The organism is Acinetobacter cumulans (assembly GCF_003024525.3).
Lineage (GTDB): Bacteria > Pseudomonadota > Gammaproteobacteria > Pseudomonadales > Moraxellaceae > Acinetobacter > Acinetobacter cumulans.
Genome location: NZ_CP035934.2, coordinates 1 through 461,373, shown reverse-complemented (window position 1 = coordinate 461,373; position 461,373 = coordinate 1). Strand labels below are relative to the sequence as shown.

The window sequence follows — 461,373 nt, the reverse complement described above, 5'->3', positions numbered from 1 at the left end:
GGTGAATCGCTTTTTGTACATTTTCATTGTAGTCCTGTACCCCGTAGCTAACACGACGAAAGCCCACATCATATAGTGCTTGTAAGTGCTCACGCGTAGTATTATTGGGGTGACCTTCAAAACTAAATTCATGCTCAGGTGCTACATCTGAATCGGCTAAAATCCCTTGAATTAACTGTGTTAAATGTTCAGGAGCAAAAAACGTAGGCGTCCCACCGCCCAAATGAATTTCTTTAATGACAGGTCGTTCGACCAATAATTGGCGGTACAGCGCCCACTCTTTGAGCACCGCCTGAATATAAGGCTGTTCAACTTCATGCTTTTTTGTGACTTTCTTATGGCAACCACAGAAGGTACACAAGCTTTCACAAAATGGCAGATGAATGTATAAACTGATGCCTTCAGTTGCATTGGATGCATCAAAGGATTGTTTTAGTGTGTGTTTCCATGCCTCTAATGAAAATGAAGTTTCATCCCAATAAGGTACGGTTGGATAACTGGTATAGCGTGGCCCGGGCACATTATATTTTTGGATGAGTGATGTTGCCTGTTGCATATCCACAGCCTTAACAAAAAAACGAAATTGCATTTAATGCTATTTTGCTTGGCTTATCAGGTGAATTCAACCTAGCCATTTAGTCGGAATAAGCCAGCAGAGCTTCATACAAAATGCTCTTCCGACGACTTAAATTTCGGCCTACTTTCAGTTTTTCCGATGCTCAAGATTGGCAAAAAAACCTTAAGTTTTTAGACATTTTATGTTTTGATATTCCTAGTCATTATATAAATCAATGAGAGTGGCAATGTCACATCCAACTTCAGCGGATATACAACGTGTCCGAGATTTCCTTTGCGATTTGCAAGCCCGCATTTGTACAGCACTAGAGCAACAAGAACATGCTGGTGGTGGTCAAGCCGAGTTTGTTATTGATGATTGGCAACGTCCTGAAGGTGGTGGTGGTCGATCCCGTGTGCTGCAAAATGGAACCGTGATTGAAAAAGGCGGTGTGATGTTCTCCCACATCCAGATCTCTAAGCTCCCTGCATCGGCAACAGAGCGTCACCCACAAATTGCAGGTGCGAAAGCACAAGCGATGGGCGTATCACTGGTCATTCATCCGAAAAATCCAAATGTACCCACCTCGCATGCCAATGTTCGATTATTTGTCGCCGAAAAAGAAGGCCAAGACCCAATTTGGTGGTTTGGTGGTGGTTTTGACTTAACGCCTTTTTATCCTAATGAACAAGATGTCCTGAGCTGGCATCAAACAGCCCACGACTTGTGTGCACCATTTGGCGATAACGTTTATGCCGAACATAAACAGTGGTGTGATGATTACTTCTACTTAAAGCATCGCGATGAACAGCGTGGTGTAGGTGGCTTGTTCTTTGATGATTTGAATCAATGGGACTTTGAGACATGCTTTAAATACATGCAAGCTGTGGGTAATGGCTACCTTGAAGCGATTTTACCCATCTTTGAACGTAACCGTGACAAGCCATACAGCGAAGCACAGCGAGACTTCCAACTGTACCGTCGTGGACGCTATGTCGAATATAACTTAGTGTATGACCGAGGCACCTTGTTTGGCTTACAAACGGGTGGGCGCATTGAGTCCATCTTGGTCAGCATGCCTCCACTGGCAGGTTGGTCGTACCGTCCAGAATGGGATGCAGATTCTGCTGAGAAAAAACTCACAGACTATTATTTAAAACCACAAGACTGGTTAAACACGCTGAAATAAGTTTTTGTATCCCCGTCTGCTTTAAATACAATCAAGCCTCCAACTCTTGGAGGCTTTTTACATGGACTGAAAATCCATTACCAAACTGAGCGCTTAACATAGACATCAAAGATCAGCTTCAATTTGAGCTCCCGACTCCCCCTTACTTATTTACCTTTGATGTACACAATATAGACTCAACGTTGGCAGTCCTTGCGATTAACCTACATCTATTATCGTCGAGTGCTGTACTATGAATGCTCAAGTCATCATCATGACTTTAGAGTGTTGAAGATCTATCCTGATGAAATATGCCTCATCATCAAAATGATATTGTCATGATTGCAATCTATGATCTTCTCCTCCTACAGATCAAACGCAGGAAATAGCATGAATATCATCAAAACTCATTCCACACTATTCAGCTTTTGGGGATTTATCGTCCTTATGCTCACAGCTATCAGTATCGCGCTTTTTTCTGAAAGCCAGTTTAATGATCAATTTGCTTATAGCACGATGCCGATCGCATTGATTGGGATTCTTTTGAGCGCTTCTTTTTTAGCTATTGATGCCATATTTGAGCTTTGCAACTCTTAAATACAGCAAAAATCACCCAATAACAGAATGAAGAATCACAAAGCAAAGCTTGGGCTGAAATTTTGATTAAAGCTTTAGACTGACGCATAATTGCCGTATATTGATGCACATTTCTCCACATGGATTTTGTGCGATGAGCAAGCAATTTGCCGTGATCGGCCATCCAATTGAACAATCTCGTTCTCCAGAACTGCACCATGCCTTTGCCCAAAAAATGGGTATCGACCTCAATTATGCGAAACGCCTTGCACCACTCGATGGCTTTGATGCCAGCATGCAAGATTTTTTCGCACAAGGCGGGCTTGGGATGAATGTGACTGTTCCATTTAAAGAACAAGCTTTTAATGCCTGCACGGTGCTTACTGAGCGTGCAAAAATTGCCAAAGCTGTAAATACCCTTTGGATGCAGAATGGTCAATTACATGGTGACAATACCGACGGCCAAGGGCTGGTCGAAGCCATCCTTGCCTTAGGGTGGAACTTAGCACAAAGTCGTATTTTAATTATTGGTGCAGGTGGCGCAACGCGTGGCGTGATCTACCCACTTGTTCAAGCGGGTGCGCAAAAAATTGTGATTGCAAACCGCACCTTGGCACGTGCCGAACAACTGGTTGCAGATCTAAAAGATGCAGTCCCAAATACTGAACTCAGTGCGGTTGAATTGCATGACTTAGATGGCGATTTTGATCTGGTCATCAATGCAACGTCTGCAAGCCTTTCTGGCGATGCGCTGGTTTTGCCTGAAACTTTACAATTTAAATATGCTTATGAAATGGCATACGGCAAAGCATCAAGCTTTTTGGATCAAGCCAAAGCGCGTGGTGTGCCGACATCTGAAGGTTTTGGTATGTTGGTCGGACAAGCGATTGAATCCTTCCGCATTTGGCATGGCGTCAAACCAAACTTAAAAGATTTTCTGTAATTTAGGCTTTTCCTAATATCAAAAAAATGTGCTATTGCCCTGTGATTTATGCAGGTGCAATGGCGCATATTTGTTGGGCCGTGGGGTATTTACACAATTTTCCCTATGCAGTCATTTTGATCATAATGACAAAAATAAAATGAGTTCATGCGATCTTCATTCAAAACTTTAAATACCCATACACAGTCAGGATATAATTAAATATACATCTGTTTTATATTGTTTTATCTCATTAAAAATAATCATTAATTCAATATTTTTTGATTTTTTGTTGTATTTAAACCAACAATTGTATTGCAAAAATATTTCAGCAATTCGCATTTCTGACAGTTTGATCAGTCTATGCTATCAATGTAATTTAATCATTATTGTGAATAATCAAATCATCGAACCAGATAATCCAAAACTATTTTAAATTAGGATTAAATTATGCCTGCTTATAAAGCTCCTTTACACGACATTCGTTTCTTAATGAACGAAGTATTCGACTTCCCTGCACATTTTAAAACTTTATCTAACGGTGACCTTGCAGACGCTGACACTGTAGACATGATTTTAGAAGGTGCTGCCGATTTTTGTGAAAATGTACTTTCTCCTCTAAACCAAAGTGGTGATGAAGAAGGCTGTCACTTTGAAAATGGTGAAGTAAAAACACCAAAAGGTTTTAAAGAAGCGTACGACCAATTTGTTCAAGGTGGTTGGCAAGGTCTGTCTTATCCAGAAGAATTTGGTGGTCAAGGCTTACCAATGTCGCTTAACCTGATCAAATCTGAAATGATGGGTACAGCGAACTGGTCATTTACCATGTACCCTGGCCTCAGCATGGGCTGCATGAACACCATCATGCAATTTGGTACAGAAGAACAAAAAAATACCTATATGCCTCACCTCACTGCAGGTACTTGGTCGGGCACAATGTGCTTAACTGAACCTCAATGTGGTACAGATTTGGGCCAAGTAAAAACCAAAGCTGAGCCAAATGCTGACGGTACTTATGCCATTACAGGTACAAAAATCTTTATTTCTGCAGGTGAGCATGACCTAACAGAAAACATTATTCATATTGTGCTTGCTCGCCTTCCAGATGCACCTGCAGGCACACGCGGTATTTCTCTGTTCATCGTTCCTAAGTTCATTCCAACTGCGGATGGTGGCGTGGGTGAGCGTAACCCTGTGACTTGTGGTTCAATTGAACACAAAATGGGTATCCGTGCTTCTGCAACTGCTGTATTGAACTTTGACAGTGCGAAAGGCTACTTGATTGGTGAAATGCACAAAGGTTTACATGCTATGTTTACCTTCATGAATACAGCCCGCATTGGTACGGCGGTACAAGGTTTGGCACATGCTGAATTGGCATTCCAAGGTGCATTACCATACGCGAAAGACCGTATGTCTATGCGTGCGCTATCTGGTAAAAAAGATCCAGATAAAGTAGCTGATGCAATTATTCACCATGCGGACGTACGCCGTATGCTGTTAACTCAAAAAGCTATTGCTGAAGGTGGCCGTGCCATGATTTATCATGCTGCACAGTTGGCAGACAAAATGGCAGATTCTTTAGCTCAAGGCAATCAAGCAAAGTTTGAAGAATATGATGACAAGCTTGGTTTCTATACCCCAATCTTGAAAGGTTTCTTAACTGAATTGGGTTATGAAGCAGCAAACCATGGTATGCAAGTTTACGGCGGTCATGGTTATATTAAAGAATGGGGCATGGAACAAATCGTACGTGACTCACGTATTTCAACCCTATACGAAGGTACAACGGGCGTACAAGCACTGGATTTAATTGGTCGTAAAGTGTTGTTATCGTCTAAAGGTAAAGTCGTACGTGACTATACTGCTGAAATCTTAAAATTCTGTGGCGTACATGCACGCAATAAATATATGCGTCGTTTTGCATGGGATTTAACTAAAATCTGTGCACAGTGGAACGCATTGACTGTTCGTATTATGTTGGCTGCACGTAAAGACCGCGACATCGTATCGTCTGCATCTGTCGATTACTTGATGTTCTCTGGCTATGCCATGATGGCATTCTACTGGGCGCAACAAGCTGCCGTTGCTTCTGCAAAACTGGCTTCTGGCGAAGGTCAAGAAGTACCAGAGTTCTATAAAGCAAAAATCAAATTGGCAGACTTCTATTTCGAACGCCTATTGCCACGTACACAAGGTCATGCTGAAGCGATGGTGAACCCATCTAAAACAATGACATCTTTAGCACCAGAGCATTTCAGTTTCGACTATTAATTTGTTGTTATAAAAAAGACCGCTTCCGCGGTCTTTTTTATGCTCATTACTTTTAAATTCTAAGCAAATAAAGCAGAGCGCATTCCTTCTTAAAAACTCATATCCATAAAACGTCAAAAGACGCTCATTGCGCCTTTTGTCTTTCTTTAAATTTAAAAATATTAGCTTAAAGAAACTCTTCCAGTACTGAATTTAAAAAGATATGCCCCTGCTCTGTACATGACAGCACATTTTCATCAGCCACCATTAACTTGCGCTCACGTAAGGAATTTAAAAGCTCCTTTAAACCATCTAAACTTAATCCTGCACGTTCCGCATAAAGTGCAGCATGCACCCCATGATTCAAACGCAAGGCATTCATCATAAATTCAAATGGCATATCCTCTTGTTCAATTTTTTTAAATTGCAAATGCTCTGCTGGCACTTTGGCTAAATAGTCTTTCGGCAAGCGGGTTTTCTGATAGCGATACACCCCATCTGGCTGTGTCACTTTGCCATGTGCGCCTGCACCAATCGCAAGGTAATCGCCAAACTGCCAGTAATTCAGGTTATGCGCCGAAGGCTTTTCTTTACGCCAAGCCGAAACTTCATAATTGATAAAGCCCTGTGCTTTTAAATAGGCCTCACCCTGTGCTTGAATCTCTTCCAATACATCATCAACTGGCAAGATCGGCTGTGTGCGGAAAAAAACAGTATTCGGTTCAATTGTTAACTGATACCACGACACATGCGTCGCGCCATTTTCTACCGCCAGTTTTAAGTCCAATAAGGCTTGCTCAATCGTTTGCTCTGGCAAACCATGCATGAGGTCAACATTCACACGCTCAAAACCTGCTTCTTTAGCATGCTGAATCGCAGAAATTGCGTCATCGTTAGAATGAATACGGCCTAATTTTTTCAGCTGATCGGTATTAAAACTTTGTACGCCGATCGACAAGCGGTTAATCCCTGCCTCTAAATAGCCCGCAAAAGGATCATGTTCCACTGTGCCCGGATTGGCTTCTAAAGTAATTTCACAGCCATCTTCAAATGGAATAATGCTTTTGAGCTGTTCAAATAACCATTGATAACCTTTTGCGGAAATCAAAGATGGCGTGCCACCCCCAATAAATACGCTGTGTACCGCACGGCCTTGGGCAAAATCGACTTGCGTTTTAAAGTCTTCAACCAGCGCCTGTAAATATTCTTTTTCTAGATCTAAAGACAGTTCACCATTGGGTACTGCATGCGAGTTAAAGTCACAGTATGGACATTTTCGCACGCACCACGGCATGTGAATGTATAAAGACATCGGAATATTTGCAGGAATGAGTTCAGCCAAGGAGAATGCTCAAATGAAAAAAGAGAAGATGAATATTTTAGCATGAGTCCATAAACACACTAAGGCATTCTATATTTCTGTTCTGAAGTTTTATGCAGTACACTCAATCAAATTAAAAAAATTTACAGATAAGAAAATGAAAATAAGTAGCCACCTACTGTATTTACTCCCACTTGCGATGGGTATTGGCATCGCCATGACCATTCAAACTGCAATTAACAGCCAATTGCGTGAATATTTATATTCTCCATTACAAGCCGCCCTATTATCGTTTTTGATAGGTACAATAGTGCTTGCTGTCCTTGTGTTTTTTCAACCTGTCGAAAAGCCTAGCCTTGAAACGCTGCTACAGATTCCTTGGTTTTTATGGCTGGGTGGATGCTTAGGTGTATATGCCATTAGCATCAGTATTTATACGGCACCCAAATTAGGTTTTTTAAGCCTATCTGGCCTGATTATTTTTGGCCAAATTGCCATATCAATGTTTATTGACCAATACGGCTTATTGGGTAATGAAAAAACACCTATTCATTGGCAGCGCCTTTTAGGTGGCGTGGTGATTTTTATTGGTGTGCTTCTCACTTTACAACGCTAAGACCTCATACCTAAGCACCTCAAAGAAAGAGTATGTTCTGTGTCTACTGTCACAACAACCCGCTTTGAATTAAAGCAACTGTTCCGCTTGATGATTCCCATCTTAATCACCCAATTTGCGCAAGCAGGTTTTGGTTTGATTGATACCATTATGGCTGGCCATTTGTCTGCGAATGATTTGGCTGCTATTGCAGTTGGTGTCGGGCTATGGATTCCGATTATGCTACTGTTTAGTGGCATCATGATTGCCACAACGCCTTTAGTCGCAGAAGCCAATGGTGCGCGTACACCTGAAAAAATTGCCACCATTGCTCGCCAATCTTTATGGATTGCCTTTATTCTTGGAATCATTGCCTGCTTGATTTTACAAGTTGCTCCTTTTCTACTCCCTATTTTAGGGGTCCCTGAAGCATTGCTCCCCAAAGCCAGCTTATTTTTACATGCGATTGGTTTTGGCATGCCTGCGGTGACCATGTATGCAGCCCTACGCGGTTATTCCGAAGCATTGGGCTACCCTAAACCTGTCACAGCCATTAGCTTAATTGCACTTGCTGTACTGGTGCCGCTGAACTTTATCTTTATGTATGGACTCGGCCCAGTGCCTGAGCTTGGCTCTGCAGGCTGTGGTTTTGCGACTGCTATTTTGCAGTGGCTGATGTTCTTGGCTTTAGCACTGTATATATTTAAAGGCAGTGCCTATAAAAAAAACCAGCCTTTCGCGGTCTGGGAAAAATTAGACCCCGTGTGGATGAAACGCATCTTTACACTGGGCTTTCCTATCGGCTTAGCGATTTTCTTTGAGGTGAGTATTTTTAGTACTGCCGCCATTGTGCTCAGCCCACTCGGTGAAGTGACTGTAGCTGCACATCAAATTGCCATCTCCATCACATCACAGCTGTTTATGATTCCTATGTCTTTAGCCATTGCGCTCACCATTCGGGTGGGCACGTATTATGGCAGCCAAAACTGGGCGGCTATGCGCCGTGTACAAGTGGTTGGTCTGGCAACAGGGACCGTTTTTGCACTCATTACCATGCTACTGCTGTGGTTACTACGCGCTGAAATTGTGTCGCTCTATACCTTTGACTATGATGTTGCGGTATTGGCAGTGTACTTGGTGCTCTTTGCAATTGCTTATCAATTGATGGATGCATGGCAAGTGAGTGCCGCAGGTTGCCTACGTGGCATGCAAGACACCAAAGGCCCAATGTGGATTACCATGCTGGCCTATTGGATTATTGCCTTCCCTGTGGGTATTTATTTGTCACGCTTTACCGACATGGGCGCAGCGGGTGTTTGGATTGGACTGATTGTTGGTTTAACCGTGGCCTGCATCTTACTCATTAGCCGTTTGATGATTATAAATAAACGTATCGCACAGCTTTAAATTTGATTGTCCATACGGTTACGGCTCGTATGGACTTTTCTTCTTAGCACTTTATCTAACCCAAGTCAGCCAACGCTTTTTTTAAGCCCTCAGGCACATCAGCTTCCTCTGCCTCTTTCATAATGGCTTGACCCACAATCACATCTGTACCGTTAAAGGTCATGGTTGGCGAACCATAAAGCTCATAGCCTTCTTTTAAGGCCTTGGTCACACGTGCACAAAAGGTCACATCATCTTTACCGGTTAAATATTTATATACTTTCATGGCCTAATTTCGTCTGAGTTACTCAGCTTATTTTAAGCTTAATCCTACAAGATGTAAGGCTGAGTTTAGAAACTTTGCATGAATGGCTAAGCGATACACATGAGCCAAAAATGCAAAATGTTGCCAAAACAACCATCAGCTTTAAACTGCCTGATAGCCTGTAAGTAAGATTGATTTAACACCCTGATGTCGTCATAGACACAAAGCTTTAACATTTTAAAGTAGGCAACACCTTGATTAACGCCTATGATCAAAACCATATTTTATGATGATCTTGAGGAGCATCACATGGCCAAATCGGCTAGCACCCCCGGTCGCCGCTTTATGAAACTTGCGGGAATGACTGCAAGTATTGCCAGCAAGACAGTTTCAAATTCGATTAAAAACCTCACTGCCGACGAAGAGCGAAAGAATGCTTCGCGCAGCAAATTATTTCAAGATATTGGGGTACAAATTGCCGACACCCTCGGTGACATGAAAGGCGCTGTCATGAAAGTTGGACAGATCGCCTCACAATATAAAGACATTTTCCCACCCGAAGTTGCAAAGGCTATAGGCAAACTACAACGACAAGCACCGCCTATGCCGTTTAGCGATATTAAAGCGCAAGTGGAAAAAGAACTGGGCAAGCCCATTCTTGAGATATTCAAAAGTTTTGATGAAGTGCCCTTTGCCGCTGCCTCCATTGGCCAAGTTCACAAAGCGACTTTGCCCAATGGCCAGCAAGTTGTGGTCAAGGTGCAATACCCAGGTGTAGATGAAGCCTGTGAAAGCGACTTAAAACAGGTTCGCCTTGCACTCCGCTTAATGGGCGTATTAAAAATTGATCGTAAACTCCAAGATCAATTATTTCATGAGATACAAGAAAGCTTAGATAACGAACTCAATTATCAAATTGAAGCACAAAACCTTGCCGTTGCACGTACCTTCCATGAAGCACTCGATAGCAAGATTGTCATTCCCCAAGTCTATGAAGATTATTCTTCACGCCATATTTTAACTTTAAGCTTAGAAGAAGGCGAAAGCATAGAAACAGCAAGTACTTGGTCACAAGACACCCGCAATGAATTGGGTCGCCGTTTACTCCGTGCTATGGGACAAGAAATTTTCTTCTTAAAACGTTTTCACTGTGACCCACATCCGGGCAACTTCGCCTTTCGTGAAGATGGTACGGTTATTATTTATGACTTTGGTGGCGTTAAAATTTTATCCAATGACACAGTACAACAATTTAAAGCATTAATACGTGCAGCACGTGCAGAAAATATTCCAGAAATTGAAAACCAGCTGGATGCACTGCACTCAATGGCAGAAAAAGGAAAATTCCCAGAAGCTCTGTACAAAGAATGGTTAGAAGTGCTCATGCGTCCACTCACAACGCAATATGACTTTGCCGAAAACTCTGCACATCATGATGGTGTTGAGCTGATTAAACCTTCATTAAAATATTGGGATGTGTTTAAGCCTTCGCCTGATACGCTTATGGTCAACCGTACCGTGTCTGGGCATTACTGGAATCTTATTCATTTAAAAGTGAATGACAATTTAAATGATATTTTTGAAGAGTTAATTCCCCCTCTGGCCTAAGTTTGAATTTGCCTTAAAAGCTCGATCTCGATCGGGCTTTTTTTATGGCTTGTAATGAAATGACAAGACGCACTGACATTCGCTTGTCCAAAGTTCCATTGGTGAAGAAATGTAAATCTGCTTGCAGATATTAATGTTACAATATAACATAACATTAAATTTGAAATCTGCGATAGGAGAAGAACAATGCGTCCGAATATTCATCCTCAATACCAAGATGTACTTTTTCATGACACCAATGCTGATGTGTATTTTGTGATTGGCAGTACACTACAAACGACACAAACACGTGAATATGAAGGTAAGACATATCCTTATGTCACTTTAGATATTTCAAGTGCATCACATCCGTTTTATACGGGTGAACAACGTCAAACCAGCAATGAAGGCCGTGTGGCAAGCTTTAACAAACGTTTTGCGCGTTTCAAACGCTCACACTAAATTCATATTGTTTTAAGCTTTTGCTTTTAAAGTAAAACTATTAAAGAAGTCTAAGACCCCCTCCTCCAGCTTAGACTTCTTTTTTTGTCTGTGCACAGCCAATTTATACTTTTAGCAAATACTGAAACAGATAAAAACCCAAAGCCAATAGTACTACACCCAACACCACACTCGACCCTACATAAAGCAAAGCAATACTGGTTTGTGCCTGTTTCAGCAATTGAAAGGTTTCTAAACCAAAGCTCGAAAAGGTGGTGAACCCGCCTAAAATACCAACCATCACAAACAAACGAGTTTCTTGTTGCAATACGGGATATTTCTGCGTAAGTGCAAAAAAAATACCTGCGATAAAACACCCAAGTAAATTAATCGCCCACGTACTCCAAGGAAACAGACCACTCGGCTTATACAACCAAAGTCCTGTGCCATAACGCAGACTTGCACCTATTGCCCCCCCAAGGGCGACCAATAACCAATTCATGGATGTTCCTATCTATTTTTGAGGCAATCTCGCCTGCTTTTCTAAGTTCTGCCTGTCACTATAGCTGAACTTTGACTTCTATTCGGCACCAAAATTCACTCAATTTAAATGCAAAATCTTGCTATATTCGCAAAGCTTAATTTACATTTTTTACGGATGATTCATTCATGGCGCAACAATTATTGGCAGAACTTCAAGCTGGCACAGCAAAATTTGCTGACGTGATTGCATTTATTGAAGCACGTTATGTTCATACGCCAACAGCATTTCAAAATGGCCAGCAAAGCAACAGTGCCAATGAAAACCAAGGCAGTGCCAAAGTATTTTCTTTTGCACAGCTGAATGGCTTAGATCAAGCGCAAACTTTAAGTTTATTTGCTGAACATTATGCATCTGTACTGGCAACACCAGAAGCGACAGATCACCAAAATATTCGCCAATTTATGCTCAATGGCTGGGACGGCATTCAATTTGATGGCCAAGCCTTAACTGCAAAATAAGCCTATGCGCTGAGCAATCATATTCAATCGACTTTAAAGCAATCAAGCCAGCATTCGTGCTGGCTTGATCAGTAGAAATGTACGTAAAAAACCGTTAGTACACTCTAATCGCTTAAGAAATTCTAACTCGGCACTGCCATTCGTCAATCGAGGTTTTTTCCCACGGTCGTGCATGCTGTATATGCAGTACCTCTTCACCCGCTTGTTGTGCGGTAAAACGATAAGTTTTTTGACCACCTACACCTACAATAGGCGGATCACTTTGCTTTGGTTGATCCGATTTATACAGTTCTTCAACTTTAAATAGCTTAGGGCTTTTCGTTAAGCGCCAGACATAACCTGGGGTTGGGTTTTCATCTAATATGACTTCAAGTGTTTGGCCACGATCCATCTCTAAGAGTGCTGGACAGCTTTGCTTACCCGTAAAAATATGATTTTTACCATCGACCGTTGAGCTCAAACTACTACACCCACCCAAACCTAAGGCCAAAACCAAAGCCATACCCATTGCTTGTAACTTCATGATGATGCCAACTCAAATCTAACTTTTAACGCGTTCAATCCATTGAATTGAATCTACTCGAAAAACTTCACAAGCCCCATCCCCTGTATCGGTTGGGGTTAAGGATGAGGTCCAAACTAAGTCTTTGTCTTTAATTTCGACCAAATCACCTTTTAAGCGGACTAAATCACCGCGTTTAACTTTTTTAATTTCTTTGGCAATCGCAGGACTAGAAGGAATAATGTGCATATTTGACACCATCATCATCGCCTGCTTTTCAGGTACAGGAACTTTATCCATACGCCAGTTTAAATAGCGATCATATTGATTAACACTAATACGGCGAGCAATTTCTGGCTCGGCAAATAGCCCCCAGCTCACGGCATAATCGATAGGCGAAAATTTAGCTTGTTCATCATTGCTATAGGTTTTTGAACCTAAAATTCGAAAGTCACCATAAAATGGCTGCAAGGTAGAAATAGACTGCCCTTGAGCAACCGGCGCTAAACCTTTGGCAATATTATATTCCGATGATGCCTGCGCACCTGTTTGTAGCAGTATTGAAGCCAATACCGTACTGAGTAAAATCTTTTTCATCATCGGGTTACCTCTTTTCATTGCTTCGTTCAGGCCTTTGCAGTCGATGCCTTCGACCAACACAATCTAGCGGATGTTCAAGCCCAAATAGACCGATGATCAGCATCTCACCTGAAACTGAACGCTTGCTTAATCATTTATTTCTAATCTTATATTAAGGAAAAATTCGGCAGAAACATTAGTAACTTGGTAACAATTCAGCCCTATTGACGGGTATATGTCTTATCTTTTGAGCCATATTCGACTAAGCTTGGCAACATTCCCATTCATTTATAATAATAGCGCAACAATGATTTATAAATTTTATCAACAACATATCTTTCCGCACTTACTCAATCAAGTCATGCAAGTGCCCAGCTTAATGGATAAGCGCCGTGAACTGCTGTTGCCCATTCAAGGTGAAGTTTTAGAGATTGGTTTTGGTACAGGATTGAATCTTGCATTTTATCAAGCAGTAGATACCGTATATGCCCTAGAGCCCAATATTGAAATTTATCAACTGGCAGCACAGCGCATACATGAAACGCCTTTTGAGGTTCAACATATACAGGCCAGTGCTGAAAAACTCCCTTTTGCAGATCGTAGCTTAGACCATATTGTTTGTACTTGGACCTTATGCAGTATTGCCGATGTAGAACTTGCACTCGATGAAGTGTATCGGGTACTCAAAGTGGGAGGCACCTTCCATGTGGTTGAGCATGTTTTACACAATGAAAATCACAACATCCAGCGCCTACAAAATCTGTTCACCCCGCTACAAAAACGCGTGGCCGATGGCTGTCATTTAAACCGTAATATAGAACAAGCTTTAAAAAATGCAGACCTCGAAATTACTGAACTACAATATTTTGATGCTGAGGGCATTCCATCCATTGGACGTCGCATGTTGTTGGCACGGGCGGTAAAAAGCTGATGAATAACCTGCAACTGAATGCAGCGTTAAGACAAATGTAGCATTAAGACAACAGCTGAATATAGGTAATTTTGACGATACTGCATTGTGGTCTAGGTCGCGGTATATTCATGCCTGTCACAAAGCGCTTGCCCGTTTTCAGTTGCTGCACATTGACATATTGCCCTTGTAACTTCACATGCTGACCCGGTTTTAAACGTCGTAGTTGTTTGGTAATCCGCTCATTAGCAGCAATTGCGCTCACATTGAGGCTGTCTGCACGGACCTGATCTGCTGTTAAGCCTGAGTTCGGCTTGAGCTGAAACTCATAGCACCGACTGTGCTGATTAAAATCGACCTTTTTCAAATTATTCGCTTTAGCCAACATTCCCTGTACCAGCAATACATCCACATTGCTCAGATAAGCCAAATCGTTATATTCCCCCACCCATGCCGATGCACGGAATAGCGCACTTCTTTGTGCCGAATAAAAACGCTGACCCTCAACGGTAAAATCTCCAGAAAATTCACCGCGTGTTTCTAGCTGAAAATTTTTAAGAACACCCGGCTGTTCCAAATGTGGAATTTCTCTAAAATACGCATGCCAGGTCCAAATCAGCAATGCTAAACAAGTGAAGGCGATCAACAACTGCTTCATGCATTTATCTCCCAGCAAGTGCGAAGGTATGGCTTAACGCGTAAAAGAAGATCCTAATTAATCATCAAAATTAATTCTTATGGTTTCAAAACGTACACGTCCCTCAGCGATCGCTTGTGCAATTGCTTGCTGACCTTTGGTCAAGCGTGCACCACCACTTTTAATATCGATCAACACCACTTCAATATCATCTGCATGACCATCGCCATCACGATAATCGGTATAACCGTCAAAGACTACATAATCGACAGGATCGCCCAGAAACTTGGCATCACTCGGCAGGTACTGAAATTCAGGCATAATGGGTGCCAGTTGCTCTGCCATTTTTCCCTTTAATACTGCGCGACTGGTATTTACACTGCGCTTTTGGGCATGGGTTAAGGCCTGCTGATGCTCTAACTCCAACTCAGCAATATACTTTTCATACTCTGCTCGAATACGTCCATTGCGCGAGTTACTTAAAATGAGCGTAGTCAACACCGCCCCGATACATGCCCCAATTAACATGGCCATCCAAACCGACATCTGTTCTTCCTAATTCAATGGCTTAAACTGCAACTACAACTTTCGTTTTCTGTCCTATGCATTGCACAAAAGAATGATATGCTAGGGCCGAGCAGAATAAAATCATTATTGGGTCATGAAAACAATTTTAGTTGCCAATCAAAAAGGCGGATGCGGGAAAACCATAACAGCCATCAGTTTAGCTTCTGCACTGGCACAAAAAGGCTATAAAGTCGCTTTGGCCGATGCTGACAATCAAAAATCAGCTTTGCAATGGTTAAAGCAACGCCCCGAACAAGTCGCTTCTATTCAAAGCCTCGATTGGCGTCATGAAAAATCCATTGGCGATGCACCCAAAAATACTGAATATTTGATTATTGATGCCCCTGGTGCACTTTCTGGTGAACACGCCGAACAACTGATTAGTGAAGCCCACACGATCATTACCCCGCTACAACCCTCATTTTTTGACATCGATTCAACTCGCCGTTTTCTAAAGCATCTTCAAGACATTAAACGGATTCGTAAGGGTAAAGTTCAAATTTTACTGCTCGCCAACCGTGTCAAACCCAATGCAACCAGTGCAAAAGATATTCAAGATTTTTTTGCCAAAATTGAACAACAACCTGTTGCTTGGATTTCTGAACGTAGTGCTTATGGTCAATTGGCCATGCAAGGCTTGAGTGTATTTGATAAAACCCAAAAAAATTACATTAGCATTCAAAACCAATGGCAACCTATATTGAATGCTATTATTGATGATGAAAGCGACTGGTTTTAAGCCCTCGCTTTTTACTGTACTTTCGTCATCAAGTGAAGTGAAAATAAAAGGTTTTCATTGGTAAATACTCATTTTCGAGTAGTTTTTTTCAGTTAATATGGACCATGTCCTCTTTAATCATCTGAGAACTCAGTGCAACAATACGCGCCTACCTTACAAAAATTCTTATTGTTCGGATTGTTTTTTGTCCTGATCTTTTTAAGCTTTAATGTCTTAAAATATTTTATTGTGCCTGTGGTTTGGGCTGCAATTATTGCCTATATGACATGGCCACTGTATCAGCGCATTTTAAATGCTTGTAAAGGGCGTGCCACGCTCAGCGCTACACTGATGATCTTACTGGTGGTATTGGTCGTTGGCTTACCTGTAATTTTTGCAATCTTCTTGCTCCAACACGAAGGCCGTAATTTATATTATGAATTACAAAAACAAGTATTTTCAGGGCATTTGAACGTACCGCAATTTGTACGTGACTTGCCAATTATTGGTAAAGAAATTAACCGTACGCTACACGATTTAAATACAGACCCAAACAGTATTATTCAATCCGTGCAAATTTGGGTTCAGGGTCATTTAAATTATGGTAAAGCCTTAATTAATGAAGTCAGTAAAAACATTTTTAAATTGTGTTTTGCCGTCATGTCTTTATTTTTCTTTTACCGTGATGGTCAACTCATTTTAGACCAAGCCAGCAAAGCCTTAGAAAAAGTGATTGGTCCACGTATTCATCATTATTTGGCAACCATTTCAGACACCACACGGGCAGTTGTTTATGGTGTAGGTCTGACAGCGGTCGCACAAGCCACTTTAGCAGGCATTAGCTACTTTGTTGCAGGTGTGCCCAACCCCATGTTGCTCACTTTAGTGACCTTCATACTGGCACTCATTCCATTTGGCCCACCTGTGGCTTATACCTCGGTATCTTTATGGCTGTTTTCACAAGGTCAAACCATTGAAGCAATTGGGGTCATGGCATGGGGCGTGTGTATTGTGAGTACAGCAGACAACGTGATTCGACCTTTGGTCATTTCGGGTGCAACACAAATTCCATTCTTATTAATTATGTTTGGTGTATTAGGTGGTCTGGCAAGCTTTGGCATGGTCGGTTTATTTATTGGTCCAGTGATTTTGGCGGTGTTGTTGGCCATTTGGCGTGAATGGCTACATGAAGCCAATATTGAACCTGTACAAGTGCCAAAAACTACCCTAGCACATGACTTAGATGATGATTCAGATCTAAAAAACTAAATCGTCAGGCGCATCAAAATTAGGCGATATCATCATCGCAATAATATAAAGGCAAGGTTCATCCCTTGCCTTTTCTGTTACAGAGCAAAACCGAATTTACATGGCAGTTCATGCAAAGCTCTGTTTCAATAGGCAATGACCCTATAAAACCAAGGATGCTTTCATGCCACATTTAAACTTTAAAAAAACCACGAAAACCTTAGTTGGCCTCTCATTGGGTTCATTATTTATGCTGGGCTGTGCCAGTACAATGCCTTTAAAAGATGGTGCACCTAGCCAACAAGTTAGCGTTAATGCCGTAACACCTGCGGGTATTGGCGCGACCATTGGCACGATTCACTTGGAAGATAGTCAGGCTGGCTTAGTGCTTCATACTCAATTAAGCCAATTACCTGCTGGCCCACATGGTTTTCATATTCATGAAGTCGGATCATGTGCACCTGCCAGCAAAGATGGAAAAATGGGCGCTGCTTTAGCTGCAGGTAGCCATTTTAACCCGAATAAAGCACCCAATCATGGTACGCCATTAACAGGCCACTTGGGTGACTTACCATTACTAAATGTACAAGCTGACGGTACAGCACAAGTGACGCTGGTTGCGCCACGTTTAAAACTGGCCGATGTACAAGGCCGTGCCATCATGATTCATGCTGGCGGTGACAACTACTCAGACTCACCAAAAGCATTGGGCGGTGGTGGCGATCGAATTGCATGTGGTGTGATTCAATAAACACACAAATAAATTGATCAAGCGATATGGCAATAACTGTGGATAAAATTGATTTTATCCGCAGTCAGCAATGACCTAAATAGCGCCCACGATTCACGGCCTTATCCACGTGATTTCGACTGATTTCTTAGAGCATAGCGTCTGCAATGCTCTAAGTAACCCGCCTCATGCTCGCTAATGAGTTCGACGATGCTACGCCACAACCAAAACGGCGCATCAATGGTTTTAGATTGAGCGCGCTTCAACTCTTTGATCCATGACTTACGTTCGACTTGTGTCATTTGCCTCACATGCGCCCGCCCAACCACAAAAGCCAAATAAAAGGCTAAATTTCGCGCTTCAAATTGATTGGTACCCTCAATTTCTAGCTTCAAATCCTGAGGCATGAGCTCTCGAATAAAGACCGAAGTATCTAAAAACTGAGATGCGCGCATGCGGCTACCTAAATAAGGCGATAAATGCCGTGCGCCTTCGACGATCCGCTCAGCATTGTCTCTGGGCATAGAGGCTTCGGTATAGGTGGCGCCAGTGCGCGAGCGGCTTCTTTTAAATCCATGAGGCAAAGGTCACTGCCTTCACTGATGTGATGATGATTGGTATCCATCAGCACGATATAGCATAGCAGTCCCAAAGAACTACAGCCTTTGACCCAATACGCCGCATCAAGCATGTGAATACGATCTGCCTCACTGCGTTGCCCAATCATCATAACTAAGTCACTGACATGCTCCTGACGAAACAGCTGTTCGATTGCTTTATGTTCTTTTTTGAGTAAAGGCCAAAATTTACGCCCCAGCTCAATTTTAGGTTCTAATCCCTGCAAGCGTTCTTTGGCTAAACTTTTCCACGTACGTTTATAAGCCTGCTGCATAACACCATGTACAGCACGTGGCCGATTGACTAAATCTGTAGGCTGGCCTTCATTTTCCAACGCATGCACATAACCTGCATACAGAGCTTCAACCATTTGCGCAGTGACTACGCCTGGCAAATCAGAACTGCGCAGTGCTGTTGCCAGTGATAATCCCAAACGAATCAAATCATTCACAGGATTGCCAATGACCGTTTGATCCAGATCTCGAATTTCAATTTCAATCTGACCTTCTACATTGGCCACTGGCCCAAGATTTCCTGTATGGCAGTCACCACAGATCCAAACTGCAGGCCCCTGCGGAATCGAGCTGATTTCAGCAGCTTTAAGCCAGTCATAGTATTTGGCAGTATTGCCTCGCACATAGGCATGAATCGAACGCGCCATTTTTAAATTGCGCTTTTCTGTCAGCGCATCACTGCGTTGCCTCGGCTGACAAATATCACTTTTGATTATTTTTGGCATGATTTGTGTCTATTTTTTTTGAGTATTTACAGAATTCTGCATCTAATTCACTCTAAAATGCAGAGATGAACGAATGTTTTCTGTTGGGATTATGTTCTCAACATTTTCCTGCGTGCTAGCAAGCAATATGCTGCTGAGAGCCATATAGGTAAAAATTGAACGTGAATCTGCCACCATCATTACTACAAGGTTTTAAATCCAATGCACTGGCAATTTATTGCGTGCAAATTTGCATTGTGCTGAGTGGTTCTACGCTCGGACTGCATTTTCTTGGGTTAGAAACCCTGATTGTGCCTGTGACTCTGGGTGCAATTGCCACCGCACTGACAGACTTTGATGACCGACTCAGCATCAGGCTCCGTAATTTGGCCTATGTGTGTATCTTATTTTTTAGCGTAAGCAGTATTTTAGATGCCTTGCATCCCTATCCCGTGCTGTTTGCCATATATTTGTCATTCTCCAGTGCCTGCCTCATTTTGATGGGAGCGCTCGGCCAGCGCTATGCTGCGATTTCTTTTGGCACAATTTTGCTATCCATTTACACCATGTTTGGCCTTGGTGAATACACACCGTGGTATTTTCAGCCCAGCGCTTTTGTTTTAGGTGCGCTGTGGTATGGCGCCACCGCAATTGTGTTCTATCTGATTAAGCCGACACTGCCTGTACAAGATCAGTTGGCACGCTGCTTTAAACAAATTGCCTCTGTGCTACATGCGAAGTCACTGTTATTTGATCCAGATAATCGCGCCAATGTTGAAGAACTCTTATATGCCTTACCACTACAAAATAGCGCGGTGGTGGATAGCTTAAATCGCACAAAGGCCTCATTGCTCACACGGCTAAAAGCCTCTCGTGCCAATCAAAAAACCATTTACTGGCTCAAACTGTACTTTTTGGCGCAAGATCTGCACGAACAGGTCAGCGCAAATTATCTGCATTATGAGCAGATTCACCTTAATTTTAGTCGCACAGATCTGATTTTCCGCATTCAAAAAAATATCCGCCTACAGGCAATCGCGTGTGAGGAACTGGCACAGTGTATTTTAAATAGTCAGGCCTATCAGCCCAACGCCAATGCCTCAATCGCACTACAGAATTTGCATAGCTCCATGCATGACTGGATTCAGAATAATCCACACAACATTGAAGTAAAAAATCTACAATTGGTGCTGAATAATTTGGACAGCATGCAGGAGCGTTTTGCGCATTTAAATGATTTAAACAGCCCGCAGGAACATCTGCCGCAGCAGCTAGATCAACTCAATTTATATGATGATGACATTCATGGCGCCCGTGATTTATGGCTTAAGCTGAAGCAGCATCTCACGCCACAGTCGGCGCTGTTTCGCCACGCGGTGCGGATTGCCTTTGTTTTTGCAGTTGGCTACGGTATCTCACTCTTACCCTTTGCACGAAATGGCTACTGGATTTTACTGACCAGTTTATTTGTTTGCCAAATGCGTTACTTTGCCACCAAAAGTCGCTTAAAAATGCGCACGCTCGGCACTGTACTGGGTGTATTACTGGGCATTCCAGTGTTGTATTTTGTGCCGAGTACCGAAGGCCAATTATTGTTGGTGATTATTTTTGGGGTCTGCTTTTTCTATTTAAGTGCCAAAAAATATGCCATGGCGACGCTGATGGCGACCCTCATGGTACTGCTGATTTTTAATTTAAAAGGCGCAGGTTATGCCATTATTTTGCCAAGGATTATAGATACTATTTTAGGTTGTTTGATTGCATGGTTTGCCGTCAGCTTTATTTGGCCAGACTGGGACTTTCGTAATATTTCTAGCACCATCAAAAAAAGCACACAAGCCACGCTACAGTATTTTAATGCTGTGCTAGATGAATATATCGGTGGCCGTAGCAACAGCATGACTTATCGCCATGCGCGGCGCGATGCGCATAATGCGCAAACTGAGCTGGCCAGCATGATTTCCAGTTTAAGTACAGAGCCAAACCCTGACCCTGAACTGATTCACCATGCTTTTCGTTATCTGGTGTATAGCCATAGCCAACTGAGTTATGTGTCTGCTTTGGGTAGCCACCGCGAACAAGTTCAAGATGCACAAGTACTCGACCTACTACAGTGGTGTAAAACTGCTCTAGCGGATTCCCTGTTACAACCCAATTTAGCGCTGGATGAAATTCAGCAGAAGCTTTTGGAAATAAAACAACTGAATGCACAGGATAATTTATCCAGCCATTTACAACTGGTGCTCAAGCAAATCAGCCTATTGCTCGAAACCTTGCCAGAGCTACTGGCACTGAAAACAGAACTCCTCCGACGCGATATTAAATAGCCAAAGCGCATCTTATATAAAAGTATTGGCACACCAATAACCAAGCGCATAGCTTGGTTATTAGTATTTGATTTATATTAATTTTAATAAAATAATCTTTTGTTTTCCCCATCGCTTTTCAGTACACTCAAGGTTCATTCTCATTCTAGCCATGACCATGAATATTCAAACTTTACGCATTGTGGGTACTTTAGAAGGCCTATCCTTTTTACTTTTACTGTTTATTGCCATGCCCCTAAAGTACATGATGGGTAATCCAATTTTAGTCAAATACGTTGGCATGGGACACGGCGTATTATTTATCGCATTTCTTGTGGTGCTGTTTATTGTTTGCGAAAAACAAAAATGGTCGCTCAGTGTATTTTTAATGGGTTTAGTCGCATCAATCTTGCCATTTGGCCCTTTTGTATTTGATGCCAAATTAAAGAAATTAGCACAAGAAAAAACGTCGGTTTAATAGAACTACTCAGTTCAACGGCCGTACATTCAGGCAAGGCGATGCGATCAAGACCATTGATCTGCCCTGCCTGTAGTGGTTTTTGTTATGCCGTTTAAAACTCACCCGCCTCACGGCGTTCCTGCAAAATACGCATAAATGCACGGCGCGGGAAACTAAACCACAGTGCAATAAGTGCCAAACAAGAAAAACCATAGGCGCTAATATGAAATTGCTCATACAGCATGCGCACCAGCTCAATCACAATAAAAAAGCCAAACATCATCAGTACAGACACAGCCGCTGCGACAGTTCCTTTGGATACCTCCGACGACATCAAAGCAAAACGATACAATACCGAAAAGCTCATGCCTTCACCAAAGCTCACCAAGGTCATGCCAATAATCACGCAGTAAATAAAATACTGAGGCAACATCACGCCCAGTACCACAATGGCAGTCCCCAACAACATTAACGGTAAACCAAACAATACTGTGCGCCCAAGGGCCAAGCGGTCAATAATATTTAACAGCACAATATTGCCTAAAATAAGCCCACCGAGCACAGGAAACTGTGCCAAACCATATTGCATACTGCTCAGGCCGAGCTCTTCAACCAACATCACTGGAGACAGTGCAATCCATAGCATTAAAGGCATTGCGACCATGGGCAAGCCCAAGGTCAGGCTTAAAAAGCGTTTATTTTTAAAGACCTGTTTAAAATCATCCACAATATAGCTTAAAGGCTGTTTGGGTATACTTTGCTTCGGTGCAGGCATTTTGGCTTTGAGGCCAAACCAACTTAAAAAGGCTAAAAATGCAATGCCAATAAAGCCCCAATGCCATGACACATGATCAATTAAAAATGCCCCAATTACAGGCCCAATTAAAGGTGCAAGCAAGGAAATATTGGCCATCAATGCCATCACTTTAATGGCATCACGCTCTTCAAATGTTTCTTGTATGGCAGCATAGCCCACAGCTGAAATGACCGATAAACCAAAGCCTTGTAAAAAGCGTAGAGTTAAAAAGCTTTCAATGTTCTGAGTAAGCAAAATGAGCAGGCAACAGATGGTAAAAAATGCCACACCACCCAACAGGACTTTTTTACGCCCTAAGCGGTCAGACAATGGCCCTAAAATTGCCGCAACACATGCACCACCCAACAAATAGAAAGACATAGATGAGGGTGCCCAAGCACTGCTTACACCAAACTCTTTGGTAATGGCAAGCATCGCGGGCTGTACAAGGTCATTGCCGATATAAACTGAAAATTCAAATAAAACCAAAGCCAGCGGAAACATTAATGTTGCACGGCTCAGTTTTGTTACGGGTACATTTTGCATTGTTATCTACATATAAAGGTGCACACTGCATGGGGCGTGTCTTAATTTTGGGGAGAGACACTCCAGCCCAATGGCAGGCACTGTAATTCATTAAAATAAAAAGCTGTGCGAAATATGCTGTGTTGCACCGTATTCACAAGGTGCTTATAAAAAGAGAAAGTGCTGTATTCAATAATAGAACTTAAAGTTGCACGGAGCATGCTTTAAGTTCTGTCAGTTTAGCAGTGTTTATTTAAATTGTATGCCGTGATTTTTTCAGCTTGATGACATTAACTGCCCTCTGCTGGGCTGTGTATAAATGTGCCATTTTTTAAATCTTCATAGCATTGTAGTATTTGTTCATAGCTGTTCATCACAAAGTAACCGCGACCATAAATCGGCTCATTCAAAGGCGCAGCACTTAGGTAAAGCAGTTTGCAGTCACGCTGTGCGGTTATTTCAACATGCTCGCCTAAGCTGGACATCACCGCCATGTGGTTATCTTCCAGTTCATCAGCGCTTCCTGCAAATACTGCACGGCCAGAGCGCATATAGATGAGTGTGGTATCTCCCGCCTGTGCAGGTAGCTGTACGGTTTGGCCTTGTTTGATAAATACACCATACACTTGCATAGGGGTATGGGTTTCTGCTGGCCCGACATGGCCTGCGTATTCTCCTGCAATCACACGGATATAACCTGCATCATCTGCAAATGTCACTTTAGGAATGCTGTTATTGCTTAGGCTTTGGTAACGTGGCGGGTTCATTTTGTCTTTGGCGGGCAAGTTGACCCACAGCTGGAGCATTTCAAATGGGCCGCCTGCTTTGGAAAATGCTTCGCTAAACACTTCTTTGTGCTGTATGCCTGAGGCTGCCGTCATCCACTGTACATCGCCTGCATAAATTACACCACCACCGCCTGTGGTATCGCGGTGTTCCAGTTCGCCTTTAAACATGATGGTGACGGTTTCAAAACCGCGGTGCGGGTGTTCGTCCACACCTTTACGCAGTTGGGTGGGTTTGAGTGTGCCGGGGCCTAAGTGGTCGAGCAGTAAAAATGGTGAAACTGTATTGCCCAGTTCATAATGGGAAAAGACTGAGGTGACTGGAGAAAAGTCACCTACAGCGGATTGGGTTGTGGTGTTATGAATAAAGGCGAGGGTTTTCATGTTGTTGTATGCATTCTTGTTGATGCTTTGATCTTAGCCGATCAAGTACAGGGATTCGATAGGCTAAGTGGTTTTCAGTGTCGCAGTTTTAGGATGATTTTACTCAACAGCTTTTTTTGCTTTCAAAGCTTCTGCTAATACTTTATTCGCTTCAGTGAGCAACTTAATTTGTTCTAAAGAATTATCAGAACTTGATGCATTTTTAGAGTCATTAAAAAGCTCTTGTCCAAAGAAACGATCAGCTAAATGTTTGCGTAAATCTAAACGATCTTCGTCTTTTAGCTCGCGGACATACAAAGGGAACGAAGCTAATTCTGTTCCTAGCATTTGTGCTTTATATGCGACTTTACGATGCTTTGAAGACTCTTTTGTCAAATACCATGCTGGTGTTGTTAAGCTAAACAGCATAAGTGTTTTTAATACACTATCCCAGCCCAATGGAATGTGAATATAAACATTACTTCTTAAATGATTCCAGTTTTGAATAGAGAAATTCAAAAATCCTAATAATAAAATTAAGCCAACAAAAGCAAAAATAATTAATGCCCAATTTCTATATTTATCAGCAATTTCAATTTCTCTTTCATAAATATCAATATAAAGATTTTTAATTTCAGAATTGCTTTTCCGATCAATTAGCACATTAAATTTTGAGTGTTTTTCTTCAAATTTATTTAAATTCTCAATAACTTTAACGTATTCTCTATCAATTACTTCATTTTTCTGTTCTATTGAAACTTGTATACCTTCAATAGACTTGAACTTTTCCATTAACCGATCAAGTTCAACTTCTTTATTTTTATTTTCAAAAATTTTCGATAATTCTTTCCGCAATACTATTTCTTCTTCCAAATAACTATCCGATATAGAATTATCTGAAATAATTTGAGCTAGACCATCCATAATTTTCTTAGAAATATCTTCTAAAATTATTAGCTTCCTATCACTTTTATTTTGTTTATATGATTTTAGGCACGCATATAAGGATGTTAATAGTTTTTCATCTATATGAAACACATAGCGCCATTCATTATTTAAATTTAAGAATTGTTCCCGTAGTTCATAAAAACTCACAATTTCGTTAAGATGGTTTTGCGGAATATCTAATTCTAATAAAATTGTATAAATATTCTTAATTAATACAATATTTTTATAATTCATTATTCACCCCAAAAAAAAGCGCATCAACTGATACGCTTTTTATGAGGCATTCCTGCCTATTTTTCAACCATAAATCAAAGATTTATTAAGGGCATTTCGCTGTTTGAAAAGCCTTGGAATTTTTACCGCGATAGCATTGGAACTCTTTAGACGTACCCACTCTATTCCACTGCCCATCTACATTTTTAAAACGGTACACCGTACGAACCGACTTTACAGAATCATCCATTAAACCCGTTTCAGTCACTTTCACTTCAGCGGCCGTTGGCGACTCCACACGGTTAAAGTACTGACGGATTTCAACCGTAGTTAATTCCTTACGCAAATCATCACGCTCTTTTAGTACTTGAGCCAATGGCGTATCCGAACCGCCCAAATTCACTTTATTGGCAATTTTTTGTGTGGTCGCGCAACCTGTAAACATCAGCGCACATACTGCTGCAGCTGTCATCAGACTTGTTTTCATCTTTATATCCAAATAAACAAACATCCATACAGCGCATGATGCCTTGTTCTGCCCGCTTACTCTATTTGGTAAATGTAAGCTCCGCTGCTTCTGCACCAAATTCAGTTTTAGATAATACAAGTGCAAGATACGCGAGTGCGGTAAGGATGTCGCACGTTCCATAAAAAAACGCATCCGAAGATGCGTTTTAAATTCTTAATCTTTTAAATTAAAGATCAAACAATTTACCTGGGTTCATAATGCCTTGCGGGTCAAATACTTGCTTAAGCGCTTTCATGTATTCAATTTCTTCCGCTGAACGCGTGTAGTCTAAGTATGGCTTCTTCGTCATACCTACACCGTGTTCTGCAGAAATTGAACCGTCGTATTTTTTCACAGTTTCAAATACGTACTTGTTCACCACTTGGCATTTACCAAAGAATTCATCTTTCGTTAAATTCTCAGGTTTTAAAATGTTCAAGTGCAAGTTGCCGTCACCAATATGACCGAACCAGCAGATTTCAAAGTCTGGGTAGTTGTCTGCAACAATTGCATCAATTTCTTTAATAAACGCAGGTACGTGTGTAATAAGTACTGAAATGTCGTTTTTGTACGGCGTAAATGGCGCGATTGACTCAGAAATATCTTCACGTAAACGCCATAAGCTATGCACTTGGTCTAGGCTTTGGCTCATCACGCCATCATGTACCCAACCTTGTTCCATGCAGTGCTCAAAAATTTCCATCGCCTTGTCCATAATCGGCTCAAATGGCGCTTCAAATTCAAGAAGTACATAGAACGGGCATTCCGTTTCAAATGGACGCTGTACATGGCCGTTGGCAAGCACTTTCTGCATTGCTACTTCACCAAAGAACTCAAATGCAGTTAGGTCAATTTTTGCTTGGAAAGCATGAAGTACTGGCATAACTGCTTCAAAGTCAGGTACACCCAAGACCATCACTTGCAAGTCTTGTGGCTGGCGCTCAAGCTTAATTTCAGCTTCAGTCACTAAACCAAGCGTACCTTCACCACCAATGAATAAATGCTGCAGCGCATAACCCGTCGCGTTCTTGATCATGCCTTTGTTCAAGCGAAGGATGTCACCTTTACCTGTGACTACAGTCAGACCTAACACCCAGTTACGTGTCATGCCGTATTTAATTACTTTAATACCGCCAGCATTGGTACCAATGTTGCCGCCAATTTGGCTTGAACCCGCAGAAGCAAAGTCCACTGGATAGTACATGCCCTGTTCTTCGGCATAGTTCTGAAGTTGTTCAGTCACCACACCTGCTTGAACGCGAACCATGCGGTCAGCTGGGAAGAATTCCAAAATTTGGTTCATCTTGTCCATGCTCACCACGATTTCACCGTTGGCAGCCACAGCACCTGCTGATAAACCTGTACGACCGCCACTTGGCGTGATCGCAACATTAAATTGGTTCGCAAGTTTTACAATTGCTTGTACTTGCTCAGTCGTTGATGGAAAAACGATTACCGATGGATTTGGATCGAAGTGCTTAGTATGGTCACGTCCCCAATTTTCGAGACTATCTGCATCTGTTTTAATGCGATTTTCGCCAACAATAGCGGTCAATTGGGTCAATAACTCTGGGGTTAAAGCGACTGGAGCATTCATCGTTTTCAGACCTTGCAAGGATTAAACAAGTGGTGTTCGGTGCCTCGGTTTATTCGCTGTCTAGCAATTTTTAGCTGAATAAAACCTAGACACATTGTGAAGATTAAACCAACGATATGGCATTGGCGTTTTTCACGAAGTCGTATTATAAGGCATTTTTAAACGGAAACCCGCAGAAATCAGCATTTTGTAAATGTCACTTTGTAAATTACACAGTTAATTAGACCTGCAACGACAATTAATGACAGCAAATTTGCCCAAATAGACGATTGTAGCGTCATAAAGGAAATGTATATAGCCCTAATTGCTATGCTATGATATGCGCACTAAATTTGGCCTTTGTAGCGGAGCCGTAATGAGCCAACATCTTTCTTTGCCTAAAGATAAAATTCGTTTCTTGTTGTTAGAAGGCGTTCATCAAAACGCGATCGACACATTAAATGCTGCCGGATACACAAATATTGATTACCGTAAAACAGCGCTTGAGGGTGATGCGCTGAAAGAAGCGATCAAAGATGCGCACTTCATTGGTATTCGTTCGCGTACACAACTTACTGAAGAAGTATTTGAAGCTGCGAACAAACTAATTGCTGTGGGTTGTTTCTGTATTGGTACAAACCAAGTGAACTTGAACGCTGCGATGGTTCGCGGTATTCCAGTATTTAACGCACCATACTCAAATACTCGTTCAGTGGCTGAACTTGTACTTGCTGAAGCGATTCTTCTTCTTCGCCGTGTACCTGAAAAATCTACAGATACACATGCAGGCGGTTGGAACAAATCTGCTGTAGGTTCGTTTGAAACTCGTGGTAAGACTCTAGGTATCGTTGGTTACGGTTCAATCGGTTCTCAACTTTCTGTGCTTGCAGAAAGCATGGGTATGAAAGTAATTTACTTCGACACAGTAACTAAATTACCGCTAGGTAATGCACGTCAAGTAGGTACTCTAGGCGAACTTCTTGCAAATGCAGACGTTGTATCTCTACACGTTCCTGATGTTCCGTCTACACGTAACTTCATGACCAAAGAACAATTTGCACAAATGAAAGAAGGTTCAATCTTCATCAATGCTGCACGTGGTACATGTGTTGTGATTGAAGACCTTGCTGATGCGCTTAAATCAGGCCACATTGCTGGTGCTGCAGTTGACGTATTCCCGAAAGAGCCTAAAGCAAACGGTGAAGAATTTGTTTCTCCACTACGCAACATTCCAAACGTAATTTTGACACCGCACGTAGGTGGTTCAACCATCGAAGCGCAAGCAAACATTGGTTTAGAAGTGGGTGAAAAATTCGTTGCTTACTCAGATAAAGGTATGACTTTATCTGCTGTGAACTTCCCAGAAATCGCACTTCCGTTGACTGAAGGCAAACACCGTTTGCTTCACATTCACAAAAACGTGCCTGGCGTGTTGTCTAAAATCAACAACTTGTTTGCAGAACACGGCATTAACATTTCTGGTCAGTCTTTAATGACTAAAGGCGATGTTGGTTACCTCGTAATGGATGTTGACGCAACTGCTTCTCAAGAAGCACTTGATACACTGCATGAAGTTGAAGGCACAATCCGCGTACGCGTATTGTTCTAATTCTACTGCGGTTTTAAAACCACAGCTTTCAAGCTGTGGTTTTTTATTTTTGTAACATTTAAAAATTAGGCTATTGTCTCTCTCCCGCTATTCGAGTGATCGAATCAAATTTAGTTTATGCCAAATTTTAAAATCAGCCCTACTGTGCAAGCCCCTCTGATCTTACTCATCGCGATGATCAGCATGCAAAGTAGTGGCTCATTTGCCAAATATCTTTTTGGGCAATTTCCCATTTTGACCGTATCCGCAATGCGTTTGTTGCTGGGTACTTTAATTTTGGCGCTTATTTTTAAAATCTGGCAGATCAATTTTCGACAGCTAAAATGGTCATCCATCCTCAGCTACGGTTTAGCTTTGGCAGGCATGAATATTCTATTTTACTTGTCGCTTGATCGTCTCCCGCTTGGCATTGCTGTCTCTTTTGAATTTATTGGTCCATTAAGTGTTGCACTGTTTGCAATACGTCGTAAGTTTGACCTGATCTGGGTTGGCCTTGCCATTTTAGGCCTCATTTTATTATTCCCTTTTGACCAAGCCGCACAAACCCTCGATCCAATTGGCATCGCACTTGCCTTAGGCGCAGGTGCATGTTGGGCTTTATATATTATTGCAGGCCAAAAACCTTCTGGCGTTTCAGGTAATCATACAGTTTGCCTTGGCATGTTTGTCGGCATGTGTATGCTAATGCCTATGGCCTTATTTGCAGGAATGCCCGCACATACCTTTGAACCCGTCAGCTTATTGTATTTTATAGGCTTGGCTGTATTGGCCAGTGCTTTGCCCTTTACATTAGAAATGATTGCGCTACGTAATTTAAGCGCCTTAAGTTTTGGCACGCTGATGAGTCTAGAACCTGCTGTTGCGGCTTTGTCTGGTTTTGTATTTTTGGGTGAGCATTTATTGTGGACACAATGGCTGGCGCTTGCTGTCATTATTAGCGCTTCCATTGGCTGTACCATCACAATGCAAAAACATAAAACAGCGCAAAACTAATCCAAAATTGCTGAATTCTAATTTTACCAATAAAAAACCGCGTTTGACTGAAAAGCAAAACGCGGTTCTAAACAACTCAGTTATAGCAACCTTAACTTGGTTCTACACAGAATGCGGTATCAGTTTCAACTGGATCATTACCACCATACAAAGCCACCATTAAAGTTGGCAATGCATCACGCTTAAACCCTTCTGCCCAGTTAGATCCACAATAGGTACCTTGTAGCATACGACCTTTCAAACTCAAGCTACTAATCATGCCTTCATCTAAGCCTGCAAAACCTGCATATTGGTTTGGTAAATGAATCAGCTTTTTCTCACCATACGGCACACTAAAATACAATTTATGCGTAGCTGCATTAAATTGATCCACATACACATTCATTTCAATTTCACATGGCTTACCCACCAAGAGTGGATTGCTTACATTCAATTTACCTGTGTTGTAATCATAACCAGACGTACATTGCACATAAAAACCAAGGCCTTGAGCAGCAGCCACAATTTCTTTGTCTTTTAAGGTAATTTTTACATCGGCTTTGCTATTTGAAACCGCTGCGCCCACATAACGTACCCACTGCCCAGCTTGTAAAGTAATGGCTGTTTTCGCTGACCATACTAATGAATCATTGCTTGATTTCAAGCCACTCATCACGCGTACACCTTCTTTAGGTGCATTAAACTCGATTGCTTGATAGCTTGTTCCCACTTTTGTAGTGAACTCACCACTACACTCTACGGCTGTACCATCTTCAAGCACACATTGTACTTTATTACTGGTTGCAGGAATGCCCAAATCAATCACCACGGTTTTATCATTTGGTAATTGTGAAGTCACTGAACCAATTAAAGTGCCTGTCGTATCTTTAGCTGACCAGTGAATTTGGCCTTCTGTTGGCATATTAATAATATCAACGCCATTTTCTGAAATAGACGTCGTTTTGGTCAAACCAGAACCATCTTTAAGTTCCACAAGCGCAGTAATATGACATGGCACATAGGTGCTTGCTGACTTACATTTCACATTGACTGAAGCTGGGTTTTCAAATTTAAAGTCCCAGTTCCATGTAGAGAAATGACTTACAGTTGCTTTTACTGCTAAGCCTGTCGCAGAAAGTGGCGATGCCACGACAGTACCCGGTGTACCTTCTTCAACCCATTTACCTTTAGTAATATCGAAGTACCACATTGGAATACTGGTACCCACCGTCATGGCTTGGTTATTCACACTATTCAATGGTAAATCCATTTGTATATCGGCACTTACACCCGTTTTAAGCTGTAATTTTTGCCCTGTGCTGTCGGTAAATGTTGCCGTTAGCATACCCGCACTAATTAATGTTGCAGGATTGCCTTTGGCATCAACTGCCACACCATTGGCTGGCATTGCATTTAAATCACTACTTTGAATATCCCAAGGCGTCAATTCAACCGTTACGGCGCCCGTTGCAGGCTGTCCATTTGGCAATACAAAAGCATTGGCAGGAATAGAAATTTGCGCATTCATAAAAGCAGATTGAATTACTTGTGCTTCTTCAATATTCGCAACAGTCATAGTCTGCTTAATCGGTAACAGATTCGCCGAAATCTGTGCAAGTTCATCTACTTTTACTTCTACAGACTGGCTAATAAATCCTGCTTTTTTAAAGCTGACCACAACCATTTTCGTGCTCTGTGGTAATTTCACTTTAAATTGGGCATTTCCAGAGGCATCGGTCGTAAAACTTTGACCATTGATACCAATTTCAGCACCAATCAATGCTGAACCTGTCGCAGTTTGTACCAATGCACTTACTGATTTTTCCACAATTACTTCATTGCCTGAGCCATCACCTGAGCCCGAGCCACAGCCCACCAAAGGCACAGCTAAAATACATGCGACCATCACCGCATGTGCGTGTTGTTTTAATTTCATTTATATTTCTCGGTTTTTATATAATTTCAAAAAGCAGCATATTATTGATATTATTTACATTATGTTCAATTGAACAATATTATTCACATGATATAACAAGCAAGTTCAAAGCCCATTGAGCCCACTTGCCAAATATATTTTTGCTATACTGCCCACACGTGTTCAGTCCAGTTCAGATGCAGAGTGGCTATGCCAAACGCACAACTTATTGCAGTCTTGTTCATGGTACTGTCCATGATCTCTTATCAAATTAGCGCATCTTTTGCGAAGCAATTGTTTCTGGTGCTCGATCCCCTGTCCGTCACTATTCTACGCTTGTGCTTTGCTTCTTTAATTGTCTGTTTCATGTTTCGCTCATGGCAAATTTTAAAGCGCTTATCTTTTTTAAAGTGGCATGATCTGCTGTGCTACAGCGCGGCCCTTTGCCTCATGAATGTCTTGTTTTATATGTCTTTGGGCAAGCTCCCACAAGGGATTGCTGTTGGACTCGAATTCATTGGCCCACTCGGTCTGGCACTGCTCTCTATTCAGCGACGTAGCGACTATATTTGGGTGCTCTTGGCCATGACAGGCATTGCATTGATGGTGCCTTGGGGCCAAACCTCGGGCAGTGACTTTTCAATCATTGGTGCTGCCTGCGCTTTGGGTGCTGGCTTATGCTGGGCCTTTTATATTTATTTTGGGCAAAAAGTTGTGCATCAAAATATCGGCATGCATGCTCTGACCATTGCCATCACCTTATCTGCACTTAGCCTACTGCCTATTGGCTTGTACCGTGATGCGCCTGCATTGCTAGAAACACAATACTGGGGTAAAGCGCTGGCAATTGCAGTTCTTGCGACAGCCATTCCTTATGCGCTGGATTTAAAAGCACTGAAAGTCCTCAGCAAGTTGAGTTACGGTACACTGTCTAGCTTATCTCCAGCCTTAGCTGCCTTAACTGGCCTGTTGTTACTTGGAGAAAAAATTGGAACATTGCAGTGGATCGCACTATTTTGCGTGATGATTGCTTCAGTCGGTGTAACCTTGCGCTCACAGCAAAAAGTGAACCCGTCGAGTTAAGCCTAATTCTCCATCGCAACAGTTTTCACTGATTCAAAAAAAGAGCGCATGCGCTCTTTTCATGTGTAGTCTTTTCAATCTTTATCCTGTCAGGCTGTCTTTATCTGCTTTTTTATATTTTTGATACTCAGCTAAATACTGCGTTGCCAAAGTCTCTTTTTGCTTGGCATCCAATATTTTACCCGCCTGTTGAAAGAAGCCATGCTCCTCTTCTTGCAAATGATGATGAACGGTTTCTGCCAGCTTTTTGGCAATCGCCAACCAGCCCGGATTGCTAAATTCAGTATCGGTCAACTGCTCGAGGAGTTCATCCATTTTATGGTGTTCAGCCAGCGCATGGCGGCTAATGTTTAGCCCTGAATCCGTCATCATCAGTGGAATATATAAATAGCGATCTTCCCCTACTGCATGGGCAAATAATTCATTTTTTAAACGATCAAACAGTTCACGGCGTTCGGGTGTATCGCCTGACGTATGGAGTAACTGCTCTGCAAGTTCGCGTTGTTTTTCATGACTTTGGCGTAAAGCTTCAAATATATTCATTTTGCTAATGACCTCTGATGCTGGGCTATATGTTCAATCAAAATATACAAATGTAATTGTAGTGGGCATAAAAAAAGCCAGCCCAATCAATTTCAGGCTAGCCTTTTTTCATACGCTAAATCAGTGCGCTTTTGTAAGCATTTTGTTTAGGCTTCACCCATGATCATTTGATAGCCCAAACGTACAATTAAAATACTTACCAATACCAAGAACAATATTCGAATAAACCCACTGCCATATTTCAGCGCAGCTTTTACCCCAACAATGGAACCCAAAATATTGGCCACCGCCATCATGCCACCAATAGCAAATAACACATGCCCAGTGGGTGCAAAAAAGCTGAGCGCGGCTAAATTGGTGGTTAAATTGGCAATTTTAGACAGCGCCGATGCATGCAAAAAGTCAGCTTTTAAATAACGAATAAAAAAGAAAATAAAGAAGCTGCCCGTACCCGGCCCAAAAATCCCGTCATAAAAGCCAATGGCTAAGCTACCGACCGCAGCCAAAAGTAATATTTTGGGTGTCAATTCTTGGCGAACATGGACTTGGCCAAATTGCTTTTTACAAAATGTATAAATCGCAATAATGATCAGCATGAAAAGTACAAACGGACGCAAGACTTCTTTAGGCACCATCGATACACAGGCCGCACCTGCAAACGATGCGACAAAAGCACAACTGGCGATCACCGCAAGTAATTTCCAACGTAGCTTCACTTGACGTAAAAACGTAACTGATGCCGAAGCTGTACCAAAAATAGATGAAAGCTTATTGGTACCAAAAACTGTCGCAGGTGACAGCTGTGGCATCGCATTCATAATAGCTGGAATTTGAATTAAGCCACCCCCACCGACTGCCGCATCGATTGCGCCTGCAAAGAACGCAAAAAACAGCAACGTCAGGATGATTTCAATGTCCACAAGATTGACCTTTTATTAAAACAAATGGGAGAACTACAAATTTAAAACGCGTTTGGGAACCAAACGTTTTTGCGCGGTGATTTCAGCCAAGCCTAAACATTTTTCACCATCAAACACCAAAGCTTCTGCCACAGCCTCATGCTCAATATTACTTTCCATGCCACGACTGAAATATTCTGCACGACCTTCTGGTACTTGGACTTGAACTAAGTGTGATACAGGTGCATGTGCAGGCAATAACAAGGCCTCACGCTCTTCCTCAGTCAAATTTTCCAAATACTCAATGGTATAGCTTGGAATCAGCTCGAACGGACCAGTTTTAATCCGATGTAAATATGTTAAATGCCCGTATGTGCCTAAAGCTTTTGCAATATCTTCACCCAAGACACGAATATAGGTTCCTTTTGAGCATGTCACATCTAAAGTAATACTATTCTCTGTATATGACAGTAATACGATCGCTTCAATATGTATTGGACGTGCTTCACGCTCAATCTCAATTCCTTGACGTGCCAATTCATACAAAGGACGGCCTTCCTTTTTTAAAGCCGAATACATCGGTGGGACTTGTTGAATATCCCCCTGAAACAAAGCCAAGGTAGCCAAAACTTTCGCTTCAGTCAGTTCAGGGACGGCTTGCTCTAACAATACCTCACCTTCAACATCACCTGTGGTGGTGCTATGACCTAAAAATACAGTGGTTTGATAGCGTTTTACTGAGTCTAATAAATAATGTGAAAACTTGGTGGCCTCTCCTAAACAAATCGGCAATAGACCTGAAGCTAAAGGATCAAGCGCACCTGTATGACCGCCTTTATGCGCACGGAACAACCAGCGAACACGTTGCAAAGCGCCATTCGAACTAATACCAAGTGGCTTATTTAGAAGGAATACGCCACTAATCGCACGGCGCTGAATTTTAGGAGAAGATGCTTTCATAATCACACTAAGCGAGGGAAATCCTGCGCAATGTTAACCCAATATTTACAACATTTCTGTGATTTTGTACGACTTTTATGGCATATTCTGAGCAACCAAAATGATTCTAAAACAAATACAATAGGAATAAGGTGCATTAGGATATGCAAAAAAATAAGTTATGGTTGATTGTCGTTGCTGTCATTATTGCCATCGTTGCTTTAATTTTCTGGCTTTCGCCGAACACTTCTACATCAAATGCAAGTCAACAAAATCAAGATGTCGCACTAAACCCAAATAGTGAAGCCAACACGGCATCGGCAAGCGATGCCAGTGCAGGCCCGGGCTTTATGAGTAAAAGCCAACAAGATACGCAAATTAACTGCCAGATGACCATGGACAGTTCTAACCGATTAATTGTGAATGAACAAACCCGTAACTGTTTTGAATATTTCATTACCCAATACGGCGAAAAAAGTTTGGATCAAATCAAAAAAGATTTCCAAGCTTATATGCAAAAGACCCATAAAGAACCTGCCCTTTCACAAATTTTAGATTTGTGGAAACGCTATATGGACTACCGCGAAGCGCTTGGTCAGTTACAAGCACCTAATATTGATCCAAATGATCCGAAATACTACCGTGCTATTTTTAGCAGTACCCAAAACCTACGCAAGCAGCACTTTTCAGATTATGAAATTGAGGGTTTATTTGGTACTGAAAATACTTATCATCTGTACACCCTAAACCGCTTAGATGTCATTCATGATAAAAAACTGAGTGAAACTGAAAAAGCCAAAAAACTGAAAGATTTGTTTGATGAACTTCCTGAAGACTGGAAAGAGAACCTCGAGCAAATTAATAAGCTAGAAGACTTAAGAAAACTCACTGCGGACATTAAAGCACGTGGTGGTTCAGCCGAAGAGATTCGCAATATGCGTCTCAGCTTGGTCGGCCCAGAAGCGACTCAGCGTTTAGAAACACTCGATACACAGCGCTCGGATTGGAAAAATAACGTCAATGAGTATCTAACAGCTCGTGACAGCATTATGAAAAGTGGCATGAGCGACAGTGCCAAGCAACAAGCCGTTCAACAATTACGTAGTCAACACTTCCAAAGCAAAGAAGACCAACTCCGTTTAAACACCTTCGAAACGCTACATGACCAAGGTGAAAAACTCCCATTTAGTGATTAAGCTTTTGCTTGTATCACCCATTAAAGCCCTGTGGTCTTCAACACAGGGCTTTTTTTAGTTTTAAAAACCATTTTAACGACAATAAAATTTACTTATTCTGCTACAACAACAAACCACCTATACATTGATGAAATAACATTCACTGTAATGTTCATTTTCAGTATGTTTTTTAAGCAAAAATTATGACTATAAATGTCATTCACAGACATATCATGTCCCAAAATGACATGGTTTAAACAAGTCAGCATGGAAAAATAACTGGGCATTAACATGTGTTCAATCAGCACCCGTTTGGTTTTTCCTCAAGCCCATTTGAATGATTCAAATTTGATGAAAACAGGCGTGCTGTGATTTATAAAAATAGCGATAACAACAACACAGACAAAGGAACGTGTATGCGATCTTTCAAAACAATGGCCAAGATGGCCTCTCTAGCAACATTAGCAACTTTCACAATGGGTATAACTGCAACTACACAAGCAGCGCCAAGTGTTTTACAAGTTAAAGAAACGGCAAAGTCTGACTATGCTAAAACCAAATACCCTATTCTTATGGTACATGGTTGGTTAGGTTGGTCACGTATTGGCAATGAAAGCTTTAACATGGACTATTGGTACCAAATCCTTCCAGATATGGCACGTAATGGTTCAACTGTATTTGCAGCACAATTATCACCAGCCAACACAACGGCATACCGTGGTGAACAACTGATTACTCAAGTTGAAGATGTAATGGCAATTACGGGTAAAAATAAAGTGAACTTGATTGGTCACTCGCACGGTGGTCCAACAGTACTTTATGTCTCTTCTACGCGCCCACAGTATATTGCCTCAATTACAGGTGTTGCAGGTACTTACCACGGTTCTAAAGTGGCGGATGACATTCAAAATAATAAGCTGAGCCGTACTGCATTCAATATTTTAGGTGACTATATTGTCGGCCCATTGATTGCACTGGCACAATTGAAGCCTGAGTTGGGCATTGATTTTGATGCATCAATGAAATCATTAACTCAAACTGAATCTGCAAATTTCAATGCGACAGTTGCAAAATCAGCTGTAAATGATGGTGTATTGTCTGCAACTGAAAACTGTAATAAATCTTTGAGTAATGTAGACCGTAAAGGCATTTACTACTACTCATGGACAGGCGTTGCACAAACCACCAACCTACTTGATTTAGACACAATCCTTATGCAGTTAGGGCCATTGTCTTATGGCAACAAAGACAACGACGGTATGGTGTCACGTTGTAGCGCATACATGGGTAAAGTCATTAACGACAGCTACAAACTGAACCACACCGACTTAGCAAATATGCTATTTGGTTTAACTGGTGTCTTTGCTCAAGACCCTGTTGCATTGTATCGTCAACATGCAAACCGCTTAAAACTTCAGGGTTTATAAGCATGACAATCAGGCCCCTGAAATAATTCAGGGGCTTTTTTTTGTCTGTTTTTTACGTTGTTAATAATTGTTACAACTCTCTAAAACGATCATCCAGCATCGTTTGCAAATCATTGTTACGACTGCTTTTATATTCATGACAAATTGAATTGTCAGATTTATAAAACTAAAAAACCATGCAGGATGATCACAATATGAAATTTAAAATTTTATCCGCGAGTCTCATTTCTTTACTTTGCATCAACAGTGCAATGGCGACTCAGGCCACTCAAGTGACTGAAAGTAAAGTCAGCTCTAGCTATGCCAAAACAAAATATCCTATTGTTTTTAACCATGGGATGGGCGGTTTTATTAGTATTGGTACTGACACTTTAGGAATGGATTATTTCTATCAAATTTTGCCTGATTTAGCGCGTAATGGTGCCAATGTCTGGGCAACACGAGTATCCCCTTTTAACTCAACGGAAGTTCGCGGTGAACAGCTTTTACAGCAAGTCCTTGAAATTCGTGCTTTAACTGGTGCATCAAAAGTCAATTTGCTCGGTCATTCACACGGTGGCCCAACAATTCGCTATGTCGCTGGGGTACGTCCTGACGTCGTGGCATCACTGACCAGTATTGCTGGCCCACATCAGGGCTCTCCAGTGGCGGACCTGATTTTAAAAGCAGAAGGTACTCCAATTGAAGGGCCATTGGTTGGCGCAGTGAATTTTGTTTCCAAAGCCATTACTTGGGCACAAGGTTTAGACCCAAATAGCTATCCACATGATGCTTTAGCTGGAGGAAGTAGTTTAACCTTAGCAGGCTCAGCCAAATTTAATGCCCAATTCCCGCTTGGCCTACCTAAAACTGCATGTGGTGATGGTAATAGTGTAGAAAAAGGCATCTACAACTATTCATTTACAGGTGTAGGTCAAGTCACCAATGTTTTAGATTTAGACTCTGCACTCAAAGTTACTGCATTGCTCATTGATGGCGGAAAAGACAATGATGGCTTAGTGTCTAAATGTAGCGCAAAGTTTGGTAAAACCATTCGTGATAATTACAATTGGAACCATCTAGATGAAGTTAACCAAGTACTCGGCTTAAAAGCTTTATTCGCACCAGATCCTGTTGATGTTTATCGCCAACATGCCAACCGCTTAAAACTTCAGGGTTTATAAAGACTTATATTTTAAGCAATCCGCAAGCCCAACCCTCATGTTGGGCTTCTTTATTTTATTTACATTTCACTTTTGCATTCTGTCGACTAGATCACATTATTAATTGTTTTTCAGCCTATACTGTTTTTGACATGATGTATTGTCAACACGCCATAAGCACCATGCTTACTGAGTGTGTAACAACATCCTCTGTCAGATCAAAACAAAAATAAAGGATGTGACATGAACCAGAAAATCAAAGGAAGTCTGCTATGCCTTACTTTATGCACTAGTATTGCATATAGCCCAACCTATGCAGCTTCAGCTACGCAACAAACCAGCGCTAAAACCCAGATCAGCAACTATGCTCAAACCAAATATCCAATGGTCTTTGCACATGGTTTATTTGGTTTCGGTAGTGTTATTGGCGTCGACTATTTCTATCAAATTTTACCCGACCTTGCGCGTAATGGTGGCAATGTCTGGTCTACATCTGTTTCACCCATGAATTCAAGCGAGATCCGTGGGGAACAATTACTCCAGCAGGTTGATGAAATTATTGCTCTAACAGGCCAGCCCAAAGTGAACTTAATTGGTCACTCACATGGAGGGCAATCTATACGCTATGTTGCAGGCGTTGCACCCAATAAAGTTGCCTCACTGACCACCATTGCCTCCCCCAATCAAGGCGCCAAAATTGCAGATCTGGTGTTAAATATTGAAAACACGCCATTAGAATATCCAGTCCGTGCCGTGTTCGATAGTTTAGTCTCGCCTGTGATTACATTTGCACAAGGTCTTAACCCAACTGAATTCCCCCATGACTCAAAAGCCGCCCTCAAAAGCTTAAGTATTGCTGGCTCAGCCGCCTTTAATCAACGCTTCCCTGCTGGTGTTCCTACAGCATATTGTGCTGAAGGCGCATACAGCACAGCTGGCATTTATAATTACTCCTTTATGGGAAATAACGCACTCAATACCGTATTAGACCCATCCGATTATATTGCCGCTACAGCTTCACTGTTAATTAATAACGGTGGCGACAATGATGGTGTCGTAGCACGCTGTGATGCACGCTTTGGTAAAGTGATCCGAGATACCTATAAATGGAATCATTTTGACGAAATCAACCACGTGTTGGGCTTAAAGAGTATTTTCGCACCGAGCGCAGTCGATATTTACCGTCAACATGCCAATCGCTTAAAACTGCAAGGTTTATAACAAGAATGGGGGCAATGTCGTGGCTAACATATTTAAACAAATAGCTCAGCCACACATATAATTTTTGCACCTCTATCCATGCAGCAAAAATTCAGCCCCGCCTACCACCCAACTGAACGCATCATTGAAAACAAAAAAAGTTAAAAAAGGAATCCGTCCATGAATGGAAAAATAGTCTGTACCCTTCTCTTGAGTTGCTTAAGTTTAAATGCTGCACATGCAACTGCAGGCATACAACAAGCTCCGCCCACAACAAAAATTGATCATTATGCAGAAACCAAATATCCGATTTTGCTGGTACATGGTATGTTCGGCTTTAACCGCTTAGGCGGTGCAACTTTTGGGCTCGATTATTGGTATCAAGTCTTACCAGACCTCGCACGTCACAATGCCACAATTTATGCCTCTCAAATATCACCACTCGAGTCGATCGAAGTTCGTGGTGAACAACTCTTAGACCAAGTGGAAGAGGTTATTGCCATTACAGGAAAACCTAAAGTGAACTTAATCGGTCATAGTCATGGTGGCCCAACTGCACGTTATATTGCAGGTGTACGACCTGATTTAGTGGCTTCCGTGACCTCCATTGCAGGAACTAATAATGGCTCTCCTGTAGCAGATTTAGTGCAAAGTGTCCCTATTCTAAATGGGACTTTAGGCATTGTAATGGATGCACTCATGACACCTGTCATTAATTGGGCACAGCAGTCAAACTTACCTTCTAATTTTAAAGCTTCAATTTATAGTATGGCTAAACAAGGTGTCGCTGAATTTAATGCCAAGTTCCCACTGGGCATGCCAACGACGGCCTGCAGTGATGGAGCTAGCCTCGCCAACGGTATTCGCTTTTATTCTTGGACGGGCGTTTCGAATACCACCAATTTACTTGACCCAGACACAATTTTTACAGCCTTGGGTCCAATTGCCTTTAGTGGCCAACCCAATGATGGCTTAGTCAGTCGTTGTAGTAGTAAATTAGGCCTGACCGTTCGTGATGACTATAAATGGAACCATTTCGATGAAGTCAATCAAGTGCTCGGCTTAAAAGGGTTATTTGCACCAGACCCCGTTGCGGTATTTAGACAACACGCGAATCGCTTAAAATTACAAGGCTTATAAAATATTGAAATAAAAAATGCGCCAGATGGCGCATTTTTTTCACTCGTATAAAACTTAAAATTAAGCTTTAACTTTACGAGCTGGTAATTTTTCGCGAATACGCGCAGCTTTACCAGACAATTCACGTAGGTAGTAAAGTTTAGCACGACGAACATCACCACGACGTTTCACTTCGATACCAGCAACGATTGGAGAGTGAGTTTGGAAAACACGCTCAACACCAACACCGCTAGAAATTTTACGTACTGTGAACGCAGAGTTCAAACCACGGTTTTTCTTAGCAATTACAACACCTTCAAATGCCTGAAGACGTTCACGCTCACCTTCTTTTACTTTTACTTGAACAACTACAGTGTCACCTGGAGCAAAAGCTGGAATATCTTGTTTAAGTTGTGCGTTTTCAATTGCTTGAATTAAAGGATGCTTACCGCTCATGGGGTATCTCCAATTTGTGTGGGCCAGAAGAGGTCTGAGATCCACTGGGGCTAGAGGCTAAAGCGCATAGACCCGATTGACTTTCCCTTTATACTTGACCGCTTCAAAATATAAAGAGCCTAATAATAAGATTTAAAAAATTTTAAATCTTGGAATCTTTCAGCCATTTTTTTTGCTGCTTACTCAACTCTACTTTTTCAACCAATTCTGGCCGACGTTCAAGTGTCCGTTGATAACGCTGCAAAAAGCGCCATTTTTCAATATTTGCATGATGCCCAGATTTTAAAACTTCAGGCACATTCAAACCTTCAAAATGATCTGGCTTGGTATATTGTGGGCAATCTAAAAGACCATCCACAAAAGAGTCTTGTACGTGTGATTGCTCATCAGACATTGCACCCGGAAGTCTCCGAATAATACTGTCCAATAAAACCATCGCAGGGAGTTCACCGCCAGATAAAACGTAATCCCCTATGGACCATTCCTGATCAACATATTTTTGGATCAAACGCTCATCGACTCCTTCATAACGACCGCAGAGCACAATCAGTCCGTCATATTCGACAAAGTCTTGTACTGCTGGTTCATTTAAGGTTTGCCCTTGTGGTGACATATACACCACAGGAACACGAACTGCACCCGCTTGCGTTGCAAGCTCTTTAGCACGGTGGATTGCTTTTGCCAAAGGCTCAGCCATCATCACCATACCTGGGCCACCACCAAATGGACGTTCATCCACTCGTTTGTAATTGCCCTCAGCAAATTCACGAGGATTAATACAATGGACTTGTACTATCTCTTTCTTTGCTGCGCGCCCGCTAATACCGTAGGCTGTAATCGCTTCAAACATTTCAGGAAAAAGCGTTATGACTGCAAAAAACATCGCAGACTCCTCTATTTTCCTGCTGCGTCAATCCTTTAAGGATTAATAATCTACGCCCCAATTCACGTAGATACGACCAGCTTCGAGATCAACTCGCTGTACCACATCTTTATGCCATGGAATCATACGCTCTTCGCTATCGATACTGTCAGCAGTAGCGCGAACTACCATCACGTCGTTAGCACCTGTTTCAAACAATTCGTGGATTTGACCAAGATTCACTTCTTGCTCTTCTTCATTTAGACCTAACACTGTTAAGCCTTTTAAATCAGACCAATAATACTCGTCCACGCCTGCTTGAGGCAGTTGCGATTTAGAAATCCAAACATTTGCGCCGACCAAGTTGTCTGCTGCAGTGCGGTCCAAGACCCCTTTCAGCGCAACAACTAAGCCTTTGCCATGTGGTTTCCAGCGTTTTACATCTGCTGTTTGCCAACCCGCTTTGGTTTCAATGTACCAAGGCAGGTAGTCAAAGATGTTGCTCATAGGTTCTGTATTGGAATAGACCCAGAGCCACCCATTTAATCCATAAGCTGAACGTAGCTGTCCAATCTGAATACGATCTTCTGGAACATTCTGTGTTGGTGTCATGGGCAAGCTACTACCGTATTAAACAGCAGCTGCAGCTTTTTTAGCTTGAGCAGCTAAAGAAGCAACACGGTCAGACGGTTGAGCGCCTTGAGATACCCAATGAGCAAAACGGTCAGCATCTAAACGAAGTTTTTCTGCTTTACCTTGAGCTGTAGGGTTGAAGAAACCGATACGTTCGATGAAACGACCGTCACGTGCATTACGGCTATCAGTCACAATGATTTGATAGAACGGACGTTTTTTAGCACCACCGCGTGCAAGACGAATAACTACCATGATACAACCTTATAGTTTTTACGGATTATCCCTGTACCGACCATCGATACACTTCAAACCCCTTTCATAGAGGGCGATATTTTACGCTAAAATCATATAAAGGGAAAGGTTAATATTCACTTATCCACAGTTTTGAATTTGGTTCAATTGTTATGGTGATTGTTTCGTCCAACTCGTTGAGGAGTTAGGATCACACCACATTACATCAGAACTACTCCAACACCGCATATCAGCTTGGTTTAAACCTAAATAACCATTCCCCAATTGCCCACCTACAGGTCGAGCAGACAATCTCCATGTATTGGCTGTCACTGCATTTAAAGTGATGATATAAGTTGCTTGTTGATTTGGTGCAAAGCTGTATTCACCACTTGCATTTACGGTATACCCCAGATTGGCAAGGGTTACCGCCGTACCATTCGGTGTAAAAGAGTAATTTGCCATTTTAAATCGTTGCAATTGCCCCGCAATATTAACCAATTCAGTTTGGACTTCAACACGCTTCGTTTTTTGCCCTGCATTTTTATATGACGGATAAGCAATGGCCGCAATAATCCCTAAAATTGCAATCACAACGATTAATTCAACAAGTGTTAAACCTTTCTGCTTCAAGGCAACTTCCATGTCTCTTCCCCCGTACCACACGCAGTGAATGTTACATTCGCATACGTTTTATTTTTACAACTTGCACCACTACTATTGATTAAATAACTATATAGCTTACCGTCTGTAGCCAATGCTCGAATAACCCAATTCCGCCCTAGTGGTGGAGTGGTTGCATTCAATTTTTTCGTTGGATCATCACCATCCATTACTTCTATTTTGTATTTAGCCGTAGTTGCTGTTGCACCATAAGGCAAATACAACGGATCAGGAGAGAGTACATAGCCTAAATAATTAAACTGCCTTGATTTTTGATGCTCTAAATCTTTGACAATTTTTTGAATTTCCTGCTGCACATTACTTTCTTGCGACTTGCGCACAAAAACTTGATAACTTGGCAATGCAATTGCAGCGACGATTCCAACAATCATCACTACAATCATCATTTCCAGAAGTGTAAAACCTTTCCAATGTCTCATCATTTACACTTCATCCTAGTTCTTTTCATACCAACTTTGTGGGATTAGCTGATTACTTGCTCTGTAGATTGTACCTGTAATTTTATTACTTGATGGTAAAACGCCTAAAGATGCGATAACGCGGCGAGATGTTGGATCAGAACCTGGTCCCATTGTAATACCTAATAGTCCTTTACCTAATTCCAAGGTATTACCAGTCACATTATCTGTATTTTGACATTGACCATACGGCATACAGAAACGGTGCGCACGACTCGTACCATAAATACCAGCCCCACAACTTGCCGTTGAATCAGTGCCCTCTGCATTAAATGTACTTACATATAAATCATTATCAATTGCAATTAAATCACCTTGAACTTTTTCAATTGCTTTACGCCCTGTACTTGAGGTAAACGCGTAATACCAGCCTTTGTAGTTCGAAGTCTCTTTATTAGCAGCCAAATTTGCAGGGGCAGTCTGTCCTGATGTAATTGCATTTAATTCACGATTACTATTGGTAATCGCAAAAAGATTAGTTCGCGTAGGACTTGTTCCCAGTGTTGCTGTAGCAGGGGTCTTTGTCGTAACTACAGTGTCATAAATATTATATATAGCATCATCTGTTAAAGTCGTATTTAATGCTGTTGTTTCACCGTTTACAATATACGCACCGTTCACTTGCTTACCTAATAGTGGCGTACTTCTATTCCCTGAACCAATACTGATTACTGCAAATAGACCACCAGTTCCTTGATACACTGTAAAAGCAGGCATTTCATAGAAGCGTGGGCTTACACCACCATCTACATGACCATTATAGATTCGTGTGATTTGAGATGCATAATTAGCTACAGTATCTGTAGCACCATGTGTGCTATTTAAATCTACACGGAAAACCTGACCACCTAAATCGCCAAAATAAAGATGATCTACATCGCCATCACCATCGCGGTCAACCCCTTTAATTTGACTTACGACACTGTATTTTAGGTAATCACCATCTCCAATGAGTGTTGTTCCTGCTGTTGCAGGTGTTTTTACAGCATCATAAGTCGACCATAAAAACTCACCTGTGTTGGCATCAAACATATAAACGCCAGCACCCATGCCGTTTGTCTGATTATAGTTAAAGGTTTCATAACCAGGATCATATCCACCACCAACAAACATCACTAAACGGCGTTTGCCTTTCCATTGCACATTAGCAATGGTCGGTTTTGACCAGCTTTGCCCCATTTTTGCTAAGTTTGCATAACGTGCCGTTTCAGCTGTACTTGATGGAGTTGCGAAACCATCGACACTACTATTCACTGGGTTAATGCGGAACTTAACAGTAGGTGAGTCCATATTGGTCAAATCTAACGCATAATAACTCCGCCCCCCCATCCGCAGTCCGCCATACACCCATTGTTTACCAAACTTTGTAGCAGAGTCGTAAACCTTAAACGTTTCATCTGCCGTGTTATATACATATTCAGTATGAGCTGTCCAAGCACCATCAACACCATAGTACAAATGATTCATACCATTTGAACTAGTATTAGTTGCATCTACCGTTTGCGGTGGATCTAAAAATGCTTTTCCTTGGGTTGCCAGCATTTCTTGCGGCACAAATGCAAAGACTTCTTGCCCTGCAGTGTTTCCAACAGTCGTTATCTCATCTGACTTCCCAGCTTTTACAACATGCAACACGCCCTGCGTTGTACCAAATAAGATATAGTCATCCCTATTGGTTGTATCCATATATGCATCTCGTGCGGCCACAGCAGCAGTTGTTGCTGTTGCTGCTTGAGCCGCTTGGGCTGCCACATAAGAAACTTTACCTGCTTGAGTAAGTAATACAGGCGTTGAATGCATTACAGCGCCAATTTGACGTAGTTCACTGGTTGTTTGAGGCAGTTGACTTAGATCAAAGTTAGAAGTTAACCCTTGTACTTGAGCAGCCGTAATGTCATAACCAAGCAAACCTAAGTAATAGCCACGGTTAGTTGGATCGGCTTTAATATAGTCTTCATTAACAGCAGTTAATGTTGTGCCATTACTGGTAAATACTTTACGGTTTAAGCTTGAACCCGTTTTTTGAAGATTTAAACGACTTAGCAGGCCACCTAATGCTTTTAAGCTTTGCTGATTAGCCGTCAACGTCGTATTTGTAGCATAATTTGGCGTCCATAAATCTTCATTAGCCGTATTTAAAACACTAGCACTACTAAATAAAGCGGTATTATTTTTATCTTTTAAGATACCACCAGAAACATTATATTTTTTTAGATTACCCGTCCAAGCACGAAAGTCTTCAGAAGGTTTTGGTTGAAATTGTGGGAAATATGCATAAGGCTGAATAACTGAGGTATTCAAAACATCTTGCGGAATAGCAGATGTACCTGTAGTAATCGCTGGGATTGGAATTTTAATAGAATTTACAAAGTTGGTCACACTATTAACAATATCATTGGTATTAGATGCACTATACCAACCGCCTTTACCAGCAACAGCAGCTTTTGCTGCAGCAAGTGTATTTCCTGAGAAAGATTGACTTAATGTATCATCAGTATAAGTTGTCGTTGGATTATAAATTACACTCTGACCATTTGAATTTGAAAAGTTAAAAGCTGTACCAAAACCTACAACTGCTGTTTTAATCTCTACATTGCTATTATTTTTTTTCTGTTGAGAGTTTGCAGCCATAGATTGCACACATGACCACGAATCTGAATCTCCGCCCGTACACTGCGTATCAGTTAAAGCAAACGTATTACGCACTTTCGCATTGTATGTAGTTTTAGCTGATGATGGGTTATCTCCGGACGGATCACCATCCGTTAGATAATACACACCGTACCCAGCACAAGCAGTTTCAGTATTAGGGCTTGATATATGATCAAATAATCCTGATATACCTGTAGCATACGCACGCGCAATAGGCGTACCACCTGTAGCACTCCAAGTTTTTATTTCATTCAATAATGCCCCTCTATTTTCAGAATTCAACACCAGTGGGTTTGACTTAATTTCAGGAGTAGAATTTCGAAATGTTGTAAGACCAATTGATGATGTTGGCGGTAAAGGAGTATTTTCTGTAGCAAGTTTCCCACCATCGACAGAAGAATTTCCAGCAATTAAATCAAATAAGCTCCGCTTTAACATTGTTACACGGTCAGGGCAACTATAGGCTTGCTGAAGCTGTGAAACCCAAACTTTCTTCAACTCCCATCCAACCCATTTCCACTCCCAACCTCCGAAATCACGACTCTCTTTCAAACAGTTCTTCGCTTCAACTTGTGAAGTAATTTGAGCTCGCCTAGTAGTACTTAATCCACCAAACGTGCTCTCATTGATATAACAATATGAACCATTAAAGTCATAATTCACTCCCCCTAAAACACTACGAACAACTAAGCTCTCACTGGTACAACTTGTATTTGTTCCAAAAAAATCTCGTTGCACCGACTTATCTATTGACTGTGACATAGATCCAGATAAATCCAGCACAAACATTAATGTCGCACCACCATTTGTCGGCGCTTTATAAATCTCAATATCACTGGCATAAGTCGTTGCTGTTTGACACAACATTGCAGTTGAGAGAGCAGTTAAACCTGTTACTAAACCTTGTTTATATTTTTTGGTTTTCATTTTCATGTCCTCATTATTTGCTTAATGTCTGCGTCAAAGCATAATTGGCAACTTGTGTATGGGTAGGTACACCTAAATTTGATAAGCAACTTGAAACTGTGACTTTTGACAATTGTAAGTTTGCTTTTGTAGCCTCATTAGTGGCTTTATCTGCTGCTGATGTTGCTGGGTCATTAATCTTGCCATTAGCAGTCGCAATATCAACATCCAATTCACCTTGCTTAGTACTTGGGATGCTATTAAAACGTGAATTAAAACATGCATTAATTTTGCTATTTAAGTCGGTAGAACTTAATGTTGAGGCACTTAAGTTTGGAAAAATCGACGTTGCATAAATTGTATACATCTGAGCAGGATCTTTTTTTGAAGACTCAGGATCAGTTCCCTTTTGCATATATTGGAAATCTACTGCATCCTTTGTATCCATGGCTTTTACAGCAATCTGCGTAATTACAGCACTACGACCCGAGGTAAAAAAACCGCTTTCAACCTTACAAAAACCACCACTACTCAAACCATCATTTTTAATAGATGTGCCATTCCAACTAATTAGACTTGAATTTGTAAGACTAAAAAAATTGGTATTACCAGATTTAAAACAAAATACTAATTCTTTACCAACATTATCTTCACCCTTGATATAACCAAACATTCCGTTTAAGGCCATATTTCTCATTAACTGGTCAGGATCTTCAATTTTAAATAATGCAGCATCTGAGTTTTGCAAAAGCAACTGTTGCGCTTGGCTCAATGTTGAAACCTTTAGTGATAAAACACTAGAGCGAATAGCCAAACTTCCAATGACAGTAATTGCAACAAGTAAAACCAAGACGATAATAAGCGTCGCACCCCGTTGATTTCTTATCATGAGCGACTCCCTAAAGCATTTCTTAACGCAACAGTTTGCATAATCGGTGTTCTAACATAACGATTCGGAAAGGTTGTTTTTTGAGTTATAGTCTGCCCAAACATTGAAAACTCTTGCGAAGTTGATACTGCTCGCTCAACGCTTGTATCTTGTGCTCTTGCAATCACACCTAACTGTACGGCAAGAATACGAGGTTTAGTTGTCGTAAGTGCATTATAATCAAGCACCGTCATATACTTCTTTCCACTTGTATCCTGTACTAGGAAGCGGACACGAAATAAATCAACACGCTTCATAATAATTTCACCACTACCATACAAACCCGCTGTATTTGAAGACTCTAACGCTGTTGCTACAGTTAGTCCTGATGAGTACCGACTTGATGCACAAGCCAATGCTGACTTTTCAGCATCTGTACCACTACCATTCGTATCAGTGCGTACAAAATAACGTTCTAAAATATAAATATTGGTACTATCAATTACTTTCCCTTCGCAATCATAACCACCTATTTCAGTAGGTCGATATTGAATGACCAATTGATCATTCACTGCATCTTCAAAACTTGCAGGAGTTGTTGTAGCATTTTTTATACGCATATTACTGGTGTTAGTACTAATATTTGCCGTTACAAATTTGCTATTAAAATTAGTATTCAAGACTAATTTATTACTAACATTCGCTGAACTAAAAACAATACCAGAGAAGTTAGAAGTATTACTCAAGCTGGCTGAAGGGCTATTTAAATTAGCTTTGCGAATATTTTTTGCAATGTAGTTCAAGCCAAAGTTCTGGTCATCTTGTAAATCTGTCGTATTTTTTTGCATCGCAACGTTACGTTGACCACTTAGAAATAGTAAAAGTGCAGCAGCAACGATAATCAGCCCAAGAACAATCGAAATCATTAACTCAACGAGTGTGAAACCGGTTTGCTTTTTCATTTAGTAAACCTCCATCATTACACACGTTGAATTTGCTCTATATGCATTTCCATTCACACAGGAATTCGCATTAGAACTACTATTTGTAGGCAAAGTACTTCCCCAAGCAACAAATAAACATTGTCGCCCTGTTGTATTAGGACAAGCAGACATCCCCAACGTCATGCCATACTGCATCGCATATGTTGATATTTCAGCCACATCAAAATCAGCAAGTTGAGCTTCATTGCAAGCTGAAGATGCACAGTCTGGAGTCGTACTAGCACGCGATTGCGTACCTGCGAGTTCTGTTAAATAAGTGTTTGTTGTACCATCCCAAGCAGTACGATTCACTCTCACGCGCTCAGCAAGATCTCGTGCAATATTAATTGCTTGAATACGCTGAGTACCTTCTACCGTTGCCTCCATTGCCCGGACCTGCAACATCACATAACCCAAGACACCAATAGCTAAAATAATGAGCGCCACCAAAACTTCAACCATACCAACACCCTTTTGTGATGATCTTGCGCTCATGGACAACTCCCATCTTCAATTTTTTCAATTTGACCAAATTTAGTTAATGTTATTTTTTTAGAACTTGTCGGATTAGTCGTTGAAGCACCTGAAGTTTTACATAATTCAACAACTGAAAATGTACTCACAAGTACGCCATTTCCATCAAATTTAAGCTCATCATTCGCTGGAGTCTTTAAAGCAACCTTACCTTCTTGCATCCAATTTAAAATCGTCGGTGCATTATTGGCAGAAGACGCTAACTTTAAAGTAATTTGTCTTTTCTCCAAAATTGCCTTAGTTCTTGCTGCTTTAATCTCTTGAGTCAATGTATTTGTACTTTTCTTCAAATTTTGATTTAAGACCATAGAATTAAAAGAAGGTACTGCCATTGTTGCAATTATTGCTAATATTGCAATCGTGACCATTAGTTCTATAAGAGTAAATCCCTTACTTTTATACATGCACACCCCAAAGACTCAAAAACCAATACCCTATTACAAATCATAGCGTGTTCACGTACAAATCAATTACAAATAGGGATAAAAGGTATAAAAAAACAGATAATTGCTAAAAAGCAATTATCTGTCAAATATTTAAAAATATCAGAATGTTAAATAATTAACACTTTAAGCTTGTGTTACAGGAATACGTAACTCTTTCGGTAAACTAAAGGTAATATTTTCTTCCCGACCAGCCAATTCCTGCGGCGCTTTTGCCCCCCAATCCTGTAATCGTTGAATCACTTGCTTAATTAAAATTTCAGGCGCAGATGCACCAGCAGTCACCCCAATTTTTGAATTTTCTTCAAACCAATCTTTTTGCAATTGCTCTGCATTATCGACCAAATAAGCATGCTTACCCATACGTTCAGCAAGCTCACGCAAGCGATTCGAATTTGACGAATTTGGTGAACCTACCACCAATACCACATCACATTGTGTCGCTAAATCGCGCACTGCATCTTGACGGTTCTGAGTTGCATAGCAAATGTCATCTTTACGTGGACCCTGAATTTGTGGGAATTTTTCACGTAAAGCATCAATCACTTTTGCAGTATCATCAATTGATAAAGTCGTTTGCGTTACAAAAGCCACATGTGATGGATCTTTAATTTCTAAAGCGCCAACATCTTCTTCATCTTCAACTAAATAAATAGAACCACCTTGTTTGGTGTCATATTGCCCCATAGTCCCTTCAACTTCTGGATGCCCTTCATGACCAATTAAAATGGCTTCGACACCCTCTCGAGCATACTTGGTGACTTCAATATGTACTTTGGTCACTAAAGGACATGTCGCATCAAAGACTTTTAGACCACGGCGCTCAGCTTCCTGTTGCACCGCTTTTGAGACACCATGTGCGCTAAAAATCACAATATTGTCATCAGGAACTTCATCCAGCTCATCAACAAAAATGGCGCCACGCTGACGAAGATCATCCACCACAAATTTGTTATGTACCACTTCATGGCGCACATAAATGGGCGGGTTAAAGCATTCTAAAGCCCGATTGACAATCGCAATGGCACGGTCAACACCAGCACAAAAACCGCGTGGATTGGCTAAAACAATTTCCATAGAATCCTCAATGCCCATTCAATAATTTGGATATTCAACTGAAATAAATGTAAACAATAGATGTCTAACTCTTTAGTTTAAAGCGTGTCTGCTCTAAAATAGAGAAGATATTTTATCATATCAGGAAAAATATCATGTCGGGTCTCTTGTTTGTCGTTTCTGCAGCGTCAGGAACAGGCAAAACATCCCTCGTTAAAGCCCTACTCGAACGTGTAAACAACTTACATGTTTCTGTATCTCATACCACTCGTGGCCAACGCCCTGGTGAACTCGATGGTGTTCACTATCATTTCTCAAACAAAGATGATTTCTTGGCTTTAGTTGCGAAAGGTGGCTTTATTGAATATGCAGAAGTATTCGGCAACTATTACGGGACTGCGCAACAAACTGTAAAAGAACAACTTGAGAAAGGTCACGACGTCTTGCTCGAAATTGACTGGCAAGGTGCAGAGCAAGTTCGTAAGCTTTTTCCTGAATCAAAACAAATTTTCATTTTACCGCCAAGCCAATTTGACTTACGTCAACGCTTATCTAACCGCGGTACAGATTCTGTCGAAGTCATTGAGCATCGCTTAAGTTGCGCAGTAGAAGACATGCAACAATATACAAACTTTGACTATGTCATTATTAATGATGACTTTAACAAAGCCCTGCATGATCTAGAAGCTGTCATTATTGCGAACCGTTTGGTGCTGAATCAACAAGCCAATCGACACCAAGAGTTGATTCAAAAGCTAATTACTCCGACTTCGTTGTGATTAAAACTTGAGTCTATAGCCAAAGACTCTTATACTGCACAGTCTGTTAAAATTTATTATTCAAACGAGATTTCTTATGGCACGCGTAACCGTTGAAGATTGTTTAGACCATGTAGACAACCGCTTTGAGCTTGTACTAGTGGCAAGCAAACGCGCGCGTCAATTAGCACGTCAAGGCATTGAACCTACTGTTGAATGGGACAATGATAAGCCGACTGTTGTTGCACTTCGTGAAATTGCTGAAGGCCATGTATCTAAAGAGATTCTAAAGCAACGCGATCAAGACTACCAAACTTCAAGCCTTGATCTTGCACTTTCAGCAAACGATCTTAACTTGGATGGTTTTTCTTTCCAATAATTATAGATTGATGTAAAAAAGCCTAGTTTTTAACTAGGCTTTTTTATGTTCATGCTTTTATATTTGACCAATAACAGTTATAAATAAACAGATAGAAATGCTGTGCAGATGTTGGTTTTTTTCATTTTCTTGAATGAATAAATTGACAAGTCATGCAATATGCATTTCATTAGAGGATTAACCGTTTCATTTGTAAAATTTAGTAGTAAAAGGTGTTTTATGCCAGGCCCAGAGGTCAGTCAAGCCAAGCAACAGCTGAAAATCATTATCGACGCTTATCTACCAGAAAGTGATGTCGAACGTGTGCTTGAAGCTTGCGACTATGCCGACATCGCGCATGATGGCATTACACGTAAAAGCGGTGAACCCTATATTCTGCATCCTATCGCGGTCAGTTGTATTTTGGCCCACATGCGCATGGACTCAGAAACACTGATGGCTGCGCTTTTGCATGACGTCATTGAAGACACCGATTTTAGCAAAGAAGATATTAGCGAAAAATTTAGCAAAACCGTTGCAGAGCTGGTGAATGGCGTAACCAAGCTGAGCCAATCCAGTGATAAAGAATACAATAAAGCCGCGTCCTTCCGTAAAATTCTGCAAGCCACCCTACAAGATCCACGTGTCATTATTATTAAATTAGCCGACCGCTATCATAATATGACTACACTTGGCGCATTACGTCCCGATAAGCGCGCCCGTATTGCCAACGAAACTTTTGAAATTTTTGTACCCATGGCCCGCCTTGTTGGTATGAATGAAATGGCGGACAATCTAGAGCATCTGTGTTATCAAAATTTAGACCTCGACATGTATAACAACGTCCAAGTCGCTCTAGCACAGACCAAACCAAAACGTTGTGAATACCAAACCAAATGGGAAAACAACCTCAACACCCTACTCCAAGAACACCACATCGCCGGCCGAATTAAAAAGAAAAATAACAATATTGAGCTCTTACGCCACTTCGTTAAAAATGACATCGATTTGCAAGAGCTAACTCATAGCCATGCATTTGAAATTATTCTACAAAGCATTGCAGACTGTGACCGTATTGCAGAAATCCTTCGAGATAGTTTTCAAGTACTTCATTATGCCGATCATATTCGTCGCCCACTCCCCGGTGGCAATCAATCCTTAATGATGCGTTTGAAAGGTGAAAAAACGATTCTATCACTCACTATTCAGACTGAGTTAATGCGTAAAGCAGCGCGTTTTGGCGTGGTTTTAGGTGAAAATGCACCCCAAGCCTGTCGCTCAGCTATTCAAGCATCTATGCAAAACCTCAACGTATTAGTTGATGGGGAATGTGCTAAAACAACTTTTAGTGAATTATTAGATTATCTTCATCAAGAAAAAATCTGGGTCTATACCCCACAAGGTCATTTACACGAATTACCTCAAGGGGCAACTGCAGTTGATTTCGCGTACTCAGCCAGCCTATTTTTAGGTAACCATGCTGTAGGTGCAAAAATTAATGGTGAAACAAAGCCATTATCAACACCACTCATGAGTGGTCAAGTCATTGAAATCATCACGGATGTACTCGCTACGCCTAACCCCGATTGGCTAAGTTTTATTAATACGCAAAAAGCACGTCGTGCACTACAAAATATTTTGCGTGATCAAGATTTAGATGAACAACGTCTGGTTGGGCAACAAGCCCTCAACCGAGCGCTCAAATTATTTAATCGCTCTGTGAACGATCTCACTACAGAAGATTGGCAAGATATTTTAAATTGGCGCCATATTGCAGATCAAAATCAGCTATTTGAACAAATTGCTGTGGGTGATTTATTACCACAATTGGTTGCTAATCATTTGTTTGCACAAGATTCAACGCATAGCTCTACTGGCTCAGATCGCCTTATTCAGGGCACTGAAGGTGTAGATGTTAAATATGCACACTGTTGCAACCCTGTGCTTGGTGATCAAATTCAAGGGCATTTATCACGTAGAGGCTTGATTGTGCACCGCTCACGTTGTCACAACCTCCTACATGAGCAACACATGCATCCTGAAAACATCATGCCTTTACAATGGAATGCTGAAGAAATTGAAGATATTAGCTTTAGTGCTTTCCTTTGTATTAGTATGAGCATGACGGACGAGCAAATTTCAGAATTAATCTATCAATGCCGTAAAGAAAAAGTAGGGGTAGAATCTGTTCGTACACACGAAGGAAAGACATACGTTAATATTGTCGTGCATGACCGAAAACAAATTGCGAAAATTATTCGTGACTTACGTATGCTGTTTGGTTTCCCTCGTATTTCACGTTTAGCACAGCCTATCAATTTTGCAGAAACATCGAAAGCAAGTTAATGTGCATGATCAGACCTAAATATGCGCAACTGCATAAGAGATCTTGATTTTGCATGCCATGTTACAAGGAGAAAATGATGTCCCGCCAAGTGATCCATACTGAAAATGCACCTGCTGCAATTGGTACTTATTCACAAGCAATTTTAACTGGAAATACATTATACCTTTCAGGTCAAATTGGCTTAGATCCGTATAGCATGGAGTTGGTTGAAGGCATCGAAGCACAAGTACGTCGTGTTTTTGATAATCTAAAAGCAGTTTGTGAAGCGGCTGGTGGAACTTTAGCAGATATTGCAAAATTAAATATTTTCCTTACCGACCTCTCTCATTTTCAACTCGTTAACCAAATCATGGGCGAATATTTTGCTCAACCCTATCCTGCACGTGCAGCCTTAGGTGTCGCAGCACTACCCAAAGGTGCTTTAGTGGAAATGGATGGTGTGGTTGTTATTAATCAATAAGATACCTTCTTATAAAAAAGACCACCGATAGAGTGGTCTTTTTTTATTCAAATTCCCAATCACCATAAATTAAAAATGAAATGATTTTAATTGACAAACGATAATAATTATCAATAATATTACTTATCTTATTCATTCACTGTGGTTGTCGTCAAATGTACGTTTGTTTGTGCCGTGGTATTACAGATCAAGACATTAAAGATGCCATTACCAATGGGGCTGAAAGTTATCGCGAAGTGCGTGACTTACTTGACCTTGGTACTTGCTGTGGTCGCTGTGCACCTGAAGCACGTGCAATCATTAGTGAAGAAGTTGCTATGATTGCCTCTAGACTCGCAATCGCGGCTTAAACCAAATAATCATAATGATAAATCAATAATCGTAAGATTATTCCTCCTCCCCCGCCATGACTCTAGGCGGGTTTGTTTTTTAGACCCTATTGTTTTTGATTGCGATTTTCATTTGCTGTTCAATAAAGTACTCGCCATCTAAGTCCATCTTGTTTAATATATTTTTTAATACAGTTTTTAGTGCCTAGGTCTATTTACTTTGGCAACTTTGATGGAGCAAATGCAATGAAAGGCAATCGTGATGTAATTAATCAGTTAAATCAGGTGCTCTACCATCATTTGACTGCAATCAACCAGTATTTCCTACATTCTCGTATGTTTAATGACTGGGGAATTGAGCAACTTGGTTCAGCTGAATATAAAGAATCGATTCGCCAAATGAAGCATGCTGACAAAATTATTGAGCGTGTTTTATTCTTAGAAGGTTTGCCAAACTTACAACACTTAGGAAAACTTTATATCGGCCAACATACAGTTGAAGTATTAAACTGCGATGTACGTAAAGTAAAAGAAAACATTGAAGCTATTCAAAAAGCTGTTGCCTTAGCAGAAGCACACATGGATTATGTAACACGTGATTTAGTCCAAGAAATTCTTGAGAAAGAAGAAGAATGGTTGGATTGGACAACAACACAATTAGATTTAGTTGAAAGTGTTGGTGTTGAAAATTATATTCAGAGTCAGATTTGATATTTTAAAGCCCGCAGTTGCGGGCTTTTTATTAAATGCCTTTACATGCTGAGGGTAAGTAGAGTTGCTTAATCTCCGTTGATGCACACTCCCAACGCGCTGAACCATTTCCTGCATAATTCATCATTGCAAAAATGAGTTTTTTACCAGCAACTCCCGCATTCATTCCAGAACTATTAAACGTAAATTCAAAAGCACAAACTGCGCTAGGATACGTTATATTTAAGCTTATACTTTGTACATATTTAGAATTAATTAGTCCTGTTGATATAACCCCCATTTCTATCAAAGACGTTGGACAAGACCCCGTATCACCAAATACAGAAATCATCTCCCCTTTATAAGTACTTGCCATACCCAATGCTTCAGATACCTGAGAGCGTGTTGTATAATTTTGATATGCAGGAATAGCAATAGCAGCCAGAATACCAATGATGGCCACGACAATCATTAACTCTATTAATGTAAAACCTTTTTGCATTTTAATTTCCTAAATAACCAAATCATATATTGTGCCATCAAAAATCATGCCAAATATTTTTGAATAAAAATCATAAGCTTATTTTAAAAATTTTTTGATACATGTCATTTTTTGTCTAAATATAACAAACTATATCACTTTTTTACCGCCACAAATTATATACAATAGAGTCTATATTTTTTAGTTTATTCAAAATGAACACAAAAAAAATTTTAATGATTACTCGAAACCTACCACCACTCATTGGAGGTATGGAACGACTCAATTGGCATATAGCAGATGAATTGGGCCAAAAAAATGAAGTTCATTTATTAAGTCATATTGAAGCCAAAAAACAGGCACCTATCCAATGTAAATTTTATGGCGTTGCACTTAATCCCCTACCTATTTTTTTGATCTTTGCTTTTTTTAAAGCACTATTTATTTGTTTATCACAAAAACCTGATGTCCTACTTGCAGGAAGCGGCTTAACAGGACCTATTGTAGTTTTTTGGGCCAAGGTTTTTAGAAAAAAAAGCATTATTTATCTTCATGGTCTAGATATAAGCAACAATAGCCGTGCATACCAAAAAATATGGATTCCATTTATTCGCTCAGCAGATTCAATTATCTGCAATAGTACTCCCACAAAAAAATTAGCACTAGACAAAAAAATTCAAGACTCAAAAATCTCCATTATCTATCCAGGTGTAAATTTCCCACCAAAAGAAAAAAACGAAGATATCACGAATAAATTAAAAGATAAATTTAGCCTCCATAATAAAAAAATTCTACTTTCTGTTGGGCGCCTTACCGAAAGAAAAGGACTATTAGAATTTATTCAAAACTGCTTACCGCAAATAGTCCAAGAATGTCCAGACAGCGTTCTTTTAATTATTGGCGATACAGCAAATAATGCATTAAACAATAAATTTCAAAATAAAGAAGATTTACTCGAAGCAGCAAAAAAAATAAAGGTTGATCAACATATTATTTTTACAGGAGCTGTAGATGAACAAGCTTTAACGGAATTTTACTATATGGCAAGTATACATGTATTCCCTGTAAAACATATTCCAAATGATCCCGAAGGATTTGGTATGGTTGCTATTGAGGCTGCTTCGTATGGCTTACCAACTATAGCTTTTGCAACAGGAGGAATAGTTGATGCTGTGCAAAATGAAGAATCTGGTTATTTAATTCCTAACCAAGACTATGAAAAACTTACATTACAAATAATTAATTTTTTGCAAAAAGAAAATAACCTGGCCAAAAATTGTCAATTTTTTGCATCGCAATTCGCTTGGAAAAATTTAGGCTACAAGTTTGGAAAACTTATTGATTCAAATAATGATTCATCATCTTAATCGTCTCTTGCCAATCTGGAATACGCACATTTAGTTTATACTCCACAGAAATTTGTATTAATAGAGCTTCTGCTAGTTCTTCGTAATTTCCAGCAGAATATAATAACGCCTTATGTTCACCGATTAAAGGCAACATATCACCTATAGCAGTAGAAACAATCGCTAGATCCGTTGCCAGCATTTCATATGCCTTCTGTGGAAAACAATACTGACCAAACTCATCATCAGGAATACATAGAACGCCAACATCTAAAGCTTGAAATAATGTTGGAATTTTTTCATGCGCAAGTAAACCAAGATATATTACACGGTCATCATTAGGCAATGGAGTAGCAATCTCAGTTGGTCCTGCAAGGACTAAATAAATATCCTCTCGTTTAGTACGAATAATTTCCCAAGCATTTAATAAATCATGAATACCCTTCATTTTAGTTAAGCCACCTGCTGTACCAATTAATTTAGCATCTTGCGGTAGATTCAGTTCCTGCCGAGCATATGACTGATTACCAACTTTAAATAAACTTTTATTAATCACACTTGGCATGGGTACAATGTGAGCAACACTAGGATGTTCTATTTTTATTTTATCGGCAAGGCTATAGCTTGTAGTTGTAATCAGTTGAGCAGTATCAAGCGCTTTATGAAAAAAGCGACGAAATAAAGGAATACGCGCTTGACCATATGATTCAAAATTATCATAAAGATCAGCTACAAAAGGAATATTTAATTTTTTTGCTAGCCACGCACCCATAATAATATGTGGAATATCTGAGGCAGCAATAATCATCTCTGGTTTTTCGCTTTTTAGTTTTTTTAACAACGCAAAAGGGTATTCAAATATTTTTATTTTTTTCAAATACTTATAGCTATTTGAATGCCACTTTATTTGCTTTTCATCATTACTTTCATCCCAAAATCCATCATCATGATTTTGATAACTTAAGCAATAGCAGGTGACTACATGTCCCAGTAATGAGAGCTGATTAGGGATTTCGTACAAACGAGCATATTTATCCAAAATCACATCTTTAGACATATACTGTCGTTTGCACAAAAATGCTATTTTCAATTTTATTTCCCTAAAATTTTATCCACTGCATTTAATGCAGCACCAACAACCTGATCCATATTGTAATAACGGTATTCTGCAAGTCGTCCTACAAAAGTCACGTTTTCCTCAGCACTTGCTAACGCTTGATATTGTTTAAACAATTTTTCGTTTTCATCACGTGGAATTGGATAATATGGGTCACCTTCTGCTGTTGGATATTCCCTGACAAGCGAAGTCGATGAATGCTTTTGACCTGTTAAATGTTTAAATTCAGTAATACGAGTAAAGTCAAAATCATTTGGGTAATTCACCGTACCTACACTTTGATATTGCTTAGTATGGGCTAAATGTTCATGCTCAAAGCGTAATGAACGATAAGGCAGATGACCAAATTGATAATCATAAAAAGCATCAATTGGACCTGTATACACAATGTGATCAAATAGATTTTCTTCATTCAAGACATCTTTAAACTCAGTTGATGTTTGAACTTGAATATTTGGATGATCGAGTAAATTTTCAAACATTGCTGTATAACCATGCAATGGCATAGCTTGATACTTATCTGTAAAGTAGCGGTCATCCGAATTGGTTCGTGTCGGAATACGCGCAGCAACACCCGCCTTTAATTGAGAAGGATCAAGCCCCCACTGTTTTTTAGTATAATTTAAAAAGAATTTTTCATAAAGATCACGGCCAACAGAGTTCAACACTACATCCTCACTGGTTAATACTCTTTCTTTTGGCTCACGTACTTTCTCAAAAAATGCAGCAGCTTGTTCTTCTGTTAACTCTAAATCATAGAGCTGATTTAAAGTATCGCGGTTAATTGGAAATGGATATTCTTTTCCATCTAACACTCCACGTACACGATGTTCGTATTTAAACCATTCAGTATATTTCGACAGATAATTAAAAATTCTTTCACTATTGGTATGAAAAATATGCGGGCCATATTGATGAATTAAGATGCCATGCTCATCTTTTACATCAAAAGCATTGCCAGCAATATGATCTCGACGATCAACTGCTAAGATTTCATGTCCAGCTTCAGCCAGTTCGCGCGCACAGACTGAACCAGCAAAGCCCGCCCCTACAATTAAAATTTTCAAAATATTCCCCAATGATCAATACTTTGGATGTCTTCCTAACTTACCTTTTATACCATCATATGTCGCTGTACACCAAAGTTTTAAACCTTGCCAATTGAACTTTTTATAGATGATGAAGTAATATGAATAGCGAATGAAATCTAATGGTAATAGCGCAGCATTGCCATCCTCAATGAATGCGACTGCTCTATTTCTAAACATATAATAATTTTTAAAATCTGAATGTGCATCTCTGATCGTCCAAAGTCCAAAAAGAACTTGGATTCTTTCATTCATATCTGAAGGATGATAAAAAATTGATGATACCAAAGAGCCAAAAGCCACATTATTTCTTTTTAGCCTTTTAGTATATTCGACCTCATCCCCTCTAATAAATAACTCGGATTTAGGCAAACCAATATTTTTAATCACATCTTTTTTAATAAGCAAACCATTAAATAAGTTTGCTTCACCCTCAATAAAATCTAAATCACTCAATTGTTCATATTGTCCCATAATTTTTTTATTTTTATATGTTACGGGAAAAGCAAGTTCATCCTTATTTTCAATATTTAATTGTATTGGAGAAATTGCATCGATATTATGCTCATATGCATATTCATATAAATTTGATAAACATTTTTCTTCAGGATAACCATCATCATCCATCAACCAAAGCCAGTCAAAATCATAATTCAAAGCATACTTCATTCCCTCATGAAAACCACCAGCACCACCAACATTTTCATTCAACTTAAGTAAATTTATTTTTTCAGAATACCTATTTACTAAAAATTCAATAGTATTATCATTTGAAGCATTATCAACAACTAACACATTAAAATTCACACCATTTTGTACAAAAATGGATTCCAAACACTTTTCCAAAAGTTTTCTACGGTTATATGTAACAACAACCACTAAAACACTCATAAGATCACCTATTTATTTTTAAAAAGTCATGAATAATAGAGTCTTTACTAAATATTTTAAATTTCAATCTACTATTAATAAAATCCCTATCACCTCCTGTTAACTTAATAAATATTGGCAAACAATCAGGATGTTTATAAACAGTTAGATTTTTAATTAATTTAGAGTAATGCATTTTATTTTTAAATTTAGATAAAATATTCCACCCCCCGACAATGTGATAATAAAAAGCCGTATGATAGGCATTAATAAAAATATAGCCGCTATTCTTTCTAATAGATTTTTGTGCTGCAATATAAGAAAAAAAGTAAAATGGATTTGGAATATTTTGAATATACTCCTTATTATCAGCTATTACTTTATTTACATACACCCCTGAGCCCAGCCTAAAACAATAATCTAACTCATCCAACCAATCGCATACAATTAAATTATTTTTACTCGAAATCATAAACCAGTTTTCAAATATAGGATTATCTTTATCTAGAATATAATCTGGACAATAAAATGAAAGGAAATTAGTTTTTTTTAAAATCATAAGATCACAATAGTAATTAATATTTTTAAACATCATTATACTAGAATCCATCCACACGCCACCATATTTTTTTAGCAAAGATAAGCGAATATAGTCAGACTGATGTTGTATTGACTCTCTCTCGATCAAACTTAAATCTATATTAATAAAATTTTTAATATTATTTTTATTCAACAATTTAACACTATAATCTGGGTTGTTTTTTTTTGCATTTAAAAAGCATTTTTCGATAAAAAAAGGTAATTTTTCATCATGCCAATAAAACCATATTATTTTTGGAATAACCCCATCAGACTCAACATCTAAACTAGGTTTAAATATAGTTTCAGCAGAATCATAATTAGAATCCACACACTTAATATTAATATTAAATAAATAAATAAATAAAATAGACAAATGATTTATCTTATTAGCTATAGCATAAAATATTTTTTCAAAAAACATATAAAATCCTGTTTAATTAATTAGAAGCCGTTTGGTCCATCTAATTAACCTATAAAGATAAAAATTTAATCTATTAATTAAATTTAGATTACCAACCACAGAATCGCTACATCTGGAATAATGACTATTCATTATTTCCATATGCTTAAAATCATGATTTAAATTACTATATACTAATCCTATATCTTTATCATATCTATAAAAGGTATATGGATGATTTTTTAGTAAAGGAATTATAGCTTTAGTGTAAGCTATAGGACCAGTAATTCTTAAAACTGCTGGTTTACCAACACCATGCGTCCAAGGATTATAAGATTTTAAATTCTCTATAATAGATTTTATAACCGCTTCCAAGAAAGCTGATCTTGGTTTTGCTATAACATGCCATTGTTGAAACTCACCGAATTTGCATTCTTTTAATTCATTATGCATACCAGCAAATTGTGATTTCATACCAACTTCATTTTGCCAATGACATAAAATAATTTCATCATTCTCATTAATTATAGAATCAAGCGAGTATACACAAGTACTTTTTATATCCAAGTACACCCCACCTTCATTATAAACAACTAGATAACGAAAAAAATCTGCTCTAGCTGCACCATATTTTCCATTAATACTTAAGTAAGCATCAAGAATTTCATCATCAAAATTATCCTTAATATAATGTAAAACATCTTTATCATTATAAAACTTATAAATCCAATTAGGATTATTTTTTTTAAGCTGAAATATAATACTTTGTATATCCAAAGGAATATCATTAGTTGAGTATGTTTGATGTATAATTCTCGGAATCTTCATTTTTCACCTTAAAATTAAAGTTCATATACACTTGTAACTATCACTCCCTCATTTTCCTCCACCTCGCAAATTTTATATTTATTTTTATAAATTAAATTAAAAGGTTTTTCATCTAAAACCACTCCACTATTTCTTTCTAAACGAATACTAGGACCTGAAAAATAATCTTTATTAGGCTTAAAAATAAATTTTGGCAAATGTTCAGTTATTACTAAATACTTATATTTGTACAATTTCTTCACAACTTTTAAAATATCTTCATTTGATAAATGTTGTAATACTTGCCTTATAAAAACAATATTTCCAGCGGGCAAATCATCCTCAACAATGTTTATTTTTTTAAAAATCAAGTTTTGATGACTAAATTTAATAGAATTATAATCTATTAAGCTATCAACAATATCACAAGCAATATATTTTTTTGTATTACGAAACAATTTTGAGCCTATATTAAAATCACCACACCCCAAATCAACAACTGTTTTCTCTACTATCAAATCATTCAAAAAATTATTAACACTTATGATATATTTTTCAACAATCTCATTATTGTGAGAACCGCTTCCTGAATAAAACCTTTCCCCTTCTCCCCCCCAAACTCCATCTTCATAAATTTTAGTAAACTTAGACTTTAAATCCATATTCTCCAATTCAAAATAGTGTCTTTTACCCAAAATCACCCTATATCTATATAAAATAAACTCTGGTGTAATTTTCTTGATTAAGCCTAAAAAAAAATTTAACAAAATTCACTCCTTTAAATCATTTAAAAAAAAATTCATATTTTTAATTAGTTCACTTTTCTTAAATCTTTTACAATTAATATCACCTAATAATTTTACTTTCTCAAGCAACTTACCATCATCTAAAAGTAACATTATTTTAGATTTCAATTCCTCTATATCTTGTGCATCACTTATATAAACTGCCGCATCATTTGTTACTTCCGGAAGTGATGTATTGTAAGAAGTTAAAACAGGCGCACCACATATTTGAGCCTCAATTACAGGTATACCAAATCCTTCACCTAAAGTTGGAAATAAAAATGTTCTACAGCATCTTAAAAGACATAATTTTTCTAAGTCTGTGACATAGCCTGTAAGATGAACATTTTTACTTTTCTCTGGTTGTTCATAAGAAGATAAATAATTATAAACTTTATGCTGACTAAAATAATTTTGATCCACCTTACCAGACAATAGTAATGGTCTACCTAGATCACCATTTGTTGCTAGATGATAAGCTTCAACCATTCTATGAATATTTTTTCCAGCATTTAAGGCCCCCACATAATACATATAGCAACCACGCTTAACCCTATATTTTTTTAGCACTTGATCTTGCACTGTTAAATCTTCACTTAACTTAAGTAATACTTCATCAACAGGTACTGGCTGATAAATTACACTTGTACGCTCTGCTAAATGCGGAAAAAACTCTAAAAACTCATTTCTAGTATGATTGGAAACAGTCAAAATTTTATCTGCAAAGTTGGCAGCAGAAATTCGCCTATACATATATCGCTCCCACTTTGAACGATCCTTTAGGTGCATAACATCATGTACCACTTGCACGACTTTATGTTTATTTGACTTGATTGTCATTGGTGAACTACAAAAGATAATGTCATTTTCACCAAAACCATCTAATGCAATATTTGTCATTCCAATACAATTTGGAAAAAGTACAGAATAATGTGATGAATTATAAAATAATGGAGAGTTCACATAACCTTTTAATTTTGAAAGATACTCAAATCCATCTACATTAGAACTTTTGCTTGTACATATTTCAAAATTATTTCTATTTCCTAATAGAAATTTTATATATGCATTCAATTCTTCAAACTTATTATCAACATAATGATCTGCATCGACCAATGATTGAATAATTTCACTTGGCTCTCTTGCTTGAGTTAATAAGTAATTTTCATACCCTAAATGACATGTTGCATCCATCATAGACTTCGTAAATTGATAAATACCTCTCTGATAACTACTTCTAAACTCATAACTACAATAAAGAATTTTGCGCAATTTTTTGTCCATATTAAAGCACTATTTTTTTATCAACATATGCAAGCGTATTAAGCCTATGAGCAATAATAACCATTGTAATTTGACCATTTAACTTTGCAATAGATTGTGTAATAAGACGTTCAGTTTCATCATCTAATGCACTTGTAGCCTCATCCATAAATAAAACTTGTGGTTTTTTATACAGTGCTCGGGCAATACCAACTCTTTGTCTTTGACCACCTGAAAGTTTTATTCCCCTCTCACCAATTATTTCATTATAACCCTGAGGTAAGTCATTGTTTATAAACTCATGAATTTGTGCTTGTTGAGCTGCCAATATTACTTGATCCATATTAATTTCATCAATAGGAATTCCAAATGCAATATTTTCAGCAATAGACTTATCTGCTAAATAAATAGACTGTGGTACATAACCAACAATATCTCTCCATTCATGACAACTTTCTAATTCAATTTCAACATCATCTATTCGTATTTTCCCTTGCTGAGGTTTTAGCAGTCCCAGCATGATATCCATTAGAGTACTTTTTCCACTGCCACTCTTACCTACAATACCTATACTTGTATTTTTTTCTATTTCCATACTGAAGTTTTTAATAATTTTACGATCATTGTTATAGCTGAAGGTTATATTTTCTAATTTTATTGTTTTAGAGAAGCTTAATGTCTGATCTGAATTTAAGTTATGAATAATCTTCTCTTTATAGCCAATCTTAAACTCTGGATATAAAACATTCAGCACTTGCTGTGAAAACTTTAATTGAGCTAAAGAGCGGTAAATACTTTGTGCAGCAGGAAGCATTCTGTATGCAGCAAATCCATATAAACCTAATACTGGTAATATTTCAGATACATCTTTATCTGAAAGTACTAAAATAATGGCTAAGCCAATTAAGCAGCCATAGCCTACTGTTTCAATAATATTTAATGGAATTTGACTAAGTGTTTCTCTAGTCGCAATATGTCTTGCAAAAATTCGTGATGACTTTTCAAATTCCTCTATATATCCATCTTTTGCATTATTAATAATAACATCTTTAATACCGCTTAATGCTTCTTGGCAGATTTGAAACCTATTTTGATTGGCTTCAGTAAACTCAATGCCAATTTGTGCTAATTTTTTTCTTACAATAAAATAGATGATCGAATAAAAAACAAACAATACACTTGCCGTACTAATTGCCATCACAGGATCATATACTAGAAGAATTCCAATCATACTCACTAACACTATGCCATACGACAGCATGGATAGTGTAGGCAATATCATTGTCCAAATAAGCTGATCTACTTCTGATAATATGTTTTTAGCTAAATTCGAACTATTTCTTTCAATAAAAAATTTATAGTCTTGCTGCAGATATATTTTCAATAATTTTGTAGAGAAATAATGTCTTTGTAAGCTTGCAAAGCGATTGACTGCATATTGGGTAATAACTTTAAAAAAAGTAGAAAAAATAACTATCCCCAATGAGATTAAGCCTAAAACAACTATAGTTTTTTTAGTATCGTTAAAGTCTAAATATTCATTAAATAATTTTAATGTGGGATTACTATTTACAATATTAGGATCAGAAAGCACTGCTAGAAAAGGCATAATAGACATTACACCCAGTGACTCTATAAATGCCATACCCACGATCAAAAAAAGCACATATATTACTTTTCTTTTATCCAGCTTAGAAAGAATATTCCAGAGTTGTATTAAACTTTTCAACACAATGATTATTTCTCTTTGTACATCAATGCAGTAATCTGTTCAGAAATCAAGCCCATTAAAAAAATCATCACACTACCGGTATAAAGTAAAGCACTCATATTTGTAAAACGATGATATTCATAGAGTGTATACCCATACCAAGCCGTCGCCATAATAAAGAGCATAACCGCAATAGGAATAAACATTTTTAACGGAGAAAATAAAGTTGCAATTTTAAAAATAATAATAAAAAAACGCATTCCATCTTTAAATGGTTTAATATGACTGGTTCCAATTCGTTTTGCAGCATGAATAGGCACATAAGTTACAGAATACCCTGCTCTAAAAAACGCCATTGTACTTGTCGTTGGATATGAAAAACCATTAGGCAATAAATAAATAAACTCTCTAAATTTTTCAGCTCTTACAGCTCTAAAACCAGAAGTTAAATCTTCCACTTTATGCTCTGTCATGTATGTTGCAATATTATTATAAAGACTATTTGCAATACCACGCCCCAAACTCGCTTGTGAACCTTTTTGTCTAGCACCTACAACTAAATCATACCCTTGTTCAATTTTTTCAATCAATTTTTCAATATCATTTGGGTCGTGTTGGCCATCAGCATCCATAAACACAATAATATCGCCTGTTGCATTACGTGCACCTGTTTTAATAGCAGCCCCATTTCCTTTTGAATAAGGATGTGAAATTACTTTAGCACCGGCTTGTTCAGCAATATTTTTTGTATTATCAGTAGACCCATCATTAATTACAATTAATTCATCAATGATACCTAGTTGGAGAATTTTTTTTACTGTTTCTCCAATTGCACCAGATTCATTCTTTGCAGGTAGTACAATGCTAATTTTCAATTTATTTTCCCAATAGTTCAGCTTGTTCAACATTTCTATTTTCTATAGCTATTTCTTTATACCAACTATTTTTAACGTCTAAATTTCGTGCAATTCCAATATGTTTTTTTGCTAAAAAATACTTACCTTGCAATCTATAAATTTGCGCCATCAACAAATTTCCATTAATATCATTTCTATAATGTATAGCATCTAGCATAAACTCCTCTGCTTTTTCATAATCCATTGCTACTGATACAAAATATTGTGCCAGTATTTTATAAATTTCAGATTGAAATTCAGGTGTAATATTGGGATTATTTAATCCCGCACTAATAATTAATACTGCTTGATCATGTGGCAATTTACAAAACTGCTGTATTTGACACTGTGTAAAAGCACTTAAGAAGCCAATATTACTATTATAAAAAGGATGATTTGTTAAATTATATATTAATTGTTGAATGACATCGTCAGAAATAGGCTTATCCAAATAAGATGCTAGGTGCAATTGTGCAAACCATGAACCATTAGCAGGCTTATAGCTTTCATGCGCTTGAATTAAATATTTTTCAGCTTGATCGGCATAGTAGACTTTTCTTTCAGGTTCTTTTTCCATAAGTTTTAAATAAATTCGAGCCATTTGATAATTTGCTCGATCTGAACTAGGGTGCATTGCCACTTCAAATGCCGCATGATCAACTAAATTTGACCAAATAACTGCACGCTGCCACGTTGTAAAAGCCAAATTCAAAATATAGATAGTACAAACAATATAAATTAAAGGCCTTACCCTATTAAACTTAAATTCAGACAAACCATAAACAACTGCAATAATAAAACCTATACTTGCAAAATAATTGCGATGTTCATGAATCAACTCTAAACTAATAAATGTTGATTCCATTAGATGGCTTATAATAAACCAACCCCATGCAAATAAAATTATGGAATTTTTCTTATATAAAATAAGGCTAAATATACTAATGAATAGTAAACCTAAAATTGAAAATAATGTTGTTATTGGTGTTGTTATATTTTTAGATACTTCAAAATCATCGTGATAAAGACTTAAATCTGAGAGCAATGGAAAAAAAATCATTTTCAAGTAATAAAATAGTACTCTAGATTCACTTAATAATCTTTCTGCTATATTAAAATCTCTATTTCCAGGGTTTAAGTTTATAACATAAGGCCAAGCGATATAGATCAAGCCCAAAAGTACAACAAAAACCCCACTCCACAAAATATAATTTAAGCCAATTTTTCCTATTTTTATGCATTCATGACGGGTATTTCTTGCTTTAAAAATGCAAAGCTCGACCCAATAAATCAATCCGACAAAAAGCAAACCAGACTCTTTACTAAAAACTGAACAACATAATGCCAATAAAATACCGCAAATTGATAATACTGAGCTTGAGAAATTTAGGCTTTTACTTCTCCAGTGACAATAGATTAACAATGCCAATAACCCAAAAAATGTCGAAAGGCTCGTCATTCTTTGTACAATATACAGCACACTGGTTAAATTTAAAGGATGAATCAACCAAATAAAACTTACGATCAAGGCGAGATATTGATTTTTTTTTATATTTTGTTCTTTTAGAAAAATCCAAAAAAATAATTTTAATGATATAAAATAAATTAAAATACCATTCAATAAATGAATGATTAAATTTGTTAATTTAAAATAATAAGGGTTAAAAGCTGTTAAATAATAATTCAATGCAAAAGACAGCATACTGATCGGGCGCCCCAAAGGCCCTGCATCACCAGACCAAAAAGCCGCTTTAAGGCTCATATAATCTAAAGATGTAATTGCTATTTTCTGATTCTCAACAATATTTGCAATATCATCAAAAACATAATCACCTGATAATCCAGGTGCATAAATTAAAAATGTAAAAATTAAAATTGAAAACAAAACAAAAAGAGGCTTTGTTTTTTGAGTGATTTGCTTCAAAAACTTCCCCAGCACTTAAAAATAAAAAACACCCTATAAATAGGGTGTTTTTTAACATTCAAATTAGTTACGGCAATTTGAAGGCAAGAATTTTTGATCTACACCATTTGTTGTAGGAGCAGAACATTTCCATGTAATACCGCCACCAGAAGGTGTACCTTTAAGATTTAACTGTTTACCCGCTTCAACTTTTGTTCCATATGTAATTGTAATTAAGCTACCTGTTACTTCTACAGAGTTTACAGCATTTCCTTTAATACTTGCTGCTGGCGCAAGACCAACTGATGTGTTACCTGTAGGGAATTTACCATTTGAAGAATAGAATTCTGCAATACCTGTTTTAGCACCACCCGCAAGGCTTAGACCTTCAGAAACGTGTGAACGCTTCGTATAGTTTTGATAAGCAGGAATCGCAATCGCAGCAAGAATACCGATAATTGCAACAACGATCATTAATTCAATAAGGGTAAAACCTTTTTGAGCATTCATAACATTCTCCACAAATGTATAATTTAATTATTAAGCCTTTAAAGCTAATTTATTTTTAGCACTAAGTGTGCCAAGAATGATTATAATAAAAAAACTCAAAAAAACAGCATTTTAAAAAAATATTTATTTTTTTGTGAAAACTTTGTCTCTTTTTGTGTTTAAAAGTGACAATTAATGTCACTATCTTACTCATATTTCATGCCTACAAGATCACTGGCAAATCCGCAATTTCGTTTTTTTTGTCTACTTGCACTTCTTCATAAAATTTTCCAAGCACATCCCCTATTTCCATCACCCCATTCACCACAGAATCGCGATAATATCCTTGTTTTAAAGCTGTCAACATACGTTCACAAATATCTTGCCAAACCTTTTGTTCGGTTAAATTTTTAATTCCACGATCAATCACAATCTCTACACTACGTTCACATAAATTTAGATATAACAATACACCACTATTATGCTCAGTATCCCATACGCCCAATTCTGCAAATAATTGCTGTGCCCGTGCATAGGTATTTTGTGAATAGGCTTGATGTGCAGGAATATGCCCCTCAATAACGACTTGTATTTCCCCTACATGCCCCTGCTCTGCACGTGTCACAGCTTGTGCTATCGCATGCTGATCTTGTTGATCAAAATAGCGTTTTGTCGCAGGTAAAAAGCAAAAATGCTTTAGCCAACGTTTGAAGCTTGGCTGGTGCAAATCTTGAATTTTAGGTTGCGTTAAAATTTTTGTTGTTTCAGATGTTGTTACCATGAGCCTGAAGCACCTCCTCCACCAAAACCACCTCCGCCTCCACGGTAGCCTCCACCGCCAAAGCCCCCACCAGAACCACCACCGCCTCGTCCACCACCTGAGAGAAAGGCTTGAAAGATCACTTGTGCCAAAGCCGTAATTAATAAAAAGAAAATACCACCACCAATAAGCAAGCTAGTAATTAAGCCTGCACCATTTACTAGCCCAGCAACCGTACCTGCGACAGCTGCTGTTGCTGCACTCAATCGATTACCTACAATATACGAGCCAATAATGCCTGCAATTAAGATAAATAAAGCAGTCATCATGGTTTTTTCTTTGGCTTGTTGCTCATGTAAAGCCTGCTCCTGTTGCTCTTTTAAAGCTTGAGCGGCTTGAGCGGCCACTTCTGGGTCCATATTCAGGACTTTTTCAATCTCATTTAATCCTGCTTGAATCCCTTGAGCATACTGATTTTGCTTGAAATAGGGTGTAATGTTATTCCGAATAATTCGACTCAACACCACATCAGGTAACACACCTTCTAATCCATAACCCGACAATATTTGTATGCGATGATCATTCACAGCAATCGCTATTAACAGACCATTGTCTTGTTTAGCTGTTCCAAGCTTCCACTGATCTGCAACTCGCATAGCATAAGAGAAAATGTCTTCTTGCCCCGTGGTCGGTACAATAACAATACCAACCTGTGCTTTGGCAGTTTTATGTAGTTGTAGGACTTTCTGGCTAATGGCCTGATTTTCCGCTGCACTTAATAAGCCTGCTTGATCCACAATCGGTGTGTTTAGTGTGGGTAAAGCTCGTTCACTTTGGCCTTCTGCCATATCATTGGCAATATTAGGTGCAGGCTGTGTTACTGCGTCAGCTGATGCCGTTGCTGTTGATTGACTCGTCTTTGACGCCGATTGCTGCTCTTTTATGATCTTTGAGGCCACGGCTATTTCATTCACAGCCTCATCTTGAGCAACAGCAGTCTCACTCCAGGTATGACTACTCAGATTCAATAGACTTAAGCACAGAGCGAAATACAACCCCAAGTAAGCTTTAGAGTTGTGCAAACATTTAGACATCAGCATTCCTTACAGGCTTTAGCGCAACAATTTAATCAAAAGTCACTTTAGGTGCAGATTGAGCACTTTGCTCAGCACTAAAGTTTGGTTTTGTTTTCATTCCAATCACTTTTGCTGTCATTGCTTGAGGAAATTGGCGAACATAGCCGTTATAGTCCTGAACAGTTGAAATATAACGATTACGCGCAACTGCAATACGGTTTTCTGTACCTTCTAATTGCACTTGTAGATCTTTAAATTGTTCATTGGCTTTTAAATCTGGATAATTTTCTGAAACTGCAATCAAACGTGATAACGCACTGGTCATTTGCGATTGTGCTTCTTGATATTTTTTAAATAGTTCAGGATTTTCAAGTACTTCTTTATCTACTTTTAAACCGGCAACATTTGAACGAGCCTGCGTCACTTCAGTCAGCACTTGTTCTTCATGTTTTGCATAACCTTTCACAACATTGACCAAGTTAGGCACTAAATCTGCACGACGTTGATATTGGTTTTGTACCTCAGACCACGATGCATTGACTGCCTCATCCTTCACTTGCAACGTGTTATAGCCACAGCCTGTTAAGCTTAAACTACCTGCCAAAGCCAGCGCCAACATACTATTTTTTATTAAATTCATCCCAATTAACCTCGAGTATTTATTTGTATTTGTTTAAATAAATTTATTCTAGCGCTATTTTCTTTTGGTTTTGTTGCATTTCTTTAACAAAGTGAAAACACATAAAAAAAGCCCAATTCTTGGGCCTTTCATCATCATTTAACTATATCGTATAAGCGTCTGCTCCGTTTGAAAGCTTTCCACATGGTATTCATCTGCAAGTTGCTGTTTCCAATACTGCACAATGTCCGTGTAATCAATTTCAGAAGGATGAAAGTTCTGTTTGTAATAAGATAAATATTCTGGAATTAACTGTATAAACATTTTAGCCAATAAATAAGTGCCAAAAATATTACCGCCTACTTTGGGCAAACTCTTTTTACGGTCTTGCATAAACAGCTTAGTGGCAGAATAAAAAGTTAAACTGGCAAAACCTGTAGTCACACTACGCATAATCATACGGCGGATCTTGTCATCGCCATAAACATGCTGATAGAGATCAAATGCCACTGAGCGGTGTTCAATCTCTTCTATCGCATGCCAAACCCAAAGTTTAACGGCATCTGAATCTAAAGTACTTAACACCTCTGGATGACGCAAAATATAGCCCCCCAATAGCGCGGTAAAATGCTCAAAGGCACAGGTAATTGCTAATTGAATTTTAGGATGTAAGTTTTTCACATAGCTATCTTTGCGCGCTAACCATGCTTGAAAACGATCTAAGTTATAATCGTCTGAACGCCAAGCATCATTAAATTCGGCATGTGCCTTAGAATGCATCGCCTCCTGACCAATAAATGCAGCGATTTGCGCCTGCAATTTTTCATCCGTCACCTGATTTCGCACATTACGCACACTATGTACAAAAAACTGTTCACCAATTGGAAATGTTGAAGACAGTGCGGTCAATAAATGTGACATCACAGGTGAATTGGCAAAATAGTGCCGGCGAATAGCCTTGGGATTAAACTGTAATTTACGTACAGTAATACCAATGGCTTTTGGACGATTTTGATATGATTTTTGTGTCGTCACTGCAGTCATTTTGAACATCTCTAATTTAGAATTCAAGAATCCAGTATGAGCATCATAAAGCCATGCACACATGGCAAAAAAGCTTAGCCCATTTGCAAAATTGTTCAATTTTCAGTCTTGTTTTACAACCTGAAGATGGATTTATCCGAATAGACCACATACGTATCATTTTAGGCAGTCAGCCCAATAAAAAACCCGCCGAGGCGGGTTTTAAAACGATATAGGCTCAATTAAACATCAAGGTAATCTAAGATGCCTTCCGCAGCCTGACGACCTTCTGCAATTGCAGTAACCACCAAGTCAGAACCGCGAACCATATCGCCACCAGCGAAGATTTTTGGATTTGACGTTTGGAATTTAAATTCTTGCTGTTCTGCTGCCACTACACGACCAGAACCATCCAAATTAATGTTCACATCTGCAAACCAATCTGCCGGAGAAGTACGGAAACCAAAGGCAAGAAGTACCGCATCAGCAGGAAGAACTTCTTCAGAGCCTGGAATTGGTTCAGGACTACGACGACCACGACTATCTGGCTCACCCAACTGAGTCGTTACAACTTTAACGCCTGTCACTTTGCCATTTTCACCGACGATTTCGATCGGTTGACGGTTGAATTTAAATTCAACGCCTTCTTCTTTCGCGTTTTTCACTTCACGACGCGAACCTGGCATGTTTTCTTCATCACGACGATATGCACATGTTACAGACTCAGCACCTTGACGAATAGAAGTACGGTTACAGTCCATCGCAGTGTCACCACCACCCAGTACAATGACCTTTTTACCTTCTACACTGATGTATTCAGATGGGTCTTTTTCCCAACCTTGAGTACGATTGACATTGGCGATCAAGAAATCCAACGCATCAACAACGCCGTCTAAATCTTCACCTGCAAAACCACCTTTCATGTAGGTGTATGTTCCCATACCCATAAACACAGCATCGTAGTCTGCAAGTAGCTGATCAATGGTCACGTCTGTGCCAATTTCAGTATTTAAACGGAATTCAACGCCCATGCCTGTGAAAATTTCACGGCGACGTTTCATCACATCTTTTTCCATTTTAAATTCTGGAATACCAAAAGTCAGTAAGCCACCAATTTCAGGACGCTTATCAAATACAACGGGTTTTACGCCATTACGTACCAAAATATCAGCACAACCTAAACCTGCAGGGCCTGCACCAATAATCGCAACTTTTTTGTCCGTCCATGTCACAGATGACATATCTGGTCGCCAGCCCAAAGCAAACGCGGTGTCATTGATATACTTTTCAGCATTACCAATAGTCACAGCACCAAAACCATCATTCAGTGTACATGCACCTTCACATAAACGGTCTTGTGGACATACTCGACCACAAACTTCAGGCAAAGTATTGGTTTGATGGCACAGTTCAGCCGCTTGGAAAATACGACCTTCTGCAATCAACTTCAACCAGTTTGGAATGTAGTTATGTACTGGACATTTCCATTCACAGTAAGGGTTACCACAACCTAAACAGCGATGTGTTTGATTGGCAGCCACTTCCGCAGTGAACGGTTTATAAATTTCCACAAACTCTGCTTTGCGGACATCAATATCTTTTTTCTCTGGATCTTGGCGTGGTACATCCAGGAATTGAAAGTCATTATTTAGGCGCTCTGCCATGTCTCTCTCCGTGGGTAGATGCAGACTGATTCCAAGTCAGCACTGCATCTGCCTATATCTCTGCAGTAGTGGAATTATTGTGGATCAGCTTGAGTTGTTTTTAACAAAGTCTGCAAGTTTGCAGCTTTTGGTTTCACAAGCCAGAATTTACGGCTATAGAAGTCAAACTCATGGCGGATCTTATACGCCCAAGCACTACCTGTTTCTTTAATGTGTTGATCTAAGATACGAAGTAAGAATTCTTGATGCTCTTCCATCGCTTCTGTAGAAATACGGTTCAACTCAATCAGTTCGTGGTTGTAATGATCAACGAAGTCATTATCCAAATCAAGTACATAAGCAAAACCACCTGTCATACCAGCACCGAAGTTATGACCTACTTTACCCAGTACAGTCACAATACCGCCAGTCATGTATTCACAGCAATGGTCGCCTGCACCTTCAATCACCGCAAATGCGCCTGAGTTTCGTACCGCAAAACGCTCACCCGCAGTACCTGCAGCAAAGAGTTTACCGCCAGTCGCACCGTACAAACATGTGTTACCAATAATTGCCGTATTTTGCGTTTGGAATGGTGAACCTTTTGGTGGGAAAATTGAGATACGACCACCCGCCATACCTTTACCCACGTAGTCATTTGCATCACCCTCAAGGCTAATATGCAAACCACCCGCGTTCCACACACCTAAAGACTGACCCGCAGTACCCGTTAAATTCACTTTAACTGGGTGTGCTTCCATACTCAAGTTACCATAGCGTTTTGCAATTTCACCCGAGATACGTGCGCCAATTGAACGGTCGCAGTTACCAATCGTGAAGCTATATTCACCCGTTGTACCCGCTTCAATCGCTGGAAGCATTTCTGCCACCATTTTCTCTGCAAGCAAACCTTTGTCAAATGGCGCATTGCCCTCAACTTGACAGTACTGTGCTTTACCTTCAGCTGCTGGGTGTGATTCAAGTAATTTGCTTAAATCTAGATGTGCATGCTTTTCAGTTTCGCCAGGTAATGCTTCTAATAAATCTGTACGACCGATCAAGTCTTTTAGACTTGCCACACCTAATGCTGCCAACCATTCACGCGTTTCTTCTGCAATAAAGTGGAAGAAATTGATCAACATTTCAGGTTCACCAATATAGTGTTCCTGACGTAAATGATCTTGCTGTGTTGCAACACCCGTTGCACAGTTATTTAAGTGACAAATACGTAGGTATTTACAACCCAAAGCGATCATTGGTGTAGAACCAAAACCGAAGCTTTCAGCACCTAGAATAGCTGCTTTAACCACGTCTAAACCTGTTTTTAAACCACCATCGGTTTGAACACGGACTTTACCACGTAGGTCATTCACACGAAGTGCTTGATGCGCCTCGCTTAGACCAAGCTCCCAAGGAGAGCCTGCGTGGTGAATTGAAGAAAGTGGAGAAGCCGCTGTACCACCGTCATAACCAGAAATGGTAATGAAATCGGCATACGCTTTTGCTACACCGGCCGCAATCGTACCAACACCCGGCTCAGAAACAAGCTTAACTGACACCATCGCCTGTGGGTTAACTTGTTTTAAGTCAAAGATTAACTGTGATAAATCTTCAATTGAGTAAATGTCGTGATGCGGCGGAGGCGAAATCAGCGTTACACCCGGTACAGAGTAACGTAAACGTGCAATTAAGCCGTTCACTTTACCACCCGGCAACTGACCACCTTCACCTGGTTTTGCACCTTGAGCCACTTTAATTTGAAGCACTTCTGCAGAAGTTAAATACGCAGGAGTGACACCAAAACGGCCTGATGCAATTTGTTTGATTTTCGAGTTACGGATTGTGCCATAACGCGCTGGATCTTCACCGCCCTCACCAGAGTTAGAACGGCCACCGATCGTATTCATCGCAATTGCAATCGCTTCATGTGCTTCAGGTGATAAAGCACCCAAAGACATCCCTGCTGAATCGAAACGAGGTAAAATAGCTTCTACTGATTCAACTTGATCCAATGCAATTGAATTGTCAGTTTTGAGTTTGAATAAATCACGAATCGTTGCGATTGGACGGTGATTCACTAACTCAGCATATTCTTTAAAGTCTGCATAGTTGCCCGAACGTACTGCTTTGTGTAAAGCATTAATCACGTCTGGGTTAAATGCATGGTATTCCTTGTCAAAGACAAACTTCAACATACCGCCTTGATCGATTGGCTTACGTGATTTCCACGCTAAATCTGCCAATTTTTTCAAATCATTTTCAAGGTCTACAAATGTTGCACCTTTAATACGACTTGGTACACCCGTAAAGCACTTCGCAACCACTTCATCCGACAAACCAACGGCTTCAAATAGTTGACCACCACGGTAAGACGCAACGGTTGAAATACCCATTTTAGAAAGTACTTTGAGTAAGCCTTTCTCAATGCCTTTACGGAAGTTTGCTTGTGCATGAATTGGGTCACCCAATAACTCGCCTTTCGCGATCAAATCATTAATCACGTCATAAGCTAAGTATGGATAAATTGCTGTCGCACCAAAACCTAAGATCACGGCAAATTGGTGAGCATCACGTGCCAAAGCTGTTTCAACAATAATGTTAGCATCTGTACGTAGACCAGCATTAATCAAGTGATGATGCACTGCGCCTGTTGCCATCAAAGCATTGGCTGGCAAGAAGCCTTGACGAATTTTACGATCCGTTAAAACCAACAAAGTTTTGCCTGCGCGAATCGCCGTCGCTGCTTCTTCACAGATACGTGCAATTGCAGCTTCTAAACCTTCTTCTACAGCATAGTTCAAATCAATATCTGCAATTTCATAGCCAGTACGACCAATCGTACGGATTTGATGCATTTTTGAATTAGATAGAACTGGGCTTGAAATAATCAAGCGATCCGCATGCTCTGGACTTTGTTCAAATACGTTTTGCTCGCGTCCTAAACATGTTTCAAGCGACATCACAATTGATTCACGTAATGGATCAATTGGTGGATTGGTTACTTGTGCGAACTGTTGACGGAAATAATCAGAGACGTGACGAACTTGACGAGACAATACTGCCATTGGCGTATCATCACCCATTGAACCCACTGCTTCTTGACCGCTTTCTGCGATTGGACGAAGCAATTGGTCACGCTCTTCAAAAGTTACCAAGAACATTTTTTGTGCCGCTTTTAGGTCATCGCCTTTTAAGCCTTGCTCACATAAATATTCTTCAAGCTCAGGGCTACCCTGAATACGTACTGAGTTTTCACGTAACCATTGACGGTATGGGCGCATGCGTTTGAGGTGATTGCTCACATCTTTGGTATCGAGCATTTTGCCTGTATGCGTATCAATCACTAAGATTTGACCCGGACCTACACGACCTTTAGAGATCACATCTTCTGGTTCATAACCCCATACACCAATTTCAGATGCAAGCGTGATGTAACCATTTTTAGTAATCACCCAACGCGCTGGACGCAAACCATTACGATCAAGCATACAAATCGCATGACGACCATCTTGAATTACCAAGCCTGCTGGACCATCCCATGCTTCCATGTGCTTCGAGTTAAACTCATAGAACGCACGTAAATCTGCATCTAAAGTTTCAACGTTTTGCCAAGCAGGTGGAACGAGCATACGCAGTGCACGGAACAAGTCCATACCACCACCGACTAGGAGCTCAAGCATGTTATCCATACTTGATGAATCCGAACCTGTACGGTTCACAATTGGATTCAACTCTGTAATGCCCGGCAAGAGCGGGTTTTCAAATTTAGGCGTACGTGCCATTGCCCAGTTACGGTTTGCCGTAATGGTATTGATTTCACCATTATGTGCCAAATAACGGAATGGCTGTGCCAAAGGCCAACGCGGTAAAGTGTTGGTTGAGAAACGTTGGTGGAAAACCACAATATGAGAGGCTAAGCGTTCATCAGCTAAGTCTGTATAGAAGTCTGCAATATATGCAGGCATCATCAAACCTTTATAGCTGATCACAGTTGAACACAAAGTTGTTACATAGAAATACGGATCTGCAGTTAACGCTTCTTCAGCGCGACGACGCGCCATTAATAACTTACGGTTAAATTCAACCTCAGTTACACCCATTGGGCAGTTCACAATAATTTGTTCAAAGCCAGGCAATGACTGCATAGCAATTGAACCTAAAGCGTCATTATTTGTTGGAATAACACGCCAACCTAAAACTTTACAGCCTTCAGATTCAATTTCTTTGGTTAATACTTGTTTTGAGTGCGCAGCAAGGGCTGGATCTAAATTTAGAAAAACCGTTCCGACAGCAAAGACTTCACTTAAAGTGATATCACTAATTTTTTTCGCTTCTTCACGAAAAAATTGCTTTGGCATGGCCAAAAGCAAACCACAGCCGTCACCCGTTTTACCATCGGCAGCAATACCGCCACGGTGGGTCATACAGCTTAGGCTATGAATAGCGGTCTTAACGAGATCATGGCTTGCATCACCCTGCATATGGGCAATTAAACCGAAACCACAGTTATCTTTAAACTCATCCGGTTGGTATAAACCTTGAGCGGGAGCTACAGTATTAGGCGATGGCATGTGCATAGCGTACCCTTCTTTTCTACACTGCTCTTTCGAGCCACTAACAAAATCTAATTTTTTCTTTGCGATTTAGTCTTAATCTACTCACATAAATTGTTTTGCTGAGCAAATTTATTTCTTCTTCACATGCTTAAGATATACCGAAAATCATAATCTTGCATGTAAATTGAGACATATTTTGCAGAACCATCAGTTCTCATCAGCCCGACCGCTTCGCACTCTCATCGAATCATTTTCGCGCCAAAATAGGGAGATATATTCAATTGATGCACCAATAAAGCAAGTTTCATGCCACATTAAAGAAACCTACAAGCAAGTATCTAGGAGTTAAGGATTTTATATTCAATATTGTTATTTGATGTTTTATTTTTAATCAAAATTGCACCAATAAGGCGCACTTTTAAAATAAGATGACAACTTAGTGCGCCATTTTAGCCCGAACTAATTAAATGGGTCACTCACCTCATGTTCCGCACTATTTGTTGGCGTTGTTTTAGGGCGACTTGGCTCTACACTACTCTGAGATTTCTGCACATTGACCACATTACCCGATGCATCTCGTCGAGTTACTGTGGTACTCGTGGTCACATTTTTCGTTGAATCCACTTGTGTTTCTGACTGCTGGGCTTGTGCTTTTATTCGTGCTGTCGCCAACTGTGCCTCATCAACCTGTGGCAGAGGTGCAGTTTTTAATTTAACTGAATAAACCTTACTGTTATTTTTTAATTCTTCTGTACCTAAATCATTCACCAAGGGCTGATATTGATCAATCGCAATAACTACTGGCTTTACAGAAGCAGGTAACCCTATTTTCATATCTGCAATAGCCTGATTTGCTTCACTATTATTACGATACACACCATACAATAAAACATATTGCTCTGGGTGATCCTCACCAGAAAGTCTCAAATAGATGAAAGGCTTACGATCACTTTGCTTTTTCAAGAAGCTTTTTACAATTTCTTCATTTGAGCTACGAAAAATCTCGACTGCCACATCATTTTTATGTTCAGCGATGAATTTTGTACCACGAAACTCAGCTTCATGCTGTGCAGTCACCACCACACGTGTAGTCATATCTAAAGGCTTCACCTCATCATATAACGCACCAAGATGGTTCATTGCAGCAACTTTTTCAGGCTGAATTTGTAATTCAACTTCTGTTTCGGGCTGTTTATCCACCTCTATTAATTCTTTGGTGTCTGTAACCGCCCAGAACACGAGCGCGCCAAACAGGCAAGCCCCTCCAAATACGAGCCAAACGTATTGCTGGATAGGAAATTTTGCCTTTTGAAGCGCCATGATGAACCTTTTACTTATCTTTGATTTGCCAGAATGGCTTGTTTCATTAATTCCACATCAAATTCTTTCGTGACGACAGCTTTACCGAGTTGCTTCATTAGCACCAAACGCAACTGACCATTCAACACTTTTTTATCATGCGACATATATGACAAGAATTGATCTAATGGAATTTTAGAGCAAACTGCAGGTAAATTGGCACGTAAAATGATATTTTTTGTACGTTGTACATCATCTGCACTAAGCCACCCCATACGATGCGACAAGTCTGCTGCCATAATCATACCTACAGCAACAGCTTCACCATGTAACCATTCACCATAACCTAAGTATGATTCAATTGCATGACCAAAAGTATGACCTAGATTTAACAAAGCACGCTCACCTTGTTCCTTTTCATCATTGGCCACAATTCGCGCTTTATGTGCACATGAGCGATATACCGCTTCTGCTAGCAAGTGAGCATCACGCTGCACTAAGCCATCCATATTTTGTTCTAGCCAAATCAAGAAATCTGAATCACCAAGTAACGCATATTTAATAACTTCAGACAAACCTGCTGATAACTCACGATCGGGTAATGTATCCAATTGAGACATATCTGCCAACACAACCTGAGGTTGTTGGAATGCACCAATCATGTTTTTACCCAAAGGATGGTTAATACCTGTTTTACCACCAACACTTGAATCTACCTGTGACAATAAAGTAGTAGGTACTTGAATAAAGTACACACCACGCTGAAAACATGCCGATGCAAATCCAGCCATGTCTCCAATCACACCACCACCCAAAGCAAGTACAGTACAATCTCGATTGAAGCCAGCCTGAAGTAAGGCATCAAAAATAAGATTCAAATGCTCACTATTTTTATATTTCTCACCGTCTGGCAAGATACATGTCGCAACTGTTTTACCCAAGGCTTGGATTGATTGCTGATAGTGCTCTAAATACAGTGGTGCGACTGTCTCATTGGATACAATCATCACTTGCTGCCCATGAATATAAGGTGCTAACAAGCTTTGTGGATTTAAATCACTACCAATAAATATAGGATAACGGCGTTCGCCAAGTTCAACATATAAAGTTTGCATGAATATCGCCGATCTAGGACTGACTAAGTACAGGAGTGGAAACGATTAAGTTCAAAATTTTATGCGCTAAATCACGCGCTGCACCTTGATTCGTTTCAATAATATGATGTGCAACTTCACGATAGAGTGGGTCACGTATCGCAAGTAAATCTTTCAACTTCTGTTCAGGATTTTCAACTTGCAATAAAGGGCGATTTTTATCGCGAAAGGTGCGCTGCAATTGAATTTCAACTGGCGTATAGAGATAAACCACAATACCACGATGCTTGAGAAATTCGCGGTTAGGGGCTTGAGTGACTGCACCACCACCTGTGGCTAAAACCAAATGTTCTCGAGCCGTTAACTCATCGATAACAATAGTTTCACGACTACGAAAACCCGCTTCCCCTTCTTTTTCAAAAATCCAGGGAATGGTAGCACCTGTTTTACGCTCAATTTCATGATCACTATCAAGAAATTCACGCCCTAACAATTCTGCCAGATGCCGTCCAACGGTTGTTTTGCCTGCCCCCATAGGCCCTACCAAATATATATTTGGTAGGGATTCAAACTCTTTGCTTGGCAAGGAGTCACCTTTTGATTTTGTTAATTTCAAAATATATTAATGATTTCTTGAAACACTGTCATTAACAATTCGTGGCGTAACAAAAATTAGCAACTCAGTTTGCGCATTTGTCTTCACATTGTTTTTAAACAACACTCCAACAAATGGTAAATCACCTAGGAATGGAACTTTTTGATACTGATTACGTTTGATATCATCAAAAATACCACCCAATACAATCGTCTCACCATCACCAACTAGAACATTGGTTTCAAGTTTGTTTGTATTGATTAGATAACCAGCCGAAGTCAGTTCACCAATGGTATCTTTTTCGATTTTGAGATCCATTTGTACTTTGCCATCAGGCGTAATACTCGGCGTGACTTCTAACTTTAGGTTAGCATCAACGAAGCTAGTTGTCGTACCACCCTCAGCACTCCACGATTGATATGGAATTTGATCACCACGTAAAATTGATGCCTTCTGCTTATCCCCAGTCATCACTTTTGGTGCTGATAAAACCTCACCATGACCATCAGACTGTAGCGCAGTTAATTGTAAATCCAACATAAAATCAGAAATCTTTAACAAACCAAAATTAAAGGTTCCCGCTGTCCCAGTCGCCAAGTCCACACCTAGATCAAACTTAGGCGAATAATCTCCACCCCAAACGTTTGAACCGTTTGCACCAGCACTTAAGCTTGGATTATTACGTTGCAAGCCCCAACTCACACCCAACTCACGTGAAAATTCTGTTTGAGCTGTAACTATTCGCGCCTCAACCATGACCTGCTTCACTTCAACATCAAGTAAATCGACCATCTTACGGATTTTATCAATATTTTGAGCTGTATCATTGACAATTAAAGTGTTAGTTCGCGCATCCACTGAGATTGAACCACGTGAACTAAGTAATGCATCAGAAGCATTATTACCACTATTTGTACCACCCGTATTGTTGGTCTTACTTTGTGTAATTAACTTTTCAATATCAGCAACTTTGGCATAGCTTAGCTTTAAGTATTCTGTTTGAATTGGTGCAAGTTTTATACTCTGCTCAATGGCTTTTGCTTCATCTTCTTCTGCTTTAATCAACTCTGAAACAGGTGCAATCCAAATGACATTACCATTTCTACGCTTATCTAAATTCTTAGTTTTTAGTACAATATCTAATGCTTGATCCCAAGGAACATCTTTTAAACGTAATGTAATATTGCCATTTACAGAATCCGCAGCAACCATATTGATATCTGTAAAATCTGCAAGTAACTGTAATACACGACGTACTTCAATATCTTGGAAATCTAAAGAGATCTTTTTGCCCGTATAGTGATTTGAAGCTTTTGCACGCGCTGGGTTTTTATCTTCAGGACGCTTTAAGCTAATGGTTAGTCGATTATCTGTCTGATAAGCCATGTATTCATAACTACCACTCGATGAAATCGTAATCAACCCACTACCACGATCATTTTGTGCATCTACCGTAGCAACAGGTGTCGCAAAATCATTCACATTCAAACGACGTGCCAAATGTGCTGGTACTTTATTCCCTAAAGTACGTACAACAATTTTGCTACCTTGTTGTTGTACATCAACAGGGGTATTGCTTCCTAACAAATCAATAACAACTAAGCCTTCGCCAGCTGAACCACGTTTAAACCCAATATCAGAAATGCCTTGTGCCTGCTTTTGCGCCGCTACAGGTGTAGGTGCCAATGCATTTGCCGCATTAATTTTTAGAATGAACGTATTCCCTTCAACACGTGTTGTAAATGCGCCTGCATCAGCTAAATTGACGGTTAAACGAGCGCGCTGCGCATCTGAACTAATATCAACAGAATTTGCTTCACTGGTCGCAACTGGGATCGAGCTTTGTTTAAGATTTTGCTGTGCTTTATCAAAATCTAAAACTAAACGTGATGGCTGTTCCAACTGATAAGCTTGAGGTTGTGGTGGCAAACCATTGAACATGACACGAATTTCAGTACCCTGTCCTGGAATTTGCATTGGCACCACATTCGTCACTGCAACACCCGCACTTGCGGCTTGCATGACAGCCATTGCTACAGCACCCATAGAAAACTGACGAAACATACGGTTCATTGTATTGCCATCCCCAAAAATAAAATCTTGCATACTATTTTTCATTTTTATTCCTTTAAGCTTAAGGTGCTGGTCCAATTAAAATAAGACTTCTCGGACGTTCCACATATCCTTCTCGCCCATCTGGAATAACCTCAATCAAGTCAATCTGTGTCGGCGTGATATTAACAATACGCCCCTGATTAAGCCCCATATAATTACCACGTTGAACACGCTCAATTTGCCCATCAGGAGTTTGAATCAATGCGATAATACCACCCGCTTGATTACGCAAACTTCCCTTCATATTTAAAGTTTCTAAAGCATAACTTTCTAAAGGCTGTTGCTGACGATTAAAGTTTGGATAAACACGTTTACCCGCCATAATTTTCAGCTCTGCTGCCAATGAACTTGGCAAGAAAGGGCTCTTTAGTTGATGTGCAGCATAAACAAAGGTTTCTGTCGAAGTAAAATCTGGTGCTGGCTCAATTGGCAAAGGTGGTTGATTACGAATATTTGCCATTTCTTGATTAACTGCATCAATACGACTATCACATCCAACTAAAACAAAGCCAATGAGTGAAAATAAGGCAATTTTATTCATTTTCATTATTGTGCTCCTTCCGTGGATGCATTATCACTATTACCTACATAACGATAAGTTTTGGCCTGAAGAGTATAATTTATGCTTGGAATTTCAGATTTTTTCTGAGGATTTTCAGAAGAGCTAATCGTAAAATCATGCAAAGTGACAATACGAGATAATCCTGCAATTCCACTTACAAAACTACCAAAGGCGTGATAATCACCAGTTGCTTCCATCGAAATCGGCTGTTCAATAAAGAACTCTTGCTTTACTTCCGGTTCAAGTCGAATATTCTTAAACTTCAACCCCGAATTCACACCTGTTACGTTGATATCTTCAACCAAACCTGGAATTTCAGTTTCTTTCGGCAATTGATCCAATTGCTGATTAAAACGCGCCTCCATATCCTGCAATTGAGTTTGATATTGTTGTAAATTACGCAACTTAGATTCTTTTTCACGGAATTCATTTAATAAGTTTTGTTCTTGTGCATTTGCATTTGCGATTGATTCAATTTTGCCTTTGATCATGACAAAATAAGCTAACGCTAATACCAGCAGTACAATAAAAATCCAACAAGTAATTTTGACCGATAAGGGCCAACTACCATAGTTATTTGGATCCAAAGTATTGAATTGTTGTAAGAATTTATCCAGCGTCATTTTTTTCTTTGCGGGCGCAACAGATGCTTGATTTAATTCATCAAATTCTTCACGACTCATTTCGCCACCTCCGCTGTAGATGCTGCTGAATCAGCTCCTGTAGCACTTCCTTCTGCATTTGCTACGGGTTGTGGGATCGTATCTAGATCTGCAGTGACCACAAAATTACCATAACTTTCTTCAACACGAGGAACCACGGATTTTGGGGCTTGATCTTTATTTACTTCAACAGCCAAGAACGAATTCATGAAAGCATTTCGATACCAAGGTGAAGCTTCCAAATTACGCAAAAATTCTGCAACAGCGTTTGGACTTTCCGCCTTACCTTCAAAAGTAAACTTATCTCCAGCTCGAGTAAACCTTGTAATATAAACATTACTCGGTACCACACGAACCAATTCATCTATCAGATGTACTGCGATTGGACGTTGGCTTTGTAAACCTTGAATGAGCTTCATGCGTTCAATAATTGCATTACGTTGTTCTTGCAAACCATCGAGTGACTTTAACTGCACATCTAAATTTTGGTTAGTACTCACAATCAACTGATTGGCTTGCTCTTGATCTTGTAATTTCTGATCGTAGTAGAACCAAACCGCAGCTGCTGCAATAACCCCTAGAAAAAATGCCCCAATGCAAATCGCAATAAATTCTTTTTTTCGTTTCTCTCTTAGCTCATCGCGCCAAGGGAGTAAGTTAATTTTTGCCATTAATCAAAACTCCTCAATGCTAAGCCACATGCCACCAATAATGATGAAGCATCATTTTCAATTTTTTTAATATCAATTTGAGGTGAAAAACCCATTTGTAAGAATGGATTGGCAATCGTGACTCGATATCCCAGCTTTTGTTGTAACAATTTTGCAAGACCTGGAATATTGGCATTTCCCCCAGCCAATAAAATATGATCAATTTCATTGAACTGTGAAGATGAAAAGAAGAATTGTAATGAACGTGCAGCTTGTTGCACTACGGCCTCTAGAAAAGGCTCTAATACTTCAACATCATAATCGTCTGGTAAAGCACGCGTTTTTTTCGCACGCCCAGCTTCTTCAAAAGAAAGACCATAACGGTTTTGAATTTCTTGGGTAAGTTGTTTACCACCAAATACCTGTTCACGACTGTAGATAACTTTATTGTTTTGCATTACATATAAGGTCGTCATGCTATGACCAATATCTAAAATCCCAACCGTTTTTACACCCATCGGTAGCGTATCTGAAAAAACCTTAAAGGCATTTTCTAATGCAAAACTTTCGACATCCGCAATTTTAGGTGTTAAACCCGCCATTTCTAAAACTTCAGAACGCCCTTCGATATTTTCAATCAGCGTTGCAACCAATAAAACATTAACGCGATTTGGATTAGATAAAACGTCAGGGAGAACTTCAAAATCTAGACTTGCTTCATCCAGCGGGAATGGAATGTATTGTTCAGCATCCATACGAATTTGTACTTCACGCTCATCACTTGTCATATCCGCATCCATCTCAATGACCTTTGTGATCACCATAGATGTTGGAATTGCAAATGCTGCATTTGAAGATTGCGTATTGGCTAAATTAATTGCGCGCTCAAGAGAATCCCCAACCGCTTCAGGGTTTAAGATATTTTTTTCAACAACACTGCCTTCTTGCAGTGGTACCAAAGCATAGCTTTCGACCCAATGCCTGCCGCCTTTTACAGAAAGTTCCAGAACCTTAACAGAAGTTGAACTAATATCTACTCCTATTAACCCCTTATTTGGCTTACGATATAACCTGAGCACAATATCATTCCTATTATTTTTTTATCCCCAAAAAAGTAACTAACTAACTATAATCGGCCTATAATTTATCGCAGATACAATATCTCATATAACAATCTGCGCGCCTTAAGGATATACTGACCGCTAATTAGTTTGCCATTAGCTCTTATTAAAACTTACTTGTTATGAAAAAGCTATCTTGTTCAGGCCTTGTTCATCCATTTTTTTTGATCTTAATTTTAATTTTGATCTCTATTCCAATGGGTTTTTATGGCATGTATCTCTATATTGCACCATCTTTGCCAGAAATGTCCACTCTGAAGAAGGCACCATTATTAAAACCATTACAAGTTTATAGTGCCGATAATGAGCTTATTGCGGAATATGGTGGCAAACTTTCTGTGCCTGTAGAATACAATCAAATACCACCCAACTTTATCCATGCTTTTCTAGCAGCTGAAGACTCCTCTTTCTTTGAGCATAGTGGCATTAGTTTCAAAGGCTTAGGTCGGGCTGTTAGTGAGTCTATTACAGGCTCAGATGTACAGACAGGTGGTTCCACCATTACCATGCAGGTGGCCAAGAATTATTATTTAAGCCCTGAACGTACATTAAAACGCAAACTCACCGAAGTATTTTTAGCTCGTAAAATAGAACAAAATCTCACCAAAGAAGAAATTCTCTCTTTATATGTCAATAAAATATTTTTAGGTAAAAATGCATACGGTATCGCCGCAGCCGCTAAGATTTATTATAACAAAAGTCTAAATGAACTCTCATTGGGCCAAATGGCGATGATTTCTGGCCTGCCTAAAGCACCTTCAAAATATAATCCAGTTGCTAACCCAAAACGTGCACTTGAACGTCGTAATTGGATTTTGGGGCGTATGCTACAACTAGGTTATATCAACCAAAAAGAATATGAGCTTGGAATTGCTGAACCTATTAATTTAGATATGCCTGAACGAGGTGTAAATAATCGTTTTCCCTATGTCGGCGAAATGGTCCGCTCAGAACTGATTAGTACCTTGGGTGAGCAAGCGATTGACTCTGGTTATAAAGTCTATACTACGATTAACAGCCAACGTCAGACCTATGCGGAACAAGCCATACAAGAGGGTTTAGAGGATTATGACCGTCGTCATGGTTGGCGAGGTGCTGAAGCGCATGGCGAACCGCTTAAAAATTTCACAGCATTTGCTAACACCTTCCCCGCTCAAGTAGTAAAAGTCGATCGCTCAAGTTTTGATGCACTTTTACAAGATGGCACCACAGTGACGGTGCCGTGGTCAGGCATGTCTTGGGCACGCCCTTATCGCAATGCAAATAGTGTGGGTAATGCGCCCAGCAATGCTTCACAAATTGTCAAAAAAGACGATATTGTACGGTTAAGACCAAATGACAATAAAACAGCTTGGGCACTGGTACAAATTCCCAAAGTTCAAGGGCAGTTAATTGCGATTAACCCCAATAATGGTGCCATTGAAGCGGTGGTGGGTGGATATAATTTTTATCAATCCACCTTTAACCGTGCTGTTCAAGGTTGGCGTCAACCCGGCTCAACCATTAAGCCTTTTGTATATGCATTGGCCTTAGAACGTGGTTTAACGCCTTATAGTATGGTTAATGATAGCCCTATTACGATTGGCAAATGGACCCCTAAAAACTCTGATGGTCGCTACCTCGGAATGATTCCACTGCGTCGTGCATTATATCTTTCACGTAATACGGTATCTGTACGCCTATTACAAATGGTGGGGATTGAACGTACACGCCAATTGCTGATGGATTTTGGCTTACAAGAAAATCAAATTCCACGTAACTACACGATTGCCTTGGGTACACCTCAAGTACTGCCTGTACAAATGGCCACAGGTTATGCTGCCTTTGCCAATGGTGGTTATCGTATTCAACCGCATTTTATTAGTCGCATTGAAGATGCTTATGGCAAAGTCATTTATCAGGCTAATCCTGAATATGCATGTATCCAATGTATTAATGAAAAGGAACCTGCTCCTGAAAGCGATAATCCGGCAACGCCAGATGATGAAGCTTTCCAAGTTTCAAATTCGGCAAGTGAAGCCACTTCAAGTGATAGCGCAGAAGTTGATACTGGCGATTATCGCCAAGCACAGCGTATTTTAAAATCAAGCTCTGCATTTGATATGGCCAATATCTTACGTGATGTTATTCAGCATGGTACAGGTCGTGCTGCCCTCAAAATTGGTCGTAATGACCTTGGCGGGAAAACAGGGACCACCAATGATGCTAAAGACGCATGGTTTGCGGGCTTCAATGGCAAGCTGGTATCGATTGCATGGGTGGGCTTTGACCAACCAACCACATTGGGCCGCCGCGAATATGGTGGTGTCGCAGCCCTACCAATTTGGACCAACTTTATGGAAAATGCATTAAAAGGCACTCCAGAATCTTGGGTTCGTTTTGATAAAAATGCCAAACTTCCTGTACAACGTGGTCAGGCGGTACCAAATAAAGATGCAAATAAACAGGATCGTGCAGCACCTGCTCTAGCACAACCTTTATATCGCCCTGCCCCAGTTGCGCCACGTCCAACTGTGCAAAATGACTTCGAAGATTTACCAGGTGATCAACCTTTGGTGCCAAACCAAACTAAACCACCTGCACTAAATAACAATCCCCCGCCTAAACAAGGTGGAGATGCCTTAGATCATTTGATCCAGCAAGTACAATAATAAAAAAGCCCTCGAATTCGAGGGCTTTTTTATTATCGTCAGATTTAGTGATCTTGCGACAACCTTAAACAATCACTTCTTTTGAAAGATGTAGATTTGATAATGTGCAGTCAGTTCAAAGCCATTTTTCTGCTCTAGGGCCTGGCGGCGCTCAGGTTTTGCTTTGTATGCATACGGCGTCATGGCAATCAGATTTTTTAAATCCTCTTGCTGAAGACACATCTTAGACTGCACAATTTCTTGATCAATTAAAGTAAAGTTGCCAGCCAATTGCTCCGCAAATTTATTTGGCTCATGCGCTTTTACTTCCTCAAATAAAGCTTCGCGCATCGCGTATAAATGCTCAGGTGCAGGCGTTACCACCAAAAGATAAGCTTCGGGTTTCAGCACACGTAAGATTTCTTCTTGCGGGATTGGGCTAAATAAACTCGTACACAAATCAATACTCTGATCAAGCACAGGTAAAGTCGCCCCTGTACCCACAACCCAAGTGACATTTTTATTGAGTTTTGCCGCCACTTGCACTGCATTTTTAGCAATATCTACCCCTACGCATTGCAACACTTCTTGTTGCATCGCATCGGTGTAATAACCTTCACCACAGCCAATATCCAATAGATTTTCTATACGTAAATCACGAATTTTTTGCACAACAGCTTGCTGGAGGGGCGCATAATGCCCTGCACTTAAAAAAGCACGACGTGCTTGCACAGACTCAGGTGTATCCCCTGGGTTTTTACTGTGCTTATGCTGTACCACATGTAAATTTACATAGCCTTGTTTGGCTACATCATAACTATGGTTGTTTTCACAGCGCCATGTTCTTTCCTCAAGCACCAAGTTTGTTTTACAAACTGGGCACATCAGCAGATTCATCATTTTCTCCAAGGCCATTGAGGCATAAAAAAAGCCGGGCAATTGACCGGCTTTTCATTTCAATTTTGCTTAACGCAATTTTAAGGTCATTAGGCCTAAAACTACCAGCATAATTGTGATAATCCAGAAACGGATCACGACTTGGGTTTCACGCCAGCCTTTCTTTTCATAATGGTGATGTAATGGCGCCATTAAGAATACGCGCTTATTTCGCATACGTAGTGAGCCAATTTGCAAGAAAACTGAAATCGCTTCAACCACAAATACACCCCCCATAATGGCAAAGACAATTTCTTGTCGAACCATTACCGCAATTGTACCTAGCATTGCACCTAAAGATAATGCGCCAACATCGCCCATAAAGATTTGGGCTGGATGTGCGTTATACCAAAGGAATGCCAAACCTGCGCCAATCATCGCCGCACAGATGACCACCAGCTCGGATGCATATTTCACATAAGGTACATGTAAATAGGTCGCAAAACGAATATCACCTGCTAGATATGCAAATACACCTAAACCAGCCGCCACCAATACGATTGGCATAATCGCCAAACCATCGAGACCGTCAGTTAAGTTCACTGCATTTGAAGCACCGTTAATCACCAAATATGTAAAGGCAATAAACCCTAAACCTAATGGAATTGCAGAGAGTGGCAAACTTAATTCTTTAAAGAATGGTATAAGCACATCCAGCATATCTGCAGTATGTTCAGGGTTAGGTTGCTGTGTTGCAATCACATACAACGCAATACCTGCACCTAATGAAGCAATTGATGTCCAAAAGAACTTTTTCTTTGCAGGCAAACCCGCATTGTCTTTGTATCGGATTTTAATCCAATCATCTGCCCAGCCTACGGCACCAAAAATCACCATTACACCGAGTACAATCCACACATAAGGGTTGGATAAATCTGCCCATAACAGGGTAGAAACACCAATCGATAGTAGGATTAAAATCCCGCCCATGGTTGGTGTACCCATTTTTTTTGCATGGTTTTCTGGTGCGAATGAACTTACCGCTTGACCATATTTCAAAGCTTGGAGTTTACGAATCATGACTGGACCCAAGGTCAAGCCAATTAATAATGCCGTCAATACACTCAGTAAAGAACGAAGTGTTAAATAACGGACCACTTGGAATGAGCTATGATAGCCCGCCAAGTGTTCAAATAACCATAACAGCATTTAGAGCTTCTCCATCAATTCAGCCATCAACGTTTCCATGTGGGTAAAACGAGAACCTTTAAACAGGAAACTCATGGACTGAGGTTGATGTGTTTCAACGAGACTAATCAAAAGAGGCAAGGCTTGCTGTTGATTCAGAAAAGCCTGCATTTTTTTACCATATTGTGTACTACGCGCACCCTCTTGCATAGCAGGTGCAAATTCACCAACTGCTATGACAAAATTGATGCCTTTAACCGAAACTAAATCACGACCTAGCATGTAGTGTTGCTGAGCCGCAGATGCACCGAGTTCGCCAATATCACCAACAACCATGACCCGTACACCCTCTTGCTGTGCCAGCACTTCTGCTGCCGCACGCATTGAGGTCGGATTCGCATTGTAAGTATCATCAATAAACAAATGTGTTTTATGTTGAATAAAGTTTAAACGACCTTTTGCACCTTGCGCTTGTTCTAAGCCAGTGACGATGTCATCTAAACCTATACCTATTGCTAATGCAAATGCAGTTGCAGCCACCGCATTTTGTACATTGTGCTCACCTGCAAAAGGTAGGTTTACAAGGTGTTCTGCAGAAGGGGTATGCAACTTAAACGTTGCAGACTGTGCATGTAACTGAATATCGGTTGCATAAACATCACCACCTAGACCAAAGCTGATCTGTTGCTCGGTTTGTACTGCACCCCGAATTTGATCGGTAAAATCATCTGCCACCGGCACAATTGATGTGCCCGCTTTTGCAATATGCGTATAAATTTCAGATTTTGCTAAGCAAATGCCTTCACGACCACCAAACTCACCTAGGTGTGCTGTACCGATATTCAAAATGCCCGCAACCTGTGGCTGTACCAGATTTGAAGTATAGTCAATTTCACCTTTATGACTTGCGCCCAACTCCATCACCGCATATTGATGCTCTGAGCGGAGTTCAAGCAGCATCATCGGTACACCTAAATCATTATTTAAGTTACCACGGGTAATTAAAGTCGGGGCAAGGCGAGACAAAATACTGCCTAACATTTCTTTGGTGGTGGTTTTGCCACTACTGCCTGTCAGCGCAATCACTTTAAGCGCTGGGTGTTTGGCACGGCGATAAGCCCCCAAATGACCCAAAGCCAAACGTGTATCAGCAACCACCAACTGGCAAATATCTGCGTCAATAGGTTGGCTAACAATCGCCAACTGACAACCCTGCGCTGCAACTTGAGCCACAAAATTATGTGCATCAAAGCGTTCCCCTTTTAATGCCAAAAAGGCATCACCCAGTTCTGCATGACGCGAGTCAGTCAATATACGCTTAATGTCCGTGTCTGGCACACGAGCATTTAACCAATAGCCTTGAGTAGCCTCAGCTAACTCAGATGCTGTCCATGGCTCTAAAGGCACCGTACTTGTAGTAGATGTATGCATGATGATTTCCTATTGAGCTGGATAGCTTGAATCTGTGCCCTGCAATGCATTAATCGCAGACTGCACCTCAACAACATCGTCAAACCAATGACGTACGCCATCGATTTCTTGATAATTTTCATGACCTTTACCTGCAATCACAACAATATCTCCATCTTGAGCGTGTTGGACTGCAAATTTAATTGCTTCACGACGATCATGAATTTCATGCACGATATGGCCTGCAAACTGAATACCGGCTTTCATATCTGCAAAAATTTGTTCTGGGTTTTCAGTACGTGGGTTATCCGACGTAATTAAGGCCACATCCGCATAATCTAATGCTGCTTGTGTCATTAATGGACGTTTACCACGGTCACGATCCCCGCCACAACCAAAAACAGCCCAAAGATTTTGGGAAACATGTCGCTTAAGGGTAACGAGTACTTGAATCAGCGCATCTGGCGTATGGGCATAATCGACAACAAATAAGCGCTCACCATCACGGATCACTTGCATGCGGCCTGGTGCGCCCTTTAATTTAGGAGTGACTGCGATTAAATCTGCCAGTGCAAAACCTGCCTGCTCGGCTGCAATTAAACTCGCCACAATATTTTCAATATTGAAGTGCCCCAACAGCGGACTATGCACGTCATATACAGCATCTGCGGTGATTAATTTAAAATGCGCACCACTCAAACTATATTGAATATCACGTACTTCATAATCCGCTTTTTGCGTGGTTGAATAGCTTAGAATTTTAGGTTGCGCTGGATTTTGACGCGCAGCATTTAACATAACTGAGGCATGCTCATCATCAATATTAATGATAGCCACTTTAAGAGACTCAAAGGCAAATAAGCGAGACTTCGCTTCGGCATAAGCCTCTAAGGTTTTGTGATAATCCAAATGATCACGGCTTAAATTACTATAAGCCGCAATTTCAATTGCACAACCATTTAAACGCCCTTGCTCCAAACCGTGCGAACTGGCTTCAATAGAAGCAAACTCTGCACCTTGCTGTGCATAATCATGTAAAGCATTTTGTAAGTGCAACGCATCTAAAGTTGTATGCGACGATGCTTCTAAATTTGGCAAAATACCATTACCAGTCGTTCCCATCACGGCACACTTTTTAGCTTGTAGCATCAGCAACTCAGCAATAAGACGAGAAATCGTGGTTTTACCGTTGGTGCCAGTTACTGCAATTACGCGCGCAGCAACAACAGGTTGAGTCGCTTGTAAATACTGCTTCTGCCATTGCCCCATCAGCTGACGCACATTAGGAATGGTTACGGCATTGGCTAAGTTTAAATCCACTTCAGAAATCACAGCCAAAGCACCGCAATCTAGCGCACTTTGGGCAAACTGTATGGTTTTTTCAGGTTGCGAATATGACGTCAGGGCAATAAAAATTTGCCCTTTTGCGACATGTCTGCTGTCCAGACTAAAACCCTGAAAAGGTTGTGTCATCCAGTCAGCAGTAGACGTTAGGCTGTATATCTCATTAAAACAAATCGTCATGGATTGTCTCTTACTGGATTTTAGGAGTATCTAAAGGTTTATCTAAAGGAACGTTCATTAAACGCAATGATTCTTGCATCACACGTGCAAATACTGGCGCTGCAACCAAACCGCCGTAGTATGCGCCTTTCGGGTTTTCGACCACCACAATCATAGCTAAACGTGGATCACTTACAGGTGCAACCCCTGCAAAGAGTGCACGATAATCGGTTTGCGAATAACCTTTACGGTCAGGACGTAATTTATGAGCCGTACCTGTTTTACCTGCAACACGATAACCAGGAATATTCGCCTGTTGCGCAGTTCCGCCTGGTAAGGTTACCGCTTCCATCATCAATAGCACTTGATCAGCAATTTTTGCATCAATCATTTGCTCACCTTTCGGTGCTTCGTCTAATTTATATAAACTCAACGGCATTTTTTTGCCTTTATTGGCAATCATGGCGTATGCATCTGCAACTTGAAGCACGGTCGCATTCAAACCATAACCATAAGACATGGTCGCAACTTCTGATACATTCCACTTGCTCGGCGGTAAAATTAAACCACCACTTTCGCCAGGAAATTTCACAGCAGAGCGCTGACCGAAACCTAAACGCTTATAAAAAGTGGGTAAAGTCGGATATGGCAACGATAAGGTAATTTTTGCGACACCAACGTTCGATGATTTTTGAATAATCCCACCTAGGGTTAATGCCCCATAGTTATGGGTATCACGAATCGTATGGTTGCCCACACGCATCGACCCTGGCGAGGTGTTAACCACAGTATTGGCCGTATATTTACCACTTTCTAAGGCCATCGCTACTGTTAATGGCTTCATGGTTGAACCAGGTTCAAAGGAGTCAATCGCACCACGGTTACGCATGGCATCCTTATTCAACACGCCATTTTTATCATTCGGGTTATACGAAGGCCAACTGGTCATGGCCAAGATTTCACCGGTTTTAACATCCACTGCAATTGCAGTTGCTGAACGTGCATTATTCGCCACACCAGCCGCAGTCAATTCACGGTACATAATATATTGTAGGCGTGAATCAATACTTAAGGTAATGTTTTCACCCGGTTCAACTTCTTTAATCACTTCTGGGTCTTTAACACGGTTGCCCTTTTTATCACGGACAATTTGTTGTTCACCATCAGTGCCTGCAAGACGTTGATTCAACTGCATTTCCAAGCCTTCAATCCCGACACTTTCACTATTGGTCAAACCAATAATTTGAGAGTTCGGCTGTGGCTGTGGATAGTAGCGTTTATAGTTTTTCTCGGTATATACCGCTTGAAACTCACGCTTCATAATCATGTCAGCTTGCTGCGGTGGTACTTCTTTTTTAAGTACCAAGTAGCGTGAACGCGGGCGCTCATTTAACTTCTTGCGAAGCTCAGCGCGATCCATGCCCACTGCATCTGCAAGTTCATCCAAGTTTAAATTTTTATCTGGCAGTTGACGCTTTAATTTACGGTTATGCGGATCATTGGCCAGCTGTGCCGTGGTTTCTTCAAATAGTTTTTTGGTATCAAAATAATCACGCGGGTCCATGACCACTTTCATGACAGGTGTACTAATGGCCAAAGGCACACCATGACGGTCATAAATCACGCCACGCATCGCACGAATTTTTTCTGTTCTTAAAATATTGGCATTGGCTTTATTTTGCAAAAAGTCTTTGTTGATAATTTGCACATAAAAAGCACGTCCAACCAATGCAAAAAAGCACAGAAGAACCACACTCCACATTAAATAAAAACGCCACATATCAACACTAATGGCGGTTTTACCTGTGACAGACTGCTGTTTTTTTCGTGCTGTTTGCTTATTTCTCTTTTCAACCATTTGACAGCTAGCCTTATTTTTTCTCTTCTGAAGTTTGCGGCAAAGAAATCACCACCGTTTGCGCAACTGGCGGTGAATACATCCGAAGTTGTGTAACTGCACGTGTGCCAATTTGCGCCGTTGCTCCAAAAGTTTGTTGTTCAATCAACAAACGCCCCCACTCCGCGTTTAAGTCATCACGTTCACGGATATAGGTGTTCAATTGACGATAATCTTGACGGTATTCAAAGACTTGAAAAACCACAAAAATTGCACTAACGAAAACCAAAATCAACATGACGGCGTATGTGATCGTTTTTTTTAGCTTTAATTTTTTTGTGTTTTGTTCTATTGCTTCGGTTTTCATTCTTTGCCTTTTAAGCTAAACGTTCTGCTGCACGTAACCAAGCACTGCGTGAACGCGGATTGGCTTTTACTTCTTCATCGCTGGCACGAACACGGGATACTTTTTTCAATCGACGCGTATCTTCACGTTGTTGTGGCATACCCCAACTCGTATCTTCAGCCAAAGTCGATTCTTTTTGAATAAACTGTTTAATTAAACGGTCTTCCAATGAGTGGAAGCTAATCACCGCTAAACGCGCTTCTGGCTTTAACACGTCCACAGCTTGTGGTAGGAAAGCTTCAATATCATCTAATTCTTTATTAATGGCAATACGAATGGCTTGGAAAGTCCGTGTTGCCGCATGTTTATTTTTTTCCCATTTTGGGTGGGCAACTTTTACAATTTCAGCAAGCTCTGCAGTAGTTGCAATATAACCTGCGGCTTTAATGGCTTTGGCAATACGGCGACTATAACGTTCTTCACCATATTTAAAGATGATATTGGCCAATTCCTCTTCTTCAATATCCACCAACCACTCTGCAGCTGTTGGGCCTTGAGAGTTGTCCATACGCATATCAAGTGGGCCATTTCGCATAAAGCTAAAACCACGCTCTGCTTCATCTAACTGCGGTGACGACACGCCTAAGTCGGCCATAACACCATCTACAAGGTCGATGCCACGTGATTGTAATTCTTGTTGTAAGTCAGCAAAGCTGGCATGAATGATTTTAAAACGTGGATCTTCTTGTTCTAATTCTGCGGCCACTGCCAAAGCTTGTGGGTCTTTATCAAAGCCAAAAACACGTGCATTTTCATCTAATTTTGATAGCAATAATCGTGTATGTCCCCCACGACCAAATGTCCCATCGACATAGATTCCTGTAGTACGCCCAGCAAGCAAGGCATCAACAGTTTCGTGAAGTAATACAGAAATATGCGACATACAGAATCAATCATGACAGTAAAAAAGTAACTGCACATTATTACCTTGTTTTAGTAAAGCTCCAAACGACTTTTTGTACAGAAATATTACTTTCTATAGAGAAAACCGTTTTAGGCATTTATAAAACCAACTGTTGCAAGCTTTTCATCTATTGTTTGCGATAGATCACCCTACATATTCACACTAAAACACCATAATTCAGACAGCTATAGTCATTCATCTCCAGCAAAAACAAATCCTTTTCAACCAGTAGCATACAGATCAATGGCACAAAAAAAGCCCCTGCGGACAGAGGCTTGAAAATAATTCGACTGCGATTAACTCCTCAGAATTAATCCATAAATCAATTAACGCTTCGAATTATAAATTTGATCAAAAATCGCACCATTCACAAAGTGTGTTTGCTGTGCTTTTGCCCAACCGCCAAACACTTCATCAATGGTAAATGTTTTTAATGGTGGGAACTGTGCTTTATATTTGGCTAAAACAGCCGCATTACGTGGACGATAGAAATGTTTAGCTGCCATTTCTTGACCTAAAGGCGAATATAAATAGTTGATATAACCTGTTGCCAACCACTTGTTGCCATTTTTATCGACAGTTTTGTCGACAATTGCAACTGAAGGCTCCGTTAAAATAGACATTGAAGGATAAACAATATCAAACTTACCTTTACCCAAAGTTTTTTGGGTCACAAGCGCTTCATTTTCCCAAGTTAACAACACGTCACCAATGCCACGCTCAGCAAAAGTCGTCATAGAAGCTCGCGCTGCCGAGTCCATCACTTTCACATTGTGATACATTTTTCCGACGAATTCTTTCGCCTTCGCATCATTACCACCTGGTTGCTTCAGTGCATAGCCCCAAGCCGATAAGTATACCCAACGCGGTAAACCACCTGTTTTTGGGTTTGGTGTAATAATTTCTACACCTGGCTTGGTTAAGTCGCTCCAATCTTTAATATGCTTTGGATTGCCTTTACGTACCATAAACACAATTGTCGATGTATATGGTGCTGAGTTATACGGAAATTCCTTTTGCCAACCCGGCTGAATCTGACCAGACTTTACAATTTCATCAATATCATTGGCCAAAGCCAAAGTCACAACATCACCTTTCAAACCATCAACCACCGAACGTGCTTGCTTGCCTGAACCACCATGTGATTGTTTAAAATCAACAGAATAACCTGTACGCTTTTTCCAATATGCGCCGAATGACTTGTTAAATTCGTCATAAAATTCGCGAGTTGCATCATAAGATACATTTAAAAATTGGCGATCTGCCGCCTGAGTTGATGTTGTAGGAAGCGCTAGACCTAGCGACAACAATGCACCACTCAACAATGCTTTGAATTGAAGTTTCATATCAGCACAAATCAAATATCTAAATTAATGCTAACTATATGAAAGAAAATCATTAATCGCAATTCACAAAATTAAAAGAACATCCGTTAAAGTAGAATAATTTGTTCTTTTATCATCTTGTTTTACTTATATAAAACTTCAAGAACACTTTACCTTTTCCATATATATACTGTTTTTTGCTTTGTATATAAAAAAAATGGATAACAGTAGTCATCCATTTTTCTTATCTAAACAACCTGTATTAATGCCTTATTTTTTATCACTATAAATTTGGTCAAAGATTGCACCATTCACAAAATGGGTTTGCTGTGCCTTTGCCCATCCACCAAAGACTTGATCAATGGTAAAGGTTTTTTGCTTTGGAAATTGAGCTGCATATTTCGTTGCAGCTTTACTATCACGTGGGCGGAAATAATATTTGGCCGCCAGCTCCTGTCCTTTTGGAGAATATAAATAATTCAAATAGCCTTTCGCCAAATTACGATTGCCATTTTTATCCACGGTCTGATCCACAATCGCCACAGATGGCTCAGCCAAAATCGAAATCGATGGATAAACAATATCAAACTTGTCCTTACCTAAGCCTTGTGTCGCCAGCAAAGCTTCATTTTCCCAAGACAGCAACACATCACCAATACCACGCTCCGCAAATGTCGTCAGTGAACCACGTGCACCCGAATCTAATACTTTGACATTTTGATAGAGCTTTTTAACCAATTCTTTGGCTTTCGCATCATTACCACCGGGTTGCTTTAAGGCATATCCCCATGCTGATAAATAAATCCAACGTGGCGCGCCACCCGTTTTTGGGTTTGGCGTAATAATTTCTACACCAGGCTTGGTCAGATCATTCCAATCTTTAATATTTTTAGGATTGCCTTTACGTACCAAAAAAACAATAGTTGAGGTATAAGGCGCAGAGTTATTTGGAAATTCTTTTTGCCAACCTTTTTTAATTAAACCTGCTTTTACAATTTCATCAATATCATTGGCTAAGGCCAAAGTCACCACATCGGCTTGCAAGCCTGTCGCCACGGCACGTGCCTGCTTACCAGAACCACCATGTGATTGCTTAAAATTAACCTCTTGGCCTGTGCGTTGTTTCCAAAATGCACCAAACTCCTGATTATATTCTTGATAAAACTCACGGGTCGGATCATAAGACACGTTTAAAAAATCTTTATTCGCATATACAGAAGTTATAGCACCACTTAAAAGCGCCAATACAGTTGAAGCTATTATTTTTTTCATTGCCAAGTCTCATTTCATTCTTGAAATGCACTATATAAATCTCAATACTCTTGCACAATATCTTGGCTAGATGATTAATTTGTTTAGATTTCTATTTTTTAGATATGCAAAAAACTGCTTAGAATTGATATTTTTTTGCTAAAACAATGCTTCAAAATTCTATTCTCCATGCTATCTTCATAGTTATTTGATATAAAGTAACAATTAAGGAGAAATCTGCTTTATTCAGGTAATCTAACTTGGTGTTTTATTATTTTTTTGTAAAAAATGTGACGCAGTTCTACTTTTTTTAATCAATTAACGTGGTTAAATCGTAGTATTAGTATTAAAAAACACCAATAAAAGTTCCATTCATCAAATTAGGGGAAGATTGGACATGAAATTAAATCAATATATGCTTCTTTGTGTCGCTTTAAGTTTTTCAACTTTGCAATTCACGCATAGTGCTGCAATCAACAAGACGACCAATGCAAAAGTAACTTTGCCAAGTGATAAAACGTCGCCGATTGAAAAAGCCTTAACACAACAAAAAAATGAGTCTTCTAAAGCGCAATCATCTGATGACAGCTTAAAAGTACTTACATCGCTTAAAACTGCACCTGCTCAAAGTTTTTTTGCCTCACAAAACCAAAGTTTTAGCCGTTTTGTTCAAGCGTTATTCTCTACAAATCCATCTTAAGTCTTTAACGCACATATTTTAAGCCCATGCATTCCCCTGCTTGGGCTCGAAGCCTGATCACTGAATGATAAATTAAGCATTAAGTGATCAAGCTTTTTCGTTATAATAGATCCCAATTTACATTCTGATTAATAATTGATTATGACTGTTCGTACTCGTATTGCACCCTCTCCTACTGGTTTCCCTCATGTAGGGACTGCCTATATCGCTTTGTTTAACCTATGTTTTGCTAAGCAACATGGTGGCGAATTTATTCTTCGTATTGAAGATACCGACCAACTTCGCTCTACACCTGAATCTGAAAAAATGATTTTAGATTCATTGCGTTGGTTAGGTCTAAATTGGTCTGAAGGTCCAGATGTAGGTGGCCCACATGCACCCTACCGTCAATCAGAGCGTATGGGCATTTATAAGCAATATGCACTGGAATTGGTTGAAAAAGGTCATGCGTTCTATTGCTTCGCAACAAGTGAAGAACTGGATCAAATGCGTGCAGAACAACAAGCACGTGGTGAATCTCCACGTTACGATGGTCGTGGTTTAAAACACACTGCAGAAGAAGTACAACGTCGTTTAGCTGCTGGCGAACCGCATGTCATTCGTATGAAAGTGCCTGAAGAAGGTATTTGTCAATTTAATGACTTACTACGTGGTGAAGTCGAAATTCCATGGGCACAAGTCGACATGCAAATTCTGCTTAAAACTGACGGCTTGCCAACTTACCACTTAGCAAACGTAGTCGATGACCATTTAATGGAAATCACGCACGTGATCCGCGGTGAAGAATGGATTCCATCTGCGCCTAAACATCAATTGTTGTATAAATACTTCGGTTGGGATATGCCTGTGCTTTGCCACATGCCACTTTTGCGCAACCCAGATAAATCAAAACTATCTAAACGTAAAAACCCAACGTCAATTAACTACTACAAAGACATCGGCGTTTTACCAGAAGCTTTGTTGAACTACCTCGGCCGTATGGGCTGGTCAATGCCGGATGAAAGTGAAAAATTCACTTTGGCAGAAATGATTGCACACTTCGACATTCAACGCGTATCTCTTGGTGGCCCAATCTTTGATGTTGAAAAACTCAACTGGTTAAACGGTCAATGGATTAAAGCGCTTTCTCCAAGCGATCTGCTAGATACATTATTGGCTTGGAAAGCCGATCGTGCCAAATTAGAAGAAATTACTGCTGCCATTCAACCGCGTATTAACTTACTTTCAGAAGCTGTGAATTGGTCTGCACATTACTTCAACCACTTCCCTACACTGAGCCAAGAGCAGTTTGTGAGTAAAAAACTCTCTGACGAACAAGTTCGTCAAAGCTTACAATTTGCGATTTGGCGCTTAGAAAGTCTGTTCACTTGGAATAACGACACTGTTAGTCAAACGCTAATGGACTTAGCTGCGCAAATGGAAGTGAAATTACGTGATTTCATGCCTGCGTTCTTTATTGCGATTGCGGGCTCAACAGCATCTACACCTGTCATGCAAACAATGGTCACGATTGGTCCAGATTTAACATTCGCTCGCTTACGCCATGCGCTTGAAATTGTTGGTGGTCCAAGCAAAAAAGAACTTAAAGTTTGGGAAAAACTCAATGAAAGCTTAAAATTGCCGAAAAATGACGCAGTTGATGAAGCTTAATTGATTTTTTAGTTGACGCATGGGCCTTATATCCATAATATAGCGCCCATACAGAGACACAGTGTTAAACACTGATCCTGTTGCCTCACTTGTCCCTATCGTCTAGAGGCCTAGGACATCGCCCTTTCACGGCGGTAACCGGGGTTCGAATCCCCGTAGGGACGCCATATTCAAGCAAATCAATATGGTTTGCTTATAAAAAAGCCCAAGCATTATGACTTGGGCTTTTTTTATTGCTTATCTATTTACTAAGACACTGAATCTTATACTGTTACTGAGTATTTTTTGCTTTCTGTACTATTCCGATTAAAATAATACTCAGCTCAAAATTATGGAACTGTAATGCAATACCGTTGCCCTCAATGTCAAAGCCCTAAAATTATGCCCATTGCGCAAGCAGGCCAACCCGCTGCACGCCCTGTTGTGCCTAAAAGTTTGGTATTTTTAATCCCTGCAATTTTCGTGTTGTTACTCCTGGTCATCATTAGTATTGCAATGTGGTTATTTGGCAATGGTGCAGGAAGCACCATACAAACAGCAACCGTTGTGGTTTTTATCATTTGCGTGATTGCAGGTTTCTTATTTTATCGCGACTTACCTGATTTCAAAATTTCAATGCAAGCCTTCATGCAGTCACAAAAAAAATGGAAATGCCGCGATTGTAATCATGAGTGGGAAGTTTAATTCCCACACTTGTTCACATCAGCATTAATGCTGATGTGAATGTTCATCCAAGGCATGATGATGTCCTTCTTCTGCCAGACATGCCTCTTCTTCAATCTGTAAAACCATCTCAGTAATCCCATGTTGATGGCTTAACATCTCCATCGCCTCTTTATATAAGCTGGTACGATCAGCACCCGGCGCATAAAGATGGACTGTCAAATGAATATTTTTAGAACTAATCGCCCATACTTTAAGTTGATGAATACTTTCTACACCATTCAATTGCAATAAATCTTTACGTAGCTTTTCAATATCAATCTCTTCTGGTACACCTTCTAATAATATATTTAAACTCTGCTTTAACAGTACCCATGTGCGTGGCAAAACCCAAAAACCAATCAGCACAGCAATCACTGTATCCACCCACATCCAGCCGGTGAAATAAATCAGCACAGCACCCAAAATCACGCCTACAGAGCCCAAAGCATCACTTAAAACTTCAAGGTATGCTCCTTTCACATTCAAACTGTCTTGAGAGCTAGAAAATAAGATACGCATGGAAATTAAATTAATGACAAGACCAATGCTCGCCACAATCAACATCCCCATACTTTGTATCTCTGGAGGGGTTGAAAAGCGCTGATAAGCTTCATACAAAATATAAATAGCCACGGCAAATAGCATGAGCGCATTAAATAAAGTTGCTAATATTTCAAAACGCTGATAGCCAAAGGTTCGTTTATTATCTGCAGGTAATTTGCCAATTTTAATTGCGACTAAAGCAATCGCTAAAGCTGCTGCATCGGTAAACATATGCGCGGCATCTGAAAGCAAAGCCAAACTTTGTGTAATAAAGCCCGCCACAACTTCGACCACCAAAAAACTACTGGTCAGTAATAATGCAAAGGTTAATTTTTTCGAATTTTCATCTGTTACAACGGCATGACTATGATCATGATGCTCGGACATTCAATTATCCTTCTACTCATTGAGCGAACTTGAGCATAACAACTTCTGTCGATGTAATACCATTACAACAACAGATCAGTTATGTATCATATTGAAACAGCCAATCAAAAACATGAACACCATAAAACTTGAATTTAAAACATCATCACATACGTTGAAGCAGAAATAGCAGTACTCGCTTTTGTATAATTTTAATTAACCTCATGACTTGTCTTAAATAGCACCAATTAAAACACAAAAAAATCAGCCCGAAGGCTGATTTTTTTACATCAAAATCGGCAATTAAACGCCAATTTTGCGATATTTTTGACGCTTAGTCACAAGGTCATCACCATCACGTTTACGGCGATATTCTTCAAACTCTGCATAATTACCAGTGAAGAATTCAGGTGTTTCACCTTCAAATGACAAGATGTGCGTTGCAATACGGTCTAGGAACCAACGGTCGTGCGAGATCACCATTACAGTACCAGGGAATACTAAAATCGCATCCTCAAGCGCACGTAAAGTTTCGATGTCCAAGTCGTTCGATGGTTCATCGAGTAAAATTACGTTTGCACCCATTTGCAGGATTTTCGCAAGCTGTAAACGGTTACGCTCACCACCTGACAATTGACCTACACGTTTTTGCTGATCTTGACCTTTAAAGTTAAAACGGCCGATATACGCACGAGATGCGATTTCGTATTCACCAATACGCAAGATGTCTAAACCGCCAGAAACTTCTTCCCAAACAGTTTTGTTGTCATCAAGCGTGTCACGGATCTGACCAACGTAAGCCACTTTAACGGACTCACCAAGCACAACAGAACCCGTATCTGGTTGCTGCTCGCCAGTCATCATACGGAATAAAGTTGTTTTACCCGCACCGTTCTCACCCACGATACCCACGATGGCACATGGTGGAACAACGAAGCTTAGATCTTTATAAAGCGTACGATCACCAAACGATTTGCTGATGCCTTCAACTTCTACAACCTTATTCCCTAGACGCGGGCCAGGTGGAATGTAGATTTCAGACGTTTCATTACGCTGTTGGAATTCACGCGAGTTAAGCTCTTCAAAACGCTCCATACGCGCTTTGTTTTTCTTTTGCTGACCTTTTGCATTTGAACGAACCCATTCAAGTTCTTTTTTCAATGCTTTAGCAAAAGATTCTTCTTGCTTGTTCTCTTGTTCTAGACGGGCATTTTTCTGCTCTAACCAAGAAGAGTAGTTACCTTGGTATGGAATACCCATGCCACGGTCAAGCTCAAGAATCCATTCAGCAACGTTATCCAAGAAATAACGGTCATGCGTAATCGCAACGATTGTGCCCGTGAAGTCTTTCAAGAAACGTTCTAACCATGCTACAGATGAAGCATCTAAATGGTTCGTCGGTTCGTCTAGAAGCAACATGTCTGGTTTAGACAATAGCAAACGGCAAAGTGCGACACGGCGACGTTCACCACCAGAAAGTTTAGAAACGTCTGCATCCCAAGCTGGAAGGTTTAAAGCTGCAGCCGCTTGATCCATTTGGTTCACAATATTATGTGCATCCCATGAATGGATAATTGCTTCAAGCTTCTCTTGCTCTTTTGCAAGTGCATCAAAGTCTGCATCTTCAGCTGCATATTCAGCAAAAACTTCATCCAAACGTGTTAAAGCCTCAAGTGGTTCACGTAAACCATCTTCAACGTTACCACGAACATCTTTGCTTTCGTCTAGTGGTGGCTCTTGCTCTAGGTAACCAATTTTGATACCGGGTTGAGCACGCGCTTCACCTGAGAAATCTTTGTCTACGCCCGCCATAATACGAAGCAAGGTAGACTTACCTGCACCGTTTAGACCAAGTACACCAATTTTAGCACCTGGAAAGAATGATAAAGAGATGTCTTTTAGGATTTCGCGCTTAGGCGGAACCATTTTCGACACACGGTTCATCGTGTAAATATATTGGGCCACGTAGGACTCCTCAATAAAAAACCAAAATTGGGGCTCAATTACACCCCGAGCTCAAAAAGAGCGAAAAAATAATCGGTGCATTATACGATAAAAGCGCCAAAAACATAAGAAATGCATCACAAGTTGCATCGTTTGTTACAACTAAAGATATGTTTATTTTTTAAACATGCTCAGACACACTATTTTTCATGCACATTGTGCAAAAAACAGTACACATATATGAGTAAAACAGCTATATATTTCATTATTTATGCACTTTTAATCATATAAAGTAGTGCTAGACTCCATTCATAATGAACTTAAGAAGATGACAATAGAATGACTTATAAAGACGAAACTTTGGCTATTCATGCGGGCTACACACCTGAAGCAACCACTAAAGCTGTGGCTGTTCCAATTTATCAAACCACTTCTTATGCGTTTGACAACACACAACATGGTGCTGATTTATTTGATTTAAAAGTTCAGGGCAATATTTATACCCGTATTATGAACCCAACCACTGCGGTACTGGAGCAGCGTGTAGCTGCACTTGAAGGCGGTATTGGAGCTTTAGCTTTGGCCTCAGGCATGGCGGCTATTACCTATGCAGTGCAAACCATTGCAGAAGCTGGCGACAATATTGCCTCGGTTTCCACACTCTACGGTGGCACCTATAATCTCTTTGCACACACCCTGCCAAAACAAGGCATTGAAGTGCGTTTCTTTGATTATCAAAATCCTGAAGCATTACGTCAACTCATCGACGAAAAGACCAAATTGGTCTTTGTTGAATCTATTGGTAACCCACTGGGTAATATTATTGACCTAGAAGCCATTGCTAAAATTGCCCACGAATACGGCGTCCCTGTCATCGTCGACAACACTGTTGCTACGCCTGTGCTGCAAAAATCTTTTGAATTTGGTGCCGATATTGTGGTGCATTCATTGACCAAATATATTGGCGGTCATGGTAATTCAATCGGTGGCATTATTGTCGACAGCGGTAAATTCCCATGGGGCAAATATCCTGAGCGCTTTCCGGCATTAAATACGCCAGACCCAAGCTATCACGGTGTGAATTATGTAGAAGCACTGGGCGAGGCAGCTTATATTGCCCGCGCCCGCGTAGTACCGCTACGCAATACTGGCGCAGCCATTGGCCCACAAAATGTATTTTTAATTTTGCAAGGCCTCGAAACCTTAAGTCTACGTATGGAACGCCATACTGAAAATGCGCAAAAGGTGGCGGAATATTTACAAGCTCATCCTAAAGTAAAATGGGTCAATTATGCAGGATTAAAAGACCACCCTCAGCATGCATTGGCACAAAAATATGTGAAAGGTAAACCTTCCGCGATTTTATCCTTTGGCGTACAAGATGGTCTTGAAGGTGGCACACGCTTCATCGATGCATTACAACTGTTTACTCGCCTCGTCAATATTGGCGATGCCAAAAGTTTAGCTTGCCATCCCGCAACCACCACGCATCGTCAGCTCAATGAGTCAGAGTTAAAAGCAGCTGGTGTGAGTATCGACATGGTGCGCTTGTCCGTGGGTATCGAGCATGCTGATGATTTGATTGCTGATTTAGAACAAGCGCTGGCACAAGTTTAATTTTATTTTCTTTGCCAAGTAGGTTACAGCCCTAAAAATCAATTCAAAACCCTCTTATGCACCCCTATTAAGAGGGTTTTTCTATGCTTTCCACACTATTCTGTGATCTTTCTCATTTTATCCCTTGTCTTCGCACTTAAATATTGTTAAAAGTAAATCACAATAATGAGTAATTTTAGAGCAATTACTCTAATAATATTTTTATATTTCAATAGTTTAAATCCTATCTTTTCTTTTTAAATACGTTATCATTGCAAGCATATTTTCGCTGCCACTGTCCCTAACCAAGCACAGCCAGCCACGTAATAAAAAAAACGCACAGTCTCACATTTATTCAATCAGGGTATTAAACGTGAACCAAAGATTAGAAAAACGCTTTCAAGACAAAGTGAACGGTAAAATTGTTTTGATTACCGGCGCTTCCAGCGGTATTGGCCTTACAGCAGCACATCGCCTCGCCGATGCAGGAGCACATGTGCTCTTGGTTGCCCGCACCCAAGAAACCCTAGAAGAAGTCAAAGCTGAAATTGAAGCCAAAGGTGGTAAAGCTTCAGTTTTTCCATGTGATTTAAACAACATGGATTCTATTGATGAGGTGTCAAAGCAAATCCTCGCTTCTGTCGATCATATTGATATTCTGATTAATAATGCAGGACGTTCAATCCGTCGTGCCGTGCACGAATCCACTGATCGTTTCCATGACTTTGAACGTACCATGCAGTTGAATTACTTTGGTGCAATTCGTTTGGTGATGAACATTTTACCGCAAATGATGATTCGCCGTGATGGTCACATTATTAACATCAGTTCAATTGGCGTGTTAGCAAATGCGACCCGTTTCTCGGCTTATGTAGCATCTAAAGCCGCGCTCGATGCATTCAGTCGTTGCTTATCTGCAGAAGTGCATTCACATAAAATTGCAATCACATCGATTTATATGCCTTTAGTGCGTACGCCAATGATTGCGCCAACCAAAATTTACAAATATGTGCCAACGCTCTCTCCTGAACAAGCAGCTGACCTCATTGCCTATGCCATTGTGAAGCGCCCGAAAAAAGTGGCGACAAATCTTGGCCGTTTAGCCTCGATTACCTATTCGATTGCGCCAGACATTAACAACAAATTGATGTCGATTGGTTATAACCTTTTCCCAAGTTCAAGCGCTTCGGTGGGTCAACAACAGAAACTCAACTGGGTGCAAAAAGCATACGCGCGCTTATTCCCAGGCGAGCACTGGTAAGTTTCGCTAGTCTGTAGGTCTACATGACTAAGCCGATTTAAGTGAAGCCCAATTTCGATTGGGCTTTTTTATGTCTATGAATATTTTGGCAATATTCGACACTTTAAAAATTGCTTAAGTTTTAGTTACTCTCTTACGCCATGATGCCGTACACTATGGTTCGCGATTTTTAAATCGTGACTCGATTGAGTAACTTTATTTATTTGAACAAATTTAGGTGTAATCCACATGAACAATCTGCAATGGCTCGATGAAGTAAAATTTAACGAACAAGGCTTAGTGCCTGCTATTGCTCAGCATCATCAAACTGGACGTATTTTGATGGTGGCGTGGATGAACCGCGAAGCACTGGCTTTAACAGCTGAAAAAAATCAAGCGGTGTACTTCTCTCGCTCACGTAGCAAACTGTGGTACAAAGGCGAAGAGTCTGGTCATTTTCAAACGGTACACGAAATCCGTTTAGACTGTGATGCTGACGTGATTGTGCTTCAAATTGAACAACACGGTGGTATTGCCTGCCATACAGGCCGTGAATCTTGCTTTTACCGTAAACTGACAGCAACGGGCTGGGAAATTGTTGATGCGCAGCTTAAAGATCCATCTGCAATTTATGGTGAAAAGTCTGCAAATCCACATACCATTGCAATGAATGCCTCAAATGCACAGTCTGAACAAGTGGAAGTGCTCGACTACTTAGGCAAAATGATGGCTGAACGTAAAGTTGCAGACCCAGATTCTTCTTATGTGGCTAAGCTATACCACAAAGGCTTGAATAAAATTTTAGAAAAAATTGGCGAAGAAAGTGTTGAAACCATCATTGCAGCCAAAGATTTTAAAACTGAAGCCAATGAAGATAATAAAAACGACCTAATCTACGAAGTGGCTGATCTGTGGTTCCATACCATTGTGATGTTGGGTTATTTCGATCTAGACCCACAATTGGTTTTAAACGAATTGGCACGTCGCCAAGGCCTATCAGGCTTGGTTGAAAAAGCTAATCGTAGCCACTAAGCAACTAGGCATAAAGCAGTGACCAATCCCAAAAAGCCGAGCGCAACCTATGAGCAAGCCACTGCGATAGATAACGCACGGCTGGGGAAATCTTTTAAAGTCATTGCCTATGCTGGCACAGGTAAAACCACAACTTTACAAATGATCAGTGAGGCCATGCCACAAAGACGTGGCATGTACTTGGCCTTTAACAAAGCCATAGCAACTGAAGCACAGCAAAAGTTTCATGGTAATGTCGACTGTCGAACTTTTCACTCCTTGGCCTTTCGTAGCGTTCCACGTGGAGTCACAGACAAGCTTCGCCTGCCTCGTTTAAGCCCAAGTTTCATCGCGAAAGAATATCGTTTAACGCCAATTACGCTACGTCGAATGATGGGTGGGCGTTATGAACAATATGTGCTGATGCCTTCTCGCTTGGCTAGCCTTGTGGCCAATGCCGTCAGCTATTTCTGCTCGACCAGTTCGCAGTACCCTGCACCGCGCCACATTCAAGCGCCTAGCTGGTTACATGCAGATGATCTCGATACGCTACAAAAACACCTTTACCCTGCCGTTGAACGCCGTTGGTTAGAATCAATTGACCCGCACCATCAAGCAGGGATTGGGCACGATATTTATTTAAAATTGTGGGCATTGTCTGAACCTAATATTCCCGCAGACTATGTGCTCTTTGATGAAGCACAAGATGCAGACCCACTGATGCTGGGCATTTTGCTCAAACAGCGCAATACGCAAGTGATTTATGTGGGCGATGCCCATCAGCAAATTTATGCATGGCGTGGCGCAGTCAATGCTATGCAGCAATTACCTTTGCCTGAGTCTCGTCTCACCACTTCATTTCGTTTTGGTGAAGAAATTGCACTCAATGCCAATGCCATTTTAGGTGCATTGCATGAAACCGTGCCCTTACTCGGCAATCCCCTGCTCAATTCCAAAGTAGTCAACAAACCCCATACCAAGCAACGTGATGCTATTTTGTGTCGTACCAATGCACGGGCAATGGAACTTTTATTGGCAGGCTTAGTCCATGGTGACAAAGTCAGTTTACAAGCCGACCATGCCAAGCTTAATCGTTTTGTCGATGCAGCAGCCATGTTAAAACAAGGTAAGCGTGTCGTGGATGTACCTGAATTGGCATGGTTTAACTCTTGGCATGATGTACACGAGTACTGTGAAACCAATGACGGTAGCGACATTAAGCCTTTAGTCAAACTGGTTGATGATCATGGTACAGATCCTTTAAAGCGCGCCTTGGCCAAAATCACCCCCATTGAGCAAGCCGACTATATTATTTCGACCGCCCATAAAGCCAAAGGCTTAGAGTGGGATCGGGTTCATATAGAAGACGACTACCAATTTCGACTTAATGAGAAAGACTATAAAATTAGTGATGAAGAGTTAAGATTACTTTACGTGGCTTGTACACGTGCTAAAGTAAGCTTAAACATCCATCATATTTATGATTTGGTGCAGATATTAAAACGAGAAATGCCGAAATCACTGCGCCAAGCTGTGAGCTAAGACCTGTCGCCCGATAACCTGCTCCAGCCAGAAACAGGTGTCTTATGAAAATACAATCAATTCAACTTAAGCACGCTTTACACTTTACCGACCTAAAAGCCGAATTTAATTACCACGACCTGCCTATTAGCTTAATTTTAGGCGAGCAAAGTAGTGGTAAAACCTCTCTTTTACGTCTGAGCTATCAAGCACTCACATGGTTTGCGGCCCGCTATAAAGACCTGCGCACAGCAGGCGTCGTGATGCTTGATCAAGATATTATGCTCACGCGATTGCAGTCTAAAATTGATATTCAAATTCGCTTTCCAGAAGATATTGGGCATTTTCCAGAAAGCCCAGATACAAGCAGTGAAGATCCTCAGCTGTGTCGTTGGCAACTGTACAAAACCATCAATAGCCAAGGTATTGGCATTAGTAAGGTAGATACCCAACAACTTGAAGATTTGGTGCTGATCTATCAACGTGCCATGCGTGATGACCCACTTTTGGGCATGCCTTTAATTGCTTATTACCCCGCAGAGCGCTTTGTCAATGATGTGAATTTGCTAAATAAAAATAATCCAGCAATTTTTCAGGCCGCCTATGCTTACGAAGTTTCGGCTATTCCATTTACAACGTTTAGCCGTTTCTTTGAATGGTTCCGTGAAGTAAGTGATATTGAAAATGCTCAAAGTGCGCAATTGGTCCAACAGATTTTAGCCAAAAGCCAAACTGCAACTGAGTCAGATAAATCACAACACTTTATAGAACAACGACTACTTCAAGCGCATAGTGAAATGCACGCGCCTGCTCTGGCGGCTTTAAGACATGCCATTCGTATCGTATTACCTGAAATCAGCAATGTTTGGTTGCAATATCACCCAAAGCTACAGTTTATGGTGAATTATGACGGCCAAATCATGATGTTTCAGCAACTCTCCAACAGCATCCGCAATCTTGTTGCACTGATTGGCGATATCGTTCGACGCTTATGTCTATTAAACCCTGCCAGCCTCTATCCTTGCGATGAGGGTGATGGTGTATTGATGATTGATGCCATTGATTATCAATTGGATGGCAATATGGCAGCTGTAATTTTAGAGCGTTTACATCAAGCCTTTCCGCGCTTACAAATTCTCGCTACAGGCGAACGCCCTGAACTTTTAGAGCGCGCATCACGTTTTCAATGTTTAAAATTGGAAAATAAACAGCTATACAGTCTTCATCCTGAAGCATGGCAACAGCAATTTGAACATATTTATGCAAGTCTACATTTAGAAGATCACCCTAAAACAGAGGATGCTACTCCTCTGCCTATCGAAATCTTACAACCCGACGTTAACCCGATCCAAAGTCTAGTGAATCAAATTAGCGAACAACTGAATGAACAACAGCGTTTAGAACTTATACAACGCTTACAATTTGAAGATGACAATTCCAATCAACAACATTTGCTCTAAATCCAAAGCCATCAAGCCACTTTGAGTTTAACATTTACAATACGGCCAAAATGCCTTGCGGACTGTACAATACACCACCCCATGCACTGAAGCATGCGGTATATAATGACCTTCTCTTGCATAAAAAGATTGAAGTTGTGCATTGCCTGTAATATGATCGGTTTTACTTGCAAATTTCATATTAAAATCGGAATTTGCTATCGATTATTTGCTGCGCAATACAGCACTTTATATTTTTAAACACATAAATGCTTTCAAGATTAAGTTTTGGGCTACTCTTTGCGGTCCTCCAGTCCTTGAAAGATTGAGATTCACTCTAGGCTTAGGCCTAATCACGACAATGGATACGAGTGTGCTGCCGATTATTATCTTGTTACCTTTAGTTTTAGGCACAATCCTTATCCCATGGCTGAAACAATTCTCACGAGGAGCGACAGCCTTTGGGGCAATTGCTGTCAGTTTAAGTAGTCTCACGCTACTACTGACACAAGCCAAAGCTGTTTTTAATGGTCAAGTAATTTTAGAAACTTGGCATTGGCTTCCGCAACTGGGGCTGAACCTGAGTTTTCGTTTAGATGCATTAGGATTGTTGTTTTCTTTGCTCATTACTGGCATTGGAACACTCATCTTTATCTATGCCTATTATTATCTCAGCCCAAAAAATTCACTCAGCAAACTCTATACGCTCCTTATGTTGTTTATGGCGGCCATGCTGGGGATTTCATTATCCAATAACTTAATGTTGCTGTTAGTGTTTTGGGAACTGACCAGTATTTCTTCTTTCTTATTGGTTGGTTATTGGAGTAACTACGAGGCTGCACAACGTGGCTCACGCATGGCACTCACCATTACCGGAATGGGTGGGCTGTGTATGCTGGGTGGATTTATCCTGCTCGGACAAATCACTGACACCTATGAAATAGATCAAATTTTAACGATGGGTGGCTTAATCCAAAGTCATGCGCTCTTTGTTCCAATGCTCCTACTTATCCTCATGGGTGCATTTACCAAAAGTGCGCAGTTCCCTTTTCATTTTTGGCTACCCAATGCAATGGCGGCACCAACGCCAGTCTCTGCATACTTACACTCCGCAACCATGGTCAAGGCAGGTATTTTCTTACTTGCCCGTTTACTGCCAATTTTTGCAGGAGCTGCGCTTTACCATAATCTCGTGACCTTTATCGGGTTGTTTACCCTTTGTATGGCTGCATTCTTCGCCATTTTTAAAGAAGATTTAAAAGGCCTACTGGCTTATTCAACCATTAGTCATTTGGGTCTTATTGTGTGCTTGCTTGGTATCGGTTCACCTTTGGCGGTGGCCGCAGCCATTTTCCATATCATTAACCATGCGACCTTTAAGGCAGCGCTGTTTATGATTGCTGGGATTATTGACCACGAGTCAGGCACTCGTGATTTACGCAAATTAAGTGGTCTATGGCAATTACTGCCGTTCACCGCAACCCTTACCATGATTACCGCAGCCTCGATGGCAGGCGTACCATTAACCAACGGTTTCTTATCCAAAGAAATGTTCTTTACCGAACTGTTGGCAAATTTAACGGGTCCAATCATGTTTGGTTCTGCGGTAGTTGCGACTTTTGCTGGCATTTTTGCCGTGGCTTACTCTATTCGTTTGGTTCACGGCGTATTTTTTGATGGCCCAATCGGCAAGCAAGTGCCTAATAAAGATGCTCACGAGCCTGCTTTTGGGATGCGTGCACCCGCAACATTGTTGGCCATTTTATGTATTCTAGTGGGGCTATTCCCTGCCCTCTTGGTCGAAAATATTGTTAATCGTACCGCACAGGCCAGTACACAAAATTTTGCCTTTGAAGGTACACATCTGGCTATTTGGCACGGTTTTAATTTGCCATTACTGATGAGTGCCATTGCTTTGGTCGGAGGGATTATTTTCTATTTTGCCTTGGCCAAAGGCGGACGTATTCGAGAAATTGACCTTGATCCAATTTTAGGAAAATTCCAAGGTAAAGTTCTATTTGAGCTGTTCTTAAAACATTTATTATTAAATTCACGCAAATTTAAACGTGCCACTGAAACAGGTTCACTCCAACGCTACCTCATGTGGATTGTAGTGTTTAGCATTTTTGTGATGGCATTACCGCTCTTTTCTCAAGGCTTAATGACAGGTACGCGTGAGCTAACCAGTGCGCCATTGATTGCGATTGTACTTTGGTTATTGTTGTTCTCTGCGTGTTGGATGATGCTATGGTTCCACCACGAACGCATTAAAGCGGTGCTGATTAGTGGTGCAGTTGGTCTTGTGGTGACCATGGTCTTTGTTTGCTTCTCTGCACCTGACCTTGCACTCACCCAAATCACTGTTGATGTGGTCACTACCGTACTACTGCTCATGAGTTTATCGCTTTTACCACAGCTTACACCTTATGAGTCGAGTGTTTCTCGTCGTTGGCGTGATGCCCTGATTGCAATTGCAGGTGGTGCAGGTATTGCATGGATCAGCTGGCTCATTTTGACCCGCGATCATAATTCAATTTCATGGTTCTTCATGCAACAATCGATTCCACTAGGTGGTGGTACCAACGTCGTGAATGTCATTTTGGTCGACTTCCGTGGATTCGATACCTTCGGTGAAATTACTGTATTAGGCATTGCTGCCATTGGCACGCTGTGCTTGATGGACGGTATGCGTACCCATGGTACTAGCATTACACAAGGCCTGACCTATCGTTTCAATCCATCACCACTGATGTTCCGTATTACAGCCTCTTGGATTTTACCTTTAGCACTTGTAATCAGCCTGTACATTTTCTTACGTGGCCACAATCTACCAGGCGGTGGCTTTATTGCAGGTTTAATTACTTCTTTAGCTTTGGTAATTCAGTACATTGCACTGGGTCAAGACCATGCCGAGAAATTGCTCAGAGCAAAATCAGGACGTTTATACGAAGTTTGGATTGGCATTGGTTTAGTGATTGCAGGCCTAACAGGGATCGGTGCATGGTTCTTTGGTCGCCCCTTCCTGACCAGTGCACATTTTTATGTGTCGCCACCACTCATTGGTGAAATGCATTTAGCAACGGCTGCCTTATTTGATGTCGGTGTTTATATCACCGTCGTCGGTGCCACAATGTTGATGATTTCCGTCTTGGGCGATTCGCGTCACTCAAGTATGTCTGGCCCAGTACCAAAAGGATAAGCACATGATCAGTTTAGAACTTCTAATGGCTTCTGCGATTGGCTTACTGACCGCAACAGGCATTTACTTAATTCTCCGTGCACGTACTTTCCCTGTGGTTCTTGGTCTGGCCATGATTGGTTATGCCGTAAATTTATTTTTATTTGCCATGGGCCGTATTCAAATCAATGCGCCAGCGGTATTGACTGAAACCACCAAAGCAACTGACCCACTTCCACAGGCTTTAGTACTCACTGCCATTGTTATCGGCTTTGCCACTACGGCATTTATTGTGCAATTGGCGCTGCGTAGCCGTTATGAAACAGGAACAGACCACGTTGACTCTAAAGAAGAAATACCACCAATCGATTCGCGTGAGGATGAGCCATAATGACTAGTTTTATGCACTTCTTTACGCAACACACACCGATTTTTAGTATTTTAATTCCTGCGTTTACAGCGTTCTTGTTGGTCTTGCTCGGCAACCCGGGTTCTGGTTCATTAGCACAAGACCGCCGTCAACCATGGCGCCGTGGTCTCAGCTTACTGTCACTCATTCTAGGTGCTTTAATTTCAGTTTATTATTTAATCCTTGCCAGTACAGGTGAGGTACATATTTATAATCTGAGCGAATGGGCAGCACCATTCGGCATTGTTTTGGTACTCGATCAACTGTCTGCATTTATGCTGGTTTTAACCTATGCACTGGCCCTCCCAGTGATTTGGTTTGCCAGTAAAGAATGGGATGAACGTGGACGCTACTTCCATGCAATGTGCCATTTTTTATTGATGGGCTTATGTGGTGCATTTCTCACAGGCGACTTATTTAACTTATTCGTCTTTTTTGAAATTCTACTCATGGCATCTTATGTCTTGCTCCTACATGGTCAAGGCAAAGCACGCTTCCAGTTGGGTATTCACTACGTCACCATTAATTTATTGGCTTCTGCACTGTTCTTAATTGGTTTAGGCTTAATTTATGGCAGTGTCGGCAGTCTAAATATGGCCGATGTCGCACGTTTAATGCCTTTATTAGAAAATGATCAGCATCGTCTGGCTGTTGCTGGTGGATTACTTCTCTTTGTAGTATTTGGCATTAAAGCAGCCATGTTACCAGTGGGCTTTTGGCTACCAAAAACCTATGCCGTAGCAACTACACCCGTTGCGGCATTATTTACCATTATGACCAAAGTCGGCATTTATGCGATTTTACGTATTAATGGAACGGTATTTGATGATGCTGTGAGCCACAGCATTCTACAAGCCTTATTACTTGTGATTGGTTTAGTCACCTCTGTTTATGGCGTGATTGGCGCAATTGGTGCAGAACGTCTGCGCCGCTTTGTTGGCTTTATGATTTTATCGTCTATCGGTACGATCTTAATTGCCCTATCACTCATGAATACACAAGCTTGGGCCGCTGCACTGTATTATCTAGTTCACAGTACTCTCATTGGTGCAGCCTTTTATTTGCTCTGTGGCTGGATTACCTCTCAGCGTGGCGAATTTAAAGATCATTTTAAAATTGCGCCACAGATGAAACAGCACAAAGTGGTTGCACTCACCTACTTTATTATTGCGCTGATGATGGCGGGGTTGCCACCTTTTAGTGGCTTCTTAGGTAAAGTCTTTATCTTACAAGCGACTGCAAACTCTCCATATCAATTGCTGATTATATTGGTGGTGCTTTTGGTCAGTTTACTCAGTATTTTAGCCATGACACGTGTTGGTTTTATTCTTTTTTGGCGTGCGACTCAACCAGAAGACAATCCTGCTGAAAAAGCCTATACCAATTATCAAGTCTTGCCCGCAATTGCACCTAAGCGCAACGATAAAACCATTTATGTCCTTCTGGCTGGCTTAATCGCCTATATGGCATTTGCCGCACCCATCTATCAATATACGCATAGCACAGCGGTACAGATTCAAAATAATGCCCTGTATGAAGGCCTATTATTGAAAAAAGATGAAACAGGTGAAGTGATTAGCGTACAACCGTTTGATCCAGAAAATCTTCCAGAGACCAAATATGGCGGTGAAGTTGTTGACCCGAATGCACATCTAATTCCATATTTAATTCCTGAGCAAACCTTAAAAGGTGGGCATATTTCAGAATTTAAACAGCGTCAAATTCAGGGACAACATCAAGCAGATGAACAACCAGAGAATGACCAACTCAAACCGATGGAGGCACCTTGAATATGAAAAACACCTCGTTTCTAGAACGCTGTTTTCCACATCCGTTCGTCTCCATCATCACGGGCTTAAGTTGGTTGATGTTGGCGCACAGTATTGATCCTGCATCACTACTCATGGCAGTCATCCTCGCCATTGGTATTCCTTACTTAGTCAAACCCTTTATTGCCCGTACACCCAATATTAATTGGGTAAAGGCAATTCAATTAGGCCTTGTGGTGCTATGGGATATTATTGTCAGTAATATCCACGTAGCTAAATTGGTGCTTGGGCCGACTGATAAATTGCACCCAAAATGGTTTCGTGTGCCTTTAGAAACGCAACATGAGGAAGTTAACACCTTATTAGCGATGATCATTACCACCACACCAGGCACAGTCTCCGCAGGGATCGATCAAGACCGTGGTGATATTTTGGTTCATGCACTTAGCACAGATGACACTGAATCAGAAATTCAAACCATCAAAATGCGTTATGAACAACCACTGATGCAAATTTTTGGGGTTCAGTCAGGAGAGCATGCATGATGATCTTACCTTATGCACTTGGAATCTGCCTCATTGCAGTGACCATTTCTATGCTCTTATGTCTCATCCGTTTAGTGATGGGACCATCAATCGTCGATCGCCTTTTAGCACTCGACACCTTATTTCTAAACGCGACTTGCCTGATTGTGATCTTGGGCATTTATTGGATAAGTACGTCTTTATTTGAAGGTGCTTTATTGGTTGCAATGCTAGGCTTTGTTTCTACAGCAGCGCTTGCACGCTACTTTACCACTGGCCATGTGATCGATTAAGGAGCAACCATCATGCAATTGTTAATGGAAATCTTGGTTTCGTTCTTTCTCATTTGTGGCGCTTTCTTTATGTTGGTGGGTGGCATTGGCATGGTCCGCCTCCCCGACTTATTTATGCGTCTACATGCACCGACCAAATCAAGTACATTAGGTCTCGGTAGCTTCTTGATTGCAGCCATGATTTATTCTGCATTTCAAGGCCGGTTTGGCTTTCCTGAACTTCTACTCACACTCTTTGCCTTCATCACTGCGCCAGTTTCTGCCAATTTAATGGCACAAGCAGCTTTACACCTGCGTTTACGCTCAAAAGGTGGCGAAGTGCCTGAAGCTTTAGACCGACCGTTGCCTTGGCAACGTACGCGCCGTCGTGCATTTCATCAAAAACCATCTCAGGATGAAGTGAAATAGCTTCGTTTTCTAATTTACTGGCGATTGTGATTTAATAATAATTGCTGACATAAAAAAGCCACCCGAAGGTGGCTTTTTTATGCGATCTCAAATGAGATCTTATTCATCATCTTTTTGTGTTGCATCTGTAGGAGGTAAATCCTTCACAGCTTCAGCAATCAAACCAAACATATAGTTACCATACGCATTGGTTTTATCGTAGTGAAAACGCAAGCGCGGTGTAATACGCGTCTTAATGCGGTGACCCAACTCGTGGCGTAAGAAACCTGATGCTTTATTTAAAACATCTAAAGTCTCTTTATTCGCCTCTTCGTTTTGGTCATCACCAAGTTCACGACCCATTACGGTCACATAAACTTCTGCATAGCCTAGATCAGGACTGACCTTCACCGCAGAGATGGTCACTAGACCACCTAAGCGAGGATCTTTCAGCTCTTGACGAATCAGTTCAGACAACTCGCGTTGTACTGTATCCGCCATTCGCTTCAGACGTTGACTGCCTGCCATTACAGACTCCGTTTAACCAATTGAACATCATAAACCTCAATCTTATCTTGAGCTTTGATGTCTTTATAGCCTTTAACTGCAAGACCACATTCCATACCGGCACGAACTTCTTCAACCACATCTTTATAACGACGTAGAGATTCAAGTTCACCTTGGAAGACAACCACATCATCACGTAATACGCGAATTGGTTTATTACGATGTAGCATACCTTCAAGTACCATACAGCCTGCAGCTGCACCAAATTTACTTGAGTGGAACACTTCACGTACTTCAGCAACACCAAGGATTGTTTCACGGTGTTCAGGTGCAAGCTTACCGCTCATTGCATCTTTCACGTCATCAATCAATTGATAAATAACTGAGTAGTAACGAATGTCGATACCATCTGCATCTGCTTTTTGACGTGCAGTATTGTCAGCACGTACGTTAAAGCCAAGCAGTACAGCTTCAGAAGATTCTGCAAGTGTTACGTCAGACTCAGTGATTGCACCAACACCCGAACCAATAATACGTACTTTCACTTCATCAGTTGCAAGATCAGCAAGTGCTACGTGTAGTGCTTCTAAAGTACCACGTACGTCTGTTTTAAGAACAACGTTCACGATAGGAACATCTTTCTTGCCCATAGACGCCATAATGTTTTCAAGGCGCATTGCAGATTGACGTTCAAGACGTTTTTGACGTTCACGATCCATACGCGCATCAGCAACTTCACGTGCTTTTTTCTCGTCGCTTACAACAAGAACTTCGTCACCCGCCATTGGCGCTTCTGGAAGACCCAAGATTTCAACAGGAATCGAAGGACCAGCAGATTTAATACGTTGACCATTTTCATCTGTCATTGCACGTACACGACCGTAAGATGCACCTGCAAGAACAAGATCACCTACTTTCAATGTACCGTTTTGTACAAGAATCGACGTTACCGCACCACGGCTGTTATCAACACGTGCTTCAATTACAACACCTTGCGCTGCACCTTCTTCAGATGCTTTCAACTCAAGCATTTCAGCTTGGATTGAAATAAGGTCAAGTAATTCATCAATACCTTGGCCAGAATGTGCTGAAACCATTGCAACCGGTACATCACCGCCCCATTGTTCAGGCACGATTTCTTTGGTTGTCAATTCGTTCAATACGCGATCTGGATCTGCAGATTCTTTATCCATCTTGTTGATTGCAACAATGATTGGAGTACCCGCAGCACGCGCATGGTCAATCGCTTCCGCAGTTTGTGGCATTACACCATCATCTGCCGCTACAACTAGAACCACGATATCTGTCGCTTTCGCACCACGTGAACGCATTGCAGTAAATGCTGCGTGTCCCGGAGTATCTAGGAAAGTGATAATACCTTTGTCAGTTTTAACGTGGTAAGCACCGATATGCTGTGTGATACCGCCCGCTTCGCCTTGTGCAACTTTGGCACGACGAATACGGTCAAGAAGCGATGTTTTACCATGGTCAACGTGACCCATGATCGTAACCACTGGCGCACGCGTAGATTGTGCACCACGTGCTTCTTCAGCTGCTTCAAATAAGTTGTCTTCTGCTTGAGTTTCAGAAACTAGAACCGGGTTATGGCCCATTTCTTCAACAACAAGAGCAGCAATTTCTTGATCAATCGCTTGGTTTTGCGTAACTAACTCACCCATTTTCATCAGTGATTTAATAACTTCGCGCACCTTGATTGCCATTTTTGCAGCTAAGTCAGCAACAACAATCGTAGAACCAATTTCTACATCATAAACTTGTTTTTTAACTGGTTTTTCAAAGCCATGTTTGTTTGCTTGGCTTGATTTTAAACCACGTTTATGTGAGTTATCACGGAAAGACTGCTCTTCACCACGGCGACCGCCTTTTTTAGGAGAACGTGTATTATTCGTGTTTGTACCACGTTTAATTTCACGGTCTTCTTTCGCAAATGAATCTTCATAAGCCTGACCAACAAGGCCAGCTGCTAATGGAGAATCGTCAATTACACGAATCGTTGCTGTAGTGTCTTCAGCAGAATATTTCGATGCCATTTGACGCATTTGCTCAAGCGTACGTTGTTGTGCTTCTTCAGCAGATTTACGACGTACTGCTTCTTCAGTTGCTTTTAACTGAGCCGCTTGTTCTTCACGCGCTTTTTTCTGTGCCAATGTTTCAATTGGTTTAGAAATCGGCTTGTTGTTTGACTTGCGTTTTACAACAACCGCCGCTTTAGGCGTTTCTTGTTTCGCGCTTTCTTGCTTCGCTGCCGCACGCATTGCTTCTAAAGCTTGTTTTGCTTTAGATACAGGTTGAGCAGTTGCTTCTTCTTTTGCAGATGCAACTGGAGCAACAGTTTCACGCGCTTTTTGATCTGCTTGAGCTTTAGCCAAAGCTTCCGCTTTAATTTGTTCTGGATCAGGCTTAACAAATGTATGCTTCTTACGAACTTCTACATTAATCGTTTTTGCCTTACCTGATGTACTTGCCACTTTAGCAGTACTGGTAGTTTTACGTTTCAACGTGATTTTTCCTGCATGTCCATCGTCTTGACCATGAACTTTCTTCAAATGGTTAACGAGAACATCTTGTTGTTCGGTGGTAATAATATCATCAGATTTACCTTGCGGTAGACCTGCATCACGAACCTGTTCCAGCAGCGTCTCAACGGGGCGACCCACGCTAAGTGCTAACTCTTTAATCGACTTGTCCGCCATATATTACCTCCTAGTTAAACCATGATTCGCGCGCTTTCATAATTAGTTGACCCGCTTTTTCTGAACCTAAACCTTCGATATCTGAAATATCGTCAGTTGCTTGGTCAGCTAAGTCATCTACAGTTACCACACCGCGAGCAGCAAGCGCATACGCGATCTCTTGTGTCATGCCTTCCATTGCAGCTAGCTCTGGGCTCGGCTCTTGAACATTTTCCTGTTGTTGTAATGCATCTGCCAATGCAACTTCTTTCGCACGGCTTTGCAATAATTCAACAGTTTCAGCATCAAGCTCAATCTCATCAAATGTTTCTGCAGGAACATATGCAATTTCTTCGAGAGATGTGAAGCCCATTTCTACCAGCGCCATTGCTAAATCTTCAGCAATATCTAAACGAGTCACAAACATATCTAGATATTGTTGTGCTTCGTTTTGTTGACGCGCGTAGTATTCTTCTTCCAGCATCATGTCTAGCTTGTAGCCAGTCAATTCAGATGCTAAACGTACGTTTTGACCTTGAGAACCAATAGCACGAGCCAATTGATCACTCGCAGCGAAAATGATATCTGCAGTATGTGCATCTTCATCAATGACAATACTTGATACATCTGCTGGCTCAAGCGCACTTGCAATATACTGCGCTGGATCATCTGACCACACGACAACATCAATACGTTCGCCATTAAGCTCTTGTTGTACCGCTTGGATACGTGTACCACGCATACCAATACAAGCACCTACTGGATCAATACGATGATCGTTTGTTTTCACAGCGATTTTAGCACGAACACCTGGTTGACGCGCTGCTGCTTTAATTTCAATGATTTCTTCAGAAATTTCTGGAATTTCTTTTTTCATTAAAGCAATCAGCATTTCTGGCTTAGAGCGTGACAATAATAATTGAGCACCACGGCCTTCACGGTTCACACTATATAAAATCGCATTTACACGTTGTTTAGGACGCAAAATTTCTTTTGCAATCATTTCTTCACGTGCAAGATATGCTTCAGCATTGTCACCTAAGTCGATGATAAAGCCATCTTTGGTTTGTTTTTTAACTTCACCGTAGATTAACTCACCCACTTTTGATTCATAAGCATCTGCAACCAATGCACGCTCAGCTTCACGAATCTTTTGTACAATCACTTGTTTCGCAATTTGCGCTGCAATACGGCCAAAATCAATCGATTCAACTTCAAGCTCACGAATATCACCAATAGACCATTTTGCTGGATCTACATCTGAAATTGCATCCTGACATGCAGGCATTTCATGATCTTCGTCGGCAACAACTTCCCATTGACGGAAAGTGCTGTAATCGCCAGTTTTACGGTCGATTTCCACACGTAAACGCGCTTCTTCCGAATGTGTGCCTTCATAGAATTTCTTTTTCGTCGCTGCAACCAATGCTTGCTCTAGCGCTTCAAAGATCGCCTCACGAGGTACACCTTTTTCGTTACTAACCGTTTCTACCACGGTAAGAATTTCGCGTGCCATAAGTCACCTATTCGTTCAGATTCTTATTTATAGAATTAATCTTGGTAGATCAAATTTGCTTTATCAATATTATGACTGTCGATTTCAAGCACTTGTTGCTGTTCGACTTCCACTTGAATGATTTCATTTTCTAGATCTACAGCCACCAATTTAGCCTGAAACTTACGGCGGTTTTCTACAGCACTAATTAAGCGTAAAGCCACTTGCTGACCGATATATCCCGACATTTGTTCAAGTTGGAAGAATGGACGATCCCAACCAGGTGAAGACACTTCAAGTGCATACTCACCTGAAATTGGATCATGCACATCCAGCATTGCGCCAACTTGTTGCGTTACACGTACGCAATCTTGCACGCCAATACCGCGACCTTGTTCAACTTCACCATCTTCATTGATCACAGGTTCTGCGCCGTCATCCACTGCTTTGTCGATGTAAATACGCAATAAAGAACGCTTGCCTTGAGGCATGAATTCAATACCCCAAAGATCTACACCACATGCCTGCACTGCTGGAGCGATTAGATCCTGGAGTGCCTGAGTTTTATTTGATAGCTTCATTTACTCTCGTTAAATTTGTGCGATTCATTGGCCAGAAACAGCCAGAAAACAACCTATAGTGAAGCGTCATTTTATGACCAAATCATGTCGACACTGCACAATAGCCAATAAAAAAGGGCGTAAACGCCCCTAGTATTGCACAGAAAACTAAAGTCCACTGTGCAAAAAGGCCCACCTTTTTGTGAGCCTTTTAGAAACTTGGTAGCGGGAGCTGGATTTGAACCAACGACCTTCGGGTTATGAGCCCGACGAGCTACCAGACTGCTCCATCCCGCATCAACGTGCAAAAATTATATACAATTCATTCCTAATTTTCAATCGAAAACATTGTAATGATTTGCCTGATCGCGTTGCACCGAAGATCAGAAATTGGTAGCGGGAGCTGGATTTGAACCAACGACCTTCGGGTTATGAGCCCGACGAGCTACCAGACTGCTCCATCCCGCACCGACATATGATTTATCTCAACCAAATTGGCTGTTTATTCATGTTGTTTTCATAAATAAAGTTGATTGGTAGCGGGAGCTGGATTTGAACCAACGACCTTCGGGTTATGAGCCCGACGAGCTACCAGACTGCTCCATCCCGCATCAACAGATTTTAGCTACAAAGCACCAACTTATGTTCTGGATTATAAGTTGGTGCGGAAGGGGGGACTTGAACCCCCACGCCCGAAAGCACTACCACCTCAAGGTAGCGTGTCTACCAATTCCACCACCACCGCAGCTGTGTCGCATTCTAGACGCATCACTCAAAAAAAGAAAGAACTAATTCTGATTAGTCTGCGCTTTTTGGTGCAGTTGGCGAAGTTTCAGGCAATTTAGCAGGAGCAGTAGGTACATTCGAAATTGCTTTTAAGCTATACGCATCTGTAGATTGTTTCTTCGCAAAAATGGCCAAAGTTAAGCTTGTTACGAAGAATAACGCCGTTAAAATCGCCGTTAAACGCGTTAAAAAGTTACCTGAACCTGATGCACCAAACACGGTCGCAGCACCACCACCACCGAATGATGCACCTGCATCAGCACCCTTACCATGCTGAACCAGAATCAAAACAATCATTAAAACGGCTAAGATAATGTGTACTACCAACACGAAAGTCTGCATGCTGCACTCCTAATTATTTTGTATTCGCAAATGCCTGAGCAATTTTATAAAACGATTCGGCATTCAGAGAAGCACCACCTACTAGTGCACCATTGATATCCGGACAAGCAGCTAACTCTACTGCATTTTCAGGTTTAACACTACCGCCATATAATAGCGCCATTGTTTGACCTATAGGCGTGATCTGACTAATGCCTTCTCGAATGGTGGCATGCATCGCTTGCGCATCTGCTGGCGATGCAGTTTTACCTGTGCCAATCGCCCAAATTGGCTCGTAGGCAATAACTATTTTTTCCCATTGCTGAGCATTTACTACACTCGCAATATCACAAATTTGCTGTAATACCACTTGTTCAGCTTGACCATTTTCACGTTGTTCAAGGCTCTCACCCACACAATAAATGACGGTTAAACCTGCATTAAGCGCATTTTTAACTTTTTCATTTAAAATATTTGGGGCATCACCAAAAAATTCACGGCGTTCTGAATGACCTACCAGTACAAACTCAATTTGGCTATCTTTAAGTAATTCAGCACTCACCTCACCTGTATATGCACCTGTACCTGCTATACGTGAAACATCTTGTGCAACCGTTGCAATATGACGATTTGCACTTTGTAATTCTGCTTGAATGCTTTGAAGTGCAATGCTGATTGGCGCAATACCAATCTGACATGCAGATTCAGCAATTTCTTGATCTTGCAATAATTTTTTTAAGTTTTGAACCAGCTGCTTGGCATCTGCTTGCATTGGATTCATTTTCCAATTGCCAACCACCCAAGGCGTAATCGTCGAACCCGACATATATAACCTATAAAAACTTTCGATGAAAACGGGCACATTCTACACGGAATTGTGAAATTTAATGAAAATTTCCACTGACATTTGAGGATAATTTTTTTATTTGAGCCGACTGACTACAATTTATTTTACATTTTTTCTGCTTAGATTAAGGCCCAGTTCAAAGTTTTTCCCGATATTAAGGTAGTGACATCATTTTCAGATATGGTATTTTTATTTAACGAAAGTATAATTTCAATAAAACCAATTATAAACAAATTGAAGCATAGGTTTATTTACGCATGACAGCATTACAAGGTTCTCCACGATTTACAGGATTTATTCGTCGTTTAGTCGACGAAGGGCACATTTCTGCTGAAAACATGCAACAAGCAATGTTGAGTGCAAAAAAAGCCAACCAAGACATCGTAGCCTATCTTGTCAGCGAAATTGGGCTATCTGGCCTCACCATTGCTGAAACGATCTCTATTGAATTCGCTGAACCTGTTTTTGATATTAGTGCTTACGATGCGAGCCAAATCATTCGTGAGGGCTTAGATGAAAAGCTCATTACGCGCTTTCGGGTCTTACCTATTTTTAAACATAGCAATGTTCTTTTTGTTGCAACGAGTAACCCAACCAATATTGATGCAATTGATGCCATTCGATTCAGCAGTAAAATGCAAACCGAAGCCATTATTGTTGAACATGCCAAACTAGAAAAACTAATCGAACAACAGTTTGCCGAAGAAAGCACCTTTGAATTTGATGATGATTTTGATTTAGATCTTGACGATGGAACCAGTACACCCCAGCCACAAGATTCTGAAGATGAAGAAAAAGGCGAAGAAGCACCAATTGTTAAATATATTAACAAATTGCTGGTTGATGCGATTCGTATGGGCGCATCGGATTTACACTTCGAACCTTATGAAAAAAGTTATCGTGTCCGTTATCGTGTAGATGGTGTATTACGCAATATCACCAACCCTCCCCTACAATTGGCCAATCGCTTGGCATCACGTTTAAAAGTGATGTCACAGATGGATATTTCCGAAAAACGTATCCCACAAGATGGCCGTATTAAACTCAAGCTATCAAAAACAAAATCCATCGACTTCCGTGTCAACTCACTCCCAACATTATTTGGTGAGAAACTGGTACTGCGTATTCTCGATCCTTCTAGTGCCATGCTGGGGATTGATGCATTAGGTTATGAGCCTGAGCAAAAAGAATTGTTCATGCAAGCACTTGATAAACCCCAAGGCATGCTACTCATCACAGGTCCAACAGGCTCGGGTAAAACCGTATCGCTCTATACGGGTTTAAATATTTTAAACCGAGAGGACACCAATATTTCCACAGCCGAAGACCCTGTGGAAATTAACTTGGAAGGCATTAATCAGGTTAACGTCAATAACAAAGTTGGTTTAACCTTCGCTGCAGCATTAAAGTCATTCCTGCGTCAAGATCCAGACATTGTCATGGTCGGTGAGATTCGTGACCTTGAAACAGCAGAGATTGCGGTTAAAGCTGCGCAAACGGGCCACATGGTGATGTCAACACTGCATACCAACAGTGCCCCAGAAACCCTAACCCGCTTACGCAACATGGGTGTACCTTCTTTTAATATTGCAACTTCAGTCAACTTAGTGATTGCACAGCGTTTGGCGCGTCGTCTTTGTTCACAATGTAAAGCACCCGTTGAAGTTCCACACCAAAGCTTAATCGAGCTTGGTTTTACCGAAGAAGATCTCGCAAATCCAGATTTTAAGCTTTATCAACCCGTCGGATGTTCAGAATGTCGAGAAGGCTATAAAGGCCGTGTCGGTATTTATGAAGTAATGAAAGTGACACCTGAAATTTCTCGCATTATTATGGAAGATGGTAACGCCATACAAATTGCAGATGCCTCAGACAAAGCAGGGTTTAATAATTTACGCCGTTCTGGCCTCATTAAGGTTATGCAGGGGGTGACTTCCTTACAAGAAGTCAATCGTGTAACCAGTGAATAATTTAGTATTTATAAAATAAGGATAAATCATGGCTGTCAAAAAAGGGCAGATGATGCCAACCTTCAGTTATGAAGGGGTTGACCGTAAAGGGGCCAAAATTAAAGGGGAAATGCCTGCGCGCAATATGGCGCTGGCAAAAGTCACTTTGCGTAAGCAAGGGATTACCATCAAGAATATTCGTGAAAAGCGTAAAAATATTCTTGAAGGCTTTATGAAAAAGAAAGTGACAACCTTAGATATCACGATCTTTACCCGTCAGTTGGCCACCATGATGAAAGCTGGTGTTCCATTGGTTCAAGGTTTTGAAATCGTCGCTGAAGGCTTAGAAAACCCTGCCATGCGCGAAGTTGTATTAGGGATCAAAGGAGAAGTAGAAGGTGGTAATACCTTCGCTGGTGCTTTACGTAAATATCCACAATACTTTGATAACCTATTCTGCTCATTGGTGGAATCAGGCGAGCAGTCTGGTGCACTAGAAACCATGCTGGATCGTGTAGCCATCTATAAAGAGAAGAGTGAACTTCTCAAACAAAAAATTAAAAAAGCCATGAAATATCCTGCGACAGTCGTTGTTGTCGCGCTGATTGTTACAATCATTTTAATGGTCAAAGTTGTTCCAGTTTTTGAAGAACTCTTCACCTCTTTTGGTGCAGACCTTCCAGCTTTCACCAAAATGGTTGTGAATATGTCACAATGGACACAACAATATTGGTTTATTCTAATTATTGTTATTGCTGCCATTATTGCTGGTTTTCTTGAAGCGAAAAAACGTAGTAAAAAATTCCGTGATTTTCTTGATAAAGCTGCACTCAAAGCTCCTATTTTTGGTGACCTAGTTTATAAGGCGATTATCGCGCGTTATAGTCGTACGCTGGCAACCACTTTTGCTGCGGGTGTACCCTTAATTGATGCGCTAGAGTCTACCGCAGGCGCAACCAACAACTGTGTCTATGAAGAAGCGGTCTTAAAAATCCGCGATGATGTCGCAACTGGTCAACAATTGCAGTTTGCCATGCGCGTTACCAATAAATTCCCATCCATGGCGGTGCAAATGGTAGCGATTGGTGAAGAATCTGGTGCTCTCGATTCAATGTTAGACAAAGTTGCAACCCATTATGAAAATGAAGTAGATAATGCCGTAGATGGCTTAACAGCAATGATGGAACCTCTAATTATGGCAGTTTTAGGTGTACTTGTTGGTGGTCTCGTAATTGCCATGTATTTACCAATCTTCCAAATGGGTTCCGTGGTTTAATGCAAGATTTAGTAGAATATTTAATTCAAAACCCAACAGCGCTTTATTGCGTTGTTGGGATTTTTAGTCTCTGTATCGGCAGTTTTTTAAATGTCGTTATATATCGCACCCCAAAAATGATGGAACAGGAATGGCGAACTGACTGCACACTTTTCCTTCACCCTGAACAACCTATCATTGATGAAACAAAGATCACATTAAGCAAGCCTGCCTCAACCTGCCCTAAGTGCCACACTCCAATTCGCTGGTATCAAAATATCCCCGTGATCAGCTGGATAAGCTTAAAAGGCAAATGCGGGAGTTGCCATAACCCAATTAGTATTCGCTATCCTTGTATCGAATTACTCACAGCTGTCTGTGCTTTAATTGTTGTTGCTGTCTTTGGCCCAACGTTACAAATGCTCTTTGGTCTCGTGCTGACTTATATGCTGATCGCACTGACTTTTATCGATTTTGATACACAGCTTTTGCCAGATCGCTACACCCTCCCCCTAGCTGCCCTAGGTTTAGGGATTAATAGCTATGCCATTTATGTCTCTCCGACCGCTTCGATTTGGGGTTATTTACTGGGTTTTCTATGCTTATGGACTGTCTATTACGCATTTAAACTCATTACAGGCAAAGAAGGCATGGGCTATGGTGATTTTAAATTATTAGCGGCTTTAGGCGCATGGATGGGGCCACTCATGTTGCCTCTCATTGTGCTTTTATCCTCTTTTGTTGGTGCGATTATCGGTATTATTTTGCTCAAAGTTCGTAAAGAAAACCAGCCATTTGCTTTTGGCCCTTATATTGCCATTGCTGGTTGGATTGCGTTTTTATGGGGTGAGAAAATTATGAAAATCTATCTCGGTCAAGCATAAAGGTAATCTCGGCATGACATTTATTTTGGGTCTTACAGGTGGTATTGGAAGCGGTAAATCTGCTGCAAGTGCATGGTTTGAATCTCAAAATATCACTGTAGTCGATGCCGATATTGTGGCACGAGAAGTTGTAGCGCCTGGGCATGGTGCATTACTCGATATTCAACGTGCGTTTGGTGATTGGGTTTTACTCGACAATGGCGCATTAAACCGCCCTGCTTTACGTGAACATATTTTTAAATCACCTGAAGCACGTAAAATCTTAGAACAGATCACTCACCCTGCCATTCGCCAATCCATTATTCAGCAACTACAGCATGCCAGCAGTCCTTATGTCATCTTGGTTTCACCACTTTTGTTTGAAACCAATCAGCATGAACTGACCCATCACACCCTTTTAATTGATGCGAGCGAATCCCTACAAATTCAACGTGCCAGCCAACGTGATGGCCAAAGTGTTGAACAAATTCAAAATATTATCCAGGTACAAATGTCACGGGCAGATAAACGCGCCTTGGCTGATGATATTGTTGTGAATGATGGTCATCTCGATCATTTATATCAACAGTTAACGCCCCTACATCAACAATACTTAAAACGCGCAGAAAAAAAGCAGTCTTAATACAGACTGCTTTTTTTGCACATTCATTCACAGATCATTCGGCAACTTAACGACGACGCAACCAACGCCATGGCTGCAAAGCACCTATTGCCATCCCGAATAAACCACAAATAATCGCAAAACTTAAAGGCTCATTCAGCAATGGAACGGCCAAAATTGCAGCCATAAATGGTGCCAGTGTGACAATGCTGCCCGCCTTAAAGGCTCCAAGGCGTTTAATTGCTTCCACATAGGTTAAGGTCGCAACAATCACCACAAAAATGCCATGATATAAAACTTGAGCCAGCAAATGCATCGGCTCAGGCTCACTTAAATGCTTAGGCAGAAATAAAAGATAAATTGGCACAAATACGATCGCTGACCATACAGCAACCCCAGCCATCGCATGCCATGCGCTTAATTGCCACTGTCTTAGCAATACGCTAAAAACACCCCACCAAATGGCACTCATGACAAATAGGAGATCCCCTAGACCAAATGCGACCCCAGTTTCACGATACATTAAGAAGCTCATGACACTAATCGCACCAATCATAATGACTAGACTCGCCCAAGTATGCCGATCAAAAGCCTGCTTAAATAAAGCGAAGGCAGCGATTGCTGTACACAGCGGAATAAAGCCATTGAGAAAAATAGCTGCATGTGCAGCTGGTGCATAATGAAATGCTGAATATGCGGTTAAACAATATCCTACACCACCAATCATGGCCAAAATAAAAGGTTCTTTTTTCCATAAAAAAGCGGTGTCTTTTTTATAGATTAAGATCGGCATTAATATGCAAAAGGCCAATAAAAAGCGCAGTGCGGTAATATCCCATGCGCCGATTCCCCAGTTTGCACTGAGCCGTGCAGTCAGAGTAAATCCCCCCCAAATACACATTGTAATCAGAACATAGAGATAACCTTGTTTTTGGGGAGACATAAACTTTTATTTCTTAAATTAAGTCAAACTCACTCAATATGAGTGTATTAGTGATTACGCTGGCGACATACTTCGTACAAAGCCATACCTGTAGCAACACTGACATTCAAACTTTGTAAATTACCATTCATTGGAATATATACCGTTTGATCACACTGCGACTGCGTAATTGGGCGTAAGCCTGTATCTTCAGCGCCCATCACTACACAAACTGGTGTGCCTGTAAAATCAAACTGTTGGATTGGCAATGCTTTTTCATCCAGCATAGTTCCCACAACACGCACATTAAACTCTTCTTTTAAATGCGCTAAGGTACGTGCCAAATTGGTCACTTGAATAAATTTAACTTTTTCTGCCCCACCCGCTGCCACTTTACGCGCTGTTGGTGTAAGACTCGCTGCACGATCGCGAGGTACAATCACCGCCTCAACCCCCATTGCGGCCGCAGTACGGATACATGCACCTAAGTTGTGAGGATCTGTAATATGATCCAACGCCAACAAGATCGGCTGTGTTGAAGCAGCCATCAACGTATCTAAGTCTTTTTCATTGAGCGTAGGGTATGGACGCACAGCGGCCACAACGCCTTGATGGAAAGGCTGACCTGCTAGCTTTTCTAAGGTGTCACGGCTCGCTTTTTGAATGCTAATACCAAACGGTTCAGCCAATTCAAATACATGCTGTAAACGCTGATCATCACGGCCTTTTAAAGCAAATAAAGTTAAAACGCGCTCTGGCTCTAGCTCAAGCAATGATTCCACTGCATGAACGCCATAATAATATTCAGGTTTTGCCATGAACGGCCTCTTAACGACAACAATTGGAGAGATATAAAATAAAAAATCCTGCAAAGCCAGCTTTACAGGATTTTTGCGATAGCATTAGTTTAACTGATTCAGGGCAAAATTTCCTTGCCTTACTTCAATTTGGCTACGGAATCGCTTAGCCTTCAAAATGACATACGTAATCTAACACTTCATCTGTTTCAATTTTAAAACGGCTTTCACCCGGTACATAGAAGGACTGACCTGCACGGAACAATTCGCTTTCTTCGCTATCGCCAATTTGTACACGGCATTCACCTGAAATGATTTCCATACGCTCAGGGACATGTGTTTCAAATGTCAGTGGCTTTTCCGTTGGAAGCAAAATACCCAATGTTTTCTTGGTACCATCTTCAAATTGAACGGTATGGCTAATGCATAGACCACCAAAATAAACATTTGATTTTTTTACAACTGATACATGATCAAACTGCGCTGACATGCGTATTTCTCCAGATAAAGCATATTTATAATATTTAGATTGAGTTAGTTTAATTCCGCCACTTGAACTAATCAATCAATGAATGCACAGACGGAATCAAGTAATCATGCCGCCTTCATCGCCAAACCTCATATCCATATTGACGATTCTGCTTCAAAAGCTGACTGAGTCTAAAGCAACTATTTTTGAATCTCAAATCACTTTTTATGATACAAAAATATGACATGTAAAACTTTGTCTATGAGCACTTTAAAGAATCATTGGACTTGAAGCTATCATAAAATAAACTAGCGAAGAACATGCCAAAATTAGACCAACAGCTTATTTTTTGTAAAATTACTGTAGCTATATCTAAGTTAAGTGACCAAAACATGACAGTATTGTGATCAATACTCATATTTAACCCCATGAAATATCGGCGATGATGATCATCATCACTTCTCCTCTATCATCTTGTCCAAATTGCGTTAAAATGATGCTGTTTTTCGGTCTTATCTCAACTAAGCCGTCTTGTGAGAAAAACAAAACTTGTCTATCTTAAAACTCAAACTCTTCGCAGCTCGGATGCGTGTATGCTGACACATTTAACTCTGATCAATTTTGCATTAGCCGACCATTTAGCCATTGATATTGAAAAAGGTTTTAACGTTTTAACGGGTGAAACTGGCGCAGGTAAATCCTTGTTATTGGATGCCCTCTCAGCGTGTTTAGGAGAACGTACAGATACCAATTATGTGCGTTATGGATCAGATAAAGCCGATGTTACAGCCACCTTTAGTTATCAAGAAGGCTCACCAGAAGCGCTTTGGCTAAAAGAGCAGGAGTTAGATGATGAGTCAGGGGAAATCCATTTACGTCGTGTGATTTTTGCAACGGGTCGAAGCAAAGCATGGATTAATGGCCGACCAAGCAGTCTATCTGAGCTCAAAGAGTTAGGGCGCTTACTGGTTCAACTGTATAGCCAGCATAGTCAGCAACAATTACTCGAACCGCCCTATCCAAAACACTGGATCGATCGTTATAGTAGCTTCCATGAACCCGCTCAAGCAGTACGTGATGCATATAGCCTGTGGCATAAAAATATTCGACTGCATCAAACTGCACTCGATGCACAAGCGACACGTAAGCAAAGAATTGAAACCTTACAATTACAGCTTGAAGAACTCGAAGAACCTGTACAGCTAGACTACAAAGAGATTGAACAAGAGTTCGATCGTTTAAGTCATCATGAACATATTATGCAAGACTGTGGTTATGGTCTGGCTGCCCTAGATGATGCAGAACAAAACATTAATCAAGAAATTTCATCTATTTTGCGCCGTTTAGAGTCGCATGCAGGGCGTAGTGAACAACTGTCTGAAATTTACAATGCTGTGCTGAATGCGCAAAGTGAATTAGATGATGCGACAGCAAACTTGCGCCAGTTCATTGACCGTCAAAGTTTTGATCCTGAACGAATGGAAGAACTCAATACCCAGCTTGAAGTCTTCCATCGTTTAGCACGTAAATACCGTACACAACCTGAACTTTTAAAAGAGCAATTTGATACTTGGCAAACTGAACTACAGCAATTGCATGAATTGGAAGACCCTGAAACCCTTGCAGAGCAAGTGGAGTTGTCTTACCAAGACTTTTTAGCAAAAGCTGAACATTTAGACCATATTCGCCGTGAAGCAGCCACACCATTAGCCAAACAATTAACCGAGCAAGTTAAACAGTTGGCGTTGCCTGAAGCACATTTTGAATTTAAATTTGAACCACTCGAGCAAGCCTCGAGTGAAGGTTTAAGTTTCATTCAGTTGCTCTTTACCGCAAACAAAGGCATTCCTGCACAGCCCTTGGCAAAAGTTGCTTCTGGTGGTGAATTATCGCGAATTGCCTTGGTGATGCAGGTGATGAATGCCGAAAAAACCGATGCCGAAATTATTGTTTTTGATGAAATTGATGTTGGTATTAGCGGTGGTACAGCGGAAATCGTCGGTCGTTTATTGGCTGATTTGGCACAACATGTGCAGATTTTATGTATTACTCATCAGGCACAAGTGGCCGCACAATCAGACCAACACCTATTGGTTAAAAAGCGTCAGACTGACCCAGCCAGCAGTACAATTTTAGAATTAGAAGAAGACGGCCGTATTCAAGAATTAGCGCGTATGACAGGTGGTGTAGAAATTAGCGAAACAACACTCCAACATGCTAAACAGTTACGCAATCTAAAATTTCAACACGCTTAAGCCCAAATCAGCAAAAGATACGAATTAAAACGCGCCAAATGCAAAAAGTATTTGGCGAAATCTTATTCCTCTTGTAACGTGTAATAAATTAAAGATCATAAAGACAATCATAGAGATAGGGAGACGCCCTTCGGTGAGCAAACAATATCTGACGCATCAATGTTTGATTGCACCGCCAGATATGCAAGATGAATTTTTTGCAAATACGGTGATTTATTTGGCACGCCACGATGAAGATGGCGCGCAAGGCATCATCATTAACCGCCCTTCTGGCCTGCAAATTAAAGAGTTGCTCAACGATCTGGAAATTAATGCGGATAACGTCAATCCGCATGAAGTTTTGCAAGGTGGTCCCTTACGTCCAGAAGCAGGCTTTGTACTTCATACGGGACAACCCACATGGCATTCATCCATTGCGGTAGGTGAAAATGTCTGTATTACTACATCAAAAGACATTTTAGATGCGATTGCACACAATGAAGGTGTTGGTCGTTATCAAATTGCATTAGGCTATGCCAGCTGGAGCAAAAACCAATTAGAACAAGAGATTTCTCGTGGTGATTGGCTCATTTGTGACTCCGATATGGATTTAATTTTTAACTTGCCATACAGTGACCGCTGGGATGCAGCCTACAAAAAAATGGGCGTCGACCGTAATTGGCTTTCTTCCGAGATAGGACATGCCTGATTTATCTTCACCGCATTTAATTATGGCCTTTGACTTTGGCACACAAAAAATGGGCATGGCTGTTGGCCAATCGCTTATTGAAAGCGCCAATCCATTACCATTATTTCCCATGAAAGATGGAATTCCGGTTTGGGATGATTTACTTAAAATTGTGAAGCAATACCAACCGACTTTATTTTTGGTGGGTTTGCCACTCAATATGGATGATAGCGAATCAGAGCTTTCTGCACGAGCACGTAAATTCGCCCGCCGCTTACGCCACCAAACCAATATTGAAACTTTAATGGTGGATGAACGCTTAACAACACGTGAAGCACGGGATGAACTCGATCATTATCAAGCTCAAGGTCGCGCTAAAAAGCTCTCTGCAGACAGTATTGCAGCTGCTTTATTTATTGAAAGTTGGTATCGAAACCCTGAAGGTTTAACACCTTAAATCAGATTTCATTCATAAAAAAAAGCATCTGAATCAGATGCTTTTTTCATTTTTAGATGAATATTTGAAATGAACGATTTTTTATTGCTTATCTTCTAAAATATGAACTGTCACAGTACGACCTGCAACAAATGCCAATTCATTTTTAGGAACTTCATCTAAAACAATTTTTACCGGAACACGTTGTGCCAAACGCACCCAACTAAAGGTTGGATTCACATTGGCCAACAAACCTGTGGTTGAAGTTCTTTCCCTATCTTCAATACCTGAAGCAATCCCTTGAACGTGCCCTTTTAAGCTATGAGAATCCCCCATTAATTGAATAGATGCTGGTGCGCCCACATAAATTTTATTCAATTTAGTTTCTTCAAAATAACCCACCACATAAAGTTCTTCACGGTCAAGTAAAGCTGCAACAGCTTGACCTACTTTGACATAATTACCTGCTTTTAATTCAAAGTTGGATAATGTGCCATCTGCAGGTGCAACCACTTCTGAACGCTTTAAATTCAATTGTGCTAAATGCAAATTACTGGTTGCCACTTCAATTAATGCTTTTTGCTGAACAATATTGGCTTTGGCTTGCTCAATCGATGCCTGCATTTGTTCATGCTCTGCATGAGATTGGTCTCTTTGCGCAAACATTTGGTCTTGTTCTTGTTTTGAAATTGCGCCATCCATTAAGTTTGAATAACGATTTGCATTTTTGTCTGCTAAATTTCTAGTGGCTTCAGATTTTATAACATTGGCTTTGGCCTGTAGTAACGAGGCTTCCGCCGAGGCTAGGCTTGCTTTCGCTTTCGCCAAATCAGATTTCGCTTGCTCAACATCAAGAGATTGGCGTGCAACATCGATTTTAAATAGAACTTGCCCTTTTTTCACCGTTTGGTTGTCTTGAACCAAAACTTCAGTAATTAAACCTGAAACATCCGAAGAGACCTGAATTACATCACCTCGAATACGTCCATCACGTGTCCATGGCGCTGCATTGTAATAGTTCCAAATATGTGTAATTGCCAATATCGCAAAAATCGCAACAACCAGTAAACCTACGGGTCGTATGATTTTACGCAAATCAAAAGATGCCATTTTCATTTTACCTCGTTCATTTCAATTATTTGTGTGCTTAAACAGAACACACGATAAAACCCCAATGGATTAGCCATAGTAAAATGACATAAACACATAAATAGAAAACGCTAGGTAACGGGATCCACCCTTTTGCGATTAAGGGGTCTATTACTAACATCGCTAAGCGCAGCACAACGTAAGCAATTACGCTCTGCACTAAAAGCATGGGGACATAAACACCATAGATATTGAGTTCACCCATATTTATGCTCCCACCCAATGTGTTTGTTCAGTTTTATCAAAACTTGCATGACACAAACTGCTTTGAATATTGTTAAGTGAAATCTGTAGTCGCTGAGAAAGATCCGAATTTTCCATATCTAAAGCTCGAATTTTTAATGTTTGAATTTGGCTTAATATTTCATTTCGATACTGACCTTCTGCTTGATATAGCTCTTTCGCACGGAAGTAATCATCTAAATGAGACTGTAACGCTGCCAAACTTAGGCAAAGTTCAGGCTCGTCATTCAACTTAGAAATCAGCTCTTGAAGACGGGTTAAATCAATAACCGCACTGGACTCAATCAGGGCCAAATTAATCTTTTTCTTTAATAAGTCTGATTGCACTACTTTGGTATTGAGAATACCAATCCGATCGAACATGCCACGTAGGTGAATGCGGAAGTTCACTCCATAAGGGATATATAAGGCTTGCCTGATATCTTTGTAATGTAAGGCCAAAATACGCTGTGCCGTAATATCTGGCGACATCGCTCGAACCAAATGAATGACATAAACAGAAATAATTGGACCAAGTACCGTGCCAATAGACGCATCAAAAAAGAAGATCTGATCTAACGAATAACGATTTTGAAAGTTAAGTCCCATAATCGTTCCCATAAGGACAGGTAAAGCCAAGCCAGTTAAGGGCGGATGAGGAAACATCATTAAGCAATACATTACAAATGGCGCAAGAACCAAGGCCAACTGCCAAAACTCGGTGACGTGCGGAAAAATACCGTAGGCATAAATAAACACCATAACCCCTGCATAAATATTCCCACGAATAAACATTTTCAAAGCAGGCACAGGGTTATCCATCGACGTCAAAATACATGCACTAATTGCCGCCATTTCAGCCAACATAAATGCGGCCTTCCAGCCACTCATAATCCAAAAACCTGTGGCAATCAGCACAATTAAAAATGCAGAAATTCCTCCTCGCACCGCCATCCCATGATCTCGATGTAGACTTGGATAAGTAGTGGTTAAGGGCGCAACACTCTCAGGTAAAGATGCATCACCTTTTTGTATGCGCTGCCAAATCAATTTAATTGCACGTACATTCTGAATAAAATGGCGAATATCCATTTTAAAGCTCTGAATAACCACTTGTTGTGATGAGGTTGCCACCGCCGATATATTGGCAAAATCCTGTTCAAAACTTTCTGGCAAGGTGTTTAATTCATTCTCTGGAAAATCTCCACTCGTCTTATCCAAAAAATCTACAATATGTTGTCTGGCAAGCTCTAGCTGTGGTCGATAACTCGTATCAATTTCATCGAGTTGTTTAATGCGTTCTGCCATGGCAACTAAATTACTCACCAGCATACTGAGCTGATGCAATAACTCTTGTAAAGGTTTGGTCATCCCCTTCAAAGTTGATTTTTCATAAGTCAAATGCACTGCCATGACATGAATATCAGCAATATCACGTGCAATATGACTCAGCGCCGTGCTGTAATTTTCTAATGCTTTTTCATCTATTAATATTTTTTCAAAAAGCTGTTTTGTATCTAAAAGTGCTTTTGACACTCGGGTTTTTACAGCAGGCCCAATATGCATTGGAAAAATAGTGGTCGTCACAATCGCACTACACACCACCCCAACCGTAATTTCTAAAAACCGCCCTACAGCCATATCAAATATAGAGCTGGTATCGATGTTATAAATAATGCTGTAGCAAATAATCACCGTGGTATAGCCCGCCAACATACACACATAACTACGCGGGGTTCGGTCTAACAGTGAAATATAAAGACAAAAACCCACCCAAAAGGCTAAAAAGAAAGTAAATAGCCAAGGGGTGTTAATTAAAAACGGTGTAACAGCAACGGAAACGACCGCACCCAATAGCGTCCCTAAAACGCGATACAAACTTTTAGAAGACGTCATGCCTGCATAAGGATTAGCAATAACAAATACAGTGCCAATCGCCCAAATGGGATAGGCCAAATTTAAAGCGAATGCAACATAAAGTGAAAGCATGCCTGCTAAAAACGTTTTAGTCGCAAAAATCCAGTCCATTTTATTCGGACGAAATGCAAGTAATTGTTTGGTTAATAACATGTCTTTCTCAAAGATGATGCTTTTAAACCACGAACTCACAGGGATGACTCGACCTGAGCAGGTCCAACATCCAATACGATGCCTACGTAGATATGGTTTAAAAGCAAAGAAATTTGGCGAAAGAATGCACCAACCCAAATAAAGGTTAATAATTCGCCATTAGATATTTTGTTTGCATTTTTTCAAATTTAGCATTCAAAGTCAATATAAATTATCCAATAGTGATAATTTAACTTATTTTATCTTCATGCTTTCTAATTAAAATGCAATCCAAGAGCCAAAGATTCTCCTTTGAAGCTCACAGCTGACATACAGAATGTGTCGAAAACTCCTGCAGAGCAGCAGTGTTTTTGTTATAAAGTAACTCTTAATTTGAAATTTTCCGCTTATTTTGAGCAAGTAGGTTTTTTATGGCCCTATCCAGTTTTGGTAAAATTCTTACTGTCTTGGACTTATTCTCTATTTCACGTCCCGTCATTAATGTCGATATCATCAGTGAAGAACTTGGCTTATCAAAACCCACGAGCTACCGCTATTTAAAAGAATTGGTCTCTGTAGAACTATTACAACGCCTAAGTGGAACCTCTGGCGATTATACATTGGGCTCAAAAATAGCCGTTTTGGACTATATTTCACGTACCACAGATCCCTTGGTCCAAATCAGCACGCCGTTTATGCAAGATATTGTCGAACGGACAGAGTTTTCTTGCCTATTAACGCATTTAAATCATGATTCCTGCATTGATCTACATGATGAAGTGTATAAAAACACCTTGCTGCTGTCGTATGGTCGCGGTTGTCCACGTCCTGTCTTTGTCGGTTCATCAGCCAAAGTTATGATTTCACATTTACCTAAACAGATGATGCTGGATTACTATCAACGCTTTGCAGAACAATTATCAGCAGTCAATTTTGCGCAAGATCAGCATGAGTTTTTAGAAAAAATGAAGAAGATTAAAAAGCAAGGCTATTATTTTTCTGTAGGTGAACTCGATCCTAATATTTCTGGTTTGTCCGTGCCGATCAAATTTTCCAGCAAAGAACCACCACTCGCACTGACCTTGTTAGCATCTAAAAACCGCTTTGAGTTTGTTAATCTACAAAAACTCATTGAGATTTTGCAAGAAAATGCCAGTTTAATTGAGAAAAAGGTCAATACACTGGCTGAGCAAACACAGCATTCACCTCTATAAAAGCATCTTTGATTGCACAAAAATAGTTGAATATTTAGATAGATTCTCATAATATGATTATTGTTCTTCATCAACCATAATGTTCCATGACATCTTTGTGCGATATAAAGAAGACACTCCTCAGAAGTAAAAAGCTCATGTTTCTATGGGCTTTTTTCTTGTCTCAATAAAAGTAATGTCTCTGGTCGAGGGCACTTTGTTTTGTCTGGCCTACTGTAGACTTATACTTATGCAATTTTGCTCACAATTTAATACAAGGAAGTCGCTTGTTGGTATGGGTTGAAATACTTACACTAAAATCAATTCAACAATAAAAATAACTGCCCATGAGCCTTTGGCAACTCTTTCATAAGTTACGCCCCTTTGTGCATCCTTATAAATTATTGGTTATCGCGACCTTAATTTTAACGCTTATTGGCGCCTTAACAGCACAAGTCAATGCACTCACCTTGCAATATGCCGTCGATCGGATCAATTCGCTGTTAGAGGCTGGTCAGGGTCTCGCCGAAGGCTGGCGCATCTTAATCACCATTAGCATCATTTTATTAAGCAAAGAAATCCTCAATGCGGTGGTGCAATTTGGTCAAAAATTTTATGGCGAGAAACTGCGCATTTTTGTATCGCAAGATTTAGCTCAAGGCATTATTGAAAAATTTCTCACCTATCGCTTGGCTTTTTTTAATCACGATGCAAACCAAGCGGGTAAATTACAAACTCGTATTGACCGTGGGATTGGCTCTCTCACCCGCTTAGTGCAAATATTTTTTATTGATATCTTGCCCTTATTTACCAGTGCCATTGTTGCGCTCGGGCTCATGTTTTATGCCAACATCTATGTCGGATTAGTCGCCCTTAGCATTGTGCCAATTTACTTTTGGCTGACCTATAAACAAGCGCAAAAGCTCGGGGGATGGCGTAGAAACTTACGTGACGGTCGTGAGAAAAAAAGCCAAGGGATTTTAGGTATTATTAATTCAATTACCGTCATTAAGTCGTTTAATCGCGAATCGATTGAAGCAGAAAAACAGCTAAAACTACAAAAAGAACTCACCCACAACCAAATGCGCACGCGCCAAACCAGTTTTGTGTTTGATGGCTTAAAAACCTTTATTGAACAAATTGGCATTGTGCTCATTATTATATTAACAGCCTATTTTGTGCTCGATGGACAAATGACCATTGGGATGATTATGTACCATGTTTTACTCTTTAATAATGTTTCAGCTCCGATTCGCTCTTTGCATCGCATCTATGATGAAGTGAATGATGCCATGATTTATGCCGAAAGCTTCTTTGGCATTCTTGAAGCGGATGATGAAATTGAACATTCTGGCCCCTTAAAGCCATCAATTCAGGGTGAATTTAAACTACAAAATGTCGACTTTTCCTATCCCAATGGTCATCAAGCTTTAAAGCAAATTAATATGACCATTCAACCCAATAAAATTACTGCCTTAGTCGGTTTATCGGGTGCTGGAAAATCAACATTAATTAGTCTCTTAGACAAATTTTACCAACCTCAAGCAGGAACAATTCAGATTGATGGGATTCCCCTGCAAGACATCGATACGCATTATTTACGTGAACATATTGGTTTGGTTTTGCAAAAAAACCATATTTTCCAAGGCACAATTTTTGAAAATATTCGTTATGGTAAAACCCATGCCAGTTTAGACGATGTTATTGAAGCTGCAAAAAAAGCCTCAATTCATGAGCAAATTTTGCAACTCGAACATGGCTATGACACAGATGCACTCATGCTGTCCGGTGGACAACAACAGCGTATTGCCTTAGCACGAATGTTTTAAAAAAATCCGCCAATTATCTTTTTAGATGAACCTACGGCCAGCCTAGATGCGATTGCCACTGAGCAAATCAAACACAGCCTCGATGAAATTAAGCAAGGGCGTACAGTGGTCATTATCTCCCACAGTTTGTCGCAAATTATTGATGCCCATTACACCTATGTGATGAAAGATGGATGTATTGCAGAACATGGCGAACATCATCAGCTTTATCATCAAGAAGGTGTGTATAAAGATATTTTTGATGCGATGGCCAAGAGCCTCAATATTGAAAAAATTGCCAAAACCTTTGAAGATGATGGTGAAGAAGAAACTCACAGTTAAGCAAAAAATAAACCGCTAAAAATCAAAAAAGCCTGCAATTCGCAGGCTTTTTTGAGAGTTGTTCAGCAAACTTAGCGCTGAACTTTCAACTCAATTTCTTCAACACTGGTATGGCGCACATCTAGGCCTTTGACCATATAAATCACTTGCTCTGAAATATTACGTGCATGGTCACCAATACGTTCCAAAGAACGAAGCACCCACATCACATTAATCACACGCGTAATATGGCGCGGATCTTCAATCATATAGGTCATTAAAGTACGTGTTGCAGACTGATATTCACGGTCAATATCGGCATCAGCCAACAGTACTTTTAAAGCCTGATCTACATCCAAACGTGCAAAAGCATCTAAGGCATCATGAATCATGACTCTTACTTGGTTGCCAATATGACGGGTTTCCATATAACCGCGAGGTGAACCGCCCTCTTCACATAAGCTTTGGGCAATACGAGCAATTTTTGCTGCTTCATCACCAATTCGTTCTAAATCCGTATTGGCTTTGGACATGGCAATCACCATCCGCAAATCAATGGCTGCAGGATGACGTCGTGCCAAAATTAAGGTCAGCGCTTCATCAATTTCTGTTTCTAAACGATTCACTGCATTGTCTTGAAATTGCACATCAATCGCCATCGCGGCATCGGTATCCAATAAAGCATGGATTGCATTTGCCACCTGCTGTTCAACCAAACCACCCATGGTCATAAACTTCGTGTTTACACCCTGTAAATCTTCATTAAATTGAGACGAAATATGGTGATTTAAAATTGGGTTGTTTGGGCTCAATGCATGCACTCCACAGCAACAAATTTAGAGAATTTAATAGGCTCTATTAGAACATATCCATTATGAAGCTTTTATGACGACTTAAGGTTTATTTATACGCATATCGACCGTAGGTTGAGACAGCCAGATGTTCATTTCTTCAAGGTCAGTTTCACTCAACTTACCCACAGCCGCTTTAAGCTTCAATACATGAACCAAATAATCATATTTGGTATTTAAATAATCTTGCTTAGCAGAAAAAGCGTTACGCTGCGCCAATAGTACATCGACCATGGTTTTTAAGCCCTCACGGTACTGTGCTTGTGAAGCCTTCGACACCGTTGCAGAAGACTCCATTGCAGCTTTACGCGCTTGGATCTTCGTTTGATCTGTGTCTACCTGCATATAGGCTTGCTTGACATCCGTTGTGGCTTTACGGACAGCTGCGTCTAATTCTGCTTCACTTTTTTGCACATTCACTGCGGCTTGTTTAATCGACTTCTGCGTACGCCCACCCGTATACAGATTCCAATTCATTTCTACACCCACTTGGTTAAACTGACCATCTTGCGACATGATCGAGTTTGGGCTTTGCTTGGCATAACCATACGTACCAACAGCTTCAATTTGTGGGTAAAGTGCCGCTTTTTCGACACGCTTTTTATCTTCGGCATAACGTTGTTGCATACGTGCTTGCAAAATACCGAGGTTCTGCCCCATGGCTAAATCTTCCCAAGCCTGCATACTACTTGGAACAGGTTTCTGAAATTCAAAATCATCACGTAGCACGGCTAAATTTTCAGTATAAGGGCCAATCATTTGCTGGAGTTTTTCTTGTGCCAACACCAATTGTACTTGTGTGGCCATGCGGTTCGCCCGCGCATTTTGATACTGCGCATTGGCTTCACTCACATCGCTTTTAGCCACTAAGCCTTCTTTGAGCTTGGCATCCATCATTTTGAGCTGTTCAGATAGTGCTTTTTCTTCTTGTAAATTAGCCACGGTTAAAGCTTGCTGACGCAGTACATTAAAATAGGAATCCGCGACATTTAAAATATGATCTTGTCGTTGTAACCGAAGACTAATTTCACTCAAATTAATTGAGGTTTTGACTTGCTTTAACCCTTCCCATGCATCCCAGCGAAAAAGTGGCTGGCGAGCTGTTAAAGCAATTTGTTTACTGGTCACACTGCTAGGCATATTCAACCCTGCCGATGCACCTGATGTATTTTCACCTTGGTTTTTACGGGTCACATTGCCCGATAAGCTAATCGTGGGCAATAAATTGCCTGAAGCAATACCAAGGTTCAATTGATCGGCTTTATACTGCAACTGATTGGCTTGCCAAGTAGGATCAGACTGTTTTGCTCGTTCATAAGCATCGACCAAATCCAAGGCAGTGGCCCATGGACTTAAGAACAACGCACACGTACAGAGTAAGTAATTTATCTTCATTTTTTTTGGCAAATCCCTGCAATTCTTTATCGCTTCTTTGACATTCAATCTGAAGTCAAAGCAAATACTAAAGCGATTTATGCAATTTTCCGTATGATTTTTATTAATTTTTTACAGTGATTCTTATAATTTAGCGTATTTTCCTGAAATAATCATAAACGCTGACAACGCTGTAACAAAGCAATGCACAATACTACACATTCTTCATACTTTTGGCGCTATAAAATACCGACATTCTATCGGACAAATTTCAATTTTTTGTGACTGGGTGACTGTGTCTTTACGTTCTTTTTTTTCTGTTCCATACAGAATTCTCCTTATTGGTTGCATAATTGCAATGGTTGCCTGTCAGCAACAAGATGAGCCACACCCAATTAAAGAGCAAATTGAAACACCTAAAGTACAAAATACGGCAGTTGATCTCACGCTCATGTGCCAAAATATTAAAAAAAATATGGCTGAGATTAATGATCAGCGTACCACTTTTGCCCTAGAACAAATTAATCAAGATTTAAAAGTTTGCTTGCCTTTGCTTAATCTTGAGCAACAAAAAGCCTTATTAAGCCTATCCTTAAAAATGTACGATAACTTTTTACAAGTTACCCGTACCCCTGCACAGCAAATCGCCTTTGAGCGCTATGCGTTTGATATGGCACAACACCCCACCATTCATCAGAGTCATTTTGAACAGCTGACCGCCCGTGATCAATACTTACTCAAACATCAAGGACAAGCCTATGTCGAAGTGGTGGATGCAGGCAATGAACAACTGAGCTACCGTCGTAGCCCTGAATATCTGGCCCGGATTTTTGCGCCATATATGCCAGAGGCTGAAAAAGTATTTATTGAAAACTTGGCGCATCAAAATATTGAAACTGCTATTCAAGACAAAAGCCTGCTCATTGAACCCTTTGAAGTGGCACGGCGCGCGCTCTATTGGGAAGATTATATTCAACAATATCCACAAAGTAGCTACTTAAGTGATGCTAAATTGCTTCTCGCACAATATCGTTATTTTTTATTTATTGGTGCACCCAAAAGCCCCGTATCAGAAGGCTATCATGACCAATATTCTGTACAAGTAAGCTCTTGGGAGGAAATTGAAAAACTCTCCCAACGCCATGATTCTGAATTATCAAAATTGGCGAAGAAATTTATTCAGTTCTATCACATGAGCGAAGAGCAACGTAGACAAAAGATTCCTGCCCCCGCATCTGCAACTGCCGAACAACAATTGATACATTATCTTGATTTAACACGCCAAAACTCTAGCAAAGACTGTTTTAGTGATGCTATCTGTCTGTGATGTATACACATCATCACCTTGTTAAATCTTCGCAAAACATTTTTATCGTACTGATTACTGTCGCTTTGTGCTTTGTTTTTCAGCACAACTCCGCTAAAATTTGAGCATCGCTTGACGGAGCGCGGGTAATCTCCCGCTGAGATCACTTAAAAGTATTCCATGCTTTTAAAGGTGAGTACCGTTGAACCTGATCAGGTTAATACCTGCGTAGGAATCAAGCCAGCTAAAAACTGAAAGCCTATATGTTGTCTATTGGTCGGTAGAAATACCCTGCTTTTTACATATTTTTTATATGTTCAGGCGCGCCATGAGTCCAACTTGCCCTTCGTTTTTGGTCGTGCTTGATTCGTTGATGTCATTCATAAGGATCATTGCAATGAACCAATTAACGAATCTCACCGCTACAGATCTTTCTGCTCAACATGAGCAAGATGCCAAAGATCTCACTCGAATTTTACCTGCATCTCGTAAGGTATATCTCCAAGGCTCACGCCCAGATATACAAGTTCCCATGCGTGAAATTGCATTAACAGATACACCAACCGAGCAAGGCCTGGAAAAAAATCCGGCACTGATGGTCTATGACACCTCTGGCGTGTATACCGACCCAAATGTCAATATCGATCTCAATGTCGGCTTACCTCATGTGCGTGAAGCTTGGATTGCCGAACGTAACGACACAGAATGTTTAGACACACTCAGCTCTAAATTTGGCCAAGAACGCCTACGTGACATTCGTACGGCAGAGATTCGCTTTGCACACATACAAAAACCACGCCGCGCAAAAGCTGGAAAAAATGTAACGCAAATGCATTATGCCAAACAAGGCATTATTACCCCAGAAATGGAATACATCGCAATTCGTGAAAACCAACGCCAAAGCGAAGGTGTTGATATGCGCCAGCATGCAGGTCAAAACTTTGGCGCACATAATTTAATGGAAATCACACCTGAATTTGTGCGTAAAGAAGTCGCTGAAGGCCGCGCGATTATTCCAGCCAATATTAATCACCCTGAAATTGAACCGATGATTATTGGTCGTAATTTTTTAGTCAAAATTAATGCCAATATTGGCAACTCGGCATTGGGTTCAAGCATTGATGAAGAAGTTGCCAAAATGACTTGGGCTACCCGCTGGGGGGCCGACACGATTATGGACCTATCAACCGGCAAAAATATTCATGAAACCCGTGAATGGATTATTCGTAATTCTCCTGTACCCATTGGCACAGTACCAATTTACCAAGCCTTAGAAAAAGTAAATGGTGTTGCAGAAGACTTAAACTGGGAAATCTTTAAAGACACCTTAATTGAACAAGCCGAACAAGGCGTCGATTACTTTACCATTCATGCTGGGGTGCTATTGCGCTATGTGCCAATGACCGCTAACCGCCTCACAGGGATAGTCTCTCGTGGTGGGTCCATCATGGCACAGTGGTGTTTGGCACATCATCAAGAAAACTTCCTCTACACACATTTTGATGAAATTTGTGAAATTATGAAAGCCTATGATGTTTCCTTTAGTTTAGGTGATGGTTTACGTCCAGGTTGCATACAAGATGCCAATGATGAAGCGCAGTTTAGTGAATTACGCACACTCGGCGAACTGACACATCGCGCATGGGAACATGATGTTCAGGTGATGATTGAAGGTCCAGGTCATGTACCTATGCACATGATTAAGGAAAATATGGACTTACAACTTGAAGTCTGCCAAGAAGCACCTTTCTATACACTCGGCCCTTTAACCACTGATATTGCACCAGGCTATGACCATATTACTTCCGCAATTGGCGCAGCCATGATTGGTTGGTACGGTACAGCCATGCTTTGCTATGTTACACCGAAAGAGCACTTGGGCTTACCCAATAAAAAAGATGTAAAAGACGGCATTATTACCTACAAAATTGCAGCCCATGCTGCCGACTTAGCCAAGGGCCATCCGGGTGCGCAGGCACGTGACAATGCGCTTTCTAAAGCCCGTTTTGAATTCCGCTGGGAAGACCAATTCAACTTAAGCTTAGATCCTGACACAGCCCGAAGCATGCATGATGAAACCATGCCAAAAGACGCACATAAATCTGCGCACTTCTGTTCAATGTGCGGACCTAAGTTCTGTTCTATGAAAATTACACAAAATGTACGTGAATATGCCAAGGCAAATAGTTCCAGCCAAAGCACTGAAATGCATACATTAAATCAAAAAATTGAACATGGATTTAGTGAAATGAAAGCCGTTTATCAGGAACATGGCCAAAAATTATACTCCAAAGTATAATTGACACAAAAAATCTTTTATCTTCGAGTCATTCTCAGTTAGGATGAAAAACAGCTGTTTTTCATCCTAATAAAGCTTATGAATATTATTAAACAAGCCTCTTATAATCAGAATAATTTTACGATAGAAAGCCGTGAGCATGTCTTCAAAGGATTTATTCAAGTTGAAAAAGTCAGCTTACGTTACCGCTTATTTAATCAAGAACAATATAGTCGCACTTTGGCGCGTGAACTCATTCAACGCAAAGAAGCCGCAGGCGTGTTATTGTATAGTCCAACACAACAAAAAATTGGCTTAATTGAACAATTTCGTATCGGTGCAATTGATGATGTAGATTCTGCATGGCAACTCGAAGTCATTGCAGGCGTATTAGATGGAAAAGAATCACCTGAAAGCTGTATTCGCCGTGAAAGTCTTGAAGAATCAGGCTGTGAAATCGACCAGCTTCAGCATTTATTTACCTTCTATCCTTCTGCGGGCGCTTGCTCTGAAATTTTTCATTTATATGCTGCAGCCACACAACTACCCGAACACGGTGGTATTTTTGGCTTAGAAGAAGAAGGTGAAAATATTCAGCTTCATCTGATCGATTACACTGATATTCCAGCATTATTAACCAATGGTCGGTTAAAGAATGCGCCTGTCATAATGGCCTTGCAATGGTTACAAATGCAGATAAATACTATGAAGAATGTCTAAGGGGAAGGACATGCCTCTCATTAATAATAATGATCAACACAAGCACGATCCCGTGTTTGATTGGACCATCATTCAAATATCAGATACACATCTGATGGATCAGCACGAGTTAGATTTTGTCTCAGTCAATCCTGAGCAAAGTTTTCACGACGTGATGTATCACATTCAGCAACAAGTGCCACATATCGATGCGATTGTTCACACAGGTGACCTCGCACAAGTCCCTGTTGCTGAAACCTATAACCGTTATTTGCAATTTATGACTGGATTAGATATTCCCCATTATCAAATTCCAGGCAATCATGACTGTACAGACATATTTCCATTCCATTTGCAGCAAGATCAGGCACATATTTTACATTATGGTGCTTGGAGTCTAATTTTGCTCAATAGTGCGGTCAAAGACAAAGTCGATGGTTGGATCAGCGAAGTACAATTACAACAATTACATCAGCTTCTGAGTGATCATCCGCAGCAGCATATTTTGATTGCTTGCCATCACCACCCCTTTGCGATGGAATCTGCATGGATTGATCAGCATAAACTCAAAAATGCGACGCATTTGATGGATGTGATTTCACAGCACAGTAATGTCAAAATTGTGATCTGTGGACACGTGCATCAAGACTCAATGAATACATGGAATAATATTCAATTTTTATCGACACCTTCGACCAGTATCCAGTTTAAACCACATAGCCAAACCTTTGCTTTAGATCAAGTTTTACCTGGATATAGAGTGATACGCTTAAAGAATAATGGCGAATTTGAAACCGAAGTACATCGTGTTGCTTTATCGCAGCCACAAATAAATGTCGAAATTTCAGGTTATTAACTTTTCAATTTGTTTTTTTTCTATTACTTTATGTCCTCAAATGGAAAAGTGATATAAAACATCCAGACATCTGGGACTATCAAAAAGGAAAAAAAGTCTATATGATGACGACCCCCACAGGAGGAAACTCCTTGAAAGGGTGGATATAACATGCATATCACCATATTTTTTGCGTATAACCATTTACGTATATGATGAGGAATGCCCTATATGGCGAATGATAACCAAAATCAAGTTTTAGACGAACAAACTGATGTTGCAGAAGAGAAGTCTGTAAAACGCGTACGCAAAACTAAGCCAAAGTCGGCTGATGGCGGTTCTACTGCAAGCTTATTTGGTATTGAACCTTATCAGCCGAAGAAAAATGAAGAATACATGTCAGAAGGCCAACTTCAACATTTCCGCAATATTTTACTTGCGTGGAAATCTGAGTTGATGTCTGAAGTAGACCGTACGCTAAATACAATGCAGGATGAAAACACTGCACTTCCTGATGTTAACGACCGTGCTACACAAGAAGAAGAGTTTGCGATTGAATTACGTACACGTGACCGTGAACGCAAATTGATTCGTAAAATTGAGCAATCAATTGAAGCAATTAAAAACGATGACTACGGTTTTTGTGAAACTTGTGGTATCGAAATTGGCTTGCGTCGTTTAGAAGCACGCCCAACTGCGACTCTTTGTATTGACTGTAAGACTTTGGCAGAGATCAAAGAGAAGCAAAATAACGGTTAATTCATGTTATTGAGTAATGCATCCCTCCCCCTTCCTTTAAATCAGGAAGGGAAAGAAGTGAATTACGTGGGTCGGTTTGCGCCATCGCCAACCGGCCCTTTGCATTTTGGGTCTTTAATTACTGCTGTTGCAAGCTATTGCGAAGCCCGCGCTCAGCAAGGTTCATGGCTGGTTCGGATTGAAGATACCGACATCCCCCGCATTTATCCTGGCAGTGAAGCGCATATTTTACGTGCCATAGATGCCTTTGAATTTGATCCAGATAGCAACATCATTTTTCAAAAAGACCGCTTAGACATTTATGAAGACGTGATTCAGCAATTACATGCTCAAGGCTTGGTCTATGCTTGCCAATGCACACGTAAAATGCTCGGTTCTAATCATATTTATCAAGGCACGTGCAGAGACCTACAGCTTGATTTAGCCCATCAAGCCATTCGGGTTAAAGTGTCAGATCAAGTCATCCAATTTACAGACCCAATTCAAGGTACGCATCAATCGAATTTAAAATTTGATTTAGGTGATTTCGTGCTAAAACGCCGTGACGGCATTATTAATTACCAATTGGCTGTTGTTGTCGACGATCATTTGCAAGGGATCACGCATGTGGTGCGTGGTGCCGATTTACTCGACAACACCGAGCGACAAATCTGGTTGGGTCAACTTTTGGGCTATGCGCCACTGCAGTATATGCACTTGCCGCTTGCCATGAATGATCAAAGGCAAAAACTTTCTAAGCAAAATATGGCCGAAGCTTTAGATTTAAGCCAACCTTCGCAATTGCTACAACGTGCACTCAAAGCTTTACATCAACCCGAAGTAGAACTCGACCGCCCTGCACGTATGCTCCAACAAGCGGTTGCACAGTGGTCAAGTACATATATTCCACATCAAACTATGCTCGAAGGTATTTACACCTAAAAACACACCGCTACGCCTGTGTATTACCTTTCTATACTGTTATAACCTAGATTTTTTAAACTGTATCCATCTTTTATACGGCGCTTATTACGCTCATTCTGTGTATACACCTAGGGCAAAGCTGAACATTCGCCCACACGGGCATAAAAATGCCGAGTACGGTTTTCACCCTACTCGGCTGATCGATTCAACTTTAAACGGCTTAGAAGCTCGATTCTTCTTTACTTGGGTTTACTTGATTGGTCGTGCTTTCAATCTTAAGGATTAAACTCATCATCACCGCACACATAATTAAAGATGAACCACCATAACTAATAAAAGGCAAGGTTAAACCTTTTGTTGGTAGCATCCCCATGTTCATGCCCGCATTCACCAAAATTTGCAGTAAGAAAATAATACTAATGCCATAAGCCAAATAGCCTGCACGCAAGTATTGATTACGTAAGGCACGATGACCAATTTTAATACTGCAGACCACCAGTGTGAATGACAGAATCATCACGGTGGTAATCCCCATAAAGCCGAACTCTTCACCCAAAATAGCCAACATAAAGTCAGTATGTGCTTCAGGTAAATAGGACATTTTTTGGATACTATGACCGAGACCAACCCCAAACCATTCACCACGACCAAAAGCCATCAACGCATTAGAGAGCTGATAACCTGTGCCCAGCGGATCGGCCCAAGGATTGGTAAACGATAAGGCACGTTGTAAACGATAAGGCTCAAAGACAATCGCGACAATTAAGCCCACCACAATAAAGGCCATGAACGCGATAAACTGTACAGCAGGCGCGCCTGCCAAAAAGAATACGCCTAAAATCATCAAGACAATTACAGCGGTTGCCCCTAAGTCGGGCTCAGCCAAAATTAGGCCGACCGTGATAATCATGACCCCACCTAAGCGCACTAAGCCAGAGACGCTATTACGCACCTCCTCTGCCCTTCGTACCACATAATCGGCGGTGAAAATGGCCATCATCACCTTCGCCACTTCCGAAGCCTGTAAGGTAAAGCCTGCAATTTTAATCCATCGGGTGGAACCATTGACTTCTGTACCAGCGACCAACACCACGGCCAGCAGTAAAATGGTTAATATCCAAAATGGAAAAGTATTATTAAACCAGACATTTAAAGGGACTTTATATACTGCATAAGCCGCCATAGAAGCAGCTAAAATTGAAATCCCATGTCGCGTGATATAGTGAAATGGATTTTCATGTAAACGTGCAGCATACGGCATAGACGCCGATGCCACCATAATTGAACCAATACACAGCAATGCCAATACACTAAATATGAGCACATTACGTGTGGTAATTTCGGCGGGCACACGTGGTGCCCAGCGCTCATATACCTCGGTAATTTTAGTTATGGTCGTCTGAGCTAACCCAGCCATACAACTTTCCTTATCATTTTTTTAAGCCAATGCGTTCACGCAGTCGACAAACTGATGGCCGCGTTCACTATATCCTTTAAACATATCAAAACTTGCACATGCAGGTGATAGTAGTACGACATCATACGCTTGAGCATGTTGTTGGCACAGTTCAACTGCTTGTTTTAAAGTTTCAGCATGTACTAATGTGGTTGTTCCTGTAATTGCTTTTTCAATAATTGGGCGGTCTTCACCAATGAGTACTGCAACCTTGGCATATTTTTGTAGCGAATCACGCAGTGCAGTAAAATCCTGCCCTTTGCCTTGACCGCCTAAAATAATGACCACTTTACCGCCTTTGGCCTCAATGGCAGCCCCTAAGCCATCCACTGCGGCCAATGTCGCGCCAATATTGGTGCCTTTTGAGTCGTTGTAATAACGCACATCATGCAATTCTTTCACGAACTCACAGCGATGCTCTAAACCTTTAAAGGTTTTTAGGGTATTTAACATACTGTCTAGGCTTAGGCCAATTGCTTCGCCTAATGCTAAACATGCCAATGCATTCGCAACATTATGCGTGCCCTGAATATACATGTCTGCACTATTGAGTAAACGCTCACGACCACGTGCCAACCAAATAGTGCCATCATCGTCTTTCAACACACCAAATTGATTGATATCAGGTGCATTTAAGCCAAAGCTTTGCATTGGGGTAGCATCTGGCACCAACGGACGTGTTAAAGAGTCGTCGCGGTTAAATACAACTTTTTTCACAGCTTGAAAGATTCTGTGCTTTGCTGTGTGATAACCCATCATATCGCCATGGCGGTCTAAATGATCTTCACTCATATTGAGCACTACAGCCACTTCAGCAGCCAAATTGGATGTGGTTTCGAGTTGGAAGCTTGAGAGTTCAAGCACATAAAGCTCAGGATCATCTTTGGTTAAATCCAAAGCGGGACGACCCAAGTTACCACCCACAGCCACTTTTTTACCTGCATCAGCAGCCATTAAGCCAAATAAAGTGGTTACCGTACTTTTCGCATTTGAACCTGTAATGGCAACAATTGGTTTATCTGTTGCACGGCGTAAAATTTGAATTTCACTCACCACAGGAATGCCTTTTGCAACCGCGGCTTGTATTTCTGCTAATTTTGGATCGAGCCCTGGGCTAATGACAATTTCTTCAGCTTGTAATAACAATTCTTGATCTAATTGGCCAAAACTGGTTTGTACATCACTGGGAATTTGGTCGTGTCCAGGTGGCGTTTCTCGAGAGTCTGTTACTGCAACACGGTAGCCTTTGTCATGTAAGAAATTAACTGCTGCAACACCAGATATTCCGAGCCCAGCAACGACTTTTAATCCACCACGTTGTATTAACATTTTTGCCTCTGTTTATGGTCTATTTTACAACTGTGGAAATGTTAGCACTTTGCTGTTTTGAATGCTTTTTCTGTTTTAACTTTATGATGGTTTTTTTGTGTCGGCGCGTAAAAAAACCGTCATAAAAATGACGGTTTTCTTTTACACAGCATATTTTCAATGGCTAAAGCAATTACTTCCATTTAACCGCCTGTACTTGCTCTTTTTGAGGGCGTGCTTCTTCTGTAGCAGAACAACCACAACTCCCACCACAACCCGCAACCGCAGCAGGTTTTAACCATGTTGCCAGTTTTGACCAACCACGGCGTGCACAAGCTTTTGAAATAGACGTGAAGACTGAGTTCGATGTTTGAGGAAATACCTTTTTAAACACCACGACAGCACTCCAAATGACCAAAGCAGCCACAATTAGAATTTCAATCATCTCAATCTCCTTTTACCATCAAAGTAAAATGTTTTAATCTAAATTTTTAACCTAAATAATGCGATGCAATTTGATAGGTCAAAAATGACATGAAATATGCCAAACCAAACAGGTAAATCGTCATGAATGTAACTGTTTTCATTGAGCCTGTTTCACGTTTCACTGTTGCCAATGTCGCTAAGCAATGCGGTGCATAAATAAACCAAACGAGCAGTGACAAACCTGTTGCCAATGACCAGCTTAAGTCACCCGTACTGATGAGTGTTGATAGCCCTTGTGCCACAGCATCATCGTCTGCTGCAGATAAGGCATATACCGTACCTAAAGCAGCCACAACCACTTCACGTGCAGCCATTGCTGGAATTAAGGCAATACAAATCTGCCAATTAAACCCAAGTGGTGCAAAAATAGGTTGCATTAAATGCCCAAGCATCCCTGCAAATGAATAATCGATATCTGGCAGCGTTGCACCTTCTGGCGGTTGAGGGAAGGTACACAAGAACCACAATAAAATTGAAAGCGCAAAGATAATACCGCCCACACGCTTTAAGAAGATTTTGGCGCGATCCAATAGACCAATCCAAACACTCTTAAAATCTGGAATACGATAACTTGGTAATTCCATTAAAAGTGCATGTTGTGATTTATCTTTTTGGAAGAATTTAAGTACGGTCGCAACCAATAAAGCACTCACAATCCCTGCTGCATATAAGCCAAACAGTACCAAGCCTTGTAGATTGAACACTCCCCAAACCATTTTTTCTGGAATAAAAGCAGAAATCAGTAGCGCATAAACAGGTAAGCGTGCCGAACAGGTCATCAGTGGCGCAACAAAAATCGTGGTTAAACGATCACGTGGGTCGCTAATGCTTCGAGTTGCCATAATGCCAGGTACGGCGCATGCAAAACTTGATAGCAATGGAATGAAGGCACGGCCACTTAAGCCAGCTTTATACATCAACTTGTCTAAAAGGAATGCGGCACGAGGTAAATAACCCGATTCTTCTAAAACCAAAATAAAGAAGAAAAGAATTAAAATCTGTGGCAAGAAGACTACAACACCACCTGCACCCGCAATAATGCCGTCGACCACCAAACTATTGAGCATTGGGTGTGAAATATAAGCACCAACGGTTTCGCCAAACCAACCAAAGAAGCCTTCAATACCATCCATAAATGGCGCAGCCCATGCAAAGACCGCTTGGAATACCACAAACATCATCACAGCAAGGCTAATCAAGCCAAACACAGGATGTAAAAATATTTTATCTAAAAAGTCAGAACGCTTATCTTCTTGGTCTACATACACCACTACATCTTTTAAGATGTTTTCGATTTGTGCATGAACAGAATCTGCTTTGCCCACGTCACTCAACGCAGCATCAGGTGTTCTAAAGGTGCCTGCATCCAGCGCACCCATGAGATTTTCAATGCCTGCATTACGTACAGCCACTGTTTCTACCACTGGAATACCCAAACGCTGAGAAAGTTTTTGCGTATTAATCTGCATGCCACGACGACGTGCTTCATCCATCATATTCAATACCAGTAGAATAGGACGTTTCAGCTCAATCATTTCCATGACAAGGCCCAAATGCAGTTTTAAGTTTGTGGCATCCACCACACATAAAAATGCATCTTGTTGGCCTTCTTCTGCAATTTTACCTTGCACCACATCACGAGTAATCGCTTCATCGGGACTGGTCGCATTTAGGCTATAAGTACCCGGTAAATCCAGCACACGTACAGGCTTACCTGAAGGCAATACAAATTGACCAACCTTACGTTCAACGGTTACACCCGCATAGTTCGCAACTTTTTGGCGCGTACCCGTTAAATGGTTAAATAATGAGGTTTTACCGCAGTTGGGATTCCCGACTAAAGCAATACGAAGAGCATCACTCATGCTGACGCCCCTTCAAGCAAAATTTCAATTTTTTCGGCTTCGACTTTACGTAAAGCAAAACGCGTAAATCCAACTTGAATTAAAATAGGATCACCACCAAAAATGCCTTTGGTGATAACTTGTACTTTCGTACCCGCAACAAAACCCAACGTTTCTAGGCGACTTGCTACTAAATCAGTCTGAGTTTCGCCATCCAAAGTACGATTTACTTTGCTAATGATGGCAGTTTGTTTGACTTTTAAATCAGATAAACGCACCGCATCCAACCCTTAAATATTTTGAACAGTATACAAACAAATGAGAATAATTACCAAATCAGATACGATAATGATTCGCATCTGTTATAGCACATTGATTACTAAGAATTGTTACAATACATTTGATAAAATCAATCATCACCATCGGTTATATTCATTAATTCTGAGTGCGTCATGCTAAATAAAAAACCTCGTATTCCAACTCCTGTTAGCATTCCGGAACACTATAGTTTTTTAAAAGGTTATCGAGACGATTTAATCGCACAGACCGTTAGCCCGCACACGCGAAATGCCTATTTATCGGATTTAATCCAATGTAGTGAATGCCTTACTCACCCAATGCCGACGTGGTCTGCAGACGATATTTCTGATGTTTTATTACATCTAACGCAACAGGGTAAAAGCCCACGCTCAATTGCTCGTTGCTTATCTGCCATGCGTTCGTTTTTTAAATTTCTGAGAGAGCAAAAACTGCGTAGTGACAACCCTGTCAGCACACATAAAACCCCAAAACTCGGTCGAGCTCTGCCCAAGGATTTGTCTGAAGCCGATGTAGAAGCACTTATTTTGGCACCCGATATTCAAACCGCTTTAGGTTTACGTGATCGTGCCATGTTAGAAGTGCTCTATGCCTGTGGCCTACGTGTGACGGAACTCTTAAATTTAAGATTAGAGTTGATGAATCTGAAGCAAGGCTATATTCGCATTGTCGGTAAAGGCAATAAAGAACGCTTGGTGCCCATGGGTCAGGCTGCCTGTGAATGGGTCGAAAAATATCTCAATGAATCACGACCACAACTCTATAAAACTGCGACTGACTATGTGTTTTTAACGCAACTGGGCGGGATTATGAGTCGACAAAATTTTTGGTACGCCATTAAACGTTACGCCTTACAAGCAGGCATACAAGCAGAACTTTCACCACATACATTACGCCATGCCTTTGCGACACATTTACTGAATCATGGTGCAGACCTACGTGTGGTACAAATGTTATTAGGTCATAGTGATTTATCAACCACACAAATTTACACCCATGTGGCGCAAGTCCGTATGCAACAGCTCCATGCTCAGTTTCATCCACGCGCTTAACGGTATGGCATATCAGACCAAGAAGTTTTTTTCACACCCGATTTTTTTGCTATGCTAGCTCACCTGTTTTTTAAAAAGCGAAAAGAAAAGGGTTTTTTATGCTATTTACCCGTTCAAAAATTGTGATCGCATGTACACTTGCTACAGGCCTTGCTTTAAGTGCTTGCAGCAAATCAAATAATGATGAAGAAAAACAAGCGCCTTTAACCGCAAGTGCGCCAGCAACGGGCGAAGCCTCTACCCTTTCAGAACGCAATCAACAGCAACGTCTCATTCAGACCCTGCAAGAAGGCCTGAAAAAAGCCAACATTACTGCCAAAATTAGCAGTGTAAAAGCCACCGAAGTCCCAAATTTATTCTGGGTAAGCTTTGAAGGCATGTCTTCTGTGTATGCCACAGCCGACGGCAAATACATTATTCAAGGTGATGTCATCCGCTTAGGTGACAAAACTTTGCATAATGTCAGCGAAAGTTTGCAGTCTGAAGTGACCAAAAAAGAATTAGCAAAACTCAAAACTGAAGATCTCATTGTTTACAAAGCAAAAGGTAAAACACAGCATGTGATCTACGTCTTTACCGATGCAAGCTGTCCGTATTGCCATAAACTGCATGAACATTTAGATGAGATTACCAGCAAAGGCATCGAAGTTCGCTATATTGCATGGCCACGTGGTGACCAATTTGTGCCGGCAATGGAAAGTGTTTGGTGTAGTGCAAACCGTCAAGAAGCCTTCAATCAAGCGATTTCAGGGGTTCAACTCCCTCCTGCATCATGCAAAAACCCAGTCCGCGACATGTACAAATTGGGTCTGAATATTGGCGTAAATGGCACTCCTGCAATTTATAATACCGACGGTGTTTATTTGGGTGGCTACATGGAGCCTAGCGAATTAATTGGACGCTTAAATAAATAAAATTTATTGATTAAATTACTGTTTTTTATAGATAGATATAAATTTGTGAATCTCCTAGAGTCATAGGCTTTTTTTAGCTATGATCTAGGTTCACTTAAAAAATTTGCTGAAATAAATGGAGTGTGACGTGAAACCAGTTCGTCTGGCAATCCTCGGTCTTGGTACTGTGGGTGGTGGTGCCCTTAAACTACTAAAAGAAAATGCTGCTGAGATTAAACGTCGCACCGGTCGTGAAATTGAAATTACCCATGTGGGAACGCGTCGCCCGCGTCCTGACCTTGATTTACCTGCATCAGTTCAACAAAGCGCAGATCTTTTAGAGATCGTTCGCCAACCTGATGTCGATGTTGTCATTGAGGTTATGGGGGGTATTCACCCTGCGTATGAAGTGATCAAAGAAGCTATTTTACACGGTAAGCAAATCGTGACAGCCAACAAAGCCCTGCTCGCAGAGCACGGTAATGAGCTGTTCAAACTGGCTGATGATCATCATGTACAAATTGCCTATGAAGCTGCAGTCGCTGGCGGTATTCCAATTATTAAAGTCATGCGTGAAGGCTTGGCTGCCAACAAAATTGATTGGTTAGCTGGCATTATCAATGGTACAGGCAACTTCATTTTGACTGAAATGCGCGAAAAAGGCCGTGCCTTTGCCGACGTACTCAAAGAAGCGCAAGAGCTTGGTTATGCAGAAGCAGATCCAACTTTTGACGTTGAAGGCATTGATGCTGCACATAAGCTTACACTTCTTGCATCTATCGCTTTTGGTATTCCATTGCAATTTGACAAAGTCTTCACTGAAGGCATTAGCAAAGTGACTGCACAAGATGTGAAATATGCTGAAGATTTAGGTTTCCGCATTAAACACTTGGGTATTGCACGCCGTGCAGCAAACGGTATCGAATTACGTGTACACCCGACGCTGATTCCAGAAGAACAGCTGATTGCCAATGTAAATGGCGTGAAAAATGCTGTATTAGTACAAGCCAATGCCGTTGGTCCAACACTTTACTATGGCGCTGGCGCTGGTGCAGGCCCTACAGCTTCTGCAGTTGTTGCTGACGTTGTCGATATCGTACGTGACATCTCTTATACCGAAGATGGTGCAGGGACTATTCCGCAATTAGCTTTTGAAAGCTTAAGCGATTTACCTATTCTGCCACGCGAAGAAATGACAACAGGTTACTACATCCGTATTAATGCTGAAGACCAAACTGGTGTTTTAGCTGAAGTGACCACTATTTTAAGCCGTGCAGGCATTAGCATTGATGCCATCATGCAACAATCGCGCTTAAAAGACCTTATTCCTATCGTGATTCTGACCGATCCAGTGAAAGAATCTAAAATGGATGAAGCCCTTCAACAAATTCAAGCATTGCCTGTCATTCATGGCGAAATTGTACGAATTCGTTTAGAATCGCTTGATAATTAATCGGGTTAAGGGGAAATTCTCCCCTTACCAAGCTCTATACACAATTGGAACATCATCATGTCGAATGCCAATCGTTATACTGGTTTAGTTGACCGCTATCGCGACCGTTTACCAGTGTCTGCCACTACTAAAGCGATTTCTTTAGGTGAAGGTAATACCCCACTGATTAAACTTGCAAATATTCCGCGTTTAATTGGCAAAAATGTTGAAATTTATGTGAAGTACGAAGGCTTAAACCCGACTGGTTCATTTAAAGACCGTGGTATGACCATGGCGGTAACAAAAGCTGTTGAAGAAGGCTCAAAAGCAATTATCTGTGCATCTACAGGTAATACCTCAGCAGCTGCAGCCGCTTATGCTGCACGCGCTGGCATCAAAGCATTCGTTTTAATCCCTGAAGGCAAAATTGCCATGGGTAAAATGGCGCAAGCAATGATGTATGGTGCTATCACCATGCAAATCCGCGGTAACTTTGACGATGGCATGCGCCTAGTGAAAGAAGTTGCAGATCAAGCACCTGTAACCATCGTAAACTCAATCAACCCATACCGTTTGCAAGGTCAAAAAACCATTGCTTACGAAATCGTTGATGAACTCGGTCGTGCACCAGACTACCACTGCTTACCTGTAGGTAACGCAGGTAACATCACTGCACACTGGATGGGTTATACAGAAGCTGTTGCAAACCAACCTGTAGGTGAGTTTGAACAAGTGATTTACGATGCAGCAACTGACGCCTTCACTGGCCCTAAACCAGAAGGTTTACCAGTGATGGTGGGCTATCAAGCATCTGGCGCCGCACCATTCCTACGTGGCGCACCTGTAGCAAATCCAGAAACAATTGCAACAGCAATTCGTATTGGTAACCCACAAAGCTGGAACCATGCAAAAGCAGTTGTACGCGATTCTCAAGGTTGGTTTGATGAACTGACTGATGCTGAAATTTTAGATGCACAGCGTATGCTTTCGATGTATGAGGGCGTATTTGTTGAGCCTGCATCTGCAGCATCAATTGGTGGTGCAATCCGCGACCTTAAAGCAGGTAAAATCCCTGAAGGTTCTGTGATCGTATGTACCGTAACAGGTAATGGTTTGAAAGACCCTGATACTGCAATCAAACAATGCTCTGATGCCGTAATGTTGTCAATCGATGCAACAATGGATCAAGTTCGTGATTCAATTTTGTCAAATATGTAATCACATATTTGATTGAATAAAGAAAACCCTGCACTAGCAGGGTTTTTTCATGGGCTAAATTTAGCCTGAAAACAAAAAGCTCAAGTTGAGTAAGAAGTTAAGCCTTAAATTCGTTTTGGTAACTGAGTTACCCAAGTCATTAAGCGCGTTGCATCATCTGTACGTGCTTGAGAGGTATCGGCTCCCAGTAACACAACAACAGCTGGACGATTATTTAATGTTGTATGCATCACAACACAGCGCCCTGCTTCATTGATATAGCCTGTTTTAGAAATATTAATATTCCAACCACCATTACGCACTAAGGCATTGGTATTATTGGATTTGAGTACACGGTAGCCCAAGTTAAAGTCATAACTTGGTGTGGTAGAAAACTGACGGATTAAACCATATTGCGATGCTGTATTCACCAAAATCGCCAAATCACGCGCTGAAGCGACATTGCCCGGATGTAGACCTGTAGACTCGACATAATGCGTGCTGGTCATGCCCAATGAACGCGCTTTGGCATTCATCGCGCTATAAAATGCACTACGACCACCCGGATAAGTACGTGCCAAAGCCGATGCTGCTGGGTTCTCTGACTTCATTAGCGCCAGTAACAATGCTTCTGCACGATTCATGCTATCGCCGGCACGTAAAGTCGAACTTGAGCTCTTACAGCCAGAACATGAAAAATCACCTTGCTGTAAGGTAATATTTTCAGACATGTTTAAGCGGGCATCTGAAATAACCACGGCTGTCATCAACTTGGTAATCGATGCAATAGAACGCGCAACATTACTGTTTTTACTGTACAGCACTTCGCCTGTTTGACCATCCATCACAATCGCCGCACGTGCATTAATGCTCGGTTGGTTGGCATAATTATTGGTATCCACAATACGTACCGTTTGTGACGGTGCATTTTGTGTCGTTACGCCATTCGAACTACGCACACTGGTGGTGATTTTGGTCGAACCCTGTGGTGATGGCTCATCTGTAGCAGATGAAACATCTTGATTTAAAAGTTGGCTGACATCATCAGATGACCAGCTCAAATTCGATTGACTCGTGTTTGGATTCATAATAATTTCAGCAAAGCTTACGGTGCTTATGCCAAATAAAAATGAAAAGCCCAACACGTGTGCGAATGATTTATTTAAATTCTTCACTTTTACTTACTCAACTCTATCTTAGTAATTTAGCTAAAAATTTGCCTATTACCATAAATATGCCTTACATTTAGGCACATAGCAGAACAATTTTTACCCACGACATTGTGTATCAAATATTTTCATCGTAGATAAGAATAGGATTGCTAATTTTGTCGTTTCATTGCAAGCTTATTTTGCTTTATGTAACAAAAAAGACATGTATAAAACAGAGGGAGAATGTCAGTGATCACAGTTTTGGTGGTAGACGATCATGAGTTGGTTCGTACAGGTATTTGTCGAATGCTAGAAGACCATGTCGATGTACAAGTGATTGGGCAAGCCGAATCTGGTGAAGAAGCGATTTCTCTGGTGCGTCAGCATCACCCCAATGTCGTACTTCTCGATGTGAATATGCCAGGTATTGGGGGTGTAGAAACCACACGACGTCTCTTACAAACAGCGCCTGACACCAAAGTGTTAGCCGTAAGTGGTCTTGCTGAAGAGCCTTATCCTTCCCTACTCCTAAAAGCAGGTGCGAAGGGCTATATCACCAAAGGTGCGCCTGTTACAGAAATGGTGCGTGCCATTAACAAAGTCATGCAAGGCGGTAAATACTTTAGTGCCGACATTGCAGAGCAATTGGCCAGCTCGTATTTATCTGACACTCAACAATCTCCTTTTGATGCACTTTCAGAACGTGAAATGCAAGTGGCGATGATGGTGGTCAATTGTATTAGCGCACAAGAGATTGCAGATAAGCTTTTTGTGAGTGTAAAAACCGTCAACACTTACCGTTACCGTATTTTTGAAAAATTAAATTTAGACAGTGACGTCAAATTAACTCACCTAGCCATTCGCTACGGCCTTATTAAACCTTAAAAAATACCAGTGCATCCTTTATGCCCCAGCCTTCTTATCATGCGGAATTAAATCAGTATCATCTCGGGCTGTGGTATAGCGCATATCGCTTCATTATCAGTACGGGCTTATTGCTGATTTTTATGCTGACTTATCGGCAGTTAAGTGTCGAATATCAGTATCCGCGCTTTTATTTATACGTCCTGAGCGCTTATGCATTAATCAGTAGCCTACAGTTTTTTTTAATGCGTGGCGTGCGTGCTTATATTCCCAAGCAACTGGTAAGCCTCTTTGCTGTCGATGTTACGGCGCTTAGCTTATTAACCTTGGCACTTGATGGTCCAAATTTACATATCAGCTTGCTGTTCGTCATTTGTATTTTTGCAGCTTCGCTTTTACTCAATGCACAAAAAGCTCTACTCATTACACTGATTGCCGTCATTAGTGTCGTTTACCAAGTATTTATTGGCTCCATTTTCGAGCTGACCTCACTGAAAAATATTGGTAATAGTGCTCTATTGGCCTTCTTATTTTTTGTGGTCTATGGAAGTGGACAAATTGCGATTCGTCGCTTCCAGATCATGGAAAATTTGAACTTTTCACAGTCCCTCGAATTAAACCAACTGCAAAATATTAACCGTTATATTTTAGAGCAAATTCAAACGGGCTATTTGGTGCTCGACCAAAACTGCCATGTGGTACTCAGCAATCCTGAAGCTTGTCATTTATTGGGCATTGCGCCGATGTATCGCTATGAAACACATCCACTGTATAAAACCCAACCCGACTTATTTGAGCTGATGAAATTTGAAGAACTGCCCGATGGCGATACATTCCAATTTCAATCACAACAAAGTCGCTTTCATATTCATGTTCGGGTACAAAAACTGAATGTGCCGCACCAGACCTTAACCTTACTGGTCTTGCAGGATGCACAAAAAATTAATCAGCATGTACAACAGCTAAAATTAGCAGCCCTTGGTCAGCTTTCTGCCAGTATTGCACATGAAATCCGTAATCCATTGGCGGCCATCGTTCAAGCCAATGATCTATTTTTAGATAGTGATCCATCACAACAAAAACTATTACATAGCATGATTGCTAAACAATCGGTGCGTATTGACCGTATTGTGCAAGACACGCTCAATATGGTGAAAAATAAAGAAACGCGCCCAATACTGATTCCATTAAAACACTTTATGCCTCAGCTCATTCAAGATGATCTTTCGGATATTCAAGATAAAATTCAACTGAATATGCGAGAGCCTGTGGCGATTCACTTTGATGAAGGTCAATTGCGCCAAGTCCTGATTAATTTGGTGCGCAATGCCATCCGACATAATGACCCCAGCACACCGCATATCGAATTAAATATTTATACATATCAAAAATATATACATATTGATGTGCGTGATTTCGGCCTTGGTGTTGCAGAACATGATCGATCTGCATTATTTCAACCATTTTTCAGTACCGAAATCACAGGAACTGGTTTAGGATTGTACCTAGCGCACAGTTTTTGCGAAGCAAATCAAGCACAGCTCACCTACGTAGAACAAAAAGAACAAGGGGCCTGTTTTAGAGTTTCTTGCTTAGCCGTGACCGTTTAATCGATTTTATTTGGGGGGAAATATGGCAGAACAGCAACCATTGGTACTGTTGGTCGATGATGAAGAAGACTTATGTACACTCATGCAAATGTCTTTATCACGCATGGGGATTCGTACACACATTGCACACCGACTCAGTGAAGCTCGCCAATGCTTAACAGAACACCAATACGATGCCTGTTTAACTGACCTCAACCTTCCTGATGGTAATGGCTTACAACTATTACAATGGATGAATGAGCACTGCCCAAGCCTGCCTGTAGCCGTTTTAACGGCGTATGGCAACATGGAAATTGCCATTGCAGCGCTCAAAGCAGGTGCTTTCGATTTTGTCAGCAAACCCATTAATCCAAAGCACTTAGAGCAACTACTACAAAAAGCACTCAATAAACCAATTCCTTCTACAACACCACAAGAAGACACACTAGAATACAAAATGTTGATTGGACAATCCTTGCCAATTCAACAGCTTCGTATCACTTTGAAAAAAATTGCTCGCTCACAAGCACCTGTTTTTATTACTGGTGAATCAGGTACGGGTAAAGAAGTTGTCGCAAATTTGGTGCACCGCCTAAGTAATCGAAATGAAGGCCCCTTTATTGCCATTAACTGCGGTGCGATTCCGAGCGACTTAATGGAAAGTGAGCTTTTTGGCCATAAAAAAGGCAGCTTCACAGGTGCAACCCAAGATAAGCAAGGTCTGATTCAATCAGCACATGGCGGTAGTTTATTCCTCGATGAAATTGCGGAATTACCCCTAAGCATGCAAGTAAAATTGCTCCGCGCTGTGCAAGAAAAGCGGATTCGTCCCGTCGGTGCAGACCATGAAATTGATGTCGATTTCCGCATTATCAGTGCAAGTCATCAAGATCTAGATGGACTGGTGCAACAGGGTCGCTTCCGTCAGGATTTATTCTTCCGTATTCATGTGATGGACTTAGAATTGCCACCGCTTCGTGAACGTGGCAATGACATCTTGTTATTGGCGCAGCATTTTATTCAAAAAATTTGCTCAGAATGGGATATTAAAGCCAAGGCCCTCACAGAGCGCGCGCAAGATTTTCTACTCAATCAATATTATCCAGGCAACGTGCGAGAGCTACGCAATATTATTGAACGTGCCATCACGCTCAGCGACACAGACAGCATAGATTTACCTCATTTGCAAAGTGCCCCACTGCGCCGTAGTGCACCTGTGCTGGATCACACAGATGCCTCTCAGGCTGTTGCTATGGCCTCTGTTACCAGTATGCCATTAAAGAAACTGCCTGAAGAAGGACTAGAGCCTTATCTAGAAAATATCGAAAAAGAAATTCTACTAAATGCGCTCAATCTGACGCACTGGAATCGAACCTTAGCTGCTAAAAAGCTGGGGATGTCATTTCGCTCTTTGCGCTATCGTTTAAAGAAATTTGGGCTCGATACCGACGAAGAATAAGTATTATTTTTTATTGAGCAGTTGCTCTGTCACATGCTCAAGATATTGCTGCTCACTCATCTCATGCTGTGGGTAGCTAAAATCAGGTTGCACCCCAATGCCTTCAATCATTCGACCATTGGGCGTGTAATACTGCGATACGGTCATTTGTAAAGCAGCACCGTTGGATAATGGAAAAAGCTTCTGCACTACACCTTTACCGTAGCTTTTTTCACCCACGACCCATGCTCGCCCATGCTCTTTTAACGCTGCCGTAAAGACTTCCGTTGCCGAGGCAGATCGACCATTAATTAAAATGCCCACTTTCATATTTTGAAATTCAAAGCTCGGTAAAGCTTGAAACTGCTGATCCCCTTCGGAGCGACTTCGCGTCGAAACAATCACGCCTTGGTTGAGAAATAAATCTGCCGTTTCTACCGCTGCCGACAATAAGCCCCCTGGGTTATTTCTTAAGTCAAATAAGATTGCTTTGACCTTCGACCCACTATGGCTTTCAATAATGCGTTTGATCTCATTGGCCGTGTCTTGCTGGAATACTTTTACCGTTAAGACCAAAACCTGATTATTGAGTAAACGGGATTCAATATCGGTTTCAATTTTGGTATTACGCACAATATAAATTGGCTTACTGTGTGTGGTCAGTTGTAGGCTCAATGTTGAACCAATCGCCCCATCTAATAACTGTTTAACTTGTACATGACTTAGCTTTTTCAGCTCTTGATCATCCATTTTGTACACAGCCATACCATTACTTAAACCCTGTTTTGCAGAGTCAGCATCTTTTTTGAGATTATGAATGACCCAGTGCTGCGCGATCGTGTCATAGTGCAAGTCAAAATCGACTGCTGCCAAATCGCCTTCGGTATATTGTAAAAGCTGTTTATAGTCTTCAGGAGAAAGATAACGTGAATAGCGGTCTAGACCACTGACCAAGCCTTGTATCGCTTGCTGAAACAGATCATCGTCTGATTTTTCTTTGAGATAATTGTCTTTAACAATGCCATAAATTTGAACAAATTGTTGTATGGATTCCACCGGAACTTCCATATTACTTTGTTCATAATCGCCATCAAAATCAAGGGCTGCTGACTTTTTGCCAACAGCCCATGTGGTATGACTAAAGCACATTAGAAGTGAGCCAAAAATTACCCCAGAAATCCAACGTGCTTGCGCCATACATCTACCCTTTCATCAATATTTATGCATCTAAATGAATTAGATTGCGACCTTGCATTTCAGCAGGAACTGGAAGCTTCATCAAGTGAAGTAATGTAGGCGCAACATCGGCCAAAACACCACCTTCCACAATCGTTGCTGACGTTGGGCCTGCATAGATGAATGGTACTAATTCAGTTGTATGCTGTGTATGTACCTGACCGCTTTGATAATCCTGCATTTGTTCAACATTACCGTGATCGGCTGTCACAATCATGTGACCTTGATTCGCCATGACTGCGTCGTACACACGACCTAAGCAAGTATCTACAGCTTCAACAGCTTTTACTGCAGCATCAAATACACCCGTATGACCAACCATGTCACCATTGGCATAGTTCACCACCAACAAGTCATATTCGCCTGAATTGATTGCAGCCACCAACTCATCTGTAACTTCGTATGCACTCATTTCTGGTTTTAAGTCATACGTAGCAACGCTTGGAGATGGAATCAAAATACGTTTTTCACCTGGATATTCATCTTCACGACCGCCACTAAAGAAGAAAGTCACATGGGCATATTTTTCAGTTTCCGCAATACGTAGCTGGGTTTTACCCAAGTTCGACAAGTATTCGCCCAATGAATTCACCAACGCTTCTGGCATGTATGCAACAGGTGCATCAATCGTCGCTTGGTAACGTGTCAACATCACATACTTAGACAATGCAGGTACAACTTTACGCTCAAAGCCTGCAAAGTCTTTTTCTACAAAGGCTTTGGTAATTTCACGTGCACGGTCAGCACGGAAGTTCATGAAGACAACGCTATCACCATCTTGAACTGGAGCTGCATCACCAATACGCGTTGCTTTCACAAATTCGTCTTTTTCATCAGCTGCATAAGCTAACTCTAGGCCTGCAACCGCAGTAGGGGCTGTACGTACAGCTTCACCTTCTGTCAACAAACGGTAAGCTTGTTCAACGCGATCCCAACGGTTGTCACGGTCCATTGCAAAATAACGACCGATTAAAGTCGCAATACGACCTTGACCTGGATATTGAGCAAACAATGCATCTAATTTTTCTAAAGATGGCTGTGCGCTGATTGGCGGTGTATCACGGCCATCTAAGAAAGCATGTAAATACACTTTCGCACCACGTTTTAACGCAAGCTCAGCCATCGCCACAATATGGTCTTCATGCGAGTGTACACCACCTTCAGACAACAAGCCCATCAGATGGACTGCACCATTGGCTGCTTTGGCTTTTTCTACAGCATCCACCAGTACTTCATTTTCAAAGAAGGCGCCAGTACGAATGTCTTTGGTAATACGGGTAAAGTCTTGGTACAGCACACGGCCAGCACCCAAGTTCATGTGACCCACTTCAGAGTTACCCATTTGGCCGTCTGGTAAGCCAACGTCTTCACCAGAGCCAGAGATTAAACCATGCGGATGCTTTGCTTCCATCGCGGTTAAATTTGGACGTTGAGCTGCTAAAAAAGCATTGTCCTCAATCGCTTCACGATGACCCACACCATCCATAATGACTAAAACGTGAGGGATTTTGCGAGCACTTGCATCCGTCATAATTGAACACTCTTTTTCGTCTATAAATTAACCATGCTATCTTACCGAATTTTCGGTCAAGACTCTATGTTCAAGGCATGGTTAATGCTGTTCATGAACATAGATTTACCCGATTTTTCCTGATCTAACGTGCACGGTGGAGCAAATAACCACCACCCATAAAGATCAATACAATAGGAACAAATACGAACCATGCTGGAGATGGTGAATACACCAAGCTGGCATAACCTAAGAAATCCTGTAAATAGAAGAACCCTAGGCCTGTAAATAAGGCAATTACCAAACGAAAGCCCATTGACTGCTGACGTAAGGGACCAAAAATAAATGAGCAGGCAATCACTACCAAAGCAATTAATGCAAATGGAGAACCGACTTTTTGCCAAAATGCGAGCTGATAAGTTTTTGGAACTTGACTATATTCATGCATATAGCTCATAAAACTAATCAATTGGCTCGGTGAAAGATCTTCTGGATCAAGGGTCACCATGTGCACATATTTCGGCTGTAAAGCCAAAGACAAAGGGTGTTCAGCGTTTTTTGCTAAAGTGGCATCGCCATCTTTTAACACATCCATTTGTTGCACAGTGTTGAGTTTCCATGTGCCATTTGACACAAACTGGCCTTGCTCGGCTTCAATCGTGCCACGCAAGCGATATGCATTATCAAAATCAATGACTTGAATATTTTTAAGCTCACCTTTTGAGTTAGCATAATCCACATAAATAAAGCGTTGGCCTTCACGAGTCCAATAACCATTGACCTCGCCTAATTCTGCAACAGAGCGGTGGCTTTTCACCCCTTTGGCTTGCTCATTGGTATAAGGAATAATCCATTCACTTAATGCAAATGACAGCACCACCAAAATTAAAGCAGAACGAATCACCCATCCCACAATTCGCCAAAGACTCACCCCAACTGAGCGCATGACAATCAGTTCACTATTGGATGCCAGCGTACCTAAACCCAGTACTGCACCAATCAGAGCAGAAATCGGGAGGATTTCATTCAAATAATACGGCGCACCCCACAACACATAAATAAAGGCATCCCAAGCCCCATAATTCGGTTGCAGTGATCCTAATTCGCCTAAATAAGTAAATAAAACCTGCAAACTCGACAAAACGGCGGTTGCACCTAACATGGCAAGTGCAGTCGTTTTAGTCACATGTTTGGCAACAATACGGCGTGCTAACATTTTACGACCTCACTCGCTGAATCTGTTTCTTAATTTTAGGTGCCAATTTTTGTTTACGCGAAAAGAGTGCGGCTGCCACGGCGTACACCAACAGCACCAATGGATAAGCGAAGATGCCCATCTCCCCTTTCGATATTCGCGTTTTAATCGCCATAAGTGCAACAATTAAGCTGGCAAAAATTAGTAAAGCGGGGAAAAGTTTTAAGTAGCGTCCTTGGCGTGGGCTCACTTCAGATAAAGCGGTTGCTAACATCAATGCCACCACAATTGAAAATGGCACGAATATACGCCAACCTAACTCACTCGCAACTACAGCATCATCACGGCTATGCCACAGTTGTGACATCGGCAATGCTTCAACTTCAGTACTTTCAAATTGCGCTTCTTTGTTATTTTCTAAGCGTAAACGATAAGTTTGAAACTCCACTTGCGAATAACGTGGTCGCCCAGGGTAAATTTCATAACGACGCCCTTCGACCAAATCCACGACATTGGCGCCATCATTATCTTCAACATCCACACGAGTTGCTTCTTTGGCCAAAATAATCACGTCAGGTTTATCTGGTTTAGCTGAGCGCTGATAAAAGAAAATGTCTTTTAAATTTTTGCGGTCTTCAGATAAGTCACCTGCATAAATAGTATATGGCCCCGAAGGAATAAACTCTTTAGGACGGACCAAGTCAAAACCTGCACGTACTGCTTGTGTGGTGGTCAATGCTTCGAACTGACGTAATCCCCAAGGTGAGGCCCACATCATTAAAAACATTTGTGCTACCAGAAAAACCGCTGTCATTGGCACTAAAATTCGCGCCAATTGGTTGCGACTGACACCGCTACTATTCATGACGGCCATTTCATGGTCGACATACATACGCCCAAAAACCAGCATGAGCGCAATAAAAAAGCCCAGTGGAAGAATTAAGGTGAGAAATTCAGGTAAGCGATAACCAATAATGCTAAATAAAATTCCCGCATCCAAACGGCCTTGCGCTGCGACGCCAAAATACTTGATTAGCCGGCCGCCCATCATGATTAAGGTCAGTAAAGCAATCACTACCAAGGACGTCGACACAACTTGCTTGACCAAATAACGCCGAATAATCAAATTAATTCTTCCAGAAAATTGGGTAATAAAGACTAGCGCTATTTTACCCGAATGTTGAAAATATAAAACCTATACCCATGTTGCACATTGAAACTCTATTCATGAAAATGTTTCAATGGTTTAATGGTTTGCAAATTTTAAAAGGCATGAATTCCGCATATGAAACTCACTATTAATACGTCATTCCAAGAGAATGCGTCTAGCCAATTTTTGTTGATATTAGTAGATTCTGAGCAGCTTCAAAATGCTTCAACTTTATACAAAATCAATGACTTAGATAATATTATAGAAGCAGCACAATTTAAAGCAAGCTTCAATGAAAGTTTAGCGCTCAATGGTGTTGTCGCTGAAAGTCGCATGTGTAGCTTAGTGGGGCTTGCAAAATCGACTGAACTCAATCCTGCGAAACTCGCGAAATTAGCTCAAACGATTATCAAAACTTCACAAAAAAAATTCAAACAGATCAGTGTTGATATTTCAGCCTTACCACAAGAGCTACACTATTTATTTGCATTAAGCCTAACGCAAGCAGGCTATGCATTTGATGAATACAAATCGAAAAAAAATGAGTTTGCATTGGAGCAAGTGAATCTCATCACAGCATCAAGCCCACTGACAGACACACAGTTACAATTGGTACATGCCATCCAATCAGGTCAAAGCCTTGCACGTAACCTTGGCAACCGCCCTGGTAACATCTGCTTCCCAGAATATTTAGCCGATCAAGCCTTGGCGCTTGCTGCTGAATTTCCAGAGCTACTCAAAGTTACGGTACTTGATGAGCAACAAATTGCTGACCTTGGCATGGGTGCATTCCTTGCGGTAAGCAAAGGTTCAGATCGTCCAGGTCGTATTATCACACTTGAATATCAAGCACAGCGTAGTGAAGCACCTGTCGTTTTAGTGGGTAAAGGTATTACCTTTGATACAGGCGGCATTTCACTTAAACCAGGCGCTGGCATGGATGAAATGAAATACGATATGTGTGGCGCAGCCTCTGTACTGGGTACACTTCGTGCGCTCTGTGAAGCGAAACTGCCATTACATGTTGTCGGTGCGATTGCAGCTGCGGAAAATATGCCATCTGGCCACGCTACACGCCCAGGTGACATTGTGACTACAATGAGTGGCCAAACGGTTGAAATTTTAAATACCGATGCCGAAGGCCGTTTAGTGCTGTGCGATACACTGACCTATGTCAAACGCTTTAACCCTGCCCTTGTGATTGATATTGCAACATTAACGGGTGCATGTGTGGTTGCACTTGGCTCAGTACTTACAGGTATGTTCAGTTCAGATGATCAATTGGCTGCCGACTTAGTGGCTGCAGGTCAAACCGCATTTGACCGTGTATGGCGCATGCCAGTCATTGAAGACTACCAAGAACAACTCGACTCACCTTTTGCTGATATTGCCAACATTGGTGGCCCTAAAGCAGGTGCAGTGACTGCAGCATGTTTCTTGCAACGTTTTACACGTGACTACCGCTGGGCGCATTTAGACATCGCAGGCAGTGCATGGAACTCAGGTGCAAATAAAGGTGCGACAGGTCGCCCTGTGCCGTTATTGGTTCAATTCCTCGCAAATCGCGTTGTAACGAATGGCTAAAATTAGCTTTTATTTGTTTGAAAAGAGTCCCGAACGGCAGGTCGAAAGTGCCTGCCGTTTAAGTCGTAAAATCCTTCGTCAATCTGCACGTATTTGGTTTTACTGCAGTGACCAAGGCTTAAGACAACAGTTGGATGAACGCTTGTGGACTTTTGACGAAGCCAGCTTCATCCCGCATGGCATAGACCAACCCCATGCACCCGTGTGCATTTCAGAGCATTTGCCAGAGCAAGATGACTGGATTGTATTTAATTTTAACAATCAAGCGCTTGAACAATGTTCACATTTTAGTCACATTATTGAAATTATAGAAAATAATGACGACGCCAAAATAATTGGCCGTGAAAAGTTTAAACAATACCGTCGTTTAGGCATAGCACCACAAACCTATAAGCTTTAACACGACTTTTAATTACTCATACAAGGAGATGCTGCAGTGGCATTAAATGTTGGTCCCGATTTTAAACAGCGCTGGTTAAACGTGCCTGATGCTGTACGTCAGACCTTTATTGATGACCTCAGCCGCATCTGTGATGTGCTGAAGCCAGAAAGTCAAATTCAGGAATGGCTGATCACCGACCAAAAGCAACAGCAAATGTCCTTTGAGATTATTGAAGAAGCTTATGCCAAGCGCAAAGCGGAATTAATTGAAGAAGCACGTTTGCGTAAACAGCTCGCACTTGAAAGAAAACTGGATAAAAAACGTGCTGAACAATTGGCTTATGTTGAACGACTGAAACAAGATGAAATTCGCCAATATGCTGAGCAGAGCCAAACCCTCGCGCTGATTCGTCAAAATATTGACCGTGAAATTCAGACTTATACGGCACGCTATCATAAAAACCCTGAAGGTATTGCCTTCAATTTTGCCCAAAACTTATCTATACCTGACCATGCCATGTTGTCAGAATTAGAAAGTGTTCGTGTTCGTTTAGAGCTTGAGGCAGACAGCCTGATTGAAAAGTCAGTCAATGCATTTCGTGCAGAACTCAAAGCTGCAGCCCAAGAAGAAATTGAATATATTTTAAAAAATTCAAATTTTTCAGATAAAAAAATTGAATCTTAAAATCAACTTAAAAAATTCTTTGGGATAGATTATTTGTCATCAAACTGACACATGATTGCAACAAGATGTTCATAGGCCAGCCTTAAGCCTGGCCACATCCTTTCATCAGGAGTCTAAAATGGACATCTTAAGCGACATTACTCAAAAAATTTCGGCATTGCCGACTGGGGAAACTTGGGAAATTTCGGCACGCTCACTATGGCTGAGCCACTCCGACTTTCACTCCATTCGTATTTTTTTAACACGTGAAGCTGAAAAAGGGTTATTTTCAATTCAAAATATTGACCACATGACGTCTGATGCCACTGCATCACTGCAAGTCATCAAACATTAATACAGTAAAAAGCCTGCAACATTGCAGGCTTTCAATTTTTTGATCCGTCACCAATCCGTTAGGGAATCAGCTCCGCCACCGCCGAGACTGTATGACCTAAGCCATAACCAATTCCCAATAGCAACCCAATCCAAATCAGACCACCTACCACATTATAAAAGCTAAACATGGCAAAATTCATGTGCGCCGAACCTGCTGCAAAAGGTGCAAATGAACGTACAAACGGAACAAAACGTGCGACTAAAATGGTTTTGCCACCATGCTTCATAAAATAACGATTGGTTTTTGCTAAATATTCTGGCTTAAAGTAACGATTATGCTGATTGAAGTATTTGAGTCCCAATACACTTCCCGTGTAGTAATTCACGCTATATCCCAATACCGATGCAATAAACAAAAGTAGGATCATATAATGTAAATGTATTAGTTCTGTTGTTGAGCACAGCGCACCAATCGCCAGCAACAAACTGTCTCCTGGCAAGAAAAACATAAATACTGAACCAGTTTCTGCAAAAATCACCAAAAATAAAATGGCATAAATCCACAAACCGTATTGCTCTAACAGCATGGGCAACCATTGTTCTAAATTCAGTAAAAAATCAATCATCAACCCAATCCAATTTCTGCAATCACGTTCATCACGAGCGCATTATGACCTAAAATAAAAAAAACAGTCCAATTTTTCAATCAAACTGTTCGTTTTTACCGCTTTATTTTTTTATCTTAGGAAACCATTTTCAGCCAAAAAATCGAGACTAATTTTAGATTCTGCCTTGGCTTCTGCTGCTTTATCTCCCAGCAATAAGCGCTCAATATAACGTGCCAACACATCAACTTCTAAATTCACACGCGTGCCTGCTTTCCATGTACCAATATTGGTACGCTCAGCAGTATGTGGAATTAAATTTAAACTCAATACATTGCCATTGAGATGATTGATGGTCAGGCTAATACCATCGACTGTAATTGAACCTTTTTCTGCTAAATATTTTGCCACTTCAGCAGGTGCAGTCACTTCAAAATACAATGAGCGTGCATCTGAGCGTACTAAGGTAATTTCACCAACGACATCAACATGACCAGAGACAATATGCCCGCCAAAACGTGTGGTCGGAAGCATTGCTTTTTCAACATTCACAGGCTGGCCTACTTGCCATGCACCCAAAGTTGTTCGATTCAAACTTTCACGTGAAACGTCGGCTGCATACCAATTTGAGCCCCAATCAATGACGGTTAAGCAGATCCCATTGGTTGCGATTGAATCGCCTAAATGCACATCCGACATATCCAAATCAGTTTGAATGCGTAAACGTACATCGCCCCCAACATTTTGGATACTTTCGACCTGACCTAAACTTTCAATAATGCCTGTAAACATACGCTTCTCTAAATTGTATTTGTTTTACCACAATGCCAATTGTGTGCTGACATCGGTTGTATCTACCCCACCAAGCTCTGCAAAATGATGCAACTGCCCAAGTAATTGGCGTATTGGTGGGCCTGACTTTGCATGCGTATCTGTAATCACAATAAATTCCAGTACACGTGCACGCTCAGACTGACGCTGTTTACTCACACGATAACGTGGTACATCTTGTGTTAATAAGGTCACACGGCCACGTTTTAAATTGGCTTGCAACAAGTCTGTCGCACTAATATTTCCATCCGTTGAATAGCTAGTCAAAATATAACGTGCATTAATTGTTTCGACTAATTTTTCATAAGCTTCTTGAGCATGCTTGGACGAGTTATAGGGACTCGGACGCTCTTTACGCCATGCACGGTCAATACCACTTTTAAAGCCTTTGGTATCTGGTGTAGGTAAATCTACCTGATCCCACAAAGTCAGCGCATTAAGTACATGATAGTTAGAACTATACGCATGTTGGTTATAAGGTGGATCTAAATAAGCCACATCCACTTCAAAGCCACTCATTTGATTTGCCAAATGTTGTGCATCAACACACCACATCTCAGCGGCAGGCTTTTTCGGATCACCCAATTCACAAAAACGACTTGGCGTTAACCACAGTAAAGACTCAATACGCTCTAATGCAGTCTGTGTTTTACCGCCCCAACCATGGTGGAAGCTTTTAAACACCCCTGAAGTATTTGATACAAAACTTGCCGAATATAATAAAGGCGCCAACAGTGCCGACATTTCAACGTCATTAATTGCACCTTGAGTTTGCCAAGTGGCAATTTGCTGGCGAATAGCATCAATACGCATACCATTACGGCGTTTAAAGAACAAACGGTCACGGCTAGGATCGTAAATCTCATCATTACGCGGGCACAAATTATGCGTCACCCAACCCTTCACTTCAGGTAGGCGATTAAGATAATCAATGGCTTTTTGATAGCCACCCAATTCTTTAAATGTAGGTGCTTCAACGCAAGATAATACTGCGCTATTTAATGCATGACTATATGGTTCCCAGTCATTGGCAATCACACGATAACCATTTTGTCGTGCTAAGCGTGAAACCACACCTGAGCCTGCAAAAAAATCGGCAAAAATAGGTGCTCGACCATCTTCACGATTCAATGTGCCTGTTTGCTCAAGGGCTTCTAAAATCAAATGCAGTAAACGACGTTTGTTCCCTAAGTACGGCACCAATTGATGAAAAAGATATTCATCTGTGGTACGTGCTGCATGGCGACGTTTATGATAAACCGTAGACGTAGACTCTGTACTCATACTGACTCTGGAATAAGGCTCAAGCGAACATCTTGACCGAATTGGGCAACATGTTTGAGCTTAAAGCGAAGTTGTTCTGCCATCACACTAAATTCAGCATTAAACATGGCACGTGCTGACGACCCTAAAAAGGTCGGCGCAACATAACTAATAATTTCATCTACCAGTTTTTCTTGTAAAAAGGCAGTCGATAATGTTGCACCTGCTTCTACCAACACGTCATAAATTTGATACTGCTGCGCAAGAAGCGAGATTAAATCCGTTAAAGGTTGAACCTCGATTTGTTCTACACCTAAATCTGCAAGTTCCTGACGATATGGCCCCATGACCATTAAAGTTTCAGGCTGTTCACATAGTTTAGCCGTTAAAGCTAAGCGACCTTGACGGTCTAAGACTAAACGCTTGGGTTGTACAACTGTGTTGAGATCTATATCTGCTGATAATTGGCGTACATTTAACTGGCAATCATCCGCCAATACCGTTTCAATTCCTGTAATGACCACACCCGAAATTGCCCGCCAATGTTGTACATCTAAGCGTGCTTCTGGGCCTGTAATCCACTTTGACTCACCCGAAGCCATCGCGGTACGACCATCCAAACTCGATGCAACTTTCAAACGTACATAAGGCTGACCTGTCGCCATGGCTTTCAAAAAGCCCAAGTTAAGCTGGTGGGCTTCTGCTTCACATACCCCAACTTCAACCTCAATACCCGCATCTTTTAAAATTTGAACGCCTTTACCCGCAACCAATGGATTCGGGTCTGGACAAGCCACAACTACTTTTGCAACACCTGCTTCAACCAAACCTTTGGCACATGGAGGCGTACGTCCAAAATGCGCGCAAGGTTCTAAAGTCACATAAGCCGTCGCACCTTGGGCTAAAGCGCCAGCTTCACGCATGGCAAACACTTCTGCATGCGGTTGCCCCGCTTTAGGATGAAAACCTGCACCCACCTGCTGGCCGTCTTTTACCAATACACAACCAACATTGGGATTTGGGCGTGTCGAGTATTGCCCAAGCTGTGCCAATGCAATCGCACGTTGCATCCATATTTGGTCTGGGCTCAGCTCTGACATGTTGTGCGTATTCCTATATCTTTCACTTACTGATCGCGGTGTTGCATCTGTTCGATTTGACGACGAAATGCTTCCACATCTTGGAAATCTTGATAAACCGATGCAAATCGTACATAAGCCACATGATCTAAGGCAAATAAAGACTGCATGACAATTTCACCAATGGTTCGTGATTTCACATCTCGCTCGCCTAAACGACGAATTTGCAGTTGAATGTCACTCAATACGGTTTCAATTTGTTCTTGAGTCACGGGACGTTTTTGTAAAGCATGTAGCAATGAGCGTCTTAATTTGGCCTCATCAAAAGGCTCATTTTTACCATCTGACTTAATAACACGTGGCATAACCACTTCATAACTTTCAAAAGTCGTAAAACGCTCGCCACAACAAATACATTCACGGCGTCGGCGAATTTGACAGCCTTCAGCAGCCAAGCGCGAATCAATCACTTTACTGTCTGCAGCGTTGCAAAATGGACAATGCATAGCGGGTTAATTGAACAATTTTGAATGGCCTCAGAGTGTAGCAAAAATTCTGAGCTTTGTAGAGCATTACGCAACATATAGAAAAAAAACAGCCCTTTCGGGCTGTTTTACACAATATATTGATATTAGATCATCAGTATAATGTCGAATTATTATTCTACACGTTCGCCATGTTGGCTTAAGTCTAGACCCATGCGTTCGTCATCAGCTTCAACGCGGATACCAATCACAAGATCAATCACTTTAAGAATAATGAATGTTAATACTGCAGAGTAAGCGACGGTTGCAAGTACACCTTCTACTTGTACCCATAATTGATGCATCACGTCTGTTGGTGCTTTATCGCCCATGATGAAAGAGCTGGCAAAGAATGCTGTCAAAATCGCACCCACAATACCGCCTACACCGTGCAAACCAAATGCATCAAGTGAATCGTCGGCTTTTAATACGCGTTTTAATGCGGTAATACCCCAGAAGCATACTACACCACCAATCAAGCCCATTGCTAAGGCACCGCCTACAGTGACAAAACCTGCAGCTGGTGTAATCACCACTAGACCTGCAACCGCACCAGACGCACCACCAAGTACCGATGATTTACCACGAACCACTTTTTCAGTGATGAGCCATGCAATAGCTGCTGCAGCTGCTGCCACTTGTGTCACCACGAGTGCATAACCAGCTGAACCATTTGCACCTAATGCAGAACCACCGTTAAAACCAAACCAACCCACCCAAACTAAGCTTGCACCAATCACAGTTAAAGTTAAGTTGTGTGGTGCCATAGATTCACGACCTAGCCCCATACGTTTACCGAGCATGTATGCAGCCACTAAGCCTGCAACACCCGAGTTAATATGAACGACCGTACCACCAGCAAAGTCAAGCGCACCATCGTTACCTAACCAGCCACCACCCCACACCCAGTGTGTAATTGGGGCATAAACGATTACACTCCAAAGCGTAATGAACGCAACGAATGCACCAAACTTCATACGTTCTGCAATCGAACCGCTAATAATTGCAACGGTAATGATGGCAAACGTCATTTGGAAAATAACAAATAGAATTTCAGGGATTGTGCCTGTGAGTGCATCAGTGGTAATGCCTGAAAGCATCATTTTATCTAAACCACCAATGAAGGCATTTCCTGAGCTAAATGCGAGCGAATAACCAATAACAACCCATGTTAAGCTTACGATGCCAGCTGCTACAAAGCTATGTGCCATAGTGCTGAGTACGTTCTTTTTACGAACCATACCACCGTAGAATAATGCTAAACCTGGAATAGTCATTAATAAAACAAGTGCAGTAGACACTAAAATCCAAGCCGTATCACCTGTGTCCAGTTTTACTTCTTCTTTTGCTGGTGCTGGTGGAACTTCCACCGGTGCAACGGTTTCAGCGACTGGTGCCGCTGAAGTAGCCTCAGTTTCTACAACTGAAATTTCTTCTGTAGGTGTCGGCGCTGTTGCAGCTTCTTCAGCCCACGCAACAGAACCGCCTAAGAGTGCGCCAGATAGACTGAGCGCAAGCAACATCTTTTTCATTCGTATCCCCCAACCTAGTTTTTGTGAGTTATTAGGTACTCAGCAAACTTCGTGCCAATTAATTAGACAGCGTCAGCACCTGTTTCGCCGGTACGAATACGGATAACTTGTTCTAAGTTAGTCACGAAAATTTTACCGTCGCCAATTTTACCTGTGCTTGCAACACGGGTAATTGATTCAATCACTGAATCAACCATTTCATCACTAATCGCAATTTCAATTTTTACTTTAGGTAAAAAATCAACTACATACTCAGCACCACGGTACAATTCAGTATGACCTTTTTGACGGCCAAAACCTTTGACTTCAGTTACCGTGATCCCTTGAACACCAATTTCAGACAATGCTTCACGCACGTCATCTAATTTGAATGGTTTTACAATAGCAGTTACAAGTTTCATGTTTGTTTTCCTTCGGCTTATTTCACCTGTAAGGTTTTATGTTCAATTTTCATGCCAAAGTTACTAAGGTCGGGGGAAAATAGAAACTTTGAACACGAAGCTTATGTATAACCTATTTTATACGTTTAATTGCGTCTTGAACGCGAAAATTAGACGTTTTTACCATAAGAATTACGATTTTAAGTATCGATTCATACGATATAATCGGCCGAAGGCTATAGCCGAACCAGTGTGAATGCTACACTCGCTATTTTATGATTGGATTAGACATAAAATGATTGAAACCTTATTACAAGCTATTCTTGAGCAAATTGAACAACCCAAAAAAGATATTGAACACAATATACGAGCACTATTAAATGAAACTGTCAGCAAAATGGATTTGGTCTCACAAGCAGAGATTGAACGCCAACGTACAGCTTTAAATCATGCAAATTCACGCTTAGATGCCCTCTTGGCACACGTTGAGCAACTCGAAAAAGAATTACAGAACAAAAAATAAGCACCAAATAGGTGCAGCAACAGACGCATAATGATTAAAAAAAACGCACTATAATGGAACAACAATATGTCTTTTGCCAAAATCTATACCCGAGGGCTCTTGGGCTTACATGCACCTTTAATTGAAGTAGAAGTGCATTTGAGTCAAGGCTTGCCCTCTTTAACTATTGTGGGACTACCAGAAGCCGCTGTTCGTGAGAGTAAAGACCGCGTCCGTTCTGCCATTATCAATAGTGGTTTTCAGTTTCCAAACAAGCGACTAACGATTAATTTAGCCCCAGCAGATCTCCCCAAAGATGGCTCTCGTTTAGACCTTCCGATTGCTTTAGGGATTTTGATTGCCTCTGGTCAATTGCCTGAACAGGCTGCAGAAGGGCTAGAATTTGTTGGAGAGTTGGCGCTTGATGGCCATTTACGCCCAATTACAGGCATCTTAAGTATCGCTATTGCCTGCCAACAACTGGGACATCCACTCATTGTGCCCCAACAAAATGCCACTGAGGCTGCGCAGCTCCCTAATTTTGAAGTCTTTGCTGCAGGGCATTTAAATGAAGTATGTGCACATCTGGCCCAAAAAGCACCTATTACTGCCTACACCGCACCGAGTACATCCATAATAGGTCAATACAATTTTGACTTGGCCGATGTTAAAGGCCAACTTCGTCCACGACGTGCCCTCGAAATTGCCGCTGCAGGTGGACATTCATTATTGTTTAAAGGTCCACCAGGCACTGGAAAAACCTTATTGGCTTCACGTTTGGCAAGTATATTACCGCCACTGAATATGCAGGAAAACATTGAAGTCGCCAGTATTTATTCTATCGCCAATAGTCAGCATCACTTTGGACAACGCCCCTTTCGAGCCCCACACCATACGGCATCTGCAATTGCCTTAGTGGGAGGTGGTTCAAACCCAAAACCTGGGGAAATTACCTTGGCACATTTAGGAGTGCTTTTTTTAGATGAACTCCCTGAGTTTGACCGCAAAGTCTTGGAAGTTTTAAGGCAACCGCTGGAATCTAAAGAGATTGTCATTTCACGGGCATCACGCCAAATTACCTTTCCAGCCAACTTTCAGTTGGTGGCTGCCATGAACCCTTGCCCATGTGGTTATGCATTTAACCAAGATGCGCGTTGCCAGTGCTCACCCGATGCAATTAAACGCTATCAAAATCGAATTTCTGGGCCTTTACTCGACCGCATTGATCTGCATATTGATGTACCACCACTACATGCACATGAGTTAAATAATCAACAAGCTGTAGAAAACTCGACCACAGTTCGCGCACGTGTATTACAAGCCTACGAATATCAAATACAACGGCAAAACACGGTGAACATGGCACTTAGCCCTAAGCAATTAGAACAATTTGCCCAGCTGGATACGGCAGCGCAAAGCATCATGGCTATGGCCCAACAACGACTCAATTTATCGGCACGGGCGTATCATCGTGTTCTACGCGTTGCACGTACCATTGCAGACCTCGCACAGGCCGAGCAGATTCAAACGGCGCATTTAACAGAAGCCTTGTCCTATCGCAGTCCATCCTAATCAATCTTTGCTTAGCAAAAATACAATGCTAAAAAAGCCCTGAATACACAATGTATTCAGGGCTTTTGTTATAACTTATTAAAAGCTAGTTTACGCTGAGCTTTATTAGAAAGTCTTCGTTAGCGTAAATACTGCACCAGTTTCTACGCCACGCTCTTGAGCATGTGTGAAACCTTTAGTATCAATGTTTGTGCCCACTGCTGCCAATTCAGCCGTAGCACCTGGAATAGACTTAAAGCCATAGTTCACACCGACTTTCCAATCGATGTAATTATCATCGCCATTGAATGAATATTTTTTCTCATCATTTACAACCGTATAGCCAACACCTGCCACAGCGCCAAAGCCCGTATCACCAATGGGTGCCGAATAACCTGCAGTGAAATTCCAGCTACTGGTGTCGAATGCAGCATAATCATTGGTATAGTTAATGTTGGTGAGTAAGCTATCGCCCGACGTAAATACATCAGCAAAAGTTAATTTTCCATATAACTCCGCCCAATTTAAATCGCTTGCGCTTGGGTAGTTATAATAAACCACACCTACATCCAATACTGGCTTGCTACTAAAGCTTTCTAAAGTTGTTGCATAACCAATAGAAGGATCTAATTCTAAGCTTGGCGTACCTGAACCAAAGTTCACGCTTGAACCCCAAAGGCCAACATAAACACCTGACTCATGCGCTAAAGTAAAGCCTGCTTGTAATGCTGGATCTGTTTCTGTTTGTGTAATACCGCGGAAACGATAATCTGTTGTGATCGCTGCATTACCGCTAAAAGATAGACCAAATGGCATTGCAGCTTTATCTTCTGCCAATACAGCGCCAGATGTTGTTGCCAATACAGATACAGCCAATAGTTTTTTTAACATTTTAAATCCCCACCCGATTTTATTTTGAATACTCAACAGGGATTAGCAAGTGCTGTGCCAACTTTGAGTTCACAAGCATAAAATTACCACTCAATCATTTAATATTAAATACTATTTAATTGTTTTTTATCATTATTTTTATAAAAATTTAAATATTAAAATCTAAAATAGTATTTTTGTGCTGCATACATTTTGGCAAGTTCGCCAGAAAGCAGGCACCACTTCAACATGTAACGATTTATATATTAAAGCGCCTTTAAAGCACACTTTTTAATCAGCAACCTAAAAAAATGCATAAAAAAAGTGCATAAATTTGTATTTATGCACTTTATGCTCAAAAGCAGTTTGTTTTGCTCAAGTGAGGCTCATAAATTAAAAGTTATAGTTCAAGCCGACCAATGTTGGATTATCAAATTTTTCACCCATACGGTCTTTACCACCCCATACTTGTTCAACAAAAACTTCGGCACCAGTACTGCCTAAAGCTTTGCTTAAACCTAAGCGAGCTTCATTAAAACGAAAGCTTTTACGTGTTTCTACAAAATCATCATCGCCATGATCATTATAAATATATGCCGCCACTAATGCTTTTGCGGTGACCTCATAAGGTAGTGCATATTGATAAGCTGCGCTGAGATATACATCTCCAGCATTGCCATAATCTACATCGGATAACAACACACCTAGCCCAAAACTCAGATCTTGGTAGTTGAGCGTATTGTTAAGCTCAATTCCTGTCGTACGGCGCTTTGATGAACGGTCGTCGTTATAAACAGTGCCCCCACCTTCATAAATATAGGCAGTCACTTGACTGCTATAGCTCCATTGATCATTCAATTGACGGCCGTAACCAATATAGACATCATGTTCAAAGCCACTATTTTGAGTTTCATCTGTGGGATCATAGCCCAACATTGAACCCCAATATCCTGCAAACACACCACTTTGATGATCATATTGCACACCACCTTGGAGAGTCACATCATCATTTTCTTCACCACCACGGTAAATATATTTATTTACGATAGACACACTGCCTGAAATTGCATGAGTCTCGGCATCCGTTATTTCTGAAGCCCATGTTGGGAGTGCATACAATGAAAGCGCGACACAGAGCGCACGGCGAAGTGAAATGAATGGCATAATAGAATCCCCCAAAAGTTTAAAAAGTGTTCTGGCATTTTGTCGTTCAAATTTTCGTGCAAATTCTAGTCTCACTTTACCATTGAGTAAAGTTTACCAATCAAAAACAACGTTGATATTTATAAGGAACTCTATTTTTTAATCATCATGCCGACATACATGCATATTTTTTATTATTTTTTTAATGTTATTTATATATCTTTATTAAACTTTCTTCATGCTTTAAATCATTGGGCTAATTTTGATTAAAAGTTAAATTTTAATTTTGAAAAAATAAAAATTATCTAAAAACTCAATACCGCATCAGTCACCTCCCAACTTAGTCATCCTAGCAATGACAAGCACCAAAGCTTCATCAAGATTAGATCCAACTATCTTTATGTTTTTACTAACTATTAAAAATATATTTCAGTTTTCTCTAATAGCTTAGAAATATCACAAATACTACTTATCTGAAAAATGCATGACTTTAGTTGTATAAATTCAATAAAAGTAATGTATTTTTAGAGAATACTTATACAATCGACATACCTTTTCACAACATCTTTTCGCATGAGGCTCTCTCCCAATGCTTAAATCAAAACAATTGACACTGGCGTTACTTGTAAACGCTGCTCTAATTTCTTCTGTATATGCAAGCGAACAAAGCGAATCGAAAGGCTTTGTAGAAGATGCTAACGGTACTGTATTGTTCCGTACTGGTTTTATTGATCGCGATAAAAAAGGCGAACCAGACAACCGTTCAACAGCTCAATCTGCAATTGTAAAATTAGAATCTGGCTTTACTCAAGGTGTAGTTGGTTTTGGTGTCAATGTTACAGGTGATGCATCATTCAAATTGGGTGATAACAAACATGCAGGTAACGGCATGATTCCACGTGAAACAGGCCTAGATAGCAAAGGCGTTCTCAAGAAAGGTGCTGGTGATACTTACGACCACTGGGCTCGTGGTGGTGCGAGTGTGAAAGCACGTGTTTCAAACACAACTGTTGAATATGGTACTCAAGTTTTAGACCTTCCTGTTCTTGCAAGTAATACTGCACGTATGGTGCCTGAATACTTTGAAGGTACTTTAATTAAAAGCCGTGAAATTCAAAACCTTGAATTGGTTGCAGGTAAATTTACCAAAAACCAATACTCAGACCAAATCAATACAGATGGCCGTCATTTAGATAATGCGATCGTTTGGGGTGCGAAGTACAAGTTTGATGATCAATTGAATGCATCTTACTATGGCTTAGACAGCGAAGATAAATTAGAGCGCCATTACATCAATGCTAACTATACATTACCGTTGGCTGAACAACGCTCTTTGACTTTAGACTTTAATGGCTACCATACAAAGTGGGACAAACAAGCTGGAACTTACTCATCTACGATTGGTAATAAAGACGTTGATGGCCGTAGCAACAGCATTTGGTCTTTGTCTGGTACCTTGAACCAAGGTGCACACTCTGTGATGTTGGCTTACCAACAAAACACAGGCAACACAGGTTATGACTACGGCGAAAATGCCGATGGCGCGCAATCAATTTACGTGGCGAACTCATACCTTTCAGACTTTATTGGTAACCACGAAAAATCAGCACAAGTGCAATACAATTTGAACTTTGCTGACTATGGCATTCCTGGCTTGAACTGGACATCTGCTTATGTTTATGGCTGGGATATCAAAACCCCAACAGATAACAGCGCAACTGAAAGCGAATTCTTTAACCAAGTGAAATACACAGTTCAATCTGGTTTTGCTAAAGATGCCAGCCTTCGCCTACGTAACTCGATTTACCGTGCAGACCAAGCGTATAACAACGTTTACATGCCTGACACCAATGAATGGCGTATCTTCTTAGACATCCCTGTAAAACTTTTCTAAGTTTTCAGTCTGTTTAAGACAGCCATAAAAAAACCTGCACTTGATGCAGGTTTTTTTATGGCTCAGTCACAACTAAAATGACTGGGCCTCATTCCCAAAAAGCAATTATTTATTTGCTTCTTGGTATGCAGCAATTGAGCTCAATACTTCTTGTTTTGCAACATCAGCACCTTCCCAACCACTTAACTTAACCCATTTGCCTGGTTCTAAGTCTTTGTAGTGTTGGAAGAAGTGTTCAATTTGGCTGATCAACAACGGAGGAAGATCTGTATATTCTTGAATATCTTTGTAGATTGGCGTCAATTTGTCGTGTGGAACTGCAACAAGTTTCGCATCTACACCACCGTCGTCTTCCATGTTCAATTTGCCCACTGGACGGCAACGAATTACTGAACCTGGCTCAACTGGGTGTGGTGTCACAACCAATACGTCAAGCGGGTCACCATCAAGTGACAATGTATTTGGTACATAACCGTAGTTCGCTGGGTAGAACATTGCTGTACCCATGAAACGGTCTACAAACAAAGCGTCAGAATCTTTGTCGATTTCGTATTTGATTGGCGCTGCATTTGCAGGAATTTCAATAATTACATAGATGTCGTTAGGTGCATCTTTACCCGCAGGGATATTGCTGTAGCTCATAGCATCACTCTTTAAACTAGTTAAATCTTTTAAACCGGCATAATTATAACGGTTTTTGTTTCATTTTTTCTGATTTTGCATCTTCGTCTTAAAATTTCATCTAAAAAAACTTAAGACGTCAATTTTATAATCAACAACAACATGGTCACTGGGCACAACATCGACAATAACCAAATGATGGTACGTAAAGCTGCCCAATTTTTTAAATAGCATATTCCGTATATTACACGACAGACCAAGTAGGCAATACCAAAGGTCATAATCAGTCGCTGTGGCATCACCATATATTCAGCCATGAGTACGGCTGCAATAAATAAAGGTAAACTTTCAAAGCTATTTTGCTGTACAGCATTGGCACGACTGGCTAAACCTTCTGCTTTTGCCAATGCTTCACGTGGGTTTTGGTGATCTTTGGCTGTAAACCCTGCCGCTTTTTTTGCAATCATTGTAAAAACATAAGGGAGTAGACAAGCCCCCAAAATGAGATAAATGATCCCACTTATGCTTTGCATTTGTTTTTTCTCATAATGAAAAGTATTTAAAAGCATCATAGCATGGCATTTCGTGAATAAATTTTGTTAAATAGAGTGTTTTATTAAATTGTGTATATAGGTTCTGCCATGGTCAGTCCAGAACAACAGCAAATTTATGATGCACTAGCGCAGCAACGCGGTCATCAGAAGCAAGTTGATCGTGTTTTAAAAGTCGTTCTTCCCATTGCGGCCTTTTTACTGTGTGTAATTTGCGCCAATCTCAATGTATGGTCTACCCTACTGACCTTTGTCATGATGTGGATTTCCTTTTATGCCACCGCCATTAAACGCTGGCCACTTTGGCATTGGGCACTGGCAATTTTAGTGTTTTGCCTAATTGATAATATTTTAAGTTATGGCACCTTTAACAGCTCAGGCTTTAGCCGCCAATTTGGCACCATGTTTATTTTCTTAGGTGTCTTTGGTGTAGGTCGACGCTATTTTGATCGCTGGCTAATGAAAAAAAGTATTTAAAACATGTAGCAATAAAAAAAGCGCCCTTAGGCGCTTTTTTTTAGATCGGAAAGATTAGGCAGTTTTACGCAAATCTTTACGTAGAATTTTACCTACGTTCGATTTTGGTAATTCATCCATAAATTCAACATAACGAGGGCGTTTATAGCCAGTTAAGTTTTCTTTCGCAAATGCAAGAATCTCTTCTGTCGTTAAAGATGGATCTTTTTTCACAACAAAGAGTTTTGGCACTTCACCTGATTTTTCATCAGCCACACCAATTGCCGCCACTTCTAGCACTTTTGGATGTTTGGCAATCACTTCTTCAATTTCGGCTGGATACACGTTAAAACCAGATACCAAAATCATGTCTTTTTTACGGTCAACAATCTTCACATAACCACGTGGATCCATCACACCGATGTCACCCGTACGGAAGTAACCATTAAACATTACTTTGGCAGTTTCGTCTGGGCGGTTCCAGTAGCCTTTCATCACTTGTGGGCCACGAATCGAGATTTCGCCTTGTTCACCCAAAGCAACTTCATTGCCTTCATCATCTAAAATAGCAACTTCAGTTAATGGCAATGGAATACCAATCGTACCGCTGAATTCCATTGATGCAGGCGGGTTAGCTGTTGCAACAGGTGAAGTTTCTGAAAGACCATAACCTTCAATAATGTTTGTACCAGTCACTTTTTTCCATGCTTCAGCTGTAGACGGCAATACCGCCATACCACCACCCATCGCCATCTTCATTTTGCTGTGATCAAGTTGCTTAAACTCTTCATTGTTCACCAATGCGTTAAACAAGGTATTTACAGCAGGGAAGAATGTAGGCTGGTACTTACGTAATTCTTTGATCACCGCTGGAAGATCGCGCGGGTTAGGAATAAGTACGTTGGCTTGACCTTTGTACATACCGTAAAGTGCACACACCATAAATGCAAAGATGTGATACAACGGCAATGCACAGAAGATACGATCATCTGGCTGGCCATCTTGTTGGCCAAATTTGCTTTGGAAAATACCATCACATTGCAACATGTTTGCTACTAGGTTGCGGTGAGTCAGCTCAGCACCTTTAGAAACGCCCGTTGTACCCCCTGTATATTGCAATACAGCTGTATCACTTAAGGTTAAGTTTGGACGTTTATAGTTGCTCGCGCTCACTTTTGCCATTGCCGCATTAAAGCGAATGTGGCCTGGAATATTCCATGCTGGAATTTGCTTACGTACAGAACGTAATACAAAATTCACTAATGTGCCTTTTAATACACCAAGCATGTCACCAACAGAAGCAATAACCACATGCTTCACTGGCGTTTTACCAATAATTGCTTGATATACAGAAGCAAAGTTTTCAACAATCACTAATGCTTCTGCACCAGAGTCATTTAATTGATGCTCTAATTCACGTGCGGTATAAAGTGGGTTTACGTTAACAAGAACGAGGCCCGCGCGGAATACACCTAAAGCCACGACTGGGTATTGCAGTACGTTTGGCATCATAACGGCAACACGTGAGCCTTTTGCCAAACCTAAACTTTGTAAGTATGTCGCAAATTTACGGCTTGCTTCTTCTAACTGGTCGAAAGTGATGGTTTTATCCATGAAGATAAAGGCATCACGTGAACCAAATTTTTGGAAGTTACGTTCAAAAATATCTACCAATGAGCTATTTTCTTGCGGTAACTCTACAGTCTCTGGAATTCCTGTCTTTTGGTATTCTGCGAACCAAATCTTTTCCATAATGCCCAATTCTCCTGTACAAATCCTTAATAATTCAACTGTTTTTCTCAATACTAAGCATTCTTTATTTAACTTGTTACTGCTTAATATCGCATCCATTTCTCGAATATATGCATATATAACGTATTTCGATCAATGGATGCTAGTGTTATCTTTGAATCAACAGTTTATTTGCTTTTTGATATCCCCTAGGCAATAGCACACCTTTAGAGGCACGCTTCCCAATATACTTCTGCAAGTCATCACCTTTTAGCTTTAATTGCTGATTTCCTGCAAGCACTTGAATTATTTCATCTAGGTTAAGTGTTGTCATGGATACAATTTGATCTTTGCCTTCAAGTTGTATCAATTTATTACCCTTACCTTTATTCAGACTTGGCAAATCTTGTAGGTCAATTAACAATAAACGGCCTGCTGAACTGAGCAGTGCAAGATGTGTATATTGCTCAATCGCATGTAAAGGCAATGGATTTGCATCGTCAGATAACGTTAGGAAAGCCTTACCAGCTTTGGCATTGGTGTCTAAGTTTTTGGCTTGGGTTTTAAAGCCATAACCTTTATTACTCAGTGCTAAAAGCTCAGCATCATCCTCTGCCATAAACACCTGTTTAAAGCCAACGCCACTTGCAGGAGATAATTTTGAACTTAAAGGCTCACCTAAACCACGTGCTGATGGCAAAGTATTAATCGCTAAAGCATAACTACGGCCAGATTCATCCAAGACATATACACGTTGATTTGACTTACCTTGTGCATGACTTAAGTATTGATCACCAGCGCGGAAATTTAGATTTTCGGCATCAACGTCGTGGCCTTTCGCTGAACGAATCCAACCTGCTTCCGATAACACAACCGTTACAGGATCAGCTGGCATCATGTCCTGCTCATTGATCGCATGTGAATCTTCACGTTGCACAATTGGCGAACGTCGATCATCACCAAATTTTTTCGCATCGTCTTTGAGTTCGTTAATAATTAATGATTTGAGTGATTCAGGGTTGGCCAATTGTTCACGAATAATGGCTGCACGAGCTTCCAACTCTTCTTGCTCACGGCGCATTTCCATTTCTTCAAGTTTGGCCAAATGGCGTAACTTAAGTTCTAAAATGGCTTCTGCCTGAATCTCATCAATCCCAAAGCGTTCCATTAATACCGGTTTAGGTTGATCTTCTTCACGAATAATTCGAATCACTTCATCAATATTTAGGTAGGCCACAATCAAGCCACCCAAAATATGCAAACGCTTTTCGATTTTATTTAAATGATATTGCAAACGACGCGTTACCGTTGTCTTACGGATTTCAATCCATTCCAACAAAATACGACGAATCGATTTCACTTGTGGACGGCCATCTGCACCAATCATATTCATGTTGACGCGATAGCTAGACTCAAGGTCAGTTGTTGCGAATAAGTGGCTCATGACCGCTTCAGCATCAATACGATTTGAACGTAAGACAATCACTAAACGCGTAGGATTTGCATGGTCTGATTCATCACGTAAATCACTGACCAACGGCAGTTTTTTCGCCTGCATCTGATCTGCAATTTGCGAAATGACTTTAGAGCCAGAAACTTGGTAAGGTAGCTCAGTAATCACGATTTCATTTTTGTCGATCGTATAAACTGCGCGGGTACGGTAACTACCACGACCCGTCGTTTGAATTTTCAGTAATTCATCCGGCGCCGTGATAATTTCGGCTTTGGTCGGTAAGTCTGGCCCAGGAATATACTCTGCAACCTTCTCATCCGTTAGATTTGGATTACGAATAAGAGCAATCGTGCCTTTGACCACTTCGCGTAAGTTATGTGGCGGGATATCGGTGGCCATCCCGACTGCAATACCCGTTGTCCCGTTTAATAAAATATTAGGAACGCGCGCAGGCAAATTTACAGGTTCTTTCATTGAACCGTCAAAGTTATCCTGCCAATCACAGGTGCCTTGACCGAGTTCAGAGAGCAGCAAATCACTGTAGGCCGATAGCTTTGCTTCGGTATAACGCATGGCAGCGAAGGACTTTGGATCATCGGGTGAACCCCAGTTGCCTTGACCTTCAATAAATGGATAACGATAGCTAAACGGCTGTGCCATAAGCACCATTGCTTCATAACATGCCGAGTCACCATGTGGGTGATATTTACCCAAGACGTCACCCACAGTACGTGCAGACTTTTTTGGCTTACCTGTGGGCTTGAGGCCTAACTCACTCATGGCATAGACAATACGGCGCTGTACAGGTTTAAGACCATCACTAATATGTGGCAAAGCACGGTCCATAATCACGTACATGGCGTAATTAAGATAAGCTTGTTCGGTAAATTCTGCTACGGAACGGTTTTCTGTCGCATGATGCGCAAGGCTTGTCATAACAACCTTTAATCCTAATAAATTCGTTTTTGTATATGGGTTCTTATGCTATGTCTCTGCCGTGCTGGACACAAGTGGCGAAACTTACACACAGCGACAAATCTTGTCTTAAGACAGCTCTATTGCCGTAAAATTATCCACTTTATGATAAATGTTCAACTTCTAATTTGAATTTTCAAGCACAAAAAAAAGCAGGTCACAGAATTTAATCTGTACCACCTGCTGATGTTTGCTTTAGGTTGGGCATTCATGCTTTCACGCCAGTGATCCGCTGAATTTAGATGCACTGCCAAAACAAATTGTTTTGTCCAAACTTATAAGCCTAAAGACTCTAAAGTTTTGCCTTTGGTTTCTTCACCCAAGACCAAAATCACAAAGGCAACCGCAAACAGTACGGCAGTAAACATGGTAAAGACCATACTAAAGCCATTGTTCATGACCATCATGTGCGTGACTGCCAAGGGCGCGACAATCCCCCCCATACGGCCAATGGCGGCTGCCCAGCCCGAACCAAAAGCGCGAATATTGGCTGGATATTGTTCTGGTGTATAGGTATACAGTACGCCCCATGCACCAAGGTTGAAGAAAGACATTAAACAGCCCCAAACCACAATCATCGTGACGGTTTCTGCCTGTCCAAAGAAATACGCCGATACTGCGCACATGCCAATAAAGCCTGCCAACGTGGCTTTGCGTCCTAATTTTTCGACCAACCATGCTGCCACGATATAACCTGGCAACTGCGCTAAAATCATGACCAGTACATATTCGAAAGACTGCACAATGGTATAACCTTGTTTGACCAATAAGCTTGGCAACCAGGTAAAAATGCCATAATACGAATAAACAATACCAAACCAAATGAGCCACAGCATCAGGGTACGGCGTGCAAATACACCCGACCAGAGCTGTTTAAATGACACATTTTGCTGCTGCGCAACAGGCTTCACTTCAAATATTTCAATCACCTCTACACCGCACTTGGCTTCAATTTTTTTAACCAAGGCATGTGCTTCAGCATGACGGCCACGGTTAATTAAATACGGAATAGACTCAGGCACAAACTTCCAAATAACGATGGCATATAGTGCAGGCAAGCCCCCAATTAAAAAGGCTGCATGCCAATTAAAATTTGGAATCACAAAATAAGAAACCAAGGCAGCCACCAACCAGCCCAAGCCCCAAAAACTTTCTAGTAATACAATAAAGCGCCCACGCACATGAGCAGGTATATATTCACTCACCAAAGTTACAGCAACCGGAAGCTGACCACCCAAACCTAGACCGACCACAAAACGAAATAGCAAAAGCCAAGTTAAGTTGGGAGCAAAAGCACAGGCTGCTGTCGCAAGACTGTAAATCACCAAAGTGACAGCAAAAACAGTTTTACGCCCAATACGATCAGCTAAAGCGCCTGAGCACACTGCACCAATTGCCATACCCACAAAGCCAATAGATACCACCCAACCCTTTTCAGCAGGTGTCATGGCCCAGTCTTCAGCCATTTTGGCCAAGATAAAGGAAATTAAACCCGTATCCATGGCATCAAACATCCAGCCTAGCCCGATGACCAACAATAAAGTGTAGTGAAAGCGTCCAATTGGCAGACGCTGTATGCGTGAGACTAAATCCATAACAAGATCTCTGATAGGGTGAAAGAATGCATGCTGCCTTCACAACAGGAATTATGATTTTGCTATTTTAAGTATTGTGTGAGATGCAGAATGACCATGATCACTCACGGTCATTCTACTATGAAACTAAGAGAGGTCTTTAGAAGATGCTGACTGTTCGTCATCGTCTTTATAAATAAATTTCGGCATTTCTAAGCCAAAATAGATCGCAATCACACGTAAGCTAAAACCAAAGACTAAGGTAGCAATCACGGTTAGCTCTAGTGATAAACCGAGTTCTAGACAGATCCAATAACAAATGACTGCAACAAAGGAAATAGACGCATACAGCTCACGGCGGAATACCAGTGGCACATCGTTACATAAAATGTCACGTAAAATACCGCCAGAGACACCCGTCAAAACACCCGCAACTGCGCACACCACAAAACCATGTCCCATTTCTAATGCAATTTGGCAACCAATAATGGTAAAGCCAATCAGACCAAGGGCATCCAGCAACAAGAAAATATTGCGTAAGTGACGCATCCACTTGGCAATTAAAATAGTCACAAAAGCGGCACAGCATGTCAGAATCAGGTATTCAGGATGTTTAACCCATGTCAGCGGATAATGTCCCAGCAATACGTCACGCACTGAACCACCACCTAAGGCAGTCACACAGGCAATCAGCACCACCCCAAACCAGTCCATACTACGTCGTCCCGCAGACAACGCTCCTGTCATGGCCTCTGCCGTAATTGCAATGATATAAATAATGGTGAGTAACATTGCCCTTCATCCGCTGATGGGTAAAAGATGCGCGCTATTCTAAGTCAAATTTTAGAAAAAGTTACAGAAATTGCGCACAGCATTGCTTAAATTTTTTCGTTGAACCACAAATACACGGCTGTTTCATGGTGATTTGCATCTCTACAGTCGGATCGAGAAAATACCAAGCCGTATTGTGCTTCACAAAATGTGAAATTTCATGGTGTATATGTGCTTGCTGACCATCATGATAATGCGCTTTAAATTCGACTTGCGCATGCGTTTTATCTAGCTTTTCTTGGGCTTGTACCACCTCTAACTTCAACCATTGATTGTCCTTACTCCAAGCTGTAATCGCAGGGACATCTAAGAAGGCTTGCTGACCTTGTGCCGTCGTCGCAACGATATAGTCAATTTGCTGTAAGGCAAAAGCACTGTAACGAGATCGCATTAACTGGGCAGCGGTTTGGGCTTGTTCACGACCTGTATGTAAAAGCTGGCAACACTCGGCATACACGCCTAAACCACATGGACACTGTATTTCTGACATGTTTGTTACTCTGCAAATATTGAATTAAAAATAGCCCAACTGAGTGGGCTATTTGGGCAAAAGCATAGATCCATTTAACTTTGAAGTTTAGTGCTCTTCACTCGGGTTATGCACATTAATCACATGAACCTTGTCAATTTTATGACCGTCCATCGTCACCACTTCAAAAATATGATCATCCGCTGTTAATTTTTCACCATTTTCAGGCAAACGCCCTAAGTGAAATAAAATATAACCAGAAAGTGTCGAATATTGCTCTGACTCATCCACCAAATCACAGCCCAATAATAAGGACACATGGCGAATATCAGTTGAACCGTCCAGCATCAACGTACCGTCTTCTAAACTTTCTGCAACGGTATCGAGTTCATCTTCATCTGGGAACTCACCTGCAATGGCTTCGAGCACATCAATTGGTGTTGCAATCCCCTCGATTGAACCATATTCATTTAACACAATCGCCATTTGTAGCGGTGCTTGACGCATTTGTTCCATCACCATCAACACTTGTGCATTTTCATGCACAATCACAGGTTCACGCAGGTGCTTTTCAAAGTTCACCTCACCTGTTTCAATATATTCGTTCATGATTTTGTGCGTTAACACCACACCTGCGATATTGTCTAATTCGCCATGTGCCACAATCAAACGTGAATGTGTTGTACTTAATAACTGCTCACGAATAAATTCAGCATCTTCGTCTAAATCAATCCATTCCAGCTCTGGACGAGGTGTCATCACTGATTTCACAGGACGCTCGGACAGACCCAATACCCCCTGCACCATCACGCTGTGGTACACGCCATTGTCTTCATCAAAGACTTCATCGGCAAATGCACGAGTCGCCAAAACGTCTTCATGATTATCGTTCTGAGTTTCTGAGGCACTTTTCCCGCCCAACATACGCATGACAGCTGAAGCAGTCCGGTAACGTAAATCAGTCGTAGTCACCATTTTTTCCTGATTATGACGCATAGTCTGATTCAGGAATTCAATCAGTACAGAGAAACCAATTGCAGCATATAAGTAGCCTTTTGGAATATGGAAACCGAAGCCTTCAACCAATAACGAAAAACCAATCATCATTAAGAAACATAGGCACAAAATGACCACAGTCGGATGACGATTGACGAAATTCATCAGCGGTTTAGAAACTAAGAGCATGATGCCAACGGCAATGACCACCGCAATCATCATCACGGGGAGTTGCTTCACCATACCCACTGCCGTGATCACGCTATCTAACGAGAACACTGCATCAAGAACCACAATCTGAATAATCACCATCCAGAAAGTCGCATGCACAGGATTTTCTTCTTTGAGCATTGGCTTGTTTTCAAGGCGCTCACGGAGTTCCATCGTGCCTTTAAACAGTAAAAATACCCCACCAAATAACAGAATCAGATCACGTCCCGAGAAAGGATGCTCAAAGACATGGAACAGTGGTGTGATCAGCGTCATGACCCAAGCAATCGATGCCAGCAACACTAAGCGAATACATAGCGCGAGCAACAAACCGACTTTACGTGCTTTATCTCGTTGTTCTGGTGGTAATTTTTCCGCCAAAATAGCAATAAAGACGAGGTTATCAATACCCAGTACAATCTCTAAAACCACTAAGGTGAGTAAGCCTACCCATGCAGAAGGGTCTGACATCCATTCAAAGATCATGAGTGATGCTCCTGAATTTCAGCCTGAATGGCGCAACGAGAAATCTGTTGTGTGAGGAATAAAAGACGCGCGGAGGCGATTGAAGTATTTATTTCTAAAAATTTTATACGTGCCGAGTGACAACTATCACTGCCCATGTTCGTTCATATCTGGTGAAACAAGTTTTTAGTATATCAAGATGAGACAAAATTTCATCTTTTTTATGCAACGACTATTTGCGTTTTTTTGTGCAAAACAGCCCGCTTCGACATAAATACGTCATCCTTAAAAGTTAGGCTAGAGCCGTTAAAAATAACGTGCTAAGGTAATAAAAACAATGATGAACAGCGTATTCAATATGTCGAATCAATTACAAGAAGTCTCTCCTAAAACAACCACTCCCCTTGTTGCACTGTATTGTGGCTCACGCTCGGGCAACAACCCTATTTATTTAGAAAAAGCCGTGGCTTTGGCCCAAAATATTGCAGAGCATGGCTTTGGTTTGGTCTATGGTGGTGCAAGTATCGGACTGATGGGCCAAGTAGCCGATGCGGTCATTCAACATGGCGGTGAAGCGGTCGGCGTAATCCCTGAATTTATGCTGGATTATGAAATTGCACACCACAACCTTACCGAATTACATGTGGTGCGTACCATGCATGAACGTAAAGCCATGATGGCTGAACGTGCCAGTGCCTTTATTGCTTTGCCTGGTGGTTTAGGTACTTTTGAAGAAATTTTGGAAATTGCCACTTGGGGGCAGCTGAATCAGCACCAAAAACCCATGATGCTCTACAATGTGAATGGCTTTTATGATGCACTGATTGCTCAATTAGACCATGCCGTACAAGAAGGATTTTTGCCACCGCAACATCGTGCCAAACTGATTGTGTGCAATTCCTCTAAACAAATTTTAAATGCTTTAAAAAATCTAAATTGTCCAAAACAATTTGTGGTGTAGCATCACCTCTCAGATGAAACATCAAAAAAGCGGACCTCATGTCCGCTTTTTTTCATTCAACTTAATCTATTCGACTCAACCTGAAATAAGCTGATAGAACCAAGGCAAAGTGGTGGCCAATACAATACTCATAATCAGACCAATCATGAGTTTCATCGCATCCTTACTCACATTACGTGAAGTGCGGTACTTGTTGACCTCATGTAAATGCATCGACATCGCAAACTCACGACCAGCCAGTAAACCTAAGAATACCCATGTGGTACTCATTGGAATATTGCTCCACTCTTTAAATATCAACAAAATTGAGGCGTAAATAAAGTCGATAATCGTAGCAGAACGTATATCTGCAACCCCAGTTTTGGTATCAATAATTTTTTGAATTGCCCCGCCCCGCTGGTACAAAATCACACCGAGAAGCACCACAAATAAGCTCACGGCAAAAATCATAAAACTTAAGGGCACTTGTCGTGGCAGATAAACAAAGATATTGGCTAAATCTTGAATTAACCATTGGCTCCATAAAAAAGCCGTAGAAATCCACTGTAAGCCAATCCAAATATGTGAGGGCTCCTGATCACGCGTCTTACTGAAATATACCGAAATCTGTTTAATCACAAAGCGGTAAACAATAATGCCCACCACAAAAGCAACCGCATAACCCATCATCGATTTGGTCAGCATCGAGCCCAAACTACTTGGCGAAAATATTGTAAGCACCAAGAAAGTTGTACTCACAGGAATCCCATATTTGGTTAATAATATGAGTAAAATCGGCGGCACGATATATAACCACGTAATGCCTTCTTTCGGGAATGGAATCGTTTCCAAGCGTCCGTATGATGCATCGCCTGTACCTGATGCATACCAGCCATACATCAATACCACCACTAAAATCGTACTGATATATAGCCATAACACCCACCATGGGCGGTGTGCATTGGAAGAAATAAACGTGCCTAAAGTTTGCGGAACGTCATTTCCAACAATGGAATAGGCTGCTAAGCAAAAGCCAATCACCATTAAGATTTCAATTGTCATGAAAACAGAATACCTTTGCCGTACAGAAAAAGCCCCTCATACACTGAAGGACTCGAAGCTATTATGACAGCTAAATAGCAAGACAAACAATTTCAGCCTCGTATTTTATGTATTTACAACCGAAACGTAGCCCAAATCGCGTATTTAAGAGCTCATCTACTGCATGCCCTGCTGTTCAAGCAACTTGAGGAATTGATCTAAAAAGCCTAAAACCAAGATACGGTTTTAGCACATGATTTTCTGTCTATTCCCCTGTACATTGCGTACACTGCTTATACATCATTCTCCGTTATTTTTTGCCCTGCTTATGAATGCCACGCCCACACATCAAGCCTTACAACCCGAATTTAGACTTTTGGTTTTGCTGGTGTCTATTGGCTTTTTTATGCAAGGGCTCGACACCACAATTGTAAATACTGCCATTCCTGCCATGGCGGGTAGCTTGCAAGAAGACCCGCTCCAATTACACAGCGTGGTGGTGGCTTATGTGCTTGCTGTGGCGGCCTGTATTCCTCTCAGTGGTTGGCTAGCAGATCGCTTCGGGGTTCGAAATACTTATTTTAGCGCGATTATTATTTTTACCTTGGCCTCATTGGGCTGTGGCATGTCGAGCTCTTTGAATGAATTATTATGTTTTCGCGTACTTCAGGGCATTGGTGGTGCATTACTATTACCCGTAGGCCGTCTAGCCATGCTGAAGGTCATTCCGCGTACGCAGTTTTTATCGGCCATGAGTTTAATGAGTCTGGCTGGTCTCATTGGTCCCCTTTTAGGTCCAACACTTGGTGGTTGGTTGGTGGAAAATACCAGTTGGCATTGGATTTTTCTGATTAATCTTCCCATGGGTATTTTAGGATGTTGTATTGCATTCAAGGCCATGCCTAATGTGACTGAACCCACGGTACAGCGTTTTGATTTTGCAGGCTTCATCCTTCTCGTGATTGCCATGGCTGGCCTGACCCTAGGTATTGAACAATTTGCCAGCGTGGAAAATTCACTGCAGTGGAGCCTCGGCCTGATGTTTGCAGGTCTCATCGCTGCACTGCTTTATGCGGTCCATGCCCACACCCACCAAAATGCCTTATTCCGCAGTAAAATGTTTAAAAACCGCATTTATGCAATCGGAATTGTGGGGAATTTTTTTGCGCGCTTGGGCGGTAATGCCATGCCCTTCTTGTTGCCTCTAATGCTCCAAGTTGCCTTTGGCCTAGAACCTTTAATGACGGGTTTACTCATGATTCCAACAGTTTTAGGTTCTTTGGCCTCTAAACCGCTTATTCGCCCAATCATCCAACGCTTTGGCTATCGCAATGTCTTATTGCTCAATACTTTACTGGTCGGAGCTTGTATTGCCAGTTTTGCCTTAAGCACCCCTTCGACCCCAACGTGGATATTGGTCAGTCATTTCTTTATTTTTGGTCTACTCAATTCATTGCAATTTGTGTCTATGAACACACTTACTTTAAAAGATTTGCCACAACAAGATGCCAGTAGTGGCAACAGCTTCCTTTCTATGATCATGATGGTATCTATGAGTATTGGCGTGGCATTGGCAGGCACATTGGTCAATATGTTTATGGCCTATTATGGCAGCTCGCATGTGCTCAATGCATTCCATATCACGCTAATGTGTTTAGGAGCCATCAACCTCATTACTGCGCTTATTTTTTGGCAAATCCCCAAACATACGGCGGTTTAATGCGACAAATCATCTGTCGTCTTACTCGATGCAGAAAGTACATAGTGTGCTTAGAAACTTCGCGCTATCATAGAGATCTCTTTAAAAGACTTTGATCTCTTATGAAAAAATCATCTGCACTCAGATCATACACACCCTATATCGGTGTCACAGGTCTAGCGATGATCGCCCTACTGATTTATATGCTGTTGGTGCCTCATCGACCTGCCAGTGCAGAAGAGTATCCAGTCAAAGGCTTCGACGTTTCACATCATCAAAAGGATATTCAGTGGAATAAAATCTCCCCTGAAAAATTTCAATTTGTGTACTTGAAAGCCACCGAAGGTGGCGACTTCAAAGACACCAAGTTCCAAGACAACTGGTTGCAAGCCCGTGAACGTGGTTTTTTAGTTGGTGCCTACCACTTTTACCGGTTATGTCGTGATGGCAAAATTCAGGCTGAAAACTTTATTGCAACCGTACCCAATAAAGACGATGCCTTGCCCCCTGTGATTGACCTCGAATATGACAGTCAATGTATAAATACGTATAGCAAACAACAAATGCTGCAAGAAATTCAATACATGCATGATCGTTTGGCACAGCACTATGGTAAGCAGCCCATTTTTTATGTGTCGAAGTCTTTTTATAATATTGTGTTGGCAGGTGAGTTTCGCAATACCCCACTTTGGGTACGTGAATACAAAGGCAAGCCTGATTTAAAAGACCAACCTGAGTGGCTATTTTGGCAGCATACCAATCAAGGTCAAATACGCGGGATTGCCACCACAGTTGACCTCAATGTGTTTCAGGGAAGCCAAAAACAATGGCAGGCTTTTTTACTCAAAAATGGCCTCTATCCACCTCAACTTAAACAAAAGACTGCTCCAAAATAAGTTCGACCTAAGCACTTAAGATCCGCCTATGCGCAAAATTATCCATATTGATATGGACGCTTTTTATGCCTCTGTAGAGTTAAGAGAGCGTCCCGAGCTGAGCCATTTACCTGTGGTGGTATCTTCACACCATCCACGGGCTGTGATTTGTGCGGCCTCCTATCCTGCGCGTGAATTTGGCCTGCGCTCAGCCATGTCGATGAGCCAAGCGCTTAAGCTCTGCCCACAAGTGACCGTTATTGAACCAAATTTTGATAAATACCGAGCAGTATCAGCACAAATCCACCAAATTTTTCAGCGTTATACCACGCAAATTGAACCACTCTCGCTAGATGAAGCCTATTTAGATGTGACTGAAAATTTGCAAAACCTGCCCAGTGCAACTGCGGTTGCTGAACAGATCCGTGCCGATATTTTTAATACCACAGGACTCACCGCCTCTGCTGGCGTTGCGCCCAATAAATTTTTGGCCAAAATTGCCTCAGATTGGAATAAGCCTAATGGCATTTGTGTAATTAAACCCAATCAGGTACAACAATTTATCCAGCACTTGGCGCTCAAGAAAATTCCAGGGGTAGGCAAAGTCACGCAAGAAAAACTTAAAAGCCTAAATTTAGAAACACTTGGCGATTTACAACAAGTAGATGAAAATCTGCTGATCCAACACTTTGGCAAATATGGCAAACAATTATTTTTATATGCACAAGGCATTGATGAGCGAGCTGTTCAAAGCGAACGTCAACGGCAGCAAATCTCGAAAGAAACCACATTTGATGCAGATTATAATCTACAACAATGCCTGCCTTATTGGCCCAAACTGATTGATCAAGTCTGGAATGCCCTCGAAAAAAAACAACTTCACGCCCGTGGTGTATCAGCCAAACTTAAGCTGAAAAATTTCCAAGTCATCCAACACAGTAAAAGCTTTAAACACGTCTTACACAGTAAACAAGAACTGCATCAAGCCCTTACGCAACTATTAGAAGAAATGCATATCGCTCCAAATTTGCAATTTCGTTTAATTGGTATTGGCGTGTATCAATTGAGTGAAGTACAAGCCGATGCCCAGCTTTCACTGCTTTAGTTCCTTCTTAACGCTCAACTTTTACACAAAAGAATAAAATTAAAGCAATTTATACTTCACATTGCCACAATATAGAGTAATCTATCAGCGCGGTGCATTTATCCATGTATACGCTGAGATGCTGAAAATCACCTTTACTTTCAGCATAATGTCCTGTAGTTGGCGTGACGATCAATCCGAATATTGCAGGACATCTCTGCTGTCATTCATGGAACACTTCTCTTGCATGTTGCATGTCTCCTGCCTCCCCCCTTCAGCTAAACCAGCTTTTAAAAAAATATGCGCATAAAGACGCTTTAAATTGTTTAGCACTATTATCGTCAATTGCTACAGCTTTATCCCTCATGATGGGTGCAATACACTGTATAAACATTCTGTTTTTTGCTTGGGTTGCCAACCGTTTGGATCAGCATGAAATGTGCTATTTGCTAGTTTAATTGGTGATTTGGCTACGTTAAGATTGTTTAAGGCCTTAAATGCACAAAACACAGGACTAAATTCATGACCATACAAAGACTTCATGTCTCTTCGCGCTTTTCTGAAATTGCTATCGCTGGAAATTTAGTCCATTTGGCAGGTCAACTTGCCACAGATACCAGCTTAGATATTCGAGGCCAAACCCAACAAACCCTCGACATTATTGACCAGTTTTTGGCAGATGCTGGCACAGATAAAAGTCAGATCATGTCTGTGACCATATATTTAAAGGATATTGAGCAAGACTACGCCGCTTTTAATGAAGTTTGGGATGCATGGGTAGCAGACATCGAGGCCTTACCCCGCACCTGTGTAGAAGCAAAAATGTATTTACCTGAAGTATTGGTTGAAATGACCGTTGTGGCTATTAAGCCAGTCGCAACAGCTTAAATCGTTAATTTAAAAATAAAAAAGCATGCTTCTGCATGCTTTTAAAAAAATGATTGATATACCGACTTGAACAGCTAACTCAATAACTTCACTTTCTTGCGCTCTAAATCAGAATAAAGGTGATATTTCTTTAAACCATTGACAGTCGGCGTATTTAAAATTGGAGCATTCGGATTTAAGAAATCTTCCCGAAGTTGAAAATACTCTGGTACATCGTCATATCGCACTACACGGTATCCCGCCATTTCCAATAGCGCATCTTGATATTGTGCAAGCTGTGGACGTTTGAGAACCATAGGATCATCCACTGCTACAATTGCAGTTACTTGTTGATTTTGATCTAAAATAACAAAATCAGCGACCATATTACGGTATTTATTACGTGTCCGATAATATTTGGTTGTTAATAAGGCATCAAAAGAAACATGTGCCAATACAATATGGCTCGGTAAAATTTCCTTAAGCCGTGTATAGGTCAATTGCTCATTGATATTAAAGATCGCACGTTGTTTAAGCGCGCTATCCTGTTGCTTTTCTCCAGTTTCTAAACTTTTCCAAGCAATCATTAGCATACAGAGGAGTAAAATACTCCCTATTACAATATAAATTGCCATGTTACATAATCCTTTACATTTCTTATAATCATTCGGACTGCACCACTAGCTTTACCCACCATCAAAACGCTGGGATATTCTATCGAGTGTACAGTCTGTTTTATTTTAAATTGTCCAAATCATCAATTTGCTTCCAATCCTCACGAAAAACATATCCAAATTTACAAAATAGCGTAACTTTCAAATATTCAATCCATTGGACTAGAACAGCAAAGGCAAATCATTTGCCCTATTTCACACTGTAGATCATTCGCAGAAAAGCTGGCAAGCACAGATTTAAAACCCAACCACAATTCCGACAAAATGCATACCAGATGTCCATCTCACCATATTTTCAGCACCAAATGCATAAAAACCAAGACCAATATAGGGTTCATGTCGAACACCTAAATCAAGCACATAAAAAAGGATGCCGAAGCATCCTTTTTTTAAATTTTAATATGAACTTTAAGCACGTGATTTAGACTTAGACTTTCCTTTCGTTTGACTACCAGAAAAAGGTTTTTTGTCACCTGTTTCACGTGGCGGTAAACCTGTATGCTGCGTCAAAATCTGACCTTGTTCTGGGCGTTTTTTGGTATTTGAAGGGCGTTGACCTTGTGCAGCCTTCGTGCGATTACCTTGCTCACCAGTACGTTTTTGTGAATCGCCCGCCACGCTTGAATTTTTCTTACGTGCTGACTTGTATTCACCTTCTACACTTGCAGGCTGATAGGTTGGAATCAAATGTTGCTTAGAATTACCAATCAAATCTTGGCGACCCATTTCCTTCAAAGCTTCACGTAATAATGGCCAGTTATTTGGATCATGATAACGTAAGAATGCTTTATGCAAACGACGTCGCTTCTCACCTTTCACAATATCTACATCTTCAGTATAACGCGCGACTTTCGCCAGCGGGTTTTTACCCGTGTAGTACATGGTCGTTGCTGTTGCCATTGGTGATGGATAGAAGGTTTGTACCTGATCGGCACGGAAACCGTTCTTTTTCAACCAAACAGCAAGGTTCATCATATCGTAATCGGTTGTACCCGGATGCGCCGCAATGAAGTAAGGAATCAGATATTGCTCTTTACCTGCTTCTTTACTAAAGCGATCAAACATTTGCTTAAAGCGGTCATAAGTACCAATACCAGGTTTCATCATCTTCGATAATGGGCCTTTTTCGGTATGTTCAGGTGCAATTTTTAAATAACCACCGACATGATGTGTCACCAACTCTTTGACATATTCAGGATTAAGCACCGCTAGGTCATAACGCAAACCAGAGCCGATCAAAATCTTTTTAATACCCTTTAATGCACGTGCCTTACGGTAGAGCTGAGTTAAAGGTGCGTGATCAGTATGTAAGTTTTGGCAAACCCCTGGGAATACACATGATGGCTTACGACAGTTCTTTTCAATTTCAGGATCTTTACATGCCAAACGGTACATATTTGCCGTTGGACCACCTAAGTCTGAAATAATCCCTGTGAAGCCTGGCGCAGTGTCGCGAATCTTTTCAACTTCACGCAAAATCGATTCTTCAGAACGGTTTTGAATGATACGACCTTCATGTTCGGTAATCGAGCAGAAGGTACAACCACCAAAACAGCCACGCATAATGTTCACAGAGAACTTAATCATGTCAAACGCTGGAAAACGTGCTTGACCATAAGATGGATGTGGTAAACGCGCGTATGGAAAATCAAAGACATAATCCATTTCTTCCGTAGTTAACGGAATTGGCGGTGGGTTTAACCAAACATCACGTTCGCCATGCTTTTGTACCAAAGCACGTGCATTACCTGGATTGGTTTCCAAATGTAAAATACGGTTAGCATGTGCATAAAGCACAGGGTCATTCACCACCTCTTCAAAAGCAGGCAAACGAATTACAGCTAACTCACGCGGTGGTAATTTGTGTTTAATTGCTTTCGATGAGGGCTGTAGCTGTACAATTTGCGTGTCGCTATCAAGTTGATCACCTTCACGCACAATTGGATTAGCAACCAATTCTTTTTGGAAGTTTTGATAATTGGCTAAGCTGTTGCCTTTATCTTGTTCAATCTCACAACCATCTAAATCTTCGGTCATGACATAAGGGTTGATGATGGGATCAACGCGACCAATAGTATCCACATCATTGGATGCGATTTCTACAAACTTCGCTTTTGACGCGCGATTATGCTTATTAATAATAAATGCAGTACCACGAACATCGGTAATCTCGTGGATTTTTTCGCCTTTGGCTAAACGATGCATCACCTCAATGATTGAACGCTCACCATTACCATACATGAGTAAATCGGCTTTTGAATCCATCAAAATTGAGCGACGCACTTTATCTGACCAATAGTCATAATGTGCAATACGACGTAATGAACCTTCAATACCACCTAAAAGCACAGGAACATCAGGATAAGCTTCACGGACACGCTGGCAATATACTGTTGCGGCACGGTCTGGGCGTTTATTTGGCAGATTATCTGGCGAATAAGCATCATCTGAACGGATTTTACGGTCAGCCGTATAACGGTTGATCATAGAGTCCATGTTGCCTGCCGATACACCCCAGGCAATATTCGGTTTACCCAGCACTTTAAATGCTTCAGCAGAAGTCCAATCAGGTTGCGAAATAATACCTACGCGAAAACCTTGAGCTTCCAAAGTACGACCAATAATACCTGTCACAAATGATGGATGATCGATATAAGCATCACCACAAACAAAAATGAAGTCACAACTATCCCAACCGAGTTGGTCCATTTCCTCACGTGACATCGGCAAAAAGGGCGCTGGTTCAAAGCATGACGCCCAATATTTGTCGTAATCAAACAACGCTTTAGGCGCTGTCTGCATGGTATAAGCAGTAGACATGGCTAGCAATTCTCGGCTGGCAGATGGAAGATCAAAAGTAGATCAAAGATGAAAGCCGATCATTTTACCATGAATTCCATTCAGCTTGCTTGATTATAATTTATACAAAACCTGTTAACTAATAATTATAATTTCATACAGACAGCACATAAAAAAAAGAGCGCCTGGAGGCGCCCTAAACTTGGAACATGTACATATTAGTTTTTTACAATTGTTTGTGTCGTATAACGATCTGCCTGCCCTTTCACTGCTAAAGCTTGTTCATATTTTACTTGCATAGCAGGTAGGTTTTTTTCAATATTGGCCATACGTTTTGCAAATAAATCATCATTCATTAATGGTTTAACATTATATGCTTTGCGACGAATACTTTCGGCTTGGAACTTATTCCAGAATTTCACGGCTGCATCAGGGTTATATCCTGCACGTGACATAATATCTAAACCAATAAGATCTGCTTCAACCTCAATGTTCCAACCTTGTGGAATCATCGCTGTTTGGCTCGCAGCACTTGCCGCTGCTGAAGCAATACCGCCAACGCCAGCTGTAGCCGTTAATAGCGCAACATTACTTGCCAACATAATTGATGCTTTTTCACGGTTATGATCGCGGAGTGAATGTGCCATTTCATGCGCAATTACAAATGCAAGCTCATCTTCATTCAGCTTTAATCCCCAATACAAACCCGTATTCACAATAATTTTGCCACCTGGTAATGAGTGTGCATTTAACTCACCATTTAAATTCCCTTTGATATCCCAATTCCAAGCTTTCGCCCCAGTACGAAAAACATCAGCTTCAGATTTAAGATTTTCTAGTACATGATCCAATTTACGGTCAATCACTAAAACTTGCTTATCTTTTGCTTGATTCACAAACCGTTTATAAGATTTATCCGATTGTGCATTCCATACTTTTTCAGGAATCACCATAAATTGTTTACGCTCAGCACCAGCCGTACCCATTTTTGTAGTACTCATGCAACCAGTAAACAACAAACAGCCTAGTGTCATCGCTAAAAAATTAAGATTTCTCATAAATCACCTTTGGCTATTAAATACTGTGGGAATAAGCATATTAAAGTTAATTAGAACTAAAAAATCAAAGCCATTCATCGGAAGACCAATGAATGCTTAAAAATATTTTTATTTATTGTTTTTCAAAAACTTATATTAATATAAAAAACATTAACACCCTCATAAATATCTATAAATTTGAATCATTATTCAAATTTAATATGAATAATATGATGTAGTTCATACTATTTCAAATAATAGTCATTTTGTATTAATAAAGTCTATTTATTGGTTATATTTCACATTTTCTTATTAAATTGATAGTTTTTCACATTACAAATGAGATACGATTCGCACTTTATAAAATTACAATTTTTGCTGTTTTTTTTCGCCAAACATAACTTTGGTCGTATTGAAATCTATCCTCGATAGCAACAAAAATGAAATTACTTTCAAAAAATTGCTCTTTTTTATGTAAAAAACGAGCTTAAAATCGTCAAATTTGGCGAAAAAATCTAGATTTCGCCTAAAAAAATAAATACCATTACCATGTGAAAGCCTAAAAAATGCCAAATAGCATAAATATAAATGAGCAATATTACTTATAAATTTAACCTTATAGCTCTCATAAGATTATTATGAGCACACAGATATATTGATATTAGCCATCATTTTAACTGCTTTATAATAAGCTGAATGATCAATGGATTTGCAGATGCTAAGCTCACTCGATCATACTATTGAGCCTCTTAGCGTTAAAAACACTGCAATGGACATATCCTCAACACTGATAGCTCGCCCTGCCCTACACGCTTTCTGAGCCAGCCTTCTAGTAGCCTCCAAGCCCTCTTTCTGTATATTCTTTATTTATAACATTCCAATTTTTCTAATTTCTAAAATATTTCACACATAAAAAAACACCCCCTGCACTAGTCAGGGGGTGTTTCGAATAATGAGCTGGCGATGACTTACTCTCACATGGGTAACCCCACACTACCATCAGCGCTAAGAGGTTTCACTTCTGAGTTCGGGAAGGGATCAGGTGGTTCACTCTTGCTATTGTCGCCAGCACAACTTGGATGCTTACTCGTTTGGTCTTACTTGGATGCCGAACTTTCGTCAAATGAGTTATTAACAGATCATATCTGAGTCGAATTGTATGTTCTAGCGTTAGCTGAATCAAGTATTTCAAGACCGTTTGGTCTTTAATGAATCAATCTCTGCTCACTGCTTGCGCAGTTCGTACAACAACTGTTTGGGTGTTGTATAGTCAAGCCTCACGAGCAATTAGTATTGGTCAGCTTCATGCGTCACCGCACTTCCACATCCAACCTATCAACGTCGTAGTCTTCAACGGCTCTTTAGAGGAATAAATTCCTAGGGAAATCTTATCTTGAGGTAGGCTTCCCGCTTAGATGCTTTCAGCGGTTATCCCTTCCGAACATAGCTACCCGGCGATGCGACTGGCGTCACAACCGGTACACCAGAGGTTCGTCCACTCTGGTCCTCTCGTACTAGGAGCAGATCCTCTCAAATTTCCAGCGCCCACGGTAGATAGGGACCGAACTGTCTCACGACGTTCTAAACCCAGCTCGCGTACCTCTTTAAATGGCGAACAGCCATACCCTTGGGACCTGCTTCAGCCCCAGGATGAGATGAGCCGACATCGAGGTGCCAAACACCGCCGTCGATATGAACTCTTGGGCGGTATCAGCCTGTTATCCCCAGAGTACCTTTTATCCGTTGAGCGATGGCCCTTCCATACAGAACCACCGGATCACTAAGACCTACTTTCGTACCTGCTCGACTTGTGGGTCTCGCAGTTAAGCGCGCTTTTGCCTTTATACTCTACGCGTGATTTCCGACCACGCTGAGCGCACCTTCGTACTCCTCCGTTACTCTTTAGGAGGAGACCGCCCCAGTCAAACTACCCACCAGACATGGTCCTCGCTCCAGATAATGGAGCAGAGTTAGAACCTCAATATTACCAGGGTGGTATTTCAAGATTGGCTCCACAGCAACTAGCGTCGCTGCTTCAAAGCCTCCCACCTATCCTACACAAGTAAGATCAAAGTTCAATGTCAAGCTGCAGTAAAGGTTCACGGGGTCTTTCCGTCTAGCCGCGGGTACACCGCATCTTCACGGCGATTTCGATTTCACTGAGCCTCTGCTGGAGACAGCGCCCCCATCATTATGCCATTCGTGCAGGTCGGAACTTACCCGACAAGGAATTTCGCTACCTTAGGACCGTTATAGTTACGGCCGCCGTTTACTGGGGCTTCGATCAAGAGCTTCGCTTACGCTAACCCCATCAATTAACCTTCCAGCACCGGGCAGGCATCACACCCTATACGTCCACTTTCGTGTTTGCAGAGTGCTATGTTTTTAATAAACAGTTGCAGGGGCCTGGTTTCTGTGGCTGCCGATAGCTCAGGAAGCAAGTTCCATCACCGTCAGCAGCGTACCTTCTCCCGAAGTTACGGTACCATTTTGCCTAGTTCCTTCAGCAGAGTTCTCTCAAGCGCTTTGGTCTACTCGACCTGACCACCTGTGTCGGTTTCGGGTACGATTCCTGTGTAACTGAAGCTTAGAGACTTTTCCTGGAAGCATAGTATCAGCCACTTCACTGTACAAGTACAGCTTGCTATCAGATCTCAGCATAGAGTACCCCGGATTTGCCTAAGATACATGCCTACATCCTTTCACCTGGACAACCAACGCCAGGCTGACTTAACTTACTCCGTCCTCTCATCGCATTACACAGAAGTATTGGAATATTAACCAATTTCCCATCGACTACGCCTCTCGGCCTCGCCTTAGGGGTCGACTCACCCAGCCCCGATTAACGTTGGACTGGAACCCTTGGTCTTTCAGCGAACGGGTTTTTCACCCGTTTTGTCGTTACTCACGTCAGCATTCGCACTTCTGATACCTCCAGCAGACTTCTCAATCCACCTTCATCGGCTTACAGAACGCTCCCCTACCACTTGCAATAAATTGCAAATCCGCAGCTTCGGCATATAGTTTTAGCCCCGTTACATCTTCCGCGCAGGCCGACTCGACTAGTGAGCTATTACGCTTTCTTTAAAGGGTGGCTGCTTCTAAGCCAACCTCCTAGCTGTCTATGCCTTCCCACATCGTTTCCCACTTAACTATAATTTAGGGGCCTTAGCTGGCGGTCTGGATTGTTTTCCTCTTGACTACGGACGTTAGCACCCGCAGTCTGTCTCCCGGATAGTACTCATTGGTATTCGGAGTTTGCATCGGTTTGGTAAGTCGGGATGACCCCCTAGCCGAAACAGTGCTCTACCCCCAATGGTATTCGTCCGAGGCGCTACCTAAATAGCTTTCGGGGAGAACCAGCTATCACCAAGTTTGATTAGCCTTTCACCCCTATCCACAAGTCATCCCCTGGCTTTTCAACGACAGTGGGTTCGGTCCTCCAGTTAGTGTTACCCAACCTTCAACCTGCTCATGGATAGATCACCTGGTTTCGGGTCTACACCCAGCAACTAAACGCCCTATTAAGACTCGGTTTCCCTACGGCTCCCCTATACGGTTAACCTTGCTACTGAATGTAAGTCGCTGACCCATTATACAAAAGGTACGCAGTCACCGAACAAGTCGGCTCCCACTGCTTGTATGCATGCGGTTTCAGGATCTATTTCACTCCCCTCACAGGGGTTCTTTTCGCCTTTCCCTCACGGTACTGGTTCACTATCGGTCAGTCAGGAGTATTTAGCCTTGGAGGATGGTCCCCCCATATTCAGACAAGGTTTCACGTGCCTCGCCCTACTCGACATCATCATATAAGCCCTTTCGTGTACAGGACTATCACCCACTATGGTTGCACTTCCCAGAGCATTCCACTAGAACTTATATGACTTAATGGGCTGTTCCCCGTTCGCTCGCCGCTACTGAGGGAATCTCAATTGATTTCTTTTCCTAAGGGTACTGAGATGTTTCACTTCCCCTCGTTTGCCTCGCAACACTATGTATTCATGTTGCGATACCTACCTTACGATAGGTGGGTTTCCCCATTCAGAAATCTCCGGATCATAGGATATTTGCCGCCTCCCCGAAGCTTATCGCAGGCTATTACGTCTTTCATCGCCTCTGACTGCCAAGGCATCCACCACATGCACTTAATTACTTGACTATACAACCCCAAACAGTCGTTTATCCTTACAAGTAGGATAAGCAACAGAGTTTGTCTTACGACTTACTCATACAGTTGGCGTCTTGTGCATTTAAGCACTGTACAGCTTCAATTAGATTCATATACCAAAACGCTTGATTCAGTTAATTTCGCTAGTAACTCATAGCTTCTATCTTCACATCACAGTAATAAATCACTGTTAGTGTTAATGTCAGTTATGAGTATGAACAAATTATTTCAACTCAAATATATTCTGTTAATGATTTAACATGCCTTCGTCAGGTCATGTTGCTGTGATAAATCACAGAGCTTAATAACAATGAAGCGCATTCTACGCTAGTTTGTTGCTAAGCTCTATAACCTAAGCACTTGATCGCTTAAAGACTAAACTAACAGTCAGCTGACTGTTCATTTATTAACTTGTCTTTTATACATCGCTTTGCGATGTATGGTGGAGACTAGGAGAGTCGAACTCCTGACCTCCTGCGTGCAAAGCAGGCGCTCTACCAACTAAGCTAAGTCCCCAGCTTATCAATTAAGTCAATGTCTCTGTTTTCTGTTTGCTCTCATATTTTATTCAAATATTTCGTTAGTCAGATTTGGTGGGTCTGACAAGACTTGAACTTGTGACCCCACGCTTATCAAGCGTGTGCTCTAACCAACTGAGCTACAGACCCTCAGATACATCGTCATGAAGAACAACTTGTTGTGGATTCTTACCAGTCGCCAATCTTTCGTTAAGGAGGTGATCCAGCCGCAGGTTCCCCTACGGCTACCTTGTTACGACTTCACCCCAGTCGTCGGCCACACCGTGGTAAGCGTCCTCCTTACGGTTAGACTACCTACTTCTGGTGCAACAAACTCCCATGGTGTGACGGGCGGTGTGTACAAGGCCCGGGAACGTATTCACCGCGGCATTCTGATCCGCGATTACTAGCGATTCCGACTTCATGGAGTCGAGTTGCAGACTCCAATCCGGACTACGATCGGCTTTTTGAGATTAGCATCCTCTCGCGAGGTAGCAACCCTTTGTACCGACCATTGTAGCACGTGTGTAGCCCTGGTCGTAAGGGCCATGATGACTTGACGTCGTCCCCGCCTTCCTCCAGTTTGTCACTGGCAGTATCCTTAAAGTTCCCGGCCGAACCGCTGGCAAATAAGGAAAAGGGTTGCGCTCGTTGCGGGACTTAACCCAACATCTCACGACACGAGCTGACGACAGCCATGCAGCACCTGTATGTAAGTTCCCGAAGGCACCAATCCATCTCTGGAAAGTTCTTACTATGTCAAGACCAGGTAAGGTTCTTCGCGTTGCATCGAATTAAACCACATGCTCCACCGCTTGTGCGGGCCCCCGTCAATTCATTTGAGTTTTAGTCTTGCGACCGTACTCCCCAGGCGGTCTACTTATCGCGTTAGCTGCGCCACTAAAGCCTCAAAGGCCCCAACGGCTAGTAGACATCGTTTACGGCATGGACTACCAGGGTATCTAATCCTGTTTGCTCCCCATGCTTTCGTACCTCAGCGTCAGTATTAGGCCAGATGGCTGCCTTCGCCATCGGTATTCCTCCAGATCTCTACGCATTTCACCGCTACACCTGGAATTCTACCATCCTCTCCCATACTCTAGCTTCCCAGTATCGAATGCAATTCCTAAGTTAAGCTCAGGGATTTCACATCCGACTTAAAAAGCCGCCTACGTACGCTTTACGCCCAGTAAATCCGATTAACGCTCGCACCCTCTGTATTACCGCGGCTGCTGGCACAGAGTTAGCCGGTGCTTATTCTGCGAGTAACGTCCACTATCCCTAGGTATTAACTAGAGTAGCCTCCTCCTCGCTTAAAGTGCTTTACAACCAAAAGGCCTTCTTCACACACGCGGCATGGCTGGATCAGGGTTCCCCCCATTGTCCAATATTCCCCACTGCTGCCTCCCGTAGGAGTCTGGGCCGTGTCTCAGTCCCAGTGTGGCGGATCATCCTCTCAGACCCGCTACAGATCGTCGCCTTGGTAGGCCTTTACCCCACCAACTAGCTAATCTGACTTAGGCTCATCTATTAGCGCAAGGTCCGAAGATCCCCTGCTTTCCCCCGTAGGGCGTATGCGGTATTAGCATCCCTTTCGAAATGTTGTCCCCCACTAATAGGCAGATTCCTAAGCATTACTCACCCGTCCGCCGCTAGAAATCGGTAGCAAGCTACCTATTCCCGCTCGACTTGCATGTGTTAAGCCTGCCGCCAGCGTTCAATCTGAGCCATGATCAAACTCTTCAGTTTAAAATCAATAGTACCTTTAAAGGGTACCAATCTTGGCTCATCAATTACTGACAAATATTTGCTCAAATAAACTTCGAGAAATTTCTACCAATTATCAATGAAAATATATTCGATTGATCAACCAGTAAAAATCCACACAAGTTGTTCTTCATAATCTCTTAATGATCTTCTTGTTGGTTCGTCACCAGCAAGCTAGGTCGGCTATATTACACTAAATTTATTTAGTGTCAACAAGTAATTCAAATTATTTTAAACTTTTTTTCTAAAACCAAACTTAATCTTTTCAATCAAGTCCTTGTTTTATCAGAAGTTTTAATCTTCATCACCGCCGATGGATGTGCATTCTACAGCATTTCAGATGTGTTGCAAGCATATTTTTAAAATTATTTATTTGAGTGATTAGTATTTAAACTTGCAAACACATAAGCAATTGATATGTATGGTTTATTTATTTTAAATTATTTTGCATTACTACTTTCTACGTCTAAGTATGCCAGTATCATTAGGGTTAATTCCTTCTTAAGCTGTTGTTCTGTAATAAGAAAATTATTATTACTCACATAGCGCATAATAGTAAAAAGCGTACTATTAATAATCACAAAGGATTTATTTTTTAAAATTTCAAAATTCCAATGTGAATAATAGCGATTAAACAGGTACATCCCCACTTCAAAGAAATGCTTTTCCAGCACAGCTGAAGCCTCGGATTGACTGTAGTGATGCCACTGTTTAAGGACTTCAATTAAAAAGCCTTGATCGGCTTTTAACGTGTCAAAACCAAATTGAATACAAATTGGGATGATTTCATAAATACTTTGTGCTTCTGTTTCAACCACCAGTTGTTTGAAGGCTAAACCTAGATTTTCTGACTTTTGTAAAAGTAGGGCTTCTACAATTTGCTCTTTATTTTCGAAATACTGATAGATCGATCCAACTGCCACCCCTGAGCGTTCTGCAATTTTAGGTGTTGTCAGCTGCAGTATTCCGTGTGTTGCAATACATTGCTGCGCAGCAAGTAAAATGTGATCGACGATGATTTTGGCACGTTGTTGTTGTGGTTTTTTTCTCATTATTTCACCCATGATACGCAAAATTAAAATGCGAATTGAATGCGAATAAATATTCATATTAGAGTTTGATTAAACAACAACACAGGTCAATAAACAATGACCAGATCAAATCCCAAACGCCTGCATTCCTTCCAACACATGCAACAAAGCAATCTTTTGAGTATGGTGCTTAGTCATTTTTCCACAAAGCCACTTGCACCATCTTATGCCGAATATCTCATGCTCAATAAAGCATTAGTTTCTGGCGATACACAAATGGATGCTGTCGTGGCTTGGGTCATGCAAAACCCAAAACATAACCGCAAGCGCTTTGAGCAAGCGTTATATCAAGGGCTAAGCGCATTAAGCTCTCCTGAACCTGAACTGGTCTGTTTTTTTGAATATATTGAAAATAGGCCACTTTGGGTGGATGAGCAACGCTTAAACCACGCTGTGGAATTTACCCATCGTCTTGGGATTAATAACGGCTTTGTATTACGTGATTTATCCCTCATGGCGGGCTATTTATATCCTGGCTTTAACCAACCGCTCATGTTGACTGGCGCTTTAAATAAACAAGCAGGCACACGTTTGGCTGAAACCACTAAATGGTGGATGGACATTACAGAAGTCACAGGCTTAATGCGCTTTCATGCTGGCTTTACTTCAACCCTTTACGTGCGCTTTATTCATAGCCTTGTACACTTTCATTTAAAACAGAAAAAGGAATGGGATAGTGAAACCTGGGGATTGCCAATTAATCAATTTGATTTGGCCATGACCAATTTGGCTTTTAGCAGTGTAGTTTTAATTGGTATTCGTGCTTTAGGAATTTTCCCAAGCCAGCAAGAGATTGAAAATTTCCTACACTTTTGGCGTTATATCGGCTGGTTAATGGGCGTTGAAGAACAGTGGCTGGTGGAGAGTGAGCCTGAGGGATGGCGGTTTTTATATTGGATGCAATTTGCACATCCAAAATCAGATCAAAGTAGCCATGCCCTCGGCTCAAGTCTATCCAACGAACCTTTTGAACGTCAGTACCGTTATTTACGGCCTTTTCAGCAAAAGTTAGCATATAGACAGCACCTTGAGCTGACTCAATATTTTATTGGTAAAAAACGCATGCAGCGCTTGGGATTAAAACCGCAATCCGCATCATGGTTTGCTTATTATTTAATTGCACGAAATCTGACACTTTATAGTGGCGCGCGTTATCTTCCTGCATTGGAGTATTTTTTACAGCGCAAAGGCCGGAACATACAAAAGCTAGGTTTGGCTTTATATCAAAGCAAAGCCAAACAATTGGCCAGTATGCATACTTAAAAAGCATCGACCTGTGAGGCCTGCCGCCTCACCTTTCATTTCAAATTATTCCAAACGGTTTTTATGAATGGTCATAACCACGTCACTGAACTCACCCAAAACATAATTGATCCATAATTTGCTGTACCAGTTAAATTCCGTAGATACTCGATAATCGATGGTCAGCACCAGTTTGGTGGTTTGCGCATCGATTTTTTCTAACTGATAGTCTGTTTTAAGCAAATCAAAATATTGACCGCCCACTTCTACATGATCATCCATAGAGCCTTTGGGAAATGAGTGCGGTGTGAAGTGATAATCCCAGCTCAGCAGATACGGCGCATGCATCGCTTGTACGCGCTCCTCAAACTTCACCCCGCGCTCCCATTGAATGGTTCGAACCATACCTTCTGCACGCTGTTCAGTCATGCCAAAGATTGGTTTTGGAAAACCCATTTTGAAAATGAAACTGTTGGGCACTTCATTGGCCTGAATGGGCCCGATCTGATTAATGGCTTTAAATACTTGCTCTTGCGGTGCATGAATAATCATTTCACGCTGGGTTTGCCCATAATAATCTTTAGAAAAATCTGGCAAAAACAAACACAGTAATAAGGGCAAGATAGACAATGAATAGATTTTATTTGTCGGCTGCCAAAAATAAACACAGATCAGCTGCATGACCCCGCTGCCTGCAAAAAGCGCAGCAAAAGCCAATGGCCCCAGCATCACCAAACAAATTACGCCTTCACGCAAGACTAAAATACTGACCACCAAAATAAGCAAACAACCAACTACAGCCTCCTTACTGGCACGCCAAAAAGACAAATTAGGCTCACCCACTGAAGCCAAATACTCAAAAAGCATACCGATAAAAAATGGAATCAAAATGACCACCGAGGCATTCATTAAGCTTCGAATTACCCCCCGTTCTGGCAGACTGCTAGAGCCGTACTGCATAAAGACAACCGTCAATAGCAGAATCATCAGAGCACAGGCAAATGGTAAAAATTTCCCGACAAAATTTTGATTTTCGCTATAAATACGGAATCTTTTTTCAGCAATTTCAGCTTCTTGAAACGCGATAAAATAGCGGGTTGTATTACGGCGATGACGGTAAAAATCAAAATGATAAATTCCTTCGGTCTTTAACCATGCCCTGACTTCTGCTTTAAATGTCTCATCCAACTCTTCAGCTTCAAATGCGCTGTATTTCTGTTTTTCTAAATCTTCGAGTGTTTTTTGTTTAAATTCTTCTGTCAGCATGCATTGATCCAATAATATGAGTGATCTATCTGTATTTATTTAGTTTTCAGCCTCAGCATATTGTATTAAAAACGTGCAACATAAAAAAAGCCACTGTTCGAAAACAATGGCTTTTTTTGAAAGAATTAAAGCTTAAAATTTCATGCTAACACGCGCCCAATAATTCCGGCCTGTATTGTTAAACTGTTCTTCTTCAGCAAAACCAAAGCCTGCACTGCCCGATTTATTCAAGTGCTCTTTATAGGTTTTATCCAACACGTTATCGACACCCAAAGACAAATCGACACCCTCTTTCACATGGTAGGTGCCATTTAAAGCCAATGTGCCAAAGCCTGCACTTTGATGCATGTCGTAGCCCACAATATTACCTTGATCTTGGCTAATACGGTTCTGACTATTCACTACACGCCATAATGCACCAAGAGTATATTTTTCTTGTACATAACGTAGATTCACGCGTGCTTCCAATGGTGCAATCTGTGGCAATGGTTTTCCATCCGTGGTGTTTTTACCCCATGCATACATCGCGCTGATATCTGCCTGAATCGCATCGGTAAATTGGTAGCCAATCCCTGCTTCTGCGCCTGCAATGGTTGCATCGACATTTTTAGCACCCGCAGTTTTACTTGCTGTACCGTGATTCATGCCTGGCATTGAAGATGAATGATCATGATAGCTCATTAAAATATAATCATTAATCAGGCCTGCATAAGCAGAAACCCAAGAACTGAATGCACCATGCGCATGCTGATAGCCCGCATCCAATTGCAAAGTCTTTTCAGTCTTCACGCCATTAAAGGTATTTGCTGTACCTGCATTGCCATGTTTCGGGCTAAAAAGCTCCCAATAATCAGGCATACGTTCAACATAGCCTAAACCAATATAGGTTTTACCATCATCATGATCTGGGTGTTTGTTTTCAAAACGGATAAATGCGCTTGGCAAGGTGTCAGAGAGTTCTGTATTCAGTCCAGCGTTGGCAGAAGCTGCACGCTCGTCTGTGACTTTTACCTGATCTAAACGTAGCCCTGATACCAGTTTATTGTTTTCACTCAGTGGATAACTGATCTCACCAAATCCACCATAAGACTGAAATTTCATATCTTCAGTTACTGGCATATTCATGCTGTTAGAGACCATACCGCCTGCATGTTTATTTTGCTGCATATCAAAACCAGAAATGAACTGCAACTTATCCCATTCATGCGTAACAGCCATACGTGCATTTAAAGTACGGCGTGTCACTTGCATTGAAGATGGATTCGGCACCATGACATGGGTCGTCATATCATGTTCCATAGGCGGTGTACGTAAACTAAAGTTGTCCATGATGTGGTCATTAAAACTATAGTTCACTTGTGCTTCAATTTTTTTGATCACATCTGTGACATTTTTCTTTTCTACACGTAAGCCTAGACTTTCGCGGGCAAACTGAGATCCATCCATTGAGCGACCTGCATAGACCGCTTCACCGTCAGCCTTACCTCCAGTCAATTCCACCCAAGTATTCTCATCAGGCGTCCAGCCCAACGCCAAATCAGCATTCCAACGCTCCCAATCTGAAGGGACTTTCGCACCATTGCCATCTTTATAGCTATCAGACACGGAACGATTGGCATTTAAGCGCACATATTTTTTTTCGTCCCCAATTGCTGCTTCAACATTATGATCTAAGCGCCCAAAAGACCCCATCAGCACACTGGCTTGACCGCGGTAATTTTTTTCAGCATCAAGCTGCTCTGGGCGACGCTCGAAAATAACCGTAGCAGCTGAACCTGTATTGGCATACTGCACAGTTTGCGGGCCTTTAATCACTGAAATACGATCATAACTTTCTGGTGAAATATAAGACGTCGGCGCATCCATTCGATATGGGCATGCGCCTAAGTTTTCCGTGCCATCAGTTAAAATTTTAATCCGTGAACCAAACATGCCACGGAACGTGACATCACTATTGGTACCGCCATTTTTAACTGCGCTAAATCCAACAATACTCTGTAAATAGTCTGCACCATCTGAAGCTGGAATTGGTTGAATCGGCTGTTTAGGATCTGCACGGACGATCAAACCATTGGCATCATTACCACCAGCAGCAGTCACTACAATAGGCGCTAAACTTTGCACTGCCGTTTGTGGTGGCATCGCATCTTCGGTCACATTTGCCCAAGTCATAGTTGAACATGCAACAGCAATCGCAGCGGCTAAAGGCTGTAAATAAAATTGAGGCTGAGCCATTTTAAAATCTCACTTAAAACATAAATACAACAGGTCTGGAGCCAGTCAAGACCCTTAAATTTCAAAACGTTGATTTATGCAAAAAGTGGCGGGGCTCGCCCCTGAGGGAGTAAAAATAGGCGCTGTAGCGCAAACCAGACATGACTAAAACTGCGCACAAAGGCAACTAAACGTACCTGAACACGATCTAAGACTTCTTGAATGTCTAGATCAGGCGGTAACACCAAGTTGCCATAGACCGTGCAGTACTGACACTGATGGCCAGCATCATGATCATGTGCATGGCTCATTGCATTTTGCACAGACTGCTCATGCATTGCATGATGTGCACCATGTGCTAAATGAGATGATTCAGGAGTGGAATGAGACAAAAGTGCACGCGTGATGGTTTCACAGACCGGCGCAATTTGATATTGCTGCGGAAGCAAAGGCTGTAAGAATACAGCAATCTGTAAAAAAACGGCTACAAAGGAAAGTAGCAACCCACTACGCAAAAACAATGGCAAACCCTAAAATTTGTCGTTGCTGAGTATAACAAAACCCAATCGAAATTGGGCTATGTTCATCACGCTTAAACCGCAAAAGTCAATTAGCGCTTTACGGGCTGTTTTTCGCGATTGCGTTGGCGTATTAACTTTTCCACTTTTTCACGTGCCCGTTGACGCTTTAATGGCGACAAATGGTCGACAAATAGCTTGCCATTTAAGTGATCCATTTCATGCTGAATACAAACAGCGAGAAGTCCATCAGCTTCTATTTCAAATGCTTGACCTTCAAGGTTAATTGCATCAATTTTTACACGTGACGGACGCTCAACTTTATCGTATATTTGAGGCACTGACAGACAGCCTTCTTCATAAGGCTGCGTTTCTTCAGTTAATGGTGTGATTTTGGGGTTAATGAACACCATAGGTTGATCTTTATGTTCAGATAGATCCATGACGATCAATTGAATATGCTGATCGACTTGTGTCGCAGCTAAACCGATGCCTGGCGCTTCATACATGGTTTCAAACATATCTGCAGCGAGCTGACGAATAGTATCAGTCACCTCTTCTACAGGTTTTGCAATGGTACGAAGACGGGGATCCGGGAAACTTAAAATAGGTAATAAGGCCATACTGCGTCCTCAATTATGCCACTGATCAAAAAACCAAATGAAGGAATGCTTCATCAAAAAAATGTGTGTAAGATTGTTATTATAACGCAACTACATACATAATTTTAGGAATTATGATAATGAAAAAGGTTTTGAAAGGCATGCCACTTTTTAGTGCCTTGGGGTTTAAAAAACAAATGCTTGCTCTCGCAATCTGCGCGGGTGTAGGTTTAGGTGCAATCAGTACTGTTGAAGCTGCACCTGCTCGCAATGTCAATCCACCCTCTCTTAAAGCCAGCGCTCCACATGTTTATGTGGTGAAAAAAGGCGATACGCTATGGGATATTTCAAAAAAATTCTTAAAAAACCCAGTACGTTGGCCTGAAATCTGGGCAAGCAACAAGCATGTTAAAAATCCACACTGGATTTTCCCAGGCGACCGCCTACTGATGTGTACCTATAATGGTAAACCGATTATTGGTAAAGATGAAGGTGATGGCTGTGAAGGCATTATTCGTCGTTATACTGGTGGTACAAAACTACAGCCTCAGGTTCGGGTTGAATCTTTAAGTAATGCTATTCCTGTCATTCCATTGGAACATATTAAGCAATGGTTAGAACGCAGTAGCATCATTAACCCTGAATCACTTGAACAAACTCCATATATTGTCGGTGCTGCCGATCACCGTGTGCTTGCAGCTGCTGGTCAAACGGTTTATGCCCGAGGACATGGCTTAGAAGTAGGTCAACGCTATGCGATATACCGTGAAGGTCAACCATACGTCTTAACCGACAACCAAGGTAAAAAATACACAGCTGGCCTAGAAATCAACCAAGTTGCTTCAGGTATTGCTGTTCGTGGTGAAAATGACATTACCACACTAGAACTGACCGATACCTATACAGGAGAAGTTCGACGTGGCGACCGTGTATTGCCAGAATATGACCCAATGCTTCCAACTGTTTTCTATCCAACACATGCAAATAATGTAACCTCAGGTGGTTCAATTGTTCGTGTGCTCGGTTCAATTGGTACTGCGGCGATTCATAGTGTTGTAACTATCGATCGTGGTTCTTCACAAGGGGTACAAGCTGGCTATGTATTCAGTGTAGAAGACAAAGGCGATATCGTAAATGATCCGAAAACACGTGAACGCATTCAACTGCCAGATCAACGTGTCGGACAAATCATGGTGTTCAAAACTTTTGACAACCTCAGCTATGCTTATGTATTAGAAAGCGAACTGCCAATTAAAGTGGGTGCAAGCATCCAACCACCTTTAATGGATGATTAATTCACACTAGGACACCGTATGCTGAATCCGCTATCACAAGCGCAGATTGACATTATTACCTTGTGGTATTTAGTTCAGCATTCATTGTCCAGTTTCTATAAAATTCACGAGAACTATCCCACACTCAAACACGCCTTCCAAGCTTCAGAAGTAACAGAGTGGCAACGCCTAGGCCTACATAAAAATCATATCCAACGGCTCAAAGAATTTCAGCTCACAGAAGGCCAGCAAAAGTTTCAACACTGCCTCACCCAAATTCAACAACATAGCGATTTTGTCGTTTGCATAGACGACCTGCATTATCCACAACAACTTTTACCTTATACCGATAAACCGCCAGTTCTTTTTGGTCAGGGTAATCCACAAGCCCTCCTACAACCCCAAGTTGCCATTGTCGGCAGCCGTAAACCCAGCCCGCATGGTCGACAAGTTGCCTATGATTTTGCCTTTTATTTAAGTGAACAAGGCTTCTTTATTAATAGTGGTTTAGCGCAAGGCATTGATGAAGCAGCACACCGCGGTGGATTACAACATCAACGTACTATCGCTGTGATGGGCACAGGCCTAGATCAAACCTACCCAACTTCACACCAAAGCCTAAAACAAGACATTATTCAGCACGGTGGTGCGGTGATTACAGAGTTCTTACCCCAAACACCTCCACTACAGCATCATTTTCCACGGCGAAACCGTATTGTCAGTGCACTCAGTTTAGGCGTAATTGTGGCAGAAGCTGCCCAACAAAGTGGGTCATTAATTACGGCAAAATTAGCTGCGGAGCAAGGCAAGTTGGTTTTTGCTATTCCAGGCCATATTTATAGTGAATTCCACCAAGGTTGCCATCAACTGATTCGGGAAGGTGCAATTTTAGTAGACCATCCACAGCAAGTGATTGAAGATTTAGCCCTTCCTACGCAGTGGCAACATCATCAATTGGTCGCACAACAACAGTCTCAAGCTCCGTCTATTCCTGAGCATTTACTCCCAATTTACAATCAACTAGATTGGGTCGGTCAAGACCTTGACCAACTAGCAATCATACTCAAACAAGATACCGCACAGCTCACAGCACAACTGATGGAACTCGAACTGCAAGGCTTCGCTTTACAGCAAGCGGGACGCTATCTACGTTGTCGTTCTGGCAAATAAGGTTCACAATAGCCTTTTGCATGTTAAAAAGGTGTTTATCAGATGATTACTACCTCTGTTGCCGAAGCAGCGTCATGTCTTAAACAAGGACTCGTTCTGGCATATCCTACAGAGGCTGTGTGGGGCCTAGGTTGCGACCCCTTTAATGAAGCAGCATTTCATGAAATTTTACGTTTAAAACAACGTCCAATTGAAAAAGGTGTCATTTTACTGGCATCAAATGTCAATCAAGTTGCGCATTTATTAGAGGCTCTCTCTCCTGAAATGCGCACACAAGTAATTGATTCATGGAGTAATCGCGCACCTACTGAGCGTGCTACCACGTGGTTACTCCCTGCGGGTGAACACATTCCACACTGGATTAAAGGCGACCATCCAAAGGTAGCAGTCCGTGTGACGACCCATCCACTGTGTGTTGCCCTTTGCAATGCATTTAATGGTTTTATTGTTTCAACCAGTGCTAACCCTGCGGGTTTAAGCCCTGCTCGTTCATTACAAGAAGCTACAGCATATTTCCAGCAATCACCCAATTATTTAAATGGTGATTTAGGCTTAAGTCGTGAACCAAGTAAAATTATTGATGCGCAAACAGGTGAAATCATCCGCGCATAATATTGAGTTCTCTTGCAAGGACTCAGTAAATTTCAGATAAAAAAAAGCTCAGTCATATAGGGATGACTGAGCATAAAAAAGGATGTGTAAACCACATCCAGAGGGTTCGTAAATCTCTGGGAAAACCAATCAATTCAATGCTTGATGACTTTCTATGCAGGCATTATGTCGCAAACACACCAACCAAACAAATAGGTTTTTTCTATTACAAAAAATATAAAAAGTATCATTAGTTAATAAAAAACATACCATTAGTAAAACTATCTCACTATTTTTGATTGTGTTTTAATTGAAATAATCATCAATTTAATCATTTTTTACACTTAATTTTACACATATAAGTGCATTATCCAATCAAAAAAAGTCAGTTTATTTGTTCTTTTTTTAACCAACTAGTTCATTTGAGCAAACATAAAAATCCACTTAACTACGCCACAGCCGACTATTTTGCGCCAGTAATACCCCCAAAATGGTCAGAGCAGTACCGACTGTATGATATATCCCCCATTGCTCCCCCAACCAAAAATACGCAATCAACGCAGTAAAGACAGGCATGAAGTTCATAAAAATACTGGTGCTGTTTGGCCCTAAACGTTGTACCGCCATCATCCAAAGTAAGGTGGCAAAAATAGAAGGAAAAATACCTGCGTATAAAACTGAAGCAGTATTGTTTGCATTTAGCGCATCTAAGCCTTGCCAATACACAAAGGGCAGATGATAAATCAATGCAAAAAGAATTTGGATGTATAAACTCACCATTACTGGAAGTGAAATATACCACTTTTTAAGAAATACCCCATAAAAAGCATATAAAAAGACAGCCAACACCATTAATAAATCACCAAAATATTGGCCAAAATCAATGAGGCGCGCAAACTCTCCCTGAGTGATCACCAACACCAACCCCATGAAGGAAATTCCACAGCCCAATACAGTTAAAGGGCTCGGATATTCTTTTAAAATAAAAATGGCAATCACAATGGTAAAAACAGGTGTAAATGCATTAATTAAGCCCATATTGGTGGCCGTTGTATAGTGCGCAGCGCTATACGCCAAGCCCTGATACAACACCATGCCAAATGCAGACAATAAAGCCAGCTTTGGCCAAAGTTGCAAAAGCTGTATGCGATGGCGCCAAACAGGCAAAATCATAAAGGGTGTTAACACAATAAACGCCAACAACCAACGATAAAAACTAATACTTAAGGGAGAAATAAAATCAACCACATAGCGAGTAACAACAATGTTGAGCGACCAAATCAACACTGCGATCAAAGGCAAAATAAATGCAAACCTTGGATTGCCTATTCGCATGATGCTATCTCTATTTTAATAAAGTCTATATTCTGTACGCTGTCTGTTTTAATTTAAATATCTTATTTCAGACATTGATATTGGTCTCCCGACATCGATTGAAGCCAGACATGCCAAATTTAGTAGATCCCCCCCAATGTATTGAACAAGCCATTGAAATTTTTACGGCTTGCTACAGCCCTAACGATCAGGTCTATTCGCATAGCTGTTTATGGGGAGATTTTAATTTTTGCTTAAATGGACTATTTGAATATGAAGTCGAAGGTCAACTCCATCTTGCACCACCGAGCTATGGTTTATGGATTCCCCCGTATACAGAACACAATTCACATGCGATAGATGAACAACCCATTCATTATGTTGCTATTCGACTGGCACCCGAACTCGGTCGCAATATTTCAGCCCATACTGAAATCTTAAGTGTAAGCCCGTTTTTTAGGGCCTTAGTGGAAGAAACTTTAAAGGCAAAAGATCATGCCAGCTTAAAGGTATATCGCCATTTGCTTTGGGTAATCTACGATCAACTCCAAATAGCACCCAAACATCAGCACTATTTACCACAAAGCCATCACCCTATTTTGCAACCGCTCTTACAACACCTGAGTGCACCTGAATATTTTCCACTGAGCTTACAACAATGCCTAACCACCACGCAGCTGAGTGAACGGCAATTACTGCGCCTCAGTCAAAATGAATTACACATGGGGCTAAGTGAATGGCGAAATCGTGCAAAACTGTTATATGCCATTCAGCAGCTTAAACATGGCGTATCCATTAAAGCTCTGAGTTTTGCTCTCGGTTATCAACATAGTTCCAGTTTTATCGAATTTTTTAAACGCTATACAGGTAAAACCCCAACACAATTAAGAGATTAAAAGGAAGTCGCAAGCTCATAGTTTGCTCTCTTAATAGGTCTTTTAAATTGAATCGTCTCATCTACTGCGGAATGCTGAGCTTATGCTTGATGCAGAAATTCTGAATTACTTATGCTGAATTGATACAAAGAAAACGACAAATACCAGCCAAAGTAAGCAACACAGCGCTTGCCCCGTAAACGTTTTACCGCTAAAACAGTGAAGATACATTTATAAGTAAATAGGAAATTTACATGGCTTCTGTATATGACATTTCAGTCAACCGTATTGATGGACAAGAAACCACATTAAATCAATATGCTGGCAAAGTTTTATTGTTAGTCAACGTCGCTTCAAAATGTGGTTTAACACCACAATATGAAGGCTTAGAAAAACTGTATTCTGCGAAAAAAGCTGAAGGTTTAGAAATTTTAGGCTTCCCTGCAAATAACTTCTTAGCGCAAGAACCGGGTACAGATGAGGAAATTCAGCAGTTCTGCTCACTCAATTATCAAGTAGATTTCCCATTATTTTCTAAAATTTCAGTGGCTGGTGCAGATAAACATCCACTTTACCAAACCCTCACCCAAGCCATTCCAACACGTATTGGTGAAGGGCCTTGGTGGAAAGATCTCGTGGATTATGGCCTTACACCAAATGAGCCACCTGAAGTTCTATGGAACTTTGAAAAATTCCTTGTGAATAAACAAGGTGAAGTTGTGGCGCGCTTTGCACCTGATATTACGGCTGATGACCCACGTATTGTGGATGCCATTAATGCTGAATTGGCAAAATAAGCTTATTGTAGCAACACCATTAACGCCTTATTCGAGTTATCAATTTAAGACTCTAATAAGGCTTTATTAAAAAACATAACCAAATAAATAAAAAATATTATCAAATGAAGATAAAACACATAGTTAATCCATTATTTTAATTGATCTACAACAATACATTCAATTTTTATCTGTTAATCAACTCTATGATGAAGCTATCCACAAATGCTTGTAGCAAATAACAGGTGAAAATATGAATACATTAATGAAAGCAATTGTACTGTCAATTTCAACAGCTTTAGTCGCTGCACCTGCAATGGCTGCACCTCAAAACAATCAGCCTCAAATTGAACATAATCAAAAGGCCCCTGCACAGCATCAAGTGCAAAAAAATAAAATGCCTGCTAAACCTCAAGCGCAGCAGCATAAAAAATCGGTTAAACCAGCTCATGACTGGCGTGCAGGACAAAAAGTACCAAGCCAATACCGTGGCAACAGTTACAAAGTCGATCACAGCAAATACAAAAAATTGAGTAAACCAGGTAAAAATCAACAATGGATTAAAGTAAATGGCGATTATGTGTTAACTAATATCATCAGCCACAGCATTATTAAAATTATTGCTGGCTAATTCATTCTAAGTCATATAAGAGCGCTTCGGCGCTCTTTTTTGTTTTATCTATTTCATTCATTTTTTTGTTATGACTTTGTGTCTCTCTATTTTGTTTACATATTTTGACTGCATATTAGAAATTAAATAAATAGATAGATTTAGCTGTAATGAAAAAGTTTCTACAGGGTGCTGTTCTCCCATTCACTATTTTTGCCACTGGTTTGGTTTTACTGGGCTGTGATCAATCAGGCCGAGATCCTTCCAGCAGTGAAAGTACATCTGAGCTTGCGCATACTGCGGATGAAATACAGCCGATGTCTGAGCAACAAGATGCGACGCGCTCAGATCTAAAGCAAGGCAATTTATTTTATATCATGCGTGATGTCACTGATTTACAGCTCAGCACCAATGACTACACCCAACAATTGCAGCAAACTCAAAGCGAGCTACAAAAAGCAGTAGATCAACAAGATCATGTTCAATTACAACACGCTGCCACACAGCTCCAACAACAATTAAAAGCCTTTGATCTAGCCCTCAATAAAGTCCAGCTCAAGTCACAAGAAATCACTGACATCCGCCAAAATATTTTGGACGCCAATCAACAGGTACTCAATTCACCTTTTCTGAATGGCCAAGTCGATTTAAGCCAAGTCGACTTTAAAAAAATTGAACAACAAATGGGGAATATTCAAGGCGAGATGCTGAAATTAGCCGCTATGCTGATTCAACAACCCAAAGATAAAAACCAAGATTCAGACAGCACCTCTTAATCTATCTAAAATGGCCTGAATTTATACAGTTCCGCTACAGATTTGTGCCACATTCACTCTTACATTAAAGAGATTAGCAATAATAATAGAGAGAATGTAGCCATGTCTGGCGCGGTCATTTATGCCCTTAGCCCCATTACTTTTCGTCTAGATTTAAAAGACCCTTTTCTATTTACTGCACACCATATTGATCATTTCCCCAAGGCCAATGCCAACTTAGGCCCAGCTACAGCTGCGCAACATCAAGAATTCAATATGTATTATGGTGATACTGTCCCCGGCTTTCCAGAGCACCCGCATACAGGATTTGAAACCATTACCTTGGTAGAGCAAGGCGTTGTCGATCATTTCGACTCTTTGGGCAATGGCGGGCGCTATGGCGCTGGCGATGTTCAATGGCTAAGTACAGGTAGTGGCGTTGAACACTGCGAAATGTTTCCGCTACTCAATGAAGACCGTGAAAATCCATTCGAATTATTTCAAATTTGGTTTAATTCATCGCCCGAGCAAAAACAACAGCCTGCAGACTATAAAATGTTTTGGCGTGAGCATATTCCGCATGTAAGCGCAAAAGATACCCAAGGTCGTGATACTGATATCCGCATAATATCTGGGCAATACCAAGGTACTGAAGCGATTTCACGACCACCACACTCATGGGCAGCTGCACCAGAAAACAAAGTCAATATTTATCTTATTACCCTCGCACCCCATGCCACATTAACCATTCCAGCAACAACCGCAACTGCAACGCGATTTGCCTATTTCTATCAAGGCGATACCCTCGAATTAGCCAAGACCCAAATTCAGCATAAACATTTGGCTGAACTAAAACCCGATGTGAATATTCAACTCCAAGCAGGCGAAGTTGAAGCACGGATTTTATGGCTTGAAGGTGAACCTATTGGTGCACCTGTCGCAATGCGTGGCCCATTTGTACTAAATACAAATCAGGAGTTAGATGACGCATTTCGTCGCTACCGCGCAACACATTTTGGTGAATGGCCTTGGCCTAGCCCAGCACCTGTTTTTTCACGTGAGCAAGCTCGCTTTGCCAGTTATGATGGTGGCCAACGCAAAGAGTTTCCAGAACAATCTTAAGCTTGAATTGGAATCACGACACCTAAATTACAGGCTTTGTCTTGACCTCTGGCGCGTACGATATCCTGCTTAAAGCGCTGTTTGGCAAATTTATACTGTTTGGGCAAAAATAGACTGATTCGGGTTTTATTTTGCCCCAAACCTTCAACCAAGGTTTTTTGTAGAAATTCACCATGCTCAGTTTTAGCAAATAATGTACCCAACTCAATCTCTTGTTCTAAGCGATTATCTGTAAATACCAAGGCTTGATCAGTACTAAACGCCACACAGCGTTGGTAAGCCTGCTTTAAATTAAAGTAGGCTTGTAAGTAAGGCATGTCTAACTCAGTACTGAGCCCATTATCGTAAGCATTGGCCACCAACGATGCTTCGGTTGGATAATTAGGTTTCGTTACATACCGCACTGTTTGACATGCACTCAAAAAAGTACAAATAATCAATAAAAATAAAGATTTATAACAATATGTTTTCATATTTTTATTCTATTTTTTAATAGTAAATTCTGCATTAATATATCCCAAATGACCATAATGCAGAAAAAAACATCACATCCCGTATCTGAGCACCAGTTATGCGCCACTGATTGTAAGTTCAAACTGAATACTTGCACCTGCATTTAAGCATTGTTTAGCCGATGCCATTTGACCACATTCAATACATACAAAATCACACCATGCCTCATCTGCAACATCGGCCATGCGTTTTGCTTTGTCCACCCAAGGATTCCAAATCACTGCACTTTGCGCGGTACTTTGTATATTGATATAAGTTTGCGGACTTTGTTCTAATACAAAATTCATCTTCGTTAAAGGATAAATTCGATCTAATTCTGCATCAAACTTAATGGCATGTTCAGTTTGCTGCTTTATCTGATTCTGATCCAACTGATCAATATAAAATTGTCCTTCAAGACCCGTAATTCTAGCCCCAGTGGTCTGTGCAGGGAAATAACTATGCCATGCAAAAGCAAAATCAAAGGCCTCATGATCTAAATTCTGTAATTTAAACTCGAGTCTTAATACCTCTTCGCAATGGATCACCATTTGCAAGTTAAACGCATAATTCCAGTATTTTCTACTCTGTTCACTATCACTTAGCTGCAAAGTAATATGATGACCAAAGTCATCCATCACAATATCTTGACACTGCCATGTTAAATTTCGAGCAAAACCATGTGCAGGAAAGTCCTGTTCAGTTTCATGTGCACCAAACCATGGAAAACAGAGTGGAATCCCACCTCGAATGGCTTTCGCAACAACATATTGATTCAGCTCAGACAACCACAACAAGTGGCGTTGCTGCATTTTTGAATAAAACTCAAGAATCTGTCCACCTTGCAATGCAATTTTTGCCTCACAAAATGCATTAGATACCTGAATATAATGCAGCTCACTCTGTGCAAATTGCCGATATTCAATTCCTTCAAGCTGTTGCATGGCGACTCTTTTAGTTATCATCTGTGTTCTATCTATTGTAATAGATAGCGAATACGTTAAGTCACCACTTTCTAAATGAATTTTACGAAGATTGTGTCTATACGGTTGGCATGATTTAATTATTTTTTGTTCATGGCTAAAGTACGATTCGATGCAACTGATTATTTTTACGGGTGTACAAGCAGCAGGTAAATCGAGTTTCTATTTACTAAATTTAGCCCATAGCCATTTGCGTATTAACTTGGATATGCTGAAAACACGGCATCGAGAAAATATCATTTTTGAAGCTGGTTTAGCCTCTCAAACCCAAATGGTCATTGATAATACCAACCCAACCCAGCAAGATCGTGCTCGCTATATTCAACGGGCCAAAGATGCTGGCTTTGAAGTGATTTCTTATTATTTTGAAACCGATTTAAACAGCACTTTAGAACGTAATCGCCACCGCGAAGGTAAAGCCAATATTCCTGAAGTTGGCGTTCGAGCAACTTATAAGAAGCTTGAAATACCCAAACTCGATGAAGGCTTTAGTCAAATTTTTAAGTTGAAGATTATTGGCAATGGTGAATTTTCAGTAATACCTATGTTTGATTAATCCACTTTTTGGCTACCCTGCCAAATTTTATATGCACTTTGCATAGCATAACGCTCATACGGTTTCGCTAAACGGCTTTCCATATTGCTGAAATCGCCTTTGTAGGCCTGCTCAATCATTCGCTTTGCCAATTCCTGAATACTGACACGACCACGGTGTTCATAAGCTTGTATTTCATCTTGGTTCAAAACTAAATCCCAACAAGACACTACGGAGCTCATATCCATCGCAATACTGAGATAATAGCGTTCATCATCTCGATACAGTTCCCAACTTTGAGCTTCATACGCAATCAAATTCATACTGTGCTACTTAGATGCTAAATAATTGACCGAACATACTCCAATTATTGCATAAAATATATGCAACTTTAGCCATAAAAAATAACCTTAAAGCTTTAGATAAACATTTAATTTATAGCAAAAAAAACCGCCCTTTCGGACGGTTTCTTCAATCTCAAACTGCGTCTTATTGAGCGCGGTTTTTGATTTTGCGGATTGTTTCCAACTGAGCAGCAGTTTCTGCAAGAGCAGCCAAAGCAGCAGCAGCGTCCAAATCGCTCTTTTGATTTGCTAGCAAGTTTTCAGCGTTTTTACGCGCTTCAAGAATTGCAGCTTCATCTAAGTTGTCGGCACGGATTGCAGTATCTGCAAGAACCGTAACAACGTGCGGTTGAACTTCTAGAACACCACCAGATACATAGATTAACTCTTCTGTACCATTCTCAAGCAGAACGCGGATCGCGCCCGGCTTAAGTAAAGTTACTAGTGGCGCATGGCCAGGCATAATACCTAACTCACCACCAGCACCTTTAGCAATTAGCATCGTTACAGTGCCAGAGTACAAAGACTCTTGAACACTTACAACATCACACTGCATATTCGCCATGAGAATCTCCTAAATTAGGTCACTAATTAAAGTTTCTCAGCTTTAGCAATAACTTCGTCAATACCACCAACCATGTAGAACGCTTGTTCTGGAATGTGGTCGTATTCACCAGCTAAAAGACCTTTAAAGCCACGGATTGTGTCTTTAAGAGATACTAATTTACCAGGCGCGCCAGTAAATACTTCAGCTACGTGGAACGGTTGAGAGAAGAAACGTTGGATCTTACGTGCACGGTATACAGTAAGTTTGTCTTCTTCTGCCAATTCGTCCATACCAAGAATTGCGATAATGTCTTTCAATTCTTTATAACGTTGAAGAACGTTTTGAACTGAACGAGCGATTTCGTAATGCTCTTGGCCAACTACAAGTGGATCTAACTGACGTGAAGTTGAGTCAAGTGGATCGATCGCTGGGTAAATACCAGAAGATGCGATGTCACGGCTCAATACTACAGTTGCGTCCAAGTGAGCGAAGGTAGTCGCAGGCGATGGATCTGTTAAGTCATCGGCAGGTACGTATACCGCTTGAATTGACGTAATAGAACCAGACTTAGTAGAAGTAATACGTTCTTGTAGAACACCCATCTCTTCTGCAAGAGTTGGTTGGTAACCTACAGCAGACGGCATACGACCTAACAATGCTGATACTTCAGTACCCGCAAGTGTATAACGGTAGATGTTGTCTACGAACAATAATACGTCACGGCCTTTACCGTTTTCGTCTTTCTCATCACGGAAGTACTCAGCCATAGTAAGACCAGTCAACGCTACGCGTAAACGGTTACCTGGTGGCTCGTTCATCTGACCGTAGACCATTGCTACTTTGTCTAGAACGTTAGAGTCTTTCATTTCGTGATAGAAGTCATTACCTTCACGAGTACGCTCACCAACACCAGCAAACACAGATAAACCTGAGTGAGCTTTCGCGATGTTGTTGATCAACTCCATCATGTTTACAGTTTTACCAACACCGGCACCACCGAACAGACCAACTTTACCACCTTTAGCGAACGGGCAAAGTAAGTCAATTACTTTAATACCAGTTTCTAAAAGGTCAGTAGAAGCCGCTTGTTCTGCATAAGAAGGTGCTTGACGGTGAATAGGTAAACGCGCTTCAGTCGCAACAGGACCAGCTTCGTCGATCGGGCGACCAAGAACGTCCATGATACGGCCAAGAGTCGCTGTACCAACTGGTACAGAGATAGGCGCGTTAGTATTCGTTACGTTCAAACCACGCTTAAGGCCTTCAGTAGAACCCATTGCAATAGTACGAACTACGCCATCACCAAGTTGTTGCTGAACTTCTAATGTAGTTTCAGTGCCATCAACTTGTAGAGCGTCATAGATCTTAGGAACGCTGTTGCGTTCAAACTCGACGTCGATTACCGCGCCGATGATCTGAATGATACGACCGCCAGTCATTGCTGTCTCCTCAATTCAAAATAATGTTAAACGGCAGCGGCACCACCAACGATCTCAGAAATTTCCTGAGTAATCGCGGCTTGACGCAGCTTGTTATAAATAAGTTGTAGGCTCTTGATGATTTCACCAGCGTTATCAGTTGCAGCTTTCATTGCAACCATACGAGCAGACTGCTCACACGCGATGTTTTCAATCACACCTTGATACACCACAGACTCAATGTAACGAACCAACAAGCCATTTAAAAGCTCTTCAGCTTCTGGCTCGTATAAGTAATCCCAACCGTATTGACGGTTAAGAGTCTTGTCTTCTTCAGCAGCAGCTAAAGGAACAAGTTGTTCGATTTTTTGGTTTTGAGTCATGGCGTTGACAAAGCCGTTAGACACTAGATAAATACGATCTAACTCGCCTTTATCAAATGCATCTAACATCACCTGTACAGAACCAGATAACTGTTCAAGACTCGGTGTATCGCCTACATTCGTAGTCGCACCAAGCACTTTACCGCCGTAGTTTTTAAAAAACGAAACCGCTTTTTGACCAATCAAAGCAAATTGAACTTCAATTGACTGCTCTTGTTGCTGTTGAACGTGTTTTACCACTTTCTTGAACAGGTTAATGTTCAAACCACCAGCAAGGCCACGATCTGAAGACACAATGATATAGCCAACGCGCTTAACAGGACGTTCAACCATATAACGGTGTTTATATTCAGGATTCGCTTGTACCAAATGAGCAATTACACGGTGCATATTTTCGGCATACGGACGGCCTTGAGCCATGCGCTCTTGCGCACGACGCATCTTAGAAGCTGCTACCATCTGCATCGCGCGAGTAATTTTCTGCGTGCTTTTGATACTAGCTACTTTGGCGCGAATTTCTTTTAAATTTGCCATACGCTTAACCTAGTATTCGAAGGCCCTTTCGAGCCCTCGAAGGTTGATTCCGTGAACCAAACCGACACTAAATCCAACTAAAGTTGAAATTAGTAAGTTTGAGTCGCTTTGAAGCTTTCAATACCTGATTTGAATGCTGCTTCGATTTCTTTATCCCAAGCACCAGACTCATCAATTTTTTGCATTAACGCTGCATTTTCTGAACGGAAGTAAGCAATAAGCGCAGCATCAAAGTCTACGATTTTCTTAACTTCAACGTCAGTCATATAACCTTCGTTAGATGCATAAACTGAAACAGCTTGGTCAGCAATTGAGTAAGGAGCATATTGTTTTTGCTTCATTAACTCAGTTACACGTTGACCATGTTCAAGTTGCTTACGAGTTGCTTCGTCAAGGTCAGAAGCGAACTGAGCAAACGCTGCCAATTCACGGTATTGCGCCAAAGCGGTACGGATACCACCAGACAATTTTTTGATGATCTTAGTTTGCGCAGAACCACCAACACGAGATACAGAGATACCCGCGTTCACAGCAGGACGAATACCTGCATTGAATAATGATGTTTCAAGGAAGATCTGACCATCAGTAATCGAAATTACGTTCGTTGGTACGAATGCAGATACGTCACCCGCTTGAGTTTCAATGATTGGCAATGCAGTCAAAGAACCAGTTTGGCCTTTAACTTCACCATTCGTGAATTTCTCAACGTAGTCAGCAGAAACGCGCGAAGCACGTTCAAGAAGACGAGAGTGAAGATAGAATACGTCACCTGGGTACGCTTCACGACCTGGTGGACGACGTAATAACAATGAAATTTGACGGTAAGCAACTGCTTGCTTAGACAAATCATCGTAAATGATAAGTGCGTCTTCACCGCGGTCACGGAAGTATTCGCCCATTGTACAGCCTGAGTACGGAGCAAGGAAAAGCATTGCTGCTGGATCCGCTGCCGCTGCTGCTACAACAGTTGTATACGCCATAGCGCCAGTTTCTTCTAGCTTACGTACAACGTTAGCGATAGTTGATTGTTTTTGACCAACTGCTACGTATACACATTTAATGCCAGAGTTTTTCTGAGCGATGATCGCATCGATCGCCATAGCTGTTTTACCAGTTTGACGGTCACCAATGATCAACTCACGCTGACCACGGCCTACTGGAATCATTGTATCTACTGATTTATAACCAGTTTGTACAGGTTCATCCACTGATTGACGCCAAATTACGCCTGGTGCTACTTTTTCAACAGCATCAGTAAGTTTTGCATCAATTGGGCCTTTACCGTCAATTGGGTTACCCAAAGCATCTACTACACGGCCTAAAAGTTCTGGACCAACCGGAACTTCTAATACACGACCTGTGCAACGAGCTTTTTGACCTTCTTGAAGGCTTAAGTAGTTACCTAAAACAACGACGCCCACTGAATCCTGTTCTAGGTTCAGTGCCATACCGTAAAGGCCGCCGTCGAATTCGATCATTTCACCGTACATTGCATCAGCAAGACCGTGAATGCGCACAATACCGTCAGATACCATAACAATGGTACCTTCGTTTTTAGCGGTTGCGCTGGTGTCCAGATCGCCGATACGCTGTTTAATGAGCGCACTGATCTCGGATGGATTCAGTTGTTGCATTGCGCTATACCTCAATCTTTATGTAAGTTCAGTCTTCTTACGCAGTAATTTTTAAAATAATTACGCTAGAAGACGAGTCCGCATTTTTTCAAGCTTATTAAGCGCAGAATCATCTATCACTTGGTCGCCTGCACGAATAACTACACCAGCAATTAACTCTGGTTTCACTTCAACAGTCACATTTACAGCTGCTTCGAATTTCTTCTCTAATGCATGTGTAAGTAATTGTTCCTGTACAGAAGTCAATGGGAATGCTGATTCAATCACAACATCCACAGTATTGTTATTCTGTGATTTGAGCTGTTCAAATTCCGCAGCAATCTCAGGAAGAAGTACCAAACGGTTGTTTTCAGCAAGCAATGTCAAAAAGTTTGACACTGCTGCAGTTTGGTCTTCACCTAAAACTTTTGCCAAAACAGACACCTGCTGTGCAGGAGTAAGCTCAGGACGATTTAAGTAAGCTGAAAATGCTTCGTCTTGTACTGTAGCACTGAGCAATTCAAGCGCAGTTGACCATGAGTCAGCTGCATTTTGCTCAGATGCGTAAGCAAATGCTGCTTTTGCATATGGGCGTGCCAACGTCAAGAGTTCAGCCATAATCTGCCTCTCTTAAAGTTTAGCAGCCAGCTGAGTCAGCATGGCATTGTGAGCTTCTGCATCAACTTGTTGGTTCAGAATTTTCTCTGCACCAGTAACTGCAAGAGCAGCAACATGTTGACGTAATTCTTCGCGTGCAGCATTGATATCTGTATCAACAGCTTCTTTCGCTTGTTGACGAATACGTTCACCTTCAGCAGATGCTTGAGTGCGAGCTTCTTCTACCAATTGTGCAGCGCGACGGTTCGCTTGTTCGATCAATTGAGCCGCTTGTGCTTTAGCAGCGTCTAATTCAGCTTTCACTTGAGCTTGCGCATCCGCAAGGTCAGCTTTTGCTTTTTCAGCCGCGTTTAAGCCATCAGCGATTTTACGCTGACGCTCACTAATCGCATTGATTAGTGGTGGCCATACAAACTTCATGCAGAATGCGACAAAAATCGCAAATGCAATCGCTTGGCCAATCAATGTGAGGTTGATATTCATTGCTATTCCTCAATAGTTTAATTTAGGAATTAAGCTGATTAACCTACAAATGGATTAGCGAAGATGAAGAACAAGCCAATACCAACACCGATCATAGGCACAGCATCAAGAAGACCCGCAATTAAGAACATACGAGTTTGAAGTTGTGGAGCCAATTCTGGTTGACGAGCAACAGCTTCTAAGAAACGGCCGCCTAGAAGACCAAAACCAATCGCAGTACCTAAAGCACCGAAAGCGATCAAGATAGCAGATGCAATTGCAACTAGACCTAAAGTGAGTTCCATGATAATTCCTCAGAGGTTAGGTTTATACCAAATTAAATTAAAAAATTGTGCGCCCAACTATCTTCGATAGTCAGGCAATACCATTAATGCTTTTCGCTAGCCATACTCATATATACGATAGTCAACATCATGAAAATGAATGCTTGTAACGTAATAACGAGAATATGGAAGATCGCCCAAGGCACAGACAACGCCCACTGGATCCAGAACGGTAGTAATGCGATTAAGATGAAGATTAACTCACCTGCATACATGTTACCGAACAGTCGAAGAGCCAATGAGATTGGACGTGCAATAAAAGTTACCAATTCAAGTAAAATGTTTACTGGAATCAGGATAGCTTTTAAAACTGGGTTACTTGGGTTAAATGGGTTAAGCGCAAATTCTGCACCAAATCCGACTAGACCTTTTTCACGGATACTATAGAAAATAGTTAACGCAAATACTGATAATGCCATACCAAGGGTAATGTTAGGATCAGTAGATGGAACGATTTTGAAGTAAACGTGGTGAGGGTCCATACCAAACACATTCGCGCCGATCAGTTGAGCTGTATAAGGAATCCAGTCAACAGGGATCAAGTCCATCAAGTTCATGAGGAAAATCCACACGAAGATGGTCAAAGCTAAAGGCGCAATCAAACGTGATTTGCCATGGAATGTGTCGCGGACACTTGAGTCAACAAACTCGATAATCATTTCGATTGCAGACTGGAACTTGGTTGGAACACCAGCGTTTGCAGCTTTCGCTACAATCCAGAACAACAAACAGAAAATAATACCAAGGCCGATCGACCAACCCATTGAATCCAAGTGAATAGCAGTGAACCCCATCTGTTGAGCTTCAGCGCCAGTCTCAGCCAACTTCCATGTACCGTCTGGCATTTTGCCATAGGTCATATTGGTCAAGTGGTGCTTGATATACTCGGTCGAAGTAAGGGCATGTTCTTCAGCAGCCATAAATCACACCTGGTCAATGTCAAAAAACTAATGGAAGTAACGAATATCGCGTGCTGCTTGATATCTCGTTAATTCCTGAAAAAACTTTTCAATTTCTACTGCGCTTAAACTCGTTTCTGTAGACGTGACGCCCAAAAAGGCGCAACCCACGACATGGCTTGAACGAGGATAAAACCACAAAACAATGCGGCCGGTGACAGTGGCTTTACATTGCTCAAAATCAAAATGAATCCAACAATCACTATTGCAAACTTGCCCATCATGCCACGATACATGTTGGACAGCACCTGCTTGGTTGCGCGGGCGCCAGCAGCTCTAAAAGACTGCCACGTAAAGTAGCAGCTAGCCAGCCAGCAGACCAGTGCACCCAAGGCTGCACTCAATGCCGCAGTAGAGTCTTTGAGGACCCACCCAATCAAGGCTGAAACAGGAATCATTACTGCTTGTAAGATGACTAAAGCTTTCGCTAATCGTCGATCAATCAAGCGACTAGTTCGGCTCATTTTTTGTACACTCACAGCAATTATGCTTGACAAGTTTAGCTGATGATTATTTTTAATCGCAGGCATTATAGAGTTACACCCTTGAACATGCAATCTTTTCCCGACCTAAGTCTGGTTTTTTTCAATCAATAATCCGCTTTTAATCTAATCAATAACTGATTATTTTTTGCATCATTTTCGTGCATTTAGCACACAATTTTGTGTTTGTTCTGCAAGTTGCTTCCAGGCGAGCAAGAAATCATTCTGACCAGCCATGCTTTCATCTACAGCCTCAAACACTGTCGCACCCAGCTTTTGGTATTGATTTTTACTGGCATGGCCTTCCGCTAGTAAGCACATTTTGCTTTGTGGTCGGCTATCGTTTAGAAATTTGATTTGTGCAAGTGTTGGCGCAATATGTGGATCATCGGTCATTGCACCCGAAAATTTTAAATTGAGTGAACGTTCGAGGTATTGATAAGCATCATGATAGGCCCAATACGGTTGAGCCTTAGCACTTTTGTTTAAACGTTGCGCATTCAAAAGCATTTCATGTGCAAAATTACGGGCATTGGCCCAATATTTTTCACGATTGGCAGGCTTCTGCTGTGAACGTAGTGCCGCAATAAAAAAGCCGATACGTACAGCGTTATTTGGCTCTAACCATACATGCGTATCAACCGTATTCGGCAATGCCTGTCCACGTGGATTTCGTAGCGGAAAAGTGGTGACTATGCCTGAATCGAGTATCGCAATACTTCGATCATTATTGGCAAGTAGTTTTTCTAAGGGCGCTTCATGTGCCTTACCTAACCAAAGCACCAATTCTGCATCTTGTACAATTTTACGGTGTGCTGGCGTTAAGCTGACATCATGACCTGTTTGGTTTTCTAATAATAAGGTTGGCTCCTCTACCCCTTGTGTGACTTCCTTTGCAATCAAATAAATTGGGTGTGTTGATACGACTAGGCCTTGAGCCCAGCTCATCGAACTAAAAAGTGCAACCGCACAAAATGCAAGGAAACGGGACATGAGGGAGACTACATAAAATCAGAAGTGTTATAATATAACAAAATTGTAAAAATACCTACGCCTGATCGTAAGTTGATGCGCTTCATGTTAAGATTTAATGTCTTTTTAAATTTTCAGTTTTGCACTTGAGGGTAGCTATGAGCACTTGTTCACACGAACATCACAATGCACTACATGGCGTTCATGACCACCATAACGTTGCACAACGTCTGGCTGAAGCTGAACAATTATGTGCTTCTACTGGTGCACGCCTCACCCCTTTGCGTAAGGAAGTGTTGGAACTGATTTTAAATGCGACTGCACCAATGGGCGCTTATGATTTATTGGCCAAAATAAAAAGTGAATCAGACCGGCCTGCTGCCCCACCAACGGTTTATCGCACCCTAGATTTTTTATTAGAAAAAGGCTTAATTCACCGTCTTACGTCAATTAATGCCTATATCCCCTGCTGTCATCCACGTGAAGGACATCAAGCTGCTTTTTTAATTTGCACCCAATGTAAAGTCGTTAAAGAAGCATCTGCTCAAGGTCTACTTCACCAATTAGAGCAATTGTCAGCATCGGACGAATTTACTGCTCACCACAGCATTATTGAAATTTCAGGACTTTGTCAGCAGTGTCGTCTTCAACATTAAGCCCAGCTATTCTGGCAGAGCTCAATCAAGTTTCTGTTCGCATTGATGAACGCGATATTTTAAAACATGTCGATTTCACCTTGCATCAGGGTGAAATTGTGACCTTAATTGGTCCCAATGGCGCAGGAAAATCGACCTTAATTAAAGTACTTTTAGGGATTATTCAACCGAACTCAGGCAAGATTCATACACAGCCCAAGTTAAAATTTTCCTATGTACCCCAAAAATTTAACCCCTCTCATAGCCTCCCCTTGCGTGTTTGCGACCTACTTGCTTTAGAAAAATGTGACGCTACCACCAAGCAAGAGATTATTCGGGATACAGGCATCGCCAAGTTACAACAGTCCAAAGTTCAACAGCTCTCAGGTGGTGAACGTCAACGGGTGTTACTCGCACGTGCGCTCTTACGTCGTCCTGATGTATTGGTTTTAGATGAACCGATGCAAGGCTTAGATATTCAATCCGAAGCAGAACTCTATGACTATGTACGGAGTTTACCTGCTAAATATGGCTGTGCAGTGTTAATGGTCTCTCATGACCTACAATGGGTGATGCAAGGAACACATCGAGTTGTATGTTTAAACAAGCATATTTGCTGTAGCGGTCTCCCTGAGAATGTGCAACAGCATCCTGAATATCAAGCGATCTTTGGCAACAACCGTGTGTTCTATCAACATCATCATGATCACTGCGCCCATGGTGATGCAGCAACGCCTTGTCAGCATGATGCGCGCCCACATATTCACCCTGAACCTGAGGCATAACCCATGATGGAATGGCTACAACTGCTTTTACCCGCATGGATTATGGGCACGCTTTTGGTGTTTTTAACCGCACCACTTGGATGTTTGATGCTGTGGCGTCGTATGTCCTTTTTTGCAGACACGATGGCGCATGGCACTTTATTAGGTGTTGCCATTGCAGGTGCATTAAGTTTACCCCTTTGGGTTGGTGTGGCTTTATTGGCAATGATGTTGGTCGGAATTTTATGGGTTTTGCATGATCCGCGCTTACCCAATGATGCCCTACTCGCTCTATGTTCTGCGACACTACTTTGTTCGGGGCTTTTGTTCATTCAACACCTGCCGAGCTTACGTCCAGAATTACTCAGCTATTTATTTGGCGACCTACTGACCATTGGCTGGTCGGATTTACCTGTATTTGCAGTTGTGATTAGTTTGGCTTTGGTGGTGTTATTCAAGCATTGGCAAGCACAAATCCAAATTGCGATTGATCCAGACATGGCAGTCAGTGAAGGTGTTAATGCAAAATGGCAACGCCTAATTTTTATGTTGTTACTGGCTTTATTTACCGTCTTGGCCTTACGTGCTGTCGGCTCGTTATTAATGGGAGCACTCTTGGTAATCCCTGCCCTGACGGCACGTTTACTCGCACACTCACCTAAACAGATGGTGATTTGGGCATTTGGAATAGCGCAAGTTGGGGTGACTGTCGGCTTATGGTCGAGTGCGGGTTTAAACATCTCAACAGGTCTGAGCATTGTGCTGACCATGTCGATATTATTTGCACTTATTTTTGCGATGCAGAAAATAAAAAAAATCGCCTAAGCTTAAATCTAAAAAAACTGCTTTCGGGCAGTTTTTTTATACCTATATAAAGGCTATAACTCTATTTATTCAAAATACAAACTTCACCGCTCATGGACATTACTGATTTTCAGTTACTTGCTCGCTATAACATTTGGGCCAACCAACGCTTATATGCCTGTTTAAATCACATATCAGATGATGACTTTTATAAAGATTGTGGCTTATTTTTTAAAAGTATTTTGGGAACATTAAATCATTTATTGGTTGGCGAGCACTATTTATGGTTTCCTCGCTTTCAAAATGGTTACTCGGCTCAACTAGCGCTTCATCATATTGTGCATACAGAACGTCAGCCTCTTATTGATGAACTCAACTGGCGTGCTGAAAATTGGCTTCATTTTTTAGACCAGTTGGACCCTTTACGCCTGAATAGTCAATTAAATTACATAAGCTCAACCGGACATTCGATCTGCCTACCTTTTGCACCCACTTTACTACATGTGTTTAATCATAGTACACATCACCGTGGACAAATAACTGCCGCGCTTACCAGCATGGGATATGGCTGCCCTGAATTAGATTTGATTTATATGCTACTTGAAGAATCAAAAAATGACGCATGAGCATGATTGTATTAAAGGCTATTTTTTAATTTATAGAAGCGAAATTCTGGATTAAACAACCCAATCAAAAATAAGATGGAAAAGCCTATCCAAAAGAACCATGCCATCATAATCACTTGGTCTTTGCTCCATTCTTCAGATTGAGAGGAGCTAAAGAAAAACCATGTTTTCCAGCCCTGAATATAGGCTGCACCGCCCCACGATATAATCCATTTTGTCAGGATGCAATGTAAAATATAAATTAAGATCCAAAGTCCTGTAGACATTGTTTTTTCTACTTATTTTATTCAATAAACCTCAAATATATCAGCTCAATCTATACAGTAACAAGACCTTATCTTTAAAGCATAGGCGTATAAATCATTGATGTACCAAGCTGAGTAAACTAGCTGCGCAGGTAAACAACACAGCAAAAGTCCGATTCATATACTTTTGTTGCTTGGGTGATTTTAAGAGTCTTAATACTTTGGCAGCTAAACCGGTATAGCCAGCCATCACGATCAAATCGATACTAATCATGGTCATGGCCATAATGCTATATTGTGGCCACTGCGGTTGGGTTAAATCGATAAATTGAGGTAAAACTGCCAATAAAAAAACAATCGCTTTAGGATTGCTCATATTGACAAAGAAACCGTATAACACCAATTTACCACGTGATTTATTGGGTAAATCATTTTGAATATCAATAGACTGTGTAGGTGCAGTCCACTGTAGATAAGCCAAATACAGCAAATATAAAACACCAAACCATTTCACAAGCAAAAATGCCCAAGGTGTAGTTGCAAAAAGTACCCCTGCCCCTGCAGCCACAATGCCTATTTGTACTAATAACGCAACTTGCAAGCCCAGCGCATTCCAATAGCCATGTTTAAAGCCATAGTTTAGACCGCTCGACATAGATGCGATTGCACCCGCGCCAGGAGAAATACTAATCACCCAACATGCCAGCATAAAAGCCAGCCAGATTTGGAAGGACATTGTTGATGTACTGTTTTTAAAAGTGAAACAATTATATGATATTTACAGTTTTATGGGCCGATAATCGAGCAATAAAAATACGTGATTAGGCTACCCACTCTACGGTTGATAGGGCACAATAGAATGAGCTACGCAAAAATTCAAAATTTTAGGAGCCATGCATGACCGCTCAATCTGTTATTTTACCGCTACCCTCAGATCATGCGCGTTTTATTGTTCTTCGTTTAAATGATTTAAGCATTGAAGAATTAAAAGAAAAACTAAACGATTTATTTGATACACGTGACCGCCTGATCACGCAGCATCCTCAAGCAGAAATTAAAACAGCTGTCGCATTTGGCCCTGAGCTTTGGGCAAAGCTTTATACTGAAACACCAGTAGGTTTTAAACAATTAGATCCTATTGCTGGTTCATTTAATATGCCTGCTGCACCAGCAGATGTATTTATCCATATTGCAGCACAGCGTACAGATATTTGCTTTGCGCTGAGCCAAGCATTCTTTGATGGTATTCAAGATAAAGTTGAAGTACTGGATGAACGTGTGTGCTTCCGCAATTTTAATGGCCGTGATTTAACCGGCTTTATTGACGGAACTGAAAATCCGCAATTTCCAGATGATCGTGCTGAAACAGCATTGCTAGCTGAAGATGCTGGCGTATTTGCCAATGGCTCTTTTATTTTTGCACAGCGTTATGCGCATAATTTGGATAAGTGGAAAAAGCTGAAAGTCGATGCGCAAGAGCATGTGATTGGCCGTACTAAACTTGAGTCTATTGAGTTAGATGAAGATGAACAGCCTGAAAACTCGCATGTGTCACGTACAGTTGTAGAAGATGGTGAAGGTGAAGAAATGGCAATTTTGCGTCATTCACTCCCTTATGGCGATGGCCGTGGCGATCAAGGCTTGTTCTTTGTGGCATATACCAATGATTTAAGCATTATCGACAGCATGTTGGTACGCATGTTTGGCACCAGTGGTGATGGCATTCATGACCGCTTACTTCACTTTGTGACACCAATGGATGGCGCTTATTACTTTGCACCGAGTGAAGATTTGCTAGAAAAAGTATTGGAAGGTTAAATAAATAAAGCCGACGAAAGTCGGCTTTTATATAAAAACTACTTAAACTGATATATGATTTTTTTAGAATTTTGATAATACGTCATTATTGAATTATTATCTATTTCTACTCTATTGTTTAAATATATAAATTTTTCATCAACTAACTTATTATTTTTAACTTGCATAACTCTTAAATTTGGTCCACTTTCATCTTCAAAAGGTGAAATTATTAATTGAAATCGACCTCTATCTAGAACTATACTTGGTCCATCTGATAGGTTTACGAAGTCATACTTTTTAAACAGTTCTTTTGTTTCTATTAAATTTAGACCAGAGCACTCTTTTGTCTTTTTTGAAATACATTTCAAATGCACATCAGAATCATATTTTTTTGATACTGTATTTTTTTCACTACCTATAATTTCAGGATCTGTTTTTATTTTTTTAAAACTATCATTTTTGAATATATAACATTCATTTTCAACATTTATATTATTATCATCACTAGCATAAGTAGTTCCAGAAATACAAACTTCATTTGAGGATTTAGAGAACTTAATTTCAGGATTTTCATTAATTAAAACTTCCAATCTAGAATCCACAAAATTACCAACGATTTGTTGCAAAGGGTATATTTTTCCTTTTGATGAATCTATGACAACAATTGCTTTTACATTTCTACTATCACCTTTACCGGTATATCTATCTTCATTTAATATTATAAGTATTTTGTCATTTGAAAAATTAGCTGTGCTTGCCATTTTTTGATTATAAATTTTTATTTTTTCATTAGTACAAAAGTTTACTTTAATTTTTTCTACATTACATGAACTAACATTATCAGATTTTAGACTATCTTTAATAAATGATGATTCCTCTCTCGAATAAGAAAAACTAGAATTTAATAATCCAAAAATTAAGAAAAGGAACAATTTGGTTAATTTCATTTTTAAACCTATTTTGATGAATGATATGCTTTAATTTTTTCAAAAATTTCTTTTACCTTAGCTGTTGAATGTGAATTAGCTCTATTTGTACCAGATTGGTGATAGCCTACCGAACCATCAGAAATAACGCCAAATTTATTCTTACTACCTTTAGGTAAAGCTATTGAAGCCCATTCTTGCGCTGCATCATATTGAGCATCAGTTAAATTACCTTTTCCATTTCGAACAAATTCATATAAACTTTCGCTTGGCATAAACCTGCTCCACCATTGGAATCCACTGACTTCTAATATCGGCTTTTCAGCCTTAATTGAAATTATCTGCTTATTATTTTCTCTAATAATACTTTGCTCTGCACTTTGATTTCCATCCAAATATAGATTAACTGGTTTACCAATTTTTCCTTTATGTATTTTTGTCATATGTCAGCATAGTAAATATAGCATCACCTACATCTACTAGATTATTTGTATCTACATCACTAACTGACAAATGATTTTAAAAATTATCAGCTGTATGTTAAGACGTATGTTTGGCACCAGCGGCGATGGTATTCAAGACCGTTTACTTCACTTTGTTACACCTATGGATGGCGCGTATTACTTTGCGCCGAGTGAAGATTTGCTGGAAAAAGTGTTGGAAGGGTGATTAAATGAAGCCGACGAAAGTCGGCTTTTCTTCATAAACTTAGCAACCTAAGGCTTTGAATAATCTTGATCATGACAATTATTAATAGTGTCAAAATCTAAATATATGGCATCATGAAAAATTTTTAATTTTTTATTTGGTGAATCCCAAATATTAAAATGAGAACCTTCTAATGAATAACACATATCAATAAAATCTTCCTTACCATCTTGATTTAAATCTAATGCTACAATTTTTCCTTTTTTTGTTTTAAAAAAATATTTTCTTCACCCACAACAAAATAATCTACAACACCAGAATCAGGTTTCTCATCTAAACCATAAAAATAAGAAAAAATTCTTTCTAATGATGATCTATTCATAGCTTTTATACATTCGTCATTAGGTGATAAGTTTATTTTTACTTTCTCATACACAATATTTTTAACATGTCCATTTTCATCATCCAATTCAAATTTAACCAACACCGGACTTGCGTTATTTATCGGCTGATTACTAGCAATACAACTAAAATCTAAGGACTAAACCCGACCAACATCATAATTCAATTTGCTTTTATATTTTAAATGCTGATTAGAAACATCTGTTTTTTGCTCAGATTAAATAACTTTTGCATCTTTATTTGAGCTGCATGAAATAAAAAAACAATAAGGATATATATAAATAATTTATTCACAATTTAATACCCATCATGAAACCAGTGGGGTTTATCACTACTACCAAAACACATTAAATTCCCTACCAAAGTATTTACAATAAATTTTTTACTATTTAGCTAATCCAGTTTTAAATTCTTATTGTTTCCAGATTCATCTTTATAAAACAAATTAAAATTTTTATCGATTGAATAAAAACTACCTATGTTTTTAACATCAACATTTGGTTTAATTTTTAATAAATAAAAAAATGTATTGGAATCATTGTCTGTATCTTGGTATTTTTCACCAATGATGTATTGAGAACCACCAACACTTGGAAGAAACTTAATTCCATCTAAATTCAAGTTTTTAATTTTTTGGTTATTAAAAATCCCTACAATTTCAGGTGACATACTTTTTATATCATTTAGCATATAAACGTGATTTTCAATAGAACTCAGCTTTTCACATTTACTTGTTGAGTTCATTTTCGAACAATTTATAAAATAATCTGAAGATGTTGGCAATATTATTTCTTTAACATCTGTATTTTTATTTTTTGAAGAAACCCCATCTAGAAGCTCCGTAGATTTTAATTTAAAATCACCATTTTCATATTGATAACATACTTTAGATTTTCTATATGAGTTTTGAAATTGGTTAACATTTCCACTCAAACAAAGTACATTATTATTATTTTCAAAATCCACATTTTTTATACTCTTCAATGATGTTACTGAAACTGGTAATGTATACACCTTACTTTTACTCAATTCAATAACAAAAAAATAAGAATTTCCATTATATTTAAAACTATCAACATATTTATTATTATAAAAATTGGATTTTTTTTCTTTTAAAATTTTATTATATAATTCTAAATATTTTTTCTCACAAAAATTCACACTATCAAAATCAAATTTACAATCATGAACATCACTTGCTTCAATAACATTAGCATTACTAATTGAAAAAGCCCCAACTGATGCTATTAATAACGAGTATATACAGACATTCAGACGTTTAAATAATTTCATTTTACACCTTTTTTTTATTTGCATGATACGATTGAATCTTTGCCAAGATTTCAATTACTTTTTTTGTGGATTCATCAGATGAGGAGTTTTGACCTTTTTTTTCGTAGTAAGATTTCTTACCATTCGAAATAGCTCCACTACCTATTGGCTTTCCTTTTGGGACAGCTACAGATGCCCATTCTTGCGCTGCATCATATTGAGCATCAGTTAAATTACCTTTTCCATTTCGAACAAATTCATATAAAGTCGAGCGCTTGCTAATTAGAAATTCTCGAAATACTTTTTCTTGCATATTAACATCATATACCTCAGATCCAGTAAAATACCCTTTATCAATTCCAGCTTGCAAAGTATAGTAAGTCGTTTGATATTTACCCGTAGCAAATAACCTATCTTTATTATTTCCATCTTTTTCCTTTGCGTTAGCAATTATTTGATTAATAGTTTTTGAGGTTACTGTTCCTTTAGGAGGATTTCGAAATGAAAATCCGACTTTATCATCCTTAACATTTTTTGTACCACTATTATAGGACTCATAGTTACCTTCTCCATGAGCAATAACATCACCCAATTGTTTAATCAATTCTTCTAATGAGCTATCGCTCAATTTTGAATTTTCCTGATTCGAAGTTAATCCGGCACAGCCTAACACTTTGATTAAATTACCATCTTTTTTAAATATATTAATTAAGTAGTCTCCGTTTAAGACTTCCTTACTACTTGAAAAAAAATTATCATCCTTAAACTCATTTGAAAACTCTCTAATATCCAAATGTACCCAGCTCGTAGCTCCATGTGAAAGTTTTTCTAAACCAAATTGATTTGGTAACCATCCCATAGCAGCATTCAGATACTTACAAAACCATTCCTTTCTGACGTGGTTCTCCAATTCGTTCTTATCTATAGCTTGATTATTTTTATCACGTATAATAATATCTACCGCAGTTCCCAAATGATTCACTGTTGCTCTTCGGTTTTTTAAATTATTATCTACACATCTATAACCAGAAGAAATGCCAGAAATCTTATATCCCCTAGGATTTTCTTTCTTACTAAAATAAAACTCCATAGCCTTCAGCCCCCATATTAGACTTCGATGCATACCTTTGGGTTCTGTTAATGTCTTTTGAACTTTAATATAAGTATTAGTATTCTTCTGAAAACTTTCAAATGTAAATGTGCCACTTCTCGCCTTTCCAAATCCACTACATTTTCCACATGGACATTTAAAAGATTCCATGAATTTAGATATTCCATATTCATCACGAAATTTATCTAAACTTGAAAGTAGGGTTCCGCAAATCTTTCCTGTTTCAGGAACCCCCATATAATCCCTCTGAAACTGTTTGATACAAGCTTCAGTTAAAGGAGTAAATTTATCAGTAGGTAAAGCACCGCCAAAGCCAGCTAAACGGATATTAATTTCCCGTATTAATTCACTTTGCCCACTTGAAATACATTGAGGCGATGACTTGCATAAATTTGATGTATCAGATTTGGGAGTACCTCCATCCTGACTTCTGTCCTCTTTCATTTCAATTTTAACAGCTTCAGTTAAAGCTTTTTTCCCATCCTCATACCATTCATTAAGCTTTTCCAATGCCTTATTTTTATAATCATCTAACTTAGATTCTGATGATTGATTAGCTTTCTTTTCATCATGTTTAGGTGGTGCTGATTTTTGAGACTTGGTCTTCTCTGGCTGCTTTTTAATCGGCTGCGGTTTCTTATCCTGACTGCTTTTATTGCCTGTTGCTGGCGTATTAACTGGCAATTTAATAATTTGGCCTATGCTAATTTTATTTTTATTTTCAAGGTTATTTAGAACGTCTAATGCCCTAACTGTAGTCTGATACTTTTGTGCAATCGAAGTTAAGGTGTCTCCTTTCTGAACTATATGCGTCTTGCGCTTATAACCACCTTGTTTACCATTATTTTCTAAAGTTTTTAAATCTATAAGCAATTTTGGACTAATTACCTTAACTAACATTCGATCTTTTGACAGAGTAAAAGATTTGACTTTTTTCATACCATCATCAAATAGATTTTTCACATATACATCTAAAACCGTTCCTTTGTCCCGCTGAATTTCATAAAAACAGCCCTTTGAATTAGTGATACCTTTTACAACATGCTGATCTGTTTTCTGATTTCTAACTTGATAGTGAATCTTAGGTATTGGGTTACCAAGAGCATCTAGAATTTGTACTGTTACTAAAGCTTTATTAGACATATTTTTATACCTTAATTATTATTTTGATCAATGAGTTCATCTACATCATAACCATCAATACTTAACCCCCATTCATCATCCATACCTACTAAGATTTGAACCTTTGAAGGATCAGCCGTTGAAATCTTTCCAGTTCGACCATGCTCATCAATCCCACCGCTGATCACTGCGTTCGTCTCAGGTATAAAAGCTTTGAAACTAAGCTGGCTAAAATCACTCTGCCAAAATAAGTCATACACATCTAATCTATTACTATAAATCGAAGCATTCGGCAGCTGAGGCACTTCATAACTGACTTTACTCCCCCCCACAAAACTATGCTGTCCCGCCTTACTCTCAAACTTACCGCCTGTTATAGCAAATATGCCATCGCCATTAATTTTTAACTGTGAACCGCCTGCCGTCAGCACTATTTCTTTTGGACTGGTCAATTCAATTTTATCTTCAGTGGAAATAAGCTTAATCACTTTACGGGCTATCGCCTCAATCGCATCATCCTGTGCCTGCAACTCGACTTTGCCCTTAGCCGCATAAGCACTTAAGCCTTTTTGCGCCGCAAATAGGCTTATTTTATCTTGCGCATGATGCACAATATTTTTTTGTGCACTCACATTCACTGAACCTTGTGCACTCTCAGCAATATCCTGCGAAGCCTGCATGACAATATCTTCAGGTGTAGTCATTGCAATGCCGTTGGGTGAAGCCAACAACATTAAAGCTTGCCTAAACAGCTTGCCCTGTTCCTGCTGTTTTGGGTCTGAAGAACTTTCTAAATTCTGGCTATAGCTCTCCATAAAGCCTTTCACATGCGCTAAGGCCTTTGTTGGCGTAAAAATTTCTGGCTTGCCAAAGCCACCGCCAATGATCATTTCATCTGGATTGATTTTGATGTCTTCAACAATTTTGCCAATTTCTTTCAACGATTTCAGTGGATCATCTTTGAGCTGTTTTTTAATTTGCGCGACCCGATCCTTCAGCTGATCGGCACCATGTTCTTCAAGCTTTTCAATCACGCCCTTCAAATTATCAAAAGCTTCCTCAGCATCTTCAAAATAGGCTTTGAACTGCTTTACCGTGCCTTTCACATCTTTAGTAATCGCGCCGATATCTTGAATAAAACCTTTGCAATTTTTTAAAGCATTCAGCGGATCTTCTGCCAAGTCATTTTTAAATAAACCGACTGTTGTCATTAAGGCTTCTGAAGTACTTTTAAGTTCTAAGGACTGAATCAGTTTTGGCAAACGACCTATAACATTCAACGCATCTGTTTGCTGCTTCACGGCAATACTGCTGAGCATTTTCATGCTTTCCTGACCTTGACTCAGCAACGTCTGCGCTTTGGCCGCTTCCAAGTGGTCCGCAATGGCATTTTCCTGCGCATAGGTACTAATCAACATACCACGACCCGCTCGAACAGCACCAAAGGCATCCGTGCGTAGTTCAAAACCTTCGCCACGACCATTGCTTTGTTCTTTATCTTTAGGATGACTCAGATTACCTAAATTCAGCTGTGTTGCTGCGTGGCTACTTTGTAACTGCGTACTAATTTGCCCAGTTGTGTCATCAAAGCGCAGTTGATTAAAGCCACTACCGCCCACTTCTTGCGAACGTATACCACTGAGCTTTTTGGTATCTGGTAGCTGACCTTTGACATCAAACATGGTCTGGTGACGCTCAGCTTCATGGATGCGTCCAACCACAAAAGGCCGATCGACATCTCCCTCAAAAAAGTCAATTACCACGATTTCCCCAATCCGTGGGTGAAAACGTGCACCATAACCCTCGCCCGCCCATGGCGTTAATACATCCACCCAAGCAGAGTCGGTATCATTGTCATTGCTGCCTGCACCGCCGTCATGACTATGATCATCCGTTCGGGTAAAGTTGAAACGGACTTTAATACGTCCCCAAGCATCAACATGAATACTTTCCCCTTCAGGTCCAACCACTTTTGCACGTTGTGGATAAGCCATCGGGCGGTGTTGTAATGGATCATATTCAGGAACGACCGCAATCGTACGGCGCACCACATACAGTTCATTGGCTTGGCGTTCATCATTTTTCGCTTGCCAACGACTACGGCTTAATAAGCTTTCAAGCTGGATTGCGATATCTTTAGGTAAGTTGTTTTGGTTATAAAACTGTTTGCCTAAAATTAAAAACTCACAATCTGAGCCCTGATGCTGATCAATTTCGGGATGATCGGTTAAACGAAACCAATATCCCACCTGTGCATCACGCACACTGCTATGCGCAACAAAATATTTGGCCGTTAATGCTTGATATTGATTCAGTTGTACGTTGGTTTGTTCTAATTGTGCTGAGTTTGTTTGCGTGGCCTGATCTTCACCATTTAAATCAGTAGTCCATGCAGAACTCAACGTCCATGCCTGCTCTAAACTGAGGGTTTCATTGTCATGTTGTTCACTATAAACATGCGCACTCAAGAGTGGATGGCTCTGATCTTGTGCTAAAGACTGTGCTTGCCAACGCTGTGTTTGTATGGCTGTCGATTGTAAATAACGCTGTGCGACAAAACTGGTCACCGTATCCATACGCTCTGTCGCATGACTGCGGTGAAAGCGAATTGATTGGCGTGCTAAAGCTGAAAAAATTTGATTATGGTCGATCAAACGTAAGACCTGTGCTTGCATTGGGCTGGCAGAAACTGGCACTGTCAGCTCTTTTTCATCAATGAGCCAATTAATGCCTTCACTACGCCAAAGTCGTGTAAGAAAAGCATAATCGCTTTCATTGGCTTGCATACTAAAAGGTCGTACGGCGTATTCACGACTAAGACCATCTAAATTTAAACTTAGGCTGGATGCAAATAAGGCACTTTTTTGTTGCCATTCACTAAACAAAATTTCCGTAATGTCACGTACGCTTTTATTCATAAACACACGGCTATTACGGCGCTTATGCCATAAAGCTGTCGCATCTTCTATAGTCAACTGATAGACCGTTAGAGCCCCATCACTCTGCCCTTGACTGGCTGCAGTAATCACGCCCGTCGTTCGGTAGAGTTGCCCCAAGTCTGTCACTTGATCTATTGCGACACGACTACCAATAAACTGCTTTAATGGAATTTGTGCATTGGTAGATAGGCAAAGTAAATTCGCACTAAGGCCTTGGTTAATACGATGTTCACCATCAATACGTTGGATAAAAACTTGGCTATTGAGTGTTTCATTCGAAAAATGAATATGGAGCGCTCGCTTTTGTACACTAAGGCCAAAATTCTCAATGAGGGAATAGATTGTTTTTAGCATTTTAATTTTTGAGTTCATTTTATTTATGCGCGCATTCTAAGAAATGTACTTTTTTTAGTCTAGTGATTTTTATATGACTTTGCATTTTTATGCAGTCATTCAACGACATTTCGTTGCATAAGATTATCTTTAATTCCGCTTTTAGCCATAGATGTAGACTGCTAAACTGAGCTATCTCATTATTTATCAATGTCATCGGCATGATCCAGATTGAATCCAAACTCCCTGCGCAGGGCGTTACTATTTTTAGTGTAATGAGTGCTTTGGCACAACGCTTAAATGCGCTCAACCTGTCACAAGGCTTTCCAGACTTTCCAGCACCACCAGCACTCTTAGATGCTTTAAGTCAGGCCACGCAGGATGGATTTAATCAATATGCACCAGGTGACGGCCTTTTGGCCCTACGTGAGCAATTGGTCAACTTATTTCAGCAACGCGATCAAATCAGCTTAGACCCCATTACGGACATCACCATCACACCGGGTGCAACGATAGGCATTTTTAGTGCAATTCAAGCTGTTGTACATGCGGGCGATGAAGTGATTATTTTTGACCCTAGTTATGACAGTTATGCGCCAAGTGTAAAATTAGCAGGTGGTATACCAATTCACATCAACCTAAAAGCGCCAACCTTTGAGGTCGATTGGTCTGCTGTACGGCAAACGATTGGCCCCAAAACTCGTATGATTATTGTGAATACACCGCATAATCCTACAGGTGCAGTTTGGGCAAAGTCTGATTGGCTCGCCTTAATTGATTTGATTCAAGATACACAGATCATTGTGCTGTCGGATGAGGTCTACGAGCACCTGATTTATGATGGGCAACGGCATTATTCTGCACTGTCTTTTGCAGAATTACGTGAACGCAGTTTTGTAGTGGGCTCCTTTGGTAAGACTTTTCATGTCACGGGGTGGAAAACTGGCTATTGTGTTGCCTGCAAGAACTTAATGACTTTGTTTCGTCAGGTTTATCAATTTACCAATTTCTGCGGGGTTACCCCCATACAACTGGCATTGGCCAACTTTATGCAAACGCATCCTGAACATATTGCAGAACTTGCAAACTTTTATCAGGCCAAACGCGATTTATTTAATGCGGGTCTGCAAAACTCACGTTTTCAATGGCATCCCGCTGCGGGCACTTATTTTCAAAACCTCGATTACAGTGCCATTCGACCCGACCTGAATGACAGCGAAATGTGCCAATATTTGGCTGAACAACATAAAATTGTGGCGATTCCTGTTTCCGTGTTTTACCAACAGCCTCCTGAAGACTTACGTTTGATTCGTTTTTGCTTTGCTAAAAAGGATCAAACACTCCGCCAAGCAGGCGAGATTCTGAGCCAAGTATAAGCTTGGCTCCAATACTGCTGGTTGCAAAACAACAAATGAAATTATTTGATCAATAAGCTTTTTTTAATCCAGACCTGTTAAGGTTAGATCCGTAGTTTAAAAAAAATACAGCACAGGATTGCACATGTCCCAACATCGGCCCATCGACAGCCAACAGACCTTATGGAAATCTTTTTTATTTTTCCTAATTCCGCTGATTGCCACCAATATTTTACAAAACCTATCTGGCACAGTGAATACGGTCTTTGTTGGGCAAATGCTGGGCGTGCATGCCATTGCTGCCGTGTCGGTATTTTTCCCAATTTTGTTTTGTCTGATGGCTTTTGTAATTGGTCTTTCTTCTGGTGCGACGGTGTTGGTCGGTCAGGCATGGGGAGCAAATAATCTAGAAAAAGTCCAACGCGTTGTGGGTACCACGCTGTTTATGACTCTGACTGGTGGAACGTTGATTGCTATATTCGGGGTCGTGTGCGCGAAGTATATTTTACTTGCACTCGGTACTGCTCCCGATGTTTTGCATCTGTCGATTCCCTATGTACAGTGGATGCTGGCAGGAAGTCCATTGCTGTTTATTTATATTATTTACAGCTCTATTTTGCGTGGTGTTGGCGACAGTACAACTCCACTGATTGCTTCAGGCATGACCATTGGTACAGGCTTAATCATTACCCCTATTCTGATTGCAGGTAAATTCGGATTTCCTCAACTGGGAATTATCGCCCCTGCCATTGCAACCTCTATCGGCTTTTTGATTGCGCTAATTTTTTTATATATTTATTTAAACAAAAAGCAACATCCGCTACGTTTAGACGCATCCTTATTGCGACATATCCGCTATCAACCAGAACTGAGCAAAATTATTTTACGCTTAGGCATACCTACGGGCATTCAAATGGTCACCACTTCCGTCGCAGGCTTGGTGATTGTTGGTTTGGTCAACCGTTACGGCGCAGATGCCACAGCCGCTTATGGCGCAGTCAATCAGGTGCTCAATTATATTCAGTTCCCAGCGCTGTCTATTTCGATTGCAGCCTCTATATTTGCAGCCCAAGCCATTGGTGCTGGGCATGCCAATTTGCTCAATAAAGTCAAACGCACCGCATTATGGATGAACTTGTTTTTTACTGGCACTTTAGTGATTCTGGCCTATTTATTCTCTAAATATTTGATGGCGCTGTTTATTACCGATCCAAAGGTGGTGGTATTGGGCCAAGAGCTGCTATTTATTGTACTGTGGTCGATTATCTTCTTTGGTGCCAGTGCAATTTTTGCCTCAATCATGCGTGCCAGCGGTACGGTAACTGTTCCTATGATCATTAATATTGTGGCTATTATTGCGATTGAAGTGCCTTGTGCTTACTTATTTAGCGAATGGTGGGGCTTAAAAGGGATTTGGTATGCTTATGCGCTGGCCTTTGTGAGTCTTTGCATTCTACAAGGCCTGTATTATCAGCTGGTCTGGAAAAAGAAAGCGGTACAAAAGCTGGTATAACACGCCTACTCTATATGGATTTATTCTGACTAAAAAACTTGTGAATCCAGTGTTCAGCGCTTCATGCATATTCTTGATAAGGATTGAATTTTATCGTATTTATCACACTATAAATTCCTTGTTATAACCCCTTGTTATCAATAGATAGTAATAATAAGGGAAGTCGCATGACGCAACGAAAAATTAAACTGGGTGCTTTTATTCCAGCAACCTCACAACATGCTGCAGGCTGGCGACATCCGCAGTCCCGCCCGCAAGATCACCTAAGTCTTGATTATATAATTGAACTGACAAAAACCGCAGAACAAGGCTTATTTGACGCTTATTTTCTTGCAGATGGCCTTTCTGTCAACTGGAGCCACGGCGCATCCCAGCATAAAGGTAGCATTGGCTATACCGACAAAGCCGTAGGCTTTGAACCTGTGACTTTATTTGCAGCCTTGGCCGCGGTCACCCAACATATCGGCTTTATTGCCACTGCATCCACCACCTATGAAGAGCCGTATCTACTGGCGCGAAAATATGCCTCTTTAGACCATATTAGCAAAGGCCGCGCCGCATGGAATGTGGTCACCACTTTTTCGCCCGACACTGCCCGTAACTTTGGCACAAATGCCCACCCAGATGCAACCATCCGCTATGAACGTGCCGATGAATTTATTCAGGTCACGCAAAAATTATGGGATTCATGGGAAGATGATGCCTTCAAATATGACAAAACCAGCGGACAATTTTTTGATGCCAGTAAACTGCATGAACCTTTGCATAGTGGCAAATTTTTTCAAGTTCAAGGCGCATTAAATGTCCCGCGCCCACCACAAGGCTATCCAGTTATTGTACAAGCTGGGCAGTCTGAAGATGGCCGAGAGCTGGCAGCCAAATATGCCGAAGTGATTTTTACCGCGCAACAAGACTTGAGCGATGCGCAAGCCTTCTACCGCGATGTGAAATCGCGTTTAGCCAAATACGGCCGCCATGCCGATGACTTGAAAATCATGCCAGGGGTTTCAGTATTTGTAGCCAAAACCGAACAGGAAGCGCAGGAAAAATATCAGCTTTTAAACAGTCTGATTCATCCCGATGTAGGCTTGGGACTGCTTTCTGGTCTAGCAGGCCATATTGATTTATCTCAATTCGATTTAGATGCGCCCTTCCCAGAACTCAAGCAAAGTGAAATTAACTTCACCAGCCGTCAGCAAATGATGATTGATATTGCGCATAAGCATCAGTTTAGCATTCGCCAGTTATATGAATACGTTGCCTCGGCACGTGGCCATTGGACTTTAATTGGTACACCTGAACAAGTGGTCGATCAGCTGCAGGAATGGTTTGAAAATGAGGCTGCAGATGGATTTAATGTTTTACCGCCGTCTACACCTGCAGGTTTAATTGATTTTGTGGAACTGATTGTGCCTGAGTTACAACGTCGTGGCTTATTCCGCACCGAATATGAAGGAAGCACCCTGCGAGAAAACTTGGGTTTGAAACGTCCTGAAAACCAACATGCGATACAGCATCAACAAGCGCAGGCATCCTAAGCCAGCGTAAAATATAAAAAACCAATCCTCGCTGTATTAAAAGCCCGCATATTGCGGGCTTTTAAATGTGCTATCGACGTTTGGAAGAGCTGCTTACCATGCCACTTTAAACTGCTCCAATTCATGTGGCAGATGCTGTGTAACATCTTGAAAGTCCCGTAGTATGTCATTTTTAATGGCCGCCAAACGGAAATCTTCACGTTTACGTGGACGCTCCAAATCGACATTAACAATACGCTTAATACGGCCTGGATGTGGTTCCATCACCACAACACGATCGCCAAGTAAAACCGCTTCTTCAACATCGTGTGTAACCAAAATACTGGTGATCTTTTCAGTCTGCCAAATTCGTTGCAGCTCTTGCTGTAAGTTGGCACGGGTTAATGCATCTAATGCACCAAAAGGCTCATCTAATAGTAAAATTTGCGGTCGATTAACCAGACTCCGTGCAATCGCAACACGTTGACTCATCCCGCCAGAAAGCTGGCTTGGATAGGCCTTTTTAAAGCCACTGAGCTGTACCAATTCCAGATGATAATCGATTAACTCTTGCTTTTCTGCCTTAGATAGAGTGCTCTTTTCTAGGGCCAATGCCACGTTCTGCTCGACATTCAACCATGGAAATAAACGATGGTCTTGAAACACAATACCGCGTTCTAAGCTGGTGCCCTTAACTGGCTCGCCATCAATCAAAATTTTGCCCTGAAACTCAGCGTCCAGCCCAACCAACAAGCGGAGTAATGTTGATTTACCGCAGCCACTGCTGCCCACAATACTAATAAATTCGCCTGACTGAATATTTAAATTAATTTGTTCTAAAACTTGTAATTGCTCACCCTCTTTAGGGAAAAACTTGTTGAGCTGTTGGATCTGTACCTGACCTTTGACTGAGCTGGCTACTGGGTTGGAAAAATTAACGACTTGATTCATGTGTCTATCCTCATTGTTTTATTTATTGGCATCCTGGCGCCAGCGTAGGTTGTAATTTTCAAAATATTGCGCAGCTTTAGAAAACAGTAGACCGACTGCTCCAATAATCAGCATGCCATACAGCACGACTTCCATTTGAAATAGGTTTTGGCCGTCTAAAATTGGATTCACTACCCCAGGCGCGGCGATAAAAAAGTATTCCGCCCCAACTGTGGCCACCCAAGAGAACACCAAGGCAATATTCAAACCTGCAAAAATACTCGGTGCGGCCGCAGGTAAAATGACTTTTAAAAAGCGTTGTAGAGGGTTAAGTTTAAAAATGAGCGCGACTTCTTTCACTTTAGTAGGCACATTTTTCACCCCATCGTAGGTATTAAAAAACACGGGATAAAACACCACCAATGCAATAAAAATCACTTTCGATTTTTCAGCATTGCCAAACCACATAATCATTAAGGGTATCCATGCAAAAATCGCCACATGCTTAATGGCATTTAAAGTGGGTGAAAATATGCGGTCTAACCAAATATTGAGCCCTAATAACAAACCCAACACAGCTCCGAGCACACCGCCAATCACAAATCCCGCCGTATTACGTAATAAACTCGACCCGACATTTTCATACAGCTCACCCGATTGGACAGCCTCAATCAATACAGCTAACACAGCTTTCGGTGCAGGTAAGAGCGCTGCATCCACCCAATTTAAAGCCGAAACCAATTGCCAAATCAGTAGCAAAGCCAATGGAATGACTGCACCACGATAATCAAACTTTCTCATGCATCATTCTCCATTTAACTTTGTTGATTCCATCCGCTGAACTGACGTTGCAGTAAGCGAATCAAGGCATCAAAAACGAATCCAACCAGACCAATGACAATCACTGTTGCCAATACAACATCTAACTGAAAAATCTGCCGTCCATACACCATTACGTAACCAATGCCTTCACTTGAAGCCAACAGCTCTACGGCCACCAAGGTGCCCCACGCACTGGCAAGGGATAAGCGTAAGCCACCAATAAAACTCAGAAATGCACCAGGTAAAACTAGGTTTTTGAATTTAGACCACGGGCTTAACTGGTACACTTCAGCAACTTCACTCAGCTGTGTCGGTATATTGCGTACGCCTTTAAATACATTAATGGTCATCGGTACGAGGGTAGCTTTGGCAATTAAAATAATTTTTAAGGCTTCATCAATCCCCACCAATAAAATGAGCAAGGGAATCCAACCCACCACAGGGACTAAATTAATAATTTTAAAAGTCGGCCAAATATAAGCTTCCGCTCGACGTGATAGCCCCATGGTTAGGCCTAAGACTAAAGCCACGATAATGCCCGCACTAAAACCATAACCAATACGGCTCAGGCTGACTTTTAAATTGCTCCACAGCTCTCCACTGCTGTATAAATCTTTAAGTGCAGTCCATACCAAATCAGGTGCAGGTAAGAGCAAGGGATTAACCCAGCTTTTTTCCACTGCGATTTGCCATAAAAACAGCAACAGCACAGGGAAAATCAACCCAATCACCCAACGTAAAGCACTACTATTTTTCACAAAACTGTACAGGTTTTTAAATGCAGGTGACGCCACCTGCTCAAGTCCAGTCTTGGATGCATCCAGTTCTATGTCCTTGAGCATCATTTTTTCTCCTTCACCCGCGGGGTGATCATTTACCCCATACGTTTTGCAGATTCAGGCTCTTGATCGCATTATTGACATACTTTGGTTCAACCCATGTATCCACATCAATGTTGCCTCGAATCAGTTTTAAGTCCTGACCCGCTTTGAGTTTTTGCTTAAGCAAGCTAATACTGGCAGCATCAATCACAGGATCGCTATGTTGCTTTAAATCGACACCTTCATTGGCACGTACAAAGGTGCTATAAGACAGACCCGATTTCGACCACAGCTTGAAGAGTGCCTCACGGTTTTTCTGCTCAGACTCCCACGCTGCCTGCTTTACCAGCACATTCACAACTCGTTGCACTGTTTCTGGATATTTTTGTTCGAACTTTGAACTCACCAAAACATAGCCTGAGCTTTGTAAATTGGTCGGCTCTTTTTTAGAGCTATAAATAATTTTGGCAATGCCACGGTCCACCACAGGAAATAAAGACTGATTACTAAAAATAGCGTCTAAATCTCCACTGGCCAAAGCAGCATAGCCCACCGCACCATCCACATTGACAAAGCGAAAGTCTTTTTCGGTCAAGCCATATTTTTTAATAATTTGATACAGCGCCAAATGCAAACTTGTACCACGGAAAAAGCCAATGCGTTTGCCTTTTAAGTCGGCCCAAGTTTTGGCTTGAGAACTTGGCGGCACCGCCAAATAGGTATTGTCATGTGTGCCACCAATCGCGATCAATTTGGTATCTAAACGGCTGGCTTTACCAATTAATGCTGGCAAATCGCCAAGCCAAGTAATATCTACTAAACCATTGGCATAAGACTCATTAATGGCAGGGCCTGCGCCTTTAAAGTTGTTCCACTGGACTTTTATGCCATCTTTTTGGAATTCTTTTTCTAGTAAACCTAAAGTTTGCGTCGTGGCATAGTAACTACCATAACCAACAGGACGGTTGCCTGAGCCTACTAAAGGCGAGGCAAGGCGGATTACCGTCGGTTTTGCTTCAGCAGCAAACACCTGTACTGCAGGCACCAGCGTCGCTACAGCAATCGCACTAGTAAATAAAATTTTAGACCACGTTTTCATAGAGATGATTCCTCATTATTTTTAAAAATTTAGAAGCCGTATTGGAGCTGTGCGACCAACTCGTTATAGGTTTTATTGCTAATTTCGTTATTTACATGATTCAAATTGATTTGGAATTTCGTGGTTTCTGCAAAAAATGCATTTAAACCTAAGCTATGAATATCAATGCTTTGATTGACGGCATTCTTATCACGGTCAATGCTGTCAAAACGGTAAAAGGCTTGATAAGACTTCGGCCACCAGTCGTCATAGCGCCCTTGGTTGCGAAAACCTTTAACAAATTGCTCACCAAAGTTCCAAAACAGTGTGCCAGTATGTGATTCACTTTCGCGCTTATACACAGTTGCGGATTGTGGATTAAAGGTTTGATCTTCACCCTGCACATATTCGTAGGTCACCCCAAAAGGATGATGGTTGTAATAAAGATCAAAGCCTTTACGCAGTACATCGCCTTTACCTGCAAAGGCGGCTGAAGCACCTGTGGTGTCAAACAAGTTGCTCTTACCCTGATACCACGACACCCCGAAGCTCAGTTCACGCAACCATGAGTTGTACTCAGCAGGCAAGGTATAGCGCAGACGGCCAATAAAGTTTTTGTCATCGTTATCGTCTGATTTGTTTGCACCATTGCCATTCACTAAGCCAAAGGCATAACTCAACATTGGTGAACGGTAGTTATAGCCATAATCCACGGTTGGAAAGGCATCTCCACGCACAATCAGGCCCACTTCACGCAGTGCTAAACCATAGCCATAGCCCGGCAAGCTAAACAGCGCATTATTAATGGTTGGTTTTAAGTCTTCAGTCGCTTGCACTTCTTGGCCAAATGGCAGAAGTTGCTGGCCCAAAGTCACACTCAAACGACCCGTATCGGCACTTAAAGTCGGAAGCGCGTTATAAATTAACTGCGCATCTAGCAGATTCAGATAACTGTTGTTGGTGCCCGTTTGTGGGGACGTACCAAAGCGCAAATTAAAGTCGAGGTTTTTGCCTTGCTCATAGTCTTTAAACAGATTGCCTGCAAAGCCAATTTGCACCGCACCCAAGTCAAATGACGAACGGCGGTTATTGACCGCAGCGCCGGTATTTTGCCCTTGCGGTTGCACCAGTTGTGCTTCATCGCTATAAGATGCCTTAGCTTGTACAACGCCATTGATTAACAGCTGGCGAGTAGAAAGTGCGGTTTTGGTATCTCGGTCACGTTGCACTTGGTACTTAAAGTTTTCAATATCACTTTGCAGGCCTTGAAGCTCGGCTTGGGTCACAAAATTTTGTCCAGTGGCATCCTCTTCTGCATTTGAATCATCTGTTGCACTCAGCTCATCTGCACCATCCGCGGAAACCGCTTTAGGCGTAGTAGCGCTCCCCCCTTGTATACGACCCAATTCTGATTTTAATTGTTTTAAAGATTGCTCTAACTGGGCAACCTGTTGTTGTAATTGACCAATATCAGTTTCGGCATGACTGATGCCAATGCTTGCACTTAAAAGCGTTAAAGCAAATGTACCTAAACGTATCGGTTGAATAATGGACTGGCTCATAAACGATGTTCACCTACAGTTTCGCAAGTGACACATCGGTCGACTTAATCAGCACAATCACTTGGCTACCGACTTGAAGATCTAATTCCGCGACAGAGCGCGTGGTAATTACTGAAGTAAACACACCCGATGCGGTCACCACATCGACTTCAGAAACGACATCTCCTTTTACAATTTCTTGAATCGTCCCTTTAATTTGGTTACGCACATTAATGGATTGAATAGTCATTTTAAATTCCTGTTGTTTTAGTTGGAATTTAATATGACCGATTTATTAAATAATAAAAAATAATTAAAATTGATTTTTATATCTTATTTTATAAAATATAAACTAAATCCAATTTACCTGTGATTTTAAATAACCATCATCTTTCACAATAATATTTTCATACTGCCAAAAAATCACCCCACGCTCAGAAAGTTGTTTAATTTCTTTATTAATCGTTTGCCGAGAAGAAGACAATAAATCGGCCAAATCGTGTTGCGATATTTTTAATTGAATTTCGGTGCCTAAGCGATGCGCCGTACCATACTGCTGCGACAGATCAATGATGATCTTACATACTTTTTGATGTAAATTAGCAACTTGCAAAAACTTCATTTGCTCTAGTAATTGTTGCATGCGCACGCTAATGATGCTCAAAGCATCATGCATTAAGTTATTGTTATTTTTAATTTCTTGTTCAAAAAATGACATTGGAATTTGCAATACTTTCACCTGATTAAAAGCATAAAAATTATAATCGATGGCTTGTTGATTAATGCATACTGCCAAATTCATTGGGCTTTTTTCAGAAAAATAATTAAAGGCATGAAAACGCCCCAATGGGCTTAAATATCCAATTTGGATAATCCCATCGAGCAAAATGTAAATCGATTCCTTACAGTTTTCTTTATTTAAAATCAAATCACCTTTTTGATATTTCTTAATGACTGAATGTCGATTTATTTCATCAATTTTATATTCAGATAATGTTTTGAAATTATTTTTTAAAACATTATTTTTAATATTTTTATTTAAATCAGAATTAAGCATAAATTAATCCATCCAATATATTTTTATTCTATATTAGATGGATAACTTAAGCTTATCGAATCACTAATTCTGTATTGTTTTGCATATTAAATGCAAAGTTTTACATTACAACAGCTTTATTTATGAAGCTTTTTCATAAATGCCGTTTTCACTGCTATAGCGTAGATTTGAAATATCTTCTTTCACATCTTTACGTAGCACTTTACTTGGCTGACCATCTACACCTACTGGCGTATCCCCTTCTAAAGTGACACGGCGCACCACACGATGCTGATCGCCATAATCATTGATTGCACGATGTTGTGTTGCACGGTTATCCCAAATGGCAATATCACCTGCATCCCAACGCCAACTCACAATATTTTCTAATTTTTCCACATAGCTTTGGAACAAATCATATAAACGGCGCGATTCAGACGAACTATAGCCAACAAAGTTTTTAAAGAAACTGCCTAGCAATAGGGTTTTTTCACCTGTTTCAGGATGTACACGTACCAAAGGGTGCTCTGTTTCATATTCTGTCGAATTGAAATAGTTTTTATAACGTGCCAGTACTTCTGGTGGAATGCTGGCTTTTGCTGCATAGTCATAGCTATTACTATGCACCGTTCGTAAACTATCCGCTAAAATTTTCAGCTCTGCTGGCAAATCATCATAAGCGGTCGATGTATTGGCCCATACCGTATTGCCACCCACTTCAGGTGCGACCACACTACGTAAAATTGATGCTTTTGGATAAGCTTCAATAAAGCTGATGTCTGTATGCCATGCATCGGCACGTGCACCACGTGAATCAATTTCTAAAATATGTGCAGAACCATCTTTCACGGGCACAGTCGGATGATTGAGTGGCGTCCCCAAACGCGCTGCAAATGCTTCTTGTGACGCGTCATCTAAATGCTGTTGGCCTTTAAAGAAAATCGCTTTATGTTGCAGTAAAGCCTGATTAATTTCGTGAACAACGGCATCTTCAAGATCAGCCGAAAGTGTCACGCCTTCAATCACCGCACCTATACGCCCATTAATGGGTTTAACTTGAATGTGTTGAAATTGGTAGCCCATGATCAGTTCCTCATTTATTAAAATTGTTAAGACTGCTTGTCTGTGAACTCATCATGAACAGTTTGCTTATTCCAATCTGTCAATTTTTTGACATTCTTATACTCGATTTCAGATAACTAAATTCCTGTACTGCGAAAGTGGCTACATTTATGCCCTCTTTAAAAACTCAAAAGCCCTGCAATTGCAGGGCTTTTATACAACATAGACTGAAAACTGGGCTTATTTACCCTTGCCTATTTTGGTCGCCAAAGCGGTAATTTTTTGGTATCCCGTTGGTAAAATACGTTGAATTAAATCTAATGTTTTTGCATCGTTACCAATCAATAAACGACGTTTGTCTTTTTGCACCGCTTCTAAAATTTGACGCGCAGCTTCTTCAGGTGGGCAACGCAATAATTTATTAAAAGATTTTGCAGACTTTTCAGGGTTCATGCCCAAGCTCTTCAAGCTGTCATTCATCTTGGCTGCATTGGCGATATTGGTACGAATACCCCCTGGATGTACACACAACGCGCTCACGCCACTGTTTTCCATATCCAACTCTTGACGCAATGACTCAGTAAAACCACGCACTGCAAATTTAGTTGCGTTATATGCCGATTGCGTCGGTTGTGCTGTTAAGCCAAACAAGCTTGAAATATTAATGATGTGACCATCACCGGTTTTTTTGATGAGCGGTAAAAATTCTTTAGTGCCATACACAACGCCCCAAAAGTTAATATCAACAATCCATTCAAGTTCTTCATAACTCGCGCCTTCAACGGTCGAGCCTAAAGCCACGCCTGCATTGTTAAAAATCATGTTGACTGACCCATGATTTTGCACGGTGTCTTGTGCCCAAGCACGAACTTCATCCAGTTTAGCCACATTCACTTTTTTGGTGGTTACACGCACATTGCTGTCTTTAATTAATTCAAGTGTTGTTGCCAAGCCTTGCTCATTCACATCACTTAATGAAAGATGACAGCCCTGCTTTGCCAATAAAACTGCCAGTTGTTGCCCAATACCAGAACCTGCGCCTGTAATTGCTGCCACTTTGTTTTTAAAATTTTTCATGTGTTGTCCTTTTTTTCGTGCATGCGCAAACGAATAACATGATGGGCCGAATGGCCTGATCTGTACCAATTTAAATTCAATATAGTTTTGACAATTTATATTGTCAATATCATATTGGGACGCGATAGACATTCAGATTGTAAACACCAGACCATAGGTCAAATGCCAATTTGTTGTTAAGATAGCGCCAGAATAGATTGAAAATGGGCGCATGTGGCCGATGACTGAAACAGAAAAGCGGGTAGCAACACCAACCATAAAAAAGACCAAAGAACGTCAATTTAAAGGTCTATCCTTATCCGAACGCAAGCAACAGCGCCGTGAAAAACTGATTGAAGCTGGAATTGAAGCCTATGGTACACAGGGCTTTTTTTCAGTGACGGTAAAAGACATTTGTAATGAAGCCAAGCTGACTGAACGCTATTTTTATGAGTCATTTAAAAAAAGTGAAAATCTATTTCAAACTATTTTTTTACAATTGATCGATCAACTACAACAAAACGTTATGCAAGCGATTGTTCAGGCCTCCGCTGATCCCAAAAAAATGATCGAATCTGGACTGACTGCACTATTAACTACACTCAAAAATGATCCACGTATGGCACGTATTATTTATATCGACGCCATGTTGGTGCAAGAACTCCACAACCAAGCCACCATTCATGAAACCATGGCGCGCTTTGACCAAATGATTCAAGCCTTTGTCATGCTGAGCATGCCACATATTAAAAAAACTGAGGACGAAATTTCCTTAGTGGCTTCAGGCTTAAATGGTTATGTCACACAAATTGCCATTCGCTGGGTCATGAGTGGCTTTAAACAATCGATGGAACAAGTTTTATCATCTTGCAGCATTGTGTTTTTATCTTTATTCGATACTTTTTCTACTGACACAGAAGAAAATAACTCTGAATCCATTGATATTTAAAATATTCATGTGATGTACAGCCCCCATTTCTAGGGGAACAATTGCTTCCTACATCGCGTGAAATCTAGCAAAATTGTATAGAAAATTGTCACAATTCTTTGCAAAAACCAGCATTTTGGGCTTTTCTGCAATGATACTGTCATAATTAATCTTTGTAATAAGCCTGTCATAAATATAAGACGGTCAGCCGTTAACACACATGAAATAGGGTATTGCGCTGTGAAAGATGACTACATTTTAATTGTTGATGATGAGCTCCCAATTCGGGAAATGATCCATACCTCTTTGGATATGGCAGGTTTTCAATGTCAACAAGCTGAAGATGCCCGTCAAGCGCATCAGATGATTGTTGACCAACGTCCTGCACTGATTCTTTTGGATTGGATGATGCCTGGCGGTGTCAGCGGTGTCGACTTATGTCGTCGCTTAAAACGAGATGAAAACCTCTCTGAAATTCCAGTGATTATGCTCACTGCACGCAGTGAAGAAGACCATAAAGTTCAAGGTCTCGATGCAGGTGCAGACGATTACATGACCAAACCATTTTCAACGCGTGAATTGGTCTCACGCATTAAAGCAGTACTGCGTCGCTCGAATGCTTTAGGTGGCGAAAAAACCATTGATGCCAATGGTTTATTATTAGACCCAATGAGCCAGCGTGTAAGCTTTGGCAATAATATTTTAGAAATGGGCCCAACTGAATACCGCTTATTGGCATTTTTCATGACTCATCCAGAGCGCGCCTATACCCGTGCTCAACTTTTAGACCAAGTTTGGGGCGGAAATGTGTATATTGAAGACCGCACCATTGATGTTCATATTCGCCGTTTACGTAAAGTGCTTGAACCGTACAATGCAGACCGTTTTGTACAAACTGTCCGTGGCACAGGCTACCGTTTTTCTACCCGTGCGGATGCTGTTTTAGGTTAATTAAAATATATGTACGAACCCTACCCGGTCCCAGAGCTTGCTCAAGAACACAAAGCGTTTCGCTATAGCAGCCTCTGGACATTTGCCAAGCAAGACATGCGCTTGCTGGCATTTTTTCTGCTTATTGCAGCCTTGATTGGCTTTGGCATCGGATATTTTTGGATTTGTATTTCGCTCGCATTTGCACTGTTTTTTGCCCAGCAAATGCGTTCCTTATATTTAGTCAATGACTGGATTTCAAACCGTCCATACGATGTGCCTCCAAACCTTCATGGAATTTGGGGTGCATTGTTGTTTAATGTCTATCGAGCACAGCGCCAAGAACGGATTGTACAAGCCGAAATGGTGGGCTTGATTGATCGTGCACAATCATCTTTGGTCGCTTTAGCTGAAGCGGTGGTGTTAATTGATGAAATGCACCAAATTGAATGGTGGAATCCCGCAGCCGAAAAACTATTGGGCATTCAAGGACTCGACCGTGGTCGCAATATTTTGACTATTTTGCGCCAGCCTAGCTTTATTGAATATTTTAATAATTTGGACTTGGCACCCGACGGTCTAAAAATGAAATCTTCGGTACTCGAAGACCATTATGTGCAAGTCAAACTCACCCGCTTTGGTGGGGAAAGTCGTTTACTGGTGGCCTATGACGTCACCCGTATGCACAATCTTGAACAAATGCGTAAAGACTTTGTCGACAATATTTCCCACGAGCTACGAACTCCCCTCACAGTGCTCAGTGGCTATATCGAAACCTTTAATGATCAAGAAGATTTAAATCCGCGTTGGAAACGTGCCTTAGATTTAATGCAGGCACAAACCCGTCGTATGAATGCGTTGGTCAATGATTTACTGCTGTTATCACGTTTAGAAAACGAAAAGAAAATTGCTAAAAATCAGATTATTGAAATGCCAAGCTTAATGAGCCAGCTGTATGATGATGCGCATGCGTATAACGTCGATTATGGCCATACACTCAATTTAGACATCGATAGCCACTGCGACTTGATCGGCTCCGACAGTGAACTGGCCAGCGCCTTTAGCAACCTCATTACCAACGCCATTAAGTACACTCCAAAAGGCGGTACGGTGACTATGGGCTGGCATGATGATGGTGAGCATGGTTATTTTACAGTGGAAGATACGGGTATCGGGATTGACCCTAAACACTTACCACGTTTGACTGAACGTTTCTATCGCGTCGACAGTGCACGTAGCCGTCAAAGTGGTGGCACAGGATTAGGCTTAGCGATTGTAAAACACGTACTGATGCAACATCAGGCCTACCTCGAAATTGAATCTAAAGAAAACCAAGGTTCAATATTTAAAGTGGTGTTTCCCAAAGAACGTCTTTATCACGTTTCTTAATCTTTCGGCATCGTATAACACGGGCAGATCTCAACATAAAAAAACGGGCAGATCGCCCGTTTTTTATTTCTAAATATCTACAGTTAAAGCTTGCCTGATTGCTCTAAAGCACGTTCTTTTTGCAGTGCACGCTGATACGCTGGGCGCTGTTTTAAGCGCTCAACATAGGCTTGAATTTGCGGATAACTTCGCCCTGTCCGCTCTTGTAATGCAATCAGCGGAAAGCTCATTTGAATATCGGCAAAGCTAAAATCATCTGCAAAATAATCATGTTGTGCTAAGTGCTGTTCCATAAATTCAATATGTGCAGGCAAACGTGCCCCCACAAAACCGGCTTTCACCCCTTCGCCAATTTTCTTGGCAATTGGTCGAATCGGCCAAGGTACATGCGTCGGCATTTTTTCCATCACCAAGGTCATCACCAATAAAGGCATCAGTGAGCCTTCTGCATAGTGCATCCAATAACGGTACTGTTGCTGTGCGTTAAGTTCTGTAGGCTTGAAATTTGAGGCTGTATCAAACTGCGCTTGCACATGCTCTAAAATGACAGCGGATTCCGCAATCACCACGCCATCGTGCTCTAGCACTGGTGCTTTTCCCAAAGGATGGATTTTTTTTAATTCAGGTGAGCCTGAGTAATCGGCCTGCCGAGGATAATATTTTACTTGATAGTCGAGATTCAGCTCTTCCAAAGCCCACAAAATCCGAAATGAACGTGATTTTTCTAAATGATGCAGCCTCAACATTTCACTTACTCCTCTCTCATTTTTATTGTTATTTAAAGCCGAAAACTGGTTGCACGCACATTGGGTGCAAATACCAGTCTTTTACCCGCCTTCCAGCTTAAAGCAATACGGTGTTGATATCTACACTACGCAGTAAAGTTTTGGTTACAGGCGTTTTCGAGCTAATGGCCAATACTTTTTGCTGTAACTCTTCACTCAATGGTGTTTGAAAATGCAATTTACGTTCAATCCATTCCTTGCCTTCTTTATTGGCATGAAACTCAGCTTCGACACTAAACTCTCCAAGCTCCAATCCCTTATGCTGTGCATACATACGTAAGGTAATCATGGTGCATGAAATAAGGCCACTACAAATAAAATCATAGGGCGCCAAGCCCGTGTCGCCACCACCAAAAGATTCTGGCTTATCTGTGAGTAAAGTATGTTGAGTACTTGTAATTTGACCAGCCCATGGTGCTGTTAAAGTCTGAACTTTGGCGCTCGCAATTAATCCCATTGTTATTCTCCAGCTGTTTTATTTGTACAAAGCGAAAGGTTCAGCCTATAAGCTGAACCTCAACACAATCAATTCATTATTTTGAAGCACGCATTTTATCTGGGAAGACAGGTGCTTCGAGACGTGGGCCTTCATAGTCTGGAATTGTGCCAAAACGAGCATCGGCATTTATCCATTGTTCACGTGCAAGGCACAGCTCTTCTTGGGTACGACCAACAAAATTCCACCACAGTAGAATAGGTGATTCAAACGGTTCGCCGCCCAATAGCAACACACGGCTGTTGGCATGAATTTCAATATCCACATGTTCTAGACCTGGCTCAAGCACCACCATGTTGTCTGCAGTTAATTCATGACCATTAATGTGTGCCGTGCCTTCCAAAGCCATAAAGCCATATTCAAATTTTGGATTTAATGGCAAACGTGTGCGGCTATTGTCTTTGGCTTCTAAATCGACACCCAAAAGCTCTGTATGTACCGCCACAGGCGACTTGGTCTTTAAAAACTCACCCACTAAGACCGTGATCGCAACATCATCATGATGTACAACAGGAAGTTCAGGATAGTGATCAAATTGTGGTGCCATATTGATTTTATCATCAGGCAAAGCAATCCATAACTGTGCGGCATGCATGTGGGTTTCAGTATCGGGCGCCACTTCAGTATGTGAAATGCCGTAGCCTGCTGTCATCAAATTGACCTGACGCGGGCGAATCAATTGCTTCGTTCCTAAACTGTCAGTATGCATCATGGTCCCTTCAATCATCCAAGTGAAGGTCTGTAAGCCAATATGTGGATGTGGCCCAACATCTAAGCCATCGCCTTGTGGAAACACCACTGGGCCAGCATGATCTAAGAAACACCACGCGCCAATCATGCGTTTATGACGACTTGGTAATGCACGCTTAATGACCGTACCTTGTCCAATTTCAGCACGACGTAATGGGAAATTTTGAATAAATTGATTTACATATTTTTCACAATCATCAGAGTGTGAAATTTCATCATAATTGCTATTGCTCATAGTTCTATCCTAAAACTTACCCATTCAGGTTCAAGCGATGGTTGATGTAGCTTATATTAATGACTTATGAATCGCTCAGCTACACTCCCATTAATATGCTGAATTTTATAAATAGGACAATCTTATTTTTGTGACATCACAATCGTCTCTGAGCACAGTTACTCAAGCAAGAAGTACAGCCGTCGCATTCAGTTATTCATATAAAAACATATTTAAATTAATGCTGTATTCGGATTAATGGTCATATTGGCTACTGATTTTTTTTCAGTTTTTAGATTAATATTTATGCATATATTGTTAAAAACAAAATATAAATTCCCTATTTCTAGGGATACCTTTTATTTATTATTTTCCATAATAATCAATACATCTTGCCCCACGCAGGAATAATTATATGGTGGCAAAAGCAAGGCCTATGCTGAATGGGGCTTCTCAGCCCTACCCATCAACATTACATTTACTCAAACCAGAAGAACGTAATGCTGAGCATCGCAATGTCATTGAGATGGCGTTGAGGGATAAACACGCGCCTATTCCAGACTGCTTTCGCCGTGCATATTTAGACTATCAATATTACCAACAACGCCATTTCCTGATTCAAGCCAATTACATTGCTCAGCTTGTTTTCTTGCTGTATTACTTTGCCGATATGCTGGTGATTGCAGACATGCAACTGTATTCCGCAGGCTTTCGCTTAGGACTGGCATTTTTTGTAATGAGTGCGTGTTTTTATTTAATTCGTGTTCGAAAAAATATTCAAATTGCAGATATGGTACTGCCGATTGGTACAGTGCTCAGTACGGCACTGTGGGTGTATATGTTGCTTCAATCCAATAGCCCGTGGAGCGACAATTACTTATATACCTCGGTAATTTTTGTATTGATTGCCAATATATGTATACAAGTCAGTTTTAAGCCCGCGATTTATTGTTCTATTTTCATTTGCGTGATTGCAGGCTTTGGTGCACTTATGCTGATGTCTGCGCCACAAGCCATTATTTTTGCACTCACCCTTGGTCCGATTTGTCTGTTTAGTCTTTATATTAGCTGGAACAATACGCTTAATGGTCGCCGTACTTTTTTAAGAACCTTATTAGACGAATGGTATCTGAATAATTTAAATGACCTTGCACATACAGATGAGCTGACACAGCTGTATAACCGCCGCCAATTTGTGTATGCCGCCGAGCACAAAATCCATGAATGGCCTACACCGGCAGGCACCTGCTTACTGATGTTTGATGTCGATCATTTTAAAAAAATCAATGATCAGCATGGCCATGATATTGGTGACCAAGTCCTACAGATTATTGCCAATACAGCGCGTAAAGAAATGCGCCATCATGATATTTTGGCACGCTTTGGCGGTGAGGAATTTATTGCACTGATCCCCGAAACGCAAATTGACGACTGTTTAATGATTGCAGAGCGAATCCGTCTCAGCATCTCTCAAGCTCAGTTATATTTAAAACCCGATGTTAAACTTAAGTTCACTGTTTCTGTTGGAGTGGCTGAACTCAGATCACCTGAGCAAAGTTTAGATGAGCTCATTAAACAAGCCGATATTGCTCTTTATCAAGCCAAAGCCAATGGTCGAAATTGTATTGTTCGCTATGATGTATCTATGACTGAAAAACCTGATCAAACCCATAGCTTTCCAAATCCTGAAGCGATAGAACGAATTAAAGCATTGAAGAATGCAAAACATAACTTTGAATTAGCCGATACAAAATAAACTCAGGGCTTTTGCTTTATATTTTTAATTTTTTAATTACAATGAATGCAAAATTTTCACAAGTTTGTAATTGAGCTGTTCATGCAATCCGATTTACTCCCAACACCTTTTCTTCAACCAGCAAATCCAAAATTCGAATTTATAGATTTGTTTGCAGGTGTCGGTGGTTTCCGTATGGCATTACAAAATCTTGACGGACGTTGTGTTTTTACTAGTGAATGGAATCAACACGCAAAAGAAACATATTTTCAAAATTATGGTGAATATCCTGAGGGTGACATCACTTTAGACGAAACTAAAGCTAAAATTCCTGAACAATTTGACATTTTATGTGGTGGTTTTCCTTGTCAAGCCTTTTCTATTGCGGGTAATCAAAAAGGGTTTAATGAAACTCGTGGGACCTTATTTTTTGATATTGTCGATATTGCAAAGAAACATCAGCCCCGTGTAATTTTTTTAGAGAATGTTAAAAATTTAGTTTCTCACGATAAAGGCAATACCTTTGAAGTGATTAAAAACACTTTAAAGGAACTAGGTTATGCCGTTTATTTTCAAGTTTTAAATAGTATGATTCATGCCAATGTACCTCAAAATCGTGAACGTATTTTTATTGTGGCATTTCATGAAACTCTAGTTCCTAATCATGCTGATTTTCAATTTCCTGAAGCGATACCATTAACGAAGACGATTCATGATTTTTTAGAAACTGAGAAAGTAGATCAGAAGTATTATTACAAACAAGATCACATGTATTATCCAATATTAAGTGAAAGCATGACTTCTCGAGACACCTTGTATCAGTGGCGTCGTGTATATGTTCGTGAAAATAAAAGTAATGTTTGCCCGACTTTAACAGCAAATATGGGTGCAGGTGGTCATAACGTACCGTTGTTGCTTGATAATAATGGAATCCGTAAACTTACACCAAAAGAGTGCTTTGCGTTTCAAGGCTACCCCGTCAATCAAATGATTTTCCCTGAAAAAATGTCAAATAGTGCATTGTATATGCAAGCAGGAAATTCCGTCACTATGCCATTGATTCAACGAATTGGGGAACAGATTTTGGAAGTTTTAGTTCCTCAAAAATAACATCAATCATTTTAATTAATTGTCGGTGGATATCCGGTATTTTCTGACTTAAATCCACCGTATAAAAATAAAGAGGAACCCCTAACATTTTTACACTCATTTCAAAATTTTCATCAACTAGAGGATAAAGTAGCATTCCAGCATAATGACTATCTGGGTCTGCAATTTTATAGCTCATTGTATAGGTATAAATTTGGCGGATATATTCACTACTAATTTGTCTTTTACCATTCCTTTCATTTTTAAGCATATCTGTAAATTTTGTATCAATAATCAATCCAAAATCTTTCGATTTTGTTTGAATCATCATATCAAGATACATATGTGGAAAGCATTTATAAACACCTCCATAAGGATTTTCTAAATCTAGATCAACTTTAGAACCTTGCTCAGAAATAAACCTATATTTTCCTTTGTCTAGATTTAATTTAAAGAATCCAGCAATCCCCTTTTCAAAGATTTTTCTTATTTTTTCATTCGTTAACATCAATTTTGGCTGTATCGAATCACCAGTTTCTGTAGATAACAATTTCATATCATGTATCAATTTTGATAAATGGATAACGTGTTTACACACATGTTCAAAACTAGAAAAATGATCCCTATCTAAGCGATATTTTGAATTTGCTATCACACCATAACTTTTCAGTTCAAATTGATCCTTCATTAACTGTTTGCGAACTGTTGTCGAAAGATCAAATGTTAAAATTAACTCCAAGGCACTCATCATATAAGCATGACGATTTGTATTGTACGTTGTTTCATTATATGAACAATAAACCCGTCCCTTCGCCAACGACTGACGGATTTCTGTTTGATAAAAATCAATTTTTCCTTTTACTACAGCAAGCTCTTTTGATTTGGCCTTTAACTGTTTTCTTAAATGTTGATGTATATAATCTGACAAATGCTGAGAAAATACTTTTCCTATCAATGCTTCCAAACCGTCCATCTGCTCCAACTGAAATTGATCAGTTAAATTTTGATGTAAGTATTCAGAAGCATACAACATTAAAAACCATAAATTTTGAATAGGAATATTTGGCATAACAACTCCCCTAATTATTCAAAACTTATACTTTGTACTTTTTCTATATCGTCATACCAATATTCTGCCAATAAAGGTTTAATCTCATTTTCCACCACATTCTGCATCCACAGAAGTTGTTCTGCTGTATCTCCAACTTTGTCAACAGGGACAAAAAAGCTGTGGCCTAACATATAAGCGACGCCATTATTCTTTTCAATGTTTGCATTAACTTCCATCACAAAATCACGTATTTGATCTGAGAAATCTTTTTTAATACCACACTGTTTTTCTAGCCAACTTGCCCAAGCATCATTTAACAATGGCTGTAAAGTAAAGAAGCTAAAACGACGTCTAAATGCAAAATCCATATGATTAAGCGACTTATCTGCTGTATTCATCGTACCGATGATATAAAGATTATCTGGAATATAAACCTTTTCCAGTTCATGCTTCCTATATGTCAAACTAAGTGCATATTGTTCGCTTCGCTTACTATTTTCCAGTAAAGTCAGCATCTCACCAAAAATTACCGATGGGTCGCCACGATTAATTTCATCAAAAATGAACACAAAGCTTTGAGCTGGGTATTGTTTTGCTAAATCAATCATTGCTAAAAAAGGTCCATCAACCAATTCCAGCTTACCATCTGAACGTGGACGCCAACCACGAATTAGGTCTTCATAAGAATAATTAGGGTGGAACTGAACATTTTGAATATTTTGCTGATTAGGATACTGAACTATAACTTTAGCTAGTTGCTGTGCTAACCATGTTTTTCCTGTTCCAGGTGGACCTTGTAAAATAATATTTTTCTTCTGCTTTAACTGTAGAAGATAGTTAGATAAAACATTTTCGTCTATGAAACATCCTTTTTCGATTACATGCTTTAACTCATATTTTTCATCTTGTATGAATTGGCCGAAATCAAACTCATCTAAAAATTTTAAATAATTATTATCCCCTAATACAGCTTTAGGAACTCCTTTACTGACATATTCACTAAATGAATTCCAGCTCTCATTCTGTTCATCACCTTCTTTCTTCAAGACTTTAACTGTCTGAATTGATTGCTTAAGATCATTAACATCAATATTAAACAATTTGCTATCAAAAAAAATCTCGTCCCAACTTAAAATGACTTTTTCCTGAATTACTCCATCATATGATGTTTTAAAGTTCTCTGGTTTATTAAACCATTTTACAAACTCACCAACCAATACTTCTCGATCTAAAATTTGAGGCAATTTTTCTAAATCATTTTTAGTATCTTTTAACATAGCCTTATTTAAGGCTAAATCACATGGAATTAAATCCAATAATTCTTGTGGCAATTCACTTGGATATAGATCATTCACTGCTTGTAGAACACTGATACCTGACTCAATTTGTCCTAATGCTTGGTTTGGTGAGCTTTTTGTTTCAGGCCCAATACTCGGACAATCCAATAAGTCAGGATATAAGTAAAAATCTTTTTTCGTAATAACTTTTGGCAAAAAACTGATAATTTTTAAGTGAACAGAATAAGACTTTATTTTTGCCCCCTCTTTATCTTTGTATTCATCAATCGTTTTACCTTCTACTTTTGCAATTGCTTTCAAACCATTTGAATAAGAAAATTCTTTTTTACTTTCATCCCCACTCAAAACGATAAAAACTAAATTATCATTTTCAACCTTATCAAAGAGCCATGTAATACCGGGAATAATGACCTGTTCTTCACCATCTAAAATTTTTCTTATTGAATCCTGATCATTTGTACGTATTGAAAAAAAAGACATAAGCACCCTGTAAAAATTATTCATGTTCTATCAATATTATAGACATAAAAAAGGACGCCTAAGCGTCCTTTTTTATTGAAAGTTAGAGACTAAATTTATAAATCCCTAGCTCCTGCGGGCACAGCCCTTGGCGTAAAAATGGCACGAATAAGTGCTTCGTGAAAGCCCAGCATGCCTCAAGCATAGCTTTCGGCCTAATTTAGGCAAGAAACGTTGTTTCTTGAAACCCCTAAATTACTCCCATTCAATCGTTGCAGGCGGTTTAGACGAAACGTCATAAACAACACGAGAAACTTCAGCAATTTCATTCATGATACGTGTAGAAATCTTGTCTACTAAGTCGTATGGAAGGTGAGCGAAACGCGCTGTCATAAAGTCAACAGTTTCAACTGCACGAAGTGCGATTACCCATGCGTAACGGCGACCATCACCTACTACACCAACAGATTTAACAGGTTGGAATACAGCGAATGCTTGCGCAGTTTTGTCATACCAACCGCTTGCACGAAGCTCTTGCATGAAGATGTCATCTGCTAAACGAAGAATGTCAGCATATTCTTTTTTCACTTCACCAAGAATACGAACACCTAGACCCGGACCCGGGAATGGGTGACGATAAAGCATCTCAAACGGAAGACCTAAAGTTGTACCTAAACGGCGTACTTCGTCTTTGAACAAATCACGGATTGGTTCAACCAATTCAAACGCTAAATCTTCTGGTAAACCACCCACGTTATGGTGTGATTTAATCACGTGCGCTTTACCATTTTTAGTGGCAGCAGATTCAATCACGTCAGGGTAAATTGTACCTTGAGCAAGGAAGTTTACGCCGTCAAGCTTACGTGCTTCTTCAGCAAATACTTCAATGAACTCACGACCAATAATTTTACGTTTTTTCTCAGGATCAACTTCGCCTGCAAGCGCAGTTAAGAAGCGATTTTCAGCATCGGCACGAATCACATGGATACCCATGTTTTTCGCAAACATGTCCATCACTTGTTCGCCTTCGTTCAAACGAAGTAAACCGTTATCTACAAATACACATGTCAATTGATCGCCAATCGCACGGTGTAAAAGTGCAGCCACAACAGATGAGTCAACACCACCTGAAAGACCTAAAAGAACTTTTTGATCGCCAATTTGCGCGCGAAGTTGTTCTACACGTAAATCGATGATGTTTTCAGAATTCCACAAGCTACGGCAACCACAAATACCGTGAACGAAGTTCGACAGTAATTCAGCACCTTTTGCAGTGTGTGTTACTTCTGGGTGGAATTGAATACCGTAGAAACGACGCGCTTCGTCAGACACCATGGCAAATGGGCAACTTGGTGTGCTTGCAGTGACTTGGAAGCCTTCTGGAATGGCAGTCACTTTATCGCCATGACTCATCCAAACCTTAAGCTTGTCTGCAGAATCTTCAAGATCACCAATCAATTTGTCACGAACTTGAATATCTACTTCTGCATAACCAAATTCATGCACATCACCTGGCTCTACTTTACCGCCAAGTTGTTGTGACATGGTTTGAAGGCCATAGCAAATCCCTAGAACAGGAACACCAAGCTCAAACACAACTTGAGGTGCGCGAGGGCTACCATCAACATAAACGCTTTCTGGGCCACCTGATAAGATGATACCGTTTGGATTAAATGCGCGAATGTCTTCTTCAGACATATCAAAAGCATACATTTCAGAATATACGCCAGCTTCACGTACGCGACGTGCAATTAACTGACTATATTGAGAGCCGAAATCCAAAATGAGGATACGATCTTCGGTAATTTGAGTATTGGTAGTCATGACAAACAACTATGAAAGGCTAACGAAGGATTAGCGCGCCATTCTATCATTTTTCTCAGGCTAACGCACATTATTCGGACAAGCTCTAAAAACAAACAATCTCCTTGCATCACACTGCTTTTATGCTGAGACATACCGACAGTCATGATTTGCAAAAAGGTATGCTCAGCAAAGTAAAATTATCTTCAGGTCGCTTTTTCAATTTTTAGGACATGCAAACCTGTAGGCTTATAGCTATGCTTAGCAACTTCAGCATCAATATGCACTTGATCTCCAGCATGTATACCTGCTGCTTTCCAAGTTTTTTCATTCATTTCTAATAAAATTAACCCTGTCCCATCGTTAAATTCATAATTATCTAAATTCAAATGTTTAACCAACGTCCCCGTCAGCTGGACGACATCTGCATTGGCCAAATGTTTAATGTCAGCAACGTGTACCGCATGTTGCTCTGCTTGCTGAGTGGTCTGTATCACATCTTGTTGTGCCAAGGCATGTGCAGATAGAGCCAATGAACCAACAAGCACCCACGCTATTCGATATTTATTCATTATTTTGTCTCTATATTTGTATTTATTTGAAATTCTATCTAAACAAAATTCTGCCCGCTTAGATGTGCCTTTTTGTAAATGTTATACGCAAAATTAAAGCGGTCTTATGACCGCCTTATATAGCAATAAGATACTGATGCTATTATGATTTTTCAAATAAAGCATCTAGACTAATTTTGCCTGCACCATGCAGTGCCAAGAAGATAAAACCACCTGCCATCGCCAAGTTTTTCATCAAGTTAATGCTGTCTTCTGCACCTGAATGGAAAATAAGCGCCTTTACTATGCTAAAACCGGCTAAACCCAATGCAACAAGACGTGTTTGTAAGCCCAGTAAAATGGCTATGCCTCCACCCAATTCCATTAAAATAGTCAAAGGTAATAAGCCACCAGGAACACCCATTGCTTCCATATAACCTTGTGTTGCTTGATAAGCCGTTAGCTTACCCCAGCCCGCAATAATAAAAATAAAAGCCAATAGTGCGCGCCCTATTACAGAACTCAATGCACTCACGACAGGATTTTCACTAGCCTGTTTCAGCACAGTATTTGGATTTAACATCTTATTCACCTGATTAAAATCTATTCATTTGATGTGGCTATGTTATTTTGTTGCCTTTTCGGAATAAACCTGATTTTTAATAACCTTCGTCCTATAAATAGAACGAATTAATGATAAATTAGTCTGTAATTAATACTGACTTTCTATAAGGGTGCTGATAGCATCAAACCACATTTTTACGTGTTGAATATTCATGGAACTTATTGATTTTATATTGCATGTCGATACCCATTTACTCGAATTCATTCGTAATTATGGGGGATGGATTTATGCCATTCTTTTCCTGATTATTTTTGTAGAAACTGGCCTTGTGGTGATGCCGTTTTTACCTGGCGATAGTCTATTATTTGCTGCAGGGGCATTGGCTGCATCTACTGGTGCAATGAATCCTTGGGTATTGTTTATCTTATTGTTTATGGCGGCTGTGTTGGGTGATACGCTAAACTATCATATTGGTAAGTATATTGGCCCACGTGTGTTTGAAATTGAATCGCGTTTTATTAATAAACAGCATTTGATTGCAACACAAAAATTCTTTGAAAAACATGGTGGTAAAACCATTATTTTTGCGCGTTTCATTCCGTTTGCGCGTACCTTTGCACCTTTTGTAGCTGGTGCAGGCAGTATGAATTACAAATTCTTCCTGACTTATAACGTCATTGGTGCGTTCTGCTGGACAGGTTCATTCATTTTATTGGGTTACTTATTTGGCAATATGCCGATTGTAAAAGACAATTTTACTCATCTTATTTTCGGCATCATTATCATCAGTGTTTTACCCGGCATCATTGGTTTTATTCGCCAAAAGCTGAAAAAGTCTAATCCTTCAGCATAAGTGCTTGCCCTTTATGCCGAAAAAAATCGCATAATCACTGGGCACATACATAACACCAATAACATGGCCGATCCTTTATATAAAAGATCGGCTTTTATTTGCTTTAAATTTCCCGCCAAAATAGCACGACCAAAAGCCATCCAAAACATCGCCACTGGGCAAAGCACTAAGCTAAAAACCGCAAATACCAAAATAAAACTGGTCGGATTGTCCCATGTATTGAGTGGAAAAATCCCGGCAGCAAAAAGCAAAGCCTTTGGATTTTTTAAGGTCGAAAAAAATAATTGATGCGGTCGAATACCATTAAAACGCGCATTATGTTGCTGTAAATGTTTGGCCGTCCATAAATGAAACGCCAGCCAAAACACATAGCCCACGCTAAAAAGATGCAAAATTAAGATTAAATGTGGCCAAGTCGGTGAACTTAGATGAATAAACAAGGCCCACAAATTAATGGCATAAAAATAACCAAAAAACTGTGCAGGAATAAACAGGCTGGTTTTCGCAACACCCTGCTGATGCGCTGAGCTTGCTAGTAAGGCATTCGTCGGTCCTGGTGTCATCAGAACGGCAATCACAGCCAATACAAAAAGCCAACTCTCAATCATAAAACCTAAGAAATTCAACAAAAATCGATCGCCATTATCTGCCAAGATTGACAAAAAACAAGTACGCATCCGATCAAAAAAATGTATTTAAGCCATCACAAAGCGAGACAATGCCCTATTCAAAAATTGAAATGAAGCAGGTGAAGAAAATATCAGAATAATTAAAAGATATTGATTTATAGAAATAATTTAAATTTAAAGCGGGGCTTTTATTTAATACTGAGCTGGCCATAAAGAGGCCAAGAGAATGTAAAGAAAAAGACAAATTTTATTACACTTTTCTCATGCTCAGCCTGTGGCACATGACAGGCCAAGCATCAGATCGAATGATTATTTTGCAGGTGTTGCTGTACGTGGAACCATTGCACAACCTTTAAAATTCGCAGCTTGTAATACCGCTTCTTGCTCCCCTTTTAAACGAGCAATTTCAGTATTTTTGGTATTAGATGATTGACCCATATTCACAGATACACTCGGTCCAATACCCCAGCCACCGCGACTTCCCCAACCACCGCCTAAACCAAGCCCGATCCCCATACCTGTACGTTTTGCAGGTTGTACACCATCATTTAAATGTTGCTGAATTCGGTTGTACTCACTTTGCAATTGGTAGCAACTCAGTGCTTGATACTGCGTTGGTGAGACATAAGTTGGTTTTACCGTCGTTGCACAAGCACCTAAGAGCATTGTACTTGTAACCAAAAGGCTGACATAGATCGCTTTCATTCTGTTCTCAAACTACTTCTTTTCAATTTCATTGAACAATAATTGATAGGCTTGCGTCAATTTATGTTCTGCAGCCAAATGAATCAATGGCTGATTTTTATGATGCGATTCTTTCATAATAATAGACGGTGGCAACATGCTCTCTAAAACAGGTAAACCTTCATCCTTTAATTGCTGTACCACCTCACGCGGTAATTTAGCCTGTGCCTGAAACTGATTGACGACAATGCCTTCAATTTCTAAGCGATCATTATGATCATCTTGAGTTTCAATCACGTTTTCAATCAGGGTTTGTAAGGCACGCTTAGAAAATACATCGCAATCAAAAGGAATTAATACACGATCCGCTGCAATTAAAGCCGATAAAGTAAAAAAGTTAAATGCAGGTGGCGTATCAATAAAGATCCGATCATATTGCCCATTTAGCTGTTGCAATGCATCGCGGAGCTTATAAATTTTATGCTTAGATTCTAATACATGCGCCAAAGCACCTAAACTTGGGCTGGCAGGAATCACGTCTAAATTTTTAAATGGCGATTGATGCACATAGCCTTCAAGACCTTTGGAACGATTTTTTAACAATGAACCAATGGCATTGCCTAATAGGCCTTTACTTTGGGGTGCGCCTAAAACGTCCTCAAAATAATTTTCAATATTTGGCTCAAGTGCAGGTTTGTCTGCCGAATAAGTTGCGTCATCGCCTAACAAATATTGACTCGAGTTGGCTTGTGGGTCTAAGTCAATCACCAAAGTTTTTAGACCTTGATGAGCACTAATGGCTGCCAAATTGACGGTAATACTGGATTTACCGACCCCACCCTTTTGATTAAATACCACGCGCGTCCGCATGTTGTCCCCTCAAATTTTATTATTGATATTCATCGATGGGTCTTAGTTTAACCAAGACCCAATTTGGCTTGCCCAATCATGTCGGACAATTAACCAAAGTTTGGCTTTAAAATCACTAAACCAATAATTGAAACTAAAGATAGCACCGCCAAAAATAGACCTGCACGGCGTTGTACCAATAAGATCTCATCTCCCTTGCGGTATGCTTTACCCAAAGAAGACAACAAAACTAAAAACAACACCACTTTGGCATAAAACCAAGGCTGTACATCAAAGTTTTTCATCCACAATAAAACAATGCCCGTCAATGCAATGAGCGTCATGGCACCATGCTGTAACGCAACAAATAATTTACGTGCTACGGGGTTTGGCTGATTGCCTTGTACCCCTTGGAATAGTGTAAATGCACGTACTAAAACAGCCAAGCACGCCAAGGTTGCGCCACTCATGTGTACAATCTTAATCAGTAAATGTGTATCCATCGTGACTTATTCCGCTTTCGGTGCATGAGCGCATTCTGGGCTCGGTGTAGCTTGTCCTGCCCATTCTTCAGGCAAAAAAGCATGAATTGCCAAAGCATGGATTTTACCTGCACCTAATAAGTCACCTGCAGCGCTATATACTTTTTGGTGGCGCTGGACTAACCGTAAACCACTAAAGGCTTCGCTCACAATGATTGCTTTAAAGTGTGACTCTTTACCTGGGAAATAACCACCATGCCCAGCAGATTCGTTCACCACCTCTAAATGACTTGGCGTTAATTGCTGTAAACGCTCAATCAATTGTTGCTCCAAGTTCAAGACCTGACTCCAAAAATCCAAATTTATCGTTTGAGTATACATGCTTCTTTCGTGGCATTGCGCCAGCGCACAGACGAAAAAAACAGTCTGCGCTGAAAAAAACAGCTTAAAATTGCAAAAATTGATTTTATTTTATGCAAACAACACAAGCTTTTGCATAATTCTATTGACCGAAAAAGGCTTTACTGTATTATACGTGGCATGCGGGAATAGCTCAGTTGGTAGAGCATAACCTTGCCAAGGTTGGGGTCGGGAGTTCGAGTCTCCTTTCCCGCTCAAAATTTTTTCATTCGGTTTTTTATTTAAAAAATTGGATAGACTCCGCGGGAATAGCTCAGTTGGTAGAGCATAACCTTGCCAAGGTTGGGGTCGGGAGTTCGAGTCTCCTTTCCCGCTCCAAATTCAAAAAGCCCTCATCGAAAGATGGGGGCTTTTTTATTGTTGATTTAATTAATGTTTTTTAATCTAATTAGAATTATTTACTAAAGCCTACTTATAAGTTTTATTAGTCGTCCCTATCTTCGGTGACCAAGATGTGACCATTTTGTGCCACCACATTATAAATAACTTTAAATAACTTTAAATAACCTCAAATTTCACCAAATTATATGTACTTTATAACTCATCCAAAACCAAAAACTGGACCTAGAAAATAGAATTTTAGTTCAAGGTTTGAACTAATTTTCTTAAATTTGTGACCAATCAATTTTTTCATGTGACCATCGGTGACCAAAAAATTACAATAAAAAAGTGAGTTCTTTCACCATCGAAGTAATTATTCAAAAATATAATCGACCCCTTAATAAAAAATTTTAACGATCATCCTAATCATAGACTGAATTTGTGACCAACTGACATTTTGATGTGACCATCTGTGACCAAAATACAATATATATTATTGATTATTTTCATTTTGTTTAAAAATTAATAAATCACCAACTTCTACATTTAAAGCCACACAAATCTTATCAATTGTCTCAAAATCAATTCTGACTGATTCATCGTTATAGAGCTTATGCAATGTAGATTTATTTATTCCTGTACTTCTAACTAAATCAGCTACTTTTAACTTTCGCTCAGCTAGTAAAACTGCCAAGTTTGAAATAATCATAAAATCTCCTACTTAAATGGTAAAAAGTACTTGTAAAGTAATAAAAATATGATAAATTACGCCTAAGGAATAATTTTTCCTAGTTACCTGGTAAAAATCAGAGGCTTTATTATGTCATATACCTATCTTACAGCCCAACAACTGGCTGAAAAAATTCAGTACGACGCTTTTACTATTCGCAACCAACTGAAGGATAGTGTCTTTATTGAAGGTGTGCACTACATCCGTCCTTTCGGTGGTCGTAAAATTCTTTTTGTTTGGGAACGCATTGAAACTGAAATGCTTAAATTTACTGGTTTAAGCATGGATGCTTTGCAATAAGTTTCAGGAGGTCTAACTGATGGCTACCATCCGAGAACGAAGCGGCAAACTGATTGCCGATTTCCGCTACATGGGCATTCGTTGCAGAGAAACACCCAATCTTGAAGACAACGCCTATAATCGTCGCATTTTGAAAAAACGTCTCGAGCAGCTTGAAGCTGAAATTACTTTGGGAACTTTCGAATATGAAAAGTACTTCCCCAAAAGTAAACGTGTCGAGCAGTTTAAGGAAAAAAGAAGTCAGCAAATCGCTGTACAAACTAAAGTTCCTCTTTTTAAAGAGTTTACTGAATTATGGTTTAAACAAAAACAGATTGAGTGGAGAACATCTTATCAACATAAGATTTCAATCATTATTAAAAATTATTTGATTCCTGCTTTTGGTAATCAGGTTCTCTCGAAAATCAAGAAGTCAGACTTGCTGAACTTCCGTGCTTCCCTCGCCAAAGTGACTCACGGAAAAGATCAGACAAGTCTAAAAGCATCGAGGATCAATCAAATCATGACGCCTTTACGTATGATACTCAATGATGCGGCTGAACGATACGAGTTTGAGTCGCCTTATAAAAATATTAACAATCTGAAGGAAAGCAAGATTGAAGTCACACCTTTTTCTCTGGAAGAGGTGCATAAAATTCTTACCACAGTGCGTGAAGACTTCCGCCCCTATTACACCATTCGCTTTTTTACGGGTATGCGTACCAGTGAAATCGATGGTCTGCAATGGAAAAATGTGGACTTACAACGTCGGGAAATCCACATTCGTGAAGCGTTAGTGAATGGTGTGCTTGGTGGAACCAAAACTTATGGTTCTGACCGCACGATCCAGATGAATGACCGGGCGTACCAAGCCTTTCTGCAACAGAAAAGCTTAAATAATGGTAAATCCAGTTTTGTCTTCTGTATGGCAGTGAACCTGGACAGCAAATCAAGGTTGATAAGCTTAAATTTCTAAGCTGCCTATATGGCAGTGAACAGCAAGGCCACACCACCGACAATAGCGATATTTTTCTAAGCTGCCTATATGGCAGTGAACCGCCGTGCTGTTTTTAGTCTGACGCTTTTTATTTTCTAAGCTGCCTATATGGCAGTGAATATTGAGATCTCACACCGTCATCGCATTCCGCTTTTCTAAGCTGCCTATATACGATCTAGCTGCAATTTCCTATGATGGATTCATCAGGAACAGGAAGTTCCACACAATAATAAGAACATAGATACGCACAAGGACTGTAAGGTACGACAGGAGTTATACCGAGCGAACCCATACGAAAAAGCCCAACAGGATGTTGGGCTTTTTATTATCTACATTTAAGGGTTAATCAATCTTAGTCGATTCATTTTGGTTGATAAATTTAATCAGCGCATTTTGGACAAACTCATCAAGTTCAATCTCTTTTTCTTTTATGATGGTTTCTATCTTTGCTATAGTTTCGCTTTCTAAATCGAACTCTATTTCAGCTGATGTTTCCATAAGTAAATCATAGTTATTTTCGACCATCTTTTTAAAGGTTTCTTTTAGATCATTTTTCGATGGAATATTGAAAGATAAGCGTAATGAGCTATTGATAATTTCAACATGGGTATACCCTAAATATTCAGTACTTTTTCCAACAAATCCTAAGTGCTTCATAAAAAACCTTAAATGAATATAGTAAATAGCTCTCAAAGGAGAGCCATTTAAATTAAGCCAGACTCTCTTTTACAAATTTTGGATCAACAATAAATAATCGAATAAGCGATGTTGCTGCTCCTGATGGTCTTCTCGCACCTTGTTCCCAGGATTCAAGGGTACGTCTTGATACGCCAAGAATCTTAGCAAACTGATCTTGTGTTAGTTGAGCCTTTCTACGAGCTAACGCAACATCTGTCTCAGTGATTACTGTTCTTTTCGCTGCATTATTAGCAAGCATATCGTCGATGCCTTGTAATATTTCAGCTTCAATATCCCTAGTTTCTTCAAAAGATTGCAGTTCTTTTTCAGTCATTAAACGAGTCATTTAGTTTCTCCACCAATGTTTGAAGAGTCTTCTTACTAAGCTGTACAGTTTGCTTTTTACTGTACAAGGTTAATAACCAAATCTCTCCATTTGCTAAACGATTAAAGTAGATGACTCTGACACCACCACTTTTACCTCTACTACCGCTAGTCCATCTAATCTTACGAATACCGCCTGCATTAGGCTCAACATCTCCTGCTTCAGGGTTTAATGCTAAAAATGTTTTGAATTCCTCATATTCTTCCTGAGTCCAATAAACAAGACAGTATTTAGTAAATAATGGGGTCTCACATATTGTATACATTTCTTGCATTCATACTACCTTGTAGTAGTTTATTTTATACCACTTTGTGGTATTTTTAAATACTAATTTTTAATTCATAGGATTAAAGACGATGTACTATTTTGCAGAGGATCCCTTCTAGGTAATGTTACCTAGGAGGAACAATGAAAAGACTAAAACATCAATACAGGCAATCAATACAAAGTACTCGACATGATTATCTTTGGAAAATTTACCCTAATGTCAGAAGCTCTATATTTAAGAAATTCAGTACTCAGCAAGAACGTAGCTTTTATTTCTTACATCGTATTGAATACAAAAGCTATTCGCTTAAAATTCGTGTAGCACGTGGTACAGGCTTACCTCATGTTTGGGATGATTTTCCGACTTACGTTTATAAAGTTGCTAAAAGTTGGAAACATAATTCTAAGAGAGCACATCAGTACTACAAAGAACATGAGCAAAAATAAAAAATGGGAGCTGATAGCTCCCATTTTTTTATGTTATTCCCAAGTAGAAATGTCCTACCTACTAACCAAATAGAAATGTCCTATATGGACATTTCCAAGTCAAGCACAGGATTTAGATTTCGTTCTTTGATTGCTGTTTTCTGTGCACGTCTGCTTGGCATCTTTTGAGAACGATTACGTTTGTTTTGCTGTTCCAGTTCTTCATGCTGTTGTTGGACATGATTCAGAACAGCACTCAACCGTTTATTCTCAACAATCTCTCGCTGATTCAGCTGACTTAATTTATCGAAGAGGCTGTAATTGATCTTTCGGCTATTATGCATGATGGCTACAGTACCATCCGGGTATTCCAGGAACTCAAGATACTTACCGATCAACCTCTGATTTTCTTCGGTGTTTTCCAAGAGATATACGCATTTATCATAAGTAATCGTCAGGCTATTCGTGACTCTGCGGGGTTCACGCCAGGTAAAAACATCATCTAATTCTTCGGCTGTTTCAGCGATAGGTCGATGTAGATCCTTGGGATTAAAAGCCATCTTGGCGAATTTACGATTAAATTGCTCAATAAAGCACGGCAGCCACTTATTGGCATCTGCAATTGAACTGATGCCTTCTAGACGCATCTCCTTAATCAGACGATCCTGAAGTGTTCTATTCGCTCGTTCTACACGACCTTTGGCTTGAGGGGAGTTAGCGAAAATGATATCGATGTTGAGAGTGCTCAGAACACGTCCGAACTGGGTAATCTTGGTGTCTTTCTTGCTACTTTGATTCACCCTAAAAACTGAATGTTTGTCACTGTAAAATGCCAATGGCTTACCATGCTGTTCGATATATAAACGTGTTGAAATCATATAGTCAAAAGTTGATTCTGACTCACAAAAGCGTAAATGCTGTAATTTGCCTGTGGCATCATCAATGAACACCAGTAGACAGCATTTAGTAGCGCGTCCTTCAAACCCGTCATGGTGTGAGCCATCAATTTGGATCAGTTCACCAAAGCAATCCCGGTTGTAACGAGGCTGATACAGGCGCTTGGATCGAGGAATCCATAAGTCAGCTGCAATCATCCAGGAACGCAGGGTTTCTACTGAAAGATCGAATCCATGTACGGTGGTGAGCTTTTCATGCGCTAAAGTGGGTCCGAAACCATGGAGTTGGTCAGAAACAATATTGAGGCATTTGAGTCTGAGTTCTTCAGGAAGTTTGGAATTGCTGATTTGGCCACGACCGGCATGGGCTAATGCAACTGGACCTTGGGCTTTGTATTTCTGCAGTAAGCGTCTGATCTGACGTTCTGAAATATGAAGTAGCTGAGCAGCCTGAGATTGAGTTATGCGTTGATCGCAGATTTCCTGCAAGACCGACAATCGTTTAAGTTCTTTCTCCGACATAGACACCAACATATCAAACCGTCCGCTAAGGAAATTGCAAAAGTGCATATTCTAAAAGCGGACATTTTTACTTTGGAGAAACCGGACATTTCTATTTTGGAGTTACAATGGATGCTATTCACCAATTAAAATGTCTATGCGATAAACCATTTAAAATGTCCTGTTTTTAACTGCAAGAGTCAAGAACAGGATTTAAATATCTTTGTTCAATAACAGCTTTCTGAGCTTTACGACTCGGCATACTTTTCTTGAGACGGGAACGTTTATTCTGTTTCTCCAACTCCTCATGTTGCTGCTGGATATGGGCCAGAACCGAGCCTAATCTTTTATTCTCAACCACTGCATTTTGCTGCAGTCCAGCCAGTTTATTGAAGACGCTATAGTTGATCTTCCGTCCTTCATGCATGATTGCCACAGTACCATCCGGGTACTCCAGAAATGAAATGTATAGCCCAACAAGCTTATGATTCAGCTCTGTCGGTTCAAGCATATAAATACACTTGTCATAGGTCAGGGTCAGATTCTTGGTGACCTTACGCGGTTCCTGCCAGGTAAAAATATCATCCAGTTCAAGATCAGATTCGCTTAATGGCCGATGCAGGTTCTTTGAGTTTCGCGCACATTTGGCGAACTTCTGATTGAACTGCTCAATAAAGCAGGGTAACCATATATTGGCCTCTGCAATCGAACTGATGCCTTCTAGACGCATCTCCTTAATCAGACGATCCTGAAGTGTTCTATTCGCTCGTTCTACACGACCTTTGGCTTGAGGGGAGTTAGCGAAAATGATATCGATGTTGAGAGTGCTCAGAACACGTCCGAACTGGGTAATCTTGGTGTCTTTCTTGCTACTTTGATTCACCCTAAAAACTGAATGTTTGTCACTGTAAAATGCCAATGGCTTACCATGCTGTTCGATATATAAACGTGTTGAAATCATATAGTCAAAAGTTGATTCTGACTCACAAAAGCGTAAATGCTGTAATTTGCCTGTGGCATCATCAATGAACACCAGTAGACAGCATTTAGTAGCGCGTCCTTCAAACCCGTCATGGTGTGAGCCATCAATTTGGATCAGTTCACCAAAGCAATCCCGGTTGTAACGAGGCTGATACAGGCGCTTGGATCGAGGAATCCATAAGTCAGCTGCAATCATCCAGGAACGCAGGGTTTCTACTGAAAGATCGAATCCATGTACGGTGGTGAGCTTTTCATGCGCTAAAGTGGGTCCGAAACCATGGAGTTGGTCAGAAACAATATTGAGGCATTTGAGTCTGAGTTCTTCAGGAAGTTTGGAATTGCTGATTTGGCCACGACCGGCATGGGCTAATGCAACTGGACCTTGGGCTTTGTATTTCTGCAGTAAGCGTCTGATCTGACGTTCTGAAATATGAAGTAGCTGAGCAGCCTGAGATTGAGTTATGCGTTGATCGCAGATTTCCTGCAAGACCGACAATCGTTTAAGTTCTTTCTCCGACATAGACACCAACATATCAAACCGTCCGCTAAGGAAATTGCAAAAGTGCATATTCTAAAAGCGGACATTTTTATTGGTGAGAATATAGACACTTTAAATGGGTTCTAACAATGGAAATTCGTATAACAGCCATTATGTTAAATGGATTTAATCAGGTGTTTTATTTTTTTCAAAAATTTTGAAAGATATATGGAAAGCAATAGCCCAAAAAAACCAACCAAAAATATTTGAACCAATAGTGTCATTGTAATTTAGAGGAACTAGTAAAAACTTGATGATTAGACCATATATACTATAGATGACTATCCAGGCTAATAAGACTTGAGATAATTTTTCAAATTTCAGATTCAATTTTTCATATTTATTTTTTGATAGATATTTGAAATTTATAGCTCCAAAAAACATTCCAGAAAGGATGCAGATGATAAGAAACACAGGAAGTGAACCAAAGGCCATCGACTTACCTTCAATTTCTCGAATAACATACATGATGCATGCAAACGGTATGCCCCACCCTAATCCACCATACAAAAATATCCACTTGAACTGATTGCTCATACAATTCCTATTTTTAATTGTATACACATCTTAAATGCATTCATTTTGAATCTAATCTTTGAGCAAGTTTAATGCCCAAAAATATTGCTAATATTAGGAAAATAAGATGGATATTTTCTACCATGAAAGGGCTTTGTTGCACAAACTTATCTGTAAAGGCTTTTTCAGCGATATAATTTTCAAATGAAGAAGCCTACACACAACATCTACCGCACAACCAATTGGCCCGCATATAACCGAGCACTCATGAGTCGCGGAAATATTGCCATTTGGTTTGATCCTGCTACGCAATGGTATGCGCCATCAAAAGGCAAACAAGGGCGAAATCAAACCTACTCCGACGCAGCCATCCAATGCTGCTTAATGATTAAATCCTTATTCCGTCTGTCTTTACGTATGGTTACTGGCTTTGTGCAAAGTCTGATTATACTTTGCAGATTAAATTGGACAGCACCAGATTACAGTACGCTTTGTAGAAGACAAAAGCATATTGATATTGCAATCAGCTACCAAAAAAGTAGCGATGGGCTGCATCTACTCATGGACTCTACAGGCATGAAGTTTCTAGGTGAGAGCGAATGGAAGCGCAAGAAACATGGACCTGAATATCGTCGCCAAGGGCGTAAACTTCATATTGGTATAGATGCTAAAACCCTACAAATACGAGCAGTTCAGCTTACAACCAATAATGTCAGTGATTCACAGGTGCTTGGTGATTTACTTAATCAGATTCCACAAGATGAGCAGATTGACTCTGTTTATACCGATGGAGCTTATGACACCAAGCAATGCCGTCAGGTCATTGCAGATCGGCAAGGGCATGCGGTGATTCCACCTAGAAAAAATGCGAAACCATGGAAAGATACAAAGAGTAGCTCCCTAGAGCGAAATGAATTACTTCGAACAATTAAACGTTTAGGCAGGACACTATGGAAAAAATGGTCAGGCTATCATCGGCGAAGTTTGGTTGAAACTAAGATGCATTGCATCAAATTATTAGGAGATAAACTCAGTGCAAGGAGTTTTGATAGCCAAGTGAATGAGATCCATGCACGTGTAGCAGTCCTTAACAGATTTACGGAATTAGGTCGACCACTTACCCAAGTTACGCCTTAAATTTAGCTCAATTAGGGGCGCTTTGCATTTCAAATCTTTGTGCAACAAAGCCGTGCAAAAGTGTTTTGAGGAAGCAGTATTCTGGTGCAATTACAGAAGACACAAGGCAATTATGAATACGTGCTATCTGCCCTGCCTTCTGAAGCTAGAAAGAAGGAATCATGTTTTTCAAAATTAATGATAATTATTATCAATTAAAAATTAAGATTTATCAAGCTTGTGTTTCAAACATCTTTGCCTTAGCAGCATGACATAACACTATGTTTTAAAAAATTTTAATTGTTGTTTAATTTAATATAAATCTTCTAAAGTCAAATATTTAAAAAACATTAGATATAAATTTTCTTTGCCAAGAATAAAACCTTATACATGGTAGGTCTTTGGTAGGTGTATTTTTTTTAAGTGCTATTGAATACTCATTTTAGGGTAAGCATCACCCATAACAATGATGATAAATAATGGTAGAAGGAATCGCACCATGGCTTTTAAAAATATTGCAGATCAAACAAACGGTTTTTACATCCCTTGTGTTTCACTTTTCGGCCCAGGCTGTGCCAAAGAAATTGGTGCAAAAGCACAAAATCTCGGTGCCAAAAAAGCATTGATCGTCACCGATGCTGGCCTGTTTAAATTTGGCGTCGCGGACACCATCGCAGGCTATCTGAAAGAAGCTGGCGTAGATAGCCATATTTTCCCTGGCGCAGAACCTAATCCGACCGACATTAACGTGCATAATGGCGTAAAAGAATATAACGACCAAGGCTGTGATTTTATTGTGTCACTGGGTGGTGGTTCTTCACATGACTGTGCCAAAGGCATTGGCTTGGTAACCGCAGGTGGTGGCCATATCCGTGATTATGAAGGCATTGATAAAAGCACCGTGCCTATGACACCGTTGATTGCGATTAATACCACTGCGGGTACGGCTTCAGAAATGACACGTTTCTGTATTATTACCAACACAGACACGCACGTAAAAATGGCTATTGTGGACTGGCGCTGTACCCCACTCATCGCAATTGATGATCCAAAACTCATGATCGCAAAACCTGCTGCGCTTACAGCAGCAACAGGTATGGATGCCCTTACACATGCGGTCGAAGCTTATGTATCTACAGCAGCCAACCCAATTACCGACGCTTGCGCAGAAAAAGCCATCAGCATGATCAGTGAATGGCTGAGCCCAGCTGTGGCAAATGGTGAAAACCTAGAAGCACGTGATGCGATGAGCTATGCACAATATCTTGCAGGTATGGCTTTTAACAACGCATCATTAGGTTATGTACATGCAATGGCGCATCAATTAGGCGGTTTCTACAACCTACCACATGGTGTCTGCAATGCCGTATTACTACCGCATGTATGCGAGTTTAATTTAATCGCTTGTCCAGACCGCTATGCCCGTATTGCGCAGTTGATGGGCGTAAATACAGACGGACTGACTATCAATGAAGCAGCCTTTGCAGCCATTGATGCGATACGTGCACTGTCTGCATCTATTGGTATTCCTTCTAGCTTGTTAGAGCTTGGCGTAAAAGAACAAGATCTCAGCGTTATGTCTGAAAATGCGCAAAAAGATGCCTGCATGCTGACCAACCCACGCAAAGCAACACATGCACAAGTGGTCGATATCTTTAAAGCCGCATTAAAGCCAAGCGCAACTGTACAGAGCTTTAAAGCAGCAGGCTAAGCAATAAGTACTCTCCCACCCCAACTGCACTTTAAGCGCTTAATCCATTCATCGCGCGCTTAAAGTGCTTTTTAGCTTTGCTGTTGACAAAATTCCATAGTTCATCAAGGATGAGAGGCATCCGCGGCAATAAAAACAGAGCAAAATATGTCAGCAGTCCACACCTCTCCAACCTATCAGCCCGATCACCTTGGTACAGGCTATGAGCAAACCACTTTAAACTTTCCAGACGATTTTGAAGGTGCTGTTACAGCGACTTTAGTTTGAAAAAAAGCCGACACAGCTACAAAAAAAGCCGTTTTATACATTCATGGTTTTATTGATTATTTTTATCAGACTGAAATGGCTGAGCAGTTTAATCAGCACGGTTTCGATTTTTATGCACTGGATTTACGTAAATACGGGCGCTCAATTCTGCCACATCAAAAATATTATAATGTGCGTGACATTAGCGAATATGAGGCGGAAATTGATCAAGCGCTCGAGATTATTGGCACCGAAGGCCATGATGAAGTTTTGCTCTGTGGGCACTCTACAGGTGGTTTAACTACGACCTTATATGCATCACATCATCCGAATCATCCGCTGATTAAAGCGCTCTGGGTCAACAGTCCTTTTTATGATTTCAATATGAATCCAATTAAGCGCAAATTGGGTGTGCCACAGTTGAGCCGTGTTGGAAAATTATTTCCAGATTTACAATTTCCCAGCGAACTCCATAAATGGTATACCGCTAGCCTACATAAGGATTTAAAGGGCGAATGGGGCTTTAGCCTTGACTGGAAAAAAAGCAAATATCCAATGGTTCGTCTGAGTTTTGTGACTGCTATACATGAAGCGCAAAAAGAAATTCATCAAGGTGTGCAAATCGATGTACCAGTATTGGTGATGCACTCACATCAAACCAAGAATCCACGTAAATGGGGCAAAGATGCGCAAAGTAGCGATGTGATTTTAGGCGTCAAAGACATTCAAAAATATGCTGAGAAAATTCAGGGTGATGTCAGTATTCAAAGCATTAAAAATGGCTTGCATGATTTGGTGCTGTCCGAAAAATCCGTACGACACAATGTCTATCAGCAACTATTCAACTGGCTGGACAGCAAAGGGCTGTAATACTACAACTTAGTTACCGTTGAATGCTTTGCTCCGAAGTAGATGCTGATGCACGGGATGATTCTTCGGCATCAACTCAATCAATCTTTCTACTGCATCAACGGCTTCTGGAAAACGCGCGACGTGCTTGAGCAACACATCGGTTTCATCGGCCTTAAAAATTGCATCACTCAAACGTGACTCTAAGCAGTCACGCCATGTACATAAAAACGGGCTTTCAGTTTTTGCTAAAAATACGCCCGAACATAACTTTAAAGCCGACTCAGTATAGCCTGCATCCAGTGCTTGTTCTGCCTGTAAAAAATCTGCCTCCACGTTGGCTAAAATTCGATATGGCCGTGAGCCCAGCATGCCTCCCAGCACATCACGTAGCTGTGACATTTCGGCCTTTAAAGTGCCTATACTAACTTTGCGCTCACCATATAAAGCCTGATGTAAAGTATCTAAGGTCATGCCCTGCGGACAGAGTGCAAGAATGGTTAAAATTTCAATTTGGCGCGGTGTCATCACCAGCATTTTGCCGTTAAACAAAACCTGTGAAGCTGCGAATGCACGGATATATAACTGCTGTTGATGTTGTTCGAGTAATGCCGCCTGCACAATGGACGCACAGCGTTCAGCAGCCAGCAAACCTAAGCTGTTGTGATGTTGCCATGTGGTCGATAAGTCAATCACGCCCAACACTTGTTTTGAATAGGGATCAATAATTGGTGCTGCATAGCAGACCCAGTCATGAATGGAAGTCATATAGTGTTCATTGGAAAACACACAGCTGGATTGTTGCGTCTTTAGCGACAATGCCAAAGCATTGGTTCCAACCAATTCTTCTTTCCACTGTCCGCCCTGCATAAAGTGCACGCTTTCGGCAGCGCTTTGCATTTGCCGACTGGATGCACTCCAGACAATGGTGCTCCCCACATCGCCCACAGCCACAACCATTGATGACTGCTCAGCAATATGTTTCAAGTCATCTGCGCAGCGATTTAGAGCGCGTTGCAATGCATCGGGCACTTGCTCCCTATCTTGTTGCAGTGGCGCTGCAATTCTGTCTTTAGGAATAGCTGCAGAATGTGATCTGCGCCACGAACTATGAATACTCTGTCCCAGCTGTTCCGCATGCTGTGGCGAGAGGCTATTACTTTGTCTAAACTGTTCTATTTGCTTACGTTTTTCAATTAAATTTTTCATCTCTGCCATCCTAGAGTTTCTCAACTCGGGTTGATTATTGTTATGCCATCCTCTTTGCCTTGTAACGTTTTTTGTCAGCCACTTGTAAACAGACCAACAACCAACCTTTTTCCAACCTTATAGTAAGTATGCTAATCAAATAATGTGCAAAAGTACCTTATACCAAAGCTGTATACGCTTGGTGACAGAAAACATCATAATAAACAAAGGAATATATGTATGCGTTACGCAGATCCAAATACAGACGGCTCAAAAGTTCAATTTAAATCACAATATGAAAACTTTATTGGTGGCAAATGGGTCGCACCAGTAAAAGGCGAATATTTTGACAACATCTCCCCAGTTGACGGCAAAGCATTTACCAAAATTCCACGTTCATCGGCTGAAGATATTGAGTTAGCGCTCGATGCTGCGCACGCAGCCAAAGCCGAATGGAACAATACATCACCGACTACTCGCTCTAATCTGTTACTGAAAATTGCAGATCGCTTAGAAGAAAATCTAGAATTATTGGCCGTTGCAGAAACATGGGACAACGGCAAACCTGTACGTGAAACACTGGCTGCAGACATTCCACTCACCATTGACCATTTCCGCTACTTTGCTAGCTGCATCCGCGCACAAGAAGGCGGTATTTCGGAAATTGATGGTGACACCATTGCTTACCATTTCCATGAACCTTTGGGTGTTGTGGGGCAAATTATTCCTTGGAACTTCCCTATCTTAATGGCGGCTTGGAAACTTGCACCTGCCTTGGCTGCGGGTAACTGCATTGTGCTTAAACCTGCTGAGCAAACTCCAGCCAGCATTTTGGTTTTGGCAGAATTAATCCAAGACATCCTACCTGCTGGCGTACTGAATATTGTCAACGGATACGGCGTAGAAGTCGGCCGTCCATTGGCAACTAATCCACGTATTGCCAAAATTGCATTTACGGGTTCTACGGCTGTCGGCCAAATGATCATGCAGTATGCCACTGAAAATATTATTCCTGTAACACTGGAACTTGGTGGAAAATCACCAAACATTTTCTTTGAAGATGTGATGGATCAAGACGATGACTTTTTGGATAAAGCGCTGGAAGGCTTTGCCATGTTTGCACTCAACCAAGGTGAAATTTGTACCTGTCCTTCACGTGCTTTAGTCCATGAAAGCATTGCAGATAAATTCCTTGAAAAAGCCATTGAACGTGTAAAGCGCATTAAGACTGGCCACCCACTGGATACTAACACCATGATTGGCGCTCAAGCTTCGCAAGAGCAACAAGATAAAATCTTAGGTTGTATCGCAACTGGTCGTGCAGAAGGTGCGCAAGTGCTGACCGGTGGTGGTGAACGCCAAGAAGTTGGTACAGGCTTCTACATCGAACCAACCATCTTTAAAGGCAACAACAGCATGAAAACTTTCCAAGAAGAAATTTTTGGGCCCGTACTTGCTGTAACCACATTTAAAGATTTCGATGATGCCATCAAGATCGCCAACGACACGATTTATGGCCTTGGCGCAGGCGTATGGTCACGATCAGCACATACTTCATACCGAGCAGGCCGTGCGGTTCAAGCCGGTCGCGTATGGACCAACTGCTACCATATCTATCCTGCGCATGCGGCCTTCGGTGGCTACAAGAAATCAGGCATCGGCCGTGAAAACCACAAAATGATGCTCGATCACTATCAACAAACCAAAAACCTGTTGGTGAGCTATTCTACTAAACCTATGGGCTTCTTCTAATTGAGTTAGTCTATAGTTAAACCCTAAAAAGCGAACTTCGGTTCGCTTTTTTATTTGACCTGATTATGAGCTGTTCAATTCTCTATAGCGCAGCTTCCACAAAATGCAGATGATCAACCCCCCAATACATTTCATCTGCTACAAACCACGTTGGTGCACCAAATACCCCACGATCAATCGCTTCTTGTGTGACCGCTTTCAGCTCAGATTTCACCTTTTCATCTTCTAGCCACGCCTGTACTTGAGTGACTTCAAAACCTAATTCTTGCGCTAAATTCATCAGCTCTGTCACATCATTTAAACTACGTGGCTGAGCAAACATGGCATCAAATAGCGCAGTCAAAACCCGTTGAAAATGCGCTGGCTGATATAACTGCACAGCAGTAAGCAAACGCATTAGCATTAAGGTATTAATTGGAAAATAAGGATTCATCTGTACAGGAATATGCCATAGCTTGGCCCAGCGCTGTAAATCAATCATCGAATAGCGTGCTTTGGCTGGCACAGCCATTGGACTGTTATTCCCAGTCGCTTTAAAGACCCCTCCTAATAACATCGGTTTCCATATCATTTCTGCCTGATGTTGCTCAGCAATCTGCTGTATACGGTGAAACCCCAAAAAGCTATATGGGCTACCTAAATCAAAATAAAATTCAATCTTGCTCATTTTCAAAGTCCTCGTCATTTTATGTGTCCATTCAATTCTTTTTATATCCTTACCAGCGCTCCATCCAGGGTCTGAGGTCTAATTCATGTGTCCATGCATCTCGTGGTTGCTGCGAAAGATGCCAATAATTCTCTGCAATATGTACTGGATTTAAAATGCCATCTTGCTCTTTTTTTGCGTACAAATCGGGAAAAGTATCTTTAATAAAGTCGGTATCAATCGCACCATCGACCACCACATGCGCCACATGAATATTACGAGGGCTGTTAGAACCCATTTAAAGTGTCTATATTCTCACCAATAAAAATGTCTAGTTTATGATGGTTTTTATCACCATGGACTGGATATAAATATAGACGCTGATCACTATGTCTGACAAAGAAATTCAACGGCTTGCAGTTCTGCAAGACGTTCGAGATCATCGTATTACCCAGGTCCTCTAATAGGATCTAATCAGGCCAATAAAGTACCCTCCTTACCGACTAAGTCGATTTATTTTATAACTCCATTATTTTGTGGTTTAATACACATATATAGATATAAGACCCAATATTATGGATTTAAAATTCAAAAAACCTGAAGAAGTTGTTACTTTATTATGTGAAAGGCTTCGTAAAGAACGACTTTATCTGGAAATGACTCAGGCAGACGTCGCTACACGTGCTGGTATTGGTGTAAATACAGTATCTAATTTGGAAGCTGGTCGAAATGTTTCATTTGAAAATTTAGTACGCGTTGCCATGGTACTGGGTCGATTAAAAGAATTAGAGGAACTCTTTAAACCTCATTTAAACAGTGTAGATGACATTCTCCGCTATGAGAGTAATACGGCTCGCCAACGTATCAAAAGGAAATAAATCCATGCTCAAAAAACTTAATGTTTACTACAATGGATGGGGTGAATATTGGCTTTGGGGTACACTGGTCTCCTCAACCGCAATCACAGGTCGACCATTAATCGCCTTTGAATACAGTGCAGAAGCGATCAGTAAAGGTTTAGAACTTTCCTCTTACCTACTTCCGTTAAAAGGTGACCCATTAAGAACGAACTTTCCTGCACATCAAATGGGATTGCCAGGTCCTATATATGATGCCCTACCCGATGGTTGGGGCATGCTCCTTATGGATCGCTTATTTAAAAAAAATGGACTCAATCCAGCACGGATTGGGCCATTAGAAAGACTCACGTATATTAATACACATGCGATGGGGGCATTATCCTTTGAACCTTCAGCACCTGAGTTAGCATTAACTGAAAATATTCCACTGCTTAAACTCGCCCAAGAAGTCCAGGAAGTTCTCAAAGGAGAAGGTGCTGAATTTTTACAGCATTTATTAGTTATGGGTGGATCACCACAAGGTGCAAGGCCAAAAGCACTCGTCTATCGTGATCCTGTCACCAACGAATTCTCAACAGTTAGCTCACATCAACATGAAGCCTGGCTGATCAAATTTCCCGCTCAGCAAGAGCATCCTGAAGTTTGTGCAATTGAAGCTGTTTATGCAGAATGTTTGCGTCATTGTGATATTGATACCCCTGACACCCAATATTTTAGTCTTCCGAATGGATTAACTGCATTTGCATCAAAAAGATTTGACCGCCACGATGGCATGCGTATCCCTATGCAAAGTTTAGCTGCCTTTACCGGAGCTGATTTTAAATCACCAGGGAGTTTAGACTACAGTAACTTTCTTCGCGCTGCACACTTTTGCACCAATGATGTTCGCGAAAAAGCAATTGCATTCAAGCGAGCTGTTTTCAATGTAGTCTTCAATAATCGAGATGATCATTGCAAAAACTTTTCATTTCTAATGTCCCAAAATGGGCAATGGAAACTCGCCCCTGCCTATGATGTTACTTTCTGTGAAGGGCCAGGTGGATATCATCAAATGGATATCATGGGTGAGGCACTGGATATTCCTCGACAAGCTCTTGTAAAACTTGGTACTCAGGAAGCGGAACTTTCTGCTCAAGAAGTCGATGAAATTATTGGCTCGATTTGTAAGGTTGCAATCCGATTCAGCAATATCGCTCATGATCTATTACCTGGACAAATTCAAGCAGAGACTCTCCAAATGATCCAAAATAGGATTGAGCATAATATTCATTTATTGAATTGAATATAAAACATTTTCATGAGGATTAATAATCATTATATTAAATCATATACTGTTGTTCTTTCTTATGAAAATCAGTATTAAAACATAGGTGACTTTTATGGACAAAAATTTCCAATATGAAGTGACCAAAATACCCTTAAATGATCTAAATTGCTAAAAATTTCGCCCCACTAAAAACCAATTACATTCAATTAAATCATATACTTACAATTAACATAATTTAATGGTATAAATCTCGGTGACCTTGCCAAGGTTGGGGTATTATCAGATTGCGCTAGGCAGTTAAATGCAGGGCTGCCAGGAAATTTTGCCAGAGAGTTGCCAACAGTTCAGATCTGGCTGCCAATTACGTAAGGAGATTAAGGTAAATTGAACCGCGTATTTTAACTGTATTTTCAGAGTGATTTCAGATCACTACGTAGCTAAGGCTTTTATAGATCGAAATGATAAAGTCATAAATTGCTTTTCAAAAAAAAAGAAACTAATATGTTTCTTACAGAACCTAAAAGCAATAAATGTATCTACAATGAATAAGTCTTTACTTCAGCAAATCAAAAAAAGACGAACCCAATTGGGCTTAAAGCAAGTTGATATGCAATCCCGTACAGGCATTTCAAGACAGCAGTACCAAAAACTGGAAAGTCAGGGCAACCCTCGATTAGAGACCTTAGAAATTATAGCGGCAGGATTAAATGCTCAACTGATGCTCATCCCTGATGATAAGGTTCATTTGATCAGACAATTATTGAATGATGAAATTAAAGTCACTATTGAAGATCAGGATGACTTAATGACTAACCCATGGAAGGGTCTTCTCGGAGGAGAGGAACCATGAATACTGTTGCCGTCCTGAAATTAACATTACATCACGGTATCGTTGGATACTTGGCAGGATTTCAGAGCGGAAAAAATATTCTGGTTTTTACAGATTCTTTCCGCTCTGATCAGCAACGCCCGACCTTGAGCCTGTTGACTTCCCCCTTGTATCCTCAAGTGGATAAGATTTTAGAAAAGACCTATGTTACACATCAGCGTTTACATCCCTTGCTATCAAACTTGCTACCAGAAGGTGCATTACGCGAACTGATTGCACAAAGCCTCAAAGTACATATAGACAATGAATTTCAGTTATTGGCAACTTTAGGTCATGATTTACCTGGAGCACTCATTGCGACTCCATTAGATCCAGAAGAAATTCCAGATGAAATAAAATTCAAACTGCAGATCTCTAATCCAGATCAGATCTTAAAGCAAGAGATTCGAACAGATAATAAGTTTTCCTTGGCCGGCGTCCAAATGAAGTTTTCCATGAAAGCCAAAGATGGGCGTTTTACACTAGTCCAGGCAACGGAATCGTCTCTACTCGGGGACTGGATTATCAAAACTCCTTCTTCCAGACATGCTTTTGTTCCGCTAAATGAATATTCTATGATGAGCCTTGCCAAAATGGTCGGAATAGATGTCCCTGAGATTCGCTTGGTGGATATGGCACTCTTACAAAACCTTCCACCATTAAATTTACCCCAAGAGCAATATGCTTTTGCAATCAAAAGATTTGATAGACAGAGTACTGCTGATACTACAGAGCTTATTCACATCGAAGACTTTGCTCAGATCTTCGGTGCATATCCACAGCAGAAATACAGCACCACAAATTATGAGCAGATAGGAAAGATCATTTATCAATTTTCAGATAACAAAATTCTTGATATTCAGCAATTTGCCAGCCGCTTACTTGTCAACATTTTGCTCGCCAATGGAGATGCACACTTAAAAAACTGGAGTATGATTTATCAGGACAAAAGAACACCAAGATTATCTCCCGCATACGATATATTGATGACTAGTGTATATATTGAAAATGAGCTTCATTTCGCATTGAATCTTGCCAAAAATAAAGATTGGTATTTAGCTGAGATGAAACACTTTGAACAATGGGCTGAAAAAGTCGGTGTTCCATGGCGTGTTATTGAAAAACAACTTCACGCCATTATGGACAAAGCACGGTCAGTATGGCCAGCGCTATTACTAGACTTACCTATGATTTCTGTTCATAAAGAAAAATTAAGAGAACATTGGAAAAAATTGCATCCAGACTTTCAGATACTTACAGATGATTAGAGGAAACCTGTAACCAAGCTAAAATTTCTCAAACAATTTCATCACATCATTTTCCGTCAGTTTCGCTTCTCCCTCATGATCTGTGCTTAGAATAGACTGTGCCAGTTCTGCTTTATTCTGCTGCAAGGCAATAATTTTTTCTTCTATGCTTTTATTGGTAATCAGCTTATACACAAATACCGGCTTGTCCTGTCCAATCCGCCATGCACGATCTGAAGCTTGATCTTCAGCAGCAGGGTTCCACCATGGATCATAGTGAATGACCGTATCTGCGGCAGTTAGATTCAGACCAACCCCTCCTGCTTTCAGACTGATTAAAAATACCGGCACTTGTCCAGACTGAAATGCTGTAATGACTTCATCTCGCTTTTTGGTCTTTCCAGTCAGCTTCACATAGCCAATTTTTGCGTGATAGAGCTGTTGTTCAATCAGTTCCAACATTGAGGTAAACTGAGAGAAAATAAGAATTTTTCGTCCCTCTTCCACCATTGGAACAACCATATCCATCAACTGTTCAAGTTTGGCAGAATACGCCTGCCCGGTTTTAACTGAATCCAGTTTCAGCAAGCTAGGATGACAACAGACCTGACGCAGCTTCAGCAAGGCATCTAAAATTTGGATTTGACTACGCTTAAAGCCTTTTTCTGCCACAATTTTCTGAATATTTGCCTGCATCGTGGCGCGAACAGCCTCGTATAGCTTGGATTGCTGCTCATTCATGTCAATATTGACTTCAATCGTGGTTTTTTCAGGCAATTCCTTGGCAACGTCAGTTTTCAAGCGACGTAAAATAAAGGGTTTAATGCGGTTTACCAACTTTTGCCTTAACTGCTGATCACCGCGTTTTTCAATAGGATAGCGGTACTTTTTATTAAAGATTTCTTGTGAATATAAAAATCCTGGCATTAGAAAATAAAATAGTGCCCACAGTTCACCCAAATGATTTTCCATCGGGGTACCTGTTAGACACAAACGATGTCGTGCTGTTAATTGCCGTACTACCTGTGCAGCTTTGGCACGCGGATTTTTGATATTCTGCGCCTCATCCAAAATGAGTTGATGATATTCATATTGCTTTAATTGTTCTTCATCTCTCGCTAGAAGCGGATAGGTGGTTAACACAATATCATAGTGCGGAATCTGCTCAAAATACTGATGGCGGTCGGGCCCCTGTAGCAGCAATACCTTCAGCTGAGGGGTAAATTTCTCCGCTTCTTTGAACCAGTTATGCATCAACGATGTGGGTGCAACAATTAAGGCGGGACTGTCCTGCAAATATCCAGCCTGCTTTTCCATGAGTAAATGGGCTAAAGTTTGTGCTGTTTTCCCCAAGCCCATATCATCTGCCAGAATCCCGCCATGTTGGGTTTCCCTTAAAAACTGTAACCAACCTAAGCCCTGCTGCTGGTATGGACGCAGCTCCCCCTGAAAACCTTGTGGTGTCGGCAGTTGTTGCTGATAGCCTTGTTTGAATTTCTGTACAAATTGTTGCAGGCGATCACTGACCTGCCATGTCATCTCAAGATTATGCTGCAATTCTAATAATTGACTCGCATCATAGCGATCAATACTGCGCTCTTCTTGCTGTAAAATGCTCTGCAGATGCAACAATACCGGCTTAATATCCCTAGCGGATAGAGCCAAATCAGGTTGATCAACTGCAGTTTTCACTGTGAAAATTTGACTGTCATGCAGATGAATAAAAGTCCGTGGATCAAGTAAATCAGGATTTACTCGCACCAAAGCTACGAGTGCATCAAGCAAATTATAAGAATTGCCTGCACTGTCTTGAACCGTCGCCCCGATATTGAACCAGTCCTGCTGACCTTCAGATTCAGTGATAGAAATATTTAAATTTTCAACATATTGCAGATTAAAGGGGCTGTTTTCCAGATGCTCTATCTGCCAGTCCATCAACTCAATTTGATTGATGGGCATCAGCTGTTTGATCCAGTCTCCATAGAAAGCAAAAACCATAGAATCTAGACGTTGTTTATCCAGTTTTAATTGATGGTCATAACTAAGATCTTTCACCCACTTCAGTGATTCGACCAATAGCTGTAAACGCTGGATTGACTGTTGTTCCTGAACTAAGTCCCGAAGCTGTCGTACCATTTTGTCATGCTGCTCACCAATAAAACTGTCACCTGATGTACCTGCTTTTATTCTTCCGCCTGTATAGGAGAATTCAATTTCAGCACAAACAGACTCTTCCCATTTCCAATCAAATTTATCTAAAACACCGAAGCGTAAAATTGGCTGGGGACTACCCTCAAGGACATCAATATGCTGAATAGACTCGGGCTGAGGCAGATTTTTCACGTCTGAATATTGATGAGTCAGTTTCTCAAACTCTGGCAAGAGCATAGATGGAAGATCAGGCATCTGTAAAAAATGGTACAGAAGATTTGCCGTATATTCACCATATAACTGGCCCACCGTGTTCTGTTGAATATCCACATAACACGGTGGCTGGCTAGCGAGAATTTGGATATGTGGATTTGATTTTAAATCGAGTCGAATATCACCATTGACCAATTCAATATTTAAATGCTCTGTCTGTTTGTTTACACCTTGTTGCCAGATCAGTTCGATGTGATAGCCTTGTTCTGACCATTGAAGTGCAGTATGGCTCTTTTTTTGCCAGTACACATCGCCACTTTGAATAAAAGATTTGAAATGCTCCAATAAAATTCTGGAGATATCAAGATTGCTTTGATAAAAGCGTTCGTCACTGTTTATTTTGGCATAATAATAAATCTGGTTAAATAATTGTCGTTTTTGTTCAGGTAAAGTCAGATGCTTTCTGGTGATATTTTCATATTGGGTATAATAACTTTCCCCCGCAATTGAGCCGTTTTTATTGCGTCTGGCCTTCTGAACATCAACTGTCAATTTCTTTAAGCTGACAGACTGATCTAGCAGGTAAATTAAATAATTGTTTGTTTTGACAGATTGCTCTGGTTCAGTCTGTTGTAAATACCGTTTAAAATCATTCAACCAGCGCTGCGCCTGATCATCCCCCCGTTGGCGTTTTGTGATTCCCTGCGGGGATTGAGAGTCAGCATAACGCTGCTGAAATTCCTGGCGATATTCCTGAAAGAATAACCGCGCTAAAGCAGCAGCATGTTTACAGTTATATCCAACCGGACAAGTGCAGTCGTCATCGATTAAACGGTCTTTTTGGGGATTATAGGTAATTGCGGTATCGTAATAATCTGTTCCTTCAATTTGGGCATACATCGTAACCCCGTCTTTTTCCTCAAAGAACTCAATCGTTTCCCTATCAATGTGTTTAGCATAGCTCAGACTGCGCTGAAGAGTTGCAGTACTAAAGCGAGATAGAAAATTGATCAATGAGGACATAATTACCAGAAACCAAAAATGTTTATACAATTATAACGGACAAAGCTGTCATTTCAGAACAGTACTGCTCGCCAACGTATCAAAAGGAAATAAATCCATGCTCAAAAACTTAATGTTTACTACAATGGATGGGGTGAATATTGGCTTTGGGGTACATTGGTCTCCTCAACCGCAATCACAGGTCGGCCATTAATCGCCTTTGAATACAGTGCAGAAGCGATCAGTAAAGGTTTAGAACTTTCCTCCACATCAAATGGATATCATGGGTGAGGCACTGAATATTCCTCGACAAGCTCTTGTGAAACTTGGTACTCAGGAAGCGGAACTTTGTGTCCAAGAAGTTGATGAAATTATTGGCTCGATTTGTAAGGTTACAATCTGATTCAGCAATATCGCTCATGACCTATTACCTGGACAAATTCAAGCAGAGACTCTCCAACTGATCCAAAATAGGATTGAGCATAATATTCATTTATTGCACTAAATAGCTTTCACAAAGCTTCTATGAAGGGCTTATTCTAACCGTTGTTTTATTACGGCATAAGCTACACCAGTCACCACACTTCCAATCGCAATCGCCAATAAATATTTTAATGGATAATTCATCGCATTCGGAATGATCAGTACCATTACACCGCCATGAGGAGTGACTAGTTCACATTTAAATAATGCAACCAAAGCCCCAGTTACAGCACCACCTGCGATCGCGCATGGAAGCACTCGAATCGGGTCTTTGGCAGCAAACGGAATAGCCCCTTCCGAAATGAAACATAGGCCCAGAACTACAGCAGCCTTCCCTGCATCTTGCTCAGGTTTGGCAAATTTATGCTTTGCCAGAAAAGTTGCAATTGCCATACCCAATGGCGGTACCATACCCGCAGCCATGGTAATCGCCATCGGTCCGTATGTTTGTGACGTAAGTAAGCCCACCGTAAAGGCATAAGCCGCTTTATTTATTGGCCCCCCAACATCAATACACATCATACTCCCAAGGATAATCCCCATGATCATGGCATTGGTCGTCCCCATATTGGCAAGGAAGTGTGTGAGTAATTCAAACAATTGTGCAACAGGCTGTCCAACCACATAAATCATGATTAAACCAACAGCTAAACTGGCCAATAGTGGAATAATCAATATTGGTTTTAATGCTTCTAGGCTACTTGGGAGTTTAAGCTGCTTCGATAAAAATAACGCAATATAACCTGCAATAAAACCTGCAACTAATCCACCGAGAAAGCCTGCCTCTAATTGTGTGGCAAGTAAACCGCCAATCAAACCTGGAGTTAAACCCGGGCGATCCGCAATAGAATAAGCAATGTAACCTGCCAGCATAGGTACCATAAGAGTAAATGCTGCAGCACCTATTTGCTTTAAGGATGCGGCAAAGCTTCCTTCAACAGGATTGAGGCCAAACATAAACGAGATGGCAATGATCAAACCGCCCGCCACCACCATCGGCAGCATGAAAGACACCCCTGTTAAAAGGTGTTTATAAATTCCAGTTTTTTCTTTGTTTTCATTTTCTGTCTTAGTGGCTGTTTGCTTACCCGTTTCAAGCACTTTGGCCTCAGCAATTGCATTTGCAAAAGTCTTATCCGTTTGCTTAAGGGCAAATCCTGTACTGCAGCGATATACACGTTTGCCTACAAAGCGATCTGTATTGACCTCAATATCCGTTGCTAAGATCACCACATCTGCTTTGGCAATACTTTCTGCCGATAAAATATTTTTAGCCCCAACCGATCCTTGGGTTTCAACATCAATCTGATAACCGTGCTTTACTGCACCTTGTTGTAAGGCTTCGGCCGCCATAAACGTATGCGCAACACCAGTTGGACATGCTGTAATGGCGACAAACCGTGTAACCCCTGCATTGGCTGCAATAGTTTCATCTAAAGCATCTGAATGCTCAAAAACTTGTTGCAAAAGCATGATCGCATCGTGTTGTGCATTATTCAAACCAATGACTTTCACAACCTTGTCACGCAGTTGATCCGCATCTGCCGACTTCTGTCCAACAAAAACAACAGTATCAATCACATTTGATAAATCAAGATGCTCAACTGATGTCGCCACATCATTGGAAATACCAAGTGCTGTTGCTGCTTTGGACAATTTTTTGGCCAAAATCACTGCATTAATCGGCTGCTCGGGACTATGTGGCACAAATAAAATATGTTTTATCTCTTGCATCGTATTAACTCAATGATTGGACTGAGATTTGCGCTTTCAAATCTTCAATAACAGCAAAGTCTGGAAGGGCAAACCCAATTTGGGTCACAGCATTGCTCGCAATTGCGGTTGCTGTTTTCAATGTTTCTTCTGGGGAAGTTGAACTCAACAAGCCATGAATCATACCTGCCAACAAGGAATCTCCCGCACCCACCGTACTTTGGACGGTGACCTTCGGTGCAGTAGCATGCAGGGGGTGCGTGCGGTGAAACCAGTTCACTCCGTTTTCACCCATCGAGACCACAATATGTTCGATCTGACTATTTAAACTGGCAAAAAGATGCTGCTGTTCTGCAAACGTTTCTGCTGGCAAATGGTAGGTTTCCGTCAACTCATCTGTATTAGGCTTAATCAACCAAGGATGGGCAGCAATTGCTGCTTTCAACGCAACACCACTGGTATCTACTGCGACTTTTTTACCCGCAGACTGTAACCATAGAATCAGTATCGAAAGCTCTTCTGCAGAAAAACCTTGTGGCAAACTACCTGCAATCACAATCACATCAACCTCTAAAATCAGTTGAGATAGGCGTTCACGTAGTTGTTGTTTTGCTGAGGTATCTACAAAAAAGCCCTTGCCATTGATGTCAGTCATCTGACCAGAAGCTTCTGCAACCTTAATGTTTTGCCGTGTTTCACCTGCAACATAAATAAATTGGTTATCAAATTGCTCTTGCTGGATATGATGGTCAAAAATTTGACGGTTTTCTTGCCCCAAAAAGCCACTCACAATCAGTTCATGTCCCAAATCCTTAAGGACCTGTGCCACGTTTAAGCCTTTACCTGCTGCATGGCTTTGGGCCGTTAACTGACGATTGACCTCGCCAACTTTTAGTTGATCCAACTGCACGGTGAGGTCAATTGCAGGATTCAGAGTAATACTTAATATCTTAGCCATTCGTAATTACTCCACCAATGCACGTACGGCAGACGCACTGTCACAAGTTAAGGCTTGCTGTGCGACCTGTTGGCAATTTATATAGTTCAAACCACGAATTTGCGCCTTCACCAATGGAATACTGGTACTCGACATACTCAACTCATCCACGCCCAAGCCTATCAATACAGGCACAGCTTTTGGATTAGCAGCCAATTCACCACAAATGCCCACCCATTTACCATGCTGATGTGCTGCCCGAACCGTTTGATCAATCAATAGCAAAATACTCGGATGTAAGCCATCAGCTTCAGCAGACAACAGTGGATGACCACGGTCAATCGCCAGAGTATATTGAGTCAAATCGTTGGTTCCAATACTAAAAAAATCAACTTCTTGAGCAAGAATTGGAGCCAACAATGCTGCCGCAGGAACCTCAATCATAATACCGACTTGTAAGTTTTCACATGGATGCTGTATGCGAACCTCATCCAAAATTGCTTTTGCTGCTCGCCATTCTTCAACCCGCCCAATCATCGGAAACATAATTCTTAATGGGCGATTATCCGCTGCTTTAAGTAAAGCAACCAATTGCTGACGTAACAACTCTGGCTTACGTAAAGTCAGACGAATACCACGTAAGCCCAAGAATGGATTTTCTTCCTTTTCAATAGGCAAATACGGCAAAGGTTTGTCTCCGCCCACATCAAGTGTACGTACCACCAATGGACGACCTGCCAAAGCATCTAACACCACCCGATAATCGGCTTCCTGTGTAGCCTCATCAGGCGCACTGCTGTGTGACATAAAGACCAATTCTGTGCGTAGCAAACCAATTGCTTCTGCCCCATCGGCCACAGCCTGTATGGTAGCGCCCACTTTGCCAATATTGGCTGCGATTTCAACTTGATGTTGATCCAGTGTGATGGCAGGTTCTAAACAATGCTGTTCCGCTTGTCCTCGCAACTCACGCTGGCGTTGGCGCTCTGCAATGGCATGATCAATCTGACTTTGCTCGGGTGAGACCACATACTCACCAGTATCCCCATTAATTAGTACTGTGGCATGGCTCTCAATATTTAAAACAGCTACACCCGCACCTACGACTGCTGGAATAGCCAGAGCACGTGCCACAATAGCACTATGGGCACTCGCTCCACCAACCGCGGTCAAAATGCCTGCAACACGATCTTTATTCAGACGCGCGACATCACTTGGACCAACATCATGCATAATTAAGATATAAGGTTGCTCGGGTTCTGTGACATCGGCCACACCGCACAAAGCAGCCAAAACACGCTCACCAATATCCCTTAAATCAGCCGCACGCTCTGCCAGTAAACGATCGCTAAGTGCAGCCTGTGCGGTAGCAGCCACTTCAATATGATCATGCCAAGCTGCAGCAGCAGACAACCCCTGTTTTAAACCGCGTTGTACACTTTGGAGGAGGTCTGGATCATCCAGCATTTCCAAATGTGCCATGAAGATCTGCTTAATGGCAGTAGATTCAGTATGTGCAATGAATTGACGTAAGCTATTTTTCACCTGATGAAGCGCAATTTCGAGCTTTTCATTCTCAGCTTTAAAACTCTGTCCGCGACGTTCATAACTAAATTCGCGTGGCTTCACCACATGAGCAGGACCAAAAGCAAGGCCAGTTGATGCCGCAATACCGCAGCTACCCGTATCGCCATGTGATTCAAAAGGCATTAATTCCAAAGTATTTACGACTGGGTCACTACTGCTATGCTGATGAGATGCAAGGTCAACAGCTTCAACCTCTTCTCCTAAGCCCTGCTGAACTGCATCAATAATCTGTTCTAAGCTTGCTACAGCATCGGTATCAGGTTGTGCAATAAAAGTCAGAGTTTGACCACGACGGCATCCCATAGCTAATAATTTGGTTAAACTTTTTGCCGAAACGTAAGCCCCCTCATCTACAGCAACGAGAATATCCCCTGCAAATTTCTTGGTCATATTGACCAAGTGTGTCGCGGGACGCGCATGTAGACCATGAGCATTAGCTAAGACAATACGACGAGATGGCCAATCAGGAATTAGTTCAGCACCAATTAACTGCGCCAATTGGTGACTATCTTGCTCTTGGTTGAGGGTATGAACTTGTTCAGTATCAAACAAAATATCCATTAACCGTTGAAACCGTTGCATATCCAGTTGCTCATTACTGGCAATACACACCAAAGTCTTGAGCATTTCCTGCTGATGGCTTAAAACCTGTTCCGCTTTTACCAAACTTACAGCTGGGCTCAAAACATGCTGGTTAGAAGTGATCGACCAGACCCCCTCCCCTAAATGAATCATGCTGTTTAGGTTTAAACCCGACAGAAAACCACACTCCACCATTTTTTGCTGTTTCAGCAGCTGTGTTGCCTGCCAAATTAAATCTTCTACATCAAGTGCGGGAACTTGAGTGGCGATTAAATTTTCATGCAATGCCAAAGATGCAGGTTGGGCTTGTAATAATGCAATAATTTGCTCTGCGGATTGAGCATGTTTCACTTGATCAGCGACATCATTAATTAAAGCCCGCGTCAAAATTTGTAAGACTTGCAAATGCTCATCTGATTTCGCAGCAATCACTACTGCTAAATAAATTTTATTTTCACCGTCCCAAACAACTCCTTCAGGAAAGTGCGCCAGACGAATCCCAGTTTTTAAAATATATTGGCGAGACTGAGGCGTCCCATGCGGAATGGCAATTCCTTGCCCTAAATACGTTGCACTTTGTTGTTCGCGCACGGTCAACCCATGAATATAATCAGGTGTAACCAATTGGTCTTCGACCAAGATATCGACTAGACATTGCAACGCTTGTGCCTTATCAGTGGCGTGTTGTTTCATTCGAACATGTTGTATATCTAGCGCGAGCATAAAACGTCCTTGCAAAGCAGCATAGTGAGAAGATGCTTTTTACTGCAGAAAAAATAAGTCGAATTCTACTCAGGATTTACACAAAAATCTGTATTTTTTGATTTTATCTTCATGATCATCATTACAACGTAATTAAGAAACGACGAGATTCTTCAGAGTTCAGTGTTGCGATTATTAAGCTAGGGTAAGAATAAAATGTGTGCTTTAGGTGCTGCAATGCGCAAGCTTATATATCTGTGTTCTTTGTACACGACAAAAAAAGATAACTCATTGAAATAATGGCATAATACTTGTTTTCTGACGACGAATATGATGACACAGTTCAATGAGTTACATCTCATCTTAAACAAATATCTAAAGTGGAACAAGTCACATGCAAATTTTGGTAAAGATCGTATTGTGAATGTGTTTGCAGACAGAGAATTTATCGGTGAGAAATGGTTTACATGGTTAATTGAAAATGACATTAACTTCTGTATACGTGTTAAAAAACTTTATTGTGACCAATCACTTAGCCAAGAATCATAAAATTAGTGATTTATTTCGTCATCTTCAAGTTGGTCAAACTGAATGTCGTAAACGACGTATTTGGGTTGGTCGAGTGAAACTGTATATTAGTGCGCTACGATTAGAAGATGGAGAGCTTTTACTTGTTGTTTCTCCTATGTTTAATGCTTCTGCTATTCGTGATTATGCATTACGCTGGGAAATCGAAACGTTATTTAGTTGTCTCAAAGGACGTGGATTCAATCTTGAAAATACTCGTTTAACAGACCCTAGACGAGTCAAGAAATTGATAGCAGTGCTAGCTATCGGTTTCTGTTGGTGCTATTTAACAGGTGAATGGCAACATGATCGGAAAAAAGCGATAAAAATAAAGAAGCATGGACGACTTTCAGTAAGTTTATTTCGCTACGGTTTGGACTATGTTCAAATGGCTATTCTACGTTTGATTGGTTTTGGAAAAAAAGAAGAATTTAAGAAAGTGCTAGCAATTTTAAGAAAGAAAAAGCCTGATAGGACAAGGACCCTATGAAATTTGTCGTGTACAGAGGTAATTTTTATGAAATCTAAAATCATGAGAAAAAGATAGAAAAGCACTTAGTCAGTTTCGGAGTATTATTTAAAACGTGGAGATGTTTTTCCTATGTTGATTAGTCAATTTATTTACGAATGAGGTATAAAGTTTTATCTAATTTTTCTTTTTATCCAATTTAAAATTAGGTGCGTACACGGCCTCAACTTTCAATAAAGTATAAAAGGTGTTTGTGTAGGCAATACCCTTACTTTTGATAAGCCAAAAGAAAGCAAAAGCCTTTGTTACCCATACATAACATCCCTATTATGATGGATAACGTGTGGCATCCCTGCCACACTCGTGTATCCAAACGTTGCTTAAATTAAACTATGTAATAGTGGCGACATAAAGGTGCTCTTATCGCTATATATTAAAAACTTAGTGGAACACTGTTTCTAAAGCTTTTAAACCCACTTTAGGATCAAGTAGACCGTTGTAAATTTCAGGGATTTCACGTTCCACCCCAAAAAATTCATAAATGGCAAGCATCGCCCCACGAACTGAATATTCCACAGTAAAGACCACGTCATCTTCAATTTCCACAAACTGTCCAAGGAAAGCAAAGTTTTGTGAGCCTTGTGGAATTACCTGTGGACGATCCCCCGGTTTACGGCAGGCGAATAGGGCAGAGGCGTATGGCATCATGGCGGTAGTAACATCAGTCGTTGCCAAAACATGATCTAAAATGTCGTCAAAACCGAGCTGTTTAATCAGTTCTGTTAGGATTTCTTGCCCCGTGGCTTCGGACATTGGTTTTTTGATGTAATCGCCTATATGGTCAATTTGGAAACCGTAGCCCCATAAGGTATATAAACCTTCAGGTAAGTCGGCAAAGTGTGGCTGTGCAGGAACCACGATGGATAAATGCCAACCCGACTCATACCAAGTCATGAGTGCGCCTGTGCCTGGTTCATTGCCTGTATAGTCAATAATACGTTTAAGTAGCACGTCATCTTTCATGGTCAGAGTGAAAGACTCCCACTTATGTTCATCGACATTGCCATAAAAAGTCATTGGACGGCCAAAGTCTGGGGCTTTTTGTGCCAGCGTTTCCCAAAGCGTCCAGCCATGATCTTCTCGATGACGAATAAGGGCAGGCACGTCATGATTACCGCCATAACGTGAGTCTGCTGTAATAGAGCCTAAAGTGAAAATAGCTAAATCATTGGCTTTCAGATTAATTTGCTCTGAGCCTTCAGGCAATTGTACATATAGGCGTGAAGCGTAGCGTTCTTGAGTTTCAGCATTGGTAATGAAGTCTGCATCTGTGACATAGTGTCCAAAACGCACATCGACGCCTTGTGCGACTAACCAACGCTGTAGGGGCAGAATCATCGAGTCATATTGGTTGTACTTGGTACGTTTCACACCCGCTAAGGTATGAATGCGTGGCAATTCTTGAATAAAACGCAAGAAATAGCGTCTTAACTCTGCTGCACTGTGCCATTTTTGAAAAGCGAAAGTCGTGCGCCACATGCGCCAGAAATTGGTTTCAAAAAAGGTTTCATCAAAAAACTCATCAATGCGGCGACTGCCAATTTTTTCTTCTTTTGAAGCTAATAGGCGCAGCATCTGTGCACGATGTAGCGTATTCAGACCAAGCTTTGCTGCATCCGCAATGACATGTTCGGCATCAATCAACCGTGCATTGGCGTGGGTTTTCACTTTTTCATTAAACTCACGACATTCTTCACGCACCGAAATGTCTGGATTTTCCAAAGATGGAATACTGGAAAATAAGTCCCATAGGCACAAATAAGTTTCATCGGTCAGCATTCGCCCACCACGTGTTACCCAAGCTTGCGCGGCATGCGGTGTATGTCCACCATCCATCGAACCACCTGAAATATCGAGTTCTTCTAAAATATGGATATTTTTGGCAGGGACTTTGGCATCACGGATTGCAAATGCAGCAGCAGCCATACCTGCGATACCACCACCAATAATCCAAAGATGGGACTGTTGCGCGTCTAATGGGGTGCGCTTCTTATTTTGCATGGTTCACCTTTAATTATGATGTTAAAAATTATGAAGTAAAAAAATTGGTTTAGAAAAACCTTAAAAATAGTATGTCTTTTTATATATGAAAAATGTATGAAATGGGAAGCAATCCCCTCATTATATTTTGTAATCAAAAATAGACGTATGATGGCTATTTTTAATACACATTTGTCTTTTTATTAAAATTGAATATGATCTAAATAATTGATGTTAATGTTTATTGTTGAGTAATTGCTCTATTGTTGTTTTCACTATGCCGTATGCTAAATTTCTTTAAAAATAGGCTTTTTATTTATCATTAAAAAATATCTTTGTACACGACAAAAAAAGATAACTCATTGAAATAATGGCATAATACTTGTTTTCTGACGACGAATATGATGACACATTTCAATGAGTTACATCTCATCTTAAACAAATATCTAAAGTGGAACAAGTCACATGCAAAATGTTTTACACTGATTATGCTTGCATTAATTGTAAAACAGACATGTAATCTTTCTTCTGCATCTAAAGCCTTACCCATCAAGTGCTTACCACAATCATTTTATCGACGTATACAACGCTTCTTTGCAGATCAGTATTTCGATTATCGTCAAATTTCTCAGTTAATTTTCAATATATTTTCATTCGATAAAGTCCAATTAACTTTGGATAGAACTAATTGGAAATGGGGAAAACGAGATATTAATATCTTGATGTTAGCCATCGTCTATCGTGGAATAGCGATACCTATTGTTTGGACATTGCTCAATAAACGTGGAAATTCAGATACAAAAGAGCGTATTGCTTTGATTCAACGCTTTATCTCCATTTTTGGTAAAGATCGTATTGTGAATGTGTTTGCAGACAGAGAATTTATCGGTGAGAAATGGTTTACATGGTTAATTGAAAATGACATTAACTTCTGTATACGTGTTAAAAAAACTTTATTGTGACCAATCACTTAGCCAAGAATCATAAAATTAGTGATTTATTTCGTCATCTTCAAGTTGGTCAAACTGAATGTCGTAAACGACGTATTTGGGTTGGTCGAGTGAAACTGTATATTAGTGCGCTACGATTAGAAGATGGAGAACTTTTACTTGTTGTTTCTCCTATGTTTAATGCTTCTGCTATTCGTGATTATGCATTACGCTGGGAAATCGAAACGTTATTTAGTTGTCTCAAAGGACGTGGATTCAATCTTGAAAATACTCGTTTAACAGACCCACCCTAGACGAGTCAAGAAATTGATAGCAGTGCTAGCTATCGGTTTCTGTTGGTGCTATTTAACAGGTGAATGGCAACATGATCGGAAAAAAGCGATAAAAATAAAGAAGCATGGACGACTTTCAGTAAGTTTATTTCGCTACGGTTTGGACTATGTTCAAATGGCTATTCTACGTTTGATTGGTTTTGGAAAAAAAGAAGAATTTAAGAAAGTGCTAGCAATTTTAAGAAAGAAAAGCCTGATAGGACAAGGATCCTATGAAATTTGTCGTGTACAGAGATCTGTGTTATAGCGTTTTAAAACATCAGGCTGCCTATCAAAGAGATTATTTATTAGCCGAATAATCTCAAAACCTGATTGACTACCAAGACGGTATCTCAGGTCGCTGACTTCACATATATTAAAACTCATTCAGATTGGGTCTAAACCACATTTATTATTGATGTTTTTTCATGTGCAATTGTTGGCTGGAAAGTATCAACACGTAAGAATACAGATATGGTGCTTGATGCGCTGAGTTATGTATCGTCTTTTGAGCTTGAAGCAATGTACGATTATAAGATTAACCCGTTAGGTCAGGTGGCCTAACTTAAATAAAAAAGTCTCCGACAAACCCGGTACGGTTCAGTTTTTGCATAGACCCAAGTGTTAAATCATCATTACGATTCTTGCGTACCACACCATGGACACGTGAAAAAGTAGAAAGCTTATATTTGTACGTCTTACGCCAAAAGGCCAAACAGAAACCGTAGCCTCAGGCAACACCCCTCTCATCATAAAATTATACCAGTCAGTAAAACACTCTTAGATTAAGCATATGAATGTTAGTTATTATTGTTGATTATCACAATAAATTAGTGACCAAAAATCAAAGTACCCTACCCCACCTTAAATTACGTCACACAAAATTAAAACTCTATATAACTGTTATATATAGAGTTTATTAACATACCAATTATGTAATTTAGTGTATTTTATGTCGGTGACTCTTGCCAAGGTTGGGGTCGGGAGTTCGAGTCTCCTTTCCCGCTCCAAATTCAAAAAACCCTCATCTTTGATGAGGGTTTTTTTATGCCCATACAAAACACAAAAAATACCACTCAGACAGTCGTTGACAAATCCAATGCCTTCATCAAGGATAAGATTAAAAATCAAACGCTGAGAATAACAATGAATGATCTTTCTGCATGCACCTATCAGCCCGACATCTTGGGCGCAGGCTATGAGCAAACAACCCTAAAATTTTCCGATGATTTTGAAGGCCCCGTCACAGCAACCTTAATCCGCAAAAAAGCCACTTCAACCACCTCTAAAGCTGTTTTATATATTCACGGCTTTATTGATTATTTTTTTCAAACAGAAATGGCGGCGCAATTTAACCAACACGGTTTTGATTTTTATGCACTCGATTTAAGAAAATACGGACGCTCAATTTTGCCACATCAAAAATACTATAACGTGCGTAAGATTGCCGAATATGATGCAGAAATTAATCAAGCCCTTGATATCATTGGAGCAGAAGACCACGATGCAGTACTGCTCTGTGGGCACTCCACTGGTGGCTTAACCACAACACTATATGCAAGTCACAATCCTAATCACCCACTGATTAAAGCACTTTGGGTCAACAGCCCTTTTTATGACTTCAATATGAATCCACTGAAACGCAAGCTTGGTGTTCCTCAGCTGAGTCGGCTAGGCAAAGTTTTTCCAGACTTACAGTTTCCAAGTGAGCTCAACAAGTGGTACACACCCAGTCTTCACAAAGACTTAAAAGGTGAATGGGACTTTAACCTAGATTGGAAAAAGACCACCTACCCCAAAGTACGCCTAAGCTTTATCACCGCCATTCATGAAGCACAAAAAGAAATCCATCAAGGTGTTCAGTTAAATATTCCAATTTTAGTCATGCATTCCAATCAAACCAAAAATCCGCGTAAATGGGGTAAAGATGCACAAAGCAGCGATGTAATTTTAGGCGTGAAAGATATTGCTAAATATGCGAAAAAAATTCAGGGCGATGTCACCATCCAAAGTATTCATCATGGCCTTCACGACTTAGTGCTATCGCAAAAGCCTGTACGCGAACAGGTATACCAACAATTATTTACTTGGCTTAACCACAAAGGATTGTAATTTTACAATCTCACCAGCCTAGGCCTTAAAGGGATCACCTTCTACACATCTTTAAGGCCACATCTAAATGTTAGTCCAACACTAAACTAAGCGAGTGCCTTATCTCCTTTATTGCTTCGAAATATCCCATACAAAACAAAATCGTGACTGAGTTAACAGCCAAGCACCCACACCCTAAATAAATTGTCTAAAAGATGTAATTTGCCATTCAAAGCACCACCATCCACTCTTATATTCAAAGAGCGACTAAAAACGCGCAGTTGTACCTGAGAACAAAGCATAGGCTTTGTATGACGTTGAAGAACACCATAATAAGCAAAGGAACAGTCAATATGCGTTACGCAGATCCAAATACAGACGGCTCAAAAGTTCAATTTAAATCACAATATGAAAACTTTATTGGTGGCAAATGGGTCGCACCAGTAAAAGGCGAATATTTTGACAACATCTCCCCAGTTGACGGCAAAGCATTTACCAAAATTCCACGTTCATCGGCTGAAGATATTGAGTTAGCGCTCGATGCTGCGCACGCAGCCAAAGCCGAATGGAACAATACATCACCGACTACTCGCTCTAATCTGTTACTGAAAATTGCAGATCGCTTAGAAGAAAATCTAGAATTATTGGCCGTTGCAGAAACATGGGACAACGGCAAACCTGTACGTGAAACACTGGCTGCAGACATTCCACTCACCATTGACCATTTCCGCTACTTTGCTAGCTGCATCCGCGCACAAGAAGGCGGTATTTCGGAAATTGATGGTGACACCATTGCTTACCATTTCCATGAACCTTTGGGTGTTGTGGGGCAAATTATTCCTTGGAACTTCCCTATCTTAATGGCGGCTTGGAAACTTGCACCTGCCTTGGCTGCGGGTAACTGCATTGTGCTTAAACCTGCTGAGCAAACTCCAGCCAGCATTTTGGTTTTGGCAGAATTAATCCAAGACATCCTACCTGCTGGCGTACTGAATATTGTCAACGGATACGGCGTAGAAGTCGGCCGTCCATTGGCAACTAATCCACGTATTGCCAAAATTGCATTTACGGGTTCTACGGCTGTCGGCCAAATGATCATGCAGTATGCCACTGAAAATATTATTCCTGTAACACTGGAACTTGGTGGAAAATCACCAAACATTTTCTTTGAAGATGTGATGGATCAAGACGATGACTTTTTGGATAAAGCGCTGGAAGGCTTTGCCATGTTTGCACTCAACCAAGGTGAAATTTGTACCTGTCCTTCACGTGCTTTAGTCCATGAAAGCATTGCAGATAAATTCCTTGAAAAAGCCATTGAACGTGTAAAGCGCATTAAGACTGGCCACCCACTGGATACTAACACCATGATTGGCGCTCAAGCTTCGCAAGAGCAACAAGATAAAATCTTAGGTTGTATCGCAACTGGTCGTGCAGAAGGTGCGCAAGTGCTGACCGGTGGTGGTGAACGCCAAGAAGTTGGTACAGGCTTCTACATCGAACCAACCATCTTTAAAGGCAACAACAGCATGAAAACTTTCCAAGAAGAAATTTTTGGGCCCGTACTTGCTGTAACCACATTTAAAGATTTCGATGATGCCATCAAGATCGCCAACGACACGATTTATGGCCTTGGCGCAGGCGTATGGTCACGATCAGCACATACTTCATACCGAGCAGGCCGTGCGGTTCAAGCCGGTCGCGTATGGACCAACTGCTACCATATCTATCCTGCGCATGCGGCCTTCGGTGGCTACAAAAAATCAGGCATCGGCCGTGAAAACCACAAAATGATGCTCGACCATTACCAACAAACCAAAAACCTGTTGGTGAGCTATTCTACTAAACCTATGGGCTTCTTCTAATTGAGTTAGTCTATGGTTAAACCCTAAAAAGCGAACTTCGGTTCGCTTTTTTATTTGACCTGTTTAGAAGCTATTCAATTCTCTATAGCGCAGCTTCCACAAAATGCAGATGGTCAACCCCCCAATACATTTCATCTGCTACAAACCACGTTGGTGCACCAAACACCCCACGATCAATCGCTTCTTGTGTGACCGCCTTCAGCTCAGATTTCACCTTTTCATCTTCTAGCCACGCCTGTACTTGAGTGACTTCAAAACCTAATTCTTGCGCTAAATTCATCAGCTCTGTCACATCATTTAAACTACGTGGCTGAGCAAACATGGCATCAAATAGCGCAGTCAAAACCCGTTGAAAATGCGCTGGCTGATATAACTGCACAGCAGTAAGCAAACGCATTAGCATTAAGGTATTAATTGGAAAATAAGGATTCATCTGTACAGGAATATGCCATAGCTTGGCCCAGCGCTGTAAATCAATCATCGAATAGCGTGCTTTGGCTGGCACAGCCATTGGACTGTTATTCCCAGTCGCTTTAAAGACCCCTCCTAATAACATCGGTTTCCATATCATTTCTGCCTGATGTTGCTCAGCAATCTGCTGTATACGGTGAAACCCCAAAAAGCTATATGGGCTACCTAAATCAAAATAAAATTCAATCTTGCTCATTTTCAAAGTCCTCGTCATTTTATGTGTCCATTCAATTCTTTTTATATCCTTACCAGCGCTCCATCCAGGGTCTGAGGTCTAATTCATGTGTCCATGCATCCCGTGGTTGCTATGAAAGATGCCAATAATTTTCAGCAATATGTGCAGAGTTTAAAATACCGTCTTGCGCCTTTTTCATATACATCTCAGGAAAGGTATCTTTAATAAAGTCAGTATCAATCGCACCATCGACCACCACATGCGCCACATGAATATTACGGGGGCCAAGTTCTCTCGCCATACTTTGCGCCAAGGCACGAAGCGCATGTTTTGCACCTGCAAAAGCCGCAAAGCCGGCTGCACCACGTATACCCGCCGTTGCACCAGTAAAAATAATCGTGCCACGCTCCCGTGTCACCATGCGTTTCGCCGCTTCACGGCCAGTCAAAAATGCGCCAAAGCAGGCCATTTCCCATATTTTAAAATATTTACGTGCTGTTTCTTCCAAAATACTACAAGGCACATTGGCACCAATATTAAATACCAGCACTTCGATCGGCCCTATTTCAGACTCAATCCGCTCCATCAGCTCAACGACCTGTTCTTCTTTACGCGCATCAGAAGCAAAACCAAATGCCGTGCCCCCCTGCTGTTCAATTTCTTCTATTAGAGGCACGAGCTTATCTGCATTTCTTCGCGTCATGCAGGCTATATAGCCACCGCGGGCAAAACGCTTGGCAATTTCACCGCCAGTCGCATCTCCTGCACCAATGATTAATGCCACGCCCTTGGCTGGATGAGACAGCTGATTATTTTCCATGACGATCCCCTCGTGCTGGATTGTTTTATTCCATGCGCTATCAATATTCTATTAGATAACGATCGTTACTATAACGAATACTATGTTATGATTAAATTATCGTCAATCTTAATTTCAGGGTCGTGCTCATGCGCTACAAACCCGAATACAAACAACAAAAACGGCAAGAATTGCTTCACATCAGTGGCCAGTTAGCAAAACAAAATGGCTTCGCTGCTACAGGCGTAGACAGCTTTATGAAGGTAGCTGGTGTCACCAGCGGTGCGTTTTACTCACATTTTTCGAGTAAGCAAGATTTGTTTAAAGCATTAATAGAAACAGAATTGCAACACAGTTTTGCCCATTGGGAAAATAATCCCCATCAGACGTTAGCAGAATGGGTTGATTTTGAGTTGGACCGTTATTTGACCCCTTCGCATTTAAAACATGCAGATCAAGGTTGTGTACTCCCTGCATTGGCCAGTGAAGTGGCACGCGCCAATGACGACATCAAATATACCTATCAACAAGAACTGCTTCGTGGTCATGCACTGTTTACACAACACTTAGGATGCCCAGATAAAGCTTGGGCTATGCTCTGCCAGCTGGTTGGTGCCATTTTAATTGCTCGTGCGATTCCAGACCCTAGTCTCCAACAGCAGATTCTTCAGGCCAATAAAACCATGATGCGAAATTATCTTTATCATTTGGCACAATAAATTCATATACATGTAAATAACGCTGATCAAGGGTCATTGCTCATAATTACTTTTTCGTAAAGCAGTCATAGCCATCGATACTAAGGGACAAAATGCTGTGCTTTATGCCTTTCCACACTAACTTTGTCATTTTTTATTCTTTTCAATTGCTTAAAGATTATGCATAAAGCGATTCTTTTAAATTCAGCCTGACTTTAAAAATTGGTTCGGACTGTGTATAACAATGGACCTGAAAGGGAAAATGATAAGCATAGGCAAAACGCACAAAAAAACGTTAGACTATGCAACAATCTATATAAGTTTAATGTCTTCACAGAAGACGAAAAAGAAGGTGAAGGCTGATGCCGCTCAATACAGTTGAAGAGCTCGTCGCGGATATTCGTGCAGGTAAAATGGTCATTCTAATGGATGACGAAGACCGTGAAAATGAAGGTGATTTAGTCATCGCTGCCACCCACGTGCGCCCTGAAGACATTAACTTCATGATTACGCATGCACGTGGCTTAGTTTGCCTAACATTAAGCAAAGAGCGTTGCCAACAGTTAAATCTACCACTCATGGTCGATGCCAATGGCGCACAGCATGGAACAAACTTTACATTGTCGATTGAAGCCGCAAATGGCATTTCGACTGGCATTTCACCTGCAGAACGCGCGCACACCATTCAAACGGCTGTAGCTGCACATGCAAAACCAGCAGACATCGTACAACCTGGGCATATTTTCCCACTGATGGCACAGCCTGGTGGCGTATTACACCGTGCAGGTCATACTGAAGCGGGTTGCGACCTGTCACGTTTAGCTGGGCTAGAACCTGCTTCTGTCATTTGTGAAATTATTAATGAAGATGGCACCATGGCGCGCCGTCCAGATTTAGAAGTATTTGCTGAAAAGCATGGTCTTAAAATGGGGACCATTGCCGATCTTATTCACTACCGTATGACCAATGAACAAACGGTAGAACGTTTAGATCAACAAACCCTCGACACAGAATACGGCACATTTGAATTGTTCCGTTACCGTGAAGTGGGTAACCCAGACATTCATTTGGCTTTGGTCAAAGGTGAACCAAAAGCAGGCGTAACTACTGTGCGCGTACATGGCTTTAGCCCAGCACGTGATTTGTTGAAAATCAACAAAAAAGATGGCGAGCCAGCTTGGAACCTAGACAAAGCACTGAAAGAAATTGCCAGCAGTGACCGTGGTGTATTGGTCTGGATTGGTCAGCGTCATTTGCAAGACCTAGGCCCTGCGCTTGAAAGCTTGACCGCACCAAAACCAACCAAATCAAATGCAGCTTTATCTCAGCAATACCAAACCATTGGTGTGGGTGCACAAATTTTACGTGATTTAGGTGTTGAAAAAATGAAGCTTCTTAGCTCTCCATTACGTTTCAATGCCCTATCAGGCTTTAACTTAGAAGTGGTGGAATACATCACCGCAAATCAAACATCTTAAGAAATTATCGAGGTTACTATGGCAGTTCGCCGTATTGAAGGTATGTTACATCTCGCGAACGAAGACCGTTATGCGATTTTAGTTGGTCGTTTTAATAGCTTTGTTGTAGAACATTTGCTAGAAGGTGCCGTTGATACATTGAAACGTCATGGCGTATCAGAGGATAATATCACTGTTGTTCATGCGCCTGGTGCTTGGGAACTTCCTATCGTTGCGAAAAAACTCGCAGCAACAGGTCGTTTTGACGCTATCATTGCACTTGGTGCCGTGATTCGTGGTAGCACACCTCACTTCGACTTTGTTGCAGGTGAATGTGCTAAAGGTTTAGGCGTTGTTGGCCTAGATGCTGGCTTGCCAGTAATCAACGGTGTATTGACTACGGACAGTATTGAACAAGCGATTGAACGCTCAGGAACAAAAGCAGGCAATAAAGGCAGCGAAGCTGCATTGACTGCAATTGAAATGGTTAACTTGTTAAAGGCTATTTAACGCTATGTCGCAAACACTTCAAGCAACTTATGCAGCAAAACGCAAAGCACGCCGTTTTGCTGTACAAGGAATTTATGAATGGCAAATGAGCCACAATCCAGTGCATGAAATTGAAGCGCGTACTCGCGTGGAAAATGCTATGCATAAAGTGGATCTCGGCTATTATCATGAATTGTTGACCGAGGTGGTTGCCAATCATGAAGCATTGGATGCGCTTTTAATCCCTGTGCTTGACCGCGAGTTATCAGCGCTTGATGGCGTTGAACTTGCGACGCTTCGTTTAGGTGCGTATGAATTGAAAGAACATCTTGAAATTCCATATCGCGTCGTTTTAGACGAAGCTATCGAGCTAGCTAAACATTTTGGCGGTGCAGACAGCCATAAATACATCAATGGTGTATTGGATCGTTTAGCGACCACATTACGTGCAGCAGAAAAGCAGCAAGCGAACTAAGTTTTTAAGTCGAATTGTTGTATGGCTGAGTTTTCGATTATTGACACCTATTTTAATCGCAAGAATGTAAATTCTGTCGATTTAGGGGTCGGTGACGACTCAGCCCTGCTCACCCCTCCTCCACAGCAACAATTGGTCATCTGTGCCGATACTTCAGTTGCTGGACGACACTTCCCCTTCGATACAGATCCACATGCCATTGGTTGGAAATCTGTTGCCGTCAATCTTTCTGATATTGCGGCCATGGGCGCTAAACCGCATAGCATTTTACTCGCATTGAGCTTACCCCAAATTGATCATGACTGGCTCAAAGGCTTTAGTCAGGGTTTATATGATTGTTGCGATCAATTTGGTGTGAGTTTAATTGGTGGCGATACCACCCAAAGTCCTCACTTAACCATTACCATTACCGCACTGGGCTGGATTGAAACTGGTCAAGCCATTACACGCTCGGGTGCTCAAATCGGCGACCTCATTTGCGTCAGCGGCACAGTTGGTGATGCAGCTTATGGCTTAAAACACCGTGGGCACCCCTTACAGCAACGCCTAGACTATCCAACACCTCGCTGTGAACTGGGTGAGCAACTCAAAGGCTTAGCCTCGAGCATGATCGACATCTCAGACGGTTTGGCTCAAGATTTGGGACATATTCTCACGGCTTCAAATGTCGGTGCGACCATTGAGTTAGATAAGCTTCCTCTCAGCGAAACTGTAAACAAATTATCTGAACAAGAAAAATTTCAATCTGCATTAGCAGGTGGCGATGACTATGAGTTATGCTTTAGTATCAGCCCTGAAAATTACCAAAAAATTAAACAACAGTGCGTCAATACATCGATTACGATTATTGGACAAATTACCCAAAACTTGGGATTAAATTTATTAAAAAATGGCGTAAATTACTCCATTCAATCTAATGGATATCAACACTTTGCATAAACCTAAAATTCATTTCCAGCGTATGACTTGGTTTGAACGTTGCGTCGTGTTTTGTGGCGTAGGTTTTGGGTCAGGCTTAGCTCCTAAAGCACCAGGGACTTTTGGTTCTGCTTTCGCATTACTGTTTATCCCTGCGTGGCTTGCAATTGGTTTGAATGCCACCATTATTGCTATTGTGCTGATGTCAGTCATTGGAATCTATATTTGTGGCAAAACAGCACAAATTATGGGCGTACACGATGATGGGCGTATCGTCTGGGACGAATTCGCAGGCCAATCCATTACCTTCTTGCCTCTTCTATATTTAGGCAATATGAATTGGATCTGGGCATTGATTGGATTCGGCTTATTCCGGCTCTTTGATGTTTGGAAACCATGGCCTATTCGTGCCATTGACCGTGGCGTCGATGGTGGATTCGGGATCATGCTCGATGACATCATTGCAGGTTTGTGGGCAGCCTTGTGTATTTGCCTATACTTTTATTTCTTATCGATGTGAAGATACTTCTAGGATCAACCATGTCAACAAGCGTTATCATTCTCGCCGCTGGTAAAGGAACGCGTATGCGCTCTAATTTACCAAAAGTCTTGCAACCCTTAGCAGGACGCCCTCTACTGGGACACGTAATTGAAACTGCAAAAAAACTCAATGCAGCCAATATTATTACGATCTACGGTCATGGTGGCAGTTTGGTTCAAGAGGCTTTTACTCAAGAACACATTCAATGGGTCGAACAAGCTGAACAACTCGGTACAGGCCATGCGGTAAAAGTAACGCTCCCCGTCTTACCAAAAGAAGGCCTATCGCTCATCCTTTCAGGTGATGTGCCATGCATTACGCAGCAAACCCTGCAAAAGCTACTCGACGCATCTCAATCTTCTGGTATTGGCTTAGTCACTTTAACTGTTGCTGATGCAACAGGCTACGGCCGAATTGTACGTGAAAACGGTAAAATTCAAGCGATTGTAGAACACAAAGACGCTTCTGAAGAACAACGTAAAATTAAAGAATTCAATACGGGCATTTATGCTGTGAGCAATGCCAAATTGCACGAATGGCTTCCACGCTTAAATAACAATAACGCGCAAGGCGAATATTACCTGACCGATATCGTTGCCATGGCGATTGCGGATGGCTTAGAAGTCGCATCTGTAGAACCAGAGCTTGCTTTTGAAGTTGAAGGCGTCAATGACCGCGTACAACTGGCTGCCTTAGAACGTGAATTTCAAATATTCCAAGCAAAACAGCTCATGCAACAAGGCATACATTTGATTGATCCGAGTCGTTTTGATTTACGTGGCAATCTCACAGCTGGCAAGGATGTACGCATTGATATCAATGTGATTATCGAAGGTGATTGCGAGCTTGGTGACAATGTGGAAATTGGTGCAGGCTGTGTAATTAAAAACACCAAAATTGCGTCAGGCACCAAAGTTCAACCTTATAGCGTATTTGATAGCGCTGTCGTAGGTGAATATGCTCAAATTGGGCCTTTCGCACGTTTACGCCCAGGGGCAGAATTAGCCAATGATGTGCATATTGGCAACTTTGTTGAAGTCAAAAATACTAAAATTGGCCTCGGTTCTAAAGCCAATCACTTCACTTACCTCGGCGATGCAGAAGTAGGTGCAGGCTCAAATATTGGTGCAGGCACGATTACCTGTAACTATGATGGTGCCAACAAATTTAAAACCATTATTGGCGATGCAGCCTTTATTGGTTCAAACAGCTCACTCGTTGCTCCTGTTACCATTGGCAATGGTGCAACAGTCGGTGCGGGTTCAACAATTACCCGCGATGTTGCTGACAATTGTTTAGCTGTAGAACGCTCTAAACAATTTGCCAAAGAAAATTATCAGCGTCCGCAAAAAATTAAGAAATAAGAGGTCAAAATTATGTGTGGCATCGTAGGCGGCATTGCTGAACGCAGCATCACTAATATTTTAATTGAAGGCTTAAAACGCCTTGAATACCGTGGCTATGACTCTGCAGGTCTAGCCCTCATCAATTCAGGTCATGTACTACGCGAACGTCGCGTGGGTAAAGTTGCGAATCTTGAAGAGGCGGTTAATCAATCACAAATTTCAGGTTCACTTGGAATCGCACATACCCGCTGGGCAACACACGGCAAACCAACTGAAAATAATGCGCATCCACATATTTCTGGTACGGTTGCGGTTGTACACAACGGGATTATCGAAAACTACCAAGAGCTCAAAGATGACTTAGAAGCTTTGGGCTATGTGTTTACCTCACAAACAGATACCGAAGTTGTGGCACATTTGGTGAATGATGCACTGAAATCCACACCGAGCTTACTCGAAGCTGTACGCCAAGTTGTACCACAGCTGAAAGGTGCTTATGCGCTTGGTATTGTCCATACAGATCACCCAAATGAATTGATCACGGTACGTGAAGGCTCACCACTGGTGATTGGTGTCGGCTTTGGTGAAAACTTTATTAGTTCAGACCAATTGGCACTCCTGCCTATTACTAATCGCTTCATTTACCTTGAAGAAGGTGATATCGCGCGCCTAACACGTACCAGCATTGAAGTATTTGTAAATGGCAACCGTGTAGAACGCCCAATTAAAGAACTTGATGCGACTGTCAGCAATGCATCAAAGGGTGAATATAAGCATTTCATGCTCAAAGAAATTTATGAGCAACCCGAAGCAATTCAGCAAACCATCTCTCAAGCCTTAAATGGCAATGCATTACGCTCAGATTTCTTACAAGAAGCTGAAGCTGACTTTGCGAAGATCCAACAAGTGCAAATCATTGCCTGTGGTACCAGCTACCATGCGGGTATGATTGCAAAATATTGGTTTGAACAGCTCATTGATGTACCTTGCCAAGTCGAAATTGCCAGCGAATTCCGTTATCGTTCACCTGTGATTGTAAATAACACACTCTATGTGTGTATTTCACAATCTGGTGAAACAGCAGATACTTTAGCGGCACTTCGTGATACGCAAAAACGCGCTCTCGCAAAAGGCCTAGACATTACAACCATGACGATTTGTAACGTTGCAACATCGTCTATGGTGCGCGAAACCAATCACAGCTTGCTGACACTTGCAGGCCCAGAAATTGGTGTTGCATCAACCAAGGCCTTTACCACACAGCTCGCTGCCTTAATGTTATTGACCTTAAAAATTGGTCAAATCAAGGGCAATATTTCAAATCAAGCAATTGAAGAAATTACAGCTGAGCTATGGCACCTTCCAAAAGTTATTTTAGATACTTTACAAAATAACGAAGAAATCCTTCGCCTCTCTGAACTGTTTAAAGAAAAACAACACTGCCTATTTTTAGGCCGTGGTACGAATTTCCCAATTGCACTAGAAGGCGCATTGAAACTGAAAGAAATTTCATATATTCATGCCGAAGGTTATGCTGCAGGCGAACTCAAACATGGCCCATTGGCTTTGGTTGACAATGACATGCCTGTCGTGATTCTTGCACCGCAAGATGACATGTTGGATAAATTAAAATCTAACATGGAAGAAGTTCAAGCACGTGGCGGTGAGCTCTTTGTTTTTGCTGATGAAAACAGTGGCATCAAAAATAAAGATCGCCAACATATTGTGAATGTGCCAAACATTCATGCTCTACTGGCTCCAATTGTTTACAGTATTCCTGTGCAACTGTTGTCATACCATGTTGCTGTTTTACGTGGTACAGATGTAGACCAGCCACGAAACTTAGCAAAATCCGTAACTGTTGAATAACAAAAAGGCTGACGTTGTCAGCCTTTTTCCTAACTACAATTTGAGAACTTTATATGACAACCTTAACTTGTTTTAAAGCTTATGACATTCGTGGAAAACTTGGGGAAGAATTAAACGAAGACATCGCCTATAAAGTAGGCCGCGCCTATGGTCAAATTTACCAACCTAAAACCATCGTGGTCGGCTGTGACATTCGCTTAAGCAGTGAAGGCTTAAAACAAGCAACCATCAAAGGCCTGAATGATGCAGGCGTCAATGTGCTTGATCTTGGTATGACAGGGACTGAAGAAGTCTACTTTGGTGCATTCCATCTTGATGTACAAGGGGGAATTGAAGTCACTGCCAGCCATAATCCTATGGATTATAATGGCATGAAATTGGTGCGTGAAAATTCACGTCCAATTAGCGCTGATACAGGCTTAAAAGAAATTCAAGCTTTAGCTGAAGCTGGTGTATTCAATGAAGTTGAGCATAAAGGCACGACAGAAAAATACAATATTTTGCCTGAATTTGTAGAGCATTTGATGGGCTATATTGACCCAGCAAAAATTCGTCCATTAAAACTGGTGGTCAATGCGGGGAATGGTGCAGCAGGCCATGTAATTGATGCCATTGAAGAAAAATTCAAAAGCCTCAATGTGCCTGTAGAATTTATTAAAATCCATCATGAAGCGGATGGCACATTCCCCAATGGTATTCCCAACCCACTCCTAGTTGAAAACCGTGACAGTACACGTAATGCAGTACTTGAACATGGGGCAGATATGGGCCTTGCCTGGGATGGTGACTTTGACCGTTGCTTCTTATTTGATGAAAAAGGTCAATTTATTGAAGGCTATTATATTGTTGGCTTACTTGCTCAAGCATTTTTGCTCAAGCAAGCAGGTGAAAAAATTGTGCATGACCCACGCCTCGTATGGAATACCGTGGACATCGTAGAACAATATAAGGGCCAAACTGTACAATCAAAATCAGGGCATGCATTTATTAAACAAGTGATGCGTGAACAAAATGCGGTATATGGTGGCGAAATGTCTGCACATCATTATTTCCGTGATTTTGCTTACTGCGACAGCGGCATGATTCCATGGTTGTTGGCTGTTTCAGTATTGTCTGAAACGCAGCAAACACTGTCTTCTTTAGTAGAAGGCATGATTGCAAAATTCCCTTGCTCTGGCGAAATCAACTTTAAAGTACAAGATACACAAGTGACGATTCAAAAGATCTTTGAGTTTTTTGCAGCACAAAATCCTGCGATTGATAAAACTGATGGCATTAGCCTCGATTTTGGCAACTGGCGCCTAAACGTGCGCGCTTCGAATACTGAGCCACTGTTACGCCTAAATATCGAAACAACAGCATCGAAAAATCCAGAATCTATTCAATACTATGTTGATCTACTTACCCAGCTCATTGAAGCTTAATTGATAGCAATAAAAAAGAGCCTTTCGAGGCTCTTTTTTTCTAGCTTAGGATTGGTAACCTTGTGGGTTCTGCTTTTGCCAGTTCCAACTGTCTGCCAACATATCTTCTAATCCATATTTCGGTTGCCAGCCTAATTCTGCAACAGCACGCGCATTATCCGCAAATGAAATTGCTACATCGCCTGCACGTCGTGGTGCAAATTCAAACGGGATGGTGATTTGATTCACTTGCTCAAACGTATTTTTAAGTTCTAAAACAGAAGAACCTGTACCCGTACCAATATTCCATGCACGACAACCTGTCTGATGCAGACGATTATTCAGCGCACATAAATGCGCATTGGCCAAATCGACCACATGAATATAATCACGTACACCAGTCCCGTCAGCGGTTTCATAATCATTGCCAAAAATAGACAACTTTTCCCGGCGACCAACAGCTACTTGTGTCAAATAAGGCATTAAGTTATTAGGAATGCCCTGTGGGTCTTCCCCCATTTGACCACTCTTATGTGCGCCAACAGGGTTGAAATAACGCAACAAGGCAATCGACCAGCGCTCATCTGCTTCAGCTAACTTTTGTAGCATTTGCTCAACAACCAACTTGGTATAACCATAATTGTTATTTGGCATGCCCGTTGGCATTTCTTCATTTAAGGGCGATACATTCGCTTCATCATAAACCGTAGCCGATGAACTAAATACCAGCTTATATACGCCTGCTCGCGCCATGGCTTGTACTAAAGAGATAGAACCCGCAATGTTATTATCAAAATACATCGCAGGAAATTGTTGGCTTTCGCCTACGGCTTTTAAGCCAGCAAAATGAATGACTGCATCAATTGTATGCTGCTCAAATAATGTATCCAAAACCTGAGCATCGCGAATATCACCCTGTACAAAGTCTAAAGACTTTGATGCAATATTCTGCACACGCACTAAGGCCTCTTCAGCACTATTGGATAAATTATCTAAGACTACAACTTCATGACCAGCGCAAAGAAGCTCAACACAGGTATGTGAGCCAATATAACCTGCACCACCCGTCACTAAAATCTTAGCCATTCTTTTTTCCTAATAAAATCTTTAACAAACCTTGTGTCGAAGAATCAAAGTGAGAAACATCCTCTGCTTCACGATTTAAAATCGGCAAAAGATGATTGGCAATTTCTTTACCCTTTTCTACACCCCATTGATCGAAAGCATTGATATTCCACAAGACTGATTGTACAAATACTTTGTGCTCATATAGCGCAACTAACATCCCTAATGTATACGGCGTTAATTGATCCAATAACACGGTAGTACTTGGCTGATTTCCAGCATATTGCTTATAAGCAGGTAAATTTTCAAGTTCTGTTTGATCTAATACTTCATTACCAAAGGCAAGTAAACGAGACTGTGCCAAGCAGTTAGAAAGTGCTAAATGATGCTGTTCAATAAGCGCTTCCGCATTATCAATATAGGTAAATTGATTTGCATTATAACGATGCACAGGAGCAATAAAGTCACAACTTACTGCATGAGTACCCTGATGTAACAGTTGATAGAAAGCATGTTGTGCATTTGGCCCCACCTCTCCCCAAATAATCGGGCAGGTATCCACTACAGCTTTTTCGCCTGTACGCTGTACAGACTTACCATTTGATTCCATTTCGAGCTGTTGCAAATACGAGGCAAAATACTTCAAACGCCCATCATAAGGTAAAACCGCATGCGTCTGAATATCTAAGAAGTTATTATTCCAAACACCTAAAAGTGCCATCAACACTGGAATATTTTGCTCAAATGGTGCAGTTTGAAAATGTTGATCTATTTCAAATGCGCCAGCCAGTAGGTCTTTAAAATTTTCCACACCTACTGTTAATGCAATAGGTAAACCAATGCAAGACCATAGAGAATAACGACCACCTACCCAATCCCAAAGTAAGAATTGATTGTCTTCTCTAATTCCCCATTCGGTCATTTTGTCAGGTTTTGTTGAAACACCCACAAAATGGCACTGCAATGCACTATCAGATGCTTTTAGAGTGCGTTGCAACCAGCATCGAGCTGTTTGGGCATTAGAAAGTGTATCTATCGTTCCGAAGGATTTTGATGAAATTATAAATAAAGTCGTCTCTGGGCGCAGTTGGTGCAATAAATCAGAAAGCTGACTCCCATCCATTGTAGAAACAAAATGGACTTTCAGATCTTGTGCCGTTTGCACTTTAAAATCAGTTAAAGCGTGTGAAATCATGAGTGGGCCTAAGTCTGACCCACCTACACCAATATTCACTACATCTCGAATCACTTCACCAGTCGCACCACGATATTGACCAGCATGAATTCGCTCTACCAATTCATACATTCGATCCAATTGACCATGTACTTGTTTTGCAAGTTGTGGATGCTCATGACTATTTTTAGGTAAACGCAATGCCCAATGCATGGCAGCACGTTTTTCGGTGTAGTTGATTTTTTCTACCGAAAATAGACTTTGAATCCAATCTTTTAATTGATGAGATTTTGCATAAGCAATCAGTTGCTCAAATACTTTGCCATTGACACGATGCTTACTAAAATCGAAGCACAATTGGTTGATATGAATTGAACATTGCTCAAATCTTAATGGGTTTTTTGCAAATAGTTGACTTAAATGCGTTTCTTTTTGATTGTCCGCTAAAGCCTTTAGCTTCGTATAGATCATATGTGAATCTTGTTTCGGAAATTGCTCTATATTATTCATAATCGTCCCACCCCCTCGTATGCAAAGCCCTCTTCTTTTACATAGTGTGGGTCATAAATATTACGACCATCTAATATAAAAGGATGCTGCATCACGTTTTTTAATCGTCGATAATCAGGACTCCAATATTGTTTCCATGCTGTAACTAAACACAGTGCATGCGCATTTTCTGCTGCTTCATATTGGTCGTCACACAAAATTAGATCATCGCGCGCCCCATAAACCTTTTCAATTTCAGGCAATGCTCTTGGGTCATGCAGTCGAACGGTTACCTTTTGTGCCCAGAATGCTTGTAGTAAACTGTGGATCGGTGAATTGATAATGCTGGGTGAGCTTTCTCTAAATGAAGCCCCCCATATCGCGACTGTTTTACCCTGAATATCTGCCTGATAATAATTCCAAAATTTTCTGAACAGCAATTCTTTCTGCTGCTCATTAATTTCCCAAACCTGTTGTAATAATCGACTACGATTGCCTGAATCAGTGACGGTTTGCGACAAAGCTAAAATATCACGTGAGAAATTTTCCCCACCAAACCCCACACCAGAATATAAATAGCTTGGCCCGATACGGCTATCAGCTCCTACCCCTAAACGTACATTTTCAATATCAATATTGAGTTTTTCAGCAACTAAGGACAGATCATTCATATAACTGATCCGCGTTGCTAACATGCCTGAAATACTCATTTTAGTAAATTCAGCATCTAATATTGGCATAAAAATCAGCTGATGCATACGTGGATAAATCGGCCGTAACAATTCTTTTATCTGTTTCTTAGCAAAAGCATCTTCATTCGTTCCAATCACAATTGACTTAGATTGTGCAATATTCTCAACTGAAGAGCCTTCCTGCGTCATATCAGGTATATATACCCACGCATCTTTAGACAAAATATCTTGTAGCGTCTTTGTTCCTTGTAAACCAAAGGTCGAACTATTAACCATCAATTTAGGATGAATAATCGGTTCAGCTTTTAATTTATGAGCCAGTTCAATTGCGACATCTAATTTTGAAGGGTTGAAGGCCAAGAAATAGACATCAAATTCGTATTTTAAAATCTGCGACAAATCACAAATTTTTAAAGCACCGTTCAGCTGCTGTAATTCAATAATCTTTTTTAAATTGGAATCGAAAGGCAAATTATGTACATGAAAAAAGCGGATATCAGACTCTGGACACCAGATCACACTATGTCCATGTTCAGCAAATAATGCCCCCATAACCGCTGCATTAAGCGTCGAACCAAATACCGCAATTTTCATATACATCCTCTGTTTATTTTAAGCATTGAGCTCTTTAATAAGTGTTTTAAATTCTTCACCAAGTTGTGGATGTGCAATACCGTAGTGTAAAACTGCTTTTAAATAGCCAATTTTGCTACCACAATCAAAGGTTTGACCTTTCATACGATAGGCTTCAACTGATTCTGTTTGTTGCAACAATGCAATGGCATCAGTCAATTGAATTTCATTGCCTGCACCCTTAGGGGTCTGCTCAAGTAATTGCATAATTTTTGCTGGGAGCACATAACGTCCCACTACAGATAGGTTAGAAGGTGCTGTCCCTACTGCAGGCTTTTCAACAATCCCTTGCATTACGATGCTATGGCCTTCCTCTGGGTTTGTTGCCACATCAACAATACCATACTGATCGACTAACTCATCAGGAACAGCTTCGACCATAATTTGCGAAGCTTTTGATTCATTAAAACGACGAATCATCAAACTCAAATCATTATCCGCCGCATCATCTTTAACCAGTACGTCTGGAAGTAAAACTGCAAAATCATCTTCACCTACAATAGATTTTGCACAAAGTACAGCATGCCCTAAACCTAATGGTTGAGGCTGACGTACACTCACAACACTCACATGTGCAGGTAAAATTTCTGTAATTGTTTTTAACAGATCATATTTCTTTTTATTTTCTAAAGTTGTTTCAAGCTCAAAGTTACGATCAAAATAGTTTTCAATTGAAGCTTTAGAGCTATGTGTGACCAAAATGATTTGCTCTACACCAGCCGCAACAGCTTCACGTACCACATACTCAATAGCTGGACGGTCTACAACTGTAACCATTTCTTTAGGAATAGATTTACTTGCAGGTAAAAAACGCGTACCTAAGCCTGCGACTGGAAGAATTGCCTTTTTAATCATGACACTACACTTCTAAGTTTAAAATATTAAGTTAATAAATGTTTGGTTATTAAATATAAGCCACATATTAATATGCCGCTTTATTAATAAATCCTTTAAATATGGTAAGAAAGATAATTTTAATATCCAGTAAAATACTCCATGTACGGATGTATTCTAAATCACATTCAACACGCTTTTCCATTTTATCTAAGGTATCTGTTTCGCCACGCCAACCTCTAATTTGCGCTAAGCCTGTAATACCTGGCTTCACTTTATGACGCAACATATAGCCGGTAATCAGTTTACGATATTCTTCATTATGTGCAGCGGCATGCGGTCGAGGTCCTACAACAGACATATTGCCTAAAACAACGTTAATAAATTGAGGGAGCTCGTCTAAAGATGTTTTTCGTAAAAATGCACCAACCTTAGTCACACGCGGGTCATTTTTTACAGCCTGTGTAACTTTAGCGCCATTTTCCATAACAGACATGCTTCTGAATTTATAAACTAAAATTGGTTTACCATTTAAGCCATAACGGATTTGTTTAAAGAATACAGGACCTTTAGAATTGAGCTTAATTGCAATCGCAATACACAATAACAAGGGGGAAATAAGCACTAAAATAGTTGAAGCAACACAGATATCTTCGACACGCTTAAGAAAGATATTTATTCCTTTAATACGTGTATCGATGATTGGAATAATTGGAGTCCCATTAATATCTTCTACTCGAGAATATAAAAAATCATAACTAAATAACTCAGGGACAATAACTGTTGAACATGTTGTATCCGAAAGCATTTTTAATAGGTTATCGACTTGATGAATATTTTCCTGACTTGTCACAATATAGACTTGATTAATCTCTTTTGAATGAATAATGCCAATTGCATCATTTACATTACCATTAAAATCATATTGATCTGCTTTTTCATTAAATGAGTAAATACCCAGCGGATTAAATCCAATCCACTCTGATTTTTTCAAATCAGTAAAAAGCTTATACGCTTTAACAGAATCACCAATAACAATTACATTTCGAGATTTTTTGAATATTTTAAAAGAAATGGCATATATTAAACGAACAAAAATTCGTAATACTGCCATAAATACTAAGACTGAACAAAAATATTGAACCAGAACCATTAAACTAATATCAGAATAAAAAAGACAAAATGGAAGAAGCAAACAAGCACTAAAGAAGATATTTTTTAAGCAAGCAACCAATTCATCAAATAGGCTTACACCACGCCAAGAGCGGTAAAAATCGGTCAATCCACCAATCAATTGAAAAAAGCTGACCATACTTAAAAATATAAGCATAGCCTGATGGCTGATCGCTAATGAGTTTAAATTAAAAACAGCATACAAAGCCCAATAAATAGCTACCACATCACAAAATCTTTGTAAAATTGATACGTAAGACGCATTTAATCGAGAAGCCATTTTTTCCCCATATCGCTTAATTTATTATATAAACAGCCATTCTTATCAATGAAACCCTTTGCATAGATTCTTGATTTATTTAGAAAGTCCATCCCAAGTCTTGAAAAATCAATAAAATAATTAATTAATATTTTCTTCAGCATTATAAACATGCAATCATTTTTTGACAATTAAACTCTAAAATTACTTTCATCATTGTTTACTATATTATTGAATATCGAACGAAATACTGTATTTATTTTGATTTATATATATATTCATGTAGGATAAGCAATAATAAAATTATGAGAGACCCATAATATGATTCCTGTGATTCTATCTGGTGGTTCTGGCACGAGACTTTGGCCACTTTCAAGATCTAACTATCCTAAACAATTTTTACCCATTACTGAAGAAAAAACATTATTTCAGCTTACTTTAGAAAGAATTACAAAATTAAGTCATGCGCTTGATAACTTTCAAAACCCTATTATTGTTACCAATGAAAATCATCGATTTATTGTTGCCGAACAACTAAGACAACAGAAACTCAATGCAAAAATTTTACTTGAACCCGTTGCTAGAAACACTGCGCCTGCTATTGCTGCCGCCGCAGAACTTGCCCTCTCTTATGGAGATGATCCTGTTTTGCTCATTCTTGCTGCAGACCATGTTATACAGCAACAAGAAGCTTTTAATGATGCTGTTAAAGTGGGCTTAGAAGCCGCTGAATCTGGTCTACTAGTGACTTTTGGTATTGTTCCTACTTCACCAGAAGTCGGCTATGGTTATATTAAAGCATCAGACTCAATTTCTACAGACCAAGCAATAAAAGCATGTAAAGTTGATCAATTTGTAGAAAAACCAGATGCTCAAACTGCCCAACAATATTTAGACCAAGGCTCGTATCTTTGGAATAGTGGCATGTTTATGTTTAAAGCTTCTGTCTACTTACAAGAGTTACAGAAATTTAATTCGGCGATTGCAAATCAAGCTAAAGAATCATTCAAACTCAGCAAAAATGATCTAGATTTTGTACGCTTAGATCAAGAAAGTTTTAAAAAATCCCCTGATGACTCTATTGATTATGCCGTAATGGAAAAATCTGATCAGGTTGTTGTTGTACCTCTTAAAGCCAACTGGAGTGATGTAGGCGCTTGGAAAAGTGTATGGGAAGTTAGTAGCAAAGATCAAAATGGCAATGTTTGCCGTGGCGATACCATCGCTGTAAATACATCCAATTCTTTAATTCACGCTGACAGTCGCTTAGTTAGCGTCCTTGGATTAGATGATGTTGTTGTGATTGAAACACCTGATGCTGTTTTGGTTGCAAATAAAAATAAAGTCCAAGACATTAAAAAGATTGTAGAAAAATTAAAATCAAATGAACGTACCGAGGTGGATACTCACCGTAAAGTATATCGCCCTTGGGGTTGCTATGATTCCATTGATAATGGCCAACGCCACCAAGTCAAATGCATTACAGTGAACCCTGGCCAAAAGCTTTCTTTACAAATGCATCACCACCGTGCAGAGCATTGGATTGTGGTCAGTGGAACAGCTCGCATTCACAAAGGTAAAGAAACTTTCTTACTCACTGAGAATGAATCGGTATATATTCCGCTCGGAGAAACACATGCGCTTGAAAACCCCGGAAAAGTACCACTAGAACTGATTGAAGTTCAGTCAGGTTCATATTTGGGTGAAGATGATATTGTGCGTTTTGAAGATTTATACGGACGTGTATAAAAAATATAAAAAGAGTGGCTAATCAGCCACTCTTTTTTATTAAGAAATTAAATTTAATAAATCCGTTTCGAATTTTTTTAATATCTTATCTTTTGATAGTGAATTTTCTGCATATTGACGGCCATTACAACCTAGTATTCTACGCTGCTCTGAATCTTGCGATAATTCAATAAGTGCATGAGCCAATGCCTGACCATTTTCGGGTTCTACAATCAAACCACACTGTGCATCATTTAAAATCACGCTACCTAATTCAGTATCAGAAGTAGCTGTTGCAATCACGCTCTTGCCACTTGCCAACATACCTGTAAGTTTTGACGGCATAACCAAATCTGCAGCATCTGCGCGTTGCGGTAATAAGTGAATATCGGCCAAACCAAGCAATTCACTCAAACGCTCTAAAGGCTGCAAGTCTATAAATATGACATTGCTTAAACCTGTACATGCCTGCTCTAGATCTGCACGCCCTGCACCATTACCACAGAACACAAACTGAATATTATCGTTTTTTTCATCTGAAATAATTTTCGCAGCTTCAGCTAAAATTTCCAGGCCTTGTTTACCCCCCATATTACCTGAATAAAGGGCAACAATTTTATCTTCACTAATCCGCAATTCTTTCCGATATGGGCTAACGCCTTTTAAAGGCTGAATAGCTGAGATATCCACCCAATTTGGGAAAGAAATAATATTTTGCTCATCTATATCTTTTGAACGTGCAAGTTTTAGCATCTGTCCAGATATGCTTGATACACGGTCAAAACAACGCATTAACCAACGTTCACATGCTTCCACAAAACCTCGAAGCCATTTAGCTTTGATTAATCCCATATCAAAGGCTGCATTTACCTCATAGTCTTGCACATGTAACCAAGATTTTGCACCATTTATTTTTGCAAAAGCGACTGTAGCTGGCGCGCACATTAACGCCGGTTCTACAGTCCAAACAACATCCGGTTTCCATGACCATTGCTTAAACAAGGTTGGCAGGCTACTTAAGGCAAAGGAAGCAAGATGAACTAAACGCTTTACACCACTCGGCTGTGCAGGTACCCAAAGAGGAGTACGATAAACAGTCACGCCATTCCATTGCTCCGTGGCATAGGCATTTTGATAGCCTTCAGATACTTTCCATGCTGGATAATAGGGCGGAGCAGTAATTACACGAACTTCATGACCTTGTTCGGCAAACCACTGTGCCATTTCACCTGTATATTTACCAATACCTGTAAGCTCAGGAGCAAAGTTAATTCCATAGAATAATATTTTCATTGCATTTCTCTAGGCTTAATTGGCTTACAAGGTGAACCTAGGCAAATATATCCTTCTGGCATATCTTTAAAAACAGAACTTCGTGCACCTATCACAGCGCCACGACCAATAGTCACATTAGGGGCTATATATACATCTGTTGCTACCCAAGCTTCATTTTCAACAATAATTTGATGACCACGAATAGGAAAGTCGATTTGAGTGTGATCATGATCACCTGTACATAAATAACTGCGCTGTGACACCACAGCATGGTCACCTATCTTAATTTCACCGAGACTATAGAGAACCACGTCATCGCCAATCCAAGCATAATCCCCAATACAAACATTCCAAGGATAAGTTACGGTAACTGAAGGTCTAATCACCACGGATTTCCCCACTTTTGCGCCAAATAAACGTAATAAAAAAGCGCGAAACCCATATAAAAATTGAGGTGACCACTTAAATAAAGATGCTTGTACACACCACCAAAGCTGTACCTTAAATGCCGATGCTTTGCGAAAATTCGGTGGCATTATAAATTTAGATAGATCTTGATATTTCAAAAGAAAAGTTCCTTCATATCTCAAATACAATTTACTTTTTTATTTGATTTGAATTGATGGCATTCAACAAATTTTGGGTTAAATCTTTTGCTGCAGATGAAACTGTAAAGTTTTTCTCATAAACCTCTCTTGCACAATACCCCATCTCAATTTTTTGATGAATCTCTAAATTTTCCCATTGTTGCAAAATTTGTATTGCTCCCTCTAAAGTATCAGCGCCTACAATACCCGCATCACCTGCTTGAATTTCTCTAAAAATATTAATTTGATCGGAAATCAATACCGGTTTTCCATAGGCAAGTGCCTCTGCAACAGCAATACCAAAATTTTCTTGATGGGAGGTCAGCACAAATGCTTCAGCAGTGCTAAAGGCAGCTGCTTTCAAGTCACCTTTCAGCATTCCTGGCCAATGTACACGTTCTTGTATACCTAATTTTTCCACAAGATTTTTAAGATAAATAATATAATTATCATGGCATGGACCAGCCATAACCAGCTGTAAATCAGGCCGCTTTATGATTGATTCAAATGCCTCTATTAAAAGATCACATCCTTTTTTTTCATGAATACGACTCAGATACAGCAAATATGGCTTTCCATTAATTTCAGGTACTAATTCCTTGAATTTCTTTTCACCTTCATCTGAATTAGGAATTGCATCTGCAGCAGCATAAGCTACTACTTTCGAATTATATTTATATCCCCAAAATACACCCTGTGCCAATCGTTCTTCCTCACTACTTGTAAAAAGAACTTTGTAGGCATTTTGTAAAACTTGACCTTGATAAATCCAATATAACTGTTTAATAAAATGCTTAAAGGGGTAAGCTTTCTTAAACCAAGGGTCTAACATCCCATGTGTAAAAACTACATAAGGTAAACCAATCGCTTGACAACCCTGTCCACCTTCAATAGAACTTGGATTCCAAAGTCCGTGTATCACTGCTACATCAAAGTGCTTGCCATTTTGTTTAATCCAGTTTTTTAGCTTCCCTGTATAACCGAATTTAGGATGGACTGGGCCAACAGCATTCACTTTACAAGGAAAATCTACAACATATTCAGCACTAGGATCATCTAATGTTAATACTTCTATATATTGATTATGCTGCTGACGAAATTTAATTGACTGAGTAAGACCTTCAATAGGACCTCCATATTCTTTATTTGCAGTAATAATAATATGTAAAACTTTCAGAGAGGGCCAAGATAATCCATTACGATCATACATTAATATTTCCCCATCAAAAGACTATTTAATCGTTCTACAAAATTATTCATTAAATAATTCTCTAAGACCTTCTGATATCCCGCCTTACCCATATTAATAGCGGAATTTTTATTTTCTAGAAGGAATATAATTTTTTCCGAGAGGGAATCAATATCATCATGGTGAATAGCAAAACCATCTACACCATGACTAACAACCTCATGCGAAGCATCTTCTGTGCCACAAATAACAGGGACTTTTCGGAGCCATGCTTCCAAAAATACGATGCCAAAACCCTCTTTTTCTGAAGGCATCACAAAGATAGATGATTCTTCATAAGATTTTGCCAAATCCTCATCTGAAACCCTGCCTTTAAATTCTACAGCTTGTGAAACACCTAATGTTTCAGCAAGTTCTTTCAGCTCTGTTACAAGTACACCATCACCAATAATTCGATATTTCACATCCGGAATGGCTTGAATAATTTTTGGCAAAGCTCTAAGTACGCTATCATGATGCTTCCCTCGTTCATTTTCAGAAAGCCTAGCAACTGTTAATAATAACGGGGACTTATTTATCAGACCATGACTAAGATCAATTCCCCCTAATGGATCCACAGCATTAGGGAAAATTGTAAACTTTTCTTTTGATACTGAAAATGATTGACTCATTTTTTGCGCTGTAAAATCTGATACCGATGCTATTTGATCCACAAATTTAATATAGTAACGATCTAGTGTTTTTATCTTTCTTGAATTAACACCCCAAACATCAATTCCATGTACAAAAAGAATCGTTTTTATACTTGGTTTTAAAATCTTAGCGACAAATGCAACAGGCAATAAATTAACATGCCCAATTAAAAGTATATCTTGTGATCCAATCTTTCGAATCACTTCTGACATTAATTTAAATTTTGACCCCTCGGTAGTTTTAAATTTAATATGATTCTCTGGCAAATCGGAATTTTTATCATCCTTTAAGATAACTGAAATACTCCCTACATCTTTGATGTTCAAGAGTCCAGAAATTACTCGCTTATTAAATTGCTGAATTCCGCCAACCTTAGAATAGGCATCCAAAGCTACGAATAGGACATTCTTCATTATATCTCTCGATAGAAAACTGGATGATTTTTAAACTCTTTTGCAACACATATTAAAATCAGAAAATTAGCTACACATATAAGAGAAGCTATTTCTATTATTGAATGAAATATATATGATAAAATAATAAACACTAAACTAATTAGAAATACAACGATAGGTAACTTTTTATGCCGATTGACAGCCACCAATGGTGTGAAAAATGTAGTCCATAACATTTCAATAATCACTGCCAATGATAATAAAAGACATAATACAAGATCTGCCTTAATATTTTCTTTGGACAGCATCTCTACAATATCCGTGATAAAAAACAAAGAAATAATCAGATAGACAATCATGCCTAAAGCTAAAAGCTTAAAATGATAATTTAATGCTTTTTTAAATCTAAAGAAGTTTTTTTCACCCCAAGCATAACTATATTCTGGCGTAAAAGCATATGACAGCATATTAGCTCCAGACATACCTAATCTTGCTACCGTTCTTGAAACACTAAACATAGCCACGATAGCTGGTGTAGAAAAAGCACCTAAGACCATAATAGGTGATTGGATCATAAGTGCATTTGTCATTGGCACAAGCATATATGAAAGCGAAGGGCCTGCTAACTCTTTAATTCTATCTTTCTGTACATAACGACAATTAAAATTTAACCAAGAAATTTTTATTCTAATAATTAAGTAACTTAAACCCAAAAATAAAACTCTTACAGCCAAAATACCAATAGATGCTTCTATAAGCCCAAAGCCTAGAGATGCAATAACGACAATACTGATAGCTTCTAAAAGCCGTCCCGTCGCAGCTAGGAATGTTTCAGCTACAGCAAATCCCTCACAACGTAATCCTGCACAGTTAAGGAGAAAAAATTGATAAATTAAAACTGCAAAAAATTGAAGCAGTAACACTGATCTTACCGATTCAACAGAAAATTCGCCTATATTTAAAATCCGATCAAATGGAATATAAATTACACATAAATATAAAATTGTACCTAATACTAAACAGATTCCAATCAGCAATATAAAGATACTTTGAAATGTCACTAATGCTTGTTGTCTATTTCCAGCCGAAACAAACATAGACATATTGTTTTTTGCAATAAAAGTAAAACCAAAATCTGACAATGCTAAATATGTAGGTATTGCAGTTAAAATAACCCACACACCAAATAATTCTAGTCCCCAAAAGTGAATTAAAAAGGGTACTGTCGCTATTTGTACAGCTAATGTTACAATTTGACTATAACCTTGTGCTAAAATATTTTTATTTAAAGAATTAATCATCTTATACTTTTAAAATAAACCTTACAGATAATAACCAAAAAAATTAAACTCGCAGCAACATAAAGTAAGTCCTTAAACAGATAAGCAAAAGCATTTCTATAAAAAAATAGAGCTGTGAATAAAGAACATATACAAAATATTTTCATCAAAGTAATTTTTTTATTTTCAAAATAAGAATAAATCCAAATTAATCTAAAAATAAAACATACTAATAGTGATGATAGTATCACACCAAACTCACCTCCAGAAATATAACCTTCAGCAGAGTAAGCAAACCCCCAACCTCCACCTTGAGCAGCAATTAAAGGGGTAACATATTCAGAGAATTTTGTATTTAATGGAGTAAACAATGTTCCAAATAAAAAATTAGGAAATGACATTAGCGGAGCTAAAAAATAATCTCCAAACAACGGCAAAGATTCTATAATTTTTGTTTTAGATGCACCTTGTGTCGCATACAACAATAAAGTTTCACCAGCGATTAAATCAGGAAATACTTTATTAAAATCATCAAAATTACTAACAATATCATTAATATTTAAATCTATCTCATTAATTCGCAAATAACCTAGATATAAAAATATATAATAAACTATCAATGTTGATATTAAAGCAATAGCCCCCCCCTTTATTGTTATTTTTAGCTTACATGCGATAAAAATCATAAAAGGTATTATGAAATATCGTCTTTGTGCCGTTGCCATAAATATTAATATATATGGCAATAAAACCAATATACATTCAAATTTATTTTTAGCATTATCTTCCCTAAGAAAATAAATTGTTGCTGAAATCATTGCTAATGGTAAAGCTAACATAAGAAAACCCATACCAGCTTGACCTCTGCTTTCAAATCCAGCTAAATAATTAGCACTTTGTAGAAATAAAAAACCATTTTTCACTACAAGGATTACGGAAAGAAAAATAGATAAAATAGCTCCCACATACATGATTTTATTTATTAAAAACTTATCAACAAAAAATATGTTAGAAATTAAAACTCTAGGTTTCATAAAAAGAAAAATTAATGTGCCTGCAAGAAGACTCAATGCAGAAATATTACTAACATAATAAGCATCTGAAAACTTAAACCCCCATCTCAAGTAGCTTTCAAAATCACCATCTATTGTTGGTAAAAAAACATATAACCCTGAACCAATTAATAAAATTCCTGTTGGATCCTTAATATTACCCCTGATAAATATATATAAAGCACCAGAAATTAAATATAAAAATGGAGGAAGCCATAAAAAACCAACATCATAGTAATAAAATAATATAAAAAATAAAGACTGAAAGAAGAATAAAATAGATAATGTTATTAAAATCTTAAAATCAATTAATTTCACAAAATCACCCAACAATCTTCATAAATTGTAAATATGCAAATGAGTAGCTATGATTATTATTTATATTTTCATTATTTGATTGCCAAATATAAGAGCTATGTTGTTTATTTAATTGAATTTCAAAACTGTTCCTACTGAAAAAAATTTCATATCCTAATACAACATAATGTGTACTTACATCATCACCAAATACACAATCATCATAAAAATGCTCAAACACGCCTAAAAACTTGGCATCTGCTCGAGTAAGCCCCGATTCAATACCAAGTTCCTCGCGTACCAAACGAACAAAAGCATCATCCAGAGTTTCATTTTTACGTACACGCCCACCAGGTACAAACCAATAACCCTTTGCAGGGGCATTAACTCGTTTACCCAATAAAACCTCACCCTGCTCATTTCGAACAATTAAATCAATCGAAATCAGAGGTGTATGTTGAATGACACTTTTAAATGTTTCGTCTGGCAACCACATATTTAAGACCGTGCAGAATCAATATTATTTAGATACCACTGATAGGCATCTCCTAGACCATCTTCTAATGAAATGCTCGCCTTCCAACCAAGATCAGCTAAACGACTTACATCCATCAGCTTACGTGGCGTGCCATCGGGTTTAGTCGCATCAAACTCAAGACGACCTTGGAAACCAGTAACTTTGGCAACAGTTTCTGCCAGTTCACGAATTGTACAGTCAATACCTGTTCCAACATTAATATGACTCAACATTGGTTGCGTATTGGCTTTAAACGTTTCAGCATCTAACTCCATTACGTGAATGCTGGCTGCTGCCATATCATCTACATACAAGAATTCACGCATTGGCTTACCACTACCCCAAATGGTTACCACTTCAGCATTGTCTTTTACCGCTTCATGGAAACGGCGAAGTAATGCAGGAATTACATGGCTATTTTCAGGGTGATAATTATCATGCGGACCATACAAATTCGTTGGCATTACGCTACGATAATCCCGTCCAAACTGACGGTTGTAACTTTCACACAGCTTAATACCAGCAATTTTTGCTACGGCATAAGGTTCATTAGTACTTTCTAAGACACCCGTCAAAAGCTCAGACTCAACCATAGGTTGGTGTGCCATTTTAGGGTAAATGCATGATGACCCTAAAAACATCAGCTTTTGTACATCATTTACATGAGCAGCATGTATTACATTTGCCTCTATCATCAAATTTTGATAAATGAAGTCCGCTGGATATTCATTATTGGCATGAATACCTCCAACTTTTGCTGCAGCTAAATACACTTGATCAATTTGATGGGTTTTAAAAAAGTCATTTACTGCTACCTGACTACATAAGTCAAGTTCGGCATGTGTTGCTACTATAATATTTGTGTAGCCTTTGGCTTGAAGCTGGCGCACAATTGCTGAGCCGACCATCCCACGATGGCCAGCCACAAAAATGCGTTGATTTAAATCAACTGACATTTGTTAGTGCTCCAAAGATACAGATACGTTATGACCATGAGCTTTTAATAATGCAATACGTTGTGCTTCTTTCAAATCTTCAGCCACCATTTCAGCACACATTTCTTGTACTGTAATTTCTGGTGTCCAGCCAAGGACTTCTTTTGCTTTAGATGGGTCACCAAGTAATGTTTCAACTTCTGCAGGGCGGAAATAACGCGGATCAACAGCAATCAATACATCCCCAACATTCACTGCAGGCGCATTATCACCCTCTACCTTAACGACAATACCTTTTTCATCCACACCTGTACCCGTGAATTCCAAAGTAATGCCTAATTCAAGCGCTGACCATTCAATAAATTGACGCACACTATACTGAACACCTGTCGCAATAACAAAATCTTCAGGCTGATCTTGCTGTAACATCATCCATTGCATACGCACATAATCTTTAGCATGCCCCCAGTCACGCAGTGAATCTAAATTACCCATATACAAACACTGGTCTAAGCCTTGAGCAATATTGGCTAAACCACGGGTAATTTTACGTGTTACAAAGGTTTCACCACGTCGTGGTGACTCATGGTTAAATAAAATACCATTACATGCAAACATGCCATAAGCTTCACGGTAGTTCACTGCAATCCAATAGGCATACATTTTAGCTACTGCATACGGTGAACGTGGATGGAACGGCGTTGTTTCTTTTTGTGGAATTTCTTGGACTAAACCGTACAATTCAGAAGTAGAGGCTTGATAAAATTTAGTTTTCTTTTCTAAGCCTAAAAAGCGGATTGCTTCCAATAAACGCAGTGTACCAATCGCATCTACATCTGCAGTGTATTCTGGTGATTCAAATGACACTGCCACATGTGACTGTGCACCTAAGTTATAAACTTCATCCGGTTGAACTTCCGCCAAAATACGCGTCAAGTTTGATGTATCAGTTAGATCACCATAATGTAAGTGTAAACGAGCATGAGACTCATGTGGGTCTTGATAAATATGGTCAATACGCTGTGTATTAAATAATGAAGAACGACGCTTAATACCGTGTACTTCGTAACCTTTTTCTAATAAAAATTCTGCAAGGTAAGAACCATCCTGACCTGTAATCCCCGTAATCAGTGCTTTTTTCATCGTTAAATTCCAATCAAGTTATTAAATATAAATGGTATTAATTATCGCCAAATAAATCACGTGTATACACTTTATCTAACACATCATCCAAATCTGCAACTATTCTATTTGCAATAATAATATCAGCAGTGGCTTTAAACTCCTGAATATCTGTTAATACTTTTGAATTATAAAATGCGCCCTCATGCAAAGCTGGCTCATAAATCACCAACTCAATGCCTTTTGCTTTAAGGCGTTTCATAATGCCTTGTATTGCAGACTGCCTAAAGTTATCACTGCCCGCTTTCATCACCAAACGATAAATTCCAACAACCTTAGGTGATTTTTTCAATATTTCTTCTGCAATAAAATCTTTACGTGTGGTATTCGATTGAATAATGGCAGAAATTAAGCTCTGAGGTACATCTTGATAATTTGCTAAAAGCTGTTTGGTATCTTTAGGTAAGCAATAGCCACCATAGCCAAATGATGGATTATTATAATGCGAACCAATGCGTGGATCTAAACCAACAGCCTGAATAATATCTTTCGAATTTAAACCACGAAGTGCACAATAACTATCTAGCTCATTAAAATAAGCTACACGCATTGCCAAATATGTATTTGAAAACAATTTAACTGCTTCTGCTTCAGTTGCGTCCATCAACAAAACATCAACATCATCTTTTAAGCAAGAATTTTTAAATAAAAGCCCGATGGTCTCACCAACATCACTTTTTTCACCAACGACAATCCGCGATGGGTACAAGTTATCAAAGAGTGCTTTGCCTTCACGCAAAAATTCTGGGGCAAATACAATATGCAAATCTGAATATTGATTTTGCATTTTTGCTGTAAAACCAACTGGTATTGTCGATTTAATAATAATGATCGATTTACTTTGAATTTCACTTAAATGAGCTAATACTTGCTCGATTGAGCTTGTATCAAAATAATTTGTGCTCTCATCATAGTTTGTTGGTGTTGCAACAATAATAAAATCAGCCATAGCATAAGCTTCATGCTGATCCATCGTCACTTTAAAGTGAATATTTTTTTTAGTGAGATACTGTTCAATTAACTCATCTTGGATGGGTGATTTTAATTGTTGTAACAAATTTACACGATGTTTATCTATATCTAATGCAGTAACTTCATGTTTCTCTGCGAAAAGCATCGCATTTGAAAGCCCCACATAACCCGTACCAACTACTGTTATTTTAGACATTCGTCCTCACCGCTCTTCTTGGTTAAATATATGCACATGTCCCATTATTCCATTGGCATTCATTTACATTATGTTTCAAAGTAAATTGCAGGCATAATAATTGCCATAACTTATAAAATAATCATTCAAAAAATTTTAACGCGAGGAATTATACATATTTTTTACAAAATCTGCGAAAAATACGCTTCATTTTATTTAAATATAATTCTCTCATTATAATATAATCAGATTGTATTTTTACCTAACAAATCCATCCACATGATTTTCAAGGATTTTATATAAACTCAACCTATCTTCATCTTTATGTATCTTTTCAAAATTTACATAAACTTCCTTCATTTCTTTAATGCTATAAAATTGCTCAAAAGATTTTAAAATCCGCTCATGCTTTGTTTTTTCAACATTTTCTGCATCAATTAATAATTCTTCATACAATTTTTCACCTGGTCTTAACCCCGTAAATTCAATCTTAATATCCCCAAGCCCTTTTTCATCTACAGGCTTAAAACCACTCAAGCGAATCATTTGTTTGGCTAAGTCTACAATTTTAACTGGCTCACCCATATCTAATAAAAATACATCACCGCCAGTACCCATTGCCCCTGCTTGAATTACCAGCTGTGCAGCCTCTGGAATAGTCATAAAGTAACGCGTTACTTCAGGATGCGTCACCGTGACAGGTCCGCCTTGGGCAATTTGCTTTTTAAACAATGGCACCACAGAACCTGATGAACCTAGCACATTACCAAAACGCACAATACTGATTTGAGTCTTTGGATTTGTCGATGCTAAACCCTGACAATACAGCTCTGCCATACGTTTAGAAGCGCCCATCACATTGGTTGGACGCACCGCTTTATCCGTTGAAATTAATACAAAGGTTTCAACATTTTGATTCACCGCAGCATCTACACTGCGCTGTGTGCCAATTGAGGTATTGTAAATACCTTCAAATGGATTTGCCTCCACAAGCGGCACATGCTTATAAGCTGCCGCGTGATACACCGTTTGTACCGCATACTGTTGCAATATACGTTCCAGTTTTGACTGATTGGTGACAGAACCTAATACTGGAATAATTTGTATATCTGATGCCTGCAATTCACGGTCAATTGAATACAAAGCAAATTCAGACATTTCAAACAGCACCAGCAATTTCGGCTGATGCTTCACGATCTGACGGCATAACTCAGAGCCGATAGACCCCCCTGCCCCTGTCACCATGACCGCTTTATTTTTAATGTTTTTTTCTAACAATTCAGCTTTAGGCGGTACAGGATCACGCCCTAGTAAATCAATAATATCCACTTCACGAATATCAGAGACTTGGACTTGCCCATCGACCAACTGGGTTACCCCAGGCAACTCCATAATTTTGACATCTGCCGAATCAAAAGATTCAATAATCTCTTTTTTTCGTGAACGTCCAACAGAAGGCATCGCAAGTAAGACTTCTTCAATACCAAATTTACCCAATTTAGTTTGTGCTTTTTTGGGTGAATAAATCTTTAAACCGCTTAAAGACTGGCTACGTAATGATTTTTTATCATCAATAAAACAAACAGGTAAATAATCATCTGAACGGTTTAGCGCTGCTGCAATTTGCTGACCTGCTAAGCCTGCACCATAAATTGCCACGCGTTTACGGCTTTGTTTTTTGGCAAAGGTTTTTAAGGTTGCATAACGAATGACTGCACGGCTCCACCACATATATGAAAACAGCATAAAGCCATACATCAGTGGAATACTCATGGGAATAAATGCGACATTCAGTTTTTTAATCGTATACAAGGCCACGATTTGAATAAATGTCCCGATTAATATCCGCAGTAAATAGTCTTCATTAAAAGAACGAACAATTGCGCGGTAAATCCCAAGTAAAGCAAAAATTGCAATGCCGAAAATACCGACATAGATATACCAAGCGTCTAAGCCTTGCATGACCTGTACATTCGGACGCGCCAAACGAATGGCATACGCCAGCCACATCATCAACGGTAAAACACAGATATCCATCAGCACCAAAACAATTTGCTTTTGGCGACGCGGTAGTGATGCTATAGATCGGATAATGTCTTTCACAACGTGCTCGAATCAGGTCAAGGGAATATTCGCGCCTAATATTATACGCGCTTTTCAGGTTTAGATTTTTGCGATGACTTGCGTAATGGCATCCACGGTTTTTTGCATGCTGGCATCCGACAATGTTGGATGTACCAAGAACATCAAACTGCTTTCACCAAGTTGTTTTGCATTTGGCAATGATTGTTTTGGACGCCATGCTGTACCATCAAAGGCTTTTTCTAAATAGACTTCTGAGCATGAACCGCTAAAGCATGGAACTGCTTGAGATGAAATTTCCGCCATGATGCGGTCACGTGACCAGCCTTCTGGCAAAGCATCAACATTGACTTGCACATAGCATTTATAAGCGGCATGTACATAATCGTTTGACGGTTTCGCTACCGTAAAATAAGGGCTACTTTCAAATACGGCTTGGATACGTGCCATATTGGCATTACGTTTTGCCGTCCACTCAGGCATTTTTTTGAGTTGCAGACGGCCAATCACGGCTTGCATTTCCATCATGCGCCAATTGGTACCAAATGAATCATGCAACCAACGGAAACCCGGTGGATGTTGCTTGTTATACACGCTATCAAAGTTTTTACCGTGATCTTTATACGACCACATTGTTTTCCAAAGACCTTCATCATTGGTGGTGACCATACCGCCTTCACCGCCTGTGGTCATAATCTTGTCTTGGCAGAATGACCACGCCCCAATATGACCAATTGATCCTGCCGATTTACCTTTGTACATCGCGCCATGTGCTTGGGCGCAATCTTCAATCACGAAGATGCCTTTTTCCTCAGCCAATTGCATGATCGGATCCATATCACACATCCACCCTGCCAAATGCACGCAGATAATCGCTTTGGTATTGGGTGTTAAAACCGCTTCAATTGTACGGCGTGAGATATTCTGTGAATCGAGTTCGACATCCGCAAAAATCGGATTGGCACCCGCAGTCACAATCGAGCTTGCTGAAGCTAAAAAAGTACGTGAAGTGACAATCACGTCATCCCCTGCAACAATCCCTAAAGCTTTGAGGGCTAAATCGAGTGCCACGGTACCATTGGCAACGGCAACCGCATGCTTGGTTCCTGCAAACTGTGCAAATTCCTTTTCGAATTCACGGCATTCCTCACCTGTCCAATAATTCACTTTATTGGATAATAGGACTTTTGACACCGCGTCGGCTTCTGCTTGGGTAAAGCTTGGCCAAGGCTCAAATGCACTGTTTAACATGGAATTTTCCCAGTCTAAAAATCGAGTTTAAAAATCTATTTTGAAGCCACAATTCGGGCAGGATTACCCACCACAGTGACGCCGGCGGGTACACTTTTGGTCACGACAGCACCCATACCCACAATAGCACCCGCACCAATCACTAAAGGCTGATCAGGTGTGCCCTGCTTAATCATCGCACCCGCGCCAATATAGGCATGCGCATGTATATGAATATTGCCGTTGCATTTTACGCCTGGCGCGAAAGTAACGAAATCCCCAATCACACAATCATGCTCGACATAACTGTATAAATTGGCATGAAAGCACTTGCCTATTTTGACATTGGAGCCAATGCTGACAAAAGGACTCAAAGCAGAACCTTCAGCGAGTTCAATTTGATCCATTAAAACCACATTGTCCGCAGTGATCGACCAAAGCTGAATACCATCTGCTTCTAAACGCTGAGCGATTTTTTCACGCACACGACTATTGGCAATCGCGATTTGCACGTATTTTGTCGATGCAAATTCATTGAGAAACGCTTGGTAATTCATGGCACGATGACCATTGACCGAAGCAATGTCTGTTAACGCATCATCGATAAAGATAATTTCAGACGCATCACCTTGACGTGCCAATTGCTGACGTGCGACAGGCATTAGGCTACGCCCACAACCTGAAACCCCATAAATCGCATAGAGTGTTGTCATTATTTTTGTTCCGGTGTGCCGGTAAATTTTGTCATGGTTGCCTCGCCTTCGGCATTGATATCATCCTTGGCAATCACTTTTTTCACGGTTTTTAGCATGATTTTAAAATCGAGCCATAAGGACTGATTTTCCACATACCACGTATCAAGTTCAAACTTTTTTTCCCATGAAATGGCATTGCGACCATTCACTTGAGCATGACCTGTAATGCCCGGACGCACGTTATGACGCTTGGCCTGCTCATGATTATAGAGCGGTAAATACTCCATCAATAATGGTCGTGGTCCGACAATACTCATATCGCCTTTAATCACATTCCACAGTTCAGGCATTTCATCGAGACTCGTTGAACGGAGCATTTTTCCAAATGGCGTCAGACGCTCACTGTCAGGTAATGGATTGCCCTGCGCATCGAGTGCATCTTTCATAGTGCGGAACTTTACCATTTCAAAGGGCTTGCCATGCAGACCCGGACGCACCTGACGGAATAAAACAGGCGAACCTAAATTCTTTTTCACCTTATGCGCCACCATAAAATACACAGGCGACAGCAGAATTAAAGCGGTCGATGCAATCGCAATATCTAAAATACGTTTGATCATCGCAACATTCCCATTTCAGTCATCATGTGTGCATTGACCTGATGTACATCGTATTTATTCAGCGCGATTTCACGTGAACGCTGTCCCATATATTCAATCAATTTTGGATCTTCAATAAAGTACTGCATGCTTTGCACCAAATCATCGACTGATTTCACCCCGACCAAATAACCATTTTGCCCATGTTGAACAGTTTCCCGGCAACCCGGTGCATCAGTGGTAATAATCGCACGTCCCATCGCCATCGCTTCTAACACGGTACGTGGCGTACCTTCACGATACGACGGCAATACGTAGACCGAACTTTCTGAAATTGCAGGACGCACATCACTCAGTTTACCCCAATAGTTGAGGCGTCCGTCGGCAATCCATTCATCAAGTTCTGCTTGGGCAATGGCTGAGGGATTATCATCAATCCAACCGACCAAATGAAACTCTGTTGCAGGGTGTTTTGCTTTGATGATCCGTGCGGCTTCAGCATATTCACGTACGCCTTTATCACCAAGCAAACGTGCAATCAGTAAGAATGAGGCTTTGACTACGCCCGCATCATTTTGCGGTAAAGGCAAAACATCAAAGTCTTGTACATTGACACCCGAACCATTCACCACCACCGTCGGTTTTTCAGCTTCAAGCAAATGCATGTCTTGGAATAACTTCAAATCATCAGGATTTTGGAAAAAGACTTTATCACTATGTTTCAAGGCTTGTGCATATAAACCATGCACCATTTTTTGAAACAGACTGCGTTTACCTGATTCAACATTTTGGAAGGCATAACCTAGCCCTGTAATTAAAGCAAAGCGATGTGGTACTTTTGCCAACCATGATGCCAGCGTGCCGTAAATGACTGGCTTAATGGTATAAGACAGCACATAGTCAGGCTGAATGCGACGAATCTGCTGATACAGGTTTTTAAGTAATTTTAAGTCTGCAACAGGATTAGTGCCGGTGCGTTGCATTGGAATATCATGTACGGTGTATCCGAGCGACTGCAACTGTTGATATTCGTCAGGAAACGTACTCAGCTCAGGCGCCATGATGTGAATCTCATAGCCTTGATTTGCAATCGCTTCTAATAACTTGCCACGGAAGTTCAGTGCAGAGGGCAAATAACTACATATCATTAAAAACTTCATGCCTGTTGACTCCACACCTGCATATATTGACCGCTGACCGTTTCGATACTGAAATTCTGTTCAACTCGTTTACGCGTTGCTTGTTTTAAAGCGTGTTTTTCTGCTTCTGTTTTTTGCACATACACCAAAATTGCCTCTGCCAAAGCTTGTGCATTGCGTGGCGGTACAATTGCGCCTAAGTCCTGCACAATGTATTTAGCATCGCCAACATCGGTGCTGATACACGGTAACCCTGATGCCATCGCTTCTACCAAGACATTCGGAAAACCTTCAGTAATTGACGTCATAAGAAATGCATCAATCGATTGATAGAACGCAGGCATATCTGAAATTTGATCCAGTAGATGTACCTTTTCGACATCTAATTGATACTGTTCAAATAAGGCTTTGACGTCCACATTCTCTAAACTTGCACCACTACCTGCAATTTTAAAGATGATGTTCTCATCTTTCAGTAAGCCCATGGTTTCAAATAAATACGGATAGCCTTTTGCCGTGTGGTAACGCCCTGCAAAACCAATCACGGTTGGCTGATGCAATTCAGGGTTCGGCTGAAATTTATCAAGAAATACCCCATTGGCGATCACTTGGCTATTTGGGTTTTGAAAGCCAAACGCTTGGTGCTGTTCTAATGAAGAATGCGCACAATAAATAATGCTATTCGGCTGTTTCGATAAGATTTTACTTAAACCTAAAGCAATCTTGGTGCTGATGGATTCATCTTTCGGAGAAGCAAGCGAGTGATGAATGCCCCACACGACTTTTGGTTTTTTTGCTAAGCCAATGACACTCAAACTGGTTAAGGCATTGGCATGGTACATCCAGCATTGCACGGTTTGAGGTTGTAACTGCTTCAGCAATTTACGTAGTTTTTGAATAGCACTCAGGGTATTGATGCCATTCCAACCTAAAGCATAATGTGACTGACAACGATCGAGCGTGCTTTGATAGACCTCTGAGGTTTTCATCAAACTGATGATCACGTGTTGGTATTGATTTTCAGTATATTGAATCAGACGCGCCAACATCATTTCTGCACCGCCCACCCCTGCAAAGTTGGTGATCACATGCACCATCAACGGTTTGCTCATGTTGCAGACTCCATCATGTTTAAGTACTGCTTCAATACCGTTGCCTTGTGGAATTTCTGAATATGCGCTTCAAAATCAGCTTCTTGATAGCGCACATAATCTGCAAAAATCGCCTGTTGCATGGCTTGCGTCAAGCCTGCCTGATCATTGCATTCGACCAATAAGCCAAATTTTGCATGGTCCAAAATTTCCATTGGTCCACTTGGACAATCAGTACTCACCACTTTCACTTTAGACGCAAGTGCCTGAATCAGCACACCCGGTAGACCTTCCCAATTTGAGCTTAAAACAAATAGCGAAGAATATTTAAAATAGGCATACGGGTTTGTATCAAAGCCCGGTAAATCTACGACATCTTTTAAGCCTAAGTCCGATACCAAAGCTTCAAATTCAGTACGCAGTTCACCCTCACCTAAAATAATCAGACGGGTTTCAGAATGCTGATCGTGTAAAGCTTTAAATGAACGAATTAGAAAACCAAAGTTTTTTGCTTCAGTCAGACGCCCTACTGCCAAAATCACTTTATTGTGACCATCAAAAAAGCGATGTGTGACAGGCGCTTTGAGCTTTTCAAAATAAGCATCATCCAGTACAGGGTTATAAATGGTGCTCAGATTATTATTTTTATAGCTGTAGTATTCACGAAAATCAGTTTCTACGCCTTTAGAGACACAAACCACTTGCTGTGCCATGGGATAAGTCCAATTCACCAAAGTTTTTAAAACAAATTTAGCGAGACCCTGTAATTTCAAATTCTTAGACGGCGTCGATACTTCGCGGAAGATCAATGCGGTTTGAACGCCTGCCAGCTTTTTGGCAATGCCCGCCACAATATTGGTGTGGGTTTGCGTTGCCACCAAGCAATCATAGTGCTCAGCTTTCAGCTTCATTTTTAAGGGAGTGATGCTATTCATCACTCGACCGCAATTAAAATTCACCAATTGAATTTTCGAGCTGACTTCAGGCAAGAGTTTGGCTTTATCACCTGTGACATCACACACGCCCAAATGAATATTCAGACCTTGTTCAGCAAAGCTATTGGCAAGTTGAATGACTGTACGTTCTGCACCGCCACCGCCCAAGCTCGGCAAAAAGAACATGACTTTATTCAACATAATCAGACCTAAATTTTAAAATGGGAGAATATTAATGCGGTGTTTTTGAGGATTGAATGGCCATGGCACGTTCCACCCGCTCACGATAATCCGTGATGCCAACCAGCTCACTGTCACTGACACAGGTACTTTGAATTTTGGCTTGATAATCAGCAAAACTGGATACCACTTTGGCAGGCACACCAATCGCCACGCTATGATCAGGAATATCTTTGGTCACCACCGAGCCTGCACCAATCACCACATTTGAGCCAATGCTCACACCGGGCATTACGATTGTATTGACCCCAATAAATACATGCGAACCGACTTGAATTGGTGCAAAGCGTTGGTAACGCTTGCCTTGCGCATCTTTCACCAAACAAGTACTGCCATCATGGGTAATAAATTTCACCCCTGAAGTGACCGTCACATGATCACCAATGCTGACCAAAAATGGCTCTGAGCCCCAGCTTTTAATATAAATTCGGCAATTTTCACCGACTTTCACACCTTTTTTACGTGCATAAGCCACACTGCCTTTTGCCATAAAATAAGCCAAATCAAACAGCTGTCGAAAAGCAGAAACCATAAATGACATACACAGTACCTGAATGGAGCGAGGCAACTTAAAAGGAGGAAAATAAGTCAGCTATTTTACGCTGAAAATCCACTTTACGATATGGAAAACGCAGTCACGATGCAGGATGAAAAAATAAGATCACAGCGATTTGATTTTTCTAGCAGGACTGCCGACATAGACACCCGATTCATCCAAAGGTTTCGACACGAGGCTACACGCGCCAATCACCGAATCACTTGGAATTTTCACACCATCAAGTACCGTCACCCGCGCACCCAGCCAAATATTTTCGCCTAAACTCACGCCTTGTTTGGTAATCGCATCTTTCACCAACACATCAGGTTCACCAAATTTATGATTACTGGCAATGATAATGCTTTGCGTGCCTATACGAGTGTTATCACCAATGCTCACACCGCCACAGCCATTAATAAATGACTTAGAGTTAATGCTGACATCTTTGCCAATCGACACCTTGCCACCAAAGCATTTGATGTAACAACTTTCACCAATAAAACTGTTATCCGCGATTTCTAAGCTTGCACCTTGCTCGACAATTAAACTGACATGATCGCCAATATAAACATTCTGACCGATCTTCACTTGTCCACTAATTTCGACCGTACAAGCCTTACCGAAATAACGAAATTTCGTGCCAAAAGCCAGGTTATAAAATTGCTGACGGCATTGTGCAGTGAACCAATTCATCAGTTTTAACAGTTTAAAAAACATCAGCTTTTGTTTCTCCACACCACATATAAAATGGCAAAGTTATAAATGATTAGTGCCACAGGCACCGCCAAGAGCATATAAATTTTATCGGTACATAAAACATATAAGCCTGCAAATAAAGCGAACTTAATGATGAGTTCTACGATTTGCAGTTTAAATAAGACTTGGCTATTGCGCTTGGCAATTAAATAAGCCGAGCTTGGCGGATTACAGAAAACCGCCCAATAGCCCAACGCTAAAATTTGGAAATAAGTTGAGATACCAACCCATTCAGAACCAAAAATCCAAAGATATACCGATTCAGGCAATACAAAGACCAAGGCAAATAATGGCAGTGAAACTAAACTCAGTAGCACACTGGCTTTTAACGCATTCTGGCTTGAATCTGCATCTTTAAATTTGCGAATAAAAAACTGACGCAGGGTTTGTGAGATCAGATTAATTGGAACACGTAAAGTCCGTTCGACAATGGTATAGAAGCCCATCGCCTGCACACCCACAAAATGCGACACCACATAGTATGGCAAGTTATGTGAAAAACTATTCAGCAAGGCATGTGGCGTATTGGCATAGATAAAGTCTTGATAATTTTTAAACGCGCGCCAACTGACTTGATAGAGCTGATACTTCAATATGTAGAGCAACATCGCCACGATCATCAGGATCGAGCTGACATTGTAGCTATTCACCAAACTGATCTGCATGAACAGTGGCAAACTCAATTGCACTGCAACCACAATCGCACTTCTAAAAATATTTAAGCTCGCACAAAAATATTCCTTATGCGCAGCAAATTGATAGTTATAAACACTCTGAAGCAAGGTATTGGCAAGCACACCGGTTGCCACAGCACATGCCATTTCAACATTTAAAATCAGGCTGATAACGATGCCACTCATCACAGCGATTACTGTTGAGAATACAGTCCCTTCAAAAATCAGGCTTTTTTTATCTTGATCCTCAGCGACCAACAGCGCTTGATCCAAACGCAAATTGGCTACTGTTGAAAGTACACTGACAATCGCCAAAGCAATGCCATACGCGCCAAAATCAGCAACAGAATATAGGCGTGTTAAAACAGGAAGTGCGATAAATGTCATTATCGCACCTGCCAGTAAACTGAGTGTAATCAATCCAATAGACTGATACTTTGCGAAGAGTTTCGCAATCATCGGTTCAAGATCATTTTAAATTATTGACGTACCAACGCATGGCCAATTGAATGCCTTCGGCAATTTTAAACTGCGGTGCATAACCCAAGCCTTGCTCAATTTTGGTAATGCTGGCTTGTGAATGACGTACATCACCAGCTCGGAAATCACGGTACACAGGATCGCGCTCAAAGTTCACCGCATTTTCAGCAAGTGCCACCTGAATGGCACGATATAACTCATTCAACGTAGTACGGTCACCCACAGCCACGTTATACACTTGGTTTTTTGCCTCATCTGATGCAGTCGCCGCCAAGATATTGGCTTGAACCGTATTATCAATAAAACAGAAGTCACGACTGGTTTCACCATCACCATTGATGAAGACATCTTCACCATCAATCATCGATGCTGTCCATTTTGGAATGACTGCGGCATAAGCACCGTTTGGATCTTGGCGCTGACCAAACACGTTAAAGTAACGCAGGCCAATCGCTTTAAAACCGTAGCTGCGTGCAAAGACATCGGCATATAGCTCATTCACGTACTTGGTCACTGCATACGGTGAAAGCGGATTACCAATGTTTTCTTCAACTTTTGGCAATGCAGGATGATCACCATAAGTCGAACTGCTGGCTGCGTATGTAAAGCTGGCAACCCCTGCATCACGCGCAGCAGTCAGCATGTTTAAGAAACCACTGATATTGGTGTCATTGGTGGTAATCGGATCGGCAATCGAACGCGGTACAGAACCTAAAGCAGCTTCATGCAAGACATAATCCACACCTGCACAGGCTTTTTGGCAGTCGGCAAATTGGCGAATATCACCTTCAATAAAACTGAATTTTGCCCATTGCTCAGCAGTGACTAAACTTTGTACTTCATCCAAATTATGCTGGTGACCTGTAGCAAAGTTATCTAAACCCACTACGGTTTGGTTGAGCTTAAGCAATGTTTCGAGAAGATTCGAGCCAATAAAGCCCGCAACACCTGTGACTAACCATATTTTAGGCGCTGTTTTAAGGTTTTCACATACCTGTTGATATTGATTCATTTTGGTATGCCTCTTACAAACGAAGATCAGATTCAGCTTGAGATAACACGTATTTCAAATCATAGAGTACATGATCAGCCTTACCCAAAGCACGAATGGCATCTACGCCCATGTCTTTAAATTGCTCATGCGCGACTGCCAAAATCACAGCATCATATTCACCTTGTGCAGGCGCTTGTACAGGCTGAATCCCATATTCATGCACAGCTTCAGCAGCATCCACCCATGGATCATATACATCAACATTGACATGATATTCTTGCAATTCTTTCACAATATCAATGATGCGGGTATTACGAATATCCGGGCAGTTTTCTTTAAAGCTTAAGCCTAAAATTAAGACTTTGGCATCTTCTACTTGAATGCGTTTTTTCAGCATGGCTTTCACCAACTGCGTTACTACATAAGCACCCATACCATCATTTAAACGGCGACCCGCTAAAATAATTTCTGGGTTATAACCAATCGCTTGTGCTTTATGGGTTAAATAGTACGGGTCAACGCCAATACAGTGACCGCCAACCAAACCCGGACGGAATGGAAGAAAGTTCCATTTGGTACCTGCTGCTTGTAATACCGCTTCGGTATCAATACCCATTTTATTGAAAATCAATGCCAATTCATTAATTAAGGCAATATTCACATCACGCTGGGTGTTTTCAATTACCTTGGCTGCTTCTGCCACTTTAATGCTGGTTGCTTTGTGTGTGCCTGCTTCAATAATCAGGTTATAAACTGCATCAACATAATCAGCGACTTCAGGTGTAGAACCCGAGGTGATTTTTAAAATATTCGTCACACGGTGCAGTTTATCGCCTGGGTTAATACGCTCAGGGCTATAACCTGCATAAAAATCTTGATTAAATGTTAAACCTGAGTTTTTCTCTAAAACAGGAATACAAACTTCTTCCGTTGCACCCGGATAAACCGTTGATTCATAGACAACCACATCACCTTTTTTCAACACTTTTGCAATGCTTTCTGAAGCTTTAACCAATGGGGTTAAATCTGGTTGTTTATATTCGTCAATTGGGGTCGGAACAGTAACAATAAAGAAATTACAGTCTTCGAGTTGCTGTAAATTCGTGGTGTAGCTTAAATGTGCTGCTTGTTGTAATTCTTCAGGTGAAACTTCTAAAGTATGATCCTGCCCGCTTTGTAGCTCATCAATACGCTTTTGATGGATATCAAAACCCACCACGGGTACTTTTTTTCCAAATTCTACTGCAAGAGGAAGTCCCACATAACCTAGACCAATAATTGCTATTTTTAGTTCAGAAAGCTGTAACATACAGAAGCCTATGCGATTGATGATGAATCATCATGACATGATAATGAGCTTGCTAATATAGCAGAATTTGCTACTAAATGATGCGCTAGAATAAGCGATCACCACATAAATCAACTGGAATACAACCTGAGATACATTATAGAAATAGTCTTAACAATATTTATAAATGCTTATTTTAATAAATCAGTTCAATATTCAAATACATATTAAGCAGCACCTAAAAACAGATGAACTGGCTTACATCAGATATTTTTGAAAAGCTTACGACGCAAAGTTTTCTTGTGTTATATTAGGGCACAATAATGGTATAAATTCATACCGTGTTTTAATCTATATTTGGGGTTTTGTTAACCCGTATGTGTGTGACCCAATTATTTTTATAAATAGGATTTGATTTAGAGTGGACTTATACCGTTACAGTTTAATCGCAGCTCTCAGCTTGGGAATGACTGGCTGTGCAATTACTTCAGGCTTACAAACCTATGATTTACCAAGTGAAGGTTTATACCAAACTGAACTTGGAACACAGGTTAATGTGGTAAAAATCACACAAGAATCTCTTCCTGCTTTTCAACCTGCTCAATTTAATCAACAAAGTTTTGCGCATTTATTTAATCGCACACATAACAATTATAAACTCAGTGCTGGCGATATTCTGTCTATTTATTTATGGGCTTATCCAGAAATTACACCACCAGTAAACAATATTAATAATGACGTTGGTGTTCAATCTAATGGTTATCAAATTGACCAGCAGGGTTATATTCAATTCCCTGTCATTGGTCGTTATAAAGCCTCAGGTAAATCGTTGGCCCAAGTCAACCAAGAACTTCGCAGTCAATTGTCACGTTATCTTAAAACACCTGATGTAGTCGCACGTGTTTTATCCTATCAAGGCCAGCGTTACTCAGTTCAGGGTAATGTCATGAAAGGTGGACAGTTCTTCCTCAATGATCAACCTGTTAGTGTATATACTGCCTTAGGTCTTGCTGGTGGGGTAAATACACAATTTGGTGACAATACTTCAATTACCCTCGTGCGCCAAGGACAAACCTATACGCTCAATAGTATTGAATTAGAAAAAGCAGGCTATTCTCTGCATAACCTGCTCATTCAAGCCAATGATACGCTCTACGTCAACTCACGTGAAAACCAAAAGATTTATGTGATGGGTGAATCTGGAAAAAATCAATCCCTACCAATGCGTGATCAAGGGATGACGCTCAGCGATGTGTTGGGTGAAAGCTTAGGTTTAAATCCACTTTCTGCAAGTCGTGGCAAAATTTACGTCGTACGTAGTGGTGCCGATCATCCAGTAACTGAAATTTATCATTTAAATTTAGCCAGCATTGGTGACTTTGGCTTGGCCAATCAGTTCAAGATGCGTAGTAATGATATTGTGTATGTAGATGCATCTGGGCTTGCGCGCTGGCAACGTGTAGTCAATCAAGTACTGCCCTTCTCTAGCGCAATTTCCAACTTAGATCGGTTAGGTCAGTAATGCAGATTCAAAATATCTTAGTGGTCTGCATTGGTAATATTTGTCGTAGTCCTATGGCAGAATATTTTTTTAAACAGGAACTTCCTCATTTAAAAATCCATTCTGCAGGTATTTCAGGGCTGGTGGGGCATCCTGCAGATGAAAAAGCGCAACATTGCATGGCGGAATTGGGGATTCAAATGCAGGCACATGTGGCGCGTAAATTGAATGCTGAACTCATCAAACAAGCAGATCTGATTCTGGTGATGAGTCAAAATCAGCAAAAACATGTCGAGCAGACTTGGCCTTTTGCCAAGGGAAAAACCTTTCGCTTAGGTCATTGGCAAGGACGCAACGTTGCCGATCCTTATCAAAAGGATCAAGAAACATTTAATGAAGCCTGTGCACTCATTCAGCAATGTGTCACTGACTGGAAAAACCATATTTAATTATTTTTGAATGACGATTATGAGCCAACAAAACACCAATACTGAAGATACCATTGACTTAAAAGAATTATTTTTCTCATTAATTGCTCAGTGGAAACTGATTGCGCTCTGCGTTATTTTAAGTTTGGTCTGCGCCCTGCTCTATTTACGTACCACGCCAGATACATATTCTGTCGATGCTTTAGTACAAGTAGAAGAAGGTAAAGGGGCATCTGCAGCCTTACTGGGTGATCTTTCGAATATGATTGATCAAAAGCAACCCGCTCAAACTGAAATTGAACTTTTACGCTCACGCCTAGTACTTGGCACAGTCATTCAAAATTTAAATTTAGATATCACAATTCAAGGCAATTCAGATACCTTTACAAATCGTTTATTTGCACCGCACGATTACTCTACAGAATATCTCAAAAATTCAGTGGTGTTTAAAGACAATGAGCAGGCTTTTGATATCCGAAAATTGTCAGTTCCTAACAGTTATCTAGATAAACCATTACAACTCAAATTCCAAAATAGAAAGTTCACACTTACAGATAAAAAAACAGAACAAATTGTATTTTCTGGTGATCTAAATAAGGAAAATAGAGTATCGACACCCGAAGGCCTTTGGATCGTTACCATATTTAGTCAAGATCAATTCAATGACCAATATATAATTCAAAAACTTTCTCTTCCGAATGCAGTAAAAAATATTCTTGACGACTACTCTGTTGCAGAAAAAGGAAAACTAACTGGTGTACTTGGCCTTAATTATCAAGGTCAAGATCAAGAACATATCACCAAAGTACTCAATGCCATCTTAGATGTTTATAAACAACAGAATATTGATCGTAGCTCTGCAGAAAGTGCACAAACCCTAAAATTCTTGGATGAACAATTACCAGAATTAAAAAAACAACTGGATACAGCTGAACGTGAATTTAACAAATTCCGTCAACAATATAATACGGTTGATGTCACCAAAGAATCTGAACTCTACTTAACACAAAGTGTAACCCTAGAAACACAAAAAGCAGAGTTAGAGCAAAAAGTTGCCGAAGCTGGTGCGAAGTACACGAACGAACATCCTGTGATGCAACAGATGACGGCCCAGCTGAGTGCGCTGAATAAAAAAATTGGTGAATTAGAAAATACACTCAAGCAACTGCCTGACCTACAACGTCGTTACTTGCAGTTATATCGTGAAGTTGAAGTGAAAAATCAACTGTATACTTCCCTACTAAACTCTTACCAACAACTGCGTATTGCTAAAGCGGGTGAAATTGGCAATGTTCGCATCGTAGACCATGCGATCGAGCCTGTAGAGCCGATCAAACCCAAGAAATTAATCATTTTAGTTTTATCCATTTTTGTAGGTGGCTTCTTAGGTACACTCCTTGCATTACTGCGTAATATGATGCGCACAGGTATTAAAGACTCATCACAAATTGAAAATGAACTTGATTTACCTGTTTATGCCACTGTACCGCGTTCACCAGTACAAGAAAGTCGTATTAAACTGTTAAAGAAAAAGAAAACTATTCCTGTTCTTGCAGTTAAAAATAACGATGACATTGCTATTGAAAGCCTACGTAGCATGCGTACCGCGATTCATTTTGCAATGAGTAGTGCCAAAAATAATTTAATTATGATTTCAGGCCCAGCACCTGAAGTAGGTAAATCATTTATCTCGACCAATTTGGCCGCAATTTTGGCGCAAAGCAATAAACGCGTATTGATTATTGATGCAGATATGCGTCGCGGTTATTTGCATAAATATTTCAACACTGAAAATACCCCTGGTCTTGCTGATTACTTAAATAACCAACAAAATTTAGATGCGATTATCAAACCATCTGAAATTTCTGGCTTAAGTGTAATTACTCGTGGCAAGAGCCCAACGAATCCATCAGAACTTCTCAGCTCTGCAAAATTCGCAGCACTTTTAGAGCAACTTTCACCACTCTATGACCATATTATTATTGATACACCGCCTGTGTTGGCTGTGACCGATGGTATTATCATTTCACAATATACTGGTGTAAATCTGGTGATTGCACGCTTTGCTAAAACGCAAATGAAAGAGCTTGAATTGACCATGAACCGCTTTGAACAAGTGGGTGTCAAAATTAATGGTGTGATTCTGAATGATATTCAGCGTGGCACAGGTGGTTATGGCTACGGTTATGGCTATAATTACTCTTATGGTTATAAAGCCAATAAAGATCAGGACTAAATCTTGATTGTTTAAAAACCAATGCACTGCATTGGTTTTTTTATACCAGCAAAGACTTTAAAGCACAGTAGAATAGGCGATTAAATCCATTTTATTTGTATGATAAATGTTTTATACATTCAGTCTGTTATAGAATATTTTATATGACATGACTATGATGAGTTTTCCAGCTCAAATCAGGTGTAATTCACACAAGCTATTGCACCACAGCTGGAAAAGTCTGCTAATCTTTCAGCAACTTTATAGATTTAGAATAATTTGGGAAATTTTATGAGTAAGGCCCTACCCATTGCTGTCGCTGTTGTACTAGGCGGTGCTGCACTTGTTCCAGTGTATTTTGCGTCACAAAAACCAGCTGTACAGGCTGCGACTTCAACTCAACCTGCAGCCAATGCCTCTGCTGTCGCAAAAATTAGCTATGCATTGGGCTATGAAGTTGCTCACCAAACTCCTCCAGAGCTCGATATTGATAGCTTTGTGACAGGTGTTCGTGCAGGCCATGCCCGCACCCAACCAGCTTATACAGAAGAAGAATTACAACAAGCCTATGTACAGTTCCAAAAAGACATGCAACAAAAACAGCATGATCAAGTGCAACAAGTACAAGTTGCGAGTGACACCTTCCTTGCTGAAAATAAAAAGAAACCAGGTGTTGTAACAACCGCATCTGGCTTACAGTATAAAATTACGAAAGAAGGTACAGGGAAACAACCTCAAGCCAATTCGATCGTGACAGTCCATTACAAAGGCCAATTGGTCGACGGTAAAGTCTTTGATAGTTCAATTGAACGCGGTGAGCCAATTGAGTTCCCACTGAATCAAGTAATTCCTGGTTGGACTGAAGGCTTACAATTGATGAAAGAAGGCGGTAAAGCAACGCTCTATATTCCAGCAAAATTAGGTTATGGTGAAAACGGCGTTCCTGGCACAATTCCACCAAATAGCACGCTTATTTTTGATGTTGAACTGATTAAAGTGAAATAACAAAAATGATCCCAAGGAGAGCATTTGCTCTCCTTCATTTCTTCTGGAAACAAACAACATGAAAATTAAAATAAGCCTGCTATGCTGTGCACTTTTGAGTGGCACGACCTTCGCAAAAGACATTAATACGCAAAGTAGCACTGCCGAACAAGTGGGCTATAGCTTTGGTTACTTAATGGGTCGTAGTAATGCCGATGCCATGAAAGATATGGATCTTGATGCCTTTGTACAGGGCTTAAAAGCATCATCTCAAGGGCAAACTGCAACCTTAACTGACGAAGAAATGACGCGTGTATTGACCCAATTTAAGCGTCGAGCAGAAGCGAAACAATTGATCGAGCTAAAACAAAAAGCCGACGAAAATGCAAAAATTGGTACTGCATTTTTAGCTGAAAATGCCAAAAAAGAAGGGGTTAAAACCACCAAGTCTGGTTTGCAATATATTGTCATCAAAGAGGGAACCGGCAAATCGCCTAAGGCCAATTCAAATGTGACCGTCAATTATGAAGGTCGCTTAATTGATGATACTGTTTTTGACAGTTCAATTGCACGTAACCACCCTGCTAACTTTCAAGTCAGCCAAGTGATTCAAGGCTGGACGGAAGGCTTACAACTGATGAAAGAAGGCGCGAAATATCGCTTCTTTATTCCTGCAAATTTGGCCTATGGTCAAATTGGTTCAGGTGATGTCATTGAACCCAATAGCACCTTAATTTTTGATGTTGAGTTACTCAACGTGAATTCTAAATAATTCATTACAATTTTGGCTTATTGCCCTACGGGATGATAAGCCTGCCTCAGCCCTAAGTCAGCTCTATATTCCGTGCAGGATAGTGTACTTTTACCCTAATTTATTAGCCTGCAATTTACGCATTTATCATAAATAAATCATATTTTTATGCTTTAATCTTTGCATTCGTATTGGAACAAGGATTTGGCTTCATGGCTCTGAAAATAAAAACACGTGAAATTCAATATAAGGCGGTAGATGGAACAACTTTAATTGGATATTTTGCCACACCTGAAACAGATCAAGTCGTACCTGGCGTACTGGTTTCACCTGAATGGTGGGGACGAAATGACTATACAGAGCAGCGCGCACGAGAACTAGCAGAACATGGCTATGCCGCTTTGGCCCTCGACATGTACGGCAATAAAAACGTCACCACAGATGCAAAACAAGCCTATGCTTGGATGATGCAAACTTTCGAGCAAAGCAATACCATTGTAGATCGTGCTACAGCAGCACTGAACTGTCTTGCATCTCAAGCAGAAGTGGATGCTTCCCAACTGGGTGCGATTGGTTTTTGCTATGGAGGAAAAGTTGTATTGGATTTGGCGCGCTCTGGTGCACAGCTCAAAGCTGTTGCAACATTCCATGCCAATTTATCTGCACAAACGCCTGCACAAGCAGGTCAAGTTCAGGCAGAAATTTTGGTCCTCCATGGTGCAGAGGACAGCATGGTTAGTCTAGATGATGTCGCAAAATTTAAAGAAGAAATGTTTAGCGCTCAGGTTGAGCATGACGTCATTGTATATGAAGATGCTAAACATGGATTCTCAAATCCATTAGCAGATGAACGTGCTCAAGCCAATGGCGTTGACTTAGGCTATAACGCCGAAGCAGAAAAAAAGAGTCTGGCTGCCATGTACGATTTACTCGACCGCAATCTTAAAACTGCTGAGCAAATTTAAGTTTATAATTTGAATATCCACTGATTCGAAGGAGGATAGAACAATGAATACGCACTGCCCTTATTGTGACTACAATGATTATGCAGTACTGGCACAAAATGAATTTGGATTGATTCTCCCAGAACCCCAAAGCCTATCTAAAGGACATTGTGTCATTATTCCAATACGTCATGTCAGTTCATTTTTTGAAATCACTGACAAAGAACGTAAAAGCTTAATGTCTTTATTGGAACAAGCGCGCAATGAATTAAATTTAATTCATCAGCCAGCGGGTTTTCATATTGGGTTTAATGACGGCCATGCATTTGGCACAGAAGCTGAGCATTTGCATATTCACATTATCCCCTATTATGACAACCAAGACTTAGTCCTTGATCAGCGCTGGGGCAACATAGCACAGCCTTAATTTTTGAGTAACGATGTTTAGATACAGGTCCTATTGGGGCCTGTATCTTTTTTTCTACGCTTTTAGAATGTTGATATTTATGCTTATATTCATGGGCACTTAATCTAACTAAATCGTGAACAACGATTCCTATCCGACATGAGCACTTTAGATTTCTAATAACAGCCATTTGGTTCAATAGATTAATGATCCTTATGACAGATTTATTCTACTAAATCATAAATATATGTTCTGTTTGCGAGTAGATAATTCACTTGAATATATCGAACTTTATAGCAGGTTTTATGCTTAATTTTTTGTTGAAAAACAAAATACTTATAGTGAAATGGAAAACCATGAATATTCATATTTTGAAGTAAAAGCTTCTCACCATTTATATTGACCTCATGTCTTTCGATTCCATGCTTAGTTGAAAATGCTTTTTCTAAATACAAGCATCCTAAATATATATTCTGATGATTTTTTGATAGTTCTTTAGCTTTATTAATTAGAAAAAAATGCTCTCTTAAAGTATGTATTGTGAATGAGGAAAATATAATGATCAGACTAATTTGAACATAATGTCTTTTTGAATATTCAGCAATTCCCATTATTTTTAATACCTACAAATTAGAATGCACATCGATCTCAACCCTAAGAAAATATCTAAATAAAACAATAATAAACACCAAATTCATTATTGATTTTACAATTTTAAAGTTAAATCAAAGCGCATCAAATTTGAATGGTCTACAATAAAGCGCGTTTTTCACTGTATTAATGATGTTCCATGTCTTTTAAATTTTCAGATGCTTTACTGGCTTGGTTTGATGTTCATGGTCGCCATGATTTGCCTTGGCAAGTTGTCGATGATCCATACAAAGTCTGGGTGTCTGAAATAATGCTCCAACAAACGCAGGTCAAAACCGTCTTGCAGTATTTTGAGCGTTTTATTATGCGTTTTCCCACTGTACAGGACTTAGGTCGTGCCAGCTGGGATGATGTGGCGCCTTATTGGGCTGGTTTAGGCTACTATGCCCGCGCGCGAAATTTACATAAAGCAGCTGGCATTGTCGCGCAAAAAGGAGCATTTCCTAGCAATTTAGAACAATGGATTGAACTGCCTGGCATTGGTCGTTCAACCGCTGGGGCCTTAATGTCTCTGGGCTTACGTGAATACGGCGTGATTATGGATGGCAACGTTAAACGTGTGCTCTCACGCTTTTTTGCCATTGAAGATGACCTGTCTAAGCCACAACATGAACGTGAAATGTGGGCTTTAGCAACGCAGTTATGTCCTACTGAGCGTAATCATGACTATACGCAAGCAATTATGGATTTAGGTGCAACCGTCTGCACGCCCAAAAAACCGCTTTGCCTCTATTGCCCAATGCAGCAGCATTGCAAGGCGCATCAGCAAGGCATTGAAACTGAACTGCCATTTAAAAAAGCCAAAAAGCCTGTTCCAGTTAAAGAAGCACAGGTCTTGTTGATTCAATCTGCTGGAGAATGGCTTTGGATACAGCGTCCAAATCAGGGCTTATGGGGTGGTTTATGGTGTTTGCCAATTTATGAAAGTGCACTTGATTTCCAAAATGAATTGCAACGCTATGCACTGAAAAAAGAAATTTCTCGTGCACAAATTTCACATAGCTTTACCCATTTTACCTGGCACCTTGATGCGATTGCCGTTGAACTTCCTCCAGATCAAAAAGAACATTTGGCAATCGAGTTCAATGCGCAATGGCTAACACCACAAGCCGCATCTGCACTCGGAATTCCAACCGCAATGAAAAAATTGATCTCAGCCATCAATCTATGACATAGTCAGAACACAGTGCTTCGGCACATCCAATTAGATCATAGAGGGATTGCCGTGCTACGCTGGATTGCAATTGTCATTTTAGGAATGAATCTGCTTTGGCTGGCCGCTTGTACCAGCACACCACCAGCACCCGCCAAACCTACACTGCCCCCCGCACAAATTCAAAAACTCCAACAGATGCGCTTGCCAACTAAACTGCCAGTGCCTGTAGACGATATTAAAGCCAAAAATTTAAAAGATACTTGGGGTGCATCACGTAGCAGTGGTCGTACACATGAAGGGATAGATATCTTGGCTCCACGTGGAACGAAAGTCTACACCGCCACCGAAGGCTTGATTGCTGACTTACGCAATAACAATTTGGGTGGTAAAGTGGTATGGATAATCGGGCCAGCAGGCTCTTGGCATTACTATGCACATTTAGATGACCATAAGCGTGGACTTAAAGTCGGAGATTATGTCAAAAAAGGTGATCTCATTGGCTATGTGGGCAATACCGGCAACGCTCGCCATACTGCCCCACATCTACACTATGGTATTTACTTAAATGGCAAAGGCCGAGGTGCAGTTAACCCCTTCCCTTATTTACGTTAATTATCAGGAAACATTCATGTCAGAAGCACTGATCAGCCGCCTTGTTGAATTTGCAGAATCAGGTAACCAACAAAAAATCACCGTGGCTGGACAGACCCATCAAGGCTGGATTATGGAAATTACCGAAGAAGCACTCATGATCAGTACAGGCTATGCAGACAAAGCGGGCAAGGATGTATGGATTCAATTTAGTGACTTAGATCAAGCGACACTGTCTTATTGGGACAATCAAAATGACCAATGGTCTGAATTTAAGCTTTAATTGGATCAACTCAAAACCATGAGCGCCCAACGCTGTGCGTGGTGTACACAAGACCCGTTGTATATCCAATACCACGATCATGAATGGGGGCACCCGCTACATGATGAAGCACAACTGTTTGAAATGTTGTGCTTAGAAGGCCAGCAAGCTGGGCTATCTTGGATCACCGTACTTAAAAAACGTCAGGCATATCGCCAACATTTTTTTCAACACGATATCGCCAGCATTGCCAATATGAGCGATACGCAACTGGGAAACATTGTCAAAGACCCAAATGTGATTCGTCACCTAGGTAAATTACAGGCCATTCGTAGCAACGCCATTGCATGGCAAAATTTAAAACTCGCGGGTATCGACCCTGTGGCATGGTTGTGGTCATTTTCAGTCCAACCAACACTGTGCAATGATGTTCCCAACTATTATCAAGCGCCAGCTCAAACAATAGAAAGCCAAGCCATGTCCAAAAGCCTAAAAAAGCAAGGCTTTAAATTTGTAGGGCCAACGATTTGTTATGCCTTTATGCAAGCTGTGGGCATGGTCAATGACCATGAAAATAGTTGTGACTTTAAATATCAAATCCTCTCAAAAAAGGAGCGTTGAGATGAGTGAAAATACCATTCATGCCTATGCAGCCATGCAGGCAGGTGAAGCACTACAGCCTTATCAATTTGATGCGGGTGAATTACTCGCACATCAGGTCGAAATTAAAGTTGAATACTGTGGCCTGTGTCATTCAGATCTTTCGGTTATTGATAATGACTGGAACTCTGCTGTTTATCCTGTTGTAGCTGGCCATGAAATTATTGGCACCATTGCACGTTTAGGTTCAGAAGCCAAAGGATTAAAATTAGGTCAGCGTGTTGGTGTGGGTTGGACTGCTGAGAGTTGCCAATGCTGTGACCCATGCGTAGCAGGACAGCAAGTACAGTGTACTGGTGACAAAGTTGCAACGATTGTTGGCCATGCAGGCGGTTTTGCAGATAAAGTCCGTGCTGGTTGGCAATGGGTCATTCCTCTGCCGGATGATCTTGATCCTGAATCTGCAGGCCCACTGCTTTGCGGTGGCATCACGGTATTCGATCCCATTTTAAAACACGAGATTCAAGCCATTCATCATGTCGGGGTCATCGGTATTGGTGGTCTTGGCCACATGGCGATTAAACTACTTAAAGCTTGGGGCTGTGAAATTACTGCATTTACCTCTAGTTTAGATAAAACCGAGGAGCTTAAAGCCATGGGCGCTGATCATGTGGTCAGTAGCCGTGATACTAATGCACTCAAAGCACATCGTGGCAAATTTGACCTCTTACTGAGTACCGTGAATGTCACATTAAACTGGCAGGCTTATCTTGCGACTTTAGCACCCAATGGCGCTATTCACATGCTTGGGCTGGCACTCGAACCCATGCAAATTCCAGCAGGTGCGCTCATCAGTGGTTCTAAATCGGTCACTGGCTCGCCAACAGGTTCACCTGCCACTTTGCGCCAACTGTTAAAATTTGCCGCGCGTAAAAATATTGCACCACAAATTGAATTGTTCCCTATGTCACAAATTAATGAGGCGATTGAACGATTACATTCAGGTAAAGTACGCTACCGTGTGGTACTCAAAGCAGATTTTTAAGCCCTGCGCGATCAAATCTAAACTAAAAAAGCCTGCATCACTGCAGGCTTTTTTTATATCGACATAGCATAGGTATTGCTTTCGATATTTAAGCAACCGCTTGATTGTCCAGCTCTGCCCGAACCCAATCTGCGAGTAACTGAATGGCTTGCTGAACCTCAAATGATAGCTCATGCCCTGCATTGAGGCGGATGCAATTGTTATAGCGACTGTCTTCACCAAATAAAATTCCCGGCACCAAATTAATCCCTTGTTCGGCAGCAAAATAATACAGCGCTAAACTATTAATCTGATCTGGAAATTGAAGCCACAATGCATAATTCCCTTGTGGATCATTAAGACGAAAATCTATGCCATGAAAAGCCTGCGCAATAAACTGACGGTACTGCTGTACCTGTTGTTGTAACTGGGGGCGTAATGCCGTTAAGTGCTGACGATATTCGCGGCTAAAGATAAAATCTGCCAAGCCCAATTGCAGCGGTGTATTGACTGAGACATTGCGCAGAATAATTTTTGCATGCATTGGTTTTAAGCGTGTAGGCAAACAAAACCATCCCACGCGATAAGAAGGTGATAATGACTTAGAGACAGAACCGCAATACACCACATAGCCCTCTTGATCCCAATACTGAATCGGAAGCGGTCGTTGCATGCTAAAGCTACATTCGGCATAAATATCATCTTCAATCACATAGCATTGATATTTGGCAGCCAATTGCGCAATTTTTTCTTTATCTGCATTACTCAAACAAAAGCCCAAGGGATTTTGATAATTTGCAGTGAGTAAACAAACTTTAGCCCCTGACTGTTGCATGGCTTGTTCCAATCGTACCAAGTCAAAACCTTCCGTATTGGCAGGAATCTCCACAATTTTACGGTTGAGTAAGGCCAGCATCTGCAATTGCCCATTATAGTTAGGGGTTGGCACAATCACGCCATCCCCTTCACGCGTCAAGCTTTGAATCATAACGGCCAATGTTGGCATGCAACCATTGCTGATATAAATCAATTCTGGGGCAATATGAAAGCCATCTTCAGCCCAATGGGCAGACAGTGCTTCACGCAGTCGAATATGCCCTTGGCGGTCGCTATATAGAAAATCTTCAGGCTTGCTGTACTTTAAGGCACGTTGAATCGAACGACTTAATGCCTTGGCTGGGACTAAATTCGGAGAAAGCTGAATTGATCCTAAATGAATGAGCTTGCTATTGATAGCGGCTTCATGAATTTCAATTTGCAGTGCTAAATTGGAAACTTCACGCATTTCCGACTTGAAATCTGGATGCTTTGGGGCATCAATAGCACAACCTGACACAGTCGAGGGACGCTGTACAAAATAGCCAGACTTAGCTTTCACATAAATCAGCCCTTGCGCTTCGAGCATTTCATAACAGCTTTTTGCTGTATTTAGACTAATGTTCTGCTGCTCAGAAAATTGACGTAATGAGGGTAAGCGTTGCCCGACAACAATATCCCCAGCCAATATTTTCTGCCTCAGCTGCTGTGCCAGCAGCTGATATTGAAATGCCATATCTGTACCCGTTTTTTTATATTTTCTGTATCTGTATCCTAAACACTAACATATTTAAGCTTTCTGTACAGTTTTTCAAAAGGATACAGGAGCGATTCATGAGAACAATAGCCACAGCGCTCAGCCTATTCAGTTGTGCAATTGCACTTTCAGCTTGCCAGCCACAAGGCAATACCGTCGCTCAACAGCAACATTTTATTTGTAGTGCATTAATTGAAGGCTTTTTAAAAACCCAAAATCTGACCCAATATCAACTCTGGCATATTCAGCCTGCATTACAGCATGTTGCCAGTCAGCGCTTATATGTGTATCAGGCGCAGACATCTTATCAACCCCGTCTCATGCCGAGTCAAAAAAAATTGCGCTTTAACTGTGAACAAAACAGTGCTCAGCAGTTTCAAATTAAACTGGCGCCATCAGCAGAGGCAAATGGTGCAGTACCTGAAGAAACCTTGCTTAGCCTACAGTTGCCTCAGCCTGAACGGATGAAACAACTGACCGTGTATACATTGAGTTCACCGGAAAGAAAGTTTTAAACACTACTTTAAAATGTCAGGTAAGGGCGCGAAATTCTTTGGTTTTTCTAGCTCTACTTTCATTTTTTGCAGCATTTGATAAGGCTGCTGTTGAACAAACATATTCACGACTGACAAGGGAATAGACCCTTCAGGATTGGCATAACCATAGGTCGATACTTTGACTTTTTGTGGGCCTAATTTCTGAAACGACCAATCGCCTTCATACTGATTCAGTCGGACGTAGTTTTTATTCAGCATATAGCCTTTTTTAATGGCTTTATTTTGTATGCTAATGATGCCCTGTGCATCTTTGCTCATTTTACCTTGCACAACCAAATCACGGTCTTTTAGAGGAAATGGAAAATCCAACACCATGTACAGTTGGAATTCACCTTTTTTGTCATCACGCGATAATACTTTCATTTGACTTAAAAAAGGCACCCATTCCATTGCATGATCCACGTCTAAAATCAGCGCCACAGCTTGTTCAATGGGAACATTAAGCGTGGTTTCTGCTTTATACATCATGATTGGATTTTGGCTGTCTTGAATCGTCCAAACTTTAATATTGTTTTTATTAATACTGAGCTTAACGTTATCTGTAGGTGCTGCCTGTGTAGTCGCAGAACATGCGAGTACACAGGCCATCAACAAAGCTATTTTCATTCCAATTATTCGTCTTTTTAGTTTTCTTTTATTTTTATAGCGGATTTTGAAGTGCTTTTATACTTGAATATCGTTAAATCCAAGTACATCTTTCATATCGTACTTACGCGCTTCACGGCCTACGACCCAAGCGGCTGCACGTACTGCACCCGCAGCAAAGTTCATACGGTTGGTCGCTTTATGCGTAATTTCCACACGCTCGCCTTCACCAATAAACATTACTGTATGCTCACCAACAATATCGCCACCACGAATGGTTTGGAAACCAATGCTTTGGCGCTCACGTGGACCAGTATAGCCTTCACGGTGATATACGGCGTCTTGTTTTAAGTCACGACCCAAAGTTTCAGCAATCGCTTCACCCATCATCAGTGCAGTACCTGATGGCGCGTCAACTTTATGACGGTGATGTGCTTCAATCACTTCGATATCTACTGTGTCACCAAATACTTTCGATGCCAGTTCCAACAGTTTGATTGAAACATTCACGCCGACTGAATAGTTGGCTGCATAAACCACGGGCGTTTCTATTGCAGATGCATCTAAATAGGCTTTTTGTTCATCATTCATGCCTGTGGTACCAATCACGATTGCAACACCATGTTCACGGCAAATTTTGAGGTGATTGACAGTAGCTACAGGTGCAGTGAAATCAATCACGACATCACAGTCCTTCACAACTTCTTCTAAACTACCGACAATTTTCACATCTAGACGGCCAATGCCAGCAAGTTCGCCTGCATCTGCACCCAAAAGTGAGCTTTCTGGACGTTCTACAGCTGCTGCAAGTTTAAAACCTGCTTGTTCAACAGCTTGAATAAGAATACGACCCATACGGCCGCCTGCCCCTAAAATGCCAATGCGTGGAGTTGCTGACATAACATTTTCCTAATGCTAGATTCAAAATTGCCCTTACTATAGCAAAACTCCTGACTTTGGCTAAGTTTGACACAAAAAAATTATGCTTTTTTCATCGCTTGCTCTGTTGCACTCACGCACGGATGAAATCCCCTATCGCAGCCTCATCTGTATTGCATTTTTTAAGTGATTTTCGATGTATCATAGGCGAGTTTTTTTTATACTGAATGAGCATGAAAAACGTCCTGTTTGCTTGTGCTGCAATATGCATTTTTTTCGCATGGCTAATGCCAGTCCATTACCGACCTTGGGTCACCTATACCGGTGAGCTATATGCGTTTATCTCTCTGATGTTTTTGATGGCGGCCTGCGTCAAAGACAAATTGTATCTTCCTAAAATTGGCTTGCCCTTTTTAGCTTTGGCCGTGTTGCCTTTTATTCAATTAGCATTCGGCCATGTGTACTTTTTTAGTATCGCATTCCTCGGATTTCTGTACATCGCTGCTTTTTGGCTCGCAATGACCTTGGGCTTTAATCTGTCTCGAGGCCCAGAACAGCGTGCAAAAACTTTTCGTTATTTAAGTTTTAGCTTCTTAATTTCAGGTGTGGCAACTGGTTTGGTTGCGATTTGCCAAGCGCTGAATTTTGATGAGCCTTTAAATGCCATCATGATGAATATCAGTGGCACCACACGCCCATTTGCCAATTTTGCCCAGCCCAACTTAATGGCAACCTTCTTGCTCATGGCCTTAATGGCAACGCTGTATTTATATGAGAAAAAAGCCCTTGCCACACGTTGGTTAGTGCTGGCCGCCTTGCCGATTTTAATCGGTGTTGTACTGAGTCAATCGCGTACCTCATGGGTCGCGAGTATTTGCATTCTGCTGTACCTTGCCTACCAACAATTCCGCCATCAGGTTCGTTTACGCTGGTTTTATAGTCTAGCGTGGTTTGGTCTGTTTATCGGCTTAATTGTGGTGCTTCCACATGTGACACAATTACTGGCCGACAGCGCCAATATGAACGTGATTCAAGGTCGTGATCTGGCTCAACGTGCCGGTGGCGATATGTCTCGCTTGGCGATTTGGCAACAGATGGTGCATGCAGTCGACGCACAGCCGTGGTTTGGCTATGGTTGGTACCAAACCAGTACCGCTTTTGTCAGCATCTCAGAGCATTTCCAAGGACCTGTGTGGATTCGTAGCGCACATAACTTTGTCCTCGATTTTATTCTATGGAATGGCTTTATCGTTGCGATTCCATTTTTTGCTTATCTGGCATATTGGCTCATTCAATTACACCGCCAAGTGAACTCAGCGGAGTCTGTGGTTGCCTTGTTGATGCTCGGTGCATTCATCATTCACATGATGCTCGAATTTCCACAAAATTATGCATTCTTCTTGATTCCTGCAGGCTTTATTTTGGGTACGCTACAAACGCAATATGCACAAACCAAAACCGTAGCACTGCCTGCACTGGGCAATAAACTGATTTTGGTTTTTGGTTTAGCCATGTTGGCCTTGGTCTACCGTGATTACGACACGCTGGTGCCGAAGTTGGGCAATGTCTATAAAAATGAACTACAGCCTGAAAAAATCACCAATCATGATCGAATTTATGTACTAACCGAATTGGATCAACGGATTAATTTTATTCTGATTGATCCGTTTACCCAGTTAAGCCCACAACAACTGCAAATGGCAGGTGAAATGGCACGTAGCTATCCAACCCGTTATCACATCATTAAATACGCTAAAATGCTGGCATTTAATGGTTATGAAGCCGAAGCGAAACATCAGCTCAAACTACTGGCGATTATCCAAAAAACGGATATGGACTATGACAGCTTACTTAACGGTGCGCCAAAGCAACCTTAAGGCTGTTTAAGCACATAAAAAAAAGCGCCTTGAGGCGCTTTTTTTTATGCTTTCGATGGCATTGACTGCATGACTTAGTCAAATAAACGATCTAAAAACGATTTTTTCTTCGGAGAAGATTTACCGCCTTCTTCACTTTCCATACTCGCTTGTAATTCTTTAAGTAACTCACGCTGACGAGTAGTCAAATTCACAGGTGTTTCCACCACAATACGGCAAAGTAAATCACCTTGCATGCTGGTACGTACAGGTTTTACCCCTTTGCCACGTAAACGGAATAACTTACCAGTTTGCGTACCTTCAGGCACTTTCAAGCTGACCCGGCCATCGAGTGTTGGAATCTGAATTTCTTTACCTAAAGCCGCATCAGCAATGCTTACAGGCACGTCCATATACAGATCTGCACCATCACGTTGGAAAATCTCGTGTTCACGTACAACCACTTCTACGTACAAATCGCCTGATTGGCCGTCACGAATCGCTTCGCCTTTACCGCTTAAACGTACGCGATCGCCATTGTCTACGCCTGCAGGAATAGTGACTTCCAAAGTTTGCTGACGGTCAGACACACCTGAACCATGACATGTATTACATGGGTTCTTAATGATTTTGCCTTGACCACGGCACGTATTACAGGTTTGCTGTACAGAGAAGAAACCTTGCTGCATACGCACTTGACCCGCGCCATGACAGGTTTTACAGGTTTCAACGTCGTTAGGATTTTTAGAGCCTTTACCATCACAAGTTTCACACGGCGCAGGCGCAGTGAACGTAATGGTTTTTTTCACGCCCTTCACCGCTTCTTCAAGGGTGAGTTCCATCACATAACGTAAGTCTGAACCACGGCGTGCGCGTTGCTGACCACCACGGCCACCACCACCAAAAGCACCACCGAAAATGTCGCCGAACTGGCTGAAAATGTCTTCAGCGCTGAAACCACCGCCAAAGCCACCACCGCCACCCATACCGCCTTCAAATGCTTGATGGCCCATACGGTCGTACATGCTACGCTTTTCGCTGTCTGAAAGAACTTCATAAGCTTCAGCAGCTTCTTTGAATTTCTCTTCAGCTTCTGGGTTATCTGGGTTACGGTCAGGGTGATACTTCATCGCCAACTTACGGTAGGCTTTTTTAATTTCATCATCACCTGCGGTTTTAGATACGCCTAAAACCTCATAATAATCACGTTTAGCCATGTCTGGCGATGCTCCTCACGGAATTTATTTAATACTGGGCTGTGGTCTGAAATTGGGGGATCAAACCATTTTTTCAAGGGTCAGCGATGAAAAAAATAAAGACGAGTTAAAAAACTGCTTTATTTTTAAAGAATTTAGATAAGCCTTGTACCCATGCATTTAACAAATATAAAAATGCAATGGCACTAAAAATAACGCCAGCAACAGTGCAACCTGTTACCCATAGCGCGCTGTCCCAATAAAAGAAGAAGAGTGGAATAAACCAAAGTGCTGCAAACAAAGCCAAAATAGTGAAAATTACGATACTACGCATCACCCAAAATGCCTGTGCTTGTAACCAAACTTCAGCGGAATCGACCTGTGTGACTTTACGTGCCAGCCAATACGCTAACACCCCACTAACCACGGTAAAAATCGCCAAAAACATGAAGACGTAAGAAATCGCAATATAGCGCCGATACTTGATCAGTTTATCTGTCGTCATGTCTGATTTAACCCCATACACTGCCCTGTGAATCTTTACCCCGAACAGTGTTTGTCTTATAAAAATTTTCAGCAAAGATTTAGGTGCTACTATATTGAAAAAAACAATATTTCGCACCCATTTTTACACTTTCTCAGGACTTTTTTTCACCTTAAACCACTGTGCATACAAGGCTGGCAAGAAGAATAATGTTAACAGTGTCGCAACAATCAAACCGCCCATAATCGCAACGGCCATCGGACCGAAGAAAATACTGCGCGATAATGGAATCATGGCCAAAACCGCAGCCAATGCTGTGAGTACAATCGGACGACAACGACGTACCGTCGCATCCAGAATTGAATCCCAAGGATCATGCCCTGCTTGGATATCTTGTTCAATCTGATCAATCAAAATCAGTGAGTTTCGCATGATCATCCCTGACAGCGCGATGGTGCCCAACATGGCCACAAAACCAAATGGCTTATTAAAAAGTAGCAAGAATAAAACTACGCCAATAATGCCCAGTGGTGCAGTCAAAAACACAATAAAGGTTCGCGACATACTTTTGAGCTGAATCATCAGCAAGGTCAGCACCACAGCAAGGAACATTGGCATACCTGCATTCACAGAAGATTGACCTTTTGCAGACTCTTCTACTGTGCCACCCACTTCCAGCAAATAACCATTTGGTAGTGCTGCACGCAATTTTGCCAATGGCTCTGCAAGCTCATTGACCACCGTTGCAGGCTGTAGTTGACTACGAATATCCGCCCGTACAGTAATGGTCGGTAACCGATTACGATGCCAGATCAAACCGTCTTCAAACGCATATTCAATTTTAGCAATTTGCGCTAAAGGTACAGATTGACCTGACGCCGTAGGTACAGCCAAACTACTGAGTGAACCTACATCAACACGGTCAACTTGGTCGCCGCGCATACGGATTTCAATCAAATCACGTTTTTCACGGTATTGATTGACTGATGCACCGCTAATTGCACTGCTTAAGAAATTAGATAAATCTAAACTGCTGATGCCCAATTGGCGTGCACGATCTTGATCAATGTCTAGTTGAATAACTTTACTTGGCTCGCCCCAATCTAAATGGACATTGGTACTATTTGGATTCGCACTAATTGTAGCTGCGACTTTTTGTGCCCATTCACGCACTACGTCCAAGTTTTCACCTGAGACTCGAAATTGTAATGGATAGCCCACAGGTGGGCCATTTTCCAATAAAGACACCCGTGTACGCGCCTCAGGTAACAGCACACGAATTTTGTCACTCAAATTACGGCGAATTTCATCTCGATCATCGAGTGATGATGCCAGCACGACAAATTGTGCAAAGCTAGCCTGTGGTAATTGTTGATCTAAGGGCAAATAGAAACGTGGTGAACCAGTGCCGACATAAGCCACAAAGTTATCAATGCCTTGTTGTTTCGATAAAAAATGCTCGACTTTACGTACAGCAGCTTCAGTGGCTTTTAAAGATGCCCCTTCTTCAAGTTTAATATCGACTAAAATTTCGGCACGGTTCGACGGTGGGAAAAATTGTTGTGGCACCAGTTTAAACATCATCACTGACAACACAAAAATGGCCACCGTGGTTGCAATCACAGTTTTACGATAGGTCACACAAATATTCACCCATCGCTTAAAGCCCTGATAAAACTTGGTTTGATAAGGATCATGATGCTCACCAGCATGATGAACCACAGGTGCAGGCTCAGGTTGTTTTCTTAAACGTGCCAACAAGCGTGCATACCACGGCGCTTTTTGTACCAGGTCTTTATTAAAATCGGGGAGCAGTTTGTCTCCTAAATAAGGCACAAATAGGACTGCCGCAAACCACGACACAATCAGTGCAATCGTGACCACTTGGAAAATTGAGCGGGTATATTCACCAGTACTCGATGCAGCCGTGGCAATCGGTAAAAAGCCCGCTGCAGTAATCAAGGTTCCCGTTAACATTGGAAATGCTGTGGTACGCCATGCATGACCAGCCGCTTGTATACGGCTATAGCCTTGCTCCATTTTAATTGCCATCATTTCTACGGCAATAATGGCGTCATCGACCAACAGACCCAAGGCTAGAATTAAAGCCCCTAGAGAAATTTTGTGTAAGCCGACATCGAGCATATTCATGCCCGCAAAGGTCATGGCCAAGACCAATGGAATGGAAAATGCCACCACCAATCCTGTACGAAAGCCCAAAGAGAAAAAGCTCACCAGCAGAACAATAATCACCGCTTCTGCCAAGACTTTCATGAACTCGTTTACACTGCGCTTTACTGCCACAGGCTGGTCTGAAACCTTCTGTAATTTCATGCCCAGTGGTAATGATTTTTGCAGTTGTGCAAATTCAGTTTCGAGGTTTTTCCCCAATGCCAGAATGTCTCCACCCTTGCGCATAGACACCGCAATACCAATGCCATTTTCACCCATAAAACGCATACGAGGCTGTGCTGGATCGCTAAAGCCACGGTAAATATCAGCCACATCGCCCAATTGAATGGTTTGACCATTTACCAGTAAGGGCATTTTTTTCAGTTCTTCAACCGTTTTTAAACTACCACTGGCACGCACTTGAATGCGGTCTGACTGCGTTTCAAAAAAGCCTGCACTGGCCACTGTATTTTGCTGTTGTAAGGCTTGCTGAATCGCAGAAACAGGCACACCCAATTGGGCAGCCTTGGTATTGGACATTTCAATCCAAATCTTTTGATCTTGTAGGCCAATCAAATCGACTTTGCTGACATCCCGCACGCGTTGCAATTGCAGTTGTAAACGGTCGGCATAGTCTTTCAGCGTGGCATAGTCAAAATCTTTGCCTGTCAGTACATAAATATTGCCAAAGGTATCGCCAAATTCATCATTAAAAAATGGCCCTTGCACCCCACTAGGCAACTGATGACGAATGTCATTCACCTTTTTACGCACCGTATACCAAACGTCTGGAATATCTTTTGAACGCAAAGAATCTTTGGCAACAAAGGTCACCATAGACTCACCTGGACGTGAAAACGCCATAATGCGCTCATAATTGCCCGTGGTCATGAGTTCTTTTTCAATGCGATCTGTGACTTGTAAAGACACCTCTTCCGCTGTTGCACCCGGCCAATAGGTCTGAATGATCATGACCTTAAAAGTAAATGGCGGGTCTTCACTTTGTGCTAATTTCGAGTATGAAAATACCCCAACGATGCCCAAGAGGATCATAAAATAAAGGACCAAACCTTTATTTTTGAGCGCCCATTCCGACAGGTTAAAATTCATTTTTAACCCCCAGCTCGAACAGTCACCGCACGATTTTCTCGGTCAATCGGACGTATTTTTTGTTTATCTCGTAATAAATGCACACCGCCAATCACCACATAATCTGAAGGTGCTAAACCACTCAACACAGGTACGCTGTCACGGCCATAGGCACCTAAGCTCACAGGGACTTTATGTACCGTATTGTCCGCTTTCACCGTTAACACATAGGCTTGTTGCCCTTGTGCAGACACACTTGATAATGGAATGTTTAAGGTTTCATGAGTCGCAGTATTTAAAAATACCCGTGCACTTTGTCCCAGTTGAATCACACCTGAGCCTTCACGCAAAGCGACTTTGACACGATACGTGCGCGACTGATCCGCTGCAGGTGCAATTTCACGGACATAGGCTTGAAACTTTTCTTCAGGCTTCGACCACAGACTCACTTCTGCAACTTGCCCTGTTTTTATGCTTGAAATGAGCTGCTCAGGTACACCCACCACGACATCTCGCTCACCATCAATCGCCAGCTGATACACCGCCTGCCCTGCAGACACCACTTGCCCAACTTCTAAATTACGCTGTGTAATCACACCGTTTTTACTTGCAATTAATTGGTTATATTGCGTTTGGTTTGCGCTGGCGTCGTCATTTGATTGCGCTTGTTTTAAACTCGACATCGCTGCTTTATATTGATTTTCAACAGCATCATATTGTGAACGGCTAACAGCATTCATTGGCAATAATTGCTGATAACGCTTGAGTTCATCACCTGCTATTTTGGCAGCAGATTGCGCACTTTCTAATTGCGCACGCGTGGCATTTTTTTGTAATTCTGCATCTTTTACATCTAAACGCGCTAAGACCTGCCCAACTTTGACCTGATCACCGACATCCACATAACGTTCGACCACCTGCCCTGCGACACGAAAAGCCAACGCAGTTTGTTGGCGCGCTTGCACTTCACCTGCATAGCTTTTTTGCTCAGCATGACTGCTACTTGCTTGCGCCACCATGACCAAAGGAACTTCCTGTTCCGTAGGTGCATCATGATGACTACACCCCCACAAGGTCACACTACAAACGATGATTATGCCTATACAGGCGGTCTTGATCGTACTCATGAACTTAGGCTCTTATCTAAAGTTGTTTTTTCAGGCAATATAGACGAAATTAAAATGGTTATTTTTTAATTAATAAACTATATGGTACATTAATTACCTATTTAAGGTAAAATCAATGACTTTAATGACATTTTGGAAACTTTTTTAGCAAATGACTGCTGGCCGACCGAAAGATTTAGAAAAACGTAAACGGATTTTAGATGCCGCAAAAATTCTATTTTTAGAATGTGGTTACCACGGCTGTAGCATGAATAAAATTGCACAAAAAGCCGATGTCACCAAACTGACGGTATATAACCATTTTCAAGACAAAGAAAGCTTGTTTACCTGTGCAATTGCAGAAACCTGTGATTCTCTGATTAATGCTCGTCCAATGGTATTAAGCCCTGATAGTAATTTCATTCAAGCATTTATCAGTGCTTGTGAGCTCACCTTAAATTTAGTGAATTTACCCGAAGCACTCAAAATGGAATATTTATTGTTGGAGTTGGCTTCACAGCATAATCCACTGGCACAGCAGTTTTATAATGCATCTCATCAAAAACTCAGTGCCTTATGGCAAAACTTTTTTGACCAAGCCGTGGCGCTAAAGTTTATTCAACCTGCTGCTGAGCGTGAACATCTGCTGTTATTGTTTTCTTTACTGTTAGGTATGCGCCACCATGAAGTCCTCATGGGAGTCCGTGAAATCCCCAATCCTCAAGAGCAGGAACAGATTATTCAATCCGCGCTAAAGTTATTTTTACTGCGCTATTCGCCTCAAGCCTAGCTGGCATTTAGCTTAAACCTTCACATTCTGCTGTTTTGGCATTCAGTTTGCTAATTAATACACAAAACAAATCCGACTTTTGTCGAGGTTTCACTTGGCAAGACCAAGATTCGCGCTATAGTCAAAATCAAGGACATACGGAGAATGTAGAATGATTCAACAAATTGATGCTCCACTAAGAGAAGATGTACGCCTGCTGGGAAATTTATTGGGTGAAACCCTGAAACAGCAGGCTGGACAAGATTTGTTTAATCAAATTGAACAAATTCGTGCCTTGGCCAAGGGTGCACGTGATGGTCAAGCCGAAGCAGAAAAAGAACTCGAAAAATTATTTTTAAGCCTAGAAGACCATGAAATTCTGCCACTTACCCGCGCTTTTACCCACTTTCTAAATTTTGCCAATATTGCAGAACAATATAATGTGGTGCGTAGCCGTCGCCAAAGCGAATTTGATGAGCACGCTCCATCACCAAATCCTTTAGATCACTTATTTCAAAAATTTAAAGATCGCGACATCAGTTCAGAAACGCTGTATCAACAAATTTGCGAACTCAAAATTGAATTGGTCTTAACTGCGCATCCAACAGAAGTCAGCCGTCGCACCTTGATTCAAAAATATGACGGCATCAATGACTGTCTATTTAAAATGGATCAGCAAAAACTCACGCCACGTGAACGCAGCGCAGTTTTAGATGATTTAAAACAATTGATTTGCTCTGCATGGCAAACTGATGAAATTCGTCAGCACCGCCCGACTCCAGTAGATGAAGCCAAATGGGGCTTTACCACTATTGAGCAAACCTTATGGAATGCTGTGCCGAAGTTTATGCGTGAATTGGACGGCATGGTGGCAGAACATTGTGGTCAATCTTTACCACTCACCATCGCGCCAGTTCGCTTTGCCTCTTGGATGGGCGGTGACCGTGATGGTAACCCCAATGTCACCCATGACATCACTCAAGAGGTGCTGTGGTTATCTCGTTGGAAAGCTGCTGATTTATATGTGCGTGATATTGAAGCCCTGCGTTGGGAACTGTCGATTGAACAATGTAGCGATGAACTACGAACAGCCTTAGGCAAAGAACACGCTGAACCCTACCGCGAATATTTACGTGACACACGCCAACGCCTGAAAGCCACACGTTTTTGGCTGACAGAAAAACTACGTGGCCATGATGCCGACGACAGCCAAGTGATTAAAAGTAAGGATGAACTGCTTCAGCCGCTTTTACTCTGCTATCGTTCGCTCATCGCATGCGATTTGCCTGAAATTGCCAACGGTAAACTGTTGGACTTCATTCATCGCGTAAATTGCTTTGGCATTGAATTATTAAAGCTGGATATTCGTCAGGAATCTGGGCGCCATCGCCAAGCGATTTCTGCCATTACCGAATACTTGGGCTTAGGTAATTTTGAAACATGGACAGAACAAGCACGACAAAATTTCTTGCTCCAAGAACTTCAAAGCAAACGTCCATTATTACCTAAACATCTGAGTGAGCCTGAAGGTAGTCTGATTTGCCATCCAGATGTGCAAGAAGTGTTTGCGACCATGCGCACATTGGCCTCACAGCCAAGTGAAAGTTTGGGAGCTTATATTATTTCCATGGCCGAATACCCAAGTGATGTATTGGCAGTATTATTACTGCAAAAAGAAGCGGGCATTTTACATCCCTTACGTGTCGTTCCTTTATTTGAAACCCTCAAAGATTTAGATGGCGCATCTAAAACCATGAACACCCTATTTAATATGCATTGGTATAAACAGCATATTCAGGGTAAACATGAAGTGATGATCGGCTATTCGGACTCAGCCAAAGATGCTGGCTTTATGTCTGCCAATTGGGCACAGTACCGTGCGCAAGAAGAACTGACTGAAATTGCTAAAAATCATGCAGTGCAGTTGACCTTATTCCATGGTCGTGGCGGTTCAATTAGTCGCGGTGGTGCACCAACTCAACAAGCTTTGTTCTCTCAACCGCCAGGTTCGATCTCTGGGGCTATTCGTGTAACCGAACAAGGCGAAATGATCCGCTTCAAATTTGGTTTAGAAGGCATTGCGCTCCAAAATCTTGAGATCTATACCGCGGCTACGCTCGAAGCTACATTGCTTCCACCACCAGTGCCGAAACCAGAATGGCGCGAGCTCATGCACAGCATGACGGACCTCTCTGTACAGGTCTACCGCCAAACAGTGCGTGAAAACCCACACTTCGTGAAATACTTACGTACGGTTACCCCTGAACTCGAACTACAAATGCTGCCGTTGGGTTCACGCCCAGCCAAACGTAAAGTCAGTGGCGGGATCGAATCTTTACGCGCGATTCCATGGGTATTTGCATGGACACAAATCCGTTTGATGCTCCCTGCATGGTTAGGTACAGGTGCAGCCATTAACCAAGTGCTCGACCAAGGCCAAAAAGCCATGCTTGAGGACATGCTACATCAGTGGCCTTATTTCCAAACCTTAATTGATATGTTGGAAATGGTGCTCTCCAAAGCAGACAGTCATGTGGCTTTATATTATGAAGCGCATCTGACTCAAGATGAAGATTTGAAAGTTTTAGGTGAAGAGCTACGTCAACGTTTACGTGATGCGGTGCAAACACTTTTAGCGCTCAAAGGTGAATCTAAACTGCTCAGTAGCAATGATGTTTTAGATCAATCCATGAAAGTGCGTAAGCCATATTTATTACCATTGCATCTGCTCCAAGCTGAATTAATGAAACGACGCCGCGCTTACTTGGCCAATTGTCAGGCAGAAAATACCCCTGTCGATCATGCACTGATGGTCAGCATTGCAGGTATTGCTGCTGGGCTACGCAATACAGGCTAAGTTAAACACTGTATTTTTTTAGCATAAATAAAGCACATCGCCATGATGTGCTTTATTTATAAGCGATTGCGAGAAACATCCACAATTTATTTATATCAAGAATAAGATTTATTTATAACTAAACAGCTCGATACAATTGGCGATTAATAACTGATTTCACTTTATTTTTAAATACCAAAACTTTTACCATGCGGTAAAACAATCGAAAAGTCAGTACATTAGTTTTAACGTTTTTTTTACTCAATGATTAAATCTTCCAAAAAAGAAGCGTATGATGTGCACAATTTATCTTTTGAGTGCTCATTTTATGTCCAGTTGGTTTCCCAAATGGCGTCCGTATAAAGACAGTATTGATGCACGTCCTGTAGGCACTAATGAATATTTGCCCCCTGCACAAAGTGTAGTTTTGGGCATACAACATGCCTTTGCAATGTTTGGGGCAACGGTACTTGCACCCTTCTTAATGGGTTTTGATCCAAACCTCGCAATTTTGATGTCAGGTCTATGTACCGTACTCTTCTTCTTTATGACGGGTGGTCGTGTACCTAGCTATTTAGGTTCAAGTTTTGCCTTTATTGGGGTGGTTATTGCTGCCACAGGCTATGCAGCCTCTGGTACTGGTGCTCCAAATGCCAATATTGCCATGGCTGCTGGCGGGATTATTGCCTGCGGTGTGCTCTACACGATTTTTGGTTTTATCGTGATGGCTACGGGTACACGCTGGATTGAAAAACTTATGCCACCTGTAGTAACAGGTGCTGTAGTAATGATTATTGGTCAGAGGTGGTCCCACTTGTTTGAACAACTAAAAGCGTATTTATAAGTGATATTCCGCTCTAGTTAAGCCACCTTGTTTTGTTGGGGTAGCTGATCATAGTAAAACTCATTTGGTGTCATTTTGTCTAGACTCGAATGAGGTCGTTTCAAATTATAAAACTCAAAATATGCACTTAATTGCTTTTTCGCATCTGTGACACTGCTATAAGCTTTGAGATACACCTCTTCATATTTAACGCTCCGCCATAATCGTTCAACCATCACATTATCTACCCATCGACCTTTACCATCCATACTGATTTGAATGCCATTTGATTTCAATACATCAATAAATGCATCACTGGTAAACTGGCTGCCTTGGTCTGTATTAAATATTTCAGGTCGACCATATTTTTCAATCGCTTCATTTAAAGCCGAAATACAAAAATCCACCTCCATACTAATCGATACTCTATGCGCAAGTACCTTGCGGCTATGCCAATCAATCACAGCACATAAATAAACAAAGCCTTTTGCCATAGGGATATACGTTATATCCGTAGACCACACTTGATTACTGCGCTGAATAGCCAATCCTTTGAGCAGATATGGATATTTACGGTGAGCTTGATTAGCCTGGCTTAAATTTGGTTTGCAATATAACGCCTGAATACCCATTTTCTTCATTAAAGTACGTGTATGACGTCGTCCTATATGATGTCCTTGACGATTCAACAAATCACGCATCATACGACTGCCTGCAAAAGGATATTGCATATGTAATTCATCAATACATCGCATCAGCTTCAGATCTGATGCACTCACAGGTTTTGGGCGATAGTAATAACAACCACGGGAGACTTTCAGCAGCTTAGCTTGCTTAGATACTGAAATCTGAAGTGAGTCGTCGATTAACTTTTGTGGTTGAAGCGGCCCAGTTTCTTCAACACACCTTCTAAAAAATCAATTTCTAATGCCTGCTCACCGATTTTTGCATGTAGTTTTTTTAGATCGATGGGTGGTTCTGTTGGAGCTTTTGATTGATCGAAAGCTTGCGAGGAAGCTGAGATCAATTGATTTTTCCAGTCAATAATTTGGTTTTGATGAACATCAAACTCAGCACTCAATTCAGCAAGTGTTTTTTCTGCTTTAATCGCAGCAAGTGCTACCTTAGCTTTAAAATCATTTGAATGATTTCTTCTTGGTCTACGTGCCATAAAATACTCCATATATTGATGTTTATAACATCATTTGAGGAGCAGAATATCACTTATAGGAGTTGTTCAAATTTACGGATCCATCTCTGTCTTAACCTTGCACCAGTCACTGTTAAAGGCGTAATGGGTAATAACTTTAATATGTGGATGTCATTGGTTACTGTGCTTTGCATGGGTTCTATTGCCGTATTCACCAAAGGCCTTTTACAACGCTTATTACTATTGGTGGGCTTGCTTTCAGCATATTTCATCTACTTTATCGTATCGAATGTAATGGGATATGGCACACCAATCAACTTTACGCCAATCCAACAAGCGGCTTGGTTTGGTATTCCACAGTTCCATTCACCAGAATTTAATGTCAATGCCATGCTAATTATTGCACCGATTGCATTGATTTTAGTGGCTGAAAACTTAGGTCATATTAAAGCAGTTGGCGCAATGACAGGCGAAAACCTCGATCCACATATTGGTAAAGCTTTTGTCGCTGATGGTGTTGCAACGACTTTATCGGGTAGTGTGGGTGGCCCTGGGATGACCACTTATGGTGAAAATATTGGCGTCATGGCGGTTACACGCGTTTATTCAACGATTATTTTTGTTGTCGCGGGTATTTTCGCAATCTTCTTAGGCCTGTCACCAAAATTTGGTGCAATCATTCATACCATTCCGAGTGCGATTTTAACTGGTGCATCTATTGTGGTGTTTGGTTTAATTACCATTGCTGGTGCCAAAATTTGGATTGAAAACAAAGTCGATTTTTCACAAAACAAAAACCTCATGGTAGCTGCGGTTACGATTATTTTAGGTACGGGTGACTTTGCACTACAATTTGGTAGCTTTAACCTAGGTGGTATTGGTACTGCAACTTTCGCAGCCCTTATTCTCAACTGGTTCTTTAGCCTTGCAGACAAATCTAAATAATTGAACAATATTTTAAGCAGCCAAATGGCTGCTTTTTTTATGCCTATAGAGTGCATATTTGGCTTATTCGATATGAGTAAAACCTCTAAAGGTCCAACTTAAAGCGACCTTATAATGCTTCAGGACGACCAAAGTAATAACCTTGGAATGCCGTACAGCCATTGTCTTTGAGTAATTGGAACTGTTCTAAAGTTTCCACACCCTCTGCAACAACGTTTAACTCTAATGCTGCCGCCAAAGCAATAATGGTTTTTACAATCGCTAAATCACGCGGGTTTTCACTAATATGTTCAACAAAAGCGCGGTCAATTTTCAATTGGCGTAGAGGCAACATTCTTAAATAATTTAAAGATGAATACCCTGTCCCAAAGTCATCCATAGAAAAGTTAAAACCCGCTTCAATGAGGCGATGCATTTTAGCGATTGAACTGTCCATGTCGGTATAAAACATACTTTCGGTCAGTTCCAAGCGTAAACGGCTTGGACAAATACCGTATGCATGAACCAACTGAATGACCTCTTGATCAAAATTAATTGCTCTAAATTGCCCGACACTAATATTGACTGAAATTGTCCAATGCGCACATTCGGGGATATCACGCCATGCTTGTAACTGCTGACATGCCATGTTGAGAACTTTTTGACCTACTTCATGAATCATGCTGGATTTTTCAATCTCAGCCATAAAATGTCCAGGTAAAACCAAGCCTTTTTCAGGATGTTGCCAACGAATTAAAGCTTCATAACCAATAATCTGCTGGGAATCATTGACGATTCGTTGATAGTACAGTTCAAACTCGTCATGTTGTAATGCACGACTTAAGTCATTAATTAATTTTGCTTTCAATACAATGCTTTCTTCAATTAAAGGATCAAAAACCGCAATACAATTTTTACCATTGCCTTTGGCATGATACAGCGCCATATCGGCATATTTTAAAAAGGCATTTTCAGATAAATTAAAGTCTTTAAAAATAAATACGCCACTACTGGACGTGGTATGAACACTTTGCTCATTTAAAAAATAGGGTTTATTTAATTCTGTTTTGAGCTTATTCGCCACCTGCAATACCGCGTCATGCGCTTCTTCATATTGCATGGATAAATTCGACACGATCACCAAAAACTCATCGCCACCTAAGCGAATAATCGAATTAGGCTGTGGGGTGTTAAGTAAAAGACGGGTAGCCACCATTTTCAGTAGGCTATCCCCTACACTGTGCCCTAATGTGTCATTAATATTTTTAAAATTATCCAAATCCAGCATGATCATCGCGCTATACATGCCATTGCTACGATTAGAAGCAATTACTTGCTTCATATAATCTTGCATATAGCGCCGATTAGGCAGACTGGTTAACTCGTCATGCAAGGCCATGTAGCGGGCATGATCTTCGGACTGTTTGAGCTGCGTAATATCCGTTCGAATTGCAATGTACTGTTGCAACATGCCGTGCCGATCTTTAAAAGGAACGATCGTGGTGTCCACCCAATACAGTTCACCCTGCTTATTTCGATTACAAATTTCACCATTCCAGATTTTGCCTTGAGCAATGGTGCCCCACATTTGCTTAAAGAAACTACGTGGATGGCAACCTGAATTAATAATTTTATGCGTAGAACCCAGCAATTCCTCACGTGAATATTTAGAAATATCACAGAATTTCTGATTCACATGGGTAATTACGCCTTGAGTATCTGTAATCGCAACAATTGAATGTGCATCAATAGCAATTTGATAGTTTTCAAGCTCATTAACGATCTTGCTATATTGAAATTGGGAATCCATAGGCAATAAAAAGTGACTTTAGTCATGGACATAAGGCATGCATTATTTCATTTTTAATGTGAATGTTAAATGAAATATTAAGCTTATCTGCAAACTATCCCATATTGCAGTAAAAATTTGATTTTTCACTGCAATATGACCTGCCAATTATGGACGTAGCTCCTTTAACTCGCGTTGAATAAAATGATGAATCATTTCGCGATAAATATGCTCAATTAAATTTGGATCTACACCTTGATCTTGTGCCGCACCACGAACTTTCTTAATCACATCTTCCACACGCTCTGGAGATTGTACATCGTGCGTTGTACGTTTAAATCGAACAGCTTGATCGACATAAAACTGACGGGCTGAAATAAGCTCAATTAAAGCATGGTCAATCACATCGATTTGAGCACGCGCCTGTTCCAAATTTTCAACCTTATCTTTCTTCATTCTTCCTTAACTCATTCTCAGCAATGTTTTCACTTTTATACTTCTCTTCTAACACATTACTGAAAATACTTTCAATCATCCATACGCGATATAAGCTATTAAATACATAACTTTGCCCATCAATTCTGAGCTCAAGTACTGGAAAGTCTGGCTGTGATTTCATTTCACAATGCATGTCATTTTCAGCTAATTTACCCACTACATCTTCAGTGCTAAACGTGGTCAGTTCTAATTCTTGTTGTAACTGTTGAAAATGGGGCTTAAATGATAGGTCTTTGCCCTTGCACCATACTGCATGCAAGATTTTGTACATGGCATCAATGCGTTGCTCTTCAGGCACACTGTAGTACAAATTGGCCATCTGCACTGTTGCCTGCTGGTCTGGACGACAGAACGGCGTAAAACTGACTCCCGTTCGTTTAGACAAACGTGTTGCCAAGCCCCAATCAAATAAATCGCGGCCGTGATAACTCAGCGGATAAATATTCAGGCGAATATTATAATAGTCTGCCAGCTCTTCTTTGATATAAGCCAAAAGTAGCCACGAAATCGGATCTTCTAAGGCCACATATAAATCTAGCTCTGGGTCGAGTGCTTGAATTTCATTGAGCTCTTCAGCATCACTAATCAGATGTTCGCGCCATTCGATGTGGTTAATTAAAAAAATAGGATTATCCGTCAGGAGTTTTTGCTGACGCAAACGGCGGGTTAAGCGCAATAAATCATCAACTGCATGATATTTACGCTCCCCAAATTCAAAATAACTGGCCAATACTGGCGTGTCGTTAAAAATACGTTCTTCAAAATGTTGTGCACGATGATGTTTGCTGGCCATGGCATATAAAGTACGTAATTTGCCATCTTGCTTTTGCCACAGCATGTGAAACACATCTTCTAATAAATAGAGAAAATCTTGCCCACGTAAGGGGGTATTTTTTAAGATTGTTTCGGCCTGTAATAAGGCTTCTGGTTTGGGTTGTTCTGGCGTTTCGTGAAAACTAAAGCGATGTTGCTTCGATAAAATTTGCGCATCATTTAAACAATAATTATGCCACTCAGCTTCTGACATGTGATTGGGTGCTTCTGCTGAACGATTAGAAATAATCACCTTAAGCGGTTTTAGTTCATTACTCAAAATGTCTTCTAACTGAGGCAATTGCTGCGCCGTCAAATAACTATAGACATCATCTAAACGCAAATAGACGCTTAAACCTTGCTCTGTGGACAACACCGCTTGACGTGACGGTTTATTGTAAAACCATCCCGATCGGATTGGATCAAACCAACGGCGTAACAGTGACATGAATTTAAGCCTCAATAAACAAAGCCATGCGATCATGATGATATCACACAGTTTTATCTCCCGATGTGGGAATATGAAATTAGTTTATAACCCTCAGCCAAACTTATAGCAACTCAAGTCACAATGTTCAATGTTTCGCGGGTGGCGGGCAACATCAATCAAATTAGCCGTTGATCATTTGCTCACTAGTTTATCAGTTCAAGCTTCAGATACCTACTTGTAAAATTGCCTGCCACATCTACTACAGCCTAAACTTAGACATAAAAAAGCACGCTTATTTCGCGTGCTTTTTTATGGGTTTATTGAAAGATTAGATCTCTCTTACTGCACCTTTGGCAGCACTTGTAGCATGCATTGCATAAGCTTTGAGTGCTTTCGAAATTTTACGTGGACGCTCTTTCGCAGGCTTCCAACCTTTCGCTTCTTGTTGCGTACGGCGATGCGCCATTGTTGCATCGTCTACTGCCAAGTGAATGGTACGGTTTGGAATATCAATTTCGATACGGTCACCATCTTCAACCAAGGCAATTGCACCGCCTTCAGCTGCTTCAGGAGAAACGTGGCCAATTGAAAGACCTGAAGAACCGCCCGAGAAACGACCATCTGTTACCAGTGCGCAGTCTTTACCTAAGCCTTTCGATTTTAAATAGCTGGTTGGGTAAAGCATTTCTTGCATACCTGGACCGCCTTGCGGGCCTTCGTAGCGGATAAGAACCACATCACCTGCAACGATTTTACCGCCTAGGATCGCTTCTACTGCATCATCTTGGCTTTCAAATACACGTGCTGTGCCGTTGAATTTTAAGATCGATTCATCTACACCCGCAGTTTTTACGATACAGCCATCAAGCGCAATGTTACCGTAAAGCACTGCCAAACCGCCGTCTTTAGAGAACGCATGTTCTGCATTGCGGATGACGCCCTTTTCACGGTCGCCGTCTAAACGTGAGTAGTAACGGTCTTGTGAGAAGGCAGTTTGTGTTGGTACACCGCCTGGCGCAGATTTGAAGAAATTATAAACATCTTCATCTTCAGTGCGGATAATGTCCCACTTATCCAAAGCGTCTTTTAAGGTTGGCTCATGTACAGTACTCACAGAAGTATCTAATAAGCCTGCACGGTCTAATTCACCCAAGATTGACATGATGCCACCTGCACGGTGTACATCTTCCATGTGAACGTCTTGTTTCGCTGGTGCAACTTTACATAGCACAGGTACTTTACGTGATAAACGGTCAATATCGTCCATCGTAAAGTCTACTTCTGCTTCGTGTGCAGCAGCTAAAAGATGCAATACCGTATTGGTTGAACCGCCCATTGCGATGTCTAAAGTCATGGCATTTTCATAGGCTGCTTTAGGAGCAATATTACGCGGTAACACGCTGTAATCATTTTGTTCGTAGTGACGTTTAGTAATCTCTACGATTAACTGACCTGCTTTTTCGAATAATTTTTTACGGTTGGCATGTGTTGCAAGTGTTGAACCATTGCCCGGCAAAGATAAACCTAATGCTTCTGTTAAGCAGTTCATTGAGTTTGCCGTGAACATACCTGAACATGAACCGCATGTTGGACATGCAGAGCGTTCATATTCTTTTACTTCTTCGTCAGTAAAGTTGTCATCAGCCGCTACGATCATGGCATCAACAAGGTCAATTGCATGTTCATTGCCACGGATTTTAACTTTACCCGCTTCCATTGGACCGCCTGATACAAACACCACTGGAATGTTCAAACGCATTGATGCCATTAGCATCCCTGGGGTGATTTTGTCACAGTTAGAGATACATACCATTGCGTCTGCACAGTGTGCATTCACCATGTATTCAACTGAGTCTGCAATCAAGTCACGTGAAGGCAATGAATACAACATGCCGTCATGGCCCATTGCAATACCATCATCTACAGCGATAGTGTTGAATTCTTTGGCTACACCACCTGCCTGTTCAATTTGGCGCGCCACAAGTTGACCTAAGTCTTTGAGATGAACGTGGCCTGGTACGAATTGCGTGAATGAGTTAACGACCGCAATAATTGGCTTGCCGAAGTCTTCGTCTTTCATACCAGTTGCGCGCCATAAGCCACGCGCACCCGCCATGTTTCTTCCGTGTGTCGATGTTTTTGAACGATAATCAGGCATGGTGTTATTCCAACTATGTTTGTGCTGGAGTAAATGATCGCATTTACTCTGGCAAAATCTTTATGATTGTGAGCATGAAAACAGTTTAATTTTAAACATATCATAAAATAAGCTACTGTTATGCAACGTAGCGAAAAATGCGTGTGACCGCTTAGATATGTCTATATCTGCTTCGATGCAGGCACAATAAATTTCTATGTTAAAACTACTATAACGCTATCATCAATGATTAAATACAAAACTTTCATGAATAATTTTTACAATTTGCATGAGTTTTATTTATATAAATACTGATCCAATGCCATAAAAAAAGCACTCCTCAGAATGCTTTTTTTATATGGTTAAAATTTAAAAGCTTACCAATTTACGGTAACTCGCCGATTGGGCGCTAAACATTGGATTTCACTTGAGCGTTTTAATTGCCCTTCACAGCTTTGGTATTCTCCTGTCGCGCCTTGTGCTGATACATGAATGCGATCAGCAGCAATTCCATTTTGGGTGAGCAATGCCGCCACAGTTTGTGCACGTCGTGCAGATAAATTTTGATTATAAGCAGCATGGCCTTTTCGGTCGGTATAACCTGTAATTTGAATCGGCTGATTACTGTTTTTTAATGCAGCTACCAATTCATTAAATTGAATAGACTGTTGCTCAATCGAGGATGCATCACTACGGTCAAATGCAAATAGAAAGTGAGCTGCATGCTTTTCTGGGCTTGGAGCTGGTACAACAGGAGGCGTTTCATTATTTGCGCCATACTGTGCTAAACCCTGACAAGCCTCGCCATGAATAACGTTCTGCCAAATAGTGTTGATCAAAATCAATTCGTAATTGGCATCTGCGGTAGTTTTGTGTTTCTGGAACTCGAATATCTAAAACATAGTTCCATTGGCGTACCGCAAACAACCCTTCACTAAACTGTGGATTACCCAGTAAGCGTCGAATTTGATCTTTAGTCAGCCCATTATCCAAACGCAGTACATCTGCATATTCATAACGATGCACTTGTTTTAAGTAACTATCTTTTGGCTCTGGAAAAGTCACATCCTCAGAGGCTTGGTTTAAATTTAGGTTTTCATTTGCCCATACTGATGATGCCATACCCACAACGATCAGGCCCATCATCGCAATCTTCTGTGTTCTATTCATTGTTATATTCTCTCTAATTGTTTGAATCTAAGAAAAGTGTAGATATCCCGTGTATTAATCAATCACACCACTGATACCAATTCGAACACTTGGATCACCTTGAGAGGCTGCTGCAACACCACCTGTTAATGACCAGCGACCATTGTCCGCTGTTTTACGTAAGGTCACACCAATTGCATTTTCACCACCGTGATAGGCCGCACCCACTGCATAAGTATATTTACCTGCAATATAAGGTGCGTTTTCTAAGGACATAGCTGCTGCAATACCTGCATTTGCTGTTTTCTCTACATCATCAATTCGGTTATTGGTATTACGGAAACTTTGTTCTAAGCGGTCGCCTAACACATCGATTCTGTTATTGATGGTGCTATCCGCCTGATTGAGTGCACCCAACGCATCACCAACATTGTTATAGCTATTACTACCCGAACCATTGTTAATCACATAAGTTGGTGCCGTATAGGTTTTGGTATTGTCGTTATAGGTTGCGCCACCACCAAGGAAACTATTGAAGGCATTATTCGTTGCATTCAATTGTGAACCGTTCACCGCATCTGTAGATGTTGATGAAATGGCCCCCGGTGCAACATTGGTGACTTTATTGCCTCCTGCACTAATGCCACTATCTGTCACGCTCACCACTTTATTCGGGTCAGTATGAGCAATGGTGATGCCGTTGTTATTCACACTGGTGTTGCCAGCTTTGAACTCATTTGCGCTGACATTTCCACCGACACTCACGTTGTTGCTGACATTCACATTATCAAAATTAACATCCTTCGCCGTTGCAACTTGATAGTTCGTAGAACCATCGGTATTGGTCGATGGTGTAACGACAATATTTGCACCTTGTATCACTGTGGTTTTGGCTTTGGTGGCTGCCGTATTTACGCTCGAAATTGCATCATTAATATTAGACCTCTTGCGAAAGTCCTTATTGCGAGTTTATTCGGTTTACCAGTGCAGCAATTAAGTTAATGCGTAAACCGAATCTTTTCCGTCTATTTCGATAGCGCTCACTCAATATTCTAAATGTTTTCAATTGACTATTGATGTGTTCGATCACAACTCGTATTTTTCCAATCAGTTTATTGTAATTTTTCTCAACACTAAATAAGGGGAAATTCTTCTTTTTCTTTATGGGCATCAATAATTTAAAGCCATGTTGCTCTAATCCGTAGTACCCTAAATCGGTCATAACATATTCACAATGTTTAAATTTCTTAATCGTTTTTCTTGCCAGTGTAATGTCATGCTGACTGCCATTCGATATATCTAGCCCTATGATTTGTTTACTCTTCGGATGATAGATCACTTGAGCTTTTAGCGTATGTTTCTTTTTTTACCACTATAGAACTTACTCTGATTTTTTTTCGGGCGTTCGATTGAACATTCTGTCGCATTAATAATGACCCAGTTAAAGTGTTCTTCTACTGTGGTTATGCTTCGTTTTGGCAGGGTAAAACGTCTTGATTTCATCAATGCATTTTCAACTTTTTTAATCGTCCGATTCACATTACTTTCAGCAATATGGTAATTTGCCGCTAATTCCAGTTGAGTGCTGTAGTTTCGTAAGTAATTGAGAGTTAATAACAATTGATCCTCTATATCTAAAGTATGAGGTTGACCTGATTTCTTTTTGAGTGATTCTGCTTTTTCTAGAACGTCTACCATCTCAGTAAAAACTTGTCGAGGTACGCCAACCAAGCGTTTGAATTCAGAATCTGAAAAACGATTTAATTTCTGATATCTCATGAAATTTATATGGAGGTGATTTTTACTTTCGCAAGAGATACCGTCTGAAACGTCAAGCAAATTATTGAGAATTCATGCTCAATAATCCGCTTGATAAGGTTGTTGGTGTTTGAGTACACCATAACAAAGATGAACCAACTTCCTCATCGCAGCTCCAATCGCCATCATTTTGGTTTTACCATTGGCCAATAATCTTTCATTCATCCCTCTAATGTGGGGATTATGCCGAGTTGCGACAATGGCTGCCATATATAAACCGGCACGTATTTTGGAAGAGCCCGCTTTGGATAAACGGCTTCTGCCATGAATGGAGCTACCTGATTGCTTTTGAATGGGGACCAAGCCAACAAAGGCGGCCGCTTGACTAGCGCTTTCAAAAGTATGGCTGCGCAAGAAACTAAGCATTAATAAACTGGTTCGATCTGCAATAGCTGGAATACTGCTGAGCAGTTCTTTATCATTTCTTAAATCAGGATTCTGATCGATATGAGCATCAATTTGCTGGTCGATACCCTGAATGTGCTTGTTTAACTGCCTAATACTCTTATGGATAGACTAAAGTACAGGTTCCATCGTGAAGGTAGACTCTGCTTTTTCCAAACGATTCTTTTCACGTTGTAAATCTTCACAAAGCACAGCTCTTCTATCTAGCAAAGCATTCAGAAATTGAATAGGTTGGGGTAAAGGTTGCCAAAAATGTAGATCGGCAGTCATCGCAAATCGAGCTAGAACTTCATTATCCACCTTGTCTGTTTTATTTAGCTTAGACATACTCTGAGCAAAATATCGAGCTCTGGCAGGATTGGTTACACAGACTTGATAGTCCGCATCAAATAAATATTTAGCCAAGAGTTCATGATAAATAGATGTGGCTTCCATTAAGATAATGGTCTGCGTAGAAGTTGCAGCATGCTACTTTAGCCAGGTTTGAAGTTGCTCAAAACCTTTTGGCGTATTTGAAAAAGTTTTGGTTTTCTTTTTACTTGCAGAATTTTCTAAAATTAAACAGCAATCAATTTTAGCTTTAGCAACATCAATACCAAGATAAAACATAATCTTTACCTGCTTTATTTATCCAATTATTGTTTTAGCATAACCACCGTCTTTTCTTGTGAATGAATAGCCACCGATTTTGTAGACACCTTTTAGTTAGATAAAATGGCTAATTAACGAGGTGCTTATGAGCAGTAAACGATACCCTGAAGAATTCAAAATTGAAGCAGTAAAACAAGTCACTGAGAAAGGTCATAGTGTGGCTGAAGTTGCTACACGTTTAGGAACCACTACACATAGTCTGTATGCTTGGATCAAACGTTATGATCCACAGCAGCCCAAGACAACAGAATCTAGTGATCCAACTACAGAATTAGCGAAATTAAAAAAAGAGCTGCAAAGGGTCACTGAAGAAAGGGACATATTAAAAAAGGCCGCGGTGTACTTCGCAAGCCAGTCCAAATGAGGTACGCCTTTATTCGGGACAACCAACATATATGGTCTGTTCGTCGTTTATGTTCAACGTTAGATGTTCATCACAGTGGTTATTACGCCTGGTTAAAGAAACCTACCAGTATAACTGCGAGGAAGCGGCAACAGCTTTCAGGATTAATTAAACAGTTCTGGTTGGAATCTGGCGGAGTCTACGGTTATCGCAAGATTCATTGTGATTTGAAAGACGTTGGCGAAAGTTGCGGTATCAATCGAGTACATCGACTCATGAAGGCGAATGGTCTCAAGTCACAGCGTGGCTATCGCAAACCTAGAGCTAATGTTAGTACTCCATCGATTGTGGCTCGAAATACTTTAGACAGACAGTTTAACCCCACCCAGCCCAACCAGTTGTGGGTGACTGACATCACTTATATTCGCACTCATGAAGGATGGCTGTATCTTGCAGTGGTAATCGACCTATTCTCACGGCTAGTCGTTGGCTGGTCTATGAAGTCGAGAATCACAACAGATCTGGTTTTAGATGCTCTACTGATGGCTTTGTGGCGAAGAAGCCCAAAGAACAAAGTCCTGATTCATTCTGATCAAGGTAGCCAATACACCAGTCATGAATGGCAGACATTTCTCAAGCATCACAACCTTGAAAGCAGTATGAGCCGGCGTGGAAACTGCCATGATAATGCTGTTGCTGAGAGCTTCTTTCAGCTGTTAAAGCGAGAGAGGATCAAGAAGAAAATCTATGTGACAAGAACTGAAGCAAGGTCGGATATCTTTGAATATATAGAGATGTTCTATAACTCAAAACGCAGACATGGTTCCAATGGTCAGCGTTCTCCATTAGATTATGAAAAGGCCCATCAAAAGATGGTTATGTGTGTCTAGAATTTTGGTGGCTATTCAGAATACTGCATCAAAGTGCTTAGTTACCGTCCAGAGTTGTGCAAGTGGTTAGGGCAAATTGTAGGTTTTATCTCTTTCACAGACTAAAAGTCTTAGGTCTATTACAAACTCTACAATTTGCATATAGTGGAAGCTAATCACTACAAGCTCCAAGATACAAGGTCTATTAATCAAAACTATAAATTTCGAGTTTGGTATAATAGAGCTCACTTCATTTTTTGAGCGTGTTCACGTTGAAAATCATCTTTGCAGGCACGCCCGAATTTGCGGCCGTAGCTTTGGACGCATTATTAAAAACAGAACATGAAATTGTTGCGGTTTACACCCAACCTGACCGTAAAGCTGGTCGCGGTCAAAAACTCACTGCATCTCCAGTGAAACAGTTAGCACTTGAGAACAGCATTCCGGTATATCAACCTTTACATTTTAAATCTTCTACTGAAGACGGCTTAGCAGCTCAAGCAGAACTTCGTGCTCACAACGCAGATGTTATGGTGGTTGCAGCTTATGGTTTGATTCTCCCTCAAGCTGTTTTAGACATGCCTAAATATGGTTGCTTGAATATTCATGGTTCTTTGCTTCCACGCTGGCGCGGTGCAGCACCTATTCAGCGTGCTATCAGCACAGGTGATGCCGAAACTGGTGTAACCATTATGAAAATGGCAGCTGGTTTAGATACGGGTGATATGATGCTGAAAACCATCTGTCCGATTGAAGCTTCAGATACTTCTGCTACTTTGCACGACAAATTGGCGCAACAAGGTGCAGAAGCCACTGTTCAAGTCTTGGCTTCCGAAGCAAGCCTGCAGCGTTATTTGGCTGAACGAGAAGTGCAAGATGAAGCATTAACAGTCTATGCACACAAGCTTTCTAAAGCTGAAGCGCAAATTAACTGGTCTGAAACAGCGGTACAAATTGACCGTAACATTCGTGCCTTTAACCCATGGCCTGTGGCTTTTATTGCGCTAGATGAAAGCAATAATCTGCGTGTTTGGGGCTCTATGCTGTCAAATGTAGATGCTTCAGGCAAAACAGCTGGCACCATTTTAAATATAGACAAGCAAGGCGTTCACGTTGCTTGCGGCGATGAAAAAGCGATTTGCCTGACCAGTCTTCAATGGCCGGGTGGCAAAGCCCTCAACCCCGTTCAAATTAACCAAACTCAAAAACTTCAGGTAGGACAAATTCTCCCATGAGTCAGCCACAACCGGGAACTTCCCACCTTAATTTACGCGCTCAAGTGATTCGTACTTTATTGGCCGTCCATCAAGGTCAATCTCTTGCTAGCGTGCTCCCAATTCATTTACAAAAAGTCGCGGATCGTGATCGTGCACTTTTTCATGAATTAGTACTGGGTTCACTACGCCAGTGGTATAGCTTAAAAAGTATTACTTTGCCGTTACTGACAAAATCAGATAACAACGAAACCGTCGAAACCTGCATGTATGTAGGTATTTACCAACTGCTTTGCACACGACTTGCACCACATGGGGTAATTTCTGAAACTGTTGAAGCTGTAAAGCAATTGGGTTATGGCCCACTCAGTGGTTTGGTTAATGCGGTGCTGCGCCGTGTTTCACGTGAAACAACGCATTTTCAAGAAGAACTCGCTCACGCGCATGGTCTACCAAGTTGGTTATTTAAACGCTTGAAAAAAGACTGGGGCGAAGAAACCCTTGAAAAATTATGTTGGGATTTAAAACAAATTGCCCCACTCACACTCCGTGTCAACGACAGTGCAGTGAGCCGTGGTGACTTCTTAGACATTTTAACCGAACACAATATTGCTGCCCGTGCATGTGAACTTTCAGATGTTGGGATCGTGCTCGAGCAAGCTGTTCAAATTCCAAACCTTCCTGGCTTTGAAGATGGCGGTTTTTCTGTACAAGATGAGCACGCTCAGCTCTGCGCACAAATTTTGCCAAACTTAGATGGCAAAGTGGTGGTAGATGCATGTGCAGCACCAGGTGGTAAAACAGCACATTTACTTGAACGCTTTGACCTGAAAAAGTTATATGCCATTGATCAAGATTCAAAACGCTTATTACGCGTTTCTGAAAATCTAGAACGCCTTCAATTGACACAGCACGCGGATGTTGAAATTTTGACAGCCGATGCGACCAACTGGATTGTACCTGAAGCTGTCGATTGTATCGTTCTAGATGCACCATGCTCGGCGATTGGTGTAATGCGCCGCCATCCAGATATTCGCTTACTGCGCCAATCAAGTGATATTGCTCAAACCGTTGCGCTGCAAAAAGAAATTTTGCAACACATGTGGCAACAAGTGAAAGCTGGTGGCCACTTGCTCTACATCACTTGTTCAATTTTAAAAGCGGAAAATGAACAGCAGATGGTTGATTTTTTTGCAACGCATGCAGATGCTCAAGAAATTAAAATTGATGCAGATTGGGGAATTGAACAAATCCACGGTCGTCAATTGTTACCACAGCAAGCGAAAGGTGATGGTTTTTATTATTGCTTGATCCAAAAGACAGCATAAGCCGATTTACACAATAAAAAAGGTGGCCATGGCCACCTTTTTTATGCAAAAACATACGGTCAGTGCTCAATTTGCAAGTCTCGCCATTGAGGCTGTACAGTAATTGAATTCGTCTCGGCATCGTTAAAATACACCACGACTCGACGGCTTTTTGCATGAGCCATCTCAATCTGCTGATCATCCTGCAGTTCGACTTTCCCTTTTGCCTCTGCAGTAATTCGACTCGCATTTACCCCTTTTTCAAGGAGATAGTCACGCACTGCATCGATACGGCGTTGAGATAACGCAATGTTATAAGCGACGCTGGCACGGCTATCGGTATACCCTTTTAGAGTAATACTCATATCAGGATATTCAGCCAAAATACTTGCAATTCGCTCCAAAACACCTTTGCCTTCTGCATTTAATACCGCCCGATCTACCGCAAAATGTACAATATTTTCAACCACAACATTAGGTAAAGCAGCCTCAATCACTTCAGGTTCTACAGATGTTTTAGGCTTTAATGGCCATACATCTGGGTTTACGCCATGACAGCCTTTGCCATTCAATGCAGATAACTCAGGGACTTCTGCCTCGCTCCAATTCAGGTACGGCTTTTCTTCAGGCAAAGCATAAATCACTTTTTGCAATTGACGTTCAGCACTTATAAAATGCTCACGCGCATGACGCCATCCCAACTCACAATACTCAGCAGCAGCCCAAACTAACATGACCTCGGCATTGGCCAACGCTTGAGGCTCAGCATCCAAAGCACCACGTTGCTTTAAATATTCAATTTGCCACCACAAATCACGGCGCATCACCTGTGAAGGCGAAATAATTTGCGTCACTAAATTGATATTGGACGGCTCAACAAGTTGGTTAGCCTGCACATAAGCCTCTTTACCTGCTGATGTAAATCCGCGTTCGCTATACTCATGATTAGCATAACTCAACCAAGCTTCAGCTTTTGCCAACTGATAACGCTCAATCCCAGAGGTCGTTGTAGCAATACTCTCATTAATAGATTGCTTTAATTGTTGTACATTCGCTTTGCTATATGGCTCTACTTCGGTCGCCATCGCACCAGATGTCATCAAGCAGCCAATTAACATCATCATTTTTGATTTTAAAACTGACATTATTTTGGCTCCAATGCTTTGTTGACGAACTTATTTTTTCGATTCAATAAGTTTTCATCAAATTTGAATCGGAATCTAAAATAAGTTCCATCCATAGTGGTTTCACCATCCGTGAGGTCTTTGTCGTGATAACCAATAAAGTTATAGCCACCTGACACCCATAAATTGGTTGCCAGTAAATACCCCACTTCTACCCCTGCAAGATAGCGAATACCATCAGATACGTTATTCCACATCACACCAGTATTCACACCCGCATCCCAACGCTCGCTAATGTCATACATAAAACGTGTATTGAGCATTTGTGTCATACCACTGGTTTGAATAAAACCATAAGTTTCATCTAGATATTTCACTGCATACTGTCCAGATAAATGAATATCACGGACAGGATGGTAGTTAAGGTGCGTCGATAAAATATATGCACTACGTTCGTATGGAGCGCTTAAAGTGGTTTCATTATTTTCATAACGATGTTCTATTTTACTGAGCGCATCAAAGCGGTTGGTTTGTACATCGCGATATGCAGCACCCAATTGGAAGCGGTTGATAAATCGATCGCCAGAATCTTTTGCTTTGTTATCTGTATAGTTCAGTACATTCTTAGCAAGAAGCGTTACTTCATCGGTTAGTTTGTACGCTGTGCCTAGCGTATTTAAGTAGCTATTTGACTGACTTGCCCAACGCCCTTCTAAACGTGCAACATTTTTCCAACGTGGATTACTCAGGTGCTCAATACCTAAAGTCGCAGCGGTTGATTCAAGTGAATCTTTATTGTCACCTTCAATCACTTTAACTTTTTCAAAGCTGGTATTAAAGAATAAGCCTTCTTTTAACTGCCAGCGGTTACGTACCCCCATAGCAGCTTCAGCTTCACGTGCACTCATGCCATCACGCACGCGGTATTCACTAAATACCGAACCATCTCGCATGTACTGACTGTCTAAACCAAATACTGTCGTATTCCGGCTTTGTGAGTCATTCAACTCATATAAACCGCCAATACTCGAAATAAATTCATGGCGCGCGTATGCATGTACATTGTTATAAACATTGGTATCTGCACCAAGTGCAAAGACTTTGCGTTCACTGTCCGCAACATCTTGCTCATATTCCGCAAATACACTTGTTCCATTAAATGGCAGGCTAGCTTTGAGCTTAGAACGAATCGTCGTGCCATTATAAGGCGTAGATACTGTAGACGTTGATTCACTTGCAGCTACAATGGTCTCATCATAATAACGCACACCAAGCTCTGCACTTAATATACGGTTGATGGCACGCTCAATTGTTGCACTCACACCATTACGTATACCCGCATTTGCGATATCTTCTGTACGCAATGCTTCAAGACGAATAACACCTAACTTATCTACACGTGCACTTAGCTTGACTGCACTTTCTTTACGGCCAGAGCTAATTGAAGAGGCCGCATTTTTAAATCCTTCATCCGCTTGATGATGATAGGCTCTTACTTCAATATTCTTATCTTTATAATCCAGCTCAACACGACCTGCCGTACCATCTGTAGGCGTGTCTACACCTTTGGATGCATTGACATTGGTTAAGCTGTCTAAATTAATTGAATCGTGTTCTGAATATGCATATTCAGCAATCAATTTAGTCTTTGAATTTACATTAATAACCGTATTTAAACTGGCTATTTTTTCTTCATCAACTGGATCTTCATTTTGAATATATGAACCACCTACACTCAATTTCTCAGTCAGTTTAAGTGAGCCATTTACCCCAGCCACTGTATATTCATCACCGCCTTTATCGGTTTCAACGGTAATCCTTAAATACACAGGATTCAGGTCTTGATCGACACTACTCAAAGGCGTAGTAAGATAGATACTATTGCTATAACTATCAACTTCATAGTCACTGAAACGCGATAAGGTTTGTTGTGAAATAATTAAACCTGGATTGTTCCGATCTCGAACAATAATTTCAATTTTTTCACTATTTTCGAGCACTTCATCAGCACTAATACCAAGTGAGTATGGCCCAGAAACGCCCATAGCACGTAATTCATTGACAACTTGTGTCGTACTCGTACGTGAAGCAAAACCACTCAGTTTATAGCGATCACCTTCTACTGTAGATTTAACACCTGTAAGCGATCGGCTGTATTGCCCAAGTGATAGGCCTTCTGCATTTTCTGTACGGGTAACATAATCGCCATACATTGCGTATGAGCGACCTTTATCAACGCGAACATAAAACTTACTGGTCGACTGCGCATCAAACCCTTTGGCAGAAGCATCACCATAAACTGGGTAATATTCATCAGGGCGAATATCACGGAATAAACGCTGATTATCTGATTTGGCAGAGTCATACGCCATGGTGAGTAGATAATCACCACGGACCTTACCTTTTAAGAAAAATGCTGCTCGTCCACGTGCCGAATGTGTACCATCCGCTGAACTTGAAATATCATTTAATTCTTCTTCAAAACCATCTTGAGTTGAAGATTTTGATAATTCTTTTGGATCAAAATTATTGAGCGCAAATGAGCCTTCTATAATACCTGCCACAAGCATTGGGCGGAGCTCTGCAAGAAAGCGAACGGGGATGTTCGATTCATACACACCGCTACTAATTCCGAGAACACCTTCCCCTGCTTCTGTTGGAGCAAGCACAGGAACAACAATTGAGCCACCTTCAGCAAAAACTTGGATTCCTGGCTTATTTGGATCTAGGTCTTTAAGCTGAACAACACCTATGCTTGATTCAATATTAATTGGGGTACGAGAGGCAATCGGCGTACCTTCTTCATCGGTAATTTTGACCAGAACTTGAAATACATCTTTGCCGTTGGCATATACATTCGGTTCAACAACTTGGGTATCCAACTTAGACATATTACCCGGAGCAATCACAGTAACTTTATTGCGCTCACGGATGTTGCCCCAATTGTCATACTGACGTGCTTCTATTTCATTTTTACCCGGCTTAAGCGCGACACCAATAAAATCAAAACCAGCCACCGCAGCATCAACATTAACTGCTTTTTTACCAATACGCTTTTCATCGACTTTGACATCGTTTACAAACAATTGAATATCAGTTCCATATACCCCTTTTAACTGCACAGTCGTTTGGGTCGCAGGAAGTACTTGTTGCTCTTTTAAATTTAAGATATGCAAATGATTGGATTCAGAACGCTGTAATTCCTGTTCTAAATCTAAAATCACTGGTGCTTTAATGGGTTCGATCTGTACTGTTTTAACTTCGCGGACATGATCTTTTTTATATTCAATATTACAATTTGCAGATGCACCGTTTGCACTAATACATCCACTCGAAGGCTGACCCTGTACATCAGAAACATAGTTTGTAATAGGATCAACACTTAAATCTGCACGTATCGCCTGTTCCAAAGCATCTAATTGCGCGTCTATATTTTTTTTACGCTCATCAATTTGATCTGACAAAGGCTGACTACATTGTCCCATGCCGTCTGTAATCGCAAAATCTGCGCGGTGTAATTCACCACGTTTAATGTCTACAAAACGGCTTCCAGGATCACCTGCCTGACGGTTATTAATGAGTACCATCTCAGCATTTGCTGGCAAAGTCGTGGTATCTAATTTCAAAACGTGTGTAATTGCTTTTACACCGTAGAAATTATATTTTCCTTCACGATCAGTCACTGCAAAAGTCCCGTCTTCCATATAAATACGGATGCCCGGAACACCTGCTTCACCTACATCTTGAACGCCGTTACGATTACAGTCTGTAAATACCTTACCAACAACAAAACCATCAGTACTAAATACCCCAGGAGAAATTTTTAGCTGTGCTTGAGCTTCATTGGAAGTTGTCCCTAATTGATCTTTTGCATAAGCACGGTTAATGCCATCACCACTTAATGCATTTGGACCAATATAAACGCGGTATTGCACCTTCATTTCTTGTTGTGGTGTCAGTGTACCTAAACCAAATGATAAATAAGGCCCTTTCCCACCTTCAGGATCACTGGCTTTTTTGCTATTCACACGTGTAGTTCCAGTCACATAGACTAAACCACGTGGTAAGGTATCTTTCATATCCACATCGTACAATGTGGTATTGCCTTTATTCGCAACCGTAACGATATAGTCTTTAAAGTCACCAATCTCAGCAGACTTACTGCCACTGACTTCTTTTTTGACCACCAAACGATTATTTACAGATGGTGTTGCAAGCGGATCAATTGGAATATCAATATTTAACGCAGCATCACCTGTTTTCAGGCTAAAGTTCCCCCCATAAGACCAACTCGAGTCAACTGGACGGCTTCCAAAATCATTGTAAATGGTCTTGTCACTGGTAAAGGTATAACTCGTACCCCCCGGAATTGTACTGGTATCTACATGAAAGCTATATGTACCAGGAATTACCAAAGGATAAATAAATTGTCCATTACTATCCGTGATTTGGGTCGCGGGTATTGCAATCAATTGACCCGTTTTTTCATCTATACGGAATGCAACATTGTTTCCAATCGGTTGACCATTTACATCACGTAAAGTAATGGTTGCGCCCGCAACAGGTAATCCAGTTTTAGCATCAAATACAACCCCATAAGGGTCAATTAAAACATCTGCATTAACGTCTGTAATGGTCTTTGTTGAGTTGCCATTTTCGTCTAAACAGTCCGTTAGACTAATCAAGACTTTATCGCGCTTGACCGTTTGTAATACAAAGTCGCCAGAGTTCGGGCTGGTGTTTTCTTCTGTTGGCAATTCAAAGCGGAATACGCCTGTATTTAAGCCTGTTTCAACAGCCTCAACATACTCTGTATCGCCTGTCGTATTCGATACAACTTTAATTTTTACTTTATCTAGCGTTGTGCGTGTTGCATTACATACGGCGCTCGAAGCAGAAATAAACAAAGGTTTTTTGAGACTGACTGTCCCAATAATACTTGAGTAATCCCCTGTATTATTTGAAACATCTGAGTGTCCACCCACTTGGGTAATCGCATCATTTGATATGGTTTTTTTAATTCCCGTTGCTGTCCCATGTTCCACACTAAAGCGGTTAGTTAATGTGGTACTCGAAATATTCGAGTTCATGGTGACAACCAATTCAACAGCCTCTGTTGCATTCCCTGCTAAGGCTTGCGGATAAGCCACCACAAGCTCATTGATGGCATCTTTATTGGTAGGAATCTGCTTGGTATAGCTATTATTGCCAGACTTGTAGAGCACAATTGCATTCGAGTTGGCAGGTTTTGCAGATTTAAATACTGTGTTGGCAGGTAACTCATCTACAAGCAGAACAGCCTGCGTGGAAACCCCATCCACATTAATCGTGGTTAATCCTGAGTTTTTTGCCGAATTATTTTTAACTTCTAATTTATATGTAAGGTCATAAGACTGACCTGCAGCAGGTTCAAATTTTTGCTTATCTACTGTTTTTGTCGCAATCAGTTGTGGAATATAGCTAATGAGTGAATCGGTCGCTTTTGCTTCTGCTGTCGTATCTTGTACCGTATACGCTCGTATCGGTAAATCAACCTGTTGTTTATCTTTTAAAGTCGCAGAAGTATCAGCCACAACCCATAGGTTAACTGTTTCACCTATTTGGAGTGGAATTTTATCTGTAATAACCAGATCGGAACTGTCGAACTGTCCGTTGCCATTACTATCTAGGTATATCTTAACATTACTTAAATCTGGGTGACTCAAACGATCCAACAATACATCTACAGGTGCATTACTGTCGTTTCTGAGTTCATTTAACCAAATGACTTTTGAGCCTGCATCGACTTCTTGTAAAGGTGGTGTGCTTAGCCCAATCACATACAATGGCGTAATGGTCACACCTACAGTATTGGATGGGGAGTTTTTAATGAATCCACCATCTGGGGTGGTATAACTGGCATAGGCGGTATTGCTGATCGTGATACCAGCCGCTGGCATAGAGGCATAGCTTTCATTCACCAAAACAATGGACGAAGCCAAAGTAGTGAATACAAGTGCAATATGTCTGCTATTGACTGGCTCAATTCGCATAAACACGACAATACCCCAAAAAAATTTTAATAATAAAAATAAAGAATCAAAGATAAGCACGAACCGAAGTTCATGCTTATCTACAAACTTAAAAGATTAAGAACCTAAATTTTCAATTACTTATCTACTTCAACAGTGAATTGTAATATCGCATTTTGATTTGGCTGTAATTTAAACGGACTAACAGAGAGTTGTTTGCCATTTAATGTATAAGTTGGTGCCGGTGTCTCTGTAGATGCAGGTACGAAAGAAATATTCGTAGCTGTAGTTGGCGATTTTCCTGTCGTATAAGCAGGAACAGCATCAGTAATTTGAACGTTAGTTACTTCAGCTTTACCATCATTAATTGCCTTAATTTGGTAAACAACACATTCACCTGGTTTAGCAGCCAAGGTTGCCGTACCAAATGTACCAACCGATGTTCCGTCACAATTAGCATCAAGCGCTTGAGTTTTCTCTAAACGAACTTGACCAGCAGTCACTGTAGTACGGTCTTTGTTTGAAACCGCAGCAGCTGGATCAATCGTTGAAATTTTACCGTCTGCATATACCTTGATTGTTGAAACATCAACCAAACCATTCGTCGCTGTACTTGGCGCCTGAACTTTTACCCACAACTTAACGCTTTCGTTCTGAGCTAGACCTGCAAGCGCAGCACCTAAGTCATTTTTTTCAGCAGCAGTTAATACCACATCAGCAGAATCTAGTACGCCATTGCTATTAGTATCTACATATACAGTCGTCGTAAAGCCAGCAGTTGCATCATCTTGTGTAATGTCTAAGTAAAGTGTGCCAGCAGCTGAACCTTCAGTGACATTACCAAGGTTGGTTAATGTATGTTCATAGGTCACTGTACCGCCTGGTGCTACTGAACTTTCCTGACCAGTCACTAAGGTTAAATTGCGCACAGCATTTACCACAACTTGGTCTTTCATTGTGTCAGAAAGTTTTGTCGCTACAGATGTAACCGTAAATGTAATGTCTTTGTCACCTGCTGGCGCATTTGCTGGAGGAGTTACTTTTGCACAGAAATGTTGAGTATTATGCGTTGTTGCATTTTCATACGGTTTAACATCACCCGTGTTAGAAATTGGTGCTGTACCTGTGCATTTCCCATCCTTATCTGCTGTAAAGAACTCAACTTTCCAATCTGATGGAAGATCAGTTGTCAGGTTATAGTTATCTGTGCTTGAACCATGGTTGGTCACAGCAATTGGGAAAGTTACCGTTTGACCAGGATTAGTTGTAATCTTGTCTACGATATAGCTTGTATTTTGGCCTTCACCTGTTTTTTCACTGGCATCATCTTTACCGTCTTTGTTACCCTTACCATTACTTAAATCGACAGAATTTTTAGTCACTTCTGAGATTTTTAAAGTAATTGGGTCAGTTTGTGACGCGTCTTTCGTTGAGGTGATTTTTACAACAGCTTGAATATCCTTTTCATTCACCTTTGTGCCACTGAACTCTGGCGGTAAGTTCACAACAGCAATCAACTGATAGCTTCCACCTACAGCAATTGGTCCTGTATCTTTTGCATTGCCTACAGTAGACGTAAGTGGCGTGCCATTTGGCTGCAAGAACGTAACTGTTGTACCTACTGGTAAATTAGATAAAGCATCTAATTCAACAGTAAAGGTATCTGTTGTATCGCCATTGTTGTGTACATAGATCACCTCTAGAGCACCAGAACCGAATTTCACACTACTGCCTTGCGCAACTGACGCTGCAGTAATAGTATCATCAACACCTTGTGGTGTTTTAGTCGTTGCACTATCGTTAATCACACCAGTATTGCTTGAAAGAACTTTAATTTCAGTATTGTTCGTAGGTACATCTGAAACAGTGTTGCCTGATGTATCTGGACCATCGCTGTCATACATTGCGGTGTTGGGTACAGTACCTGGAGCTGTGCCTGCTTTTACGTCTGCTTCAAAGGTAATGTTACCGTCAGTATTACGCTCTACACTTTTGATCACAAAAGTTAATTTTTTTGTGCCTGAATCATATTTATAGTAGCTTGCTGTAGTAGATACCGTAGAAGATAGTAGCGAACCATTCAGCTTGACAACATGTTTTGCTGAGTCAAATTCAAGATTGGTATTTAAGGTATCTTCAATAACCAAATCACCTTTATCATTACCTTTGTTACGGTAAGATAAAGTGTATTCAATTTTTTGAGCAGCAGTTTTAACATTCACTTCATTCACTGAAGCTTTTTTCTCTACAGCAAAGACTGCGCCAGCTGTAATGGTTGCTGTATCAGTATTTGATTTAGTCTTATCTGCTGTAGTCGCTGTGGTATCTGCAGAAATAATTTTACTTGTTGCACTGAGTTCTAACTTACCAGCAGTCGCATTTGATACGCCACCAGCAGTTGTTGCAACCACGATCAAGTTGACTTTGCCACCAGCAGCTACAGTCACAACAGTACCTGATGCACCCAATGTCAATGGTGTATTTGAATCCGCTTTACCATCACCATCTGTGTCTAGGAAGACTTTAATATTACTAAAATCCCAGTCATCACCAGTTTTCAAGTTTATCAAATCAATCGTAAACGTATCTGTACCGTTACCATCGTTATATAAAGTATGTTGGAACTGTACTTCTGAGTTTTGGTTGGCAGAAGTCGTCACACTCTGTACTAAACGGAAGCTACCTACTTGAGTAACTGTCGTTTTTACTTCGTTTGACGTTACTGTGCGTGTAGTTGAACCATCGCTATATGTTGCTGTTGCAATGTTACTAATGTTTGTGCCCGCTGCAGGTGCAGCTGCTTGAGCACCTGTAGAAACTAAAGCTAGACCGCCCAACGCTGTCGCGATAGACAAAGATAAGCTGTTACGCTTAAGTGTTTGTATTGGATTTGACATACTTGCCCCGACCCCAAATGGTTATGTTTATGTTGCTTAAAAAGTAATAAAAAAATTATTCGTTTACAGAATTCACTTTGGTCTGTGCTGTTACCGTCACAGATTTTTTAGATGGCAGTTCTGCCACCTGCCACTGCAAAGCGCGGTAGTCCTTTAGCGGAACGTTCACGGTTTTGCCATTTACTGTTTTTTTCAGTGGCGCTACTGCGAAGTTAATGCCATCTGTACTTGCAAAGGCGCCTGCTGGTGTACTTGTACCTGTATATTGCGTGTCCGCAGGAATCGGTAACGTTGCTTTCAAACCTTTAATGGTTCCAGCCGTGTTATTCGTATACGTTGCACGATATTCAATAATATCTTTTGGTTTGGTCACATCTGACGCAATAAACTGGGCATTGCCTTTGTTATCGACTGTTTTTTTAAATGCTTTGAGCTGAATAGATACAGGCTCTTTGACTTTACTTTCAGCCATAGCGACCTGAGTTGTAGTCAAGCCCATTAATAGACTAAGTGTTAGCCCTTTTAGCACGATATTTGCCTTCAACATATTTCGATCCATTTCAATTAAAATTACATTTTGGTTATGTTTGTCACAATTTTATATCAATTCAACTATAAAATTAAACATTTTTTAAACAAATTAATTACTTATTGTTCATTTTTTTACAAAGTACATAATGTGTTTTCTAAGGTAAATTGCACTCAACCCAATTGTGCTGAGTACAATATTATTTAAAAAACTACTCTACTTGTGCACAAAAACGGACTGTACCCGTTGCACGAGGTGCTAATACCCCTGCAATATTCCAACTCAGCGGAGTAGCACTATCTACAGTAGTGCAATCCCCCCCAGTACACATACTCTTTAGTGATGTACCCAATGGCACTGCATCTTTAAGTACAACATCTACTAAATTTTTGGCTGAGTTATTGGTATAGCTAATTTGGTATTCCAAATAGCTCTCTTTATTTTGGACTTTGGTCAAAATGTTGCTTTTGACAAAAGTGGCTGTATCTGTACTTGTAGAAGGACAAGACTTTACTTCTCGGACACTTTTTACGAGATCTAAACCTGCAGAACCAACAGTGGTGATATCTCGAACAGAATTTGATGAGCTTGTAACACCCTCGCTCATCGTGGGTGTATGCTTCACTGAGAATTGCGCACTTAAGCTGTCACCTGCTTTCGCATTTGAAGGTGACATTACACGCTGAACCAAACAGATTTTTTGTTCAGGTAAAATCGGTGCCGAAAGTGGCGCGCTTTGTAGGGCTAGCTCATAAGATTTTTCACCAGCATCCACAGCACCATTACAGTTGGCATCATAATAAATAAGACTTTGCCAAACTGGATCTATTGCTGGTTGCTGCTGGTTAGATAAATTTAACGTACCAAGCTTATGTACACTTTTTGAAATAATTTCATGTGGATATTCAACAACATCACCAGCAGCAATATTTTTTTGACCATTTTGAGTCAAAATCAGCTGAAGCTGTGCGTCACCAAATAAGAAGCCATCGTAAGTATTTGCATTTGCATTTTTAGTGATGGTAAATAAATCAAAGCTTGCATCCGCCGTTGCAGTCACGGATGCAGACTTGTTAGTACTTACAGACTGATAGTCAGCTACATTCTTTTGTACGAGGCAAACACGATTATTAGCATCAAATACTTCTTGCAGTGTTTGAATTGAAAACTCACCATTTGCATTTGTAATCGTCGATGCCCAAACAGCTTTTGTACTACAGTTTTGCAGTTCAATTTGACTGCCCGCGATACCAACTTCACCAGTATCTACACTTCCGTTATAGGCTTTAGATGCATCTTTTGTAGAGCCACTATTGTCATTAAATACGCGACCACTAAATACATAGCCAGCTTTCTTGTCATTGGTTACTGTACAAACAAGTTTGGCACCAAATTTCAAATTGTCTTTCGAGATGGTTACACTATTGCCAGACTGTATTGCATTCAATGCTGAGCTACTATTTCCACTGTTTATTGCATTGCTGTCTAGGCATGTCACGCTACGCAAGCTATATAAAGCATCTAGTTTTTCTTTAAATAAAACGTCTTGGCCAGCATTGGCATATACAGGTGTAGTAAAACCTGATTCTGTAGCTGAGCTTGAGTTTTTAAGACGAATACTTTGCGGTTCACCAGTGACTGTAGTAACAACTTCACCGCTTTGAATCTGATATGAAGCATTGGCTGATAGGTTACTAAAACTGTCAAATTCAAAAGAACCTGTACCGCCTGTAGATACTTTTTTCAACTCAACAGTTGGTTTTAAGCATGCATTTAAACTATTGAAGCTAAACCCAATATCATCACCTTCATCATCAGCTGAATTTCTTGGACTGATATTTTGAAAGTCTACTATTAGGCTGGTTACATCAGTAGTCAGGCTGGTTGGCAAAGTTAAGGTGAAATTAACTGCCGTAGGTTCTGTACTATATTTGTCAGGTACAAAACTTACTGGTGTTACTGTCGCACCCTCTAAAGCAGTAAAAGTTGCATTATTGTTTGTACTTGCCCCTGGTGTAACCAGCACTGCATAGGCCGTGCCATTCACATAAATTTTAAGCGTGGAACCCGTAATACGTGGAATACCATAAGACCAGTTAATTTTACCCTTTAGCTCTAGTGCACCATTTGGACCTGTTCCATAAGCAACCGAATAAGGTACTACAGCTGGATTAGGCGAATAAGACTTGGGTACTAAAATATTATTAGCGCTATTTGCAATAAACGCTGTATCTGTAATTAAATTCACAGACTGATTGCCATTACATTGATTATTCGCGTTGCCCGTCGTAATTGATGTGTTTTTAGTAATCGTTGTGTTGACAGTAAATGTGTTGTTTGAGGAATCTGTATCTATTAAACCGCTAGGCACAGCAACACTTGCTGTATTTGAAATTGCCGTTCCAGACGGTTCTTTATACACTAAACCAGTGATTGTAAACTCTAAATAGTTCGTATCATTATTATTGGTATCTTTAGCCATTACAGGTAAAAGCCCCAAGGTCATGCTACGGTTATTTGATGTTGTAATATTATTAGGAACTGGACAAATCACTGTTCCAACAGCCTTGCATACAACCTGAATACTGGCTAAATCGCTTAAAAGATTATCTGTAACAGTAGCACCCGTTACAGCAGTTGCTCCCTTATTCCAAACTTTAAGTTTATAGGTAAGTAAATCACCGACTTTTGCTTCTGGTTTATCGACTGTTTTTTCAATTGCTAAGTCAGCTTTATCTGTAATTGTTATAGCCGCGGGAAAGCCCATTTCTAGCAGCCTTTGAAGTTCTGATTGATTACAGGCTCCCCCAGAAAAAGACATGCCTATTGGCCCATATTGACCCTGATCTTTTTTTGCAAAGGAGTTCTGATTAGTCATACGATAGGTGAGTTTATAGTACCCGCCTGTTGTAATAGTCTCTGATACGACATATGGATTCGCTGAGTCATATTTATCTCTTACAGTATTCGCGACAACTCTAGGCGTACTTTCAGTTGATTTTTGGATACTAATATAAGCACCATCATCAATCATAGAAACCGAGGTTCCCACACAAGCAGAAACTTGGCTTGCAGAGGCAGGGATATAAACATAGGTTTCAAATTCCCAAGCACGTAAATTATTAATACCTGATGCAACAGTTGTCATTGGGAGGATGACTGCTGAATAAGGTGAAGTTGTTAAATTTTTAACTATTGTTTCAAAGGTTGGATTCGGTTGATGATTATTACTAACATAAAAATACGTATCGCCATTATCAGTAGTAGAGCTTTGATTTACATACTGACCTTGTGGGTTTTTTTGGTTAACTGGCCAAAAACCCAACATGCTTGATGTTTGATCAGAGTAGGTACCGCATGTTGCTGTATTATTACAGGCACCATCTTTATTACGACCAGCCCAAAATGCACCATAAGGTTTTACCTTTTCTTGCGTATTGCCTTCTTTACCCCACACTCGATGTATGCTTTCTCCCACACCACTGCCAGGGTTTGGCTGATCACTTTTTATCGCTAAAGTTGTTTGCTGTAAAGCTGTTGAAGCCACCGCAGTTTGATCTACTGAATAGGTAATTTTAAGATCAAAAGTTGCATTTAGAACAACACTGCCAATAGCACAGCTATATGTTTTATTTGATAAAGTACATGCTGTATTTCCCGCCCCCCAAGTTACAGCTGTAATACTCACCCCTGGCGTAGTAGCGCCACGTACTTCAGCAATCGTATTTGTAGCATTTGCTGGACCAAAATTTTTAATCGTTGCTGTTTGAACGCCACTGCTTCCCTTTGCAATAGCAGGTGTATCTACTGTGATAACTTCAAAGCGTGAAACGGTATCAGCAATTAAGGATGTTACAGGCGCAGAATTTACTGATGTAAAGCTAACACTAGAAAGAACCCCCAATAAGAACGCTTTTCTAAGATTATTTTTCATATCAATTCCCCACATACTTCACCCCAAACTCCAAACTATGGCTTGCACCGCTTTTTACCGCAGGGACCGAACCCTGAATTGCACCGCTTTGCCCCACTGCTGGTGCTACAATTGAGCCTGCATCACAATCTGCACATACAGGTGCTTTGCTCATCACCATGGCTTCTGGCGTCGTATCATAAAAAGTAAATTTGCCAATATCAGACGCACCCATATTTTTAACGGTGAGCTGATAAATCACACACTGTCCCGAACCATCAGTATTTTTAGTAATCGGCAAAACATTCGTGGTGAATGCCCCCTCTTCCTGGCCATCACAATTATTATCTTTGGCCTGCAATTTGGTTAAACGCATAGGTGAAGTCGTAATTGTGGTGATATCCGTTGCACTATCGAGCTCAGTGACACCATCTTTTAAGCGAATAACAGAGGTATTGGTTACCCCAACTGTGCCATAAGATGAATTTTCAACTTTGGCAAAAATGCGAATCGGCTTTTTCTCTGTCAGCATAGAAGTAGGCACAACAGATAAATTCGTTATCAACACATCGCTAGCATCCAACACACCATTATCATTGCCATCAAAATATAGCGTTGTAATAAAACCTTGCTGGTCATTTTCAACGGTTAAGCTATCTGTTGGCTTTAATGTTTGATCGCCCCATTGCTTTAAAATATGGCTATAGGTAATGGTGCCACCAGGTGCAATTTGCCCACGCAAGTCAGGATCTAAACTAATCGTACCTGAGCTGTTTTTTGAGCGAATACTAATCGCGTTGTGAATCGTGTCGTAGCCATTTTGCGCATTAGGAGAAGGCAACTCTGAAGAAGTAGCTCTAAAATAAATCTGTGTTGTTGCTGTTTCTGCTGTGATATCAATACTCACAACAGCACAATAAACTTGCGACTCGCCATTTTGCAAAAGGCGTGTAGACGATATTTCTTTACCTAAAGCGCTACAGTTATTTGTTGTTTCAAAATAACGCACACCCGTTACACCCACGGGTAATTTTAAAGTGGTAAATACGCCGTCATCATCTGCACTGAACTGATAGGCTGTTGCTAGACCGCTATGCGTAACTTTGAGCGGGAAAATGACTGTTTGACCATTTTCACCCGTCAAGGTTTTCCATGCTGCACCATTATTTGATACTGCCCCATTGCCCAAACCATTATTGGTTGTTTCAGGCTGGTTAATTAAATCAACAGTTCGAGACACTATGCTTTGGATTAATTTTACTTGGTCAATTACAGTATCTGTTTTGTTTAAATCACCAATCGACTGCGCCTTTGGATGGACCGCAAATACAGTATTACTGTTGTCTATGTAATCTTTGGGGAAAATCGCTTTAACAACAATCGGTAAACTCGCGCCTGCGGCCAGATAGCCTGTATCAACAACCCCATCGCCATTAGTATCAAACAGTGGAGTTATACCATCTTCACGGTAAAACTCGAGTACAGTTCCTGCTGGAAAATTATGTGTTCCCAAAGTCAAATTAAAGCGGTCAGTGGCATTGCCTGTATTCCACACCCAGTTATTAAACAGCACTGTTGTACCTGTAGCGACTGATCCTTTATTGTCAATATCATTAGCATTTGAAGCCGAACCAGCATCAGCATTAATAATCACACCATGCACGGGTAAAATTTCCAAATAAGCAGTATTGGATTGTGTCGTTAATTTAGCTGTATCTGTATCTTTATCATGATCATAGTTAAGGTGAGCAACGTTAGGAATTTGCCCTGGTGTAGGCTTTACAACCTTTACTTTAAACTCTATATACCCCTGAGCATTCGCAGGAACTTTGGTGATTGTTGCACGAATGGTTTTATTATCCGTATCTAGATAATAATTAATACCCGCTGGATCATCACCAACCACGTTCGATGGATTAAGTGCAAGGCCATTCCAAACTTCTGATCCTTTCACATAAGTCAATTCAGCTGTATTTAACACATCCGTGATGTCTACTTCACCACTTTCAGTACCATTATTAAAATAAGTGAGACGAACGATTGCTTCATCATTTGCAACGACGGTGCTTTTATTAAATGCTTTACGAATCGTCATTACAGCTTTATCTGAAATAGTGACTGTATCGGTATTGCTAATCGCCCCAGCTGTACCCAATTGATTTGATGTTGCTGTAAGCCTTAAAGATCCTGTCGCATTTGCTACAGCTGTACCCAGTAATGCTTTTACAATCAATGCAATGGATTCTCCAGCATTGAGCGCATAATTGGTGATGGGCTGATCATTATCTGGTATGCCATCACGATTTTTATCCAGGTAAACCGCATAACCAGGTTGGGATATAGGCCCTGAAATATTATCTATACTTAAGTTATAACTGTCCTTCGCATTACTCGTATTGGTCAGCACATGGTTAAAATAAATTGGCTGATTGGCTACGCCGTAAACATTATTATTATTCACCAATGTAAAACTGTACGCTGGAATAATCGTGGTTTGCACCAAGTTTGAACGCGAAGTTTGAACTAGTGTTGAACCTTCTTCCTTATATTCACCTGTGGCCATATTACTAATGACCATTGACGTTTCAGCCATTACTCCAGTAGATACAGTTAAACCCAACAATCCAGAGATTGCCCAACGTAGGCTTCGAACCATTATTTTTTCTTTAAACATTTCTGAAAGCCTTTACTCTTATGGGTTCACACGAATCATGAAATACATATTCGCCATTTGACCAGATGACAAACTTGCAATGGTCCCTGTAATACTATCTGCAGTTGAAGCGTTAACACCTGCAGGTACTAAAAATGGTGTGCCCACTAATGTGGTATAAGCAGGAACAGCGTCCTGAAACTGCACATTCGTGACAATAGACGAGCCTCTATTTTCAACTTCTAACTTATAAATGACACATTCATTCGGTTTGATAATCAGAGGCTGTGCACTAAAGCTCAGTGATGTGACATTGGCTGGATCAAATGTCATCGTGCAAGTCGGTGCTTTAACTTGATATTTCAGCAGTTGCATCGCAGATGTTGATACAGTAGTCACATCCGTATTTTTAAGATTTTCCAATTTAATATTGGCAAAAGTTCCTGCCTCAACAATAAGATCTGCAACACTCACAACCCCATGAGTTGATGTGACTGGTGCTTGAACCTTGAGTAATATTTGAATATCTCGATCAGGTGCAATACCTAATCCAGCACTAAGTGAATTTAAATCTGTATTTGCATCAATAAATTTATCAGAGGGATCAATTTTTCCATCTTTATTCACATCGTAATAAAGACTGTAAATAAAGTTGTCATCCGGTTTCTGCGGATTCACTTTTAGTTTTACAACTGAGCCTTGGTCAGCGCCCTCTGTGATTGTCCCTGTATTTTTTAAAGTATGAACATAAACAATCGTACCACCAACACTCACCTGACCTTGCTGATCGTTACTTAAAATCAGCTGACGTGCAGTACTACTCGAAATTTCATTTTTAATGACGTCGGCCTGTTGATTTACAGGCGATTGAATGGCAAACCAGATGGGTTTCACAAAATTCTGTTGAGAAGCATCAACCTGAATAACCGCACAATAGGCCTTTGTGGCCCCTGCTGCCATCGTTCCAGTATTGGTAATTTGTTTGCCCAAATTTGAACACGTGGCATCCCCCTCATAAAACTTCACAGTAAAACCAGAGGCAGTAACAACTGAAATATTTTGTACATCCATAGCTGAGAAAGAGGCAAATAAATTGTAGTTATTGCTTTGAGTTGACTTGTTTTCGGCAATTAATGGAAATACAACTTTGCCATCCAAAACTGACTTTTTCAGCCATGCATTACCATTGTTGTCAATTTTGCCAACATCTTTACCTGTGTTATCTGAGTTATACAGATCACTTTCTGAAGATGAGGCCACTAATTTAGTAATGACATTGCGCGTAGGGTTAGAGATATCACTTGAAAGTACAGACGTAGCGACCACATCTATGACGATATTACTCTTTTCAGTATTGCAGCTCGTAGATGCCAATACAGCAACACGAATCTCTTTAACAGCAGAACTAGCCAAAGAACCTGTATCAACGATACCATCACCATTGGTATCGGTCAGCAGGGTTTTACCATCTTTATGATACAGGCGGACTTGGGCACATTCAGGTAAATTTGCCGTGCTATAACTCAGATTATAAACATCGGTAATATTTCCCTTATTCCAAACATAGTTTTGGAAAAAAACTTGTTTACCAGGTTTTAACTCATTAATGGTCGACAAGTTGTCTGGATCCACATTTGGATTACCAGCATCACTATTGCTGTTAGGGTTATTGTTGAGTACAACCCCCAAAGATGGCAACAGCGTATAGTGGACCGTATTCGAATCTTGGTTATAAGGTACTTTAGATTTCTCACCTACATAAGTATATTTTGCAGTATTCGGAATCTTATTTTTATCTGTATTTTTTACACGAACTTGAAAACTCAATGTGCCTGAGGTCAATGGTGGAACTGACTGAATTTCAGCTTTTATAGTTTTCTGATCAGAAAGTAATTGATAGCTGATGCCCTTATTAATTTCATTTTCGGTATCATTACTATCTGTCAGCGCAATGGAATTCTGATTCCAATGAGCACTTTTCTCCACATACTCTAAGGAATCATCCAGTAAATCTGTAATCGTTAATTTAGCGGTATCTGTACCGTTATTTCGATAGGTTAAGGTATAGGTGATAAGCTCTTGTTCATTACCTTGACTTTTATCTTGAGCCTTTACCACTGAAATTACAGCATCATCAACTACTGCAACCGTGTCATTGACACGTGCATCAATCGTATTCGTTGTTTGGCTTGTTGCTTTTAACTCAAAAATACTTTTTTGATTGGCAAGCACAGAGCTCGGTACAGTTCCAACAGCGACAATCGAAAGTGACTCCCCTGCCTTCAAATCAATCGATGAATTTGGTAACAGTAAATCCACATTATCATCTGGAACACCATTTTGATCACGGTCGGCATAAACCTTAATAGAAGCTAAATCAAACTCATCACTCACAGAATGAGTCAAACTTAAGGCATAGCGATCAGAAGTATTACCTGTGTTGGTCAAAACATGTGGAAAATTTACCAATCCACCAATCGTGCTTTGTTGTTGCTGATTTTGCACCAATGTCAGTGCCAATATTTTTTGAACTTCGAGCGAAACAGGGTTTGAATTGACGACTAAGGTACTGCCCGTTTCATCAACATAATCACCAGATGCAATATTAGAAATATAACTACCAGGTAAAGGAAAGGCATATAAACTACTCGAAAACAATAGAGTCATTGATGCAAGAAGTCTGTTCTTTTTTATATTATTCAAAATATCGCCCGCCACCCAATGCACATAAAAAAACAAAACATAATATTAGTTCACATATTTATACATTATTCCATAAAAATCAGTATATTTTCTATACTGTAGATTACATTATTTATTTTTTTTCAAATCTATTCAAATAAATAAACTTAACACAACACTCTAATATTAGATTTAATAACATCAAATTTTAAAAATTCTTAACTCTATTTATATAATTATTATTCAACCAATAGACTTCTTTCATAAGTCATTTTTCACTCAGTTCCATATTATAGATTCCCGCAATTAAATTGAATCTTAAGCCCAATCTTTTGCCACGGTTACGATATCGCTCAGCAAGGATTTTGAAGGTTTTCAAACAGCCAAATACATGCTCAATCCCTATTCTTCTTTTATTAATTTCCTGATTGTAAATTTTGAGTTCAGGATCAAGTTTACAGCGCTTCTTTGCTTTTAATGGCAACAAGCTGTTTGGATACACTGTATAAATTCCTTGATAACCCTTATCAGCAAGGATAAAGGCACCTGTAGGAATCTGATTCAAGTTGCGTTTGAAGAGTTCGAAGTCATGTACGGCACCACGACTCGTGCATAAACTTAGGATTTTTCGAGTTTGATAATGAATGATGGCCTGCACTTTGAAAGTATGTGCCTTCTTTTTGCCACTATAGCTTTTCTTCTGTTTTTTTAGGCCTTTGTATTGGAATTTCTGTGGCATCTACAATCACCGCATTCCAGTCAATGCCTTCACCTTCGGGCAAATGCTTCGGTAGATTGAATAGATTGGACTTGATCAGGCAATCTCTACATGGCGGACAATTCTTGAAGCAGTGGGCTCTGACACGCCATAACTAGTTGCCACATGAAATAATGTTCGGTATTCACGCCAATAACTTAAGCATAGAAGAATCTGATCCTCTATGCTCAATTTAGAGGGTCTGCCTTTCGCAGGAATATGCTTCTGTAATTGCTCAACCATTAAATAAAATGTTGACCATGAGATGCCTGTGTATCGCTTAAACTGTGTTTCAGAAAGCTTCTTTGAATCGATATATTTCATACGCAGATTATGCTCGATTATTTAAGATTCTTTGGTACAAATAATCGGCAAAAGAAAGATCTTTTTTTGATTTATGAAAGAGATCTAATAACTACTCATAATTTTTATCAAAAAATAAAATATTTAAAAAAAAAACCAGACTTTTAGTCTGGTTTTTTTAAATTTTTAAAATAAAAGAATGAGTAGTCTCAATCTTCCTCATCTGGATGTTTCACAAGATGAACAGTCGCCAAAACTAACCCACCCCAAAGTAATACCATAGAAATAATCATCATAATCATTGCAGATGTATTCATATCATTTCTCCTCAACTACTTTATCTTTGAAACAGGCCAATACAATCGCACCAAGAATTAAGAATGCCATCGTACCGCCACCTACAATCCATAAAATATGCGATGCATAACCACCATAGCCTTCAAGCATAATCGACTTAAAAGTCAACACAAGTGCAACTAATAAAGATAATGGTGTAATCACGGTAACAAGGAAATTCCAACCTTTACCTAATTTAATACTTGAGTATTCATTCACATGTGCTTGTAATTGTTGCAACAATGGACGACGGAACCAAGAAACCAAAATAATAGACAATAAACCACCACCAACAATACCAATGTTATTGGCAAAGTAATCAATGATATCTACAAATGTAATTGCGCTATGAGTCGAGAAAATAAGCGTAGATACAACTGCTGAACCACCAGCAATAATCGTTACAGACTTCTTACGCGACCAAGCCAATTTATCTTGAAAAGAAGCAATCGGCACTTCCAAAATACTTACCATGGAAGTAATACCAGCAACAACCAATGACGCAAAGAACAAGAAACCAAATAGATCGCCGCCAGCACCCATACTTGAAATAATTTTAGGGAAAGCAATAAATGCTAGACCAATACCGCCAGATACAACATCTTGTACACTTGCCCCAGCACTATGTGCCATAAAGCCAAGCGCTGCAAATACACCAATACCTGCTAAAATTTCAAATGAAGAATTCGCTAAAGCTACAACGACACCAGATCCAGTTAAATTAGTCTTCTTCTTTAAATACGATGCATAGGTCAGCATGATGCCGAAGCCCACTGACAACGAAAAGAAAATATGACCAAAGGCAGCTAACCAAACTTTATAATTGGTCATTGCATCCCAATTTGGCGTAAAGAAAGCATTTAAACCCTCTGTTGCACCAGGCAAACGTACAGCTTGAATCACTAAAATGGTAAATAAAATCACTAATAACGGCATAAAGATTTTATTTGCTAATTCAACGCCACGACGCACACCGCCATATAGGATGAACATCACTACAGCCCAAACAGCAACCAAACCAAAGAATAAGGTCGGTACAAAACCTAAAGCTAAGCCTTCGCCATTTTGTAAATATGTCGAAAAGAAAAAGGCTTGCGTATCAGCTCCCCATTTTTGCCCAAATGAATAGAACATATAACTGCCAGCCCATGACAGTACACTGGCATAATAAATACCAATCACCAATGTCACCATGACTTGCCACCAGCCTAGAGACTCAGCGTTCATAAGTTTCTTATAAGCCGTTGGTGGCGCTTTACGAAATTTATGGCCTACCGCATAGTCCAAGAATAATAATGGTAAACCTGCAGCAAAAATTGCAATTAAATAAGGAACTAAAAATGCCCCGCCACCATTTTCATACGCTACGTATGGAAAACGCCAAATATTACCTAAACCTACTGCAGAACCAATAGCTGCAATAATAAACCCTGATCGTGCAGACCAATTCTCACGATTATCCGACATACAACACCTAAACCTTAGGCCCTTTTACATGCAACTTATTGTGGTTATATCGTTAACATCAAAAGACCATAAAACTAATTTTTGTTGTTTGATTCAGATACACACCTTTTGAGCATGCTCGTCTAAATGACAAACAGACCAATTTATAGAAAAAACTTGGTTAAAATTTTGAAAATAAATCGTCTTTATATGCCTTTAACAATACCCACTTTTTTCAAAAAATTCTGTAATTTCTACACAAAACATTCTACTTTTATAATATATTGCGACTGAATGATCACTAAAACAGCTCAATTTTTAAACATTTTATTTTATAAATACTATAACTTTTTAGAATACTAAATCTTTAAAAATAACACGTCTACCGAATGATTCATGTCAACAAGCTTAAAACTGTACTTGATTTTAAATCATTATCTTTATTTTCAATTTATAAACATTCATTTACTGAGTTTTCATCAACTTACAAACCTGTAAATGAACAATCTATGCATATATTTCAATATTTCACACATAAAAAAACACCCCCTGCACTAGTCAGGGGGTGTTTCGAATAATGAGCTGGCGATGACTTACTCTCACATGGGTAACCCCACACTACCATCAGCGCTAAGAGGTTTCACTTCTGAGTTCGGGAAGGGATCAGGTGGTTCACTCTTGCTATTGTCGCCAGCACAACTTGGATGCTTACTCGTTTGGTCTTACTTGGATGCCGAACTTTCGTCAAATGAGTTATTAACAGATCATATCTGAGTCGAATTGTATGTTCTAGCGTTAGCTGAATCAAGTATTTCAAGACCGTTTGGTCTTTAATGAATCAATCTCTGCTCACTGCTTGCGCAGTTCGTACAACAACTGTTTGGGTGTTGTATAGTCAAGCCTCACGAGCAATTAGTATTGGTCAGCTTCATGCGTCACCGCACTTCCACATCCAACCTATCAACGTCGTAGTCTTCAACGGCTCTTTAGAGGAATAAATTCCTAGGGAAATCTTATCTTGAGGTAGGCTTCCCGCTTAGATGCTTTCAGCGGTTATCCCTTCCGAACATAGCTACCCGGCGATGCGACTGGCGTCACAACCGGTACACCAGAGGTTCGTCCACTCTGGTCCTCTCGTACTAGGAGCAGATCCTCTCAAATTTCCAGCGCCCACGGTAGATAGGGACCGAACTGTCTCACGACGTTCTAAACCCAGCTCGCGTACCTCTTTAAATGGCGAACAGCCATACCCTTGGGACCTGCTTCAGCCCCAGGATGAGATGAGCCGACATCGAGGTGCCAAACACCGCCGTCGATATGAACTCTTGGGCGGTATCAGCCTGTTATCCCCAGAGTACCTTTTATCCGTTGAGCGATGGCCCTTCCATACAGAACCACCGGATCACTAAGACCTACTTTCGTACCTGCTCGACTTGTGGGTCTCGCAGTTAAGCGCGCTTTTGCCTTTATACTCTACGCGTGATTTCCGACCACGCTGAGCGCACCTTCGTACTCCTCCGTTACTCTTTAGGAGGAGACCGCCCCAGTCAAACTACCCACCAGACATGGTCCTCGCTCCAGATAATGGAGCAGAGTTAGAACCTCAATATTACCAGGGTGGTATTTCAAGATTGGCTCCACAGCAACTAGCGTCGCTGCTTCAAAGCCTCCCACCTATCCTACACAAGTAAGATCAAAGTTCAATGTCAAGCTGCAGTAAAGGTTCACGGGGTCTTTCCGTCTAGCCGCGGGTACACCGCATCTTCACGGCGATTTCGATTTCACTGAGCCTCTGCTGGAGACAGCGCCCCCATCATTATGCCATTCGTGCAGGTCGGAACTTACCCGACAAGGAATTTCGCTACCTTAGGACCGTTATAGTTACGGCCGCCGTTTACTGGGGCTTCGATCAAGAGCTTCGCTTACGCTAACCCCATCAATTAACCTTCCAGCACCGGGCAGGCATCACACCCTATACGTCCACTTTCGTGTTTGCAGAGTGCTATGTTTTTAATAAACAGTTGCAGGGGCCTGGTTTCTGTGGCTGCCGATAGCTCAGGAAGCAAGTTCCATCACCGTCAGCAGCGTACCTTCTCCCGAAGTTACGGTACCATTTTGCCTAGTTCCTTCAGCAGAGTTCTCTCAAGCGCTTTGGTCTACTCGACCTGACCACCTGTGTCGGTTTCGGGTACGATTCCTGTGTAACTGAAGCTTAGAGACTTTTCCTGGAAGCATAGTATCAGCCACTTCACTGTACAAGTACAGCTTGCTATCAGATCTCAGCATAGAGTACCCCGGATTTGCCTAAGATACATGCCTACATCCTTTCACCTGGACAACCAACGCCAGGCTGACTTAACTTACTCCGTCCTCTCATCGCATTACACAGAAGTATTGGAATATTAACCAATTTCCCATCGACTACGCCTCTCGGCCTCGCCTTAGGGGTCGACTCACCCAGCCCCGATTAACGTTGGACTGGAACCCTTGGTCTTTCAGCGAACGGGTTTTTCACCCGTTTTGTCGTTACTCACGTCAGCATTCGCACTTCTGATACCTCCAGCAGACTTCTCAATCCACCTTCATCGGCTTACAGAACGCTCCCCTACCACTTGCAATAAATTGCAAATCCGCAGCTTCGGCATATAGTTTTAGCCCCGTTACATCTTCCGCGCAGGCCGACTCGACTAGTGAGCTATTACGCTTTCTTTAAAGGGTGGCTGCTTCTAAGCCAACCTCCTAGCTGTCTATGCCTTCCCACATCGTTTCCCACTTAACTATAATTTAGGGGCCTTAGCTGGCGGTCTGGATTGTTTTCCTCTTGACTACGGACGTTAGCACCCGCAGTCTGTCTCCCGGATAGTACTCATTGGTATTCGGAGTTTGCATCGGTTTGGTAAGTCGGGATGACCCCCTAGCCGAAACAGTGCTCTACCCCCAATGGTATTCGTCCGAGGCGCTACCTAAATAGCTTTCGGGGAGAACCAGCTATCACCAAGTTTGATTAGCCTTTCACCCCTATCCACAAGTCATCCCCTGGCTTTTCAACGACAGTGGGTTCGGTCCTCCAGTTAGTGTTACCCAACCTTCAACCTGCTCATGGATAGATCACCTGGTTTCGGGTCTACACCCAGCAACTAAACGCCCTATTAAGACTCGGTTTCCCTACGGCTCCCCTATACGGTTAACCTTGCTACTGAATGTAAGTCGCTGACCCATTATACAAAAGGTACGCAGTCACCGAACAAGTCGGCTCCCACTGCTTGTATGCATGCGGTTTCAGGATCTATTTCACTCCCCTCACAGGGGTTCTTTTCGCCTTTCCCTCACGGTACTGGTTCACTATCGGTCAGTCAGGAGTATTTAGCCTTGGAGGATGGTCCCCCCATATTCAGACAAGGTTTCACGTGCCTCGCCCTACTCGACATCATCATATAAGCCCTTTCGTGTACAGGACTATCACCCACTATGGTTGCACTTCCCAGAGCATTCCACTAGAACTTATATGACTTAATGGGCTGTTCCCCGTTCGCTCGCCGCTACTGAGGGAATCTCAATTGATTTCTTTTCCTAAGGGTACTGAGATGTTTCACTTCCCCTCGTTTGCCTCGCAACACTATGTATTCATGTTGCGATACCTACCTTACGATAGGTGGGTTTCCCCATTCAGAAATCTCCGGATCATAGGATATTTGCCGCCTCCCCGAAGCTTATCGCAGGCTATTACGTCTTTCATCGCCTCTGACTGCCAAGGCATCCACCACATGCACTTAATTACTTGACTATACAACCCCAAACAGTCGTTTATCCTTACAAGTAGGATAAGCAACAGAGTTTGTCTTACGACTTACTCATACAGTTGGCGTCTTGTGCATTTAAGCACTGTACAGCTTCAATTAGATTCATATACCAAAACGCTTGATTCAGTTAATTTCGCTAGTAACTCATAGCTTCTATCTTCACATCACAGTAATAAATCACTGTTAGTGTTAATGTCAGTTATGAGTATGAACAAATTATTTCAACTCAAATATATTCTGTTAATGATTTAACATGCCTTCGTCAGGTCATGTTGCTGTGATAAATCACAGAGCTTAATAACAATGAAGCGCATTCTACGCTAGTTTGTTGCTAAGCTCTATAACCTAAGCACTTGATCGCTTAAAGACTAAACTAACAGTCAGCTGACTGTTCATTTATTAACTTGTCTTTTATACATCGCTTTGCGATGTATGGTGGAGACTAGGAGAGTCGAACTCCTGACCTCCTGCGTGCAAAGCAGGCGCTCTACCAACTAAGCTAAGTCCCCAGCTTATCAATTAAGTCAATGTCTCTGTTTTCTGTTTGCTCTCATATTTTATTCAAATATTTCGTTAGTCAGATTTGGTGGGTCTGACAAGACTTGAACTTGTGACCCCACGCTTATCAAGCGTGTGCTCTAACCAACTGAGCTACAGACCCTCAGATACATCGTCATGAAGAACAACTTGTTGTGGATTCTTACCAGTCGCCAATCTTTCGTTAAGGAGGTGATCCAGCCGCAGGTTCCCCTACGGCTACCTTGTTACGACTTCACCCCAGTCGTCGGCCACACCGTGGTAAGCGTCCTCCTTACGGTTAGACTACCTACTTCTGGTGCAACAAACTCCCATGGTGTGACGGGCGGTGTGTACAAGGCCCGGGAACGTATTCACCGCGGCATTCTGATCCGCGATTACTAGCGATTCCGACTTCATGGAGTCGAGTTGCAGACTCCAATCCGGACTACGATCGGCTTTTTGAGATTAGCATCCTCTCGCGAGGTAGCAACCCTTTGTACCGACCATTGTAGCACGTGTGTAGCCCTGGTCGTAAGGGCCATGATGACTTGACGTCGTCCCCGCCTTCCTCCAGTTTGTCACTGGCAGTATCCTTAAAGTTCCCGGCCGAACCGCTGGCAAATAAGGAAAAGGGTTGCGCTCGTTGCGGGACTTAACCCAACATCTCACGACACGAGCTGACGACAGCCATGCAGCACCTGTATGTAAGTTCCCGAAGGCACCAATCCATCTCTGGAAAGTTCTTACTATGTCAAGACCAGGTAAGGTTCTTCGCGTTGCATCGAATTAAACCACATGCTCCACCGCTTGTGCGGGCCCCCGTCAATTCATTTGAGTTTTAGTCTTGCGACCGTACTCCCCAGGCGGTCTACTTATCGCGTTAGCTGCGCCACTAAAGCCTCAAAGGCCCCAACGGCTAGTAGACATCGTTTACGGCATGGACTACCAGGGTATCTAATCCTGTTTGCTCCCCATGCTTTCGTACCTCAGCGTCAGTATTAGGCCAGATGGCTGCCTTCGCCATCGGTATTCCTCCAGATCTCTACGCATTTCACCGCTACACCTGGAATTCTACCATCCTCTCCCATACTCTAGCTTCCCAGTATCGAATGCAATTCCTAAGTTAAGCTCAGGGATTTCACATCCGACTTAAAAAGCCGCCTACGTACGCTTTACGCCCAGTAAATCCGATTAACGCTCGCACCCTCTGTATTACCGCGGCTGCTGGCACAGAGTTAGCCGGTGCTTATTCTGCGAGTAACGTCCACTATCCCTAGGTATTAACTAGAGTAGCCTCCTCCTCGCTTAAAGTGCTTTACAACCAAAAGGCCTTCTTCACACACGCGGCATGGCTGGATCAGGGTTCCCCCCATTGTCCAATATTCCCCACTGCTGCCTCCCGTAGGAGTCTGGGCCGTGTCTCAGTCCCAGTGTGGCGGATCATCCTCTCAGACCCGCTACAGATCGTCGCCTTGGTAGGCCTTTACCCCACCAACTAGCTAATCTGACTTAGGCTCATCTATTAGCGCAAGGTCCGAAGATCCCCTGCTTTCCCCCGTAGGGCGTATGCGGTATTAGCATCCCTTTCGAAATGTTGTCCCCCACTAATAGGCAGATTCCTAAGCATTACTCACCCGTCCGCCGCTAGAAATCGGTAGCAAGCTACCTATTCCCGCTCGACTTGCATGTGTTAAGCCTGCCGCCAGCGTTCAATCTGAGCCATGATCAAACTCTTCAGTTTAAAATCAATAGTACCTTTAAAGGGTACCAATCTTGGCTCATCAATTACTGACAAATATTTGCTCAAATAAACTTCGAGAAATTTCTACCAATTATCAATGAAAATATATTCGATTGATCAACCAGTAAAAATCCACACAAGTTGTTCTTCATAATCTCTTAATGATCTTTCTAACACCTCGTCAGTGCTAGAAGCTGGACTTCGATATACTTAACAACTCAGCGTCTAGCTTCGTTCGTTTCCGTCTATCTCGTCGGTATGGGATGCATTCTAGACCATTTCGAAATCATTGCAAGTGCTTTTAATCAATTGTTTTATCGTGTGTTTCTTTTTTACGCACTGTTTTGTTTTATATTTATACACAATAAAGCCCAAACACATGATTTTAATAATTTAATATTAATTTTTTATGAATGGGCTTTTTTTTGGCTACTTGTTCTCTTTTGGTGCTTTTATCTTCACACTCTGAATAACAATCGATTGTGTTGGTACATTTTGGTACATGCCACGATTGCCAGTTGCTGTTTTTTCAATTTTTTCGACGATATCCATACCTTTTGTCACTTGACCAAACACGGCATATCCAGCATTCATCGCACTTTTGTTTAAAAAGTCGTTATCCACGGTATTAATAAAGAATTGGCTACGTGCGGAGTTAGGATCGTTTGTACGAGCCATCGCTAATGTGCCACGTTTATTTTTTAAACCATTTGAAGATTCATTTTTAATAGGGGCTTTTTCTATCGTCTTTTCGACCAAGTTACTTTCTAAGCCACCACCTTGGATCATGAAGCCTGGAATGACACGATGAAACACTGTGCCATTATAAAAACCGGATTTTGCATAATCTTCAAAGTTTTTTACTGAAATTGGCGCTTTGTCGTTAAACAATTCAATCTCAATATTCCCCACGTTGGTATTCATTTCAACCAATGTATTTTGTGCGAATACACCAAAGCTACTTAACGTTGCCGTCAATACAATAAAAGTATGTTTTAACATTTGCTCACTCATCTATATGAAGTTGTGCTTGTCACTGTATGTATTTTAGTCTTTCATGAGAAATAAAGCATTAATCAAAATGAGAAAAAAAATGCAGATACCAGCAATCACTACAGAAGTGATTCAATCCCCGCCTCCTTGGAAACTACAAGGCGCTGGTTTTATTTTAAATTACTGGGTAACGCCTCGTTTTATTCAACAATCAGCTATCCTCCATCACTCCCCTTCCCCAATTGGGAGAATGATTCAAGTAATGTTGGTTCGTTATGAAAGCTCACCTGTTGGTGCTTATGATGAATTGTTGATTTTGGATCACCCACTGATTAGTAAGAGAGTGTTAAGTTCTATTCCTAAAATCTATGTTTCTACACTTGCTTCAGTCACTCACGGACAGACTCTTTGGGGAATTCCAAAAGAACTGGCACAATTTGAATGGCGAGATACAAAACTTGGCCTCACGTGTACAGTTCGTGTTGCAGGCCAACACTTCACCTTAACCCTATATAAAGCAAAAAAACCTAAGCTGTTTTATATTAATAGTCATCACATTCCATCTTCAATTTTGCAAATCCGACAAACTTGGCAAAATAAACGCTACAGCTTTGCCCCCCAGTTTAGAGGGCATATTGCAAAATTAGCTGGCGTAAAATGGTCAGATAGCCAAGGGCTATTTCCAGACTTTTCTCAAGCACGCTTATTACAGAGCTTTTTTGTGCCGAAATTTAGCCTGCTATTTCCTGAAGCTAAAATAAAAGACAGATAACATGGTTTCACGTGAAACCATGTCTTTAGCTATTTTTCTTATCCCAAAATTTACGGAAATTCTTACTCAGCTCGATGTGATATTTTTTCGCACGTGTAGAGACAGTCGTTAAGTTAATAAAACCATGAGTTTGGTCTAAGTATTCTTGATAATGTAAAGCGACACCCTGTTGGCGTAATTTGTGTGAATAAATTTCGCCTTCATCATGCAATAGATCATGCCCAGCTGTAACAATAAAAGCTGGCGCAAGCCCTTTTAATTTGCCATAAGTCGGTGAAATCAGCGGATCATCAAGTTCAACTTGATGCTGCTCTGCATAAAAAGCAGTGACGTGATCAACATCGCCACCCGTCAACACTAAACCATCTTTATAAGCAAAAAATGAAGGATGACGGCTTTTAAAATCAACAACAGGATAAATCAACAATTGCGCATGAGGTGCATAAGCTTTTTGCGCTGTACGCTGTGCAACAACTGTTGCAATATTAGCGCCTGCGCTATCTCCCGCAACAGCAATACGCCCTTTTAAAACTTTTAATTGTTTGCTGTTTTGAAATACCCAAGCCAATGCATCTTCACAACATTGTATTAATTGCTTTGGACTCGCTTCTGGCGCCAACGGATAATCAATACTTAACACTTGTGCTTTCGCATGGACAGCCAATAAACGGCATGCTTCATCATGTGTATCCAAACTTCCAACAACAAAACCACCGCCATGATAAAACACGATTAAAGGCAGTTTTTTGCCTGGCGCAGGATGATAATGGCGCGCAAAAACAGTGCCACTCTGTAATGGTAATCGTAAGTCCTCTACATGTTTCACCGCAGTAACTTTATTGCGTAACGACTGCATTTGTAAATCAAATTGCTTACGCGATTTTTCATAATCTGCGCCAATAAAACCCTGACGACCCTGCTTCAGCTGAGCTGCCATCATGCATTTAATGAAAGGATCAAGATCTGGAAATATATAAGGATAACCCAATGCTTTGGCTAAACTATCTTGTACGAAACTCGGAAGTTTATCGAGTGCGCGTGCAGCCGTGCCTTGGCCTTTTTCTAATAGTTGTTGCAAGTTTTGATTAAAAGCGGTCATTGCTATTTTTTTCCTTGGCTTTCTTCATACTTTCTACATGATCAATGCTTATGTGACCATACTTGTATACAAGTCACAACATCTGCATACACAGATATCATTTCATTAAGCTAAGCTTATTTAAATCACTTGTCATTGACAATTATTTCTTAATTTGTGGAGTTATTTTGCTGCTCCCATTTATAGAGGACATCACTATGACGACTAAAATTATTGCAGTTTCATTGGCCACTGCGTTTATGGCTGTAGGATGTGTGGCATTTCCAGAAGATGGTTATTACGATGGTCGTTACGATCAACGCCAATCCGATCGCGGTTATGATGCACGATACGATCGTGAAAGAGACCGCCAGCGCTGGGAATATCAACAGCAACGTAACCGTCTAGAACAAGAACGACGTAAACAGCTCTATGAACGTCAGCAATGGGAACAAAAGCGTCAGCAACAACAAATTCAGGAGCGCAGACAAAATGAGCTTGAGCGCCAACGAAATGAACAACAACGCCAACAAGCCCAAAAAGAACGTGAAAAGCGTGCCGAATGGGAGCGTAAAAAACGTGAACAAGACCGTAACTATGAGCAACGCAAACAAACTGCTGATCAACGCCGTCAACGTCTAGATCAGCAACGTGATGAACAACGTAAACGTTGGGAAGATCGTCGACAAGATAATCGAGATTAAATCGCGTTATTACTTCAAAAAAAGCCTATAGCATTGCTATAGGCTTTTTTATGGCAACCTTGCCTCATTCTCATACACCACCATTAGGCCATAATTGGTCTATCACTTTTATAATGGCCACTACAATCGTATAAAAGTGCCGAGTATTTTTATCCTATGTGACAGCGTAGTGTTTAGGTTCGTATGAATTGCATAATAATAATACAGAGCGAAATAGACAGAAGAGGCATCTTTTCTTCTGTCTATTTTGAATGGACCATCAACCTAATAAATTAAAGTTGATGCGGAGATAAATGCGGTTTATTGCGCAGTCGCTTGTGGTGCTTGCCCCTCTAAAGCAGGTGCAGATTGAATACCATCTGAACTTTGCACACTCGGATCGGCTTGTACGGTTGCTGTTGATTGTGCTTGCGGAGCAGGTGCACTATTTAATTGTGAAGTTTCAGGTGCTGACACCGTATCTTGAGATGAACATCCCACAGCAAATAAAGTAAAGCCTGTGAGTAATGACAGCATAAACATTGTTTTCTTCATCGTTATTTAATTCCTTTCATATTCAAATAAAGCGCAAAGTTGTTTCTTTGCGATGCTGATTATGAAAAAAATATTGCCCTACTACCCACCTGCTGAGTAGTAGTTTGAAGGTAGACCAGTACACCTTCTGCAACGTTATATTAATTCTATAGTTCATCTGTATTCGCATGATTTTGTTAAAGCTCTACCAAACCTAGCCTGCACCGCCTGCAATACCAATGACATTTACATGAAGCAAAAAAAAAAGCTTATCCAGAGGTTGGATAAGCATTGAAAAACACATTCAAAATATACTAAAAGAAGAAACTACAGCGATAGAATCTGAGATCTATAGTAGAGATGTATAACAATTTTGAGAAATACTTTATAAAATAGTTTTAATCGTTTTTATGTATAAATATTAGCCAGTGTAAAATTTATACAGTAAAAATAAGAAAACAGAAGCCATATCTCGCTCTCTCTTCAAAATATGACTACTGTTGATTCGATTATATTGCCTTGTATGACAGTAAAATGAAAACTGATAAAAATTATGATATTAATCGTTTTACTAGATCCTTTTATACTTTTTTATCTAAATTATAATTTTTAGAATCGCGTTGTTATCAATAAATCGCTCATTTCTGTATAAATTCTCACAAGATGCGTAAAAATTATCATGCCTCTGCTTGAATTTTTAACAGCAGCCCCGATTTCTTCTTTAATCATGACATTTAGTAAATCATGGCAGTTCAGAATTAACGAGGTTAGACCTGACGCCTAAGGACTGTACATGTTTAAGAACCCTTTTAAACGGAGTAAATCAATGACAACTGAGCAAAACCCAAACGCTCAAGAATTAGAGCAAGAGCAAGCAGAAGCGCAAACTCAAGCTGAAAACGAGCAAGCAGAAGTTTCAGTTGAGGATTTACAAGCGCAAATCACCAATTTAGAAGAAAACTTAAAGCTTGAAAAAGCACGTACAGCAAATGCCGTATATGAAGCACAAAAAAGTGTTGAGCGTATTCAGCGTGAATCTGAAAAGCACAAAGATACTGTGCTTGAAAAATTTGCTAAACAACTTCTTGATTCAGTTGACAATCTTGAACGTGCAATTGCAGCAGCAGGCGATGAGAAAAACTCACTGTCTGAAGGTGTTGAACTAACACTTAAATCTCTACTCACTACTTTAGAGAAATTTGGTGTGGTGGCGGTAGATACTGCGAATGGCTTCAATGCAGATCTTCATCAAGCTGTAGGTATTGATCCAACTGCAAAAGTCAATGAAATTGGTACTGTTTTGCAAAAAGGCTACAGCCTAAATGGTCGTTTATTACGTCCAGCTATGGTTATGGTTGGCGCATAAGCCCAAGAAATTCGAGAGTTTTTAAAAATATTTCTGAATTTAAACTTGAAAATTTTTGATTGGCTCTCATATCGGATAATAAGTAAATCCCTTTTAATTTCCCTTTGATAAAGGGAAAAGTTTGGGAACAAAAGAATTTTAGAGGAAACATCCAAATGGCGAAAATCATTGGTATTGACTTAGGTACAACTAACTCTTGCGTAGCAGTACTTGAAGGCGACAAAGTTAAAGTAATCGACAACGCTGAAGGCGCTCGTACAACTCCATCTATTATTGCGTATAAAGATGGCGAGATCCTTGTTGGTCAATCTGCAAAACGTCAAGCAGTAACAAACCCTAAAAACACATTATTCGCGATCAAACGTTTGATCGGTCGTAAGTATCAAGACCAAGCAGTTCAAAAAGACATCGGTCTTGTACCTTACAAAATCATCAAAGCAGACAATGGCGATGCTTGGGTTGATGTAAACGACAAAAAACTTGCTCCACAGCAAATCTCTGCTGAAATCTTGAAAAAGATGAAAAAAACAGCTGAAGACTACCTTGGTGAAACAGTAACTGAAGCGGTAATTACCGTTCCTGCTTACTTCAATGATGCTCAGCGTCAAGCGACTAAAGATGCTGGTAAAATTGCTGGTTTAGAAGTTAAACGTATCATCAACGAACCAACTGCTGCGGCTCTTGCGTTTGGTATGGACAAAAAAGAAGGCGACCGTAAAGTTGCGGTTTACGACTTGGGTGGTGGTACTTTCGACGTATCAATCATTGAAATCGCTGACCTTGATGGCGACCAACAAATCGAAGTGTTGTCTACAAACGGTGATACATTCCTTGGTGGTGAAGACTTCGATAACGCGTTAATTGAATTCCTTGTAGAAGAATTCAAGAAAGAACAAAGCGTAAACTTGAAACAAGATCCTCTTGCGCTTCAACGTTTAAAAGAAGCTGCTGAAAAAGCGAAAATCGAGCTTTCTTCTTCTAACGCAACTGAAATCAACTTGCCATACATCACTGCAGATGCGACTGGTCCTAAACACTTAGTGATCAACGTAACTCGTGCAAAACTTGAAGGTTTAGTTGCTGACTTAGTTGAACGCACAATCGAACCTTGCCGTATTGCGCTTAAAGATGCAGGTCTTTCGACTTCTGACATCTCTGACGTGATCTTGGTGGGTGGTCAGTCTCGTATGCCACTTGTACAACAAAAAGTACAAGACTTCTTCGGTCGTGAACCACGTAAAGACGTGAACCCTGACGAAGCTGTAGCGATGGGTGCTGCGATTCAAGGTGCGGTACTTTCAGGTGACAAAACTGACGTACTTCTTCTTGACGTAACTCCATTGACTCTTGGTATTGAAACAATGGGTGGTGTGTTAACTGCAATCATCGAGAAAAACACAACGATTCCTGCGAAGAAATCTCAAGTGTTCTCAACTGCTGCTGACAACCAACCAGCTGTAGACATTTCTGTGTTCCAAGGTGAACGTAAAATGGCGCAGCAAAACAAATTGTTGGGTAACTTCCAATTAGGTGATATCCCACCTGCTCCACGTGGTGTGCCACAAATTGAAGTATCTTTCGACATCAACGCTGATGGTATCTTGAAAGTATCTGCGAAAGACAAGAGCACTGGCAAAGAACAATCAATTCAAATTAAAGCAAACTCAGGTTTGAGCGATGCTGAAATTGAAGCGATGATTAAAGATGCTGAAGCGAATGCTGAAGAAGACCGCAAATTTGAAGAATTAGCGAAAGCACGTAACGAAGCTGATGCACTGGTATCTTCTGCTCAAAAAGCAGTGAAAGATCTTGGCGAGCAAGTAACTGCTGACGAAAAAACTGCAATTGAAACTGCATCAGCTGAGCTTGAAGCGGCTACGAAAGAAAATGACGTAGAAGAAATCAAAGCAAAAACTGAAGCACTTCAAAACATCATCATGCCGATTACGCAACGTGCGTATGAAGCTGCTCAAGGCCAAGGTGGCGCTCAAGGTTTCGACCCGAACGCTTTCCAAGGTGATGCTGCTGGCCAACAACAGCAAAAAGCAGACGACGGCGTTGTAGATGCTGAGTTCACTGAAGTTAAAGATGACAAAAAATAATTTGTCGCTTTAAATAAAAGACCGCGCGAAAGCGCGGTTTTTTTATGCCTAATATATCGGTACTGAATGATCGTAAGGCCGATTAAAAAGCGATGCTTTAAGCGAGGTATCACTACTTATTTTTGTTTAAATATTATACATTAAGCTTATATTGTTCATGTGCTTGCATTATGCGCTTCTTCATTCTTGCTATTGTGCTGTTATTTGTTGGACTGTTGAGTTATCAACTCAAAACACATGATCAATTGCGTTATAACTCGCTGGCCGATCGTATACTCCACCCTTTTGACACGCGCTTACGCTATCAAATTGCCGAAGTCGATCCACGCTTTGGTATTAGCCAGCAAGAACTGATTGAACTGACTCAACAAGCCGCCGATCTCTGGCAAAATGCCTCTGGGCAAAAGCTCTTTGTCTATGACCCTGACGCACAACTCAAAATTCATCTTGTGTATGATGAACGACAAGATAACTTTAATGCATTTAAAAAAATGGAGACAACGCTCAATACTGAGCAAAATAAAAACCAACGCGTCTCTGAAAACTTAAACACGTCACAAGCCTATTTAGAGCAACTTCACACAAGCATTCAACAGCGCCGTGTGCTGATCGATGCTGAATATCAAAGCCTGAATCAGCAACGGCTGAGCTGGAGTCGCCTTGAAGACAGCCAGGGGGAAAATCGCAGACGCATTGACCTGCAATATCAACAACTCAAAGAGAAAAGTCAGCAACTCAAAAATGATATTGATTACTTCAATCAATTGAATGCTCAATACAATCAACAAGTCGAGCAATACAATCACAATATTCATCGCTTTAACCAAGATGTTACGCATGCTAAACAGCGTTTCCCTGCTCGCGAATTTCACAAAGGTGTATTTATGGGGCAAGAAATTCAAATTTATCAATTTGAGAATCAAGATGATTTACGTTTAACGCTAGCACATGAATTAGGGCATGCACTTGGACTTGGGCATAACTCAGATCCTAAAGCTTTAATGTATCCGATGCTTGGGGCACAAGATCTGGCGCATTTTCAATTACAGCCTTCAGATTTAGCACTCTTAACGGCGCGTTAGCAGTTATAAATTCCTTATTTTTTATAAGGTTTTCTATAAGCTTTCACAACAAAGCCTATATTTCATGTTAATCTAAAATCATACACACCGCCTGAATATATAACTGGAGAGCAATGTGAGTTACTACCATATTCTTATTGAAGTGAATGACCACATCAGCACAATTGAACAGACTCGTGATATCGAAATTTTTAATATCACAGAAATTCAACCATATCTCCACTCAATCTTATTGCCATTTTTTAATGAGCAAATGATTGAACTCGAAGATGAAAATATTGAATTTAAGGATATTTTGCATTTAGAAATCAAACAAACCTTATTGCCAATTCAAGATTTGATTGAAGAAGAACAAAAGCTGTTACCAAGTGATACCGATGTTTCAATTACAGCCTATGAAATTTTTAACAATCGTGACCTTAGTCAAGATGTCACTACCATTGTGCTGGATCTTTTAGAAGCCATCAAATTTGATGCCAAAGATTAAAAAGTAAAAAGCCCTCATGAAGAGGGCTTTTTTATGCGAATCTTAATGCAAAAAAGGCTTAGATAGAGAATGAAGAACCACAACCACAAGTTGTCGTCGCATTTGGGTTTTGCACCACAAAACGCGAACCTTCCAAACCTTCTAAATAATCAACCACTGAGCCAACTAAATATTGATAGCTGAGTGAGTCCACCAACATTTTTACGTCGCCATTTAAAAATTCTGCATCATCTTCATTTTGGCTTTCTGCAAAGTTAAAGCCATAAGAGAAACCTGAACAACCGCCACCAGTAACATATACACGGAGCATTAAGTCTTGGTTTCCTTCACTGTCACGCAATTGGCGCACTTTATTTGCGGCATTGTCAGTCAACACAAGTGCAGGTGCATTCATGGTGGATTCCTCTAATTGAATGGGATGTCTTAAATCAAAAAAGACCATAATTCAAGTATAGCATACTCGAACTATAGTCATACTTTGCAAAACAAAGTTAAATCAGAGTAAATTTATCAGGTTTATTTGTAGTTTTCATCCTGCAATGCACATTCAAAGTTTTTCGCATCTTCTTTACAGCGGAATTGCCATAATAGCTTCATCATGCGCTTGTCATATACACCACGTTTGGTTAAATCAATACGCGCTTCACGCATCATTTTTTGATAACCAGGACGATCTGCTGCAGGTACATCCATCCAATATTTACTTGGAATATCCGACTTCATTTTACCCAAAATACCAAATGCACGTGGTAATTGTGTTTTCACCCATTCACGTGACTTTTGCCCATAACCTTCTGGGAATTTATCTGGGCGAATAATAATATTCCCCGTAACCTGCAAGATTGGATAATTGACAATCGCGCCTTTAGTTCCTAAACCTTTATATAATTCTAAAGGTTTAAACACCGCTGCAGGTGCACCAATAATATCAACCTGACCATTATTAAACTTAGCACCAAAGTTTGTTACATCAGCACTTACGGCTTGTGCACCAACTTGCTGTACCATAATTTTTTGTGCTTCATCATAGTCTAAAACCGCAATTTTTTTACCTGCTGCTTTAGCAACGGTATTAATGCTACGGTCATTTACCAATAAATATGCATCACCAACAGGAATAACCCCAGCGACCTCATAACGGCCATTCACCATGCTTTTGGCAAATGTCGGGCTCGCCAAACCTTGCATGATTTTTACCGCTAATTTTAAGTCTGGAATTGCACCAATCGCATCTAATGAACCTGTAAATCCATTGAATTGACGGCCACGCATACCTGTCACACTAATCGCATCACATTTTCCAGCTTTAAAATCTTCTGCGATTACCGCTTCATTTTGGCCGACACGTAGCTCAATATCAGCACCCCAATTTTTGGCTGCCAATTGATAGTCTTTCATGAGTGTAAATACATCGCCATTTTTACCAACCAAATCAAATACACACATGACTTGTTTAGCTTGAGCTGCATTCATGGCAAACATTAAACCTGCACCGAGGCCTAACACTTTTAATGCTTTTACTTTATGCATTTTTTTCATCCTTGTTACATTGTTTTTATCAGTTCATTATTGTGTTTATATGCATGGCTTAAAACAACCAAACCATGCCAGACAAGTTCGCCAATTCATCTATAGGACTGACGCTGTTTAACTGCATCATCTAAGAATTTTGGGCCAGATACAATTGCAAAACTGCCTTTAAATATGCATAAAAAAAAGCCTAGAACAACTAGGCTTTTTTCTTAAAAATCAAATTATTCACCACCAAGTGAACATTCAAAATTCGCCTTATCGACAGAGCAACGTGCTTTTTTCAATACACTCATCATCGCAGGATCATAAATGCCACGTTTAGTCATATCCATACGACCATCACGTAAAAGTTTTTGATATTTGGTTTTGTCTTCTGCAGTCAAATTCATTTTGTATTTTGCTGGAATTCCCGCCTCTAAACGGTTAATCATTGCAAAACCTTTTGGTAAGTTTTGAATGAACCAATCACGAGATTTTTGACCAAAACCTGCTGAGAATTGATCAGGACGAATAATAAAGTCAGCGGTTACTTGAAGTACTGGGAAGTTAAACATCGCACCATTCGTACCTAAGCCTTTGTAAATTTCCAAAGGTTTATACGCATAAGCAGGTGCACCCACCATATCAACCTGACCATTATTGAACTTCGCTACGAAGTTAGATACATCAGAAATTACCGCTTGAGCGCCTACACGTTGCACCATAATTTTTTGTGCATCGTCATAACCTAACACTGCGAATTTTTTACCCGCAGCTTTTTCAATTGAGTTAATGCTCTTATCACGTACGAAAATAAATGCTGAGCCTAAAGGTGCAATCCCTGCAACTTCATACTTCTTACCACCTAAGTTACTAATCATTTTGCTTTCATTACGCTTATCTAAAGCAAAAGTAATGGCACGTTTTGCAATTTCATTGCTTGGTGCACCACCGAGTGCATCAATTGAGCCTGCAAATTTATTGTATTGACGCGCACGCATTGCGGTCATAAATACGCCATCACATTTTCCAGCTTTAAAGTCGTTATCTGCAACTGCTTCATCTTGACGTGCAATCAGATTAATATCTGCGCCCCAGCCTTTCGCCGCTAGCGCCCATTCTTGCGCCATTTGGAAAGACTCACCCGACTTACCTAGCAAGTCGAATACGCAAATATCTACTTTTTCTGCTTGTGCTGTGCTAGCGAAACCAATCACAGAGAAAGTTGCCAAAGACAGGAGGGCTTTTTTCATTGTATTTATCCTTTTGAGATTTTTTTGTTCATGGGTATCCATTCATGACAAAGTTTAAGCAAGTTATTTTTAAAAAAATAGAGCATTTACTCAATTAATTCATGTCATTTTGGTCTCTTTTGCCAATTTTAATGATCTTCATCACAGCAAAAAAATAAAATATATTTTAAATCAATATACTTAGCACTTTTATCGAAAAGCAAAATTTATAAGATGCTCATGAATCTTTACAAAGAAAATACATGATGACTACTCACCACCGAGTGAACACTCAAAGTTAGTCCGCTCAACTGTACACCGCGCTTTTTTTAGCACCGTCATCATAGTGGCATCATAAATTCCCATTTGAGTTAACTGAATACGTTCATCTCGTAAAAGTTTTTGATATTCATCTCTTGATTCTTTGCTCAGCGCAACTTTATATTTGGCAGGAATTTCAGCTTCCATACGTTTGACCATCGCAAAGCTTTTCGGGAGTTGCTTCACAAAGCATGCTCTAGAGTTTTGCCCATAACCTTCTGGAAAAGCTTCAGGACGAATAATCAAATCTGCAGTCACATTGACTACTGGAAAATCAATCATTGCACCTTGTGCCCCTAAGCCTTTCGCAATTTCTAAAGGTTTAAAGGCATAGGCAGGTGCCGCCACAATATCCACTTCGTTTTGATTAAATTTACGAATAAAATTAGAAATATCAGACAGAACAGGCACAGCACCAATACGTTCAACCATGCGTTTTTGTGCGCGATCATAATGTAAAATGGCGAATTTTTTACCCTTGGCTTGCTCAACCCGATTCATATTGCGATCTTTCACAAAAATATAAGCTGAGCCGATCTGACCAATGCCTGCAACTTCGTAGCTCTCTTTACCCACTTTACTAATTAATCGACGGTTATTACGTTTATCAAGTACATAACTAATGGCTTTTTGAGCAATTCCATTGTTTGGCACTCCCCCCCAAAGCATCAATAGAACCTGCAAATTTATTATAGGCCCGTGCACGCATGGAGGTCATATAAAAACCATCGCATTTACCGTCTTTAAAGTCACTATCTACTTTCGCTTCATCTTGATAAGACACCAATTGAATATCTGTACCCCAAGTTTTACTGGCAAGCGACCACTCCTCCAGCAATTTATAAGACTCTCCAGATTTACCTAATAAATCGAAGACACAAACCGTGGGCTTTGCCAGTGCAGACATAGAGCACATTAAAATTGTGGTGGCAGACAATGCTAAAAATCCTTTTTGCATGCGCTTCATCCTATTCTTTTGCTGTGTTTTGTTTGTTTTTTAAACTTCTTTTTTACAATATAAGCAACTTCTATCAATAAACCTAGAGGATTTCACATATTTTCTAGAAATCTGTTGAATAGCACCTTTTTTACATCTATTTGCAACTTTCGCTACAAAGCCTTGCGGTTTTTTTGTTTTTTGGAAGGCTTCCTTTAGAATAGCGCCATCTTTTTGCTATGTTTTTAATTTCATGATTCAGTTAGACCAACTTTCTATACGTCGCGGTGGCCGTGTTTTATTTCAAAAAGCATCCATGCAACTTCACCCAGGTTGGAAAATTGGCCTAACAGGTGTCAATGGTGCGGGTAAATCCACTTTATTTTCAGCCTTACTGGGTGGAATTGAATCTGATAATGGTTCTTTAACCCGTCCAGCAATCTGGACCGTGGCACACATGGCTCAAGAAATTAAAGCGTTAGATATGAAAGCCATCGACTTTGTATTGTCTGGCGACGAAGAGTATTGGGATATTCAGCATAAACTCGAACATCCAGAACAATTGGGCAATGACGAACTTGCGCACCTCTATGGTCGTTTTGATGAAATCAGTGGCTATTCTGCACCATCTAAAGCATCGCAACTTATGGCTGGTTTAGGCTTTTTTGAGCATCAATCACAATTGAATGTTTCAAGCTTTTCTGGTGGTTGGCGTATGCGTTTGAACTTGGCACGTACGTTAATGAGCCGTTCAGATCTATTATTACTTGATGAACCAACCAACCACTTAGACTTAGATGCAATTTTATGGCTAGAAGATTGGTTAAAAGCCTATGAAGGCACCTTGGTGCTTATCTCACATGACCGTGATTTTCTAGATGCGATTACCGATCATATTTTACATATCGAAAATCAGGAATTAACGCTCTATACAGGCAACTACTCAACTTTTGAAACTACACGTAGTGAACGTCTAGCTCAACAACAACAAGCTTTTGAAAAACAACAAGAAGCTCGTGCACATTTACAAAAGTTTATTGACCGTTTTAAAGCCAAAGCCACCAAAGCAAAACAAGCACAAAGCCGTATTAAACAATTAGAACGCATGCAGGAACTATCTGCGGCACATGTGGACACTCCATTTACCTTCAGCTTCCGTGAACCCACTAAAATGAGTTCACCACTATTGCAACTAGAACATGCAGATATTGGCTATGGCGATAAACTCATTGTGACCAATGTTGGGTTACAAATTACGCCAAATAGTCGCATTGGTTTACTGGGTATGAATGGTGCAGGTAAATCAACGCTCATTAAATCTTTGGTGGGCGATCTAAACTTACTCAAAGGTCAACGCAAAGCCTCTGAACTTTTAAATATTGGTTATTTTGCCCAACATCAAATGGATGCCTTAGATGGCAATGCTAGCCCAATGTTACAACTGGGACGTATTGCAGGAAAAACCATTAGTGAAGCAACACTCCGCTCCTTCTTGGGCAGTTTTGGCTTTAGTGGTGAACGGATGGACACGCCAAGTGAAAGCTTTTCAGGCGGTGAGCGTGCACGCTTAGCCTTAGCACTGATTGTCTGGCAACGTCCAAATGTCCTGATTCTCGATGAACCGACTAACCATTTAGATTTAGATATGCGTCATGCCCTCACGATGGCATTGACTGATTTTGAAGGCGCTGTGGTCTTGGTATCGCATGAACGTCAATTGATTGCCAGTGTCTGTGATGAGCTATTACTTGTGCATCAAGGCAAATGCCGTGAATTTGATGGCGACTTAAGTGCTTATGCAGATTGGTTACGTCAAGCCCGAGCTGAAATGCTTAAAACCGCGAATGTACCTGCTACACCAATCAAATCGGAAGTACAAAACAAAGTCATTAGCTCTAAAGGTGATAAAGAAGCTCAACGTAAAGAAGCTGCACAACGACGTGAGCAAACTCGCCCGATTCGTAAAAATATTGAAAAATGTGAAAGCCAAATTTCGAAACTACAACCACGCTTAACAGAAATTGAAAATTTACTGGGTGATGCCGGCTTATATGATGCTAGCCGTAAGGACGATTTACTGAAGCTAATGAATGAACAAACTGAACTCAAAGCCAAATTAGAACAAGCAGAAGAGCAAATGCTTGAATTAATGATGGAATTAGAGGAATTGGAAAGTAGTTTTGACAATTAAAACCTATTGTTTAGTCTAACTAAAACAAATAAACCGCCGTGAAATTAATGTTCCACGGCGGTTTTTTAATTCAACTAAACAATAAAATTCACCCAAATAAAGACTCAATATAGACAATTCATTCAGCTATTTTTGACCCATTACATCTCAATCCATTCACCAAGCAAAGATAAGCACAAACCCATTCATCCTTAAAAAATCTTTTGAATTTAAAAAGTGCCAAGTAAAGAGTTTTAAATTCAAATCTTTTCGTAAGTGAACATACTTTTAAATTCAAAAAATAAATCACAATAAAAATTACTCAAAACACCCTCATGTTGTGGATATTTTTTATTTTTCACATAATAATTCTATGGATAACTATTATACATATCCACAATTTTTACACATATTACTTTTAATAAAATGATCTAAACATAGATTTTAAGGCTTTATTTTGCTCTTTTCTGTTTTAAAAATCGCAATTCTTTTATTTTCCATGTCTCTTCAAATTGCCATAATTCTTGTATTTGTTGCTGGTTTTCGGCAAGCCCAATCAAAATTTTACATGAGGTTTGGTCACGATCAAACTCATAAGCTTCAAATTCGACATCGGGTTTTTTAGGTTTCCACACACCATTTTTAACAGCATGTGCAATGCGATCGTAGCGTGTGAAGTTGCTTTCAGTACGCCCGTCTTGCTCATAAACAACTTTAAAATGCTCATCCTCATACTGCAAAAGCACCTCATAATTGCCTATAAAAAAAGCATTTACCCAAATATCACGTATGTGTTCTAACTGATTATCCATCATATCAACCTCTCATTTTTACAGCATTGCGTTCATTTTAAGAACATCATGACATAGCAATGCGTCAGTTTGATAAAATCAAGATGATTATATTTTATACAAATTTAGATTAATTTAGCATAAAAAAAGCACCCATATTGGGTGCTTTTTTTAACTTCTTTACTTGAATATTAAGCGTCAATATCTGCGTTTAAAGCATTTTCTTCAATAAAGGCACGACGAGGCTCTACATCATCACCCATTAAGCAAGAGAACATACGGTCTGCTTCAATTGCATCTTGCACAGTCACTTGTAGCATGTTGCGGTTTTCTGGGTCCATCGTAGTTTCCCAGAGTTGCTCCGCATTCATCTCACCCAAACCTTTATAGCGTTGGATCATCATGCCACGACGCGAGTCTTGCAAAATGTGTTGCCATACTTGATGGAAAGTACTTACCGTAATTTTACGATCGCCTTTTTGCAAGTATGCACCTTCTTCCAACAGCGTGAACCAACTACGAGAGTTCTTCAATAATCGAGCGTATTCACCAGAACCCAACAGACCTGCATCTAATAAATAAGGGTGCGGTAAGTTATGAATATAAATCGTGATACGAGGCAAATAGCTTTCAACTTTTTGACCATCTGCCAGCTCTTTTTCAAACACCTCAAGCGTTAACTCTGGACGCAAGCTTGGCTGTTTCTGTGCAACTGCAGCACAAATTTTCTCGCCCCATTGCTCCACATAAGCACGATCAATAGTTTGATCTAGCTTAAAGCCTTCCACAGCAATCAAAGCATCTAACAAGCTTGCTGGATAACGCACAGTTAAACGGTGCAAGCTTTTTTGTGATGTTTGATAATCCGCAATCACACCAGCTAAAGCTTCACCACGAATGGCTGGCGCTTCTGCACTCACGTGAAGTTCGAGCTCATCAATCGCATTTGAAATTAAATAAGTTTCAAGCGCATCATTATCTTTGATGTACTGTTCTTGCTTACCTTTTTTCAACTTATACAGCGGTGGCTGCGCAATATAGATATGACCACGTTCCACAAGCTCAGGCATTTGACGGAAGAAGAAGGTCAGCAACAAAGTACGAATATGCGAACCATCGACATCAGCATCGGTCATGATGATGATTTTGTGATAACGCAATTTATCAGGATTGTATTCTTCACGGCCAATACCACAGCCCAACGCTGTGATTAACGTACCCACTTCAGCCGATGAAATCATCTTGTCAAAGCGTGCACGTTCCACGTTAAGGATTTTACCTTTCAATGGCAAAATTGCTTGCATCTTACGGTTACGGCCTTGCTTTGCAGAACCGCCTGCAGAGTCACCTTCGACCAAGTACAATTCTGAAAGTGCAGGATCTTTCTCTTGGCAATCTGCCAATTTACCAGGAAGGCCTGCAATATCAAGCGCACTCTTACGACGCGTCATTTCACGTGCTTTACGCGCAGCATCACGTGCACGGGCAGCATCAATGATTTTGCCTGCAATGGCTTTTGCTGCTTGAGGATTCTCTAAAAGATATTCAGAGAACGATTTATTCATGGCCTGCTCAACCGCAGTTTTCACTTCACTCGACACCAATTTTTCTTTGGTTTGTGAAGAGAATTTTGGATCTGGAACTTTAACCGAAACAATCGCCGTCAAGCCTTCACGTGCATCATCACCAGAAACTGCAACTTTCTCTTTTTTGAGTAAGCTTTCGCTTTCCATGTAGCTATTTAAGCCACGCGTTAATGCCGCACGGAAACCTGCTAAATGTGTACCACCATCTTTTTGTGGAATATTATTAGTAAAACAACGTACATTTTCTTGGTAGGTATCATTCCATTGCAATGCAACCTCAACACCAATGCCGTTTTCTGCTTGGGTGGTGAAATGGAAGATTTCATTTAAATGCGTTTTGCCTTGGTTAATATATTTAACAAACTCAGACAAGCCACCTTCGTAGTCATACACATGTTCTAAGTTAATACGCTCATCACGTAAAACAATGCGCACACCTGCATTCAAGAAAGACAATTCACGTAAACGACGAGCCAAAATATCGACATTAAAAATCGTTTGGCTAAACGTTTCTGCACTCGGATAAAAACGTACAGTTGTGCCTGAAGCATCTGTTACGCCTGTTTCACGTAGCTTATAAACAGGATCACCATGGTGATATTCTTGTTCGTAGGTTTTACCCGCACGGCTAATATTAAGTAGCAGTTTTTCAGATAAAGCGTTTACAACCGAAACACCAACACCGTGCAAACCACCAGAAACTTTATAGCTATTATCGTCAAACTTACCGCCCGCATGCAGAATGGTTAAAATAACTTCTGCAGCTGAAACACCTTCTTCAGGGTGAATATCGGTTGGAATACCACGGCCGTTATCCGATACACTAACCGATTCATCTTCATGAATAGTCACTTGAATTTCATCACAATAGCCCGCTAAAGCTTCATCGATAGAGTTATCGACGACCTCAAACACCATGTGATGCAAGCCTGTGCCATCATCAGTATCACCAATATACATGCCTGGACGTTTACGAACAGCATCTAGGCCACGCAATACTTTGATACTAGAGGAATCATAAGCTTTTTCATTGGTTTGTTCTGTATTAGAGACAGATTGCTCTTCTGAACTCATGGTTTCTCCCTAGTGAAAAATAGGTCTATCCAAAAAATGGGTAAATCGTCATTGCACAGCAAGCTGAACGCTACCGTCTTTAACATTGAATAATTGATAAGAAATAGACAAATCATGCATGTGCTGTTGCACTGCGTCACAATCTAAAGTGGTAATAAAAACCTGGCTACCAAGTTGGCTTAATCGCTCAATTAAACGTTGTTGTGCGGTTAAATCTAATTCTGCTGTAAGATCATCTAATAATACCACAGTTTCCTTATTACACGCATGTAGCATTGCAATCTGTGACAGTTTTAAAGCCATGATCAGGAGCTTTTTTTGCCCTCTCGACAGCACCACATCAGCATCCCCCATCGGGGTTTTTAAACGTAAATCTGCACGATGCGGACCATGCTCGGTATAACGTCTTTCTAGATCTTTATAGTGCGCATTGGTCAAATCATTTAACAATCCAGTTTCACTATGAAAGCCCGCACTGTATTCCATGCAAATTTCCAGATCAGGCAAGAGCTGCGCTAAATCCTGTTGTAAATATCCCTTCCACAGCTCCACAACAGCCTGACGCTGGCGATGCAAAATTTCGCCATAATCACTCAGCATTTGGTTCCACGGCTCTAAATCACTGAGGCTTAAATGACGCTGTGCTTTGAGCAAACTATTACGCTGTTTGAGTGCTCGTGAATAGTATTGCCAAGCAGGATAAAATTCGGGTTCCACGTGGAACATCATCCAATCCAACATTTGTCGTCTTGGCTTAGCACCGTGGTCAATAATATCGCTACTTTGTGGGTCAATCAGTTGTAGAGGTAAGATTTTGGCCAACTGACCTTGAGTTGCAACCAGATCCCCATTCACCTTAATCAGTTGCTCACCGCTTTGCATTTTTTGCATACCAATTTTATCAGTATCAGATTGTGCAAAAACAATGGCATCAGCACAGGCATTTTGAATATAGTTTTTGGGGATATGCGTGCGAAAAGAACGCCCTGTTGCCAACAAATGAATGGCTTCTAAAACAGAGGTTTTACCCGAGCCATTTTGGCCATAAAAGACATTAAACGGCTGCAATCCTGAGAGTGCAACCGTTTTTAAGTTCCGTACACGTTCGATATGTAAACGCGTAATATGCATATAAATGGACGTCTAAAAAATCAATTAAACGCGCATTGGCATCACAACATAAGTTTGATCTTGATGTAGTGGATCTTGTACCAATACCGACTGATTCGCCTCAGTCATGGTCATCAATACATCATCACCATCCAGCACACTCAATACATCCAACAAATACTGTGCATTGAACGACATTTCCATCGATGCATCTGAATATTGAATCGCTAAGTCTTCAACAGCTTCGTCTTGCTCTGGGTTATTCGCACGCAATTGCAATGAATCTTCATTAAAATGCAAGAATACACCACGCAGTTTTTCGTTACTTAAAATCGCAACACGTTGCAATGATTGCTTAAATACATCATGTGCAATACGTACATTTTTGTCGCCACCACGTGGAATCACACGGCGATAATCTGGGAATTTACCATCAATCAATTTGGTCGTGAAACGCACCATAATGTCATGTTGTTCTTTGTCGCGGCTTGGGATACGAATCGTCACATTTAACAATTCACGACCAATTAACAAAGCCAATTGCTCATCTTCAACGCTCAACAAACGTTGTAACTCACCTACTGCTTTACGCGGTGCAATCGCTTGTACCAACTGTGACGCATTAGAAACAGCAGTCGTTTCACACAATGCTAAACGGTGACCATCTGTCGTCACTGCACGCAATTGATTTTGATCAATTTCCAACAATGTACCCGTTAAATAAAAACGAACATCCTGCACCGCCATAGCAAATGCGGTTTTTTCAAATAAACGTTTTAATTCACGCTGTGTAACTGTAACTTCTGTCCCTTGCGTATTTTCTGTAGTCAACAATGGATAATCTTCTGCAGGTAAAGTACCCAACACAAAGCGACTATTTCCAGACTTTAAAATACAACGTTGATCTTCTGTGATTTGTAAATCAACTAATGCTGCAGATGGCAAAGATTTACAGATATCCACCAACTTACGTGCAGGAACAGTGGTTTCACCTGCTTGTAAGCACGCCCCTTCAGATAAAGTGGTTGATGCCACAAGTTCAACTTCAAGATCCGACCCAGTAATGGTCAGGGCTTGCTCAGTCACCTGAATTTTTAGGTTTGATAAAATGTTGAGGGTATGGCGACGTTCAACCGCTCCTACGACATGTGATAGAACATTCAGTAAGCTTTCTTTCGCGATTTTTAAACGCACGATGCATTCCTCTAAAAACTGAAGATTAAGAACAAATAAAATTAATTTTTTAGCAGTGTACTATGCGGCAGATAAGGCCACATTGCAAGAATAGAATTTAACCAAAAACACCTTAGCTTTGAAGCAAGCGAAGAAGGTTTTTATAGTCTTCATTAAAGATTGGATCTTCCTCACGCAAGCTTTGAACTTTTTCACACGCATGCATCACAGTACTGTGATCACGCCCACCAAAAGCCATACCAATTTCAGGGAAACTATCCCCTGTTAACTCACGTGCAAGCCCCATTGCAAGCTGACGAGGTCGCGCATAAATACGTGTACGTTTTGGACCAACTAACTCTTTTAATGGGATTCGGAAGTATTCACTCACCACGCGCTGAATATTTTCAGTGCTGATAGTTCGTGCGCGAATGGCCAAAACATCTTTTAAGGATTCACGCACAACATCCAAATCAATTGGTGTCCCTTTAAAACGTGAAATCGCAACGACTTTATTTAAAGCGCCTTCCAATTCGCGAACATTGGCTACAACTTGTTGTGCAATAAACAAAGCACAATTTCGTGGTAATTCCACATCATTGCTTTCGGCTTTTTTTAACAAAATTTCAATTCGAGTTTCAATATCTGGAGGTTCCACACCCACAGACAAGCCCCAAGAAAAACGTGAAACTAAACGTGGATCGAGTTCAGTAAGCTCTTTAGGATAACGATCCGACGTTAGAATAATTTGTTTCGACTCATCCAATAACGCATTAAAGGTGTAAAAGAATTCCACCAAACTGGCTTCTTTACCTGCAAGCAAATGAATATCATCGACCAACAGTAAATCCAATGAACGACAATTCTTTTTAAACTCTTCAACTTTGCCTTGTTGTAATGAGCTCACAAAATCTTGCACAAAACTTTCAGCTGTCATGTACATGACCCGCGCATTCGGTTTTGCTTGTAATAGGGCATTACCCACAGCTTGCATTAAGTGTGTTTTACCCAAACCCGTCGGGCCATATAAAAATAATGGATTGTGCTGAGATTCACCCAATTGCGTTAACACTTTACGACAAGTTTCTGCTGCCATTTGGTTCGAACGACCTTCGACAAATAAAGAGAAACTAAATAAAGGGTTTAATTGACGCTTACGAATCTGTTTTGCACTACTGTCTTCACGTTCTTTTTTAGGTTTCGCAATCGGTGCAGGACTAGGTGTTAAAGCTGCTGTTGTTGTCGCAGGTTGCTCACTGGCAGATAAAATAGCCCCAGGACGAGAATCGACTTGAATTTCAACTTTACGTACCCGACCTTCAGACAACTGCTCCGCTAAAATAGTAATGAGCTCAAGATGATGTTCTTGAATATAACGCGTCCAATACGGATTGGGCGCATATAAGCGCAATGAGTCTTCTGACTCTTCAGCCACCAACGGACGGATCCACATCGTAAAGACATTTCCCGAAAGCTCTTGTCGCAAGCGATTTAAGCAGTCTGTCCAAAGCAT

General features: G+C 40.7%; 387 protein-coding genes, 11 tRNA genes, 6 rRNA genes, 19 pseudogenes and 1 riboswitch (1 of these 424 only partly in view). Of the genes and pseudogenes, 164 read left to right on the top strand and 259 right to left on the bottom strand.

What is annotated here, in order from left to right; translation table 11 throughout:
• Positions 1-589: the beginning of an oxygen-independent coproporphyrinogen III oxidase gene (gene hemN, locus C9E88_RS02115; protein WP_227865846.1), read on the bottom strand. It extends 815 nt beyond the left edge of the window; only the first 589 of its 1,404 coding nucleotides appear in the window; its start codon is at positions 587-589; its stop codon lies off the left edge, out of view.
• A 214-nt stretch (positions 590-803) separates the two neighbouring features.
• Between hemN and hemF the strand changes: the two genes are divergently transcribed.
• The 4 genes from hemF (at position 804) to C9E88_RS02095 (ending at position 5,496) form a co-directional block, all read left to right on the top strand.
• Positions 804-1,745 carry an oxygen-dependent coproporphyrinogen oxidase gene (gene hemF, locus C9E88_RS02110; RefSeq protein ID WP_106984003.1) on the top strand — a complete coding sequence of 314 codons (942 nt, stop codon included), beginning with the start codon at positions 804-806 and terminating at the stop codon, positions 1,743-1,745.
• 369 nt (positions 1,746-2,114) lie between these two features.
• Positions 2,115-2,321 carry a hypothetical protein gene (locus C9E88_RS02105; protein ID WP_106984002.1) on the top strand — a complete coding sequence of 69 codons (207 nt, stop codon included), beginning with the start codon at positions 2,115-2,117 and terminating at the stop codon, positions 2,319-2,321.
• Positions 2,322-2,454: 133 nt separating this feature from the next.
• On the top strand, positions 2,455-3,243 hold the full coding sequence (aroE, locus tag C9E88_RS02100) for a shikimate dehydrogenase (RefSeq protein WP_106984001.1): 789 nt from the start codon (positions 2,455-2,457) through the stop codon (positions 3,241-3,243).
• 429 nt (positions 3,244-3,672) lie between these two features.
• Entirely contained in the window at positions 3,673-5,496 is a 1,824-nt protein-coding gene (locus tag C9E88_RS02095) for an acyl-CoA dehydrogenase C-terminal domain-containing protein (RefSeq protein ID WP_106984000.1), read from the top strand.
• A gap of 166 nt (positions 5,497-5,662) precedes the next feature.
• Here C9E88_RS02095 and hemW read toward each other — a convergent pair whose 3' ends face one another.
• Complete coding sequence (hemW, locus tag C9E88_RS02090; protein ID WP_106983999.1) at positions 5,663-6,817, bottom strand: radical SAM family heme chaperone HemW; 1,155 nt, start codon at positions 6,815-6,817, stop codon at positions 5,663-5,665.
• Between the two features lie 136 nt (positions 6,818-6,953).
• Here hemW and C9E88_RS02085 point away from each other — a divergent pair, with 136 nt between their 5' ends.
• Both C9E88_RS02085 and C9E88_RS02080 read left to right on the top strand, forming a co-directional pair.
• A complete protein-coding gene (locus C9E88_RS02085; RefSeq protein ID WP_106983998.1) occupies positions 6,954-7,412 on the top strand; it encodes a DMT family transporter in 459 nt (152 codons plus the stop codon).
• A gap of 90 nt (positions 7,413-7,502) precedes the next feature.
• Positions 7,503-8,798, top strand: coding sequence for an MATE family efflux transporter (locus C9E88_RS02080; protein WP_106984102.1), 1,296 nt, complete (start codon positions 7,503-7,505; stop codon positions 8,796-8,798).
• A gap of 55 nt (positions 8,799-8,853) precedes the next feature.
• Here the strand turns inward: C9E88_RS02080 and C9E88_RS02075 are convergent, their stop codons facing one another.
• On the bottom strand, positions 8,854-9,063 hold the full coding sequence (locus tag C9E88_RS02075) for a DUF1737 domain-containing protein (protein WP_106983997.1): 210 nt from the start codon (positions 9,061-9,063) through the stop codon (positions 8,854-8,856).
• Positions 9,064-9,351: 288 nt separating this feature from the next.
• Between C9E88_RS02075 and C9E88_RS02070 the strand changes: the two genes are divergently transcribed.
• Both C9E88_RS02070 and C9E88_RS02065 read left to right on the top strand, forming a co-directional pair.
• Positions 9,352-10,650: an ABC1 kinase family protein gene (locus tag C9E88_RS02070; protein WP_106983996.1), complete on the top strand. Its 1,299-nt coding sequence runs from the start codon at positions 9,352-9,354 to the stop codon at positions 10,648-10,650.
• Between the two features lie 186 nt (positions 10,651-10,836).
• Positions 10,837-11,091: a type B 50S ribosomal protein L31 gene (locus C9E88_RS02065; RefSeq protein ID WP_106983995.1), complete on the top strand. Its 255-nt coding sequence runs from the start codon at positions 10,837-10,839 to the stop codon at positions 11,089-11,091.
• Positions 11,092-11,194: 103 nt separating this feature from the next.
• Here C9E88_RS02065 and crcB read toward each other — a convergent pair whose 3' ends face one another.
• A complete protein-coding gene (gene crcB / locus C9E88_RS02060; RefSeq protein ID WP_106983994.1) occupies positions 11,195-11,572 on the bottom strand; it encodes a fluoride efflux transporter CrcB in 378 nt (125 codons plus the stop codon).
• Positions 11,573-11,739: 167 nt separating this feature from the next.
• Here crcB and C9E88_RS02055 point away from each other — a divergent pair, with 167 nt between their 5' ends.
• The gene (locus C9E88_RS02055) at positions 11,740-12,072 is read left to right on the top strand and encodes a HopJ type III effector protein (RefSeq protein WP_106983993.1); all 333 of its coding nucleotides are present in this window, start codon (positions 11,740-11,742) and stop codon (positions 12,070-12,072) included.
• A gap of 112 nt (positions 12,073-12,184) precedes the next feature.
• Here C9E88_RS02055 and C9E88_RS02050 read toward each other — a convergent pair whose 3' ends face one another.
• Together C9E88_RS02050 and C9E88_RS02045 are read right to left on the bottom strand one after the other, a co-directional pair.
• Positions 12,185-12,595, bottom strand: coding sequence for a protease inhibitor I42 family protein (locus C9E88_RS02050; protein ID WP_106983992.1), 411 nt, complete (start codon positions 12,593-12,595; stop codon positions 12,185-12,187).
• Between the two features lie 18 nt (positions 12,596-12,613).
• A complete protein-coding gene (locus C9E88_RS02045) occupies positions 12,614-13,171 on the bottom strand; it encodes a hypothetical protein (protein WP_425267153.1) in 558 nt (185 codons plus the stop codon).
• A gap of 289 nt (positions 13,172-13,460) precedes the next feature.
• Here C9E88_RS02045 and C9E88_RS02040 point away from each other — a divergent pair, with 289 nt between their 5' ends.
• Positions 13,461-14,084, top strand: coding sequence for a class I SAM-dependent methyltransferase (locus tag C9E88_RS02040; RefSeq protein ID WP_106983991.1), 624 nt, complete (start codon positions 13,461-13,463; stop codon positions 14,082-14,084).
• Positions 14,085-14,127: 43 nt separating this feature from the next.
• Here C9E88_RS02040 and C9E88_RS02035 read toward each other — a convergent pair whose 3' ends face one another.
• Positions 14,128-14,721: a hypothetical protein gene (locus C9E88_RS02035; RefSeq protein ID WP_106983990.1), complete on the bottom strand. Its 594-nt coding sequence runs from the start codon at positions 14,719-14,721 to the stop codon at positions 14,128-14,130.
• Positions 14,722-14,778: 57 nt separating this feature from the next.
• Positions 14,779-15,246 carry a Holliday junction resolvase-like protein gene (locus C9E88_RS02030; protein WP_106983989.1) on the bottom strand — a complete coding sequence of 156 codons (468 nt, stop codon included), beginning with the start codon at positions 15,244-15,246 and terminating at the stop codon, positions 14,779-14,781.
• 115 nt (positions 15,247-15,361) lie between these two features.
• Between C9E88_RS02030 and C9E88_RS02025 the strand changes: the two genes are divergently transcribed.
• From C9E88_RS02025 to sodC, 3 genes are all read left to right on the top strand, one after another.
• The gene (locus C9E88_RS02025; RefSeq protein ID WP_106983988.1) at positions 15,362-16,006 is read left to right on the top strand and encodes a ParA family protein; all 645 of its coding nucleotides are present in this window, start codon (positions 15,362-15,364) and stop codon (positions 16,004-16,006) included.
• Between the two features lie 132 nt (positions 16,007-16,138).
• Positions 16,139-17,254, top strand: a complete 1,116-nt coding sequence (locus C9E88_RS02020) for an AI-2E family transporter (protein WP_106983987.1) — start codon at positions 16,139-16,141, stop codon at positions 17,252-17,254.
• Between the two features lie 229 nt (positions 17,255-17,483).
• Positions 17,484-17,984 carry a superoxide dismutase family protein gene (sodC, locus tag C9E88_RS02015; protein WP_227865912.1) on the top strand — a complete coding sequence of 167 codons (501 nt, stop codon included), beginning with the start codon at positions 17,484-17,486 and terminating at the stop codon, positions 17,982-17,984.
• A gap of 101 nt (positions 17,985-18,085) precedes the next feature.
• Here sodC and C9E88_RS02010 read toward each other — a convergent pair.
• Positions 18,086-19,242: pseudogene (locus C9E88_RS02010) on the bottom strand (DUF2252 family protein).
• A 239-nt stretch (positions 19,243-19,481) separates the two neighbouring features.
• Here C9E88_RS02010 and yccS point away from each other — a divergent pair.
• Entirely contained in the window at positions 19,482-21,626 is a 2,145-nt protein-coding gene (yccS, locus tag C9E88_RS02005; protein ID WP_106983985.1) for a YccS family putative transporter, read from the top strand.
• 157 nt (positions 21,627-21,783) lie between these two features.
• Entirely contained in the window at positions 21,784-22,083 is a 300-nt protein-coding gene (locus C9E88_RS02000; protein WP_106983984.1) for a DUF3817 domain-containing protein, read from the top strand.
• Positions 22,084-22,177: 94 nt separating this feature from the next.
• On the opposite strand, the gene craA is transcribed toward C9E88_RS02000, so the two are convergent.
• From craA to C9E88_RS01975, 5 genes are all read right to left on the bottom strand, one after another.
• Positions 22,178-23,407 carry a chloramphenicol efflux MFS transporter CraA gene (gene craA / locus C9E88_RS01995; protein ID WP_106983983.1) on the bottom strand — a complete coding sequence of 410 codons (1,230 nt, stop codon included), beginning with the start codon at positions 23,405-23,407 and terminating at the stop codon, positions 22,178-22,180.
• A gap of 269 nt (positions 23,408-23,676) precedes the next feature.
• Entirely contained in the window at positions 23,677-24,555 is an 879-nt protein-coding gene (locus C9E88_RS01990; protein WP_106983982.1) for a pirin family protein, read from the bottom strand.
• A 99-nt stretch (positions 24,556-24,654) separates the two neighbouring features.
• Positions 24,655-25,716 carry a hypothetical protein gene (locus C9E88_RS01985; protein WP_106983981.1) on the bottom strand — a complete coding sequence of 354 codons (1,062 nt, stop codon included), beginning with the start codon at positions 25,714-25,716 and terminating at the stop codon, positions 24,655-24,657.
• 85 nt (positions 25,717-25,801) lie between these two features.
• Positions 25,802-26,182, bottom strand: a complete 381-nt coding sequence (locus C9E88_RS01980; protein ID WP_106983980.1) for a hypothetical protein — start codon at positions 26,180-26,182, stop codon at positions 25,802-25,804.
• Between the two features lie 208 nt (positions 26,183-26,390).
• Positions 26,391-27,800 carry an FAD-binding oxidoreductase gene (locus C9E88_RS01975; protein ID WP_106983979.1) on the bottom strand — a complete coding sequence of 470 codons (1,410 nt, stop codon included), beginning with the start codon at positions 27,798-27,800 and terminating at the stop codon, positions 26,391-26,393.
• A 355-nt stretch (positions 27,801-28,155) separates the two neighbouring features.
• Here C9E88_RS01975 and serA point away from each other — a divergent pair, with 355 nt between their 5' ends.
• On the top strand, positions 28,156-29,388 hold the full coding sequence (gene serA, locus C9E88_RS01970; protein ID WP_106983978.1) for a phosphoglycerate dehydrogenase: 1,233 nt from the start codon (positions 28,156-28,158) through the stop codon (positions 29,386-29,388).
• Between the two features lie 117 nt (positions 29,389-29,505).
• The gene (locus tag C9E88_RS01965; protein ID WP_106983977.1) at positions 29,506-30,381 is read left to right on the top strand and encodes an EamA family transporter; all 876 of its coding nucleotides are present in this window, start codon (positions 29,506-29,508) and stop codon (positions 30,379-30,381) included.
• A gap of 91 nt (positions 30,382-30,472) precedes the next feature.
• Here C9E88_RS01965 and C9E88_RS01960 read toward each other — a convergent pair whose 3' ends face one another.
• Positions 30,473-32,296 carry an astroprincin family protein gene (locus tag C9E88_RS01960; protein WP_106983976.1) on the bottom strand — a complete coding sequence of 608 codons (1,824 nt, stop codon included), beginning with the start codon at positions 32,294-32,296 and terminating at the stop codon, positions 30,473-30,475.
• A gap of 189 nt (positions 32,297-32,485) precedes the next feature.
• Between C9E88_RS01960 and C9E88_RS01955 the strand changes: the two genes are divergently transcribed.
• Entirely contained in the window at positions 32,486-33,358 is an 873-nt protein-coding gene (locus tag C9E88_RS01955) for an EamA family transporter (RefSeq protein ID WP_106983975.1), read from the top strand.
• Between the two features lie 81 nt (positions 33,359-33,439).
• Here the strand turns inward: C9E88_RS01955 and C9E88_RS01950 are convergent, their stop codons facing one another.
• The 3 genes from C9E88_RS01950 to truB form a co-directional block, all read right to left on the bottom strand.
• Positions 33,440-33,901 (bottom strand): hemerythrin domain-containing protein, encoded by a 462-nt coding sequence (locus tag C9E88_RS01950; RefSeq protein ID WP_106983974.1) that lies wholly within the window; start codon positions 33,899-33,901, stop codon positions 33,440-33,442.
• Positions 33,902-34,047: 146 nt separating this feature from the next.
• Positions 34,048-34,821 carry a sulfite exporter TauE/SafE family protein gene (locus tag C9E88_RS01945; protein ID WP_106983973.1) on the bottom strand — a complete coding sequence of 258 codons (774 nt, stop codon included), beginning with the start codon at positions 34,819-34,821 and terminating at the stop codon, positions 34,048-34,050.
• A gap of 33 nt (positions 34,822-34,854) precedes the next feature.
• Positions 34,855-35,760 carry a tRNA pseudouridine(55) synthase TruB gene (truB, locus tag C9E88_RS01940; protein ID WP_106983972.1) on the bottom strand — a complete coding sequence of 302 codons (906 nt, stop codon included), beginning with the start codon at positions 35,758-35,760 and terminating at the stop codon, positions 34,855-34,857.
• Between the two features lie 143 nt (positions 35,761-35,903).
• Here truB and C9E88_RS01935 point away from each other — a divergent pair, with 143 nt between their 5' ends.
• The 5 genes from C9E88_RS01935 to C9E88_RS01915 all read left to right on the top strand — a co-directional run bounded on the left by C9E88_RS01935 (position 35,904) and on the right by C9E88_RS01915 (position 41,823).
• Positions 35,904-36,935: a lipase secretion chaperone gene (locus tag C9E88_RS01935; RefSeq protein WP_106983971.1), complete on the top strand. Its 1,032-nt coding sequence runs from the start codon at positions 35,904-35,906 to the stop codon at positions 36,933-36,935.
• Between the two features lie 422 nt (positions 36,936-37,357).
• The gene (locus tag C9E88_RS01930) at positions 37,358-38,341 is read left to right on the top strand and encodes an esterase/lipase family protein (protein ID WP_410160832.1); all 984 of its coding nucleotides are present in this window, start codon (positions 37,358-37,360) and stop codon (positions 38,339-38,341) included.
• A 194-nt stretch (positions 38,342-38,535) separates the two neighbouring features.
• Positions 38,536-39,504 (top strand): esterase/lipase family protein, encoded by a 969-nt coding sequence (locus C9E88_RS01925; RefSeq protein WP_106983969.1) that lies wholly within the window; start codon positions 38,536-38,538, stop codon positions 39,502-39,504.
• A gap of 234 nt (positions 39,505-39,738) precedes the next feature.
• Positions 39,739-40,704 carry a lipase family alpha/beta hydrolase gene (locus tag C9E88_RS01920; protein WP_227865911.1) on the top strand — a complete coding sequence of 322 codons (966 nt, stop codon included), beginning with the start codon at positions 39,739-39,741 and terminating at the stop codon, positions 40,702-40,704.
• 159 nt (positions 40,705-40,863) lie between these two features.
• Positions 40,864-41,823, top strand: a complete 960-nt coding sequence (locus tag C9E88_RS01915; RefSeq protein WP_106983967.1) for an esterase/lipase family protein — start codon at positions 40,864-40,866, stop codon at positions 41,821-41,823.
• A 60-nt stretch (positions 41,824-41,883) separates the two neighbouring features.
• Here the strand turns inward: C9E88_RS01915 and rplS are convergent, their stop codons facing one another.
• From rplS to ispH, 12 genes are all read right to left on the bottom strand, one after another.
• The gene (gene rplS / locus C9E88_RS01910; RefSeq protein ID WP_106983966.1) at positions 41,884-42,258 is read right to left on the bottom strand and encodes a 50S ribosomal protein L19; all 375 of its coding nucleotides are present in this window, start codon (positions 42,256-42,258) and stop codon (positions 41,884-41,886) included.
• Between the two features lie 142 nt (positions 42,259-42,400).
• The gene (gene trmD / locus C9E88_RS01905) at positions 42,401-43,141 is read right to left on the bottom strand and encodes a tRNA (guanosine(37)-N1)-methyltransferase TrmD (protein WP_106983965.1); all 741 of its coding nucleotides are present in this window, start codon (positions 43,139-43,141) and stop codon (positions 42,401-42,403) included.
• A gap of 42 nt (positions 43,142-43,183) precedes the next feature.
• Entirely contained in the window at positions 43,184-43,732 is a 549-nt protein-coding gene (rimM, locus tag C9E88_RS01900) for a ribosome maturation factor RimM (protein WP_106983964.1), read from the bottom strand.
• Between the two features lie 18 nt (positions 43,733-43,750).
• The gene (gene rpsP, locus C9E88_RS01895) at positions 43,751-44,008 is read right to left on the bottom strand and encodes a 30S ribosomal protein S16 (protein WP_005013161.1); all 258 of its coding nucleotides are present in this window, start codon (positions 44,006-44,008) and stop codon (positions 43,751-43,753) included.
• A 150-nt stretch (positions 44,009-44,158) separates the two neighbouring features.
• The gene (locus tag C9E88_RS01890) at positions 44,159-44,632 is read right to left on the bottom strand and encodes a type IV pilin protein (protein WP_106984100.1); all 474 of its coding nucleotides are present in this window, start codon (positions 44,630-44,632) and stop codon (positions 44,159-44,161) included.
• The gene (locus tag C9E88_RS01885; protein WP_106983963.1) at positions 44,617-45,093 is read right to left on the bottom strand and encodes a type IV pilin protein; all 477 of its coding nucleotides are present in this window, start codon (positions 45,091-45,093) and stop codon (positions 44,617-44,619) included. Before C9E88_RS01885 ends, C9E88_RS01890 begins: the two co-directional genes overlap by 16 nt.
• A gap of 12 nt (positions 45,094-45,105) precedes the next feature.
• Positions 45,106-48,708 carry a pilus assembly protein gene (locus C9E88_RS01880; protein WP_162368823.1) on the bottom strand — a complete coding sequence of 1,201 codons (3,603 nt, stop codon included), beginning with the start codon at positions 48,706-48,708 and terminating at the stop codon, positions 45,106-45,108.
• A 13-nt stretch (positions 48,709-48,721) separates the two neighbouring features.
• Positions 48,722-49,576: a pilus assembly PilX family protein gene (locus C9E88_RS01875; RefSeq protein ID WP_106983961.1), complete on the bottom strand. Its 855-nt coding sequence runs from the start codon at positions 49,574-49,576 to the stop codon at positions 48,722-48,724.
• A complete protein-coding gene (locus tag C9E88_RS01870) occupies positions 49,573-50,517 on the bottom strand; it encodes a PilW family protein (RefSeq protein WP_106984099.1) in 945 nt (314 codons plus the stop codon). Before C9E88_RS01870 ends, C9E88_RS01875 begins: the two co-directional genes overlap by 4 nt.
• A complete protein-coding gene (pilV, locus tag C9E88_RS01865) occupies positions 50,518-51,033 on the bottom strand; it encodes a type IV pilus modification protein PilV (RefSeq protein ID WP_106983960.1) in 516 nt (171 codons plus the stop codon).
• Entirely contained in the window at positions 51,030-51,476 is a 447-nt protein-coding gene (locus C9E88_RS01860) for a pilus assembly FimT family protein (protein ID WP_106983959.1), read from the bottom strand. Before C9E88_RS01860 ends, pilV begins: the two co-directional genes overlap by 4 nt.
• A gap of 165 nt (positions 51,477-51,641) precedes the next feature.
• Positions 51,642-52,592 (bottom strand): 4-hydroxy-3-methylbut-2-enyl diphosphate reductase, encoded by a 951-nt coding sequence (ispH, locus tag C9E88_RS01855; RefSeq protein ID WP_106983958.1) that lies wholly within the window; start codon positions 52,590-52,592, stop codon positions 51,642-51,644.
• A 134-nt stretch (positions 52,593-52,726) separates the two neighbouring features.
• On the opposite strand from ispH, the gene gmk reads away from it, so the two are divergent.
• The 6 genes from gmk to bfr all read left to right on the top strand — a co-directional run bounded on the left by gmk (position 52,727) and on the right by bfr (position 57,534).
• The gene (gmk, locus tag C9E88_RS01850; RefSeq protein WP_106983957.1) at positions 52,727-53,350 is read left to right on the top strand and encodes a guanylate kinase; all 624 of its coding nucleotides are present in this window, start codon (positions 52,727-52,729) and stop codon (positions 53,348-53,350) included.
• Positions 53,351-53,426: 76 nt separating this feature from the next.
• A complete protein-coding gene (rpoZ, locus tag C9E88_RS01845; protein ID WP_106983956.1) occupies positions 53,427-53,708 on the top strand; it encodes a DNA-directed RNA polymerase subunit omega in 282 nt (93 codons plus the stop codon).
• A 219-nt stretch (positions 53,709-53,927) separates the two neighbouring features.
• A complete protein-coding gene (locus tag C9E88_RS01840; RefSeq protein ID WP_106983955.1) occupies positions 53,928-56,033 on the top strand; it encodes a RelA/SpoT family protein in 2,106 nt (701 codons plus the stop codon).
• A gap of 77 nt (positions 56,034-56,110) precedes the next feature.
• Positions 56,111-56,494: a RidA family protein gene (locus C9E88_RS01835; RefSeq protein ID WP_106983954.1), complete on the top strand. Its 384-nt coding sequence runs from the start codon at positions 56,111-56,113 to the stop codon at positions 56,492-56,494.
• Positions 56,495-56,649: 155 nt separating this feature from the next.
• Complete coding sequence (locus C9E88_RS01830; RefSeq protein WP_106983953.1) at positions 56,650-56,844, top strand: bacterioferritin-associated ferredoxin; 195 nt, start codon at positions 56,650-56,652, stop codon at positions 56,842-56,844.
• 225 nt (positions 56,845-57,069) lie between these two features.
• On the top strand, positions 57,070-57,534 hold the full coding sequence (gene bfr / locus C9E88_RS01825) for a heteropolymeric bacterioferritin subunit Bfr (RefSeq protein ID WP_106983952.1): 465 nt from the start codon (positions 57,070-57,072) through the stop codon (positions 57,532-57,534).
• Between the two features lie 31 nt (positions 57,535-57,565).
• Here the strand turns inward: bfr and C9E88_RS01820 are convergent, their stop codons facing one another.
• Entirely contained in the window at positions 57,566-58,021 is a 456-nt protein-coding gene (locus C9E88_RS01820; RefSeq protein WP_106983951.1) for a pilin, read from the bottom strand.
• Between the two features lie 188 nt (positions 58,022-58,209).
• Between C9E88_RS01820 and C9E88_RS01815 the strand changes: the two genes are divergently transcribed.
• A complete protein-coding gene (locus C9E88_RS01815; protein WP_106983950.1) occupies positions 58,210-59,361 on the top strand; it encodes a glycosyltransferase family 4 protein in 1,152 nt (383 codons plus the stop codon).
• On the opposite strand, the gene C9E88_RS01810 is transcribed toward C9E88_RS01815, so the two are convergent.
• The 25 genes from C9E88_RS01810 to C9E88_RS01690 all read right to left on the bottom strand — a co-directional run bounded on the left by C9E88_RS01810 (position 59,330) and on the right by C9E88_RS01690 (position 88,984).
• Positions 59,330-60,397 carry a glycosyltransferase family 4 protein gene (locus C9E88_RS01810; protein ID WP_227865844.1) on the bottom strand — a complete coding sequence of 356 codons (1,068 nt, stop codon included), beginning with the start codon at positions 60,395-60,397 and terminating at the stop codon, positions 59,330-59,332. The genes C9E88_RS01815 and C9E88_RS01810 overlap by 32 nt on opposite strands.
• Positions 60,398-60,432: 35 nt before the next feature.
• Positions 60,433-61,524: a UDP-galactopyranose mutase gene (gene glf / locus C9E88_RS01805; protein WP_106983948.1), complete on the bottom strand. Its 1,092-nt coding sequence runs from the start codon at positions 61,522-61,524 to the stop codon at positions 60,433-60,435.
• A 15-nt stretch (positions 61,525-61,539) separates the two neighbouring features.
• The gene (locus tag C9E88_RS01800) at positions 61,540-62,436 is read right to left on the bottom strand and encodes a glycosyltransferase (RefSeq protein WP_106983947.1); all 897 of its coding nucleotides are present in this window, start codon (positions 62,434-62,436) and stop codon (positions 61,540-61,542) included.
• 4 nt (positions 62,437-62,440) lie between these two features.
• Positions 62,441-63,418 carry a capsular polysaccharide synthesis protein gene (locus C9E88_RS01795; RefSeq protein WP_106983946.1) on the bottom strand — a complete coding sequence of 326 codons (978 nt, stop codon included), beginning with the start codon at positions 63,416-63,418 and terminating at the stop codon, positions 62,441-62,443.
• Positions 63,419-63,430: 12 nt separating this feature from the next.
• A complete protein-coding gene (locus tag C9E88_RS01790; protein ID WP_106983945.1) occupies positions 63,431-64,225 on the bottom strand; it encodes a glycosyltransferase family 32 protein in 795 nt (264 codons plus the stop codon).
• Positions 64,226-64,239: 14 nt separating this feature from the next.
• On the bottom strand, positions 64,240-64,971 hold the full coding sequence (locus C9E88_RS01785; protein ID WP_202981940.1) for a class I SAM-dependent methyltransferase: 732 nt from the start codon (positions 64,969-64,971) through the stop codon (positions 64,240-64,242).
• Between the two features lie 3 nt (positions 64,972-64,974).
• A complete protein-coding gene (locus tag C9E88_RS01780; RefSeq protein WP_162368822.1) occupies positions 64,975-66,186 on the bottom strand; it encodes a glycosyltransferase family 4 protein in 1,212 nt (403 codons plus the stop codon).
• A gap of 88 nt (positions 66,187-66,274) precedes the next feature.
• Positions 66,275-67,984 carry an ABC transporter ATP-binding protein gene (locus tag C9E88_RS01775; RefSeq protein ID WP_106983943.1) on the bottom strand — a complete coding sequence of 570 codons (1,710 nt, stop codon included), beginning with the start codon at positions 67,982-67,984 and terminating at the stop codon, positions 66,275-66,277.
• 5 nt (positions 67,985-67,989) lie between these two features.
• Positions 67,990-68,871, bottom strand: coding sequence for a glycosyltransferase family 2 protein (locus C9E88_RS01770; protein ID WP_106983942.1), 882 nt, complete (start codon positions 68,869-68,871; stop codon positions 67,990-67,992).
• Positions 68,840-70,783, bottom strand: coding sequence for a TenA family protein (locus C9E88_RS01765; protein WP_137287896.1), 1,944 nt, complete (start codon positions 70,781-70,783; stop codon positions 68,840-68,842). Before C9E88_RS01765 ends, C9E88_RS01770 begins: the two co-directional genes overlap by 32 nt.
• Positions 70,784-70,846: 63 nt before the next feature.
• On the bottom strand, positions 70,847-71,272 hold the full coding sequence (locus tag C9E88_RS01760; RefSeq protein WP_106983940.1) for a pilin: 426 nt from the start codon (positions 71,270-71,272) through the stop codon (positions 70,847-70,849).
• A 202-nt stretch (positions 71,273-71,474) separates the two neighbouring features.
• Positions 71,475-72,032, bottom strand: a complete 558-nt coding sequence (locus C9E88_RS01755; RefSeq protein WP_106983939.1) for a TPM domain-containing protein — start codon at positions 72,030-72,032, stop codon at positions 71,475-71,477.
• Complete coding sequence (locus C9E88_RS01750; RefSeq protein ID WP_425267150.1) at positions 72,026-73,111, bottom strand: TPM domain-containing protein; 1,086 nt, start codon at positions 73,109-73,111, stop codon at positions 72,026-72,028. Before C9E88_RS01750 ends, C9E88_RS01755 begins: the two co-directional genes overlap by 7 nt.
• 25 nt (positions 73,112-73,136) lie before the next feature.
• Positions 73,137-73,727, bottom strand: a complete 591-nt coding sequence (locus tag C9E88_RS01745; RefSeq protein WP_106983937.1) for a LemA family protein — start codon at positions 73,725-73,727, stop codon at positions 73,137-73,139.
• Positions 73,728-73,865: 138 nt separating this feature from the next.
• Positions 73,866-74,750, bottom strand: a complete 885-nt coding sequence (locus tag C9E88_RS01740; protein ID WP_106984097.1) for a metal-dependent hydrolase — start codon at positions 74,748-74,750, stop codon at positions 73,866-73,868.
• 221 nt (positions 74,751-74,971) lie between these two features.
• Positions 74,972-76,393: an FAD-dependent oxidoreductase gene (locus C9E88_RS01735; RefSeq protein WP_106983936.1), complete on the bottom strand. Its 1,422-nt coding sequence runs from the start codon at positions 76,391-76,393 to the stop codon at positions 74,972-74,974.
• Between the two features lie 74 nt (positions 76,394-76,467).
• On the bottom strand, positions 76,468-80,943 hold the full coding sequence (gltB, locus tag C9E88_RS01730; RefSeq protein WP_106983935.1) for a glutamate synthase large subunit: 4,476 nt from the start codon (positions 80,941-80,943) through the stop codon (positions 76,468-76,470).
• A 444-nt stretch (positions 80,944-81,387) separates the two neighbouring features.
• Positions 81,388-82,248: a hypothetical protein gene (locus tag C9E88_RS01725; protein ID WP_106983934.1), complete on the bottom strand. Its 861-nt coding sequence runs from the start codon at positions 82,246-82,248 to the stop codon at positions 81,388-81,390.
• A gap of 14 nt (positions 82,249-82,262) precedes the next feature.
• Positions 82,263-83,342 (bottom strand): 3-dehydroquinate synthase, encoded by a 1,080-nt coding sequence (gene aroB, locus C9E88_RS01720; protein WP_106983933.1) that lies wholly within the window; start codon positions 83,340-83,342, stop codon positions 82,263-82,265.
• A gap of 13 nt (positions 83,343-83,355) precedes the next feature.
• Positions 83,356-83,856, bottom strand: coding sequence for a shikimate kinase (locus C9E88_RS01715; RefSeq protein WP_240627350.1), 501 nt, complete (start codon positions 83,854-83,856; stop codon positions 83,356-83,358).
• Positions 83,857-83,943: 87 nt separating this feature from the next.
• Positions 83,944-86,034, bottom strand: a complete 2,091-nt coding sequence (locus C9E88_RS01710; RefSeq protein ID WP_106983931.1) for a type IV pilus secretin PilQ — start codon at positions 86,032-86,034, stop codon at positions 83,944-83,946.
• 16 nt (positions 86,035-86,050) lie between these two features.
• Positions 86,051-86,578 (bottom strand): pilus assembly protein PilP, encoded by a 528-nt coding sequence (locus C9E88_RS01705; RefSeq protein ID WP_106983930.1) that lies wholly within the window; start codon positions 86,576-86,578, stop codon positions 86,051-86,053.
• Entirely contained in the window at positions 86,578-87,276 is a 699-nt protein-coding gene (locus tag C9E88_RS01700) for a type IV pilus inner membrane component PilO (RefSeq protein ID WP_106983929.1), read from the bottom strand. The genes C9E88_RS01705 and C9E88_RS01700 overlap by 1 nt, the downstream gene beginning before the upstream one ends.
• Positions 87,273-87,926 carry a PilN domain-containing protein gene (locus tag C9E88_RS01695; protein WP_106983928.1) on the bottom strand — a complete coding sequence of 218 codons (654 nt, stop codon included), beginning with the start codon at positions 87,924-87,926 and terminating at the stop codon, positions 87,273-87,275. Before C9E88_RS01695 ends, C9E88_RS01700 begins: the two co-directional genes overlap by 4 nt.
• Positions 87,926-88,984, bottom strand: a complete 1,059-nt coding sequence (locus C9E88_RS01690) for a pilus assembly protein PilM (protein ID WP_106983927.1) — start codon at positions 88,982-88,984, stop codon at positions 87,926-87,928. Before C9E88_RS01690 ends, C9E88_RS01695 begins: the two co-directional genes overlap by 1 nt.
• Positions 88,985-89,148: 164 nt before the next feature.
• Between C9E88_RS01690 and ponA the strand changes: the two genes are divergently transcribed.
• Positions 89,149-91,677: a penicillin-binding protein PBP1a gene (gene ponA, locus C9E88_RS01685; protein ID WP_106983926.1), complete on the top strand. Its 2,529-nt coding sequence runs from the start codon at positions 89,149-89,151 to the stop codon at positions 91,675-91,677.
• Positions 91,678-91,749: 72 nt separating this feature from the next.
• Here ponA and C9E88_RS01680 read toward each other — a convergent pair whose 3' ends face one another.
• The 9 genes from C9E88_RS01680 to C9E88_RS01640 form a co-directional block, all read right to left on the bottom strand.
• Positions 91,750-92,553, bottom strand: coding sequence for a putative RNA methyltransferase (locus C9E88_RS01680; RefSeq protein ID WP_106983925.1), 804 nt, complete (start codon positions 92,551-92,553; stop codon positions 91,750-91,752).
• Positions 92,554-92,622: 69 nt separating this feature from the next.
• Positions 92,623-93,741: a phospho-N-acetylmuramoyl-pentapeptide-transferase gene (gene mraY, locus C9E88_RS01675; protein WP_106983924.1), complete on the bottom strand. Its 1,119-nt coding sequence runs from the start codon at positions 93,739-93,741 to the stop codon at positions 92,623-92,625.
• Positions 93,742-95,151, bottom strand: coding sequence for a UDP-N-acetylmuramoyl-tripeptide--D-alanyl-D-alanine ligase (locus tag C9E88_RS01670; RefSeq protein WP_106983923.1), 1,410 nt, complete (start codon positions 95,149-95,151; stop codon positions 93,742-93,744).
• A 9-nt stretch (positions 95,152-95,160) separates the two neighbouring features.
• Positions 95,161-96,654: a UDP-N-acetylmuramoyl-L-alanyl-D-glutamate--2,6-diaminopimelate ligase gene (locus tag C9E88_RS01665; RefSeq protein ID WP_106983922.1), complete on the bottom strand. Its 1,494-nt coding sequence runs from the start codon at positions 96,652-96,654 to the stop codon at positions 95,161-95,163.
• Positions 96,655-96,664: 10 nt separating this feature from the next.
• Positions 96,665-98,491: a penicillin-binding protein PBP3 gene (gene ftsI, locus C9E88_RS01660; protein ID WP_106983921.1), complete on the bottom strand. Its 1,827-nt coding sequence runs from the start codon at positions 98,489-98,491 to the stop codon at positions 96,665-96,667.
• 13 nt (positions 98,492-98,504) lie between these two features.
• Positions 98,505-98,837 carry a cell division protein FtsL gene (gene ftsL / locus C9E88_RS01655; RefSeq protein ID WP_106983920.1) on the bottom strand — a complete coding sequence of 111 codons (333 nt, stop codon included), beginning with the start codon at positions 98,835-98,837 and terminating at the stop codon, positions 98,505-98,507.
• A gap of 10 nt (positions 98,838-98,847) precedes the next feature.
• Positions 98,848-99,759 carry a 16S rRNA (cytosine(1402)-N(4))-methyltransferase RsmH gene (rsmH, locus tag C9E88_RS01650; protein ID WP_106983919.1) on the bottom strand — a complete coding sequence of 304 codons (912 nt, stop codon included), beginning with the start codon at positions 99,757-99,759 and terminating at the stop codon, positions 98,848-98,850.
• 347 nt (positions 99,760-100,106) lie between these two features.
• Entirely contained in the window at positions 100,107-101,126 is a 1,020-nt protein-coding gene (locus C9E88_RS01645) for a sulfate ABC transporter substrate-binding protein (protein ID WP_106983918.1), read from the bottom strand.
• 249 nt (positions 101,127-101,375) lie between these two features.
• Positions 101,376-102,377 (bottom strand): sulfate ABC transporter substrate-binding protein, encoded by a 1,002-nt coding sequence (locus tag C9E88_RS01640; RefSeq protein ID WP_106983917.1) that lies wholly within the window; start codon positions 102,375-102,377, stop codon positions 101,376-101,378.
• A gap of 376 nt (positions 102,378-102,753) precedes the next feature.
• Here C9E88_RS01640 and C9E88_RS01635 point away from each other — a divergent pair, with 376 nt between their 5' ends.
• The 4 genes from C9E88_RS01635 (at position 102,754) to C9E88_RS01620 (ending at position 105,390) form a co-directional block, all read left to right on the top strand.
• A complete protein-coding gene (locus C9E88_RS01635) occupies positions 102,754-103,056 on the top strand; it encodes a hypothetical protein (protein ID WP_106983916.1) in 303 nt (100 codons plus the stop codon).
• Between the two features lie 141 nt (positions 103,057-103,197).
• A complete protein-coding gene (gene gltX / locus C9E88_RS01630; RefSeq protein ID WP_106983915.1) occupies positions 103,198-104,706 on the top strand; it encodes a glutamate--tRNA ligase in 1,509 nt (502 codons plus the stop codon).
• Between the two features lie 91 nt (positions 104,707-104,797).
• Positions 104,798-104,873, top strand: a tRNA-Glu gene (locus C9E88_RS01625).
• 175 nt (positions 104,874-105,048) lie between these two features.
• Positions 105,049-105,390, top strand: coding sequence for a zinc-ribbon domain-containing protein (locus tag C9E88_RS01620; RefSeq protein ID WP_106983914.1), 342 nt, complete (start codon positions 105,049-105,051; stop codon positions 105,388-105,390).
• Positions 105,391-105,414: 24 nt separating this feature from the next.
• Here C9E88_RS01620 and C9E88_RS01615 read toward each other — a convergent pair whose 3' ends face one another.
• Both C9E88_RS01615 and ettA read right to left on the bottom strand, forming a co-directional pair.
• Positions 105,415-106,341, bottom strand: coding sequence for a cation diffusion facilitator family transporter (locus C9E88_RS01615; protein ID WP_106983913.1), 927 nt, complete (start codon positions 106,339-106,341; stop codon positions 105,415-105,417).
• 282 nt (positions 106,342-106,623) lie between these two features.
• Positions 106,624-108,285: an energy-dependent translational throttle protein EttA gene (gene ettA / locus C9E88_RS01610; RefSeq protein ID WP_106983912.1), complete on the bottom strand. Its 1,662-nt coding sequence runs from the start codon at positions 108,283-108,285 to the stop codon at positions 106,624-106,626.
• 318 nt (positions 108,286-108,603) lie between these two features.
• On the opposite strand from ettA, the gene C9E88_RS01605 reads away from it, so the two are divergent.
• From C9E88_RS01605 to C9E88_RS01555, 11 genes are all read left to right on the top strand, one after another.
• On the top strand, positions 108,604-109,881 hold the full coding sequence (locus C9E88_RS01605) for an O-acetylhomoserine aminocarboxypropyltransferase/cysteine synthase family protein (protein WP_106983911.1): 1,278 nt from the start codon (positions 108,604-108,606) through the stop codon (positions 109,879-109,881).
• A 352-nt stretch (positions 109,882-110,233) separates the two neighbouring features.
• Positions 110,234-111,121 carry an SDR family NAD(P)-dependent oxidoreductase gene (locus C9E88_RS01600; protein WP_106983910.1) on the top strand — a complete coding sequence of 296 codons (888 nt, stop codon included), beginning with the start codon at positions 110,234-110,236 and terminating at the stop codon, positions 111,119-111,121.
• Between the two features lie 228 nt (positions 111,122-111,349).
• On the top strand, positions 111,350-112,132 hold the full coding sequence (gene hisIE, locus C9E88_RS01595) for a bifunctional phosphoribosyl-AMP cyclohydrolase/phosphoribosyl-ATP diphosphatase HisIE (RefSeq protein WP_106983909.1): 783 nt from the start codon (positions 111,350-111,352) through the stop codon (positions 112,130-112,132).
• A gap of 18 nt (positions 112,133-112,150) precedes the next feature.
• Positions 112,151-113,653: a UvrD-helicase domain-containing protein gene (locus tag C9E88_RS01590; RefSeq protein ID WP_106983908.1), complete on the top strand. Its 1,503-nt coding sequence runs from the start codon at positions 112,151-112,153 to the stop codon at positions 113,651-113,653.
• A gap of 44 nt (positions 113,654-113,697) precedes the next feature.
• Positions 113,698-115,092 (top strand): P-loop NTPase family protein, encoded by a 1,395-nt coding sequence (locus C9E88_RS01585; RefSeq protein ID WP_106983907.1) that lies wholly within the window; start codon positions 113,698-113,700, stop codon positions 115,090-115,092.
• 340 nt (positions 115,093-115,432) lie between these two features.
• Complete coding sequence (locus tag C9E88_RS01580) at positions 115,433-118,270, top strand: monovalent cation/H+ antiporter subunit A (protein ID WP_106983906.1); 2,838 nt, start codon at positions 115,433-115,435, stop codon at positions 118,268-118,270.
• Positions 118,271-118,274: 4 nt separating this feature from the next.
• Positions 118,275-118,640 (top strand): Na+/H+ antiporter subunit C, encoded by a 366-nt coding sequence (locus tag C9E88_RS01575; RefSeq protein ID WP_106983905.1) that lies wholly within the window; start codon positions 118,275-118,277, stop codon positions 118,638-118,640.
• Positions 118,640-120,448: a monovalent cation/H+ antiporter subunit D gene (locus tag C9E88_RS01570; RefSeq protein WP_106983904.1), complete on the top strand. Its 1,809-nt coding sequence runs from the start codon at positions 118,640-118,642 to the stop codon at positions 120,446-120,448. Before C9E88_RS01575 ends, C9E88_RS01570 begins: the two co-directional genes overlap by 1 nt.
• A gap of 2 nt (positions 120,449-120,450) precedes the next feature.
• On the top strand, positions 120,451-120,972 hold the full coding sequence (locus C9E88_RS01565) for a Na+/H+ antiporter subunit E (RefSeq protein WP_106983903.1): 522 nt from the start codon (positions 120,451-120,453) through the stop codon (positions 120,970-120,972).
• A complete protein-coding gene (locus tag C9E88_RS01560) occupies positions 120,969-121,244 on the top strand; it encodes a monovalent cation/H+ antiporter subunit F (protein WP_106983902.1) in 276 nt (91 codons plus the stop codon). Before C9E88_RS01565 ends, C9E88_RS01560 begins: the two co-directional genes overlap by 4 nt.
• A 12-nt stretch (positions 121,245-121,256) precedes the next feature.
• Positions 121,257-121,652 carry a Na+/H+ antiporter subunit G gene (locus C9E88_RS01555; RefSeq protein WP_106983901.1) on the top strand — a complete coding sequence of 132 codons (396 nt, stop codon included), beginning with the start codon at positions 121,257-121,259 and terminating at the stop codon, positions 121,650-121,652.
• Between the two features lie 99 nt (positions 121,653-121,751).
• Here C9E88_RS01555 and C9E88_RS01550 read toward each other — a convergent pair whose 3' ends face one another.
• From C9E88_RS01550 to tpiA, 10 genes are all read right to left on the bottom strand, one after another.
• Positions 121,752-122,159: a ribosome-binding factor A gene (locus C9E88_RS01550; RefSeq protein ID WP_106983900.1), complete on the bottom strand. Its 408-nt coding sequence runs from the start codon at positions 122,157-122,159 to the stop codon at positions 121,752-121,754.
• Entirely contained in the window at positions 122,159-124,852 is a 2,694-nt protein-coding gene (gene infB / locus C9E88_RS01545) for a translation initiation factor IF-2 (RefSeq protein ID WP_106983899.1), read from the bottom strand. The genes C9E88_RS01550 and infB overlap by 1 nt, the downstream gene beginning before the upstream one ends.
• Positions 124,853-124,862: 10 nt before the next feature.
• Entirely contained in the window at positions 124,863-126,347 is a 1,485-nt protein-coding gene (gene nusA / locus C9E88_RS01540) for a transcription termination factor NusA (RefSeq protein ID WP_106983898.1), read from the bottom strand.
• 35 nt (positions 126,348-126,382) lie between these two features.
• A complete protein-coding gene (rimP, locus tag C9E88_RS01535) occupies positions 126,383-126,907 on the bottom strand; it encodes a ribosome maturation factor RimP (RefSeq protein ID WP_106983897.1) in 525 nt (174 codons plus the stop codon).
• A 199-nt stretch (positions 126,908-127,106) separates the two neighbouring features.
• Positions 127,107-127,183: transfer RNA gene (locus C9E88_RS01530), tRNA-Met, on the bottom strand.
• A gap of 94 nt (positions 127,184-127,277) precedes the next feature.
• A tRNA-Met gene (locus C9E88_RS01525) sits at positions 127,278-127,354 on the bottom strand.
• A 66-nt stretch (positions 127,355-127,420) separates the two neighbouring features.
• Positions 127,421-127,497, bottom strand: a tRNA-Met gene (locus tag C9E88_RS01520).
• 49 nt (positions 127,498-127,546) lie between these two features.
• Positions 127,547-127,631 (bottom strand) — tRNA-Leu (locus C9E88_RS01515).
• Positions 127,632-127,684: 53 nt separating this feature from the next.
• Complete coding sequence (secG, locus tag C9E88_RS01510; protein ID WP_106983896.1) at positions 127,685-128,014, bottom strand: preprotein translocase subunit SecG; 330 nt, start codon at positions 128,012-128,014, stop codon at positions 127,685-127,687.
• Positions 128,015-128,027: 13 nt separating this feature from the next.
• Positions 128,028-128,819, bottom strand: coding sequence for a triose-phosphate isomerase (gene tpiA, locus C9E88_RS01505; RefSeq protein WP_106983895.1), 792 nt, complete (start codon positions 128,817-128,819; stop codon positions 128,028-128,030).
• A gap of 278 nt (positions 128,820-129,097) precedes the next feature.
• Between tpiA and pilB the strand changes: the two genes are divergently transcribed.
• Genes pilB through coaE form a run of 4 tightly spaced genes read left to right on the top strand, consistent with a single transcriptional unit; the run spans position 129,098 to position 133,550 of the window.
• Positions 129,098-130,810, top strand: coding sequence for a type IV-A pilus assembly ATPase PilB (pilB, locus tag C9E88_RS01500; protein ID WP_106983894.1), 1,713 nt, complete (start codon positions 129,098-129,100; stop codon positions 130,808-130,810).
• Positions 130,811-130,838: 28 nt separating this feature from the next.
• Positions 130,839-132,065: a type II secretion system F family protein gene (locus tag C9E88_RS01495; protein ID WP_106983893.1), complete on the top strand. Its 1,227-nt coding sequence runs from the start codon at positions 130,839-130,841 to the stop codon at positions 132,063-132,065.
• A complete protein-coding gene (locus C9E88_RS01490; RefSeq protein ID WP_106983892.1) occupies positions 132,065-132,928 on the top strand; it encodes a prepilin peptidase in 864 nt (287 codons plus the stop codon). Before C9E88_RS01495 ends, C9E88_RS01490 begins: the two co-directional genes overlap by 1 nt.
• A 13-nt stretch (positions 132,929-132,941) precedes the next feature.
• Complete coding sequence (coaE, locus tag C9E88_RS01485; RefSeq protein ID WP_106983891.1) at positions 132,942-133,550, top strand: dephospho-CoA kinase; 609 nt, start codon at positions 132,942-132,944, stop codon at positions 133,548-133,550.
• Between the two features lie 46 nt (positions 133,551-133,596).
• Here the strand turns inward: coaE and C9E88_RS01480 are convergent, their stop codons facing one another.
• The 3 genes from C9E88_RS01480 to ppnP all read right to left on the bottom strand — a co-directional run bounded on the left by C9E88_RS01480 (position 133,597) and on the right by ppnP (position 135,738).
• Positions 133,597-134,472 carry a DMT family transporter gene (locus tag C9E88_RS01480; RefSeq protein ID WP_106983890.1) on the bottom strand — a complete coding sequence of 292 codons (876 nt, stop codon included), beginning with the start codon at positions 134,470-134,472 and terminating at the stop codon, positions 133,597-133,599.
• A 47-nt stretch (positions 134,473-134,519) separates the two neighbouring features.
• Entirely contained in the window at positions 134,520-135,269 is a 750-nt protein-coding gene (rlmB, locus tag C9E88_RS01475) for a 23S rRNA (guanosine(2251)-2'-O)-methyltransferase RlmB (protein WP_106983889.1), read from the bottom strand.
• A gap of 145 nt (positions 135,270-135,414) precedes the next feature.
• Positions 135,415-135,738: a pyrimidine/purine nucleoside phosphorylase gene (gene ppnP, locus C9E88_RS01470; RefSeq protein WP_106983888.1), complete on the bottom strand. Its 324-nt coding sequence runs from the start codon at positions 135,736-135,738 to the stop codon at positions 135,415-135,417.
• 572 nt (positions 135,739-136,310) lie between these two features.
• Between ppnP and recN the strand changes: the two genes are divergently transcribed.
• From recN to ruvX, 3 genes are all read left to right on the top strand, one after another.
• Positions 136,311-137,972 carry a DNA repair protein RecN gene (gene recN / locus C9E88_RS01465; RefSeq protein WP_106983887.1) on the top strand — a complete coding sequence of 554 codons (1,662 nt, stop codon included), beginning with the start codon at positions 136,311-136,313 and terminating at the stop codon, positions 137,970-137,972.
• A gap of 133 nt (positions 137,973-138,105) precedes the next feature.
• Entirely contained in the window at positions 138,106-138,660 is a 555-nt protein-coding gene (locus C9E88_RS01460) for a YqgE/AlgH family protein (protein ID WP_106983886.1), read from the top strand.
• A complete protein-coding gene (gene ruvX / locus C9E88_RS01455) occupies positions 138,653-139,096 on the top strand; it encodes a Holliday junction resolvase RuvX (protein WP_106983885.1) in 444 nt (147 codons plus the stop codon). Before C9E88_RS01460 ends, ruvX begins: the two co-directional genes overlap by 8 nt.
• An 81-nt stretch (positions 139,097-139,177) precedes the next feature.
• On the opposite strand, the gene C9E88_RS01450 is transcribed toward ruvX, so the two are convergent.
• The 3 genes from C9E88_RS01450 to C9E88_RS01440 are packed head-to-tail and all read right to left on the bottom strand — an operon-like array spanning position 139,178 to position 142,516.
• The gene (locus C9E88_RS01450; protein ID WP_106984096.1) at positions 139,178-140,185 is read right to left on the bottom strand and encodes an HlyD family secretion protein; all 1,008 of its coding nucleotides are present in this window, start codon (positions 140,183-140,185) and stop codon (positions 139,178-139,180) included.
• Between the two features lie 37 nt (positions 140,186-140,222).
• Positions 140,223-140,429, bottom strand: a complete 207-nt coding sequence (locus C9E88_RS01445) for a DUF1656 domain-containing protein (protein WP_106983884.1) — start codon at positions 140,427-140,429, stop codon at positions 140,223-140,225.
• 2 nt (positions 140,430-140,431) lie between these two features.
• Complete coding sequence (locus C9E88_RS01440) at positions 140,432-142,516, bottom strand: FUSC family protein (RefSeq protein WP_106983883.1); 2,085 nt, start codon at positions 142,514-142,516, stop codon at positions 140,432-140,434.
• Positions 142,517-142,926: 410 nt separating this feature from the next.
• Here C9E88_RS01440 and C9E88_RS01435 point away from each other — a divergent pair, with 410 nt between their 5' ends.
• On the top strand, positions 142,927-143,709 hold the full coding sequence (locus tag C9E88_RS01435; RefSeq protein WP_106983882.1) for an IclR family transcriptional regulator: 783 nt from the start codon (positions 142,927-142,929) through the stop codon (positions 143,707-143,709).
• A 326-nt stretch (positions 143,710-144,035) separates the two neighbouring features.
• Positions 144,036-145,838 (top strand): annotated as a pseudogene (locus C9E88_RS01430) (ABC transporter ATP-binding protein).
• Between the two features lie 71 nt (positions 145,839-145,909).
• Here C9E88_RS01430 and phoU read toward each other — a convergent pair.
• A complete protein-coding gene (gene phoU, locus C9E88_RS01425) occupies positions 145,910-146,629 on the bottom strand; it encodes a phosphate signaling complex protein PhoU (protein ID WP_106984095.1) in 720 nt (239 codons plus the stop codon).
• Between the two features lie 81 nt (positions 146,630-146,710).
• On the bottom strand, positions 146,711-148,063 hold the full coding sequence (abuO, locus tag C9E88_RS01420; protein WP_106983881.1) for a multidrug efflux outer membrane protein AbuO: 1,353 nt from the start codon (positions 148,061-148,063) through the stop codon (positions 146,711-146,713).
• Between the two features lie 337 nt (positions 148,064-148,400).
• Between abuO and C9E88_RS01415 the strand changes: the two genes are divergently transcribed.
• The 6 genes from C9E88_RS01415 (at position 148,401) to gluQRS (ending at position 154,840) form a co-directional block, all read left to right on the top strand.
• Complete coding sequence (locus C9E88_RS01415) at positions 148,401-149,369, top strand: hypothetical protein (protein WP_106983880.1); 969 nt, start codon at positions 148,401-148,403, stop codon at positions 149,367-149,369.
• A gap of 105 nt (positions 149,370-149,474) precedes the next feature.
• A riboswitch (TPP riboswitch) is annotated at positions 149,475-149,600 on the top strand.
• A 145-nt stretch (positions 149,601-149,745) separates the two neighbouring features.
• The gene (gene thiC, locus C9E88_RS01410; protein ID WP_106983879.1) at positions 149,746-151,647 is read left to right on the top strand and encodes a phosphomethylpyrimidine synthase ThiC; all 1,902 of its coding nucleotides are present in this window, start codon (positions 149,746-149,748) and stop codon (positions 151,645-151,647) included.
• 78 nt (positions 151,648-151,725) lie between these two features.
• Positions 151,726-152,346 carry an NUDIX domain-containing protein gene (locus C9E88_RS01405; protein WP_106983878.1) on the top strand — a complete coding sequence of 207 codons (621 nt, stop codon included), beginning with the start codon at positions 151,726-151,728 and terminating at the stop codon, positions 152,344-152,346.
• Between the two features lie 10 nt (positions 152,347-152,356).
• Entirely contained in the window at positions 152,357-153,181 is an 825-nt protein-coding gene (gene cpdA / locus C9E88_RS01400; RefSeq protein WP_106983877.1) for a 3',5'-cyclic-AMP phosphodiesterase, read from the top strand.
• Between the two features lie 210 nt (positions 153,182-153,391).
• On the top strand, positions 153,392-153,919 hold the full coding sequence (gene dksA / locus C9E88_RS01395; protein ID WP_106983876.1) for an RNA polymerase-binding protein DksA: 528 nt from the start codon (positions 153,392-153,394) through the stop codon (positions 153,917-153,919).
• 3 nt (positions 153,920-153,922) lie between these two features.
• Positions 153,923-154,840 (top strand): tRNA glutamyl-Q(34) synthetase GluQRS, encoded by a 918-nt coding sequence (gluQRS, locus tag C9E88_RS01390; RefSeq protein WP_106983875.1) that lies wholly within the window; start codon positions 153,923-153,925, stop codon positions 154,838-154,840.
• A gap of 202 nt (positions 154,841-155,042) precedes the next feature.
• Here gluQRS and ftsW read toward each other — a convergent pair whose 3' ends face one another.
• The 5 genes from ftsW to C9E88_RS01365 form a co-directional block, all read right to left on the bottom strand.
• Positions 155,043-156,239, bottom strand: coding sequence for a putative lipid II flippase FtsW (gene ftsW / locus C9E88_RS01385; protein WP_106983874.1), 1,197 nt, complete (start codon positions 156,237-156,239; stop codon positions 155,043-155,045).
• A 21-nt stretch (positions 156,240-156,260) separates the two neighbouring features.
• A complete protein-coding gene (gene murD / locus C9E88_RS01380; protein ID WP_106983873.1) occupies positions 156,261-157,607 on the bottom strand; it encodes a UDP-N-acetylmuramoyl-L-alanine--D-glutamate ligase in 1,347 nt (448 codons plus the stop codon).
• Positions 157,608-157,779: 172 nt separating this feature from the next.
• The gene (locus C9E88_RS01375; protein WP_106983872.1) at positions 157,780-158,031 is read right to left on the bottom strand and encodes a DUF6587 family protein; all 252 of its coding nucleotides are present in this window, start codon (positions 158,029-158,031) and stop codon (positions 157,780-157,782) included.
• A gap of 46 nt (positions 158,032-158,077) precedes the next feature.
• On the bottom strand, positions 158,078-159,937 hold the full coding sequence (gene feoB / locus C9E88_RS01370) for a ferrous iron transporter B (RefSeq protein WP_106983871.1): 1,860 nt from the start codon (positions 159,935-159,937) through the stop codon (positions 158,078-158,080).
• Positions 159,934-160,194: a FeoA family protein gene (locus C9E88_RS01365; protein ID WP_106983870.1), complete on the bottom strand. Its 261-nt coding sequence runs from the start codon at positions 160,192-160,194 to the stop codon at positions 159,934-159,936. Before C9E88_RS01365 ends, feoB begins: the two co-directional genes overlap by 4 nt.
• Positions 160,195-160,368: 174 nt before the next feature.
• Here C9E88_RS01365 and xerD point away from each other — a divergent pair, with 174 nt between their 5' ends.
• The 4 genes from xerD (at position 160,369) to thrC (ending at position 164,829) form a co-directional block, all read left to right on the top strand.
• On the top strand, positions 160,369-161,286 hold the full coding sequence (gene xerD / locus C9E88_RS01360; RefSeq protein WP_106983869.1) for a site-specific tyrosine recombinase XerD: 918 nt from the start codon (positions 160,369-160,371) through the stop codon (positions 161,284-161,286).
• Positions 161,287-161,384: 98 nt separating this feature from the next.
• Positions 161,385-162,200, top strand: a complete 816-nt coding sequence (locus C9E88_RS01355; RefSeq protein WP_106983868.1) for a DsbC family protein — start codon at positions 161,385-161,387, stop codon at positions 162,198-162,200.
• A 127-nt stretch (positions 162,201-162,327) separates the two neighbouring features.
• Positions 162,328-163,632 carry a homoserine dehydrogenase gene (locus tag C9E88_RS01350; RefSeq protein ID WP_106984094.1) on the top strand — a complete coding sequence of 435 codons (1,305 nt, stop codon included), beginning with the start codon at positions 162,328-162,330 and terminating at the stop codon, positions 163,630-163,632.
• 57 nt (positions 163,633-163,689) lie between these two features.
• The gene (gene thrC, locus C9E88_RS01345) at positions 163,690-164,829 is read left to right on the top strand and encodes a threonine synthase (RefSeq protein ID WP_106983867.1); all 1,140 of its coding nucleotides are present in this window, start codon (positions 163,690-163,692) and stop codon (positions 164,827-164,829) included.
• A 104-nt stretch (positions 164,830-164,933) separates the two neighbouring features.
• Here thrC and C9E88_RS01340 read toward each other — a convergent pair whose 3' ends face one another.
• On the bottom strand, positions 164,934-165,983 hold the full coding sequence (locus C9E88_RS01340) for a serine hydrolase family protein (RefSeq protein WP_130125643.1): 1,050 nt from the start codon (positions 165,981-165,983) through the stop codon (positions 164,934-164,936).
• Between the two features lie 225 nt (positions 165,984-166,208).
• Here C9E88_RS01340 and gacA point away from each other — a divergent pair, with 225 nt between their 5' ends.
• The 3 genes from gacA to C9E88_RS01325 are packed head-to-tail and all read left to right on the top strand — an operon-like array spanning position 166,209 to position 169,871.
• Positions 166,209-166,844, top strand: coding sequence for a response regulator transcription factor GacA (gene gacA, locus C9E88_RS01335; RefSeq protein ID WP_106984092.1), 636 nt, complete (start codon positions 166,209-166,211; stop codon positions 166,842-166,844).
• A gap of 20 nt (positions 166,845-166,864) precedes the next feature.
• On the top strand, positions 166,865-168,433 hold the full coding sequence (locus tag C9E88_RS01330) for a sensor histidine kinase (protein WP_106983866.1): 1,569 nt from the start codon (positions 166,865-166,867) through the stop codon (positions 168,431-168,433).
• Between the two features lie 22 nt (positions 168,434-168,455).
• The gene (locus C9E88_RS01325) at positions 168,456-169,871 is read left to right on the top strand and encodes a sigma-54-dependent transcriptional regulator (protein ID WP_106983865.1); all 1,416 of its coding nucleotides are present in this window, start codon (positions 168,456-168,458) and stop codon (positions 169,869-169,871) included.
• A 3-nt stretch (positions 169,872-169,874) separates the two neighbouring features.
• Here C9E88_RS01325 and C9E88_RS01320 read toward each other — a convergent pair whose 3' ends face one another.
• The 4 genes from C9E88_RS01320 to lptF form a co-directional block, all read right to left on the bottom strand.
• Entirely contained in the window at positions 169,875-171,047 is a 1,173-nt protein-coding gene (locus C9E88_RS01320) for a S41 family peptidase (RefSeq protein ID WP_106983864.1), read from the bottom strand.
• A gap of 22 nt (positions 171,048-171,069) precedes the next feature.
• Positions 171,070-172,617, bottom strand: coding sequence for a 2,3-bisphosphoglycerate-independent phosphoglycerate mutase (gene gpmI / locus C9E88_RS01315; RefSeq protein WP_106983863.1), 1,548 nt, complete (start codon positions 172,615-172,617; stop codon positions 171,070-171,072).
• A gap of 124 nt (positions 172,618-172,741) precedes the next feature.
• Complete coding sequence (gene lptG, locus C9E88_RS01310) at positions 172,742-173,812, bottom strand: LPS export ABC transporter permease LptG (protein ID WP_106983862.1); 1,071 nt, start codon at positions 173,810-173,812, stop codon at positions 172,742-172,744.
• A gap of 1 nt (position 173,813) precedes the next feature.
• On the bottom strand, positions 173,814-174,917 hold the full coding sequence (gene lptF / locus C9E88_RS01305; protein ID WP_106983861.1) for an LPS export ABC transporter permease LptF: 1,104 nt from the start codon (positions 174,915-174,917) through the stop codon (positions 173,814-173,816).
• A gap of 159 nt (positions 174,918-175,076) precedes the next feature.
• Between lptF and C9E88_RS01300 the strand changes: the two genes are divergently transcribed.
• From C9E88_RS01300 to C9E88_RS01285, 4 genes are all read left to right on the top strand, one after another.
• On the top strand, positions 175,077-176,525 hold the full coding sequence (locus C9E88_RS01300; RefSeq protein ID WP_106983860.1) for a leucyl aminopeptidase: 1,449 nt from the start codon (positions 175,077-175,079) through the stop codon (positions 176,523-176,525).
• Positions 176,518-176,925 carry a DNA polymerase III subunit chi gene (locus C9E88_RS01295; protein WP_106983859.1) on the top strand — a complete coding sequence of 136 codons (408 nt, stop codon included), beginning with the start codon at positions 176,518-176,520 and terminating at the stop codon, positions 176,923-176,925. The genes C9E88_RS01300 and C9E88_RS01295 overlap by 8 nt, the downstream gene beginning before the upstream one ends.
• Before the next feature lie 36 nt (positions 176,926-176,961).
• Positions 176,962-177,591, top strand: a complete 630-nt coding sequence (gene blhA, locus C9E88_RS01290; protein WP_106983858.1) for a cell division protein BlhA — start codon at positions 176,962-176,964, stop codon at positions 177,589-177,591.
• A gap of 118 nt (positions 177,592-177,709) precedes the next feature.
• Positions 177,710-177,925 (top strand): hypothetical protein, encoded by a 216-nt coding sequence (locus C9E88_RS01285; protein WP_106983857.1) that lies wholly within the window; start codon positions 177,710-177,712, stop codon positions 177,923-177,925.
• Between the two features lie 58 nt (positions 177,926-177,983).
• Here the strand turns inward: C9E88_RS01285 and C9E88_RS01280 are convergent, their stop codons facing one another.
• From C9E88_RS01280 to glnK, 7 genes are all read right to left on the bottom strand, one after another.
• The gene (locus C9E88_RS01280) at positions 177,984-178,532 is read right to left on the bottom strand and encodes a VTT domain-containing protein (protein WP_106983856.1); all 549 of its coding nucleotides are present in this window, start codon (positions 178,530-178,532) and stop codon (positions 177,984-177,986) included.
• Positions 178,533-178,643: 111 nt separating this feature from the next.
• Complete coding sequence (locus tag C9E88_RS01275; protein WP_106983855.1) at positions 178,644-179,303, bottom strand: riboflavin synthase; 660 nt, start codon at positions 179,301-179,303, stop codon at positions 178,644-178,646.
• A gap of 24 nt (positions 179,304-179,327) precedes the next feature.
• On the bottom strand, positions 179,328-180,626 hold the full coding sequence (locus C9E88_RS01270) for a DNA adenine methylase (RefSeq protein WP_106983854.1): 1,299 nt from the start codon (positions 180,624-180,626) through the stop codon (positions 179,328-179,330).
• Entirely contained in the window at positions 180,623-181,705 is a 1,083-nt protein-coding gene (ribD, locus tag C9E88_RS01265) for a bifunctional diaminohydroxyphosphoribosylaminopyrimidine deaminase/5-amino-6-(5-phosphoribosylamino)uracil reductase RibD (protein ID WP_106983853.1), read from the bottom strand. The genes C9E88_RS01270 and ribD overlap by 4 nt, the downstream gene beginning before the upstream one ends.
• Positions 181,706-181,731: 26 nt before the next feature.
• Positions 181,732-182,190 (bottom strand): transcriptional regulator NrdR, encoded by a 459-nt coding sequence (nrdR, locus tag C9E88_RS01260; protein ID WP_106983852.1) that lies wholly within the window; start codon positions 182,188-182,190, stop codon positions 181,732-181,734.
• A gap of 152 nt (positions 182,191-182,342) precedes the next feature.
• The gene (locus C9E88_RS01255) at positions 182,343-183,740 is read right to left on the bottom strand and encodes an ammonium transporter (protein ID WP_106983851.1); all 1,398 of its coding nucleotides are present in this window, start codon (positions 183,738-183,740) and stop codon (positions 182,343-182,345) included.
• 62 nt (positions 183,741-183,802) lie between these two features.
• Positions 183,803-184,141, bottom strand: coding sequence for a P-II family nitrogen regulator (gene glnK, locus C9E88_RS01250; RefSeq protein ID WP_004650081.1), 339 nt, complete (start codon positions 184,139-184,141; stop codon positions 183,803-183,805).
• Positions 184,142-184,415: 274 nt separating this feature from the next.
• On the opposite strand from glnK, the gene C9E88_RS01245 reads away from it, so the two are divergent.
• Both C9E88_RS01245 and C9E88_RS01240 read left to right on the top strand, forming a co-directional pair.
• Positions 184,416-184,643, top strand: coding sequence for an accessory factor UbiK family protein (locus C9E88_RS01245; RefSeq protein WP_106983850.1), 228 nt, complete (start codon positions 184,416-184,418; stop codon positions 184,641-184,643).
• Positions 184,644-184,709: 66 nt separating this feature from the next.
• Positions 184,710-186,194 carry a YifB family Mg chelatase-like AAA ATPase gene (locus C9E88_RS01240; RefSeq protein ID WP_106983849.1) on the top strand — a complete coding sequence of 495 codons (1,485 nt, stop codon included), beginning with the start codon at positions 184,710-184,712 and terminating at the stop codon, positions 186,192-186,194.
• Positions 186,195-186,299: 105 nt separating this feature from the next.
• Here C9E88_RS01240 and C9E88_RS01235 read toward each other — a convergent pair whose 3' ends face one another.
• Positions 186,300-187,064, bottom strand: a complete 765-nt coding sequence (locus C9E88_RS01235; RefSeq protein WP_106983848.1) for a TorF family putative porin — start codon at positions 187,062-187,064, stop codon at positions 186,300-186,302.
• A gap of 372 nt (positions 187,065-187,436) precedes the next feature.
• Positions 187,437-188,207, bottom strand: a complete 771-nt coding sequence (locus C9E88_RS01230) for a TorF family putative porin (RefSeq protein WP_106983847.1) — start codon at positions 188,205-188,207, stop codon at positions 187,437-187,439.
• Between the two features lie 568 nt (positions 188,208-188,775).
• On the opposite strand from C9E88_RS01230, the gene C9E88_RS01225 reads away from it, so the two are divergent.
• Positions 188,776-190,080, top strand: coding sequence for an OprD family outer membrane porin (locus tag C9E88_RS01225; RefSeq protein WP_106983846.1), 1,305 nt, complete (start codon positions 188,776-188,778; stop codon positions 190,078-190,080).
• A gap of 105 nt (positions 190,081-190,185) precedes the next feature.
• Here the strand turns inward: C9E88_RS01225 and ppa are convergent, their stop codons facing one another.
• Together ppa and C9E88_RS01215 are read right to left on the bottom strand one after the other, a co-directional pair.
• The gene (gene ppa / locus C9E88_RS01220) at positions 190,186-190,722 is read right to left on the bottom strand and encodes an inorganic diphosphatase (RefSeq protein ID WP_106983845.1); all 537 of its coding nucleotides are present in this window, start codon (positions 190,720-190,722) and stop codon (positions 190,186-190,188) included.
• A 110-nt stretch (positions 190,723-190,832) separates the two neighbouring features.
• The gene (locus C9E88_RS01215) at positions 190,833-191,234 is read right to left on the bottom strand and encodes an MAPEG family protein (protein ID WP_106984091.1); all 402 of its coding nucleotides are present in this window, start codon (positions 191,232-191,234) and stop codon (positions 190,833-190,835) included.
• Positions 191,235-191,342: 108 nt separating this feature from the next.
• Here C9E88_RS01215 and C9E88_RS01210 point away from each other — a divergent pair, with 108 nt between their 5' ends.
• Positions 191,343-191,729, top strand: coding sequence for a hypothetical protein (locus C9E88_RS01210; protein ID WP_106983844.1), 387 nt, complete (start codon positions 191,343-191,345; stop codon positions 191,727-191,729).
• 54 nt (positions 191,730-191,783) lie between these two features.
• On the opposite strand, the gene C9E88_RS01205 is transcribed toward C9E88_RS01210, so the two are convergent.
• From C9E88_RS01205 to C9E88_RS01180, 6 genes are all read right to left on the bottom strand, one after another.
• On the bottom strand, positions 191,784-193,460 hold the full coding sequence (locus tag C9E88_RS01205; protein WP_106983843.1) for an AMP-binding protein: 1,677 nt from the start codon (positions 193,458-193,460) through the stop codon (positions 191,784-191,786).
• A 148-nt stretch (positions 193,461-193,608) separates the two neighbouring features.
• The gene (gene parC / locus C9E88_RS01200) at positions 193,609-195,828 is read right to left on the bottom strand and encodes a DNA topoisomerase IV subunit A (RefSeq protein ID WP_106983842.1); all 2,220 of its coding nucleotides are present in this window, start codon (positions 195,826-195,828) and stop codon (positions 193,609-193,611) included.
• A 314-nt stretch (positions 195,829-196,142) separates the two neighbouring features.
• Entirely contained in the window at positions 196,143-197,462 is a 1,320-nt protein-coding gene (gene niaP / locus C9E88_RS01195) for a niacin transporter NiaP (protein WP_106983841.1), read from the bottom strand.
• Positions 197,463-197,588: 126 nt separating this feature from the next.
• Positions 197,589-198,233: a trimeric intracellular cation channel family protein gene (locus C9E88_RS01190; protein ID WP_106983840.1), complete on the bottom strand. Its 645-nt coding sequence runs from the start codon at positions 198,231-198,233 to the stop codon at positions 197,589-197,591.
• 61 nt (positions 198,234-198,294) lie between these two features.
• Positions 198,295-198,762, bottom strand: coding sequence for a YchJ family protein (locus C9E88_RS01185; RefSeq protein ID WP_106983839.1), 468 nt, complete (start codon positions 198,760-198,762; stop codon positions 198,295-198,297).
• 87 nt (positions 198,763-198,849) lie between these two features.
• Positions 198,850-200,433 carry a TerC family protein gene (locus tag C9E88_RS01180; RefSeq protein WP_106983838.1) on the bottom strand — a complete coding sequence of 528 codons (1,584 nt, stop codon included), beginning with the start codon at positions 200,431-200,433 and terminating at the stop codon, positions 198,850-198,852.
• Positions 200,434-200,752: 319 nt separating this feature from the next.
• On the opposite strand from C9E88_RS01180, the gene C9E88_RS01175 reads away from it, so the two are divergent.
• Positions 200,753-201,373 carry an LOG family protein gene (locus tag C9E88_RS01175; protein ID WP_106984090.1) on the top strand — a complete coding sequence of 207 codons (621 nt, stop codon included), beginning with the start codon at positions 200,753-200,755 and terminating at the stop codon, positions 201,371-201,373.
• Between the two features lie 75 nt (positions 201,374-201,448).
• On the opposite strand, the gene C9E88_RS01170 is transcribed toward C9E88_RS01175, so the two are convergent.
• Positions 201,449-202,414 (bottom strand): hypothetical protein, encoded by a 966-nt coding sequence (locus tag C9E88_RS01170; RefSeq protein ID WP_106983837.1) that lies wholly within the window; start codon positions 202,412-202,414, stop codon positions 201,449-201,451.
• A gap of 307 nt (positions 202,415-202,721) precedes the next feature.
• On the opposite strand from C9E88_RS01170, the gene mdtD reads away from it, so the two are divergent.
• From mdtD to C9E88_RS01150, 4 genes are all read left to right on the top strand, one after another.
• Positions 202,722-204,113 carry a multidrug transporter subunit MdtD gene (gene mdtD, locus C9E88_RS01165; protein ID WP_106983836.1) on the top strand — a complete coding sequence of 464 codons (1,392 nt, stop codon included), beginning with the start codon at positions 202,722-202,724 and terminating at the stop codon, positions 204,111-204,113.
• Positions 204,114-204,274: 161 nt separating this feature from the next.
• Positions 204,275-204,988: a glycoside hydrolase family 25 protein gene (locus C9E88_RS01160; protein ID WP_227865910.1), complete on the top strand. Its 714-nt coding sequence runs from the start codon at positions 204,275-204,277 to the stop codon at positions 204,986-204,988.
• 28 nt (positions 204,989-205,016) lie between these two features.
• Positions 205,017-206,072, top strand: a complete 1,056-nt coding sequence (gene dinB / locus C9E88_RS01155; RefSeq protein WP_106983834.1) for a DNA polymerase IV — start codon at positions 205,017-205,019, stop codon at positions 206,070-206,072.
• A 501-nt stretch (positions 206,073-206,573) separates the two neighbouring features.
• Positions 206,574-206,939 (top strand): RidA family protein, encoded by a 366-nt coding sequence (locus tag C9E88_RS01150; RefSeq protein ID WP_106983832.1) that lies wholly within the window; start codon positions 206,574-206,576, stop codon positions 206,937-206,939.
• Positions 206,940-207,013: 74 nt separating this feature from the next.
• On the opposite strand, the gene C9E88_RS01145 is transcribed toward C9E88_RS01150, so the two are convergent.
• The 9 genes from C9E88_RS01145 to C9E88_RS01105 form a co-directional block, all read right to left on the bottom strand.
• On the bottom strand, positions 207,014-207,553 hold the full coding sequence (locus C9E88_RS01145) for a DUF2726 domain-containing protein (RefSeq protein ID WP_106983831.1): 540 nt from the start codon (positions 207,551-207,553) through the stop codon (positions 207,014-207,016).
• Between the two features lie 447 nt (positions 207,554-208,000).
• The gene (locus C9E88_RS01140) at positions 208,001-210,412 is read right to left on the bottom strand and encodes a YgiQ family radical SAM protein (protein WP_106983830.1); all 2,412 of its coding nucleotides are present in this window, start codon (positions 210,410-210,412) and stop codon (positions 208,001-208,003) included.
• Positions 210,413-210,609: 197 nt separating this feature from the next.
• Complete coding sequence (locus C9E88_RS01135) at positions 210,610-211,449, bottom strand: M48 family metallopeptidase (protein WP_227865841.1); 840 nt, start codon at positions 211,447-211,449, stop codon at positions 210,610-210,612.
• Between the two features lie 934 nt (positions 211,450-212,383).
• Positions 212,384-212,498: ribosomal RNA gene (gene rrf / locus C9E88_RS01130) — 5S ribosomal RNA — on the bottom strand.
• A 196-nt stretch (positions 212,499-212,694) separates the two neighbouring features.
• A 23S ribosomal RNA gene (locus C9E88_RS01125) occupies positions 212,695-215,587 on the bottom strand.
• Between the two features lie 449 nt (positions 215,588-216,036).
• A tRNA-Ala gene (locus tag C9E88_RS01120) sits at positions 216,037-216,112 on the bottom strand.
• Between the two features lie 75 nt (positions 216,113-216,187).
• A tRNA-Ile gene (locus tag C9E88_RS01115) sits at positions 216,188-216,264 on the bottom strand.
• 61 nt (positions 216,265-216,325) lie between these two features.
• A 16S ribosomal RNA gene (locus tag C9E88_RS01110) occupies positions 216,326-217,863 on the bottom strand.
• Together the 16S, 23S and 5S rRNA genes with 2 tRNA genes alongside form the textbook arrangement of a ribosomal RNA operon.
• Positions 217,864-218,321: 458 nt before the next feature.
• A complete protein-coding gene (locus tag C9E88_RS01105; RefSeq protein ID WP_106985340.1) occupies positions 218,322-218,933 on the bottom strand; it encodes a TetR/AcrR family transcriptional regulator in 612 nt (203 codons plus the stop codon).
• A gap of 96 nt (positions 218,934-219,029) precedes the next feature.
• Here C9E88_RS01105 and C9E88_RS01100 point away from each other — a divergent pair, with 96 nt between their 5' ends.
• Positions 219,030-220,235 carry an oxygenase MpaB family protein gene (locus C9E88_RS01100; protein ID WP_106985332.1) on the top strand — a complete coding sequence of 402 codons (1,206 nt, stop codon included), beginning with the start codon at positions 219,030-219,032 and terminating at the stop codon, positions 220,233-220,235.
• Positions 220,236-220,280: 45 nt separating this feature from the next.
• On the opposite strand, the gene C9E88_RS01095 is transcribed toward C9E88_RS01100, so the two are convergent.
• From C9E88_RS01095 to def, 4 genes are all read right to left on the bottom strand, one after another.
• Positions 220,281-221,480, bottom strand: a complete 1,200-nt coding sequence (locus C9E88_RS01095; RefSeq protein ID WP_106985331.1) for a hypothetical protein — start codon at positions 221,478-221,480, stop codon at positions 220,281-220,283.
• Positions 221,481-221,612: 132 nt separating this feature from the next.
• Positions 221,613-223,715, bottom strand: coding sequence for a TonB-dependent copper receptor (locus C9E88_RS01090; protein WP_106985330.1), 2,103 nt, complete (start codon positions 223,713-223,715; stop codon positions 221,613-221,615).
• A 74-nt stretch (positions 223,716-223,789) separates the two neighbouring features.
• Positions 223,790-224,215 carry a DUF2946 family protein gene (locus C9E88_RS01085; protein ID WP_106985329.1) on the bottom strand — a complete coding sequence of 142 codons (426 nt, stop codon included), beginning with the start codon at positions 224,213-224,215 and terminating at the stop codon, positions 223,790-223,792.
• A gap of 89 nt (positions 224,216-224,304) precedes the next feature.
• Complete coding sequence (def, locus tag C9E88_RS01080; protein ID WP_106985328.1) at positions 224,305-224,835, bottom strand: peptide deformylase; 531 nt, start codon at positions 224,833-224,835, stop codon at positions 224,305-224,307.
• A 119-nt stretch (positions 224,836-224,954) separates the two neighbouring features.
• Between def and C9E88_RS01075 the strand changes: the two genes are divergently transcribed.
• From C9E88_RS01075 to tsaC, 3 genes are read left to right on the top strand one after another with little or no spacing between them, the layout of a single operon-like run.
• The gene (locus C9E88_RS01075; protein WP_106985327.1) at positions 224,955-226,109 is read left to right on the top strand and encodes a LysM peptidoglycan-binding domain-containing protein; all 1,155 of its coding nucleotides are present in this window, start codon (positions 224,955-224,957) and stop codon (positions 226,107-226,109) included.
• 18 nt (positions 226,110-226,127) lie between these two features.
• On the top strand, positions 226,128-227,258 hold the full coding sequence (gene dprA / locus C9E88_RS01070) for a DNA-processing protein DprA (protein WP_106985326.1): 1,131 nt from the start codon (positions 226,128-226,130) through the stop codon (positions 227,256-227,258).
• 42 nt (positions 227,259-227,300) lie between these two features.
• Entirely contained in the window at positions 227,301-227,870 is a 570-nt protein-coding gene (tsaC, locus tag C9E88_RS01065; protein ID WP_106985325.1) for an L-threonylcarbamoyladenylate synthase type 1 TsaC, read from the top strand.
• Positions 227,871-228,293: 423 nt separating this feature from the next.
• On the opposite strand, the gene C9E88_RS01060 is transcribed toward tsaC, so the two are convergent.
• On the bottom strand, positions 228,294-229,184 hold the full coding sequence (locus C9E88_RS01060; RefSeq protein WP_106985324.1) for a DMT family transporter: 891 nt from the start codon (positions 229,182-229,184) through the stop codon (positions 228,294-228,296).
• 110 nt (positions 229,185-229,294) lie between these two features.
• On the opposite strand from C9E88_RS01060, the gene C9E88_RS01055 reads away from it, so the two are divergent.
• The 5 genes from C9E88_RS01055 to C9E88_RS01035 all read left to right on the top strand — a co-directional run bounded on the left by C9E88_RS01055 (position 229,295) and on the right by C9E88_RS01035 (position 233,301).
• Positions 229,295-230,059 (top strand): AraC family transcriptional regulator, encoded by a 765-nt coding sequence (locus C9E88_RS01055; RefSeq protein WP_106985323.1) that lies wholly within the window; start codon positions 229,295-229,297, stop codon positions 230,057-230,059.
• A 233-nt stretch (positions 230,060-230,292) separates the two neighbouring features.
• Positions 230,293-230,835, top strand: a complete 543-nt coding sequence (locus tag C9E88_RS01050) for a glutathione peroxidase (protein ID WP_106985322.1) — start codon at positions 230,293-230,295, stop codon at positions 230,833-230,835.
• A 232-nt stretch (positions 230,836-231,067) separates the two neighbouring features.
• The gene (locus C9E88_RS01045) at positions 231,068-231,445 is read left to right on the top strand and encodes an RcnB family protein (RefSeq protein ID WP_106985321.1); all 378 of its coding nucleotides are present in this window, start codon (positions 231,068-231,070) and stop codon (positions 231,443-231,445) included.
• Between the two features lie 149 nt (positions 231,446-231,594).
• On the top strand, positions 231,595-232,200 hold the full coding sequence (locus C9E88_RS01040) for a hypothetical protein (protein WP_106985320.1): 606 nt from the start codon (positions 231,595-231,597) through the stop codon (positions 232,198-232,200).
• Positions 232,201-232,302: 102 nt separating this feature from the next.
• The gene (locus C9E88_RS01035) at positions 232,303-233,301 is read left to right on the top strand and encodes a pirin family protein (RefSeq protein WP_106985319.1); all 999 of its coding nucleotides are present in this window, start codon (positions 232,303-232,305) and stop codon (positions 233,299-233,301) included.
• On the opposite strand, the gene C9E88_RS01030 is transcribed toward C9E88_RS01035, so the two are convergent.
• Complete coding sequence (locus C9E88_RS01030; protein ID WP_341870895.1) at positions 233,298-233,705, bottom strand: hypothetical protein; 408 nt, start codon at positions 233,703-233,705, stop codon at positions 233,298-233,300. The genes C9E88_RS01035 and C9E88_RS01030 overlap by 4 nt on opposite strands.
• A 165-nt stretch (positions 233,706-233,870) precedes the next feature.
• The gene (locus tag C9E88_RS01025) at positions 233,871-234,737 is read right to left on the bottom strand and encodes a D-hexose-6-phosphate mutarotase (RefSeq protein WP_162368821.1); all 867 of its coding nucleotides are present in this window, start codon (positions 234,735-234,737) and stop codon (positions 233,871-233,873) included.
• 151 nt (positions 234,738-234,888) lie between these two features.
• Between C9E88_RS01025 and C9E88_RS01020 the strand changes: the two genes are divergently transcribed.
• The gene (locus C9E88_RS01020; RefSeq protein ID WP_106985316.1) at positions 234,889-235,332 is read left to right on the top strand and encodes an AAA family ATPase; all 444 of its coding nucleotides are present in this window, start codon (positions 234,889-234,891) and stop codon (positions 235,330-235,332) included.
• On the opposite strand, the gene C9E88_RS01015 is transcribed toward C9E88_RS01020, so the two are convergent.
• From C9E88_RS01015 to C9E88_RS00965, 11 genes are all read right to left on the bottom strand, one after another.
• On the bottom strand, positions 235,329-235,634 hold the full coding sequence (locus C9E88_RS01015; protein WP_106985315.1) for a hypothetical protein: 306 nt from the start codon (positions 235,632-235,634) through the stop codon (positions 235,329-235,331). The genes C9E88_RS01020 and C9E88_RS01015 overlap by 4 nt on opposite strands.
• Positions 235,635-235,800: 166 nt before the next feature.
• Entirely contained in the window at positions 235,801-236,220 is a 420-nt protein-coding gene (locus C9E88_RS01010) for a F0F1 ATP synthase subunit epsilon (RefSeq protein ID WP_106985314.1), read from the bottom strand.
• A gap of 26 nt (positions 236,221-236,246) precedes the next feature.
• The gene (gene atpD / locus C9E88_RS01005) at positions 236,247-237,641 is read right to left on the bottom strand and encodes a F0F1 ATP synthase subunit beta (protein ID WP_106985313.1); all 1,395 of its coding nucleotides are present in this window, start codon (positions 237,639-237,641) and stop codon (positions 236,247-236,249) included.
• A gap of 26 nt (positions 237,642-237,667) precedes the next feature.
• Positions 237,668-238,537, bottom strand: a complete 870-nt coding sequence (gene atpG / locus C9E88_RS01000) for a F0F1 ATP synthase subunit gamma (RefSeq protein ID WP_106985312.1) — start codon at positions 238,535-238,537, stop codon at positions 237,668-237,670.
• A gap of 89 nt (positions 238,538-238,626) precedes the next feature.
• Positions 238,627-240,171, bottom strand: a complete 1,545-nt coding sequence (atpA, locus tag C9E88_RS00995) for a F0F1 ATP synthase subunit alpha (RefSeq protein WP_106985311.1) — start codon at positions 240,169-240,171, stop codon at positions 238,627-238,629.
• Between the two features lie 60 nt (positions 240,172-240,231).
• Positions 240,232-240,768 carry a F0F1 ATP synthase subunit delta gene (locus tag C9E88_RS00990; RefSeq protein WP_106985310.1) on the bottom strand — a complete coding sequence of 179 codons (537 nt, stop codon included), beginning with the start codon at positions 240,766-240,768 and terminating at the stop codon, positions 240,232-240,234.
• A 12-nt stretch (positions 240,769-240,780) separates the two neighbouring features.
• Positions 240,781-241,251 (bottom strand): F0F1 ATP synthase subunit B, encoded by a 471-nt coding sequence (locus C9E88_RS00985; RefSeq protein WP_106985309.1) that lies wholly within the window; start codon positions 241,249-241,251, stop codon positions 240,781-240,783.
• Positions 241,252-241,289: 38 nt separating this feature from the next.
• Positions 241,290-241,535, bottom strand: coding sequence for a F0F1 ATP synthase subunit C (gene atpE, locus C9E88_RS00980; RefSeq protein ID WP_000424060.1), 246 nt, complete (start codon positions 241,533-241,535; stop codon positions 241,290-241,292).
• Between the two features lie 83 nt (positions 241,536-241,618).
• Complete coding sequence (gene atpB / locus C9E88_RS00975; RefSeq protein WP_106985308.1) at positions 241,619-242,494, bottom strand: F0F1 ATP synthase subunit A; 876 nt, start codon at positions 242,492-242,494, stop codon at positions 241,619-241,621.
• 104 nt (positions 242,495-242,598) lie between these two features.
• Positions 242,599-242,997: an ATP synthase subunit I gene (locus C9E88_RS00970; protein WP_106985339.1), complete on the bottom strand. Its 399-nt coding sequence runs from the start codon at positions 242,995-242,997 to the stop codon at positions 242,599-242,601.
• A 171-nt stretch (positions 242,998-243,168) separates the two neighbouring features.
• Positions 243,169-244,008, bottom strand: coding sequence for a metal ABC transporter solute-binding protein, Zn/Mn family (locus tag C9E88_RS00965; protein WP_106985307.1), 840 nt, complete (start codon positions 244,006-244,008; stop codon positions 243,169-243,171).
• A gap of 137 nt (positions 244,009-244,145) precedes the next feature.
• Between C9E88_RS00965 and C9E88_RS00960 the strand changes: the two genes are divergently transcribed.
• The 4 genes from C9E88_RS00960 (at position 244,146) to C9E88_RS00945 (ending at position 246,816) form a co-directional block, all read left to right on the top strand.
• The gene (locus C9E88_RS00960) at positions 244,146-244,643 is read left to right on the top strand and encodes a transcriptional repressor (RefSeq protein ID WP_106985306.1); all 498 of its coding nucleotides are present in this window, start codon (positions 244,146-244,148) and stop codon (positions 244,641-244,643) included.
• On the top strand, positions 244,625-245,407 hold the full coding sequence (znuC, locus tag C9E88_RS00955) for a zinc ABC transporter ATP-binding protein ZnuC (protein WP_106985305.1): 783 nt from the start codon (positions 244,625-244,627) through the stop codon (positions 245,405-245,407). Before C9E88_RS00960 ends, znuC begins: the two co-directional genes overlap by 19 nt.
• Before the next feature lie 3 nt (positions 245,408-245,410).
• A complete protein-coding gene (gene znuB, locus C9E88_RS00950) occupies positions 245,411-246,211 on the top strand; it encodes a zinc ABC transporter permease subunit ZnuB (RefSeq protein ID WP_106985304.1) in 801 nt (266 codons plus the stop codon).
• Between the two features lie 92 nt (positions 246,212-246,303).
• Positions 246,304-246,816 (top strand): DinB family protein, encoded by a 513-nt coding sequence (locus C9E88_RS00945; RefSeq protein ID WP_106985303.1) that lies wholly within the window; start codon positions 246,304-246,306, stop codon positions 246,814-246,816.
• An 11-nt stretch (positions 246,817-246,827) separates the two neighbouring features.
• Here the strand turns inward: C9E88_RS00945 and C9E88_RS00940 are convergent, their stop codons facing one another.
• Both C9E88_RS00940 and C9E88_RS00935 read right to left on the bottom strand, forming a co-directional pair.
• Positions 246,828-247,082: a hypothetical protein gene (locus tag C9E88_RS00940; protein WP_106985302.1), complete on the bottom strand. Its 255-nt coding sequence runs from the start codon at positions 247,080-247,082 to the stop codon at positions 246,828-246,830.
• A gap of 94 nt (positions 247,083-247,176) precedes the next feature.
• Positions 247,177-247,797, bottom strand: a complete 621-nt coding sequence (locus C9E88_RS00935; RefSeq protein WP_106985301.1) for a LysE family transporter — start codon at positions 247,795-247,797, stop codon at positions 247,177-247,179.
• 161 nt (positions 247,798-247,958) lie between these two features.
• Between C9E88_RS00935 and C9E88_RS00930 the strand changes: the two genes are divergently transcribed.
• Positions 247,959-248,879 carry a Dyp-type peroxidase gene (locus C9E88_RS00930; protein WP_106985300.1) on the top strand — a complete coding sequence of 307 codons (921 nt, stop codon included), beginning with the start codon at positions 247,959-247,961 and terminating at the stop codon, positions 248,877-248,879.
• 38 nt (positions 248,880-248,917) lie between these two features.
• On the opposite strand, the gene C9E88_RS00925 is transcribed toward C9E88_RS00930, so the two are convergent.
• Entirely contained in the window at positions 248,918-249,808 is an 891-nt protein-coding gene (locus tag C9E88_RS00925; protein ID WP_106985299.1) for a hypothetical protein, read from the bottom strand.
• An 8-nt stretch (positions 249,809-249,816) separates the two neighbouring features.
• Positions 249,817-250,230: a hypothetical protein gene (locus tag C9E88_RS17725; RefSeq protein WP_227865833.1), complete on the bottom strand. Its 414-nt coding sequence runs from the start codon at positions 250,228-250,230 to the stop codon at positions 249,817-249,819.
• A gap of 76 nt (positions 250,231-250,306) precedes the next feature.
• Here C9E88_RS17725 and C9E88_RS00915 point away from each other — a divergent pair.
• A pseudogene (locus tag C9E88_RS00915) lies at positions 250,307-250,456 on the top strand (Dyp-type peroxidase); the annotation flags it as partial.
• A 226-nt stretch (positions 250,457-250,682) separates the two neighbouring features.
• Here the strand turns inward: C9E88_RS00915 and C9E88_RS00910 are convergent.
• The 4 genes from C9E88_RS00910 to C9E88_RS00895 all read right to left on the bottom strand — a co-directional run bounded on the left by C9E88_RS00910 (position 250,683) and on the right by C9E88_RS00895 (position 257,635).
• Entirely contained in the window at positions 250,683-250,904 is a 222-nt protein-coding gene (locus C9E88_RS00910) for a hypothetical protein (protein ID WP_137287897.1), read from the bottom strand.
• A 326-nt stretch (positions 250,905-251,230) separates the two neighbouring features.
• The gene (locus C9E88_RS00905) at positions 251,231-252,130 is read right to left on the bottom strand and encodes a hypothetical protein (protein ID WP_137287898.1); all 900 of its coding nucleotides are present in this window, start codon (positions 252,128-252,130) and stop codon (positions 251,231-251,233) included.
• A 1-nt stretch (position 252,131) separates the two neighbouring features.
• Positions 252,132-254,363: a LysM peptidoglycan-binding domain-containing protein gene (locus tag C9E88_RS00900; protein ID WP_106985296.1), complete on the bottom strand. Its 2,232-nt coding sequence runs from the start codon at positions 254,361-254,363 to the stop codon at positions 252,132-252,134.
• Between the two features lie 11 nt (positions 254,364-254,374).
• A complete protein-coding gene (locus C9E88_RS00895; protein ID WP_106985338.1) occupies positions 254,375-257,635 on the bottom strand; it encodes a type VI secretion system Vgr family protein in 3,261 nt (1,086 codons plus the stop codon).
• 200 nt (positions 257,636-257,835) lie between these two features.
• Here C9E88_RS00895 and C9E88_RS00890 point away from each other — a divergent pair, with 200 nt between their 5' ends.
• The 3 genes from C9E88_RS00890 to C9E88_RS00880 all read left to right on the top strand — a co-directional run bounded on the left by C9E88_RS00890 (position 257,836) and on the right by C9E88_RS00880 (position 262,020).
• Positions 257,836-258,990: a methionine aminotransferase gene (locus C9E88_RS00890; protein WP_106985294.1), complete on the top strand. Its 1,155-nt coding sequence runs from the start codon at positions 257,836-257,838 to the stop codon at positions 258,988-258,990.
• A gap of 124 nt (positions 258,991-259,114) precedes the next feature.
• A complete protein-coding gene (locus tag C9E88_RS00885; RefSeq protein ID WP_106985293.1) occupies positions 259,115-260,482 on the top strand; it encodes an MATE family efflux transporter in 1,368 nt (455 codons plus the stop codon).
• Between the two features lie 167 nt (positions 260,483-260,649).
• Entirely contained in the window at positions 260,650-262,020 is a 1,371-nt protein-coding gene (locus C9E88_RS00880; protein WP_106985292.1) for an LLM class flavin-dependent oxidoreductase, read from the top strand.
• Positions 262,021-262,113: 93 nt separating this feature from the next.
• Here C9E88_RS00880 and C9E88_RS00875 read toward each other — a convergent pair whose 3' ends face one another.
• From C9E88_RS00875 to C9E88_RS00835, 9 genes are all read right to left on the bottom strand, one after another.
• Positions 262,114-262,950, bottom strand: a complete 837-nt coding sequence (locus C9E88_RS00875) for an ABC transporter ATP-binding protein (protein WP_106985291.1) — start codon at positions 262,948-262,950, stop codon at positions 262,114-262,116.
• 18 nt (positions 262,951-262,968) lie between these two features.
• Positions 262,969-263,730: an ABC transporter permease gene (locus tag C9E88_RS00870; RefSeq protein WP_106985290.1), complete on the bottom strand. Its 762-nt coding sequence runs from the start codon at positions 263,728-263,730 to the stop codon at positions 262,969-262,971.
• Between the two features lie 14 nt (positions 263,731-263,744).
• Positions 263,745-264,596: an ABC transporter permease gene (locus C9E88_RS00865; RefSeq protein WP_227865831.1), complete on the bottom strand. Its 852-nt coding sequence runs from the start codon at positions 264,594-264,596 to the stop codon at positions 263,745-263,747.
• 25 nt (positions 264,597-264,621) lie between these two features.
• Positions 264,622-265,671 carry an ABC transporter substrate-binding protein gene (locus tag C9E88_RS00860; protein ID WP_106985289.1) on the bottom strand — a complete coding sequence of 350 codons (1,050 nt, stop codon included), beginning with the start codon at positions 265,669-265,671 and terminating at the stop codon, positions 264,622-264,624.
• 29 nt (positions 265,672-265,700) lie between these two features.
• Complete coding sequence (locus tag C9E88_RS00855) at positions 265,701-267,212, bottom strand: porin family protein (protein ID WP_106985288.1); 1,512 nt, start codon at positions 267,210-267,212, stop codon at positions 265,701-265,703.
• 13 nt (positions 267,213-267,225) lie between these two features.
• On the bottom strand, positions 267,226-267,441 hold the full coding sequence (locus tag C9E88_RS00850) for a TOBE domain-containing protein (RefSeq protein ID WP_106985287.1): 216 nt from the start codon (positions 267,439-267,441) through the stop codon (positions 267,226-267,228).
• Positions 267,442-267,543: 102 nt separating this feature from the next.
• Positions 267,544-268,248: a Crp/Fnr family transcriptional regulator gene (locus C9E88_RS00845; protein ID WP_106985286.1), complete on the bottom strand. Its 705-nt coding sequence runs from the start codon at positions 268,246-268,248 to the stop codon at positions 267,544-267,546.
• Between the two features lie 120 nt (positions 268,249-268,368).
• Positions 268,369-269,310: a TauD/TfdA dioxygenase family protein gene (locus C9E88_RS00840; protein ID WP_106985285.1), complete on the bottom strand. Its 942-nt coding sequence runs from the start codon at positions 269,308-269,310 to the stop codon at positions 268,369-268,371.
• A 219-nt stretch (positions 269,311-269,529) separates the two neighbouring features.
• Complete coding sequence (locus C9E88_RS00835; protein ID WP_106985284.1) at positions 269,530-270,366, bottom strand: SDR family NAD(P)-dependent oxidoreductase; 837 nt, start codon at positions 270,364-270,366, stop codon at positions 269,530-269,532.
• 220 nt (positions 270,367-270,586) lie between these two features.
• Here C9E88_RS00835 and C9E88_RS00830 point away from each other — a divergent pair, with 220 nt between their 5' ends.
• From C9E88_RS00830 to phoR, 3 genes are all read left to right on the top strand, one after another.
• Complete coding sequence (locus tag C9E88_RS00830) at positions 270,587-271,294, top strand: TetR/AcrR family transcriptional regulator (protein ID WP_106985336.1); 708 nt, start codon at positions 270,587-270,589, stop codon at positions 271,292-271,294.
• A 219-nt stretch (positions 271,295-271,513) separates the two neighbouring features.
• Positions 271,514-272,224: a phosphate regulon transcriptional regulator PhoB gene (gene phoB, locus C9E88_RS00825; protein ID WP_106985283.1), complete on the top strand. Its 711-nt coding sequence runs from the start codon at positions 271,514-271,516 to the stop codon at positions 272,222-272,224.
• Positions 272,225-272,233: 9 nt separating this feature from the next.
• The gene (gene phoR, locus C9E88_RS00820; RefSeq protein WP_106985282.1) at positions 272,234-273,592 is read left to right on the top strand and encodes a phosphate regulon sensor histidine kinase PhoR; all 1,359 of its coding nucleotides are present in this window, start codon (positions 272,234-272,236) and stop codon (positions 273,590-273,592) included.
• 83 nt (positions 273,593-273,675) lie between these two features.
• On the opposite strand, the gene C9E88_RS00815 is transcribed toward phoR, so the two are convergent.
• From C9E88_RS00815 to C9E88_RS00805, 3 genes are all read right to left on the bottom strand, one after another.
• The gene (locus C9E88_RS00815) at positions 273,676-274,338 is read right to left on the bottom strand and encodes a glutathione S-transferase family protein (protein ID WP_106985281.1); all 663 of its coding nucleotides are present in this window, start codon (positions 274,336-274,338) and stop codon (positions 273,676-273,678) included.
• Positions 274,339-274,435: 97 nt separating this feature from the next.
• Positions 274,436-274,834: an OsmC family protein gene (locus C9E88_RS00810; RefSeq protein WP_106985280.1), complete on the bottom strand. Its 399-nt coding sequence runs from the start codon at positions 274,832-274,834 to the stop codon at positions 274,436-274,438.
• A 76-nt stretch (positions 274,835-274,910) separates the two neighbouring features.
• Positions 274,911-275,858, bottom strand: coding sequence for a pirin family protein (locus C9E88_RS00805; RefSeq protein WP_106985279.1), 948 nt, complete (start codon positions 275,856-275,858; stop codon positions 274,911-274,913).
• A 394-nt stretch (positions 275,859-276,252) separates the two neighbouring features.
• On the opposite strand from C9E88_RS00805, the gene C9E88_RS00800 reads away from it, so the two are divergent.
• On the top strand, positions 276,253-277,593 hold the full coding sequence (locus C9E88_RS00800) for a GGDEF domain-containing protein (RefSeq protein WP_106985278.1): 1,341 nt from the start codon (positions 276,253-276,255) through the stop codon (positions 277,591-277,593).
• A gap of 81 nt (positions 277,594-277,674) precedes the next feature.
• A complete protein-coding gene (locus tag C9E88_RS00795) occupies positions 277,675-278,682 on the top strand; it encodes a DNA cytosine methyltransferase (RefSeq protein ID WP_106985335.1) in 1,008 nt (335 codons plus the stop codon).
• Here C9E88_RS00795 and C9E88_RS00790 read toward each other — a convergent pair.
• The 5 genes from C9E88_RS00790 to C9E88_RS00770 form a co-directional block, all read right to left on the bottom strand.
• Positions 278,621-279,730 (bottom strand): 5-methylcytosine restriction system specificity protein McrC, encoded by a 1,110-nt coding sequence (locus tag C9E88_RS00790; RefSeq protein ID WP_106985277.1) that lies wholly within the window; start codon positions 279,728-279,730, stop codon positions 278,621-278,623. The genes C9E88_RS00795 and C9E88_RS00790 overlap by 62 nt on opposite strands.
• 14 nt (positions 279,731-279,744) lie before the next feature.
• The gene (locus tag C9E88_RS00785; RefSeq protein WP_106985276.1) at positions 279,745-281,514 is read right to left on the bottom strand and encodes an McrB family protein; all 1,770 of its coding nucleotides are present in this window, start codon (positions 281,512-281,514) and stop codon (positions 279,745-279,747) included.
• 210 nt (positions 281,515-281,724) lie between these two features.
• Positions 281,725-283,293 carry a glutamine-hydrolyzing GMP synthase gene (gene guaA / locus C9E88_RS00780; RefSeq protein ID WP_106985275.1) on the bottom strand — a complete coding sequence of 523 codons (1,569 nt, stop codon included), beginning with the start codon at positions 283,291-283,293 and terminating at the stop codon, positions 281,725-281,727.
• Between the two features lie 185 nt (positions 283,294-283,478).
• On the bottom strand, positions 283,479-283,844 hold the full coding sequence (locus tag C9E88_RS00775) for a NirD/YgiW/YdeI family stress tolerance protein (protein WP_106985274.1): 366 nt from the start codon (positions 283,842-283,844) through the stop codon (positions 283,479-283,481).
• Positions 283,845-283,986: 142 nt separating this feature from the next.
• Complete coding sequence (locus C9E88_RS00770; protein WP_106985273.1) at positions 283,987-284,406, bottom strand: DoxX family protein; 420 nt, start codon at positions 284,404-284,406, stop codon at positions 283,987-283,989.
• A 193-nt stretch (positions 284,407-284,599) separates the two neighbouring features.
• Here C9E88_RS00770 and C9E88_RS00765 point away from each other — a divergent pair, with 193 nt between their 5' ends.
• Entirely contained in the window at positions 284,600-285,241 is a 642-nt protein-coding gene (locus C9E88_RS00765) for a DedA family protein (protein WP_106985272.1), read from the top strand.
• A gap of 11 nt (positions 285,242-285,252) precedes the next feature.
• On the opposite strand, the gene C9E88_RS00760 is transcribed toward C9E88_RS00765, so the two are convergent.
• The 5 genes from C9E88_RS00760 to C9E88_RS00740 all read right to left on the bottom strand — a co-directional run bounded on the left by C9E88_RS00760 (position 285,253) and on the right by C9E88_RS00740 (position 288,224).
• A complete protein-coding gene (locus tag C9E88_RS00760; protein ID WP_106985334.1) occupies positions 285,253-285,849 on the bottom strand; it encodes a LysE family translocator in 597 nt (198 codons plus the stop codon).
• A gap of 330 nt (positions 285,850-286,179) precedes the next feature.
• Positions 286,180-286,575, bottom strand: coding sequence for a hypothetical protein (locus C9E88_RS00755; protein ID WP_106985271.1), 396 nt, complete (start codon positions 286,573-286,575; stop codon positions 286,180-286,182).
• A 12-nt stretch (positions 286,576-286,587) separates the two neighbouring features.
• Positions 286,588-287,424, bottom strand: a complete 837-nt coding sequence (locus tag C9E88_RS00750; protein WP_106985270.1) for a ParA family protein — start codon at positions 287,422-287,424, stop codon at positions 286,588-286,590.
• 89 nt (positions 287,425-287,513) lie between these two features.
• Positions 287,514-287,906, bottom strand: a complete 393-nt coding sequence (locus C9E88_RS00745) for a SirB2 family protein (RefSeq protein WP_106985269.1) — start codon at positions 287,904-287,906, stop codon at positions 287,514-287,516.
• A gap of 6 nt (positions 287,907-287,912) precedes the next feature.
• Complete coding sequence (locus C9E88_RS00740) at positions 287,913-288,224, bottom strand: BolA family protein (protein WP_106985333.1); 312 nt, start codon at positions 288,222-288,224, stop codon at positions 287,913-287,915.
• Between the two features lie 203 nt (positions 288,225-288,427).
• On the opposite strand from C9E88_RS00740, the gene C9E88_RS00735 reads away from it, so the two are divergent.
• Both C9E88_RS00735 and C9E88_RS00730 read left to right on the top strand, forming a co-directional pair.
• A tRNA-Gly gene (locus C9E88_RS00735) sits at positions 288,428-288,500 on the top strand.
• Between the two features lie 47 nt (positions 288,501-288,547).
• Positions 288,548-288,623 (top strand) — tRNA-Gly (locus tag C9E88_RS00730).
• A 496-nt stretch (positions 288,624-289,119) separates the two neighbouring features.
• On the opposite strand, the gene C9E88_RS00725 is transcribed toward C9E88_RS00730, so the two are convergent.
• Complete coding sequence (locus tag C9E88_RS00725) at positions 289,120-289,335, bottom strand: helix-turn-helix domain-containing protein (RefSeq protein WP_106985268.1); 216 nt, start codon at positions 289,333-289,335, stop codon at positions 289,120-289,122.
• A 111-nt stretch (positions 289,336-289,446) separates the two neighbouring features.
• On the opposite strand from C9E88_RS00725, the gene C9E88_RS00720 reads away from it, so the two are divergent.
• Both C9E88_RS00720 and C9E88_RS00715 read left to right on the top strand, forming a co-directional pair.
• Positions 289,447-289,656: a hypothetical protein gene (locus C9E88_RS00720; protein ID WP_106985267.1), complete on the top strand. Its 210-nt coding sequence runs from the start codon at positions 289,447-289,449 to the stop codon at positions 289,654-289,656.
• A 19-nt stretch (positions 289,657-289,675) separates the two neighbouring features.
• A pseudogene (locus tag C9E88_RS00715) lies at positions 289,676-290,560 on the top strand (Arm DNA-binding domain-containing protein); the annotation flags it as partial.
• Between the two features lie 414 nt (positions 290,561-290,974).
• On the opposite strand, the gene C9E88_RS00710 reads toward C9E88_RS00715, so the two are convergent.
• The 3 genes from C9E88_RS00710 to C9E88_RS00700 are packed head-to-tail and all read right to left on the bottom strand — an operon-like array spanning position 290,975 to position 291,960.
• A complete protein-coding gene (locus C9E88_RS00710; protein ID WP_106985266.1) occupies positions 290,975-291,289 on the bottom strand; it encodes a hypothetical protein in 315 nt (104 codons plus the stop codon).
• A 52-nt stretch (positions 291,290-291,341) separates the two neighbouring features.
• Entirely contained in the window at positions 291,342-291,656 is a 315-nt protein-coding gene (locus tag C9E88_RS00705) for a helix-turn-helix domain-containing protein (protein ID WP_078390454.1), read from the bottom strand.
• Positions 291,637-291,960: a transcriptional regulator gene (locus C9E88_RS00700; protein WP_078390456.1), complete on the bottom strand. Its 324-nt coding sequence runs from the start codon at positions 291,958-291,960 to the stop codon at positions 291,637-291,639. The genes C9E88_RS00705 and C9E88_RS00700 overlap by 20 nt, the downstream gene beginning before the upstream one ends.
• A gap of 143 nt (positions 291,961-292,103) precedes the next feature.
• On the opposite strand from C9E88_RS00700, the gene C9E88_RS00695 reads away from it, so the two are divergent.
• The gene (locus C9E88_RS00695) at positions 292,104-292,409 is read left to right on the top strand and encodes a hypothetical protein (protein WP_106985265.1); all 306 of its coding nucleotides are present in this window, start codon (positions 292,104-292,106) and stop codon (positions 292,407-292,409) included.
• Between the two features lie 80 nt (positions 292,410-292,489).
• Here the strand turns inward: C9E88_RS00695 and C9E88_RS00690 are convergent, their stop codons facing one another.
• The 3 genes from C9E88_RS00690 to C9E88_RS17680 all read right to left on the bottom strand — a co-directional run bounded on the left by C9E88_RS00690 (position 292,490) and on the right by C9E88_RS17680 (position 295,841).
• Positions 292,490-293,806, bottom strand: coding sequence for an ISNCY family transposase (locus tag C9E88_RS00690; RefSeq protein ID WP_137287899.1), 1,317 nt, complete (start codon positions 293,804-293,806; stop codon positions 292,490-292,492).
• A 166-nt stretch (positions 293,807-293,972) separates the two neighbouring features.
• Positions 293,973-295,286: an ISNCY family transposase gene (locus C9E88_RS00685; RefSeq protein ID WP_171501778.1), complete on the bottom strand. Its 1,314-nt coding sequence runs from the start codon at positions 295,284-295,286 to the stop codon at positions 293,973-293,975.
• 144 nt (positions 295,287-295,430) lie between these two features.
• The gene (locus C9E88_RS17680; protein WP_178962386.1) at positions 295,431-295,841 is read right to left on the bottom strand and encodes a hypothetical protein; all 411 of its coding nucleotides are present in this window, start codon (positions 295,839-295,841) and stop codon (positions 295,431-295,433) included.
• Positions 295,842-296,024: 183 nt separating this feature from the next.
• On the opposite strand from C9E88_RS17680, the gene C9E88_RS00675 reads away from it, so the two are divergent.
• The 3 genes and pseudogenes from C9E88_RS00675 (at position 296,025) to C9E88_RS00665 (ending at position 299,763) form a co-directional block, all read left to right on the top strand.
• Positions 296,025-296,957, top strand: coding sequence for an IS5 family transposase (locus C9E88_RS00675; protein WP_137287902.1), 933 nt, complete (start codon positions 296,025-296,027; stop codon positions 296,955-296,957).
• A 478-nt stretch (positions 296,958-297,435) separates the two neighbouring features.
• Entirely contained in the window at positions 297,436-298,647 is a 1,212-nt protein-coding gene (gene mdh / locus C9E88_RS00670; RefSeq protein ID WP_106986755.1) for an iron-dependent methanol dehydrogenase, read from the top strand.
• A 147-nt stretch (positions 298,648-298,794) separates the two neighbouring features.
• A pseudogene (locus C9E88_RS00665) lies at positions 298,795-299,763 on the top strand (alpha/beta hydrolase).
• Positions 299,764-299,772: 9 nt separating this feature from the next.
• On the opposite strand, the gene C9E88_RS00660 reads toward C9E88_RS00665, so the two are convergent.
• Positions 299,773-300,960 (bottom strand): sigma-54-dependent transcriptional regulator family protein, encoded by a 1,188-nt coding sequence (locus C9E88_RS00660; RefSeq protein WP_106986754.1) that lies wholly within the window; start codon positions 300,958-300,960, stop codon positions 299,773-299,775.
• Between the two features lie 210 nt (positions 300,961-301,170).
• Here C9E88_RS00660 and exaC (C9E88_RS00655) point away from each other — a divergent pair, with 210 nt between their 5' ends.
• Positions 301,171-302,682, top strand: coding sequence for an acetaldehyde dehydrogenase ExaC (gene exaC, locus C9E88_RS00655; RefSeq protein WP_137287903.1), 1,512 nt, complete (start codon positions 301,171-301,173; stop codon positions 302,680-302,682).
• 82 nt (positions 302,683-302,764) lie between these two features.
• On the opposite strand, the gene C9E88_RS00650 is transcribed toward exaC (C9E88_RS00655), so the two are convergent.
• Both C9E88_RS00650 and C9E88_RS00645 read right to left on the bottom strand, forming a co-directional pair.
• Positions 302,765-303,349, bottom strand: a complete 585-nt coding sequence (locus C9E88_RS00650; protein ID WP_137287904.1) for a 2-hydroxychromene-2-carboxylate isomerase — start codon at positions 303,347-303,349, stop codon at positions 302,765-302,767.
• Between the two features lie 49 nt (positions 303,350-303,398).
• A pseudogene (locus C9E88_RS00645) lies at positions 303,399-303,611 on the bottom strand (glucose 1-dehydrogenase); the annotation flags it as partial.
• A gap of 292 nt (positions 303,612-303,903) precedes the next feature.
• Here C9E88_RS00645 and C9E88_RS00640 point away from each other — a divergent pair.
• The 4 genes from C9E88_RS00640 to C9E88_RS00625 all read left to right on the top strand — a co-directional run bounded on the left by C9E88_RS00640 (position 303,904) and on the right by C9E88_RS00625 (position 307,591).
• Positions 303,904-304,206, top strand: coding sequence for a helix-turn-helix transcriptional regulator (locus C9E88_RS00640; protein WP_106986693.1), 303 nt, complete (start codon positions 303,904-303,906; stop codon positions 304,204-304,206).
• Between the two features lie 4 nt (positions 304,207-304,210).
• The gene (locus C9E88_RS00635; RefSeq protein WP_106986694.1) at positions 304,211-305,470 is read left to right on the top strand and encodes a type II toxin-antitoxin system HipA family toxin; all 1,260 of its coding nucleotides are present in this window, start codon (positions 304,211-304,213) and stop codon (positions 305,468-305,470) included.
• 526 nt (positions 305,471-305,996) lie between these two features.
• Positions 305,997-306,305 (top strand): helix-turn-helix transcriptional regulator, encoded by a 309-nt coding sequence (locus C9E88_RS00630; protein WP_004282130.1) that lies wholly within the window; start codon positions 305,997-305,999, stop codon positions 306,303-306,305.
• Entirely contained in the window at positions 306,302-307,591 is a 1,290-nt protein-coding gene (locus tag C9E88_RS00625) for a type II toxin-antitoxin system HipA family toxin (RefSeq protein WP_106986695.1), read from the top strand. The genes C9E88_RS00630 and C9E88_RS00625 overlap by 4 nt, the downstream gene beginning before the upstream one ends.
• Positions 307,592-307,609: 18 nt before the next feature.
• Here the strand turns inward: C9E88_RS00625 and C9E88_RS00620 are convergent, their stop codons facing one another.
• Positions 307,610-310,957, bottom strand: coding sequence for a DEAD/DEAH box helicase (locus C9E88_RS00620; RefSeq protein WP_106986696.1), 3,348 nt, complete (start codon positions 310,955-310,957; stop codon positions 307,610-307,612).
• A 247-nt stretch (positions 310,958-311,204) separates the two neighbouring features.
• Here C9E88_RS00620 and C9E88_RS00610 point away from each other — a divergent pair.
• Positions 311,205-311,441, top strand: a pseudogene (locus C9E88_RS00610) (hypothetical protein); the annotation flags it as partial.
• Between the two features lie 29 nt (positions 311,442-311,470).
• Here the strand turns inward: C9E88_RS00610 and C9E88_RS00605 are convergent.
• The 4 genes and pseudogenes from C9E88_RS00605 to fruB all read right to left on the bottom strand — a co-directional run.
• Positions 311,471-313,153, bottom strand: a complete 1,683-nt coding sequence (locus C9E88_RS00605) for a fructose-specific PTS transporter subunit EIIC (protein ID WP_106986698.1) — start codon at positions 313,151-313,153, stop codon at positions 311,471-311,473.
• Positions 313,154-313,157: 4 nt separating this feature from the next.
• A complete protein-coding gene (gene pfkB / locus C9E88_RS00600; RefSeq protein ID WP_106986699.1) occupies positions 313,158-314,090 on the bottom strand; it encodes a 1-phosphofructokinase in 933 nt (310 codons plus the stop codon).
• A gap of 6 nt (positions 314,091-314,096) precedes the next feature.
• Positions 314,097-315,746, bottom strand: a pseudogene (ptsP, locus tag C9E88_RS17960) (phosphoenolpyruvate--protein phosphotransferase); the annotation flags it as partial.
• An 86-nt stretch (positions 315,747-315,832) separates the two neighbouring features.
• Positions 315,833-316,961: pseudogene (gene fruB / locus C9E88_RS17955) on the bottom strand (fused PTS fructose transporter subunit IIA/HPr protein); the annotation flags it as partial.
• 381 nt (positions 316,962-317,342) lie between these two features.
• Here fruB and C9E88_RS00590 point away from each other — a divergent pair.
• Positions 317,343-317,997: pseudogene (locus C9E88_RS00590) on the top strand (IS4-like element ISAba33 family transposase); the annotation flags it as partial.
• Between the two features lie 420 nt (positions 317,998-318,417).
• On the opposite strand, the gene C9E88_RS00585 reads toward C9E88_RS00590, so the two are convergent.
• Positions 318,418-320,037: an oleate hydratase gene (locus C9E88_RS00585; RefSeq protein WP_004883953.1), complete on the bottom strand. Its 1,620-nt coding sequence runs from the start codon at positions 320,035-320,037 to the stop codon at positions 318,418-318,420.
• Between the two features lie 383 nt (positions 320,038-320,420).
• Between C9E88_RS00585 and C9E88_RS00580 the strand changes: the two are divergent.
• The 5 genes and pseudogenes from C9E88_RS00580 to exaC (C9E88_RS00560) all read left to right on the top strand — a co-directional run bounded on the left by C9E88_RS00580 (position 320,421) and on the right by exaC (C9E88_RS00560) (position 325,233).
• A pseudogene (locus tag C9E88_RS00580) lies at positions 320,421-321,514 on the top strand (IS4-like element ISAba33 family transposase).
• A 120-nt stretch (positions 321,515-321,634) separates the two neighbouring features.
• A pseudogene (locus C9E88_RS00575) lies at positions 321,635-321,769 on the top strand (IS3 family transposase); the annotation flags it as partial.
• Positions 321,770-321,882: 113 nt separating this feature from the next.
• Positions 321,883-322,005: pseudogene (locus tag C9E88_RS00570) on the top strand (VF530 family DNA-binding protein); the annotation flags it as partial.
• Positions 322,006-322,423: 418 nt separating this feature from the next.
• Positions 322,424-323,389 (top strand): alpha/beta hydrolase, encoded by a 966-nt coding sequence (locus C9E88_RS00565; RefSeq protein WP_106986767.1) that lies wholly within the window; start codon positions 322,424-322,426, stop codon positions 323,387-323,389.
• A gap of 332 nt (positions 323,390-323,721) precedes the next feature.
• Positions 323,722-325,233: an acetaldehyde dehydrogenase ExaC gene (exaC, locus tag C9E88_RS00560; RefSeq protein ID WP_137287903.1), complete on the top strand. Its 1,512-nt coding sequence runs from the start codon at positions 323,722-323,724 to the stop codon at positions 325,231-325,233.
• 82 nt (positions 325,234-325,315) lie between these two features.
• Here the strand turns inward: exaC (C9E88_RS00560) and C9E88_RS00555 are convergent, their stop codons facing one another.
• Together C9E88_RS00555 and C9E88_RS00550 are read right to left on the bottom strand one after the other, a co-directional pair.
• Complete coding sequence (locus tag C9E88_RS00555) at positions 325,316-325,900, bottom strand: 2-hydroxychromene-2-carboxylate isomerase (protein ID WP_137287904.1); 585 nt, start codon at positions 325,898-325,900, stop codon at positions 325,316-325,318.
• Positions 325,901-326,009: 109 nt separating this feature from the next.
• Entirely contained in the window at positions 326,010-326,699 is a 690-nt protein-coding gene (locus tag C9E88_RS00550) for an SDR family NAD(P)-dependent oxidoreductase (protein ID WP_106985578.1), read from the bottom strand.
• Between the two features lie 128 nt (positions 326,700-326,827).
• Here C9E88_RS00550 and C9E88_RS00545 point away from each other — a divergent pair, with 128 nt between their 5' ends.
• The 9 genes from C9E88_RS00545 (at position 326,828) to C9E88_RS00505 (ending at position 335,895) form a co-directional block, all read left to right on the top strand.
• Positions 326,828-327,397: a TetR/AcrR family transcriptional regulator gene (locus tag C9E88_RS00545; protein ID WP_106985579.1), complete on the top strand. Its 570-nt coding sequence runs from the start codon at positions 326,828-326,830 to the stop codon at positions 327,395-327,397.
• A 341-nt stretch (positions 327,398-327,738) separates the two neighbouring features.
• Entirely contained in the window at positions 327,739-328,854 is a 1,116-nt protein-coding gene (ribBA, locus tag C9E88_RS00540; protein WP_106985580.1) for a bifunctional 3,4-dihydroxy-2-butanone-4-phosphate synthase/GTP cyclohydrolase II, read from the top strand.
• A gap of 18 nt (positions 328,855-328,872) precedes the next feature.
• Entirely contained in the window at positions 328,873-329,343 is a 471-nt protein-coding gene (gene ribH / locus C9E88_RS00535; RefSeq protein WP_067731440.1) for a 6,7-dimethyl-8-ribityllumazine synthase, read from the top strand.
• Positions 329,344-329,347: 4 nt separating this feature from the next.
• A complete protein-coding gene (gene nusB, locus C9E88_RS00530; RefSeq protein WP_106985581.1) occupies positions 329,348-329,797 on the top strand; it encodes a transcription antitermination factor NusB in 450 nt (149 codons plus the stop codon).
• A gap of 21 nt (positions 329,798-329,818) precedes the next feature.
• Complete coding sequence (thiL, locus tag C9E88_RS00525) at positions 329,819-330,736, top strand: thiamine-phosphate kinase (protein ID WP_106985582.1); 918 nt, start codon at positions 329,819-329,821, stop codon at positions 330,734-330,736.
• Positions 330,714-331,235 carry a phosphatidylglycerophosphatase A family protein gene (locus tag C9E88_RS00520; RefSeq protein WP_106985583.1) on the top strand — a complete coding sequence of 174 codons (522 nt, stop codon included), beginning with the start codon at positions 330,714-330,716 and terminating at the stop codon, positions 331,233-331,235. Before thiL ends, C9E88_RS00520 begins: the two co-directional genes overlap by 23 nt.
• A gap of 20 nt (positions 331,236-331,255) precedes the next feature.
• Positions 331,256-332,620 carry a bifunctional UDP-N-acetylglucosamine diphosphorylase/glucosamine-1-phosphate N-acetyltransferase GlmU gene (glmU, locus tag C9E88_RS00515; RefSeq protein WP_106985584.1) on the top strand — a complete coding sequence of 455 codons (1,365 nt, stop codon included), beginning with the start codon at positions 331,256-331,258 and terminating at the stop codon, positions 332,618-332,620.
• Between the two features lie 12 nt (positions 332,621-332,632).
• Positions 332,633-334,471 (top strand): glutamine--fructose-6-phosphate transaminase (isomerizing), encoded by a 1,839-nt coding sequence (gene glmS, locus C9E88_RS00510; RefSeq protein WP_106985585.1) that lies wholly within the window; start codon positions 332,633-332,635, stop codon positions 334,469-334,471.
• 53 nt (positions 334,472-334,524) lie between these two features.
• Positions 334,525-335,895, top strand: a complete 1,371-nt coding sequence (locus tag C9E88_RS00505; protein WP_106985586.1) for a phosphohexomutase domain-containing protein — start codon at positions 334,525-334,527, stop codon at positions 335,893-335,895.
• Positions 335,896-335,940: 45 nt separating this feature from the next.
• On the opposite strand, the gene galE is transcribed toward C9E88_RS00505, so the two are convergent.
• From galE to C9E88_RS00480, 5 genes are all read right to left on the bottom strand, one after another.
• Positions 335,941-336,960 (bottom strand): UDP-glucose 4-epimerase GalE, encoded by a 1,020-nt coding sequence (gene galE, locus C9E88_RS00500; protein ID WP_106985587.1) that lies wholly within the window; start codon positions 336,958-336,960, stop codon positions 335,941-335,943.
• Complete coding sequence (pgi, locus tag C9E88_RS00495; RefSeq protein WP_227865908.1) at positions 336,953-338,584, bottom strand: glucose-6-phosphate isomerase; 1,632 nt, start codon at positions 338,582-338,584, stop codon at positions 336,953-336,955. Before pgi ends, galE begins: the two co-directional genes overlap by 8 nt.
• Positions 338,585-338,619: 35 nt before the next feature.
• On the bottom strand, positions 338,620-339,888 hold the full coding sequence (locus tag C9E88_RS00490) for a UDP binding domain-containing protein (protein WP_106985589.1): 1,269 nt from the start codon (positions 339,886-339,888) through the stop codon (positions 338,620-338,622).
• A gap of 18 nt (positions 339,889-339,906) precedes the next feature.
• Positions 339,907-340,782: a UTP--glucose-1-phosphate uridylyltransferase GalU gene (gene galU, locus C9E88_RS00485; protein WP_106985590.1), complete on the bottom strand. Its 876-nt coding sequence runs from the start codon at positions 340,780-340,782 to the stop codon at positions 339,907-339,909.
• A gap of 67 nt (positions 340,783-340,849) precedes the next feature.
• Complete coding sequence (locus C9E88_RS00480; RefSeq protein ID WP_106985591.1) at positions 340,850-342,214, bottom strand: undecaprenyl-phosphate glucose phosphotransferase; 1,365 nt, start codon at positions 342,212-342,214, stop codon at positions 340,850-340,852.
• 300 nt (positions 342,215-342,514) lie between these two features.
• Between C9E88_RS00480 and C9E88_RS00475 the strand changes: the two genes are divergently transcribed.
• Complete coding sequence (locus tag C9E88_RS00475) at positions 342,515-343,942, top strand: mannose-1-phosphate guanylyltransferase/mannose-6-phosphate isomerase (RefSeq protein ID WP_106985592.1); 1,428 nt, start codon at positions 342,515-342,517, stop codon at positions 343,940-343,942.
• A gap of 39 nt (positions 343,943-343,981) precedes the next feature.
• On the opposite strand, the gene C9E88_RS00470 is transcribed toward C9E88_RS00475, so the two are convergent.
• The 22 genes from C9E88_RS00470 to tviB all read right to left on the bottom strand — a co-directional run bounded on the left by C9E88_RS00470 (position 343,982) and on the right by tviB (position 367,232).
• On the bottom strand, positions 343,982-345,214 hold the full coding sequence (locus C9E88_RS00470; RefSeq protein ID WP_106985593.1) for a glycosyltransferase WbuB: 1,233 nt from the start codon (positions 345,212-345,214) through the stop codon (positions 343,982-343,984).
• Positions 345,211-345,762, bottom strand: a complete 552-nt coding sequence (locus C9E88_RS00465) for a putative colanic acid biosynthesis acetyltransferase (RefSeq protein WP_106985594.1) — start codon at positions 345,760-345,762, stop codon at positions 345,211-345,213. Before C9E88_RS00465 ends, C9E88_RS00470 begins: the two co-directional genes overlap by 4 nt.
• A gap of 31 nt (positions 345,763-345,793) precedes the next feature.
• Positions 345,794-346,993 (bottom strand): glycosyltransferase, encoded by a 1,200-nt coding sequence (locus tag C9E88_RS00460; RefSeq protein WP_106985595.1) that lies wholly within the window; start codon positions 346,991-346,993, stop codon positions 345,794-345,796.
• The gene (locus tag C9E88_RS00455) at positions 346,993-348,078 is read right to left on the bottom strand and encodes a glycosyltransferase family 4 protein (RefSeq protein ID WP_106985596.1); all 1,086 of its coding nucleotides are present in this window, start codon (positions 348,076-348,078) and stop codon (positions 346,993-346,995) included. The genes C9E88_RS00460 and C9E88_RS00455 overlap by 1 nt, the downstream gene beginning before the upstream one ends.
• Entirely contained in the window at positions 348,078-349,361 is a 1,284-nt protein-coding gene (locus tag C9E88_RS00450; RefSeq protein WP_106985597.1) for a lipopolysaccharide biosynthesis protein, read from the bottom strand. Before C9E88_RS00450 ends, C9E88_RS00455 begins: the two co-directional genes overlap by 1 nt.
• Positions 349,358-350,710: an O-antigen polymerase gene (locus C9E88_RS00445; RefSeq protein ID WP_162368820.1), complete on the bottom strand. Its 1,353-nt coding sequence runs from the start codon at positions 350,708-350,710 to the stop codon at positions 349,358-349,360. The genes C9E88_RS00450 and C9E88_RS00445 overlap by 4 nt, the downstream gene beginning before the upstream one ends.
• A 4-nt stretch (positions 350,711-350,714) precedes the next feature.
• A complete protein-coding gene (locus C9E88_RS00440) occupies positions 350,715-351,185 on the bottom strand; it encodes a GDP-mannose mannosyl hydrolase (protein WP_106985599.1) in 471 nt (156 codons plus the stop codon).
• 2 nt (positions 351,186-351,187) lie between these two features.
• Positions 351,188-352,162: a GDP-L-fucose synthase gene (gene fcl, locus C9E88_RS00435; protein WP_106985600.1), complete on the bottom strand. Its 975-nt coding sequence runs from the start codon at positions 352,160-352,162 to the stop codon at positions 351,188-351,190.
• Between the two features lie 3 nt (positions 352,163-352,165).
• Entirely contained in the window at positions 352,166-353,284 is a 1,119-nt protein-coding gene (gmd, locus tag C9E88_RS00430; RefSeq protein WP_106985601.1) for a GDP-mannose 4,6-dehydratase, read from the bottom strand.
• Between the two features lie 37 nt (positions 353,285-353,321).
• A complete protein-coding gene (locus tag C9E88_RS00425) occupies positions 353,322-354,491 on the bottom strand; it encodes a nucleotide sugar dehydrogenase (protein WP_106985602.1) in 1,170 nt (389 codons plus the stop codon).
• A 237-nt stretch (positions 354,492-354,728) separates the two neighbouring features.
• Positions 354,729-356,573 (bottom strand): polysaccharide biosynthesis protein, encoded by a 1,845-nt coding sequence (locus tag C9E88_RS00420; RefSeq protein WP_106985603.1) that lies wholly within the window; start codon positions 356,571-356,573, stop codon positions 354,729-354,731.
• Positions 356,574-356,633: 60 nt separating this feature from the next.
• Positions 356,634-357,803 (bottom strand): DegT/DnrJ/EryC1/StrS family aminotransferase, encoded by a 1,170-nt coding sequence (locus C9E88_RS00415; protein ID WP_106985604.1) that lies wholly within the window; start codon positions 357,801-357,803, stop codon positions 356,634-356,636.
• Between the two features lie 35 nt (positions 357,804-357,838).
• The gene (locus C9E88_RS00410) at positions 357,839-358,495 is read right to left on the bottom strand and encodes a NeuD/PglB/VioB family sugar acetyltransferase (RefSeq protein ID WP_106985605.1); all 657 of its coding nucleotides are present in this window, start codon (positions 358,493-358,495) and stop codon (positions 357,839-357,841) included.
• Positions 358,495-359,097, bottom strand: a complete 603-nt coding sequence (locus tag C9E88_RS00405; protein ID WP_106985606.1) for a sugar transferase — start codon at positions 359,095-359,097, stop codon at positions 358,495-358,497. The genes C9E88_RS00410 and C9E88_RS00405 overlap by 1 nt, the downstream gene beginning before the upstream one ends.
• Positions 359,094-360,236, bottom strand: a complete 1,143-nt coding sequence (locus C9E88_RS00400) for a glycosyltransferase family 4 protein (protein ID WP_106985607.1) — start codon at positions 360,234-360,236, stop codon at positions 359,094-359,096. The genes C9E88_RS00405 and C9E88_RS00400 overlap by 4 nt, the downstream gene beginning before the upstream one ends.
• Positions 360,233-361,327: a glycosyltransferase gene (locus C9E88_RS00395; RefSeq protein ID WP_106985608.1), complete on the bottom strand. Its 1,095-nt coding sequence runs from the start codon at positions 361,325-361,327 to the stop codon at positions 360,233-360,235. Before C9E88_RS00395 ends, C9E88_RS00400 begins: the two co-directional genes overlap by 4 nt.
• Positions 361,324-362,442 carry a glycosyltransferase gene (locus C9E88_RS00390; RefSeq protein WP_106985609.1) on the bottom strand — a complete coding sequence of 373 codons (1,119 nt, stop codon included), beginning with the start codon at positions 362,440-362,442 and terminating at the stop codon, positions 361,324-361,326. The genes C9E88_RS00395 and C9E88_RS00390 overlap by 4 nt, the downstream gene beginning before the upstream one ends.
• A gap of 31 nt (positions 362,443-362,473) precedes the next feature.
• Entirely contained in the window at positions 362,474-363,022 is a 549-nt protein-coding gene (locus C9E88_RS00385) for an acyltransferase (protein ID WP_106985610.1), read from the bottom strand.
• Between the two features lie 120 nt (positions 363,023-363,142).
• The gene (locus C9E88_RS00380; protein WP_106985611.1) at positions 363,143-363,736 is read right to left on the bottom strand and encodes an acyltransferase; all 594 of its coding nucleotides are present in this window, start codon (positions 363,734-363,736) and stop codon (positions 363,143-363,145) included.
• Complete coding sequence (locus tag C9E88_RS00375) at positions 363,736-364,908, bottom strand: lipopolysaccharide biosynthesis protein (protein WP_106985612.1); 1,173 nt, start codon at positions 364,906-364,908, stop codon at positions 363,736-363,738. The genes C9E88_RS00380 and C9E88_RS00375 overlap by 1 nt, the downstream gene beginning before the upstream one ends.
• Before the next feature lie 10 nt (positions 364,909-364,918).
• Positions 364,919-365,941 carry an NAD-dependent epimerase/dehydratase family protein gene (locus C9E88_RS00370; protein ID WP_106985613.1) on the bottom strand — a complete coding sequence of 341 codons (1,023 nt, stop codon included), beginning with the start codon at positions 365,939-365,941 and terminating at the stop codon, positions 364,919-364,921.
• Between the two features lie 13 nt (positions 365,942-365,954).
• The gene (gene tviB / locus C9E88_RS00365) at positions 365,955-367,232 is read right to left on the bottom strand and encodes a Vi polysaccharide biosynthesis UDP-N-acetylglucosamine C-6 dehydrogenase TviB (RefSeq protein ID WP_106985614.1); all 1,278 of its coding nucleotides are present in this window, start codon (positions 367,230-367,232) and stop codon (positions 365,955-365,957) included.
• A 445-nt stretch (positions 367,233-367,677) separates the two neighbouring features.
• On the opposite strand from tviB, the gene C9E88_RS00360 reads away from it, so the two are divergent.
• The 12 genes from C9E88_RS00360 (at position 367,678) to ahr (ending at position 378,745) form a co-directional block, all read left to right on the top strand.
• The gene (locus C9E88_RS00360) at positions 367,678-368,733 is read left to right on the top strand and encodes a polysaccharide biosynthesis/export family protein (RefSeq protein WP_106985636.1); all 1,056 of its coding nucleotides are present in this window, start codon (positions 367,678-367,680) and stop codon (positions 368,731-368,733) included.
• A complete protein-coding gene (locus C9E88_RS00355) occupies positions 368,733-369,161 on the top strand; it encodes a low molecular weight protein-tyrosine-phosphatase (RefSeq protein WP_106985615.1) in 429 nt (142 codons plus the stop codon). Before C9E88_RS00360 ends, C9E88_RS00355 begins: the two co-directional genes overlap by 1 nt.
• A 19-nt stretch (positions 369,162-369,180) precedes the next feature.
• The gene (locus tag C9E88_RS00350) at positions 369,181-371,376 is read left to right on the top strand and encodes a polysaccharide biosynthesis tyrosine autokinase (RefSeq protein ID WP_106985637.1); all 2,196 of its coding nucleotides are present in this window, start codon (positions 369,181-369,183) and stop codon (positions 371,374-371,376) included.
• A gap of 270 nt (positions 371,377-371,646) precedes the next feature.
• Positions 371,647-372,360, top strand: a complete 714-nt coding sequence (gene bamJ / locus C9E88_RS00345) for a BamJ family beta-barrel-assembly machinery protein (protein ID WP_106985616.1) — start codon at positions 371,647-371,649, stop codon at positions 372,358-372,360.
• Positions 372,361-372,418: 58 nt separating this feature from the next.
• Positions 372,419-373,111, top strand: a complete 693-nt coding sequence (bamJ, locus tag C9E88_RS00340) for a BamJ family beta-barrel-assembly machinery protein (RefSeq protein ID WP_106985617.1) — start codon at positions 372,419-372,421, stop codon at positions 373,109-373,111.
• Between the two features lie 191 nt (positions 373,112-373,302).
• Complete coding sequence (locus tag C9E88_RS00335; RefSeq protein ID WP_106985618.1) at positions 373,303-374,055, top strand: dienelactone hydrolase family protein; 753 nt, start codon at positions 373,303-373,305, stop codon at positions 374,053-374,055.
• 43 nt (positions 374,056-374,098) lie between these two features.
• Positions 374,099-374,461, top strand: a complete 363-nt coding sequence (locus C9E88_RS00330) for an HIT family protein (protein ID WP_106985619.1) — start codon at positions 374,099-374,101, stop codon at positions 374,459-374,461.
• A gap of 769 nt (positions 374,462-375,230) precedes the next feature.
• A complete protein-coding gene (gene mutY, locus C9E88_RS00325; protein ID WP_106985621.1) occupies positions 375,231-376,262 on the top strand; it encodes an A/G-specific adenine glycosylase in 1,032 nt (343 codons plus the stop codon).
• Positions 376,263-376,349: 87 nt separating this feature from the next.
• Complete coding sequence (locus tag C9E88_RS00320) at positions 376,350-376,859, top strand: M23 family metallopeptidase (protein WP_106985638.1); 510 nt, start codon at positions 376,350-376,352, stop codon at positions 376,857-376,859.
• 16 nt (positions 376,860-376,875) lie between these two features.
• Entirely contained in the window at positions 376,876-377,121 is a 246-nt protein-coding gene (locus C9E88_RS00315; RefSeq protein WP_106985622.1) for a hypothetical protein, read from the top strand.
• 18 nt (positions 377,122-377,139) lie between these two features.
• A complete protein-coding gene (locus C9E88_RS00310; protein WP_106985623.1) occupies positions 377,140-377,721 on the top strand; it encodes a DNA-3-methyladenine glycosylase I in 582 nt (193 codons plus the stop codon).
• A gap of 1 nt (position 377,722) precedes the next feature.
• Complete coding sequence (gene ahr / locus C9E88_RS00305) at positions 377,723-378,745, top strand: NADPH-dependent aldehyde reductase Ahr (protein WP_106985624.1); 1,023 nt, start codon at positions 377,723-377,725, stop codon at positions 378,743-378,745.
• Between the two features lie 88 nt (positions 378,746-378,833).
• Here the strand turns inward: ahr and C9E88_RS00300 are convergent, their stop codons facing one another.
• Positions 378,834-380,276, bottom strand: a complete 1,443-nt coding sequence (locus C9E88_RS00300; RefSeq protein ID WP_106985625.1) for an aminotransferase-like domain-containing protein — start codon at positions 380,274-380,276, stop codon at positions 378,834-378,836.
• Positions 380,277-380,374: 98 nt separating this feature from the next.
• On the opposite strand from C9E88_RS00300, the gene C9E88_RS00295 reads away from it, so the two are divergent.
• Positions 380,375-380,812, top strand: a complete 438-nt coding sequence (locus C9E88_RS00295) for a hypothetical protein (RefSeq protein ID WP_106985626.1) — start codon at positions 380,375-380,377, stop codon at positions 380,810-380,812.
• A 3-nt stretch (positions 380,813-380,815) separates the two neighbouring features.
• On the opposite strand, the gene C9E88_RS00290 is transcribed toward C9E88_RS00295, so the two are convergent.
• Both C9E88_RS00290 and dapB read right to left on the bottom strand, forming a co-directional pair.
• The gene (locus C9E88_RS00290; protein WP_106985627.1) at positions 380,816-381,460 is read right to left on the bottom strand and encodes an START domain-containing protein; all 645 of its coding nucleotides are present in this window, start codon (positions 381,458-381,460) and stop codon (positions 380,816-380,818) included.
• A gap of 57 nt (positions 381,461-381,517) precedes the next feature.
• On the bottom strand, positions 381,518-382,339 hold the full coding sequence (gene dapB, locus C9E88_RS00285) for a 4-hydroxy-tetrahydrodipicolinate reductase (protein ID WP_106985628.1): 822 nt from the start codon (positions 382,337-382,339) through the stop codon (positions 381,518-381,520).
• Positions 382,340-382,551: 212 nt separating this feature from the next.
• Here dapB and C9E88_RS00280 point away from each other — a divergent pair, with 212 nt between their 5' ends.
• Positions 382,552-384,195, top strand: coding sequence for a PglL family O-oligosaccharyltransferase (locus C9E88_RS00280; protein ID WP_106985629.1), 1,644 nt, complete (start codon positions 382,552-382,554; stop codon positions 384,193-384,195).
• A 74-nt stretch (positions 384,196-384,269) separates the two neighbouring features.
• On the opposite strand, the gene dnaJ is transcribed toward C9E88_RS00280, so the two are convergent.
• From dnaJ to C9E88_RS00260, 4 genes are all read right to left on the bottom strand, one after another.
• Entirely contained in the window at positions 384,270-385,391 is a 1,122-nt protein-coding gene (gene dnaJ / locus C9E88_RS00275; RefSeq protein WP_106985630.1) for a molecular chaperone DnaJ, read from the bottom strand.
• Between the two features lie 106 nt (positions 385,392-385,497).
• The gene (locus C9E88_RS00270) at positions 385,498-385,875 is read right to left on the bottom strand and encodes a hypothetical protein (RefSeq protein WP_106985631.1); all 378 of its coding nucleotides are present in this window, start codon (positions 385,873-385,875) and stop codon (positions 385,498-385,500) included.
• A 123-nt stretch (positions 385,876-385,998) separates the two neighbouring features.
• The gene (locus tag C9E88_RS00265; RefSeq protein WP_106985632.1) at positions 385,999-389,136 is read right to left on the bottom strand and encodes an efflux RND transporter permease subunit; all 3,138 of its coding nucleotides are present in this window, start codon (positions 389,134-389,136) and stop codon (positions 385,999-386,001) included.
• Between the two features lie 2 nt (positions 389,137-389,138).
• Entirely contained in the window at positions 389,139-390,242 is a 1,104-nt protein-coding gene (locus tag C9E88_RS00260) for an efflux RND transporter periplasmic adaptor subunit (RefSeq protein WP_106985633.1), read from the bottom strand.
• Between the two features lie 151 nt (positions 390,243-390,393).
• Here C9E88_RS00260 and C9E88_RS00255 point away from each other — a divergent pair, with 151 nt between their 5' ends.
• From C9E88_RS00255 to C9E88_RS00245, 3 genes and pseudogenes are all read left to right on the top strand, one after another.
• A complete protein-coding gene (locus C9E88_RS00255) occupies positions 390,394-391,011 on the top strand; it encodes a TetR/AcrR family transcriptional regulator (protein WP_106985634.1) in 618 nt (205 codons plus the stop codon).
• Between the two features lie 151 nt (positions 391,012-391,162).
• Positions 391,163-393,847 carry a phosphoenolpyruvate carboxylase gene (gene ppc, locus C9E88_RS00250; protein WP_106985635.1) on the top strand — a complete coding sequence of 895 codons (2,685 nt, stop codon included), beginning with the start codon at positions 391,163-391,165 and terminating at the stop codon, positions 393,845-393,847.
• 307 nt (positions 393,848-394,154) lie between these two features.
• A pseudogene (locus tag C9E88_RS00245) lies at positions 394,155-394,625 on the top strand (solute carrier family 23 protein); the annotation flags it as partial.
• Between the two features lie 62 nt (positions 394,626-394,687).
• Here C9E88_RS00245 and C9E88_RS00240 read toward each other — a convergent pair.
• A protein-coding gene (locus tag C9E88_RS00240) for an IS3-like element ISAba14 family transposase (protein ID WP_223155595.1) occupies positions 394,688-395,820 on the bottom strand; the annotation gives its coding sequence in 2 pieces (ribosomal slippage) (positions 394,688-395,568 and positions 395,568-395,820; 1,134 coding nt in all).
• Between the two features lie 90 nt (positions 395,821-395,910).
• Here C9E88_RS00240 and C9E88_RS00235 point away from each other — a divergent pair.
• Positions 395,911-396,744 (top strand): annotated as a pseudogene (locus C9E88_RS00235) (solute carrier family 23 protein); the annotation flags it as partial.
• Between the two features lie 109 nt (positions 396,745-396,853).
• On the opposite strand, the gene C9E88_RS00230 reads toward C9E88_RS00235, so the two are convergent.
• The 8 genes and pseudogenes from C9E88_RS00230 to C9E88_RS00195 form a co-directional block, all read right to left on the bottom strand.
• Positions 396,854-398,533: a putative bifunctional diguanylate cyclase/phosphodiesterase gene (locus tag C9E88_RS00230; protein ID WP_106986453.1), complete on the bottom strand. Its 1,680-nt coding sequence runs from the start codon at positions 398,531-398,533 to the stop codon at positions 396,854-396,856.
• 147 nt (positions 398,534-398,680) lie between these two features.
• Positions 398,681-398,968, bottom strand: a complete 288-nt coding sequence (locus C9E88_RS00225; RefSeq protein ID WP_106986452.1) for a chorismate mutase — start codon at positions 398,966-398,968, stop codon at positions 398,681-398,683.
• Positions 398,955-400,271 carry a hypothetical protein gene (locus C9E88_RS00220; RefSeq protein WP_106986451.1) on the bottom strand — a complete coding sequence of 439 codons (1,317 nt, stop codon included), beginning with the start codon at positions 400,269-400,271 and terminating at the stop codon, positions 398,955-398,957. Before C9E88_RS00220 ends, C9E88_RS00225 begins: the two co-directional genes overlap by 14 nt.
• A gap of 310 nt (positions 400,272-400,581) precedes the next feature.
• The gene (gene ilvD, locus C9E88_RS00215) at positions 400,582-402,411 is read right to left on the bottom strand and encodes a dihydroxy-acid dehydratase (protein ID WP_106986450.1); all 1,830 of its coding nucleotides are present in this window, start codon (positions 402,409-402,411) and stop codon (positions 400,582-400,584) included.
• A gap of 356 nt (positions 402,412-402,767) precedes the next feature.
• Positions 402,768-403,560 (bottom strand): annotated as a pseudogene (gene tpgA / locus C9E88_RS00210) (trimeric autotransporter adhesin/peptidogylcan-associated protein TpgA).
• Between the two features lie 54 nt (positions 403,561-403,614).
• Positions 403,615-404,364, bottom strand: a pseudogene (locus tag C9E88_RS00205) (YadA-like family protein); the annotation flags it as partial.
• 133 nt (positions 404,365-404,497) lie between these two features.
• Positions 404,498-405,318 (bottom strand): IS5 family transposase gene (locus tag C9E88_RS00200; protein WP_106986448.1). Its coding sequence is split into 2 segments (ribosomal slippage): positions 404,498-404,907 and positions 404,907-405,318, totalling 822 coding nucleotides; the frame shifts between segments, so codons are not numbered across the junction.
• A 78-nt stretch (positions 405,319-405,396) separates the two neighbouring features.
• A pseudogene (locus tag C9E88_RS00195) lies at positions 405,397-406,371 on the bottom strand (IS110 family RNA-guided transposase).
• A gap of 127 nt (positions 406,372-406,498) precedes the next feature.
• Between C9E88_RS00195 and C9E88_RS00190 the strand changes: the two are divergent.
• The 3 genes from C9E88_RS00190 (at position 406,499) to rsmB (ending at position 410,167) form a co-directional block, all read left to right on the top strand.
• A protein-coding gene (locus tag C9E88_RS00190) for an IS3 family transposase (protein WP_100358110.1) occupies positions 406,499-407,646 on the top strand; the annotation gives its coding sequence in 2 pieces (ribosomal slippage) (positions 406,499-406,745 and positions 406,745-407,646; 1,149 coding nt in all).
• Positions 407,647-407,897: 251 nt separating this feature from the next.
• Positions 407,898-408,860 (top strand): methionyl-tRNA formyltransferase, encoded by a 963-nt coding sequence (gene fmt / locus C9E88_RS00185; protein ID WP_106986447.1) that lies wholly within the window; start codon positions 407,898-407,900, stop codon positions 408,858-408,860.
• Positions 408,857-410,167, top strand: coding sequence for a 16S rRNA (cytosine(967)-C(5))-methyltransferase RsmB (gene rsmB / locus C9E88_RS00180; protein WP_106986446.1), 1,311 nt, complete (start codon positions 408,857-408,859; stop codon positions 410,165-410,167). Before fmt ends, rsmB begins: the two co-directional genes overlap by 4 nt.
• Positions 410,168-410,226: 59 nt before the next feature.
• Here the strand turns inward: rsmB and C9E88_RS00175 are convergent, their stop codons facing one another.
• The 17 genes from C9E88_RS00175 to C9E88_RS00095 all read right to left on the bottom strand — a co-directional run bounded on the left by C9E88_RS00175 (position 410,227) and on the right by C9E88_RS00095 (position 439,859).
• Positions 410,227-411,291, bottom strand: a complete 1,065-nt coding sequence (locus tag C9E88_RS00175; RefSeq protein ID WP_106986445.1) for an OmpA family protein — start codon at positions 411,289-411,291, stop codon at positions 410,227-410,229.
• Positions 411,291-417,302, bottom strand: coding sequence for an SdrD B-like domain-containing protein (locus C9E88_RS00170; RefSeq protein ID WP_227865906.1), 6,012 nt, complete (start codon positions 417,300-417,302; stop codon positions 411,291-411,293). The genes C9E88_RS00175 and C9E88_RS00170 overlap by 1 nt, the downstream gene beginning before the upstream one ends.
• Before the next feature lie 116 nt (positions 417,303-417,418).
• Entirely contained in the window at positions 417,419-420,178 is a 2,760-nt protein-coding gene (locus C9E88_RS00165; RefSeq protein ID WP_106986444.1) for an NEW3 domain-containing protein, read from the bottom strand.
• Between the two features lie 55 nt (positions 420,179-420,233).
• The gene (locus tag C9E88_RS00160; RefSeq protein ID WP_106986443.1) at positions 420,234-420,725 is read right to left on the bottom strand and encodes a hypothetical protein; all 492 of its coding nucleotides are present in this window, start codon (positions 420,723-420,725) and stop codon (positions 420,234-420,236) included.
• 193 nt (positions 420,726-420,918) lie between these two features.
• Positions 420,919-424,641, bottom strand: coding sequence for a prealbumin-like fold domain-containing protein (locus C9E88_RS00155; RefSeq protein WP_162368819.1), 3,723 nt, complete (start codon positions 424,639-424,641; stop codon positions 420,919-420,921).
• 1 nt (position 424,642) lies between these two features.
• Positions 424,643-427,276: a COG1470 family protein gene (locus C9E88_RS00150; RefSeq protein WP_137287905.1), complete on the bottom strand. Its 2,634-nt coding sequence runs from the start codon at positions 427,274-427,276 to the stop codon at positions 424,643-424,645.
• 36 nt (positions 427,277-427,312) lie between these two features.
• The gene (locus tag C9E88_RS00145; RefSeq protein WP_106986440.1) at positions 427,313-429,940 is read right to left on the bottom strand and encodes a DUF11 domain-containing protein; all 2,628 of its coding nucleotides are present in this window, start codon (positions 429,938-429,940) and stop codon (positions 427,313-427,315) included.
• 283 nt (positions 429,941-430,223) lie between these two features.
• Positions 430,224-430,694 carry a transposase family protein gene (locus tag C9E88_RS00140; protein ID WP_106986778.1) on the bottom strand — a complete coding sequence of 157 codons (471 nt, stop codon included), beginning with the start codon at positions 430,692-430,694 and terminating at the stop codon, positions 430,224-430,226.
• A gap of 75 nt (positions 430,695-430,769) precedes the next feature.
• The gene (locus tag C9E88_RS17950; protein ID WP_227865905.1) at positions 430,770-430,955 is read right to left on the bottom strand and encodes a helix-turn-helix domain-containing protein; all 186 of its coding nucleotides are present in this window, start codon (positions 430,953-430,955) and stop codon (positions 430,770-430,772) included.
• Positions 430,956-431,224: 269 nt separating this feature from the next.
• Positions 431,225-431,332: a methionine/alanine import family NSS transporter small subunit gene (locus C9E88_RS00130; RefSeq protein ID WP_106986769.1), complete on the bottom strand. Its 108-nt coding sequence runs from the start codon at positions 431,330-431,332 to the stop codon at positions 431,225-431,227.
• A gap of 1 nt (position 431,333) precedes the next feature.
• Positions 431,334-432,818, bottom strand: coding sequence for a sodium-dependent transporter (locus C9E88_RS00125; RefSeq protein WP_106986768.1), 1,485 nt, complete (start codon positions 432,816-432,818; stop codon positions 431,334-431,336).
• A 559-nt stretch (positions 432,819-433,377) separates the two neighbouring features.
• Positions 433,378-433,492 (bottom strand): 5S ribosomal RNA (rrf, locus tag C9E88_RS00120).
• Between the two features lie 196 nt (positions 433,493-433,688).
• Positions 433,689-436,581: ribosomal RNA gene (locus C9E88_RS00115) — 23S ribosomal RNA — on the bottom strand.
• Between the two features lie 449 nt (positions 436,582-437,030).
• Positions 437,031-437,106, bottom strand: a tRNA-Ala gene (locus tag C9E88_RS00110).
• Positions 437,107-437,181: 75 nt separating this feature from the next.
• Positions 437,182-437,258: transfer RNA gene (locus C9E88_RS00105), tRNA-Ile, on the bottom strand.
• A gap of 61 nt (positions 437,259-437,319) precedes the next feature.
• Positions 437,320-438,857 (bottom strand): 16S ribosomal RNA (locus C9E88_RS00100).
• Between the two features lie 429 nt (positions 438,858-439,286).
• Complete coding sequence (locus C9E88_RS00095; protein WP_106986203.1) at positions 439,287-439,859, bottom strand: peptidylprolyl isomerase; 573 nt, start codon at positions 439,857-439,859, stop codon at positions 439,287-439,289.
• Between the two features lie 91 nt (positions 439,860-439,950).
• Here C9E88_RS00095 and C9E88_RS00090 point away from each other — a divergent pair, with 91 nt between their 5' ends.
• Positions 439,951-440,622, top strand: a complete 672-nt coding sequence (locus C9E88_RS00090) for an acetoacetate decarboxylase family protein (protein ID WP_106986202.1) — start codon at positions 439,951-439,953, stop codon at positions 440,620-440,622.
• Between the two features lie 25 nt (positions 440,623-440,647).
• Here the strand turns inward: C9E88_RS00090 and C9E88_RS00085 are convergent, their stop codons facing one another.
• Positions 440,648-441,721, bottom strand: coding sequence for an alpha/beta hydrolase (locus tag C9E88_RS00085; RefSeq protein WP_106986200.1), 1,074 nt, complete (start codon positions 441,719-441,721; stop codon positions 440,648-440,650).
• Positions 441,722-441,918: 197 nt separating this feature from the next.
• Here C9E88_RS00085 and C9E88_RS00080 point away from each other — a divergent pair, with 197 nt between their 5' ends.
• Entirely contained in the window at positions 441,919-442,404 is a 486-nt protein-coding gene (locus C9E88_RS00080) for a hypothetical protein (protein WP_106986199.1), read from the top strand.
• 300 nt (positions 442,405-442,704) lie between these two features.
• On the opposite strand, the gene C9E88_RS00075 is transcribed toward C9E88_RS00080, so the two are convergent.
• On the bottom strand, positions 442,705-442,938 hold the full coding sequence (locus C9E88_RS00075) for a hypothetical protein (RefSeq protein WP_106986198.1): 234 nt from the start codon (positions 442,936-442,938) through the stop codon (positions 442,705-442,707).
• A gap of 805 nt (positions 442,939-443,743) precedes the next feature.
• Here C9E88_RS00075 and grpE point away from each other — a divergent pair.
• The 4 genes from grpE to C9E88_RS00055 all read left to right on the top strand — a co-directional run bounded on the left by grpE (position 443,744) and on the right by C9E88_RS00055 (position 447,954).
• Positions 443,744-444,283, top strand: a complete 540-nt coding sequence (gene grpE, locus C9E88_RS00070; RefSeq protein ID WP_106986201.1) for a nucleotide exchange factor GrpE — start codon at positions 443,744-443,746, stop codon at positions 444,281-444,283.
• A 155-nt stretch (positions 444,284-444,438) separates the two neighbouring features.
• Entirely contained in the window at positions 444,439-446,385 is a 1,947-nt protein-coding gene (gene dnaK / locus C9E88_RS00065) for a molecular chaperone DnaK (RefSeq protein WP_106986197.1), read from the top strand.
• Positions 446,386-446,555: 170 nt separating this feature from the next.
• Complete coding sequence (locus tag C9E88_RS00060; protein ID WP_106986196.1) at positions 446,556-447,467, top strand: matrixin family metalloprotease; 912 nt, start codon at positions 446,556-446,558, stop codon at positions 447,465-447,467.
• A 103-nt stretch (positions 447,468-447,570) separates the two neighbouring features.
• Positions 447,571-447,954, top strand: a complete 384-nt coding sequence (locus tag C9E88_RS00055; RefSeq protein ID WP_162368850.1) for a hypothetical protein — start codon at positions 447,571-447,573, stop codon at positions 447,952-447,954.
• A gap of 58 nt (positions 447,955-448,012) precedes the next feature.
• Here C9E88_RS00055 and erpA read toward each other — a convergent pair whose 3' ends face one another.
• The 4 genes and pseudogenes from erpA to C9E88_RS00035 form a co-directional block, all read right to left on the bottom strand.
• Complete coding sequence (gene erpA, locus C9E88_RS00050) at positions 448,013-448,348, bottom strand: iron-sulfur cluster insertion protein ErpA (RefSeq protein ID WP_106986194.1); 336 nt, start codon at positions 448,346-448,348, stop codon at positions 448,013-448,015.
• 122 nt (positions 448,349-448,470) lie between these two features.
• Positions 448,471-449,484 carry a putative solute-binding protein gene (locus C9E88_RS00045; protein ID WP_106986193.1) on the bottom strand — a complete coding sequence of 338 codons (1,014 nt, stop codon included), beginning with the start codon at positions 449,482-449,484 and terminating at the stop codon, positions 448,471-448,473.
• Positions 449,485-449,708: 224 nt separating this feature from the next.
• Positions 449,709-450,719, bottom strand: a complete 1,011-nt coding sequence (locus C9E88_RS00040) for a putative solute-binding protein (protein ID WP_106986192.1) — start codon at positions 450,717-450,719, stop codon at positions 449,709-449,711.
• A 249-nt stretch (positions 450,720-450,968) separates the two neighbouring features.
• Positions 450,969-451,977, bottom strand: a pseudogene (locus C9E88_RS00035) (putative solute-binding protein).
• Between the two features lie 232 nt (positions 451,978-452,209).
• Between C9E88_RS00035 and C9E88_RS00030 the strand changes: the two are divergent.
• Positions 452,210-454,147: an ATP-binding cassette domain-containing protein gene (locus tag C9E88_RS00030; RefSeq protein WP_106986191.1), complete on the top strand. Its 1,938-nt coding sequence runs from the start codon at positions 452,210-452,212 to the stop codon at positions 454,145-454,147.
• Positions 454,148-454,578: 431 nt separating this feature from the next.
• Here C9E88_RS00030 and C9E88_RS00025 read toward each other — a convergent pair whose 3' ends face one another.
• From C9E88_RS00025 to dnaA, 5 genes are all read right to left on the bottom strand, one after another.
• Positions 454,579-454,941, bottom strand: coding sequence for a hypothetical protein (locus tag C9E88_RS00025; protein WP_106986190.1), 363 nt, complete (start codon positions 454,939-454,941; stop codon positions 454,579-454,581).
• Positions 454,942-455,108: 167 nt separating this feature from the next.
• The gene (gene gyrB / locus C9E88_RS00020; protein ID WP_106986189.1) at positions 455,109-457,577 is read right to left on the bottom strand and encodes a DNA topoisomerase (ATP-hydrolyzing) subunit B; all 2,469 of its coding nucleotides are present in this window, start codon (positions 457,575-457,577) and stop codon (positions 455,109-455,111) included.
• Between the two features lie 48 nt (positions 457,578-457,625).
• Complete coding sequence (gene recF / locus C9E88_RS00015) at positions 457,626-458,708, bottom strand: DNA replication/repair protein RecF (protein ID WP_106986188.1); 1,083 nt, start codon at positions 458,706-458,708, stop codon at positions 457,626-457,628.
• A 24-nt stretch (positions 458,709-458,732) separates the two neighbouring features.
• Positions 458,733-459,881 carry a DNA polymerase III subunit beta gene (dnaN, locus tag C9E88_RS00010; RefSeq protein WP_106986187.1) on the bottom strand — a complete coding sequence of 383 codons (1,149 nt, stop codon included), beginning with the start codon at positions 459,879-459,881 and terminating at the stop codon, positions 458,733-458,735.
• 112 nt (positions 459,882-459,993) lie between these two features.
• A complete protein-coding gene (gene dnaA / locus C9E88_RS00005) occupies positions 459,994-461,373 on the bottom strand; it encodes a chromosomal replication initiator protein DnaA (protein WP_106986186.1) in 1,380 nt (459 codons plus the stop codon).

Bases quoted from the DNA above. Each gene is read 5' to 3' on its own strand.
- hemF (WP_106984003.1), top strand. From the start codon at position 804: ATGTCACATCCAACTTCAGCGGATATACAACGTGTCCGAGATTTCCTT.
- C9E88_RS02105 (WP_106984002.1), top strand. From the start codon at position 2,115: ATGAATATCATCAAAACTCATTCCACACTATTCAGCTTTTGGGGATTT.
- aroE (WP_106984001.1), top strand. From the start codon at position 2,455: ATGAGCAAGCAATTTGCCGTGATCGGCCATCCAATTGAACAATCTCGT.
- C9E88_RS02095 (WP_106984000.1), top strand. From the start codon at position 3,673: ATGCCTGCTTATAAAGCTCCTTTACACGACATTCGTTTCTTAATGAAC.
- C9E88_RS02085 (WP_106983998.1), top strand. From the start codon at position 6,954: ATGAAAATAAGTAGCCACCTACTGTATTTACTCCCACTTGCGATGGGT.
- C9E88_RS02080 (WP_106984102.1), top strand. From the start codon at position 7,503: ATGATTCCCATCTTAATCACCCAATTTGCGCAAGCAGGTTTTGGTTTG.
- C9E88_RS02075 (WP_106983997.1), bottom strand. From the start codon at position 9,063: ATGAAAGTATATAAATATTTAACCGGTAAAGATGATGTGACCTTTTGT.
- C9E88_RS02070 (WP_106983996.1), top strand. From the start codon at position 9,352: ATGGCCAAATCGGCTAGCACCCCCGGTCGCCGCTTTATGAAACTTGCG.
- C9E88_RS02065 (WP_106983995.1), top strand. From the start codon at position 10,837: ATGCGTCCGAATATTCATCCTCAATACCAAGATGTACTTTTTCATGAC.
- crcB (WP_106983994.1), bottom strand. From the start codon at position 11,572: ATGAATTGGTTATTGGTCGCCCTTGGGGGGGCAATAGGTGCAAGTCTG.
- C9E88_RS02055 (WP_106983993.1), top strand. From the start codon at position 11,740: ATGGCGCAACAATTATTGGCAGAACTTCAAGCTGGCACAGCAAAATTT.
- C9E88_RS02050 (WP_106983992.1), bottom strand. From the start codon at position 12,595: ATGAAGTTACAAGCAATGGGTATGGCTTTGGTTTTGGCCTTAGGTTTG.
- C9E88_RS02045 (WP_425267153.1), bottom strand. From the start codon at position 13,171: ATGAAAAAGATTTTACTCAGTACGGTATTGGCTTCAATACTGCTACAA.
- C9E88_RS02040 (WP_106983991.1), top strand. From the start codon at position 13,461: ATGATTTATAAATTTTATCAACAACATATCTTTCCGCACTTACTCAAT.
- C9E88_RS02035 (WP_106983990.1), bottom strand. From the start codon at position 14,721: ATGAAGCAGTTGTTGATCGCCTTCACTTGTTTAGCATTGCTGATTTGG.
- C9E88_RS02030 (WP_106983989.1), bottom strand. From the start codon at position 15,246: ATGTCGGTTTGGATGGCCATGTTAATTGGGGCATGTATCGGGGCGGTG.
- C9E88_RS02025 (WP_106983988.1), top strand. From the start codon at position 15,362: ATGAAAACAATTTTAGTTGCCAATCAAAAAGGCGGATGCGGGAAAACC.
- sodC (WP_227865912.1), top strand. From the start codon at position 17,484: ATGCTGGGCTGTGCCAGTACAATGCCTTTAAAAGATGGTGCACCTAGC.
- C9E88_RS02000 (WP_106983984.1), top strand. From the start codon at position 21,784: ATGAATATTCAAACTTTACGCATTGTGGGTACTTTAGAAGGCCTATCC.
- craA (WP_106983983.1), bottom strand. From the start codon at position 23,407: ATGCAAAATGTACCCGTAACAAAACTGAGCCGTGCAACATTAATGTTT.
- C9E88_RS01990 (WP_106983982.1), bottom strand. From the start codon at position 24,555: ATGAAAACCCTCGCCTTTATTCATAACACCACAACCCAATCCGCTGTA.
- C9E88_RS01985 (WP_106983981.1), bottom strand. From the start codon at position 25,716: ATGAATTATAAAAATATTGTATTAATTAAGAATATTTATACAATTTTA.
- C9E88_RS01980 (WP_106983980.1), bottom strand. From the start codon at position 26,182: ATGAAAACAAGTCTGATGACAGCTGCAGCAGTATGTGCGCTGATGTTT.
- C9E88_RS01975 (WP_106983979.1), bottom strand. From the start codon at position 27,800: ATGAATGCTCCAGTCGCTTTAACCCCAGAGTTATTGACCCAATTGACC.
- serA (WP_106983978.1), top strand. From the start codon at position 28,156: ATGAGCCAACATCTTTCTTTGCCTAAAGATAAAATTCGTTTCTTGTTG.
- C9E88_RS01965 (WP_106983977.1), top strand. From the start codon at position 29,506: ATGCCAAATTTTAAAATCAGCCCTACTGTGCAAGCCCCTCTGATCTTA.
- C9E88_RS01960 (WP_106983976.1), bottom strand. From the start codon at position 32,296: ATGAAATTAAAACAACACGCACATGCGGTGATGGTCGCATGTATTTTA.
- C9E88_RS01955 (WP_106983975.1), top strand. From the start codon at position 32,486: ATGCCAAACGCACAACTTATTGCAGTCTTGTTCATGGTACTGTCCATG.
- C9E88_RS01950 (WP_106983974.1), bottom strand. From the start codon at position 33,901: ATGAATATATTTGAAGCTTTACGCCAAAGTCATGAAAAACAACGCGAA.
- truB (WP_106983972.1), bottom strand. From the start codon at position 35,760: ATGAAAGCATCTTCTCCTAAAATTCAGCGCCGTGCGATTAGTGGCGTA.
- C9E88_RS01935 (WP_106983971.1), top strand. From the start codon at position 35,904: ATGCAAAAAAATAAGTTATGGTTGATTGTCGTTGCTGTCATTATTGCC.
- C9E88_RS01930 (WP_410160832.1), top strand. From the start codon at position 37,358: ATGGCCTCTCTAGCAACATTAGCAACTTTCACAATGGGTATAACTGCA.
- C9E88_RS01925 (WP_106983969.1), top strand. From the start codon at position 38,536: ATGAAATTTAAAATTTTATCCGCGAGTCTCATTTCTTTACTTTGCATC.
- C9E88_RS01915 (WP_106983967.1), top strand. From the start codon at position 40,864: ATGAATGGAAAAATAGTCTGTACCCTTCTCTTGAGTTGCTTAAGTTTA.
- rplS (WP_106983966.1), bottom strand. From the start codon at position 42,258: ATGAGCGGTAAGCATCCTTTAATTCAAGCAATTGAAAACGCACAACTT.
- trmD (WP_106983965.1), bottom strand. From the start codon at position 43,141: ATGTTTTTTGCAGTCATAACGCTTTTTCCTGAAATGTTTGAAGCGATT.
- rimM (WP_106983964.1), bottom strand. From the start codon at position 43,732: ATGACACCAACACAGAATGTTCCAGAAGATCGTATTCAGATTGGACAG.
- rpsP (WP_005013161.1), bottom strand. From the start codon at position 44,008: ATGGTAGTTATTCGTCTTGCACGCGGTGGTGCTAAAAAACGTCCGTTC.
- C9E88_RS01890 (WP_106984100.1), bottom strand. From the start codon at position 44,632: ATGGAAGTTGCCTTGAAGCAGAAAGGTTTAACACTTGTTGAATTAATC.
- C9E88_RS01885 (WP_106983963.1), bottom strand. From the start codon at position 45,093: ATGATGAGACATTGGAAAGGTTTTACACTTCTGGAAATGATGATTGTA.
- C9E88_RS01880 (WP_162368823.1), bottom strand. From the start codon at position 48,708: ATGAAAACCAAAAAATATAAACAAGGTTTAGTAACAGGTTTAACTGCT.
- C9E88_RS01875 (WP_106983961.1), bottom strand. From the start codon at position 49,576: ATGATAAGAAATCAACGGGGTGCGACGCTTATTATCGTCTTGGTTTTA.
- C9E88_RS01870 (WP_106984099.1), bottom strand. From the start codon at position 50,517: ATGAAAAAGCAAACCGGTTTCACACTCGTTGAGTTAATGATTTCGATT.
- pilV (WP_106983960.1), bottom strand. From the start codon at position 51,033: ATGAGCGCAAGATCATCACAAAAGGGTGTTGGTATGGTTGAAGTTTTG.
- C9E88_RS01860 (WP_106983959.1), bottom strand. From the start codon at position 51,476: ATGTATAAAAGTAAGGGATTTACTCTTATAGAACTAATGGTCACGATT.
- ispH (WP_106983958.1), bottom strand. From the start codon at position 52,592: ATGGAAATTGTTTTAGCCAATCCACGCGGTTTTTGTGCTGGTGTTGAC.
- gmk (WP_106983957.1), top strand. From the start codon at position 52,727: ATGTCGGGTCTCTTGTTTGTCGTTTCTGCAGCGTCAGGAACAGGCAAA.
- rpoZ (WP_106983956.1), top strand. From the start codon at position 53,427: ATGGCACGCGTAACCGTTGAAGATTGTTTAGACCATGTAGACAACCGC.
- C9E88_RS01840 (WP_106983955.1), top strand. From the start codon at position 53,928: ATGCCAGGCCCAGAGGTCAGTCAAGCCAAGCAACAGCTGAAAATCATT.
- C9E88_RS01835 (WP_106983954.1), top strand. From the start codon at position 56,111: ATGTCCCGCCAAGTGATCCATACTGAAAATGCACCTGCTGCAATTGGT.
- C9E88_RS01830 (WP_106983953.1), top strand. From the start codon at position 56,650: ATGTACGTTTGTTTGTGCCGTGGTATTACAGATCAAGACATTAAAGAT.
- bfr (WP_106983952.1), top strand. From the start codon at position 57,070: ATGAAAGGCAATCGTGATGTAATTAATCAGTTAAATCAGGTGCTCTAC.
- C9E88_RS01815 (WP_106983950.1), top strand. From the start codon at position 58,210: ATGAACACAAAAAAAATTTTAATGATTACTCGAAACCTACCACCACTC.
- C9E88_RS01810 (WP_227865844.1), bottom strand. From the start codon at position 60,397: ATGTCTAAAGATGTGATTTTGGATAAATATGCTCGTTTGTACGAAATC.
- C9E88_RS01800 (WP_106983947.1), bottom strand. From the start codon at position 62,436: ATGAGTGTTTTAGTGGTTGTTGTTACATATAACCGTAGAAAACTTTTG.
- C9E88_RS01795 (WP_106983946.1), bottom strand. From the start codon at position 63,418: ATGTTTTTTGAAAAAATATTTTATGCTATAGCTAATAAGATAAATCAT.
- C9E88_RS01790 (WP_106983945.1), bottom strand. From the start codon at position 64,225: ATGAAGATTCCGAGAATTATACATCAAACATACTCAACTAATGATATT.
- C9E88_RS01780 (WP_162368822.1), bottom strand. From the start codon at position 66,186: ATGATGGATGCAACATGTCATTTAGGGTATGAAAATTACTTATTAACT.
- C9E88_RS01770 (WP_106983942.1), bottom strand. From the start codon at position 68,871: ATGTTGAACAAGCTGAACTATTGGGAAAATAAATTGAAAATTAGCATT.
- C9E88_RS01760 (WP_106983940.1), bottom strand. From the start codon at position 71,272: ATGAATGCTCAAAAAGGTTTTACCCTTATTGAATTAATGATCGTTGTT.
- C9E88_RS01755 (WP_106983939.1), bottom strand. From the start codon at position 72,032: ATGGTAACAACATCTGAAACAACAAAAATTTTAACGCAACCTAAAATT.
- C9E88_RS01750 (WP_425267150.1), bottom strand. From the start codon at position 73,111: ATGCTGATGTCTAAATGTTTGCACAACTCTAAAGCTTACTTGGGGTTG.
- C9E88_RS01745 (WP_106983937.1), bottom strand. From the start codon at position 73,727: ATGAATTTAATAAAAAATAGTATGTTGGCGCTGGCTTTGGCAGGTAGT.
- C9E88_RS01740 (WP_106984097.1), bottom strand. From the start codon at position 74,750: ATGACTGCAGTGACGACACAAAAATCATATCAAAATCGTCCAAAAGCC.
- C9E88_RS01735 (WP_106983936.1), bottom strand. From the start codon at position 76,393: ATGGCAGAGCGCCTAAATAATGACTTTCAATTCCTGGATGTACCACGC.
- gltB (WP_106983935.1), bottom strand. From the start codon at position 80,943: ATGCCATCGCCTAATACTGTAGCTCCCGCTCAAGGTTTATACCAACCG.
- C9E88_RS01725 (WP_106983934.1), bottom strand. From the start codon at position 82,248: ATGGCGCTTCAAAAGGCAAAATTTCCTATCCAGCAATACGTTTGGCTC.
- aroB (WP_106983933.1), bottom strand. From the start codon at position 83,342: ATGCAAACTTTATATGTTGAACTTGGCGAACGCCGTTATCCTATATTT.
- C9E88_RS01715 (WP_240627350.1), bottom strand. From the start codon at position 83,856: ATGGGGGCAGGCAAAACAACCGTTGGACGGCATCTGGCAGAATTGTTA.
- C9E88_RS01710 (WP_106983931.1), bottom strand. From the start codon at position 86,034: ATGAAAAATAGTATGCAAGATTTTATTTTTGGGGATGGCAATACAATG.
- C9E88_RS01705 (WP_106983930.1), bottom strand. From the start codon at position 86,578: ATGAAAATGAATAAAATTGCCTTATTTTCACTCATTGGCTTTGTTTTA.
- C9E88_RS01700 (WP_106983929.1), bottom strand. From the start codon at position 87,276: ATGAGTCGTGAAGAATTTGATGAATTAAATCAAGCATCTGTTGCGCCC.
- C9E88_RS01695 (WP_106983928.1), bottom strand. From the start codon at position 87,926: ATGGCAAAAATTAACTTACTCCCTTGGCGCGATGAGCTAAGAGAGAAA.
- ponA (WP_106983926.1), top strand. From the start codon at position 89,149: ATGAAAAAGCTATCTTGTTCAGGCCTTGTTCATCCATTTTTTTTGATC.
- C9E88_RS01680 (WP_106983925.1), bottom strand. From the start codon at position 92,553: ATGAATCTGCTGATGTGCCCAGTTTGTAAAACAAACTTGGTGCTTGAG.
- mraY (WP_106983924.1), bottom strand. From the start codon at position 93,741: ATGCTGTTATGGTTATTTGAACACTTGGCGGGCTATCATAGCTCATTC.
- C9E88_RS01670 (WP_106983923.1), bottom strand. From the start codon at position 95,151: ATGCATACATCTACTACAAGTACGGTGCCTTTAGAGCCATGGACAGCA.
- C9E88_RS01665 (WP_106983922.1), bottom strand. From the start codon at position 96,654: ATGACGATTTGTTTTAATGAGATATACAGCCTAACGTCTACTGCTGAC.
- ftsI (WP_106983921.1), bottom strand. From the start codon at position 98,491: ATGGTTGAAAAGAGAAATAAGCAAACAGCACGAAAAAAACAGCAGTCT.
- ftsL (WP_106983920.1), bottom strand. From the start codon at position 98,837: ATGAAAACCGAAGCAATAGAACAAAACACAAAAAAATTAAAGCTAAAA.
- rsmH (WP_106983919.1), bottom strand. From the start codon at position 99,759: ATGTCGCATATTTCTGTATTACTTCACGAAACTGTTGATGCCTTGCTT.
- C9E88_RS01645 (WP_106983918.1), bottom strand. From the start codon at position 101,126: ATGAAACTTCAATTCAAAGCATTGTTGAGTGGTGCATTGTTGTCGCTA.
- C9E88_RS01640 (WP_106983917.1), bottom strand. From the start codon at position 102,377: ATGAAAAAAATAATAGCTTCAACTGTATTGGCGCTTTTAAGTGGTGCT.
- C9E88_RS01635 (WP_106983916.1), top strand. From the start codon at position 102,754: ATGAAATTAAATCAATATATGCTTCTTTGTGTCGCTTTAAGTTTTTCA.
- gltX (WP_106983915.1), top strand. From the start codon at position 103,198: ATGACTGTTCGTACTCGTATTGCACCCTCTCCTACTGGTTTCCCTCAT.
- C9E88_RS01620 (WP_106983914.1), top strand. From the start codon at position 105,049: ATGCAATACCGTTGCCCTCAATGTCAAAGCCCTAAAATTATGCCCATT.
- C9E88_RS01615 (WP_106983913.1), bottom strand. From the start codon at position 106,341: ATGTCCGAGCATCATGATCATAGTCATGCCGTTGTAACAGATGAAAAT.
- C9E88_RS01605 (WP_106983911.1), top strand. From the start codon at position 108,604: ATGACTTATAAAGACGAAACTTTGGCTATTCATGCGGGCTACACACCT.
- hisIE (WP_106983909.1), top strand. From the start codon at position 111,350: ATGAACAATCTGCAATGGCTCGATGAAGTAAAATTTAACGAACAAGGC.
- C9E88_RS01585 (WP_106983907.1), top strand. From the start codon at position 113,698: ATGAAAATACAATCAATTCAACTTAAGCACGCTTTACACTTTACCGAC.
- C9E88_RS01580 (WP_106983906.1), top strand. From the start codon at position 115,433: ATGGATACGAGTGTGCTGCCGATTATTATCTTGTTACCTTTAGTTTTA.
- C9E88_RS01575 (WP_106983905.1), top strand. From the start codon at position 118,275: ATGATCAGTTTAGAACTTCTAATGGCTTCTGCGATTGGCTTACTGACC.
- C9E88_RS01570 (WP_106983904.1), top strand. From the start codon at position 118,640: ATGACTAGTTTTATGCACTTCTTTACGCAACACACACCGATTTTTAGT.
- C9E88_RS01565 (WP_106983903.1), top strand. From the start codon at position 120,451: ATGAAAAACACCTCGTTTCTAGAACGCTGTTTTCCACATCCGTTCGTC.
- C9E88_RS01560 (WP_106983902.1), top strand. From the start codon at position 120,969: ATGATGATCTTACCTTATGCACTTGGAATCTGCCTCATTGCAGTGACC.
- C9E88_RS01555 (WP_106983901.1), top strand. From the start codon at position 121,257: ATGCAATTGTTAATGGAAATCTTGGTTTCGTTCTTTCTCATTTGTGGC.
- C9E88_RS01550 (WP_106983900.1), bottom strand. From the start codon at position 122,159: ATGGCAGGCAGTCAACGTCTGAAGCGAATGGCGGATACAGTACAACGC.
- infB (WP_106983899.1), bottom strand. From the start codon at position 124,852: ATGGCGGACAAGTCGATTAAAGAGTTAGCACTTAGCGTGGGTCGCCCC.
- nusA (WP_106983898.1), bottom strand. From the start codon at position 126,347: ATGGCACGCGAAATTCTTACCGTGGTAGAAACGGTTAGTAACGAAAAA.
- rimP (WP_106983897.1), bottom strand. From the start codon at position 126,907: ATGAAGCTATCAAATAAAACTCAGGCACTCCAGGATCTAATCGCTCCA.
- secG (WP_106983896.1), bottom strand. From the start codon at position 128,014: ATGCAGACTTTCGTGTTGGTAGTACACATTATCTTAGCCGTTTTAATG.
- tpiA (WP_106983895.1), bottom strand. From the start codon at position 128,819: ATGTCGGGTTCGACGATTACGCCTTGGGTGGTTGGCAATTGGAAAATG.
- pilB (WP_106983894.1), top strand. From the start codon at position 129,098: ATGACAGCATTACAAGGTTCTCCACGATTTACAGGATTTATTCGTCGT.
- C9E88_RS01495 (WP_106983893.1), top strand. From the start codon at position 130,839: ATGGCTGTCAAAAAAGGGCAGATGATGCCAACCTTCAGTTATGAAGGG.
- C9E88_RS01490 (WP_106983892.1), top strand. From the start codon at position 132,065: ATGCAAGATTTAGTAGAATATTTAATTCAAAACCCAACAGCGCTTTAT.
- coaE (WP_106983891.1), top strand. From the start codon at position 132,942: ATGACATTTATTTTGGGTCTTACAGGTGGTATTGGAAGCGGTAAATCT.
- C9E88_RS01480 (WP_106983890.1), bottom strand. From the start codon at position 134,472: ATGTCTCCCCAAAAACAAGGTTATCTCTATGTTCTGATTACAATGTGT.
- rlmB (WP_106983889.1), bottom strand. From the start codon at position 135,269: ATGGCAAAACCTGAATATTATTATGGCGTTCATGCAGTGGAATCATTG.
- ppnP (WP_106983888.1), bottom strand. From the start codon at position 135,738: ATGTCAGCGCAGTTTGATCATGTATCAGTTGTAAAAAAATCAAATGTT.
- recN (WP_106983887.1), top strand. From the start codon at position 136,311: ATGCTGACACATTTAACTCTGATCAATTTTGCATTAGCCGACCATTTA.
- ruvX (WP_106983885.1), top strand. From the start codon at position 138,653: ATGCCTGATTTATCTTCACCGCATTTAATTATGGCCTTTGACTTTGGC.
- C9E88_RS01450 (WP_106984096.1), bottom strand. From the start codon at position 140,185: ATGGCATCTTTTGATTTGCGTAAAATCATACGACCCGTAGGTTTACTG.
- C9E88_RS01445 (WP_106983884.1), bottom strand. From the start codon at position 140,429: ATGGGTGAACTCAATATCTATGGTGTTTATGTCCCCATGCTTTTAGTG.
- C9E88_RS01440 (WP_106983883.1), bottom strand. From the start codon at position 142,516: ATGTTATTAACCAAACAATTACTTGCATTTCGTCCGAATAAAATGGAC.
- C9E88_RS01435 (WP_106983882.1), top strand. From the start codon at position 142,927: ATGGCCCTATCCAGTTTTGGTAAAATTCTTACTGTCTTGGACTTATTC.
- abuO (WP_106983881.1), bottom strand. From the start codon at position 148,063: ATGAAGATAAATTACTTACTCTGTACGTGTGCGTTGTTCTTAAGTCCA.
- C9E88_RS01415 (WP_106983880.1), top strand. From the start codon at position 148,401: ATGGTTGCCTGTCAGCAACAAGATGAGCCACACCCAATTAAAGAGCAA.
- thiC (WP_106983879.1), top strand. From the start codon at position 149,746: ATGAACCAATTAACGAATCTCACCGCTACAGATCTTTCTGCTCAACAT.
- C9E88_RS01405 (WP_106983878.1), top strand. From the start codon at position 151,726: ATGAATATTATTAAACAAGCCTCTTATAATCAGAATAATTTTACGATA.
- cpdA (WP_106983877.1), top strand. From the start codon at position 152,357: ATGCCTCTCATTAATAATAATGATCAACACAAGCACGATCCCGTGTTT.
- dksA (WP_106983876.1), top strand. From the start codon at position 153,392: ATGGCGAATGATAACCAAAATCAAGTTTTAGACGAACAAACTGATGTT.
- gluQRS (WP_106983875.1), top strand. From the start codon at position 153,923: ATGTTATTGAGTAATGCATCCCTCCCCCTTCCTTTAAATCAGGAAGGG.
- ftsW (WP_106983874.1), bottom strand. From the start codon at position 156,239: ATGGCTGGGTTAGCTCAGACGACCATAACTAAAATTACCGAGGTATAT.
- murD (WP_106983873.1), bottom strand. From the start codon at position 157,607: ATGTTAATACAACGTGGTGGATTAAAAGTCGTTGCTGGGCTCGGAATA.
- C9E88_RS01375 (WP_106983872.1), bottom strand. From the start codon at position 158,031: ATGATTGAAATTCTAATTGTGGCTGCTTTGGTCATTTGGAGTGCTGTC.
- feoB (WP_106983871.1), bottom strand. From the start codon at position 159,937: ATGAGTGATGCTCTTCGTATTGCTTTAGTCGGGAATCCCAACTGCGGT.
- xerD (WP_106983869.1), top strand. From the start codon at position 160,369: ATGCTAAATAAAAAACCTCGTATTCCAACTCCTGTTAGCATTCCGGAA.
- C9E88_RS01355 (WP_106983868.1), top strand. From the start codon at position 161,385: ATGCTATTTACCCGTTCAAAAATTGTGATCGCATGTACACTTGCTACA.
- thrC (WP_106983867.1), top strand. From the start codon at position 163,690: ATGTCGAATGCCAATCGTTATACTGGTTTAGTTGACCGCTATCGCGAC.
- C9E88_RS01330 (WP_106983866.1), top strand. From the start codon at position 166,865: ATGCCCCAGCCTTCTTATCATGCGGAATTAAATCAGTATCATCTCGGG.
- C9E88_RS01325 (WP_106983865.1), top strand. From the start codon at position 168,456: ATGGCAGAACAGCAACCATTGGTACTGTTGGTCGATGATGAAGAAGAC.
- C9E88_RS01320 (WP_106983864.1), bottom strand. From the start codon at position 171,047: ATGGCGCAAGCACGTTGGATTTCTGGGGTAATTTTTGGCTCACTTCTA.
- gpmI (WP_106983863.1), bottom strand. From the start codon at position 172,617: ATGACGGATGCAAGTGCTCGCAAAATCCCTCACGTTTTAGTCATTATG.
- lptG (WP_106983862.1), bottom strand. From the start codon at position 173,812: ATGTTAGCACGCCGTATTGTTGCCAAACATGTGACTAAAACGACTGCA.
- C9E88_RS01300 (WP_106983860.1), top strand. From the start codon at position 175,077: ATGAAACTCACTATTAATACGTCATTCCAAGAGAATGCGTCTAGCCAA.
- C9E88_RS01295 (WP_106983859.1), top strand. From the start codon at position 176,518: ATGGCTAAAATTAGCTTTTATTTGTTTGAAAAGAGTCCCGAACGGCAG.
- C9E88_RS01285 (WP_106983857.1), top strand. From the start codon at position 177,710: ATGGACATCTTAAGCGACATTACTCAAAAAATTTCGGCATTGCCGACT.
- C9E88_RS01280 (WP_106983856.1), bottom strand. From the start codon at position 178,532: ATGATTGATTTTTTACTGAATTTAGAACAATGGTTGCCCATGCTGTTA.
- C9E88_RS01275 (WP_106983855.1), bottom strand. From the start codon at position 179,303: ATGTTTACAGGCATTATTGAAAGTTTAGGTCAGGTCGAAAGTATCCAA.
- C9E88_RS01270 (WP_106983854.1), bottom strand. From the start codon at position 180,626: ATGAGTACAGAGTCTACGTCTACGGTTTATCATAAACGTCGCCATGCA.
- ribD (WP_106983853.1), bottom strand. From the start codon at position 181,705: ATGTCAGAGCTGAGCCCAGACCAAATATGGATGCAACGTGCGATTGCA.
- nrdR (WP_106983852.1), bottom strand. From the start codon at position 182,190: ATGCATTGTCCATTTTGCAACGCTGCAGACAGTAAAGTGATTGATTCG.
- C9E88_RS01255 (WP_106983851.1), bottom strand. From the start codon at position 183,740: ATGAAAAAGATGTTGCTTGCGCTCAGTCTATCTGGCGCACTCTTAGGC.
- glnK (WP_004650081.1), bottom strand. From the start codon at position 184,141: ATGAAACTTGTAACTGCTATTGTAAAACCATTCAAATTAGATGACGTG.
- C9E88_RS01245 (WP_106983850.1), top strand. From the start codon at position 184,416: ATGATTGAAACCTTATTACAAGCTATTCTTGAGCAAATTGAACAACCC.
- C9E88_RS01240 (WP_106983849.1), top strand. From the start codon at position 184,710: ATGTCTTTTGCCAAAATCTATACCCGAGGGCTCTTGGGCTTACATGCA.
- C9E88_RS01235 (WP_106983848.1), bottom strand. From the start codon at position 187,064: ATGTTAAAAAAACTATTGGCTGTATCTGTATTGGCAACAACATCTGGC.
- C9E88_RS01230 (WP_106983847.1), bottom strand. From the start codon at position 188,207: ATGCCATTCATTTCACTTCGCCGTGCGCTCTGTGTCGCGCTTTCATTG.
- C9E88_RS01225 (WP_106983846.1), top strand. From the start codon at position 188,776: ATGCTTAAATCAAAACAATTGACACTGGCGTTACTTGTAAACGCTGCT.
- ppa (WP_106983845.1), bottom strand. From the start codon at position 190,722: ATGAGCTACAGCAATATCCCTGCGGGTAAAGATGCACCTAACGACATC.
- C9E88_RS01215 (WP_106984091.1), bottom strand. From the start codon at position 191,234: ATGCAAAGCATAAGTGGGATCATTTATCTCATTTTGGGGGCTTGTCTA.
- C9E88_RS01210 (WP_106983844.1), top strand. From the start codon at position 191,343: ATGGTCAGTCCAGAACAACAGCAAATTTATGATGCACTAGCGCAGCAA.
- C9E88_RS01205 (WP_106983843.1), bottom strand. From the start codon at position 193,460: ATGGAAAAGATTTGGTTCGCAGAATACCAAAAGACAGGAATTCCAGAG.
- parC (WP_106983842.1), bottom strand. From the start codon at position 195,828: ATGACAAGCCTTGCGCATCATGCGACAGAAAACCGTTCCGTAGCAGAA.
- niaP (WP_106983841.1), bottom strand. From the start codon at position 197,462: ATGGATTTAGTCTCACGCATACAGCGTCTGCCAATTGGACGCTTTCAC.
- C9E88_RS01190 (WP_106983840.1), bottom strand. From the start codon at position 198,233: ATGTTACTCACCATTATTTATATCATTGCAATTACGGCAGAGGCCATG.
- C9E88_RS01185 (WP_106983839.1), bottom strand. From the start codon at position 198,762: ATGTCAGAAATACAGTGTCCATGTGGTTTAGGCGTGTATGCCGAGTGT.
- C9E88_RS01180 (WP_106983838.1), bottom strand. From the start codon at position 200,433: ATGATCTTTGAATGGATGTCAGACCCTTCTGCATGGGTAGGCTTACTC.
- C9E88_RS01175 (WP_106984090.1), top strand. From the start codon at position 200,753: ATGAACAGCGTATTCAATATGTCGAATCAATTACAAGAAGTCTCTCCT.
- C9E88_RS01170 (WP_106983837.1), bottom strand. From the start codon at position 202,414: ATGACAATTGAAATCTTAATGGTGATTGGCTTTTGCTTAGCAGCCTAT.
- mdtD (WP_106983836.1), top strand. From the start codon at position 202,722: ATGAATGCCACGCCCACACATCAAGCCTTACAACCCGAATTTAGACTT.
- C9E88_RS01160 (WP_227865910.1), top strand. From the start codon at position 204,275: ATGATCGCCCTACTGATTTATATGCTGTTGGTGCCTCATCGACCTGCC.
- dinB (WP_106983834.1), top strand. From the start codon at position 205,017: ATGCGCAAAATTATCCATATTGATATGGACGCTTTTTATGCCTCTGTA.
- C9E88_RS01150 (WP_106983832.1), top strand. From the start codon at position 206,574: ATGACCATACAAAGACTTCATGTCTCTTCGCGCTTTTCTGAAATTGCT.
- C9E88_RS01145 (WP_106983831.1), bottom strand. From the start codon at position 207,553: ATGGCAATTTATATTGTAATAGGGAGTATTTTACTCCTCTGTATGCTA.
- C9E88_RS01140 (WP_106983830.1), bottom strand. From the start codon at position 210,412: ATGTCTACTGCTTATACCATGCAGACAGCGCCTAAAGCGTTGTTTGAT.
- C9E88_RS01135 (WP_227865841.1), bottom strand. From the start codon at position 211,449: ATGAGAAATCTTAATTTTTTAGCGATGACACTAGGCTGTTTGTTGTTT.
- C9E88_RS01105 (WP_106985340.1), bottom strand. From the start codon at position 218,933: ATGAGAAAAAAACCACAACAACAACGTGCCAAAATCATCGTCGATCAC.
- C9E88_RS01100 (WP_106985332.1), top strand. From the start codon at position 219,030: ATGACCAGATCAAATCCCAAACGCCTGCATTCCTTCCAACACATGCAA.
- C9E88_RS01095 (WP_106985331.1), bottom strand. From the start codon at position 221,480: ATGCTGACAGAAGAATTTAAACAAAAAACACTCGAAGATTTAGAAAAA.
- C9E88_RS01090 (WP_106985330.1), bottom strand. From the start codon at position 223,715: ATGGCTCAGCCTCAATTTTATTTACAGCCTTTAGCCGCTGCGATTGCT.
- def (WP_106985328.1), bottom strand. From the start codon at position 224,835: ATGGCCTTATTACCTATTTTAAGTTTCCCGGATCCCCGTCTTCGTACC.
- C9E88_RS01075 (WP_106985327.1), top strand. From the start codon at position 224,955: ATGAAAAAGGTTTTGAAAGGCATGCCACTTTTTAGTGCCTTGGGGTTT.
- dprA (WP_106985326.1), top strand. From the start codon at position 226,128: ATGCTGAATCCGCTATCACAAGCGCAGATTGACATTATTACCTTGTGG.
- tsaC (WP_106985325.1), top strand. From the start codon at position 227,301: ATGATTACTACCTCTGTTGCCGAAGCAGCGTCATGTCTTAAACAAGGA.
- C9E88_RS01060 (WP_106985324.1), bottom strand. From the start codon at position 229,184: ATGCGAATAGGCAATCCAAGGTTTGCATTTATTTTGCCTTTGATCGCA.
- C9E88_RS01055 (WP_106985323.1), top strand. From the start codon at position 229,295: ATGCCAAATTTAGTAGATCCCCCCCAATGTATTGAACAAGCCATTGAA.
- C9E88_RS01050 (WP_106985322.1), top strand. From the start codon at position 230,293: ATGGCTTCTGTATATGACATTTCAGTCAACCGTATTGATGGACAAGAA.
- C9E88_RS01045 (WP_106985321.1), top strand. From the start codon at position 231,068: ATGAATACATTAATGAAAGCAATTGTACTGTCAATTTCAACAGCTTTA.
- C9E88_RS01040 (WP_106985320.1), top strand. From the start codon at position 231,595: ATGAAAAAGTTTCTACAGGGTGCTGTTCTCCCATTCACTATTTTTGCC.
- C9E88_RS01035 (WP_106985319.1), top strand. From the start codon at position 232,303: ATGTCTGGCGCGGTCATTTATGCCCTTAGCCCCATTACTTTTCGTCTA.
- C9E88_RS01025 (WP_162368821.1), bottom strand. From the start codon at position 234,737: ATGCAACAGCTTGAAGGAATTGAATATCGGCAATTTGCACAGAGTGAG.
- C9E88_RS01020 (WP_106985316.1), top strand. From the start codon at position 234,889: ATGCAACTGATTATTTTTACGGGTGTACAAGCAGCAGGTAAATCGAGT.
- C9E88_RS01015 (WP_106985315.1), bottom strand. From the start codon at position 235,634: ATGAATTTGATTGCGTATGAAGCTCAAAGTTGGGAACTGTATCGAGAT.
- C9E88_RS01010 (WP_106985314.1), bottom strand. From the start codon at position 236,220: ATGGCGAATATGCAGTGTGATGTTGTAAGTGTTCAAGAGTCTTTGTAC.
- atpD (WP_106985313.1), bottom strand. From the start codon at position 237,641: ATGACTGGCGGTCGTATCATTCAGATCATCGGCGCGGTAATCGACGTC.
- atpG (WP_106985312.1), bottom strand. From the start codon at position 238,537: ATGGCAAATTTAAAAGAAATTCGCGCCAAAGTAGCTAGTATCAAAAGC.
- atpA (WP_106985311.1), bottom strand. From the start codon at position 240,171: ATGCAACAACTGAATCCATCCGAGATCAGTGCGCTCATTAAACAGCGT.
- C9E88_RS00990 (WP_106985310.1), bottom strand. From the start codon at position 240,768: ATGGCTGAACTCTTGACGTTGGCACGCCCATATGCAAAAGCAGCATTT.
- C9E88_RS00985 (WP_106985309.1), bottom strand. From the start codon at position 241,251: ATGAATATCAACCTCACATTGATTGGCCAAGCGATTGCATTTGCGATT.
- atpE (WP_000424060.1), bottom strand. From the start codon at position 241,535: ATGGAACTCACTTTAGGTCTAGTTGCAATTGCATCTGCTATCTTGATC.
- atpB (WP_106985308.1), bottom strand. From the start codon at position 242,494: ATGGCTGCTGAAGAACATGCCCTTACTTCGACCGAGTATATCAAGCAC.
- C9E88_RS00970 (WP_106985339.1), bottom strand. From the start codon at position 242,997: ATGAGCCGAACTAGTCGCTTGATTGATCGACGATTAGCGAAAGCTTTA.
- C9E88_RS00965 (WP_106985307.1), bottom strand. From the start codon at position 244,008: ATGTCCCGTTTCCTTGCATTTTGTGCGGTTGCACTTTTTAGTTCGATG.
- C9E88_RS00960 (WP_106985306.1), top strand. From the start codon at position 244,146: ATGAGCACTTGTTCACACGAACATCACAATGCACTACATGGCGTTCAT.
- znuB (WP_106985304.1), top strand. From the start codon at position 245,411: ATGATGGAATGGCTACAACTGCTTTTACCCGCATGGATTATGGGCACG.
- C9E88_RS00945 (WP_106985303.1), top strand. From the start codon at position 246,304: ATGGACATTACTGATTTTCAGTTACTTGCTCGCTATAACATTTGGGCC.
- C9E88_RS00940 (WP_106985302.1), bottom strand. From the start codon at position 247,082: ATGTCTACAGGACTTTGGATCTTAATTTATATTTTACATTGCATCCTG.
- C9E88_RS00935 (WP_106985301.1), bottom strand. From the start codon at position 247,797: ATGTCCTTCCAAATCTGGCTGGCTTTTATGCTGGCATGTTGGGTGATT.
- C9E88_RS00930 (WP_106985300.1), top strand. From the start codon at position 247,959: ATGACCGCTCAATCTGTTATTTTACCGCTACCCTCAGATCATGCGCGT.
- C9E88_RS00925 (WP_106985299.1), bottom strand. From the start codon at position 249,808: ATGAAATTAACCAAATTGTTCCTTTTCTTAATTTTTGGATTATTAAAT.
- C9E88_RS17725 (WP_227865833.1), bottom strand. From the start codon at position 250,230: ATGACAAAAATACATAAAGGAAAAATTGGTAAACCAGTTAATCTATAT.
- C9E88_RS00905 (WP_137287898.1), bottom strand. From the start codon at position 252,130: ATGAAATTATTTAAACGTCTGAATGTCTGTATATACTCGTTATTAATA.
- C9E88_RS00900 (WP_106985296.1), bottom strand. From the start codon at position 254,363: ATGTCTAATAAAGCTTTAGTAACAGTACAAATTCTAGATGCTCTTGGT.
- C9E88_RS00895 (WP_106985338.1), bottom strand. From the start codon at position 257,635: ATGCTAAAAACAATCTATTCCCTCATTGAGAATTTTGGCCTTAGTGTA.
- C9E88_RS00890 (WP_106985294.1), top strand. From the start codon at position 257,836: ATGATCCAGATTGAATCCAAACTCCCTGCGCAGGGCGTTACTATTTTT.
- C9E88_RS00885 (WP_106985293.1), top strand. From the start codon at position 259,115: ATGTCCCAACATCGGCCCATCGACAGCCAACAGACCTTATGGAAATCT.
- C9E88_RS00880 (WP_106985292.1), top strand. From the start codon at position 260,650: ATGACGCAACGAAAAATTAAACTGGGTGCTTTTATTCCAGCAACCTCA.
- C9E88_RS00875 (WP_106985291.1), bottom strand. From the start codon at position 262,950: ATGAATCAAGTCGTTAATTTTTCCAACCCAGTAGCCAGCTCAGTCAAA.
- C9E88_RS00870 (WP_106985290.1), bottom strand. From the start codon at position 263,730: ATGAGAAAGTTTGATTATCGTGGTGCAGTCATTCCATTGGCTTTGCTA.
- C9E88_RS00865 (WP_227865831.1), bottom strand. From the start codon at position 264,596: ATGATGCTCAAGGACATAGAACTGGATGCATCCAAGACTGGACTTGAG.
- C9E88_RS00860 (WP_106985289.1), bottom strand. From the start codon at position 265,671: ATGAAAACGTGGTCTAAAATTTTATTTACTAGTGCGATTGCTGTAGCG.
- C9E88_RS00855 (WP_106985288.1), bottom strand. From the start codon at position 267,212: ATGAGCCAGTCCATTATTCAACCGATACGTTTAGGTACATTTGCTTTA.
- C9E88_RS00850 (WP_106985287.1), bottom strand. From the start codon at position 267,441: ATGACTATTCAATCCATTAATGTGCGTAACCAAATTAAAGGGACGATT.
- C9E88_RS00845 (WP_106985286.1), bottom strand. From the start codon at position 268,248: ATGCTTAATTCTGATTTAAATAAAAATATTAAAAATAATGTTTTAAAA.
- C9E88_RS00840 (WP_106985285.1), bottom strand. From the start codon at position 269,310: ATGGGCTACCAATTTCAACACATTCAAGTTAAACCCATTAATGGGCGT.
- C9E88_RS00835 (WP_106985284.1), bottom strand. From the start codon at position 270,366: ATGAAAAATTTTAAAAACAAAGTGGCAGCAATTACAGGCGCAGGTTCT.
- C9E88_RS00830 (WP_106985336.1), top strand. From the start codon at position 270,587: ATGACTGAAACAGAAAAGCGGGTAGCAACACCAACCATAAAAAAGACC.
- phoR (WP_106985282.1), top strand. From the start codon at position 272,234: ATGTACGAACCCTACCCGGTCCCAGAGCTTGCTCAAGAACACAAAGCG.
- C9E88_RS00815 (WP_106985281.1), bottom strand. From the start codon at position 274,338: ATGTTGAGGCTGCATCATTTAGAAAAATCACGTTCATTTCGGATTTTG.
- C9E88_RS00810 (WP_106985280.1), bottom strand. From the start codon at position 274,834: ATGGGATTAATTGCGAGCGCCAAAGTTCAGACTTTAACAGCACCATGG.
- C9E88_RS00805 (WP_106985279.1), bottom strand. From the start codon at position 275,858: ATGAGCAATAGCAATTATGATGAAATTTCACACTCTGATGATTGTGAA.
- C9E88_RS00800 (WP_106985278.1), top strand. From the start codon at position 276,253: ATGGTGGCAAAAGCAAGGCCTATGCTGAATGGGGCTTCTCAGCCCTAC.
- C9E88_RS00795 (WP_106985335.1), top strand. From the start codon at position 277,675: ATGCAATCCGATTTACTCCCAACACCTTTTCTTCAACCAGCAAATCCA.
- C9E88_RS00790 (WP_106985277.1), bottom strand. From the start codon at position 279,730: ATGCCAAATATTCCTATTCAAAATTTATGGTTTTTAATGTTGTATGCT.
- C9E88_RS00785 (WP_106985276.1), bottom strand. From the start codon at position 281,514: ATGAATAATTTTTACAGGGTGCTTATGTCTTTTTTTTCAATACGTACA.
- guaA (WP_106985275.1), bottom strand. From the start codon at position 283,293: ATGACTACCAATACTCAAATTACCGAAGATCGTATCCTCATTTTGGAT.
- C9E88_RS00775 (WP_106985274.1), bottom strand. From the start codon at position 283,844: ATGAATAAATATCGAATAGCGTGGGTGCTTGTTGGTTCATTGGCTCTA.
- C9E88_RS00770 (WP_106985273.1), bottom strand. From the start codon at position 284,406: ATGTTAAATCCAAATACTGTGCTGAAACAGGCTAGTGAAAATCCTGTC.
- C9E88_RS00765 (WP_106985272.1), top strand. From the start codon at position 284,600: ATGGAACTTATTGATTTTATATTGCATGTCGATACCCATTTACTCGAA.
- C9E88_RS00760 (WP_106985334.1), bottom strand. From the start codon at position 285,849: ATGATTGAGAGTTGGCTTTTTGTATTGGCTGTGATTGCCGTTCTGATG.
- C9E88_RS00755 (WP_106985271.1), bottom strand. From the start codon at position 286,575: ATGAAAGCGATCTATGTCAGCCTTTTGGTTACAAGTACAATGCTCTTA.
- C9E88_RS00750 (WP_106985270.1), bottom strand. From the start codon at position 287,424: ATGCGGACGCGCGTGGTATTTAATCAAAAGGGTGGGGTCGGTAAATCC.
- C9E88_RS00745 (WP_106985269.1), bottom strand. From the start codon at position 287,906: ATGGATACACATTTACTGATTAAGATTGTACACATGAGTGGCGCAACC.
- C9E88_RS00725 (WP_106985268.1), bottom strand. From the start codon at position 289,335: ATGATTATTTCAAACTTGGCAGTTTTACTAGCTGAGCGAAAGTTAAAA.
- C9E88_RS00720 (WP_106985267.1), top strand. From the start codon at position 289,447: ATGTCATATACCTATCTTACAGCCCAACAACTGGCTGAAAAAATTCAG.
- C9E88_RS00710 (WP_106985266.1), bottom strand. From the start codon at position 291,289: ATGAAGCACTTAGGATTTGTTGGAAAAAGTACTGAATATTTAGGGTAT.
- C9E88_RS00705 (WP_078390454.1), bottom strand. From the start codon at position 291,656: ATGACTCGTTTAATGACTGAAAAAGAACTGCAATCTTTTGAAGAAACT.
- C9E88_RS00700 (WP_078390456.1), bottom strand. From the start codon at position 291,960: ATGTATACAATATGTGAGACCCCATTATTTACTAAATACTGTCTTGTT.
- C9E88_RS00695 (WP_106985265.1), top strand. From the start codon at position 292,104: ATGAAAAGACTAAAACATCAATACAGGCAATCAATACAAAGTACTCGA.
- C9E88_RS00690 (WP_137287899.1), bottom strand. From the start codon at position 293,806: ATGTCGGAGAAAGAACTTAAACGATTGTCGGTCTTGCAGGAAATCTGC.
- C9E88_RS00685 (WP_171501778.1), bottom strand. From the start codon at position 295,286: ATGTCGGAGAAAGAACTTAAACGATTGTCGGTCTTGCAGGAAATCTGC.
- C9E88_RS17680 (WP_178962386.1), bottom strand. From the start codon at position 295,841: ATGAGCAATCAGTTCAAGTGGATATTTTTGTATGGTGGATTAGGGTGG.
- C9E88_RS00675 (WP_137287902.1), top strand. From the start codon at position 296,025: ATGAAGAAGCCTACACACAACATCTACCGCACAACCAATTGGCCCGCA.
- mdh (WP_106986755.1), top strand. From the start codon at position 297,436: ATGGCTTTTAAAAATATTGCAGATCAAACAAACGGTTTTTACATCCCT.
- C9E88_RS00660 (WP_106986754.1), bottom strand. From the start codon at position 300,960: ATGGCAGAGATGAAAAATTTAATTGAAAAACGTAAGCAAATAGAACAG.
- exaC (WP_137287903.1), top strand. From the start codon at position 301,171: ATGCGTTACGCAGATCCAAATACAGACGGCTCAAAAGTTCAATTTAAA.
- C9E88_RS00650 (WP_137287904.1), bottom strand. From the start codon at position 303,349: ATGAGCAAGATTGAATTTTATTTTGATTTAGGTAGCCCATATAGCTTT.
- C9E88_RS00640 (WP_106986693.1), top strand. From the start codon at position 303,904: ATGGATTTAAAATTCAAAAAACCTGAAGAAGTTGTTACTTTATTATGT.
- C9E88_RS00635 (WP_106986694.1), top strand. From the start codon at position 304,211: ATGCTCAAAAAACTTAATGTTTACTACAATGGATGGGGTGAATATTGG.
- C9E88_RS00630 (WP_004282130.1), top strand. From the start codon at position 305,997: ATGAATAAGTCTTTACTTCAGCAAATCAAAAAAAGACGAACCCAATTG.
- C9E88_RS00625 (WP_106986695.1), top strand. From the start codon at position 306,302: ATGAATACTGTTGCCGTCCTGAAATTAACATTACATCACGGTATCGTT.
- C9E88_RS00620 (WP_106986696.1), bottom strand. From the start codon at position 310,957: ATGTCCTCATTGATCAATTTTCTATCTCGCTTTAGTACTGCAACTCTT.
- C9E88_RS00605 (WP_106986698.1), bottom strand. From the start codon at position 313,153: ATGCAAGAGATAAAACATATTTTATTTGTGCCACATAGTCCCGAGCAG.
- pfkB (WP_106986699.1), bottom strand. From the start codon at position 314,090: ATGGCTAAGATATTAAGTATTACTCTGAATCCTGCAATTGACCTCACC.
- C9E88_RS00585 (WP_004883953.1), bottom strand. From the start codon at position 320,037: ATGCAAAATAAGAAGCGCACCCCATTAGACGCGCAACAGTCCCATCTT.
- C9E88_RS00565 (WP_106986767.1), top strand. From the start codon at position 322,424: ATGAATGATCTTTCTGCATGCACCTATCAGCCCGACATCTTGGGCGCA.
- exaC (WP_137287903.1), top strand. From the start codon at position 323,722: ATGCGTTACGCAGATCCAAATACAGACGGCTCAAAAGTTCAATTTAAA.
- C9E88_RS00555 (WP_137287904.1), bottom strand. From the start codon at position 325,900: ATGAGCAAGATTGAATTTTATTTTGATTTAGGTAGCCCATATAGCTTT.
- C9E88_RS00550 (WP_106985578.1), bottom strand. From the start codon at position 326,699: ATGGAAAATAATCAGCTGTCTCATCCAGCCAAGGGCGTGGCATTAATC.
- C9E88_RS00545 (WP_106985579.1), top strand. From the start codon at position 326,828: ATGCGCTACAAACCCGAATACAAACAACAAAAACGGCAAGAATTGCTT.
- ribBA (WP_106985580.1), top strand. From the start codon at position 327,739: ATGCCGCTCAATACAGTTGAAGAGCTCGTCGCGGATATTCGTGCAGGT.
- ribH (WP_067731440.1), top strand. From the start codon at position 328,873: ATGGCAGTTCGCCGTATTGAAGGTATGTTACATCTCGCGAACGAAGAC.
- nusB (WP_106985581.1), top strand. From the start codon at position 329,348: ATGTCGCAAACACTTCAAGCAACTTATGCAGCAAAACGCAAAGCACGC.
- thiL (WP_106985582.1), top strand. From the start codon at position 329,819: ATGGCTGAGTTTTCGATTATTGACACCTATTTTAATCGCAAGAATGTA.
- C9E88_RS00520 (WP_106985583.1), top strand. From the start codon at position 330,714: ATGGATATCAACACTTTGCATAAACCTAAAATTCATTTCCAGCGTATG.
- glmU (WP_106985584.1), top strand. From the start codon at position 331,256: ATGTCAACAAGCGTTATCATTCTCGCCGCTGGTAAAGGAACGCGTATG.
- glmS (WP_106985585.1), top strand. From the start codon at position 332,633: ATGTGTGGCATCGTAGGCGGCATTGCTGAACGCAGCATCACTAATATT.
- C9E88_RS00505 (WP_106985586.1), top strand. From the start codon at position 334,525: ATGACAACCTTAACTTGTTTTAAAGCTTATGACATTCGTGGAAAACTT.
- galE (WP_106985587.1), bottom strand. From the start codon at position 336,960: ATGGCTAAGATTTTAGTGACGGGTGGTGCAGGTTATATTGGCTCACAT.
- pgi (WP_227865908.1), bottom strand. From the start codon at position 338,584: ATGATCTATACGAAGCTAAAGGCTTTAGCGGACAATCAAAAAGAAACG.
- C9E88_RS00490 (WP_106985589.1), bottom strand. From the start codon at position 339,888: ATGAAAATTGCGGTATTTGGTTCGACGCTTAATGCAGCGGTTATGGGG.
- galU (WP_106985590.1), bottom strand. From the start codon at position 340,782: ATGATTAAAAAGGCAATTCTTCCAGTCGCAGGCTTAGGTACGCGTTTT.
- C9E88_RS00480 (WP_106985591.1), bottom strand. From the start codon at position 342,214: ATGGCTTCTCGATTAAATGCGTCTTACGTATCAATTTTACAAAGATTT.
- C9E88_RS00475 (WP_106985592.1), top strand. From the start codon at position 342,515: ATGATTCCTGTGATTCTATCTGGTGGTTCTGGCACGAGACTTTGGCCA.
- C9E88_RS00470 (WP_106985593.1), bottom strand. From the start codon at position 345,214: ATGAAAATATTATTCTATGGAATTAACTTTGCTCCTGAGCTTACAGGT.
- C9E88_RS00460 (WP_106985595.1), bottom strand. From the start codon at position 346,993: ATGTATGATCGTAATGGATTATCTTGGCCCTCTCTGAAAGTTTTACAT.
- C9E88_RS00455 (WP_106985596.1), bottom strand. From the start codon at position 348,078: ATGAAGAATGTCCTATTCGTAGCTTTGGATGCCTATTCTAAGGTTGGC.
- C9E88_RS00450 (WP_106985597.1), bottom strand. From the start codon at position 349,361: ATGATTAATTCTTTAAATAAAAATATTTTAGCACAAGGTTATAGTCAA.
- C9E88_RS00440 (WP_106985599.1), bottom strand. From the start codon at position 351,185: ATGTGGTTGCCAGACGAAACATTTAAAAGTGTCATTCAACATACACCT.
- fcl (WP_106985600.1), bottom strand. From the start codon at position 352,162: ATGTCAGTTGATTTAAATCAACGCATTTTTGTGGCTGGCCATCGTGGG.
- gmd (WP_106985601.1), bottom strand. From the start codon at position 353,284: ATGAAAAAAGCACTGATTACGGGGATTACAGGTCAGGATGGTTCTTAC.
- C9E88_RS00425 (WP_106985602.1), bottom strand. From the start codon at position 354,491: ATGTCTAAAATAACAGTAGTTGGTACGGGTTATGTGGGGCTTTCAAAT.
- C9E88_RS00415 (WP_106985604.1), bottom strand. From the start codon at position 357,803: ATGTTAAACAGTGCATTTGAGCCTTGGCCAAGCTTTACCCAAGCAGAA.
- C9E88_RS00410 (WP_106985605.1), bottom strand. From the start codon at position 358,495: ATGACAACACTCTATGCGATTTATGGGGTTTCAGGTTGTGGGCGTAGC.
- C9E88_RS00405 (WP_106985606.1), bottom strand. From the start codon at position 359,097: ATGATCAAACGTATTTTAGATATTGCGATTGCATCGACCGCTTTAATT.
- C9E88_RS00400 (WP_106985607.1), bottom strand. From the start codon at position 360,236: ATGAAGTTTTTAATGATATGTAGTTATTTGCCCTCTGCACTGAACTTC.
- C9E88_RS00395 (WP_106985608.1), bottom strand. From the start codon at position 361,327: ATGAGCAAACCGTTGATGGTGCATGTGATCACCAACTTTGCAGGGGTG.
- C9E88_RS00390 (WP_106985609.1), bottom strand. From the start codon at position 362,442: ATGTTGAATAAAGTCATGTTCTTTTTGCCGAGCTTGGGCGGTGGCGGT.
- C9E88_RS00385 (WP_106985610.1), bottom strand. From the start codon at position 363,022: ATGTCATTTATGGTTTCTGCTTTTCGACAGCTGTTTGATTTGGCTTAT.
- C9E88_RS00380 (WP_106985611.1), bottom strand. From the start codon at position 363,736: ATGTTTTTTAAACTGTTAAAACTGATGAATTGGTTCACTGCACAATGC.
- C9E88_RS00375 (WP_106985612.1), bottom strand. From the start codon at position 364,908: ATGATTGCGAAACTCTTCGCAAAGTATCAGTCTATTGGATTGATTACA.
- C9E88_RS00370 (WP_106985613.1), bottom strand. From the start codon at position 365,941: ATGAATCAATATCAACAGGTATGTGAAAACCTTAAAACAGCGCCTAAA.
- tviB (WP_106985614.1), bottom strand. From the start codon at position 367,232: ATGTTACAGCTTTCTGAACTAAAAATAGCAATTATTGGTCTAGGTTAT.
- C9E88_RS00360 (WP_106985636.1), top strand. From the start codon at position 367,678: ATGACTGGCTGTGCAATTACTTCAGGCTTACAAACCTATGATTTACCA.
- C9E88_RS00355 (WP_106985615.1), top strand. From the start codon at position 368,733: ATGCAGATTCAAAATATCTTAGTGGTCTGCATTGGTAATATTTGTCGT.
- C9E88_RS00350 (WP_106985637.1), top strand. From the start codon at position 369,181: ATGAGCCAACAAAACACCAATACTGAAGATACCATTGACTTAAAAGAA.
- bamJ (WP_106985616.1), top strand. From the start codon at position 371,647: ATGAGTAAGGCCCTACCCATTGCTGTCGCTGTTGTACTAGGCGGTGCT.
- bamJ (WP_106985617.1), top strand. From the start codon at position 372,419: ATGAAAATTAAAATAAGCCTGCTATGCTGTGCACTTTTGAGTGGCACG.
- C9E88_RS00335 (WP_106985618.1), top strand. From the start codon at position 373,303: ATGGCTCTGAAAATAAAAACACGTGAAATTCAATATAAGGCGGTAGAT.
- C9E88_RS00330 (WP_106985619.1), top strand. From the start codon at position 374,099: ATGAATACGCACTGCCCTTATTGTGACTACAATGATTATGCAGTACTG.
- mutY (WP_106985621.1), top strand. From the start codon at position 375,231: ATGTCTTTTAAATTTTCAGATGCTTTACTGGCTTGGTTTGATGTTCAT.
- C9E88_RS00320 (WP_106985638.1), top strand. From the start codon at position 376,350: ATGAATCTGCTTTGGCTGGCCGCTTGTACCAGCACACCACCAGCACCC.
- C9E88_RS00315 (WP_106985622.1), top strand. From the start codon at position 376,876: ATGTCAGAAGCACTGATCAGCCGCCTTGTTGAATTTGCAGAATCAGGT.
- C9E88_RS00310 (WP_106985623.1), top strand. From the start codon at position 377,140: ATGAGCGCCCAACGCTGTGCGTGGTGTACACAAGACCCGTTGTATATC.
- ahr (WP_106985624.1), top strand. From the start codon at position 377,723: ATGAGTGAAAATACCATTCATGCCTATGCAGCCATGCAGGCAGGTGAA.
- C9E88_RS00300 (WP_106985625.1), bottom strand. From the start codon at position 380,276: ATGGCATTTCAATATCAGCTGCTGGCACAGCAGCTGAGGCAGAAAATA.
- C9E88_RS00295 (WP_106985626.1), top strand. From the start codon at position 380,375: ATGAGAACAATAGCCACAGCGCTCAGCCTATTCAGTTGTGCAATTGCA.
- C9E88_RS00290 (WP_106985627.1), bottom strand. From the start codon at position 381,460: ATGAAAATAGCTTTGTTGATGGCCTGTGTACTCGCATGTTCTGCGACT.
- dapB (WP_106985628.1), bottom strand. From the start codon at position 382,339: ATGTCAGCAACTCCACGCATTGGCATTTTAGGGGCAGGCGGCCGTATG.
- C9E88_RS00280 (WP_106985629.1), top strand. From the start codon at position 382,552: ATGAAAAACGTCCTGTTTGCTTGTGCTGCAATATGCATTTTTTTCGCA.
- dnaJ (WP_106985630.1), bottom strand. From the start codon at position 385,391: ATGGCTAAACGTGATTATTATGAGGTTTTAGGCGTATCTAAAACCGCA.
- C9E88_RS00270 (WP_106985631.1), bottom strand. From the start codon at position 385,875: ATGACGACAGATAAACTGATCAAGTATCGGCGCTATATTGCGATTTCT.
- C9E88_RS00265 (WP_106985632.1), bottom strand. From the start codon at position 389,136: ATGAATTTTAACCTGTCGGAATGGGCGCTCAAAAATAAAGGTTTGGTC.
- C9E88_RS00260 (WP_106985633.1), bottom strand. From the start codon at position 390,242: ATGAGTACGATCAAGACCGCCTGTATAGGCATAATCATCGTTTGTAGT.
- C9E88_RS00255 (WP_106985634.1), top strand. From the start codon at position 390,394: ATGACTGCTGGCCGACCGAAAGATTTAGAAAAACGTAAACGGATTTTA.
- ppc (WP_106985635.1), top strand. From the start codon at position 391,163: ATGATTCAACAAATTGATGCTCCACTAAGAGAAGATGTACGCCTGCTG.
- C9E88_RS00230 (WP_106986453.1), bottom strand. From the start codon at position 398,533: ATGGATTCCCAATTTCAATATAGCAAGATCGTTAATGAGCTTGAAAAC.
- C9E88_RS00225 (WP_106986452.1), bottom strand. From the start codon at position 398,968: ATGAAGAAAGATAAGGTTGAAAATTTGGAACAGGCGCGTGCTCAAATC.
- C9E88_RS00220 (WP_106986451.1), bottom strand. From the start codon at position 400,271: ATGTCACTGTTACGCCGTTGGTTTGATCCAATCCGATCGGGATGGTTT.
- ilvD (WP_106986450.1), bottom strand. From the start codon at position 402,411: ATGCCTGATTATCGTTCAAAAACATCGACACACGGAAGAAACATGGCG.
- rsmB (WP_106986446.1), top strand. From the start codon at position 408,857: ATGAGTCAGCCACAACCGGGAACTTCCCACCTTAATTTACGCGCTCAA.
- C9E88_RS00175 (WP_106986445.1), bottom strand. From the start codon at position 411,291: ATGTCAGTTTTAAAATCAAAAATGATGATGTTAATTGGCTGCTTGATG.
- C9E88_RS00170 (WP_227865906.1), bottom strand. From the start codon at position 417,302: ATGCGAATTGAGCCAGTCAATAGCAGACATATTGCACTTGTATTCACT.
- C9E88_RS00165 (WP_106986444.1), bottom strand. From the start codon at position 420,178: ATGTCAAATCCAATACAAACACTTAAGCGTAACAGCTTATCTTTGTCT.
- C9E88_RS00160 (WP_106986443.1), bottom strand. From the start codon at position 420,725: ATGTTGAAGGCAAATATCGTGCTAAAAGGGCTAACACTTAGTCTATTA.
- C9E88_RS00155 (WP_162368819.1), bottom strand. From the start codon at position 424,641: ATGAAAAATAATCTTAGAAAAGCGTTCTTATTGGGGGTTCTTTCTAGT.
- C9E88_RS00150 (WP_137287905.1), bottom strand. From the start codon at position 427,276: ATGGTTCGAAGCCTACGTTGGGCAATCTCTGGATTGTTGGGTTTAACT.
- C9E88_RS00145 (WP_106986440.1), bottom strand. From the start codon at position 429,940: ATGACTCTATTGTTTTCGAGTAGTTTATATGCCTTTCCTTTACCTGGT.
- C9E88_RS00140 (WP_106986778.1), bottom strand. From the start codon at position 430,694: ATGCCACAGAAATTCCAATACAAAGGCCTAAAAAAACAGAAGAAAAGC.
- C9E88_RS17950 (WP_227865905.1), bottom strand. From the start codon at position 430,955: ATGGTTGAGCAATTACAGAAGCATATTCCTGCGAAAGGCAGACCCTCT.
- C9E88_RS00130 (WP_106986769.1), bottom strand. From the start codon at position 431,332: ATGAATACATCTGCAATGATTATGATGATTATTTCTATGGTATTACTT.
- C9E88_RS00125 (WP_106986768.1), bottom strand. From the start codon at position 432,818: ATGTCGGATAATCGTGAGAATTGGTCTGCACGATCAGGGTTTATTATT.
- C9E88_RS00095 (WP_106986203.1), bottom strand. From the start codon at position 439,859: ATGTTAAAACATACTTTTATTGTATTGACGGCAACGTTAAGTAGCTTT.
- C9E88_RS00090 (WP_106986202.1), top strand. From the start codon at position 439,951: ATGCAGATACCAGCAATCACTACAGAAGTGATTCAATCCCCGCCTCCT.
- C9E88_RS00085 (WP_106986200.1), bottom strand. From the start codon at position 441,721: ATGACCGCTTTTAATCAAAACTTGCAACAACTATTAGAAAAAGGCCAA.
- C9E88_RS00080 (WP_106986199.1), top strand. From the start codon at position 441,919: ATGACGACTAAAATTATTGCAGTTTCATTGGCCACTGCGTTTATGGCT.
- C9E88_RS00075 (WP_106986198.1), bottom strand. From the start codon at position 442,938: ATGAAGAAAACAATGTTTATGCTGTCATTACTCACAGGCTTTACTTTA.
- grpE (WP_106986201.1), top strand. From the start codon at position 443,744: ATGACAACTGAGCAAAACCCAAACGCTCAAGAATTAGAGCAAGAGCAA.
- dnaK (WP_106986197.1), top strand. From the start codon at position 444,439: ATGGCGAAAATCATTGGTATTGACTTAGGTACAACTAACTCTTGCGTA.
- C9E88_RS00060 (WP_106986196.1), top strand. From the start codon at position 446,556: ATGCGCTTCTTCATTCTTGCTATTGTGCTGTTATTTGTTGGACTGTTG.
- erpA (WP_106986194.1), bottom strand. From the start codon at position 448,348: ATGAATGCACCTGCACTTGTGTTGACTGACAATGCCGCAAATAAAGTG.
- C9E88_RS00045 (WP_106986193.1), bottom strand. From the start codon at position 449,484: ATGCATAAAGTAAAAGCATTAAAAGTGTTAGGCCTCGGTGCAGGTTTA.
- C9E88_RS00040 (WP_106986192.1), bottom strand. From the start codon at position 450,719: ATGAAAAAAGCCCTCCTGTCTTTGGCAACTTTCTCTGTGATTGGTTTC.
- C9E88_RS00030 (WP_106986191.1), top strand. From the start codon at position 452,210: ATGATTCAGTTAGACCAACTTTCTATACGTCGCGGTGGCCGTGTTTTA.
- C9E88_RS00025 (WP_106986190.1), bottom strand. From the start codon at position 454,941: ATGATGGATAATCAGTTAGAACACATACGTGATATTTGGGTAAATGCT.
- gyrB (WP_106986189.1), bottom strand. From the start codon at position 457,577: ATGAGTTCAGAAGAGCAATCTGTCTCTAATACAGAACAAACCAATGAA.
- recF (WP_106986188.1), bottom strand. From the start codon at position 458,708: ATGCATATTACGCGTTTACATATCGAACGTGTACGGAACTTAAAAACG.
- dnaA (WP_106986186.1), bottom strand. From the start codon at position 461,373: ATGCTTTGGACAGACTGCTTAAATCGCTTGCGACAAGAGCTTTCGGGA.